The sequence below is a fragment of the Bradyrhizobium sp. HKCCYLRH2060 genome (genome assembly GCF_051168135.1).
GTDB lineage: Bacteria > Pseudomonadota > Alphaproteobacteria > Rhizobiales > Xanthobacteraceae > Bradyrhizobium.
In genome coordinates this window covers 449,349-798,285 of record NZ_JBNPUK010000002.1, presented here as the reverse complement: position 1 = coordinate 798,285, position 348,937 = coordinate 449,349, and the positions used below count along the sequence as shown (strand labels likewise).

Sequence of the window (348,937 nt, the reverse complement as noted above, 5' to 3'; positions counted from 1 at the left end):
TGTCGGGGGCGCGGAAGGCGGCGGCGTTCTGCAGCGCCAGCATCGCCTGGAACAGCGGGCTGATGCCGAGCTGGCGCTGCGGCTGCAGCTCCTCGACCAGTTGCTCGAACGGCAGGGTCTGGTGCGCAAAGGCGGCGAGATCGGTCTCGCGCGCGCGCGCGAGCAGCTCGGCCAATGTCGGATCGTCACTGAGCCGCAGCCGCAGCACCAGCGTGTTGACGAAGAAGCCGATCAGGCCCTCGAACTCGCGGCGGGTGCGGTTGGCGATGGGGGTGCCGATGCTGATGTCGTCGCTGCCGCTCCAGCGCGCCAGCACGGTGGCGAAGGCGGCGTGCAGCACCATGAACAGGGTGACGCCATGGCGGCGCGCCAAGGCTTCCCAGGCCGCGACTTCGCCGGCCTCGTGGCGCAGATGCACGAAGCCCGCGGGATGGCGCGGCGTCGCCGGCCGCGGCAGGTCGAGCGGCAGTTCGAGCCGCGCCGGCGCATCGGCGAGCGCCGTGCGCCAGTAGGCGAGCTCGCGCGGAATCGGACCGTTGGGATCGGCCAGCAGCTGGCGGTGCCACAGCGCGTAGTCGGCATAGTGCACCGACAGCTCGGGCAGGCTCGCAACCGTGCCGTTGCGGGCGGCCGCATACAGCCGCGCCAGCTCGCCGAAGAAGATGCCGGACGACCAGCCGTCGAAGGCGATGTGATGGATGACCACCGCGAGCACGTGGCGCTCGGGAGCGAGCCGCACCAGCACCGCATGCAGCGGCAGGTCGCGCGACAGATCGAAGCGGTGCTGCACCAGGCCGTCGAGTCTTGCGGCGAGCGCGGCGTCGCGGTCGGCGGGCGAGAGATCGGAGAGGTCGTCGTGCAGCAGGCGGAAGGCGCCGGCCGGGCGGATGATCTGCACCGGCGCATCGGCCTTGAGCTCGACCGTGCTGCGCAGGCTCTCATGGCGTGCGACCAGGGCCTTCAGCGCGCGATCGAGCGCTTGTGGATCAAGCGCGCCATCGAGGTCGAGCGCGAAGGGAATGAGATAGGCGGCCGAGCCGCCTTCGAGCTGATCCAGGAACCAGAGCCGGGTCTGGGCGGCGGACAACGGCAGGTCGACCGGACGGGGCACGGCGACGAAGGCGGTGGCCTGATCGCCGGTCTCGCCGTCGAGGCAGGCGGCGAGGCGGGCAATGGTCGGCTGCTCGAACAGCCGGCGCAGCGGCAGCTCGCGGCCGAACTGGCTGCGCAGGCGGGAGACGAGGCGGGTGGCGAGCAGCGAGTGGCCGCCGAGCGCGAAGAAATTGTCGTCGATGCCGATGTTGTCGTGGCCGAGCAGCTCGGCCCAGATCGCGGCAAGCGCCTGCTCGGTGGCGGAGCGTGGCGCGCGATGGGGTGTCTCGGACGCAGCAGCGAGATCGGGCTCGGGCAGCGCCTTGCGGTCGAGCTTGCCGTTGGGGGTGAGCGGCAGCGCATCGAGCGTGACGAACAGCGAAGGCACCATGTAATCTGGCAGCAGGCTGCCGAGATGGCTGCACAGCTCTGCGATGGACGGCGCAACGCCGTCGCGGCCGACCACATAGGCGACGAGGCGCCGCCCTTGCGGATGCTCCTGCGGCACCACGGCGGTAGCAGCGACGCCGTCGTGACGGCGCAGCGCGCTCTCGACCTCGCCGGGCTCGATGCGGAAGCCGCGGATCTTGACCTGATGGTCGGCGCGTCCCAGGAACTCGAGCGTGCCGTCGGCGCGCCAGCGGGCGCGATCGCCGGTGCGGTACAGCCGGGTGCCCGGCGGTCCGAATGGATCGGCGATGAAGCGCTCCGCCGTCAATCCGGGACGATTGATGTAGCCCCGTGCCAAGCTCGCGCCCGCGACATAGACTTCGCCCACGACGCCCGGCGGCAGCGGATTGAGGGCGTCATCGAGAATGACGACGGAGCGATTGGCAAGAGTGCGCCCGAGCGGAAGGGGTGACGTGATCGCGGCCACGTCAGACAGAGCATGCCGCGTGACGAAGGTCGTGGTCTCCGTCGGACCATACGCGTTGGAGACCACCGTGCGGCTGTATTCGAGCACGCGGCGCACGACATCCGGCGACACGGTCTCGCCACCCGTCAGCACCTCGTGCACCCCGTCGAAGCAGTCGGGATGCTCCTCCGCGATCGCTGCGAACAGTTGATAGGTCAGGAACAGGCGCGTGACGCCATGCTGACGGATGGCCGTGGCCAGCCGGCGCGCGTCGAATGCGCCGGTTGGTCCGATCGCGATCGTGTGGCCGTGGAGCAGCGGCACGAACAGCTCGAAGGTGCTGGCATCGAAGGCGGGATTGGAATGCAGCAGGATCGTCTGCGGTCCGTCGTCGTGCCAGACCGGGTCGTCCGCGAGCGAGAGGATGTTGCGATGGCTGATGCCGACGCCTTTGGGATGGCCGGTCGAGCCCGACGTGAACATGACATAGGCAAGATCATCGGCCGCGCCGGCGACGCCGGGATCCCGATCATCGAAGGCGTCGGGACGAGGTGAAAGAATGCCGAGGCCGCCATGGCCGGCGAGCTCGGCCACGAGCGCGGGCGCGGCCAGGGCAAAGCGGGCGCCGGTCTCGCGCAGGATGAAATCGCGCCGATCCCTCGGCTGGCCCGGCTCCAGCGGAACATAGGTCGCGCCGGCCTTCAGCACCGCCAGCACGGCAATGACGAATTCACAGCAGCAGGCGAACAGCAGCGCGATCGGGTCCTGCGGCCGGACCCCGGCCGCGATCAGGTCGTGCGCGAGCGCGTTGGCGCGGCGGTCGAGATCGCGATAGGTGAGCGTATGGTCGTCGGTGCGAATGGCAATCGCGTCGGGGATGCGGCGGACCTCGGTCGCGAACCGCGTGGCAAGCGTTTCGCGCGGCGCGACCGCCGTGAGACAGGGGGGCGCGCCGGGACCATCGGCCCGCGCCAGATCGGGGGCGGCCAGCGCCAGCCGTGCCGCCGGGATTGCGGGGTCATCGACGAGCCCGCGCAGCAGCATCTCGAACGCGCCGGCCCAATGCGCAACCGTCGTCCGGGCAAACAGATCCGGATTGAACTTGAAATTGCCGAACAGCGCCTCGTTCGCCTCATACAGCTCGAGCACGAAATCGAACTGCCCGAGCTGCTGCGGAAACTGGTAGACGCGCGCTGCCAGCCCGCCCCACGTGCTCCAGCCGTCATCCGCCAGCGGCGCGATGAGCCCTTGGACGGCATGCTGTCCGCGCAACTGCAGGAAGTTGAAGCAGGCCTCGTAGACAGGGGTCCGCGCCGGATCGCGCTGCGTCTGCAGCCGCTGAGCGAGCACCGCGAATGGGTAGTCCTGATGCTCCGCCGCTTCGGCGGCCGCCCGTCTCGTGGCGTCGAGAAAGGCGGCGAGGCTCTGGCCGTCCACCAAGCGGGTGCGATGCACGACCGTGTTGACGAAATAGCCCACCGTCGGATCGAAGGCCGGCTGGGTGCGCCCGGCCACCACCGAGCCCAGCAGAATGTCGTCCTGCCCGCTCAACCGGTGCAGCAGCAGGCTGTAGGCGGCGAGCAGCACGACGGACAGCGTGGTCTCGTGGCGTCGCGCCAGCGCCTTGAGCCGTACAAGCAGCTCCGGCGCGATGGCGAGGTCGATCTGCTCGCCGCGCTGGCGGCGCTGCGCCGGCCGCGGATGATCGAGCGGCAGGTCGAGCACGGGAAGCTCGCCGGACAGCAGCCACTGCCAGTACGACCACAGCTGCTCGCCGCGCGCCCCGCCGAGCATCGTGCGCTGCCAGCGCACGAAATCCGCATAGCTGCGCTCCACGCGAGGGAGCTGAGGGACCTCGCCGCGGGCCCGTGCCTGATAGCTGCGTCCGATTTCGTCGAGCAGGATGACGATCGACTGGCCATCGATGACGATGTGATGAGCCAGCGGCAGCAGGACGTGATCCTCGCGTCCGCGGCTGATGAGCACCGCCCGGAACAGCGGGCCGCGCTCGAAGTCGAACGGTTCTTCGTAGGCGTCCTGCACCGCCCGATCGAGGGCAGCCGGGTCTGCGACCTGCACGTGGCGCAGCTCGGCCGCGCGCGGCGAGACGGTCTGGATCGGCGTCCCGCCACGCCAGGCGAAGGTGGCGCGCAGGGCAGGGTGGCGCTCGATCACATCCTGCATGGCCTGCCGCAGCGCTGCGACATCGACCGCGCCGCGAAGCCGAATGGGAAATGCGACGTGATAGGCGGTGCTGGTGGCATCCAGCTGATTCAGGAACCACAGCGCCTGCTGCCCATACGACAGGGGATGATGAGCCGCCTCGGTCCCGCGTCGGCGCAACAGTTCGGCCGCGAGTTGCCGCTTGCGCTGGAGTTCGTCGCCGTTGCCGGCGGCCGGAGTCTCGATCGGGCTGTCCTCAGCCGGCAGGCGCTCCGATTCTGCGCGGGATGGATCCCATCGATCGTTCACGATGCGTCACGCTGCAGACGGGTCGGCGGCATCTCGCTGGCGGCGGAGACTGAGCGGCCGCATGTCGGTCCAGGCACCCTCGATGAACGCGAGGCATTCCGCTTTGCCGCCCGTCGGTCCGGTCTGCCGCCATCCAGTCGGGATGTCCTTGAATTGCGGCCAGAGCGAATACTGCTCCTCGTCGTTGACCAGCACGACGAAGACGGTGTTCTCGTCGTCGAATACATTCACCATGTCGACACCAAGGGCATAGAACGGCGTTCCCTGAACCGCGCGGTACGGGTGATGCAGATCAGCGGCCGCAGCAGGCGGCCGTGTGCAAGCGGCTTAAGCGGTCGCCGTCTCGGCGGTCGTGCCCTTGCGGGTCAATCCGCGCTTGACCTGCTCCTTCATCGTCTCGAGATCGACCGACAACAGATCTCCGCCCTTTTCGAAATGATTGACGAAGACCCGGCCGATGGCCCAGGTGAGCGCCGAGGCGAATGCCGGCACGACGGCGATGCCGAGCAGTGGACCGATGAACGGAACGTAGCGGGCCGCGCGGATCGCGACGCCGGACAGCGGGCTGACCGGCACGATGCCGCCAATCAAGGCGGCCACGTACGACTTCACGGCGTTCTCGTTGAACGGAATTTCATAGACCTCGGCGAGCTCGCTGATCATCTTGATCTGAATACCTGTCAGCGCGAAAACATCGAGCAAAGGCAAAGGGATGAGTCCGGTGATGGCACCAAACCCGGCGTTGCGCTTGACGATCGCCAGCGCCTGCTTGTGATGCTCGGGGGACACGGGGGCGGGGGAAACAGCTTGGTCGCTAGCAGCCAAATTTGTCATGATGATTGATTCCCAATTATTAGTTGAAAGGTACCATCCTTCCACCTCCCTTGGAAGGGCCGTCCGCTCGCTTCTCGCGGACTGTCACCAGATAATGTCCAGGTGATTGATACGGATGTCGAGAGACCGATCAAAAGAAGCTTAGACTTATCAGGACGTAGCAACGCCGAAGGCGGCTGAGAGGTGCGGGCAATGCACAATGAGGTGCGGATTCATGGGAATCCCCTCGATTGTCCTGTGAGCATCGTCGGCGCGGCCGCATCTGGAGGTGCGGCAGCATCGGCCTGTCATGATAATATGCAACAAATTTGAAGTGGGTTGATCGATGCCTGATCGCTGGCAGCATTCGTTTGCTGATGAGTGGCTTCTTTGTTTCAAGCCGAGACCTGCGGCCCGCCGCCGGCTGGTCTGCTTCGGGCCGGCAGGAGGCGGCGCGTCATTCTATCGGCGTTGGCCCGATCTGGCGCCGCCCGATGTCGAGGTGCTGGCGGTCCAGCTTCCAGGTCGGGAGACGCGCCTTGGCGAGGAGCCGCGTCGCGACATCGTGGAGTCCGCAGCGGAGGTCGTCCGCGCGCTGCTCGCCAGGCCGGATCTGCCGACTGTGCTGTTCGGCCACAGCATGGGCGCGCTGCTGGCGCTCGAAGCGGCTCGGGGACTTCGCCGTGCGGAATATGCGCCCGAGCTCCGTCTGGCGGTCTCCGGCCGGGAATCCCCCGATCTTGCAATGCAAGATACCGGTTTCATGACGCTGGCCGATGATGAGTTTCTGATCGCCGTCGATCGCCGCTACGGCGGCATTCCGCCGGCCGTGATGGAGGTCGCGGAATTGCGCGAGCTGATCGCGCCGGCGCTGCGCGCCGATTTCGCGGCCGTGCTCGGCTATCGCATTCCATCGCCCGATCCGCTCGACATCGATCTCACCGTCATGCGCGGACGCGATGACCCGCAGACGGCGGATGAGCGGATCGCAGGATGGGATCGTGTCTCACTCCGGCCGGTTCGCCGCTGCGATTTTCCGGGCGGGCACTTCTATTTGTCCGATCGTGCTGAGGCGGTGCTGTCGGAGCTGCTGGCCGACCGCTTCGTCGCGGAGCCGTCCTGAGCCGCAGTTCGATCAGGTTGCGTATTGTCCGATTGGTTTATTTGTCAGCCTTGCCGTGCCCTCTTTGCCCTGGACGCTGGTTGTGATCAAACACGTTGCAGCAGGATTCGATGTTGCCCGATGTGCCGGACGAGCTTCGTCGTGATCGCCGGCGCTGTTTTGTGGCGGAGTGCTGCGCCCGCCGTCGGCATCGGGGCGTTGAGGGATTTCAGCGTGGACAGAAGGCGGTTTGAACCTTGGACCTGATACGCTTCGTCCTCGCATCCGCGGGTCCCATCCGCTTTCGCCTGATCGCAGGCATGGTGCTGACCAGCTTCGCCATGGGCGCGCTGATGGTCGTCACCAACACGGCCACCGCGCCGGAGTCGAGCGACGGGCCGGCGCTGGAGATGGTGCTGCTGTTCCTGGTCCTGGCGGCGCTCGTGATCGGCTCGCACCGCTACTCCATGCGCATGGTCACGGCCCTCAGCGAGGCCATCCTGCGCCAGATTCGTGACAACTACGTGCTGCTGGTCCGGCGGATCGAGCTCGAGGCGCTGGAGCACACCGGCGTCGACCGGATCTATGACGTGGTCGCGCGCGAGACCATCCTGATCTCCGACGCCGCGCCGCAGATCGTCACCGGGATCATCTCGGCGATGACGTTCCTGCTGCTCGGCGCCTACATCGCCTATCTGTCGCTGTTCGCGATCATGCTGCTGGTGTTCGCCTTCGTCGTGACCGTGTATTTCTACCGCTACAGCCAGCGTGGCTCGCGGGCGGCCCTGGTCGCCGCGAGCGCGCAGGAGACGCGGTTCCTCGACCTGATGGGCCATCTGCTGCACGGCTTCAAAGAGGTGCGTCAGAACGCCGCGCGCGGTTACGACCTGGAGCAGGATCATCTGCTGCCGGCCTCGGAGCAGATCGACGTCAAGAATACGGTCGCGATGGACCACATCGCCTCCGGCATGAGCATCTCCTATATCGGCTTCTACAGCCTGCTCGCCGCGGTGGTCTTCATCCTGCCGGGCTACATCAAGGAGCACCGCACGGTTCTCCAGGTTCTCTACACCGTGCTGTTCATGCTGTCGTCGCTCGACAACGTCTTGCGCTCGGCCGCGGTGCTGGCACGCGCCAACCTGTCGATGGAGCATCTGCTCGACATGGAGAAGCGGCTGCTGGCCGCCGCGCGCGAGCCCGAGCCGTCACCCGATGCCGCGCATCAGGTGTTCGAGCGGGTCGAGCTGCGCGCGATCACCTATTCGCACACCGGCCGCGACGGCAAGCCCAGCTTCACGCTCGGGCCGTGCGACCTCGTCGTTCGACCCGGGCAGATCACCTACCTGATCGGCGGCAATGGCAGCGGCAAGTCGACCCTGATGCGCCTGCTCACCGGCCTCTATGACCCCGCGGGCGGTGTCATCCTGTGGGACGGCGAGCCGGTGGACCATGCCCTGCGCGGCAAATATCGCCAGTTGTTCTCCTGTGTCTTCGCCGACTTCCATTTGTTCGATCGCTTCTACGGCGCGCGCACGATCGATCCGGCCAAGGTGAATGCCATGGTGGCCGATTTCGGACTGGCCGAGAAGACGGCGTTTCGCGACGGCGGCTTCACCCAGCTCGATCTGTCGACCGGACAGCGCAAGCGGCTGGCGCTGATCGTCGCCTTGCTCGAGGACCGGCCGATCTACCTGTTGGACGAGGTCGGCGCCGATCAGGATCCGTCGTTCCGGCACCGCTTCTATACCGAAATCCTTCCCGACTTGCGGGCTCGCGGCAAGGCCGTTATCGTCATCAGCCACGATGATCGCTATTTCTCGATGGGCGATCGCGTTCTCACGATGCGGGACGGCCGGCTCGAGCAAGCCGAGGCTTTGACATGAGCGTGGCCTATCCCGATCGCAGCCTTCGCAACTCGCCGTCTCCGCTCAGGCCGACGCGCGGCAGACTGCGCGATCGCATCGAAGCCTATGTCGTCGGCACCATCGCCTTCGCCGGCCTGCTGGTCCTGTTGCTGTGGCGGACCGTGATCGTCGTGGTTCCCGCAGGCCATGTCGGTGTGCTTTACAGCCTGCTCGGCGGCGGCACCGTCATCAACGACGTCTATCGCGAGGGGCTGGCGCTCAAGCTGCCCTGGAACAGGATGTATCTGTTCGAGACGCGCGTCCAGTCGCTGGCGCTCGACGTCGAGGCGCTCAGCCTCGAAGGCCTGCGCGTCGACGTCAAGGCCAACCTCATCTTCCACGTCGATGCCAACTCCGCGCCCCGGCTCCTGAAGGAGGTCGGCACCGACTACGTCAATCGCCTGGTCATGCCGGTGGCACTCGGCGTCATCAGGCGCGTGATCGGCAAGTTCGACAGCCATCGCCTCTACACGCTCGACAGCGAGCTCCTGACCGGCCAGATGCTGGACGCCCTGCGCGGCGAGCCCAAGAGCACGATCCTGCTCTATGACGACATGGTCGTGACCCGGGTGATGCTTCCCGACGGGATGCGCAAGGCGATCGAGGACAAGCTGACGCAGGAGCAGTACGCCGCATCCTATGAGTTCATCCTTGCACGGGCCCGCTCGGAGGCCGAGCGCCAGCGCATCGAGGCCATCGGCCTGGAGAATTACTATGCGACGGTGTCGCGGTCGCTGTCGAAGGACGTGCTGACCTGGACCGGCATCCAGGCAACGCTGGACCTCGCCCGCTCCAACAACAGCAAGGTCGTCGTGGTCGGCGGCGGCGCCAATCAGATGCCGCTCATCCTGGGCTCGGATATCTCGTCAGGCAGCGCCACAGCGCCGAACCCCTCGATCATGGACTTCGACAGCACCAAGCTCAGCTTCCCCAAGATCCAACAGCCGCCGCGGGACGTCCTGGAGAATCCGAGCGGCGTCGACCTGCCAGGACAGGCCCGCATGACTCCCCTCGGGACGCCGCCCGCGCCGGTACGGCAGGGATCTCCCATTCCGGCGGCTCCGGTGCAGAATGCCCGCTAGCTCCGCGCCGCCCACCGTTTTCGCCAGCATGAGGAGCATCGCCTGATGTCTGCCTTCGTCATCATCATCTATGTGCTGCTGTGCCTGTTGAGCGGCTATTTCGGCCGCGACTCCCGCATGGGCTTCTGGGGCTGCGTGTTTCTGTCGGCCATTCTCAGCCCCGTGCTGATGCTGCCGGCGCTGTTCCTGCTGGGCGGCGGCCGGCGGCCGGCCTGATCCGAGTCGGGCCCGCGCGGCGCGCCGCTGCCTCGGCGATAAAGGTCCCGCACCCGACGGGCAGTTGCCGCATGCGTGTCATGTCCAAACTGCCCGTCGTGCCAGTTTGTCGCGCACTTATCACTTGCACCGTCGGGCAAATCACCTCCACATTTCCGCGCATCCCGGCTCGCTGAAGAGGGACGTTTCGCGATCGTCACGAACGTCGAGCCGGGGATGCGATGGGCGTGTCGGTCCGCAGCGTGATCTCGATTGCGCGGACGAACGGAACGATGCGACGGCGAAATCGTGTGGTCCTGGCGCCCCGAAGCTGGCGCCAAGTCGGCGGTCATGATGATCCGTCGGCGACGGGGGCAATCAAGCCGGTCCCCGGGGAGATCACGTATAAGCCGTCAAACCATCGCGCAGGGAAGGCCGGGATGTCCCAGCCGAACCTGTGGTTCCTGCCCCGTGCATTCTTTCCGCACGGGGGCCATGGGGGCGGCAGGCTCCCGGCCTTCCTTGCGCCTCTTCTCGCTGGAGAGGAGGACGAACGGAAGCAAAGCTCGGGCGAAACACGCCGCGAGATCGCGATGTCATGTTGAATCGTTCGAGATCGGTTTCGGAGCAGCCGCATCGTGTAGAGTGGTGGCCGGCCGATCCGTGTTGGTCAGGGCCGATCCGCAAAAGAGGCAGCGCGTGCAGAGTTGGCGATGAAGGCGATTGCAGAGCTGTTTGACGGTCCGGTCGTGGTTGCCGCATCGAGCCTCTCGCTGGCGGAGGATGAGCTGTTTTCGGAAGAGCGCGCGCACATCCAAGCCGCGGTCGCCAAGCGGCGCGCCGAGTTCGCGACCGCGCGGATCCTGGCGCGCAGGGCGCTGGCCTCGCTCGGAGCTTCGCCGGTCGCGCTCGTCCCAACGCCGGATCGCGCGCCGGTGTGGCCGCCGGGCTATGTGGGAAGCATCTCGCATTGCGCCGACTACTGCGCTGTTGCCGTGGCCCGAAGCAGGGATGTCCCGTCGCTTGGACTGGATGTCGAGGACCTGCGCGAGCTCGATCCGTCGATGCGCGATCTCGTGCTCACGCCGGCCGAGCGACAATGGCTTCGCGCCCAGCCCGATGCGCTGCAGCCGATGCTGCCGATCGTGATCTTCAGCGCCAAGGAAGCCTACTACAAATGCCAGTACCCGCTCACGCGCGGCTTCCTGGATTTCCAGGATGTCGAGCTCGCGATCGCATGGGCGGCGGGCACGTTCGAGGCGCGTGTCATGAAAGAGGACTGGCCGGCCGCCGTTGCTCGTCTCGCCGGACGCTTCTTTATCGCTGACGGCCGGGTGAGCTGCGGCGTGACGCTCGCGCAGGCCTGATGGCGCGAACGCAGCCTGGGGTTGGGGTGGGCCGTTGTCGTTGCCGCCGCGCTGGAAAGCTGTGGGGGCGCGATCTCAGGAAATCTTCATCCAATGAGCTGCTTACCGCAGTCGCTAAACATGATGCGCTGCGAATTGCGAGGAAATGCGCTTGACATGTTTAGTCATTCGCAATCTACTAAACAAAATACTTAACTCGGACGGCCGATCCGGGACCATGAGGAAACGCTTGCGGCTCGCGCTGTCGTTGTGACGGCGCCTCTCGCCGCGGGCCAACACCGCCGTCATCAGCGCAAAGGCAGGGGCGGCGCCAACAGGGAGGGAGTGCCAGATGAAGTTGCTGCAGACATTTGCACTGACGGCGACGGTCGCCGCCGCGACAGTGCTCGGCGCGTCCGCGCCGGCACGCGCCGAGGGAAAGACGATCACCTTGTGCTGGGCCGCCTGGGATCCGGCCAACGCGCTGGTCGAACTGTCCAAGGACTTTACCGCCAAGACCGGCGTCAACATGAAGTTCGAGTTCGTGCCGTGGCCGAACTTCGCCGACCGCATGCTCAACGAGCTCAATTCCAAGGGCAAGCTGTGCGATCTGATGATCGGCGACTCCCAGTGGATCGGCGGCGCCGCCGAGAACGGCCAATACGTCAAGCTGAACGAGTTCTTCGACAAGGAAGGCATCAAGATATCCGACTTCATGCCCGCCACCGTCGCCGGCTACGCCGAATGGCCAAAGGGCTCGCCGAACTACTGGGCGCTGCCGGCGATGGGCGACGCCAACGGCTGGACCTATCGCAAGGACTGGTTCGCGCGGCCGGAGATCCGCGAGGAGTTCAAGAAGAAGTTCGGCCGTGAGCTCGAGGTGCCGAAGACGCAGGAAGAGCTGAAGGACATCGCCGAGTTCTTCCAGAAGCGGGTGATCGACGGCAAGACCGTCTACGGTGCGGCGATCTTCACCGAGCGCGGTTCGGAAGGCATCACCATGGGCGTCACCAACGCGCTCTATCCGTTCGGCTTCAAGTATCAGAACCCGAAGAAGCCGTATGACATGCAGGGCTTCGTCAACTCCGACGACGCGGTGAAGGGCCTCGAATTCTACAAGGCGCTGTACAAGTGCTGCACGCCGCCCGGCTATTCCAACGGCTACATGCAGGAGGGCCTGGATGCCTTCAAGTCCGGCCAGGTCGCGCTGCAGATGAACTGGTTCGCCTTCTTCCCGGGCCTCTACAAGGACCCCAATGTCGGCGGCGACAAGATCGGTTTCTTCGTCAACCCCGCGCAGAAGGAGAAGGGCTCGCAGCTCGGCGGGCAGGGCATCTCGGTGGTGGCCTATTCGCCGAACCGCGCCGAGGCGTTGGCCTACATCAAGTGGTTCGCCTCGCTCGACACCCAGAAGAAGTGGTGGGCGCTCGGCGGCTACAGCTGCCACAAGGGCGTGCTCAACGATCCCAACTTCAAGAACACCGCGCCGTTCGCCGCCGACTTCCTGGTGGCGATGGACCAGGTGGTCGATTTCTGGGCCGAGCCGTCCTACGCCCAGCTCCTGCTGGCGATGCAGAAGCGCGTCCACGACTATGTCGTCGCCGACCAGGGCACCGCCAAGGGCGCGCTCGACGGGCTGATCGCCGACTGGACCAAGGTGTTCAAGGAGGACGGCAAGCTCTGATGGAAGCGGCATCTCGCGTGCAAGCGGGACGCGCCACGACGATCCCTCCGGCGAGCTTCGGCTTGCCGGGCGGACCAGCCAGTCTCACCGCCAGCCAGAAGCAGCCAGTGAAGCAGCCCCTCGCATGACCGACCAGACCGGACTGAGCAGCCTCGTCGACCGCGCCGCCCTGGTGACGCCGCCCGCCGTGGCGCGGCGCGTGCGTGGCCTCTCCGAGCGTGCCATCGCCTGGCTGTTCATCACGCCGACCATGCTGCTGCTGCTCGCGATCAACATCTTCCCGCTGATCTGGACCATCCGGCTGTCGTTCACCAATTATCGCGCCAACCGGCCCAATGCGACGGTGCTCGATGTCGGGCTCGCCAACTACCAGTCGATCCTGACCGATCCGGACGTCTGGGCGGCGATGACGGTGACCGCGCGCTTCGTGTTCTGGACCATCCTGATCCAGACCGTGCTCGGTTTCACGCTGGCTTGGCTGATCGACAAGAAGTTCCGTGGCCACGGCCTGTGGACCACCTTGATTCTGCTGCCGATGATGCTGTCGCCGGCCGTGGTCGGCAATTTCTGGACGTTCCTGTACCAGCCGCAGATCGGGCTCTTCAACTACGTCATCGCTGCCGCGACCGGCGCGCCGGCATCGTCTTTCCAGATGCTGGCGCAAGTGCCGCTCGCGCCGTGGGCCATCGTCATCGTCGACACCTGGATGTGGACGCCCTACGTGATGCTGATCTGCCTTGCCGGTCTGCGCTCGATTCCCGACTACATCTACGAAGCAGCCGAGGTCGACCGCGCCTCGCCGTGGCGGCAGTTCTGGTCGATCACCCTGCCGATGGCGCTGCCCTTCATCATGCTGGCGGTGCTGTTCCGCGGCATCGAGAACTTCAAGATGTTCGACATGGTCAACCTCCTGACCGGCGGCGGACCCGGCTCGACCACCGAGGTCGCCTCGATCACGCTCAAGCGGGAGGCCTTTGAGAAGTGGCGCACCGGCTATTCCTCGGCCTTCGCGATCGTTCTGTTCGTCACCGTGTTCGGTCTCGCCAACATCTACGTCAAGGCGCTCAACCGGGTGAAAAGCCGATGACCGGTCTCGCAACCGCCCATTCCGTTGTCGATCCCTCGCCGCTGACCAAGCGGATCGCGGCGACCGTGGTGATCGCCTATGCGCTGATCACCCTGGTGCCGCTGCTGTGGATCTTCATGACCGGATTCAAGTCGCCGTCGGATGCGATCGCCTATCCGCCGAAGCTCGTCGCCGAGCCGAGCCTGGAGGGCTATTGCAACCTGTTCACGACCCGGACGCGGCAGACCCCGGAATACATGGCCAAGCTGCCGCCGGCGGCCGATCTGTGCGACCGCATCTCGCGCGGCCGCAACATGGTGGTCGCGGGTCCGTCGAACTACATCCCGCGCTACGTCAACTCGCTGGTGATCGCATTCGGCTCGACCGCGCTGTCGGTCGTGCTCGGCACGCTCGCGGCCTATGCGTTCTCGCGCTTCAAGGTGCCGCTGAAGGATGATCTCCTGTTCTTCATCCTGTCGACAAGGATGATGCCGCCGATCGCGGTCGCGATCCCGATCTACCTGATGTATCGCGAGCTCGGCCTGTCCGACACGCGGCTCGGCATGATCCTGCTCTATACGTCCGTCAACATCTCGCTCGCGGTCTGGCTGCTCAAGGGATTCATGGACGAGATCCCGCGCGAATACGAGGAGGCGGCGATGGTCGACGGCTACACCCGCCTGCAAGCCTTCTTCAAGGTCGTGCTGCCACAGGCCACCACCGGCATCGTCGCCACCGCGATCTTCTGCCTGATCTTCGCCTGGAACGAATATGCCTTCGCGGTGCTTCTGACCTCGGGCACGGCGCAGACCGCGCCGCCCTTCATTCCGATCATCATCGGCGAGGGCGGCCAGGACTGGCCGGCGGTCGCTGCCGGCACCACACTGTTCCTGATCCCGATCGTCGTGTTCACGGTGCTGCTGAGGAAGCACCTGTTGCGCGGCATCACCTTCGGAGCGGTGCGCAAATGAGCCGGTCGATACGAAATAGGCCTGCCGATGTCGCGGCTACGCGCTGGCCACGGGCGCTTCGGCGCGGCCCGATGGAGACGTTGGCGACGATCCTGATTGCTGCCGGCGTGCTGATGCTGCTGCAGCCGTTCGCGTTGGTGCTCTACACCTATTCCTTCATCACCACGCTCGCCGGTGTCGTGATGTTCACCATCGTCTCCAAGTTTCCGGACTGACGCCATGGCCGAGATCCGGATCGAGAATCTGTTCAAGGAGTTCGGCGGCTTCGCCGCCGTGCGTGGCACCAGCTTCACGATCGCCGATGGTGAGTTCTTCTGCCTGCTCGGTCCGTCTGGCTGCGGCAAGACCACCACCTTGCGCATGATCGCAGGCCTGGAGCTGCCGACCTCGGGCACGATCAGGCTTGGCGGCGAGGACGTCACCTTCCGCCGTGCGCGTGAACGCGACATCGCCATGGTGTTCCAGCTGTTCGCGCTCTACCCGCATATGAACGTGCGCAGCAACATCGCCTTTCCCTTGGTCTCGATGGGCGTGCCCAAGGCGGAGATCCGGCGGCGGGTCGAGGAAGCCGCGCGCATCCTGCGCATCGACCATCTGATCGACCGTCCGGTCAGCGGGTTGTCGAGCGGCGATCGCCAGCGCGTCGCGCTCGGCCGCGCCATCGTCCGCGAGCCCAAGGCGTTCCTGATGGACGAGCCGCTCGGCGCGCTCGATGCGGAGTTCCGGCACATCATGTGCGGCGAGCTGCGCGCCTTGCACGACCGGCTCAAGGCCACCACCGTGTTCGTCACGCACGACCAGCTCGAGGCGATGTCGATGGCCGACAAGATCGCCGTGATGAATCGCGGCGTCGTGGAGCAGCTCGGAACGCCGCAGGAGATCTATGACCGTCCCGCCACCATGTTCGTTGCGGACTTTATCGGCTCGCCGGCGATGAACTTCATCCGCTTCGCGGGCCGACTTGGCGCCGGCACGAACTGCGTGCGCATCGACGGTGCCGAGATCGGCGTGCCCGAGCTGCGCGAGGATGCCGGGAGCGACGAGCTGGTTCTCGGCGTGCGGCCGGAGCAGGTGACGCTCAGCGCCGAAGGCGGGCTGCGCGGCGAGGTGTTTGGCACCGAATATCTCGGCACCACCCAGATCATCACCGTCACGACGGCGCACGGCACCGTCAAGGCACGCGCGCCCGCGGCGCTCCGCGTGGCGCGTGCGGAGCCGGTCGGGCTCAGCTTCCGCGCCGACCGGCTGTCGCTGTTCGACGCCGCCACGGGCCGTGCGGTCCGCACGGCGCTGTATGAACAGCCGGTGAGAGGAGGACGACATCATGGCTGAGACGCGGCTCAACGTCGTCAGCAAGTCGTTCGGCCCAAAGCCGGCGGTGCGGGATTTGTCGCTGACCATCCGTGATGGCGAGCTCGTGGTGCTGCTCGGGCCGACCGGTGCCGGCAAGACCACGACGCTGCGCCTGGTAGCGGGCCTCGAGCAGCCGGATCGCGGCAGCATCACCATCGGTGGCGTCGACCAGACCAAGGCGACGCCGGCCGCGCGCGACGTCACCTTCGTGTTCCAGCAATATTCGCTCTATCCGCATCTGTCGGTGTACGACAATCTGGCTTTTCCACTGCGCTCGCCGGTGCGCAAGATTGCGGAGGCCGAGATCAAGCGCATCGTCCGTGACGTCGCGGGGATGCTGCGGATCGAGGACAAGCTCGGCAATCGCGCCACTCAGCTCTCGGGCGGCCAGATGCAGCGCGTGGCGATCGGCCGTGCCCTGGTGCGCCGGCCTGCGATTGCATTGCTCGACGAGCCGCTGTCCTCGCTCGACGCCAAGCTGCGTTCGGAGCTGCGTATCGAGCTCAAGCGCATCCAGCAGGATCTCGGCGCCACCATGCTCTACGTCACCCACGACCAGATCGAGGCGATGACGCTCGCCAACCGCATCGGCGTGATCGACCAGGGCCGTCTGGTGCAGGTCGGCAGCCCGCGGGAGGTCTATGAGGATCCGGACAATACCTATGTGGCGACCCGGCTCGGCAGCCCCGGCATCAATCTTCTGCCGCGTCGGCTGTTCCCGGATCTCGCAATGCCGGGCGACGTCGCGACGATCGGCGCGCGCACCGAGCACATGACGGTCCGGCGCGCCGAGACCCGTGCAGACGCGCGGGTGAAATGGATCGAGCATCTCGGCGATCAGAATCATCTGCATATCACGCTGCAGGACCAGACCATCGTCAGCCTGGTGGAGCCCGATACGGAATTGAAAGTCGGCGACTCCGTCGCTATCGAGTTCACCCGGCCGCTGCTGTTCGACCGGGCGGGCCAGCGGGTGAGATAGACAATGGACCAGGCGTTCAAGCGTAAGCTGATCGTGGCGATGGCGGATGCCATGATCGCCCATGCCGAGGAGCTGACCGCGCTGGATTCGGCGATCGGCGACGGCGATCACGGCCTCAATATGAAGCGTGGCTTCGAGGCCGTGCTCGCCGATGCGGACAACATTTCCGCCAAGCCCCTTCCGGAGGCCCTGAAGGCGGTCGGCATGGCGCTGGTGATGAAGGTCGGCGGCGCGTCCGGTCCGCTCTACGGCACGCTGGCGATGGGACTTGGCAAGGCGCTGCCATCAGAGCCCTCTGCCGCCGACGCGGCGGCGGCGCTCGGTCGCGCCATCGCGGACGTCAAGGCACGGGGCAAGTCGGAAGCAGGTCAGAAGACCATGCTCGACGTCTTGATCCCCGTGCAGGCGGCTTTTGCGGCCGGTGGCGACGATCTCGGTTCCCGGCTGCCCGCGATCGCCGCTGAAGCTGCCGATGCGACGGTGCCGATGCTGGCGATCCGCGGCCGCGCCTCGTTTCTCGGCGAGCGTTCGATCGGGCACATGGATCCCGGCGCGCGCTCGTCCAGCCTGCTGGTGCAGGCGATCTGCAGCGTCTTCAATGAGGCCCGAGCATGAATGAGCAGAAGAATGTCGGCATCGTCATCGTGTCGCATTCCGCCAAGGTGGCGGAGGGCGCGGCCGACATGGTCCGGCAGATGGTCGGCGACAGCGTGCCGCTCGCAGCGGTCGGCGGCAATGCCGATGGCGGGCTCGGCACCGATGTCGGCGCCATCATGGGCGCGATCGACAGGGCGTGGTCGGAGTCGGGCGTTGCGATCCTGGTCGATCTTGGCGGCGCCGAGACCAACAGCGAGATGGCGGTGGAGATGATGCCGGAGGAGCGGCGCGAGCGCATCGTGATCTGCAATGCGCCGCTGGTCGAAGGCGCCGTGATGGCGGCGACGGAGGCCTCCGGCGGCTCGCCGCTCGATGCGGTGCGCGCGACCGCCGAAGAGCTGATGGGCGGATGAGCAGGAACGACGATGGCTGACGGTGGAGAGATCGGCATGCAGGAAGCGAAGGCGCATGCGCTGCTGACCAACGAGGTCGGGCTGCATGCGCGGCCCTCGGTCAAACTGACCCAGCTCGCGAAGCGCTTTGCGTCGAGCATCGAGGTCGCGATCGCCGCCGACGGGCCCTGGACCGATGCCAAGAGCCCGGTGAAGATCATGCGCGTCAAGGCGGCCAAGGGTGAGACGCTGTTCCTTCGCGCCAACGGAACCGATGCCGAGGCGGCCATCGCGGCGCTCGTTGATCTGGTCGACCGCAAGTTCGACGAGGAGTGATGATGGAGCGGCGCGTTTTCGGGCGTGGGGCATCGGACGGGTTGGCCATTGGGCCGGCCGCGATCCTGCGTGCGCTGGAGGGTGCGAGCCGGAGGAAAGGGGCGATCGCCGAGGAGCATGCAGCGCTCGCCACAGCGGTCGCGCATGCACGCGAGGCCGTGGCCGAGCTGATCGGCAGGCTCGAGGGAGACGCGGCCGAGCTAATCGGCTTTCAGCTCGCGCTGCTCGAAGACGATGCGCTGACGGAGGCGGCTTACGTTCAGATCGAGGGCGGTGTCGCTGCGGATGAGGCCTGGCGCGCGGCGATGGCGGAGGAGATCGCGGGCTACGAGTCCGCTGACGACGAGTATTTTCGTGCTCGCGCCAGCGACCTCGGCGACATCCGGGACCGCGTGCTGCGGCACTTGTTTGGCCTGCCGCAGAACGGCGAAGTGCCGAAAGGAGCGATCGTCGTCGCGCATGATCTGGCGCCATCGGCGTTTCTCGCCATCGACTGGACCGGGGGCGGCGGCGTCGCGCTCGGCGATGGCAGCCCGACCAGTCACGTCGCGATGCTGGCGCGCGGCCGCGGCGTGCCGATGGTGGTCGGGCTCGGCGGCGATTGGGAGACGCTGGCAGGGGATCTGCTGGTCGATGGCGGTCGCGGTGTCGTCATCGTCGATCCCGGCGCGCACATTGTCGCCGCCGCGCGGGCGGAGGACGAGACGGTCTCGCGCCGCAGGGCGGAGGCAAGGGCGCGGCAGCACGAACCGGCACTGACGCGCGACGGCACCCGCGTCTCCGTCCTCGTCAACATCTCCGGCCCCGCCGACATGACGCTGCTTCCGGCGGCAGCCTGCGACGGCATCGGTCTGGCACGCACCGAGTTTCTCACCGGCAACCTGCTTCACGACGAGGAGGCGCAATATCACGCCTATGCCGAGCTCGTGCGCTGGGCCGAAGGCCGGCCGGTCACGATCCGCACGCTCGATGCCGGCGGCGACAAGCCGATTCCGGGCTACACGATCGATGGCGAAAGCAACCCGTTTCTTGGTCTGCGTGGCCTCCGCCTGTCCTTGCGTCATCCCGAGATCTTCCGCGTCCAATTGCGCGCGCTGGCCCGCGCCGCTGCGCTCGGACCGCTCAAGGTGATGTTGCCGATGGTGACCAATGCAGCGGAACTGGACGTGGCCCGTGACCATCTCCGCGCCGTGCTCGCCGAATTGGCCGGCGGCAACGTTGCGTTCGCCGCGCCGGCCTTCGGAATGATGGTCGAGGTCCCGGCCGCTGCGCTGGCAGCGCACGACTTCGCTGCGGACTTCTTCTCGATTGGCACCAATGACCTGACCCAATATGCGACCGCTGCCTCGCGCGACGGCGCCGAGGTCGCCGACTATGCCGACGTGCTGCATCCCGGGGTGCTGGCGATGATCGCCCATGTCGCGCGCGCTGGTCGCGCACGGGGCGTGGACGTCTCGATCTGCGGCGACGCCGCCGGTGATGTCAGGGCGATTCCCGCCTTGCTCGAGGTCGGTATCCGCGCGCTGTCGGTGTCGCCTGGCCTGCTGCCGCTGGTGAAGGCCGCGATCCGCGAACTCGATCTCGCCAAGTCAGTAGAGGGCGCATGAGCGAGCCGGATGCATCGGGGGCCGCAAGCCCGCTTGCCGAGTACAAGGCGATCCTGCGCGCGGTCATCGACAGCCGTCCCTCCGGCACGCGGCAGCGGCTGGCGGAGGCAATCGGCAAGAACCGCAGCTTCATCTCGCAGATCGTCAATCCGGCCTATGCGACGCCGATCCCGCTGCAGCATCTCGAGACCATCTTCCACATCTGTCACTTCTCGCCACATGAGCAGCAGGCGTTTCTGACCGCCTACCGCGCCGCGCATCCGGGCCGGCTGGACGAGGCCGAGGCGCAGCGGCCGATGCGGCGGCTCGTGGTCGAGCTGCCGGACTTCGGCGATCCCGCGCTCAACGCCCATGCCGACCGCATCATCACCGGCGTCGCGCGCGGCATCACCGCGCTGATCTCTGCCAACGAAAACCAGGACGAATCCGAGCCGGGAGGGAAGCCATGAAGAAGCTGATCAACGCCGTCGACGACGTGCTGACCGAGAGCCTGCAGGGATTTGCCGCCGTGCATGGCGACATCGTCACGCTTGGTGAGGACAACAAGTTCATACGCCGCAAGAGCCTCAAGCCGGGCAAGGTCGCATTGATATCCGGCGGCGGCTCCGGCCACGAGCCGCTGCATGCCGGCTTCGTCGGGCCGGGCATGCTCGATGCCGCCTGTCCAGGCCAGGTCTTCACCTCGCCGACGCCGGACCAGATGCTCGCGGCCGCGCAGGCCGTGGACACCGGCGCGGGCGCGCTGTTCATCGTCAAGAACTACGAAGGCGACGTGATGAATTTCGCGATGGCCGCGGAGATGATGGAGGGCAAGGTCGCGACCGTGATCACCGACGACGACGTCGCGGTCGAGACCTCGACCTATTCGACCGGCCGCCGCGGCGTTGCCGGTACGCTGGTCGTGGAGAAGATGCTGGGGGCTGCGGCCGAGCAGGGCCGCCATCTCGACGCGCTCAAGGCGCTTGGCGACGACGTCAACAAGCGCACCCGCTCGATGGGCGTGGCGCTGACGTCCTGCACGGTGCCGGCCGCCGGCAGGCCGACCTTCACGCTCGGCGAGGATGAGATGGAGATGGGTGTCGGCATCCATGGCGAGCCCGGCCGCCGCCGGGTCAAGCTGGCCTCCGCGGACGCCATCGCCGAGGAGATGATGGGCGCGATCCTAACCGATCTCGCAGCGAAGCCGGGAACGCCGTGCCTGCTGCTGGTCAACGGCTTCGGGGCCACGCCGGCGATGGAGTTGTACGTGATGGCCCATGCGGCGCGGCGCATCCTGGAAGGGCGCGGGCTCGCCATCGCGCGCGGGCTGGTCGGTTCCTACGTCACGTCGCTCGACATGGCCGGCTGCTCGCTCACCGTGACCGCGCTCGATGATGCGTCGCTGGCGCTGTGGGACGCGCCGGTGCACACCGCGGCGCTGCGCTGGGGCTGCTGACGCGATGCGTGCTCAGCGGATCTCGTTCGAGTAGTAGTGCTGCGCCGTCGTGGCGCGGTGCTGGCTGAGGATCGCCAGCGCGCCGGTCTGGTCGTAGGCTTCCTCGTCGATCACGAGCACGGCGCTCGGAGAGGGTAGGCCGAGCAGCTTGCGGTCCTCCTTGGTGGCGACCTCGGCCGTCACCTTCTCGCGCACCGCGGCGATCCGGATGCCATAGGCCTCGAGCAGATGGCGGTAGATCAGGGCAGGGACCTTCTTCGGCTCGCGCGCAAATCCCGGCACGCGGCTCCCGACCATCGATATCCGCGAATGCAGCACCGGTGCGCCGGCGACGCGGCGGATGCGATGAAGATGCAGCAGCGGCTCGCCATCGGCCACCGCGAACAGCGCCGCATCGTCCCGTTCGGCGGCGCGTGTCGTCACCGACAGCACCTCGGCCTCCGAGTGCAGCAGGCTGCCGTCCGCGCCGAGCAGGCGGAAGTACTGGAAGAAGAAACTGAGCCCATGCTGCGACGCGCGGCCCGTCACCACCGTGCCGGTCTTGCGCCGGCGCATCAGCATGCCGCCCGCGGTGAGATCGGCCAGCGCGCGGCGGATGGTGCCGACGGCGACGCCATATTGATTGGCGAGCGCGACCTCGCCGGGCAGCACCGTGCCGGGCGGCATGTCGCCGATCAGGATCGCCTCGGCGATCTGGCGCTTGACATGCTCGTAGAGCGGCACCGGCAGCGCGCCGGGACCCGCGCCGACCCCGTCTGCCGCTTTGCTGGCCACAGCTGCCTTTTTCATGGAATTGACAAATGCCGCGTCGTGAATTCTATTTCTATATAGAATATAGGATTGAGCAGACCGCAAATGATTTCTGAGGGCATTCCAGCGGACCGGGGCGCGCGCAGTCTGGCCGGCGCTTTTGCCGCGATCGACGCCATGGCCGAGACGGCGGTCGAGGACCTGCGGAAGATGGTGGCGGTCGACACCAGCTTTCCGCCGGGGGCCGGCTACGATGCCTTTGCCGACGTGATGGAACAGCTTGCTTCGCCGCTGGCGCTGAATTGCGAGCGCGTGATCGTTCCGGAGGAGCTGTGGCGTGCACCGGGTTCGCACGGATCGCGCACCAATCTGGTCGCACGGCGTCGCTCCGGCAAACCGGTGCTCGGGCTCTATTTCCACGTCGATACGGTGCCGCCTGCGCCAGGCTGGGCCACCGATCCGCTGCAACTGGGCCGTGACGGTGATCGTCTGATCGGACTCGGCGCAGCCGACATGAAGGGATCGATCGCGGCGGCGCTGCTCGCGCTCCGCGGCGCGCAGCAGACCGGATTGCCGCTGGCCTATGATCCGATGTTGTTGCTGTGCACCGACGAGGAGGCAGGGCTTTATCCCGGCGTGCGTTACCTTGCCGAGCAGGGCCGTCTCGAAGGTCACATCCTCAACTTCAACGGCAGCGCCATGCCGCGGATCTGGGCCGGCTGCTTCGGCCTGTTCACGCTCACGGTGCGGGTTCACGGCAAGCCGGCGCATGCCGGCGAGCAGCGCCGCGCCGGCGCCAACGCGATCGAGGCGGCGCTGCCGATCCTCAATGCGCTCGCGGCCCTCAAACCGGTCATCGCGCAGCGGACGTCGGCATTGCCGCCACCGCCGCAGGCAGCCGGACCTCTCGCGGGGAGCCTGGACATCTCAGCCATTCATGGTGGCCAATGCGGTGGACAGATCCCTTCGCTGGTCGAGATTCTCGTATGCCGCCGCTATGCGCCCGAGGAGGACTTCGCCACCGCACGCCGCGAGATCGAGGCGGCAATCCAGCGGGCCGCCGATGTCCTCGACGTCGAGATCATCCTCACCGGCCATCTGATGCCGACATCCGATCCCGGCGGGCCGCATTGGCCGCGCTGGCAGCAGGCGCTGTCGGCCGGCTTCGGCTACGCGGCGGAAGACTTCGCGCGCTGGGGGGCGTCCGGTTGCTCCGATTTCGGCTGGGTGCAGCAGGCCACGGGCGTGCAGGAGGTGCTGCTCACGGGCCTGGGAAAGCCCGATAGCCGCATTCATGCGCTGGGCGAATCCACGACGCTCGCCGACATCGTCGCATTGGCAAAGTCGGTGCTCGCCTATCTTGCAGCCGAGTTCCGTCCCGAGCTCTCTCCCGAAGCCATCACGCCTGAAAAGGACTTCGCCTGATGCCGTCCGTGACCCGTCGCCATTTTCTTGCCGGCTCCGCGCTCGCGCTTGGTGCTCTGCCGCAAGTCTCTCTCTCCGCCGAGGCGCCGAAGCGCGGGGGCGTGTTGCGGATCTCGGTCGATCAGGGCGCGGCGGTCATTCATCCGCTGCTCGCGCGTGTCAATCCGGAATACCTCATCACCGAGCTGCTCTATTCCAACCTGACCCGGTTGAAGCCGGACATGTCGGTCGAGCCGGACCTCGCCTTGTCCTGGCAGGCCGGCGCGGGGCTCACCGAGTGGACGTTCAAGCTGCGGCCCAATCTCAGCTTCCACGACGGCTCGCCGCTGACGGCGGAGGATGTCGTTTCGACCTTCAAGGCAATCCTCGATCCGAAGACCGCGTCACCGGCGCGCACCAATGTCGGCCCGATCAAGGACGTCGTCGCCGTCGATCCGTCGACCGTTCGGTTCACACTGTCGGTTGCCTTCGCCGATTTTCCGGTCGCGCTCGCCTACAACAATGCGCGCATCGTGCCTGCGAAGGTCGTTGCCGCTGATCTCGCCAGCCTTGCCACCAAGGCGAATGGTTCGGGGCCGTTCAAGCTCGTGTCCTACGAGCCGGACCGCAAGATCGTCGTCGAGCGCAACCCGGCCTATTACGATCCCGCGCGGCCTTTACTCGATCGCGTCGAGATCCTCGTCTATCCCGACCGCACGGCCGAGGCATCGGCTCTGATTTCGGGCGACATCGATCTCATGTTGTCGACCACGCCCGGCGAATATGACCGGCTCGGCAAGGCCAGTGGCGTCAAGGCGGTGCGGATTCCCTCGGGGCAGTTTCTGAACGTCAACATGGGCTGCGACCAGAAGCCCTTCAACGACGTTCGCGTGCGCCAGGCGCTGGCGCTGACTATCGATCGCGAGGCCATGGCCGGCTTCGTGGCCGGCGGCTATGGCACGCCCGGCAACGATACGCCGCTGAGCCCCGCCTACCGCTTCTATCAGGACAGCAAACTGAAGAAGCCCGATATCGCCAAGGCCAAGCAACTGCTCGCCGATGCCGGCTATCCCTCCGGGATCGACCTGACGATGGTGGCGTCCGACAAGCCGGACACGCGCACGCAGCTCGGTGTTGCGATCCGTGAGATGGCGGCGCCCGCGGGCTTCCGTATCAACGTTCAGACGATGCCGCACGCAACTTATCTCGACCAGGTCTGGAAGAAGGGCAATTTCTACGTCGGCTTCTACAACATGCAGTCGACCGCCGACGCGATCTTCAAGCTGCTCTACACTTCGGATGCGGCCTGGAATGAGACGCGCTGGAACAATGCGCGCTTCGACGAGATCGTCAATGCGGCGCGCAGCGAGACCGACGATGCCAATCGCGCCGCGCTCTATGCGCGGGCCCAGACGATGATGAGCGAGGAGGTGCCGTCGGTGATTCCGGTCTTCTTCGACATCCTGGCGGCGCAGCGCGCCTATGTGGAAGGATACCAGCTGCATCCGCGCGGGTCGGTGTTCCGGCTAGATCTCGTCTCGCTCGGCGCAGGCGCGCCCAAGCGCAGCTGAGGCGGGATCCGAGCGGTGTCATTCGCCTGGCTGCTGCGGCGGCTGCTCCTGATGGCCTACACGGTCGTCATCGTCAGCGTGCTGGTGTTCGCCATCACGCAGGCGCTGCCGGCTGATGCCGCGCAGACGCTGCTTGGCGAGAACGCCTCGCCGGAGGCGCTGGCCGCCGTTCGCAGCCGGCTCGGGCTCGACGACCCGGTCTGGCTGCAATTCGCGCATTGGGTCGCGCACGCGGCCATCGGCAATTTCGGCGTCTCCATGCGCACCGGCCTGCCGGTCGCGCCGGAGATGCTGACGGCGCTGTCTCGCTCGCTGCTGCTGGCAGCCGGCGCACTCGTCGTCACCCTTCTGATCGCGGTCCCGCTCGGAATCTTCGCGGCGCTCCGCAGGGGGCGGCCGGCGGATACGGCCGCCAGCGTGGTCGCCTATCTCGGGGTCTCCCTGCCGGAGTTCGTCACCGCAACCGTGCTCGCGCTGCTGCTGACCGACATCCTGCCATGGCTGCCGGCGACCGGCTACGTGTCGCCGCTGGAGGATACCGGGCTGGCGCTCCGCCACCTGATCCTTCCGGTCCTGACGGTGTCGGTCATTCTCGTCGCGCATGTGATGCGCATGATGCGGTCGGAGACGCTGGACGTGCTGCAGTCCGACTACGTCCGCGCGGCGCGGCTGAAGGGCCTGCCCGAGCGGACGGTGCTGGTGCGGCACGTGATGCGCAACGCGCTGCTGCCGGTCATCACCATCGTCGCGCTCGACGTCGGCTATCTCTTGGGCGGCATCATCGTCATCGAGGAGATCTTCGCCATTCCCGGCATCGGCCGCGCATTGATGATCGCCATCACCACCCGCGATCTGCCGTCTATCCAGGCCGGCGCGATGATCATGGCGGTCACCTATGCCATCACCAACACGCTGGCGGACGTCGTCTACGCGCTGCTCGACAGGCGGATCAGCTATGACTGAACTGCTCGGCCGCATGATCCGGAAGCCGCAGGGCGCGATCAGCGTGACGCTGCTCGTTGCGCTCGCGATCGTCTGCATCCTCGGCCCGTGGCTCGCGCCCTATGGGGCGGAGAAGATGGATTTTCTCGGCCGCTTCCGCGCCCCCGGATGGCAAAACTGGCTGGGGGCCGACCAGTTCGGCCGCGACGTGCTGAGCCGCCTGCTGTCCGGCGCGCGCGCCACCGTTCCGATGGCGCTGGCGGCGACGCTCGCCGGCAGCGCGATGGGCGCCGTGATCGGTGTCGCATCGGCCTATCTCGGCGGCAAGGCCGACGAATTCATCATGCGCACCAACGATGCGGTGATGGCCATTCCGGGTCTTCTGATGGCGCTGCTGCTGGTCAGCACGCTCGGCAATGGCGCTGCCAACGCGGTGATCGCGATTGCCTTTGCGTTTGCGCCGGGCATGGCGCGGGTCACGCGCTCCGTGGCGCTTGCAGTACGCAATCAGGACTACGTCAAGGCTGCCATCGCGCGCGGCGAGGCGGCCTCGCAGATCATTTTCCGCGAGATGCTTCCGAACGTGATGGGCCCGATCATCATCGAGGCCACCATCCGCGTGTCATTCGCGGTGATGCTGTTCGCGACGCTCAGCTTCCTTGGCCTGGGTGCGCAGCCGCCGGCGTCGGAATGGGGGCTCATGGTCGCCGATGCGCGCCAATACATGCACCGGGCGCCATGGCTCCTGATCGCGCCCTCGGCCGCGATCGCGCTGTCGGCGATCGCCTTCAATCTCGTCGGCGATGCCCTGCGCGACGCGCTGAATCCGCGGGACGATCGATGAGGCCGGCGCTCGCCATCACCGACTACGGGCTGGACTATGTCACCTCGGCGGGCGCCGTCGAGGTGCTGCGCGACGTGTCACTCGAGATCGCGCCCGGCGAGGTGCTCGGCCTCGTCGGCGAATCCGGCTCCGGCAAGAGCTCGCTGGCCTGGGCGTTGATGCGGCATCTGCCGGCCAATGCCCTGGAAGTCTCGGGTTCGCTGCGTCTGGGCGACCTCGACCTGCGGTCCCTCAGCCCGAAGCGACTGACCGCGGTCCGTGGCCGCCGCATCGGCATGGTGTTCCAAGACCCGTCGACAGCGCTCAATCCGACCTTGACCATCGGCCGTCAGATCACCGAGGCGCTGATGCGTCATCGCGATTTGAATGCGCGGGCCGCCAGGGATCTCGCGATCGATCTGCTCGGCCATGTCGAGCTCCGCAATCCCGCGGCGGTGCTGCGGCGCTATCCGCACGAGATCTCGGGCGGAGAGAAGCAGCGTGTGATCATCGCGACGGCCTTCGGCTGCCGGCCCGATGTCATTCTGTTCGATGAGCCCACGACGGCGCTCGACGTCATCACCGGCGCCCGCATCATCGAGCTGTTTGCGCGGTTGCGGGCGGAGACCGGTGTCGCTGCGCTCTACATCTCGCACGATCTCGCGATGATGACCCGCGTCGCCGATCGCGTCGCAGTCATCCAACACGGCCGCATCGTCGAGCAGGCGCCCGCGTCCGATATCTTCCGCACGCCGCGGCACGACTACACCAAGGCGCTCATCGCCGCGGTGCCGCGTCCGGAACGGCGGCTCGTGAACGATCAGCCGGGCGCGGCCCTGGTGCTCGACGCACGCGGCATTGAGGTTCACTACGGCCGAGGCGGGCTGTTCCGTGCGGCGCCGCCGCCGGCGACCAAGGCCGTCGACGTCCACGTCCGCGCCGGCGAAATCGTCGGCCTCGTCGGTGAATCCGGTTCGGGAAAGTCGTCAGTCGCTCGCGCCCTCACCGGGCTCGCCCGCTTCGACGGCACGATCAGCTTCGACGGCCGGACGCTGCGCGGGGCTGGCGACATGAACCGGGCCTATCGTCGCGATGTTCAGATCGTGTTCCAGCACCCGGATTCCTCGCTCAATCCGCGCCATCGGATCGGTGAGATCCTGTCGCGTCCCCTGAAACTCTATGGCGGCGACGTCGCCGCCGTGCCGCGGCTCCTGGAGCAGGTGCGACTACCGGCCTCCTATGCGATGCGCTGGCCGCACCAGCTCTCCGGTGGCGAGAAGCAGCGCGTCGCGATCGCGCGCGCGTTTGCGGCACGGCCGCGGCTCGTGATCTGCGACGAGATCACGGCGCCGCTCGACGTCTCCGTCCAGGCCCGGATCATCGAGCTGCTGCTGGCGTTGCGCGCCGAGACCGGCGCGGCCTATCTGTTCATTACCCACGACCTCAATCTGATCCGGCAGATCGCGCACCGCATCGTCGTGATGCGTCATGGCCAGCTCGTCGACAGCCGCGCCGTTGATGCCTTCGGCGCCGAAGACGTTCACCCTTACACCCGCGAGCTGATGGCGGCCTCGCCAGCGCCGGTTGGCTGACCGCAAGGATTGACCCGATGGACCGCAACGACCTGCTCGCCCGCATCGACATTCCAGCCTCGCTCGCGCTGCTGTCGCGCATGGTACAGCACAAGAGCTATTCGAAGACCGAGGGCGAGAAGCAGCTCGCGGCCTTCATGGCCGAACAGATGAGCGCGATCGGCCTGGATGCCGGCCTCGCTCCGTTCGGGGCCGAGGGCCGGGTCAACGCGGTCGGCCGCTGGCACGGCACCGGCGGCGGCAAGAGCCTGCTCTTCAACGGCCATGTCGATACAAATCCGGTGACCGAGGGCTGGACCGTCGATCCCTGGGCGGGGAAGGTCGACGACGACTTCATCTACGGCATCGGCGTGTCAAATATGAAGGCCGGCGACGCCGCCTATTTCTGCGCGGTCAAGACGCTGATCGAGGCCGGCGTGAAGCTGCGGGGCGATGTCATCCTGACCTATGTGGTCGGCGAGCTGCAGGGTGGAGTCGGCACCTATTCGCTGCTAGAGCAGGGGCTGCGCGCCGACTATTTCATCAATTCGGAGCCGACCGACCTCAAGGCGATGACGATGCATGCCGCGGCCTTCATGTTCATCATCGAGCTCGTCGGCAACACGCGGCATCTGTCGAAGCGCGAGGAGGCGGTGGACGCTATCACCGCCGCCTGCGATCTCATTCCGCGTCTCAACGCGATGCGGTTCTCCGGCGCGCGTTCGCCGGCACATGAGGCCATCAACCGCGTCCATGTCGGCGTCGTGCACGGCGCGCTCGGTCGTGAGTTGCACGAATGGCGCACGCCGCAGGTCGCGGATTTCGTCCGCATCAAGGGCTCCGGCCGTTACGCTCCAGGGCAGACCGAGCAGGGCGCGCTCGCGGACATGCGGCGCGAGCTCGATGCGCTGGAGGGGCGTTTTCCCGGCCTGAAGGCCCATCTGATGTCGGAGGACCGCGCCGGCGTGCCGACCATGCCGCCGTTCGAGGTCGCGCCGGACAGCCCGATCGTCCGTGCCGTCAACAATGCCTATCGCGTCGTGCGTGGCGCCTCCCAGCCGACCGGCCCGGTGGCGCCGAGCTGCTTCTACGGCACCGATGCCGGCCATCTCTATACGTATGGCGGCATGGAGGGCATCGTCTGCGGGCCGGGCGGCCGCTACAACACGATGCCGGACGAGCGCGTCGACATTCCCGACTATCTCGACATGATCCGCATCTACATGCTGGCCATTCTCGATATCTGCGACTGAACCTGCGCTCAGGCGGCGGCTGCCTGTTGCTGGAATTGCTCGAACGCCGCAATCGCATCGGCGGCATACATCAACGACGGTCCGCCGCCCATGTAGATCGCCATGCCGAGCGTCTCCTCGACCTCCTGCCGGCTTGCACCGAGACGGACGAGCGCCTCCGCGTGGAAGCCGATGCAGCCGTCGCACCGGACGGCGACCCCGATCGCCAGCGCGATCAGCTCTTTGGTCTTCTTGTCGAGCGCGCCATCAGCGGCGGCGGCCCTCGCCAATGCAGAGAAGCCCTGCATCACGTCCGGAATGTCCTTGCGCAGCGTCTTCAGGTTACCCGAGATGTCCTTGCAGATCTCGCTGTACAGTTTGGTCATGATAGCTCCTACGACATCTTCGTGGTGGGTTTGCCGGGCTCGCGCAGCGCGATGTAGATCGCGGGGATCACGAGCACGGTGAGCAGGGTGGAGGAGGCCAGACCGAACAGCAGCGAGATCGCCAGACCCTGGAAGATCGGATCGAGCAGGATCGTCGCAGCACCGATCATCGCCGCCAGCGCCGTCAGCAGGATCGGCTTGAAGCGCACGGCGCCGGCCTCCAACACGACGTCGCGCAGGGTCTTGCCCTCGCCGCCGCTGTGGCGGATGAAGTCGACCAGCAGGATCGAGTTGCGGACGATGATGCCGGCCAGCGCAATGAAGCCGATCATCGACGTCGCGGTGAACGGCGCGCCCAGCAACCAGTGGCCGAGCAGGATGCCGATCAGTGTCAGCGGGATCGGCGTCAGGATCACCAGCGGGAGCCGGAAGCTCTTGAACTGCGCCACGACCAGAACGTAGATGCCGAGGATGGCCGCGCCGAATGCGGCGCCCATGTCGCGGAAGGTCACGTAGGTGATCTCCCATTCGCCATCCCACAGCAGCGTCGGACGGGACTCGTCCGCCGGCTGGCCGTGGAAGCCGATCACCGGCTTCGGCAGCTTGCCCCAGTCATGGGCGTCGATCCGGTCGGCGACCGCGAGCATTCCGTAGAGCGGCGCCTCGAAGCGGCCGGCGAGTTCTGCCATCACCATGTCGGCAAAGCGGCCGTCGCGGCGGAAGATCATCGGCGACCCCTCTTCCATGGTGGCCTTCACCACCTGGCCGAGTTCGACGACAGTCTTGCTGCCGGGCAACGTGTTGGCGGGCACCGGCGTCGATGCCAGGGCCTGACTCCAGCTCTTGTCGTGCTTCGGCAGACGCACGGCGATCTCGATCGGATTGCGGTCTTCGCCGCGATGCGAGTAGCCGACCGAGACGCCGCCGAACAGCGTCTGGATCGTGTCGTAGACGTCTCGCTGCTCGACACCGAAGAACTCGAGACTGTCCTGGTCGATCGACAGCCGCAGCCGCGGCCGGCGCTGGCCGATGGAATCGTCGATATCGACGATGAAGGGAACGTCGGCGAAGACCTTCTTGAGTTCGGTGGTGACGGCGCGCCGGGTCGCCGCGTCCGGACCGTAGATCTCGGCGAGCAGGGTCGCGAGCACCGGCGGCCCGGGCGGCACTTCGACCACCTTGATGCTGGTGCCGGCAGGCACAGGGATGCTCTTCAGCCGCTGCCGCAACTCGAGCGCGATGTCGTGGCTCGCGCGCTTGCGGTCGCCGCGCGCGGCGAGATTGACCTGTAGCTCGCCGAGCTCGGGCCGCTCCCGCAGATAGTAGTGCCTCACGAGACCGTTGAAGTTGAACGGCGCCGCGGTGCCGGCATAGCTCTGCACGGTCGTGATCTCCGGCAGCCCATGCGCGATGTCGGCGGCCGCGAACAGCGTGCGCTCGGTATCCTCCAGGCTCGCGCCTTCGGGCAGATCGACCATCACCGCGATCTCCGACTTGTTGTCGAACGGCAGCAGCTTGACGGTGACGGACTTGGTCGCGAACAGGGTCATCGACAGCAGGGTGGCGATGCCGACGCCGAGCAGGAAGATCCAGGCGGAGCGCTTGCTGGCGACGATCGGGCGCGCGACGCTGCGATAGATGCGTCCGAGACGGCCTTCGCCATGCGCGTCATGAGAGTCCGCAGAGGCGCTGGTCGACCTCGGCGCCAGCCGCAGCATCAGCCACGGCGCCACCACCATGGCGACGAAGAACGAGAACAGCATCGCCGCCGAGGCGTTGGCCGGGATCGGCGCCATGTAGGGACCCATCAGTCCCGACACGAACAGCATCGGCAGCAGGGCGGCGACCACGGTCAGGGTCGCGACAACGGTCGGATTGCCGACTTCGGCGACGGCCTCGATGGTGGCCTGCAGGCGCGGCCGGCCGTCATGCATGCCCCAATGGCGCGCGATGTTCTCGACCACGACGATGGCGTCGTCGACTAGGATGCCGATCGAGAAGATCAGCGCAAACAGGCTGACCCGGTTGATCGTGTAGCCCATCAGATTGGCGGCGAACATCGTCAGCAGGATCGTGGTCGGAATCACCACGAAAGTGACGAGGGCCTCGCGCCAGCCGATGGCGACCGCAATCAGCACGACGATCGAGATCGTGGCGAGGCCAAGATGGAACAGCAGCTCGTTGGCCTTCTCATTGGCGGTCTCGCCGTAGTCGCGCGTCACCGTGACGGCGACGTCGCTCGGAATGAGACTGGCCTTCAGCCCTTCGAGGCGCTGCGCGATGTCGTGCGACACCACCACGGCATTGGCGCCGGCGCGCTTGGCGAGCGCAAGACTTACCGCCGGCACCCGGTGCCAGTCGCCCTTGTCGTTGCGGGCGTCGTCCCAGACGCGGTGCTCGGCGAGATTGGGGCCGATGACCACGGTTGCGACGTCGCGCACATAGACGGGACGACCATCGCGCGTCGAGATCAGGAGCAGGCCGATATCCGGGATGCCCGTGAGCGTCTGGCCCGCGGCGACATTGCGCACGATGCCGCCGTCGCGAACGTCTCCGGCCAGGAACGAGCGGTTCGCGTCCTTCACCTTGGCGACGAGCTGCTGCAGGGTCACGCCGAACAGCGACAGCTTTTCCGGATCGGGCTCGACCCGGATCTGCTGGGCGCCGCCGCCGGAGATATAGGTCAGGCCGATATTGTCGACCTTGGTCAGCTCCGCCCGCAGCTTGTCGGCGAGCTCGTAGAGGTCCTTGTCGGACCAGCGCCCGGCGGCCTCCGGCTTCGGCGACAGCGTCAGCACGGTGACGGCGACGTCGTTGATGCCGCGGCCGACGATCAGCGGCTCGGGAATGCCGACGGGGATGCGGTCGAGGTTGGCGCGCAGCTTCTCGTGGACGCGCAGGATCGCGTCCTCGAACTTGGTCCCCACCAGGAACCGCGCGGTGACCATGACACGGTCGTCCTCGGTCTGGCTGTAGACGTGTTCGACGCCGTCGATCGCCTTGACGATGGTCTCCAGCGGCTTGGTCACGAGCTCGACGCCGTCGGGCGCACGCAGGCCGTCGGCGTTGACACGGATGTCGACCATCGGCACGCTGATCTGCGGCTCTTCCTCGCGCGGAATCACGACGACGGCGATGAGGCCGACCACGAGCGCCGCGAGCAGAAACAGCGGCGTCAGCGGCGAGGCGATGGTCGCCTGGGTAAGCTTGCCTGAGAGTCCGAGTTTCACGGCTGCACCAACTGGTCGCCGGCGCGCAGGCCGGACAGGATTTCAAGTCCATCGGGGAGATCGGCGCTCGGCAGAGCGCGTCCGCGCTGCACCGGAACGCTCACCTTCTGCGTCCCTTGCTGTAACTGGACATAGTCGATGCCGAACCGTGTCGTAACGTAGCGGGACGGAATCACGAAGGCGTCGCGCTGGCCGCCGGAGATCCAGACCCGCAGCCGGTCGCCGACGAAATACTGGCCGAGACCCGAGACGATCGCGTCCGCCACGACCCGGCCTTCCTCTATCTGCGGATAGACGAGGTCGATCACGCCCCATTTGTCGGAGCTGTCGCCGAACTCGGCGCCGTCGACCCGGACCTTGTCGCCGGCCTTGAGAAAGAGAGCGTGGCGCTCGGGCACGCGCAGTCGCAGCTTGAAGTTCTGCTGCGCCACCGTGACCACTGGATCGCCGGGCAGCACCACCGATCCGACGGCAACCAGCTTCTTCAAAACGCGGCCGTCATCGGGCGCCAGCACCTGGCCTTCGCTCATCTGCTGATTGACCACCGCGCGCTCGGCGGTCTTGGCCCGCAGCGAATTCTCGGCGACGTTCAGCGCGGTGCGCGTCTCGTCGAGCTTGACCCGGGGCAGGGTGCCGCGCTCGACGAGCCCCTCGGTGCGGGTGAAGTCGATCTGCGCCTGATTGGCCTGGGCCTGCAGCGCTTCGATCTGGGCGTCGAGCGATTTGATCTGCAGGGCCAGTTTGTCGTCGCCGATCAAGGCGATCGGCTGGCCGCGCTTGACCGGGTCGCCTTCGCGCACCGAAAGCTGCACGATGGTGCCGCCGATGCGGCCGCGGGCAGGGACCACGCTGATGCTCTCCACCGTCGCGAACACCGCCTTCTCGTCGGCGACCTGCCGCGGCGCCACCGTCAGCGTCTCCGCAAGGGCCGGCGCTGCCTGCCACGCCATCGCGGCGATCAAGCTCAGGACCGATAATCTGCGCATCAGCCTATTCCTGTCTGGTTTGATTCGAATTGTGAGATTGGGCGAGCCGTCCGCGGTCGGCTGCAGACATCTCACCTGGATGGGGGTTCCCGTTTGATATCGGTCAAGATGCCGGTCCGGCATCCTCATAGTCTCGGTCGCGGTCTCGGCCCGCAGTACACCTGATAGAGCGTCTTGAGGACCTCGCGGGCCGGATCGCTTGTGATCGAATAGTAGATCGTCTGCCCCTCGCGCCTGGCGGTGACCAGGCCGTCCTTGCGCAGGAGCGCCAGGTGCTGCGACACGGTCGAATCGCGCAGGCCGAGAAACTCGGCCAGTTCTCCAACCGACCGCTCGTCGTCGACCAGCTGGCAGATGATCAGGAGGCGATGGCGGTTCGACAGCGCCTTCAGGAGGTCGCTGGCCTGGTCCGCCGCCGCTTCCATGATGTCAGCATCAATTTTCATAGTTGCGTATATACAGATATTCGAATATATAGTCAAGGCCGGCGGCGGCGCCGCGGTGACATGAAGCAAGAATGAATCAAGTGCGGATGGAGGATCCCAATGGCGGAAATCGTGGTGATCGGGGCGGGGCTGAGCGGCTCGCTGATGGCTTATGAAATGTTGCCGCAACTGAGGAGGGAGGATCGCGTGACCGTTGTCTCGCAGGGGTCTTCCTATCATTTCGTGCCATCCAACCCATGGGTGGCCGTGGGCTGGCGCAAGCGCGACGAGATCGAGATCGATCTGGTTGACGTTATGCAGCGCAAGGGCATCCGGCTGCTGACGCAGGGCGCCAAGCGCGTGCATCCGGCCGAGAACCAGGTCGAGCTGACGGATGGCGGGATCGTGGCATACGATTATCTCGTCGTCGCCACCGGTCCCGAACTCGCCTTCGACGAAATCCCGGGGCTTGGACCCGATGGGCATACACAATCCGTGTGCCACGTCGACCACGCCGCTCATGCCAAGGCGGCCTTTGACAGGCTCGCCGAGAAACCCGGGCCGGTGATCGTCGGTGCGGTACAGGGCGCCTCCTGCTTCGGCCCCGCTTACGAATTCCTCTTCATCCTGGAAACCGAGCTGCGCCGGCGCAAGATGCGCGACCAGGTGCCGATGACCTTCGTGACCTCCGAGCCCTATATCGGCCATCTCGGCCTCGACGGCGTCGGCGACACCAAGGGCCTGCTGGAAAGCGAGATGCGCGAAAAGCACATCAAGTGGATCACCAGCGCGCGCGTCACCAAGGTCGAGGATGGCCGCATGTTCGTGGAGGAGGTCGCCGACGACGGCACCGTCCGCAAGACGCACGAGCTGCCGTTTGCCTATTCGATGATGCTGCCCGCCTTTCGCGGCGTGGGAGCCGTCCGCGGCATCGACAAGCTCACCAATCCCCGCGGCTTCGTCGTCGTCGACAAGCATCAGCGTAATCCGACCTTCCCCAACGTGTTTGCCATCGGCGTCTGCGTTGCGATCCCGCCGATCGGGCCGACGCCGGTGCCGGTCGGCGTGCCCAAGACCGGCTTCATGATCGAATCGATGGTGACGGCGACGGCCTTGAACATCGGGGCGCTGCTGCGCGGCCAGGAGCCAAAAGCCGAGCCGACCTGGAACGCGATCTGTCTTGCCGATTTCGGTGATTCCGGCGTCGCCTTTCTGGCCCAGCCGCAGATCCCGCCGCGCAACGTCAATTGGTCGTCGAAGGGAGAGTGGGTGCATTACGCCAAGGTCGCCTTCGAGAAGTACTTCCTGCGCAAGATGAGGCGCGGGACGCCCGAGCCGTTCTACGAGAAGTTCCTGCTCGACCGGCTCAACATCGCCAAGATCAAGGAGGTCAGGACCGGGACATGAGCAACGGTTTGCAGATCGTGTGCGGCCATTGCGGGCAGATCAACCGTCTGCCCGCGGACCGGGCGCCGACGCAGGGGAAATGCGGCAAGTGTCATACGCCGCTGTTCGGCGGCCATCCGATCGAGGTCGACCAGGCCGCGTTCGAACGTCATGTCGCGCATAGCAGTTTGCCGCTGCTCGTCGACGTCTGGGCGCCGTGGTGCGGTCCATGCCGTGCGATGGCGCCGATGTTCGCGCGCGCGGCCCAGGAGCTGGAGCCGCGTGTGCAACTCTTGAAGCTGAACTCGGACGAGGCGCCGGAGGTGTCGGCACGGTTCGGCATCTCCGGAATTCCGACCATGCTGCTGTTGCAGCAGGGGCGGGAGCTGGCGCGGATCTCGGGTGCGATGGACTCGCAACGAATCGTCGCCTGGGCACTGTCCAGCCTGCGGCAATAGCCGTACCGCCGGGCAGTCACTTGCTTGATTACGCTCAAATGCAACCATGAAGGAATATGTCATGAACGTCGACAAAGCGGTTCTCACCTTCGCAGGGATCGTGGTCCTGCTCAGTCTGGCGCTGGGTTGGTACGTCAGTCCCTACTGGTTCTTGCTGGCGGCCTTTGCTGGCGTGAACATGATCCAGGCCTCGTTCACGGGCTTCTGCCCGGCAGCGATCGTCTTCAAGAAGCTGGGGCTCAAGAGCGGCAACGCGTTCTCCTGAATCGGTCGGAAGGACGGCAAGATGAAGCGGGGATATCATGGCTGACTCGGACGACACCTATATCGTCGGGCCGCTCTACAAGGCGCGCGACAAGGTCTATCCGGCGGCCGTGCACGGCCGCTTCCGGCGCATCAAGTGGACGATCCTGTGCATCACGCTCGGCATCTACTACCTGCTGCCCTTCGTCCGCTGGGATCGCGGACCCGGCATGCCGAACCAGGCGGTGCTGGTCGATTTCCCGCACCGCCGGTTCTACTTCTTCTTCATCGAGCTGTGGCCGCAGGAGGTCTACTACTTCACCGGCCTGCTCATCATTGCGGCGGTCGCCCTGTTCCTGATGAACGCGGTCGCCGGCCGGCTGTGGTGCGGCTACCTCTGTCCGCAGACGGTGTGGACCGACCTGTTCTACGCCGTCGAGCGCTGGGCCGAGGGCGACCGCCGTGAGCGCATGCTCAGCGACAAGCGCGGCTGGACCTTCACCCATATCCGCCAGGCCGCGCTCAAGCACTTCCTCTGGATCATGATCGGCTGGTGGACCGGCGGCGCCTGGGTGCTGTATTTCGACGATGCGCCGACCCTGGTGAAGGACCTTGCCACCTTCCAGGCGCCGTTCACCGCCTATCTCTGGATCGGCATCCTGACGGCGACGACCTATGTGTTCGCCGGTCACGCCCGCGAGCAGGTCTGCATCTATATGTGCCCGTGGCCGCGCATCCAGGCGGCGCTGACCGACGAATGGGCGCTCAACGTCACCTACAAGGGCGACCGCGGCGAACCGCGCATGTCGGTCAAGAAGGCGGAAGCCGCTCGGCTGCAGGGCGCACCCGCCGGGGACTGCATCGACTGCCACCAATGCGTCAACGTCTGCCCGACCGGCGTCGACATCCGCCACGGCATCCAGCTCGGCTGCATCCAGTGCAGCCTGTGCATCGACGCCTGCGACAGCGTGATGACCCAGATCGGCCGTCCGACCGGCCTGATCGGCTACGACACCGACATCAACGTCCAGCGCCGCAAGGAAGGCAAGCCCGAGATCTACCGGATCATCCGGCCGCGCACGATCATCTATGCGAGCTTCATCGCGATCGTCGGCGGAATCATGCTGTACTCGCTGGCGACGCGCGGCACGATGGGCATCAACGTGCTGCATGAACGTAACCCACTGTTCGTGCAGTTGTCGGATGGCGGCGTCCGTAACGACTACACGGTCCGCCTGCTCAACAAGCGCGGGCCGCGCGACTTCGTGCTGGACGTCGTGGGGCTTCCGAACGCCAAGGTGACGGTGGCCGGCGAGACGCGCGAGCAGGACGGTCGCATGGTGATCGATGTGGGCCAGGATCAGACTCGCGAGATCCGCATGTCGATCGAGGCCAAGGGGGCCGACCTTCCCTCCGCGCCGGTGGACATCGAGATCAAGATCACGGATCCGGCGACCGGGACGTCGGTCAGCAAACGCGATCACTTCGTTCCAGCGACACGATAGAGCAGTGTCGTTCGATCGCCGACCGCGAGGCATCGCCGACAGTCCGTCGGCTCATCGGGACTGATCGAGGGAGGAGCGGTCGCTCCTCCCTCGATTGCTGAGTCCGGTTGTTCCAAATCAATGCCGCCTGGAGGCCGCAGGCAGAGCATTCTCGCGTCAAGGGATCGAAAGCTTTCCTACTGGCGGAGAAGGACAGATGTTCAAGGTCGCAATTCTCATCTGGGTCATGCTGGGCACGGTGCTGGCAGGCAGCGCGGTGACGGCATTGTTGACGGTGCAGGGGCTGGTCGCGAGTCCGATGAAAGACCTGCCGTTGGCGGCGCTGGTCGGATTCGTCGTCGCCATGCCGCTATCGTATCTCGTCGCCGCGAAGATCAAGGGCGGGCGCGGCCGGACGGCGTGACGGTCATCGACGACGGGCCGGATCATCGTAATGGTCCGGCCTGATCGTCGTGCAGCAGTCGCGGGAGTGCCAGTCTGGCGCCGTCCATGAAGAGGTCGATCGCATCACGGACGGTCTGCTCGAGATCGGATGGAACGGGTGTTTCGTAGATGAACTTTCGGATCGCGAGATAGAAGATGCGTCCGTGCAGTCCCCAGAACATCTCCGCCTCGCGGCTGCCGAGGGGGTGGGTCGCGGTGTCCGGAAGCTGCAGTTCATGCCGCAGCTCGATCGCGGCAGGCTCGATGATCTCGCGCCGGACGAGGTCGAGATAGCGGCCGGTGATGCCGAACGACTTCATGCCGGAGAACACGAAGATCCGCACCCAGTTGTATTCGAACACGCGCGCCACGTAGTCGAGATAGAAGCCGGTCAGTCGCGCCTTGAGCGGATGGCTGCGATCGCGGATCAGCGGGCCCCAGTCCTGCGACCAGCGGCTCAGATAGACCTCCTGATAGACGCGTTCGATGAGGGCTTCCTTGCTGGGGAAGTGCCGGTAGATCACCGAATGCGCGATGCCCATGCGCTTGGCGAGCTCCCGCGTCTGGCCTTCGAAGCCGCGCTCGGCGAAAAAGCGGATCGCTTCATCCACGATCAGGCGCTCGCGGTCGGCAGCGCGCATGTTGCGGCGCCTCGCCTGTGGGCGGCCGTCGGTTTTGCGCGGGCGTCCACCAATGCGGCCCTTCGTCTCAACGCTCGCTGTCTTCGGAGTCCTGGCCATGGTCTCAATCGATTGTGGCGACAAGCCTGTCTGATACCCGAAAGCAGATTTGTGACCAATCGTTCGTTTCTGGTTGACCGCACTGCCGCCGCGTGCAATTCTTTTGAGACCAGATGGTTACAAATCTGGAATTTCGGGCTGGCGAGCCCTGGCGGCGAGGAAACGGATGAAAGCGAGGGCTTTCAGCTATTTTCGTGCACACACGATCGGCGAGGCGCTCGAAGCTCATGCGAGCGCCGGCGACGATGCGCGATTCATTGCCGGTGGCCAGAGCCTGGTTCCGGCGCTGGCGTTGCGTCTCCAGGCCCCGCGAACTCTGATCGATATCAACCACATTGCAGAGCTGCGCGGCATCACGCGGGACGGCGAATGGTTGCGGATCGGCGCCTTGACCCGGCACTGCGAGATGCTGACCGATCCCTTGATTGCCGAGTTTGCCCCGCTGTTGCGTGCCACGGCGCCGTTCGTCGCGCATCCTGCCATCCGCAATCGCGGGACCTTTGGCGGCAGCGTCGCGCTGGCCGACCCGGCCTCCGAATTTCCGGCGATGGTGCTGGCGCTCGACGCCGAGATCGAGATTGCCGGCGCGTCCGGCCTGCGCCGCGTCAAGGCCGACGACTTCTTCACCGACCTTTTTGAGACTGCGATCGCGCCCGGCGAGCTCCTCGTTGCGGTTCATGTTCCTCTCTTCAAAGCCGGTCAGCGCATCGCGTTCGATGAGCTGGCCCGCCGGCGCGGCGACTATGCACTGGTCGGTTGCGGTCTGCTCGCGACCTGCCGGGGCGATCTGATCGAGCGCCTCCGCATCGCGTTCTTCTCGGTCGGCAATGTCCCGACCCGTGCGAGACATGCGGAGGCAGCCCTCACCGGCAGCCGGATCGATGCTACACGGATTGCGGCCGCGCAGGCCGCGCTCGACGACGATCTCGCGCCTGCTGACAGCGACGACGTTCCGGCGGCGATGCGCCTGCATCTGGCGCGCGTTCTGCTCGGCCGGCTGCTGGGACGGATCGGAGAAGCCGCATGAGCGCGCCGGTCGACGTCGAGACCGAGGAGCAGGTCCGTATTCGCCTCATCGTCAACGGCCGCAAGGTCGCGTGTGACGTCGCGCCCCGCGACACGCTGGTGGATTGTCTTCGCCAGCAGCTCGAATTGACCGGCACGCATGCCGGTTGCGAGATGGGCGCCTGCGGCGCCTGTCTGGTTCAGCTCGACGGCGCTGCCGTGCATGGTTGCCTGATGTTTGCCGTGCAGGCCGATGGTGCGCGCATCGAGACCATCGAGGGGCTCTCGGAGAGCGGCGTGATCGCCGACCTGCAAGCCGAGTTTCATCGGCGCAATGCGCTGCAATGCGGCTTCTGCACGCCGGGCATGCTGATCACCGCTCATGAGCTGTTGACCCATTCGGCACGGCCGAGTCGCGAGAGCATCCGCGACGCGCTCTCGGGCAATTTCTGCCGCTGCACCGGATACGAAGCGATCGTTGACGCCATTGCCGCGGTCGCCGCGGAACGGGCGGCAACGCCATCGCAGGGCGCGGAGGGCTCGTCGCCATGACCGTGCCGCTGACCTCGCTCGACCGTCCAAATTCCTATATCGGCCGCTCCGTCCCGCGTCCGAATGCGAAGCGGCTGCTCGCCGGACGCGGGCGCTACGTGACCGACATTCGCCTGCCGCGCATGCTGTACGCCGCCTTCCTGCGCAGCCCGTATGCTCATGCGCGCATCACCGGCATCGACGTCGATGCGGCGCGGGCGCTTGCGGGCGTTCATCTGGTCGCGACCGGCGCTGATCTGGCGAAGATCTGTACACCATGGACCGGAACACTCGATCATTTCAAGGGCATGACGTCCGAGCCGCAGCTGCCGTTGCCGCTCGATCGCGTCGTCTGGGCCGGCCAGGCCGTGATTGCCGTGGTTGCCGAGAGCAGGGCGATCGCGGAGGATGCGCTGGAGCTGATCTCGGTCAGTTACGAGGAGCTGCCGGCGGTGGTCGATCTCGACGCCGCGCGCCAGCCGGGGACACCGCGGGTCAATCCGGCTTCCGCGTCCAACGTCTGCTTCCGCACGCAGCTCGACAGCGGCGGCGTCGACGAGGCCTTCGCGGCGGCCGCGCACGTGATCGAGCAGGACTTCAGCTTCGGCCGTCATACGCCGGTGACGCTCGAGCCGCGCGCCATCGTCGCGGACTATGATCCCGAGGGCGGTGCGCTGACGGTGCACCATGCGACGCAGACGCCTTATCAGTTCCAGGATCTGTACTCCCGCCATTACGGCATCCCGGAAGCCAGCGTGCGCGTGATCGCGCCGGATATCGGCGGCTCATTCGGCATGAAGCTGCATGTCTATCACGAGGACATGGCGGTCGTCGGATTGTCGATCCTGCTCGGGCGCCCGGTCAAATACGTCGCCGATCGCATCGAGTCCTTCGTCTCGGATATTCATGCCCGCGATCACCATGTCCACGCGCGCATGGCCGTTGGTACCGACGGCAAGATCCTCGCCATGGATGTCCACGATGCCACGGCGATCGGCGCGTTCTCGACCTATCCGCGCACCAGCGTCGTCGAAGGCAACCAGGTCATCCGCCTGATCGGTGCGCCCTATGATTTCAAGTCCTATCGCGCCGCGCTCGAGGTCGTATTCCAGAACAAGGTGCAGACCAGCCAGTATCGCGCGGTCGGACATCCCATCGCCTGCGCGGTCACCGAGCGCATGGTGGATCTCGCCGCTGCCCGCGTCGGGCTCGATCCATTCGCGATGCGCGCCAGGAACGTGATTGCCGACAATGCCTATTCGACGGCTTCGCCGACCGGCTACAAGTTCGAGGCGCTGTCGCACGAAGTCTGCCTGCGGCGGCTGCGCGAGATCATGGACTATGACGCGCTACGGGCCGAGCAGGCCGAGCTGCGCCGGCGCGGTATCCATCGCGGCATCGGCATCGCGACCTTCGTCGAGATTACGAACCCCAGTCCGGCCTTCTACGGCGTCGGCGGCGCGCGCATCTCGTCGCAGGATGGCGCGACCGTCAGCCTGACGCCGTCGGGCGAGGTGCGCTGCGCGATCTCCGTGACGGAGCAGGGGCAGGGCACCGAGGCGATCATCAGCCAGATCGTCGCCGAGCAGCTCGGCCTCGCCCAGGAGCACGTCAAGATCATCACCGGCGATACCGAGGTCACGCCGCATGGTGGTGCGACCTGGGCCTGCCGCGGCGCGGGCATCGGTGGCGAGACGGCACTGCAGGCCGCGCGGAAGCTCAAGGCAAACATTCTGGAGATTGCCGCGCTGGTGCTGCAGGAGCAGCCCGCCGCGCTCGACGTCGTCGATGGCCAGATCGTCAGTGCCGCGACGGGGCAGCCGCGTCTGCCGGTCGCCGAGATCGCGCGCATCGCCTATTTCCGCTCCGACACCTTGCCGCCGGGCACCCAGGCGCAACTGACGGTCAGCCATCATTTCGCGCCGCAGGGCTACCCCTTCGCCTTCACCAACGGCATTCAAGGCTGCTATCTCGAAGTCGATGTCGAGACCGGCTTCATCAGGCTGCTGAAGCACTATGTCGTCGAGGACTGCGGCCGCATCATCAATCCGATGCTGGTCGACGAGCAGTTGCGCGGCGGTGTCGTTCAGGGTCTGGGCGCGGCGCTGTTCGAGGAATGCCGTTACGGTGAGACCGGCCAATTGCTCAACGGATCGCTGGCCGACTATCTGGTGCCGATGGCGATGGAGATGCCGGACATCACCATCGATCACGTCGAGACGCCGACGGCGGACACCATTCTCGGCGCAAAGGGCTGCGGCGAGGCCGGCACCGCCGCTGCCTCGGCCTGCGTGCTGAATGCGGTCAATGATGCGCTGATGCCCTTCGGCGCGACCATCAACACCATCCCGATCACGCCCGCGCGCGTGCTCAAGGCGCTCAACCGGTTCTAAGAAAAACGAATGAGGGAGGAGATCATGCCAAGCTACGAGACGAGGCTGCGACGCCCAGGAATATCCCGCCGCACGGCGTTGATGGGAATGTCGGCCGGTGTCGCCACGCTCGCGATGCCGCGCCTGGGACGCGCCGCCGATGACACCATCCGCATCGGCTTTCCGACGCCGCTGACCGGCCCGTTCGCCGCCGAGGCCCGTGACCAGGTCAAGTGCGCCGAGCTCGCCGTGAAGCTGGTCAACGACAAGGGGGGCATCGCCGGCCGCAAGGTCGAGCTCCTGGTGCGCGATGACAAGCTCAACGCCGGCGAGGCCGCGACGCGGACGCTGGAGCTGATCGAGAAGGACAAGGTGCACGCCGTCGTCGGCGCGCTCTCCAGCGCCGTCCAGCTCGCCGTCAACGAGGTGACGCGCGCCCGCGGCGTGATCTACGTGTCGATCAGCCAGTCCGACACCATCAACGAGGCCAAGGATTTCAGCAAGTACACCTTCCATGAGGCGCTGAACCCGCACATGACCACGGCGGCCGTGGCCCGCCAGACCATCAAGAAGGGCATGAAGGTCGCGCATCTCGTGGCCGACTATGCCTACGGCCATGAGATGCTGCGCGGCTTCAAGCGGGCGCAGACCGCTGTTGGCGCCGAGAGCGTCGGCGAGATCCTGCATCCGTTCGGTGCGGCCGACTATTCGACCTTCATGCCGCGGCTGATGTCGCTGCGGCCGGACGTGCTGTGCATCAGCAATTTCGGCCGCGACCAGGCCAACGCGATCAAGCAGGCGGTCGACTTCGGCATCAAGCAGCAGATGAAGATCGTGGTGCCGGTGATCCTGCACAACCAGCGTCTCGCCGTCGGGCCTGACGTGTTCGAGGGCGTGGTCGGAGGCGCCAACTATTATTGGGGTCTCGAGACCCAGAACAAGACCGCGGCCGAGTTCAACAAGGCGTTCCGGGCCGCCAATGGCGGCGCGATCCCGACCGATTACGGCGCCTATGGCTACTCGGGCGTCGGCTCGCTGCTGCAGGCGATGCAGGCCGCCGGCGGCACCGACACCGACAAGGTCGTCGCGGCACTGGAAGGACTGCAATACGACCTGACCAAGGGCCCGCAGCACTACCGCAAATGCGACCACCAGTCGGTGCAGTCGGTGCTGGTGCTGGAGTCCAAGAAGAAGTCGGCGATGGCCAACGAGAACGACCTGTTCGCGATCGTAGCCAGCGATCCCGGGGCGGACGAGATGCTGCGAAGCTGCAGCGAACTGGGTCATCCCACCTGATCCCGATAGCATGGACCTCTCGCTGATCATCATGCAGCTGTTTTCCGGCATCGCCCTTGGGGCGGTGCTGGTCATCACTGCGCTCGGTCTCACCATCGTGTTCGGCATGCTGGGTGTCGTCAATTTCGCCCACGGCGCGTTGTTCATGATCGGGGCCTATGCCGGCCTGTATGTGGCGTCGCTGACCGGCAGCTTCTGGTGGGGCTTGCTGCTCGCGCCAATTCTGGTCGGCGCATTCGGCATGCTGATCGAATACGTCCTGGTCCGTCGCCTGTATGGCCGCTCGATCGATGATCCCCTGCTGCTCACTTTCGGTCTCAGCTACATCCTGGTCGAGGGCGTGCGCATCGTATTCGGCAGCGATGGCATTCCGTTCCCGACCCCGTCGCAGTTGGTCGGCGTCGTCGATCTCGGTGTCGGCTTCTTTCCCAAATATCGTCTGTTCGTGATCGCGCTGGTGGCCGTCGTGCTGCTGGTGCTCTGGCTGATGCTGGAGAAGACCCGGGTCGGTCTGATCGTCCGGGCCGGCGCGCGTGATCCGCTGATCATGCGGGTGCTCGGGGTCGACATCGGCAAGGTGTGGCTCGCGATCTTCGGCCTTGGCGTCGGTCTCGCCGCGCTCGGCGGCGTGCTGGCGGGACCCATGCGCAGCGTCAATCCGGAGATGGGAACGCTGGTGCTGGCGGAAGCCTTCGTCGTCACCGTGATCGGCGGCCTTGGCTCGATCGTCGGTGCTGTCGTCGCCGGGCTGATGGTGGGGATCTGCATCAGCATGGTCGCGCTGTTCGCGCCCGAGATGGCGACGATCGTGATGTTCGCGCTGATGGCGGCCGTGCTGCTGGTGCGGCCGCAGGGTCTGTTCGGCCTCAAGGGGAGAGCGTGATGACGGTGCAGTCGACCGGCGAAGCACCGCCGCTTCCTCAGGCGCAGCGTCTCGTCGCGGTTCTCGCGGATCACCGCGTGCTGGTCTCGCTCATTGCGCTGGCGCTGCTGCCCTGGCTGCTGCCGTCGAAGGCGCTCGCCGTGAACGTCCTGATCTACGGCGTCGTGGTGATGGGCTACAATCTGCTGTTCGGCTACACCGGGCTGCTGTCGTTCGGCCACGCCGCATTCTTCGGCACCGGCGCGTATCTGACCGGCATCGCCATCGGCCGCTGGGGCCTGCCCTGGTTCGCCGCGGTGCCGCTGGCGATCGCCGCGAGCACCTTGCTCGCCGCGTTGATCGGCACGATCTCGACGCGCACCCGCGGCATCTATTTCTCCATGGTCACGCTCGCGCTGGCGCAACTCGTCTACTACGTCGCGCTCCAGGCCTCCTCCTTCACCGGCGGCGAGAACGGGCTGCGCGGCTTCACGGTCGAGCACATCGGTCTGTTCGGCGCGCAGATCAACTTCCTCGATCCCGTGAACAAATATTACGTGCTGATGGTGCTCGCGGCGATCGCGATCTGGGTGCAGTCGCGCATTCTCAACTCGCCGTTCGGCGCCGTGATCGAGGCGATCAGGGAGAACGAGCAGCGCGCGCGGGCCTGCGGCTACGACGTCGAGCGCTGCAAGCTGATCGTGTTCATGCTGTCGGGCGCGATCTCCGCCGTCGGCGGCTGCATGTCGGCGCTGCATCTGTCCATCGTTCCGCTCGACATCCTGCACTACCAGACCTCCGGCATGATCGTGATGATGGTGCTGCTCGGTGGCGCACGCAGCTTCTTCGGGCCGTTCGTCGGCGCCGCTACCTTCCTGATCCTGGAGGACGTCGTCTCGCTGTGGACGCCGCATTGGCAGATCGTCGTCGGCGCCATCTTCGTCGTGTTCGTGCTGTTCCTGCCCAAGGGCATCTGGGGCAGGTTCCTCGATGTGCTGCCGATCGCGAGGCAACGCCGATGAGCACCGAACTGCTGCGCGCGGACGGGATCGGCCGTCGTTTCGGCGCCTTCGTCGCGCTGGAAGGCATCTCGGTCGCGTTCGCGGCCGGCGAGCTGACCTCGATCATCGGCCCGAACGGGGCCGGCAAGAGCACCTTCTTCAACATTCTCTCCGGCACGCTGTCGCCGAGCAGCGGCACGTTGCGGTTCAAGGGCCGCGAGCTGAACGGCCTGCCGCAGCATCGCTTCGTGCATCAGGGCATCTCGCGCTCGTACCAGATCACCAACATCTTTCCCGATTTGTCGGTCCACGAGAATGTCCGGGTCGCCGCGCAGGCCATGCGCGTGAGCTACGACATCTGGCGCAAGCGCGCCGATCTTGCCGAACTCGGCGAACGCGCCGATGCAGCCTTGATGGCGGTCGGCCTGATCGGCCGGCGCGGCGAGCTCGCCAAGTATCTCGCCCATGGCCAGCAGCGCGCGCTGGAGATCGCGATTGCGCTGGTCTCCGAGCCGGAGCTTCTGCTGCTCGACGAGCCGACCGCGGGCATGGGGCCGGAAGAGACCAAGGAGATGGTGGCGCTGCTGGAGCGGCTCGCGGAGAAGCGCACGGTGCTGCTGGTCGAGCACAAGATGAAGATGGTGCTCGGCTTGAGCCAGCGGGTGCTGGTGCTGCATCACGGCCGGCTGCTCGCCGATGGTCGTCCTGAGGACATCCGATCCAATCCGGACGTGCGCCGGGTCTATCTGGGACAGAGTGAGGGCTATGGCTGAGACCGCGTTGCTCGAGCTCGACAATGTCCAGGCCTGGTACGGCGCCAGCCACGTGCTGCACGGCATCTCGCTGCGCGTGAACGAGGGTGAGGTGGTGGCGCTGGTCGGCCGCAACGGCGCCGGCAAGACCACGACCTTGCGTACCGTCATGGGACTGATGCCGAAGGCCTCGGGCAGCGTGCGCTTCGCCGGCCAGGGCCTGCTGCCGCTGGCCGCGCACAAGCGCTTCCATCTCGGCCTCGCCTATGTGCCGGAGGAGCGTCGCATCGTGCCGGGCCTGTCCGTGCGCGAGAATCTGCGGCTTGGGCTGGTCGCCGCCAAGGCCGACATCGACGAGCGCGTGGCATTCGCCGAGATCGCCGAGACCTTTCCGCGATTGAACGAGCGGCTGGACCAGGAGGGCGTCACGCTGTCGGGCGGCGAGCAGCAGATGCTGGCGATCGCGCGCGCCTTGATCGCGCGGCCGCGCGTGGTGCTGCTCGACGAGCCCTCCGAAGGCATCATGCCGGTGCTCGTCGAGGAGATGGGCGTGCTGTTTCGCCGGCTGCGCGACCAGGGCAAGACCTTGCTGCTGGTGGAGCAGAATGTCGAATGGGCGCTGCGGCTCGCCGATCGCGCCGTCATCATTGACCAGGGCGAGGTCGTGCATGAGAGCAGCGCCGCGGCGCTGCTGGCCGACAAGGACATCCAGGATCGCTACTGCGCGGTGTGACGTTGCGCGGTTCGCCGGCATCATGACGGGTCATCTCGGCGGCGGCAGTTGCGGCAGGCGCGCAAGCCCGATGCCCGCGGCCCGAGACCATCTCACGGGCTTTCTCAGCGTCAGTTCTGAGCGTCATCATGTACGATATACGCCCGCAATGGATGACCGTTTTGATGCGGAGATCGTCGTCGATCTGCACCGGCTTGCGCCGGCTGCGTCGTTGGCTATGGTCGTGCCAGGCCGGCAAAGCGAGACGAGGGAACACGTCATGGCGCGCATCCGCTGTATCACCGAGATGGGAATGGGCGTCGACGTCCACGGCCGCGACGCCACCAAGGCGGCCAGGCGGGCGGTGTCCGATGCGATCCGTCATTCCAGCCTGGGCTTCTTCCGCATGGTCGGCAAGACGCCGCAGGACATGTTCGTCGACGTCACCATCGGCGTGCCGAACCCCGAGGCGGTGGACACCGCGGCCGTCGCCAAGGAGCTGCCCTATGGCACGGTCACCGTCACCGCCGTGAAGGGCGGGCTGGAGATTCCGGCCGAGGCCGGCAGCGACGCCATCATCATCGCCAATGCGGCGGTGCTGGTCCATCTCGACGATCGCAAGTGAGAGCTCGCGCCCATCTCGCTGAACGGATTGTTCTGATGTGAATGTCAAACAGCCGGATATGCGATCGCGATCCCGCGGCGCGTTGCGCGCCCGGGTGATATCAGAACGATGTCCCTCTCGAGAGGAGAGGGCGCAGGGAAGACCGGGTATCCGCTGATACCCGCGGCCCCCGTGCGTGAAGAAGTGCACGGGGCAGGAACCACAGGCTCAGCCGGACATTCCGGCCTTCCCTGCGCAACGGTTTGACGGCTTATACGTGCTCTCCCCGGGGACCGGCTTGTTTGCCCCCGTCGCCAGCCGGTCATCGTCTCGGCCGGCTTGACCTCAGCATCGGGAGGCCAGGACCACACGATTTCGCCGGCGCATTCTGCCGTTCGTCCGCACGGAGAACCATGCTGCGGCAGCCTACGCCCGTCGCATCACCGCCTCCACGTTCGTGACGATCGCGAAGCGCCCCTCATGGCGAGGCGGGACAGGCGGAGTATTTCATAAAATTCGGAAAAACGAAAGCGAAATTTTCGTGGACGCGGCGTGCGAACCTCGATCGCATTGGAAGGGCTGGTGTTTGGCGCCGAAGATCGGCTTCGTCTGGGCGCAGACGATCTCGCCCGGGCGAAGCCGGATCGCTGTGGAAGTTGCCGGCTGGCCTGCACCCGGAACGGGGCCAGGCCAGCCGATGCGCATGCTCAGCGTCTTTGGCCTTTGCCTCGGCCGGGTCCCGTCGTGTCGAGAGCCTGGCGGCAATCCGCTGAGACTTTCTCGCGGTTGGTCTCGAGGCAGGCGCGAACCTGGCCTGCGCCGTGCTGCTTGCCGGAGCAGAAGCTCTGGATGTCAGCGGCGCATTGCGTTGCCACCGGCCCGGTTCCCTGAGCGAAAGCGGGCATGGCCGCGATGGCGGCGATGACGATGGCGAGTTGCAAGGACGTCCTCATTCAAGCCTCCTTGGGGAGTGGTGTAGGCACGGTAGCGAGGTAGCGTGTGTCCTGCGTCCGTTCGTTGCGCAGGATCAAGCCGAAGGGGATCGCGCCGGAGGAACGGCTTCGCGTTCCGGGAATCGTGCCTGGAGGAAACGGCGTGACTGCCAGGAAGCTGCTCCACGATGATGATATCGCCGACATCGAGTGGCAGTACCAATACCTGCTGCGTCAGCAGCATGACCGCGATGGCTTCGATCTCCTCGAAGGCAGCCGGCACATCGGTGACGATGTCAGCGGCCCTGCGGAAGCTCACCCTCGTCGACCTGAGGCCACCGTCCTACGCTCACCCCGCCGCTCGATCGGCTCGCTCGTGCGCCCCCGCGGCTGCGCGCTGGGATGACGAGACGGGTCTCAGAAGCCGGTCCGCGCACTCAAGACAAGCTGATCTCGGTTTCGCCGTCCGGCCCGATCAGCGTCAACATTCCGGGCGTGCCCTCGCCACCGGAGAGGTAGTGATAACTGTCCAGGGCACGTCCGCTCGGAATGCCGAGAAGCTCGGCGAGGCCCGTCAACCTGTCTTCGGCAAACATGAACGGCTTGGCTGGGGACGGCGTGGGGACGGTTGCGGCAGGCCTTGTGGCCATGCGCCTTTCGATGTCGGCGAGATATTGCTCGAGGCTCGGCGGATTCGGCATCTTGGCGGCAATTATCGGATAGGCCTGGATCGCTTTCTTACGCACCGCGTTGCGAGGTGCGGCGTCGCGAACGTGGAGGTTGGTGATGAACGATCCCATGGCTCCCTTCCGCAGTTCGGCTGCCCAAAGTCACGTTTGGCTCGAGAGCGCCCGTCACTGGGCGCCACAACTACGGAGCGTAGGCACCATGGGCGGCTGTGATACTCTCGCAGATGACGTCGACATATTCGTCATAGAACATGATGCGAAAATGTCGGCAGCGGGCAAGATGCCGCTGGGAGAAGCTCATCAGCCAGGCTGATCGTCCCAGGTCCACCACGGCGGCTTGATCGATCGCGGGCCCCCAACCGACGGTTTCACGGGAATAGTCATGGACTTCCTCTGGGGTGACTTGATGCACTTGAGTCTTGTGAAGGATCAAGTGTCGCATATCGTCCTCGGAAGCCCAGTCCGGGTTCAGATAGTCGAGGGCGATCAAGTTCAATCCGTGGCCGAAAAAGTGCGCTCGTCGCAGCTCTGGTCCGCGTCCGTCAGCCCAGATCCAATCGCGCAAGACCGGCTTGTACATCGCAGAAGATCGCCGTGGTTGGTTGTTGAGCGGCTCACAGCCGCGGATCGATCGGCTCGCTCTCCAGTGCCAGAACTGCGAACACGCATTCGTGCACGCGGCGCAGCGGCTCGCGGGAGACGAAGCGGGTCAGCGCCTCGTGGCCGAGCGCGAACTCGCGCAGGGCCAGGTTGCGCTTGCCCTCGAGCTTGCGCTGGCGCAGCCGGACGATGTGCTCCGGCGCATCATATTCCGGGCCGTAGATGATGCGCAGATATTCCGGCCCGCGCACCTTGAGCGCCGGCTGAATGAGGCCCTTCGGTCCGCGCGCGACGAAGTTTTTCGGCTTCACCACCATGCCTTCGCCGCCGCTTCCCGTGAGCTGCTCCCACCACGCGATGGCGTCGGCGACGGCCGTGTCGTCGGCCAGCACAACAGTGCGCCATTGCGTGCGAGTGACAACGGATGCTGATGCGGCGGCCAGCCGATCGGCGAGCGTCATGTGCCAGACGTGGTCCTGATCGAACCAGACCCGGCCCTCGCTGGCGAGCAGATGAAACGGCGCGACCTTGAGATCGTCGATGCCGCCGACCGGCCAGACATAAGGCGCCCAGGCAGCGCCATAGCGCTTGGCGCGCGCGACACGATCGCGGAAATGGTCGCCGAGCGCGGCGACATCGAGGCCACGCGCGGCGGCGCGCGCCACTGCGTCGGCTGCTGCTTCGAGGCCGGCGACCGATGACGCCGCGACCGGCGCGTACTGGCTCTCGATCAGGCTGCCGGCCTTGGCCGACCAGGGCATGATCTCGGCGTCGAGCAGCAGCCAGTCGGATTGCAGCTCCTGCCACAGGCCGGCGCTGTCGACAGCGTCACGCAGCCGTGCCAGCAGCGCCTCGGTCATCGCGGCATCGTTGAAGAAGGCGCGGCCGGTGCGGGTCCAGATCGCGCCGCTCTCGTCGCCTGCGATGCCGAAGCGGGCCCTGGCAACATCGGCGCTGTTGCATAGCGCAATGGCGGCGCGCGAGCCCATGTGCTTCTCCTCGCACACGACCTCGGCAACGTTGCGGGCGCGGAAATGCGCGAACGCCTCCTCGGGCCGTTCCAGCCAACCCTCGCGCGCGCTCGTCTCCGATGGCGACATGGTCGGCGGCAGATAGACCAGCCATTGCGGCGGCAGCGCGAAGCGGCTCATCACCTCCAGCGCGGCGGCCGCGTTCTCCTCGGCCACGACCATGCGGCCGCGCAGCGTGGTGTCGATCCAGCGGCGGCCGCTCACATCATCGATATCGAGCAGCTGATCGGCCTCGGCCTGCGCGGAGGCGCTGCCGGCGCGAGGCGCGAGCGGACGGACCGGCTCGCACCAGACGCGCTCGGCCTCGACCTCGACGAGCTCACGCTCCGGCCAGCGCAGCGCTGTCAGCCGGCCGCCGAACACGCAGCCGGTGTCGATGCACATGGTGTTGTTGACCCATTCGGCTGATAGCACCGGCGTGTGACCGTAGACCACGGTGGTCGGTCCGCGGTAGTTCGCGGCCCAGTCGGCGCGCAAGGGCAGGCCGAATTCGTCGATCTCGCCGGTGGTTTCGCCATACAGCGCGAATTCGCGCACTGCGCCGGAGCCGCGGCCGATCATCTCCTCCTTCAGCCCGGCATGCGCCACCGCGAGCCGGCCGCCGTCGAGCCAGACATGGCTGCGCAGCCCGTCGAGAAAGCCCGGCAGAGTGTCGCGGAAGCTTCGCTCCTCGCTGGCGAGCTGATCGATCGTGGCCTGCAGGCCGTGCGCGATCGTGACCTTGCGGCCCGCCAGCCAGCGCTGGAATTTGCGGTCGTGATTGCCCTGCACGGCATAGGCGGTGCCGGCCGCCACCATGCTCATGACGATGCGCAGCACATCGGGTGATTGCGGGCCGCGGTCGACGAGGTCGCCGACGAAGACGAGCTTGCGGCCCGCGGGCGGCGTCACTGTGACGGCGCGTCGACCCTCTGTGTCGCTCCATGTGACCTGATAGCTGAGCTTCGCCAGCAGCGCCTGCAATTCGGCCGCGCAGCCGTGGACGTCACCGATGATGTCGAACGGTCCGGCGTCATGCCGCTTGTCGGTCCACAACGGCTGCCGCGCGATGGTCGCGGCCTCGATGCGCGCGACGCTGTCGAGCTTCCACACCTGGCGAAAGCCCTCGCGCTGCAGCCCACCGAGACCACGGCGGATCTCCGAGACCATGCGCTGCACGACGGGGCCGCCGAAGGCGCGCTCGGGACGCGTCCTGTTTCTGTCGATGCAGACGTCGATGCCGGGATCGAACACGATCGCGACCGGCAGCGCATGCCATTTGCGCGCGAGCTCGACCCAGCCCTTCCGGTCGGCAGGGCGCACATTTGTGGCGTCGATGACGGCGAGCCTGCGGTGCTTCAGCCGCTTGCCGGCAATTTCGCGGACGATGTCGAACGCGTCGGCGGAGACGCCCTGGTCGGTCTCGTCGTCGGCGACCAGCGCGCGGCAATGGTCCGAGGAGATCACCTCGGTAGGAAGGAAATGCCTGGCGGCGAAGGTCGACTTGCCGGAGCCGGTCGAGCCGATCAGCACGACCAGCGCGAAATCGGGGATTTCGATGTTCATGGAATTGCTCAGCGAGTGAAGACGGCCATCTGCGTCGGCGCGCCATGGCTCTCGTCGTGATGGCCGATGCCGGAGAAGGCGGCCTGATAGTTGAAGGTTGCGCAGATCCGCTGCGCCCAGTCGGCAAACTCGGCGCGCGACCATTCGAAGCGATGGTCGCGGTGGCGAAACTGTCCGGCGGGCAGGCTTGGAAACAGTGCGTTGTAGTCGGCGTTCGGTGTGGTCACGATCACCGCGCGCGGCCGCGCGGCGCCGAACACCACGCGCTCGAGCATCGGCAGCCGGTCGGGATCGAGGTGCTCGATCACCTCGACCAGAACAGCGGCGTCGGCCTCCGCCCAGCGCGCGTCGCGATAGGTGAGCGAGCCGTGCAACAGCATGACGCGACCCTCGGGCGGCGCGCCGGGCGCGCCCAGCTTCAGCCGCTTGGCCGCGCGCTCCAGCTCGCGGACGGCGGGATCGAGCCCGATCAGCCTGTCGACCCAGCGCTCGCGGACCAGGAGCTGCAGCAGCCTGCCTTCGCCGCAGCCGAGGTCGGCGACAATTTTGGCGCCGCTCGCCCGCAACGCCTCGACCACGGCGGCCATGCGCAGGTCGTTGAGGCGGGTCGGCGCCTCCAGTGTCTCTTCTGACTCGCTGCGCGCCTCGGGCTCGATGGCCTCGTCCTGCGTCTCCGGCGCGAGCCGCGCCAACGCCGCGCGCGCGAGCACACCGCGGTGGCGTAGATAGCGGCGCACGATCAGCTCCTTCGCGGGATGCGCGTCGAGCCAGCCTTCGCCGCGCTTGAGCAGCTTGTCGATCTCCTCGTCGCCGACCCAATAATGCTTGGCGTCGTCCATGACGGGGATCAGCACGTAGAGATGATTGAGGAGCGCGCTGAGCCGCGCGGTGCCGCGCAAGGTGAGCCGGACGTAGCGGCTCGACGGATCGCCTTGCGGTCCCGGGATCGTGGTGAGACCGACCTGCCAGCCGAGCGGCTCGAACAAATGCCGCAGCACGGCTTCGCCGCCGCGCAGGGGCAGGGGTGTCACAACCGCTTCGAGTGCAATGGCGCTGTCGGCGAGCTCCTGGCGCGCGCTGCTGACGCCGTTCATCGCGGTCCGGAACGCCTTGTTCAGCGCGACCGACAGGAACGACGACGCGGCATAGGGCCTGTCGTTGACATATTGGTCGAGCAGCCCGTCGCTCTGGCCTTTGCCGCGGACGAGGCCGATCGGGTCGACGTCGAGCACCAGCGCCGCCTCGCAGCGGCTCTCGCTGGCCTCGGGATAGAAGATCAGCGCCTTGCCATAGGTGAGCGCGAGCTCGTGCAGACGCTCCGGATGCTTGTTGAGCAGGTAGCCGAGATCGGTGGCAGGCTGATGGGTGGTGGCGATGGACAGGTACATGAGGTCAGATACCGGATGAGGAAACAACGATCCAGTGCTTCGAAGCCAAAGTTTGGCGGTGGCCGTTCTCGCATTCGCTTTCGCATCGGCTCTGGGAGCGCTGGACAAAAGGTGCGCCATCTCCGCAGGACGACTCTTGCGGAGAACGAGGGCAGGGACGCAATTCGGCTCGAATCATCATGGAATTGACATCGCATGAGCAGAGTCATGAAAATCGCCGGGCTGCTGGTGCTGATCTGCGCCGGCTTCATGTTCTTCAACAACGCCAATCTGCAGGTGACAAAGGAGACTGGGCGGCTGCATCTCCTGGCTCATCGAGGGATGTCACAGCAGTTCGATCGCACCGGCCTGACGAGCGAAACCTGCACCGCGGCGCGGATGCTGCCGCCGACGCATGAGTATCTCGAGAACACCATCGCCTCGATGCGCGCCAGCTTTCTGGCCGGCGCCGATATCGTGGAATTCGACGTGCACCGAACCACCGATGGCCAGTTCGCGGTGTTCCATGACTGGACGCTCGACTGTCGCACCGATGGCAAGGGCGTCACGCGCGAGCATGCGATGACGGCGTTGCGGCAGCTCGACATCGGTTATGGCTACACCGCCGATGGTGGGCGCACGTTTCCATTCCGCGGAAAGGGCGTCGGCCTGATGCCGTCGCTGGACGAGGTGCTCGCAGCCTTTCCGGACAAGCCTTTCCTGATCAACGTCAAGAGCAATGATCCGGCGGAAGGCCGACTGCTGGCGGATGCTCTGGCGCGCTTGCCAGGCGCGCGACGGGCGCGACTGATGGTCTATGGCGGCGACGCACCGATCGCGACGCTCAGGGCGTCTCTGCCGGATCTCAAGGTCATGTCGCGCGGCATGCTGAAGAGCTGCCTGGTCCGTTATCTCGGCTATGGCTGGACCGGCCTGGTGCCGCCCGCGTGCCACAACATGATGGTGCTGGTCCCGATCAATGTCGCGCCGTGGCTGTGGGGCTGGCCGGATCGATTCCTCGCGCGCATGACACGCGCCGAAAGCAGCGTCTTCGTCCTCGGCTCCTATAGTGGTGAGGCGTTCTCGGCCGGGCTGGACACACCGGACGACATCGCCAGGTTGCCCAAGAACTTTACCGGCGGCGTCATGACCGACGAGATCGAAACCGTGGCGCCGCTGCTCAAGCAGACGCCTTGAAGCCAAGCAGCTCAAGTCGCCGCCGAATGTGCCTGGTTAACGGAAGACCCGGGCGCGTCTGTGACGCGTCCGGGTCGGTTGTCGTCAGTGCAGGGTCGCGCCGCGCAGAGTCTCCTCATGCGCCGCGATCCAGGCGATCACGGCCTCGGAGAAGCCGTCGACCCGCGTCCAGGGTCCGTAGCCGACCCCGTGCTGGTACGACGCCACGTTGACCATGGTCCCGCGCGCCCGCGGCGACGGCACCGCATCGTGGCTCTGCTCGTCGGTGAAGACGATCAGGCGGTCGCCCTTGCGGTCGACCTCGCCGACCGCACGGCCGAGATAGGTCCCGGAATGCGGCTGCGACCCGAGGATCGCATCGCGCAGCGCAAAGCCACGCCGCGGCGGCACCTTCACGACCTCATTGCTGAACGTGAAGATCTCCACCTCGTCGCAGACCTCGCGGGCCAGGATCGCCATCCCGCACGCCGCGTCCGCGCGCGTCATCTCCGACTTCGCCGACAGCGATGCGAACATCGAGCCGGAGACGTCGATCAAGAGCCGCGTGCGGCCCGGAAGCCGCTGATAGCCCTTGATCGATCGGAGCATCGCGGCCTCGAGCTCGGGCTCGAAGTCCGGCGCGCGCCGGGCCGCCGTGATGAACCGATACGGCAGGATCCGGTCCGTCCGCATCGTCTCGATCGCGGCCGCGATGATCGCCCGCGGCACTCCGGCCTGTTGCATCAGTCGCAGGTTGCGCAGCAGCGCCAGCGCACCGAGCCGCTTCTCTGAGAGCAGCCGCTCGAAGCTCCCACGCTTATCCGCACCGGCCGAGAGAGCGACCTCCCAGGTGTCGGGCGCGGGCAGCCCGCCATCGACGAGCTGCTTCCACACCGCCTCCTGCGCGGCGTCCTTCGGCCTGGCGTGAACCAGGAACAGGACGTCGCGGAGCCGCACCGGCCCCTCGCGGTCATACTTCGCGAGCTGATAGGCGTCGAACTTCGTGAACGCCTTCGCCAGCCCCTTCTTGACCTGCGCCGAGACCGGCTGCCGCTTGCGCTGCTGCTGCGGACCGAGAGCGTCCGCCCGGTAGATCGCCAGCAGCTCGGTCATCTCGTCCGGCCGCTGGATGATGCGCGCCAGCGTCTCGGCGACCAGCGCACGGTGCGAGGGCAGCCGCGCCATCTCGCGGGCGACGAGCAGCGGCGCATGCCGCAGCTTCATCTCCTCGCGGGCACGGACCGCGAGCTGAGCCACCTCGCGCGGCTCGACCAGCGGCACCAGCGCCTTGACGCGGTCGGCGATTCCAACCCCGTCCTCGTAGAACTGGTCTTCCCACAGCAGGCAGCTCATCAGCGTGCGCTGCAGCGCCTGCGCAGGCGCGAGTTGCCGGGACGGCGCACCCTCATGGGTGAAGGCGCGCAGGACCTTGTTGAGCCTGACCATGATGGCCTCCTCTTGGGTTGATGATGGATGGACGTGCCGGGGAAGGGGCGAGGCTGACCTGCCATTGCTGGCAGCCACACGCTCGATCCGACGAGCTTCGAACCCGGGCTGAAGATCAGCCCGTCGTTCGAGAGGAGTCGAACCTCCAGCCTTGTGGCCCCGAAGTAACAGCGCTCTTCACCACCGGCCGGTACGCGACCGCCTCGTCAGAGACGACCGCGCACCGAGACGGACCACGCGCCGGGAACGGGCGAATGCTGAGTTCCGCTTCACTCGCGTGGAGCGGATAGTGCTCTGCCGCTGAGCTACCGGCGCATGGAACGCCGGATGGGAGTCGAACCCACGACCTCTCGATTAGCAATCGAAGTATCAGCACTCTTCACCACGGCGCGTGGAAGACGGCGGCACAGCCAGCAGCTGCGCCGTAACGACGTGACCGCCTGTTGGCGGACGGCCACCGGTTGAGATGGATCACGAGCCGGGAACGGGCGATGACTGAGACCCGGGCCACTTGCATGGCCCGGACAGCGCTCTGACCTCTAAGCTACCGGCATGACGCCGGGCGGGATTCGAACCCGCGACCTCTGGCGTGGAAGGCGAAGTAACAGTCATCTTCACCACGGCTCGCGAATGAGTTCGGCGGGGAATGGGTGATGCTGTTGCTGCCCCAGTGGGGCGCTCGGTTTCAACGAAGTAACAGGCATCTTCACCACCGCCTTGGCCGCACGGCTGCGGGATGCGGCCGGGCGGCATTGATGGCATGCTGGGGAACGGGCGATCACGGCGATACGACGATCGAAACGCAGGCTTGGCATCAGCCTCGCCGCAACCCGCGACTCACCCATCTCGCTTGACGGATTCCACGGTACGATCGATCGAAGGCGGCGCGCGGCCGCATTGGCGCGAAGGAGCCGCGATCTTCACCACCAGCAGCTCCCGGCTGCGAACGGCCGGGAATTCAATTGGCTTGTCTGCGGCGCTGCACGGCGCCGCGTGTTGCGAGCTCCAGGGAGCTCGCTCTGTCATCGGTGTCCGGCGTTGCCGCCTCGTTCCCTCCGACAGGCCCCGCGCGCGCAGGCCACGCGCATCACCTGCGCGAGCCCCGGGATCCGGGTCTCCCGTTCCGGCTCGAGGCCGGGACATCTGGTTGTTCGCCGTGCAGCCGGCTCACGTGAGGGCAACAAAAAACCCTCCGGAGCGGCGGGCTCGGGAGGGTCCGTGTGATGCGGACTGTGGATCTTGCCTCAAGCAAGATCGCTCCCCCGAGCATGGCGTGCGCCATCCACCGGCATGACGCCGTTGGACGTGCGGATGAAGTGTTCGTAGCCGAAGGACATCGTCTCGCTCATGTTTGTCGCGGGCGTAGTCGCTCGCGAGGCCGCGGGACATACGCCGCTTTGTTGGTGCTGTCAACAGCATGGCGTTGATGTTTTGCCGGCTGCTGCGGAGGCCTTGATCTGCAACAACGCGCCGATGCGGAGCATGCTTATCGTGAGCATATCGAGATGCGGCGAGAATTGCGGGCGCAGAGTCATGAACCGACGGCGGGTCCTGATAGGAGGCGGCAGCGCGCTTGCAGCGGCCGCGCTCGGCGCCGGCTCCTGGCGCGCCGCGACCGGCACGATGCGCGCATATGACGACTATAGTGCCCGGTTGCGCGCGCCGTTGTCGTCCGACATCACCGATGTCATCCGTTACGCGACGCTCGCGGCCAACAGCCACAACACGCAGCCGTGGCGCTTTCGCGTGACGCGGGATGCGATCGAGATCATGCCCGATCCGTCACGCCGCACGCCGGTGGTTGATCCGGACGACCATCATCTGTTCGTCAGCCTCGGCTGCGCGGCCGCCAATCTCGCGATCGCCGCCGATGCGAGCGGCCGTCCGGGCGAGATCAGCAGCGACGGCCGGATGGTGCGGTACAGCTTCACGAACGGCACGGCGCATGACGATGCGCGGCTTGCGGCCATCGTCCGCAGGCAGTCGACGCGCGCGGAGTATGACGGACGAGCGGTGCCGCTAGGCGATCTCGCCGCGCTGCAGGCGGCCTCGGCAATGCCGGGCGTCGATCTTGCGATCATCACGGCTCCCGCCGCAATCGCTGCCATTCGCGATCTCGTCGTCGCCGGCAATGATGCGCAGATGCACGATGCCGCGTTCTTGCGCGAGCTGAAGAGCTGGCTGCGGTTCAATCCGCGGAGCGCGATGGAGACGGGCGACGGCCTGTTCGCGGCGGCCAGCGGCAATCCGTCATTGCCGACCGCGCTCGGTGGCCTCGCCTTCGATCAGCTCTTCAATGCAGCATCGGAGAACGACAGATATGCGCGGCAGATCAGCTCATCGGCCGGTGTCGCCGTGTTCACCGCCGAGCAGGCCGACGCCTCGCATTGGATCAGGGCCGGGCAGGCGTGCCAGCGCTTCGCGCTCGAAGCGACGCGGCTGGGGCTGAAGCTCGCCTTCGTCAACCAGCCGGTCGAAGTCGCCGCGTTGCGGCCAGAGCTGGCGCGCGTGGTCGGAACGACGAGGCGGCCGGATCTCGTGCTGCGCTTCGGCTACGGGCCGGCGCTGCCGTTTGCGCCGCGGCGGCGCGTTGCCGACGTGCTGGGTTCATGAGTCGTTCCTGTCAATCTTGACGGATTTGCGACTCGGTGCATTGCTTCGCTGCATGTTCGAGAACACCCGATTGGCACGCATGAGCGACGGGCATTATTGCCTGGTGCGCGACCTTGGCCTGGTCAAGGGCGGCAAGGGCATGCGCCATCACGAGGTGGTGGTGGATTTCAGCTATCGCGGCATCAAGGTGTTTGCCAGGCAGGGCGCGTCGTCGCTGATGCGCCGCGTCGCGGCCAAGCTCGCGCAGCACGACGCCACCTCGAAGCTGCCGGCACTGCTGCGCGTGCGCCTGCGCGAGCCGCAGTAGCGTCAGCGCTTGCGCCGAAGTTCACCGCTTTGCGGCGTCGTATTTGGTCGTTTCGGCTCGTAGGGGCTTTCCGGATTGACGTCGAGCTCGACCTCGGCGACGCAATATTGCGGCCGGCGGTGGCTGCGCCCGGAATGCCAGCGCCCCTGGCGCAGCTCGACCTCGCTCATGTCGGCGACATCGAAGCACTTCCATTGGCCGCCCGGCGGCAGGCCGCTGCTCGCGCCGCCCGCGAACTGGAACACGAGCACGCGCTCGCGGCCGGCGGTGTGGCCGAGGATGATCGGGCAGATCGCGCGGGCGAAGCCGCCATAGATGCACAGAATCTGCTGACGCGTGAGCATCGCCTGCATGATCAATCGGTAGGTCGGGCTCGGCATGCTGGCCTTCTGCACGATGCAGCAACATAAGATCGCCGGCCGCGGCCAGTTCCGCATCGAACCTTGCAGCGGCGGTTCACGGGCTTAGATTGAGCCCTCAACGAGACAGCGCGAGCAAAAAGCCATCATGTCCGATCTCTCCAGCTTCCCGATCACCACGCGCTGGCCGGCGCGGCATCCCGACCGCATCCAGCTCTATTCACTGCCGACGCCGAACGGCGTGAAGGTCTCGATCATGCTGGAGGAGACCGGCCTGGCCTACGAGCCGCATGCGATCGATTTCGGCAAGGATGAGCAGAAGACGCCGGCATTCCTGTCGCTCAATCCGAACGGCAAGATTCCCGCGATCATCGATCCCGACGGTCCCGGCGGCAAGCCGCTCGGCCTGTTCGAATCCGGGGCGATCCTGCAGTACCTTGCCGAGAAGACCGGGAAATTTCTCCCCGACGATCCGGCGCGGCGCTGGCAGACGATCCAGTGGGTGCATTTCCAGATGGGCGGCATCGGCCCGATGTTCGGGCAGCTCGGCTTCTTCCACAAATTCGCCGGCCGTGAGTACGAGGACAAGCGGCCGTTGCAGCGCTACGTCGCGGAGAGCAGGCGGCTGCTCGGCGTACTCGACAACAGGCTCGACGGCCGGCAGTGGATCATGGACGCCGACTACACCATCGCCGACATCGCGACGCTCGGCTGGGTGCGCAACCTGATCGGGTTCTACGGCGCGCGCGACATCGTCGCCTTCGATGAGCTCAAGCACGTGCCGGCCTGGCTGGAGCGCGGCCTGGCGCGGCCGGCGGTGCAGCGCGGGCTGGAGATCCCGCAGCGGCCGTGATCGTCAGCGAGGCCGATTTCGAACGTTGCATCGCCGAACTGCTGGCCGCGCCGGGCGACGCCGTGCTGCCGTCCGACAGCGTGATGTGGCGCGTGCATCGCGAGGCCGCGCTGTTTCTCGGCGCCGGCCGCGCGCTGCTGTTGCAGCTCGCCCATCCCTGGGTGGCGGCCGGCATTGCCGAGCAGTCCAGAGTGTTCGCCGATCCGCTCGGCCGTTTCCACCGCACCTTCAGCATCGTCTACACCATGGTGTTCGGCACGCGCGCGCAGGCGGTCGCCGTGGCGCGGCGGCTGTATCGGCGGCACGCCGCGGTCGATGGCGTGATGCCGGAGACGGTCGGACCGTTCGCCGCCGGCTCGCGCTATCGCGCCAACGACGTCGACGCGCTGCGCTGGGTCCATGCCACCCTGGTCGAGACCGCGATGATGTCCTACGGCCTGCTGTGTCCGCCGCTCGGCGATGCCGAGCGCGAGCAATATTGGCGCGAGGCCATGCGGTTCGCGGGCCTGTTCGGAATTCCACACGAGGCCATGCCGCCGGACTGGACGTCGTTCAAGGTCTATGCGGCCGAGATGATGGCGTCGGAGACGCTCACGGTTGGCACGGCCGCGCGCGACATCGCGCAACGCATCTTCTCGGGCGAGGCGACGTGGATCGCACCGCCGCGCTGGTTCACGGCGCTGACGGCCGAGATGCTGCCGGAGCGGCTGCGCCTTGCTTTCGCGCTGCCCTATGGCGAGCGCGAACGCCGCAGCGCGGCGCGGGCCAAACGGTTTCTGCCACGCGCCTACGCGTTGCTGCCGGAGAGATTGCGTACCGTTGGCCCCTATCAGGAGGCGATGGCGCGCATCGAGGGGACGACGTGTCCGCCGTTCACACGGCTGCTCAACCGCGCCTGGATCGGACAGCCCAGCATGGCGAGCCCGTTCGAGCCGCGTGCGGACCGTGCGCGGAGCGGGACGCTCTGAGACCGGCGCGCTTGCGGCGCCGATGACGGATCACGGCCGTGGAGCGAGCTTGAGCGTGATGCCGCGAACCTCCTGCGGCGTCGGCGCGCGGCTGCCGCCGGGTTGGCTGATGCTGAGGCGGATCGACAGCCGTCCGCCCTCGATGGCCTCCTTCGGCACCGGGAGCGCATAGGTCCCGGCCTCCGCACCAGTGCGAAGGCCGAATGGCGAGATGGTCCCGAGCGGCATCCCGGCTGCGGTCGTCACCGTCACCTCCTGGCCTCGCCCCAGTGCGCCCAGGCTGATCTCGACGACCGCAGCGTCGCTCGCATCCAATGGCCGCGGCACGACCAGATCGACGGCTCTGAAGGGCTCCGCCGCCAAGGACGAGGCCGGTCGCAGCAAGGTATAGAGCAGCACGGTACAGAGCAGCACGGCGCAGGCCCGCAGCGCGGCGCGCCTGCCGTTCATCGGCGCAGCGGTCCGACCGAGAGCGCTTTCAGGGGCGGCGCGGTGCCGACGCCGCCCGAAGGCACGACGCGGATGCTCAGCGGCTGGTTGGGCGCGGCCCGCAGGGCGGAGAACGCCTCCTGCTTCGTCGGCAGCGGCACCGCGAAGGTCGCATCCATGGTCATGGCCATGCCCGGCATCATCGATCCGAAGAAGGCGATGGTGCCTGCATAATACGGGCTGTCAGCCGTGACCTTGGTGACGTTGGCGGGCGCGTTCACCAGGACGTCGAACTCGCGCACGGTCGAATAGCCGCTCGGGCGGGGCAGCGTGATCTGCGCCATCAGCGGCTGCGGCCGCGTTGCCGCCAGGTGCGCTTCGAGCGCGTCGCCAGGAATCTTCACCGTGCCCGCATTGGCCTTGACCGAGCCCTGCTGCGGCTTGATCTGCGGCGCCGAGGCGACCGCAGGCGGACCCACGATGTCCTCGCCGAAGCCCGGCGCATAATCGTAGTCGAAGCGGTCGGTCGAGATGTAGTCGCCAGCCTTGCTCGGGCCGACATAGCCGCCCTTGCCGTCGGCATAGAACAGGAACGGCTCGTCCGAGAATGTCTTCAGGTCGGCCCCCTGCGGCAGGTAGGGTAGCTTGAGCCGCTGCTGCTTGCGTGTCCAGACATCCCAGAGCCGGTCCATGTTCGAATGATGCAGGAAGAAGATCGGATCGACCGGCGACAGGAAATTGGTCATGTTGCCATAGGGGCCGGGATCGAGCGGGCCGACACCGCCGATGTAGTTGTGGACCTTGTTGTGCGGCAGACCTTCCAAGGTCGAGAACTTGGTCGCGCCATTCGGCTGGGTGTTGTGCGAAGCGGTCTTCGAGCTGGTGAAGCTCAGATAGTTGTCGGGGTTGTAGAAGTCGGTCGGCAGAAGGCCCGCCATGATCACGAACGGCGAGACGTCGTAGGTGGTCTTGGCATCGAGCTTCGGATTGTCGCGCGACAGATAGCGTGAGGCGCAGGTGGTCGCGAATGCCTCATTGCCGGAGATGCCGGCATTGGCGGACGGCGAGAAGCCGGTGACGTCGTTCCAGAGATCGTCGATCGACTTGTAGCCGCGGATCTCGAGCTGGCCGCGCTGGTCCTTCGACAGGCCGTTCCAGTAATCCGTCAGCGCCGGCTTGATGAACGAGGTGAAGACCGCGAGATTCCCGGTGAACGGCTGATACGCCTTGTCGGTCGGCGTCAGCACGCCGTCGAACATGCCGGCAGGAATTTCCGGCAGCTCGGTCCAGTCCCAATAGGGCAGGGCGAAACTGTCGTCGCCGCTGAGCGCGCGGATCGATTGCTCGAAATAGCCGAGATAGCCGCGATGCCAGACATAGAACCACCAATTGCCGTGCGGGCAGTCCATCAGATGAATGAACGCGTTGCGGAACCAGTTCTGCGGATGGTTTGCGGGAAGCTGCAGCATGGCGGCGACGCCCTTGGCGTAGCTCGCGAGCATCTTCTGGCCTTCCGCGCTGGTGACGTTGGCGCGGCGATATTTCGCGGCGGCGTGGCCTGGTCTCGGCGAGATGACGGTGCCGGCTGCCGCCATCGCGGCCGTCGCCAGGAACGTTCGGCGGGTCTGTCGCAATCCCATGCTCATCTGAAATGAATCCTGGTTGGAAAAACGCCATGTTGCGTTCTCACGATTGCAATCTCAAGTAGCAATTCCGTGTGATGGCCGTATGATGCCGCCCGAGAGGGTTGCCGATGAACGCGCTGACGCTGCTGATCATCCGTCATGCCGAGAAGCCTGACGGCGACACGACAGGCCCGGGCCTGACCCACACGGGCAAGCCGGATTCGAAGTCGCTGGTGATCTTCGGCTGGGAGCGGGCAGGGGCCTGGACCGCGCTGTTCGGCAGCGGGCTGGGCGGCACGGACTATCCGACACCGCAGGCGGTCTATGCCGCCGATCCCGACAGCACCAAGGACGGCTCCGACCCGAGCCGCCGGCCGTACGAGACGGTGCTCGAGCTCGCGGCGCGCATCGGGCTCGACAAGCCGAACACGTCCTTTGCGAAGGGGCAGGAGGCGGCGCTGGTCGAAGCCCTGCTACCGCTGTCCGGCACCGTGCTGGTGGCGTGGGAGCACAAGGCGATCATCTCCGACATCCTGCCGCGGCTGCCGGTGAGCAATGAAGGCCAGTTGCCGACCCACTGGTCCGGCAAACGCTTCGATGTCGTGCTGCGCTTCGACCGCGCCGCGGGCGGGGCCGATTTCAAGTTCACAGAGCTGTATCCCTGCCTGATGCCGGGCGATTCCAACACGCCGTTGAAAAGCGATCCGAAAGACGATTGAGCACCCGATCGCGGTTCGCCTGCTCCAGGGAGATATCCCGCGGACGGGTGCGTTGGAGCGACGTCCGCAGCAGTGGCGTGGGTAGGGTCGATCGCGCGGGCCGTTTCCTTTCGCGGGTCAGGTCAGGCCAGCGCAACCCGCTCGCGGTCGCTGATCTCCTCGACCCAGGCATGGGCGGCGAACCATTCATGGTAGATGCGGCAGTGCGGGCAGTAGGCGCGCGAGAAGAACACGGGCATGCGCTGAAAGCGCGCAGCGTCCATTTCCATCCCCGTCTCGATGCTGCGGCCGGTCTGCGGACAACGTACCATGATCTTGCCCATCGCGGTCTCCTGTTCGTGGGCCAGATACGCCGGGGATGCGAAGAAAATGTAATGCTCAGCCGACAGTTTCGTGGCAAAGGTCGGAGTGAATTCCGACCGCGGAACGCGTGGCCTCCGCCGCATCAAAAGCGGGTGAATCGCACTGCAAAATGCAGGGCCGATTGTCGCAACGTGGGACATCCATCACCGTCGGACACGATTGTTTGAGGACGCGTGGCATGAGCATCACGATCTACGGAATCAAGAACTGCGACACGATGAAGAAGGCGCGCGCCTGGCTCGACGATCACGGCGTCGCTTACGAATTCCACGACTACAAGACCGCCGGAATCGACAAGGCTAAACTCAAGGCGTGGAGCGACGAACTCGGCTGGGAGGTGCTGCTCAACCGCGCCGGCACGACGTTCAAGAAGTTGCCCGACGCGGACAAGGACGGACTCACCGAGAGCAAGGCGATCGCGCTGATGCTGGCGCAGCCGTCGATGATCAAGCGCCCGGTGCTCGATCTCGGCGGCCGGCGCGTGGTGGGCTTCAAGCCGGATCTCTACGCCAGGGACGTGAAGGCCGCGAAGTAGTTGGAGCCGGCGATCGCTGCGCGCGTGCGGGAAAATGCCGGTGGCATGATATTCTATGTCAACGGGAAATACCGGCAGATTTCAACGCAAGGTCCGCCGGCCGCCTTGCGACGTCGTTGCCCAGCTTTCCGCCTTGCCTAACTCACTCGATTGACGGCATATTCCGGCGCGAAGCGGTCGCGGGTGGCGGCGAGGAATCGTCCAGCCGTCCAGCAGAGCCGTCGTACAGGAAGAAGCGAGGGCCGGCGCTGAAGGCGCCGGCTTGGGGGGAATCTTTGGCTGACGAGTTCATTCTCGAGACCCACGGATTGACGAAGGAATTCGCGGGATTTTTTGCCGTTCGCGATGTTTCGCTCAAGATCCGCCGGGGCACCATTCACGCGCTGATCGGCCCGAACGGGGCCGGCAAGACCACGTGCTTCAACCTGCTGACGAAGTTCCTGACGCCGTCTGCCGGCAAGATTCTCTATAAGGGTCAGGACATTACGGCGACGGCGCCGGCCGACGTGGCAAGGCTCGGCCTGGTCCGCTCGTTCCAGATTTCGGCCGTGTTTCCGCATCTGACCGCGTTGGAGAACGTCCGCGTCGCTCTGCAGCGGCAGCATGGCTCGTCGTTCGACTTCTGGCGCTCCAAGAGCGTTCTGAACCGCTTCAACGGCCGGGCGCTCGAGCTGCTCAACGACGTGGGCCTGAGCGAGTTCGCCAATATTCCGGCGGTCGAAATGCCCTACGGACGCAAGCGCGCGCTGGAGATCGCAACCACGCTGGCGCTCGATCCGGAGATGATGCTGCTGGACGAGCCGATGGCCGGCATGGGCCACGAGGACATCGACAAGATCGCCGCGCTGATCAAGCGCATCTCCGCCAAATACACGATCCTGATGGTCGAGCATAATCTCAGCGTCGTCGCCAACCTCTCCGACACCATCACCGTGCTGACGCGCGGGCAGGTGCTGACGGAAGGGCCGTATTCAGAGCTTTCCAAGGACGAGCGCGTCAAGGAAGCCTATCTGGGAGCCGGACATGCCTGAGGTGATGACGGCCACGAAGCCAGGCGCGGCGGCTGCGACCAGCACCATTCTCGACGTCAACAACCTCGAGAGCTGGTACGGCGAATCCCACATTCTCCATGGCATGAACTTCAATGTGAATGCCGGCGAGGTGGTCACCCTGCTCGGGCGCAACGGCGCCGGCAAGACCACGACGCTGAAGTCGATCATGGGGATCATCGGCAAGCGCACCGGCTCGGTTCAGTTCAACGGCCAGCAGCTGATCCGCATGACCTCGGACAGGATCGCGCGGCTCGGCATTGCGCTGTGCCCGGAGGAGCGCGGCATCTTCGCGAGTCTCGACGTGCGCGAGAACCTGCTGCTGCCGCCGGTGGTGCGGCCGGGCGGGCTGACGCTCGATCAGATCTTCGAGCTGTTCCCGAATTTGAAGGAGCGGCTGAAGAGCCAGGGCACCAAGCTGTCCGGCGGCGAGCAGCAGATGCTGGCGATCGCGCGCATCCTGCGCACCGGCGCCAGCTTCCTGATGCTGGACGAGCCGACCGAGGGTCTCGCGCCCGTGATCATCCAGCAGATCGGCCACACCATCGCGCGGCTGAAAAAGGAAGGCTTCACGATTCTCCTCGTCGAGCAGAACTTCCGTTTCGCCTCGACGGTCGCTGACCGCTACTACGTGGTCGAGCACGGCAAGGTCATCGACGGCTTCGCCAATGCCGATCTGTCGGCCAACATGGACAAGCTGCATACTTACCTCGGCGTCTGACCGGCGCCGGCGATGTCGGCTCGACGGTTTGATCGTTAGTGTTGCGGCAGTTTTCTCGGCAGTTGTCTTGGAAAGTTCTGGAAGTTGGAAATGAAGAGCAAATTCATCGCGTCGCTGCTGCTGGGAACGGCACTCACGCTCGCCGCTGGCAGCGTCGCTTCGGCCGGCGACAAGACCATCAAGATCGGCGCGCTGTCCGATCAGTCGGGTCTTTATGCCGATCTGGGCGGTCCCGGCTCGACGCTCGCGGCGCAGATGGCGATCGAGGATTCCGGTCTCACTGCGAAGGGCTGGAAGATCGACGTCATCTCCGGCGATCACCAGAACAAGCCGGATATCGGCACCTCGATCGCGCGGCAGTGGTTCGACGTCGACAAGGTCGACGTCATCGTCGACGTGCCGAACTCGGGCGTGGCGCTGGCGGTGAACAACGTCGTCAAGGAAAAGAACGGCGTCTACATCAATTCGGGCGCTGCGACCTCGGATCTCACCAACGCGCAGTGCTCGCCCAATACGGTGCACTGGACCTACGACACCTACATGCTCGCGCACACCACCGGCCAGGCGCTGGTCAAGGCGGGCGGCTCGACCTGGTATTTCCTGACCGCCGACTACGCCTTCGGCGCGGCGCTGGAGCGCGACACCACGGCGGTCGTGACCGCCAATGGCGGCAAGGTGATCGGCAGCGTCAAGCACCCGCTCAACACCTCCGACTTCTCTTCCTTCCTGCTGCAGGCGCAGTCGTCGAACGCCAAGGTCATCGGCCTCGCCAATGCTGGCGGCGACACCACCAATTCGATCAAGCAGGCGGCCGAGTTCGGCATCACGAAGGGCGGCCAGAAGCTCGCGGCGCTGCTGTTGTTCCTGACCGACGTCAAGTCGATCGGGCTCGACATCGCGCAGGGCCTCAACTTCACCGAGACCTTCTACTGGGACATGAACGACCAGACCCGCGCGTTCTCTGACCGCTTTGCCAAACGGATGAAGAACGGCGCGCCGCCGACCATGGTGCAGGCGGGCGTCTATGCCGGCTTGATGCATTACTTCAAGGCGTTGGAGGCGCTCGGCGAGAACCCGCATGACGGCGTCAAGATCGTCGACAAGATGAAATCGATCCCGACCGACGATGCGCTGTTCGGCAAGGGCGAGATCCAGCCGAACGGCCGCACCATCCACACTGCGTATCTGTTCGAGGTCAAGAAGCCCTCGGAGTCCAAGGGCCCGTGGGATCTCTACAAGCTGGTCGGCTCGGTACCGGGCGACCAGGCCTTCACACCGCTCGACAAGAGCGCGTGCGCCTTGTTGAAGAAGTGAACCGCTGCCGTCCCGGCGGCTGATCCCGCCGGAACCGCTGTCTTTAGGAAACGCCGAGAGAAAACAGAAACAAGACGATGCAGGCCCTCTACGCACAGCTCCTGGTCGGACTGATCAACGGCTCGTTCTACGCGCTGCTCAGTCTCGGGCTTGCCGTCATCTTCGGCATGCTCAACATCATCAACTTCGCCCATGGCGCGCTCTACATGATGGGCGCGTTCTGCGCCTATTTTCTGCTCAACCTCGGCGGCATCAATTATTGGTGGGCGCTGCTGCTGGCGCCGATCATCGTCGGCGCCTTCGGCATGATCCTCGAGCGCACCATGCTGCAATGGATTGCCGGGCTCGACCATCTCTACGGACTGCTGCTGACGTTCGGACTGGCGCTGATCATCCAGGGCGTGTTCCAGAACTTCTTCGGCTCGTCCGGCCTGCCTTACGCGATCCCGGATCAGCTCCGTGGCGGCATGAACCTCGGCTTCATGTATCTGCCGGTCTATCGCGGCTGGGTCGTCATCTTCTCCCTGGTCGTCTGCCTGGCGACCTGGTTCCTGATCGAGCGCACCCGGCTCGGCGCCTACCTGCGCGCAGCCACCGAGAACCCGACCTTGGTGCGGGCCTTCGGCATCAACGTCCCGCGCATGATCACGCTGACCTACGGCCTCGGCGTCGGGCTTGCGGCGCTGGCCGGCGTGCTGTCGGCGCCGATCAACCAGGTGCGGCCGCTGATGGGCGAGCACATCATCATCGTGGTGTTCGCGGTGGTTGTGATCGGCGGCATGGGTTCGATCATGGGCTCGATCATCACCGGCTTCCTGCTCGGCGTGATCGAGGGACTGACAAAGTATTTCTACCCCGAGGCTTCCAACACCGTGGTCTTCGTTCTGATGGTCCTGGTGCTGCTGGTGAAGCCGACGGGTCTGACCGGACGGGCGGCCTGACATGACATCCATCACCGACGCGACCCTGCCGATCACCCCGCGCGCGATGCGCGACGAGATGATCGTGTTCGTCATCATGGCAGCGCTGCTGGCGATCGTGCCGTGGACCGGGCTGTACCCGTTCTTCGTCATGCAGGCGCTGTGCTTCGCGCTGCTCGCCTGCGCCTTCAACCTCCTGATCGGCTATGGCGGCCTGTTGTCGTTCGGCCATGCGATGTTCCTGGGAACGGCCGGCTATTGCAGCGCCCACGCGTTGAAAGTGTGGGGGCTGCCGCCCGAGCTCGGCATCCTCACGGGCGTTGCCGGATCGTTCGTCCTGTCGGTGATCACCGGCTACATCTCGATCCGCCGGCAGGGCATCTATTTCGCGATGATCACCCTGGCGCTGTCGCAGCTCTTGTACTTCATCTATCTGCAGGCGCCGTTCACCCATGGCGAGGACGGTATCCAGGGCATTCCGCAGGGGCGGATGTTCGGCATCCTCGACCTGTCCAAGCCGACGGTGCTGTATTACGTCGTGCTGGCCGGCTTCCTCGCCGGCTTCCTGCTGATCTTCCGCACCATCAACTCGCCGTTCGGCGAGGTGCTGAAGTCGATCCGCGAGAACGAGCAGCGGGCGATCTCGCTGGGCTATAAGACCGACCAGTACAAGCTGCTCGCCTTCATCCTGTCGGGGACGCTGGCTGGCCTCGCCGGTGCGCTGAAGGTATTCGTCGCCCAGAATGCCTCGCTGACCGACGTCGAGGTCGGGATGTCCGGCCAGATCGTGCTCATGACCCTGGTCGGCGGGCTCGGCACCGTGTTCGGCCCCGTCGTCGGCGCCTTCGTGATCGTCGGCATGCAGCAATATCTGTCCGGCTTCGGCCAGTGGGTGACGGTGATCCAGGGCGGCATCTTCGTCGCCTGCGTGCTCACCTTCCGCCGCGGCGTGGTCGGAGAAATCGCCCATCTGTTCAAGCGATCCCTCTAAGCTATTGATCTGTAAAGAGATCGTCGAAGGGCAGAAAGCGGTGGATGAACCGGCCACCGCTTCTGCTGGTGCGCGATCCGGAGTATGACAGTTCTGTGACGGGCCGGCCCTGGCCCGTTTCGGAATGGATGGATCTCGTCCCATGCTGCACTGGTTTCGCGCCGTTCTCCCGCGGGAGGAGCGGTTTTTCGATTTGTTCGCCCGCCACAACAAGGTGGTGATCCAAGGCGCGCATGCGCTGCAGGACATGCTTAAGGGCGGCGACGACATCCTCAGGCACTGCCAGCGCGTCAGCCAGCTCGAGAACGAGGCCGACAACATCACGCGGGAGGTGCTGACCGCGGTCCGCCGCACCTTCATCACCCCGTTCGACCGCGGCGACATCAAGAACCTGATCACCTCGATGGACGACGCCATCGACCAGATGCAGCAGACCGCCAAGGCCGTGGTGCTGTTCGAGGTCAAGGAGTTCGAGCCGACCATGCGCGAGATGGGCACCTTGCTGGTCGATTGCGCCAATCTGATCGGGAAGGCGCTGCCGCTGCTGCAGGCGATCGGCCAGAACGTGCCGATGATCACCGCGATCACCGAGGAGATGACCAAGCTCGAGGGCCGGGTCGACGACCTCCACGACATCGGGCTGAAGGAGCTATTCCTCAAGCACCGCAACGCCAACACGATGGACTTCATCGTCGGCGCCGAGATCTACGACCATCTGGAGAAGGTCGCCGACCGCTTCGACGACGTCGCCAACGAGATCAATTCGATCATGATCGAACAGGTCTAGGGTAGGGCCGCGCCGTGGACGCTCAACTCGGCCTTCCGATTCTGGTTGGCCTCATCGCCGTCGCACTCGCCTTCGATTTCCTGAACGGCCTGCACGACGCCGCCAACTCGATCGCGACCATCGTCTCGACCCGCGTGCTCCGGCCGCAATATGCGGTGTTCTGGGCCGCGTTCTTCAATTTCGTGGCGTTCAGCGTGTTCGGACTGCATGTCGCGCAGACCATCGGCACCGGGATCATCGATCCCGCGATCGTCGACGCCCACGTGATCTTCGCGGCTCTGGTCGGCGCGATCGTCTGGAACCTGGTCACCTGGGCGGCCGGCATTCCGTCGTCGAGCTCGCACGCGCTGATCGGCGGCCTGGTCGGGGCAGGGGTCGCCAAGGCCGGCATCTCGGCCACCGTGTGGAGCGGCCTGTCCAAGACCGTGCTCGCGATCGTGCTGTCGCCGCTGGTCGGGCTGGTGCTGGCGATGATCCTGGTTGCGATCGTGTCCTGGGCCTCGGTGCGCTCGACGCCGTTTGCCGTGGACCGGGCCTTCCGCATCCTGCAATTCGCTTCGGCCTCGCTGTATTCGCTCGGCCACGGCGGCAACGACGCGCAGAAGACGATGGGCATCATCGCGGTGCTGTTGTACTCGCAGGGCCATCTCGGCGAGCAGTTCACGGTGCCGTTCTGGGTGGTGCTGTCGTGCCAGGCCGCGATGGCGCTGGGTACCCTGATGGGCGGCTGGCGCATCGTCCGGACCATGGGCCTGCGCATCACCAAGCTGAATCCGATGCAGGGCTTCTGCGCCGAGACCGGCGGCGCCATCACGCTGTTCCTGGCGACGTTCCTCGGCGTGCCCGTCTCGACCACCCACACCATCACCGGTGCCATCGTCGGCGTCGGCGCGGCCCGCCGCGCCTCGGCGGTGCGCTGGAACGTGGCCGGATCGATCGTCTACGCCTGGATCTTCACGATCCCGGCCTCGGCCATCGTCGCGGCGTTGACGTTCTGGCTGGTATCGGTGCTCCGGCACTGATCGGACAAGGGACAGGAGAGTTAACTCCCCGGTTGGAGTTGCGGTGCAAAACGCCTATATGGAGGGCGCGCGGCGGCCGTGAGCCCGCGCCTTTCCCGTACATCGCCGCTCTCCGGCCTCAAAACGACGTCCGCCGCCTCATGTCCGATACTGTCGTCACGACCGACCAGCCGTCCCGCTCGCCTCTGTCCGACGAGGTCGCGCGCCGGCGCACCTTCGCCATCATCTCGCATCCGGACGCCGGCAAGACCACGCTGACCGAGAAGCTGCTGCTGTTCGGCGGCGCCATCAATCTCGCCGGCCAGGTCAAGGCCAAGGGCGAGCGCCGCAACACCCGCTCGGACTGGATGAAGATCGAGCGCGAGCGCGGCATCTCGGTGGTCACCTCGGTGATGACCTTCGAGTTCGAAGGCCTCGTCTTCAACCTGCTGGACACGCCGGGCCACGAGGACTTTTCGGAGGACACCTACCGCACGCTGACCGCGGTCGACTCCGCCGTGATGGTCATCGACGCCGCCAAGGGCATCGAGGCGCGCACGCGCAAGCTGTTCGAGGTCTGCCGTCTCCGCGACATCCCGATCATCACCTTCATCAACAAGATGGACCGCGAGAGCCGCGACACGTTCGATCTCCTGGACGAGATCGAGAAGACGCTGGCGCTCGACACTACGCCGATGACCTGGCCCGTGGGCCGCGGCCGCGACTTCATCGGCACCTATGACGTCAGAGACGGCGGCGTGCGCCTGCTCGAAGGCGGTGGCGCCAAGACCGGCGCGGCGCAGCAGATCGCGATCTCCGAGCTCGGCAAGCTCAACGCCAATCTCGACATGGGCCAGATCACCGACGAGCTTGAGCTGGTCAAGGAAGCCTGCAAGCCGTTCGACCTGGAGGCGTTCCGCGAGGGCCATCTGACGCCGGTCTATTTCGGCAGCGCGCTGCGCAATTTCGGCGTCGGCGATCTCCTGGAAGGTCTCGGCCGCTACGCGCCGTCGCCGCGCGCGCAGGAGTCCAACCTGCGCAAGGTCGACGCCGCCGAGCCGCGCATGAGCGCCTTCGTCTTCAAGATCCAGGCGAACATGGACCCGAACCATCGCGACCGCATTGCGTTCGCGCGGCTGTGCTCGGGCAAGCTCAACCGCGGCATGAAGGCCAAGCTGGTGCGCACCGGCAAGACCATGCCGCTGTCGAGCCCGCAATTCTTTTTCGCGCAGGACCGCTCGGTCGCGGACGAGGCCTTCGCCGGCGACGTCGTCGGCATTCCCAACCACGGTAGCTTGCGCATCGGCGACACGCTGACCGAGGGCGAAGACCTGACCTTCGTCGGCGTGCCGAGCTTCGCCCCGGAAATCGTCCGCCGCGTCCGCCTCACCGATGCGATGAAGGCCAAGAAGCTCAAGGAAGCCTTGCAGCAGATGTCGGAGGAGGGCGTCGTGCAGGTGTTCCGTCCGCGCGATGGCGCGCCGGCGCTGGTCGGCGTGGTCGGACCGCTGCAGCTCGACGTGCTCAAGGCGCGGCTCGATGCGGAATATTCACTGCCGGTCGAGTTCGAGATCTCCGAGTTCTCGCTGGCGCGCTGGATCTCCTGCGACGACAAGAAGAAGCTCGAGGCGTTCATCGCCGCCAACAATTCCGGCGTCGCCGACGACGTCGATGGCGACCCCGTGTTCCTGGCCAAGAACGAGTTCTATCTCGGCTACACCAAGGAGCGCGCGGAGGGCATCGTGTTCTCCAACGTCAAGGACGTGAAGAAGAAGGCGTGAGGGCTGGCTCCGTTGTCAGCCGTCATTCCGGGGCATCGCGCAGCGATGAACCCGGAATCCATCTTGCCTCTGGTTCTGTCGCCCGATGGATTCCGGGCTCGCCCTGCGGGCACCCCGGAATGACGTGGGGAGAGAGTTCCCTCCAAAACTCGGGGCTGCTCACAGCTCGATGATGCCGCGCCTTGCCGCGTGCGCCACCGCATCCGTTCGCCCGGTGGCGTCGAGCTTGTCGAGCAGCGAGCCGACGTGGAATTTCGCGGTATGCACGGAGATGCCGAGGCTGCGGGCGATCTCCTTGTTGGAGCGGCCCTCGGCCATCAGCGCCAGCACGTCGCGCTCGCGCGCGGTGAGCTGAAAATCATCGATCGCCAGGCCGTCGATCCTGTCGTCGCCGCTGCGCGTCTCATCACTGCCATGCAATGGCGCGATCGCGACGTCGGCGCTCTCGCCGGGGGCGACCAGCGTCAGGCCCGTGACATCGCCGAGCAGCGCCGCCAGCCGGTCGGCGAGCTCGGCATCGTCGACCGCGATTGCGATCCTGATCGGCCCGCGCGCCTCCTCGCTCACGCCGGCCTCTCGCCGATGGTCAGGGCGAACTGCACCGGCTCGCCCGCACGCAGCGCTGCGACCTCGACGACGGCGCCGACGCTGTCCGGACCGAGTTCGCGCATCATCGCACGCATGCCCCTGAACGGCTCCTTGTTGAGAGCGGTGATGACGTCACCCTGGCGCAGGCCGGCGGCAGCGGCCGGGCCGCTCTTGTCGAGGCTCATGATCATCGCACCGAGCCCGTCGTCGAGCCGGACCGGCTGCAGGCCGGCGCCGAGATAGCCGCGCGCGATGCGACCATGCGTCTCGAGCTTGCCCGCGACCCGTTCGATCGTGGTCGCGGGAATGACGAGCGTGCGGCGCGGGCCCCGCACGGCCATTCCGATCGCGTGGCCTGCAGCGTCGAGCACGAGGCCGCCTTCGGAGCTGTGGCGCAGCCGGGTGTCGAGCTCGATCCGCGCATCGATGTCGCCGCCGCGCAGGCTGCGCCACGGGCCGGCGGATTTCGAGACCATGGCGAGCGCTGCGACCGGCGCGCCCTGGTCGGCGGCGGCGATGACCGCGAGCGAGCCGAGCGCGGGCACCTCGCCGGAGAGTTTGACTGGCGCCGCCGCGCCGCCATCGAAGCGGAGCAGGGCGATGTCGGTGGTGTGATCGCGGCCTGCCATCCCGGCGGGACGTGTGGTGCCGTCGGCGAAGACGATAGTGACGTCGCCTTCATCGGCCAGCGCCTCATCGGCGGTGACGATGAGGCCTGATTTCCAGACGAAGCCGGAGGCGCGCAAGCGGTGCGAGTGGACCGAGACCAGAGACGGTGCGACCGCGGCGACGGTCGTCGAAAGCGCTGATGAGAGCGAGGAGAGGGTGGACAGATCGGACATCGCGGGCTCCATGGGTTGATCCCAATGTGGAGCGTCGGTCGGCGTTTCGGAACTCCCCGGATGGGCAGGCTATGAGTTGAACTCAGAGCGTCTTCCGCGACTTCGGCAGCGGAAACGCGAGATCGCCGTGTTTCGACGTCTTCAGCCCCAGCCCGACCAGCGCCTCGGCGAAGCGCACGGCGGCGGCGACGCCGTCGATCACGGGAATGCCGAGCTCGGTCGAGAGATCGCGCGCCAGATCGGCCATGCCGGCGCAGCCGAGCACGATGGCGCCGATCCCGTCCTCGCGCAGCGCCGCCCGGCATTCGCCGAGCAGCGTGCCGCGCACATTGGCCTCGGGCTTGTCGAGATCGAGCACGGCGACGTCGACCGCGCGCACCTTGCGGCAATGCTGCTCCATGCCGTAGTTGCGCACGAGGTGCTCCGCGATCACCTTGGTGCGCGACAGCGTGGTTACGATGCTGAAATGGGTGGCGACGAAGCTCGCCGCATGCATCGCGGCTTCCGCGATGCCGAGCACCGGCACGCCCGACAATTCGCGCGCGGCGAGCAGGCCGGGATCGCCGAAGCAGGCGATCACATGGGCGTGGCAGCCCTCGGCGTCGCCGGCTTCGATCTCCTTGAGCATGCCGACCGCGGCAATCGCCTCGTCGTAGTGCCCCTCGATCGAGGCGGCGCCGAACCGCGCGGTGCGGCCGACGATCCGCGTCGACGGGCTTGCGCTGGCCTGGGCCGCCTTGGCGATCAATTCGGTCATCGTCACCGTCATGTTCGGGTTGATGACGTTGATCACGGTCTCGCTGTGGCTCATCGTCGCGTCCGTCCGTTGTCGCATCCTGCCGTGTTCTAGCCGAGTTCCGCAGGCACGGTCGAGGGCCGTTCGCGACGCGGGAACGCGCAGACGTGAACGGGATTGAGCTTGCGAATTCTGCGATCGGATCCAGCTTGGAGTCCATTCCAGCCCGAGAGTCCCATGCTCCGTGTCGTCGTGCTCGTCCTGCTGATGGTGGCCGCTCCGGCCACCGCCGACGCGCGCCGCCAGCAGATCAATCCGGTGCCGTTCGCGCACACACCGTGCAGCGTGCTCGACGAGGGACCATGCACGCCGTCGTTCTGCAGCGTCTACGGGCCGTGGCCGTGCATTCCCGAGATGAACTATCCCTATGGCCAGAACCTGCAACTGACGATCGAGAGCCGGCCCGCCAAGGATCAGGAAGCCAAATATCAGAAGCCGGATCACGATCTCGACACGATCGGCGATCTGTTCGCAGCGCTGCGTGCGTGCTGGACGCCGCCGCCGGAGGACAACGCCCGCGCCGGGATGCAGATGACGGTGCGCTTCAGCTTCAAGCGGACCGGCGAGATGATCGCGCCGCCGCGCGTGACCTTCGCAACATCAGGCGCCTCGGCCGACACGCGCGCGACCTATCTGAAGACGATCAATGCCTCGCTGGATGGCTGTCTGCCGCTGAAGTTCACAAAAGGGCTCGGCGGCGCGCTCGCCGGCCGGCCGATCGCGATCCGCTATATTGAGAATCGTGATCTGAAGAACACGTCGGAGCGGTGATGGCTTGGCCCGCTGGGCACGACCTCTCGACCGCCACGTGTCTCGCGCCCATCGTCATTCCGGGGCGACCTGTTAGCGTCGAACCCGGAATCTCGCGATTGCCTGCAAGAACGCAAGCCAATCGCTAGATTCCGGGTTCGGCTCTGCGAGCCGCCCCGGAATGACGGCTGAGGCGCCTGGCGCCTCACCTCGAAAATGCAGGCCACGTTGCGAGGCCGCCCCCGGAAATGATACCGGTGCCCACGCACAGGTCGCGTGCAAGCGAAGGGGGATGCCGTGGGACTTCTGGTGATGGTGGTGGGGCTGGTGCTGTTTCTTGGCGCCCATGTGTTCACGACCCGGCGCGAGGCGCGCGCGCAGGTCATCGCGCGGCTGGGCGAGGGCACGTACAAGCTGGTCTACACGGTCGTGGCCCTTGCCGGCCTCGTCCTGATCGTGTGGGGCTTTGCCGATTACCGCAGCGGCGGCTGGATCCAGGTCTGGACGCCGCCGAAGGCGCTCAAGCACATCAATCTCGCGCTGATGCTGCCGGCCGTCATCATGGTGGTCGCCGCCTACATCCGCGGCCGCATCTACACCGTGCTGAAGCACCCCATGCTGGCGGGCGTGAAGCTGTGGGCGTTCGGGCATCTGCTCGCCAATGGCGACCTCGGCGGCATCATCCTGTTCGGCTCGATCCTGGCCTGGGCGGTGTTCGACCGCATTTCGCTGAAGCGGCGCGCTGACGCCGGCGGCCCACCGATCCCGGTCGGCGGCGTCGGCAACGACGTGATCGCGGTGGTGGTCGGCATCGTCGTCTATCTGGCGCTGGCCTTCGCGTTCCATCCCGTCGTGCTCGGCATTCCGGTCATTGGGGGGTAGCGATGTCGGTGCAGTCGACGGTCCGCCGAAAGACGGCTCCCGAGATCCGCGCCCGCAAGGGCGGCGAGCCGATCGTGATGCTGACGTCCTACCACGCCCATACCGCGGCGCTGGTCGATCGCCATTGCGATGTGATCCTGGTCGGCGATTCCCTTGGGAACGTGATGCACGGTTTCGAGACCACCGTGCCGGTGACCCTGGAGATGATGATCCTGCAGGGCCGCGCCGTGATGCGTGGTTCGCGCCAGGCGCTGGTGGTGGTCGACATGCCGTTCGGCTGCTACGAGGCGTCGAAGGAGCAGGCGTTTCATGCGGCGGTGCGGATCCTGAAGGAGACGCAATGCGGCGCGGTCAAGCTCGAGGGCGGGGTGCGGATGGCCGAGACGGTGGCCTTCCTCAGCGAGCGCGGCATTCCGGTGATGGGCCATGTCGGCCTGACGCCGCAATCGATCAACACGCTCGGCTCGTTCCGCGCGCAGGGCCGCGACGAGGCGGATTGGGCCGCGATCGAGAGCGACGCTGCGGCGATCGCGCAGGCCGGCGCGTTCTCGGTTGTGATCGAGGCCGTGGCCGAGCCGCTGGCGCGCAAGATCACGCAGCAGATCGCGATCCCCACCATCGGCATCGGCGCCAGCGCCGCCTGCGACGGCCAGGTGCTGGTGCTGGAGGACATGCTCGGCCTGTCGTCACGCGCGCCGAAATTCGTCCGTCGCTACGGCAATCTCGGTCCGGCGATCGACGAGGCGGTCGAGCGCTACGCGGCCGACGTGCGTAGCCGTGTGTTTCCGGCGGCGGAACATGTCTACGGCATGAAGTCCAAGACCTGACGGGCGCCTCTCGCTTGGTCGTCGCGTTGCAGCCGTGATGCGCGCGGCGGCACTGCGCTATCTCCGGCGCTGCCGGAGATAGCCAAGCGCATCGCCCGATGGTTATGCTTGGCTGGTCCGCATCGCGGCAAACAACGACAAAAAAGCCAAGCTCGGGGAAATGCCATGGACTGGTCGACCTATGTGACGCCGCCGATGCGGCGCGAAGCCCGTTTTGGCGATCGCGTGGTGCCGCTGTTCACGGAGCGGCCGGCGAACATCTGGGCCATGGTCGAGGAGGCCGCGGCGCGCAACGGCGACGGCGAGGCGCTGGTCTGCGGGGCCGTGCGGCTGTCATGGCGCGAGGTCGCCGAGGCCGCCGCGCGGATCGCCGGCGGGCTGCAGGCGAGGGGCCTGCGCCGGGGCGATCGGCTGGCGCTGCTGCTCGGCAACCGCATCGAATTCGTGCTCACGCTGTTCGCTGCCGCCAAGCTCGGGCTGATCACGGTGCTGCTGTCGACGCGGCAGCAGACCCCGGAAATCGCCTATGTGCTGAAGGATTGCGGCGCCAAGCTGCTGCTGCACGAGGCGGCACTGGCGGACCGGTTGCCGGCTGCTGCAGAGACGCCGGAGCTGGCGGGGCGCATTGCCGTCGATGATCGTCCGGCGCGATCGGATTTTGCAGCGCTGGCCGATCATGCCGCGCACGAGGCTCGGGTCGAGGTGGCGGAAGAGGACACCGCGATGATCCTCTACACCTCCGGAACCACCGGTCGGCCGAAAGGCGCGATGCTCGCCCATTGCAACATCATCCACTCCTCGATGATCTACGAGGCCTGCCTGGGGCTGACGCCAGCCGACCGCTCGATCGCCGCGGTGCCGCTCGGCCATGTCACCGGCGTCGTCGCCAACATCACCAGCATGGCGCGCTGCGCCGGCACCTTGATCATCATGCCGGAGTTCAAGGCCGGCGAGTATCTGAAGCTCGCCGCGCGCGAGCGCGTGACCTACACGGTCATGGTCCCGGCGATGTACAATCTCTGCCTGCTGCAGCGCGACTTCGACAGCCACGATCTCTCGTCGTGGCGGATCGGCGGCTTCGGCGGCGCGCCGATGCCGGTCGCGACCATCGAGCGGCTGGCCGCCAAGATCCCGGGTCTGCGGCTGGTCAATGCCTATGGCTCGACCGAGACCACCTCGCCGGCAACGTTGATGCCCTCGGATCTGACCGCGCGCCATATCGACAGCGTCGGGCTGCCGTGTCCAGGGGCCAGCATCCTGGTCATGGACGGGGAGGGGCGGGAGCTGCCGCGCGGCGAGATCGGGGAGATCTGGATCGGCGGCGGCCAGGTTATCAGGGGCTACTGGAACAATCCCAAGGCCACGGCCGAGAGCTTCACCGCCGGCTATTGGCATTCCGGCGATCTCGGCTCCGTCGACGCCGACAATTTCGTCCGGGTGTTCGACCGGCAGAAGGACATGATCAACCGTGGCGGGCTGAAGATCTACTCGGCCGAGGTCGAATCGGTGCTGGCGAGCCATCCGGCGGTGGTCGAGAGCGCGATCGTCGCCCGGCCATGTCCCGTGCTCGGCGAGCGCGTGCACGCGGTGGTCGTGACCCGCGAGCCGATCAGCGCCGAGGCGCTGCGCAGCTGGTGTGCCGAGCGGGTCTCGGATTACAAGGTTCCGGAAATCCTGACCGTGACCGCGGACCCCCTGCCGCGCAACGCCAACGGCAAGGTGATGAAACGGCAGTTGCGCGAAGCCTTGACGGCGTGATAGCCGCGTTCGGACCCTGTGGCAGAACCGGGGAGTAACGCCTTGATTCGGCTGGACTCGCCTTGCCACCGCCATGCCGATGCGGTATCGGCGCCGGCGCGTGGGCAACGGGCCGCTCGCGCGGCCCTTCGAAGCCATGCGCGCGCGTTCGCAGCGAACCTGACTGGATGTCCTTAGGTGTCTGATTTTATTGATGAAGTAGACGAGGAGGTCCGCCGGGAACAGCTCAAGAAGCTGTGGGACCGCTACTCGATCTTGATCATCGCCCTGGCCGTGCTGATCATCGCCGGCGTTGGCGGCTGGCGCGGCTACCAATACCTGGAAGGCCAGAAGGCGGCCGAGGCGGGCTCGGCCTTCAACAAGGCCCTCGAGCTCTCCGAGCAGAACAAGCATGCCGAGGCGGAAAAGGCCTTTGCGGATGTCGCGGCCACGGCCCCATCGGGATACCGCACGCTGGCCCGCTTCCATCAGGCCGCAGAGGCCGCCATGCGCGACAAGGCGGCGGCCGTGAAGCTCTATGACGAGCTTGCTGCCGACCGCAGCATCGGGGCCGAGCAGCAGTCGATGGCGCGGCTGCGCGCGGCAGGCCTGCTGGCCGATACGGCACCTTACGCGGACCTCAAGCAGCGCCTCGAAGGCGAAACGGCGCCTGGTGCGCCGTTCCGCCACGCGGCCCGCGAATTGCTGGCGCTGTCGGCGTGGAAGGCCAACGATGCCGCCGCGACCCGTCAATGGCTCGACATGATTGCGCTGGATGGTGAGACCCCGCCGGGCCTGCGCTCGCGCGCCGAAGCGCTGCAGGCGCTGTTGCCTGCAGTCGCCAAGAGCTGATCGCGGATCGCGCGACGGCGAAACCGAGTTGATTGGAACGACGATCATGCGCCGCGCCCAACGTGCCATTGCCCTCACGGTCCTCATTGCGCTTTCCGGCGTGCTGGGCGGCTGCGCGAGCGGGGGAAGCTTCGACCCCTCGGACATGCTCGACTTCCTCGACACCAAGAAGAAGCTGCCGGGCGACCGCAAGCCGGTGTTCCCGGAGGGCGTGCCGGGTCTCGAGCAGGGCGTGCCGAAGGAGCTCTACAAGGGCGCGCAGCAGCAGCCGATGACCGATCCAGGCGCCCAGGAGGCGATGCCGGCGCCCCCGGCCGAGGAGCCCAAGGGCAAGAAGGGCGCCAAGGGCCGGCAGCAGGCCGCCGTGAGCAACCCGACCACGGCCGATCCGCAGGACGGCGAGGCCGCTGCGGTCGAGCAGGGCGCCGCCGGCGTTCCGCCGGCGCCGAAGCCGAAGAAGATCGTGCGCCGCCGCACCACCGCACCGCCGGCGGATGACACGGCCCCGGCGCAGCCGCCGGCCGCCCAGAGCTCGGGCGGCGGCTTCCCGGCGCCGATGCCGAGCGGCTCCTTCAGCCGTTAATCTCAGTCGCGAATCGACTGATCGCCCGTTCGGTTTTGCGGCCGAATGCGCTAAAGCTGCGCGCTCACGCGCACGGATCATCATGCCTTTCACCATCGCCATCATCGGCCGGCCCAATGTCGGCAAGTCGACCCTGTTCAACCGTCTGGTCGGGCAGAAGCTGGCGCTCGTCGACGACATGCCGGGGGTCACGCGCGACCGCCGCGAGGGCGAAGCGAAGCTCGGCGATCTCCATTTCACGATCATCGACACGGCCGGCCTCGACGAGGGCCCGAAGGGCTCGCTGACCGCGCGCATGCAGGAGCAGACCGAGACCGCGATCGCGCTCGCCGATGCGCTGTTCTTCGTCATCGATGCCCGCATCGGCCTGACGCCCGCCGACCGCGCCTTCGCCGATTTCGCCCGCCGCGCCGACAAGCCGGTGCTGCTGCTCGCCAACAAGAGCGAGGGCAAGCATGGCGAGCTCGGCGCCATGGAGTCGTATGCGCTCGGCCTCGGCGATCCCATCCAGATCTCGGCCGAGCACGGCGAGGGCATGGGCGAGCTCTACGACGCCGTCAGCAAGCTCGTGCCGCCCACGGACGACGAGGACGACGAGCGCGAGGAGACCGACGAGGAGCGCGCCGCACGTCCGATCCGCGTCGCGATCGTCGGCCGTCCCAATGCCGGCAAGTCGACCCTGATCAATCATCTGCTCGGCGAGGAGCGGCTGCTGACCAGCCCCGAGGCCGGCACGACGCGCGATTCGATCGCGGTCGAGATCGAATGGAAGGGCCGCGGCTTCCGCATCTACGACACCGCAGGCCTGCGCCGGCGCTCGCGCATCGAGGAGAAGCTCGAGAAGCTGTCGGTGGCGGATGCGCTGCGCGCCGTGCGCTTCGCCGAGGTGGTCGTGCTGATGATGGATGCGCAGAACCGCTTCGAGGAGCAGGATCTGCGCATCGCCGATCTGATCGAGCGCGAGGGTCGCGCGCTCGTCATCGCGGTCAACAAATGGGACCTGATGGAGGCCAAGCCGGGCCAGATCTCGATGCTGCGCCGCGATGCCGACCACTGGCTGCCGCAGGTCGCGGGCGCGCCGATCGTGGCGGTGTCGGGCCTGATGGGCGAGGGCATCGACCGGCTGATGCAGGCGATCGTCGAAGCCTACGCGGTCTGGAACCGGCGCGTGCCGACCGCGGCGCTGAACCGCTGGTTCGAGGGGGCGATCGCCGACAATCCGCCGCCGGCGGTGTCGGGCCGCCGGCTCAAGCTGAACTACATCACCCAGACCAAGGCGCGGCCGCCGAGCTTCGTGCTGTTCTGCTCGCGCGCCGACGCGATCCCGCAATCGTACTTGCGGTATCTCACCAACTCGATGCGCGAGACCTTCGAGCTGCCGGGCACGCCGGTGCGCATCACCCTGCGCGAGAAGGCCAACCCGTTCGCGCACAAGCGCAAGCGGCCGAACTGATCGGTCGCGGTAGCGGAAGCGGTCCGGCCATGGAAGCAAGCCCGCCGAGCGTCGCGACCGAAAATGCGCCGGCCCCGCGCCGCGGCGCGGTCGCCTTCATCTTCGTCACCATCCTGCTCGACATGCTCGCGCTCGGGCTGATCATGCCGATCCTGCCGAAGCTGATCGAGAGCTTCGTCGGCAACGACACCGCGCAGGCGGCACGCATCTTCGGGCTGTTTGGCACCGCGTGGGCGCTGATGCAGTTCGTGTTTTCGCCGGTGCTCGGCAGCCTGTCCGACCGCTTCGGCCGGCGGCCGGTGATCCTGCTGTCGAACTTTGGCCTCGCCGCCGACTATGTGCTGATGGCGCTGGCGCCGTCGCTCGCCTGGCTGTTCGTCGGGCGGCTGATCTCCGGCGTCACCTCGGCCAGCATCTCCACTGCCTTCGCCTATATCGCCGACCTGACGCCGCCGGACCGCCGCGCCGCGATCTTCGGCCGCATCGGCGCGGCGTTCGGCGCGGGCTTCGTGCTCGGGCCTGCCACCGGCGGGCTGTTGGGCGACATCGATCCGCGGCTGCCGTTCTGGGCGGCCGCGGGGCTCAGCTTCGCCAACGCGCTCTACGGCTTCCTGGTGCTGCCGGAGTCGCTGAGGCCGGAGCGGCGCAGTCCATTCCGGTGGCGAACGGCCAATCCGCTCGGGGCGCTGCGGCTGCTGGCATCGGACCGCATCCTGGCCGGACTGTCGACCGTGAACTTCATCACCCAGCTCGCCCATGTCGTGCTGCCGTCGACCTTCGTGCTGTACGCGACCTATCGCTACGGCTGGGACACGCGCACCGTCGGCCTCACATTGGCGATGGTCGGCGTCTGCGCGATGATCGTGCAGGGCGGCGCGGTCGGGCTGATCGTGCGCGTGTTCGGCGAGCGCGGCGCGCTGATGCTGGGGCTATCCGCGGGGCTGGTCGGCTTCTTCATTTTCGGCGTGGCGCCGACCGGACCGCTGAGCTGGCTGGGCATTCCCGTGATGGCGCTGTGGGGCGTCTCGGGCGCGGCGCTGCAGGCGCTGATGACCCGGCTGGTGGCGCCGGACAAGCAGGGCCAGCTCCAGGGCGCGACATCGAGCGTGCAGAGCGTGGCCCAGCTCACGGGGCCGTTCCTGTTCACGCTGAGCTTCGCCTATTTCATCGGGGCCACTGCGCCCGTGCATCTGCCCGGCGCGCCGTTCCTGCTGGCCTCGGGGCTGATGATCGTCGCGATCGTGATCGCGCTGCGGACGCTCGCAAAAGCGAAGGCCGCCTCCTGACATCATCCCGATGCGCGCGACGGCGCATCGGAAATGGGCGTGAGTCCGGACTGATGCTGGCGCGCCAGCCCGGACCGATGCGGGACGATTACTTCTTCACCAGCGGGCACTCGCTGGCCTCGAGCGGCTTGGCGGCGTCCTCGGCCGGGATCGTCGCGATCAGCTTGTAGTAGTCCCACGGATATTTGGACTCTTCCGGCTTCTTGACCTCGAACAGATAGGCCGGGATCAGGCGGCGTCCGTCGGCGCGCAGCGGGCCCTTGCCGAACAGCGGATCGTCGGTCGGGATCTCCTTCATCTTGGCCACGACCTTGGCGCCGTCATGCGGATTGCCGCCCATCGCGTCCAGCGCCTTGAGGTAATGCAGCGTGCCGGCATAGACGCCGGCGACCGTCATCGACGGCATCGTGCCCTTTGGCGACACCTTCTGGAAACGCTTGGACCATTCGCGGGTCTTGTCGTTGAGATCCCAGTAGAACGACTCGGTGAAGGTCAGGCCCTGCGCCACCTTCAGGCCCAGCGCATGCACGTCGTTGACGAACAGCAGCAGCGCGGCGAGCTTCTGGCCACCCTGGACGATGCCGAATTCGGCGGCCTGCTTGATCGCGTTGGTGGTGTCGCCGCCGGCATTGGCAAGGCCGATGACCTTGGCCTTGGACGACTGCGCCTGCAGCAGGAAGGAGGAGAAGTCGGCGGTGTTGAGCGGGTGCTTGACGGAGCCGAGCACCTTGCCGCCATTGGCGGTGACGACCGCCGAGGTGTCGCGCTCCAGCGCATGGCCGAACGCGTAGTCGGCGGTGAGGAAGAACCAGCTGTCGCCGCCGGCCTTGGTCAGCGCCTTGCCGGTGCCGTTCGCCAGCATGTAGGTGTCGTAGGTGTAGGAGATGGTGTTGGCGTTGCAGGCCTTGCCGGTGAGGTCGGCGCTCGCGCCGCCGGAATTGATCAGGACCGAGTTCTTCTCCTTGACCAGATTGGAGATGGCCAGAGCAACGCCGGAATTCGGCGTGTCCATGATCACGTCGACCTTCTGGGTGTCGATCCACTGCCGGCCGATATTGACGCCGATGTCGGGCTTGTTCTGGTGGTCGCCGCTGATGACCTCGATGGTCCAGCCCTTGGCCTTCATGCCGGAATCTTCGACCGCCATGTTGACGGCTGCGACCGAGTTCGGTCCGCCGATGTCGGCATAGAGGCTGGACATGTCGTTGAGCACGCCGATCTTGACGACCTTGTCGTCGGCGAAGGCGGAGCCGGCAAAGCTGAGCGTGGTGGCGGCAAGCAGCGCGGCCATCCGCCGCGCCTGAGACGTCGTCATCAAAGTCCTCCCTGGTGTCGTGTCACGGCGGGGCTTCTTGGGCGCCCCTTGCCGTCTGTCTCCCTGGATAGCCGGTCTTGTGAGTTGCGGCAATGTGCCAAAAGGCGCGAGGCGCGCCCAAGGTTTGTGCGTTTCGCTTGAGCGTTAACGCTGGGCGTACAGGCCCTGCAAGAATACCGTTGCTCATCATGAGGCCCGTGACCGACGCCTTCCACGATCAGGTCATGCTCGGCTGAGCACGGCGCGGTAGCTCATGAGGGCTAGACGATGGGCGTCGAGCCGCGGGCCTTTCTGGTCTTGTCGCCGACCGGCGAGGGGGCTGCGGGCGGCCGCAGGAAGCGCGTCAGCATGATGCGCAGATGTGCGGTGCTCTTCTTGATGTCGACGTTCGGATTCCGGATCGGCAGCGCGCGTGCGCCGTCGACGATCGCGAACAGAATATTGGCGGTCGATTCGGGATCAAGGCGGGGATCGACGTCGCCGCGCCGCTGCGCCTTGATGAGAAAATCGACCAGCAGCGCCCGCATCGCGCGCGCATGGGCGTGGACGATGGCGGCAAAATCGGCATTGCGGCAGGCCTCGGCCAACGCCTCGGCGCTGAGGACCTGGGCCTGCGGCTGATGAATGCTGGTGCTCTCGAGCTCCTGCACCAGGGCGTCGATCACGTCGGGTGAGGCCAGGATCGCCTGGAGGCGCGCTGCGGCGTGGCTCAGGTTCTGGTCGACCAGCGCCTGGATCATCGCCTCCTTGCTGGGGAAGTAGTGGTAGAGGTGGCCTGGGCTGATCTTGGCGGCGGCGCAGATGTCGGTGGTGCTGGCGCCGTGAAAACCGTTCCGGACGAAGCACGACAACGCCGCCTGGAGAATCTCCCGGCGCTTCTGCTCGTGCTTGACCGGATCGACCTTTCTCATCACGCGTCTCTCATCACACGTCCTGTCGGGCCAACTCTCGCCACATTCGCGGTTTCCGCCAACTGCTTGTAATATAAAATAATATTTCGCGCCGCTCTAATCTAGAGAATTTGATCTAGTTTAGTTGGACAAGCGTTTCGGCTTGTGAGACTTAATTAGAGTGAGCTATCTATCAATGGGTCTCGCCGGTAAGATGCGCCTCGCCCCGCTGAAGTCGACGGCCCTGATTTCCCTGGCGCTGGCAACGGCCGGCTGCGCCACCGCTCCGCTGGAGCGGGCCGGCTCGCTCAAGAATTACGATCGTCTCGCCGACGCCAATGGCCTGGTGACGCGCGCGCAGATCAAGGCGAACAAGAAGGAGCTGCTCGAGGCCAGGACGATCCGGATCGAGCCGACCGCGTTTCCGCCGCGTCCCGACATCGCCTTCGACGAGAACGAGCGCAAGCTGGTCGCCAACGCCATTAGCCGGGAAATGTGCCTGCGGCTCAGCGAGCGCTTCCGCATCGTTGCGCTCGGCGAGGAGGCGGATCTGACGATCAAGGCGACGGTCACCCACGCCACGGCGACCAACGCGACCGCCTCGGCCGCCTCGCAGGCGGCGTCGATCGCCAAGAGCGTCGCGCTGCCGGGCGTCCCGGTGCCGGTGCCACGGTTGCCGGTCGGGCTCGGCACGCTGTCCGTCGAGGCCGAGGCGCGCGATTTCGCCGGCTTCCAGAAGGCCGCGATGGTGTGGGCGCGCGGCGCCTCCTCGGTGTCAACCGCCCGCATGGCCAATGACGGCGACGCCTACGACCTCGCTTCGGAGTTCGGCGCCGATTTCGCCAGGCTGGTATCGACCGGCGAGTCGCCGTTCTCCGGCGTCCCGTCGCTGGCCTCGCTGCCTTCGGTGTCGAGCGTGCCCGCCAAGCTCGGCGGCGCTCCCAAATATGCCGCATGTGAGCAGTACGGACGCTTCCCCGGCCTGAAGGGCTTCGTCGGTGCCGGTCTGGGCCTGCCGCCGGGCTGGACCGACAAGGGGGCCGACGAGGTCAAGCCCGGCGTGCCGCCGCCGGCGCCGGAGATCGCAAGCGTGGAGCAGCAAGCGTCGCGATGAAGTCTGCCGCCTCCTTCCGCGCGATGGTTCCGCGTATCCTGCTCGCATGCGCCGCGTCGCTGCTGCTGGCGGCGTGCGCAGCCGTCATGCCGCGCAACGCGCTGCCGGAAGCGGCTGCCGTCAGCGCCGACCCGGTCGGCTTCCGCAACGTGCGCTACTGGGGTGACGAGCCGGCGCCGCGCTTTGCCGAGGCCGCGATGTCGCGCGCCTCGGCCGAAATCCCGATCTCGCGTCCGCTGAATTTCCTCGCGATCTCCGGTGGCGCCGAGAACGGTGCATTCGGCGCCGGGCTGCTGGCCGGCTGGGGCGAGTCCGGCAACCGGCCGTCGTTCGACATGGTGACGGGCGTCAGCTCCGGCGCGCTGATCGCGCCGTTCGTCTTCCTGGGGCGCGAGCACGATGACAAGCTGCGCGAGATCTTCACCGCCTATGAGCGCAAGGACATCTTCACGGTCAACATTCCCGGCCTGCTGCAGGGCTCGGCGCTGGCCGACAACACGCCGTTGTCGCGGCTGATCGAGAAATATGTCGATCGCGAGTTCCTGCGCGATGTCGCGCGCGAGAGCAGCAAGGGCAGGGTGCTGCTGGTCGGCACCACCAATCTCGACGCGCAGCGGCCGGTGCTGTGGGACATGGGCCGCATCGCTGCCGCCGACACGCCCGAGGCGATCGCGCTGTTCCGCCAGGTGCTGCTGGCGTCCGCGACCGTGCCGGGCGCTTTCGCCCCGGTTCGCATCAAGGTGCGGATCGGCGACAAGGACTACGACGAGCTGCATGTCGATGGCGGTGTCACCCGGCAGGTCTTCATCGGCCCGTCGGTGCTGCGTCTCGTCTCCGGCCGCGGCCCGCGCCGGAGCGTGAGCGGCGCGCATCTCTACGTCATCCGCAACGCCCGCATCGATCCGCAATGGGACAGCGTCGGCGCCGACGTGCTCTCGGTGACGCAGCGCTCGCTGTCGACCCTGATCAAGAACCAGGGCATCGGCGACATCTACCGCATCTACTCGGTGGCGAGGTTCAACGGCATCGACTTCAACTTGGCCAGCGTGCCAGCCGATTTCCAGGCCAAGGCCGACGGCCCGTTCGATCGCACCTACATGACCGCGCTGTTCGATCGCGGCTTCGACATGGGCCGTCGGGGCTATCCCTGGGTGAAGAGCCTGCCCGGGCTGCAATCCAACGAGCATGGCATCACGGCGCAGGGGACCACGCGCACCATGGCAGCGGCCGCGCGATGAGCTTCCGCCGGACCTGCTTGCGATTGACGCGGCCCATGCCCTGGCGTTCAGTGCTCGGGAGCGCGGCGCTGTTGACGTCCGTGCTGCTCGGCGGCTGCGCGACCTCGGGCACGACGCCATCATCCGACACGGCGCAGTACGGCAACACGTACAACTATCTCCCGGTGAACGACGTGCCGCATGACGAGCAGCGTCCGGTGCTGTCGGTGGAGCAGCAGGAAAAGCTGCGCAAGGAGCTGACGGCGGTGCGCGATCGTCAGGTGCCTGCCGCGGCGAAGCCCGTCCCCGCGAAGCCCGCTGCCGCAAAGCCTGCGGCGGCGAGTCCTGCTCCGAAATAGCTGCCGACGCAGATCGGCTCACAAGTGGTCGGGGCACGAACGGGTTGACGCGTCGTGCGTGAGAGGCGTGGTGCCGACCACGTCCGCCGCTGTCGTCCCGGCGAACGCCGGGACGGATACCGCGTGATGCGTGTTGGGAAAGACAGTCTGCGTCGTCATCGTCGCCCACCACGACCGCCGGTGGCTATCGGTCCGGCGTTCGCCGTACGGTGAGGGGAGCAACGATCTCACGCCGGCGGCTGAAAGCTCTTCAGCGTGCGGGTCTTGTACTCGTACAGTTTGCCGGTCTCGGTCCAGGACGGCAGGCACATCGGCACGATGAAGTCGGCGACCTGCTCGGGCGTCTCGAGCGTCATCGGGTCTTCACCGGGGAAGACCGTGGCGCGCATGCGGGTGCGGATCGGGCCCGGGCTGAACAGGTTGACGCGCAGCGGCGTGCGCTCGGTCTCGTGCGCCCACACCCGCGCCAGCGTCTCCAGCGCGGCCTTGGTGACGGCGTAGGGGCCGAGATAGGCCTGGGCCTTGTGGGCGGCGCCTGAGGTGAGGAACACGGCGCGGCCGGCGTCGGAGGCCTTCAGCAGCGGCTCCATGCAGCGGATCAGCTGGAAGTTGGCTGAGAGGTTGACGGCGACGACGTCGTTCCACGGCTTCAGGTCGATATGGCCGAGCGGCGAGGACGGGCCGGGCACGGCGGCATTGCCGACGAGGATGTCTAGCTTGCCATGGCGCTCATGCAGCGCGGCGCCAAGACGGGCGATGCCGTCGCTGTCGGTCATGCTGAGCGGCACCAGGGTGGCGCCGTTGCCGGTCTCTTTCCGGATCTCGTCGTCGAGCTCCTCCAGCCCGCCCTGGGTGCGGGCGACGGCGACAACATGCGCGCCGGCGCGCGCCAGCGCGCGGGCGGTCGCATGGCCGATGCCGCGCGAGGCGCCGGTGACGAGGGCAATCCGGTTGGCGAGGGGAAGGGTGGTCATGGCCGCTATTCTCTCAGACGTCGTCCGGGCCAGGCGCACGATTGCGCGCCCGGAGCCGGGACCCGTACTCCTCGGCGGTTATGAGGGAGTTGGACGGTCGTGGCTAGTCCTAGCCGCCCAACGACCGCTGGTGGCTATGGCTCCCCGGCATTCGCAGAGACGACGGCCAACCGCGCGTCGCCCCGGAATGACAGCGTGTGGAAAGAGCCTCAGCTCGCTTCCGCCAGCAGCGAGAGCTGCTGCTGGGGCGGCTCGACGAGTGACTGGTCGGTGAGATGGGTCGGATAGCTGCCGGTGAAGCAGTGGTCGGCATATTTCGGCGCTGCCGGGTCGCGGGCGGGCTCACCCATCGCGCGATACATGCCGTCGATCGACAGGAAGGCGAGCGAGTCCGCGCCGATCAGCTGGCGCATCTCCTCGAGCGAATGCGTCGCCGCGAGCAGGCCGCCGCGATCCGGCAGGTCGATGCCGTAATAATCAGGGTAGAGGATCGGCGGCGACGCCAGGCGGAAATGCACCTCGGTGGCGCCGGCGTCGCGCATCATGCGCACGATCTTGCGCGAGGTGGTGCCGCGCACGAGCGAGTCGTCGATCAGGATGATGCGTTTGCCTTCGATCGCGGCGCGGTTGGCCGAGTGCTTCATGCGCACGCCGGATTCGCGGATCGCCTGGGTCGGCTGGATGAAGGTGCGGCCGACATAGTGATTGCGGATGATGCCGAGCTCGAACGGCACGCCGGAATGCTGGCTGTAGCCGATCGCCGCCGGCACGCCGGAATCCGGCACCGGCACGACGACGTCGACCTCGGGATGGCTTTCGCGCGCGAGCTGCGCGCCGAACGCCTTGCGCACCTCGTAGACCGAACGGCCACCGACCACGGAATCGGGACGGGCGAAGTAGATGTATTCGAACACGCAGGGACGTGCCGGCTTCGGCGGGAACGGCTTGTGGCTGTGCGCCCCGGTCTCGTCGAAGATCACGACCTCGCCGGGCTCGATGTCGCGGATGTAGCGCGCGCCGATCATGTCGAGCGCACAGGTCTCCGAGGCCAGGATCGGGCAGCCTTCGAGCTCGCCATAGACCAGCGGACGGATGCCCAGGGGATCGCGGGCGCCGATCAGCTTCTTGTTGGTCATGCAGACCAGCGAGTAGGCGCCTTCGAGCGCGCGCAGCGCCTCGATGAAGCGGTCGATGAAATTGGTGCGGCGGGAATGCGCCACCAGATGCAGGATCACCTCGGTGTCGCTGGTCGACTGCATGATGGCGCCGGCGCGCACCAGCTCGCGGCGGAGCGTGAGCCCGTTGGTGAGGTTGCCGTTGTGGCCGACCGCGAAGCCGCCGGCATTGAGCTCGGCGAACAGCGGCTGCACGTTGCGCAGGATCGTGGCGCCGGTGGTGGCATAGCGGACATGGCCGACCGCGGCGTTGCCGGGCAGGCGCTCGATCACCTCGCGGCGGGAGAAGGTGTCGCCGACCAGGCCCAGGCGGCGCTCGCTGTGGAAGCGCGCGCCGTCATAGGAGACGATGCCGGCGGCTTCCTGGCCGCGATGCTGGAGCGCATGCAGGCCCAGCGCAGTGATCGCGGCGGCATCGCTATGCCCATAAATGCCGAACACGCCGCACTCCTCGCGCAGCGTGTCTCCGTCCAGGTCTGGGTCTCTGAGGTAGGCTTGAGGTCCGAAGTCCAGATCCGCGTGAGTATCCGCTTGGGCTTCGCCGGAAGAATCGTGGTGCAGGTCCATCGCGCCTCTCTTCTGGGCTGAGCTCACTTGGCCGCGGGTTTCTCGATCAGCTTCTTCAAGCTGTCGCGGGCAGGCTTGCTGTACCCATCGCCGCCCACTCCGGGCGACTCGGTGTCAGTCTGGTCGTCGTCCGGCTTGTTCTTCTTGAATTTCTTTAAAATGGTGTTCTCGGGATCATCAGGCAAGAGCGACATCAGCCAATCCCCGGTTCCCTGCAGGACGACGCGGGATTTGGCGCCGGTGACCCAGTCCGGGCGCTGCTTGTCCGGCACCAGCCAGCTGAAGAACAGGAAGGCGACCACGACGATCAGCAGGCCGCGGCCCAGTCCGAACAGAAATCCGAGGGTGCGATCCAGCGCGCCGATGCGCGAATCGAGGATCATGTCGGAGATCTTGACCGTGATCACCGAGACGATGAGCAGGGTGCCCACGAAAGTACCGGCGACGACGACGACGCTGGCGACGGTATCGTTGTTGAAATAGGTCTTCGCGGTCGGCAGCAGCTTGGAGAATGAATAAAGCGTGACCAGGGCGGCCGCGCCCCAGGCCGCGATCGACAGCACCTCGCGCATGAAGCCGCGGACCATCGCGAGCAGCCCCGACACCAGCATCACGCCGAGCAGGATGAGATCGAGGATCGTTATCGGCATCGGCTGCTCAGGTCCGCTTCACAGGTCCAAGGTTCGCTTCGAATCGACGGAGGACCGCCCCTCCAGGTGGAGGACAGCGAGGTTCCCCGGCAAGTCCGGACGCTGCACGATCCCGTGTGGGCGACCGGTTGCGGCGTTGTATAGCGGCGAGTCACGCGAACGTCACGGTCCGGCTAGCCGTCCTGGCGGCGGAATCTCGCTGGTGTGGCATTTTTTTCGGCAGGGCGCGGTCCGCGGCGGCCGTGGTCGCCGTCATCGTCGTCCTGCCGGGTCGTCTCATGGCGGGCACGAGGCGTGCCGCGCGCGGCGATGTCGGCCACCAGGCTGGTCAACCCGCCGACGGTATTGAGGCTGAGCCCGGCGTCGCCGCCGGCCTCGCCGCGGGCGCGCTCCGGCAGCACCACGCGCAAAAAGCCGAGCTTGGCGGCCTCCTTCAGCCGTGCCGAGGTCTGCGCCACCGGTCGGACCGCGCCCGACAGCGAGATCTCGCCGAAATAGACCGCATCGGACGGCAGCGGCGCGTTGACCAGTGACGAGACCAGAGCTGCGGCCGCGGCGAGATCCGCCGCCGGCTCGTTGATGCGCAGGCCGCCGGCGACGTTGAGATAGACGTCGTGGCCCGACAGCTTGACGCCGCAATGCGCCTCCAGCACGGCCAGCACCATCGACAGCCGGCTCGGATCCCAGCCGACCACGGCGCGGCGCGGCGTGCCGAGCGAGGTCGGCGCCACCAGGGCCTGGATTTCGACCAGCACGGGGCGGGTGCCCTCGATGCCGGCAAAGACCGCCGTGCCGGGGCTGCCGAGATCGCGCTCCGACAGGAACAGCTCGGACGGGTTGGTCACCTCGCGCAGGCCCAATCCGGTCATTTCGAACACGCCGATCTCGTCCGTCGGGCCGAAGCGATTCTTGACCGAACGCAGGATGCGGAACTGCTGCGAGCCCTCGCCCTCGAACGACAGGACCGCATCGACCATGTGCTCGACGACCCGGGGGCCGGCGATCTGGCCGTCCTTAGTGACGTGGCCGACCAGGATGATGGCCGCGCCGGATTTCTTGGCGAACCTGATCAGCTTCTGCGCCGAGGCGCGCACCTGGGTCACCGTGCCCGGGGCCGATTCCACGGTGTCGGTCCACATGGTCTGGATCGAATCGATCACGATCAGCCGCGGCACGCCGCCCTCGGACAGGGTCGCGATGATGTCCTCGACCGAGGTCTCAGCCGCCAGTTGTACCGGCGCATCCGCAAGCCCGAGGCGCTCGGCGCGCAGCCGCACCTGGGCGACAGCTTCCTCGCCGGAAATGTAGACCGCGCGATGGCCCGCGCGCGCCAGCATCGAGGTCGCCTGGGTCAGAAGCGTCGATTTGCCGATGCCGGGATCGCCGCCGACCAGCAGCACCGAGCCGCGCACGAAGCCGCCGCCGGTGACGCGGTCGAGCTCGGTCATGCCCGACGACAGCCGCGGCGCGTCGATGGTCTTGCCGGTCAGCGATTCCAGCTGGAAGGTGCGGCCCTTGCGCTTGGAGCGCAGCGACACCGGCGCCGAGGTTGCCCCCGTCGTGTCTTCCTCCGCCAGCGTGTTCCACTCGCCGCAGGCCTCGCATTTGCCCTGCCAGCGCGAATAGGCCGCGCCGCAGTTCTGGCAGACGAAGGAGAGCGTGGTCTTGGCCATGAGGTGAGAATCGGTGCGGTCAGGAGTGGTTGGCGTTCCATAACATACTTAGGCCGGCGGCCAGCATGATGCCATCCATCACCACGCGGAACACGTCCGGCTTCATGTGCAGCACGAAGCGCTTGGCGACGAAGGCGCCGGCCATCAGCGAGCCGCCGGCGATCAAGCCTTTCAGCAGGATGTCCGGCGTCAGCGCGCCGAAGCGCTGGAAGGTGATGGATTTCGAAACGTAGAGCCCAAGCGAGCTCGCGGCCTCCGTGGCGAGGAAGGCGCCTTTCGACAGCCCGTAGAACAGGAACAGCGGCACGCTCAGCGGCCCGGTCGAGACCACGATGCCGGTCAGATATCCGATCACCGCACCGCCGGTCGCGAGATGCCAGAGGTTGGCCTTGAGATCGTGCCGCGCCAGCCAGTGCCGCACCGGCACCATCGCCATCAGGAACAGCCCGATGGTGATGTCGACGGCGTGCGACGGCAGGATCAGCAAGGTGCGCGCGCCGAGTGCGGCGGCCGGAATCCCGGTGACCGAATAGGCCGCGCAGGCGCGCCAGTCGACCTCGCGCCACCACGCCAGGATGCGCGACAGGTTCGCCATCACGGCGGCGACCGCCATGATCGGCACGGCCTCCTTCGGCCCGTATTCATAGGTCAGCACCGGCATCAGCATGATCGACGAGCCGGTGCCGACGATACCGGACAAGGTGCCGGCCACGAGGCCGACCGCGAGCACGAAGAGGAAGCCCAAGAAGATCGTCTCCGCGCTCGGACAAGATCTCTCTCCGCGTCGTTGCGAGCGAAGCGAAGCAATCCAGGCTGTGCGTGCCCCTGGATTGCGTCGTCGCGGAGCCTGCCCTCGGGCTCGCCGCAGGCGAGACTCGAGGGGCTCCTCGCAATGACGGAGTCGGAGAGATGCATCCCGTGGTTAACGGCTCGTTCGAGCCGACTCGAAATCGGCGATGATTGTGCGTCCGCATCATTAAAAGTTGAAGTGTATTCCTCGCAGGTCCGCTGATGTTCTCGGACGATGACGATGAGCAAAACGCCTATGTCCTTGCAGATGCGGCCGTCCATGACGGCAACCGCCGATGCGGAGTTCCCCTGGTTCACGGCTGCGATGCTGGCCATGGAAGCCGGCGAGGTCATCCGGCTCCGGCTGGAGAAGTTCGCGCGCGGCGAAGCCGATGCGGGCGAGGAGGCTGAGCTGATGGTCAGCGAAAAGATCGCCGCAGCCCTGGAGGCGACGGCGAAGCTGATGGCCGGCGCGAGCCCGGCGGCAGTCGTCGATCTCTATCGGGACTATGTCGCGGCCAACGCCGAGCGGCTGTCGGCCTAAGCCCTGCGCAGTCCGATTGCGTTGGACTGCGGATGTCGAGCCACCGAGCGCGGACGAGCTGGTCGAAACGCCGCCGGCTGGGCCGTTTCATGCGTTCAGGTGCGGTGTGTTGCCATTGTGATGAAGATCGGACACCTTCCCGAAACCACCGACTGCCGCTCAATTCTTTCGCCGGACCGATCGAGTGCGACTGCTCATACGCCTCATGCAACGCGTGCTGGTCGCCGGGCTGGGGATCTTCACGGTCTGGCTGATCGTCTTCGTGGTGTTCGAGACCGCGAACCGCAGGCTGCCCTGGATTGCCGCCGTCGGCGTCAGCTACGCGTTCGCGGCCTATGTCGTTCTGCCACGCGTGATCCGGTTGAGCCTCAGGATTCTTCAGACGCGGCGAGTGCCCAGCTACACGATCACGGGGGATGGATTGCCTGGCGACCCCGTCAATCTCGCCCTGGTCGGGACGCTCCAACAGCTTCGCGCAAGCTTTGCTGCGGTCGGTTGGTCTGAAGCGGACCGATTGGGCCTGACGAGCTCCTGGGCCATGATCCGCGCCTTTGTCCTCGATGCGCCTTACCCCGCCGCTCCGTTCAGCACGCTCTATCTGTTCGGGCGCGGCCAGGATATCGGCTTTCAGAAAGCCATCGGCAACAGCCCGCGAAAGCGCCATCACGTCAGGTTCTGGGCTGTTGGCCTGGCACACGCAGAGCAAACTTGGAATGCAGGCGATTTCTGGTCCAACGCCGATCAGCCGGCGGTCGATGAATCCGCTCTGTGGGTCGGCGCCGGCACGAAGGACACCGGCCTGTCGTTCACCCGATTGACGTTTCAGGTCACGCACGCCACCGATCCGGATGTCAACGCCGAGCGGGACTACATCATGGCCGAACTGATCAGGACACGATCGATCGAGACCGTGGAGCTGTACAAAGCTGGTCAGAGCCTCCCCGAGCGGGTCAATCACTACGTGACGGACGGAGACATTGCGTTGGCGAGCCTGTTGGTCTCCACCGCAGACGACGACACATGATTTGCCGTCGTCTGTCTAATGGACACGCTGACGAGCCTCTTTCGATGTCGTCCGTTCTGCCCGGGGCCGGACCAGGAAGGCGGTTCCGAGCAGGACGAGCATCGCCACGGTGACGACCGTCAGGAACGCCTGATCGAAGGCGCGATGGGCGTGCGAGGTGACGATGGCAGCGAGCTCGGTCGGCAGCCGCTCGGCTGCGATCAGCGCCTCGTCGATGCTGTCGCGCGCAGCGGCGGGAATGCCGAGGCCGTCGGGCAGAACCATGAATGCCGTATAGATCCCGGACAGGATGCTTCCGAAAATGCTGATGCCGATCGTGCCGCCGAGCTCGAACGACACTTCCTCGATCGAGGCGGCCATGCCTTCGCGGCCTTCGGGCGCGTGATTCATCACGGCGTTGGAGGCGGCCGCGATGGATGCGCCGAGCCCGAGCCCGTTGATCGCGATGCAGATCAATTGCAGCGCCAAGCTGGCGTTGTAGCAGAGCAGGTAGCCGGCCGCGCCGATGCCGGCGATCAGCAACGCGCCGGACATCGTGGTGGCGGCTCCCACGCGGCGCAGCATGAGGCTCGCGAGCGGCCCGCCGATGAATGCGCCGAGCGGGGCCGGCAGGATGTACAATGCCGCCTGCAGCGGCGAGTAGCCGAGGACGAGCTGCAGGCGCTGGCTGATCGCGAGCTCGGTGCCAGCAATGGCAAGTGAAGCTACGATCGCGGTGATCACGCTGAGCGTGAACTCGACGTTTCGGAACAGGGTGAAGTCGAGCAAGGGATCCTCGAGACGCAATTGACGTCGCACGAACACCGTCAACATGATGGCGGTCGCGACAGCCGTGCCGGCAAGGACGACATAGGACGACTGGCGACTGCCGAGCTCCTCGATGACGTACGCGAAGCCGATCAGTCCGGCCATCACCTGCACTGAACCGAGGAGGTCCCAATCGCGCTCAGCACGATCGGCCGGTGCAGGTATCAGCAGCAGGCCGGCGGCCAGCGCCAGGACGACGAGCGGCACGTTGATCAGAAAGACCGAGCCCCACCAGAAATATTCCAGCAGGACACCGCCGACCAAGGGGCCGACCGCCGCCCCGCTGGACGCAACGGCTCCCCAGATCGCGATGGCGAGCGCCCGTTCGTGGTCATCGCAGAAGGTGATGCGAATGATCGACAGCGTCGCCGGCATCATGAGCGCGGCGCCGATCGCGAGCAGGACGCGTCCGCCAACCAGGATCGTGGCGGTCGGCGAATAGGCGGCGACGACCGAGGCCAGTCCGAAGACGATGAGGCCGGCGACGAAGGTCCTCTTGTGCCCGACGCGATCGCCGAGCGAGCCGAAGCCGGGAAGCAGGCCGGCGACGAAGAGCCCGTAGGCCATGACGATCCACAATTTCTCCGAGGCGGTTGCTCCGAGCTCATAGGTCAGGCTGGGCAGCGCGGTATAGAGCACCGTCATGTCGATGACGACGAGCGCCAGCGCGCCGGAGACGGTCAGGAGGATCAGCCAGCGACTGCGCTTCGACATCGGCGAATCCGCCGGCGGAAGACTCTGTTCAGTCCGCGCATTCGCCATCTCGTGCACCGTCATCATTCCCGTTCAGAGTCCGTCGCGATGTGTGATCCGGCCGTTCATCATCGTCAGCTGAACGTTCACCTTGCCGATCTCGTGCGGCCCGACATCGAACAGGTTCTTCTCGAGCACGATCAGATCGGCCAGCTTCCCGACCTTGATGGAACCGATCTTATCCTCCATGCGCAGCTGATAGGCCCCGTTGATCGTGTAGCCTCGAATGAGCTCCGGCAGGCTCAGGCGTTCGGTGGCGGGCGGATGGACCAGGCTGTCGGGCTTGCCCGGCTCCTGACGCGTATGGCCCGCCTGCACCGCCTCGAGCGGCTTGACGACGACCTTCGAGCCGGTCGCCAGGGCATCCATTCCGAACGACACCGTGACGCCTTGGTCGATGAACGTCTTGAAGGTGTACATGCGGCTCCAGCGTTCCTCGCCGTAGAGCTCGCGGATGCGACGCTGGCTCGTGTCCGGCACGCCCCACTGGATCTGGGTGTTCGCGATCACGCCGAGCTTTCTGAAGCGCGCAATGTCCGAGGGCGCAGTGAGGAACGCGTGGCAGATGGTATGGCGGCGGTTGCCCGGGCCATGCTCGCCAAACGCCGCGTCGTATGCATCCAGGCTCATGCGGACTGCGGCGTCGCCGACGGTGTGAAGATGCGTGTCGATTCCCTCCGCATGTGCCTGGCGCAGGATCCGGTTCAACACGGGCGCGGGCAGCAACGGTTCGCCGCGCCAATCCGGACTTCCGGCATAGGGATCGAGCAGATAGGCGGTGCGGGTCAGCTCGGTGCCGTCGACGAGCAGCTTGAGCACCTCGGCCTTGACCAGCGGCGTGCGATAGCGCTTCCGGTACGCCCGAATGATCGGCAGCGGATCGACGTTGGGATCATTGTGATAGAGGCAGCCGATCACGCGTTGCAGCAGCTTGCCGCGCCTCTCGAGGTCGACCAGCATGTCGAAACCGTGATGCTGCTCGGTCGGCCAGGCGCTGAAGCCGGCATCGAAGAAGGTGGTGATGCCGGCGGCCGCCAGCTTGGGCTGCCATTCCTCGATGGCGGCGGCGGTCGACTTCAGACCGAACGGTTCGATGCCGTGCTTTTCGAGCGTCTTCAGCACCGCGAACAGCGCGGGCACTTCCAAAATGAAGCCGGTCGGCGCGCCATTAGGATCCTTTTCGTACCAGGAGGAGCCGGGTACGACGTCGCGTGGGGTGTCCTTCGTGATGCCGGCCATCTCCAGCAGCTTGGAATTGACCCAGTAGCTGTGCAGATCGCAACTGACGAGCAGGACCGGCCGGTCTGGGAAGATCGCGTCCAGCGGTTCCTTGCGCGGACCCGAGGCCGGAAACGCGCCCGCGATCCATCCGAAGCCGAGAATGAACTTCTCGTCGGAATGCGTCTTGGCGTAATCGCGCAGGATCTCGTAGATGCGCTCGGGATCTTCCTCGTTGACCCAGGCGCCGCGAGCAAATGCGAGCGTGCAAAGATGCCAATGCGCTTCGACGAAGCCCGGCATCAGCATTTGGCCATCGAGGTCGATGACCTCAGCCTCGCGTCTGGCAAACTTCATCGATCCGGCGTCGTCGCCGACATAGACGATTTTGTTTCCCTTGACGACGACCGCCGTCGCCCAGGGCTGCGAGTCTTCCACAGTATAGACGCGCCCGCCGCGAAACACGGTCGTGCGGCTGGAGGCGGCAAAAGCCTGAGCCGGCCCGGCGGCCGCGAATGCTGCGGCGGCAGCCGTGGTTGCAACCATCCGGCGACGGGTCAGTCCGCCGCCCTCCTTGTTCGACGCCGCAAACAGCGAACCGATGGCTGAGCCGCATGCGATGCACATTGTCCTGCTCCGAACGCCCGCGCTCCGCATGAGCTGCGTCGTCTACCAATCGAACGCGAAACTACGTCTCTCCGCGCATTCCAGGATTGACCGCGATCAAGTCGGCCTCAAACGAGGCGAACGTGCGTACGCACACCGAAGTTCTGTTTGCTGATGGCGAAAATTCAAATCGAATGCCTTCAGACCGGATCGCAGACCGGATCACTACTCACGGCCACAGCGGCCGTTCGATCCGAGCAGAATCATTTTGGAAACAGGAAAGCCAGACTCGCCCGAAACTGCCAATGCGATGCCTGGTCCGGCTTCAGCAGGTTGTAGTAGACGCCCACCTCGGCATTGATCGGCTGCTTGTCGACCATGAAGAGCTTGCCCACGCCGACGCCGATCGGGACGACCCAGCGATCATTGCCCTTCGCGAGCCAGTTCGCCGTGATGATGGGACTCGAGCTGATGTAGGACCCGTCGGAGAAGTTGTAGGTCACGAAGTACTGCAGCATCATCTGGTTCACCGGCGCGCGGTCGCTCGGACCGGCAAACGACCAGATGTTGTTGGCGAGTACCCCGAGCACCCACGGACCCGGCATGGTCAGCGCGACGAGGGTCGGACCTGCGCTCCATTTTCCCGAACCGAGGGCGGGATCGGTCGCCGACGGATAGGAAAAGGTCGGGCCGACACCCCAGATGAGGGCGCCCGAATGCGACGGGGTGAGCGCGAAGATCTGGTTGATGTCGCCGACCCCGCCGATCCGGCCCTGCTCAGGGGAGAAGCGCACCTGGGCGATGCCGGGAATGGTCGTGCGCGTCACCAGATTCCAGTCGGCATTGAGCTCGAAAGGGATGACCGGCTCGATCTTGAAGACGTCGGCCGTCTGCCGGTACGGGCCCGTATTCGGCATCGCGATGTTCTCGAGGCCGACGCTGATCGTGTCCGCGATCGGGTTCTGCGCCGCCTTGGCCAGATCTTCGAGCGACGGCGTCCTGGCCTGCTGTGCCAGGGCGCCGGAGTCATGGCAGAGCGCCGCGATCAGGAGCGACAGAACCACACGTCGAAAAGCTCTCGGAATCCTTGTCGACCTCGCTGTCGAAGCGCTGCTCTGGCAGCCATTGTCTCGCGTCCGCACCGTGTGGCCCCGGCTACATCAGGTGAAAGTCGGAAAACGCTCGCCCGCGAACAGGGAGCGCCGGAGACGGGACCAGTTGGACGCGAACTGGAACGTGTCGAGATCGGTGTAGGTCTGGCCGATCACCTGCATGCCCGCGGGCATGCGGTCCTCGACCAAGCCGAGCGGGACCTCGACGACGGGATAGCGGTTGAGCAGGTTCCAGTGCCACGTCAGCGCCAGGTTCAGGCCGGTGCCCACCCACGGGTCCACCTTGTTGTCCTTGCTCTTGAACATGTCGGCCCCGACAAGAGGCGTTGCCATGGTCGGCATGAGCAGAATGCGGTAGCCCTTCCCGAACACGCGCTGCTGGACCTGGCGGTGCAGCCGCTGCAGCAGCTCCTCGGCGTCTTCGGCCTGGCGCGGTCCGACCGGGCCGACCTGGTCGAGCATTTCGGTCATGTAGGGCGAGAGCTGATCGCGATGCGCATTCGAGATCTCGATCGCGGTGCCGATGGACGTCGACATCAGCCCACGGATGAAGACCATCTTGTGGGCTTTCGTGAAGCCGCAATCGACCTCGTCCACCGTGCAACCCGCGGCGCGCAGCGCCGCGATGCCTCCCAGCATCGCAGCCTTCACGGAGGGTATGACCTCCGCAATGCCGGCGCCCCAATCCACGGCGATGCGCCACCCGGAAAGGCGCGGATAACGGGTGGGATAGTCGAGGCGAGGGCGCATCGCGGCCATCATCCGCTCGGACGGACCGACGATCGCGTTCTGGAGGCGGACGAGGTCGTCGAAGCGCCGCGCCATCGGGCCTGAGGTCGCGAACGGGATTTCCCCGCCGGCCACGCGTCCGAACGGCGGCCTGAAGCCATAGAGACCACATTGTGAGGCGGGAATTCGGATCGAGCCGCCCATGTCCGAGCCCATGGCGAGCGTCGCGAAGCCTGCGGCCAGCGCCGCGCCCGATCCCGCCGACGACCCGCCCGGAGAATATTCGAGATTCCATGGGTTGCGTGTCGTGCCCCAGGCGCGGGTGGACGCGCCGAGGAAGAGGTAGAATTCCGGCACGGTGGTCTGGAACGGCATGACGGCGCCGGCCGCCTCGAGCAAGTCGGTGATGGCCGAGTTTTCCGTTGCCGGCGGCGAGTCCTTGTAGATGAGCGAGCCTTGTGTGGTCCGCCAGCCCGGTCTGGAGAATTCGTCCTTGATGGCCACCGTGATCCCTTCGAGCGGCCTCGGGGTGCCGCGCCGATAACGGTCTTCGGACTGCTTGGCCTCCTTCATCGCCTGGTCGAAGTGCTCGTAGGTGATGCAATTGACCTTCGGGTTGTAGGCTTCGATCCGCTTGATCTGCGCCTTTAGGAGATCGACCGGTGACGCCTTGCGGGCCCGGAACATGGCGGTGAGATCGGCGACCGATGCGTAGCAGAGCGGATCGGCGGACTCGGCCCGCGCGGCCGGCAAACCGAGTTCGGACGCGACCAACGCCACTCCCGCGCCTTTGATGAGCATTCGTCTGTCGATCATACACGCCTCCGTATTTCCGGGAATCGGTCCGAGTATTTCGATTTGATCGTGAGGTGACGATCCGAGAAAAACGCAGGATTCAGCTTCGCTGTTCGTGGCTGAGCTGGCCGTTCATGACGGTCATCAGCGCCTCAATGTTGGGCCGGCATCGGCCGCGGCGAACGCCGCGCCTGTCTGGAGGAGCGGGAGTCGTGACAGTCCGGCCCTGTTGGCGGAGTCTCAAGCTGGAGCAGACCGCGAAATCTCGCCCCGTTGCATGCGACGCGCATGAATTCACCTCTGCTCGCTCTGCGGGAAACACACTATTCCCGATTCCGCAGATCGTATGAACTCGGGGGAACTACGTAGTCGATTGCGTGCGAAGCGTTCGCATGAGCTGCGCGCGTTCGAGACGAATAGGTTAGAATGATTGTCAATTCGGAATAACTCCGCGGCTTCGAAGCGGAATCGCCATTCGAAGCAAGCAGGCCGCATCACATTGTGAGGGACGCCGGCCTGCGTATCGTCCAGTTTGCGATTAGGTCGCGAACTCATCCGATCTGCAGAGTTCAGCTCATGGCAACGAAATCGATGTAACCTGCACGTGCGCGATTCGTCCGGCTCTGCGAGCGTGACCCCTGATCTGGCTGCATCCGTGTCGCAACCGGCGGTCCCGCTTCGCTCGGCAAGGTGCTCTCATGATCTTGCTGCTGGCCGTGATGCTCCAACCGAAGTGCGACGGCAGACCGACGGAGTGAAGAATGTTCACACTGGTACACGCAGTGACTTGGCTCGTCGTCGGCTTGATCGGCGGCGGCCTAGCCGGAATCCTGGTGAAGCGCCGCCGAGCAGGTTTCGGGCTCCTCACCAACATCGGATTGGGATGCGTCGGCGCGCTCATCGGCGGGGTCTTGTTCAACCTGTTCGGGTTGTTTCCGGGCATGGGCAGCATCGTCATTTCGCTACGCGATGTCGTCGCGGCGTTCGTCGGCTCGCTCGTCCTGCTGGCGGCGATCTGGTTGTGGGGCGTAGCCCGCGAACCGAGCCCGCGCTGAGCCCCACGCGGTCGTCAGCCCGAGTGACGCGCGGTCTCCGCGCGCCAGTCGCGCGGGCGCATGCCGAAACGCTGCTTGAAGCGGCGCGTGAAGTGCGACAGATCCGAAAAGCCCCAGTCGAAGGCGATGCGGCCGATGTCGCGGCCGCATCGGGCGGGATCGCGCAGATCGCGCGCCGCGCCATCGAGCCGGCGCTCCATCACCAGTTCGGAGAAGCTGGTGCCGGCGCGGGCCAGCAGCTTGTGCACATAGCGCTCGCTGATCCCGACGACAGATGCGATGGTCGCCACCGTCAGGCCGGGCTCGCGCACCCGCTCGTGAATGGCGCGGCGCAGCGCCAAGGTCGTTGCATCGGCAAACGCGGTGGTCGCATGCGTCTCGCGGCGGCCGCGGCGGGCCAGGCTCAGCGCCACCAGATCGAGCAGCACGCCGAACAGCGCCGACGCATCGTCCGGCGCGAGCCGCAGCGCGTTGGCGTTGAGGGAGCGCGCCGTCTCCACGATCAGCGCGCCGACGCACGGGTCGTCGGACAGCCGCGCCGGCGCGATGTCCGGCACCGCCGGCAGGCGGCCGAACAGCGCATCGGCTGGGACGCGGAACGAGATCACGCCGAGCGACGGCCCGCGATCGTGCTGAAGCACGAAGGTGCGGTCGCTGTCGAAGATGCCGACCTGGCCGGCGGACAGGCTGACATCGCATTCGTCCTGCAGGATGGTGCAGCGGCCGGCGAGCTTGAGGTTGAGATAGAAGCAGCGCTGGGTGGAAGCGGCGATGTCCGCGCGCGAGCGGCGGACGATGTGCTCGGGAAAGCTGACGCGGTTGATGGCGCCGCTCCCGACGCTGATGCTCTGCACCTCCGCGGCGAAGCCGATGCCGCGCGCCGGCTCCGGCGTCAAATTCATGAAGGCCTGGCAGATCGCCTCGCGGTAATACGAGAACTGCTCCTCCGGCCGCACCGCTGCCGTATTCCAGCTCCGCTGCCGTTCCGGCTCGGCGCCCATCGGTTCACTCCGAGACCAATCGGGTTCAGTTGCAGCCAAGCGCCGCGGGCGCGGTCCGGCCCATATTCCTTGCACCGCCTTCCATCGTGCAAAGGAACGTGATCATGTCAACCTACGTCCTGGTCCATGGCGCCTGGCATACCGGCGCCGAGCTCGAGCCGGTCGCCGTGCCTATTCGCGCCGCCGGCCACACGGTGCATCTGCCGACCATCCGCGGCAACCGCCCCGGCGACGCCAAGACCACCGGACTCGACGAGGCGATCGCCTCGATCTGCGACTACTTCACCGAGCACGACATCACCGACGCCGTGCTGATGGGGCACTCCTATGGCGGCATGGTCATCACCGGCGTCGCCGACCGCATCGCTCAGCGCATCCGCCGCCTGGTCTACTGGAACGCGTTCGTGCCCAACGATGGCGAGTGCCTCAACGACATGGTGCCACCGCACTATGTTGCGCTGTTCGACGCGGTTGCTGCGGAGCGCGGCGACGGTTCGGTGGTGCTGCCGTTCCCGGTCTGGCGCGAGGCCTTCATCAACGACGCCGATCTCGCCACCGCGACGCGCACCTATGAGATGCTCAATCCGCATCCCAACAAGACCTTCACCGACAAGATCACGCTGCGCACCAATCCCGCCGAGATGGCCATCGCGAAATCCTACATCAACTGCACCGAGGACACGGCGCTGCCGCACAGCCTGCCATGGCATCCGCGCCTGTCCGGCAAGCTCGGCCTGTTCCGGCTGGTCCAGGTGCCCGGCAGCCATGAGCTGTGCTTCTCCGATCCCGGCCGGCTCGCGCAGGCGATCATGGATGCGGGCCGGGACTGACGGGGCGCCGTCACGCTCTCGGTGTGACGCCACGTGGTGATGATTCCAGGTTGTGATCGGCGTCACATTCGCCGGGAGCGCGATCGGCCAGACTGATCTCCGATGATTGCAGCTCGGCGGGGCATCCATCCTCGCCGCACCATCGGAGAACGCGTCATGGCCCAGCTCCATCTGGCGTCCCCTCGGGGTCTTGCATCCAAGACATCAGCCGCGAAAGCGCCCGCGCGGCCGGCCGCGACCCGGGCCGGCTGGCTCGCGATGGCCGCCGGCGTGATCACGACCGTGTTCGCTGCGATCGGCGCGGTGAACAGCGTCATTCCCGCGGCGTCGAACGTCGGCGCGGCCGTGCTCGAAGCGCTGAATGTGCCGGCCTGCCTGTCCTATGCCGATCGCTATGACGGCACGCAGAGCAGCTTCCGCAAGGAAGGCCAGCTCTGGCGCGAATATCCGCGCGGCTCGGAGACCTTCAGCTACGAGTTCAGGGAGATCCGGCGCACGCGCCAGGAGATCATGCTGTGGAACGTGACGCCGCGCCCGAACGTGCCCGACGCCGCGAGCCTCGTCGTACACCTGCCGGTGTGCGGCGGCATGGCGGTGCTGACCGAGGGCCTGCCGGAGCGGGCGACCAACCTGCAGCAGACCTGGCCGGACCGCGGCTGAAGCTCCGACGCGCGCGACCTTCGGACTATGTCAGCACGATCCACGCCGGTGCGTGATCGCTCGCGCCGTCCTCGCCGCGAATGGCGCGGTCGACGCCGGCCTTGGCAAGGCGCGGCGCGAGTTGCGGGCTCAGCAGCAGATGATCGAGCCGCAGGCCGGCATCGCGCGGCCAGCGGTTGCGCTTGTAGTCCCAGAACGTGAACATCGGCGCCTTCGGATGCAGCGTGCGGATCGCATCGCACCAGCCTTGATCGACCAGCGCGTGAAAGGCGGCGCGGCTCTTCGGCTGGATCAGCGCGTCCTTGTCCCAGGACTTTGTCGGATAGATGTCGAGCGTATCAGGCGCCACATTGTAGTCGCCGGCGAGCACGACCGGCAGGTCGTCCTTGATGAACTTGGCCGCGTGCCTGTGCAGCCGCTTGAACCAGGCGAGCTTGTGGTCGAATTTCGGCCCCGGCTGCGGATTGCCGTTCGGCAGATACAGACAGCCGACGACGATGCCACGCACCGCGGCCTCGATGTAGCGGGCGTCGCGATCCCTGGGATCGCCGGGCAGGGTGGTGCGCGTCAGCACTGGCTCGGCCTTCCGCGCCAGGATCGCGACCCCGTTCCAGGTCTTCTGCCCCTGCCACACCGCGCCGTAGCCGGCCTTGGCGATCTCATCGACGGGGAAATCGGCCTGGGTGCATTTCAGCTCCTGCAGGCAGACGACGTCGGGCCTAGCCGCGCCCAGCCAGCGCAGCAGATTGGGGAGCCGCCGCCGGACATTGTTGATGTTGAAGGTCGCGATCTTCATGATGCCCGTTGCCGCGGGGATGGTCCGGATGACCAAGCTCGCAATCGGCTTTTGGTTCACGCTGCAGCGTCGATGCAGCCAGGACTGCCTACGAAAGCCCGGCCTATCGGGCAATCCGCGCACCTATTTCGGTCGCGACGTCACCAGCGCGCGGATCTTGTCCGCATCCTCCGGCGTCGCGGGATTGTAGATCACCATGGTGAGGTCGGGCCGGCCATCGACGGCGAAGCCCGAGAATTCCAGCGAGAGCGGCCCGGCGAGGGGATGGTGCAGGACCTTCACGCCATCGCCATGCCGCCCTTGCACATCATTGTCGCGCCACATCGCCGCGAAGTCCGGGCTGGTCGCGCAGAGCTCGTCGACCAGCGATTGGACATTGCGGGCCGCGCCGGCGCGCGCCACGTCGGCGCGGAAGGACGCGACCACATAGCGCGCCACGGCCTGCCAGTTGGACTGTGCGGCGCGGACGCGGCTGTCGTGGAACATCATGCGCAGAACGTTGCGCTGGCCCTCGGACAGGGTGCTGTAGTCGGTGAGAACGACCGTGGCGGCCCTGTTCCAGGCGACGATGTCCCATGTCGCCGTGCGAACGAAGGCGGGGCTGTAGTCCAGCGTGTCGAGCACGCGTTGCAGGCGGGGGGAGATGCCGTCGATGGCGTGATAGCGGGCTTCGGGCGGCCGGCCGAGACCGAGCAGGAACAGATGCTCGCGCTCGACGTCGGTCAGCATCATGGCGCGCGCGATGCGGTCCAGCACGTCGGCGGAGGGCGCGCCGCCGCGCCCTTGCTCCAGCCAGGTGTACCAGGTGGCGCTCACATTGGCGCGTTGCGCCACCTCTTCGCGCCGCAGCCCCGGCGTTCGCCGCCGCTGCAGCGGCAGGCCGAAGGCGGTCGGATCGAGCCTGGCGCGGCGATCCCTGAGATAGGTCCCGAGCGGGTTGCTGTCCGTCATCCTGTTAGCAATTATACCCGTATGAGGTCACTACTTTACCAGCATGAGCAACCTAGCAATATCCCGGCCGTCTGAACAGGGAGTGTGTCTCATGCGCGTCTTCGTCACCGGCGCCGCCGGCTTCATCGGCTCCGAAACCACCAAAGAGCTGATCGCTGCCGGGCATCAGGTCATCGGCCTCGCGCGCTCCGAAGAGAACGTCCGCACGCTCGAGCAACTGGGCGCGCAGGTTCATCGCGGATCGCTGCAGGACCTCGACAGCCTCAAGCGCGGCGCGAAGGACGCCGACGGCGTGATCCATCTGGCCTTCATCCATGACTTCGCGAAGTTCGCGGAGAACGGAGCGATCGACAAGGCCGCCATCGAAGCCATGGGCGAGGTGCTGGTGGGCTCGAACAAGCCGTTCATCGTCACCTCCGGAACGGGGCTCGTGGCGGCCAATGTGGTGGTCACCGAAGACATGCGACGCGAGTCGTCAGCGCATGTCCCGCGCGTGTCCGAGCAGACGGGTCTCGCCTATGCGTCGCGCGGCGTGCGCGCGATGGTGATCCGCCTGCCGCAGGTGCACGGCGCGCCGGGAAAAGCCGGGCTGATCTCCTATCTGGTCGAGCTCGCACGGCAGAAGGGCCGCGCCGCCTATGTCGGCGCGGGCGCCGAGCGCTGGGCCGCGGCGCATCGATCGGATGTCGTCCGCCTCTACCGGCTCGCCCTGGAGAAGGGCGTGGCCGACGCGATCTACCACGCCGTCGGCGAGGAGGGCGTCCCCATGCGCGAGGTCATCGAGGCGGTCGGCCGCGCGCTGAACGTGCCGGTCGTCTCGATCAGAAAGGAGGAGGCTGGTGACTACTACGGGCCGCTGGCGATGTTCGCGGGCCTGGACATGCCGGCCTCCAGCGCCCTGACACAGCAGCGCCTGGGCTGGACGCCCGAGGGCATCGGCCTGATCGCCGACATCGGCCAGCCGGACTACTTCAAGCCGAGCTCTCGGAGTTGAAGGATTGCCTGGAGCGGGTGGCGCGCCTGATCCTCACCCGCTCGCTGCGGCTGAAAGGCCCGGTCCGCCTGATGGCGGCGTTCGGCAAGTGCTTTCCGTCGTAGCCTCGGGCGGGGCGCCGGCCCCTCGGTCGCTGGGGAGTTCTATGCACTGTCGCCGAATTCTCCAGAAATAGGTCGCAAATGACAGGCCAGCGGGGAGGGTTGCCCCTCAATCGGCCGCGAGCTTGCCCTGTGCGGCCGCGACGATCTCGTCCTGCAGCGGCCGAGGGCCGAGCGCGCGCCGTCACCATCGTGCCGATCAGCATAGTCAACGTACGGATCGCTTCGCCGCGCGCCTCTCGGCGCGATCGTTCCTAAGCTGCTGGCGCATTTTCACGGGGCGGCCCGCATGAGCGCGGCCCCCCGAATTCGCAGCGCTCATCCCCGCTTGCATACCTTCAGGACTTCTTGAAGATTAGACGTGCTATGCTGATTGTGAAAAAGTCTATAGACGTCGCGTAGTCACCGTTGCAGGACATGGATGCGCGCTGTTCGCAACCATGCGAGTTCAGCGCTACGATACACATGAAAAACTCGAAGAGCGGGCTCGTGCGATGAATCAACAAGCAAGGCTTCGTACAGGTCGGCGAGGGTGGCGAATTTTGCTGCTGCCACTTCTGATCATGCCGTTTGTGCCCGAGATAGTGGTCTATGCGGCAACCGTTCTAGGAAGGTCGGTCGGCTGTAGACTTGACGATTCGAATGAGGCGGCGTGTCAGGTCGCAGGTTGGCAAATCAGCAGCATCCTGGATGCTGCGCTGCAGGCGGGTCTGCTTGTCAGCGTGGCCTTCGGAATCGGATTTGCGGCTGTCTGGCTCGCAGTGTGCTATTACGTCGTCAATAGGGGCTGGTCTCAAATGGCAAGCCGCGTCATCCTCATTTCCTTGTTGACCATGATGTTTGCTGGGCTACCGTATTTGGCGCCTAACTTGGCGTTAGCTTATGTTGCGAACCAAAGGTGCGAGGCAAACGGCGGCTCTTGTTACGTGTTTGGCGGTAAGGTAACTAATACGGCAAGAGATGTCGTCGTTGTATCGGATCAGCCGTTCATTGCCAGTCTCGTCAAATCGCCGCCGGGTCCGATCGGGATTGGCGCTCCGATCGCTGGTGGCATGTTCGTGATTTACGTCGTCGGCATGTTGGCATCTCGAATTGTTTTGCATCGCCGCAAGGCGGCTACAGATGGCACTGGAGCATCGTCCAGCAAGTCTTAGCCGATGGGGACCTTCCAAGTCCTGGGGATGGCGTTGCCACGCGGTCGCAAGCATGATCTAATACACGCCAGGGTATTGGAGGCATCTACGATGCGAAAATGCTTCATTTTATGGGGCAGGGGCATTATTGCGTTTGCTCTACTCATACTATCCTTTTCAATTCAGAACGTTTTTGCGCAAGAGCAGGACTGCCAAGCTTTAAGGGCAAGCGACATAGGAGACGCCTTCTTCAAGGTAGGCGCATTCGACCTGGGTCGGCCATTCGAGTGTCAGGCGGCCAAGCAATCGGCAATCAAATTTGCTGGATATTATGCGCCATACGCCATCCAAGCCGCGCTCTCGTACGTCTCCGATCATCAGATCAAGGAGGGACCGGATAATTTTGGGGACGAGCAGAATGTTCGCAAAGCGAAGAGAGTGTTCAGACAGTGGGAGTATCAGTTTGACAGTCTAGGCTTGGTCAAATGTACGATACCGGGCGACGAAAATTGTGTGGACGACCGCCCCCAGCGCTGGACGTTGTTTTCGACGGATGGACTTTATTATCAGGTCTGGGCTCGTCACCTCGCCAATCGTGGATGTTCAGAGGTTAGCATTGCATTTCGGGGCACAGTCAATTCGTCGGTCGCCTTGTTCTTGGCGTCCTGGAGTTCGAACGCCCATCGCTTCTCTCGTTACGCGCATATCGATGACGAATACGATCAGTTGGCGCGGCGACTTGATAATCTGATAGAGAAAATCAAGGGTATGCCCTGCTACAAGAGGGCAAACGGAAACGCTCAGATTGTTTCAGTTGGACATTCGCTCGGCGGCGGGCTCGCAGAGTTCGCAGCTCTTGCAACGAAGGCGGGCCGAATCAAGAAGGTCTTCACGTTCAATTCGTCCCCTGTGACGGCGCCGGATCTGATCAATGATCAGACGTGGAATACAAATCGGCAAAAATTGACCATCGACCGCGTCTATCAGGAAGGTGAAGTTCTTTCAAAATACGCGGTCATCCGTGGTCAGCAGCAAACTCCCGCGTTCGAGTGCGATCCCTTGGTTAGAACGGTTCAGATCAACGCCTTCAGGGCAGGTGCACCCAAGACCACGTTTCAGAGGGTCGTGCGGTGGGTCAATCCTGGGGCATACAATGCCTACGAGGAGCACGGCATAGTGCCGCTGGCTTCCAAGCTTGTGGAGTGGACGGACGAACGGCAGTCCAGCTATCCGCCTCTGCCCAGAAGTGCTCACACGACCTGCGACCCGAGCCCTGACTATCAAATGCTTCCGCCGCCGTCGCCTCTCGACCAGGTCGCTTCAATGGGTGCGTGGCACGTCGCTCCAGCGGCAGGCGCACGCGATGTTGCTGGTCTGAGAAGCCAATCGCGGCGGCGCGAGCGCCAACTGCAGGCTTACGGTTCTTCTGAGCCGGGATTGTTCTCGATGCAGCCTCTGCAGTTCGCTCCGGTCGAACCAAATATTCTCGAACAGACGGCTTCTAAGCAGAAGAAGGGGGCGGCGCGGGCAGTTGTCGGTCCAAGATATCGGACTACGTTCCGCTCATGGCGGGCGGCGGGGTTGGGCACGGGGCATTAGCACTGGCTCTCGTCATGGCCGACGATTACGCTCCGACCCGCGTTTGATCACTGGATTTGCACGTAAGCAGAGGGCTGGCGTAGCTGGTGCGGATACCATGCCGCTCCTATTGTCCGCGACGACGGCTCTAATCGCTGGGGCCTAATTCTGCGGACTTTTTGCACTTTGCGGAAAAATTTCCCAGTAATTTCAGCGCGACTCACCCTGTCCAGTCCTTCGGCGAAAAATATTTAACTTCCGTTTATCGGAAAAATATGGTTCTCTCTCTCCGTCCCGCCTCGGCACGAGGGGCGTATCGCGATCGTCATGACACGCGGGGTGGGATGTGGTGGGCGCTTCGGGTCGCAGCATGGCTTGACGTCGTGCGGACGAACGGCACTGGACGCACGTCGAAGACGTATGGTCCTGGCATCTCGACGCTGATGCTACGCTGGCGGTGATGATCCGCCGGTCACGGGGGCAAGACAGCCGATCCCCGGGGAGAGTACGCATAAGGCGTAAAGCCATCGCGCGGGGAATGCCGGTTGACCGGCTGAACCTGTGGTGACTGCCGCCTGCTTTTTTTCTGCAGGCGGGCCATGGGTGAGGCCTTCACCCGGCATTCCCTGCGCCCTCGTTGAAGAGGGTGAAAACGAGATGCAAGCCTCGGGCGTTATGGGCCGCGAGAACGAAGGCGCATGTGTGGACACCGTCATTGCCAGTGCAGCGCCGATCTCGTAGCCCGGATGAGCGCAGCGATATCCGGGTTCACCGAGATGGCGCGTGGGACCCCGGATGTCGCTGCGCTCATCCGGGCTACGGCAGCGGGCGTTGACGGACGATCAGCTCTCCGCGGGCGTCGCGCCGCCCTTGTAGATCCGGTGATAGCGCCGGCCGAGATTGGTCAGGACCTCGTAGCCGATGGTGCCGAAATGATGCGCCAGCTCGTCGACGGTGATGCCTTCGCCGAGCAAAGTGGCGAAGTGGCCGCGGCGGGCGGCCTTCGGCGGCAGGTCGGTGACATCGACCGCGATCAAATCCATCGAGATGCGCCCTGCGATCGGGCAGCGCTGGCCGGCAATGATGACGTCGGCGCCGCGGGTGCCGTCATTGGACGAGGCGGCGCGGAAGTAGCCGTCGGCGTAGCCGGCGGAGAGGATCGCCAGCCTGGTCGGCCGGCGCGCGCTCCAGGTGCCGCCATAGCCGACCGTGTCGCCGCGCGCGAGGTCGCGCAGCTGCACGATGCGGGCCTTGATCTCGGCGACCGGCTGCATCGGGTTGTCGGCCTCCGGCGTCGGGTTGACGCCATAGAGTGCCGCGCCGGGGCGCACCATGTCGAACTGGAAAGAGGCGCCGAGGAAGATGCCGGAGGAGGCGGCAAGCGCGGCGGGCACGCCGGTGAAGACGCCGGCGACCTCGCGGAACGCCGCGAGCTGGCGCGCGTTCGACGGGCTGTTGATCTGCTCGGCGGAGGCGAGATGGCTCATCACCAAGGTGATGCCATGGTCGCCGCTCTGGATGCGCGGGATCATGCTCTGCGCATCGATCAGGCTGAGGCCGAGCCGGTTCATGCCGGTGTCGACATGGATGGCCGCGCCACCCTTCCAGCCGGTGCGGCGGCAGAACATGTCCCATTCGGCGAGCTCGTTGAGATCGCCGATGACAGGGCGGCAGTTGATCGCGGCGTAGTCGTCGCCGGTGTTCTGGAAGAAGCCGTCGAGCACGTAGAGCGCGGCCGAGTCGGGCAGGGCGGCGCGGGCGACCCTGGCCTCGGCGAGCGTGGCGACGAAGAAGGTCTTGCAGCCGGCGGCGGCGAGCGTGCGCGCCACCTGGGGAATGCCGCAGCCATAGGCGTCGGCCTTGATCACGCCGGCGCATTCGGCCGGCACCGCGGTCTTTTCCAGCTTGCGCCAATTGGCGGCGAGCGCGTCGAGATCGATGGTCAGCACGCCGGTGGCGCTGGCCGGGACAGCGTCATCGACCGCCGAGACAGGCTGTTCGGCGGGTTTCTGTTCGGGAACACTCATGGGGCGCTTTTACGCGCCACGGCGTCACGGTTCAACCGCGTCAGGTCAATAGTCGTGATGCTGCGGCGGCAGACCGTCATGCGCGAGATCGCCGAACCGGGTGACCGAGGCGTCGAAGTGCAGCTCGACCGTGCCGGTCGGGCCGTGACGCTGCTTGCCGATGATCACCTCGGCCTTGCCGAGCGCCAGATCCATTTCCATCTGCCACTTCTGGTGCTCCTCGGTGCCGGGGCGCGGCTCCTTGGCGGCGAGGTAGTACTCGCCGCGATACACAAACAGCACCACGTCGGCGTCCTGCTCGATCGAGCCGGATTCACGCAGGTCCGACAGTTGCGGCCGCTTGTCCTCGCGGTTCTCGACTTGGCGCGACAGCTGCGACAGCGCGATGATGGGAACGCTGAGCTCCTTGGCCAGCGCCTTCAGGCTGGTGGTGATCTCGGTGATTTCCTGGACGCGGTTGTCGTTGCCGCGCTTGCCCGAGCCCGACAGCAGCTGGATGTAGTCGATCACCAGGAGGTCGAGGCCCTTCTGGCGCTTGAGGCGGCGGGCGCGCGCCATCACCTGCGCGATCGAGATGCCGCCGGTTTCGTCGACATAGAACGGCAGCGACTGCAGCTCGATCGAGCACTCGCGCAGCTTCTCGAAATCGGCCTCGGTAATGCCGCCGCGGCGGATGTGGCTCGAGGGAATGCCGGAGCGCTCGGCGATGATACGGGTGGCGAGCTGCTCGCCGCTCATTTCGCACGAGAAGAACCCGACGACGCCGCCCTGGGCGGCGCGATAGGTGCCGTCGGGCTGCAATTCGGGAACATAGGCCTGGGCGACGTTATAGGCGATGTTGGTCGCGAGCGAGGTCTTGCCCATGCCGGGACGGCCGGCGAGGATGATCAAGTCCGAATGCTGCAGGCCGCCCATCTTGGCGTCGAGATCGCGCAGGCCGGTGGAGATGCCGGACAGCTTGCCGTCGCGCTGAAACGCCTTGGCGGCCATGTCGAGCGCGGTCGTCAGCGCCTGCGAGAATTTCTGGAAGCCACCGTCATAGCGGCCGGACTCGGCGAGCTCGTACAGCCTTCGCTCGGCGTCCTCGATCTGGTTGCGCGGCGCGAAGTCGACCGGCGCGTCATAGGCGACGTTGACCATGTCCTCGCCGATGCCGATCAGGTCGCGGCGCAAGGAGAGGTCGTAGATGGTGCGGCCGTAGTCCTGGGCGTTGATGATCGTGGTCGCCTCGGCCGCGAGCCGCGCCAGATATTGCCCGACGGTCATGCCGCCGATGTCGACGTCGGCCGGCAGGAACGTCTTCAAGGTCACGGGAGTCGCGACCTTGCCCATCCGGATCAGGCTCGACGCGGTCTCGAACACGGTCTGATGCAGCGGCTCGAAGAAATGCTTCGGCTCGAGGAAGTCCGAGACGCGATAGAACGCGTCGTTGTTGACCAGGATCGCGCCGAGCAGACCCTGTTCCGCCTCGATGTTGTGAGGAGCGCTGCGATAGGCCGGCGTTGCTGCGTCAGCCGGCGCCAGCTTGTGAACGTTCGAATCGGTGAGTGCCATGACCGCGTGTTTAGCAGCTTTGAAGGGGAGGGGATAAAGCGCCAGTCGCGCGCGAAGCGGAAGCGAAAGCTGAGCGCAATTCACCGTCTGGTAAATCTGGTGGATGAATCCGGACTCGCCAGATGCCGCGCTTGACGGAACCGACAGGACTCAAGGCCGCGCGAGCGCGAGCGACATGCCGGTGCACTCAACCGGCGCGATCGTTCGACATGTCCGCGAGGCGGGAACGAGAGTCGGTACGGCAGGGCGTGCGAGGGCCGCGCGTGGATCCGCGCCCGGCGTCAGACCAGCAGCAGATAGAGGAGGGCGATCAGGGATGCCCCTACGCCCGCGGCGATCAGCGCGTAGTCGGTGCTGAAGTCGGTCTGGGGTTCCAACATGGCTCTGGCGGGGCTCTGGGACACGCCGGGACACTACGGCCGGGCTTACCCGGGGTCTGTGAGCCAGTTCACAGACCGCACGATTTGTTTGAAAATTTGAGTCGGATGGGCATGATCTCACGCTTGGGACGCGATCCGTTATCTACGCATCTCAAGGTTGAAGTCGGGCCCGCGGCGCGGCCGCGCGAATCCGGGCGTCCGTCTCTGCAGGACCATTGCACTGACGCCGCCTTCCGCCTTCGTCGCGGGCCGCGCGCGCTACTCACCCGCCATCTGCAGCGCCGGGCGGCTGCCGCGCTCGCGCGCCTGCAGCCGCGTCTCCTCGCGGTGGACGTAGTCACGCGTCATCGGCACGACGCCCTGGCGCTTCGTCAGCTGGATCTGGACATTCATCAGGTTCTGCTTGCGGAACCCCATTTCCGCGGCCGCCAGGTAGAACTCCCACATCCGCGCGAAGCGCTCGTCATAGAGCTGCACGGCTTCGTCGCGCCGGGCCATGAAGCGTTCGCGCCACGCCTTCAGGGTCTCCGCGTAGTGCAGGCGCAGGATCTCGATGTCGCAGACGAGGAGCCCGGCGCGCTCGATCGCCGGCAGAACCTCCGAGAGGGCTGGGACGTAGCCGCCGGGGAAGATGTATTTGGCGATCCAGGGGTTGGTCGCATCAGGGCCCTCGGAGCGTCCGATCGAATGCAGCAGCATGACGCCGTCGTCCGCGAGCAGCTCGGCGCAGCGGCGAAAGAAGGTGTCGTAGAAGGCGACCCCGACATGCTCGAACATGCCGACCGAGACGATGCGCTCGAACGTACCTGGCACGTCGCGGTAATCCTGCAGCAGGAAGCGGGCGGCATGGGACAGGTGCCGTTCGGCCGCGCGGGCCTCGGCGACCTGCAACTGCTCGGCCGACAAGGTCACGCCGGTGACGTCGGCATCACACATCTCAGCCAGGTAGAGTCCGAGCCCGCCCCAGCCGCAGCCGATGTCGAGGATGCGATGGCGGCGGCGGATCAGCAGCTTGGCCGCCAGATGACGTTTCTTGGCGAGCTGGGCATCGTCCAGCGTCGCATCCGGCGTCTCGAAATAGGCGCAGGAATATTGCCGGTCGGCATCGAGGAACAGCGAATACAGCCGCCCGTCGAGATCGTAATGATGGGCGACGTTGCGGCGCGCGCGTGCCCGGATGTTGAGCTGGTGCAGGTGCCGGACGAGGTAGCGCAGCCACCATTGCGTCTTGGCCCAGTCGGGCACCGCGGCCGGCTGGCTCATCACGATCGACAGCAGATCCGCGATCGATCCTCGTTCGACGACGAACGAGCCGTCCATATAGACCTCGCCGAGCGCGAGCTCGGGATTGGCCAGAATCCGGCGCTCGGCTTCACGAGTCAGAAATCGTGCCGCCACGGGGACACCGGTTCCATCCCCGCAGCTGAACGACGTGCCGCTGGCCGTCGTAAAGCTGATCGACCCACGGCAAATGAAGCCACTCAACAGACTTCGCAGCAAACGGTCCATCCACACCACCCAACGAGCTATTCCCGTGAGTTGCTGACTTTCCCGGCCGTCGCACTCGACGCGTTGAGAACCGATTGGTTCCCAATCATCACGTTGTTATGTTACCCAGCGGGCACACGCCGATGCCACTGCCATGAACACAAAGCCGATATTCAGAACGGTCATTGTCATTGATCGATGGACATCTCGGCGCAGGAACATCTGTGCGCTTTCATTCGCTCCGCAATCCGTTAAAAAGGCCGCGGCCGCCGGCCTTTTGGCCGGTGTCCGGCATCTGACCGCCGGACGAGGTCTGAAGGGATCGCCGTCGACGGCGTGGAGCGACCGCAATGTCCGCTGTCACGTTCGGCTGATAGCGAGAGGAAACACGGCAGCGGATGTCGCGCGGGGCGGCGCCGTGTGGGCGAAACCATAGCTGGAGAATGAGAATGGTGGGCCGAGCGCTCAATTTGGCGGCGGTGGTGGCGGTGTTCTGCATGGGCTTTGCGGGGGCCGCCGTTGCGCAGGAAAATCTCGATGCGGGCAAGAGTCCTGCGCAGATCTTCAACGGGACCTGCGTGGTCTGCCACAAGTCGCCGCGCGGTCTGGCCAAGAACACCTCGGCCGGCTCGCTGCCCGGGTTTCTGCGCCAGCATTACACGACGAGCCCCGAGATGGCCGGTGTGCTCGCCAATTACCTGATTGCGAACGGCGCCGCTGATGCGCGATCCACGGGCCATTCCGGCAAGGAGACGCGGTCCGAGCGTCGCGCCCGGTCGGCCACCACCGAGCCGTCCGAGGCGAAGCCGGCCACCGCTGACGATGCGGCCGAGCCGCGCCGTCGGGGTCATCATTCCAGGCGCTCCGCGCCGGCCGAGGCCAAGCCCGATGCGGCAGCGGAGCCCGCGGCTGCACCGGCCGACGGCGAGGGCAGTGCGCCCGCAAAGAAGGGCCGGCTCGGCAAGCGCAAGAAGCCGGCCCAGGAGGGCGCGGCCGCGGATGAGACGCGCAGCGAGCCGACCGGTGCGACCCAGCCGTCGCCGTCGCGCGAGGACAGCGCCGCCGGCTCCGAGCCGCCGCGGGTTGAGCCGGCAAGATCGAGCGACGCCGCCCCGGCGCTGCGCGCCGATCCGGTCCCGCCGGTGACGCCGGCGCCGGCCACGACCCAGTCGGTGCCGTCGGATCCCTCGGTTCCGTCCTCGCCCTCGCGGTGAGACGGCAATGAAAAAGCCCGGCTCGTTGAGCCGGGCTTTTCCGCAAATGGGCTAGCGCGGCGCTTACTGCTGCGCAGGCTCGCCGGCAGCGCCCTCGTCCTGGGCCTCCGGATCGAAGAACTCGCCGGCGGCGGCGATCGCTTCGGCGGCGGCGTCGCGGTCCTCCTGGCGGGTCGAGATGTCCTCGCCGCGCTTGATGCGCTCGGCCTCGTCGGCGCTGCGGGCGACCGTCACGGTCACCGAGGTCTCGACCTCCGGATGGATCGCGATGGTGATCGTCTGCTTGCCGATCGTCTTGATCGGGGCGTCGAGCCAGACCTGCGGTCGGCTGACGGTGATGCCGTCGGCGGCGAGGGCGGCGACGATGTCGCGCACCGAGACCGAGCCGAACAGCTGGCCGGATTCGGAGGCCTGGCGGATGATGACGATGTCGCGGCCGTCGATCTTCTCGGCGACCTTGGACGCCTCGCCCTTGGCCTTGATGTTGTTGGCCTCGAGCTCGGCCTTCATGCCCTCATACTTGGCCTTGTTCTCGGCGGTGGCCCGCAGCGCCTTCTTGCGCTTGAGCAGGAAGTTGCGGGCGAACCCGTCCTTGACCTTCACGATCTCGCCCATCTGGCCGAGCTTGGCGACACGTTCCAGCAGAATGACTTCCATCGATGTTCTCCTTTAAGATGTTCGAAGCGGTTGGTTGAGGTGAAGCTTCTACGGCACCGGCAACGGCGGCGGCTGCCGGGGGCCGAAGCGGTGGCGGAGGTCGAAGGCGGCGTCGGCGAGGCCGAGGACGATCATCGCCAGCATCGGGATCGGCCAGATGAAGGTCAGCATCAGCGCGTAGGCGAGGCCGAGCCAGAGCGGCCGGGTGCGCAGCGGCAGGGTCAGCGTATGCAGGACCGCGAAGCCGGTGAGCGCATAGGCGGTCAGCAGCGCTGCGGCGGCGATTCGCGCGAGCATACCGATCAGCCCGCCCGGGAAGCAGAAGGCGATGATCGCAAACAGCGCCGGCAGCGTCATCAGCGGCAGCTTGGTGTCGCGCAGGCGTGGCCATGGGCGCATCAGCCGGCCGGAGATCGCCGTGATCTTTGCAGCCGCCAGGACGTTGAGCGACAGGATCGTGGTCATGATCACCGCGGCCATGGGCGGCGCCATGAAGACCAGGAGCTCGATCAGCCGGGGAATGTCGACCGCGTCGGTCGACGCGACGGTATTGCCGAGCACGCGTGACAGCAGCCGCCTGAGACCCTGATTGGTGGCCGTCATGTCGGTGCCGAAGGAGAATGCGGCAATCAGCGCGGCGATCACCGCGATCCACAGCAGGATGTTGCCGGGCGGATACCATTCGATGCCATCCTGGCCGGATGGGCTGGTCGTCGGCCGGCCGAGCAGGACGAGGTGGCCGAGCCACCAGGCCGGCAGCGTCACCGAGACGGCAAAGGCGAGCGCGCGATCGAAGCCGAAGATGGCCAGCACGCAAGCGGTTGCCACAAGACCGCCGATGACAGCGCAAAGCCGGCCCCAGGCGATTGCGGCGACCAGCAGCGGCACGGGCGCGAGCAGCGCAAGCACGAGCGCCGTCATTACGCCCGACGCCGTCGAGGCGAACATGACGGCGGAGGCAGCGCCTGCTGCGAGCGCGATGAGAAGCGTTCCGATCATCAGCTGTCCCGCTCCCTTCGAGCGGTTAGAGGCGCCTTCGCCCCAACCATCGGCGACCGGACGACCCGGAAGCCTTATGAGAATTCAACGGAAGGAGCCGGCGGCGCGGGGCCGCCGGTCCGAGGTCCGCAATCAGCGGATGACGTAGGGCAGCAGGCCGAGGAAGCGGGCACGCTTGATGGCGCGCGCGAGCTCGCGCTGCTTCTTGGCGGACACGGCGGTGATGCGGCTAGGCACGATCTTGCCGCGCTCGGACACGTAGCGCATCAGCAGCTTGGAGTCCTTGTAATCGATCTTCGGCGCGTTCGGCCCGGAGAACGGGCAGGTCTTGCGGCGGCGGAAGAACGGGCGACGTGCGGGGGCTTCAGCCATTGATCTTACTCCTCGTCCGTCGTTTCTTCGTCACGGGGCCGGCGCGGGCCACGATCGCCACGGTCTCCGCGATCGCCACGGAAGCCGCCGCCATCGCGCTCACCACGGAAGCCGCCGCCGCGGTCGTCGCGCTCACGGTCGCGATCGGCCTTGCGCATCATCGCCGACGGGCCTTCCTCGAGCTCCTCGACGCGGACGCTGAGGTAGCGGATCACGTCCTCGCTGATCCGCTCCTGGCGCTCGATCTCGGCGATCGCCGCGGACGGCGCGTCGATGTTGAGCAGCACGAAGTGCGCCTTGCGATTCTTGTTCATGCGGTAGGTGAGGGAGCGAACGCCCCAATTCTCGGTCTTCGTGACCTTACCGCCGAGACCCTCGACGATACCGGTCATCTGAGCCGTCAGTTCTTCCACCTGCTGGGTGCTCGCGTCCTGACGCGCGAGGAAAACATGCTCGTAAAGCGGCATGGCTGTCCTTTCCAAGTTGGCGCAAATCCCGGCGTCAAGCCCTTCGAGCCCTTGTGGAAAGGACTCGCAGACGTCAGCTCAGAAGGCGGGAACACGGGACGACGGGCCGACTGGCCCTGCCACATCAAATCGCCTGGACAGCTTGGAGAGGGTACATCCCCAAGGTTGAGCAAGGTGAATTTGCTGGGACCGTCCGTTCAGCTCCCGGCTCGGGATCCACGGATGGCGGGCCTTATACCGATTTTCGGCGCCAAGGCAAGGGAAAGTGGTCGAAATGCGCCCGTCACGCGCTTGACATCCCGGCCTTTGCCAGTGTCTTTCCGGCCAAAGTTACTCAATTCCAGGGATTTTGGAACGTTCAGGGGGCGGCCATGACGGCAGCATTCACTTTTCCGGGGCAGGGGTCCCAGGCCGTCGGCATGGGCAAGGCGCTCGCGGACGCCTTCCCGGTGGCCCGCGCCGTGTTCGAGGAGGTCGACGCTGCCCTCGGCGAGAAGCTGACGACCATCATTTGGGAAGGTCCGGCCGAGACCCTGCAGCTGACCGAAAATGCCCAGCCCGCCCTGATGGCGGTGTCGATGGCGACCTTGCGGGTGCTGGAGGCCGAGGCGGGGTTCTCGGTCGGGCGGGACGCGGCCTTCGTCGCGGGTCACTCGCTGGGCGAATATTCGGCACTGGCGGCCGCGGGCAGCCTGACCATCGCCGACACCGCCCGCCTGCTGCGGACGCGCGGTCTCGCGATGCAGAAGGCCGTTCCGGTAGGCGTCGGCGCCATGGCCGCGCTGCTCGGGATGGATTACGAGGCAGCCGTGGCGGTCGCCGAAGAGGCGGCTCAGGGCGAGGTCTGCCAGGCCGCCAACGACAATGGCGGCGGTCAGGTGGTGGTGTCCGGCAACAAGGCCGCCGTCGATCGCGCCGTCGAGATCGCGCGCGCCAAGGGCGCCAAGCGCGCCATGCTGCTGCCGGTCTCCGCGCCGTTCCACTGCAAGCTGATGCAGCCGGCGGCCGACGTCATGGCGGAGGCGCTCTCCAAGGTCACCATCAAGGCGCCGGCCTCGCCGCTGGTCTCGAACGTGCTCGCGGCCCCGATCAGTGATCCCGACGAGATTCGCCGTCGCCTGGTCGAGCAGGTCACGGGTACGGTGCGCTGGCGCGAATCGATCGCCTACATGGCGAGCCAGGGCGTGACGCGCTTCCTGGAGATCGGCGCGGGCAAGGTGCTCAGCAGCCTGGTCAAGCGGATCGCGGATGGTGCAGTCGGTGTCGCCGTCGGCGGACCGGCGGACATTGCGGCCGCCAAGGATGCGCTGGCCGCGGTCAAAACGTCGTAGAGCGTCGCGTATAGCGGCATTGAGGAGAGTTTGATGTTCGATCTGAGTGGCAGGACCGCCCTGGTCACCGGCGCGACCGGCGGCATCGGCAATGCGATCGCCAAGGCCTTGCATTCCCAGGGAGCGACCGTGGCCGTTTCCGGCACCCGGCGCGAGGTGCTCGAGACCCTCGCGGGCGAGCTGGGCAGCCGTGTGCATGTGCTGCCTTGCAATCTGTCTGACGCGGCCGAGGTCGAGGCGCTGGTGCCGGCCGCCGAGCAGGCGATGGGGCAGGTCGACATTCTCGTCGCCAACGCCGGCATCACCCGCGACAACCTGTTCGTGCAGCTCCGCGACGAGGATTGGGACGAGGTAATCAAGGTCAACCTGACCGCGACATTCCGCCTCTCGCGTGCCGCCACCAAGCTGATGATGCGCAAGCGCTTCGGCCGCATCATCGCGATCACCTCGATCGTCGGCGTCACCGGCAATCCGGGGCAGGGCAATTACACGGCGTCCAAGGCCGGCATCATCGGCATGATCAAGACGCTCGGCGCCGAGTACGCCAAGCGCGGCGTGACCGCCAACTGCATCGCACCGGGCTTCATCAAGACACCGATGACCGACGCTCTGAACGAGAAGCAGCGCGAGTCGATCCTCGCCAAGGTGCCGGCGGCGCGGCTGGGCACGCCAGAGGACATTGCTGCAGCTGCGGTGTACCTCGCCTCCAACGAGGCGGCGTATGTCACGGGCCAGACCATCCACGTCAACGGCGGCATGGCGATGATCTAGGCCCTGCCGCGGCTCGGAATGCGGCGAAAAGACGTCGCGACCAGCATACCGGGCCGTGTGGTCAACGATTCGCGTGTATGGTAACCGGGCAGCTGATGGGGGCACGAAGAACGCCATTGCAGGATTTCCAAACCCTGTATATTGGCGGGGCGAGCTGCCATCGTTCGCCGGGCCTCCGTCGGCTGGCGCTGCTGATCCGGGTTCCTGTTTGAGCGCTCTGGATCGGAGGCGTACCGGCCTCATGGAGAGTGTGGATTGGAGTTTGTGAGTGGCCCCGTTTCCGAAGTTTTCGGACCGCAAGTCGTCCGCCAAATTTCGGTAAAGGGGCGCTGCGGGGCAAATCTGGTTTTGCGCGATCGCGAAGGAAGTTTAGCGGCCGGGGTGATGCGGATCATCCGGGGGTCGGGTCTTAAAGGAACAAGCACGAGGTTGAACGATGAGTGAGATTGGCGAGCGGGTTAAGAAGATCGTGGTCGAACACCTTGGTGTCGAGCCCGAGAAAGTGGTCGACAACGCGAGCTTCATTGACGACCTCGGTGCTGACAGCCTCGACACGGTCGAGCTCGTCATGGCCTTCGAGGAAGAGTTTGGTTGCGAGATTCCGGACGACGCCGCCGAGACGATCCTGACCGTCGGCGACGCCACCAAGTTCCTCGAGAAGAACGCCAAGAGCTGACGCTCCGGCGAAGTTGCGCGAAACCGGCCGATCCGTCTTGTGCGGTCGACCGGTTTCTTGCTGTTGGCGGCGTCGTGATGAGCCGTCATCTGGCGGCCGGCGACAGACGATTCGGTCGCGCTGCCTGGCCAGACCGTGTTACTCGAACAATTGACCCGAGATGCGGCGACGGCCGTCAGCCGATCCACAAGCGCTCAAAATCGGGTCTGGAGAAACGAACATGAGGCGGGTTGTCGTCACTGGCCTTGGCATGGTTTCGCCGCTTGGCTGTGGTGTGGAAACGACCTGGCAGCGCATCCTTCAGGGCAAGAGCGGTGCGCGCTTGATCGAGTCGTTCGAGGTCTCCGATCTTCCCGCCAAGGTGGCCTGTCAGGTGCCGCGCGGCGATGGCTCCGACGGCACCTTCAATGCCGACCAGTGGATGGAGCCCAAGGACCAGCGCAAGGTCGACGATTTCATCATTTTCGCGATGGCTGCGGCGCGTCAGGCGCTCGATGACGCCAACTGGCATCCCGCGACGGAAGAGGACCGCTGCGCCACCGGCACGCTGATCGGGTCCGGCATCGGTGGCCTCTCGGGCATTGCCGACACGGCGATCCTGCTGAAGGAGCGCGGTCCGCGCAAAGTGTCGCCCTTCTTCATTCCCGGACGTCTGATCAATCTCGCCTCGGGCTATGTCTCGATCGAGCACGGGCTCAAGGGCCCCAATCATTCGGTCGTCACCGCCTGCTCGACCGGCGCGCATGCGATCGGCGACGCCAGCCGCCTGATCGCGCTCGGCGATGCCGATGTCATGGTCGCCGGCGGCACCGAATCGCCGATTTGCCGAATCGGCATGGCCGGGTTCTGCGCGGCCCGCGCACTGTCGACCGGATTCAACGAGACGCCCGAGCGCGCGTCGCGTCCTTACGACAAGGACCGCGATGGCTTCGTGATGGGCGAGGGCGCCGGCGTGGTCGTGCTCGAGGAGTATGAGCACGCCAAGGCACGCGGCGCGCGGATCTACGCCGAGGTCTGCGGCTACGGACTGTCCGGCGACGCCTATCACATCACATCGCCATCGCCGGATGGCGACGGCGGCTTTCGCAGCATGAGTGCGGCGCTGAAGCGCGCCGGCATCACGGCCGCCGACCTCGACTACATCAACGCGCACGGCACCTCGACTCAAGTCGGCGACGAGATCGAACTCGGCGCGGTCGAGCGCCTGCTTGGCAATGCCGCTTCGAAGATCTCGATGTCGTCGACCAAATCGTCGATCGGCCATTTGCTCGGCGCGGCCGGCGCCGTCGAAGCCATCTTCAGCATTCTCGCGATTCGGGATAACATCGCGCCGCCGACGATCAATCTGGAGAATCCGTCGGTGGAAACCGCGATCGATCTCGTGCCGCATGCACCTCGCAAACGCGAGATCAACGTGGCGCTGTCGAACTCGTTTGGTTTCGGCGGCACCAACGCGTCGGTGGTTTTGCGGCGCGTGGTGACCTAGTGCGGAAGGACGGAATGCCGCTCGGGCCGATTGTCGCTTGGTCACGCGGATATCCGACTGCAGCCACACTAGAACCCAAGACTTCGCGTGTCTTTAACTTCGCGTGTCTTTCGCAGGTCGGCCTTCGGCGCCGATGCGGTAAGTGGATGCGCATGGCGGTGAGGCCCGGCGAAAACACCTTTTCGCCGTATTCGATGACGAGATGACGAATCGTTAAATTGGGCGTGGACTTCAGGTCGCTTGCGTTGGGGAGCGCACGGCCACGACGAGAGCGACAGGACTGAAGGTTGCATCGATGAGTGAACGGCCGCCCATCTCGCCCCGCAGCCCGCGCGCAGCGCTGGAGCCGGAACGCGTGCCGCCGCCGCCGCGCCGCTCCGACCGCGCCCGTAATCCGTTCGTGGTGGTCGGCAATGCGATCATCACCTTGCTCATCCTGGCCATGCTCGGCGTGGGCGCGGCCTACTATTATGGACGGCAGATCCTCGAAGCGGCAGGACCGCTGCAGGAGGACAAGGTCGTCAACATCCCGCAGCGCGCGGGCAAACGCGATATTGCCGACGTGCTCGCGCGTGAAGGTGTGATCGACGTCAATCCGTGGATCTTCATCGGTGGGGTCTATGCGCTGAAGGCCAGTTCCGACCTCAAGCCGGGCGAGTATGCGTTCCAGAAGAATGCATCGTTGCGCGACGTGATCGGCGTCATCGTCGAAGGCAAGGTCGTGCAGCATTCGGTGACCGTGCCCGAAGGCCTGACGTCAGAGCAGATCGTGGCGCGTCTGTCCGAGAACGAGATCTTCACCGGCAGCGTCCGCGAGATTCCGCGCGAAGGCACGTTGTTGCCGGAGACCTACAAGTTCCCGCGCGGGACCAGCCGCGATCAGGTCGTGCAGCGCATGCAGCAGGCGCAGAAGCGCGTGTTGGCCGAGATCTGGGAACGGCGTAGTCCGGATCTGCCGGTCAGGACGCCGGAGCAGCTGGTGACGCTGGCTTCGATCGTCGAGAAGGAGACCGGCAAGCCCGACGAGCGCAGCCGGGTGGCCGCAGTATTCGTCAACCGGCTGAAGCAGAGGATCAAGCTGCAGTCCGATCCGACCATCATCTATGGTCTGGTCGGCGGCAAGGGCACGCTGGGCCGTCCGATCAAGCGCAGCGAGATCACCCAACCGTCGCCCTACAACACCTATGTGATCGAGGGCCTGCCGCCGGGACCGATCTCGAATCCGGGACGCGCCTCGCTGGAGGCGACGGCCAATCCGGCGCGCACGCGCGATCTCTATTTCGTCGCCGACGGCACCGGCGGCCACGCGTTCACCGAGACCTACGACCTGCACCAGAAGAACGTCGCCAAGCTCAGGGCGATGGAGCGGCAGACCCAGAACGACACCGTCGAGCCCGACGAGGCGCCGCCGGCCGTTGCCGGCGGAGCGGTGGATCCGGCGGCCGGGGCAGCCGCGCCACGGGCGCCGGCCGGTGCGAAGAGGCCGCCCGCCAACCGCGCCAACGGCGGTGTTGCACCCGGCAACGGGGCGCGGCAGGGCGCTGCGCAGCCGACCCCGCCGGTCGTTCAGCAATAATTTCCCACGCATGTCGGCCGCGCAGAACCGGGCTTAACATTTGCCCAAAAGGCCGTAAGGTTCGCGCACTTTTGGCGGAGCGAGTCTGTCCCGCCATTCCCGATATGCCGGAGACATGGACGAAATGGCGCTGTCGAGCATGACCGGCTTTGCCCGTAGCCACGGGGCAAGCGGTCCCTACTCGTTCGAGTGGGAGTTGAAATCGGTCAATGCCAAGGGATTGGACGTCCGGGTGCGGCTGCCGCAGGGCTGGGACGAGGTCGAGGCCTTCGCCAAGAAGCGCGCCACCGAGGTGCTGTCGCGCGGCACCGTCTACGCCAATCTCACCGTCAAGCGCACCGAGACCGGGTCGACGGTACGAATCAACGAGGATGTGCTGGCGGCCGTCGTGAAGGTGGCGAGCCAGCTCGCGGGCCGGATCGACGCGGTCGCGCCCAGCATCGATGGGCTGCTGTCGATCAAGGGCGTGATCGAGGTGGCGGAGCCGGAGACCGACGAGGCCGAGGACAAGGCCGCCAAGGAGGCGGCGATCGCGGCGTTCGAGACCGCGCTGAAACATCTCGTGGAGATGCGTCGGCGTGAGGGCGACACGCTCGGACAGATCCTCAACCAGCGCGTCGACGAGATCGAGGCACTGGCGAAGAGGGCCGAAACATCGCCGGGCCGCAAGCCAGAGGCCATCAAGGCGCGACTCGCCGAGCAGGTCGCGGCCCTGCTCGACACGTCGGACCGCTTCGATCCTGACCGCCTGGCGCAGGAGGCGCTGCTGATCGCGGCCAAGGCCGACGTGCGCGAGGAACTCGATCGCATCGCCTCCCACATCGCGCAGGCGCGCGAGATGCTCGGCAAGGGCGGGCCCGTCGGCCGCCGGCTCGACTTCCTCGCCCAGGAATTCCATCGCGAGGTCAACACCACCTGCTCGAAGTCGAACGACATCGAGCTGACGAACATCGGCCTGGAGCTGAAGACCGTGGTCGAGCAGTTCCGCGAACAGGTTCAGAATCTGGAGTGATCCATGGCGGCTCACGACGGAAGCTTCGATGGGGTCGAGCGGCGCGGCCTGATGTTCGTGCTGTCATCGCCTTCGGGGGCGGGCAAGACGACGCTGTCGCGCCTGCTGATCGAGCGCATGTCGGGCCTGCGGATGTCGGTCTCGGCGACGACGCGCTCGATGAGGCCAGGTGAGGTCGACGGCCGCGACTATCACTTCGTCGACCGCGCGCGCTTCGAGGACATGGCCAAGCGCAACGAGCTGCTCGAATGGGCCACCGTGTTCGACAACCGCTATGGCACGCCGCGCGCGCCGGTCGAAGCGGCGTTGTCGGCGGGCCAGGACGTGCTGTTCGACATCGACTGGCAGGGCACGCAGCAACTGCGCGAGAAGGCGCGGCAGGACGTCGTCAGCGTGTTCATCCTGCCGCCGTCCGCCGCCGATCTGGAGAAGCGTCTCCACACCCGCGCGCAGGACTCCGATGAGGTCATCCGCGGGCGCATGAGCCGCGCCAGCCACGAGATGAGCCACTGGGCGGAGTACGACTACATCGTCATCAACCGCAACGTCGACGACGCGTTTGCCGAGGTGCAGTCGATCCTCAAGGCCGAGCGCCTGAAGCGCGAGCGCCGCACCGGCCTGACGACCTTCGTGCGCGAGCTGCAGCGCCAGCTCGAGGGCTGAAACGCCTTCCGTCTACGCCCGCCGGCCGAGGCGCGCCAGGATGTCCTGGATGCCGTCGAGCTCATCATCGTGCTGAATGTTGCGCGGCCGCGGGCGCAGCGCCGGAGGCCGCGGAATGAAGTCGAGCGGCGGGGTCGCCGGGTCCTCGAACTGGCTCGGCACGAACAGGGGTCGCTGCTGCGGCGGTCGCTGCGGTTGCTGCGGCGCCTGCGGCCTGTCGATGATCGGTGGCGCGGCCGGGATCGACGACCGCGATTCCAGCAGACTCATCAGTCGGGCCGCGGGATCATCATGCATGTGCGCGACGTCCTGCTGAGCCTCGACTGAGAACTCCTCCTGCTGCGGCTCCGCCTCCAGCTCGTCTTCGGGCAATGAAAAGCGCGACTGCAGAAGGTTGATCAGCGCCGCCGCAGGATCGTCGAGCTCGTCGTCTTCGGCGGCAGGGGCCTCCGACATCATCCCGGGTCCGGCCCTCGCGATGTCATCGTCAGGCTGAGGGGCCGGCTGTCGTGCCGCATGCGCGCGAAGCGTCTCGATCAGCGCGGCCGCTGGATCGGCTGGTGCCGTTGACGGCGCGCGCGGGGGCGCGGGCTGATCGGGCATCGCGGGAACGGGCTGAGCGGCCGGCTGGCCGCCACGCAATTGGTTCGTCAGGGGTTGCGACGCCTGCGTGGTCCGGTGTGCAGCGTCCGCCTGCGCTGGCGGAGCCGTCTCAGCGAGGGCCGCTGCAGCCGGACCGTCGCCAGCCTCGCCGGGTTGCGGGGTACGCCGCTTGGCCGCGCGCGACACCAGCAGCGCGGCAATCACCTTGGCGGCGTCGATCGGCGCGCCGGCAGCGGGGGACGTGGCATCGCTGTTGCGGGCCCTGCGCAGCGCCGACACGATTTCGCTGACGTCGACAGGGGCGGGTGGGGCGGCGGTCGCGGCAGCCTGCGTCGGTGGCGGGGCCGATGGCGGCATTGGTGCGGCCACCTGGATGCGGGCGGGATTCGCTGGTTCAACCCGCTGCGCCGCCGGCCAGGGCTCGGCGGGTGCCGTCGGTGCCGCATAGGTCGGCGAACGCGGCGAGGCAGCTGCGGCAGCGGCGCTCGCCTGGGCTGCTGCAATCTTGGCGGCAGCGGCCTGCGCCGCGGCCATCTGGGCAGCCGTCAGTTGTGCCTGCGCCGGAGCAGCAGGCGATGGGGCAGTTGCGGCAACCGGCATTGGCTGCGCGTTGGTCGTAGCGGTCTGTGCCCCGGAAGGCTCGGCCCGGCGTACTGCTGCGCGATCGACCAGCTCATCGACCGCCTGCCATACCGCGTCGGTGGACTGCGATCGTTGCATCGCCGCAGCCGCGTCCCGGTCGCGTCGGCGTGCGGCTACGGCCGGGTGATCCTGCTGCTGGGGAGACGGCGCCGGCCGCTGCGGACGGGGCTCGACCTGGTCCGGCGAAGCCGCCAGCCGCGCGCTCGCGAGGTCGAGCGCCGAAGCCGGCTGAGAGCCGCGGCTGCCGCCTGAATGGGAGGGTGCTGCCGGCATGCTGCCGCGGCCCGCACGCATCCCGCCCTGCGGCGCCTTGGACCGTGGTTTGATGCGACTACGGCGCATCCGGACTGCGTCCGCGTGCCAGCTGCCGTTGCGCCGTTGCCGCCGTCCCATCCGGCTGAGCCGATAGAGCGCGCTCGCCAGCAGTCCTGAAATCGCGAGGGCGCCGATGACCACGAGCATGAGCACGTGGATGGGCGCTTCGGGCTTGCTTGGCTTCGGTGCGATGATCGGCCCGTCGGCAGCCGGCGCCGCATTCGTGTCCGGCTCCGCATTGCCGTCGTCGGCCATTGCCGGCGGTGGCGCATCGGCAGCGATCGGCTCCGCCTGTTGTGGCGGGGCAGAGGGCCAGGGCGAGGTATCGAGGCTGCGGGGCAGGCTGGTGTCGGATGCGGTCAGCGTCGTCGGTGTGGCGAGAGTCTGCGGCTTCGGCGTGCCGCGCACGGCGAGATCGGCACGCAGCCGCGGCTGCGGCGCTTCTGCGAGGGCGTCGCTGGTGCGAGCGACCGGACCATCGGTGCGTCTTGGCGTCAATTTGGGTGGAGCGGGCTGGGCGAAGTCCCAGGGTGCCGGCTGCTGCGTCGCCCGTATCGGTGCCGCGGCGTCACGGGTGTTGCCATTGGCGTCTTTCAGATACCAGCAACGCCGATTGGTGCCACGATCGAAACGATAGTACCAGCGTTGCGCGTCGGACTTCTCTCCCGTCGGCTCGGTCAGACATTCCTCCGCCGCCAACACGACGCGCGGCAGCACGAGCACGACGGTGCCAAGGATTCCGGCTGCAATGGCAAACGCAACTCCTGCCGTTCGGCTTGCCATTGAAGACTCCGGATACGCTTACGCAACGGCGCGTTCTCGGAGAGAAGTTGGGTGGCAATGAGCCGCAATTCCGGATTAATTCTGTCGCGATCCTTTCGTGCCCGAGTGCGGCTTTTTTCCCACAAGAAGCTCCGCATCACGCCGCGATTTTGGCCGCGCTATCGCGCCAAATCGGTCACATCGGTGACGATGGACCTGGCTTTTCACCCTCAGGGGGCAGAGGCGTCGCGCCGACAACCTCTACGTTTGTGGACAAATGATTGGCCGCAGTGGCAGCGAGCGGCGGCGGTGCAGCACCGCCGCCGCGTGCGATGTCGCAACGACGAGGGATCAGTTCGTCAGCACCACGCGTCCGACCACATGGCCGGCGCGCAGCGCATCGATCCACTTCTGTACGTCAGCCATCGGCTCCTCGCGCATCGGCGGCGGCTTGATCTTGCCGGCGCGCGCGAGCGCCATCAGTTCGTGCGCCTCGGCCAGCGTGCCGACCATGAAACCCTCGATGGTCATGCGCTTGTACACCCATTGAACCATCGGCAGGGTGAACTGGCCGCCCATCAGTCCGGACACGACGATCTTGCCGCCGCGCGCTGCGACGGAAACCGCAAAGGCCATCGACTTCTCGTTGCCGGCGAAATCGACGATTTCGTCGAAGCCGCCCTCGGTCTCCTTGAGGATGCGCTTGATCACATCCGGCTCGGCCGGATCGTAGGCCGTCGCGGCGCCATTCTGCAGCGCGGTTTCGCGCGCGGCCGCCGAGAGGTCGGCCACCGAGATCGGCTGCTTGAACATGGCCTGCGCGAACGACAGGCCCATCATGCCGACGCCGCCGAGTCCGATCAGCAGCAGATTGCGCTGGCGCGGCCGATCCACGAGGCGCTTGAGCGCGCCATAGGCCGTTACGCCGGAGCACATCAGCGTCGCGGCCTGGTTGACCGGCAGCGGATCGTATTCCAGCAGATACTTCGCATCCGGCACCAGCACGTGGGTGGCGAAGCCGCCGTCGATCGAGACGCCGAGGAAGCGCTGCTTGGCGCACAAATTCTCGTCGCCATTGGCGCAGTCGCGGCATTGGCCGCAGCCGATCCACGGAAACACCGCGCGCCGGGCGCCGATCAGCCCCTTCGGCACGTCGGCTCCGACCTCGTCGACAACGCCGGCGATCTCATGGCCGAGCGTGAAGGGCAGGGTCATGCCGCGCGTGGTGTCCAGGCGCTTGCCGCCGCCGAGATCGGCATAGCCGTCCTGGATATGCAGGTCGGAGTGGCACAGGCCGCAGCGCTCGATGCGAACCAGAACTTCCCGGCCTTGCGGCTTCGGCGTCTCGACGATGGTTTCGCACAGCGGTGCGTCGAACTTGACGAGCGACTGACGGCGCATCAACGCCATGATGAAACTCCCTGAAATGCTTGTTGATTACGACTTGTTCTCGTCGCGACTATTGGTCAATTCGCGGGCCATGGCAACAAAGCCCGACACCGGAATGGTCTCGGCGCGGCGGGTGGGATCGACGCCTGCGGCGGCTGCGAGCCGCGCGGGATCCGCCGGCAGCGACTTCAGGCTCTGCCGCAGCATCTTGCGGCGCTGGCCGAAGGCGGCGGCGGCGACCTGCTCGAGCGCGCGGCGGTCGCAGGGTTCGGGCGACGGGCGCGGCACCAGCCGCACCACGGACGACGTGACCTTCGGCGGCGGCACGAAGGCGGATGGCGAGATGTCGAACAGGATCTTGGTCTCGCAGCGCCAGTTGGCGAGCACGCCGAGCCGCCCATAGGCGTCCTCGTTCTCGCGCGCGACGATGCGCTCGGCGACCTCGCGCTGAAACATCAGCACCATCATGTCGTACCAGGGCGGCCACGGCTCCGCGGAGAGCCAGCCGATCAGGAGATGCGTCGCGATGTTGTAGGGCAGGTTGGCGACGATCTTTGCTTTGGTGCTGCCGAGGTAGGGCCGGACGTCGAAGGTGCGGGCGTCGGTGCAGACGATTTCGAGCCGCCCCGGATAGCGCGCGGCGATCGCCTGCAGCGCCGGGATCGCGCGCTCGTCGTGCTCGACCGCGATCACGTGGCGCGCGCCGAGCGCGAGCAGCGCCCGCGTCAGCCCGCCCGGGCCGGGGCCGATCTCCACCACGGTGGCGTCTTCGAGCGGACCCGCGGCGCGCGCGATCCGGGCGGTGAGATTGAGATCGAGCAGGAAGTTCTGGCCGAGCGCCTTGCGCGCCGACAGCTGATGATCACGAATGACCTCGCGCAGCGGCGGCAGGTCGTCGATGGCGCTCATGACGCGTGGCTGGCCATGCGCGCGGCGAGCCGCAGGGCCGCGATCAGGCTCGCCGGATTGGCGCTGCCCTTGCCGGCGATGCCGAACGCCGTGCCGTGGTCCGGCGAGGTGCGGATGAACGGCAGGCCGAGCGTCACGTTGACGCCGTCGTCGAACGCCAGCGTCTTGATCGGGATCAGCGCCTGGTCGTGATACATGCAGATGGCGCAGTCGTAGGTCTTGCGCGCGGCGTCATGAAACATCGTGTCGGCGGGCAACGGTCCCTGCACGTCGAGGCCGGCATTGTGCAAGGTTGCGATCGCGGGCGCGATGATCGTGTCCTCTTCGGTGCCGAGCGTACCGTCCTCGCCCGCATGCGGATTGAGTCCCGACATCGCAATGCGCGGCCGCGACACGCCGAAATAGCGGCGCAGGCTCGCCGCGACGATGCGCGTCGTCGAGGTGATCAGCGGGCTCGTGAGCTGCTCGATCGCGTCGCGCAGCGCGACGTGGATCGTCACCGGCACGACGGCGAGCATCGGTGACCACAGCATCATGACAGGCTGCGGGACCGCGCCGCCATCGGCGGCGAGCTCGGCGAGAAATTCGGTATGGCCGGGATGCGAGAAGCCGGCACGGTAGAGCACGGCCTTGGCGATCGGGTTGGTCACGACGGCGCTGGCGCGTCCGGCCCTCACGTCGGCCACCGCCTCACGGATCGAGCCGATGGCCGCCGCGGCACTCGTCGTGTCCGGACGGCCCGGCAGGGCCGTCACGGCGTGTCCGGTGGAGACCACGGGCAGCACGGTCCCAAACGCCTGTGCCGCCTGTTCGGGACGAACTTCGTCCACGGTGACGGGAAGGTCGAGCAGCCTGGCGCGCTGCGCGAGAAAGACAGGATCGCCGCGCACGTAGAAGGCGGGGAGTCCGAGCTCGGTGCGGCGCAGCCACGCCTGCAGGGTGATGTCGGGTCCGATGCCTGCCGGTTCCCCCAGGGTCAGCGCGAGCGGCTTCGTCATCAGCGATATTCGATCATCGCCGCCTTGCGGACTTCCTGCAGATAGGCCTTGGAGGTGGCCTCGTATTTCTTGGTGTACATCTGCTCCTTGATCTCCCGCTTCTTCGGCGTGTCGATCGTGGTCGGAGTCCGCGAGCAGAGGGCCACCATCTGGATGCCCTGCCGCGTCGCTTCCGGCGGAGTCAGGTGGCCGATCGGCGTGTCATCGAGCAGCTTGCGCAGATTCGGCGGGATGTCGGCGGACGTCTTGACGACGATCTCCTTGATGACCGCATTCGCCGTCGTCTTGAAGATGTTGTTGGCTTCGGCGCAGGTCTGCACCCGTGCGCGCAAGGCCTCGGCCTCCTTGTGCCGCGCTTCCATCAGACCCTGGTTCGAGGAGTTCGACACGATCAGCACGATCGGCTGCATCTTGTACTCGAACGCCTGGCCCTGCTGATCGCCATCGCCGCCGGCGGCGGCGACAGCCGCGGCCACGTCCTTGTCGGAGACGATCAGGCGTTCCTTGTAGCGGCCGCGCACCAGGCTGCTCCAGACGATCTCGGCCTTGATGCGCGCCTTCAGCGTCTCCGGCCGCACACCCTGGCTCTCCAGCGATTTGGTCAACTGTTCCGGGTTGAGCCGCATGCGAGAGCCCATGCCGGCAAACGACTGGTCGACGTCGGAGGCGGTCGGCTCGACGCCAAACTTCTTGCCTTCCTTGATCTTCACCTTGTCGTCGATCAGCTCGTTGATGATCTCCTGGCGAGTCTGATGCTTGCGAGTGCTCAGGAAGTTCAGCTTGGTGCGCTGCTCGATGTCATAGTCGGTGATGGGATCGCCATTGACCATGACGACGATGCTCTGGGCGCGAGCCGACATCGTTCCGATGCCGCAGACGAGTGCGGCAAGAGTGCAGATGGCCAGGGCCCGAAGGCGAGGAGAGAACGCGATCGTCATGACCAAGCTTCGTTGTCGCTATTGATCCAACTGGAAGCGGCGCCACGGCTCCCAACGAGGGACTTTCGACCCCCACGGAGCGGCCCGTCGGAGACTGGCGCGCGCTACTGCAGGCCCCCAGCCCCGGTTCCCGTGGACGAGGAATTGGCCAGCGTCCGGAGTCCGATCTGGAGCATATAGGCATGGCTCAGAACGGGGGGAGTGGTGCCCGCCGTATAATTATACGACGTTACATAGTTGGCGGCCAGCACGAAACAATCGTCCACATAGCCGGCGCCGATCACATACTGGTTGATCTTGTTGGCTGCCAGATCCCAGCGCGCCGCACCCGTGACGACCCAGTTCGGCGCCACCTTGACCGAGCCGCTACCGAGGATGCCCTCGCGACGGTCGAGGTAGCCGAGCGCCGGATCGGCGGCATAGTTGCCGTAGGTCAGGGCCACCGACCAACGATCGAAGTTCGCCTTGGCTTCCGCCTCGAAGCGCTGGATGTTCAGGGTCTGCTGGTCGAACCGGCTGCGCATGCTGAACGTGTAGGTGCGGTTCGGCGAATAGTCGACGCGCGCCACGTAGTCCGAGGCGTTCTTGTCCAGGCCGGAACCGATCGCGGTGTTGTTGGCGTCCTGCACCGCGAACGAGTTCATCCCGAACAGGTGGTAGGACTGGCCGAACAGCACGTTGATGGTGCCGCCGCGGTCGAACTGCGTGGTGGCCTGGACACCGACATTGGCGCGGCCGCCGCCCTCGACGCGGTCATAGCCGGAGAACTTGTCGACGCTGAACAGGTTGCTGGCGTCGAACACCATGCTCTGGGCGTCCTCGTTCGGCAGCCGGCCGGCATAGGTCTCGTTCGGCCGGATGATCACTTGCGCGATCGGCTCGATCGTCGTCGTGCCCCATGGCTGAACGTTGATGAACGGATAGCGATATTCCAGGCCGACCGTCGGCATCAGGCGCAGCGCCTGGGTGTCCCCGGTCTGCAGGAAGTTGCCCACGCCCGGCTGGTTCGAGACGTTGGCGTTGATCGCGTCTGCGCGCAGGATCGCGAACGGCGTCCAGATCTGGCCGTAGGGATCCGTGAACGACCGCCGCCACTCCGCCTGCGCGGTCAGGCGGGTGTAGGTGCCGGGCGTGGCGCGCAGCAGGCACTGGGTGGGCAGGCGCGCCCGCGGATCGGCAGACACCGTCGTGCACAGCCCGGCGGTGTTGGCCGTGGTCGTGATCGGGTCGAACACGGCCGTCTGGCGGCTCAGATTGACGAAGTTGGTCTTGTAGCTGAACTCGCCGCCGAACACGGGATAGTTCAGCACGTTCGAGTAATCCAGCACCGGATAGACCACCGGCACGGTCTGCTGGTTGCCCGAGAAGCTCAGATAGTGGATCGCCCGGACGTCGAAGAAGCTGCGGCTGCCGACGCCGGTCAAGTAAAGCTGCGAGATCGCCTCGGTCGGGAGGCTCATGAACGAGTTGAACGGATCGCGATACTGCGCCAGCCGGTAATCCGACAGGAACATGTAGTCGGACAGCAGGATGCCGTCCCAGCCCCAGACCCATTTGTCGTTGAGCGCGAACTGGCCCTTGGTGTCGACGCCGCCGCGGAACTGGCGGTCGCCCGGCTGGCCGGCGAAGGCGTTGCGGTCGAGCTGATCGATGCCGTACAGGCGCACCTGATAGCCGCCATTGCTGAGGCGCTGGCGGAACTCGGTCTGCAGCAGCACGCCCTGCTTGGAGGTGATACGCGGCGTGAACGTCGCGTCGTAATCCGGCGCGATCGCCCAGTAATAGGGGATGTCGACGCCGAAGCCGTAGCCGCCGGTCTGGGTGACGCCCGGCATCAGGAAGCCGCTCTTGCGCTTCACCGTCGGATCGGGCGTCGAGAAATAGGGGATGTAGGCCAGGGGAACGCCGAAGAATTCGAGCTGGGCGTTCTCGAAATACAGCATCTTCTCGGTCTGGTCGTGGATGATGCGAGCACCCTTGACCTGCCACAACGGCGGCTTCTTCGGATCGTCCTTGCACGGCGCGCAGGCGGTGTACACGCCGTTCTCGAAGACGGTGTAATTGCCCTTGGAGCGGTCGGCGCGAGTCGCCGCCATCCGCGTCTGATCCTCGGTCTCGACGCGCAGCGAATCGACGAAGCCGTCGCGATAATTGTCCGCCAGATCGAGGCTGTTGGCGTAGGTGATCTTGCCGTCGGCGTCGGTCATGCGGATGTTGCCTTCCGCATGCAGGCGCTTGGTCTTCTGGTCGTAGATCACCCGGTCGGCCTCGACCGAAGTGCCGTTGTAGAACAGCTGCACGTTGCCGACCGCCGACACGCGCGAGTTGTTGTAGTCGTAATCGACCTCCGTTGCCTGCACCAGCATCTGGTTGTCGTTGGCGACGCGCGGCGGCGGCGGCTTCGGCGGACGCGGATTGTAGGTGAAGCCCTGCGCGACGGCAGAGGTCGGCGCCACGACCGCGGTCGCAGCAGCAACCATCAGGCCGAGCCCGCAGGCCAGAACGAATCCAAGTACGCCAGACCCGGCGCGACGCACGCGCGCGCAACCGGCGCGCGCAACGGCATGCTGCCGAAGCGCGGCGAGCGCTGTCTGACGGACGGCAACGAACGACACTAGCCGTCCTCCTGGTAGAGCAAAGCCATGAAACCGGTGAGGCCGCCGACGAACACCGGCAGCCACGCCGCAGCGATCGGATTCATCAACTCAGCCTTGCTCAAATCTTCAGTTACTTTCGACAGAACGTAGAGCAGAAACCCGGCGCCCACGCCACTCAAAACCATTTTCTGTACGCCACCCATTCGGAAGAACCTGAGCGACACGGACGCAGCCAGCATGACCATCGCAGCCAGCAAAAACGGCTGCGCGATCAGCTTATGATACTGCAGCTTGTACCCCGCGGTCGCGAAGCCTGAGCTCTCCGACGAGCGGATGTATGTCGGAAGTTGCCAAAACGACACAGTTTCGGGGGTGGAAAAGCTGTTTCGGACCTGCGCCGGCGTCAGGCTGGTCGGAAGAATGTACGTCGGTTCGTCCACCGGCGGCGCATCGAGGGAGAATCGGCGCACCGACCGGAAGACCCACCGGCCTTCTTCCAGGGTCGCCTCGCGCGCTTCGATTCGCTCCTTGAAGTGCTTGTCCGTATCAAAACGGAACAGGGTCAGTCCGGTCAGGCGGACGCCCTGCTGCTCGCTGCGCGCGGCATTGATGATGACCGAGCCGTCGGGGTTGATCTGGTTGAGCCAGAAGCCGGCCGCGTCCTGCACGCCGCCGCCCGGCGCTGCGCCGAACAGCTCGGCCTCCATGCGCTTGGAGAGCTCGCGCAGATTGGCCGACATCGGATTGTAGAGGGTCGTGGCCATCAGCCCGAGCACGATGGCGCTTGCCAGCGCCGGCGCGATGAACTGCCAGGCGGAGACCCCGGCTGCGCGCGCCACCACGAGTTCGAGTCGGCGCGACAGCGCGAGATAGCAGGTCATGGCGCCGATCAGGACGCAGAACGGCATCATCTTCTCGAGCAATTGCGGCACCCGGAACAGCGACGTCTCCGCCACCATCAGCGCCGAAGCGGAGGCAAGTCCGGACGTCTTGCGCACCATCTCGATGTAGTCGACGAGCACGAGCAGGATGAAGATGCTCGCGAACACGCCGACCGCCGAGACCAGGAAGCGGCCGGCGAAATAGCGCCCGAGCGTGTTGGTGACCATGCTCATGCGGTGGCCGGCCTTCCGAACAGCCGCGCGATTCGCGCGTTCGAGCGGTTGATGGCTTCCATCAGCCGCGCCGGCGGCTCGACCACCACGCCGCCGATGATGATCCAGATGCTGAGGCCGAGCACGCCGAACAGCATGAGGTACTGCACCAGCGCCGCCATCGGCGTCTTCACGGTCATGACCGAGCAGGCGAAGCCCGCCATGCGCACGCCGAACACGGCGAGAATGGCGCTGCCGAACGAGAAGTTGCGGCTCTGGCGTGTCGTCCGCGGCGCGCCCAGGAACGCGAAGGTGAGGGCCGCGAAGGCGAACGGATAGATCGGCGCCAGGAAGCGGTCGTGCAATTCCTGGCGGAATTGTCCCGGGATCTGCTTGTAGATCGGATCGTTCTCGGCGGGCGCCATCAGCTCCCACAGATAGCGCTCGCGGATGCCGAGCGTGACGTCGCGGCCCTGGTTCGAAAACTTCGACATGTCGAAGGCGTAGCGGGCGAACGCGACCATCGCCGGCTCGCGCTTGCCGAGCTCGAAGCGTTCCAGATTGCCGTCCTCGAGCACCAGGAACGAGCCGTCGGCATTCTTCACGACGGTGCCCTTCTCGGCGATGATCGTGATTCGCTCCTTGGGATCGCGGCGGTCGTCGATCAGGATGCCGGACAGCTCGCCGCCGGGTTGGCGCTCGCGGATCCGGATGGTCAGGTTCTGGTCGAGCTGCGCGAACCGCCCGGGCTGCAGGATGTTGGCGAGCACGTCGGCGGTGATCTCGGCATCCCACTGCTTGATCCGGCGCAGGCCGTCGGGGGCGAAGAAGGCGGCGATCAGCGTCACCAGCACGGCCACCGCGCAGGTGGCATAGGCGAACGGCACGAACAGCCGGATCGGCGACATGCCGGCCGCGTTCATGACGATGATCTCCGAATCGGTCGCAAGCTTGTTCAGCGTGTGCGAGACCGCGATCATCAGCGCGATCGGCGCGATGACGCCGAGAAGGGAGGGAATCACGAGACCGGTGATGCCAAGGAAGGTCAGGATCGTCTGGCCCTGGCTGGTCATCAGGTCGATGCCGCGCAGCGCCTGCGTAATCCAGATCACGCCGGTGAGGCTGACCAGCACCAACGCGAACGACGCCAGCGTCGTGCGAAAGATGTACCTGTCGATGGACCCCATCGTCTGCGCTCGATCCCCAGTCATCTGTGCCGGAACGCGCGCTGCAGCCAACCCTCGCAACGGGCCCCCCAAGGCTGCAGTCGCCGTCACGTTCCGAAGGCGGTGAATATCTGTACCATCCCTTTGATCCGTCGACAAAATGGCTGTGGCATGGCGCCACGAAAATACGGTTAAAATTTCATCATTGTGACCGGTCCGCCACGCGACCCTTGGCAGCCCGGGCCCGGGCAGGCCATACTGCTGCCAAGTTGGGTTCCGAACTGCCGCCATCCTGGTCTGGCCCTTGAGGTTTTCGGTCGGACGTGGCTGCTCATCACGTCGAAATTTGGAGGATTGCTTGATGTCCGACGCCGTCAAGGTCGGCTTCGTCCCGCTGTCGACCGCCCCGCGCGGCATCGTGGTGGCGTTCTGCGATGACACCCTGCGACTTGGAGTCGCGACCGAGAAGGCGCTTGGGGGAGCCTCGGACCTGATCAAGCGCGCGGCCGGGGCAGCCCGGTTCAAGGGCAAGGATGGTGCGGTGTTGGATCTGCTGGCTCCTGAGGGAATCAAGATTCAGCGCTTGATCGTCATCGGCATCGGCAAGGGCTCGGACCTCAAGGACAAGGATTTCCTCAAATACGGCGGGACTTTAGCCGGAAAGCTGAACGCCGGAACTGAAGCGGTGACGGTGCTCGCCGAGCTGCCTTCGGGACCGCTGTTGCCGGATCAGGTCAGCTCGCTGGCCGCCGGCATTCGGCTGCGGGCCTATCGGTTCGACCGTTACAAGACCAAGAAGAAGGACGAGGAAGGCGCCGTCAGCGCCAATGTCTCGATCGCCGTGCCGGACGTCGCGGCGGCCAAGAAGGCTTTCGCGCCGCGGTCCCACGTCACCGACGGGGTGATCCTGGCGCGCGATCTCGTCAACGAGCCGCCGAACGTCCTTTATCCTGAGGAGTTCGCCAAGCGCGCTGCCGCCTTGCGCAAGCTCGGCGTCACCGTCGAGATCCTCGACGTGCCTGCGATGAAGAAGCTCGGCATGGGCGCGCTGCTCGGCGTCGGCCAGGGCTCGGCACGGCCGAGCCGCACCGTCGTGATGCACTACAATGGCGGCAAGCGCGGCGAGCAGCCGGTCGCGTTCATCGGCAAAGGCGTGTGCTTCGACACCGGCGGCATCTCGATCAAGCCGGCCGGCTCGATGGAGGACATGAAGGGCGACATGGGCGGCGCGGCCTGCGTGGTCGGCCTGATGCATGCACTCGCCGCCCGCAAGGCCAAGGCCAACGTGATCGGCGCGATCGGCCTCGTCGAGAACATGCCGGACGGCAACGCCCAGCGTCCGGGCGACATCGTGACCTCGATGTCGGGTCAGACCATCGAGATCATCAACACCGATGCGGAGGGCCGCCTCGTGCTCGCGGACGTGCTCTGGTACGTCGCGACCAAGTTCAAGCCGAAATTCATGATCGACCTGGCGACCCTGACCGGCGCGATCATGGTCGCGCTGGGCACCGAGCATGCCGGTCTCTTCACCAACAATGATGATCTCGCCGACAAGCTGCTCAATGCGGGGCAGGAGACGGGTGAGAAGGTGTGGCGGATGCCGCTCGGCCACGAATACGACAAGCTGATCGATTCGCAGTTCGCCGACATGAAGAATACCGGCGGACGCCATGGCGGCTCGATCACCGCCGCGCAATTCCTGCAGCGCTTCGTCAACGACACGCCGTGGGCGCATCTCGATATCGCCGGCACCGCGATGGGCGCGCCGAAATCGGAGATCAACCAGAGCTGGGGATCGGGCTACGGCGTCCGGCTGCTCGATCGGCTGGTGTGGGATTCCTACGAATCCAAATCCGACTCCAAGGCTGAAAAGGCTGAAGCCAAATCCGGCGCCAAGGCGTGACGTCGGGCGATGACTGAAGTCCTGTTCTACCATCTGCAGAACATGACCCTGGAAGGCGTGCTGCCGCCGCTGCTCGAGAAGTCGCTCGAGCGCGGTTGGCGCGTCGTGGTGCAGTCGACGTCCGAAGAGCGTGCGGATGCGCTCGATGCGCATCTGTGGACCTATCGCGACGATTCGTTTCTGCCGCACGCCACCTGGCGGGTGGCCGATGTGGCCGACCAGCCGATCGTGCTCGCGGTGGAAGAAGGCAATCCCAACCGCGCGAACGTCCGGTTCCTGGTGGATAACGCGCCGCTGCCAGCGGACTCGCACAGCTACGAGCGCATGGTGCTCGTGTTCAACGGCGATGATGCGGACGCGCTCGCGGCTGCGAGATCGGCGTGGACCGATTGCAAATCGCGGGGATTCGAGGTCACCTACTGGCAGGCGGATGAACGGGGGCGCTGGCAGCGCCGACAATGATACGGAAGCCCGTGAAGCGCCGATGATGGCAGCGCCGCGTGATTAATGATAATCTGCCGATTTGCCGGCAGAGCGTTGGCAAAGCCACGAACGTGCCGCAAAGTGATGTTGGGACAACACGTTAGAGTGTCCACAGGTTGCAATTCAGCAAGGTTCATCGTGCGAGACCACACCAAACAGCTGACGCGCGCTCTGGCGTTCCTTGTGCTTGCCCCGGTCGTCGCCGGATGCTCGAGCACGCCCGATTTCCTGTCCAAGGACGCCGAGTGGTTCAACCGGCCGCAGCGCCTGTTCATCAAAAACATCTCGATCGATGCGCCGCCGCTGACGCCGGACAAGCCGGTCTCCGCTGAGGATCTTGTGAGCGCCGAAGGCGCATGCCCGGGCATGGCGCCTGCGGCCGGTGCTGCGGGCGCGAACGCGCTGGCGAATGATCCCGCCACGGCCGCGCCGGCTGTCGGCGGCACCGTTGCGCTCGGTCATACCGAATGCGACGTGGTGCGCGGCATCGGTGCACCCGACAACGTCAACATCTCGAGCAATGGCGGCGAGCGCGTGGCCACCGTGACCTGGCTGCGCGGCGCACGCGCCGGCGTCTACACGTTCAGCTCGGGCCGCCTGACCTCGGTCGAGCGGGCGCCCGATCCGGGACCGGCGCCGAAGGTGGCGAAGCCCAAGGCGAAGAAGCGGGCGACCTGACGGAGGAGGCGGCCATGCAAATCACCGGCCTCCGTCGCGATTTGGAGGAGGCCGGGTATGCGGTGCGCCGTGGTTTTCTTCCTCGCGAGTTGCTGGAGGCCGGCGATCGAATCAAGTCGCGAGCCGGTCGTGAGTCGATCGCGGAGCCTCATCTCGGATCCGTTGTCTCAGTCGGCTCGTCGGCCGATTTCGCGCCGATCATTCTGTTCGATGCACAGTATGAACTGTTGGAGCGCGCCGGATACCGGGATGCACGCTTTTTTGCCGGCTTCCTGATCTCCAAGCCGGCCGGATGTCCGAGGCTGCACTGGCACCAGGATTGGTGGGGCTGGTCGAGCGCTGCGAGCTACGCCGCCACGCCTCCAATTCTCTACTTCATGTACTACTTGACCGACACGAGCGCCGCGAACGGATGCTTGCGCGTGCTTCCCGGCAGCCATCGGCGCAAGAACGATCTCCATGCCTTGATCAAGGACCGGCCGACCCATCCCGATCGGATTCTGCCTGTCGACGACGTGCTGGTTTCCACACGACGCGACGAAGTCGATGTGACCGTTCGGAGGGGGGATCTGATCGTTCGCGACGGCAGGCTTCTGCATGCATCCCATGCCAACAATTCGAGCGAAGACCGCGCCTTGATCGTGTTGTCCTTCGTGCCCTTCTGGTCCGACCTGCCGGAGGAGCTGCAATGCGCCTTCGACAGGAAACGACCCAAGATCGAAAAATCCTGGCCGCCCGTAGAGGCCGAGCGCGTGCTGGCTCGAGCGACGGTCTACAACGGCGCGTCCTCGCCGATCCGTCTGCAGCGAACCCCGGACTTGAGCGACTGATCAGGCCGCTGCGTCCTCCGCATCCAACTCCATGACGACATCGGTCGCGCTCAACGTCTCGCCCGCACCGCGCCGGACCTGACTGATTGTCCCGGAATAGGGAGCTTTCACCGACAGCTGTGATTTGGCCGCCTCGATGACGTAGAGGACCTCACCGGTCTGCACCTTCTGACCCGCCTTGACGCAGACGTCGTAGAGCAGGCCGTCAAGTCGAGCGTAGAGCTGCTTGTTCATGTTTCGTCCTCCTGAAATCGCTTCAATCGAACCTCAACATCAACGTTGTCTACCGAAAGTAGAGCAATTTTGAACCTGCCACAATGGCGCTTTCCAGCTTATGGATGTATGTAGTCATGATTGCTACCTCCAGCTCCGGGCATAGCGAGGCGCGCCATGAAGTGGTTCTTCAGCAAGTATCTTTTTGCAGCGATGATTGTCGTAGTTTCGTCGATTGCTGCGCGGGCCGACGTTCTGCCGGCGCCGTCGAGATGGACAAATCAACGAGGCTCGGTGCTCGAGATCTGGTCAGTCACCGATGGACAGGTGCGAGGACAATTCACCAACAACGCGCCAGGATTTGCGTGCCAGGGCATTCCCTATCCGGTATCCGGCAGATCGGCCGGCAGCGCCGTCATGCTGGTCGTGACGTTTGCTCAGTGCAATTCGATCACGCGGTGGAGAGGCCAGGTCGGCGGCAATCTACTCCGGACGAATTGGAATCTCTTCTACATTCAGCCCAACGGCGATCTCGGCAACCTGCCGGGTGCGGACCTGTTTCAGCGGACCAACTGATCCGGCCGCTCGCGCCGACCACGCATTCATCCGCGCGAGCCGCTGAGCGCGAGGGCATTCCGCGAAAGCCGAGTTGTCTGCGACTTTCCGCCGAATGCCCGATCCGAGGCTCGGGGCGCTTCAGCTCCCCGCCTCGTCATACAGCGTGCTGGCCTCCAGCCATTGCTCCTCGGCGCGCGCCAGCGCGTCGGCGGCATTGGCGCGCGCCTTCGACAGTTGCGCCGCCTGCTTCGGGTCGCGCGTGAAGATGTCGGGCAGCGACAGCGCGCCGTCGATCTTGGCGATGATCTCGGTGATCCGCGCGATCTCGGCCTCGGCCGCGGTGATCCTCTGCTTCAGCCCGCTCCGCCGGTTGTCGCTGCGGGGCCGCTCGGTCTTCTCGGCGGTCCCCTGCGGACGTTCGGTGTCTCGCGTGCCGGCACCGCTGCGCGACGACAGCACCATGCGCCTGTAGTCATCGAGGTCGCCATCATAGGTCTTCACGGTGCGGTCGGCGACGACCCAGAGACGGTCGGCGCAGGCCTCGATCAGATAGCGGTCGTGCGACACCATGATCACGGCGCCGGGAAAGTCGTTGATGGCCTCGGCGAGCGCGGCGCGGCTGTCGATGTCGAGATGGTTGGTCGGCTCGTCCAGGATGATCATGTTCGGGCCGAAGAAGGTCGCGAGCCCGAGCAGCAGCCGCGCCTTCTCGCCGCCCGACAGGCTCTTCACCAGCGTGTCCGCCGCCTTGCCGGAAAACCCGATCGCGCCGGCGCGCGCGCGCACTTTCGATTCCGGCGCATCGCCCATCAGCTTGCGCACGTGACTATACGGCGATCCGGTCTCGTCCAGCTCATCGAGCTGGTGCTGGGCGAAATAGGCGATCGACAGCTTGTCGGCGCGCGTGACCTTGCCGGAGAATGGCGCGAGCCGGCCGGCGAGCAGCTTCACCAGCGTGGACTTGCCGTTGCCGTTGGCGCCGAGCAATGCGACGCGGTCGTCATTGTCGATGCGTAGGGTGACGCGGTTGAGCACGGGTTGCGCGGGGTCGTAACCGACGGAAGCGTTGTCGACCGCGATGATCGGCGGCGACAGCAGTCGCTCCGGTGCGGGGAACGTGATCTCGTGCACGTCCTGGGTGACGAGCGCGGCGATCGGCTTCATCCGCTCCAGCATCTTGACGCGGGACTGCGCCTGGCGCGCCTTCGAGGCCTTGGCCTTGAAGCGCTCGACAAAGGCCTGCAGCCGCGCACGCTCCGCTTCCTGGCGCTTGACCGCCTTGGCATCGAGCATCTCGCGCGTGGCGCGCTGTTCTTCGTAGGAGGAGTAGCTGCCGCGATACAGCGTCAGCTTGCAACGGTCGAGATGCAGGATCTGGTCGACGGAGGTCTCCAGGAGATCGCGGTCATGGCTGATCACGATCACCGTGCGCGGATAGTGTGCCAGGTGATCCTCGAGCCACAGCGTGCCCTCGAGGTCGAGATAGTTGGTCGGCTCGTCCAGCAGGAGCAGGTCTGGCGCGGCGAACAGCGTGGCCGCCAGCGCAACCCGCATGCGCCAGCCGCCGGAGAATTCGGCGCAGGCCCGCGCCTGGTCCGTGGCGGAAAATCCGAGGCCGCTGAGAATCGCGGCCGCGCGCGCTGGCGCCGAATGCGCGTCGATGTCGACGAGGCGGGTCTGGATCTCGGCGATACGGTCGGCGTCATGGGCCGTCTCGGCCTCGTGCAGCAGCGCGTGCCGCTCGAGGTCGGCCCGGAGAACCACCTCGATCAGGCTTTCGGGCCCGCTCGGGGCTTCCTGGGCCAGGCTGCCGATGCGCCACCGCGGTGGCACGCTGATGCTGCCGGTCTCCAGCGACAGTTCGCCGCGGATCGCCTTGAACAGGGTCGACTTGCCGGTGCCGTTGCGGCCGACCAGTCCGACGCGGGCGCCGGGCGGAATCTGCACCGAGCTCTGGTCGATGAGAAGCCGTCCGGCGAGGCGGATGGAGATGTCGGTGATGGAAAGCATGCGCGCCTTGTCACCGCGCGCGCGGCCAAAGGCAACCGCTTTGTCGCGTCTCAGCGGCCGGATCGGCTCGTCCCGGCCTCGTCGCGCTTGCGCAATTCGTTCATCAGCTCCGCGAGGGGAGCTGGCAGGTGAGAGCCGTCCGGCGGCAGGCTGCGTTGCAGGCGCTCGCCGACGGCCTCGCAGATCGACCGGCTGGTCTTGCGATCGAGCGCGTCGCTGAAATCGGCGGTGCGGCCAGACATGACGGTATTCCACGGGCAGTTGCAGGACGATGCTGTAACAAGTCGTGGCCGCTCGATTTGTTTCCGGCTCCCGACCGGAATACCCCGAAATGAGGTTGAAAGTGCACAAAAAAAGCCCCGGCGTGGGGGAGACGCCGGGGCAATGCGAGTTCGGTGCGGCGGGGGGCGGGTGCCGCGCCGAGGCTCGTATCAATAGCAGCGGTTGATCAACCGCCAGCGCGGTCCCCACGGGGTCGGAACCACGCGGCGCACGTAGCAGCCGCCATAGCCGTAGCTGTAGACCGGGCCGCCGACGAAGAAGCGCGGGCCGTAGAACGGACGGTGCCATCCGCCATAGCCGCCGTGCCAACCGCCCCCATGCCAGCCGCCGTGCCAATGAGCCGAGGCGGCGGTCGGGGCGAGGGCGGCTGCGCCGAGGGCAATTGCGGCCGCCGCGATGAGGGAGAGTTTGCGCAACATGATCGTCTCCTGGATGACAGCGCTGGTGGCGCCGAAATTGTCCGACGGATGAGGCTGGGAGAGGGCGGCCACCGGTCGTGCTGCTGGCTCGTCCCCGCCCGATAGCCACGACCTTAAGGCCCCTGAGCTGAACACGGGTGGCACGGACCCTTCAGACTATGTTCAGAATCGTGAAATTGTCGTAAGGCGTCCCGCCTCCGGCAGGGTCCCGGTCGCTTGCCGTCGGCCGATCGCGTCGATATAAGCCCGCAACTCACCCAAATCCCGCACCTCCAAGGACGACATCATGGCGATTGAGCGCACCTTTTCGATCATCAAGCCCGACGCGACCGAGCGTAATCTCACCGGCGCGATCAACGCGCTGATCGAGAAGGCCGGCCTGCGCATCGTGGCCCAGAAGCGCATCCGCATGACGCGCGATCAGGCCGAGACCTTCTATGCCGTGCACAAGGCGCGGCCGTTCTTCGGCGAACTGGTCGATTTCATGATCTCCGGGCCGGTCGTGGTCCAGGTGCTCGAGGGCGAGGGCGCCATCCTGAAGTACCGCGACGTGATGGGCGCCACCGATCCGTCGAAGGCGGCCGACGGCACCATCCGCAAGCTGCATGCGAAGTCGATCGGCGAGAACTCGGTGCACGGTTCCGACGCGGCGGAAACGGCTGCGATCGAGATCGCGCAGTTCTTCTCCGGCAACGAGATCGTCGGTTGATCGATCCTCGTGCGGCGGAGGGCGCCCTCCGCCGCACGACCGTCGTGTTCTACGCTGAACTTGTCTGAAAGGCCCGGCCGTGAACTGGCTATCGCAACTCGCCGATTCCGCCAGCTTCGGCCACATGCTCGCTCAATTCGAGGCCGACCTGCAGAGCCCGGGCTTCTGGCTCGCGCTCGGCAAGATCGTCTGGATCAACGTGCTGTTGTCGGGCGACAATGCGCTGGTCATCGCGCTCGCCTGCCGCGGCCTGCACGGCAAGCATCGCTTCTGGGGCATGGTCGCCGGCTCCGGCATTGCCGTCGCGCTGCGCATCGCCTTTACCGGCATCGTCGCCACCCTGATGGCGTTGCCGTACCTGAAGCTGGTCGGTGGGCTGGCGCTGCTCGTGATCGCTGCCAAGCTGCTGGTGCCCGAAGACGAGAACGACGAGATCGCCGCCGGCACGACGCTGTGGCATGCGGTCCGCATCGTCGCGCTCGCCGACCTCGTGATGAGCCTCGACAACGTGATCGCGGTGGCTGCGGCCGCGAACGGCCAGGCGTCGCTGCTGATCATCGGCCTCGCCATGAGCATCCCGCTGATCATCGCGGGTGCCGCGCTGATCATGCTGGTGCTCGATCGCTTCCCGCTGCTGGTCTGGCTCGGCGCGATGCTGCTCGGCTGGGTGGCCGGCGAGGTGATCGCGACCGATCCCGCGATCGAGCCGATGCTGCACCATCTGCTCGACGGCACCGTCGTCATCAACATCGAGGCGACCTCGGCGCTGCTCGCCGGCAAGACCACTCTCGCGAGCCATGTCGATGTCATGGAGACGCTGATGTCGCTGATCGGCGCCGGCGTGGTGCTGCTCGCCGGCTCGATCTGGCGTGGCCGCGCGCTGCAGCGTCAGGGCCAGCTGGAGCCGGTGCCGGCGCGGGGCGTCGATCTGCCGTAGCGGTCGTCTGCGCCAGCGGATCCGACCGCACGCGCCGTCAGGCTTCGGCGTCCAGCCGATCGAGGAACTCGCGCACGGTGTGAACCGAGCCCGTGTCGGCCGGCTGATAGCCGGGCAGGGCGGCGATGGCGCAATGGAAGTCGTTGCCCTTCATCACATCGAGGATGCGCCGCATCGGATCGCTCTCGAGAAACGACTGATGGCAGGCGAAGAAGTAGTCCTCGGTCAGGATACGGATGAAGTCCAGCCCGAACTGCCGCGCAGCCGCCTCGACGCCGAAGCAGGCGTCGGCCATGTCGCTCGCGACATAGGCCGCGACGGCAGCGTGGGTGAACTCGATCTGCTGCGCGCCATTGATGCGCGCCTCGTCCAATCTGTGCGAAGCGAGCAATTGATCGAACAGCAGGCGGGTGCCTGAATCATGATCGCGGTTGACGAAGCGAATCTTGCCATCCGCGATGTCCGCCAATGATCGGATCGACAGCGGATTGCCGCGCTTGACCATCAATCCCATCTCGCGGGTCACGAAGCTGATGACGCAGTCCTGCCGGGGATCGAGCCAATCCCGGCAAGCCTGGATGCTCTGTGCACGCAGTTCGCCGCGCGGCAGATGCAGACCGGACAGGTCGCAGGCGCCTTGCGCGAGCGACACCAGCGAATGCTGGCTGCTGACATAGCGCAGATCGACGCCGACGCCCGGCTCGCGATCGAGCAGCTCGCGCAACTTGGCGACGGCGAAGCCGTGGCTTGCATGCACGCGGATTACGGTGGGATGCGGCTGCAGGAACGGCTTGATCTCGGTCACCAGCTCCTGCGCCAGATTGTCGAGCTGCGGGCCGAGACGGGCCTGCATGCGCTCGCCGGCCCAGACCAGCTTGTCGCCGAACGCCGTGAGCTTCGATCCTTTGCCGCGCTGGGTCTCCACCAGCGGCACGCCGAAGAATGCGGACCATTGCTCGATCAGATTCCAGACATGACGATAGGAGAGGTGCGCGTCATGGGCCGCGCTGGTGATCTTGCCGGTTTTCCTGATTTCGCTGAGCACGCTGAGCATCACGACGATGCTCTGCGGTCCGTCATCCCAGTGGAAGCGCCAGACGGGTTCGATCGCGATGCGCAGCATCGGGCCTGCTTGTGAAGTCGGCTTCATATGACGGCCCGCCATAGGCAACAGATATCATATTTACGAACACATATTTGCTCCTACGCTGGCATACAAGAAGCGGAGGAAATATGATGTCCATTGCATATGACTACGAACGCGGCTCCAGCGCGTCGCGCTATCTGGCGAAGCCGCTGCAGCTCCTGGTCGACGGCCGGCACGTTCCCTCCGTCTCGGGGCGCTCGTTCGTGTCGTTCAATCCTGCCACCGAGCAGCCGATCGCGACGATCGCCGAGGGCAACGCCGAGGATGTCGACCGTGCCGTCGCAGCGGCGCGGCGTGCTTTCGAAGGGCCGTGGCGCACGATGCGCGCAGCGGAGCGTGGCGCGATCCTGCTGAGATGGGCGCAGCTGCTGCGTGATCATGCCGACGAGATCGTCGAGCTCGAAAGCCTCGATGCCGGCAAGCCGGTTGCGGCCGTGCTGCGCCAGGATCTGCCCGCAGCGATCGATACACTCACATATTACGCCGGCTGGGCCGACAAGATCAGCGGTGAGGTCGTGTCCACGCGCGACGATGCCCTGACCTACACGGTGCGCGAGCCCGTCGGCGTCGTCGCTGCGATCGTGCCGTGGAACTTCCCGCTGATGATCGGGATGTGGAAGCTCGCGCCGGCGCTGGCCTGCGGCTGCACCGTCGTGATGAAGCCCGCCGAGCTGACCTCGCTGTCGGCGCTGCGGATCGGCGATCTCGCGCTCGAAGCCGGTCTGCCGCCCGGCGTTCTCAACATCGTGACCGGTCCCGGGCGCACGGTCGGCGAGGCGCTGGTCAATCATCCCGATGTCGACAAGGTTACGTTCACCGGCTCGCCTGGCGTCGGCCGCGGCATCATGAAGGGCGCGGCCGGCAACTTCAAACGGGTGTCGCTTGAGCTCGGCGGCAAGTCTGCCAACGTCATCTTCGATGATGCGAACATCGAGGCGGCCGCGAAGGCCGCGGCCAGCGGCATCTTCTTCAACACGGGGCAGGTGTGCTCGGCCGGCTCGCGCGTGCTGGTGCAGGAGCGTGTCTATGACGAGGTTGTCGAGCGCCTGACCGAGCGGGCGAGGGGCTTACGGATCGGCGATCCGCTCGATCGTGCCACCTCGCTCGGACCCGTCATCTCCGAGCGGCAGATGAAGACGATCCTCGATTATGTCGAGATCGGCCGCAACGAGGGCGCTTCGCTGGTGACCGGCGGGGCGCGTGCCGCACCGCGTGGCTACTTCGTCAGCCCCGCCGTATTCGCCGGCGTCACGCACGAGATGCGGATCTCCCAGGAGGAGATTTTCGGACCGGTCGTCAGCGTGATCAAGTTCAGGGACGAGGCCGACGCGCTACGCATGGCCAACGGCACCGCCTACAGCCTGGCCGCCGGCGTCTGGAGCCGCGACATCGGCCGCGTCCAGCGCCTCGCCAAGCGGCTGCGCGCGGGCACGGTGTGGATCAACACCTATGGCTACACCGATGTGCGGTTGCCGTGGGGTGGCGATCGCGACTCGGGACTGGGCCGCGAGCATGGCACGGCCGCTCTGGACAATTTCACAGAGCCGAAGGCCGTCTGGATGAATCTTGCGGTGTGAGCCAGGCGTCGGTTGACGCGGACGGCCGCCATTCGCATCGGCGGCCGTCTGCGCGATCCAACGGATCAGTCGGCCTTGGCGCCGGTCGTGATGATCGAGCCGACATGGTGGCCACGCAGCGCCGCCGTCAGCCGTCCCGGCACCAGGCCGTTGACGACCTGGACCTGCGAGATGTGGCGTGCGTTGGCCATCACCTCGAGCAGTGTGCGGTCGAACGGCAGCGTGCCGTCCTGCTTGGCCAACGCATCGAAGCTGGTCTGACCCAGCAGTTTTGCTTTTGCCGCGTCCGGTCCGTTCGGGTCGACCGTGTAGACGCCATCGACGTCCTCGACGATCGTCAGTCCCGCGGCGCCGAGCGCATCGGCGATCAGGAAGGCGCCGGTGTCGGCCCGATGCGTCGGAATGCGCGAGGTCGGGAATTCGTGGTGGTGATAGGGCGGGAAGGCACTGCCGACCACTGCGCGTGCCGCGGTGAGATGAATCGCGAGTTGGTTGGCGATCGTCGGATGCTCGATGTAGGACACGCCTTCGCAGGCCAGCAGCGCCGCCAGGATGTGGCCGTTCTGGCCGGCCTCGCTGGCGGCGAGCGGTGCGAGCGAGCCGACCGGCAGGCCGAGATCGAGGCCGACGCCGTAGAGATGTCGGGCGCGGATACCTGCGCCGGTGAGGATCAGCAGCCGGTGCTCCGGCAGCAGCTTCCTGATCTCCTCGACCAGCGGCAGGATTGCCTCGGCGCCGCGGTCCATGATCGCGCGGCCGCCGATCTTGACGACCTGCAGCCAGGGCAGCAGCGCGATCGGGCGTTTGCCGGCGACAGGACGGGTGAGCTTGTCGTCGAGCAGCGTCTGGCGCGCGAGCGGCGAGGCGACGTGCTTGATGGTGTTGGTGTCAGCCATGGCGGTGGGGCCCTCAGCTCGCGGTGATGATGGTGCCGACATGCTCGCCGGCGAGCGCACGGGTCAGATTGCCGGGCACGAGTCCGTTGACGATCTGGACCTCGCGGACGTGTCGCGAGGCTTCGAGCAGGTCGAGCATCGGGAACTCCAGGATGGAGTCCGCCAGACCCTTGGCCTTCATCTCGGGCACCGAGATCTTGGGAATGAAGGTGGCATTCTTTTCGGTCTTCGGATTGGCGGTGTAGAGGCCGTTCTCGTCCTTCACGTAGATCATCGCCTTGCAGCCGAACTGCTCGGCGACCAGGAAGCAGCCGGCGTCGGTGCGGTAGGGCGGGATGACACCATCGGCCGAAGGGCGCATCCACAGGCCGTAGGGCGGCATGCCGCTGAAGACGACCGCGTTGACCTCGGCGAGATAGAGCGGCACGGCGGAAAGACCCGCGCCTTCCACCGCCGAGATGCCGTGCTTGGCGAGCAACTGGCCCAGCATTGCCGCGTTCTGGTCGGCAACGGAGGCGCCGAGCTGCGACAGCACGCCGGCCGGCAGATTCAGTCCGGCGGCGATCGAATAGAGGTGGCGCGCGCGGGTGCCGGCACCGGTCCCGATCAGCATCTTGTGCGCCTTGCGGGCGGCGACGATCTCCTCGACCAGCGGATAGACGGCGGCACGGCCGCGATCGATCATGCTCTGGCCGCCGATCTTGATCACGGTGGCGTCGGGAAGGATGCGGAAGTCAGCCGCCGTTTCCGCCGCCGCAATCAACTGGGCGTCGGTGAGCGAGCGCTGCATCAGAAGCTGCTCGAGCCCGGCCGTCGTGGTTGCCATTGAAAAACGTTCCTTTCCTCGTGGATGTCCGGCCGGCGTGCCGGATTGGCTGCGCCGTCCACCCGCTCCTGACCGTTTCCCTGAGATGTCCTGGCAGCCGACTCAATGGCCGGCTATCGATCGCATATTGCCCGTGGAATACACGACCGTTCGTGGCCCCGACAATCGTCTGCGGAGCAGGTTGGCCCACGCTGTCATGCGCGAATATCGATCGCGCCGATCCCGCGGGTCCATCCAGTCAGAGAAAATCCCTTGGTATTTCAATTAGCTATATCGAGAATCATATAGCTTCACCCGAGCGGTTTGCAGGGTTTCCGACAATGCACAAAGTTTCGGCATAATCGCGCCGACTGCGGCCTGGCCCGATTGATCGCAGCGCCAGGTTGCCGGTGAACGGCAGCCGCGATCATTTGAGAAGCTCGCAGATCGTGGGTCGATTCTTGTCGAATACGGCGCAGCGCCGCGACACGCTCCACCACCACTGGTCCAGCGCGCGACGCGTGCAGGGCAGCCTCACGCTCATGCCCTGCGCGAAATTGATCCACTCGGCGAACCTGAAGCAGGGGACGGCGATCAGGACAGGGACATCCGCGGCCAGTGCCTGCTCGATCAGATAGGTCAGGCCTCCGCCTTCGCTTTCCTGGCGGCTGAAGCGGTTGATGATGAGAAGATCGGCGCCCTCGCTCAGCGCCCCCGCCACTGCTGAGCCCGCCTGCAGCAATTGGCCGACGTCGAGGCGGCAGCCGCCGGCTTGGCGCCCAAGCCGCTGCAGCAGAGAAATCTCGACACCGCTGTGCACCAGCGTCGCCGCGATCTCGTGCGCGTCGAGAGAGCGCTGGACACGCTGCACCAGTCCGACGGCACGAACGCCGCGAGCCCGAAGACGGTCTGCGAACTCTCGTAACAGCTGATCCGGCTCGTCGCCCTGATCATACACCAGGGCAGCGAGGTCGCATTCGGCGTCGAACATCACGCGCTCCGGAGTGAAAATGACGGTGGACCCGTTTGCGGGAAGGCCGCGGACAACTGTCCGCGGCCTTCATGTGGCTCAGGCCGTGAGGCCCGGTCCGTTGATGATCTGCAGCTGGGTGAACTCGGCGAGGCCTTCCTCGGCGAACTCGGTGCCGATGCCCGATTGCTTGGCGCCGCCGAACGGGATGTGCGGCGCCATGTCCAGGTGCTTGTTGATCCACACCGTGCCGGCCTCGATCTGGGTGGCGATCTCATGCGCGCGTTTCGGATCGGACGACCAGACCGATGCGCCCAGGCCGTAGCTGGTGCCGTTGGCGCGGCGGATGACGTCGCTCGGGTCGGAGTATTTGATCACCGGCAGCACCGGTCCGAACTGCTCCTCGTCGACCAGCTTCGAGCCTTCCTTGATGTCGCGCACGATCGTCGGCTCGATGAAGTAGCCGGGACGATCCATTGCAGCACCTCCGGCGATGACCTTGCCGTTGTTGTGCGCGTCGTCGAGGAACGCCTTTACTTTCTCGTATTGCATCCTGTTCTGCAGCGGCCCGAGCTTGGTCCCCTGCTTGGAGCCGTCGTCGACCACGGTGTTCTTGGCGATCGCGACCAGCTCGCTGCAGATGTCATCATAGACGCTCTCGTGCACGTAGAGCCGCTTGATCGCTAGGCAGACCTGCCCGGAGTTCTGGAAGGCGCCCTCGAAGATACCGGGCGCGACGGTCTTCGGATCGACGTCGTCGAGCACGATGCCGGCGTCGTTGCCGCCGAGTTCGAGCGTGATCCGCTTCAAGGTCTGCGCGGCGCTGGCCATCACCTTCTGTCCCGTCGCGGTCGAGCCGGTGAACGAGATCTTGCGGATGTCCGGATGCCCGGTCATGCGGTCGCCGAGATCGTTGGCGTCGGTGATCACGTTGAGCACGCCGGCCGGCAGCACGTCCTTGACCAGCTCGGCGAATTTCAGGGTCGAGAGCGGCGTGGTCGGGGCCGGCTTGACCACCAGCGTGTTGCCGGCGAGCAGGGCAGGCGGCAGCTTGAAGCCCAGGATCAGCAGGGGATAGTTCCAGGGAATGATGGCGCCGACCACCCCGAGTGGACGGCGATAGGCTTCGACCTGGCGGTCGCCCGAACTCTCGATCACGCGCATCGGCAGCTCGAGCGTCGCGAGATAGCGGAAGAACGCGGCCATGCCGAGCACCTCGCCGCTGGCGTCGGTGAGCGGCTTGCCCTGTTCGCTGGTCAGGATCCGGGCCAACTCGCCCGAATTCGCCTCGATGATGTCGGCCATCTTGCCAATGAGCCGGCGACGCTCCTCCATCGCAGTCGCGGCCCAGGCGGGGAAGGCCGCCTTGGCGGCGGCGACCGCCTGGTCGAGCTGGGTTTCGGAGGCCCGCGGACACTGCGCGAGCACTTCCTCGGTCGCCGGATTGATCACCGGCATGGTCGCGGCGCCCGGCACCAGCGTGCCGCCGATCAAGAGATGATAGTCGCTCATCGGCATGACTCTCCCTGCAAGATGTGGCACTTCGGCCACGTTATATCTGAAGCTATATCACGATGAATACAGCAACGCCACCGCGGCATTTCCGCTGCCGCGCTGGACGCGATGGCATTTTTCGCTATAGTCATACGGAAATAACGGTGAATTGATGTGGAGCCATCATGGAGCTGCGGGCCAAGGCGCTGACGGTCTGTGAGGTCGTCGACGACGGTGAGACGATCTCGCTCGGGTTCGAGGACGCGGCCGGCAATGCGGCGGCGCTCAGCCTCTCGGTCAGCCAGGCCGGCGCGTTGGTCATGACGCTGCCCGGCCTCCTCGAGCTGGCGCTGCGTACGCGTTATGGCGACCAGGCACTGCGCTACGCCTATCCGCTGGCGTCCTGGACCATCGAGCAGTCGACGGATTCGACGAAGCGCATCATCACGCTCGCAACGCCCGACGGCTTCAGCGTCCGGTTCGCGATTCCCGACGATCAGCAGAACGTGCTCGGCGAGGCGCTGCTGATGCGATACCCGTCGGCACCGGCGATCCGGCCGAACTGATCGCGCGGGGACCGATCCGAACGTTGGTCAGGCCAGGGATTTCCTGCCTGTTTCGAGGGCGGCGGCCGCCGCGTCGGCGTCCTCCGATGCCCTGCGAGAAGCACGATGGCCGTCATATGTGTTGCCGTTACCGTCTCCGATCACTGGGTCGGTCAGCAACCGTCGCGGCCGGATCACAAGCCGCTCCACAATGCTGCGGCACGGTGCCGCGCCTTTGACAAGTACCTCAGGGCGCGATCGTCTGTTTCTTATAATCTTGAACCCGTTCGCGCCGCCGCGACACCACCACGTCGAGCTCCACTGGTCGGGCCCTGATTGGAATTGTTTCGAATTGGACTTGCGCATGTTGACTGCTGATGAGATCGTGCACGTCAGGTCGTCGTTCGACTTGGTATTTGCCAATGCTACACAGATGACGACGACGTTCTATGACCGCATCTTCGAGCTCGCGCCGGAATGTCGGACGATGTTTCCCGCCGACATGGACGTGCTGAAACGGGACTTCATCGCGACCCTGGCGGTCCTCGTCGGCAGCCTCGATCAGACGACTGGTCTGTTGTCCAGCACCGACATCCTCGGCCGCAATCATGCGCGCTATGGGGTCAGGCCGGAGCACTATCCGGTGGTCGGCGAAGCGCTGCTGTGGACCCTCGCCAAGGGACTTGGTCCGCAATGGAATGATGAGGTCGAGCAGGCCTGGCGCAAGGTCTACGGCATCATCGCCCAGCGCATGATCGCCATCTCGGCCCGCGCGCGGCGGCCCTGATCATGATCTAGCTGCGCACGATCGAGCCGGAGCGGCCGACGAGACGCGCGAGCTGCTTGAAGCGTCCGCCGACGCGGTCGGCGACGAGGTCGACCATCTGGTGCTCGAACACCAGCATCAGCTTGCGGTCCTGGGTGCGGAAATGCGTCGCGGGCAGCACGCCGGGCCGCGCCGCCGAGATCAGATGCGCAACGCGAAACGCGGTGCCGAGCAGGCGCGCACGATCGATCTGAGCCGGGCTCAGCTGCTCGGTGAGGGCAGGCGGCTTCGCCTCGTTGCCCAATCCCTCGTAGCGGAAGAACACTGACAGCGCGGCGAAGATGCGGCCCTCATGGCTGATCGAGCCGAAATTGCCGTTGAGAATGATGCCGTAGGTCTGCTCGCCGCGATGGTCCGGATGCATGCGCCAGCCGATGTCGGACAACAGGCAGGCCGCATGCCGCAGCCGTCGCTCGTCCTCGGTCTCGCGGATGTGCATCACGCGGAACAGGCGGTCGGTCCAGTCGATCAGCTCGCGGGCATGCTGGGCCGAGCGCGACAACAGCTCGTTGAGGCCCTGCGCCGCGCAGAGCAGCCCGTCCTTGGCGCGCTCGGCGTCGGGAAGTTTGGAGTAGAGCAGGCCCTCGCGCACGCCGAAGGTCGAGAACACGACGGTCGTCGGCCTGGCGACGCGGATGATGTGCTCGAGCACCAGCGCGGCATAGGCGAGCAGCGGGCGCCGCGCCTCGGCGATCGCTTCGATGTCGGCCAGCATGTCGGCGGCGACGAGACGGCGCAGCCGGCGCACGAAGGCCAGCGCGTCGGCCGCCGGGATCGCATAGCCGTGCATCACCCCGAGCGGATAGCCGCTCTGGATGATGTGGATGCGCGCCAGCGCGCGCCAGGTGCCGCCGACCGCGTAGAAGGTGCGGCCCTCGCCGGCCAGCAGCTGCGGCAGGTCGGTCAGCGCCTCGCTCGCGATACGCTGCGCCTTCTTCAGCGATTTCTCGGCAAGATCCTGCAGCGCAAGGCTGCCGAGCGGCAGGGTGACGCCGCTGCGGACCTGGTGCCCGCGCACGTCGATCAGCTCGAGTGAGCCGCCGCCGAGATCACCGACGATGCCGTCGGGCTTGTGAATGCCGGAGATGACGCCGAGCGCCGAATAGCGCGCCTCTTCGGCGCCGGTGAGGATCTGGATCGGGGCGCCGCAGATCTTCTCGGCCTTGGCGATGAAATCGGGGCCGTTCGAAGCATCCCGGCAGGCGGCGGTCGCGATGGCATGAACCTGCCCCACCCGCTGCACCTTGCACAGCGCACGGAAGCGCTTCAGCGCGGTCAGCGCCTTGTCGACGGCATCAGATGCGAGAAGGCCGGTGGTCTGGACCTCGCGACCGAGCCCACACAGCGCCTTCTCGTTGAACACGGTGACGAGACTGCGTTCCATCGCCTGGTAGACGACGAGACGGACCGAATTCGAGCCGATGTCGATGACACCGACGCTCGTGGCCCTCGTGCGGGGCGGCTTCACCACGGCATATCCCGGCGCAGAAGGCCCCGATGCAGACAGCCCCTATGAAGGAGAGCGTTCATTCCGGCGCGTGAGCCGGCGCGGCGATGATTCCTTGAGCGACTTTCCACGGCCGGACAGACTCGGATTCGTCATGAAGTAATTGTGCAGGTTGAACGGCTCCTCGCCCTTCGCGGCCTTCATACGCGTTGACGACCCATCCGGCAACAATTGCCAGCTCTGCTCGGTATCCTTCAGGTTCGCGACCATGATCTGTTCCAGGACCTGCTGATGCACGGTAGGGTTCTGAAGCGGGCACAGCACCTCGACGCGGCGGTCGAGATTGCGCGGCATCATGTCGGCCGAGGAGATGTAGACGGCGGCCTTGGCGCTCGGCAGGCCCTGACCCATACCAAAGCAGTAGATGCGGCCATGCTCGAGGAAGCGGCCGATCACCGATTTGACGCGAATGTTCTCCGACAGTCCGGGGAGGCCGGGACGCAGGCAGCAGATGCCGCGCACGATCAGCTCGATCGACACGCCGGCCTGCGAGGCCTCGTACAGCGCGTCGATGATGTCGGGATCGACCAGCGAGTTCATCTTCATCCAGATCACGGCCGGCTTGCCCTGGCGGGCGAAGCTGGTCTCGCCGTGGATGTGCTCGATGATGCGCTTGCGAAGCGTGAGCGGCGACACCGCCATCTTCTCGATGTCGATCGGCTCGGCATAGCCGGTGATGTAGTTGAACACCCGCGTGACGTCGCGGCCGATCACCGGGTCCGACGTGAAGTAGGACAGGTCGGTGTAGATGCGCGCCGTCACCGGATGATAGTTGCCGGTGCCGGTGTGGACATAGGTGGTGAGGCTGCCGCCCTCGCGGCGCACGACCATCGACAGCTTGGCATGCGTCTTCAGCTCCAGGAAGCCGTACACCACCTGTACGCCCGCGCGCTCCAGGTCGCGGGCCCAGCGGATGTTGGCCTCCTCGTCGAAACGCGCCTTGAGCTCGACCAGGGCCGTCACCGACTTGCCGGCCTCGGCGGCCTCCACCAGCGTGCGCACGATCGGCGAATTGTTGGAGGTCCGGTACAGCGTCTGCTTGATCGCAACGACGTCGGGATCGCGCGCCGCCTGCTGCAGGAACTGCACGACGACGTCGAACGACTCGTAAGGGTGATGGACGATCAGGTCCTTCTGCCGGATGGCGGCGAAGATGTCGCCGCCATGGTCGCGGACACGCTCGGGATGGCGCGGCACGTAGGGCGCGAATTCGAGGTCGGGCCGGTCGACCCGCGTCAGTTGCGACAGCTCGTTCATCGCCAGCACGCCGTCGACGACGAACACCTCGTCATCCGTCGTGGACAGCGCATTTTGCACGAAGCGGCGCAGCTCCTCCGGCATGTTGGCCTCGATCTCGAGCCGGATCACCGAGCCGCGGCGGCGCCGCTTCAGCGCTGTCTCGAACAGCCGCACCAGGTCTTCGGCTTCTTCCTCGATCTCGATCTCGCTGTCGCGGATGATCCGGAAGGCGCCCTGGCCCTTCACGGTGTAGCCCGGAAACAGCCGGCCGATGAACAGTCCGGTCGCCTGCTCCAGGGTGATCAGGCGGATCACGCCATCCTTGGAGCCGGGGAAGCGGATGAAGCGGTCGATCTTGCCGGGCATGCGAATGAGGGCGTTCATCGGACGCCCGTCCGCGGAGCGGATCAGCTGCAGCGCCACCGTGAAGCCGAGGCTCGGGATGAACGGGAACGGATGCGCCGGATCGATCGCGAGTGGCGTCAGCAGCGGGAAGATGTTGGCGAGGAAATGGTCCTCGATCCAGGCGCGCTCGCTCCTGGTGACGTCCTGACCGTCGACCAGCACGATGCCGAGCTCGCCGAGAAACTTGCGCAGGTCGCGCCAGATCGCCTGCTGGTCGATGGCGAGCTGCGACACCGTCTCGTTGATCAGCTTCAGCTGCTCGGTCGGCGTCAGACCGTCGGGGCTGCGCTCGGCGATGCCCTCGCGGACCTGGGCGCGGATGCCGGCGACGCGCACCATGAAGAATTCATCAAGGTTGTTGGCGGAAATCGACAGGAAGCGCACCCGCTCCAGGGCGGGATGGCGCGGATTGACCGATTCCTCCAGAACGCGGCGGTTGAAGTGAAGCCAGGACAGCTCCCGATTGATGAATCGCTCGGGGCTCGAGGCAATCTCGATGGACGGCGCCGAGACCGGTGCTTTCTCTGAAATTTCAGTAACTTGCTCGGTATCCATAGGGAATTCGATCCATATCCGTCCAGTCGCGAATGGTCGACCGTAGCCCAATCTGGGTGACCAGGGGATGACGTTGCCGGCACCATTGAGGTTCCGTCATCAACCGCCGTCAAGATGGCCGCCGGTCACGCCGGGCGGAGCAGCTCCGCCGCCAGCGCCCGGGTGACGGGGCGTCCGAGCCGCAGCGACTCGTTGTCCAGCAGCGCGATGGTCTGGCGTGCCGCCGCATAGGACCGCTCGATGTGGCTGGCGAGATAGCTGACCACGGTTTCGTCGATCGCCATTTGCCGGTCGGCGGCCAGCTTGACGATCAGGGCCCGGAACAGCTGGTCGTCGGGCGGCAGCAGCGTGACCACTGGGACGGCACGCAGCCGCGACCTCAGATCGGCCAGGGCGATCGGCAGGGCCGCCGGGGCCTCGCGTGCCGTGATCAGCACGAAGGCCTCGTCCTGGCGGGCCAGGTTCAGCAGGTGAAACAGCGCCCGCTCGTCGAGACCGGTTGCGGTCAGATCCTCCAGCACCAGCGCGCCGGTGGCGAGCGCCCCGGGGACCACGCCTGCCTCAAGGGCATGCGCGGACAGCGATCGGGCGCCTGCCTGCTCGGCCCAGATCGCGGCGAGGTGGCTCTTGCCGGAGCCGTCGGGGCCGACCAGGAACATGGTCCGCGCCGGCCATTCCGGCCAGGCGTCGACCAGAGCGAGCCCGGCCGCGTTGCCTGGACCTTCGAAGAAATTGTCCCGCGTCAGGCTCTCCGCATGCGGCAGCGCGAAGGCCAGCTGACGAGGGGGGATATGGCCGGCCAAGATCGAATTGCTCCGTATCGTGTGGTGCGTGAGGTCAGGACGGGCCCTCCGCGGAGGATCACCGGACCTCGATGGTGCTCATGTGGCGCACCCAGTCGACGAGATACAGCCCGACCGACACGAGGGTAAAGACGGTGACCAGCACCATCAGCACCACATCGTAGGGCCTGGGCTCGAAGCCGAAGCTGAGCGAGGCCAGCACAAGCGCCGCGAATCCCACCTGGGCGACCGTGTTCAGCTTGGAGACCATCAATGGCTTCATCGCGACCGGCCTGTCGAACAGCCAGGACACGATCACCGCCGAGACGATCATGATGTCGCGCGAGACCACCAGGATGACGATCCAGCGCGGGATCGCGCCCCAGATGCCAAGCGTGACGAAGATCGAGACCAGCAGCGCCTTGTCGGCGAGAGGATCGAGCAGCGCTCCCAGCTCGGACCGCAGGTTGAAGCGCTTGGCCAGGAAGCCGTCCACGGCGTCGCTCACCCCCGCGACCACGAAGACCAGAAACGCGATCTCCATCTGGCCGGCCGCAATGGCCCAGACGACGATCGGAACCAGCAGGATTCGACCCAGCGTGATCAGATTGGGGATACTGTGGGGAATGGTCACGCAGCGGGTCCCGACGACGACTCGATCAAAAGACAACCCGATTCCGAAACAGGGCGAACCGGTACGGTTCCTAGATAGTGTGGGGACGAGCCCCTTGCGAGCCATTGCGCGCGGCCGGATTCCGACGTAACCAGCGGCCAGATTAGGGGTTTTTACCATGACCGAGCGCAAGAACGGGCTCACTTATGCAGATTCGGGCGTCGATATCGATGCCGGAAACCGTCTGGTCGATCTGATCAAGCCCATGGTGCGCGCAACCGCCCGCGCCGGCGCGGATGCCGAGATCGGCGGCTTTGGCGGCCTGTTCGACCTCAAGGCCGCTGGATTCAAGGATCCGGTGCTGGTCGCGGCGACCGACGGCGTCGGCACCAAGGTGAAGATCGCGATCGAGACCGGGCTGCATGGCGGCATCGGCATCGACCTGGTCGCCATGTCGGTCAACGATCTCGTCGTGCAGGGCGCCGAGCCGCTGTTCTTCCTTGACTACTTTGCGTGCGGCAAGCTCGACCCGGAGGCGACGGCGTCGATCGTGGCCGGTATCGCCGAAGGCTGCCGGGAATCCGGCTGCGCGCTGATCGGCGGTGAGACCGCGGAAATGCCGGGCCTCTACAAGGACGGCGACTACGATCTTGCCGGTTTCGCGGTCGGCGCGGCGGAGCGTGGCACGCTGCTGCCGTCTCCCGACATCGCGGCCGGTGACGTGGTGCTGGGGCTCGCATCCTCCGGCGTCCACTCCAACGGCTATTCGCTGGTGCGCAAGATCGTCGCCCAGTCCGGCCTCGGCTTCGATGCGCCGGCGCCGTTCGCGCCGGTCCTGACTCTCGGCGCGGCGCTGCTGACGCCGACCCGCCTCTATGTGAAATCATGCCTTCGCGCCATCCGCGAGACCGGTGCGGTGAAGGGGCTCGCACACATCACGGGCGGCGGCTTCACCGACAACATTCCACGCGTGCTGCCGAAGCATCTCGGCGTTTCGATCGACCTGACGGGCCTGCCGGTGCTGCCGGTCTTCAAATGGCTGGCGGAGCAGGGCGGCATTGCCGAGCGCGAGCTCTTGCGCACCTTCAATTGCGGGATCGGCATGATCGCGATCGTCAAGGCCGAGGCCGTCGATGCCGTCATCGAGGTGTTCACCGCGAATGGCGAGCACGTCGCGCGGCTCGGCGAGGTCGTTGCTGCGACAGGCGACGAGCGGGTGATCTACACCGGCGCCCTCGATCTGGCTCTGTGAGACGAGTGTGCCGATGAAGCGCCGCGTCGCCATCCTGATCTCGGGCCGTGGGTCGAACATGGCCGCGCTGATCCACGCGGCGGCGCAGCCGGAATTTCCGGCCGAGATCGCCGTCGTGATCTCCAACCGGGCCGATGCGGCCGGGCTGCAGAAAGCGCAGGAGAGCGGCGTCGCGATCGAAATCATCGAGAGCAAGCCGTTCGGCAAGGACCGCGCAGGGTTCGAAGCCAGACTGCAGCAGGCGCTCGATGCACGCGGCATCGAGATCATCTGCCTGGCCGGTTTCATGCGCCTGTTCACGGCGGAGTTCGTGCAGCGCTGGTATGGCAGGATGCTGAACATTCACCCGTCGCTGCTGCCATCATTCCCCGGCCTCGATCCGCATGGCCAGGCGCTGCGCGCCGGCGTCAAGCTGTCAGGCGCCACCGTGCATTTCGTCATCCCGGAGACGGATGCAGGTCCGATCGTGATGCAGGGCGCGGTCGTGGTCAGGGACGACGACACGCCGGACACGCTGTCGACGCGCATTCTCGGCGTCGAGCATCGGATCTATCCGGAAGCGCTGAAGCTGTTGGCCAAGGGCTTGGTGCGACTCGAAGGCGATCTCTGCCGGACGTCGTCCGTGGAGCAAGGCGATCATACGCTGATCTGGCCGGTCGTCCGCTAGCTGTCGCGGACAAAAAAATCCCCGGCGGGGCCGGGGGCACATCAAGGCTGACGAAGTCTGATCATCGGCGGCGAGCGAACCTGACGCGGAGCTCGTGAGTTGGTTTACGAACCCGCGCTGTGGCGCCCTCCGCCGGGACGATGCTCACGAGAGCTTCAGGTTCTCTGCCGACGTCTTGCCGCGGCTCTCCACCAGATCATATTCGATCGTCTGGTTCTCGTTGAGCGTGGTCAGTCCAGCACGCTCCACGGCCGAGATGTGGACGAACACGTCCTTGTCTCCGCCAGTCGGTTTGATGAAGCCATATCCCTTGGTCGGGTTGAACCACTTCACGCTGCCCTTGTAGGTCGGCATCGCTGTCTCCTCGTCTAGACGAAAAAAAGACGCGGCCACGCTCACGCGTGCCACGCCACAAACGGGCTTCCCGGGATCTGCTCAATTTCCAAAGTCGCGAAACGCACAGTCGAACGGCCAATCCGATTGTACGGGAGATTGCAACACGATTTTCCGCCGATATCAAGGTTGGCGGACTGATGAGAACGCGTCGCGACGTCGCGTCGCCGGCTGTTGCTGCAATTGCGAGGCTTGTGGTGCTGGAACCACAAATCCCTGCAGGGAAGCCGCGGCACGGGCAATCCTCATTGACCGCGATCGGGAACTGCGGGCAAATCATCGCGGCAATATTGAAGCGAATTTGAGCGGCGGTGAAACGGGGCATCGATGCGCGGGGCATCTCAAGCCAGGCCGGATCGGCGAATGCGTAGTGGTGCGTCGGGCGCGATGCTGCTCATCGTCGCGCTCGGCACGGCCGCCGCGTCTTCGCCGTGCGTCGCGCAGGCCAGCCTGCCGAGCATCGCCGCCAGCCCGACGCCGACACCAACGCCGACACCAACGCCGAGCCCACTGCCCAGCCCTGCGCCAGGCGCGATCAGTTCCGAACGTTCGGCCGGCCGAGCCGTGCTCGATCTCGGCTCGAGCTTCCTCGAACGGCTCGGGACTCAGGCCACGCAGGGCGTCACCCGGCTGCAGCGGAGCAATCCCGGGGGCGGCGGCGCGCCGGAGGCTTCGGAACAGCCTCGGTTCCGGACTTGGGGCGAGATGTATGGCGTCACCGTCCGTAGCGATGCGCAACGCGACTTCGTCGGCGACAAGAGGACGACTGGGGGCGGCGTCGCCGGTATCGGCATGCGCCTCGTGCCGGGCGTGAATGTCGGACTATCCGTCGACCAGAGCCGGACCTGGGTCGATGTGCCGCTGGCGCTGCAAGCGGCGACGCTCGATCTCACGCAGTTTGGCTTCAACGCCTCGGTCGACCAGGGACCCTGGACCTGGGCGATCGCGGTCGTCCATGGCGTCGGCGGGATCAGTGCGCGGCGCGACACCAGCCTCGGTGCGGCGACGTCGGTCTACGGCGCCCACATCACGGGCGTGCTGAGCGAGCTCGACTACTACTGGAGCATCGGGGAGAGCCGGATCGTTCCGAAGCTCGCCTTCGAATACACGCGCGCCACGACGGCGGCATTCCAGGAAGCGGGCGGGCTCGACCCGCTGTCGGTCAGCGGCACCTCGCTGGAGCGCGCCCGCGTTCTCGTCGGCGCCGAGTTCGGCCGCTACTTCATCGTCGACGGCAAGATCCTCGACGTCTCGGCCTATGGCAAGCTGGTCGACAATTTCAGTCAGAATCTCGGCGCGCTGACCGTCAGCCTCGGTCCGCAAAGCATCACGCTGCAGGGCCTTGGCGAGGGCCGCTACGGCGCCGACGCCGGCGCGGCACTGTCGCTATCCCTGAACCGAACGGCACGCCTCTATCTCAACTACGATGCAAAGCTTCGCTCGGTGCTGCAATCGCATCAGGGCACGCTCGGCGTCGAGCTCAAATGGTAGCCCGTCATACGGGTTTCGGCGCGACGTAGCCGTTGAAGCCGACGACATCCCGGGCGGGCGCCATCAGAGGCACGAGATTCAGCGGATGGATGAACTCGTCCCGGAAGCAGGCATGGACCTTCGGATCGAAGATGCGCTTCAACCAGTCGATGACGACCTTGTGCCGGTCGGAGTTGCGAAACTCCTTGTGATAGGTCAGCCACAGATCCATGTGGTAGTTGATGCCGAGATCGACAGGAACGAGCGGCGCCCCGAGCGCGACTGCCGATGTCGGCAGAAAGCCGATGCCGGCGCCGCGCTCGACCGCGTAGAGCACGGCAACGCTCGAATTGGTTGAGATGCCGACGATGCCTTCGAGGGAGTCCAGGCCGAGGATGCGCGCATAGCCGGTCTCGTCGAGCTGCACGCCGTGCTGCTTGATGATGCGGTGGTTCTTGAGATCCGCCAGCGAAGTCGGCAGTCCATGCGCGTCGCGATAGGCCTCCGACACGAAGCCGTAGATGTGCAGACGGCCGAGCTTTGCAACGATCACGTCGGGGTTGGTCGGCCGTTCGAACTGGATCGAGATGTCGGCCTCCAGCCGCGACACGTCGGCCTGCTGCATCGCGCAGCTCAGATCGACGGTGATCCTGCGATAGGTCTTCTGGAAATCGATCAGTCGCGGCAGGATCCAGAAATTGCCAGGGCCTTCGGTCACGGCGACGCGCACCGACCCCTGCGTGTCGGTCGACAGCGAGGCACGCCGGAAGATGTTGAAGCTCAGCCGCTCCATCTGCTCGACGTCGAACAGCAACGATCGTCCCTCGTCGCTGAGCGACAGGCCGGATTGATCACGGATGAAGAGCTTGCATCCGAGCTCGTCCTCGAGCCGGTCGATCTTGCGCATCAGGGTTGTGCCGGTCAGTCCGAGCACATCCGCCGCGTTGCGGAAGCTGCGGTGACGCGTACAGAGCAGAAATGCTCTCAAATCCTCCCACGAAGGGTTAAGCGTTTCGTCCGACTTCCTGCGCTGCGTAGATGCAGCACCCCGATGCAAATGTTGCCGCATACACTCCAGCCCCGACAAGTATGATGACGTCATCAAAGCCAAGCTGGAAACATAGATGCAGAACCCCTACCGCGGAAGCACAGAATTCACGCCGCGACATCAGCTCGACGCGCTGCCGCGGACGGATCGGGTCGCGGCGCGGGCGGTCACGCTCGATCGGCTCGGTGAGCTCGCGGCGCTCGCACGCCGGGAAATACCGGGCGTTCGTGCCTCAGAACACGAGCTTGCGGAGTTCTTGCGGCACGATCCGGACTCGATCTTCGCGCTCTACCGCGGCAGGAACCTGCTCGGCGGCATCGCCTTCCTCTATCTCAACTGCTCAGGCCTCGATGCTTTGCTCCTGGATGAGTTCAATTTGAATGATCCGCCGCGCAGATTTCTGGCGCGGCCGGACGAAGACGTAGCCGCCATCTATGTCTGGGCGCTCGTCGCGCAAGGGCGGGGAGCGATCGGTCTCGGCAACGTCGCGCAGGCGCTGCAAGGCGCGAGATTTCGCGCCGCCGATTACTACGCGCAACCATCGAGTCCGGAAGGGCGCGCCTTTCTCGGCGCGCTCGGCTTCACGCCGGTGCCGAGCTTTCAGCCCGATCTCTGGTGGTATCAGCGGCCGTGGAACCGGATGCCCGAGATGATCGCGCCTTCGATCCAGTCGATGAAGGGTTTCGAACAAGGGAGCATTGCGGATGCACAGCATTAGTTCGGCCAGGACAGCAAAGACGAATCCCCGCGCGATCACCGTGCGCATTGCGCGCGATCCGAATGACCTCATGCTCGTCACCGCGATCCGCTCGGCGGTCTACCTGACCGAGCAGGATTGTCCCATGGAGGAGGAGTTCGACGGCAACGATCTGGTTGCAGCCCACTTCCTCGGTTTCGTCGGCAAGGAGCCGGCTGGATGTGTGCGTGTGCGCTTCTTCGGCGACTTCGCCAAGGTCGAGCGGCTCGCGGTGCGCCATCAGTACCGGCGCTCGCGGCTGTCGTTCAAGCTGGTTCGCGAGGCGCTCGACTATTGCAGGCGCAAGGGCTTCAAGAAGGCCTATGGCCACGCGCAGGATCGTCTCGTCGATTTCTGGGCGCATTTCGGCGCCAAGCCGCTCGGCCATAATCGCAAGCTCACATTCTCCGATTTCTCCTACACGGAGATGGTGCTGGACCTCGAGCCGTGCGACGATGCGATCACGCTCGACAGCGATCCCTACATGATCATTCGTCCGGAAGGCGACTGGGATCGGCCGGGCGTGCTCGATCTCTCGGCTGGCCGGCCGGCATCCTCGCCCTTGCACGACTTCGCCGCAGCGAGACCATGATGCCGGGCCGAGATCTGTTCGGTGCCACCGAGGCGGATCCGCCTGTTCTCGTCTGCGCCGATCTGCAGTGCGAATATCTCGCCGAGGGACGCAGGCATCTGATCGCCGATGGCGACGTCGTCATGGCGCGCTGCCGGCAGTTGATCGCGCTCTGGCGTGACAACCTGTGGCCGGTCGTCCATCTCAAGCGGATCGCACAGGCAGCCTGGTTCAACCCGGCTTCCAACCTGACGAACTGGCTTCCGGACTTCAAGCCGACCCCGGGGGAGCTCGCGTTCGAGCATCCGCTGCCGTCCGCCTACAGTTCGGCCCGGTTCGCCGAGTACATGGCGAACATGCGCAGCATGCGCTGCGTGCTGCTCGGCTTCTCGCTGGACGAGACGATCCTCTCGACGGTGGTGGACGGCTTTCACCGCAGTCACCGCTATCAGGTGATCGGAGACGCCGTCGCCTGCCGGCAGGCCTGCGCCGGCGACGCCGCCTTGTACAAGTTGGTTGTAACCAAGGTGATCGGCAATTTTGCCGGTGTCCTCGACGGCGCCGAGCTTATCGGCGCTGGCGGCCGGCTCGCGGTGTGACCGCGGCGGCTATTGGCGGTATCATCCTGAGGCGAGTCGTTCGGCCAGATCGATAATCATACGACGATCGGCCGGATCACTGATCTTGTTGAACGCGACGACGAGGCGAAGGGCCTCGACGACGTGCAGGTCGACCGGATTCTCGCTGAGCAGCCGCAGCAGCTTCTGTTCCGGCGGTTCGCAATTGTCTTTGCTCACGCGGCAGCTCCAGGACCGAGACCACGACATGACCCGAGAGGAAGAGCTCAAAGAGCTGGCGAGCAGCCTCCGGGCAGCCATCGCGAAGGCGCGCCAGCTCAATCTGCCGACCAGCGTCTACATTCTCTCGATGGCTCTGGTTGAGGTGTCCCAGACAATCGAGGCGGAGTTGAGGGGGCAGACCAGCGCCGAATGATTGGCGAGATCATGGACACCCGTGCCGCCTGCTGCAATCAACTCGGCAGACTCGGGGAAGACGCGGCCGGCCATAGCCGCTGCGACGCCCATCAGGCCCGGTCGACCCGGACGACGCGGCCCTTCTCGATGGCGAGCGCGAGCTTGCCGTGCTTCAGCGCCAGCGCGGCCTCGCCGAACAGTTCGCGGCGCCATCCCTGCAGCGCAGCGACGTCGGCATTGTCATCGCCGGCGATCTGCTCGAGATCATCGACGGTGGCGATGACCTTGCTCGCCACGGCGTGCCGTTCCGAGGTCATGCGCAGGAGGACCTTGAGCAGCTCGACGATCGCAGCGCCATTGGAGTTGTTGCGCGGCTTTTCCAGCTTGGGCAGGGCGGCGAGATCGCGCGCCAGTCCGCGCTGCACGGCGGCAACGATGTCGGAGCCCCATTTGGAGCGCTCGAAGCCCTTGGGCAGCGAGCGCAGATTGCCGAGCTTCTCGATCGTTGTCGGGGCATGGGTGGCGATGTCGCCGACGGCGTCGTCCTTCATCACGCGGCTGCGCGGCACGTCGCGGCTCTGCGCCTCCTGCTCGCGCCAGGCCGCGACCTCGATCAACACGGCCAATTCCTTCGGCTTGCGGACGCGGGTCTTCAGCCGCTCCCAGGCGCGCTCGGGGTGGAAGTCGTAGGTCTTCGGCGAGGTCAGGACCTCCATCTCCTCGCTGACCCAGTCGCTGCGTCCGCGCTTCTTCAGGTCGGCATCGAGCGCGGCGAACACGTCGCGGAGATGGGTGACGTCGGCCTCGGCGTAATGCGCCTGCTCCTTGGTCAGCGGCCGGCGCGACCAGTCGGTGAAGCGGTGGGTCTTGTCGGGGCGGTGGCCGGTGATGCGCTCGACCAGTTGGTCGTAGGCGATGCTGTCACCGTATCCCAGCACCATCGCAGCGACCTGGGTGTCGAAGATCGGGTGCGGCACGATGCCGGCGCGGTGCCAGATGATCTCGATGTCCTGGCGGGCGGCATGAAAGACCTTCAGGACCTTCTCGTTCGCCATCAGCTCGAAGAAGGCTTTGAGATCGATGCCCTCGGCCAGCGCATCGATCACCACGGCCTCGTCCGGGCTCGCCATCTGCACGACGCAGAGCAGGGGATAGTAGGTGGTTTCCCGGAGGAACTCGGTATCGACGGTGACGACCGGGTGGCGGGCGAGGCGGGCGCAGGCGGCTGCGAGGTCCGCGGTGGTGGTGATCAAGTCCATGAACGATCCATGACGAGGCTCTTACGCCGTCGTCCGAAAACGCTGACAAGTCAAGGGTGTCGGCAAAGGGTAAGGGACGAAATTCGTCTCCGCTTGTCGGCCCAATCCGCCCCGAACGCAAGCGCCAGTGTCTCGGCCGATCGCTCTATGGTTGATGATGGGCGGGCAGGGGGCCGGTCAGTGATGCCGGACGCGGCCCGCGGGCCGGCGCGCCGAGGGCACAGCGAGCACGATCAGGCACAAGGCGATCATCGCCAGACCCATGAATTCGAACACCAGCGCGTCCACGTCTCAGACCTCCCCGACTTGTTGGTTCAACTTGTCGGGGCTGCGTTGATCGTTTCTTAAGGACCCGGGCGCTGTCAGGGCGATGGTGGACGCGAGGTTAAGACTGCGTGTCAGGTGCCGCAGAACGTCTGCAACACCTGCTCCTCCGGCTGCGGCGGATCGGCATAATCAGCCCGGTCCGGCTGGTCGTCATAGGGCCGGGCCAGCACCGCATGCAGCTCCTCGAACGGCGCGTAGTCGTCGTTCTCGACCGCCGCCGTGATCACCGCCTCGATGCGGTGGTTGCGCGGGATGAAGGCCGGATTGACCTTGCGCATGGCCGCGCGCCGCTCGGCCGGGCTCTGCGGTTCCTCGGTCAGGCGCTGCTGCCAGCGCGCCGCCCATTCGTCGAACCCGGCGGGATCCTCGAACAGCGAACGGACCTCGCCGAGATCGCCGTTGCCGGCGGCGTCGCTGAGACGGCGGAACGTCAGCGTGAAGTCGGCCTTGGCCGCGGCCATCGCGTCGAACAGCGCCTGCGCCAGCGGCTGGTCGCCCTCGGCTCGCGTGAACAGGCCGAGCTTGCGCCGCAGTCCCGCCTGGTGGGCGTCGGTGAACTCCGCGGCGAAGCCGTCGAGTGCAGCCTCGGCTTCCTTGATCGCCTCGTCCTTGTCGTCCCCGAACAGCGGCAGCAGGCATTCGGCCAGCCGGGTCAGGTTCCACAGCGCGATGCGCGGCTGGTTGGCGAAGGCGTAGCGGCCGAACTCGTCGATCGAGGAAAACACCTGCTTGGGGTCGTAGGCGTCCATGAAGGCGCAGGGGCCGTAATCGATGGTCTCGCCGGACACCGAGGTGTTGTCGGTGTTCATGACGCCATGGATGAAGCCGACCAGCAGCCAGTCGGCGATCAGCTTGGCCTGGCGCGCGATCACGGCGTCGAGCAGGGCGTGGTAGGGCCGCTCGGTGCCGGCGAGATCAGGATAGTGCCGGCTGATGACGTGGTCGGCGAGCCGGCGCACGGCGTCCACGTCCTGGCGGGCGGCGAAGTACTGGAACGTGCCGACCCGGATGTGGCTGGTGGCGACGCGGGTCAGCACCGCGCCGGGCAGGGCCGTGCCGCGATAGACCTGCTCGCCGGTGACGACCGCCGCCAGCGACCGGGTGGTCGGGATTCCCAGCGCCGCCATCGCCTCGCTGACGATGTATTCGCGCAAGACCGGCCCCAGCGCCGCGCGGCCATCGCCGCGGCGCGAAAATGGCGTCGGGCCGGAGCCCTTGAGCTGGATGTCGCGGCGGACGCCGCTGCGGTCGACGACCTCGCCGAGCAGGACCGCCCGGCCGTCGCCGAGCTGCGGCACGAAATGCCCGAACTGGTGGCCGGCATAGGCCATCGCGATCGGCTCGGCACCCTCGGGCACGGTTTTGCCCGCCAGGATCTCGGCGCCCTCCGGCGTCTCCAGCTCCGTCGGGTTGAGGCCGAGCTCCTCGGCCAGCGGCCGGTTCAGCTTGATCAGGCGGGGCGCCGCGACGGGGGTCGGCGCCACCCGGGCAAAGAAATTGTCCGGCAGCGCGGCGTAGGAATTCTGGAAGGGGAAATGCACGGTCATGGCTCCAAGATAGGCCCGCTGAGGCCGCTTTTCGAGCCCAAACGGCTGCCAGATGAGCGTTTCAGCGCCAGCTCAATTCGGCGGCAGCGCGGCCGGTTGCTCCGGTGCGCCGGGGAGGCGGCCTTTTCCGCAACGAGGCGGAAAAGGGGCCGCGCATGCGGTTGCCGCGCCGGGGCGGCTCGGCTAAACCCTGCGCGCATTCGGCAACGCGCCCTTGCGGCTGCGCCGATTCCCTTTTCCTCACGACGACCATTCAGGACGACCATGCATCGCTACCGGACCCACACCTGCGGCGCGCTCCGCGAGAGCAACATCGGAGAGACGGTCCGGCTGTCCGGCTGGTGCCATCGCATCCGCGACCATGGCGGCGTGCTGTTCGTCGATCTGCGCGACCATTACGGCATCACCCAATGCGTCGTCGATCCGGACTCGCCGGCGTTCAGCCTCGCCGAGAAGCTGCGCTCGGAGTGGGTCGTGCGCATGGAGGGCAAGGTGCGCCGCCGCCCGGCCGGCGCCGACAACAAGAGCACCGACAATGACGATCTGCCGACCGGCAAGATCGAGCTCTACGTCTCCGACATCGAGGTGCTCGGCCCCGCGGACGAGCTGCCGCTGCCGGTGTTCGGCGAGCAGGACTATCCCGAGGACATCCGGCTGAAATACCGTTTCCTCGATCTGCGCCGCGAGAAGCTGCACCAGAACATCATGACGCGCGGCGCGATCATCGATTCGATGCGCCGGCGCATGAAGGAGCAGGGCTTCTTCGAATTCCAGACCCCGATCCTGACCGCGTCCTCGCCCGAGGGCGCGCGCGACTTCCTGGTGCCGTCGCGCATCCATCCCGGCAAGTTCTACGCGCTGCCGCAGGCGCCGCAGCAGTACAAGCAGCTGCTGATGATGTCGGGCTTCGACCGCTACTTCCAGATCGCGCCGTGCTTCCGCGACGAGGACCCGCGCGCCGACCGCCTGCCCGGCGAGTTCTATCAGCTCGACGTCGAGATGAGCTTCGTCGAGCAGGAGGACGTGTTCGCGGCGATGGAGCCGGTGATCACCGGCGTGTTCGAGGATTTCGCCAAGGGGAAGCCGGTCACCAAGGGCTGGCCGCGCATCCCGTTCGCGGAAGCGATCCGCAAATACGGCTCCGACAAGCCCGACCTGCGCAACCCGATCGAGATGGCCGACGTCTCCGAGCACTTCCGCGGCTCAGGCTTCAAGGTGTTCGCGCGCATGCTCGAGGACCCCAAGAACCAGGTGTGGGCGATTCCCGCACCGGGTGGCGGCAGCCGCGCGTTCTGCGACCGGATGAACTCGTGGGCGCAGGGCGAAGGCCAGCCAGGCCTCGGCTACATCATGTGGCGCGAGGGCGGCGAGGGCGCGGGTCCCCTGGCGAACAACATTGGCCCGGAGCGCACCGCTGCGATCCGCAGCCAGATCGGCACCAAGGAGGGCGACGCCGCCTTCTTCGTCGCCGGCGATCCCGACAAGTTCTGGAAGTTCGCAGGCCTCGCCCGCAACAAGGTCTCCGACGAGCTGAACCTCGCCGACAAGGATCAGTTCAAGCTGGCCTGGATCGTCGACTTCCCGATGTACGAGTACAACGAGGACGACAAGAAGGTCGACTTCTCGCACAATCCGTTCTCGATGCCGCAGGGCGGCCTGGAGGCGCTGCAGACCCAGGATCCGCTGACGATCAAGGCGTTCCAGTACGACATCACCTGCAACGGCTACGAGATCGCCTCCGGCGGCATCCGCAACCACAAGCCGGCGGCGATGGTGAAGGCGTTCGAGATCGCAGGTTACGGCGAGCAGGAGGTGGTCGACCGCTTCGGCGGCATGTACCGCGCCTTCCAGTACGGCGCCCCGCCGCATGGCGGCATGGCCGCCGGCGTCGACCGCATCGTGATGCTGCTGTGTGGCACTACGAACCTGCGCGAGATCTCGCTGTTCCCGATGAACCAGCAGGCCATGGACCTGCTGATGGGTGCCCCGTCCGAGGCTTCGACGAAGCAGCTCCGCGAGCTGCACATCAGGACCAACCTGCCGAACAAATAGGTCGGCAGGGCTCGATGTAGGGTGGGCAAAGCGGCCGCCGTCAGGCGGCAGCGTGCCCACCCTACATCGGCGCATTCCGCCGCGAGATGGCGGGCACGGCGCTCCAGCAGATTGCCGTGAGGAGAGAGCAGGGCAGCGCCTTTGCCCACCCCACGGCAGTGTTCTCCCTTATGCCACCGAACGGCCCGGCAGCATCCGCGTCAGCACGCCGTCGCGGCGGACGGCGTGATGAAACAGCGCGGCGGCGACGTGCAGGGCCACCACGACCCACGCGATCCATTGCCGACAAAATGGTGGATCGCGTCGACCGGCGGCTCGAACGCCTCCCAGGCGATCCCCGAGCGCGTCTCGATCCAGACGAACAGCGCAATCCGTCTCGGCTCGTCGTTATCGGCCCCGAGCTGCGGCATGTCGCCGCCGGTTAGGACGTCACGCCGGTGCAAGATGACCCAGCCTTGAAGGCGTCGCTCCGTATTTGATGTTCTCGCGTTAATGCTGGTTAACACTGCGAACAACTTCGTCCGGGCCTTCGATTGCGTCGAGGCGGCTCCGGATGCGCTCTCGCGCATCGCGCCGAGCTCTTCGAACGGTCACAGGATCCGGCCGTCGTGCCCCGCGGCAAAGTGTTGATTCTGAGAACTAATCGATGGTGGCGGCTGTTAGTTCGGCGCGTTGCGAGACCCAACGCAAAACGCGATCGAGCAGTGCGGCTCGCTATGAGTTCCAGGCGACAGCGATCGGCCGAATGGCGGTTGCGGTGTTATGCAACCTGTCCTTAATAGAAGCCTGTCTGACTCATGTAGTGAACATAGCCAACCAATCACAAGAAGACGGATAGTTCAAAATGACCGTTCGCTGGTGTGCGCTCCTTCTCGGAACCTGCTTCTTCGTCCCTGCCGCCTCTGCTGTCCCCATTTCCCCCGATGTCGTTCGTGATCTCGCCGCCCGCGTCGGTCCTGTCGTCGGTCAGGCCGCGACGTGCCGCGAGATCGCCCAGGGACGCGTCCAGACCATCATCGATCAATTCAGCGAAGTGATCCGCCAGGGCTCTTCGAACGGCGGCGAGCGCGATGGGCTCATCCGCACCTTCAACAGCTACATCGCCGAGGGCCGCGGGCGGGTCGCGTCCTCGCAGGTGAACTGTCAGACCGCAGAGCGCCAATTGGCAGAGCTGGAGCGGTCGCTCAGCCAGCAGCAGTCGGCGGCTCCCTCGCTGTCCTTCGCGCTGGCTCCCTCGACCGCGGCCGCTTCGACGCAGCCCACGGCCAACCTGCCGCCTCCGCTTCCGCACGGCGTCAGCGATACTGAGATCCGGTTCGGCACCGTCATCCCGTTCTCTGGAGTCCGCAAGGAGTCCGCGCGCCAGATGAAGCTCGGCATCGAGACCGCGTTCGCGCGCGCCAACGATGCCGGCGGCATCAACGGCCGCAAGCTGCGGCTGATCGCTGCCGACGATGGCTATGATCCGACGCGGACGCTCGGCGCCATGACGCAATTGTACGAGAAGGACCAAGTGTTCGGCTATATCGGCAACATGGGCACTGCGAACAACGCGGTGGCGATTCCCTACGCGCTGGAGCGCCGCGCGCTGTTCTTCGCGCCCTATAGCGGCTCCGCCGTCGTCCGCCGCGATCCGCCCGACCGCTACGTCTTCAACTATCGTGCGAGCTACGCCGAAGAGACCGCGGCGATCGTGCGCTACCTGATGAAGGTCAAGCGCATCCCGGCGAAGCAGATCGCCGTGTTCGCGCAGAACGACGCCTATGGCGACGACGGTGCCAACGGTGTCGCCAAGGCGTTCCGCGCGAACGGCATCAACGATCCGATCATCCGCTACGGCTTTCCGCGCGGCACGCTGGACGTCGACGAGGCCGTCGGCAAGCTGAAGGCGCAGACCAAGCCGCCGATCAAGGCCGTGATCATGATCGCGACCGACCGCGCGGCGGCGAAATTCATCGAGAAGACCCACGAGGCGGTTCCAGGGCTGATCTACGCCAACATCTCGGCGGTCGGATCGTCGTCGCTCGCGGCCGAGCTGAAGCTGCTCGGCTCGAAATACACCAACGGCGTCATCGTCACGCAGGGCGTTCCCTCGGTCGCAGGCTATTCGAGCCTGGTGCTCGACTACAAGACCGCGCTGGAGAAGTACTTCCCGGGCGAAGCGCCGGACTACACCTCGCTCGAGGGCTTCATCTCGGCGAGCATCCTGATCCAGGCGCTGAAGCAGACCACGCCGCTCGAGACCGAGCGGCTGGTCGATACGCTGGAGTCGATGCAGAGCATCGACCTCGGGCTCGGCAGCAAGCTCTCCTTCGGACGCGCCGAGCATCAGGCCTCTCACAAGATCTGGGGCACCGCGCTCGACGAGACCGGCACCTATCAGGCGATCGAGCTGGAATGAGGCGCCGAAGCGCGGCCGGGCACCCTCGCGCAATTTGGGGTGTCCCGCCGCGCGCCGGGTCTTGCGGCAAGGCCGCCACGGACTCAAGGACGCGGCATGAGGACCGCTGAGCGCATCGGGTTGCTGGCCTGATAGGCGGACAGCGTCAGCTCGCGGTCGATCGCGCCGCGCATCGCCTCAATGGCCGGGCGCCGCAGCCGCGTCTTTGCCGTGACATGCGACGCCCGGTGAATGCCTCTGAGCGCCGTGATGATCTCCTGGAGGGTCGCATCGACCTGGTCCGGCGCGACGACGCGGTCGAGCAGGCCCGCGGCCAATGCCTCGTCGGGCTCATACATCTCGCCGAGCGTCACCGTGCGGCTGAGCCAGGCCGGGTGAAGGCGGCTCCGCGCCAGCTCGATCGCAAAGGTGGGCGGTGCGATCCCGATCGCGACCTCGTTCAGCCCCATGCAATATGGCCCGCGCGCGCCGAGTCTGACATCGCAGCCGAGCAGCAGGAACGTGCCCATCGGAAACGCATGGCCTTGCATCACGCCGATCACCGGCAGCGGAAACGACAGCAGGCGCAGCGCCAGCTCCGCGCCGGCGCGCACCATCTCGAGGCTCTGCCCGGCGTCTCCGGTTGCGAACACTTTCAGGTCGAAGCCGGCCGAAAAGATGCCGGAACGGGCCGACCGGAGCACCGCGATCTCGGCGCCGGCTTCGGCCCGGTCGAGCGCCGCGCCGATCTCCCCCAGCATGGCCGCCGACATCACGTTGACCTTGCCGTCGTCCAGCTCGATCGTGGCGACGCCGTCCTTGACGTCGCAGATTGCTCCCCCGCTCATTTGCGCTCTCCCGTGTTCGTTGCCGGCTTGACTGTGAGAGGCTGATGTAGACCAATCAATATAATTTCCAGGCGAGAGGGGAGGACCATCATGCCGGCCGTTCCCAGGCATCGGCAGCCGATCATCAATGCGGCGCTCACGTTGTTTCGCCGGCAGGGCTATGCGCGTACCGGCCTGAACGACATCGTCGATTTCAGCGGCGCGCCCAAGGGCTCGCTCTATCACTACTTTCCGCACGGCAAATCCGAGATCGCGGTGGCGGCGGTCGAGGAGGCCGGCGCGCGGGTCGCGGCGACGCTCGAGAAGCTGGCGGCGGAATGCGGCTCGACCGCCGACCTGTTGCGGGCGCATGCGCGGCTGCTCGCGGGCTGGATGCGAAGCTCGGGCTTTCGCAACGGCTGCCCGATCACGACGGTGCTGCTGGAGCTCGCGCCGCGTGAGCGCGGCGTCAGCGAAGCCGGACGCCGCGCTTATGCGGCGCGCCTCGCGATACTCCGCCGCAAGCTGACCGAGGACGGCTTCGCCAGGACACGGGCCGACGCGCTGGCGCTGCTCTGCACCTCCGCGCTGCAAGGGGCGCTGATCCAGGCGCGTGTCGAGCGCAGCGGCACGGCGATCGAAACCACCGCGGCCGAGCTCGCGCGGCTGCTGGAGGCGGAGGCGGGGCGGCGTTGAGGGGAGAGCCGTAGGCGACCGCCGGTGAGGCGAGCGAGATCCCGCCGTCAGCTCGCGCGTCGCGCCAACAGCAGCGCGCCGCCGAGCCCGCACATGACGGCGCCCGACGCCTGGCGCATCCGCGTGACGAGGCTCGGCCGCCTGACCAGACCGTGCCGCGCCTTGGCTGCCCAGACCGTGACGATGAGGTCGACGCTGGTGTTGAGCGCCACCGAGATCAGCCCGAGCACGATGAACTGCGCCGCGACGGGAGCGGTGGGATCGACGAATTGCGGGATGAACGCGAGGAAGAATGCGGCCGTCTTCGGGTTGAGCGCCTCGACGATGATGCCCTCCCGGAACGCGCGCCGGCTGCCGGTCGTCGTCACCCCCGGCGGCGCCGCGATCCGCGCCTCACGCCACGTCTTGATGCCCAGCCAGATCAGGTAGCAAGCGCCGACGATCTTCAACACCGTGAACGCCTCCGCGCTCGCCATCACCAGCGCCGACAGCCCGACGGCGCCAGCGATCACGTGCACGAGCCCGCCGAGCCCAAGCCCGACGCTGGACGCCAGCCCCTCGCTCCGTCCGCCGGCCAGCGTCCGCGCCACGATGTAGAAGATGCCCGGCCCAGGCGTCAGCGCGACCACCAGGGCGGCAGAGAGGAACAGGAGGAAGGCGTGGAGATGGGGCATGACGTCGTCTTATCACCGCAGGCGGCTTTTCTTCAGCAGAAGGCGGATGCGATCGTCCTGCCTCGAATGGCATCCTGGGAGTGGGTCCCGGCCTTGAGCCGGCGAACGCCGGGACCCATAGTGCGTGATTTGTCGAGGAACGTGACTGATAGTTGCCGATCGTGCCGATGCCAGCCCGACGGGCAATCTCCGCATCTCTCTCATGCGCAAACTGCCCGTCGTGTTAGTTTGTCGCAATCATTCCGCTTGCGCCGTCGGGCAAATCACCGCCACATTTCCGGCCATCCCGCCTCGATGAAGAGGGACGGTTCGCGGTCGTCACGAGACGTGAGGCGGGGAGGCGGTGGCTGCAGTCTGTCGCAGCGCGCGTGGCGCGTGGACGAAAGGCAGGGTGCAGACGGTCAAGTCGTGTGGTCCTGACACCCCGATGCTGGTGTCAAGTTCGCGGCGGATGCCTTCCGGCATCGCGCGGATGACGGGGGCAAACAAGCCGGTCCCCGAGGAGAGCGCGAAGCAGCCGCAAAGCCCACCGCGCAGGGAATGCCGGATGTTCGGCTGAACCTGTGGTACCTGCCGCCTGCATTTTTTTTCGCAGGCGGGCCATGGGTTGCGGCCAGCACCCGGCATTCCCTGCGCCCTCTTCATCTGAGAGAGGGCCGAACGACCGGACAACTCGGGCGCTCGCGCCGCGGGATCGGGGACGCGCGTGGCTCGCGAGTTGACTTGAATGAGGGATGCGAAGAACGCGGACGTTCATGGGACAAAGGCCGTCCTCGCCATCGTACCGATGTCAGCCCCGTGCACAAATCCCATCGTTGTCATTCCGGGCTCGCGCTGCGCGCGCCCCGGAATGCGTAATGACGGAGGAGAGAGGCGGGGACTCACTCTCCCCTCACATCGCGGCTCAAGTCACGGCGCGGTCTGGGCCTCGATCTTGAACTGCGCCAGCGCGCTCGGCGGGTCGATGGCGATGAGCTGGGCGAGCTGCAGGGCTGGGACCTTGGCGCGCGGCGAGAGCTTCAACGTGAAGGTCTGGCGCGGGGTCTGGACGAAACGGCTGATGGCCTCGACGGCGCTGGCGACATCGATGTTGTCGGCGGCGACCTGGGCACCGATCGCCTTGATGCTGTCGACCAGCGCCTTGCGCGCGGCATCGCGCGTGATCGCATGACCGCGCGCGTAGTTGGCGACGAGCACGTCCACCGCGCCGAGATCGCGCAGGGTCAATTCCAGCCCGCTGGCCTCGATCTGCTCCGCTGCCGTCGTGGCCTGCTGCAGGTCGATGGTGAACACGTCGCGCGGCACCTGCGACAGCGAGACATTGGCCGAGGCTGCGATGAGGTTGCTGACCTCGAGCTTGAACGGCTGGAGCGCGAACGCGCCCGAGCTCTCGGTCCAGCCGAGGCCGAGATCGGCGTCGAACGCGGCGGTGTCGATGCCGGCGATGAGGAGCGGCAGCAGCGCCGGATTGGACGCATCCAGCGGACCGGCCATCTTGGCGACCAGGTGCGCCTGGGTCGGGATGGGACCGACGAACTGGCCCCAGTCGAGGCTGAAATTGTCGATCTGCACCGGCTTGGTGCTCGCCTTGTAGGAGGTCGTCAGCCCCTTCAGCTCGATGCCGCCGATCAGCTTGAACAGCGCCATGGCTTCGGCCGCACCGGGCTTGGCACCGGGCACGGCGAATTTGGCGGTCTGGCGCAGCATACCGCCCATGTCGAAGCGCTTGACCGCGAAGCGGCCGAGCTTGACCGGTCCGTTCGGGGTCCGTCCGTCGAAGCCCTCGAACGCGACGTCGCCCTTGCCGTCGTCGAGGTCGAACCGCGTCAGCGCGACCTTGACCGGGCCGTCGGGAGTCTCGACCGCCAGGCCTTTGACCTCGACGTTCTTGAACAGGACGCCGTCATAGATGCTGGCCACCTTGTCGATGAGGTCGGGCGTCATGGCGCTCGTTCGTGGCGACGTCGGCGTCAGGGCGGCGACGAGCGCGGGAAGCTGGATGCGCGACGGCCGCACGCCGAATTCGTCCATCGTCAGGGCGTCGATGTGCATGCGCATGCCGAGATCGGAGGTGATCTCGTAGAGGCCCATCCCGGCGGAGCCGCTGAGGCGGATGGCACGATCGTCGTTGGCGGACTCTGCCGCGAACAGGGCGACGATGGCGTTGATGTCGATGTCCTTGGTCACGATGTCGAGCATGCGGCCGCGCACTGTCTCGACCTTGCCGTTCGGCGGTTGCGCCGCCGTGCTGAAGGTGACTTCCTGGATCTTGTAGTTGTCGATGCGGCCGCCCTTGATGCCGTCCACCACCAGCCCGGAATAGCCGAATTCGGTCGGCCCGACCGAGGCGCCGCCTTCCATGGTGCCGGTGACCCGCGGTACCGTGGCCGAGGTTGCGCTGACGGTTGCGAGCTGTTGGGCGAGGGCGCGGGTGGTCTCGAGCGCCCCCGCACCGGCCGGGATCGCCGCGAACCGCGCGGGGCCGGCGTAATCCTTCACCACCAGTTGCGGCAGCTTGTAGCTCAGGCGCAGCGGCGAGGGGCCGGGGATCTGGCCGGCCATGGCGATGTCGCTGATCTCGATGCTGGCGGCCGTGGCATGCTCGGAATCAGGCTGGCTCAGGCCGGTCGCGGTGATGGTGCCGAGCACGACGCTGGCCGGCGGCTGGGTCGCCGATTCCAGCTTGACATCGGCGATTGTCAACTTGCGGCTCCACAGGTCGAAGGCGACCTTGCCATGGGTTGCCGTGGCGCCACTCTGCCGGATCTGGGCAAAGCTCGCCTCGACCTCGCGCTCGGCGCGGCTCTGGGCGTACCAGGGCACGCCGACGAGGCCAGCGACGGCCAGCGCGACAGCCGTGAGAATTCCGATCACGATACGGGTCATTTGATGTGCTCCGCCCAAGGCTTAGGCAGCAAGTGGTGATGGTCTCAATGAAATCGATGGAGTAGGGATGTGCTTCTGCGAATTGGGGAATCGCTGGCCCGGGATGCCGGCGAGCATGGTTTCGGATGTTGCATGAAAGCCGCCCAGCGTGCATCACATGCGCTTCCACCGGCCGGAAAAACCGACGTCTGACCGAGACTCAAGAGACCAAAAATCCGGGTCGGAAACGCTGGAGCACGTATGTCGTCGTCCTATTCTGAAGATCTTCGTTCCGCAGCCCTGGCCTATCACCGCCTGCCGCGGCCCGGCAAGCTGGAGATCCAGGCCTCCAAGCCGCTCGCCAATCAGCGCGACCTGGCGCTGGCCTATTCGCCGGGCGTCGCCGCTGCGTGCACCGAGATCGCCAACAACCCGGCCGAGGCGGCATCGCTGACCGCGCGGGCCAACCTGGTGGCCGTCGTCTCCAACGGCACCGCCGTGCTCGGCCTCGGCAATATTGGCCCGCTGGCCTCCAAGCCGGTGATGGAGGGCAAGGCGGTCCTGTTCAAGAAATTCGCCGGCATCGACGTATTCGACATCGAGATCGCGGCCGATACCATCGACCGGGTGGTCGAGACGGTCGCGGCGCTGGAGCCGACCTTCGGCGGCATCAACCTCGAGGACATCAAGGGACCGGAGTGCTTCGAGATCGAGGCGCGGCTCAAGGAGCGGATGAAGATCCCGGTCTTCCATGACGACCAGCACGGCACCGCGATCATCGTCGGCGCCGCGATCAAGAACGCGCTGTCGCTGTCCGGCAAGCAGCTCTCCGAGGTCAAGATCGTGACGTCGGGCGCAGGCGCCGCCGCGATCGCCTGCCTCAATCTGCTGGTGTCGATGGGCGCGCAGCGCAAGAACATCTGGGTCTGCGACATCGACGGCGTCGTCCATGAGGGCCGCAACACGCTGATGGACCCGTGGAAGGCGGTCTATGCGCAGAAGACCGACAAGCGGACGCTCGCCGATGTGATCGGTGGCGCGGACATCTTCCTCGGGCTGTCCGCCGGCGGCGTGCTGAAGCCGGAGCTGCTCAAGCAGATGGCCGAGAAGCCGCTGATCATGGCGCTGGCCAATCCCAACCCCGAGATCATGCCGGAGGAGGCGCGCGCGGCCCGGCCCGACGCGATGATCTGCACGGGGCGTTCGGACTTCCCGAACCAAGTCAACAACGTGCTGTGCTTCCCGTTCATTTTCCGCGGCGCGCTCGACGTCGGCGCCACCGCGATCAACGAGGCGATGAAGCAGGCCGCGGTCGATGCGATCGCGCAGCTCGCCCAGGACCCGCCGTCGGACGCGGTGTCCCGCGGCTTCGACACCGGCGAGACGCAAGGGTTTGGCCCGGGCTCGCTGATCCCCTCGCCGTTCGATCCGCGCCTGATCCTGCGCATTGCGCCGGCGGTGGCGAAGGCGGCGATGGAGTCCGGCGTCGCGACGCGGCCGATCACCAATTTCGACGAGTACACCGCGCTGCTGGAGCGTTTCGCGTTCCGCTCCGGCCTGGTGATGAAGCCGGTGTTCGCCAAGGCAAAGACGCAGCCGGTCCGCGTGATCTATGCCGAGGGCGAGGACGAGCGCGTGCTGCGCGCGACCCAGGTGGTGCTGGAGGAGAAGCTGGCGCGGCCGATCCTGGTCGGTCGCCCCAGCGTGGTCGAGGCCCGCATCAAGCGCTTCGGTCTGTCGATCAAGGCCGGGCGTGATTTCGACCTCGTCAATCCAGAGGACGATCCGCGCTACCGTTCCTATGTTCAGAGCTATATCGAGATTGCGGGAAGGCGCGGTGTGACGCCGGATGCGGCGCGCACGGTGGTGCGGACCAACGCCACGGTGATCGCGGCGCTTGCCGTCGTCAGGGGCGAGGCGGACGCGATGATCTGCGGCGTCGAAGGCCGCTACATGAGCCATCTGCGCCACGTCCGCGAGATCATCGGCTTCATGCCGGGGGTCAGCGACTACGCGGCGCTGGCGCTCACCATCACCAGCAAGGGCGCCTATTTCATCGGCGACACCCAGGTGCGGCCGGATCCGACCGCTGAGGAGCTCGCCGAGATGGCCTCGCTCGCGGCCAACCACGTCACGCGCTTCAACATCAAGCCGAAGATCGCGTTCGTGTCGCACTCCGATTTCGGCGGCTACGACACGGAGTCGTCGCGCAAGATGCGGCAGGCGACGGCGCTGTTGAAGCAGCATCGTCCCGACCTCGAGGCCGACGGCGAGATGCAGGGTGACACCGCGCTGTCGGCGACCGCGCGCAAGGCGATCCTGCCGCATTCCAATCTCGAGGGCTCGGCCAACGTGCTGATCATGCCGAATCTCGATGCCGCCAACGTCGCCTATCAGATGATCAAGGTGCTGGCGGATGCGGTCCCGGTGGGGCCGATCCTGATCGGTCCGGCGCGGCCGGCGCATATCCTCACGCCGTCGGTGACGGCGCGCGGCATTCTCAACATGACGGCGGTGGCCGCCGTCGAGGCCCAGGAGCGGGCGGGGAGGGCGCAGCCGACGCTGTTCGCGTAAAGCGGGTTGGCGTGATCGAAGTGTGGCGGAATTCGTCCGGTTTCGGTCGTATTCCGCCCGCCTTTATTGTTGAAAAGCGTTCGCGACGTCACATATCCGGCCCGGTAGGCCGGCGACACATCGTTTGAAGTTGATCCGTGAGGGCGAGAATGCCGGGTTTCATTACGTTCGGGCGCGTTCTGTTCGCCGTGATCTTCATCTACACGGGCGCGACCAAGCTGTTCGGCATTGCCGCCACCGCCGATCTGATCGCCGCCAAGGTCACGATTCCCACGATGCTCGCGCCCTATGCGGCGCAGCTCGAGGCCGCCGCCAAGATGCCGATGCCGCAGATCCTGGCGATCGCGGCCGGCGCGTTCGAGGTGCTCGCCGGTGTGATGATCGCGCTCAACGTCCTCGGGCGGTTGTTCGCGCTCTTGATGATCGTGTTCGTCGGCGCCACGATCTTCTACTTCCACGATTTCTGGAACCAGACTCCGCCCGATAACGCCAAGACCCTGATCGACGCGCTGAAGAACCTGTCGATCATCGGCGCGCTGTTCATGATCTTCGGCTACGGCAAGGGCCCGAAGGCACCGGAGCAGAGCGCCTACGGAGATATCTAGGAGGGAGCCTTAAGCGGATCGCTTCCAGGCGGTGACGCTGACGTCGTCGGCGGGATCGAGCATCAGCTGATTGGACGGCGTGTAGCCGTGGGCCGTCAGCACCTGCTGCGGCGATCGGTCGGGACCGACGCCTGGAAAGCACGGCGCGCCGCCGGGCAGGGAGACGTGGGGCGCCAGCGACAGGAAGAAGCTGTCGTAGCTGTCCATGAACATCTCGAACACGACCGGACCGCCGATCACGGCCACCGTGCCAGAGCTGACGCCCGCGGCTTCACAGGCGGCTTCGAAGGAGGCGCCCGCCGGATTCCAAAGGGTAGAGAGCGGCTTCTCCGGATCCGGCGCCAGCCCCGCGACCTTGCGGGTCACGACGATGCGCCGGCGCTTCGGCGAGTTCGGCTGGTCCTCATAGGAGTTGCGGCCATGGACGATCAGATCGGCGCCATCGAGGGCCTGGGAAAAGAATGCGGCGTCGCCGGGGAATTTCAGGGCGGGCGGCATCGCATTGTGCGCGTCGGCCAACATCCCGTCGGCCGACACGATCACGTAACCTTCGATACGAAGCTTGGTCACTGACGAAAGGAATCCTGTCTCATTCGGACACTGTCGTCACAACGCTCGAGACCGGCCTTTGGCTCACCGTCGGCAGCTTCGCGACCTTGCCGAGCTGCTCGTCATATTGCGGCAGCGACTGCACCGGCGCCTTGGCGCGCATCGCGACCACCTTGTAGCCGCCGGCCTTCAGGCGGCGCAGCATCTCGGGCAGGGCCTCGGCGGTATGCTTGTGGAAGTCGTGCATCAGGATGATGCCCTTGCCGAGCTTGTCGAGCTTCTTGAAGGTGACGTCGAGCACCGCCTGCGCATTGCGCGCCTTGAAGTCGAACGAGTCGAGATCGCAGGAGAAGATTCCGATGTTGCGGGTGCCGAGATAGGTCACCATCTCCGGCGGGTGCTGCAGGGCCGGGAAGCGGAAGAACGGCGCCGGCGAGTTGCCGCCGAGCGCCCACTTCACGGCGCTGATGCCGAGCTCGATCTCTTCCTTGCGCTGATCCTCGGTCAGCTTCTTGTTGGTCAGCGCCGCATGCGACCAGGTGTGCGTGCCGACCGTATGGCCGGCATTGTAGACTTGCTTCAGGATCTCCGGATAATAGGTCGCATGCTTGCCGATGATGAAGAAGATGCCGGTGGTGCACTGGTCGGCAAGCGCCTTGAGCACGCTGGGCGTGTTCTCCGGCCACGGGCCGTCGTCGAAGGTCAGCACGACCTCGTGATCCTTCAGGAAGTCAAGGTCCTTGAAGTGCTCGAAGCCGAAGCCTGGACCGCCGGTCGTGTCGATTTCGACGGTGCGGCCGACGCCGAGCGCCTCGGGGTTCATGCAGGGCGCGCGCGGCGGCTGGGTCTGCACCGCAGCGGCCGGAGCGGGTACGGGTGCGGCAGCAGCCGGGGTCGGTGCCGCCGCCGTGCGCTGCGCCTGCGACCACGCCACGCCAGACGTCAACAGCGAAGCCGCCAAAGAGCTCGCGAACACCAATCCTGCTGCAATCCGCATCGTGTTTCCTCGGGGTTGTTGCAACGGGAGCGCCAGTGCCGAGAGTCGCTCCGTCATCCGGCCGGGATATTAGCCCAGCAGCCGGAGTGGCGCCAAAAGGAAACGAGGCAAAAACACGGGGGAAGTTGCCGGCTTCCGCCGCATTCCTGCCGAGTGTTGCTCAGCCGTTCGCCAGCAGCCGGGCGACCGCGGTCTTGACCCGCGTCTCCGTCGGCTCGACCGAGGAGGCGAACACGTCGGCGATGTAGCCGTCACGGCCGATCAGATATTTGTGAAAGTTCCAGCGCGGCGTCTCTTTGGGCCGCGCCTCGGCGGCCCAGCGGTAGAACGGGTGGGCGTTGGAACCGGTGACCACCGCCTTGGCGGTCATCGGGAAGGTCACGCCATAGTCCTTGTTGGCCAGCTCGGCGATGTCGCCGGCGATTCCGGGCTCCTGGTTGAAGTCGTTGGACGGCACGGCAATGATCGTCAGCCCGCGCTCATGGAACTCGCTCCACAGCTTCTGGAGGCCGGTGTATTGCGGGGTGTAGCCGCACTGCGAGGCCGTGTTGACGACCAGCACCGGCTTGCCGGCGAAATCGGCGAGCCGAATCGGCTCACCGGCCAGCGCCGGGAAGGAGAAGCGGTAGGCGGTCATCTTGGTCACCGCATTGTCGGCATGAGCCGCCTGCGACGTGAGCGCCGCGCCCGACAACGAGGCGCCGATGCCGAGAACAACCATCCTGCGATTGATCATGTGAATCTCCCTGAGCAGAGCCAGCCCCGTCAGCATGAATGTGCCCGCGCTCGACCTGCCGATGCGTGAACGGCTTCGGCGTTGCGCTGGATCAGACTGCGTTGCGGCACGGGATACCCTTGCCGTAGGGCGGAAAGAGGGACGGCGTCGGTCTTCAGCGCAGCGAAAGGATGAAGTCCGTGCCCTCGCCGGTTTCGCCCTGGTTGATGCCTTGATCGGAGACGATCAGCGAACTTCCGGTTGACAGGGCTTCGCCGAGCCACGCCATCACGTCGGCGGGAATGGTGATGCGATCGAGCGCCTCGGCTGCGCTGCTCAGCTGAACGACCTGTTTCAGCTCGGCATCGGCGCCCGCGGACTTCTTGCCGCGCCGGACCGCCTTGGCGGCGCCATCGGTCGCCGCGGTGCTTCGCGCCGAGGAGGGCAGCGAGACGACCGACCAGCGCATCGTCGCCGGATCGGCCTTGTCAGCCGTCGCGGTGAACACGTGGGTGCCGAGCGGCTTGTCGCCCGGTGCGATGGTGACCGGGGTGTTGAACACCGGAGCGAAGTTCTGCCGCACGTACAGCTTCGAATCCTTGCGGCTGATGAAGATCGCGATCTGGCTGTTGCGCTTCAATTCGGGCTTGGGCGCAATCGGCTTGTCCGGCGCGGCAACACGCGACTGATCCTTGGCGAGATCGTTGGGATCGACCGCCTTCGCCGGTGCCTCTGCCGCCGGTGTGGACGGCGACGCAGGCTGGTCCGCGATCGGGGCGTCGGCGGGCTTGGACTCTACCGACTTGGACTCAGCCGGCTTAGACTCGGCAGGCTGGAGTTCGGTCGAACCGGTGGCTTCGGCATTCGATGCCTCAGCCGGCTTCTCGACAGCCGGAGCGGCCACCTGCGCAGCATTCGTTGGCTCGTTCGCCGGAGCGACGTCGCCGGGGGCAGACTTGGCCTCAGCGTCGGCGGTCGCAGGCCCAATCTTGGTCTCGGCGACACTGGGCTTCAGATCGGCAGTATCGCTTTGAACCTCCACCGGTGGCGAGCGCGATGGTTCGACGCTTGGGGAAGCATCCGAGACCATCGGTGGGAGTCCGTTGGCGTTGGCGGCGTCGGCGGTCTGCACCTGGCGCGACGCGGCGGGCGATCCTTCGCCGGAGCGCGGGCTCTCGGCATGACCGATCGTGGCGCGCAGATCCGCCGTCGCGACTGTGATCGCGGTGGTGACGGCGGCGCCCTTGTCCGACTTGATCGCCGCCGGCGCAGTCGCATCGGGTTGCACCGATGCGCTCGGCTGCGGCGCCTTCAGTGCAGCGAGCATGGGATGCGAGAAGCTCGCAGGAGCCACCTCGTTCGGCGTGACCAGGACTCGGGATCCCATCCGCGTCCAGCCATAGAAGCGGGTTGCAAAGCTTGGCGGCATGCGGATGCAGCCATGCGAGGCCGGGTAGCCGGGCAGTACGCCCGCATGGAGCGCGACGCCCGACCAGGTGATGCGCTGCATGAACGGCATCGGGGCGCCGCTATAGATGTTGGAGCGATGGAATTTCTGCTTCTGAATGACGCTGAACACGCCCATCGGGGTGGAATGTCCCTTCATGCCGGTCGAGACCGGCGCTTCCGCGAACAGACCGTTTGCGTCGTAGACCTTGAGCTGCTGCTTGTTGATCGACACCGCGATCGTGACCGGCCCTTGCGGCTTGGCAGCCTCCTTCTCGGTCTTCAGCTTGTCGAGGTGGCGCGCCTTGGCCTTGCGCGGCGCGGCCGGGCGTAAGGTCGGAGCAATGGTGACGGGCTGAGAGTCGTTCCAGTAGTAATAAGACGCTGCGTCAGCCTGTGAAGTCGCTGCGAGGGCAAGCGGAACTGAAACGATTGCTGCACAATAGAACCGCCCCCTGGCGGCCGCACGAACGCAGAGCATTCCGGCAAATCCTCAAGAACCATCTGGTCTTTAGTGTCGCAGACGGAGTCTGCGTTCACCAGCTTGGGGCTTCTGCCCTGCGTGATTTCGTTCCAATCGTAGCAGAAAAGCCTCACATCCCGTTAAACGGGTAGTGGAAGGTCACGGGCTGGAGCGCCTTCCTTGCAGGCATTTGTGTCCCTACATGGGCGGTATGCCGAGCATCGGCGGTATAACGGAGACCGACATGTCGTTCAGAGCCACCAAACGGTTTGATCTGTGGCTGAAAACCCTCGCTTGCCTACTGCTTATCGGATTGTCCTCGCCTGTCATCTCAGCATACGCCGCAGACGAGCCGGATCTGATCTTCCGTCGGTCGACCGTGTTCAAATTGCTCAGCCCGAATGACAAGCTCGCGACCTATGGCGTTGATGATCCAGAGGTCGAGGGCGTCGCCTGCCACTTCACGGTGCCGCAGAAGGGCGGATATGCCGGCTGGCTGGGCCTGGCCGAGGAGGTCTCCGACATCTCGCTCGCATGCCGGCAGATCGGCCCGATCAGGTTCAAGCGCAAGCTCGAACAGGCCGACGACATGTTCCGGCAGCGGCGGTCGCTGTTCTTCAAGAAGATGCAGATCGTTCGCGGCTGCGACGCCAAGCGCAACGTGCTGGTCTACATGGTCTACTCGGACAGGCTGATCGAGGGCTCGCCGAAGAACTCGACCTCCTCCGTCCCGATCATGCCTTGGGGCAAAGCCGATGACGGCGCAGTCCAGAAGTGCGGTGATTTCATTCAATGAGGGACGTGCCAAGAGATCGGCTGCCGAAAGCCTGGCTGGGCGGTTGCTGCTTGGCAGGATCGTGGCAGCCGATCAGCCGCACCAGGCTCTGCAGCGTCGAGCCGGCGTAGCTCTCGGTTCGCTGCTGCGCCATCGGCGTAAGCCAGGGAGCTGCGGCGAGACACTTTCGGCTTGGGTATGGGCAAGCGCTCGTCCATGGTGACCCTGAGGGGCAACTTCGTCCCCCAGCGCGCCGCGCTGCCGGATCGCTGTGGTGGCCTGGGAGGTTCTCCCTGGCGGCCACGGTTAACGCAAGGTCGTTAAGAAGCTCTCCATCGGGAGATTGACGATTGCCCCGGATGGCGCTGGCGCAGCGAAAGCAGGTGGTGCTTAGATCACTCTCGGTTTGATTGTACTTTGTGTCGTCGGGTGGGTCGCGATGAAACGAAGCGGAGGGGCCATGAAACCATTTTGTGCCCGTGCCGCAGGCCGCTTGAAACCTGAAGCGGGTAAGAAACCATCAGCGACATGCGAATCCTGTCGTTCCGGCCCGCGTGGATGACATGACGAAAAACAAGCACCAGCGGTCCACCATGCGTTTTCGGCTGGGCGCTGCGGCGCTTGCCGTGCTGGTGTGCCTCTTCTGGCCCTGCGTCGAGGCGCGGACGACGACCCGATTGCCAGATCTGCGCGGCGAGTTCGTCCGGCAGTGTGCGCCTCATATGCTCGACCGGTGGACGCATCCTGAAGCTGTCTGCTCCTGCCTGCATGATCATGCGGCCGCGATGGTGGAGGATGCCGACTTGCGCGAGGCGCTGCTGCGCGGGATCAGCGAGACCGGCGTGCCGACCATCGAGATCGATTGGGTGCCCGCACCGAAGCGAGCGGAGATCGGCCCCACGTTCACCAAGATCGCGAAACCCGCGCTGTAGTGCATGTTCGATCCGGCCAACTGATCAGCCGCCGGGCCTGATGTCGATCAGCATCGATCGTCCGGCGGTGCTCGTTGTCAGTCCAGGCCGTATTGCGACATCAGGGACTGCACGTCCGGCCGGCGCATGATGCGCGAGATCCGGGTACTGATGGCATCCTCGTCGCTGTGTCTTGACGATCTTGCAGCAGGCTTGGGTGCAGGACGGGCCGCTGCCGCGCCGGCACGGGTTGGCTGATGCCGTACAGGAGCAGGCTTTTCGGCGGACGACGAAGCGGCCGGTTGCGCCCCCGTGGCCTGTGTGGCCGCCGCGGCCGGGAGGCCGGACCGGGGCCGCGCGGCAACAGGAGCGATCGCGGGGACCAGCACCGGTGAAGCTGCGGCCGTGACGGGCGGAGTCGGGGCTGGTGCCATCGGGCCTGCTTCGGTGGTGGCGGCCGCGGGCGGTGTCGCGAGCGCTGCATTCGACGTCTTGGCAGCTTCAGCAACGGGCGCGGCGGCCGTGAGCGAGTTGGTACGCGTCTGCGACGAGGCTGCCCCAGGCGCCGGGACGGGCGCAGCCAGTGCGGTGAGCGCCGGGGCTGGCGGCGAGATCGGCGCCGGCGGCTCGATGACCGGAAGCGGGGCGGCGATGGCGGCATTGCCTGCGGAGGCGGCCTCGCTGGTGATCTTTTCGCTGCGGTCCAACTCGGGCTTCCTGATATCGCTGGGGACATTGAGGGCCTGGGTTTGCGCGTGAGCCAGCATCTGCCGCGCGGTCATCGGCGTCTCCGCCGAAGCCGAGATCGGCAGCAGGACGGCGGTCGCGAAGGCCAGCTGCAGGGTCCTCGTTGACGATGTGAACTTGATCATGACCGGCTCCTTGCGATGTGCGATCTGCACTGGGTTCGTTCAGGCCGCTGCGCTGGCGGTCGCCCGGTCGTGGGCGATGACGACACGCTGGCCGCGCATCTTGGCGATCACCTCGTCGCGCGGGCCGAATGCCAGCGTCTTGCCGAAGGCCATCACCATGATGCGGTCAACATGCGCCAACAGCTGCGGACGGTGAGTGACGACGATCACGGTGCGACCGGCGGTCTTCGCCTGGGCCAGGGCGTGCGCCAGCGCCCGCTCGCCGTCCTCGTCGAGGTTCGAGTTCGGCTCGTCGAGGATCAAGAGCCGCGGATTGCCGTAGAGCGCGCGGGCGAGGCCGACACGCTGCCGCATGCCGCCGGACAATGCCACGCCGCCTTCGCCGATCGGCGTGTCGTAGCCGTTGGGCAGGCGCAGGATGACCTCATGCGCGCCGGCGGCCTTGGCGGCAGCGACAACGGCTGCTTCGTCGACCTTCGCAAGCCGGGCGATGTTGTCGGCGACGGTGCCTGAGAACAGCTCGATGTCCTGCGGCAGGTAGCCGATGTGCTTGCCAAGCCGGTTTGGGTCCCATTGGCTGTAGGCGGCGCCGTCGATGCGGATCACGCCTTCGCGCAGCGGCCAGACCCCGGCCATGGCGCGCGCCATGCTCGACTTGCCGCTGGCGGAGGCGCCGACGATAGCGAGGCTCTCGCCGGCCTTGAGCGAAAAGCTGACGCCCTTGACCGAGGGGCGGCCGGCCGCCGGCGGCCACACCACGGCGTTCTCGACGTCGATGTCGCCGCGCGGCGTCGGCAGCGCCGTCGGCGCAGCCGTGACTGGCAGGGCCTGGAACAGCTCCTCCAGCCGGCGATAGGCGGAGCGGAATGCGATGATGCGCTTCCACTGCCCGACGACCTGCTCGACCGGCGCCAGCGCGCGGCCCATGATGATCGACGTAGCCATCATCGCGCCGGGCGAGATCTGCTGCTCGATCGCGAGCCAGGCGCCGATGCACAGCAGCGAGGTCTGCACCGCCATGCGCGCGAACTTGGTCACGGAATGCATCGCCGCGCCCCGCTCGACGAGGGTGCTGTGGGCATCGACCATCGCCGACTGCCGGCAACTCCAGCGGTCCATGACGATGTCGCCCATGCCGAGGCCGCGCACGACCTCGCCATTGCGCAGCGCCGCCGCGACGAAGCGCGAGGCCTCGTTGGCCAGCGCGTTGGTGCGCTCGACGCTGGCGCGGGTGTAGAATTCGGTGAGCAGCGCCAGCGAGAACAGCACCGTCGCGCCGAGCAAAGAGAGGATTCCGAGATAGGCGTGCTGCAGAAAGCACAGCGCGACGAACACCGGCGTCCACGGCAGATCGCAGGCGATGGCGGCGGTGCCGCTGGAGATGCAGTCGCGGATGGTCTCGGCGTCACGGATGATCTGCTGGCCGAAGCGATGCCGCGGCGACAGCTCCGCCTTCATCATCGTCTCGAACAGCGGGTGGCGCAGCGTGCCTTCGAACTGCACGCCGGCACGGGCCAGAACGCCGGAACGGGCGAATTCGAGGACGCCATACAGCACGAGGAAAACACCGACGATGAGCGTCAGCATCACCAGCGTGCCGAGATTGCGGCTGGTGAGCACGCGGTCATAGACCTGCATGGAGTAGAGTGGCGAGGCGAGCATGCTCGCATTGATGAAGAGGCTGAGCACGAAGGTCGCGGTGAGCGCGGGAAAGCACGCGCGGAGCGCGGTTCCCAGCGGGCTTCGGGTGGTGCTCGTCATGTCGGATCCCCTTGCGATGGTGCTGGGGAGCTTGGCCTGGGCGCCCGTCGTCGACCGTGACTGACCTCACATAGCTCGAGGCGGATCTGCCGGCGCTTGAGTTCGCCGGTTGCAGCCGCTACCGGATGGATCAGCCGTGCCCAGATTTCGCACTTGCCTGAATCACAGTGACCTCATGCCTGCCGTAACCTCCCAGAACATCCGGCTCGTGTCGGGCCTCGTCCTGTTTGCCTTCGCTGCGACGCATTTTCTCAACCATGCGGTTGGTCTGTTCAGCCTCGAGGCGATGGACGAGGTGCAGGAATGGCGATTGGTCGTCACCCGATCGTGGCCGGGAATGATCGTGCTGGCGGCGGCGCTGCTCGCCCATGCCGTGCTTGCGTTCACCAAGACGGTTCAGCGCGGCACGTGGCGGCTGTCCTCGTGGGAGCTTGTTCAGATCGCCACCGGATTTGCGATCCCACTGCTGTTGCTGCCGCATGTCATCGAGACCCATATCGCGCATGCGCTGTTCGGCGTTCAGGACGGCTACCTTTATGCGCTGGCGTTGTTGTGGCCCAAGGCGGCCTGGATTCAGACCGCGCTGCTGCTGCTGGTCTGGATCCACGGCTGCATCGGCCTGCATCATTGGCTGAAATTCCGGAGCTGGTACCGCCTCGTGCAGCCGCTGCTGGTTGTCCTCGCCGTCGCGGTGCCGATGGCGGCGCTGATGGGCTTCGTGGTGTCCGGACGCTCCGTCGCCGGCTTGCTCGGCAATCCCGGCATGGCCGAGCAGATGCGCCAGGTCACCCATTGGCCGAGCGAAATCGACAGGAAGTGGATCGGCCTGCTGCAGGTCTCGGCGCAGATCGCGATCGTCGCGCTGCTCGTTGCCGGCGTGACGATCATCGTATTCCGTCACGTCGCGTCGCTCGCGGCACCGAAGATTGCCATTGCTTTCACGGGGAGCGCGACGGTGCAGGCTGCGGTCGGTCCGACGCTGCTGGACATCATCAGCGGCAACGGACTGTCGCACCGATCCGAATGCGGCGGTCGTGCCCGCTGCGGGCTTTGCCGTGTCCGGGTCGATGAAGGTGCGGAGACGCTGGCGCCGCCCGGCCACGCGGAGCGTGCCATGCTCGCCGAATTGGCGGCACCGGTGAATGTGCGCCTGGCCTGCCAGATCCGCCCTGGGGCGCCGCTGACGATCACGCGTCTCGTCGGCGGCCAACGAGAGGAGAGGGTGCCCGCCGTCGACGGCCTCCAGACTGAGCGCCGCGCGGTGTGTCTGGTTCATGTTCGGGTCCGCGCGGTGGCGACCATCGCGCGCGACCGGTTGCCCTCCGACCTCGGCTTCATGATGAACGAGATCTTCGGCGCCATTGGCGGAGCCATCGAAGCCCGGTCCGGGCGCATCGATCGTTTCCTCGGCGACGGCGTGCTCGCCGTCTTCGGCGAGGAGCAGGGAGCAGAACAAGGCTGCCGCGATGCGCTGCAGGCGATCGGCGCCATGGACGTGGTCATGGACCGCGTCAACGAAAAGATCGCCGCGGAGATCGGTCGGCCCGTGGAGCTGGCGATTGGTGCTCACCTTGGCGACATCGTTGTCGGGCAACTGACCCTTGGACGCACCTCGCAGGTGGCTGTGCTCGGACTTGGGACGGAGTGGCCGGCGCTTCTGGCTGATTTGGCGGAGACCAGAGGCTGGCAGCTCGCAATGTCCGGGGGCGTGGCGACAGCTGCCGGCCTTGTTGATCTGGATGGAGCGATGCGTGAGAGGCTTGCCGATCCGGAACAGGGTCGGGAGCTGGACGCCATCGGCGTGCGGCGTGCCCGCGACCTTGCAGTCGTCGCGGGCACGCCACCAGCGCCGTCGGCATAGGTGCTCTCGGCTCATTTCTCGCGGAACGTCTTGGCGAGCGTGTTGAGCAGCGGGCCGACCAGATATTCGAGCACGGTGCGCTCTCCCGTGGAGATGATGACGTCGGCCTGCATGCCCGGCAGGATCTTCTCGGCGATCTCGGGCGGGATGGTCGAATAGTCGATCACCACGCGCGCCGAATAGTAGCTCTGTTTGCTCGCCTCGTCGGACATCGCGTCCGCCGAGACGCTCGAGACCTTGCCGAAGATCGTCGGCGTGGTGCGCGAGGAGAAATTGGAGAAGCGCACCTCGGCCCTCTGGCCGATCGCGACGCTCTCGATGTCGCGCGGCGAGACGTGCGCCATCACGTCGACGCCTTCGCCGACCGGAACGATCTCGGCGAGCGTATCGCCGGGCTTCACGACGGCGCCGACGGTGTGGACTTTCATGTTCATGACGATGCCGTCGCGCTCGGCGCGGATGTCGACCCGGCGCAGCACGTCCTCGGCGATGACCAGCTTCTCGCGCAGGTCCGACAGCTTGGCCCGGGTGCCGTCGAGCTGCTGACCGACCTCGGTCAGATATTTCTGCAGCGTCTGATCGATCTGCAGGCGCGTCTGTGCCGCCGTCTGCGTCAGCCGCGCGACGTCGGCCTGCGCCTGGCCGAGGTCGCCTTCGACGCGGGCGCGCTCGCGTTCCAGCTCGAGGAACTTGTTGCGCGGATAGTAGCCTGCGGCGACCGCCGGGCGCACGTTGTTCATCTGCGTCTCGAAGCTCGCGATCTGCGCGGAGAGTGCGGCGCGCTGGCGGTCGCGGCCGGCGAGCTCCTGCTGCTGCTGGGCGATCTGCGAGTTGAGGATGTTGATCTGGCTGATCAGGCCATTGCGACGCTCGACGAACAACCGCTGCTGGTCGGCGATGGCAAGCGCCGCCTCCGGCACGTTCTGGCGGTTGAGCAGCGCGTCGGGAAATGTGACCATCCGCGCATTGCCGCGCTCGGCGAGCAGGCGCGCCTCCTCGGCCAGCGCCGCGTCCATCTGCTTGCGCAGGAGGTCGGTGTTGGCCTGGGCCTCCGTCGGCTGCAGCCGAAACAGCAGGTCGCCGCGATGCACGGCGTGAGTTTCCTTGGCCAGAATCTCCCTGATGATTCCGCCCTCACGGTGCTGAACCACCTTGTGATCGCCGGAGACGGACACGGTGCCCGGTGCGATCGCCGCACGATCGAGCGGCGCATAGGCCGCCCACACGCCGAAGCCGCCGAACACCAGCGCAATCGACAGATAGCCGAGCAGGGCGTAGCGGCTGAAATCGGCCTTGACCGGCTGCGGCCGGTCGGCCGCTTCGAAGAAGCCGTGATCCTGCACCGCTGACATCGACATGCTGCGTCCCCGAGATTGTCCGTGGGGCAGGAGCATCGTCGATGCACAGATTCAGGACTGTGCGGAAGGTCACGTGCCGGAGGCCGGCTACGTATGACGGCCCAATCGAACGAGATCAGCTACTTCCTTTTCGGCCCGAACCGCGGCACGCATTTCGTGGTGCGGACAATACCGGTTTCGGCCATCTTGGAGCCCAAGACCTCCTTCACCTGGCCGGCGGGGCAGGTGCCGTCATCGACCAGCACCCGCTGGCCGAGCCGGAGATCCGTGATGTCCTGCTCGCGCCCGACATATTGCGCCTGTGCGGGTGCGGCAACCAAGAGCAAGATACCGAGGACGCCGAGAGGGCAGGCTGCGACGTCCGCGAACGCGAAGATTTGAGAACGCATCACTTCCCTTCGATCTTCAGGCCTTTGGGCCCGAGATTGATCTGGACACCCTCGGGCTGCTTCTTGGCCTGATATAAATTGTAGCCGAGCACGATGATCGCCGCGCTGAGAATGCCGAGGAGGAAATAGAGGATATTGCGGTGGTCCGACATGCCAAAATCCAAAGTATGTTACCGTCGTTCGTATGCGCGAATGTACGAGCGGCCTTGCGATTCTGAAAGCAGCGGCGAATCCGGTGCAACTATGCATCAGATTGTGATTTGGTGCGGTCATCGGCAATTGGAACCGCGACAGGCATGATCACCCAGGACACTACGCAGCGCATCGTCGACGCCGTCGATGCCCACTTCGACCGGCAGCTTGCGACCACGAGCGACTTCGTCGCCATCCCCTCGACCCGCGGCGCCGAAGGGCCGTGCCAGGACATGTTCGGCGATCTCCTGCGTGTGCGCGGCTACGAGGTCGACGACTGGCACATCGATCTCGACGATCTGAAGGACATGCGCGGCTACGGCCCGATCGAGCACGACTTCTCGAAGGCGCGCAGCGTGGTTGGAACCTACCGGCCGGCCACGTCGGCCGGGCGATCGCTGATCTTGCAGGGGCATTGCGACGTGGTACCCGCCGGCCCGCTCGAGATGTGGGAGACGCCGCCGTTCTCGCCGGTGATCCGCGACGGACGAATGTATGGCCGCGGCGCCTGCGACATGAAGTCCGGGACGATCGGCGCACTCTATGCGCTCGATGCCATCAAGGCGGCCGGCTTCAAGCCGACGGCGCGCATTCATGTCCAGTCCGTGATCGAGGAGGAGAGCACCGGCGTCGGCGCACTGTCGACCTTGCAGCGCGGCTACCGCGCGGATGCCTGCTTCATCCCCGAGCCGACCAGCGGCAAGATGGTGCGCTCTCAGGTTGGCGTGATCTGGTTCCGCCTCAAGGTGCGCGGCTTTCCCGCGCATGTGTTCGAAGCCGGCGTCGGCGCCAATGCGATCCAGGCGAGCTATCATCTGATCCATGCGCTGGAGAAGCTCGAAGCGGACTGGAACGAGCGCGCCAAGAGCGACCATCATTTCAAGACGCTCAATCATCCGATCAACTTCAATCCGGGCATCATCAAAGGCGGCGACTGGGCCTCGAGCGTGCCGGCCTGGTGCGACGTCGATTGCCGCATCGCCATCCTGCCGGGCTGGTCGGTCAAGGACTGCCAGGACGAGATTCTCGCCTGCGTCGCCGCGGCTTCGCGCGATCACCGCTTCCTCTCCAACAATCCGCCGGTGGTCGAGTGGTCCGGATTCCTGTCCGAAGGATACGAGTTGACCAATTCGGCTGAGCCGGAGGCGGCGTTCGGCAAGGCCTTCACCGCCGTCTACGGCGGGGAGGTGCAGGACCTCGTCTTCACGGCGCTCACGGATACCCGCTTCTACGGGCTCAACTACAACATCCCCAGCCTCTGCTTCGGCGCGACCGGCGCGGCGATGCACGGCTTCAACGAATATGTCGATCTCGACTCGCTACGCCAGGCGACCAAGACCATGGCCTTGTTCATCGCCGAGTGGTGTGGAGTCGAGAAGGCGTGAGCGCAAGGCCGTCGCGGCAATGACCTCGGAGGTCATTGCCGCGCGGTCTGGGCTTGGCGCATCCAGGGTGCGGTGAAGGCACGGGGAGACGTGTCGTCCGTGCGCAAGGAGAGGAACGGTATGACGCCGCTGGACAAGATCAATGCGCTGAAGATGCCGTTCGCGGACTTGAAGGGCGTCACCTTCACCGAGGCCAGCGCCGATCGCGTTGTGGCGCAGATGCAGGTTCGGCCGGATCTCTGCACCCTGCATCACACCATCCATGGCGGCGCCATCATGGCGCTGGCGGACTCGGTCGGCGCAGCCGCAACCGTGATCAACCTTCCCAAGGAAGCCAAGGGCACCACGACGATCGAGAGCAAGACCAACTTCATCGGCGGCGCCAAGGAGGGGACCGTGGTGACCGCAACCGCCACGCCCGTGCACCGCGGCCGCCGCACTCAGGTATGGCAGACGCGGGTGGAGACCGAGGACGGGCGCCTGGTCGCGATCGTGACCCAGACTCAGCTCGTGCTGTGATGATTCGTACACAAACGAATTGTTAACTCACGCGATCCTTGCATGGCCGCATGTTCTCTCCGTAGAGCGCGGGGCTTGCAATGAATGTTGCGATGCACAATATAGCTTCTGTCTAGGGAAAGACGTCTGTGTGCGAGGGCTCTCGAGAGGAGTCTCAGGCAGTGTCACAGGTAGATACTTTTCGTCCCCGGCCGGGCTTCGGCTATGTGCGGACGCTCAGCCAGCACGAAGAACTGCCGTTGCTGCGCGATCATCTGTTGCGGCTCGATGCGGAAAGCCGGCACGATCGATTCAACGGCTTCCTCGATGACAGTTTCATCGAACGCTATGCCGCCCGCTGTGCGGCCGATGGCACGATCGTCGTCGCCTACATGGAAAACGGCATGGTGCGCGGCGCCGCCGAGTTGCATCCGCCGGAGCAGTCCGAGGACGGGCTTCCGGAGATTGCGTTCAGCGTGGAGGCTTGCGTGCGCCGCCGCGGGGTCGGCAGCCTGCTGTTCCAGCGCGTGATCTCGGAGGCGCGGTGGAAGGGCTATCGCAAGCTTCGTGTCACGACCGGATCGCAGAACCATGCGATGCGGGCGCTCGCGGCCAAATTCGGCGCGCATCTGGCGTTCCGTCACGGCGAATCGACCGGCACGATCGATCTGAGCGAGCAGCCTCAGGATCAACTGGCGAAGCTCGTGATCGATGCGCCGATCGCGGCCGCGCGTGCGTTCTTCACCCTCAACCGGGCCTGCTGGAAGCTCGTGACCCGGATGTACGGCGACAAGCGCGCGGCCTGAGCCGAGCCGTTGCTGCGATGACAAAGGCGCGACAGCGATCACCGCTGCCGCGCCTTTTCGTTTGATTGCATTGGCCGATGCGCCCCGGAAGGCGTTCAGGTGCCGGTGCGCTTGTCGAAATTGAAGCGGCGCACGGTGCGGCGCTCGACCACGACGGCACGCTGCTGCGTGCCTTGGTCGGCCGTGATGACGCGCGTGTTGGTGCGCGCGGCAACGCGGACTGCCTTCTTCACCTCGGGCAGCACCTGCTCGAGCGGCAGACCCATCAGCGCCGACGCGATCTCGGCCTGGGCCTGCACGTCGTCGGTAATGCCTGACGCGGCGAAGATCGCTTCCTCCAGAGTCGGGGGATCACGCCTGACGCGACGCGGACCGTACTTGGTGTTCCAATCTTCGCTCATGGGGGCCTCGTGAATCGTCCGGGATACCTAGAAGCAGGATTGTTGCATTGCAATATATATTCCGCGGGGCAGCCCAGCTATGCGTTCACCATGTCGCGATTGGGCAACGGTACCTGCGTCATGTGGATATCCTGGGGCCAGCGGCGCAAGGCCGCGAGGCCGGCTTTTGTGAGGACATAGACACCGCGCTCGGCGCGGTCGAACCAGCCGTAGACGTTACGCTGCAGAATCTTCGGCGCATCCGGAATCTCCGCGCGGAGGTCGCGGACGCGCTTCGGCCCGCCCGAGAGCGCCGAGGCGCAGGCCAGCGCCTGCTGCCGATAGGCCGTCATGATGGGAGCCCGGGTCGAGCCGCCAGCGACGGGGTCGCCCTTGCGCCGCTGATGCTCGATCACGAGACGCGAACGCTTCTTGGGGTTCTTGCGCGGCGCGGTGGTAGGCGGCCGCACCAGCACTTCGATGTCTCCGGCTGAGGTCACGGCCAGCATGCCGAAGCCGAGCCGGCGGCACAGATTGCGGTAGCGGGAGTCGCTTTCACGACCCTTGCCACGTGCTGACAGATTTGCTGCGACCCAGACCTCATCGCAGGCCCCAGCCCGATCGACCGCCTGCAGCAGCAGTTCCAGGTTGAAGACCTGCTTCAGCTCGCAGACGACGACCACCGGCGGGTCGTCGCCCTTGAGCGCCACCACGTCGCAACCGCCGATTTCCCCCTTGACCGAGAAGCCAAGGTTTTCGAGGAAGCGTTTGACGGGAAGGTAGAGCGCGGTTTCCAAGGGGCCGTCCGATGTGTGCGACTCAGAGCGCGCGCGAGTCTAGCCCGCCGAGTCCGGTGATGTCAGCGCCAAGTCGGGGTGACCGGCTGGCTTCGCTACACCCGGCCGACAACCGGTATCAGTGCGCCGGTCACGCCGCTCGCGGCGTCGCTAGCGAGAAACAGAATGACCTCCGCGAGTTCCTGCGGCGTCACCCATTTGTCGAAATCGGCCTTGGGCATGCTGGCGCGGTTGGCCGGCGTATCGATCGTCGACGGCAAAACGGCGTTGACGGTGATCTTGCCCTTCCATTCTGCCGCGAGCGCTTCCGTCAGGCGATGCACGCCCGATTTGGACGCAGCATAGGGGCCCATGCCGGCACCGGCCTGGAGCGCGCCCATGGCGCCGATGTTGACGATGCGGCCCGTGCTGGAGCGGACGAGATGCGGGATCGCCGCGCGCGAGGCGTGCAGCGCGGTCATCAGGTTTCGCGCATGCATCGTCTCCCAGACGGAATCGTCGCCGTCGGCCGTGGTCTCGAACGCGAACGCGCCGGCGATGTTGATCAGCGCATCCAGAGTGCCGAAGTGGGCGGCGACGGAGTCGATCGCGACCTTTGCCTGCTCGGGGTCGGAGAGGTCGACACCTCCGAGCTCAATGCGGTCGTCACTCGCCGGGATTTCGGCCTGGGCATGATCGATCCCGGCCACATGCGCGCCCCGTGCGAGCGCGAGATCGGCCACGCTGCGTCCGAGCGCCCCTTGCGCACCCGTAATGACAATCACTGCTCCGTTCATTCCGTCCCTGGTCTCCGTTGACGCGCCCCACAGCGCCGCTTGTTATACTATGGCCCTGCCGATGAGTTGCAATGGCCGGACGGCCGGGGCATGCAATTGCAATCAGAAAGCGTGGTTCGTCAGAGGTGACCATGACGGCGACAGACTCTCTCGAATTTCCCGACGTCGCCACCGGTTTTGTCCGTCCGATCAGACAGTTCAGGCAGAGTCTGGATGCGCAGCGCAAGACCCGGATCGTGGCGCTTGGCTCATCGTCCACCGCCGGCACCAACGGAATTGTCGCTTTCCCGGCCCGGATCGAGCAGGCGCTGCGCAAGACCAATTTCGGCTGCCTGATCGACGTCCTCAATCGGGGTGTGGGCGGACAGGAATCCCCGGAGGAGCTCTCGCGCTTCGAATGCGACGTGATTGCGGAGCAGCCCTCGCTGGTCATCTGGCAGGTCGGCACCAACGCCGCCTACAGGCCCGAGGTCTATAGTCCCGATGAGGTCGAGGCGGCGCTGCGCGTCGGCCTTCGATGGCTGGCGGGGCTGGCCATCGACGCCATCGTGATGGACCTGCAATATACCGCGGCGATCGTGACGGTGCCGAACAGGCTGGCGCGTGCCGAGGACATTCAGCGACGGATCGAGAAGGTCACGTCTGCGGCCAACGTCAATCTCTTCGGGCGCTGGAATTTGATGAAGAGCTGGCATGAGGCTGGCCAGATTCCGTTGTCGGCGCTCGACGACGGGCACGGTGACCGCTTGCATGTGAGCGAGGCCGCCACCGCGAAGATCAGCGACGTTTTGGCCAGCGCCATCATGACGGTGCCGGTCGTGCCGGCCTGATCGATAAAATTAGCCGGACTTTCGTAAGTGGATTGCCAGCGCGGGCCGCTAGCCTGTCGCTATGCCGCTTGAGGGGCGTTGGAGCTTTGACATGATGAGACATCTGCCGGACCACGGTTTGCCGCTGGTGCAACTGAAGGAGCAGCGGCGGGATCTGGTGGTCGCCTTGCAGAACCGTGCAGGTCCGGTGACGGGCTGGGAATTGATGCAGATCGCGGCGGTTCAACAGGCGATTTCGGCATTCGAGGAGGTGATTGCCGATCTCGACGCGATGGAAGCCGCCGAGACAGCCGATATCGAAGCGGCCTGATCGGGCTCAAGCGTATTCGCGCCGCCCTGGCTCACAGCGTGAGATAGCGCGCCTGTAACGTCTTTCGTGCTGCGCCGTCGATGCCGAGACCGTCGCGCAGGTAGGCGTCGACGTCGCCGAAATCATCACGCATGGCGTCGAACGCAGCGGCGAGGAACGAGGCCTGGACCGTCCCGATCGCCTGGACCACATCAGCGGGAAGATCCGCGTGAGCTGCAGTCTCGCGACGATAGAGCTGGTTCGTGAGCAGGTAGTCTTCCAGGATCACGTCATCCGGAACGTCGAGCGCGTGCAGGACCAGTGCACAGGCGACACCGGTGCGATCCTTGCCGGCCGTGCAATGGATCACCAACGGCGCATTCCCGTTGAGAACATGTTCGAACAGCGCGCGGAAGCGCGGCGTGTAGCTGCGGATGTAGTTGCGGTAGGACTCGCGCATCAGCTCCAAGGCATGGTCGGTCGTGAGCTGCCCTCGCGCCGCCAGGGCCCGCAGCGCCGGCACGACGCTCGGCTCGATCGGCACGGAATGCACGGTGATCTCGGCGATCGTGCAAAGGCCGGCCGCGCGCTCGTCGCGACCGCGGAAATCGAACGCTGCGCGAATGCCGAGCTCCCGCAGGACCGCGAGGTCGGGCTCCGTCAACTGACCGAGATGGTTCGACCGAAACAGCTGCCGCCATCGCACGTGCCGGCCATCCCTGCTGGGATATCCGCCGAGATCTCTGAAGTTGCTGGCACCGTGAAGTCCGAGATGGCGGAGCGGATGGGCGGGCATGAACCCATTCTAGGGAATGCGGGCTTGATGTGAAGCGTCGTTTCGCCTGTGCGACGGCAAGGCAGGGGAGACCATGAAGCGGCTCAGGACGGCGGGACGTATGCACCCGCGTCGAACCCGTCGGTGACGGTCAGCAGTAGACATGGTTGACAGCGGGCAAGAAAAAGGGCCGGAACCTTGTCGGTCCGACCCTTCAGCAAAGGCGCGTGAGCGGCACGGTACAGTCGGACATCAGCGGTCCCACGCCGGCTTGGCTTCCTGGATCGCCTCGTCGTGATACCAGCTGCCGCTGTAGATCGTCGGCTGGATCGAGGGCGCGATCGGCCGCGCCGGCGATGCCGCGGATTGGCGAGGCGCAAGACCTGCCCGCCCTCCGCGCGGAAATTGATAGATCCTTGCGGACCCCTCGTGCACGTTAGTGTCCATTCCTCAGTCTCCTTCCATCGGGCCACACGTCATGCTGCGCCCGACTCGTTCTCTTGTGGTTAGCGGTCTCGATATCGGCTCTGCCCGGAGGGAATGCAACATGACCAAAATCAAATCACATGTTGCGCGTTTTGCGGGCATTTCTGTCTTTGCTTCCTCCGCAGCAACGTGCAGCTGACCAACACTTGGGCTGGACCAAAGGTTGCGGAAAGAGGCTCAGGTCTTTTCAAAAATGTCCCGGACTTGCTGAGAGCTTGTTCGGACGTTTTTGCGCATCGCCGCAAATGCCACTGAATCAAGCGGGTTTTGACCAGCTTCTGATTTCCGCCATGCGTTCCGTGCAATCCCGGTCGCGCTGCTTTGCCGCACCCCTGACGTGCAAAAACCAGCGCCAGCTCCGCCCTGATTGGCCTTCGTCCATGCGACGGGACGTCGCGGGACTTGGCACGTTCCATGCTTAAGAGTGCGCTGGCCGATCGTGGCCGGGTAAGCGGGGAGCCTTCGATTGCTGGGCTCCCACCTTTCGATAAGACAGAGAGGCTCAATGACGAAGTACAAGCTCGAGTACATCTGGCTCGACGGCTACAAGCCGGTGCCGAATTTGCGCGGCAAGACACAGATCAAGGAATTTTCCTCGTTTCCGACCCTGGAACAGCTGCCCCTTTGGGGCTTCGACGGCTCGTCGACGATGCAGGCCGAAGGCCATAGCTCCGACTGCGTGTTGAAGCCGGTCGCCGTGTATCCCGACGCCGCCCGCACCAATGGTGTGCTGGTGATGTGCGAAGTGATGATGCCGGACGGCAAGACCCCGCATCCGTCGAACGCCCGCGCCACCATCCTGGACGATCCGGACGCGTGGTTCGGTTTCGAGCAGGAGTACTTCTTCTACAAGGACGGCCGTCCGCTCGGCTTCCCGGAATACGGCTATCCGGCTCCGCAGGGTCCGTATTACACCGGCGTCGGCTTCAAGAACGTCGGCGACGTCGCCCGCAAGATCGTCGAAGAGCATCTCGACCTCTGCCTCGCGGCCGGCATCAACCACGAAGGCATCAACGCCGAGGTGGCGAAGGGCCAGTGGGAATTCCAGGTGTTCGGCAAGGGCTCGCGCACGGCTGCCGACCAGATGTGGATGGCCCGCTACCTCATGCTGCGTCTGACCGAGAAGTACGGCATCGACATCGAGTTCCACTGCAAGCCGCTCGGCGACACCGATTGGAACGGTTCGGGCATGCACTGCAACTTCTCGACCAAGTATATGCGCGAGGTCGGCGGCAAGGAGTACTTCGAGAAGCTGATGGACGCCTTCAAGGAGGCGCGCGCCGACCACATCGCCGTGTATGGTCCGGACAACCACATGCGCCTGACCGGCAAGCACGAGACCGCTTCGATCGACACCTTCAGCTGGGGTGTGGCCGACCGTGGCGCCTCGATCCGCGTGCCGCACTCGTTCGTGAACAACGCCTATAAGGGCTATCTGGAAGACCGCCGTCCGAACTCGCAGGGCGACCCCTACCAGATCGCGTCTCAGGTCCTGAAGACGATCGCGATGGTTCCGACCGGCGCGAAAGCCGCAGCCTAAGACGCCGAACACATTACCCCGGGGCCGGGGCTGACATGATGATCCGCCGGAGCAGCCGCTTCGGCGGATCATTCGTTTGGCGGGCTGGCGTGATCGCGGAGGCGCCGCCTTGATCAATCGCAAGTCCGTCTCCGATCGCAGCGGTATGTCTTTCTGGAAGCGGTTTATGGAAGCGGGGCGTCGAATGAATTATCGCAAGTGGGTTTCAGGCGTTCTGATCGCCTGTTCGGCCATCTCCCTGGCGGCGGCACAGTCGCAGTCCAATGCAGAACAATATCTGCCGCGGCTCGGCGACATCATGAATCTGATCCAAGTCAGGCATGCGAAACTGTGGTTCGCGGGACAGGCCAAGAACTGGGATCTCGCGTCCTATGAGCTCGCGCAACTGAGGCAGAGCCTGACCGACGCCGCGGTGTTCTATTCGGGACTGCCGGTGGACAACGTCACCACGCTGGGCCAGCCGATTCAGTCGATCTCGGACGCCATCGCCGCCAAGGATGGCAAGCGCTTCGCCTCCGCCGTGACCGAGCTGACGTCGGGATGCAACGCCTGCCACGCGACCATGGATCGCGGCTACGTCGCGATCCGCATTCCGACCGACAAGCCGTTCGGCAACCAGGATTTTCGGCCTCAGGGCCGCTGACCGGGATGGGGCGGACAGAGCGGCGGAGGGCGCCTAAATTGCGCCTTCCACCGGCGGCGCGCATCGACTAAGAGCGGCGGCAACCTGTCCATGTCCTGAGACCTCATGATCCGCCTCGATAACGTCAGCAAGCAAGTCGGCCACCAGATTCTCTTCATCGAAGCCTCCGCCGCCCTCCAGCGTGGCGAGAAGATCGGCCTGGTCGGTCCGAACGGGGCCGGCAAGACGACGCTGTTCCGGATGATCTCGGGCCGCGAGCAGCCCGACGAGGGGCAGGTCTCGATCGATCGCGGCGTCTCGATCGGCTATTTCAACCAGGATGTCGGTGAGATGTCCGGCCGCAGTGCCGTGGCTGAGGTCATGGATGGGGCTGGGCCGGTGTCGTCGGTCGCCGCCGAGCTCAAGGAGCTCGAGGCCGCGATGGCCGATCCGGACCGCGCCGACGAGATGGACGACATCATCGCGCGCTATGGCGAGGTGCTGGCGCGGTTCGAGGAGCTGGACGGCTATGCGCTCGACAGCCGGGCCCGCGAGGCACTGGCCGGCCTCGGCTTCTCCGAGGAGATGATGGACAAGGATGTCGGCCTGTTGTCCGGCGGCTGGAAGATGCGCGTCGCTCTGGCGCGCATCCTCCTGATGCGTCCCGACGTGATGCTGCTCGACGAGCCGTCCAACCACCTCGATCTCGAGAGCCTGATCTGGCTGGAGCATTTCCTGAAAGGTTACGAGGGCGCGCTGCTGATGACCTCGCACGACCGCGAATTCATCAACCGCATCATCAACAAGGTGATCGAGATCGACGCCGGCCAGCTCACGACCTATTCCGGCGACTACGATTTCTACGAGCAGCAGCGGGCGCTGAACGAGAAGCAGCAGCAGGCGCAATATGAGCGCCAACAGGCGATGCTCGCCAAGGAGATCAAGTTCATCGAGCGGTTCAAGGCGCGGGCCTCGCATGCGGCGCAGGTGCAGAGCCGGGTCAAGAAGCTCGACAAGATCGAGCGGGTCGAGCCGCCGAAGCGGCGCCAGACCGTCGCGTTCGACTTCCTGCCGGCGCCGCGCTCGGGCGAGGACGTGGTGGCGCTGAAGAAGGTGTCGAAGAGCTATGGCAGCCGCCGCATCTACGACGGGCTGGACTTCATGATCCGGCGCCGCGAGCGCTGGTGCGTGATGGGCGTCAATGGCGCTGGCAAGTCGACCCTGTTGAAGCTCGTCGCGGGTAGCGCGGAGCCCGATGACGGCTCGGTGACGATCGGCGGCAGCGTCAAGATGGGCTACTTCGCGCAGCATGCGATGGACCTGCTCGACGGCGACGAGACGGTGTTCGAGTCGCTCGAGCATTCGTTTCCACAGGCCGGTCAGGGCTCGTTGCGGGCACTGGCGGGCTGCTTCGGATTCTCCGGCGACGACGTCGAGAAAAGATGCCGGGTGCTGTCGGGCGGCGAGAAGGCACGGCTCGTGATGGCCAAGATGCTCTACGATCCGCCGAACTTCCTGGTGCTGGACGAGCCGACCAACCATCTGGACATGGCGACCAAGGAAATGCTGATCGCGGCCCTGTCGAACTTCGAGGGGACCATGCTGTTCGTCTCGCACGATCGTCATTTCCTCGCCGCGCTCTCCAACCGCGTGCTGGAGCTGACGCCCGACGGCCTGCACCAGTATGGCGGCGGCTACACCGAGTATGTCGCGCGCAGCGGCCACGAAGCGCCGGGCCTGCGCGGCTGATCGAGGGCAAGACGGCGGCGATCACGCATTCAGCTCTCCACCATCTCGCCGACGCGGGCGGCCAGCGCCTCGACGTCGAACGGCTTGGTCAGCACCTGCATCCCCGGCGCGAGCTGGCCGCTGCTCAGGATCGCGTTCTCGGCGTAGCCGGTGATGAACAGCACCTTGAGATCCGGCCGCGTCGCGCGCGCCGCATCGGCCAGCTGGCGGCCGTTCATGCCGCCGGGCAGACCGACATCGGTGATCAGGAGATCGATGCGCGCGTCTGATTGCAGCGCCGCAAGGCCGGTCGGTCCGTCCTTGGCTTCGACCACCGCGTAGCCGCACTCGTCGAGCACCTCCATCACCACCATGCGCACCGTCGGCTCGTCGTCGACAACGAGGATGGTCTGGCCGGTGCGGGAAGACGGCGCCGCGCCGCCGCGCGCGGGATCGGCGGCCTCAACGGCGCCGGCATAATGCCGCGGGAAATAGAGACACATCGTGGTGCCCTGACCGAGCTCGGAATAGATCCGCACCTGTCCGCCGGACTGCCGGACGAAGCCGTAGACCATCGATAGGCCGAGGCCGGTGCCCTGGCCGATTGGCTTGGTGGTGAAGAACGGATCGAAGGCGTGCTCGATCACGTCGGGCGTCATGCCGGTGCCGGTATCGGTCACGCACAGCGAGATATATTGGCCGGGCGGCAGGTCGCGCTCACGCGCGGCGCGGTCGTCCAGCCATTTGTTGGCGGTCTCGATCGTGATCCGGCCGCCCTCGGGCATCGCGTCGCGGGCATTGATGCAGAGGTTGAGCAGTGCGCTTTCGAGCTGCGACGAATCGATCAGTGCCGGCCAGAGCCCTCCGGCCGTCACGACCTCGAGCGCGATCTGCGGGCCGACGGTGCGGCGAACCAGCTCCTCCATGCCCATGACGAGCCGGTTGACATCGGTCGGCTTGGGATCGAGCGTCTGCCGGCGCGAGAAGGCGAGCAGGCGATGGGTCAGCGCGGCGGCGCGCTTCGAGGCGCCCTGGGCGGCCGCGACGTAACGGTCCACATCGGCAAAGCGGCCCTGGCGCAGGCGGGTCTGCAGCATCTCGAGCGAGCCCAGGATGCCGGTCAGCAGATTGTTGAAATCATGGGCGATGCCGCCGGTGAGCTGTCCGACGGCTTCCATCTTCTGCGACTGCCGCAACGCCTCCTCGGCCTCGTGCAGCCGGGTCTGTTCGCGCAGCCGGTCGGTGACGTCATAGGCGAACTGATAGGCGCCGATCTGTCGGCCCGCGGCGTCGCGCAGCACCGAGAAGCGCATTTCGTAGAAGCGGCGGTCGCGGCCGGGATCGCCGAATTCCTCGACCGCGACGAACTCCTCGCCAGCCAGCGCGCGGGACCATACCGCGCGAACCGCCGCCCGATGCTCCGGTAGATCCTTGAACAGCTCCAGCATGTCGTCGCCGATCTTGGGCTGGAGGCCGAAGACACGTCCAAACTCCTGCACGGCTGCGCCGTTGATCGCGATCAGGCGGTATTGCATATCGACCACCTGCACGAAGGCGTTGGTGCCTTCGACGATGTCGGCGAGCAGCTTGCGCTCGGCGAGCGCGGCGACCACGCGGGCCTCCAGCGTGTCGTTGATCTCCTGTAGTGCGGCCTCGGCGCGCTTGCGCGCGGTGATGTCCTGGAACAGCACCGCGACCTGTCGACGTTCGGCCGGCTCCACCCGGAACGCCGCGAGCTCGAGATAACGTCCGGTGGCGACCAGCTCGCGCTCGAACCGGATCGGCTCGCCAGTGCGCAGCACGCCGCCATAGAGCTCGACCCAGCCGTCGGCCTCGCCCGGCACCATCTCCCGCACCTTCTGTCCGACCACGTTCGGAATGCCCGCATGCAGCGCGTAGGCCGGGTTGGCCTCGACATGGACGTAGTCGCTCAGCGGGCCGTGCGGGCCGTCGAAGAACTCGATGATGCAGAAGCCTTCATCGATCGAGTTGAACAGCGTCCGGTACCGCTCCTCGCTCTCCGCCAGGGCGGTCTCGGCGCGCGCGCGCTTGCCGGCATCGGCGGCGAACAGGGCCTGAAGACGGGCATTTTCGCTTTCGAGCTCCCGCAGCCGCTGCCGGAGCGCATCGATCTCTGAGAGACTCACGCCGCCTCGCGCAGATGAGGAGGCGGGGCAGGCAAAGCGGAGAACATTGAAGGGCCTATGCAGCTCGATGTGGAGATCGCTTGACGTCATAACATGTCAACGATCGTCCGTCAGGCCGCTGCCGATGGAACCCGACGATCATCGAGCGGCCCCGCCCACCCATGGCGGGGCCCAGATGTCGTCCAGCCCGGCGTCCGGTCAGCCGCCGGCCTCGCATTTCTTCATGAAGCTGGTCTTGGCGGCGCCGGCGAGCTTCTTGCCGTCGGAGCCGACCGCCTTGGTTTCACACGTCTCGGCCATGCACTTCTTCATGAAAGAGGTCTTGGCGGCACCGGCCAGTGCCTTGCCGTCCTTGCCGACGGCCTTGGTCTCGCAGCTATCCTCGGCGAAGGCGGAGCCGGCGGCGAAGGTCGCGAGCGCGGCAATCAGGAACAACTTCTTCATGAGTGTGTCTCCTTGGGACAAACAATGCGGCGGATGGGAGCCGCAAATCTTGGCGTGATCAAGTTTCCTGTTCGGCCTATCACCCGAAATCCGGCCGGGTCGGCCGGTGAACTCATCAGCATGCTACCGATGACGCGGACGCGACGCGCTTTGCAGCGAGTGGTCATCCCATGCCGCGCTGCAGAAACGCCAACGTCTGGCGATCCCGCACCCCGTCGCAATAGCGATCGAGCGCCTGCGCGAAGATCCCATTCGGGCTGATCGAATCGAACAGCGTCATGCATGAGCGGAATTTGGCATCGTCCGGCACTCCCAGAATGTCGCGCAGCGACTTGCCTTGCACCGCGAGCACCAGTCGGGTGCATTCGACGAGTCGCGGGCCGAGCAGGGGATGCGCCAGATAGGCCTCGGCCTCGGCGCGGGAGCGGATCGCGTAGCGCTGCGCCATGGCGGAGCTGCCGAGCCCCTCGACCTGGGGAAAGATGAACCACATCCAGTGGCTTTGCTTGGCGCCGGCCGCAAGTTCGGCGGTCACCCGCGAATAAATCGAACTTTGTGCGTCGGCAAATCGGCCGAGATCATCCCATTCGGCGTTCATCCATTCCTCCAACCGGCTGATTCATCGATGTAATCGGCTTTCTGGGACGGTCGCGGCGCGGCCCTGCGAGGCTTGGACCCCGGTCCATTCCCCATCACTCCGGGCTGGCGTTTGTCTAGATTATGCCGCACTCTTGCCATCCTATGTCATGACGGGTCGAATCGTACCCCTTGGGGTCGGGCACCTTTCCCGGGTGGTCCGAAAAGGGGGGTATATCGGGGACGTGATGGCTTCCAGTGAAGCAAGCGTAGACGTTCTGTTGTCGCAAGGCCGCTTCGGGCGCTCCGAAGCGATCGCACTCGTGCTTGCAGCACTTGCGGTCGCAGCGGGCGCGGCCGCATGGGTCGGAGCCAACAGCGATGAGACGCCCCTTGCGAGCGCGGCGATTCCGGCCGCCGCGCCGTCCATGACCTTCGAAACACGTTTCGCGCCGGCCTCCGCCTCGGCCACGGCGTATTCGGAAAAAGACGCGGTTCGCGCGCTCGACCGTTTCGCCCTTCGCGGCGCGATCGACCGCCAACTGCTCGATGCCCGGGCCGCGCTGGTGAAGGGCATGGAAGCGCGCGATTCGGGCGCACGCGACCCCAGCAACAGCGATTGGCGGCCGATGTTGACGGAGGGCAATACCGTCACGATGCCCGCACCGGGCGTGCCGCTGCCGCGACCGCGGCCGTCCGTCGCCAACCTGCCGACCAGTCTGGTTTCGGCCAGTGCGCCTGAAGCCGTCGGACGCGTCGACGATCGCTCCATCCTGCAGAAGCTGTCCGACCTGTTGCCGAGCCCGACCAAGTTCGCCTCGCTCGGCCCGGATAGCGGCATCGTGCGCTCCGGGATCGATCTCGGCGCGCTCGGCTACGACAAGACCGCGGTCTACGACATCAAGGCCAAGATGGTGTATCTGCCGTCGGGGATCGGGCTCGAGGCCCATTCCGGCATGGGCAGCCTGCGCGACGACCCCGAGCACGTCAATCAGCGCATGGTCGGCGCGACCCCGCCCGCCACCTATGACCTGAAGCCGCGCGAAAAGCCGTTTCACGGCGTGCGCGCCCTGCGCATGAACGTGGTGGAGGGATCGACCCTCGGCCGGAGCGGATTGCTGACCCACCCCTATATGCTGGGGCCGGAGGGTGATTCGAACGGCTGCGTCTCGATCAAGAATTACGATCGCTTCCTGAAGGCGTATGATGACGGCGAGTTCAACCGACTCGTTGTCGTCGTCGGGCTCGAGGCTGGCACCCCGACGCGGACCGCGCAAAAGACCGAGTGACGTTTTGTTGCTGGGCCTCGGCGCGACCTCGGCGGTGACGCCCGTCGCATCTTCCGGAAGGTCCCCATGATTGATCCCGCAAACTCGGAAACGCGTCTGCGTACCACCTTCAACATCAAGGTGAACGGCAAGCCGGTCGTGATTTCGACGGTCGGGCAGGCCCATCAGTTCCTCACCAGCCTCAACGCCGTCGAGTGGATGGAGTTCAAGTCGCTGCACGACCAAGCCATGGCCGCGCTGCAGGCCGCGGCCGACAACGCGATCATGACGGTCCAGGCCACCACGGCGGTGCGCACGCTGTTCGTGAGCGCGAAGCTGTTGTGAGAAACCTGGTCCGAGACGGCTGCCGTGTCGGGCCATGCCGCGCGTGTTGCTCGCGTCGCTGTCCGCCCCTTCACACTTGGTGTCATCGCCCGGCTTGCCGCCTCCGCTAGAGCTGCGGCGCGCCCTGGCGCTCGTTGCCGCGTCGAAGCCGACAGGCGAAGACGGGACCGGGCGATCCAGCACGCCGAGGCCGTCGTGATTGCGCGAGGGGCCGCGGCGCACCGGATGCCCCGCCGGAGCCTGTCCTCGGGCTCGCCGAAGGCGAGACCCGGGGGCGGGGCATGACAGCGGTGGGAGGAGCACCATCTCGCCTCATCGTCATGCAGGGGCGCGTGCAGCGCGAGCCCGGCATCCATAACCACGAGCAGCCGTGTGAGGCATGTTGGCCGCTCCATCTCGCTCAATCATTCCTGCCTGTGAGTATGGATTCCAGGCTCGCGCTGCGCGCGCCCAGGAATGACGGTGAGTCTGTGGAAGCGCTGCTCCGCTCATGACCTCACCTTTTCGCAGACTTCGAGATGTTCACGCATGCGCTCGCGCTCTCGCGACGCTCCGCGCCCGAGGGATCCGTCCGTCTTGCCCTCTCCATAAAAAGAGGGCGCGGGGAATGCCGGGATGCTGGCCGCAACCCATGGCCCGCCTGCAGAAAAAAAGCAGGCGGCAGTCACCACAGGTTCAGCCGGGCAACCGGCATTCCCCGCGCGATGATCTTAACGGCTGCTTCGCGCGCTCCCCGGTGCGCCGGGCGTTCTGGTCACCGTGCACGATGACGCGCTTTGGGCGCGCCACCGCGGGGGCATCAGCGTCGGGATGCCAGGACCACGCGACTTGACCGTACGCGACACCAGCGTTCGTCGGCGCAAAGATGCGCTGCGCTGCCATCGCGTTCACCGCTCCTCCCGCTCCACGTCCGTGACGACCGCGAACCGCCCCTCCTGCGAGCGGGAGATGGCGCGACAAAAGCACTGAATTCTATTTAGGAAAAGCAGAATATTTTCGACGAAGGGACTGGACAGGCCAAATCAGCTTGATGGGCCTGCGGAAAATCGTTTCCGCGCGCACCGCCGTTGTTGCCGATTCAAGCCCCGGAGGTGACGCCACCAGATGGACATGCGCCTTGATTTGCCCGGCGGGCAGGCGTTCGCGTCGTTCCGATGATCGTTGTTCGGCCGAGAGCCGCGGCGTGAACATGTTTGTTAGTTGCCCGGCGCTCGCTGATCGCGCGAGGAAGCGAAGGCAGGCTGAAGCACGCTCGATGCGCGCCACGCGAAGCGACCGGGGATGGTCTTCGCGTGCATGCCGCGATGCACGCGTGGGGCCGTCCAACGCCATTGCGCGGGAGTGGATCGGCAGGGCCAAGGCCCAGATCGAGCTGCCGCTGGAGGGGTTCTACGACGGCGGCGACTGAAGCCCGCCGATGTTGCGGCGCGGCGGCCGTATCAGTTGGCCATCTCGGCGGCGTCGAGCGCGATCTCCTCGCGCTCGGCCTTCTCGGCCGCCGGAGCGTTGGCGGTCTCGGCCGTTTCGAAATCGTCCTCGGCGATCTCCTGGACCGCAGCCTCCTGGACTTCTGCCGTCTCGACCTCGGCCGTCTCGACCTGCTCGGCGGCGAGTGCGGCGGCCACGACGGCCTCCGGCTCGGCGTCGTCATTGGCCGGCGTCGCGAACAGGTTGGGGGCGGGGATGGTGGTGGGCACCACCGGCCGCTGCTTGGCCTTGTACCAGGACGAAAATTTCTGCGACAGGCCGGCTTCGAACTCGGCGAGCGGCAGGCTGTTGCCGTCCTCGTCGGTGATGACGACCTGCCAGCCTTCAGCCTCCATCACCTGTGCGTTGGCGAGAACGATGAGGGCGCTTTCGCGCTGCTTGCGGATCGTCTGCTGCTCCCGCTCAGCCACCATCGTGTACGCCATGAACCTGACTCCCACACCTGAACTCGGGACACGTGATGGTCCGAAGCACCATCAGGACGCCGCCACTACGCCGTGAGAGTGTGAGCGCGGCTGGGCCGGATTGCGTTCGCCTAATGACAATTTGGCGGCGTCTCACAGGTTCCGGCCGGCCAAGGGGAGTCGAAGATGCAACAGGCCGCAAAATTGTGGTGCAGGACCGAGAGCGCTTGTTGAAGGCGCGCCGCGACGTGTCATCATTTGATTCTGCGGCGGCAACTGCTTCGCGACATCAGCGAAGGCAGCGGGTGAACCGGACAAACAGCGGGCGAATTGGGGACGGCGATGCGAACTCATCTGTTCAGGATGCGGAATTGGAATGTGGCAATGGCGGGGCTTGCGCTGGCGATGGTCGCCAGCCCGCGCGCGGGCCATGCCTTCACGGAGGACGACCAGCGGCGGCTGTGCACGGGCGACGTCTTCCGGCTGTGCTCGTCGGAGATTCCCGATCGCGACCGCATCATTGCCTGCATGATGAAGCAGCGCGCCAGCCTCAGCGACGGTTGCCGCAGCGTGTTCGGCCGGCCATCGGAACGCTCCGCTTCGGCCACCGTGACGCGCTGAGCGTGCCACGCCTCGTTTCCGCCAGCCACGCGCCGCCGGTCCTTCGATCTGCGGCGTGACCAGAACTACCTCGATGACATGACGGCGTGTTAGCTTGGCGCGGATCGTACGGCCAGGAGTTGACCCGCCATGAGCTTCCGCATCCTCGTCCTCTACGGCTCCTATCGATCCGACCGGATGGGCATCCGGCTCGCGCAATTCGTCGTGGACGGGTTGCGCGCCAGGGATCAGGTCGTCGAGCTGATCGACGCCAAGGCGGTCGGCCTGCCGATGCTCGACCGCATGTACAAGGAATATCCGCCCGGCCAGGCGCCAGCAGCCATGGCCGAGCTTGCGGCCAAGATCCGTGCCGCCGACGGCTTCGTGTTCGTCACTGGCGAATACAACTGGGGCATGCAGCCGGGACTGAAGAACCTCACCGACCACTTTCTCGAGGAATGGTTCTGGCGTCCGGCGGCGATCGCAAGCTATTCCGCCGGCCGCCTCTCCGGGGCACGGGCCGCCACGGCGTGGCACGGCACGTTGTCGGAGATGGGCATGGTGGTGGTGTCGAGCACGCTTGCCGTCGGCCCGATCGGTCAGGCGCTGTCCGCCGACGGCAAGCCGACCGGCGATTCCGGCCAATCGCTCGAGCACGCGTTTCCGCGCTTTGCCGACGATCTCTTGTGGTGGATCGAGGCGGCCAGGGAGCAGCGGGCGCGCAGGGCGCCACCTTACTGAGTGCGGGCATCAGCGCAGGCCGGAGCGCAAGCGCTCCAGCTCTTGCGCCAAGTCCGCTCCAAGTCCGCTAACGTTGTTCCGCGCTGCCGGTCCCGTTGGTGACCGCGCGCTGACGCGCCGGGGCGCTTGCGCTCTGCCCCTGACAGGGCCGCTCCATCCAGCTCCCGTCCGGGGCCTGCTGGTAGGCGCGGCACGGCAGGGACGACGTGGCCTGATCATCCGGCTTGGATGCCTGGGAGCTTTTCGCCAGTGCGGGGGCGGCCGTCGCGACGAGGGCTGCCAGCGAACCGACGTAGATCATTTGGCTGATCCGCATCTTGGGGGTTCTCCTGCTCGAAGCACCCCCGATTCAAAGTCGAATTGTGGAAACTTTGAGGCAAATCCCGCCTGTCGTCGCAGGACGCTTAAGGATCGCTTGCGACGTCGCCTGAGGCGTTAAGGCAAATGCGCGGTCCGGCGAGCGTGGCTTTCTCAAGGCTGGCGTTGCGCCCATGCTGACGGTAAGAGCGGCATGACGCGCGAAAGCGCCCTCGTGATCCGCGATGCGGGTGCTCCGCCCGGAGCGTCCTGTGCGGTCAACGGACGCCGGCATGGCCGCCGGCGCTTCCGACATCAGCCGCGCGACCGACGGATCGTGGCGGTTCCGCTTCAGGGCGGGGAGGGAGACCGCGCAGGCTGAGAACTGTGCGAGCATGACGAGACCCCGGTTGCCCTCCCTGATCGCGCTGCGTGCCTTCGAGGCCGTCGGCCGCAAGGGCAGCGTGCGCGCCGCCGGCGACGAGCTCGCGGTCAGCCACACCGTGGTCTCGCGCCACCTGCAGAATCTGCAGCGCAGCCTGGGCGTGGCGCTGGTGCGCGCCGAGGGACGGGGCCTCGCGCTGACCGATGCCGGACGTCAGTTCCATGCCGAGGTCAGCCAGGCCTTCGACATCATCGCCCGCGCGACGATGTCGGTGCGGCCCGTGGCGCGTCCGACCCTGAACATCTGGTGCATTCCGGGCCTCGCCAATCGCCGCCTGCTGGCGCGGCTGCCCGAGCTGAGCGGCCCGCCACGCAACTGGGACATCAACCTGCAGCCGACACTGGCGCACCCCGACCTGCAGCGCGGCGAAGCGGATGCGGAGATCGTCTATGCCGAAGCGATCGACCGGAGCGGCGGCGTGGTCGCCGAGGAGCTGGTGTGCCCACGCGTATTCCCGGTCGCAAGCCCGGCCTATCTGGCAAGGTTTCCGGCGATCGCGACACTCCCGGGCCTCGCCAGGGCCTCGCTGATCCACGAGGAGTCCACCGCGCAATGGGAGCAATGGTTCGAGCTGGCGGGGTATCGCGAGCCGGTCACGTTGCGCGGGCAGCGGCTGTGGCACGCGCATCTCGCCATTGAAGCCGCCCGCTTCGGCCAGGGCGTCGCGCTCGCCAACGAGGTGCTGGTCGCCGATGATCTGCGCAGCGGTGCGCTGGTCGAGGTGATCCCATCGGCACTCCACATGGGAGCCTATCAGCTCGTCGCGCTCCGGGAGCGCTGGGACGAGCCCGCGATCGTGGCGCTGCGGGCGTGGCTGAAGAATGTGCTCGCCGCGTAGCTGCGCGCTCATCCTGCTGGGTCTGGTGCATTGCAGGCACCTGTCGTCAGGAACAAGCTGATTGATCGCGACGGCTCGCGGCTTAGCCTTCTGCTCGATTTTCCGACGAGGAGCTGAGCCATGGTTGCGAATTTGGCTGCGAACGAAGAACTGCTGGCGCGACGTCATGAGGCCGTCGTCCGGGGCGTGAGCTATGCGACGCCGCTGTTTGCCGACCGCGCCCTCAACAGCGAGGTGTGGGACGTCGAGGGCAAGCGCTACGTCGACTTCGCCGGCGGCATCGCGGTGCTCAACACCGGCCACTGCCATCCGCATGTCGTTGCCGCGATCCGGGCACAGCTCGACCGCTTCACCCACACCTGCTTCCAGGTGCTGCAATACGAGCCCTATGTGCGGCTGAGCGAGCGGCTCAACGCGCTGGCGCCGATTTCGGGGCCGGCCAAGTCGATCCTGCTGACGACCGGCGCGGAGGCGACCGAGAACGCCATCAAGATCGCACGCGCCGCCACCGGCCGCAGCGGCATCATCGCCTTCACCGGCGCCTTCCACGGCCGTACCGCGCTCGCCAATGCGATGACCGGCAAGGTGATGCCGTACAAGAAGCATTTCGGGCCGCCGCTGCCCGGCGTCTGGCACGCGCCGTTCCCGATCGCCGGCAGCAACGTGACGGTCGAGGATACGCTGTCCTACATCAACTTCATCTTCAAGGCCGACATCGACGCCTCGCAGGTCGCCGCCATCATCATCGAGCCGGTGCAGGGCGAGGGCGGTTTCCACCAGGCGCCGCCGGAGCTGATGCGGGGCCTGCGCCGGATCTGCGACAGCCATGGCATCGTGCTGATCGCCGACGAGGTGCAGACCGGCTTCGGCCGCACCGGCAAGATGTTCGCGATGGAGCACTACGACGTGCAGCCGGACCTGATCTGCGTCGCCAAGAGTCTCGCCGGCGGCATGCCGCTGTCCGGCGTGATCGGCCGCGCTGCGATCATGGACGCCGCCGAGCCGGGCGGTCTCGGCGGCACCTATGGCGGCAATCCGCTGGCCTGCGCCGCGGCGCTTGCCGTGCTCGATGTGTTCGAGCAGGAGAAGCTGCTCGACCGCGCCAATGCGATCGGCGAGCGGCTGCGTGCGGCGATCGCGCGCTTCTCGCGCGCCAACACGCTGGTTCCGGTTTCCGGTCCGCGCGGTCCTGGCGCAATGGTTGCATTCGATATCCTGAAGCAGCGCGGCAGCGACGAGCCGGATGCGGAAATGACCAAGCGCGTGACGCGCGTGGCGCACGAGAACGGCCTGATCCTGTTGTCGTGCGGCGTCACCGCGAGCACCATTCGCATCCTGGTGCCGCTGACGGCATCGGACGAGATCGTGGACGAAGGGCTCGCGATCCTGGAGAAGTGCCTGGCCGCCTGACGTGCGGCCGAGGTGAACGGGAAGGCTGGAGGTTTGCAACGTGACTGAAGCTGCGGCGGCTGTGCCGAATGACGTGATGGAGCGGCTCGCCGCCGCCGTCGATGCCAACTTCGCCAAGCAGGTCGCCTTCCTGCAGCAGCTCGTGCAGTTCCGCAGCCTGCGCGGCGAGGAAGCGCCGGTGCAGGACTGGCTGGCGCGCGAGCTCGCGAGCCGCGGCTATCAGGTCGACCGCTTCAGCCTGGGCGATGTCGACCTGATGCGCCATCCCAAGGCGGCGCCGATGGACGGCATCGCACTCGACGGCTCGCAGCAGGTGGTGGCGACGCTCGACGGCGCGGGCAAGGGCCGCAGCCTGATCCTGCAGGGCCACGTCGACGTCGTGCCGGAAGGGCCGACCGATCTCTGGAACGACCCGCCCTATGAGGCGATCGTGCGCGACGGCTGGATGATCGGGCGCGGCGCCCAGGATATGAAGGCCGGCGTCTCCGCGATGATCTTCGCGCTCGATGCGATCAAGGCGGCCGGCTTCGTGCCGGACGGACGCATTCACCTGGAGACGGTGACCGAGGAGGAGAGCACCGGCAACGGCGCGCTCTCGACTCTTTTGCGCGGCTACACGGCTGATGCTTGCCTGATCCCGGAGCCGACCGGCCACACGCTGACCCGCGCCCAGGTCGGCGCGATCTGGTTTCGCTTGCGCGTGCGCGGCACGCCGGTGCACGTCGCCTACGCCGAGACCGGCACCAATGCGATCCTGTCGGCGATGCATCTGATCCGCGCGTTCCAGGAGCACACCCGGGAGATCAACGCGCGCGCCAGGTCGAATGCGTGGTTCGCCGCGGTCAAGGATCCGATCAAGTTCAACGTAGGCATCATCAAAGGCGGCGACTGGGCGAGCTCGACGCCGGCGTGGTGCGACCTCGATTGCCGGCTCGGCGTGCTGCCCGGCGAGACGCCGGCGCAGGCCATGGCCGGCATCGAGCAATGTCTCGCCATAGCGCAGGCCGCAGACAGCTTCCTGTTGGAGAATCCGGTCGAGCTGGTGTGGAGCGGCTTCCAGGCCGATCCCGCGGTGTGCGAGCCCGGCAGCGCCGCAGAGGCCGCGCTCGCCGACGTGCATGCGCGCGTGTTCGAGCAGCCGCTGGACGTGCGGCTGTCCACGGCGGTCAACGACACCCGCTACTATCAGGTCGACTACGGCATTCCCGCGCTGTGCTACGGTCCCTATGGTATCGGTCCGCACGCGTTCGACGAGCGCGTCGATCTCGACAGCGTGCGCAAGACCACGCTGTCGATCGCGATGTTCGTCGCGCAATGGTGCGGGCTGCGGCCGGCATGATCACGGTCGCGCTTCTCAGCCGTCCCGGGCTGATGGATCCGATGCGGGCGCTGCTCTCGCGCGAGCTGCCGGGCGTGACCGTCGCGTCATGGCCGGAAGCCGCGGCGCGCGACGCCGAGCTTGCCGTGTGCTGGAAGCCGGAGCCCGGTGCGCTGGCGGCGATGCCGAAGCTGAAGCTGATGCATTCGATCGCGGCCGGCGTCGACAATATCCTGTCCGATTCCACCGTGCCGGATGTGCCGCTGTGCCGGATCGTCGATCCCGACATCTCGGCGGCCATGACCGAGTTCGTGCTGTGGGGGACGCTGTATTTCCACCGCGATTTCGATCGCGCCGTCGGCAACGCGCGGAACGGCGTGTGGCGGCGCTACGAGCAGCGTGCCGCCAGGGACCGTCGGGTCGGCATTCTCGGGCTCGGCGAGCTCGGCTCCGCGGCCGCGATCCGTCTGGTCGAGCTGGGCTTCGCGGTGAGCGCGTGGTCGCGCTCGCCCAAGGCGCTCGCCGGCGTGCGGACCCATTGCGGCGCCGCTGCGCTCGACGACTTCCTGGGCGAGACGGAGATCCTGGTCTCGCTGCTGCCGCTGACGGCCTCGACCGTGGGGCTGCTCGATGCCGAGCGTCTGGGCCGGCTGCCCAAGGGCGCCGCGCTGATCCTGTGCAGCCGCGGCGAGCATCTGGTGACGGAGGATCTGGTTGCGCTGCTGCGCAGCGGCCATCTGCGCGGCGCCGTGCTCGACGTCTTCGCGCATGAGCCGTTGCCCGCGGACCATGCGCTGTGGCGCGAGCCGGGCGTGCTGGTGACGCCGCACATGGCGGCGATCGCATCCTGGGAGGTGATCGCGCAGCAGGTCGCGGAGAATGCGCGGCGGCTGCTGCGCGGCGAGCCGTTGCTGAACGTCGTCGATCGCGCCCGCGGCTACTGATTAGTCAGCTACTCGAGTGTCTGCACCGGGGGCGCCACCGGACCGCGTGGTGCCGGCGGAGCGACAGCGATGGTCCGTGCAGGCGATGGTGCGCTGCGCGGCGCGGCCTGCGGTTGCTGCTGAGACTCGGTCATCGCAGCCTGGCTGTCCCTGACCGGACGCCGGACCTGCTGTGACCGCGCCGCGCGCGAGCGGCGGAAGCCCCAGGAGCGCGCGATCGAGGGACCTGCCGTGTAGCCGACGACCGCGCCGGCAACCGCTCCAACCGGTCCGAACACGACGGCGCCCGACAAGGCGCCCAGCGCGGCATCGCCGCCGCGGTGCTCGTCGGCCATCGCCGCCGATGCCGTCAATGTCAGCGCCAAGGCCGCGGTCGCCAGCAGTCTGGTCATGAGATGTCCCCTCCGTCGCAACAGCGCCGAAATGGCGGACAAATGTGGCGAGAAGAATGCGGGGAGTGGAACCTGTCAGGGAACCGGTAACCCTAATGCGGACACAATGTCTCAGCGCCGCGGCATGGCGCGCAGCGTCGTTCAATGCATCGCGCCGAGCACCGACGTGAACGGCATGGCGATGATTTCCTCGCCGAGATCATCGGAAATGTGCAGCACCCAGTCGCGCCAATCCTCGTCGCTTTCGGAGGAAATCAGCGAATGCATGACGCGCTCGGCGTGATCGCAGGCCTCGGCGAGATCGACGACCGCGGTTCCACGCCGATCGACGAGAAACTCCTCGGGATTGGAGCAGTGGAAGAAGACCTGCGTCATGTCCGTCTCCTCAATCGCCATCCGGCGAATCTCAGCCAGGAGTAACAGTGTGGCGGCGCACGCGAAATCGGATTGATCACGTAAGGTAAATTACGGGGAGAAGTCTAAGCCTGGGGAACCGGGCCCGCGGTGATCCATCTCACGGAACGCATCGGTGTGGAGAAAGTTGACCTGGGTTATTCGATCCGGCGACAGGAGCTCGACATGATGTCTGAAGTCCAGATCCACGCGATCGCCCGGCAGATGCTCGAGATGCACGGCGCCTCGGCCGTCGCGCAGGCTGCGCAGAAGGCGCAGCAATGCGAAGCCAGCGGCGAGGCCGAGGAGGCCCGCGAATGGCGCCACATCTCGGATGCGATGCGGATGATGCGCGGCCCGCACCAGAGCTGACATCGGTTTCCATTTTACCGAATATTGCCGCGCGTTCCGCCGGATCGACCGACTCTGCTCCGCAGCAGCCGGCGGTGGATACGTTCCGTCAAGGGAAACGTGTGCCGCATCTCATCCTGGTTTCCGACCCATTTTCCACGCAAGAATCGGGCAACATGATTCGGCGGTGGATTCGCCGACCAACGTTTGCCGGCGCGCCCGCCGTCCAGGGATTATTGCCATGGTCTTCTTCAAGCGTGAGCTGAGCCCCGTCGAGATCTTCGAGCGTGCGCTGAAGGACAAGCAGGCCGCGCGGCAACGGCTGACGGATCGCCTCCGCGTGGCCGAGGCGGCGCTGGACGAAAAGAAGGTTGCCGCAGAGCGGCTCGCCAAGGCCGGCGCCAGCAACGGGCAGCTCGATCGCGCCGAATCCAAGATGCAGGCCGTCGAGCAGAAGGCCAAGGCGCTGCGCGCAGCAGTCGCCGAATGCGATGAGCAGATCATCCTGGCCGAACGCGCCTTCGCCGACGCGGTGGCGCAGCGCGACCGCGACCGCGCCGCCAACGACATCGAGGCCGTCGCCACCGCGATCGAGCAGGCGGTTCCGCGCTTCGAGATCGGTGCGGCGGCGCTCGTCGATGCGGTGACGCGCGGCCGCGCGGCGCTGAGCGAGGCCAGCCGCTTCGCGTCCGATGTCGACGACATCCGGCGCGAGGTGATGTCCGCCGCGGAGCTGATCTGCTGGGAGCTGCGCGCGGCCGCGAGCCGCACGCGGGCCGGCAACATCAACGTGGCCCTGCTGGCGCCGCCCGAGATGCGGCAACTGCCGGCGCCCGAGACCGACCGCCAGATGATCTATACGCTGAGCCCGCTGACCTGGCGTGAGGGCGAGGAGGTGAAGCGCGTCGCCGCCTTTACCATGACCGCGCTGCCCAAGGCCCTGCTGCCGCTGGCGCTGGCGCATCAGCACGTCGACTATCTCAACGCGCGCCGGGTGCAGACGCTGATGCACGTCCATGGCGGCGGACAGCAGCAGAGCGAGCCGATGCCCGACGATCCGGCGCTGGTCGATCTCGATGCGCTGGGTGCGCAGGCCGAGGAAAGCCCGCAGGCTGATGTCGCCTGAGCGCGTCCCTGCGCGCAGGCGCGCCGGAGCGCAGCTGGGGCTTGTTGGATCGGCCGTGCTGCTGCTGATTGTCATCAGCGGTGCACGGGCGGAAAATCTCGATGCCGGTAAATCCGGCGCGCGGCTGTTTGCGGACAGCTGCGCCACCTGTCATCGCTCGGCACGTGGGCTCGCCAAGGGACGCTTCCGCCTGACGCTCTATTTGTTCCTGCAGAAGCACTACACCAGCAGCGACGACGCCGCGTCGGCCTTGAGCACCTATCTGCAGTCGGTCGATGCGCCGGCAGCCGCGCCGGCCCGTCGTCCTGCTGCGCGGCGACGGGATTATCGCGGTGAGACGCGACCGCCGCGGCCGCCGCTGCCGGTCCGGGGACGCTAGTCCGGCGGGCCGCACGACGATCTCCGCTCGCTTCGTCCTGCGAGGGGAACGGGCCGCGGCGAGTGAACGTGAGCTGCTCAGGTTCAGCCGCTCGGCCCGCAGTTTTCCGGTGTGCGCTCGTCCGGGTGTGGCCGATATCCGCAACCTGGGCTATGCTCGTCGGCCAAGGTGCTCGACGCCCCGGGGGGCCGATCTCGTGCGTGTCCGTGCGAAGCTGGCCGCCCCGAGCCGTATCGTGACGTCTCAGTCGTTCCACGAGCCGCGTTATCGTGATTGTGTTTTCGGGCGTTATGTCTTTTGACGTTGTGTTAGGGCTGTCTGAGGCAGGGCAGCGGCGATGATGACCTTACCGGAGCTCGCGGCAGCGGCGTTGGAGCGTTTCCTCAGCTCCTATATGCGACGCCGTTTCGGATCGTCTCATACCCAGTTGACGGAGATGCTTCCGGCGGCTGCGCGCATTGCACTGGAATGCATCGGCAACAGCGATGCGCTGTATCACAACGTCGAGCACACCTTGCTGGTGACGCTGGCCGGCCACGAGATCCTGCGCGGCCGTGCGCTGCACAGCCACATGACGGCGGACGACTACGTCCACGTCATCCTGGCCTGCCTGCTTCACGACATCGGCTATGTCCGCGGCCTGTTCAGGGAAGACGATGTCAACGGCTTCGTCGTCGATCGCGGCGGCCGCAAGATCTGCCTGCCGCGCGGCTCCTCCGATGCCAGCCTGATGCCGTATCACGTCGACCGCTCGAAGCTGTACGTGATCAACCGCATCGAAGGCATGGCGCCGCTGGACAAGGACCGCATCGCCCGCGCTATCGAAGGCACGCGCTTTCCGCCGCTCGCCGGCCAGCACTTCGACGAAGAGCAGTCGATCGTGCGCGCCGCCGACCTGATCGGACAGCTCGGCGACCCCAACTACATCCGCAAGGCCAACGCGCTGTATCACGAGTTCGAGGAGGTCGGCATCAACCGGCAGCTCGGCTATGAGTCGCCGGCCGACATCGTCAACCGCTATCCGCAGTTCTATTGGAACAGCGTCGCGCCGCACATCCAGACCGAGATCCGCTATCTCAACATGACCTCGACCGGGCGCCAGTGGATCGCAAACCTCTACGCCAACGTGTTCCGCGCCGAACGCGACATCTCGCTGTCCGGCCCGCAGAGCTGACTGGCGGGAGTTAGCGCCGGCCGCCGACCTCGTCGATGTGGTCGAGCAGGTCGGCCGGGTCCTCGTAGACTCGGATGGCGCCGGACTGGCGCAATTCCTCCGAGCCGTAGCCGCCGCTCAACAGGCCGACGCCGAGCGCCCGGCAGCGGGTTGCGGCAAGCATATCCCAGATGCTGTCGCCGACCACGACCGCGCGCTCGATCGGCATGTCGAGGCGGGCGGCTGCGGCGAGAAACAGATCGGGATCAGGCTTGGCGTAGCGGACCTCGTCGCGGGTCACGACGGCGCTGGTCTTGGGATCGACGCCGAGCGCGGCGAGATTGACGGCCGCCGTTTCCATTCTGCCGCTGGTCGCGATCGCCCAGGGGATGCCGGCATCGGTCAGGAAGCCGAGCAGCTCGCGGGCGCCGGGCAGGGGGCGGACCTGGCCTCCGAGCTTCTGATAGGCCGCCGCATGCGCCTTCCGCAGCCGCTCGATCCGCTCGGGCTCGATGGCATAGCCGGTCTCACGCAGCAGCTGGTTGGTGAACAGGCCGCCGCTCATCCCGATCTTGCGGTGGATGCGCCAGACCGAGAGCTCGATGCTCTCGGCATCCAGCGCCGTCTTCCAGGCCAGCACATGCTGGTAGACGCTGTCGACCAGCGTGCCGTCGAGGTCGAACAGGAAAGCGGTTTCGATGCGCATGGCTCGCTCCGGGCTGGACGTCTGCTACGCAGCAGCCGCTACGGCCAAGCGGCAGCGGCCATTCTGGTTCCCGGCCGCTGCGAGAGCTGTGCTGTGCCTGCGCCGCGAGCCCGGCTCAGCCCTTGGGACGGATGAAGCCGGCCAGCGTCTTCTTCTGCTCCTCGCACCAGTTCGTCATGCCGAGGCGGCGCTGATCCATGTCGATGGCCTGGGTGGCGACGGCGACCTCCGCCATCAGATCGTCGTCCTGCTTCTCGCCCATCTTGCCGCCGGTGTGCATATAGGCGATCGCCTTGCGCACCTTCTCGGTCGTGCCGTCAGGCATCTTCATGTCCTGCGCCTTCTGGACCAGATCCTGATAGACGACGTCGACGCCGGGACATTCGACCTTGGTGGCGAACGCCTCCAGCACCATGGTCGTATACATGTGGCGTGGCTCGGCGCTGCCCGGTGTCAGGGCCGCCAGCAATGCCGCAATGCTCAATGCCGCAAGGGTTGACGTATAAAGCAGACCGTTTCGCATCCTCTGGCTACCTCCCGCTTGTTTTCGGCGAGGCTAGCCTGTGGGCGAAGCCCGGGCAACAACGAGCGCAGTGCAGCACGCGCGAATTGATCGAAGGGGCCGCCGGCTATTTGTTCAGCCGCCGCTCCTGCTCCTTGAGCAGAACGTCGAGCTCCTCGCTCTGCTGCGCGAGGCGGTCGGCGTTGCGCTCCTCGTCGGCGGCACCCGACTGCGAGGCGGCCTGCTCGGTGATCTGGCGGATGTTGTCGCGCAGGATCGCGATGCGGTCTGCGAGGTCGGAGGCGGACAGGACGGTCGGATCGGTCAGGCTCATGAACCCCTCGGGATGCGCATTGTCAGGCGCAGCTCCTTAGCTCGGAAAGCCGCGTCGCGACAAGTGGATCGACGGCATCGATCACCCCCGCGCCAATCGGCGCGGACCGGCGCGGGCGCCTGTGCGGATCCCTTAGCGCACCGGCATTGGCGGACGCACCACGGGCTGGTCCGGATCGACCGGCGCCGACGGCAGCGGCATCGGAGCGGGCGGCGGGGGTACCATGTTGGCTGCAGCCGGCGGCGGCATGCGCGGCCGGTGCGGCACCGCTGCTCCGGGCTGTGCCGGGGTTACGGCCGCCGTCGCAGGGCGCGCGGCCGGGCGCGGCCGGATCGTCTGCTCGATGGCGCGCGGATCGAACGACCGTGCTTCCGCGGTCCGCTCGCTCGGCCGCTCGGCGGGCCTGTCGCTGGACTTGGCCTCGGCGACCCGCGCCATGTCGCGGACCATCTGCTCCTGCCCGGCCTTCAACTGTGCGAGGCTCGTCTTCAGCTCGCCGATCTGCTGGCTCAAGGCAGCCAGGTCGTGGGCCATCGATTGCAGCAACTGCGCCTGCTCCTGCGACGCGGTCGCGCCAGCCGCGCTCGTTGCGTGCTCCTGCGCCTCAGCCGGCGCTTCTGCGGCCGTCTGCTGGGGCGCGGTCGCGGCCGGCTGTGCCGCGGCATCCTTGTCGGTGTTCGATGCCAGCGAGATCCGCGGCATCCAATGCGCGATCATCTCCTGGGCCTGGTCTCCATAGCTCTGCCAGGCGGCTGCGGCGACCGCGCTGCCGACCGCGAACAGCACCGCCAGAATGGTGCGCACGGCCCAGGTGGCGAACGTGCTGCGCTCTCCGGTGACCGCGAAGTCGCTCGTCGCCTGCGTCCTGTAGTCAGGGTCGATCTTCGGCGAGGGTACATCCGGTGGCCGTTGCGAGCTGCGCCTGTCCGCTTCGGCGGCGGTGCGATCGGCGCGGGCCGCCAGCACGATCTCGGGATCGATCACGGCATGAGGCTGCTGATCGCCGTCTTTGGTCGTCGTTGCAAGCATTGACGCTCCGTCCTCCGTTGTCGTCCGCCTCGCAGGCGGCGCTCGGCTCTGTTCCGATGCGTCGTCCTACCAACGCCTCATGCACCAACGCTTCGCGTACTCACGCCGCATCGTACTGACGCCTCGTGACACCAACGTCGGATGACGACTGCGCCACGGGACGTTCGGCCTCTCCGGCCGCATCAGCACAGAACCTGGATACCGGTTGTCCCTCGTGCCCACGCATCTGCATGTTCACGGTCGTCCATCTTGGCCAGAGCCGCATGCTCAGGAACGTCCCATCATCGTTCCGTCGCGACGCTCGGCTGATTCCTAATCTCATCGACACTTGGTCATATCCGCCCGAACCAAGGCGAAGACATGGCGGTTGCGCGACCCATGCGACCTCCACCTCAGGCCGCAGGCGGAGCATACCCCGAATGCACTGCGAAGGCTATGCCGACGGCGTTCGCCGTGCCGGCGAGATCCCCGGCCGTTGTGACCGACCGGTGCCGCGGAACGAAGCTTCGATCGGCCCGTCAACGCTTGAGAATGTCGCGTGTGGGCAACCGGATTTCGCAGCAGAGGCCGCTCGGCTCAAAGCGCCGGACGACGCGGGCACCGACCTCGTACGGCAGCATCTGTTCCAGCAGTACGGTTCCAAAGCCCTGGCGCTGCGCAGCCAGCGGACGGCCGGACATGCCGGTCTCGGTCCAGTCGATGACCAGCCAGTCGGCCGCGTCGCGCTCATCGAGCCGCCATTCGATCCTGATGAAGCCCCGCGGCACGGTCAGCGCGCCGTATTTCAGCGCATTGGTCGCGAGCTCGTGCATGGCAAGCCCGATGCTCTCGGCCGCCTTCGGCCTCAGTCGCACCTGGGGGCCCGACAGCGAGAATTGCCTGTCCTCGCGCGCGGCTCCAGCGCGCAGCTCATCGGCGATCAGCTCGGCCAGATCGAAACCGGCGAGGGGATCGCGCGTGACGACCGCCTGGATGCGCGACAGCGCCGTGATGCGGCCTTCGAGGTGACTGGCGAAATCCTCGACACTGTCGCTCGAATCGCCCGTGCGGCGGATGATCGAGCGGATCACGGCGAGCATGTTGCGGACGCGGTGCTGCAGCTCGGCGAGCAGCAGCTTCTGGTGCTCGGAGGCCGAGACCAGCGCCGTGATGTCCTGGGTGATGCCGCCGATGCGCTGCACCCGTCCCAGCTCGTCGACCATTGGAAAACTACGGATGCGCAGCCAGCGCGCGACGTCGTCCGGCTGCGTGACGATACGGACATCCAGGCTGTCGCGCTGGCCGCGCCGGGCGCGCTCGAGGCTCTCGACGGCGCGGGGCCGGTCCTCCGGCAGCATGAGCTCGGTCCACGATGCGAGATGGTCGCCGCGGAGCACAGCGGTGCGCGGCACGCCATAGATCGTCTCGAATGCGGGGCTGAGATATTCCCAGTGCAGGGTCTCGGCATCGCGGATCCACACCACGTCGGAGGATGCTTCGCCGAACTGGCGGAAACACGCCTCGCTGTCGCGCAGCGCGGCCTCGGTGCGCTTGCGGTCGTCGATGTTCATCGCGAGCTCGACCAGGGTGCCGTCGCCGAGGTCACGGCCGGCGAACATCATCCAGGCGCGTTCGCCGTCCTTGCGAAAATACTGCTTCTCATAGGGACCGATCCGACCGGTCTGCCGCAGCAGCTCGATCTGGTCGCTCGATGTACCCATCCATTCCGGGGGGGTCAGGCTCTTCCAGGTCAGCTGGCCGCTGTCGATGTCCTGACGCGAATAGCCTGTCATCGCCAAGAAGGCCTCGTTGGCGTCGACCAGGGTGCCGGCTGCATGATCGAAGAACAGCACGCCGACCGAATCGATCTCGAGGAGGCGGCGCAGCCGATGGTCGCTGGCATCGCTGCCGTTCGAATGCCGCTGCCGTGCGGACGGCCCGGCCTCCGGCAGCTCGCTGCAGCCGAGGCAGACGGCGAGCTCGGGATCGGTCCGTGCGAGGGCAAGCACGTCCGAATCGATCGCGAGCAGGTGTGCATCGGCCCAGAAATGGGCTGTGCGCAGATAGGCGAGGAAGGCCGCCAGCAGATCGAACCTGGTGTCGCCGAAGGCATGTCGGATTGCGCGCCGCGAGCGGTCGAAATCAGCACGCTGCATGAACAGCACCGACGCGGCCTCGAACAGGTCCGCCTCACCGTCGCTGCCCGGCTCCGGGATGTCGAGCGGGGGCTGGATGAGCTCGAGCCGGTCGAGCGCCGCCGCGGTGCGCGCGGGATCCGCGAGCGGCCGCGCGAGCAGGTGACGCGCCCGATCGATCGGCTCCGGGCGGGACATCGAGTCACCCGCGGGCTTGCCAGATCCAACCAGAAATCCGAAATGCCGGGTCAGACAATAGGGCGAACGGTTGAGGCGCGACAGATGGACGGCGAGCCGCTCCTTGAAAAGGGCCGGAAGCGGGGTGTCGAGATAGGCGCATTTGGCGAACTGCCAGAGCTGTCGGGTCGCCTCAGGCGCAGACGGCGCCGACCTGAACAGGTTGGGCATCAGCCCGAGGCGCTGCACGATCTCCTGCTCGAAGGGTCCATCCACCATGCGCTGTTCGACCATCGCCGTTTCCCCGGCAGAGTGCCGAGACAGTCAGCATAGCGCAAGCGCCAGCGCTCCGAACCTCTCACTCATTCGCGTCGAGCTGGCGGCCTTCGCGATCCAAATGCAAGTAATTCGCGTTGAACAGGCCGGCGCTCATCAAGCGCTCGAGGTCCGGAAGTACCAGCATCTTGCCCTTGAGCACGATCAGGTTGCTGGCGCGCAGTTCCTGCAGCGTGCGGTTGACGTGGACCTTCGACAGGCCTGTCGCCTCGGCGAGATCGGCCTGAGTGAGCGGGAAGCTGCAGCTGCTGTCGTCGGCCAGGCCCGCCAGGCGTAGCCGGAAGAACAGTTCGCACAACAGGTGAGCCATGCGTTCGGACGCCGTGCGTTGCCCGAGATTCATGGTCCATTCGCGCTGGATTGCGGCGTTGACCAGTGTCTCCCACCAGAACGCCGTTGCAATGCGCGGATAGCCGGCGCTGATCTCGTCGAAGAACTCGCGCGGCAGATCGGCGATCGACACCGGCGTGATGGTGCCGATCGAATGGTCCATCTCGCGCAGGATGAAGATGTTGAGATCACAGATATCGCCGGGCAGGAAGAACGAGACGATCTGGCGGCGGCCGTCCTCGAGCTGCTTGTAGCGGCAGGCCCAGCCGTTCAGGATCAGATGCACGTCCTTGGGCTTCTCGCCTTCACGCGCGATGTCGGTGCGTGGCGCGAAGGTCCTTACCCGTTGAGCCGCAGCGCGGTTGAGCATCAGGCGGTCGGCCGCAGAAAGGCGGACGAAATTCTCAAGCTTGCGGACCAGATGACTCAAAGAGTGGTTCCCCCGAATTAGTTTATTGGGGTTCCAAGCGGCGCGACTTCAATAACTTATGTTAGCATGATACCGCGTTGACCGCTGATCTTTCTGCACCTGCGCAAGGAACCAACGCGTTGTCGATGTGCGTGGGTCTGCTGCCGCAATCTCGGTGATGATTTCGCCATCGCGCGATGGTCGGAGCATGAGCGACATCGCGCGAGTCCGACCTGCACTGCGCGCTTCTGTCGTCGAACTCTCATGAAAGTCGATGATGAATCACTGTCGAGGCCCGTGAAAATACGGGAATCGACGTGCGGCCGCGACGATTTGCCCCCCGGCGGCGTGCCTGCACAAGTTAATAGCCTCTTAGGCTGCGCTTCCTAAGTTGACCGAAACAATCAACTGGAAATGCACGATGCGAGTCGGTCAGCTCTTTGCGGTATCGATGCTCTCGGTCACGGCGCTTGCCTGTGTTCTCGGAGGCGAGGTGCTGGTATCTCACTATCGCGCCTACGCGAGCAGAACCGAAGCGATCAAGTCAGTCGACGCGTTCGCTGCTGTGCTCCTTGCAGGCCAGGCCGTCGCGGGATTGCGGGCGCCGTTCGTCACGCCGATGTTCCAGGACGTTCCGGCCACTCCTGTGCAGCTGGACGCCGTCGACAAGGCCGGGCAGCAGGCCGACGCCGCCTTCGCCAAAGCGAAAGCGGCCGTTGAGACGCTCTCCGACAGCCAAGCCATCTTCGACGGACTGAACGCCGCCAAGGCAAAGCTCACCGACGTGCGCACGATGGTCGACCGCGCCGTGAGATTGCCGCTGAATGCGCGCGACCCGGCTGCGATGAAGGGATTCCTGCCCGGCTTGACCGACGTGCTGAAAGCGGTCGAGCCGCTGCTCAACCGCCTCGAGAACCGCGTCGCGACCGCCGATGCATCGCTGACGCCGCTGCTGTCGATTGCGCGCATCACGCAGGATCTGCGGATCACGGCCGGCGGCCGCGCCGCGATGCTGGCCCCGGCGCTCGGCGCCAAGCGTCCGCTGGCCCCGGCCGAGTATTCCAACATCGATCGTGCGCAAGGCCGGATCGAGGTCGATCGCGAACGAATCGAGTCGAGCATCGATCAACTCGGCAATCCTCCGAAAGTCGCGCAGGCGATGTCGGAGGCGGTCGAAGCATATTTCAACAACGCTGCGGGACTGATCGAAAAGGAGATCGCGGCGTCGCGCAGCAATGCCGGCTACACGCTGTCACCGGAGCAGTTGGGCGGCACCGTCGTGCCGCCGATCGGAAAATTCCTGACCGTTCGCGACAATGCGCTGGCCGAGGCACGGACGCGCGCCGAGACGGCGCGGGACGATGCACTGGTGATGTTCGGGATCGGCAGCGGCGCGGTGCTCGCGCTGCTCGGCATGCTCGGCGTCGTGACCTTCATGCTGCGCCGTCGCGTGATCGCGCCGCTGGCTGCGCTGACCGGCGTGGTCGGCGACCTCGCGGCCGGCCGTGACGACGTTGTCGTTCCGGCCAGCGATCGGCAGGACGAGATCGGCACGCTCGCCGGCTCGCTGCAGGTGTTCAAGGATGCGCTGCTGGCGAAGAAGGCGGCAGACCGGGCCGCAGCGACCGAGGCGGAGGCCAAGATCCGGCGTGGACAGCGGGTGGATACGATCACCCGCGAGTTCGAGGCCGTCATCAGCGAGATCGTCGATGTCGTGTCCTCGGCGTCGACGGCGCTCGAGAGTTCGGCAGGAACGCTCACGACCACGGCCGAGCAGTCCGAGCGGCTCGCCACCACCGTCGCTTCGGCGTCCGAGGAAGCCTCGACCAACGTGCAGTCGGTGGCATCAGCGACGGAGGAAATGTCATCGTCGGTGACGGAGATCGGCCGCCAGGTTCAGGATTCGGCGCGCGTCGCCAACGAGGCCGTGCAGCAGGCGCAGCGCACCAACGATCGTGTCGGCGAGCTTGCTAAGGCTGCGGCCCGCATCGGCGACGTTGTGGAGCTCATCAACTCGATCGCCGGCCAGACCAACCTGCTGGCGCTCAACGCCACCATCGAGGCGGCACGCGCTGGCGAGGCGGGGCGCGGCTTCGCCGTCGTGGCCTCCGAGGTGAAGGCGCTGGCCGAGCAGACCGCGAAGGCGACCGACGAGATCAGCCAGCAGATCAACGGCATCCAGGCGGCCACGCAGGAGTCGGTGAACGCGATCCGCGATATCGGCGAAACCATCGAGAAGATGTCGGAGATCGCCTCGACGATCGCATCCGCGGTGGAAGAGCAGGGCGCGGCGACGCAGGAGATCTCGCGCAGCATCCAGCAGGCGGCCCGTGGCACGCAGGAGGTCTCGGCCAACATCACGGATGTGCAGCGCGGCTCCAGCGCCACCGGTCAGGCGTCGGCGCAGGTGCTGAATGCGGCGCAATCGCTGGCCGGTGAAAGCACACGCCTGAAGCGCGAGGTCGCGCGCTTCCTGGGCTCCGTGCGCGCCGCGTGACGACGGGACTGCACGGCACTGCATTCCAACATCATGAGCGCCGGCTCGGACCGGCGCTCATATCATTCGCTCACTTGCCCTTGTCGAGGGTCTGCGCCATGTCGAGATGATGCTGCAGGGCCGGCAGGGTCTTGCCGGCCCCGTCCTTCAGCGCCGGATTGTCGCCGCCCTTCGCATAGCGCTCGAACAGCGACACCGCGTCCTTGTGGGCGCTGATCTGCATGTCGTCGAAATCCGAGCTGAAGTCCTTGCCGCTCGCTGCCTTCAGCTTGTCGAGCTTGCTCTGATGCGCGTTGTCGACAGCGGCGGGCAGTTGGACCTTGACCTTGCCGCTCTCGACCATGCTCTTCAGCTCGGTCGAAGTCCTGGTGTGATCCTTGACCATCTGCGCGGCGAAGCTCGTCTCCAGCGTGTTGCCCTTCGCCGAGCCGGCTCGATTGCAGTTCGAACATGTCGCTGATGGCGACCTGCTTGACGCAGTCCTCGGTGCTCGGCGCAATGCCGAGCGCCGAATTCACCCCGGTCTTTTCGCCGACTGATTGAGCGAGGGCAGGGCCGGCCAGCACCAGGCAGCCGAGCGTGACGCGTGTGAGCCGCATGGGTCGTTCCTCTCGTTGGTTGCAGACCTAAACCGAGAGATGTGCACGATGTCCCGACGAACTGGCGCGCGCGGCGCGGCGTGCCTGGTGAGAAGATGCCGCGAGCAGCCGGCGTAGCCGCAGAGCGTCGGCGGGCGCCGCGCTCTTCTGGTCGTTGTCGAAATAGACGTAGACGTCGATGCCGTGCGACGCCCAGGCGCGAATGCGCTTGGCCCAGGCTTCGAGTGTCGCGTCCGGATAGTTGTCCTTGTAGCGGCCGCCCGGGCCATGGCCGCGCACATAGACGAAATCGGCCGTCCGCCTCCACGGCGCCGGCGCGTCGTGATGGTCCGACAGGCAGAGCGAGATGTTCGCGTCCCTCAGCAGGCGCATGATCGCCGGTGTGTACCAGCTCGGGTGACGGAATTCGAAGCTGTAGCGCCGGTGCGTCGGCAGCAGCGGGAGAAACGACTCGAGCCGTTCTCGATTCGCTTCGAATTGCGGCGGCAGCTGGAACAGCACGGGGCCAGCCTTGTCGCCGAGCAGCGACAGCCGGCTCTCCATCAGCGCGATGCTGTTGACCGAGCGCGCAGAGAGGCGCTTCCAATGCGTGATGAACTTGGAGGCCTTCCAGGCGAAAACGAAATCGGGCCCGGTCTGATCGCGCCAGCCACGGACGGCAGCTTCCGTCGGCGTCCTGTAGAACACGCCATTCAGCTCCGTGGTCTCGAACTGGCTGGCGTAGTAGGGCAGCTGATGTCTGATCAGCAGTCCCGGCGGAAAGAACGCGCCGCGCCAGGACCCGTAGTGCCATCCCGATGTGCCGATCACGACCCGGGCCATCATCGTCCTCTCGCCGAGACCAGACCTCGAAAGCAAAGCGTCGTGAGGGCGTTCGGGTTCCTTTCAAAGCCGCAGCAGACGATACGGCGCGCGCTCTAGCGCTCGGCGGCGTGCAGCACCGGTGCGCTCAACAGCTCGTTGATATGCGCCGCCGTCTCCGCCTGCATCGCCTTCTTCAGCATGATGTCGCGCTCGGGGCCTACGGGAAGACGTGCTGCCGCTTCGCGGGCAGCTGTTGCAGCCTGCTGCAGCCGCTGGCCGAACGACACTGTCTGCTTACGCCGGTTCCGGGTGACGCTCATGGCGAACTCCTGTTGCTTCAAACAGGACTCTGCGAGCCTGCCGGCCTTGTGTCGCTAACACACGTTAGCGTGCAGTTCACTATCCCTGGAGGTCCTGTTGGAACAAGACGACAGCGTCGCGGTGCTGATTAGTTGTTCGATCGATCTGGGTCATTGCCCGGAACGCTGAGATGCACCTCGTGGCCTTGCTTGATGGCCAGCGTCGCGGCTGATGCAGCGGATTCGAACGCAGCCTCCTTGGTCGCGTAGTCGCCATGGGCGTTGCCGTCATGCAGAACGCTCCAATGATCGTCGACCGCGACGATGGCGTATTGAGCCAGTCCCATGTCCTCCTCCATTCTTCGCGTCATTGGGTCGAAACGCTCGGGGACGCCCGATGCCGTGCCGCGGGCGCGGCTCGTCTCGGCGGGCACGAGACCAACCAGAGCAGGTTGCATCCGTTCCTGCGCATGCGGACCAACCCTGGCCGGATGCGCCCGCTTCCCGATGCCGGCGAACCGCGGGGCAGCCGGCCCGTTCTCAGCCCTTGCGTTGGGTCTACCCCGCGGGCCGATAGCCTGTTAAGCAACGGCGCAGGACGGGGCGGTCCCCGCGGAAGAGACTGAGAGGAAACGGCAATGATTCAGACGGTCGGCATCATCGGAGCAGGCACCATGGGCAACGGCATCGCGCAGGTTTGCGCGGCCGCGGGCGTGCCGGTCGTCATGGTCGACATCTCCGAGCAGGCGGTGGCGCGCGGGCTCGCCACGGTGGGCTCCAGCCTCGATCGCCTGGTCAAGAAGGAGAAAATGACGGCCGCCGACAAGGACAAGGCGCTGTCGCTGATCACCGGCACTGCCGACAAGGCGAAGCTGTCGAGCTGCGATCTCGTCATCGAGGCCGCCACGGAGAACGAGGAGCTGAAGCTCAAGATCCTCAAGGACCTCTGTGCCGGCCTGAAGCCCGAGGCGCTGATCGCGACCAACACCTCCTCGATCTCGATCACCAAGCTGGCCACCGCCACCGATCGGCCCGACCGGTTCATCGGCATGCACTTCTTCAATCCGGTGCCGATGATGGCGCTGCTCGAGCTGATCCGCGGCCTGCAGACCTCGGATGCGACCCATGCGGCCGCCGCCGATTTCGCCAAGCGGATCGGCAAGGTCGCGATCACCGCGAAGAACAGCCCGGGCTTTGCCGTGAACCGCATCCTGTGCCCGATGATCAACGAGGCGATCTTCGCGTATTCGGAAGGCATTGCGACCGCGGCGGACATCGACGAGGGCATGAAGCTCGGCTGCAATCATCCCATCGGTCCGCTGGCGCTGGCCGATCTGATCGGCCTCGACACGATGCTGTCGGTGATGGAGGTGTTCTACAATGGCTTCAACGATCCGAAGTATCGGCCGGCGCCGTTGCTGAAGGAAATGGTGGCCGCAGGCCAGCTCGGCCGCAAGACCGGCAAGGGCTTCTACGACTACGGCAAGTAGCTACAGCCAAGTAGCTACGGCCAAGTAGCTACAGCCAAGTAGCTACGGCATTGTGCGACGCGAGCGGCGGGTGGCCCATGCGCCCGCCGTGCCTCGGTTGACGATCGACTACTCGGACGACGGATTGGCGGACGACGGATTGGCGGACGACGGATTGGCTGACGACGGATTGCGTTGACGATGGATTGCGTTTGGAGGCGCGTGGGAGGACCACAGAACCACAGCTCCCCAAATGAGAGCTGCCGAGTTCGCACTGATCCGATGATCCAGATTCACGGCACAGCGCCGGGTGGGCAAGGGGCCATGCCTCGCTGATGCAGCCCACAAAGCCGCGACCCGGCGTGCCGTTCGTGATTTGCCGCTATGCGATGGTCCGAGCGATTACCGTCGCACTCAGCGGGCCTGGTACGGAGGTGGAGTCATTGAACCTCCCTGCAATCAGATGGATCGTCGTCGTTCCAACATCATCGGCACCATGAGCGGCTACCGCAATGGACGACGGCAGCGATCGTCCTCCCGGCGGCCGGCGCTGTCAAGGCGCAACATGACGCATTGATGAATTCGACGTGACAGGTCCGGTCGATCCTGCGCGCGCGGAGAGACTCTGGTCCGCCTTGGAGTGATGACAAACCCGTGCAAATCATTACATGAGGGCAGCCGGCCGATGAGGCTATGCGGTTGCGCCTTGCTCGAGCTCGTGTCGTTCGCATCGGCCGACATAAGGATCTGCAGCGGCGATTCACAGAGTGTGGCTCGGGTTGCGGCCTTTCGGGGAACCAAAGAATTCGTGGTGTTTTGTTTGCCGCGAAAAGCAAGGCAGGAGAACAGCGATGAGAGCAGTTGGCATCATTCTGACGACGGTCGCCATGTTTGTGGGAACTCTGCCTGCTCTGGCAGCGGAGCAGGGTACGGCGGGCATGGTCACGGGGATCAACCGTCTCAACGGCACGATCGCGATCAAGCGCATTCCCGATGGAACCGTCGGCGCCAACACGGCCGGAGCAGCCCAGGAGTTCAAGATCAAGGACAACGCCATGATCGAGAACATCCACGCCGGCGATCGCGTGACGTTCTCGACGTCTGACGCCGCCACACCCACGATCGTCAAGCTCGATCGGCAGAAATAGCCGTCATAGCCGGATCGAGGAGCGCGATGAGACAGTGCGGTGCTCTCCGCGGACGGGGCGTATGGCGTCTCGGGCTCTGGATGATGATGGTCGTCGGGAACTGCACTATTGCGACTGCGGCCCCGACCGACCTGTACCAGGCGCAGACGGTCGTGACCGGTCAGGGCGAGGACAATCGTCGGGCGGCCTTTGCAGCTTGTCTGGAAGACGTGCTGATCAAGGTGTCCGGTGCATTTCAGCTCAGAAACGATGCAAGGCTCGCACCACCCGAGGCGCGGGCCGCGGAGTTCGTCACCGGCTTCGATTATCACGATCAGATGTCGGGCAAGCCGAAGCATGACGAGCAGGGCACGCGCGACCGTCCATATGACCTGACCGTGTCATTCGATCGCGCGCGGATCGATCAGTTGCTTGCGAGCTTGAACATCAAGCCGTGGCCGGCGCCGCGCCCGTCGATTGGCGTGATCGTGACGATGACGTCGGGCGGTCGCACTTTCTTCGTTGCATCCGACGACCGGAGGTCCGATCTGCAGCGCGACGCGCTGCGCGCAGCGGCTGTCAAGCGTGGGCTCGAGATCGCTCTGCCAAGCGCCTCCGAGGTCTCGAAGGCCGCTATTGAGCGCACCAAGTTGAACGATGTCCAGCCCGCGGCGGTCGCGTCGTGGTTTCCCGGAGCCGATGTCATGCTCTTTGGCGATCTCACCTGGGACGATGCCGAACTGGGCTGGGTCACGCAATGGCGCCTCGATCGCGCCGGCAAGCAGGACCGGTGGCAATTCCGTGGCGTGACGTTCGACGAAGCATTTCGCCGCGGTCTCGGTGGAGCAGCGCAACTCCTCTCCGACAACGGAGCGCCGTGAGGTTGCCGCGATAGTCTGCGACCATCCCTGTAAAGTGGATGCCTGAGCCGCGCATGCGGGCACGAGAGTCTCGCGCCCGAGCTCGCTCCGGCAAACAGACAGGAGGGTGCCCGTGGTGAAACTCAGAACGTGTCTCGTTGCTGCGCTGTTGATTGCCACGTCCGCCTCGCTGGCCGTGGCCGCGCCGGGCCTGGTGCGCACCGCGGCCACCATGCGCGCAGGGCCGGGCCCCGGTTTTCCCGTCGTCGAGCGCATTCCGGCCGGTGCCAGGATCACCATCCATGGCTGCATTCAAGGCGGCGCGTGGTGCGATGTCAGCTTCGGAGGCGAACGTGGCTGGGTCGCGGCGCGGACGCTCGCCTATCTGTATCGTGAGCAGTACGTTGAGCTGCCCGAATATGTCGAGTACGTGCCGACTGTCGGCTTCACGCTGACCACCTATTGGAGCAGCTTCTATTTCGGCCGGCCTTGGTATCATCGGCATGCGTTCTGGAACCGCTACTGGCATCGCCATCCGCCGGTCATGGCGCAAAATCCGCCTCAGCCTGGCATGACCCCGGGGATGCCGGGGCGCGGTCCCGGCGGGGTGATCCAGCCGGGCGCGGTCGCGGGCACAGGCCAACGATCCGGACCGCCTTCGGGCATGCAAGGTCGTGTGCCGCCTGCGACGGCCGCCGGCCCCGCCGCACCTCCGGTCGTGGCTGGTGGTCCCGCGCGAGTTGCAACGCCACCCATGGTGCAGCCGTTGATGAGCCGAAGCAGCGGTGCGCCGCAGAGCGCCCGCGCGCAGATGGGCGGCATGCGCATGATCGGGACTTCGCCGCAAATCGGTTTGGCGCATATCGGGGGCGGCCCCGCCATGGGTGCTGCGCGTGTGGGCGTCAGCGGCCCTCGCGGTGGCGGGCGTTCCGGCCCGGGCGGTGGTTTCCGCCGGCACTGAATCTTCAGCACTGGCGTGGTGTCCGGATTGTGAAGGCGGCGTGCAGGCCGGCGCTGGCGACGGCGGGTGCGATGACTACATGGATGTCATTCCTCGATGCCTCCCCATTGTTCTCGCCTATCGTGAAAAAGCCCGTGCTCGCTTTCCTGCTGCTCATCTTCGTGCCCATCTCGCTGTCGGCCGCGAACTATCTGCGCGGCGATCGCCGCGGCAGCTGGCAGACCGCGGACCGTTCGAGCGCGGGCCTGCTGCCATCGCCAGCTCAGCATGCCGACGCGGTGGTCCGCGTATTCGCTGCGCGCACGGTGCGTTGGCGTGGCATCTTCGCGGTCCACACTTGGATCGTCGTGAAGGAGAAGGGCGGCCCGCGCTATACCCGCTACGACTACACCGCGTGGGGTGAGCCGATCCGGGTCGATGGCTTCGCGCCCGATGGTCGCTGGTTCGGTGCGTTGCCGGAGACAGTGCTGGCCGTCGACGGCGAAGAAGCCGAGCGGGTGATTCCGAGGATCCGCAGCGTGATCGAGAACTACCGCTTCCGCGCCTATGGCGACTACAATGCCTGGCCGGGACCGAATTCGAACACCTTCGTGCAGGCGGCGCTGCACGCGGTTCCTGAGCTGAACGCCGTGCTGCCGCCGACCGCAATCGGCAAGGACTTCCCTTTTGACGGCTGGTGGGGGCGCACGGCCTCCGGGACCGGTCTGTTCGTATCGCTCGGTGGCTATCTCGGTGTCACCGTCGGCTGGATCGAGGGCGTCGAGCTGAACTTCTTCGGGGGAGTTCTCGGCGTCGATCTGCGCCGGCCGGCGCTGAAATTTCCCGGGATCGGCCGCCTCGGCATGCCACCGGCCTGAGGCCCACGATCTGCCTGTCAGGCACTGGCTGGCATGCTGCTTGCTGCGAGCCTCTTCAGCGCGCCTGCGATGTCGCGGATGCGCCAAAACGCCAAGCGAGGCGAGAAGAGGCGGACGATGAGCACGCTGTTTGCGATCTGCGCGACCTATGAGGTGGACGATGGCGCGGCGCGTGGCTTTGTTCTCCAGCGCCGCGAGCCCGACGGCAGCGCCAAGCCTTGGCCGATCCTGGTCACGCGCAAGGGCAACAACTTCTACGGCTTCGAGAATGCCTGCCCGCATCAGGGCGCCCGCCTCGACAAGCATCCGGGCGAGTTCATGGACGAGGAAGGTAATTTCCTCGTTTGTGGCGAGCATGGTGCCCAGTTCGACCTCGATACCGGACAATGCTTCATTGGGCCCTGTCAGGGCCGGACGTTGTCTGTGGTCGAGCTTGTGATCGACGACGGTGACATCTGCCTCTCCGGGATCGATCTGGACGAGGAGGACGGCCTCGACATCGACGATCCCGAGGATGACGTGCCGGAGGTGCAGATCACATCGGATTGAGGCTGAGCGCCGGCCCCCCGACCGGGTCAGCGTTTCTTCCGTTCAGCGCGGCTGTAGTTGCTGAAGTGCCCCTCGCGTGCTGCCTGGCTGCGAGCGGCCTTGATCAGGCCGGGGCTGCGCGCCGGCGGCGCCGGCAGCGAGGGAAGGCGGGTCAGCTTGCGACTGCCGCAGGTCGGACAGACAGGCCTTTCAGAAATCCCGATCAGCAACTCGACATCCTCTGCGCAGGCCGCGCAATGGAAGCTATAGAACGGCATGACGTCATCCCCTCATTGTCGCTGAGGGGCGTTGCACGAAGCGGGCCAGCTCCATTGCGCATCGAATTCGCCGATTCAGGGCTCGTTTGCATGCGAACGGCAGCAGTTTTTTGCTGCGGTGTCCCGAATGCGACGCGGCTGGGGTCGAACATTCGACAGCCGTGCAGAGCTCCTCCGTCCGGCCGGCCCCGGATATCCGGTCGCCGGCCGGACGGACAAAGCGGATCAGGCGCTGGTTTTCGGCACGTACTTGCCGGCGACACACTTGTAACTCTGCAGATGCCACTCGTGATAGGGACCCTTGGACATCCAGTCTGCGATTCCGATCTGCGCGCTGACGGCGCAGGATGTCATCGTGATGCCGGACATCTCGCTGTTGGTGACGACCTTCTCCATGCAGAGCTGGCCGTTGCATAGCATTGCGACGAGAGTGACGAGCACGTTGATTCTGCCTCCAAAGAGTGGGACCCGGTCAGGATCGAGAAAGCAGAGTTCATGCCAAGTTATGAATCCAGGTCGTGCTGCTACGGGACGGACTGCTACGGGTGTCACTTCATGGCGACAGAAGCGTGATGGATTCACTGCTTGGATCACGCAGCGTTCGGCAACTGGCCCGTGTTTGCTGCTCGATCATTTGGCGATTTGCTCGTGTTGCGTGGTTCGGCCTGAGTGCCGAGGCTGAGCGGGGCCTATTGCGTCAAATAACAGGCAGCGCCTGCGCAGTCCTGCGGCGCTCGCGGACATTGGCTTCGGGGGCTTCGGGCGGAGTATCGCCGTTCATTGGCTGAATCAGAGTTCGGTTCGCACGGGCGCGTCCGCAGACGAACCGTCGATCCCCAGGATGATATCCGGCCTGATGCCAGACTTCCGGTGGCGCTGATATAGACGCCCCGACGCCCGGTGCTGGGAGCCTCCGCGTCGTCAGGCCTCGTTCAATCCGGCACCTCGATCGGTCAGGATCTTCTGCCCCTTCGCCGTCAGCTCGTAGATGTCGCCGTCCTTGGCGACATAACCCTCGCGGATCAGTCCATCGAGTTCGTCCTGCCGGTCGGGTGAGAAGGCGATTGCCTGGCCGATATCCGAAAGCGTCGCGATTTGGTCGTCCGTCAGCATGGCCATCCTCCCGTTGTTGATCCGAACGCCATGGCGTCGCGAATGTTCCGGGAGCACGAGGCCCTACGCCTTGCGCACGAACTCCGACTTCAGGTTCATCTGGCCGATGCCGTCGATCTTGCAGGCGATGTTGTGGCCGTCGCTCGCCTCCTGCAGGCGGATGTTGCGCACCTTGGTGCCGCCCTTCACGACGGACGACGATCCCTTCACTTTCAGGTCCTTGATGACGATGACGCTGTCACCGTCGGTCAGAACGTTGCCGTTGGCGTCGCGGATGCTGGCGTCGTCGCCGGCCGCTGCCGCAAGGGCGGCGTCGCCGCTCCATTCATGGCCGCATTCGGGACAGACCCACAGCGCGCCGTCCTGATAGGCGTGCTCGGAGCGGCATTGCGGGCAGGTCATTGCGTCGGTCATCTTATCCTCGGGCGCGGCAGAAGCGTAGCGCAGCGTTAGAGGCTCGGATGGAACCGGGCAAGAAAAATCCCGGGGGAGGGCAGCGCGCGGCGCAGATCGGCTGCGCGCCGCCTTCGTCGGTCGGCAGCGTCACGCCGCCTTGCGCTCGGGGGTCTTGCTGGCCGGCCCGGTCTCGGCCGCTTCCATCGCCCGGAGATAGGTGTCGAGCAGCGTCTCGTGCTCGTCGCGCTCGTCCTGGTCCTGCTTCCTGAGCTTGATGATCTCCTTCAGGATCTTGACGTCGAAGCCTTCGCCCTTGGCCTCGGCGAACACTTCCTTCTTCTGCTCGTTCAGCTCCGCCAATTCGCCGTCGAGGTGCTCGATCCGCTCGATGAAGGACCGGATGCGCGCGCCGGGAATGCCGATCTCTGACATGGTGACTCCTGTACTAATGGGACGGAGAAAATGCGCGGCAGTTCGTTGCCAATGTCTTAACGGGCGCGCTTTGCCCACATCAGTGAATCCGACGTGCTTAACGCGGAACCGGGCGGGCTCTCGATGTCGCCGAGCGGGCGCCATGCGCTAGCTCCGCTCCGCCGCCGAGAGCTTCTGAAACTGCTTCTTCATCGCATTGACGCGGCCGAGATAGCCCGCGACCGAATGGTCGCCGCAGCGCTCGCCATCCGCCGGCTTGAAGCCGCGCCGCGCGAATCCGGCCGCCGGCCCGGCGCCGCACAGATGAATGACGGCTGCGAGATCCTGCCGCTGCTGCGCGCTCGGCTTGGCGCCAGGCTGCCGTGCGAGCACGGCGGCGACCTGGCGGTCGAGCGAGATCACCGTCAGCGCCACCGCATGCGCCGGCCATGCGCGGACGTACAGGCTCGGCGACCCGCAGCCGTCGCTGACCACCTCGTGCTCCCGGATGCAGAACCGTGCGGCGTCGGCAAAGGCGCCGTCGGTCATCTGGAACAAGCCGACGGCGCTGGAAGCCGGCTGATACAGCGCGAACGGATTCCACGCGAGGCGCCAGCGCCAATAGGTGCGCGCCACCGGATTGCCCGAGCTCTCGGTCTGCGCCAGGGCGGCGAGCAGCTCCGGCGTGATCGATCCTGTCGAGCTCTCACGGAACAGCGCGCCATATTGGCGCCACGTCTCCTCCGGCTCCTTGTCGAGCGAATGACCGGTCACCACGAACAGCTCGGTCGGCTTGCGCAGGACGTGATAGGCTAGATTGACCAGCGCGAAGGTCAGGAGCAGCACCAAGGCGCCGCAGGTGATCTTGATCCACCGCGGCGCCGCGCCCACCGTCCGGCCCAGCCACTGCGCACCGCGCCCTGCGATTCGCTTCGCATCGCGCCGCAGCGCGCGCCAACGTCTGCCGCGTTGCGGCTTGCGCATTTTTTGTTGGCGTGGAGCAGGGGATTTCGGCAACTGATTACCTCGGGCGCCGGTGTGCCGGTCCATGGTTAAGGAAGAATTTGTGCAATCGCGTCATCCTGCCACTTTCTGGTGTGGGGCGGCGCGTGATGAAGAAATCGGTCAGTACTCTGCTGATGGTGCTGTTGTCGGTGCTGGCGGCGGGCATCCTGGTGTCCACGGCGATCCTGATGAGCGGCGCCGCGGGCCGCTATCGCGAGAGCGTTGCGACCGAGCATTTGACCGCGGCCGACAAGGCGATCTTCCAGAACGTCCTGGTCATGCGCGCCCACCGCGGCGACATCCAGAGCGTGCTGCTGAGCGAGGACGATCCGCGCGCCAAGCTCACCGAATATCAGGGCATCGAGGCCAAGGGCTATGACGGCATCGTCGCCGCGCTCGCCGGCGTCGACATGCCCGAGCGCGACGACCTCCTGGCCGGGTTGAAATCGAGCTGGGACGCCACGGTTCCGCAGTTCAAGCTGCTGTTCGATGAAGCCGCGAAGCCGCGTGCCGAACGCGTGCTGGCGCGTACGCAGGCCTGGTACCAGGCAATGACCAAGACGCTGGACGTCGCCAACGCCGCCTCGCTCGCCGTCTCGAACCGCGCCTGGATGACCGATCCGGCGATCGCCAAGATGGTGCAGGCGCGGCGGCTGGCCTGGCAGGTCCGCGACCGCTACGGCCTGCAATGCTCGGCGCTGCGTCCCAACATCAACGCCTCCAAGCCGCTCGACGACACCCAGAAGGGCGCGGTCGCGCAATGGCGCGGCACCGTCGCGGCCGGCTGGTCCGGGCTCGACGACCTCCTGGCGGGGGGCGGCAGCACCGCGCTCGCCGGGGCCGTGAAGACCTCGCGCACCGAGGTCGAGGCCGCCCATCAGCGCATGGACCAGCTCACCAAGGGGTTTGACGGCAGCGGCAAGCCGGCGATGCCGGCGCCGGAATGGAACGCGTTCTGCCAGGGCCCGTTCGCCGGCATCATCGCCGTCGGCATGACCGCGCTCGACGGCTCGATCGCGCGCGCCGAGGAGATCAGGACCGCCGCGCTGAGCAGCCTGGTCGTCCAGTCGCTCGCCTTCCTGGCCGCGCTCGTGGTGGCCGGCCTGGCGCTGCGCGCGGTGCGCGTCCGCCTGATGCGCCCGGTCGGCGTCCTGATGCAGGCGATCCAGCGCATCGGCCAGCGCGACTACCAGACCCCGGTGCCGCAATTCGCTCATGCCGACGAGTTCGGCGCCATGGCTGCCGCCCTCGAGGGCCTGCGCGAGAGCGCCGCCACCGCCGACCGGCTGTCGCGCGAGCGCGAGCTCGACCAGGGCCGGCGGCTGGAGCGCTCGCAGGCGATCGACAGCGCCTGCAAGAGCTTCGACGACACCGTGCAGGCGGTCATCGTCAGCATGGGCAACTCGACCGGCCAGCTCGATTCCAGCGCCGGCGAGGTCCGCAAGCTGGTCGACGAGTCCACCGAGCAGACCGCCGCGGTCGCCAGCGCCGCGGAGACCGCGACCAGCAATCTCGAGACCATCGCCGCCGCCACCGAGGAGCTGACCGCGTCGGTCTCCGAGATCGCCGCGCAAGTGCAGGCCTCCGCGGCCGATGCGCGCCAGGCGGTGGAGAAGGCGGCGCAGACCAACGCCACCGTCGAGATGCTCGACCGCGCCGCCAACCGCATCGGCGAGGTGGTCAAGATGATCACCGCGATCGCCGCGCAGACCAACCTGCTGGCGCTCAACGCCACCATCGAAGCGGCGCGCGCCGGCGAAGCCGGCCGCGGCTTCGCCGTGGTCGCCGGCGAGGTCAAGAACCTCGCGGCGCAGACCGCGACGGCGACCGACGATATCACCCGCCAGATCGCCGAGATCCAGGCCGCCACCGGCGAGTCGGTCGAGGCGATCCGCGCCATCAGCCACAACATCTCCAGCATCGACGAGAAGATGACGGCGATCGCCGCGGCGGTCGAAGAGCAGCGCGCCGCCACCACCGAGATCTCGCGCAACTTCCAGCATGCCGCCCAGGGCACCCGCGCCGTGACCGACACGATCGGCTCGGTCGCGGCGCTCAACCGCCAGACCGGCAATGCGGGCGCGGCCATGGTCGACTCCGTCCGCCGCATGTCCACCGATGCCGATCGTTTCCGCGTGGCGGTGGAGGGCTTCCTCGGCACCGTGCGCAAGGCCTAGCATCGGCAAAGCGGACGCGATCCCGCGACGCCGATGGCGCCCGAGCCTTGCCGGTCGTCGACCCTCTGAAGGGAGGGGGCGCGGGGAATGCCGGGCGCTGGCCGCACCCATGGCCCGCCTGCAGAAGATAAGCAGGCGGCAGTCACCACAGGTTCAGCCGAGGCATCCCGGCATTCCCCGCGCGATGGTTTTCACGCTTATAACGCGATCTCCCCGGTGTCCGGCTTGTAGCCACCGTCGCACGGCGGGATCATCATCACCGCCGCACTTGGCGCCAGCTTCGGGGCGCCAGGACCACGCGTCTTCACGTCCGCAAGCGTGCCGTTCGTCGGCGGGCCTCGAGCCCGCTGCGGCACACCCACAGCCACCGCATCTCCGGCCCACGTCTCGTGACGATCGCGATGCGCCCCTCTCGGCGGGCCGGGATGGGCGTAGACAATCATGATTTTTGAAAAAACGAAAGCGATTTATTTTTCGCGGAAGGTCTGGACACGGTCGATCAGCCTGATGGCGTTGGCGAAATCAGCCGCGAGGCGCAGCAGGATTTCGCCGCGCATGACGCTGTCGGAGGGTGGGCTGGCGGGGCGTGCCGGCGAGATCGAGCCGGGCGGGCCTTTGCCCACCCTGCGGCTGCGTCTGCGCGGAGGCGCGTCGCGGAACACATCTCCCATCCGCCGGTTGAAGCTGCTTCCACATCAGCCACGGAGCACCCGCGCCATGCAGGACATCAGGGAACACATGGAAGTCATCGGCGCCGACGGCGCGCATGTCGGCACCGTCGACCGCGTCGACGGCAACCGCATCAAGCTGACCAAAAAGGACAGCGGCGAGGGCAGCCACAAGGGGCATCATCACTTCATCGACAAGGGCCTCGTCGCCGGCGTCGAAGGCGACAAGGTGCGGCTGTCGGCCATCGGCGCCGTCGCGGTGACGATGGAGGAGGAGAAGTAGGGGCGGGGATACTCCTGTCTCCGTCCTCCGCTCGCAGTGATGCGCCCTTGCTCTCCTACGCGACCGGCCCGTGACGTGTAGGGTGGGCAAAGCGGCGCCGTCAGGCGGCGCGTGCCCACCATCGACGCTGGCGGGTGCGGGCGGTGGGCACGGCGCGCGCAAAATGGTGCCCGACAAAACCGACGCTGGCGCGCCTTTGCCCGCCCTACGTTTCGGCTACTCCGCGTAGCCCAGAATCGTCTTCAACAATTTCGGGAACCGGGCATTGAGGTCGGCCTCGCGCACGACGTTGCGATGCTCGACGCCCTGCTTGGTGGTGTGGATCAGGCCAGCCTCGCGCAACACCCGGAAATGGTTCGACAGCGTCGATTTGGCGATGCCGGGGCAGGGCGCGGCCTCGGTGCAGGACATGCAGTCCTTCCGTTCCATCAGGCTCCTGACGATGCGCAGCCGCAAGGGATCGGCGAGTGCGGCCAGCACTCCCGCTAATGTGATGTCCTCGCGCGACGGGTGAAACAGCTGCGCCATGAAAAACATATAGCGACGGCCTTGCGCGCGTTCAATAGTTCACTAGTTCTGAACGATTGAACCGAACGCCGCAGGCGGCGCAATGTGGAGAGCAAGATGAGCAAGCGACTTGAGGGCAAGGTGGCGCTGGTGACCGGCGCGTCCAAGGGGATCGGCGCCGCGATCGCGGCCCGGCTGGCCGAGGAAGGCGCCGCTGTCGCCGTCAACTACAGCTCCAGCCGGGAGGGCGCCGACCGCGTCGTGGCGGGGATCACCGGCAAGGGCGGCAAGGCGGTGGCCGTGGGCGGCAACCTCGCCAATCCCGGCGACGTCAAGACCATCGTCGCCGAGACGGTGAAGGCGCTCGGCCCGATCGACATCCTCGTCAACAATGCCGGCGTCTACGCCTTCGCGCCGCTCGACGGCATCACGCCGGAGCACTTCCACAGCCAGTTCGACGTCAACGTGCTCGGCCTGCTGCTGGTGTCGCAGGAGGCCACGCGGCATTTCAATCCGGCCGGCGGCAGCATCGTCAACATCTCCTCCGGCGTGTCCACCCTGACGCCGCCGAACACCGCCGTCTACACCGCGACCAAGGCCGCCGTCGACGCCATCTCCTCGGTGCTGTCAAAGGAGCTGGCGCCGCGCAAGATCCGCGTCAACACCATCAATCCCGGCATGATCGTGACCGAGGGAGTCGTCGCCGCCGGCCTGCACGAGGGCGACATGCGCAACTGGATCGAAACGGCCACGCCGCTCGCGCGCGTCGGCAAGGCCGAGGAGATCGCCGCCGCGGTGGCATTCTTCGCCTCGGACGATGCGTCCTACGTGACCGGCGAGACGCTGCACGTGACCGGCGGGCTGCGCTGAGCGATCACGTCACTTCGGTCGCAGTCGCGAGCGGTGAACCGTAGGGTGGGCAAAGCGCCGCCGCAAGGCGGCGCGTGCCCACCGTTCCGGTGTTTGGACGAAGCCAAATTCCCGTCTCGCCCCCCGGCGCCTATCGCGCTATGATGACAGCCGCGGGAAAGGAAGGCAGCCATGACGATCAAGGTCGCCGTCAGGTCAGAGGTCGTTCGTGATCCGACGGTCATGAGCGGCGATCCGGTGGTTCGCGGGACACGGGTGCCCGCCGAAACCATCCTGGCCTACCTGCGCGCCGGCTATCCGGCGCAGGAGATCTTCGCCGACTATCCGAGCCTGCCGATCGATGGCATCGACGCGGTGATCCGCTGGGCCGAGGTCACCTATGGTGCCGATTGGCGATCGGCGGAGAACGCGGCAGCCACCCGTTGAGCGAACGATTCCTGATCGACGAGTGCCTGAGCGGCGCCTTGGTGGGAGTGGCAAAGGCGCGCGGCTATCAGGCGGACTACGTCACCCATCTGGGCAAGAGCGGCTGGCAGGACTGGAATCTGGTGCGGTTCGCAAGCGCGAACGACTACATCATCGTCACCGACAATCGCAGAGATTTCCTGAAGGAATATGCCAAACTCGACGTACATGCCGGGCTGGTGATCCTGATCCCGAAGGGCACGCGGGATGAGCAGATGAGTCTGTTTCAGAAGGCGCTCGATCTCTATTCCGTCCGCAACGCCGATCTCGTGAACAAGCTCATCGAAGTCGCGCGCGACGGCTCGGTCCATATCCGCGAGTGGACCGCCGACGATCACGACATCGACCATATCAACGATCCGAAGTGGCGGTGACCGTAGCCCGGATGAGCGAAGCGATATCCGGGGTCTGCCGCAGCGCCAGCGATGAGCCCGGATGTCGCTTCGCTCATCCGGGCTACGCGGCACCGGTGATTTTTGGCAACTATAGGTTGATGAATCGTCCGATATAGGATCAAATCGGGCTTGCCGAATCCGTGATGCGCGCATCGCGGACGAGCTGCGTTTCAACCCACCGGTCGGGCGCATGGCGTTTTGCCATGGCGCAGTCCTGGCCGGCTGAATTTCAAATCACCAAAGGAGTTTCTCATGCGCATCGGTTTTGCATTGTCGACCATGTCTGTCGTCGCCGCATCGGTGGCCCTCGGTTGGGGCCTGACCGCGCCGCGCCCCGCGCACGCGTTCCTGGAGGACATCTGCATCCCGCGCGTGAAGGACGGGCTGAAGAATTGTCTCGCGCCGGCGAGCGCCTGCAAGGATCCGGCGGAGGCGCTGAACCGCGGCTGCCTGCTCGAGGCGGTGCAGTTCGCCGTCATTCCGCCCGGCCGCAGCATGGTCCATGCGGACTCGACCTATTTCATCGCCCAGGCGCTCGGCTATCGCGCCGACGTCGCCTATTGGATCGCCGCCTACAACGAGAACTCCGACTACGCGCAATATGCGCCGATCGACCAGTGCGGCGGGCAGGCGACCTCGACCAATTCCGGCGCCAGCTACATCACCGCCAAGTTCAACGGCTTCCAGCGCACCAACAACACCACCGACGGGCCGCTGTATCACTATCTGCTGAACTTCTCGCCGAACGGGCAGGGCACCGATGTGCACGGCGCCAGCGGCGTGCAGGCGGTGTATCCGTTCCATTATCCGCCGCCCGGCTATCCCATCACCATCGACAGCGTCTATCAGGGCACGCTGTACGACCTCAGGCAATGGGCGATGAAGGGCGACGAGGCGCCCGGCCTGCTGTGCACCGCCGGATACACCGTGCCGAACGGCTCGTCGAACTTCAGCGGCCCGAAATGCCTGGCGAACGTCCCGATCAGCGGCAACGTGCCGCTGCTGGAGAACTACGCGATCGGGCCGGCGATCAACGTGACCTCCGGGCCGAAGATTCTCGACAACAGCAACGGCAATGTCGACTACACCCAGCTGAAGTCCTGGCTGGACGACAAGAGCCGGACCACCGGCGTGCTGTTCGACGATCCCAGGAAGCCGCCGGTGCCGGTGCAGATCGCCCGGATCGGGCTCTATCTGCACTCCCTGCAGGATGCCTCCTCGCACGGCACCTTCTGCGGCGACGACGCACCGTCGCCCCCGGGCGGCTCGGATGTCGGCAGCTACATGTTCATGAGCTCGGGCAGCATCAAGCTGAGCTTCGGCACCTATTGCGCGACGGGGCCGCATCTGGCGAGCCACGTGCAGGAGACCGGCACCGGCGACACCAGCCTGCCGCTGCGCGACTACGTGGCGCTGAACAACACGGTGGACGAGCTCATTCTGTTCGGCAACAACGTCGCCAAACAGCGCGGCTGGATCGTCAACCCCAGCCTGCTGCCGCCGAACGTCGTCGGCGGAAAGAGCGCCGTCGGCGACAGCGCCGCCGATCTGAAGTCGCGCCTCGTCGGCCGCATCGTCTCGGGCCAGCAATGGTCCCGCGCCGAAGTCTACAACTCCGGCGTCATCACCGCGCCCCTGCAACGCACCGACGCGCAGGACCGGCTGAACACCATGAACGCCGCGCTGGGCGCCTATTCGAAGCGGCTAACGACCGCCAACCCCAAGCTGACCCCGCTGCGCCCGATGCCGGGGAATTCGTTCGACCCGAACGACAAGTCGGTGTGTTTCAAGTAGCTGCCGTAGGGTGGGCAAAGCGCCGCTGCCAGGCGGCGCGTGCCCACCGCGTGCCGCGGGGCGCCCCCGAACTCCCGCCTCGCCTCCGGACCCGGATCGCGCTATGATCGAGCCGCGGAACAGGAAGGCAGCCATGACCATCAAGGTCGCCGTCAGAGCCGAAGTCGTGCGTGATCCCACGGTCATGAGTGGTGACCCGGTGGTTCGCGGCACCCGCGTGCCTGCCGAAACCATCCTCGCCTATCTGCGTGCCGGCTATCCTGCGCAGGACATCTTCGCCGACTACCCGAGCCTCCCGATCGACGGCATCGACGCCGTGGTCCGCTGGGCAGAGGCCGCTCATGGTTCAGAATGGCGGGCATCGTAGCAGCCGGCTGCTCTCAATTCTCGGGAGTCCATGGCTGTCGCGCCGCATGGTGGATGTGCAGGATCTCGATCCGGTCGTCGCGAACACGATAGAAGATCTTGTAGGGATAGTGCCCGAGCGGGGCGACCCGAATATCGGGGCGATCGACGACACGGCGTGCGACCAGCGGCCAACGTGCGATGCGGGCAACGAGGCGTCTGATCCGCCGTTCGACGGCAGGAGCGATTGCCGGATAATGATCGGCAAGCCAATCGGCAATATCCAAGAGATCCCTGAGCGCGTCGTCTGTATAGACGACCTTCATCGGGAGCGGAATTTGGCGAACGCAGCTTCGACCTCGTCCTCGCTGGCAAAGCGGCCTTCGTTGGCAGCGCGCAGGCCGCGATCGATGCCAGCCAGCTCCTGATCGCTCGGCTGATAGTCGCCGCCGGTCACGCTGGCCTCGATGTCGAGCGCCAGCTCGGCCAACTCATCCTGCAGCTCTGCCGGCCAGGTGTCCACGCGTTCGAGAACGTCCGTGAGCTTCTTGGTTTTCATGGGTGGAGACTAGCGCATGGCCGGTCGCCTGTCATGGGTCCCTGAATCTGGCAGCGGCCCGCGATCCCCTGACGAGGAGTCCCCCGATGCCCCGCCTGCACTGGATCGACCTCCCGACACCCGGCCGCCTCGCCATCGCGGCGCGGCCAAGGGCGGAGGATTGGCTCGATGATGACATCGCCGCGTGGGCGCGTGAACGCATCGCCGTCGTCGCCAGCTTGCTGGAGCCGGCCGAGGCCGATGAGCTTGGCCTGCAGCGCGAGCCCGCGCTGTGCCGGTCACACGGCATGGCCTTTGTGTCGTTCCCGATCCCCGACCGCGGTCTGCCTGAGACCCGCAGCGCGGCACAGTTGGCCGGCGACCTCGCCGCGCGGCTGACGGACGGCGCGCGCGTCCTTGTCCATTGCCGCGCCGGCATCGGCCGCTCCTCGGTGATCGCGGCCTGCGTCATGATCCGGCTCGGCGTCGACGCCGCCGAGGCGCTGGAGCGGATTGCCGCCGCGCGCGGGGTCGGCGTGCCGGATACGGAGGCGCAGCGGATATGGGTGATGGGGATTGCCCGGGAATAGACGCGGCAGAGAAGCGCGGTGCACTCATCTCATGCAGGGGCTGATTGCGCTTCGCTTCATTTCGCCGCGCGCGTAAAGTCGTGGCAGCAGGATCTGATTGGAAGCGCGCATGGAACAGGCCGTCATTGCCTACATCCCGTTGAGAGAAGACCCCTTCGGGTCCGAGCGCGAGTGCGTAGAGATTGGCGAGCTTGCAGCGCAGCTGCAGCACGCGATCGACCATCACGGCGTCGGCGAGTTCGATGGCGACGAGTTCGGCGGCGGCCGCTGCGTGCTCTTCATGTACGCTCCCGATGCGGATCGATTGTTCGGGGTCATCGCTCCGATCCTTGCGGCAGCTCCGGTGGCGCGCGGGGGTTTTGTCATCAGGCGATACGGCGAGGCGAAAAATCCTGACGCGGTCGAGGTCAGGGTCGATCTGTAGTGCCTGCAAATGTGAGCGCAGCTCGCGCCGGCATCGATCAACCGTGGGGCGGGCAAAGCGCCGCCGCAAGGCGGCGCGTGCCCACCATTGCGAACCGCCCCGCATCCTACGGGGCTGTCCCGCTCATCCGAGCCTGCTGATGTTTCGTGCGCCGCTTTAGCGGGCTTCCGTCGTCGAAAGCGTCTTCCAGAGCAGATATCCGCCCAGCACGATCAGGATCATCGGCATGAGCGGCAACGGCAAGGCAAGAAGATCCCACAGGCCGGCCGCAAGAATGATGACCCCGATGACCACGCCGAACCGGTCGACCTTCAGGCTCCGTTGCGTCCGCACCATCTGTGCGCCCAGGATGAGGACGCCGACGCCCACCAGGAACCAGCCCCAGGGAAGCCCGGCGAGCATGACCACGCCGAGCCATATGAAGAAGACGGCCCAAGCGGCTGAATCGATCTGACGGTGCGGATCGGGTGTGTCGTGGGACGGGACGAGAGACGCTTGCGTATCGGCCATGATGCTGCCTCCGCTTCTCTGACGACGACAGCTTGATCCGGATTCACCTCGACGCTGTTGATGCAGGTCAACCAAAGCGCGCGGGAAGCGCGTGGTCGGTCCACAGCGTGGCGCCCGCAAAGCGAACGCCCGCGAGCACGACCACGTCGTTCTCCAAGAGATGCACGCCGAACCGCGCCGCCTCGGCGCGCACCAGCGTCAACTCCTCAGGGTAGGTACGGTGATAGTATTCATGGTTGCCCATCACCATGACGATCGGCACGTCCTAGGCCACAATCTCGCGCAGCCGCGCAAACCCGCTCACCGCCCCCTCACAGACATCGCCGGCGACCACGACCACATCGACCCCGGGCAGCGCCGCGATTGGCTTGATGTCGGCCATGTCGGCGTGGAGATCGGAGAAGATGTGGAGGTGCATGTGGATGCGGAGGTGGGGCTGAGGGCTCGCAGCGTAACGCGCCGCTCCGGTCAATCGGCGGATTACGCTCCGCAAATCCGTCCTACGCTTGCTTATTCAACCCACGAGCTCACCGAGCGAAATTCAGCGCCGTTATCAAGCCGGAAATAGATATCACCGGGCGTTTCGTTAAAGATCCAATGATCCACGACCGGGCCGTCTTCCTCGTGGACGAAGCCCTGGCCTGCGAGCGTCACCTTCTTACCGGATTTGATTGCTGCGTAAGTGACTTCATCCACCTCTATCGAGTGGACATCGTAGCCGTAGGATATTGTGATCGTTACCATCAGTACAAGCCCTGCCTTCCGCTTTGCGTTTCCTCCCTAGTGCGAGTCACGCGCGCAACGCTCCTGTAGCAACTCTTGTACCAGCCAATCCATATCAGCCTGCCAATGAGCTATAGCCGCGGTTTTGCTCGGATTGTTTCGAGCGCCTTCTACCATATTCGACAACACTCGCATGAGTTTCTCGAGGCGCTGTTGCGAGCCGGGGCCGCCCCACTCATTTGTGTATGCGACCGATTCGATAACCGGAAGATCGCCCTCTATGACATGTCTCAAGATCCGACGCCGAACGGCCAACGATTCTCCATTATTACCTACGTGATAACCTAACGCAGCAAGCATTCCCTCGCTCGGACGAGCATCGCCGCTCCACGTTTTTATGCGACGTCGCCATTCCTTCTCGATGGCGGCCTGAACTAGTTGGGCATTTCGGTTCTCACCCTTGGCGAGGAGGCGGACGCAATTTTTGAAGATGTTCAGCAAGTCGGCGTCGCTTCGACGCTCAAGATTCTGAAGCACGGCGGGCCTATCGGCCGGGCCTGCAGGCGTCTTCTTCTGCATCGTACCCCTCCTATTGGATGGTGCAGATCGCGGCTAGAAAAAGGCCTGGACGGTTACACGTGAGCACTTTGCTTCTTGCAGGGCTCATCTTCGGGATTGTTAATGGTTACCGATGAGCCTTCGCTGGGTCAACAGGCCGCCGCACGGGTCTGGCCAACAGAGCGCTGCTCAGACCTGATCACGGTCGAGCGCAAGCTTCGCGCGGGCTATCTTCCAGATAGTCCATTTCTATTCCATTCACTTAAACCTTGGCGTGTTCGCCCCGAGCCTATAACGAAAACCCCACCGTCGCCGGTGGGGTTTCTTTGTAACAGGACACTTTACTAAGGAATGCGCTTCATCACGTTACCCCCAGTGCGGGGCTTAGACTTGGCGACCGGGGGCTTTCTATCGTGTGAGCTAGAGCGATCGCCTGTTGGTGGAGTACCTAAGAACACCCCGTCGTGCTGCCGCACGTATCGCACTTCATGCAGGTCCCGTTCCGGACCAGGGTGAAGTTGCCGCACTCCGAGCACATCTCGCCTTCGTAGCCCTTGGCCTTGGCTTCGGCGCGGCGTTCGGCCTTGGAGGCGACTTGCGCGTTGGCGGTGCCGGCCTTGCTCCATTGCAGGGCCTCGAGCTTCTCGGTGGGCGAGAGGTCGTGCTGCGCCTCCTGCTTCAGGGCGACGGCGCCTTCGATGGCATCGCCGGCGCGGGAGCCGGAGAGGGCGGTGACGCGGCCCGACGGGCCGGCGTCATGCGAGGCGGAGACCGCGGCCGTGCTCGACGACGAGCCGCCGCGCATCACGACGAGGTTGTCGGTGCGGGAGCGGGTCAGGCCGCGCGAGACGTACTTTGCGGCCTGCTGGCTCGGGCCGTCCTCCGACGGCTTGCCTTCGTCGACGCCGCGGCCGAGCGCATCGAAATTGCTCTCGGAGGGATCGACATGGGCGAGGTCGAAGCGCGACATGTAGCTGACGGCGAGCTCGCGGAAGACGTAGTCGAGGATCGACGTCGCATATTTGATCGAGTCGTTGCCCTGCACGGGGCCGGCCGGCTCGAAGCGGGTGAAGGTGAAGGCGTCGACATACTCCTCCAGCGGCACGCCGTACTGGAGGCCCAGCGACACCGCGATGGCGAAGTTGTTGATGAAGGAGCGCAGCGCCGCGCCCTCCTTGTGCATGTCGATGAAGATCTCGCCGAGGCGGCCGTCATCATACTCGCCGGTGCGCAAGTACACCTTGTGGCCGCCGACGACCGCCTTCTGGGTGTAGCCCTTGCGGCGATCCGGCATCTTCTCGCGCTCGCGCATCACCACGATGCGCTCGACCAGCTTCTCGACGATCTTCTCCGAGACCTGGGTGGCACGCGCGGCCATCGGCTTCTCGTAGAAGGACTCGACCGCATCGTCCTCGTCCTCATCGTCGCTGATGAGCTGTGAGTTGAGCGGCTGCGACAGCTTCGAGCCGTCGCGGTACAGCGCGTTGGCCTTCAGCGCGAGCTTCCAGGACAACAGATACGCCGCCTTGCAGTCCTCAACCGTGGCGTCGTTCGGCATGTTGATGGTCTTGGAGATCGCGCCCGAGATGAACGGCTGCGCCGCCGCCATCATGCGGATGTGGCTCTCGACCGAGAGATAGCGCTTGCCGATCTTGCCGCAGGGATTGGCGCAGTCGAACACCGAATAATGCTCGGCCTTCAGATGCGGCGCGCCCTCGACCGTCATCGCGCCGCAGATGTGGACGTTGGCGGCCTCGATCTCGCGCTTGGTGAAGCCGATCGCCGTGAGCAGGTCGAAGGTGGGGGCGGCGATCGCATCAGTGGTGACGCCGAGCTGCTTGACGATGAAGTCCTCGCCCAGCGTCCACTTGTTGAACACGAACTTGATGTCGAACGCGGTCGGCAGCGCCTTCTCGACCTTGGCGATGGCCTCGTCGGTGAAGCCCTTGGCCTTCAACGTGGTGACGTTGACGCCGGGGGCGTTCGACAGCGAGCCGTGACCGACCGCATAGGCCTCGATCTCGGCGATCTCGCTCTCGCGATAGCCGAGCACGCGCAGCGCCGCGGGCACGGCGCGGTTGATGATCTTGAAGTAGCCGCCGCCGGCCAGCTTCTTGAACTTCACCAGCGCGAAATCAGGCTCGATGCCGGTGGTGTCGCAATCCATCACCAGGCCGATGGTGCCGGTGGGGGCGACCACGGTGACCTGGGCGTTCCGGTAGCCGTTGGTCTCGCCGAGCGCGAGCGCGTCGTCCCAGGCCTGGATGGCGTGGCTGACGAGCGAGACCTGCGGGCAATGGGCGTGGTCGAGCGGCACCGGGGCGACCGAGAGCGCCTCGTAGCCGGTCGCCTCGCCGCGCGCGGCGCGGCGATGGTTGCGGATGACGCGCAGCATGTGCGCGGCGTTCTTCTTGTAGCCGGGGAAGGAGCCGAGCTCGCCGGCCATCTCGGCGGAGGTCTTGTAGGCGATGCCGGTCATGATGGCCGACAGCGCGCCGCACAGCGCGCGGCCTTCCTTGGAGTCGTAGGACAGGCCCATGGTCATCAGCAGGCCGCCGATATTGGCATAGCCGAGGCCGAGCGTGCGGAACTCGTAGGACAGCTCGGCGATCGCCTTCGACGGGAACTGCGCCATCAGCACGGAGATCTCGAGCACGACCGTCCAGAGCCGGCAGAGATGCTCGTAGGCGCCGACGTCGAAGTGCTTGGTCTCGGTGTTGTAGAACGTCAGCAGGTTGGCCGAGGCCAGGTTGCACGCGGTGTCGTCCAGGAACATGTATTCCGAGCACGGATTGGACGCGCGGATGTCGCCGGACGCCTTGCAGGTGTGCCAGTCGTTCATCGTGGTGTTGAAGTGCAGGCCGGGATCGGCCGAGGCCCAGGCGGCGTGGCCGATCTTCTCCCAGAGGTCGCGCGCCTTCAGCGTCTTGACGATCTTCTTGTTGGTGCGGCCGATCAGGTTCCAGTCGCCGTCGGTCTCGACCGCGCGGAGGAAGTCGTCCTTCAGCGACACCGAGTTGTTGGAGTTCTGGCCGGACACGGTCAGATACGCCTCGGAATCCCAGTCCGTGTCGTAGATCGGGAAGTCGATGTCCTTGTAGCCCTGCTTGGCGAACTGGATCACCCGCTTGATGTAGTTGTCGGGCACCAGCGCGCGGCGCGCGAGCTTGATCTCGCGGCGCAGCGCCGGGTTCTTCTCGGGGTCGAAGCAGTCGTCGCCGGAGCCCTCGCAATTGACGCAGGCCTTCATCACGGCCTTGAGGTGCTTCTGGTTGATCTTGGAGCCGGTGACCAGCGCCGCAACCTTCTGCTCCTCCTTCACCTTCCAGTCGATATAGGCCTCGATGTCCGGATGGTCGGCGTCGACCACCACCATCTTGGCGGCGCGGCGGGTGGTGCCGCCCGACTTGATGGCGCCGGCGGCGCGGTCGCCGATCTTGAGGAAGCTCATCAGGCCGGACGAGCGGCCGCCGCCCGACAGCCGCTCGCCTTCGCCGCGCAGCCGCGAGAAGTTGGAGCCGGTGCCGGAGCCGTATTTGAACAGGCGCGCCTCGCGTACCCAGAGGTCCATGATGCCGCCGTCATTGACGAGGTCGTCCTCGACGCCCTGGATGAAGCAGGCGTGCGGCTGCGGGTGCTCGTAGGAGGACTTCGACTTGGTCAGCTTGCCGGTCTTGTAGTCGACGTAATAGTGGCCCTGGCCGGGGCCGTCGATGCCATAGGCCCAGTGCAGACCGGTGTTGAACCATTGCGGCGAATTCGGCGCGACCATCTGCTTGGCGAGCATGAAGCGCAACTCGTCGTAGAACGCCAGCGCGTCCTCTTCGGTCGAGAAGTAGTTGCCCTTCCAGCCCCAATAGGTCCAGCAGCCGGCGAGGCGGTCGAACACCTGCTTGGCCGAGCGCTCGCTGCCGTAGCGCTCGTTCTCGGGGAGCGCGGCCAGCGCGTCGGTGTCGGGCACCGCGCGCCACAGCCACGACGGCACGCTCTCTTCCTCGACCTTCTTCAGGCGCGCGGCGACGCCCGCTTTCCGGAAATACTTCTGCGCCAGCACGTCGGAGGCGACCTGCGACCAGAACTCGGGCACCTCGACATTCTCGAGCCGGAACACCACGGAGCCGTCCGGATTCTTGATCTCGGACGTGGTCAGGCGGAAGTCGATCCCCTGATAGGGTGACTGTCCTTCGGTGGTGTTGCGCCGTTCAATCCGCATCGCGAGCCCCAATTGTTCTTGCCGGACCGCGTTCGCTGCGGCCGGGATCATTGCATCCAAGGGCGGCGGCTGGAAGTCCCCGGACGCTGCCGGGAAACTCGTCTGCCGCCGCAGTTCAACCGGTTGCCCGGTCCGCATCTGTTCAGCCTCGAAGCCGAAGGCCTTGCGCCGTTGTCCGGCGTCTCGCCCCGTCTTCCTGCGCGGCGCGTGCAGCCCGTCCGCTGCCTGCGCCGCCTGTTCTCAACGCGTCACTTCCGCCGCTCTGCTCCGTCGTCCCTGCAGGGGAGACCCCACATCTAGTGGGTTCCCCGCCGGAGCGCGGCGGCGCAGCGATGGTACACAGGGCAGACGGCGACCCACGCCCGCAGCCGTACGGACGGCGGCGTGGTCGTCTTCGAACCCTCTCGAGGGAAGCGGCCGGCCAGACCCGAAACATGACTGTGCGCCGAACCGGGCCGGAAGCTAGGACGACTCCGCTTCCCCCGTCAAGGACTAGTGGGGGTTCCCTAACCAAACACTAAATATGGGGGAAAGTACGGGATAACCAGGGCGTGTGCCGGTATCGTGATGGCCGTAACTATCGGCGAGTCCTCGCGGATTCGAAACCGGAAAAATTTGTTCGGAGCGCTGTCCACAGGGCTTCGTCCCGCTGTTCACAGGGACAGATTTATTCGCGTGCAAACGGCGTGTTTCGCTTGCATCAGCGGGACTCACGGGCGCCTACGGAGCGTTCGCGGGGCAGGCATGCCCCACAATCCCTGGTGTGGCCGGGAAAACGCCGGCAAGGTCGTCCTCCCCACGGACGGCGCCGGTGATTCCATGACAGACAAGCCAGTGGCCAGCGGGCGGATCACGCCCGCCGGGCTGATGTTCCTCGCCATCACCTCGCTCGGCTGGGGCTTCAACTGGCCGGTCACCAAGCACCTGGTGGGCGTGCTGCCGCCCTTGACCCTGCGCGGCACCACCGGGGTGGTCGGCGCGCTTCTCCTGGCTCTGCTGGCCGTCATCCGCAGCCAGAGTCTTTACGTGCCGCGCGAGGTCTGGCCGCGGCTGATCCTGGCCGGGATGCTCAACGTCACCGCCTGGATGGTGCTGATGGGACTGGCGCTGCTGTGGCTGCCGGCGGGTGAGGCGGCGTTGATCGCCTACACCATGCCGGTGTGGGCCTCGCTGCTGGCCTGGCCGATCCTCGGCGAGCGGCCGACGCTCTTGCGCGTACTGGCGCTGGTGCTGGCGTTCGCGGGGCTGGCCGCGATCATGGGCAGCAACGGACTCAACGCCAGTCGCGACAAGCTGCCTGGGATCCTGATGGTGCTCGGCGGCGCGTTCGGCTTCGCGCTCGGCACGGTGATGGCCAAGAAGCTCCCGATCAGGCTGCCGCCTTTGTCGGCCGCGGCCTGGCAGATCGGCATCGGCTGCGTGCCGATCGTGATCGTGGGCTTCGCGGTCGAGCATTCCGACTGGACGAAGCTCGATCGGCTCGACTGGGCGCTGATGTTCTATTCCACCGTGATCCAGTTCTGCGTCGCCTATGTCGCCTGGTTCGCGGCGCTGTCGCGGCTGCCGGCCTCGGTGGCGGCGATCGGCACCATGGCGGTGCCGGTGATCGGCGTCCTGGCCTCCGCGATCGCGCTGCGCGAGCCGCTCGGGGCAGGGCAGGTGGCCGCGCTGGCCTTCACGCTGGCCGCGGTGGCGATGGCGACCCGCGGCTAGCGCCAGCCGGCTTGCCGTCCAGCGCGCGTCGCACCATCTGCGCAAGCTCGGCGCGGCGATAGGGCTTGGTCAGCAGCAGCGCGTCCGGCACGAGCTGCCGGTTCTCGACCATCTCATCGCCGGTATAGCCGGAGGTGTAGAGCACGGGGAGCGCGGGGCGCGTCGTCATGATGGTTTCGGCGAGCTGCCGGCCGCTGATGCCGCCGGGCATGATGACGTCGGTGAACAAGAGGTCGAAGGGCTGGTTCTGCGCGGCGATCGCCAGCGCCTCCGAGGCCTGCGAGGCGACGAGGGTGGCGTAGCCGAGGCCTTGCAGCTGGGCGAGCACGAAGTCGCGCACCAGCGGATCGTCCTCGACCACCAGGATCGTCTCACGGCCATGCGGCAGTGCCTGCTCGTGCTCCGGCTCGGTCTGTTGCGCCGCCTGCGCCGCCGGCAGATAGAGCCGGATCGTCGTGCCGCGGTTCTGCTCGCTCTGAAGCTTGACGTGGCCGCCGGACTGCCTGACGAAGCCATAGACCATGCTGAGGCCGAGACCGGAGCCCTTGCCGGCGTCCTTGGTGGTGAAGAACGGCTCGAAGGCGCGATCCTTCACCTCGGCCGGCATGCCGCTGCCGGTGTCGCTGACCGCGACCATGACGTAGGAGCCCGGCACGACGCCGGGATTGGCCGCTGCATCGGCCGCGTCGAGCGTGGTCTTCGCCGTCTCCAGCAGCAGTCTGCCGCCGTCGGGCATCGCATCCCGCGCATTAATCGCCATGTTGACCAGCGCGTTCGCGAGCTGCGCGGAGTCGACATGGGCGATGAGATCCTCGTCGGCGAGAACGGTCCTGATCTCGACCTGCTCGCCCAGCGTCGGCCGCAGCAGCTTGGCGATGTCCTCCACCGTGGCGTTGACGTCGATGTCGCGCGGACGCAGCGGCTGCTTGCGGGCGAAGGCGAGCAGATGCCGGATCAGCTCGGTGCAGCGATCGGTGGCCCTGCCGATCAGGGCCGCGAACTCGGCCGCCGCCGGCCGGTCCTGCACCGCGTCGATCAGGACCTCGATCGACCCGGTGATGATCGTCAGCATGTTGTTGAAGTCGTGCGCGACGCCGCCGGTGAGCTTGCCGATGGCATCGAGCTTCTGCGCCTGCTGCAGCAGGCGCTCGGTCTCGTGCACGTCCGTGACGTCGTGATACACCAGCGCCGCGCCGCTGATCGCGCCTGCGGAGTTGCGCAGCGGCCGCCCGCTGACCATCAGGCGGAACTGCGGCCGGCCGTCGGTCGGCTTGACCACGACCTCGCGGCGGTCGAACGACCGCCCGCACAAGGCGCGCGCGATCGGGAGCTCCTCGTCGACAATGCGGGTGGCGGCGTCGCTCTCGTAGAACTGGTTGGCGGCCAGCATCTCGGCGAAGGTCTTGCCCACATTCGTTCCCAGGAAACGTCCCATCGCCTGGTTCGACAGCATGATGGTCCCTTCGGGATCGACGACGAGGACGCCCTCGGCCATGCTGTTGAAGGTGTTCGTGAGAATGGCGGAGAAGCGGCGCAGCTCGTCATAGGCGGCGGCGAGATCGCTGCGCTGCTGCACGGCCTGGGCTTCCAGCGAGGTCGCGGTCTCCCGTGACAGGGTGAGGGACGAGCGCAGCGCCCGGTCGGAAAGATGAGCGCGCCGGACGAGATAGCCCGACATCAGGAGCAGCAGGCCGACGCCGGCGAGGTCGATCGCCAGCAGCCAGGACCCGGTTCGTCGCGAGATCGTGGCGCGGTCCGCCAGCAGCCGGCGCTCGTCGTCGGTAAAGGCGTCGAGCGCCTGGTTGATCGTCGTCATCGCCGCCGGACCGGCCGCGCTCGCCGCCAGCGCCTGCAGGCCGTCGCGATCGTTCGCCGCGTGGCGACGGATCAGCTCGCCGGCAAGCTGGATGCGCCGCTGCACGATGCCATAAATTGCTCGCAGCCGCTCGCTCTGCGAGGAATTGTCCCGGACGAGCCCTCGCAGGTCGGCCCAGGCCGCAGGGATGAGTCCGCTTGTCTCCTGAAACTCTGCGATGAACCGGTCGGCTCCGGACAAGGCGAAGCCGCGCGAGGCCGCTTCTGACTGACGCAGCAGGACGCGGAGCTCGGAGGATTTCTCCAGCACCTCCATCGTGTGCTCGACGAGGGCGGTATCGTTGCGCGCCTTGATGTCCAGTGCCGTCGACGCGGCGCCGATCGCGAGCAGAGTTCCAAGGCCGAGCCCCAGCACCACGCGCCGGCGGATCATCGGTGGCCTCCAATGGCGCGGGATGCCGTCGTGTCCTGCCAACTGCATGGGAAGGTTTCCATCGGAATTTTTTGGCGCCGAGCTCCGGGACGATCGCAGTTCCGATCCGCGCGATGGTCGAGTCAGGAGAAGTGAGCGCGCGTCGGCACGTCCTCGGAAAAGGCATTCTCGGCCAACGCATCATCGGCCAGGGCGTCATCGGCGGGGTCTGCCAGCGCGAGCCGCACCATCTTGGCGAGCTCCGACTTGCGATAGGGCTTGGTGAGCAGGAGCGCCGCCTGGTCGAGGCGGCCGTGCTCGACCATCGCGTTGTCGGTATAGCCGGACGTGTACAGCACCTTGGTGCCGGGCCGCTGCCGCAGCGCCTCCTCGGCGAGCTCCTTGCCGTTGACGCCGCCGGGCATGATGACGTCGGTGAACAGGAGATCGAAGCTTTGGCCGGAGTCGATCTTGGCCAGCGCCTCGACCCCGGTCGATGCGGTGATGGTCTTGTAGCCGAGGCTCTGCAACTGTGACACGACGAAATCCTGCACCAGGGGATCGTCCTCGACGATAAAGATCGTCTCCTCGCCGCGCGGCGGCGGCGGCTCGGGCGGAGCAGGGCTCGCAGCCTGTCCCTTGGGCACGGGGATGTAGAGCCGGATCGTGGTGCCCCGTCCTTCCTCGCTGTAGATCTTGATGTGGCCGCCGGATTGCTTGACGAAGCCGTAGACCATGCTGAGGCCGAGGCCGGAGCCCTTGCCGGCTTCCTTCGTCGTGAAGAACGGCTCGAAGGCGCGGTCGCGGACCTCCGGCAACATGCCAGTGCCCGTGTCGCTGACGGCGACCATGACATAGGGCCCGGGCGTCACGCCGGCGTTGGCTGAGGCATAGGCCTCATCGAGCACCACCCGGCGCGATTCCAGCAGCAGCTTGCCGCCATTGGGCATCGCGTCGCGGGCGTTGATCGCCATGTTGACCAGCGAGTTGGCGAGCTGCGCCGAATCGATGTGCGTGATCAGCGTCTCGTCTTCGAGGATCGAGTTGATCTCGATCTGCTCGCCGAGCGTCGGACGCAGCAGCTTTGCGATGTCGAGAATCGTGCTGTTGACGTCGCTGTCGCGCGGATGCAGCGGCTGCTTGCGGGCAAAGGCGAGCAGATGCCGGATCAGCTCGGTGCAGCGGTCTGCCGCCTGTCCGATCAGCGCTGCGGTCGCCGCGGCGGCGGGGCGGTCTTTCACCTCGTCGGCCAGCGTCTCGATGGTGCCGGTAATGATCGTCAGCATGTTGTTGAAGTCGTGTGCGACGCCGCCGGTGAGCTTGCCGATCGCATCCAGCTTCTGCGCCTGCTGCAGCAGCCGCTCGGTCTCGTGCGCCGTGGTGATGTCGTGATAGACCATCGCCGCGCCGGTAATGCCGCCCGCGGCGTCGCGCAGCGGGCGGCCGGAGATCATCAGCCGCAGCGTCTCGTCCCGGTCGGGCCGGTAGACGATCAGCTCGCGGCGGTCGAAGCTCTCGCCCCGCAAGGCTCGCGGCGTCGGCAGGTCGTGGGCTGCGACAGGCGTCACGCCGTCGCTTTCGTAGACGCGCAGCCGCGCGCGGACGTCGGCCAGATTCTTTTCCGGGCTGTAGCCAAGCAGATGTTCGACCGCGGGGTTCGAGAATACCACGGTGTCCGCGGCATCGATGACGAGCACGCCCTCTGCCATGCTGTTGAACGTGTTCTGCAGGATCTCGGCGGAATGGCGCAGCTTCTCATGGGCGGCGATCAGGTCGAGATGCTGCTGCTCGGCCTTTTCCGCCAGCGAGATGGCCTCGGCTTCGGACCGGACCAGCGACGCGCGCAGCGCACGATCGTGGAGATAGGTCCGCCGGATGAGGTAGAAGGCGATGATCAGCAGCAGCGCGAGGCCGCACAGGTCGATCGTGAGCAACAGCGATCCGGTGGCCTTCGACGTCATCGAACGCTGCGTCAGCAGCTCGCGCTGATCGGCAACGAAACGGTCGAGATGGGCCGTGATCTCGCTCATGGTCGCCGGGCCTTCGGCGCGGCTTCTGAGCGCTTCGAGCCCCGCACGATCGGAGGCGGCGCGCAACCGGATCAGCTCCGCGGCGAGCTCGACCCTGCGGGCAACCAGGGCTTCGGTCTCGGTCAGAAGCTTCAGCGGTTCGGGATTGTCGGCCACGGCGCGCCGCAGCTCGGCCATGGCGACCGGAATTTTCGTGCTGACATCGGCAAACTCCGTCCTGAACTGATCTTCACCGACGAGTGCGTAGCCGCGAGAGGCCGCTTCCGCTTCGCGTAGCAGCAGGCGCAGATCGGAGGTCTTCTGCAGGATGTCGAGCGATGAATTCACCCAGGCCGCGTCGTGGCGCGACTTGATGTCGAGCGCCGTGGACGCGGCGCCGATCGCCAGCAGCGTTCCAAGACCGAGCCCCAATGCGAGGCGCTGATAGGTCATCTGCGTTTCTCAATCATCGACATGTCCGCCAGCTGGGCCGGGGATCATCGCGGCCAGCCACATGCATCCGAGTTTCGATGCAGCTGCGTCCAAGCAGTGAAGATATGTCGGCAAGGCGCGCCTCCTTGTTCGAAGTTCTTGGCGCGTTCGCGGGCGGCAGGCCCAAGCCGCTCACCCGCGGCGTTTGCACTGCGCGAGTCCCGCGAAAATCCATGTGTCCATCAACTGATATCAACCAAGCCTGCGAAGCGGCCAAACGGGCAGAATCACGAGCTGAAACGATATTGGACCGGAACGGGCCGATCATCTGCACGTCGCGGGGCACATTTTGAAATATGGGCGAAAATCAGCCTGCAACGTGGCGCATTAGACACAAAACAAACAACAATACGGCACGAAAAAGGCGGCGAGGATAGCCTCGCCGCCTTCTGTTGTCGTAGCTACGATGTCAGACTCTTACGGGCATGGGTGGCGAATGCCATCATAGCCAAGATAAGTTCCCGAAGCCGGATCATACGAGCGGTACCTGCGTGCGCAGTAGCTCGGGTCGACGCCTTCGGTTCCAACGACGGCGACAGGCGCGGAGTCGTCATAGTACGAGTAGTCGGAGTAATAGTCGGGTCCGTAATAATACGGATCATTGTAGTAGGCATAGCTGCTGCCCAACCCGATTCCGACGCCAACGCCGACGCCCGGCCAGAAGCCGCCGCCGCGGTGATGCCAGCCGCCACGGTGGCCGCCCTGCCAGCCGCCGCCACCCCAATTGCCGCCGCTCCAGTTGCCGCGGCCGCCACCGGTGTTGACGGCGACGTTGGCGCCGGCCGCCGGACCGCGACCCGCGAGCGCTGCGCCGCCAACGGCTGCGCGTCCGGCAAAGCTGCCGCCGCTCATGCCGCCGCCACCCGGGCCGGCCGCAAAGCCGCCGCGTCCGCCGCCGCCGATCGCTCCGCCGCCGCCACCGCCGATAGCCGCGCCACCGCCCCCGCCGATGGCGGCACCACCACCGCCGCCCGGACCACGACCGCCGCCGCCGGGACCCTGGGCAAAGCTCGTCGTCGCTGCCGCCAGCGGCAGAATCAGCGCCACTGCCGCCGCAGTGCTCCATGTCTTCAGTCTGGTCATCGCTATCGCTCCATCAGGGGGAAAATGACCTAACCGCAGGCCGCGGATGTCGTTCCCCGCCGCGAACCGATACATCGTCGCGGGCGGAGGTGGTGCAACACTGGACAAGATGCGGGCGGGGTGGCATCAGAACCGGGACCTTCACAGAACCGGCCCCAAGCCCATGAAACAGTTCTTTCTCAAGCTCTTCACGTGGTGGAACGGCCAGACTTTCGGCACGCAATTGTGGACATGGCGCTTCGGCGAACTCGTGGGGCAGGATGCACAGGGTAACCGCTATTATCGGACCGCCGGCGGCAAGATCGATCCGGTGCTGCATTTCGAGCGGCGCTGGGTGATCTATAACGGCCTGGCCGAAGCGAGCCGTATTCCGCCCGAATGGCACGGCTGGATGCATCACATGGTCGACGTGCCGCCGACTCAGGACGGCTACAAGCCGCGCGAGTGGGAAAAGCCGCATCAGCCGAATCTGACGGGGACTGCGCTGGCGTATCGCCCGGCCGGCTCGACCTTGGGCAGCGGTCGCAGGCCAAAGGCCACCGGTGATTATCAGCCCTGGACTCCTGGCGGCTGATTCGACGTCGCGCGAGATGACCTCGATCGGAAGAGGCTGCCCGAGCTCCGGGCGGCCTCTTTGCTTTCGGGAGCCTGCCAAGCCTGCGCTACGTCGGATTGATCCTGAGGGCGGCCGCCGCATGCTCCGCCGCCTCGATTCGCCGCTTCCGGGACGGTGCGATCCGCTCCAGCATGCGTGACACCACCTCGGGCGGCGCCGTGTCGGGGGAACCAGCGGTGAAAGGGGGCGCCGGATTGTATTCGAGCCTGAGCTGGATGGCCTCGGCCGTCTGGCGATCGACCAGCTGCGCCACCAGGGTCAGCGCGAAGTCGATGCCGGCCGTGACACCGCCGCCGGTGATCCGGTTACGGTCGATGCAGACGCGCTCTGTGCTGACGGTGGCGCCGAACAGCGGCAGGCACTCGCGCGCGCTCCAATGGGTCGCCGCGCGATAGCCGTTCAGCAGGCCGGCGGCGCCGAGCGCCAGCGAGCCCGTGCACACCGACGTGACGTATCTAGCCCCTTCGGCCTGGCGGCGGATGAAGCCGATGACCTCGGCGTCGTCGAGGAGGGCGTCGACGCCGAAGCCGCCGGGAATGCAGATCACGTCCGCCTGCGGACAGTCGGTAAAGGTCGTCGTCGGCAGGAGTGTGAGAACTGAGTCGGTCGGGATCGGCTCGATCTTCTTCCAGACCAGGTGCAGCGTCGCACCGGGCACGCTCGAGAACACCTGTACCGGTCCGGTGAGATCGAGCTGGGTCACCTGGGGAAACAGAACGAGAGCGATCGAAATCGGTTGGTGCATGGCGGTGCTCGCAGGTCTGGTGCTTGACGGCGGTCATTCTGCATGGTCCGTTGGATGGCTCATATGCCAAAGTTCCCTCGTTTCCGGACAGATTTGAGATTCCATACTTGAGGTCTCAAACTTAGGATCACGGACTTGGGATCACCGACTTGGGATCACGGAGCCATCCACCATGATCGGCGTGCTCATCTATCCCGATTTTCAGTTGCTCGACGCTGCCGGGCCGATCTCGGTGTTCGAGATCGCTTCGCGCTATGCGCGCGCCGTGCCATCGATCAGGGTCATCGCCGCCACGCCCGGACCCGTGCGGTCGTCATCGGGGGCTGAGATGCTGGCGCGCAAATTCGGTCCGGTGTCGGCGCTGACCACGCTGCTGATCGCCGGCGGCGAGGGTGTGGAAGCCGCGAGCCGCAACACATGCACGCTGAACTTCGTTCGCAAGGTCGCGCAGCGCGGCACCCGGCTTGCCAGCATCTGTTCCGGCGCCTTCGTGCTGGCCGAAGCGGGCCTGCTGGACGGGCGGCGCGCGACCACACATTGGCAGCGCACGCGGCAATTCCTGCGTGCCTACCCCCAGGTGAAGCTCGAGCCTGACAGCATCTATGTCCGCGACGGCAACGTCTGGAGCTCGGCTGGGATCACTGCCGGCATCGATCTCGCACTCGCCATGGTCGCCGACGATCACGGCGAGGAGATCGCGCAGAAGACCGCACGTCAGCTCGTGCTGTACCATCGCCGCAGCGGCGGGCAGTCGCAGTTCTCCTCGCTGCTGGAGCTGAAGGCGCCGAGCGGCCGCTTCGCCGAACTCCTGACCTGGGCGCGCGAGCATCTCGATGCGCCGCTGACGGTCGACGACCTTGCCGAGCGTGCCGGCATGAGCACGCGGCATTTCACCCGCGCCTTCGTGGCCGAGACCGGCACGACGCCGTCAAAGGCGATCGAGCGTCTCAGGCTGGAGGTTGCGCGCGATCGCGTGCAGGCTTCGCATCAGCCGATCGAGCTGGTGGCCGAGGCGACCGGCTTTCGCGATCCTGAGCGGATGCGTCGCGCCTTCATTCGCGCCTTCGGCCAGCCGCCGCAGGCCCTGCGGCGCGCGGCACGTCTCACCGCCTGACCTGCATCAGTGGATTGGAGGCGCGAGCCTCGATCGTCGATGGCAATTGAAACAATTTAAAGTTGTGTATCGTGCGCAGAGCGCGCATACTGAATGTATTGCCATTGTTCATGGAGGATACGATGCGCGTATTTCTGTCCCTGATTTTGTTTGCTGCTGCCGCGCTCGGCAGTGTCGACGGCGCTTTTGCGGCAAAAGCCGAAGTCACCGGAATGTGCGTCTGCAAGAAAGGCGGCAGCACGATCGAGACCTATAGCGAGACGATCTGCGTGAAGAACGATCATGCGGGCTGCACATCCGCGAAGGTCGCCTGCGTGAATGCCTATGCCGCCACCTGCAGCGGCAAGGGCGGCACGATTTCCCAGTCGACCAACAAGTGCAGTGTCGGCGCCAAATGCTGAACAGCTGATCAGCTAGACGTTTCCGAACGTCTGTGACACGCAGACCCGCGCGGCGGACATCGGTGCATGTCCGTCCGCGTGTTGGCATCGGCAGGTGTGAGACCTATAGTCCGCCCCGCGAAACCGAGGGGTAGACGAGGCACGATGCGTGTCACCATCATCACCGGCAGCGGAGCCGGCATCGGCGCGGCCGTGGCGCGCCGCCTCTCCGCGCCGGGACAGGCCGTGATGCTGCACGGGCAGGGGGCCAACGAAGCGGGTCTGGCGCGTCTGCGGGACGTCGCCGCGGCGTGCCGAGAGGCCGGTGCCGAAGTCGAATTTCACTGCGGCGACTTGGCCAGACAGGGCGTTGCCACCGAGCTGGCGGCTGCGGCCCGAACGCGGTTCGGCCGGATCGACGCGGTGGTGCATGCCGCCGGCTTTGCCGACCGCCGCAGCTTTCGCGATCTGCCGCGCGACGGGCTCGACCGCTCGCTCGCCGTGATGCCGGCGGCTTTTCATGAGCTCGCCAGCGCCGCACTCCCCGACCTCATGCGAAGCGCGGATGCGCGCGTCGTCGCGATCTCCAGCTTCGTCGCGCATCGCTTCGTGCCGGGCGGCACCTTTCCCGCCTCGGCCGCCGCCAAGGCGGCGCTGGAGGCGCTGGTGAAATGCCTCGCCATCGAGCTGGCTGCGTGCAGTGGCACCGCCAACGTCGTCGTGCCCGGCTATACGCGGAAGGATGCGGGACGGCTCGGCTCGCTCGATCCGGCGGCATGGCAGACGGCGGCGGCGGCCAATCCACAACGACGCCTCGCCGAGCCCGACGACATCGCCGCGGCTGTCACGTTCCTGCTGGCGAAGGACGCCGGCCACATCACCGGCGCGGTGCTGCCGGTCGATGGCGGCCTGACCCTGATGTAACCAGGAAGATGGATCGAGTGACAATGGAGAGCGTGCAGCAGACAGCCGACGTGGTCGTGCTGGGAGCGGGGATCGTCGGCGTCTCCTCCGCCTACGCCATCCGGGAGCGCGGGCTTTCGGTGGTGCTGGTCGACCGCAAGGCGCCGGGCGAGGAGACATCGTACGGCAATGCCGGCATTCTCTCCTCCGGCTCGATCCTGCCGCTCAACAAGCCATCCCTGTTCAAGGCCCTGCCGTCTTACCTCGGCAACCGAAGTGCAGCGCTGCGCTGGGATCCGGCCTGGACCTTGCGCAATGTCGAATGGGTGCTGCGCTTCCTCGCCAATGCCGTGGAGTCCCGCGTCAGGCCGCGCGCCACCGCGCTGCATGGCCTGATCGGCGCGTCGCTGAAACTGCATCGCGACTGGATCGTTCGCGCCGGCGAACCGCAGCGCATCCGCGAGACCGGCTGGCTCAAGGCATGGCGCAGCGATGCGATCGCCGCCGCCACGGCCGAGCAGGCGTTCCTGGCCGAATACGGCATCAAGAGCGAGCTGCTCGACCGCCAGGGCATTTCCGCGCTCGAGCCGAACCTGCTGCCGGTCTACAAGGTCGGCCTGCTGCACAGCCAGACGGCGTCGGTCGACTCGCCCGGCAACGTGACCAAGGCCTATGCGCGGATGTTCGAGGGCGCTGGCGGCGTGCTGCGGCAGTCGGAGATCAGGGCGCTATTGTCCGAGGGTAACGGCTGGCGAATCGTGCTCGGCGACGGCGAGATCCGCGCCCGCCATGTCGTGGTTGCGCTCGGCCCGTGGTCGCCGGATATTCTCAGGTCGCTGGGCTACCGGGTGCCGATGGCGTTCGAGCGCGGCTACCACCAGGAGTTCACGCCCAATCCGGCGCGCACGCTGCATCGTCCGATCCACGACGCCGAGGGCAGCTTCCTGATGACCCCGATGGAGAACGGCGTGCGCGTCACCTCCGGCGTCGAGCTGACCGATCGCGATGCGCCGTCGAATTTCGCCCAGCTCGAGCAGGTGGTGCCGCTGGCGCGCGGCGTGGTCGAGTTCGGCGAGGCCGTGGCCCAGCCCTGGCGCGGGTCGCGGCCGACCTTGCCGGATTCGCTGCCGATGATCGGGCCGGCGCCGCGGCATTCCGGCCTGTGGCTTGCATTCGGCAACCAGCATATCGGCTTCACCACGGGGCCGGCCACGGGCGCGGCGATCGCCGCGATGATCGCGGGCGAGGCGCCGTCGTTCGACGCCTCCGCCTTTGCTCCGAGCCGCTACCTGTGAGGGGCCGCGACCGCGTCACGCCGGAGCTGCGATGAACTACACCTGGGATTTCGCCATCCTCGCCAAGTACAGCCATCTGTTCTGGGTGGGGCTCGGCTGGACCATGGCCTACACGCTCGGCACCATCCTGCTCGGCTCGGTGATCGGGCTCGTCGTCGGCATCGTCAGGCTGCGCCGCCCGGTCGTGATCGACTGGCTGCTGATCGGCTATATCGAGCTGTTCCGCTGCACCCCGCTGCTGGTGCAGATCATCTGGTTCTACTACGCGTTCCCGGTCGTGATCGGCGTCAACATTCCGGCGCATGTCGCCGCGGTCACCGTGCTGTCGCTCTATGCCGGGGCGTTCTATGCCGAAATCGTGCGCGGCAGCATCGAGAGCGTGCCGCGCGGGCAGTGGGATGCGGCGCGCGCGCTCGGTCTGCGTCCGTGGCGGATGATGCGGCTCGTGATCCTGCCGCAGGCCTTGAAGCCGATGCTGGCGCCCTACGTCAACCAGTCGGTGACGCAGTTGAAGAACACCTCGCTGGTGTCGGTGATCGCGGTGCCGGATCTCGTCTACAACGCGACCTTGATCAACGCCGACACCTACCGGCCGCTCGAGGTCTACACCATCATCGCGCTGATCTATTTCGCGATCCTGTTTCCGGCCACGCTCTTGGGCCGCCGTTTCGAGCGCGGCATGACGTACGACAAGGCGTGAGAGGCTCGGCGTAGCAACATCCTCGCCGTCATTGCGAGCGCAGCGACTTGTCCGCCATAGCCTGAAAGGCGACGGCTGAAGCAATCCAGGGCGGCACGCGTAGGCCTGGATTGCTTCGTCGCTGCGCTCCTCGCAATGACGGCGGAGAGAGCGCAGCTGCGCTTAGATATTCACCTCGACCGGCACGTCCTCGGCCTTGACGCCGGCCAGCCCGAGGCCCTTGATGAACCATTCGCGCATCTGGCCGATGCCGCGGTTGTAGTCGATCCACACCGCGAGGAAGTCGCGCCAGCGCTTGTCGGCCTCGCGGCGCACGCCCATGCTGGAGGGGATCGCGACCGACGGCGACTGCAGGATCTTGTAGGTGCCGAGGTTGGGGTTCTTGGCGATCGCGGTGAGGCCGAGGATCAGTGCGTTGACGACGACGTCGACGCGGCCCGATGCCATCTCCAGCATCACCTCGTCGCGCGACTTCAGCGACTTGATCGTCGCGTTCGGCGCAAAGCGCCGCGCCACCGCCTCATTGGCCGAGCCGACGTCGACGGCGATCTTCACTTCCGGCTTGTTGATGTCGGCCCAGGTCTTGGCTTCCATGCCCTTCTTCAGCATCGCGCCGAACGGATGCGGAAACACCGTGCCGCAGAAGTCGATGACCAGTGCGCGCTGCGGCGTCGGGTTGAGCGCGAAGCCGAGATCGATCTTGCCGGCCTGCAAATCGAGCACCGAATTGCCGTAGGTCGACTCGACATATTCGAGCTTCACGTCGAGCAGCTTGGCGATGTCGTTGGCCATCTCGATCGAGAATCCCGACCACGTGCCGGAGGCGAGATCCTTGTTGAAATAGGGCAGCTCGCCCGGCAGCACGGCGATGCGCAGCACCTTGTTGGCGCGGACGCGGTCGAGCGTGTTGTCGGCGGCCGCCTGCGCCGAAGCCGGCGTCGTCGTCATGGCGGACGCGAGCGCGGCACCGGAGCCGATCGCGAGCGCGTAGCGCAGCGCCTCGCGGCGGTCTTCGGAAATTGTCTGATCGTCTGATGGGGTCACATCATCCTCCTGCACCAACAGGCGCGGAGCGTAGCGCCGGCCTTTCACGCCAGCAACAACCATGTCGGCCTTGATAGTAAGCGGCCGGCCGTCGTCATGCCGGAGCGGCCGCATGCCGCTGCTGGTCTGCCTCATTCCGATGCAGGACTGATCAAGCCGTGATCGGTCCCGCCGGATGGAAGCGGCCTTGGACGCAGGCGCTCGGCGAGCGGCCGCAACAGTTGCGGAGCGAGGTGAATCGGGAACTGGCTCATCGCGAAATACAGCCAGGTGGTGCCGGGGATCGCGCCCTCGGTCGCCGCGAGCATCAGCCCCATGTTGCGCAGCGACACCATCATGCCGAGCGCCATCGCGCGTTCGCGCCCCGCACCGCGAAACAGCAGCATCGTGGTACCAAGCAGCAGGAAGAACACCGCGAAGGCGAGCAGCGCCAGTCCCAGCATGCGGAACGGGCTCGCCGCCAGGTCGGCCAGAAAATGCGCCATGATGGCGGAGGCGAACACGAACAGGATGAGGATGTTGAAGCCGTCGATCGGCGCGCGGTGGCGGCGGATCGCGTCGCTGCCGAAGGCAAGGCGGATCGCGGCCGCCGTAGCCAGCGCGCCCGCAAGGATGGCGGCGAGCTTCAGCCCGAGCGCGGCCGGAGACAGTGACAATGTCTCGCCCAGGAACACATAGGCGAACAGCGGCGCCGTCAGCGGCACCAGCGCGGTCGAGGTCACCAGGGTGATGAGTACGAGCGTCGCGTCGAGCCCCATCAGCGCGGCGAGCGCGGGCGAGGCCATCATCGGCGAGGCCGTCGCCTGCAGCATCAGCGCGAGATGGAGGTCGGGCGCGGCGGCATCGACGCCCGTGGCGCGCGCGATCGTGCCGACCAGCGCCGGCACGGCGACCGTGGTCCAGGCCGTCGCGGCCACCACCAGCAGCGGCCGGCGCAGATGCGCTGTCAGCATCGCGACGTCGACGCGCATGAAGGAGATGCAGAGCAGCAGGAAGATCGCGTGCGTGACGTAGGGACGCGTGAGCTCGCCGAGCGGCGGCACGGCGATTGCCGCCAGCAGCACCGCGACGATGGCGCGGGTGCCCTGGTTGCCGAGCCAGCTCAGGGCCTGCAGAGGAAAAGCGAGAGGCCCGAGGGACGGCATCTTCATTCCGAATGATGGGAATCAATGAACGCGCGAACCATGCGTTGGCCGCGCGTTCATGCAAAGTCACATCTGGTTACGGACGATGTCGGCGCCCGCGCGTCATTGCGCGCTGGAGCCGCCGACCACGATCTTCTCGTTGAGCTTGAAGTCGACCGTCTGCACTGTCTGATCGATCTCGGGGTTGGGCATGCCGAGCTGCTGCGAGATCAGCTTCACCAGAAGGTCGACGCGCTCGATGAAGGGCGCGCCGGCGGCGACGGCGCGCGCGGCCGACGACGGCTTGAGCAGGCTCTCGGCCGCCTTGGCGTATTTCTCGAACGGCACCTGGTCGCTTGGATCGGCGCCGAGCTTGCGCGCGATGGCGTCGACGTGCTCGTAGATCGATTTCGACTGGGCGAGGTTGCCGTGCACGGCGTCGCGGATCGCCTGCGGCTCGCCGCGGGTGATGCAGCGGTAGTTGCCGGTCAGCAGCATCGACCACTTCGCCAGCGGCACGAACAGCGAGTCGAACACCTTCAGCTTCACGGGCACGTCCTGGCCGTCGAGCCTGACCGCGTCGATGTCGCGCTCGAGCTCGCGCAGCAGCGCGTTGTGCGTTTCGTCCTCGAACGCAGCGGCCTTGAAGTTGGTCGGCAGGCCGACATGCAGCACGTTCGCGCCTTCCTCCGGCGGACGGAAGGCCTGCGGATCCGGCGAGCACAGCGTCACCAGCCCGGGCGTGAAGCGTTCCCACACCGCGGGATTGGTGTAGGCCTCGTCGAGGTCGACATTGGCGAGCGCCGGGATGCGCTTGAGATAGGGCAGCGGCGGCATGTTCATGATCGAGAGGCACGGCAGCCTGGCCTCGGCGATCTTCACCATCAGCACGCGAATGGTGTGGTTGGTGTATTGCGGCTCCTGCATCGCCAGGCCGACCAGGTCGTAGCGCGACAGGTCGACACTATCCGGCGTGGCGGCGTCGAGCTTGCCTGGCAGGTCGCGCGAGAAGATCGAGCGGTGCGTCGGCTCGTCGCGCAGCTTGATGCGGACTTCGGTGCCGTCGCGGTTGATCAGCTCCGCCGTTTTCTTGCGGCAGACCAGCGTCACGTTGTGACCGGCCATCAGCAGCTTGGTGCCGAGGAGGGAGCCGTAGGAGGCCCCGAGAATCAGGATGTTGCGTGCCATGCCTTGGTCGTCCCCAGAGATCGGTTCGAGATTTCGCGTTCGCGTTTCTTATTGGTGATCCAGCCGGACCGAAGAGTCCGTCAGGCGCCCCGCAGGGGCGGACGGAGGCGGTAACCCATTGCCTCGGTTGCTGGCATACCAGAGCTTTCATCCCATGGAATGCGCCGTCTGGCAAGGTGCAGCGCACCCAGGCGGCACCCGGCGCGTGTCGCGGCCGAGCCGGCTAGGCGCGATCGACCTTGCGCTTGGAAATCCGGCGGCTCAGCTCAGCGCCATATAGCGCCCGGGCTTGTGGTTGATCGCGATGATGACGTTGACGATCACGATGCCCAGGATCGACAGCGCCAGACGGTTGACCGGGATGACGAAGAACGCGGCGATCATGATGAGGAAGTCGACGGCGAGCTGGAAATAGCCGGCGCGGATCTTCCAGTGCTCCTGCAGATAGAGCGCCAGGATGTTGATCCCGCCGAGCCCGGTGCGATGCCGGAACAGCATCAGCAGACCGGTCCCGGTCAGGCCGGCGCCGATCACCGTGGCATAGATCGGATCGATATGGCTGATGTCGATCCATGACGCCGTCAGCCGTGAGAACAGCGCGACGAGCCCGACCGCGACGAAGGTGCGGATCGTGAATGGCCAGCCCATGCGCCGGACGGCCAACGCATAGAACGGCAGATTGATCAGGAAGAAGCTGACGCCGAAGCCATAGCCGCTGACGTAGCTCAACAGCAGCGACAGGCCGGCGGTGCTGCCGACCAGCAGCACCGTCTTGCTGTAGATGAGCATGCCGAGCGACACGAACAGCGTGCCCAGCGTCAGCGCCATCGCGTCCTCGTAGAGCTTGTGCCGCTCCTGAGCGACGATCTCGGTCACGGCCTTGATCCTTGCAGACGATGGCTCAAAGCGACTTGAACAGGCCGGCGACGCGCGCGACGTCGGCGAGCTTCAGGCCTGCGATGTTGATGCGGCCCGAGGTCGGCATGTACACGCCGTGCTTTTCGCGCAAAGCCATGACCTCGGCCGGCGTCACCGGCAGCAGCGAGAACATGCCTTCCTGGACGCCGATCGCGATCGTGTTGGACCAGCGCCCGCCGAGCGCCTCGGCAAAGCCGCGCCGCAGGCTCGCCAGGCGGAGCCGCATCGACTCGAGCTCCTCGCTCCAGTCGCGTCGCAGATCGGAGCTGTCGAGAATGGTCTTCACGATCGCCGAACCATGGTCCGGCGGCATCGAGTAGCTGGTGCGCGCGATCGCAACGAGATTGGAGCGCGCGGTGTCGGCGGCTGCCTGCGACGTCGCGACGGCATAGAGCGCGCCGGTGCGCTCACGATAGAGCCCGAAGGACTTCGAGCACGACACGGCCACGAGCGCCTCGGGGACGGCCGCGATCATCGTCCGCAGGCCGGCGGCGTCACCTTCGAGCCCGGCGCCGAATCCCTGGTAGGCGGAATCGATCAGCGGCACGAGCCCGCGCGCGGCGATCACGGCGGTGATGCGCGCCCAATCCTCCGCGCGCAGCGGGGCACCGGTGGGATTGTGGCAGGAGGCGTGGATCAGGACGGCGTCGCCGGGCGCGGCGCGCTGCAGTGCCTCCAGCATGCGGTCGAGCTGCAGCGTCTGCGAGGGCACGTCGAAGTAGGGATAGGTCTCGATCTCGAGCCCGGCCGCGGCGAAGATGCCGGCATGGTTGGGCCAGCTCGGCAGGCCGAGCCAGATCTTGCCGGTGCCGGCCTGGCGAACCAGATCGGCTGCGAGGCGCAAGGCGCCGGAGCCGCCCGGCGTCTGCACGCCGGCGGCGTGGACCGGCAAGGCCGTGCCGCCGACCATCGACCACAGCAGGTCGAGGAATGCCTGGTCGCCTTCCGGCGCCACATAGCTCTTGCTGTCCTGGCTCTCCCAGATGATGCGCTCGGCAGCTTTCACAGCGCGGAAGATCGGCGAATGGCCGGCCTCGTCACGATACACGCCGACGCCCAGATCGACCTTGTCCGCTCTCGGATCAGCCTTGAAGATGCCGATCAGAGCGAGCAGGGGGTCATCGGGTTGGTGGGTCAAGCGGTCGAACATCGGGGCGATCCTATTGGAGGATGGTCTCGCCAGACGGCCATGGGCCGTCCTTGCGGGCGACGGGACACTATCTTGGTCGCAGCGCAAAAACAGCGGACATTTCGGCGATGCTCCGCTTCGTCAGTTGCATGGGCGGCCGTTGCGCCCTCAGAACTGGCCCTGGCCTGCCTGAGCGTACTGAGCGACAAGCGTCAGCGACTGCCGTCTGAGCCAGAACGAGGCTCGGGAGACGGCTGTGGGGACTCGTTGCGGATCCTGCTCGCGCGCTTGGCGGCAAGCTGGGAGCGAACCCTGCCATCGACTTTGCGTCCGGTCGCACGCTGCCATGTCCGAAGCTCGGCGGCGGTCAGGATCACCTTCACGACACGCTGGTCTGGACGATCGCCGATCGTGTCGATGACCTCCTGAACGCTGGTCAGCCATTCTTCGTAGGTATCGTGCAGATCTGGGCAGATACGCCTGATATCATCCCACTCCTCGGGCTTGAACCAAGCCAGCGCAATCTCCAGAGTTGGCTCCATGTTCATCCTGCTCACCTGTCCGCTCCGAATGATATCTCAAACTCGCGGAGTCCCGAAGCTCTGACGTCTTTCGGCGAGTCAGATGCGCGGCTTGGGCGCGGGCACCCGGTCGGAGTCGCCTGAGTTCGGTTCGCCCTTGGGTTCGATCAGGAGCACCTTGACCTCTTTGGCCGCGCGCGGCCGATGGACGACGCCTCTGGGAACAACGAACAACTCGCCGGCCTTCACCGTTCGCGAGGGCTGACCTTCGATATCCATTTCCATCTCGCCTTCCAGGACGAGGAAGAAGTCATCCGTCGTGTCATGCTTGTGGAACGGGAATTCTCCCATGAACTTCACGACCATCACGTCATTGTCGTTGTAGTCCGCGACCACGTGCGGGTCCCAATGGCCTGAGAATTGGCTCAGCTTGTCGGCGAGGTTCACGGTCTTCATGCGCGAGTCTCCTGCTGCGAGGAATGAGATGTGGCTGTCCAGTCGTCCCGGCTGGTTTGCACGGGATGTAGCTGTTGCTCGAGCGCGAGCAAGCCGATCTCACACGAGACGACTTCGACCGCATGTGAGCGCGACCCGCGAACTCGCGGGTCGTTGTGTTCCGAGCTCAGCGCGGTAACGCTCAGATGCCGCCGGGCCGATCGAGCTGCTTCAGCCAGACGCCGATGTCGCGCGCCGCGACATTGGCCTGGTCGAGCAGCTTGCCCATGGTGAAGAAGCCGTGGAACTGGCCGGGATGCGTCCGATAGGTCACCGGCACGCCGGCCTCGCGCAAGCGCCGCGCGTAATCGTCGCCTTCGTCGCGCAGCGGATCGGCGCCTGCGGTGAGCACATAAGCCGGCGGGAGCCCGACCAGGGTTTCCGCCTTTGCCGGCGAGGCCCGCCAATCATGGATGTCGGCGGCACTGTTGAGATAATGGTCGCGAAACCAGCGGATCACCGAATGCGTCAGCAACACGCTGGTCTCGGGCTCGCTGTGCGAGGGATGGCTCATCGAAAAGTCGGTGGCCGGATAGATCAGCACCTGGCCTGAGAGCTTCGGGCCCTTGCCGTCACGCGCCGAGAGCGCGACGACGGCGGCGAGATTGCCGCCGGCGGAATCGCCGCCGACGCTGAGCCTGGCTGCATCGATGCCGAGCGCGGCGGCATTGTCGGCGATCCATCGTATGGCCGCGGCGGCGTCGTCGACCGCGGCCGGAAACTTGTGCTCGGGCGCGAGGCGGTAATCGACAGAGATCACGATCAGTTCGCCTTCGTGCGCCAGCGCGCGGCAGACCACGTCGTGCGAGTCCAGATTGCCGATCACCCAGCCGCCGCCGTGATAGAACACCAATCCCGGCGCAAGACCGTTGGTCTGCCGCACCGTTTTTGGCCGATAGAGCCGGGCCGGGATTGCGCCATGCGGGGCAGGGATGGCGAGGTCCTTGACCTCCGCAAGCTCGGGCGGCTCGGGATTGCTGACGACGCGCGCGGCCAGGTAGTAGTCCCGCGCCTCCTGCGGTGTCAGCGTCTCATAGGCCGGCCGACCGGCCTCCTGAAATGCCTTGTAGACGGCAGCGGCATCGGCATCGAGTTGCACGGGCATTGCAAAAACCTGTCGGGTTGAAAAGACGGTCGAGTGGAAGGGACGTCAGGCGGCGGTGCGGCCACCATCGACGGTGTAGGCTGCGCCGGAGACGTAGCTCGCATCATCGGAGGCGAGGAAGGCGACGATCGCGGCGACCTCCGCGCCCTGGCCGAGCCGGCGCGCGGGGACGCGGTCGACGACCTTGTCGGCCGGCACGGGAGCGCCGCTGCGCCCTTCGATGATCGCGCTCAGCATGCGGCTCTCGATCAGCCCGGGGCAGATGCAGTTCACGCGCACATTGGTGCCGGTGCATTCCCACGATGCGCTCTTGGTCAGGCCGATCACCGCGTGCTTGCTGGCGCTGTAGACCGCGATCTGTGGCGAGCCGATCAGGCCGGCGATCGAGGCGGTGTTGATGATCGAGCCGCGGTTCTGCTTCAGCATCACCGGCAGCACGTGCTTGAGGCCGAGAAAGACCCCGACCACGTTGACGTCGAGCACGCGGCGGAACGCCTCCAGCGGATACGCCGTGATCGGCTTGATCTCGCCTTCGATGCCGGCATTGTTGAAGAACACGTCGATGGTGCCGAACCGATTGCAGGCCTGTCGGACATAGGCCGCGACCTGGTCCTCGTCGGTGACGTCGGCGGCCACGGCGAAGGTCTCGGCGCTTGCGGGCAGGCCGGCCGTCGCGGCGGCGAGATCGGCCTCGCGCCGGTCGACGGCGACGATGCGGGCGCCCCGCGCGGCCAGCAGCCGCATGGTCGCGGCGCCGATGACGCCGGCCGCGCCGGTAACGACGGCCACCCGGCCGTCGAGACGGATCGAATCAGACATCGGTTTCCTTCCCTTTGACGCCGGTTCCGTCCGGCTCTTGATCACGACTATCTCATTGGATGAACCGGCTGACCAGCACGCGGCGTGCTGGCAGCTCGCCCTTTCCCCGCCGTATTCGGCATGTTAACGGGAGGGCTGATCGAGAGCGGCGGATGGGTCATGACGCGATTTGATTGTCCCGAACCCCGATTCGCCTGATAAAGCCGCGCGAGATGCACCGAACAATCGTCCTGACCGGTATCGCGGCATTGCTGGCCGCCACATCCCTCACGCTGTCCGTGCCGGCGCGCGCGCAGATCGGTACCATTTTCTCCGATCCGGTTCCGCGCCCGCCGGGCAACATTCCGCGCCGTGGCGAGCCGATTCCGCCTCCCGAGGAAGAGGAGGAGATCCCCGAGCTGCCGCAGGGCCGGGTGCTGCCGGCGCCGACCCGGCCGCCGCCAGGGCAGGGCGCCGCCCTGCCGGGTCCGGTCCAATCCCAGCCGCTGGCGCCGCCGCCGGGAACGACGATTCTGCCACAGAACAATCCTCCGGTCGCGGCCGTGCCGCCGCCCGGCCAGCCGGGGGCTGCGCCCGGTCAGCGGCAGGCGCCGCCACGCGGCGCACCCCAGAATGCGGCGATCCCGCCGAACGGCGCGGTACCGCAAACCCCGGCCACCATCCAGCCGGGCGACGAGGTCGTGACCGAACCGCCGGCGCAGAAGATCGTCAACAAGAAGGCGAGCTTCTCCGGGCTCGACAAGATCACCGGCCGCATCATCAATTTCGACGAGGAAATCGGCGAGACCGTGCAGTTCGGCGCCCTGCGGGTGAAAACCGATGCCTGCTACACGCGGCCGGCCACCGAGGCCGCCAACACCGACGCATTCGTGGAGGTCGACGAGATCACCTTGCAGGGCGAGGTGAAGCGCATCTTCTCGGGCTGGATGTTCGCGGCCAGCCCCGGCCTGCACGGCGTCGAGCACCCGATCTACGACATCTGGCTGGTCGACTGCAAAGAGCCGCAGACCACGGTCGTCAGCGCCGCGCCGGATCAGAAGCCGGCCGCGGCGCCGCAGCCTGCGCAAAAGCGTCCGCCGCAGCAGCGGCAGGCGGCGCCCAGGTCGCCACCGCCGCCGCAGCAGTATCAGACCCAGCAGGTGCCGCCACCACCGCCGCCGCCCCAGGCGGGCGGACCGTTCGGCGGAGTGTTCAGATAACCGGCGCTCAGCCGCGCGCGGCGATGATCGCGAGTGCCTCGGCGCCTGAGATCGGCCGATCAACCGCCAGCCTGGCGAAATTGGCGGCCGGCCCCCTCAGGGCCTTTTCGAGCAGCACGGTGTAGCGCCGGCGCGGGATCTCGAGGGCGCCGAAGGTCTTGAGGTGCTCGGTGACGTATTGGGTGTCGAGCAGCTCGAAGCCGCCGGCGATCAGCCGCGCGACGAGATGCACCAGCGCGACCTTCGAGGCGTCGCGGGTGCGGTGAAACATGCTCTCGCCGAAGAAGGCGCGGCCCAGGCTGACGCCGTAGAGGCCGCCGACCAGCTCGCCATCCTGCCAGCATTCGACGCTGTGGCAATGGCCGAGCGCGTGGAGGCCGCTATAGAGCTCGCGGATGCGCTTGGTGATCCAGGTGTCCTCGCGGCCGGGCTGCGGCGCGGCGCAGCCATCCATCACCGCCTTGAAGGCCTGGTTCACGGTCACGGTGAAGGCATCCGACCGGACCGTGCGCGCCAGGCGCGAGGCGACGCGAAAGCCGTCGAGCGGAATGACGCCGCGCAGCTCCGGCTCGACCCAGAACAAGGTCGGGTCGTCGGCGCTTTCGGCCATCGGGAAGATGCCGCAGGCATAGGCACGCAGCAGGACCTCGGGCGTGATCTCTGACGCTGCGGAGTCGCGCGTATTCATGAGATCAGCATAGCAGGCCGACGTCGGCCGCGCGATGGTCGCGTTCCGTCCGCGCCAGCTCAACCGACCGCGGTAGAAGCGGGCTTGGGAGCATGCTTTTCGAAGCGGAATCGGACGACGATCTTGGTGCCGGCATGGTTCGGGTCCGGGCCGACGCTGGCATCGAGCTTGGTCGCCATGGCGCTGACGATGCGCTGGCCCATGCCGGTCGAGCGCGGGTCGCTGGTCGCGTTGAGGCCGACCCCGTTGTCGGCGATCGACAGCATGATGTCCTCACCCGCAAGCTTCAGCTCGACATGGATCGGGCCAGGGCCGTCGGGATAGGCGTATTTGACCGCGTTCATGACCAGCTCGTTGACGACGATGCCGATCGCGACCGCGCGATCCGGGTCGATCTCGACCGGCTCCGCCTTCAGGGTCAGCCGCGACATCCGGTTGCCCTCGGCCGAGCGGCGGAGGTCGTCGAGCAGCGAATCCAGGTACTGGTTGAGCAGCACGCTCTTGAGGTCTTGGGACGTGTAGAGGCGGCGATGCACCTGTGCCACGGCGGCGACGCGGCCCATGGCGTTGGTCAGCGCCGCCTTGACGTCGTCCTGATTGCTGGAGTTGGCCTGAAGATGCAGCAGCGAGGCGATGATCTGCAGCGAATTGCCGACGCGGTGATTGACCTCGCGCAGCAGGACCTCGCGCTCGGCTGCCAGCGCCGCGTAGCGGTCGCGTGACGCCCGGACTTCGGCCTCCGCTTCGTCGCGCGCCTTCTGCAGCCGGGCCTGCCGCACCGCGCCTTCGGCTGCGACCTGCAGCAGCGGGATGAACTCGCCCTGCACATCCTTGACGAGGTAGTCGGCCGCGCCCGCCTTCAGGGCCGTGACCGCGATCTTGGAATCCTGCGAGGCGGTGACGAACACCACCGGCGGTGGTTCGGGCAGCGCCATGATGCGCTCCAGCGTCTCGAGCCCGTCGAAGCCTGGCATGTACTGGTCGAGCGCCACGACGTCGATGCCGCCGCGCTCCAGCCGCTGCAAGCCTGCGCTGCCGTCGCTCGCGTGTTCCACCGTGAAGCCCAGGCGCTTGAGCCCGCGCTCCACCAGCCGCGCCAGCGCCGTGTCGTCGTCAATATAGAGCAGCGTGGGGGCGGCGGAGCTCATGCGGCGGGCGGAACCTGGATGACGGAGAAGAACAGGCCGAGTTGGCGAATGGCGTTGGCGAAGCTTTCGTAGTTGACCGGCTTGGTGATGTAGACGTTGCAGCCGAGTTCGTAGCAGCGCTTGATCTCCTGCGAGTCGTCGGTCGTGGTGAGGATGACCACGGGCGCGCTCTTCAGGAAGCTGTTCTGCTTGACCATCTTCAGGATGTCGATGCCGGTCATGTCCGGCAGGTTCAGGTCGAGCAGGATCAGCAATGCGTGCCCCTTGTGATCGAGGCCGGTGCCGTCAGCACCCAGCAGATACTTCACGGCATCTGTACCATTGGTGAACGGCTTGATCTCGTTGTTGACGCCGGACCGGCGGATGTTGCGCTCGATCAGGCGGGCGTGGCCTTCGTCGTCCTCGATCATGATGATCGTCACGGGCATGGTCATCGGTCTGAATTCCGGTTTGAGGCGTTCCAGTTGATCGGGAGCGTGATGGTGAACGTGCTGCCCTGGTCGAGCTCCGACGCGACCGACATGGTTCCGCCGAGCCGGCGCACCAGGGCGCGGACATGGGCCAACCCAATCCCCTGACCCGGACGGTCCTGGGTCCCGGCGCGGCGGAACAGGTCAAAGATACGTTGGTGATCCCGGGGATCAATCCCCCGGCCGTTGTCCGTGATCTCGAAAATGGCGAAACCGAGCTTGGTGCGGGCGCGAATGGCGATGTCGCCGGGAACGCCCGGCTTGAGATATTTGATGGCGTTGTCGATCAGGTTGGAGAAGATCTGCTCCAGCGCCAGACGGTCGCTGACGATGGCCGGCAGCGGTTCCACGCGGATGGTGGTGTCGGTTTCGGCCGCCTGATGCGCCAGGGTCGAGACGATGCCCTCGATCAGCTCGCGCGTATCGATCCGCACCGGCACGAACTCGCGGCGGCCCTCGCGGGTCAGGTTGAGGATGGCCGAGATCAGCCGGTCCATCTTGGCGATCGAGGATTTGATGAAGCCGAGCGCCTCGGTGAAATCCTCCGACAGCTGCTGGTCGGCGCCTTCGAGCTCGGGCTCGGTGCCTTCCGCCGGCGGCGGCGCGTCGGAGGCCGCCCGCGCCAGCGTCGCAATCCGCCGGAAGATGTCGTTGCGCAGTTCGTCGAGCTCGCTGGTGAAGCCCATGATGTTGACCAGCGGCGATCGCAGGTCGTGGCTCACGATATAGGCGAAGCGCTGGATCTCCTCATTGGCCTCGCGCAGATCGGCGGTGCGCTCGTCGACGGTGGCTTCCAGATTGAGATTGCTCTCGCGCAGCTGTGCCTCGGCATCGTCGCGCGCGCGGGTCGAGCGGCGCACCAGCAGCACCGAGATGATGGCGAGCACGACGACCAGCGCCGAGCCGGTGATGGTGACGATGGCGGCGAGCCGCTGGCTGGCATCGGCATTGGCGGTCCGCAGCGCCAGCAGCCGCTCCTCCTCGAGACGCATCGCCTCGGCGGTGTCGCGCATGGTCTTGCTGCTGCTGGTCGAGCCCGCGTCGCGGACCAGGGCGATCGCGGCGGCGAGGTCGCCGCGCGCGACCAGCAGCTTTTCGCGGTCGAATTGCGACAGCCGGGTCTCGATCACGCTGCGCAGCGCGGCGAGATTTTCAACCTGGGCGGGGTTGTCCGCCACCAGCCCATGGAGCTTCTCGAGCACCGGCCCGATCGCCGCCACGGCCGCCTCGTGGTCGCTGAGGAACTCCTGTCCCTGGGTGAGAAGGTAGGCCCGCGCCGCGCTCTCGGCGCGCCGCACCTCGAGCAGCAGGGTGTTGATCTGGTTCTCGGCCTCGACGGTGTGCACCACCCAGGCGCTGTCGCTGCGGGCCTTGTTGACCAGCAGAACCGACGCCGTGCTGACCGCGACAAGCACGAGGAAGCCCGCTGACAGCAGCAGGACCTGTCCCAGCGTGCGCCTTCGTCTCACCTCAGGCGCCACCGCATACTCGCACGTCGTTGAAAATCACTGCCCCCTGGCGGAACTGATCCGACCCACCAGAACGCGGCTGCGGCCGGATGGTTCCGCTTCGGATGACAGTTTTCTGAATGCGGCCGCTCAGTCGGTCTTCTGGCCGGCCAGATACTGCTCGAGCCAGTGGATGTGATAGTCGCCGTCGATGATCGCGGGCTCGCGGACCAGGGCGCGGAACAGCGGCAGCGTGGTCTCGATGCCGTCGACCACCATCTCGTCCAGCGCGCGCCGCAGCCGCATCAGGCACTCGACCCGGCTCTTGCCGTGGACGATGAGCTTGCCGACCAGCGAGTCGTAATAGGGCGGGATCACATAGCCCTGGTAGACGGCGGAATCGATGCGGACCCCGAGGCCGCCGGGCGGATGGTACTGCTGGATCTTGCCGGGCGAGGGCCGGAAGCTGACCGGGTTCTCTGCGTTGACGCGGCACTCGATCGAGTGGCCGTTGATGACGACCTGGTCCTGGCTCATCGGCAGGTCGCCGCCGGCGGCGATGCGGATCTGTTCCAGCACGAGGTCGATCCCGGTGATCATCTCGGTGACGGGATGCTCGACCTGGATGCGCGTGTTCATTTCGATGAAATAGAACTCGCCGTCCTCGTAGAGGAATTCGATGGTGCCGACGCCGATATATTTCAGCTCCTGCATCGCCTTGGCGACGGTATTGCCGATCTTGGCGCGCGCGGCCGCATCGAGCACCGGGGAGGGGCCTTCCTCCCAGACCTTCTGGTGGCGGCGCTGCAGCGAGCAGTCGCGCTCGCCGAGATGGATGGCGCCGCCGCGGCCGTCGCCGAGCACCTGGATCTCGATGTGGCGCGGCTTCTGCAGATACTTCTCCAGATAGACCGAGGCGTCGCCGAACGCCGATCTCGCCTCGTTGGCCGCTGTGGTCAGCGCCAGCTGCAGATCGGCCTCGGTGTGGGCGACCTTCATGCCGCGGCCGCCGCCGCCGGCGGCGGCCTTGACCAGCACCGGGAAGCCGATCTCCTTGGCGATCGCCATAGCGTCCTGGTCGGGCGTCACCGCACCGTCGGAGCCGGGCACCACCGGAATACCCAACCGCTTGGCCGTCTTCTTGGCCTCGATCTTGTCGCCCATCAGGCGGATGTGCTCCGCCTTCGGCCCGATGAAATGCAGATTGTGGTCCGCAAGAATCTCGGCGAAGCGCGCGTTCTCCGACAGGAAGCCGTAGCCGGGATGCACGGCGTCGGCGCCGGTGATTTCACAGGCGGCGAGCAGGGCGGGGATGTTGAGATAGCTGTCCTTCGACGGCGGCGGCCCGATGCAGACGCTTTCATCGGCGAGACGGACATGCATCGCATCGGCGTCGGCGGTGGAATGCACCGCGACGGTGGAGATGCCGAGCTCCTTGCAGGCCCGGAGGATGCGAAGGGCGATTTCGCCGCGATTGGCGATGAGGATCTTGTCGAACATTGTGCCTCGGGCGCGAGTGGCGAGTAGTGAGCGGCGGACGTGGAATGGCGGACCATTCGCTCGTCGCCGTCCGCTAGTCGCGCTTATTCGATGATGACGAGCGGCTCGCCGAACTCCACGGGCTGGCCGTCCTCGACCAGGATCTGCGTCACCGTGCCGGCGCGCGGCGACGGGATCTGGTTCATCGTCTTCATGGCCTCGATGATCATCAGGGTCTGGCCGACCGAGACCTTGGAGCCGACCTCGACGAACGGCTTGGCGCCGGGCTCGGGCGCCCAGTAGGCGGTGCCGACCATGGGCGAGGGCACCACGCCGGGATGTTTTGACAAGTCCGCGCCGGCGGCTGCCGCGGTGGCGGCCGCGACCACGGGAACGCCAGCGGTGGCGGCTCCGATGGCCGAATGGACGGCCGCCGCAACGGTCACGTTGCGGGCAACGCGGATGCGAAGGCCGGCACGCTCCAGCTCGATCTCGGTCAGGCTGGTCTCATCCAGCAGCGCTGCGAGCTCGCGAATGAGCTGGCTGTCTTCGGATTTCGCGATGGTCTTGTCGTCGGGCTGGGGCGCCATGATCTGATCCGGAACGTTGGGATGCGTGAGGACTGTGACGTCAGGCTTGCGCTAGATGTCGGTCTGCGTGACGGCTTTGGCGCCGATCTTGGCGGCGAGGCCGGTGATCGCCAGCCGGTAGCCGTCGATGCCGAAGCCGCAGATCGAGGCAAACGCGGCCTTCGCGGTGAAAGAATGGTGCCGGAAGCTCTCGCGGGCGTGGATGTTGCTGATGTGCACTTCGACGGTGGGAATCTTCACCCCCATCAGCGCGTCGTGCAGGGCAATGGAGGTATGAGAGTAGGCGCCGGCATTGAGGATGATTCCGACCACACCGCGGCTGCGGGCCTCATGGATGTGATCGACGAGCACACCCTCATGGTTCGACTGCCGGCACTCCGCCGTCAGGCCGAAGCAGGCGGCCGTCTCGACGCACAGCCGTTCCACGTCTGCCAGGGTGGCATGGCCGTAGGTCTCCGGCTCGCGGGTGCCCAACAGGTTGAGGTTGGGTCCGTTGAGGACATAGATCGTGTTGTGCGCGGCGTCGGCCATTCCCATCCCGGCGGTGTGGCGGCAGTGGGCGGCGTTATAGGTAACAAAGCCGCCAAGGGGAAGCCTTTCGGCAGCCGGGTAGGCTGACCGAGGCTTGGTCCGTCACACGAAAAAACCGTCTTAAGAGTACGAAATTGCTGAACAACCGGCTTTGTCCACGGGACTGCACGCGTTGCGTGTGATGGCTCCCGCGCGCGCTTTGCGCAATAGGTTGGGGCGGGCATTGCTGCCCGCCCCTCGTTCTCGTCGCCTGCCTGGTCGGGATCAGACGTTGAGAACCGCGACGATCTCGTAGGTGTGAGGATCGATCACGACGATCTGCTCGCGAACCAGGATGAAGTCATATCCGCGCCACTCCGGATAGATCGTCACGACTTCGGTCGGGAGCGGGTGGAAGTGAACCTCGCGCGGCACCCTTGTGCCGACGGAAATGTTGAAGTTGACGTTGGTCACCGGCTCGACGCGCTGGCTGCGGATCACCGTGGTGATCTTGGTGCGCTGCTCGGTGGTGAGCTTGGCAGCGGCGCCGGCCTGTCCGGTGGTGGTCTGCGAACGCTCGGTGCCGGTCTTGGTTTCGGCATTGGTGCTGGTGCCGGTCTTGCTGTCGCGACCCTCGGCCTTCATGTTGTTGTCGCGACCCTCGCGACCTTCGGCCTTCATGTTCTTGGCGCCGCCCTTGCTGTCGCTCTCGGTGCTCGCGCCCTTGGTGGCCGGGCCCTTCATGCCGTCCTCGGCGTGCTGGCTCTTCGTCGCACCGGGCTTCTGTTCCGATTGACTGGAGCGCATGTCGGACGCGCCGCCGGCCGCAGGCGAGGCGCTGTCGCGATGCATCGCGCCGCCGGGCGCGTTCATGCCGCCGCTCGATGCTCCGCCGGCAGCACCGCCGGTCGCGCCGCCCTGCATGGCTGCGCCGCCGGACTGTCCAGCTGCGCCGCCCGCACCGCCGGCACCTTGCGCATGAGCAAAACCTGCACCCGCCAGGAGCGCGATTGCAGCAACTGATACCATCAAGCGATTGGTCATCCTCTATCCTCCTCGTATTGGCACTGCCCGCGCCGACAACGGCAGGAAGTAGGAGTCGTTCCGTGCGTCTCCGATCGTTCCGGAAAAATGTCGCAGATCGCAACCTTATGAACGGATGCTCAGGGTCATGAACGCCGCATGACCATCGTGGCGATCAGTCGCGCTCGCATGAGCTACGCGCCGTGACGTTCGCGCGCGTAGCGGACGAGAGCCAAGAATCGATAGAGGCCGTGCACGAACTTGCCGTAGGGCATCGTGATGAAGAGCGCGAATACCGCACCGAGATGGAGCGCGAGCAGCAGGCCCATCGTGCTGGTCTCGCGTAGCAAGAGGAGGGCGAGACCGGTTGCGCCGGTGAGCACGAGCATCGCCAGGAACGCGACGTCCATGGCGAGACTGCCCGCATCCATCATCGCAGGCTCACGCCTGCGCTTGGCGGTGTAGAGTCCGAGCGGGCCGACCACGATGCCCAATCCGCCGAGCGTGCCGAGCACGACCGGCAGATCCCACAATGGATACGGCGCCTTACGGTGCAGAAGATAGTGGTAGAGCGTCGCAACGCTGGTCGATGCGACGCAGAGCATGAAGCCCCAGAACGTCAGCTGGTGATAGAACCGCCTGGTGTCGCGCGGCCGCTCGTCCTCGTTGTAGCAGCCGCCGCCGCCGCCATCGAGATAGCGCAGGCTGGCTGCGTCGCGGACGGCGCGCAGCAGTGGACGTGGCCGCGTCAGGGTCGAGCTCGGCTCGCCGATGTCGTTCCAGAAGGCCCGGGCGCCCATGATGAAGGCGATGATGGCCCACAGGAAGGCCGCGCCGAACAACAGTGCCATCGCGTTGTGGGGCATGAGCGCGTAGAACGAGCCGGGGCCGTGCCGGCCTGCAAACACCGCGGCCGGATCGTTGAAGGCCACGATGCCGAGGATGAACGCGGCCATGCTGATCACCGCGATGAGCGACACCGCGAGGCCGTTGCGCCTGAACAGCGGCGCCAGCGCGCGCGGCCAGGCATAGTCGGCATAGCTCTCGTGCCGCACCCGGGCCAAGACGGAGGGGACGCGAACATCGAACTCGTGCGGTGGCGCGAACTGGCAGTCGACGTAGCAGGCGCCGCAGGCATGGCAGAGATTGGCGAGATAGTTGAGGTCGCCGCCCGTGAAGGCGCGGCGCATCTCCATCGCCGGAAACACGGCGCAGAGTCCCTCGCAATAGCGGCAGGAATTGCAGATCGTCATCAGGCGATCCGCCTCGGTCAACGCCTCACTGCGCTGCATGTGTCGCTGCTCCCCGGCCGGCGATGCGCCCGAACACGCTGCCGATCGTCATGCCGATTCCTGCGGCATAGCCACGGCCGAGTACGTTGCCGGCCATGATCTCGCCTGCGGCATACATGTTGTCGGCGGGACCGCCGGACTTCATCATCATCTTTGCGGCGTGATCGACCCGCACGCCGAGATAGGTGAAGGTAATGCCGGGCCGAACCGGATAGGCATAGTAGGGGCCGCTATCGATGCGGCGCGCCCAATGCGATTTCGGGGGCATCAGGTTCTCGGTGCGGCAATCGTCGAGGATGTCGGGATTGAATTGTCCGTCGCGCACCGATGCGTTGAAATGCGCGACGGTGGCGGTCAGCTTGTCCGGATCGAGGCCGAGCTTGCCAGCGAGCTCGGCGATGCTGGCCGCCTCGATCGCGGGGTAGAGCGACGGCATGAACAGGTTCGCCGATTTCGCGTCGAAGATGATGTAGGCGATCTGGTCCGGCTGCGCAGCAACGAGGCGTCCCCAGATCGCGTAGCGCTTCGGCCAGACGTCCTCGCCTTCGTCGTAGAAGCGCTCGGCGTTGTTGTTGACGACGATGCCGAACACGACGCAGTCGAGCCGCGTGATGATGCCGCCGTCATATTTGGGGGCCCGCGCATCGATCGCCACCGCGTGGCACTGGGTCGGATCGCCGATGCTGTCGACGCCGGCGCCGAGCAGCATGTCGAGCACCGTGCCGCGATTGTTGGGCGTGCCGCGGATCAGGAAGTTGCGCGCGATCTCGCCCCAGCCCTCGACCAGCTTGTCGATATTGGCTTCGAAGCCGCCCGCAGCCGCCACCAGCGCTCTGCCGGCGATGCGCATCCGGCCATCGCCGTGCCGCACGATCGCCGCGCGGAAGCGGTTGCCGTCGATCTCCAGCCCCACCACCTCGGCCTCGTAGCGCACCTCGACGCCGAGCCGCTCGGCGGTCAGATACAGCGCATTGAGCATGGCCCGGCCGCCGCCCAGGAAGAACGAGTTGGTCCGTCCTAAGCTCAGCGTCCCGCCGAGCGAGGGCTGGAAACGCACGCCCTGTTCGACGATCCAGTCGAGCATGTCCTTGGACTCGCGGATCATCAGGCGCGCCAGTTGCTCGTTGGTCTGGCCCTCGGTGACCCGCAGGAGATCGTCCCAGAACTCGTCCTCGGTGTAGGGGCCGCTCAACGTCGTGGTTGCCGCGTCATGGGCGCAGCGCATGTTGCGGGTGTGGCGCGTATTGCCGCCGCGATAGAACTTCGAGGCGGCCTCCAGCACGATGACCGAGGCCCCGCCGCGCCGTGCCGCAATGGCGGCGCAGAGGGCCGCGTTGCCGCCGCCGACCACGACGACGTCGTAGGTCTGGGGATGGTCGGCGATATCGCTCTGATCAGTCATCGCAGGCCCTCGCGGACGCAAGGCGGCAGGCCCTGGATCGGCTTTGGTCGCACAGCCACGCCATCGGCCGACCGGCAATAGAGGGTACGGAAGTGCGGGCTACAGTGGGCATGGAAATCGTATACTATTGTATACAAAAATATGCAAGATATGCTGTTGTTCGGAGCGAGGTTGTGAGATCGTGACCCCCATGTCCCCGGAAGCGCCATCGCTCACCATCGATCGTGACAACGTCTCTCTCGGCGAAGCGGTATTTCGTGCGCTGTGCCATGCGCTGGAGAACGGTTTCTATCGCTCCGGCGATCGGCTGCGGGAGGACGAGGTCGCCCAGAAGTTGAACGTCAGCCGGACGCCGGTCCGTGAGGCCTTCGGCAAGCTGGTGGCCAAGGGGTGGGTGCAGCCGGCCGGTGGACGCGGCCTGATCGTGCGCAGTCTCGACGAGAACGAAGTCCTCGAGCTGTACGCGATGCGGGAAATTCTCGAAGGCGCCGCGGCCCGGCTCGCCGCGCAATATGCCGTGCCGGCCGAGGTCGCGGCGCTCCGCGACATTCATGCGAGCTTTGTCAGCGCGGGGGACGACGCCGCCGAGCTGGCGCGGCTGAACCGGCTGATGCACGGTGCGATCCAGCGCGCCGCGCGCAACCGCTATCTCGACGCCGCCCTCGAGGACATGCATGTCGCGACGGCGCTGCTGGGAACCACGACGTTTGCGGCCGAAGGACGTGCGGCAACAGCCGCGGCCGAGCATGGTGAGCTGATCGAGGCGATCGCGATCCGCGATCCCGATCGGGCAGAGGCGATTGCACGCGGGCACATCCGCGAGGCACTTCGAACCCGGCTCGGCATGAGGCTGAAGGGATAGGCGAGGGCGCTGCCGCCACCGGTCTGTCGCTTCTTCACCGGCTCACGGCAAAGAAGAAGGCCGGCTGAGACAGCCGGCCTTCGATTGATCCCATGATGGCGAGACGCTTTGGCAGATATGCTCAGCAGCTCGCCTTGCCGCAGCGGGCCGTGCTGATCTTCTCGCGCAGGCCCTCGACGCCGACGGCGCCGATCACGACCTGCTTGCCGATCACGTAGCTCGGCGTCCCGTTCATGCCCATCTCCTCGGCGAGCTTGAAGTTTTCCTCGATCGTCGCCTTGGCCTCGGGGCTCGCCATGTCCTTCTCGACGCGCGCCATGTCGAGCCCGAGATCCTTGGCGACGGCGAGCGCATGGGCCTTGTCGGCTTGGCCGCGGCCGCCCAGCAGCTTCTGGTGGAAGTCGAGATATTTCTGCGGGGCCTGCATGCGAACGGCAACCGCGACCTGTGCGGCCTCGACGGAGCCCTGGCTCAGCACGGGAAATTCCTTGAGCACGACCTTCAGCTTCGGGTCGCTCTTCATCAGCTCCATCATGTCGGCCATCGCGCGCTTGCAGTAGCCGCAATTGTAATCGAAGAACTCGACGAAGGTGACGTCGCCATCCTTGTTGCCGAGCACGACGCCGCGCGGCGAGTTGAAGATGGTCTCGGCGTTCTTGCTGACGCTGGCCTCGTGCTTGGCCGCCTCGGCCGCCGTCTGACGCTTCTGCAGCTCGGCCATCGCCTCTTCGAGCACCTCGGGATGCGCGATCAGGTAGTTTCGGACGATGGTCTCGATCTCGCCCCGCTGGCTGTCGGAGAAGCTCTCCGCCGACGCGAGCTGAGGCACGCCGCAGAGCGAAAGCGCGAGCAACATCGCGGGAATGAGCGTGCGGACTGACGGCATGAAGGAGGTCCTCTGGGTCAAATGATCGGGTCCTTGTCGATGGTCGTGACGGTATTCTGATATTCTGGATCGGATGATAGCAGTAGTTCAAAACTTCAGCGGGCGCCAACCCCCGCTGTCCGACACCCTACTGGCCGGAAAGCGGCTTTGCCGTGACGATGTCGTCGGCCCTGACCCAGCCCGGCGAGCCGACCGCGAAGCGGGTTTTTGCACGCGAGGCAAGCTCGCGCGCCGTCTTGTTGTCGCCACGCAGGAAGGCGGCCTGCGCCGAGGCCAGATCCGCCTCCGCATAATCGCCCTTGCGACCGTAGGCCATCGCGAGCTGGGAATAGCCGAGCGGCGCCTCGGATTCGCGCGCGACCGCCGCGCGCAAGATCGAGATCGCTTCGTCAGTGTAGGCTTTGTTCTCGGATGCCACCAAGGCCTGACCAAGTAACATCTCGATGAGCGGGGCGTTATTGGACAGGTGCACCGCCTTGCGCAGCGGGGCGATCGCCTCAGTGGGGCGGCCGCCCTCCAGCAGGGCCTGGCCGCGGACCTCGTAGAAATAGGGGTTGTTGGGCTGCACCTGGATCAGGCCATCGATCTGGCTCAGGGCGCTGCGCAGGTCGCCATGCAGGTAGGTGGAGATTGCCCTGGCGTAGCGGGCGGGCAGGCCGGTGTCCGACAATGGATAGCGCCGTGCCACCGTGTCCGGCCGTTCCATGAAGGCCGAGATCTTGGCACGGACCATGTCGTGGCGCAGCTGCAGTGCGGGGTCGTCCTTCTTGTCCCAATAGGGGCTTTGGCGCGCGAGGCCCTCGAGCGCCTCGACGCGATCGGCCGGCATCGGATGTGATTGCAGATAGGGGTCGGCGCCGCGCGCGGCGAACAGGCTCTCATTGGTGAAGCGCTTGAACGTCTCGTACATGCCCTTCGGCGATTGCGCTGTCGCGGTGAGGAATTTCACCCCCGCACGGTCGGCGTTCTCCTCCTGCTGGCGCTGATACGACAACAGCGATCGGCGGATGACCTCGCCCGGGGCCGACAGCGTCGCGGCGCCGGCATTTGCCAGGCCGCTGCCGCCGCCGCGCGCGCCGACGGCGAGGGCGCCGGCCCCGAGAATGGTGGCGATGATCATCTGGGTCTGCGCGGTGGCGAGCTGCTGGCGCAGCTTGGCGAGATGACCGCCGGCGAGATGGCCCGTCTCGTGCGCGAGCACGCCGATCAGCTGATTCGGATTTTCCGACTGCAGGATCGCGCCGTAATTGACGAAGATGCGGCGGCCGTCGGCAACGAACGCGTTGAAGGACGCATCGTTGATGATGACCATCTGGATGTTCTGCTTTTCGAGCCCGGCGACGCGCAGGATCGGCCGCGTATATTCGCGCAGCAGCACCTCGGTCTCGGTGTCGCGCAGGATCGGCGGTCCCTTGCCCTGCTGCGCCGACGCAGGCGCGAGCGGCGCCAGCGTCACGGCCGCCGCGACGACCGCGGCAAGCCCGCCGGACAGTTTCTTGCGAAGAACGATACGGAGCGACATCAGGCGATCTTTGCAATTGGCGCGAGGCGCGAGACGGGCTATTGCCCACCAAACGGCGGAATGCGGCTCATCTGCGGCGAACGAGGCCCATGGGCTGACCTCGACCGGTTCACGGAGCGGGTCCGGACAGCCGGGGTCAATAGCAGATATCGATGGTGGATGCGACAGTGATACCGACATTGGAACAGCGGATCGCCAACCTGACGGCGCCGTCCGCGCGCAGCAATGTTCCACCGTTCATGGTGATGGACGTGATGGCTGCGGCCGAGCGGATCGAGTCGGGCGGCGGACATGTCATCCACATGGAGGTCGGCCAACCGGCGGCGGCTGCGCCACGAGCGGCCATCGCGGCCGCGCATGCCGCGCTCGATCAGGCCCGCATCGACTACACCTCGGCGCTGGGTTTGCTGTCGCTGCGGCAGCGAATCGCACGGCACTATCGCGAGACGCATGCTTGCGAGATCGATCCGGCGCGGATCGTGATCACGACGGGATCCTCCGCCGGATTCATCCTGGCGTTCCTGGCGATGTTCGAGCCCGGTGACCGCGTGGCCGTGACCGTGCCGGGCTATCCGCCCTATCGCCACATCCTGACGGCGCTGGGCTGCGAGCCGGTGCTGATCGAGACCACGGCGGAGAACCGTCACGCTTTGACCGGCGAGGCGCTGCTCGCCGCGCACCGCAAGACGCCGCTGAAGGGCGTGCTGGTGGCAAGCCCTGCCAATCCGACCGGCACCATGATGTCGCGCGAGGCGCTGGGCGGCGTCATTGCAGCCGCACGCGATGCCGGCATCCGCTTCATCTCCGACGAGATCTATCACGGTCTGGACTACGCGTTTCCGGCGGTGACGGCGGCGGAGCTGTCGAGCGAGGCCCTGATCATCAACTCGTTCTCGAAGTACTTCTGCATGACGGGCTGGCGCATCGGCTGGATGGTGGTGCCGGATGCGCTGGTGCGGCCGATCGAGCGTCTGCAGCAGAACCTCGCGATCTCGGTTCCGACCCTGTCGCAGATCGCGGCGGAAGCGGCGTTCGACGGCCGGGCCGAGATGGAGGCCATCAAGCACGGTTACCAGGAGAACCGCCGCATCCTGATCGAGGGTTTCCCGAAGGCCGGCCTGACCCGGTTCCTGCCGGCCGACGGCGCCTTCTACCTCTATGCCGACGTGTCCGACTTCACCTCCGACAGTTTCGACTTCGCCAAGCGGATGCTGGAGGAGACCCATGTGGCCGCCACGCCGGGCGTCGACTTCGATCCGATCCACGGCCGCAGCTTCGTGCGCTTTTCCTATGCGCGTTCGGCCGAGGACATGCGCGAGGCGGTGGCCCGGATCGCGCGCTGGCTAGGCTAGGGCGCGGGTGAGGTCGGTTGTGCACCCTTCGTCATTGAAGGGCACGAGCGGCGTTGACGTTGCCGTCTTCGTCACCTTGGCCGCAACGCTGTCGGTCGTGAAGCCGGCCCTGGTTCCGGGCATGGCGATCGTGTGCTCGACCGACGAGTTCATGCGCGAGCCGCGTGCGCCGACCAACATCACCGGCAACGGCACGGCCGCCGTGTTCGTCTCGTGGCGGGAAGACGAACGCGACCATGATCTCCTGCAGAGACGGCTCAATCAGCAGATCGATCCGTCGGATGTCGAGACGGCCGTGACGTGGCTTGAGCGGCCTCCGGTCGTCACGGCCAGGAACGATCGCCATACGCCATATGAAAAACGCCCGGCCATCTGGCCGGGCGTTTTGCATTGAAGCGTCGGAGAGCGGGGGCTACTGCCCGCCACCGAAACGGCGGGACCACCAGCCGGCCCGGCGCGGGGCCGCAGGGGACGAGGAATCGGTGGCCGCCGGCTCGGTGGCAACCGATTCGGACGCCGCGACGTCGGCAGCCGGAGCGGGCGTGCTGCTCTCGGCGACGTTGACGGCCGAAACCGCGCTCTCCGGCCTGGGCTCGGTGAGGAAGCTGACCTTCTCGCGAACCGTCGAACGCCGCGGGGTCTTCTCGGATTCCGTCTTCGGAGCCTCGGTCTGCTGCACTTCGGGTTGACCGGGAGCAGCCTGGGGCATTGGCGCGGAGGCGCCAGCGAGGGGCTCATCGGCCTCGGTTGCGGCCGACGCCTGGACCGGCGCCGCGGGTTCTGCCGGTTCTTCCTCGTCGTGGTGGGAAGCGCCGTTGCCGTCGAAATCGGCCACGGCGGCTTCTGCCTCCGATGCCGAAGCTGGCGCGAGCTCGTCGCCGATCGACGCGGCGAGACCTTCTTCCGCGCCACCGCGCCGACGGCGACCGCCGCGACGTCCACGCCGGCGCGGACGCCGCTCGCCGCCAGGCTGATCCGTCTGCTCGCCCTGGGCGAACGCAGGCTGTTCCTCCGACTCGTCGTCTTCGCCGTCGGAGTCCTCGGCTGACTGGTCGGCGGCAGGGCCCGGCTCCGCGGGCTGCAGTCCGGCCGTTCCTTCAGGCAGCGCGCCCTCGCGGGTCTCGCTGCCGCGGCCGCGCCGACGCCGGCGCCGCTTGCGACGCGCGCCGTCCCGCTCGCCTTCGACAGCGCTGCCGTCGGCCGTGTCCTCGGACAGGCCTTCGGTCTCCTCGGTCTCGACCTCGGATTCCGTCTCGATGTCGAACGGTTCTTCCTCGTCGTAGATGTCCTCGGCCACCAGCGGTGGGGCTGAGGCCTGCGCCGCGAGCAGCGCCTTGGCGGCCTCGAGCGTATGCACCTGCTCGCCGCGATCGATGATGAAGGATTGCTGGCCGCTCACGCTCGGGTCGGCGATGACGGCGAGCGAGACCTTGAAGCTGTTCTCGAGGTCGCGCAGATGGCCGCGCTTGTGGTTGAGCACGTAGAGCGCCACCTCGGTGCGGGTGCGGACCACGAGGTTGTGGGTCGCGCCCTTCATCAGCGTTTCTTCGAGGCTGCGCAGCAGCTGCAGCGCCACCGAGGATACCGAGCGCACATGGCCGGTGCCGCCGCAATGCGCGCACGGCTCGGTCGAGCTTTCCAGCACGCTGGCACGGATGCGCTGGCGCGACATCTCCAACAGGCCGAAATGCGAGATCCGGCCGACCTGGATGCGCGCGCGATCCTGCCGCAGGCAGTCCGACAGCTTGCGCTCGACGGAGCGGTTGTTGCGCTTCTCGTCCATGTCGATGAAGTCGATGACGATCAGCCCGGCGAGGTCGCGCAAACGGAGCTGCCGCGCCACTTCCTCGGCCGCCTCCATATTGGTCTTGAGCGCGGTGTCCTCGATGTGATGCTCGCGCGTGGCGCGGCCGGAGTTCACGTCGATCGAGACCAGCGCCTCGGTCTGGTTGAGCACGATATAGCCGCCGGAGCGCAGCTGCACGGTCGGAGAGAACATCGCGTCGAGCTGGCTCTCGACGCCCATCCGCGAGAACAGCGGCTGGCCGTCGCGATACTGCTTCACCGCCCGGACGTTGGTCGGCATCAGCATCTTCATGAAGTCGTGCGCCTCGCGGTAGCCGTCTTCACCGGCCACCAGGATCTCGTCGATCTCCTTGTTGTAGAGGTCGCGCAGCGAGCGCTTGATCAGCGAGCCTTCCTCGTAGACCAGCGTCGGCGCCTGCGACTTCAAGGTCATGTCGCGGACCGTTTCCCACAGCCGCAGCAGATATTCGAAGTCGCGCTTGATCTCGGGCTTGGTGCGGTTGGCGCCGGCGGTGCGCAGGATCACGCCCATGCCCTCGGGCACGTCGAGGTCCTGCACCACTTCCTTCAAGCGCGAGCGGTCCTGCGCGGAGGTGATCTTGCGGCTTATGCCGCCGCCGCGGGCGGTGTTGGGCATCAGCACGGCGTAGCGGCCGGCGAGCGACAGATAGGTCGTCAGCGCGGCGCCCTTGTTGCCGCGCTCCTCCTTCACGACCTGCACCAGCATCACCTGGCGGCGCTTGATGACCTCCTGGATCTTGTACTGCCGGCGCGGACGGAAGGTGCGCTCCGGCACTTCTTCCAGCACGTCGTCGCCGCCGACGGATTCGACGAGCTCTTCCTCGATCTCCTCGCCGTCGTCCTCGTCGTCCTCGTGGTCGCCGGACACGGCCTCAGAGCCGTTTTCGTCGCCGGGCACGATGGTGACGCCGTGATCCGCGTGCTCGGCCATGGGAGCGACGTCATCGTCGTGATCGTGCTCATCGTGATCATGCTCGTGATGGTCGTGCTCGTGATGATCGAGCTCATCATGCTCGTGCTCGCCATCATGATGCTCGTCATGACCGTGGCTCTCATGGTCATGCTCGTCGGCGTGCTCGTCCGCTCCGAGGACGGGGCTGGCTGCCTCGGTGGCGGGCGCGTCGCCGGTCTGCGCGACTTCGCCAGTGGGCTGCTCGGCGGCGGCGTCGTGGGCCTGCGCGGCGACGGCATCATGCGGTTCTTCGGCATGGCCGTGCGATTCGTCGGCTGCGCCTTGTTGAGCTTCGCCCGGCGCGTCCTGGTCGTGGGTCTCGACCGGGCCCTCGGAGAAGCCTTGCGCCTCGGTCGCGTCGGCGTGCGGCTGATCGTCCTGCGCATAGGCGTGGTGCTCAGGCGCCTCGTGGTCGGCCTCATGCCCCTCGGTCTGGGCAGGGAGGCCCGCCTCGGCGGCCTCGACGATCTCGCTCTGGACGCGTTCGCCGCTGCCGCGGCGCCGTGAACTGCGGTGCCGGTTGCGGCGGCGATTGGAGCGGTTCTCGCTTTCCTCTTCGGCTTCGCGGTGCGCGCGCTCCTCGGCTTCGATCAGAGCCTGCCGGTCGGCGACCGGGATCTGATAGTAGTCCGGATGGATTTCGCTGAAGGCGAGGAAGCCGTGGCGGTTGCCGCCATACTCGACGAAGGCGGCCTGCAGCGAAGGCTCAACGCGGGTAACCTTGGCGAGGTAGATGTTGCCGCGGAGCTGCTTGCGTTGGGCCGTTTCGAAATCAAATTCCTCGACGCGGTTGCCGCGGACGACAACGACCCGGGTCTCTTCCGGGTGGGTAGCATCGATCAACATCTTGTTGGGCATATTGGAACTCTTGGAGGCGACGGGCGCGATTGGCCGCGAGCGCGTGGCGCGCTGTCGGATGACGCGACGGTCCACCTGATTCGGGGGTGAGGGGAAGGCCTAAACGCAGCTGGTCGCGCCGCGCCAACCCTGATGCCGGCGGGGCGATTGGCCGGGCGGGGGTCTGGCCCCGCATCGGCGCGGATCGTCCGCTGGTCATGGTTGGCAACTCAGTCTGGCGCATCAAGCGTCGGCCCGTCTGGAATATGTGGGCGGCAGCGGGTGCCGCCTTCTCTGTTGCCGAAGGCCAGATTGCGCCGAAACGCTTGCCTGGATCGAATACCCACCCTGTCACGGGCGCGGTATCAGGCTATACCGTGTCTGACCTGGTGCCCGGGCGGTCTCTGCGAGGAGGCGCCCTGACAGGCGCCACTCGGCTCGTGACCGGCTCTCCGTTGCGGCCGCGCGGGATCGCGCAGGCTTTGGTGGAGCGTCGGAAAGGCGCTGGAATCTCCGCCACGATCAAGGACTCGATACCGAGCACCCCGATCACGAAGCTTCCGGCGTTTCACCGGAGGTTGAACGCGACACAACCGGCAGTAAGGATTAGCCTTCAGCCCTTCGTACATACGAGGAATGGTCAGGTCGCGCAAGCGAAGCGTCGCGGAACCGCAACAATCGGTGGCCTTTAACGAAAATGACAAAATTTGGCGATTAACCCCTGGGATTGGTTGCGGTAAGACGATCCCGCGGAGGCATCGATTTGGCAGTTGGCCGGGCGAATTACCTTTCCTTGCTGGGATGCGCGTCACTGTGCGTCACGCAAATGTTATGCGCGGCCGCCATTCCGGCCCGCGCCCAGAGCGGGCCGGTCGGCCAGGTTCCGCCTGCCGTAGTCGGGCCCGGGTTCCCGATCGCCACCGATGCACGGGTCGCCGGCGATTCCCGACAGACCCGATTCGTGCTCGATCTCGACCGGACGGTGCCGTTTCGAGCCTTCCTGCTCAGCGAACCCTATCGCGTCGTCGTCGACCTGCCCCAGGTCAGCTTTCATCTGCCCACGGGAGCCGGGACCAGCGGCCGTGGTCTGGTGAAGGCGTTCCGCTATGGGATGGTGATGCCCGGTGGATCCCGCATCGTCTTCGATCTCACCGGCCCGGCCCGAATCGCCAACTCCACGGTGCTGGATGCCGCCAACGGCCAGCCGCCGCGGCTGGTGCTCGAACTGGAGGAGGTCGACGAGGCGACTTTCGCCCGCGCCATCGGCAGCGACAGCCGGGCCAGGCCTGCCGATTCGGGTTCCGCGACGGCGTCCGTCGCGGTCGCAGGGACCCCCGCGCCGGCAGTCCGGCCGCCACCGACGACGGTCGCCATCGCCACCCCTCCGACCGATGGCCCGCCGGACACCCGGCCCGTGGTCGTGATCGACCCCGGTCATGGAGGAATCGACTACGGCACCCAGGGCGGCGAGGTGCCGGAGAAGAATCTGGTGCTTGCCTTCGGCCAGGCGCTGCGCGACCGGCTGGAACGGTCGGGCAAGTTCCGCGTGGTCATGACCCGCGACGACGACACCTTCATCCCGCTCGGAGACCGGGTCCGCATCGCCCAGAAGCAATCGGCGGCTCTGTTCGTCTCCATCCACGCCGACGCGCTGCCGCGGGGTGAGGGCACTGCGCAGGGCGCGACCATCTACACGCTGTCGGACAAGGCGTCCGACGTCGAGGCGGAACGGCTGGCCGAGACCGAGAACCGCGCCGACCAGATCGGCGGGGTCAATCTGACCGAGGAGCCGGCCGACGTCGCCGACATCCTGATCGATCTGGCCCGCCGGGAAACACGCACGTTTTCCAACAGGTTCGCCCGTGTGCTGATGAACGACATGAAGACGGCGGTGCATATGCATAAGCGCCCGCTGAAATCGGCCGGTTTCCGCGTCCTCAAGGCGCCCGACGTGCCATCCGTGCTGGTCGAACTCGGCTATGTCTCCAATAAGGGCGATATGGGGAACCTGGTCTCCGACGCATGGCGGTCGCGCACGGCGGACGCAATGGCGCGGGCGATCGATGCCTTTCTGGCCAAGCGCATTGCCAATGCGGGCCCCGAGAGGCCGGACAAGCCGATGGCGGTCCGCGCAAAGCCCTAGTTTGGCCACAGCAACATCCGTATAAACGTGCTGCGAGGCACCCGGAATCAGTGAGGATTCCTTCTCGGCAGACTTGTGATAGGCTTGACCGCTGATAGGCTTGACCGTGCGTTTCTCTGGCATGGGTCACGCGGCATTGCAGCCGACCGTGTGATTTTTGGCGGTAGCGCCTGTGGGTGCGCCGCGTCCGAGCCGAGAGACGAAACAAGAGTTGGAACGGATATTCGCCGATGCGCTTTCTGGTGCGGTTTTTGGGCTTCCTGTTCGCGGCCGGTACCGTCTTGTTCCTGGTCGGTGTGGCAGCAGCGGCCGGCCTGATCTGGCATTTTTCCAAGGATCTGCCTGACTACTCCCAGCTGCAGGATTATGAGCCGCCGGTGATGACGCGCGTGCACGCGGTCGACGGCTCGCTGGTCGGTGAATATGCCCGGGAGCGCCGGCTGTACCTGCCGATCCAGGCGGTTCCCAAGCTCGTGATCAACGCGTTCCTCGCCGCCGAGGACAAGAACTTCTATGAGCATGGCGGCATCGATTTCACCGGCATGGCGCGCGCTGCCGTGGTCTACGCCCAGAACTTCGGTTCGAATCGCCGGCCGCAGGGCGCCTCCACCATCACCCAGCAGGTCGCCAAGAACTTCCTGTTGACCAACGAGGTGTCGTTCGCCCGCAAGATCAAGGAAGCGCTGCTGGCGATGCGCATCGAGCGCACCTACTCGAAGGACAAGATTCTCGAGCTCTATCTCAACGAGATCTATCTCGGCTCCGGCGCCTACGGCATCGCCGCGGCGTCGCTGGTCTATTTCGACAAGTCGGTCAACGAACTGACGGTGGCCGAGGCCGCCTATCTGGCGGCTCTGCCGAAGATGCCAGGCAGCCTGCATCCGATCCGGAACCGCGACCGCGCCATCGAGCGCCGCAACTACGTCGTCGATCGTCTGCTCGAGAACGGCTGGATCAAGCAGGCCGACGCCGACAAGGCGCGCAAGGATCCGCTGACGATCGCGAGCCGCAACACCGGCGCCCACATCTTCGCGGGTGAATATTTCGCCGAGGAAGTGCGCCGTGACATCTTCGAGCGCTATGGCGAGAAGAAGCTCTACGAGGGCGGCCTGTCGGTCCGGACGACGCTCGATCCGAAGATCCAGGTCATGGCGCGCAAGGCCATGGTCGCCGGACTCGTGAGGTACGACCAGGAGCAGGGCTATCGCGGAGCCGTCTCCAAGCTCGACACGTCGGGTGATTGGGGTGTGAAGCTCGCCGATATCAAGTCGCTCTCCGACATCTCGCCCTGGCGGATGGCCGTAGTGCTCGAGACCAGTGACCAGTCCGCCCGCATCGGCTTCCAGCCGCCGCGCGAACTCGGCGGCGCCGTCAGCAAGGAACGCCAGACCGGCCTGATCACGCTTGACGGCGTGAAATGGGCGCGGGCTGCGACGGCCAACGGCCGCGGCAAGGTGCCGACGTCGGTCGCCCAGGTGCTGCAGCCGGGCGACGTGATCTATGCCGATCCGCTGTACAAGGAAGGCAATCCGGTCGAAGGCCAGTATCGCCTCGAGCAACTGCCCGAAGTGTCCGGCGCGATGGTTGCCATGGACCCGAACACCGGCCGTGTGCTCGCGATGGTCGGCGGCTTCTCCTTCGACCAGAGCCAGTTCAACCGGGCAACGCAGGCCTACCGGCAGCCCGGATCGTCATTCAAGCCGATCGTCTATTCTTCGGCGCTCGACAACGGCTATACGCCGTCGACCCAGGTCGTCGACGCACCGATCGAGATCGACCAGGGGCAGGGCGGGCAGGTCTGGCGCCCCGACAACTTCTCCAACGGGAAATATCTCGGGCCCACGACCTTGCGCAACGCGCTGCGTCTGTCGCTGAACACGGTGACCGTGCGTCTGGCGCAGGACGTCGGCATGCCGCTGATTTCCGAATACGCCAAGCGGTTCGGAGTCTATGACGAGCTGCCGAATTACTTGTCCTACGCCCTCGGCGCCGGCGAAACCACGGCCATGCGCATGGTCACCGCCTATTCAATGATCGCCAATGGCGGCCGTCGGGTGAAGCCGACCTTGATCGACCGCATCCAGGACCGCTACGGCCACACCATCTTCAAGCATGATGCCCGGGAGTGCCGCGGCTGCGACGCCCCGGACGGCTGGAAGAACCAGAGCGAGCCGCAGCTGGTCGACCGCCGGGAGCAGGTTCTGGATACGATGACGGCCTACCAGATCACCTCGATGCTCGAGGGCGTGGTGCAGGCGGGCACGGCGACCGTGCTGAAGGAGGTCGGCAAGCCGATCGCCGGCAAGACGGGCACCACCAACGAGGCCAAGGACGCATGGTTCGTCGGCTTCTCGCCGGACCTCGCCGTCGCGATCTACATGGGTTACGACAAGCCCCGGCCGCTCGGTAGGGGTAATGCTGCGACCGGCGGTCATCTGGCCGCGCCGATCGCAAAAGACTTCATGAAGCTCGCGCTGGCCGACAAGCCGGCCACGCCCTTCAAGATCCCGGCCGGCATCAAGCTGGTCCGTGTCGATGCCAAGACGGGCATGCGCGCGAGCCCTGGCGACGGCGGCCGCACGATCATGGAAGCGTTCAAACCGGGTACGGCGCCCCCGGACAACTACTCCGTCATCGGTGTCGCCGACGCCGATGGACGCGTGATGCCGTCGCAGAGCGGCGGCCAGCCTGATGCAGGCAGCTTCATCATCCGTCCAGGTACGGGAAGCCTCTATTAGGCATTGCGCCGGCTGAAACTGACGCCGGTGCGGTGCAGAGCGATTGCGCTTTGCGCCGAGCGCCGTTACATCCCCCTGTGAGAGACGATGCTGCGGCGCTTCGAGCCGCGGCCTGAAGAGAGCGACATGCGCGCGGAAATCGAGAAAATCGTAGAAGAGATCAAGCAGTCGGTCGGGCTGCTGAGGAGGCATCTTTGACGTCGAGACATCGACGGCAAGGCTGGCCGAGCTGAACAAGCTCGCCGAAGACCCCAATCTCTGGAACGACCCCCAAAAAGCTCAGCGGCTGATGCAGGAGCGGACCTCGCTGGAGGACTCGCTCACAGGCATTGGCAAGGTCGAGCGAGAGCTCAGCGACAACATCGAGATGATCGAGCTTGGCGAGGCCGAGAACGATCCCGGCGTCGTCACTGAAGCCGAGAATGCGCTGAAGGAGCTGAAGAAGGAGGTCGCGCGGCGCGAACTCGAGGCGCTCCTGTCCGGCGAGGCCGACAAGTTCGACACCTATCTCGAGGTCCATGCCGGCGCCGGCGGCACCGAGAGCCAGGACTGGGCGCAGATGCTGTTGCGCATGTACACGCGCTGGGCCGAGACCCACGGCTTCAAGGTCGAGTATCTCGAGGAATCGCTGGGTGAAGAGGCCGGTATCAAGTCGGCGACCATCCAGATTTCCGGGCACAACGCCTATGGCTGGCTGAAGACGGAAGCCGGCGTGCATCGCCTGGTCCGGATCTCGCCGTTCGATTCGAATGCGCGGCGCCACACCTCGTTCTCTTCGGTGCAGATCTTCCCGGTCATCGATGACAGCATCAAGATCGACATCAAGGAGTCCGACGTCCGTGTCGACACGATGCGGTCGGGCGGCGCCGGCGGCCAGCACGTCAACAAGACCGAATCGGCGGTGCGGCTGACGCACATCCCGACCGGTGTCGCGGTGGTCTGCCAGGCCGGCCGCTCACAGCACAAGAACCGGGCCCAGGCCTGGGACATGTTGCGCGCGCGGCTCTACGAGATCGAGCTGAAGAAGCGCGAGGAGAAGGCGGCGGCGGATCAGGCGGCCAAGACCGAGATCGGCTGGGGCCACCAGATCCGCTCCTACGTGCTGCAGCCCTATCAGATGGTGAAGGATCTGCGCACCGGCGTGCAGACGTCGGACACCGCAGGCGTGCTCGACGGCGATCTCGACGAGTTCATGGCCGCGACGCTGGCACAGCGCGCGTTCGGCACGACGCCGGGCGCCGCAATCGAGGACGTGGATTGAGCGCGGCGCGCGTTGCCTTCATCGGGCTCGGGCGGATGGGCCACGGCATGGCCGGTCGCTATCTCGATGCCGGCTATTCCGTGGCGGTCTGGAATCGCAACAAGGCAAAGGCCGAGGATCTGATCGCGCGCGGCGCGCGCTGGTCGACCTCGCCGGCCGATGCGGCGATCGATGCCGTCGCCGTCGTCACCATGGTTGCGGATGACGACGCCTCGCGCGCGGTGTGGCTCGGGCCGGATGGCGCCGCTGCCACCATGCGGGTCGGCACGATTGCGATCGAATGTTCGACCGTATCGCGTGATCATACGCTGCGCCTGTCGCGCGAGCTGAATGCGCGCGGCGTGACATATCTCGACTGTCCGGTGACCGGGCTGCCCGACGCGGCCGCAAGCGGCAAGCTGACCCTGCTGATCGGCGCCGACGCCGCCGATCTCGACCGCGCGCGGCCCTATCTGGCGCCGATCGGCTCGACCATTCGCCATTTCGGACCGGTGGGCACCGGGACCGTCTACAAGCTGATCAACAACCTGCTTGGCGCGATGCAGATCGCGGGTCTCGCCGAGGGGCTCGCGATCGCCGAGCAGGCCGGGCTCGACATGAATCTCGTGCTCGAGGCGATCCAGGGCGGCGTCGCGGCGAGCCCGCAGGTGCTGCGCCACGCCCCGCGCATGGTCGCGCGCAACTTCGCCGACGCGAGCTTCACCGCAGCACTCCGTCACAAGGATGCAGCCTATGCGCTGCAGCTCGCCGAGGAACTGCTCGGTGAGCGCCCAGTCATGGCCCAGGCGGCCGTCGACGCCTATGCGCGGGCGAAGGCGGCGATGCCGGATGAGGACGAAGGCCGCATGATCGAGCTGATCTCGCGGCCGAAAGACCCGCCGTAGAGCGCGACGCTGACGGAAAGCGGGTGGATCACGCTCCGCCTTGTTTGCAACGTTCACGCCGACATTGAACCACGGTTGCCGTGATGACATCCCAGAACGAGAGCATGGACGCGCGAGACTGGTCGCTGCTCGGCCTGCTCTCGCTGCTGTGGAGCGGGTCGTTCATCTTCAACGGCCTCGCCTTGAAGGAATTGCCGCCGCTGACGCTGGTGCTGCTGCGCATCGTGCTGGCGGCTGCGATTCTGCTGCCGGTGGCGCGCCTGCGCGGGCTCGGTTTTCCCAGGGGGATTGTCGGTTGGCTGCCGTTCCTCGCCGTGGCGCTGTTCAACAATGTCGTGCCGTTCTGCTTGATCGTGATCGGCCAGACGTTCATCACCTCCGGTCTTGCCGCGGTGCTCAACGCGACCACGCCGCTGTTCACCATCGTGGTAATGGCTGCCGCGGGGGATGAAAGGCTGTCGGTCCGGCGGGCTGCGGGCCTGATCGTGGGCCTCGTCGGCGTCGTGATCCTGCGAGGCGGATCGGGGCTCGGCGGCTCGGCCGGCGGCTACGGCATTCTGTTCGGTCTTGGCGCATCGCTCAGCTACGGCATCGCCGCGCTGCTGGTGCGCCGCCATCTCGCCCAATCGCCGCCGCTCGCGACCGCCACCTTCCAGCTCTCGGCTTCGAGCGTGATGATGCTGGTCATCGCCGGCATGGTCGACCAGCCCTGGCGTCTCCCGCTTCCCGGGCTGCAGACGTGGGTCGCGGTCATCGGTCTTGCGGCGCTGTCGACGGCATTCGCCTATATCGTGTTCTTCCAGATCCTGCGCCGCTCCGGGGCGACCAACGTGATGCTGGTGACCTTGTTGATCCCGTTGACGACGATCCTCCTCGGGTCGCTGGTGCTCGGCGAAAGCATCTCGTTGCGGGAGATCAGCGGTGCGCTGGTGATCGGGAGTGCGCTGCTGGTGATCGATGGTCGCATCCTCAGTGTCATTCGCCTTTCACCGCGACCGTCCTGCTGAACCGTTCACGATCACTTCGTGCCGAACATCCGATCGCCGGCATCGCCGAGACCGGGCACGATGTAGGCGTGGTCATTCAGCTTCTCGTCGATCGCTGCGGTCCAGATCGGGATGTCCGGATGCTCCTTCTCGAACTTGGCGATGCCTTCTGGTGCCGCCAGCAGGCAGACGAAACGGATGTCGCGGGCGCCGCGCGTCTTGAGCAGCTCGGCAGCCGCGCAGGCGGAGTTGCCGGTCGCGAGCATCGGGTCCATCAGGATCACCGTGCGGTCGCTCAGGTCTTGCGGCGCCTTGAAATAGTACTCGACGGCCTGCAGCGTGTTGGGATCGCGGTAGAGCCCGATATGGGCGATGCGCGCGGACGGCATCAGCGCCAGCATGCCGTCGAGGAAGCCGACGCCGGCGCGCAGGATCGGCGCCAGGGTAAGCTTCTTGCCGGCGATCTTCGGCGCCTTCATCGGGGCGATCGGTGTCTCGATGTCGACGAGCTCGAGCGGCAGGTCGCGCGTGACCTCATAGGCCAGCAGCATGCCGATCTCGTTCAGGAGCTCGCGGAAGCCCTTGGTCGAGCGGTCACGCTCGCGCATCAAGGAGAGCTTGTGCTGGACCAGCGGGTGATCGACGACGTGAACGCTCGTGTTTGCCATGATTCAAGTCCAGCGGGATCAGAGATTGTGTCGGAGATGGATACGCGCCCGGCTCATGGCAGCACCTCGCGGCGGTCGGCGAGCATCGCCTCGGCCTGGCTGCGGCGCTCGGAGAGGAGCCCGGCGCTGGCGTCCTGGATCAGGTTGAGCAGCACCTGCGCATCGCTGAGCCGCGGCACGGTCACATAGTCGGCGCCGGCATCGTAGAGGTCGTTGACGTCGGCGAGCAGGTCGGCGGTCGCGACGATCTTGGCCGTTGCATTGATGCTGCGCACGTGGCGCACCAGCTTCTCGTTGTTGGCGCCCTTGAGCAGCGAGTCCGGGATGCTCAGGATGATCAACTCGGCCTGGCCGACCCCCGCGTGAATCAGCGTGTCGACATTGCTGATGTCGCCATAGGTCACCTGGATGCCGCGATCGGACAGGGTGCGGAAGACCACCGGGTTGAAATCGACCACGCCGATCTGTTCCAGCAGCGCCGGCTCGTTGCGCTCGATCTCGCTGAGGAGGGCGCTGGCCGTGCGGAAGAAACCGAGGAGAACGATCGGCCGTCCGGCGCCGTGCCCGCCCTCATGGCCGGCCTCGCCGTCCTTGCTCGAATCGAGGTCGCGCAGCCCGAGCCGCTTGAGCAGCGGGATGCTTCGCCGCGCGATCGGGTCAGAGCGTACGATGACGAAGGTCGAGAGCACCGCGAGCAGCACGAAGGCAAAGGACGCCGCGCTCGAGGTGCCGTTCTTGAGGTGGCCGGCGGCGGCGCCGGTCTGGATCACCACCAGCGAGAATTCGCTGATCTGGGCAAGGTTGAGCGCCGGCAGCAGGCTGGCGCGCAGGCCCTGCCGCATCATGTAGAGCGGCGTAAAGGTGGTGAGCAGCCGGCTCGCCACCGTGAAGAGCGCGATCACCAGCGCCAGCCCGACCACGGACAGCGTCGGGATCGGGATGGTCATGCCGAGCGCGACGAAGAACAGCGTGATGAAGAAATCGCGCAGGGTCGTGACCTTGGCGGTGACGTCGAGCGCATAGGGGAAGGTCGAGAGCGAGACGCCCGCAACCAGTGAGCCCATCTCGCGCGACAGGTGCAGCCTTTCTGCGATCTCGCCGATCAGGAAGCACCAGGCCAGCGCGCCGAGCAGGATCAGCTCGGGGGTGCGCGCGATGCGGTGGAACACCGGCGGCAAGACGTAGCGGCTGAGCAACAGGGCGATCGCGACCAGCGTGCCGGCGCGGGCGAAAGACAGCAGGATCACGCTGACATGGAGGTCGTCGAGGCTCGGCTGCACCGCCAGAAACAGGATCGCGAACACGTCCTGCAGAACCAGCACGCCGAGCGTGATGCGGCCGGGCAGGGTGTCGAGCTCGCGCTTCTCGTACAGCACCTTGACGATGATGACGGTCGAGGACAGCGCGCAGGCGACGCAGAGATAGAGCGCGTCGTAGCTCTCGGCGCCCATCCGCATGCCGATCGCGACGAAGAACAGGATGCCGAGCGCGGCGCCGCCGAGCAGCTGGACCCCGCCGGCAATCAGAATCACCGGGCCGGCGCGGATGATCTTCTTGAGGTCGATCTCGAGCCCGATCATGAACAGCATGAAGATCAGGCCGAGTTCCGAGATCACGGAAATCGACTCCTGGGACTTGACCCAGCCGGTGCCGAAGGGGCCAATGGCGAAGCCCGCGACCAGATAAGCGAGAATCGAGGGCTGGCGCCATCTGTGCGCCGCCAGTCCAAGCACCCACGCAAACAGGATGCAGAGCGTGATGTCGCCGATCAGTTCATGCATGAAGCAACCCCCGAGGCGGCAACTTATGTCGGGCCGCCGCGCAAGGAAACCCGCAATCTGTCACATCCGGACCGGCGCATTCGCGCTGCTGCTCATCGCAGCTGTTGCGGCCGGCGCGGCGCAGGCGGCCGACGACGTGACCACGACTTTCGCGAGCTCGCTGACGCCAGTTCCGGCGCAGCCCGTCACGGTCACGGGCGCCGTCTACGTCCCCGTCTATTCCAGCGTCGCGATGACCCCGGGCCGGGTCCAGGCCGATTTCTCGGTGACGCTGAGCATCCACAACGCCTCCGAGCAGCGGCCTCTGATCGTCCGGCGCATCAACTATTACGACACGGCCGGCACGCTGGTGGAGGCGCATCTGCGCGAGCCCGTCGCCTTGAGGCCGTTCGCGACCGTCGAGATCTTCGTGCCCGTCAAGGACACCCGCGGCGGCACCGGCGCCAATTTCGTCGTCGACTGGGCCGCGACCGGTGAGATCGCCGAGCCCGTCGTCGAGGCGCTGATGGTCGGCGGCATCGGCGCCGGCCACTACGCCTTCATCAGTCAGGGGCGCCCGATCCGGCTGACCGGGCGATGAGAGCGGGGCGGCTCAGGCCGCCCGCACGTTGTCGAGGAATCTGTCGACCTCCTGCCGCAGCCGGTCGCTCTCCTGCGACAGCGACTGCGCCGCCGACAGCACGCTTCCCGACGCGGAGCCGGTCTGCGAGGCGCCGCGCTGGACGTCGACGATGTTGGTGTTGACCTCGGTGGTGCCCCGCGACGCCTCCTGGATGTTGCGCGAGATCTCCTGCGTCGCCGCGCCCTGCTGCTCGACGGCGGCGGCGATGGTCGAGGAGATTTCCGACAGCCGCTCGATGGTCGTGCTGATCTCCCGGATCGCCGACACCGATTCCTGCGTCGCCGCCTGGATGCCCGAGATCTGCTGGGCGATCTCGCCGGTCGCCTTCGAGGTCTGCTCGGCGAGCGCCTTGACCTCGGACGCAACCACCGCGAAGCCGCGGCCGGCATCGCCGGCGCGCGCCGCCTCGATAGTGGCGTTCAGCGCCAGCAGGTTGGTCTGGCCGGCGATGGTGTTGATCAGCTCGACCACGTCGCCGATCCGCGCGGCCGCCTTCGACAGCTCGTTGACGCGGTCGTTGGTGGTGCGCGCCTGATCGACGGCGCCGTTGGCGATGCGCGCCGATTCCTGGACTTGCCGGCTGATCTCGGTCACCGACGAGGTCAGCTCCTCGGTGGCCGAGGCGACCGACTGCACGTTCGTCGCGGCCTGCTCGGACGCGGCGGCCACGGTGGTGGCGAGCTCCTGCGAGCGCGTCGCGTTCGAGGTCAGCGTGCCGGCGGACGTCTCGAGCTGGGACGAGGCCGAGGACACCGTCTGCACGATGCCGCCGATCGCGCTTTCGAATTCGCTGGCGAGCTTGTTCATTCCGGCCTTGCGCTTGACCTCGGCCGAGTGCTGCACAGCCTTCACTTCCTCGCTGTTGAAGCGGACGATGGCCTGCACGGTCTGCAGGTTGCGCAGCGCCTCGCCGATCTCGTCGTCGCGCTCCACCGGGATGCGGTTGTCGAGCTTGCCCTGGCTGATGTTCTGCATCGCGTCGTTGAGCACCTTGAGCGGCCGCAGCACCGCGCGGATGCTCTGCAGGCTGAACGTGGCGCCGATTCCGATGCCCGCCAGGATCATCACCGAAATGATCGCGAGCACCACCAGATATTGACTCTCGGCCTCCTCGTAGAGCGCCTTGCCTTCCTTCACCTGGATCTCGACGAGCTTGTCGAGCTCGTGCTTGGCGGCCTCGAACAGATCATGTCCCTTCGTGGCGATATGCTGGCTCGCCTCGTCGAACTTGCCCTGCTCGAGCAGAGCCAGTCCCGGCCTGATGCCTTCCTCCAGATAGGCCTTGCGCCTGATCGCGTAGGCATCGGCGACAATCTTCTCCTCCGGGGTCAAGTAGCTCGCCATGTAGTCGGCCCAGACCTTGGTGATTCTCGCGCTGTTTCCGTCCACCAGCGCCCTGATGCCGTCGATCGGCTTTCCGGCCTTGCCGTTCGCCGCCGCGGACTGTTGCGACGACATGTTCTGCAAGGTGCGATCGTTGATCTCGAACAACTGCGCCAGTGGAATCGTGCGATCCTCGTAGAGCGACTTCATGGCGACGTTGGTGGAGCGGGTCGAAATCAGGCCGGCCGCGCCGATGATCAACATGAACACGCCCAGCACCGCGGCCAAGGTCGTCAGGCGCGCTTTGAGCGTACCCGTGAACAGCGACAGGCGGTCGAACACCGAGCGGCGGCGGATGATGCCCGCGCTGATGGTGTAGTCCTGCGCCTTGTTCTGGTTGAGAAGCCCGTACACCTTCTCGGCCTCGGCGCGCTGCTCAGCCGGCAGCTTGGTGCGGATCGAGGTGTAGCCGGTGATCTCGCCATTCTCGCGGATGGCCGACGCGGTCGCCTGCACCCAGTAGAAGTCACCGTTCTTGCGGCGGTTCTTGACGGCGCCGGCCCACGGCTTTCCTTGCTTCAGCGTGTCCCAGAGGTTGGCGAAAGCCGCCTCCGGCATGTCGGGATGGCGGATGATGTTGTGCGGCTGGCCCATCAGCTCGTCGGGAGTGAAGCCGGCGGCATCGACGAACTGCTCGTTGAAATAGGTCAGCTTGCCCTTCAGATCGGTGCGCGAGACGATGAGCGTCTCGTCGGTGATCGGGTATTCATGGGTCGTGACCGGTAGATTCTTGCGCACGGATATGAACTCCACCTGCCCATTGAATCGGATTCGGAATTTGAACTTCGGACGAACGCGAGAAGGCGGTCCGATCGTTAAATGTTGCGTAAAAGATGGGCACCGTAAGACTACGCGTTGTGCATTGCGATGGTTCGAGAGCCGGATACCGTCTCAAGCAATCAGCAATAGAGCATGCGAAATCCCTCGTAACGCACGGGCGTCCGAGCTTTCGGCAGCGAGCCCTCGAGACGAGGGCGCAGGGAATGCCGGGTGAAGGCCTCACCCATGGCCCGCCTGCGAAAAAAATGCAGGCGGCAGGTACCACAGGCAAAGCCGTAACCGGCATTCCCTGCGCGATGGTTTTTAACGACTTATACGCGATCTCCCCGGGGACCGGGCTTTCTTGCCCCCGTCATCCGCACCAGCGCATCTGCACCGGCACGAACTTGGCCTCAGCATCGGGAGGTCAGGACCACGCGACTTCATCGTTCGCGGCCGCCATGCCCGTCGTGCATCGCAGCCCACGTCCACCGCATCCCGCCCCAACGTCCGTGACGACGCGTACGCCCCTCGCAACGAGGCGGGATGCGCGGATCATACACGACTTCTGGAAAAAAGAAATAGGAAAGTTTGTGATTGTCGGGCTCTGCCGCATTCTCAGACATGCTCTGCAACGGGGGCCTGGTTCGACACTGCGGGCTCGCGGCTGATTGGCGCTTTGCCGATGCGCGGGGAAGTCACACCTCGCAAGTTGACTGGGAAGTTGGGCGGCTCGATCGCTGCCCCCAGCCGCGGGGCAATGGCATTCCGCCCTGTATGATGCTATGTGCAAAGCAAGATTCCCGCTGACGGAGCCGTCGTCTCCGCGCCTCGTTTGCACAGGACGGATCACCGCATGAGCATCGGAAACGGCGGACGATTGATCTGGGGTGGCGGCGCCGTTGCGGCGCTCGCGATCGCGGGCCTGGCCATTGCGTTCGCGCAGGGCTTCGGTCTCGACCTCCCGATCTTCAAGCGTGAGGGGACGTCTGCGAGCCGGACTGGCGCGACCGCGCCGAGCGCTCCGACAGACGGTCCGCCCGCTGCTCCGCAGCGCGCTGCGGCGGCTGAGCCGGGTGCGGCAGACAAGGGCGGCGCGAGCCAAGCCGCGGCAGCGCTCGCCAGCGCGCAGCAACAGGCCAGCGGACTGGCTGCGCTGCTGGCGCCGGTGGCGCCGCCGGCGGCCGAGAGCGATGGGCCGTCGTTCGACGTCGTCAGCGTGGAGCCGTCGGGCGACACCGTCGTTGCCGGCCGTGCGGCGCCCGGCGCCACTGTCGAGTTGCTGCGCAACGGCGAGCCGCATGCGCGAGTGGTGGCCGATCGCTCGGGGCAATTTTCCATGGTGCCGCCGCCGCTGCCCGCCGGGACGTTCGAGTTGACGTTGCGGGCCAAGCAGCCGGACGGCCGCGAGATCTCGTCCAAGCAGAGCGTCGCGGTGGTGGTCGAGGCCGGCAAGCGCCCGGCCACCGTCGCGGTGATCGCGCCGGACCAGCCGACACGCGTGCTGTCGAAGCCGGCCGCATCGGTGCCGCTGGCGGTCGCGGTCGAGGCCGTCGACTTCGAGCCGAACGGCAATCTGCGCGTCGGCGGCCGCGCACGGCCCGGGGCCACCGTCCGGATCTATCTCAACGACCGGCTGGTCGACACCGCGACGGCCGGTGCAGATGGCCGCGTCGCGACGACCATCAAGGATGCCGCCTGGGCCGGCAAGGACCGGCTGCGGCTCGACGAGGTGGATGCCAAGACCGGCGCCGTGCAGGCGCGGGCCGAGGTGCCGTTGAATGTGCCGGAGGCGCTGACCACGGCCTCGCTGCCTGCGGCGGGGGGCCAGAGGCAGGGAAGCGGCGGTGCTCCCGGCGCGCGCACGCAGCTTGCATCGGCGTCGCCGGCCGACCTGAAGGACGTTGCCGCGTCACCCGCGCGCAGCGGCGCGAGGACGATCACCGTGTCACGCGGCGACAGCCTGTGGCACATCAGCCGCCGGCTCCTCGGCGAGGGCACGCGCTACGCAGTCATCTACCGCGCCAATCGCGAGCAGATCCGCCGGCCGGATCTGATCTATCCGGGCCAGGTGTTCGTGCTGCCGGCGAAGCGCTAGCTGCGCAGCACAAAGGATTTTGACTTCTGTACGTGCTTGCACCTGAGCGCGCTGCTCGCGCCGTTGCGCTAAGATGGCCGTCAGCATTGTCTCACGAGGTTTCCATGCACGATCTCACCCGCTGCGTTCAGCACCCCGCCGTGTCGCACGACGGCTTCAAGTCGCTGGCGGTTCCGACCCATCGCGCCTCGACGATCGTCTATGACGAGCCGCAGGACTTTGCGCGGCGCGCCGAGCGTGGTCTCGACGGTTACACTTATGGCCTGCATGGCACGCCGACGACGCGGACCCTGGAGGCGCAGATCAGCGCGCTGCATGGTGGCGAGCGCACCGTGCTGGTCCCGTCTGGACAGGCCGCGGTCGCGATCACGATGCTCGCCGTGCTCAAGCCCGGCGACAAGGTGCTGATCCCCGATCACGTCTATCCGCCGGTGCGTCATCTGTGCGCGAACTATCTCGCCGCGCGCGGGATTTCGCATGAGGTCTACGACCCGCTGATCGGCGGCGGCATCAGCGATCTCATCGATGCCAGCACGAAGCTGATCTGGCTGGAATCGCCGGGCTCGGGAACGATGGAGGTGCAGGACGTTCCGGCCATCGCGCGGGCCGCAAAGGTGCGCGGCGTGCTCACCGGCTGCGACAACACCTGGGCGAGCCCGCTGTTGTTCAAGCCGCTGGCGCATGGCGTCGATTTCGTGGTGGAGGCGCTGACCAAATATGTCGGCGGTCATTCCGACCTGCTGCTCGGCTCGATCACCGTCAAGGACCTGAGCTTGCGCAAGGCGCTCAAGGACGTGCTGGGCGTGCTCGGTATCGGCGTGTCGCCGGATGAGGCGGCGCTGGCGCTGCGCGGCATCGAGACCATGGGAGTCCGCATGGCGCATTCGGGACGCGTCGCGCGTGAGTTTGCCGAGCTGCTGCAACAGTCGCCGGCGGTCGCGCGCGTGCTGCATCCGGCGTTGCCGTCCTGTCCCGGCCACGAAATCTTCGCGCGCGACTTCAAGGCTGCGAGCACGGTGTTCAGCGTCGTCATCAGGCCGGAGTTTACCGCGCGGATCTATCCGGCGCTCGGACATCTCAGTCTGTTCGCCATCGGCGCCTCCTGGGGCGGCACCCACAGCCTGATTGCGCCGATGGATGTCACGGCCGATCGCACGGTGCGCGCATGGAATGCCGCGGAGGGATTGGTGCGGCTGAGCATCGGGCTGGAGGAGCCGGGCGATCTGTGGGAGGACCTGTCGCGATTCCTCGACGCGCTCGAAACCTCCTGAGACATGCCGGCCCGCGATGTTCGCGCCGCGGGCCGGCCCGTCGTCAGAAGTTCACGCTAAGCCGCGCATTCAGCGACCGGCCAGGGCCCTTGACGGCGTAGCCGTAGGCCGCGGATGAGCCCATCATCGACACCACTTGATAGTCGACCAGATCGGCGCCGCCGAGCGGCAGGTCATAGGTCCGGTTGAACAGGTTGTCGACGCCGAGATCGAGCCGCACGTGCTGCCACTGGTAGCCGGTGCGCAGGTTGACCAGCGCGTAGGACGGCGTGGTCAGCTCGTTGCGGACCTGGCTCACGACATTCTTGGAGCCGACGAGCTGCAGCTCGACCGAATTGGTCCAGCCGCCGAGATGATGATCGAGCGCGAGCTTCGCGTTGACCGGCATCATGTGGTAGAGGTCGACGCCGTCGGTGCGGTAGCCCCTGACGTAGCCGATCAGGCCACGGATCTGGCCGTGGCCGTAGGTCAGGTCGTCCCAGACCGTCAGGCGCCCTTCGACATTGACGCCGACCAGCGTGGCGTCGTGGTTGGCGAACTGCAGATAGACGAAGCCGGTATTTGTCGTCAGGTTGGCGGGGTTGCTGGCGAGGCAGCTCGCCGTTTTGCAGCGGTCGACGTCGATGTAGTCCTGCACGTAGCTGGCATAGGGCGTCACTTTGACGTCCCACAGCTTCTGCGCCGGATCGTGCCAGCCGGCGGTGAAGCTCACGGTGTGCGCCTTCTCCGGCTTGAGGTCGAGGTTGCCGACATAGCCGTTGCCGTCGCCGAACCAGCCGATCATCTGCATCGCCATCGCATTGGTCGACCAGGCGTAGCGCTCATACAGGTTCGGCGAGCGCGTCTTGCGCGCGAAGCCGAGCTCGAACTGGCTGATCGCGTCGGGCTCGTAGCGGACGAGCGCGGAGCCGTCGAGATGCACGTCGGTCCGGGCATGGTCGGCGGCGTTGAACGCCGTGGCATCGGCGCCGTACATCATCGCGTTGTAGCCCGAGACGTTGCCGGTGTTCATCCGCACGATGTCGTTGCGCAGGCCGACGATCGACGTCCACTGCCGATCCCAGTGCCGCTCCCATTCGACGAAGGTGCCGATGCGGTCGCGCTGTCCGCCGTTGATGTTGATGAAGCTGTTCGGCCCCATCATCATCGACCCGGCAACCGGGCTCCACCAGTCGTCGAGCCGGTTGAGCGCAAGCTCGTTGCCGACGCGCAGGAGGTCCTGGCCCGACACCGGCAGCGTCGCCTTGATCGCGTAGCCGCCGTCGAGGCCCTTGGTGTCCATCGGCATCGAGGCGACCTTGTCGGGCGCGATGAAGCCCATCGTGTGCCGGATCTGATGCACGAAGGCGGACGCCTCGATCAGGCCCCAGTCGAACGTGCCTTCGTAGCGGCCGTTGGCGAACAGGCCGCGGTTGTAGACCATGTCCATGTACTGGTTCACATAGCCCTGGTAGGGGATGAACTGGCCGCCCACCTGGAACGTGAACAGGTTGCCGAAGCTGCGCTTGGAGAAGCTGATGGCGTGGTTCTGCGTCTCGTACAGCGTCGACTTCACGGTGGTGCCGTCGCCGGCCTTGTAGTTGCCGGACCTGACCCAGCCGCCGGTGTAGGTGACGCTGGTGTCGCGGTTGGCGGCCGTGGCCGTCGCATCGACGCCATAGGCGTTGCCGTTGCTGCGGAAGAAGCTGGAGACGCGGGTGCTGGCGATCCAGCCGTCGGTCGCCGCGAAGGCGGGCGGTGCCGTGGTGACATCGATGCGGCTGCCGATGTAGTCGCCGCCGACCGAGACCGGGCCGATGCCGAGATAGGCGCGCATCTTCGCGATCATCGCCGGATTGACGAAGGACAGCGGCGGATTCATCTCGTTCGGGCAGGCCGGCGAGATCAGCATCGAGTTGATCGCGACCTGGAGCCGGTCGGCGCCCATGCCGTTGATCGCGGGCAGGCTGGAGACGCCGCCGGCGCCCCAGGCTGCGCCGCCCGGCAGGTCGGTGACGAGGCCTGCCGAATCGCTCGAGGAGAGACCGCGCTCGAAGCCGGCCTGCGGCGGCAGCGTGCGGCTTGCAGCTGTTGGGCCGGTGTCTTTCTGCTGCGTGGTGGCTTCCGTGGCGTGTGGGGCCGGTGCGTGAGTCTCGCGGCTTGCCGCAGGCCGGGGACGAGGCTTGGCCGTGCGCTGACGCGCGGGGTCGACGGTGACGGTCGGCAGCGACGCCGCGGGGCGCGCGCTGGCGGGTTCAGCGGCGGAGCACAGCAAGGCTGTCGCCGCGAGCAGCGCCGACGACATCGGTCGCGGAGGTAAAGAGGCAGTGGGCGGCTTTGAGCCTGAAAGGACGTTCGACATGGAGAACTCTGGAGGATGCTGCGCAGATATCTGCGGATGAGATCGGGAGCTGGGCACGCGCCAACGGCGCCCGGCTGATGATGCCAAGATGTGCGTGCCATCACGCTGCGGCTCCGTGAGAGCGGAGGCGGCATGTGGCGCAGCGATGTGTCTGAAGATGCGGCGACCGCCGCTCAGGCGAGCCGAGGTGGCGCGCGCGCCCGGTGCCCGGCGTCGACCTCGGCAGTCGCGCGCCACAAGGGCGCGATCGGTTCGAACGCAACGCCAAGGACGCGCCGGAGGCTGACCGTGGGTGCGTCGGGCGGCGGCAGCAGTGCGAAAGCCGGGGTGACGCAGAGCGGACAATGCGCCGCTGACGCCGCAGCCGGCGCTTCCGAGCTGTCGGCGCCCCCTCCAGCGTTGTCGATTCGCTCGTGACAGATCTCACCGAATACGAAGGCGAAGCTCGGCGGCAGCCAGGCGTTCAGGCTCACCGCCAGCGTGACCTGCAGCGCCAGCACATAGGCCATCGCACAGGCGACGGCGCCCGTCAGATGTTTGCTGTGTGATGAAATGCGACGCACGGCCCTGAAATCCCCGCAGCATGCTTAGCATGTCTGCGGAACAGTACCAATTGCGATCGCGCAATGCCGTTGCGCGTTGGTCGCGCGTCGGCTTGCCGGATGAGCGATCTTACCCGGCGCTCAGCCGCACGCCGGCGCGCAGGAATTTCTGCGGGTCGACGGCTTCGCCGTCGATGCGGGTCTCGTAGTGCAGATGCGGGCCGGTCGAACGGCCGGTCGAGCCGACCTCGCCGATGATGTCGCCGATCTTCACCTGCTGGCCGACCTTGACGTTGATTTCGGAGAGATGGCCGTAGCGGGTGGAGAGGCCGTTGCCGTGATCGACCTCGACCATGCGGCCGTAGCCGCCGGCCCAGCCGGCATTCACCACCTTGCCGTTGGCGGTGACGCGGACCGGATCGCCGGTGGCAGCACGGAAGTCGAGGCCGGTGTGCATCGCGGGGCGGCCGAGGAATGGATCGGAGCGCACGCCGAAGCCGGAGGTGAACTCGACCTCGCCGATCACCGGCTTGCGATAGGGCACCAGCGACAGCGTGCGGTTCATCTTCTCGACCTGCGCGCGGGTGATGTTGATGCGGTAGAGCTGGCGTTCGAACGGACCGGATTCGGCGCCGAGCTTGACCGGAATGAACGGGCCGCCCATGCCGCCCTTTGGCGCGGCCGCTTCGAGCTGGCCCATGTCCAGGCCGAGATCGGTGATGACGCCGCGCATCCGGCGCAGCTTCGATTCCAGCGTCTCCTCGGCCGAGGACAGCATCGCGACCTGCCGCGCCTCGACCTGGTCGAGCGAGCGCGTCAGCCGCGTCAGCACGTTGTCGACACCGGCGAGCTTGGTCGATGGGTTGGGCTGCGCATTCGCCATCACGGGGCTGCGCGATTCGAGCCGGGCCTCGCGGTCCGGCGGCGCGGTGAAGATCACGGTGTCGCTGATCGGCGACGGTTTTGGCGCGGCTGTCGCCGATGGCGGCTCGATCGCGACCGGCGCACGCGCCGGGGCGCGGATCGAGCCGGTGATGTCGGGCATGCTGCCGAGCGCGGTGGCACGTCCCTCGAGCGCGGTCTGGCGCTTGAGGATCTGGTCGAGCTTCTGGTCGAACTGCTCCTGGTCGAGCAGTTGCCGGCTGGTGGCGCGGTCGACCTTGGCGCGCAGCTCGGCGATGCGGTCCTCATAGGCGTATTGCATCTCGGCCTGGCGCGCGATCAGCCGCGTCAACACGTCGTCGCGGAACGCGAAATAGGTCGCAGTCGCCGCCGACCACAGCCCGAGCAGGCTGACGGTGCCGACCACGATCCAGAACACCACCGGGCCGATGCGCACCTGCTTGCCGGCATGCACCAGCGTGTAGTCGCTCTGCGATGCGGCCGCGACCGGCGCCGGATGGCTGGCGGGTGCGCGCCGATGATGGTGGGCGTGCCCGCGGTCATGAGGATGGTGCTGGGGATATTCGGCGTGATGGCCGGAACGATACGACATCGGCACTCCCGCGCCGGCTGGAGATCGTCGTTCCAGCGGCGTCATTTACGGGAGCGATTTGACCCCTGCATGGTTAATTTTCCCCCAACGCTCTCCGGCGCATTCTCAGAGCGCGCGCGCCGCCGCCAGCACCGCGTCGGCGTGGCCGTCGACCTTGACGTTGCGCCACACCTTGGCGACGCGGCCGTCGGCGCCGATCAAGACGGTGCTTCGGATGATGCCGAGAAACTTGCGGCCATAGAGCGACTTCTCGCCCCAGGCGCCGTAGGCCTCCAGCATCTCATGCTTCTCGTCCGAGATCAGGGGTACCGCGAGATCGTGCTTGTCGCGGAAATTGTCCTGCGCCTTGACCGAATCGGCGGAGACGCCGAGCACTGCGGCGCCGGCAGCGGCGAAGTCCTTCGACAGGCGGGTGAAGTCGATCGCCTCCTTGGTGCAGCCGGGCGTATTGGCCTTGGGATAGAAGAACAGCACGAGCTTCTGGCCGCTGTAGTCGGCGAGCGAGACGGTTCCGCCGCCATCGCGCGGCAGCTTGAACGCGGGTGCCTTGGCGCCCTCGGCAAGGCCCGTTCCGCTGGCAGCCGGCGCCGCGGGCTTGGCCTTCGCAGCGGCGGCCTTCGTGGTCGGCGTCTTGGCGTAGGTCGTCTTGGCGGAGGTCGTCTTGGCGGCTTTCGTCACGGCCGGTTTGGCCGTCTTCTTGGTGGCCTTCTTGGCCGCGGTGGCGAGCCGGTTCCCGTCAATCGTCCCGTAGGACGCCGGGTTGGAGGATTTCTTTCGTGATTCCTTCGACATACGCCTTCCTTTCGTCGCTTTCGGCGGCTCAAAAATGAAAGTATCTCGGTTCTTGTCCGGTGTCCCGGGATCGATCTGGCATCCGTGCTTCGCGGCGCGCAGGGGATTGCGCCTCTTGCGATGAAGCGAAGATCATGGCTACCAGCAGGCGTGAGCACCAGCGCAGTTGAGCACAGTGCAATGACGACTCTCGTACCGTCTCCGGATCAGACGTCCCCGCCACAAATTTCGTCCGGCGGTGGAGAGGCGCCGGTCCGCTGGCGCGAGCAGGTGGGCAAACCTGACGGCGGCGGGGTATAGTGACGAGGATTCCGCGCGTCGTCCGCGCCGCCGGCGAAGCGCCAGCGGGCGTGTTGACAGCACCCGCCGAAGCGTGACGGGATCATTGGGGCATCGACTCCTGCCGGCAGTGAGCACGCGCGCTGCGTGAACGGGCGGGGCCACACCGGCGACCAACCTGGCCGAGGCCAGATTGGCACGACTATTTCGGACACGAGGGGCCGGCACCGAGAGGCAATGGCAAGACAGACATCACCCCAGCGGCCCCATCTGCAAGCGGACACCCAGGGCCAGCAGTGGGATGAGGCCGACTGGGATGTGGCCGACCAGTATGAGGCTGCCGCCGAGCACGACGAGATGGTCGGGCAGCGCGCCCGGAGCCTGTTGTCGCGGCCCGATTCGGGCGGGAGCACCGGTCGATTCGGCGGGGCGCGACCGCGTCTGCCGGGCGGCCGCGTGGCCAAGCGGGTCGTCATCACGCTGGCATCGCTCATGCTGCTCGTCGGGCTCGGCTTCGCCGGCCTGTGGCTGCGGCTCGGTGCGGGCCCGATCAGCCTCGACATAGCGACGCCATGGCTCGCGGCGGCGATCGAGGACAATATCGGCCACGGCAATACCGTCGAGGTCGGCGGCACCCAGATCGAGCGCGCCGGCCGGATCAGGATCGCGGTCCGGATCCGCGACATCATCGTGCGCGACCAGGATCACGCCATCGTCGCCAGCGCGCCCAAGGCCGAGGTGCGGCTGTCCGGCGCCGCGCTGCTGATGGGCCAGCTGCGCGCCGAAAGCCTCAAGCTGGTCGACGCCGAGCTCGCGATTCGCATCACGCCGGACGGCACCGTCACGGTGTCGACGGGTGAGACCAACAAGCCGCTGGCGACGGGCGTCGCCTCCAAGCGCGACGCCGGCCTGCCGCCGACATTCCCGCGGCCGGGACAGGCCGCGCCATCGCCTGGTGCTCCGGGACCGCAGGCCGGCCCGCAGCCGTCTGCGCCGGCCACTTCGACTTTGCCGGCGACCGCGGCGCCGAACGGCCTGCTCGCCGGCCTGGACTGGCTCGACAGCCTCAGCCTGACCGGGCTCGATGGCCAGAACCTGAACGAGATCGGGTTGAAGAACGGCGTGCTGGTCGTCGACGACCAGCAGCGCGGCAACAAATGGACGTTCGAGAACATCAGCCTCAGCCTGCGCCGGCCGTCCGGCGGCGGCGTGGCGCTGAGCCTCGGCGAAGAGGGCGCCAGGCCGTGGTCGCTGCGCATTCTGGTCGGGCCCCAGGCCAACGGCGTGCGCACGGTGGACATCAAGGCTGACAAGGTTTCCACCAGCAACATCCTGCTGGCGATGCGACTCAAGGATCTCACCTACATGGCGGATCTGCCCATGACCGGCGAGATCAAGGGCGAGCTCGCGCGCGACGGGCTGCCGACCTATCTGCGCGGCAAGATCAACATCGGCGCGGGCAAGATTATCGACACCGATACGCCCGACTATCCGATGGCGATCGATTCCGCCGAGATCAGCATGGAATGGGACGCCGGACGCCGCGTGCTGATTGCGCCGTTGAAAGTGATCTCTGGCGCCAACCGCATCACGCTCAACGCCAATCTCGAGCCGCCGAACGACACCGCGAACGACTGGCGGCTGGGTCTCAACGGCGGCACCATTCTGCTCGGCGCCATCGAAAACGAGCCACCGCTGATCTTCAACCGCATCTCGATCAACTTCCGCTTCGACACCGAGGGCAAGCGCGTGCTGCTGACGCAGGCCGAGGTGTCCAACGGTGAAATCGGCGTCGCCGGCACCGGCAGCGTCGAGTATGCCGGAGAGCCGCGGCTGAAGCTCGGCTTCGCCGCGACGCCGATGCCCGCGCTGGCGATGAAACGGATCTGGCCGGCGCTGATCGTGCCGGAGGTGCGGGCCTGGATCATCGAGCGCATCGAGCGCGGCTCGGTGCAGCGGATCGACGTCGCGGTCAATTCGCCGACGCGCAACCTGCCGCGCAAGGGGCCGCCGATTCCCGACGATGGTCTCGACGTCAACATCGTCGCCACCAATGTCACCGTGCACCCGGTCGACGGCCTGCCGTCGGTGCGCGATGCCGACGTGAAGGCGCATGTCACCGGCCGCACCGCGACGGTGACGATCGGGCAGGGCGTCGCGGATACGCCGGCCGGGCGCAAGCTTAACTTCTCCGACGTCGTGTTCGAAGTGCCGGACATGGCGCCGAAGCCGTCGCCGTCGCGGGTGCGCATGCGCGTCGAGGGCCAGGTCGCCGCGGCCGCCGAGATCCTCGCCTCCGACCGGCTCAACGATCTGTCGTCGATGCCGATCGATCCCAACCAGACCAAGGGAACGTTCCAGGCCAGCGTCAATCTCGCGATGCCGGTCAAGGGCGAACTGACCAAGGCCGACACCAGCTACGCGGTCACGGCCGATCTCAACGGCTTTGCCGCCGACAAGCTGGTGATGAACCAGAAGCTGGAGGCCAACACGCTCAAGATCGTGGCCAACACGGCCGGCTATCAGGTCAAGGGCGACGTCAAGATCAACGGCCAGCCGGCCACGCTCGACTATCGCAAGCCGACCGAGGGCGACGCCGACATCAAGATGCAGGCGATCCTCGATGATGCGAGCCGCGCCCGGCTCGGCATGGATCTGGGCACCGCGATCACCGGCAACGTGCCGCTCAAGCTCAACGGCAAGATCGCGGGCTCCGCCGATCGTGACAGCCGGCTCGGTGTCGAGGCCGATCTGACCCAGCTCAAGCTCGACAATTTGCTGCCGGGCTGGGTGAAGAATCCGGGCAAGGCGAGCAAGGCCACCTTCAACGTGGTCGCCAAGCAGCAGTCGACCCGCTTCGAGGACATCAACATCGAAGGCGGTGGCGTCTCCATCAAGGGCTCGCTGGAAGTCGACCAGAACGGCGACCTGATGAACGCCAACTTCCCGACCTATTCGCCGTCGGAAGGCGACAAGACGCAGCTCAAGGCCGAGCGCGGCCAGGACGGCGTGCTGAAGCTGTCGATGCGCGGCGACGTGTTCGACGGCCGCGGCTTCCTGAAGTCGGCGATCTCGGGCACCAACAAGGACGCCGACAAGAACAAGGCGCGCTCGAACCTCGACTTCGACGCCGAGGTCAAGCTCGGCGCCGTCGCCGGCTTCAACGGCGAGGCGCTGCGCAGCGTCGACGTCAAGCTCTCCCGGCGCGGCGGCGCCTTCAAGAGCTTCAATTTGACCGGCAAGGTCGGCCGCGACACGCCCGTCACCGCCGACATCCGCGTCGGCCGTGAGGCCCCCAGCGCCGATCCGCGCGCGCGCCGCCAGGGTCGCGAGGTGATCTATCTCGTGACCAACGATGCCGGCGCGCTGCTGCGCTTCGCCGACACCTATTCCAAGATGGCCGGCGGCGAGCTGGAGCTGGCCATGGAGCCGCCGACGGCCGATTCCAGCCCCAAGGAAGGCCTCGCGATCGTTCGCAACTTCACCGTCAGGGGTGAGCAGGCGCTGGACCGCGCCGCTTCCGGTGCGGCCCAGGGCGCGTCACAGGGCATCGCCTTCACGATGCTGCGCGCAGAGTTCACGCGGCAGAACGGGCTGCTCTCGATCCGCGACGGCGTGGTCAAGGGGCCGACGCTCGGCCTGACCATCGAGGGCAGCATCGACTACAACGTCAACCAGGTCCGCGCCTCCGGCACGATCGTGCCGCTGTACGGGCTGAACAACATGTTCAACCAGATCCCGATCGTCGGCCTGTTCCTCGGCGGCAGCAATGAAGGTCTGTTCGGCGTGACCTACGAGGTCGTCGGCACGCCGAGCCAGCCGGTGGTGCGCATCAATCCGATCTCGGCCATGCTGCCGGGCGTGACGCGCAAGATCATGGATTTCAATACCGGCAAGCAGCAATACCCGCCGGCGGAGCTGCCGCCGAACAATTGATGCTGCCGGCCGTCGCGTCGGCGACGTCAAAAGAGCGGATCGATGCGGTCAGGCCGCTCTGACGCCAGCAAGGAAGGTGTCGACCTCGCGGGAGAGCTGCTCGGCCTGCTTGGAGAGGTTGCCGGCGGCGATCAGCACGTGGCTCGCGGCGCCGCCGGTCTCGTTGGCTGCGGTCGAGACGCCGCCGATATTAGCGGTGACCTCACGGGTGGCCTGCGCGGTCTGGGTGACGTTGCGCGCGATCTCCGCGGTGGCCGTTCCCTGTTCCTCGATCGCCGATCCGATCGTGGCCGCGATCGCGGACACTTCCTCGATGGTCAGGGTGATGCCGTCGAGCGCGCCGACCGCTTCCCGCGTCGCGTTCTGGATCTGGGCGATGCGGTCGCCGATCTCCTGCGTGGCCTGTGCGGTCTGGCTGGCCAGGCTCTTGACCTCCGCCGCGACCACGGCGAAACCGCGCCCGGCTTCGCCGGCGCGCGCGGCCTCGATCGTGGCGTTGAGCGCCAGCAGGTTGGTCTGGCCCGCGATGCTGGAGATCAGCTCGGCGACGTGCTCGATCTGCTTGGCGCCGTCGGCCAGGGCGCGGACGATCCCGTCGGTATGGCGCGCGCTTTCGACGGCGCGTCCGGTAACCTCGGCCGATTGGGCGACCTGACGGCTGATCTCGGTGATCGACGAGGTCAATTCCTCGGCGGCGGTGGCGACCGTCTGGACGCGCGAGCTCGCTTCATTCGCGGCGGAGCTGACGGCGGTCGCGCGCGCATTGGTGCTCTCGGCGGTGCCGGTCATCGATTTCGCCGTGGCCTCGAGCTCTCCGGCGCCGGACGCCATCAGGGCCACGAGCTGGCCGACGGAGGCATCGAAGCGGTCGGCCATCGCGATCAGCGCGTCGCGCTTGTCCGCTTCGCTGCGCTGCTTGGATGCGGCCTGCTCATGCTCCAGCATGCGGGCGGTGATCGCGGTCTTGCGCAGTACCTCCAGGGTCTCGGCCATGCGGCCGATCTCGTCGCCGCGTTCGGTCTCGGCGACCGGCTGCTCGAGCCGCCCGCCGGCGATGTCCTGCATGCGATCCTTCAGCCGATGCAGCCCGCCGACCACGTTGTGCGAGATCAGGAAGGACAAGATGCCGAGCAGCACGAGCAGCGCCGCGCCGATGCCGGCGAGCCGCATCAGCAGCGCATAGACGTCCGCCTCGATGTCGTCGACATAGAGCCCGTAGCTCATGACGATGTTCCACGGCGCGAAGGCGCGGACGAAGACGACCTTCCGCAGCGGCTCGGTCTGGCCGGGCCGCGGATAGAGGTAGGAGGTCGTGCTGCCTTCGGGTCTCTGCTGCGCGGCCTTGATCTGCGCATCGGCGATCATGACGCCGTTGGCGTCCTTGGTGCCGAGGATCTTGCCCTCCAGTTTCTCGTTGGCGGCATTCAGCAGAAGCGCCGAATCGGCCGCGTTGTAGGCGATCGGATAGCCCTGGCCGTTGTTGAACGTCATTCGTCGCGCAAGATAGCGGAACTTGTTCTTGGCCTCGTCCACCGACATCTTTCCTGCCGCGACCTCCGTCTGCAGCGTCTCTGCGAGACCGTAGACGAGGTCCACCGCGGTGTGCATCTGGGTGATGCGGTCTTCCAGCATCCGCGCGCGGCTGAGCCAGCCGGAGACGGCCACGATCGCGATCACCGTCGCGATCGCAAGGATCACCATGCTTGCGAGCTTGGTGCGGAACTTCATGCGGCTGAGCAGTGTCACGGCGTCCTCTTCGTTCTTGTTGCCGAAACAACTATCACCAAGCTGCTTACTAATCATGAACGCGTGGCTGTTGCGCGCCGTCCACTATGTGGACGAGCGGCGCTCGCCGCTCGTGAGCACGTCTTAATCGGGCGCACGCCAACTACGTGCGCAGGGCGGGAACGACCAGGAACGGGATCATCCCGATGACGACGCTCACGAGCGCCAGCAGAATGACGGCATCATAGCCGTGAGTGAGATCGTGGATGACGCCGCCGCTCCACGATCCCAGCGCCGAGCCGAGTCCGCTGCCGATCGTGATCGTGCCGTAGATGGTGCCGAGCCGCCTGCCGCGGAAGATCTTCATCGCGGTGGCCGACAACAGCGGCCCGCGCGAGCCGATCATGCTGCCGAAGCAGACGACGAAGCCGGTGAGCAGGAAGATGTTCGGCGCAAATTGCAGCGCCCACAGCATCAGGATTCCTGCGATCGATACGGCGTAGGAGAACAGCACCGACGGCCGCCGGCCGATCAGCCCGTCGAGGGCGGAGACGCCGAGCATGCCGAACAGCAGCACCACGCCCGAGAAGCCCCAGGCGGTGGCGGCCTGCAGCGGCGCAAAGCCCGCATCGATCAGATAGGCGACGACCTGCGGCGCGATCGCATACATGCCGATGGCGGTGAAGAAGAAGGTCGAGAACAGCGCCCAGAAGGCGTGGTGGCGCAGCGCGCGCGACAACGTCCAGGCGTCATCAGCGAGCTCGTCGCTGATCGGCCTAGTGATGTGAGGCGCGCCGGCGGCGAACAGCCGCCACGGTAGCAGCGCCAGCGGCACCAGCAGACTGAAGGCTGCAGCGCCGAACGCCTGATAGGTGCTGCGCCAGCCGATGGCGTCGATCAGCAGTTGCGAGCCCGGCAGCAGGATCAGCACGCCGGCGCCGGTCGCCGAATAGATCACCGCCATCGCGGTCGGCAGCTTCTTGCCGAACCAGCGGCCGAGCAGGATCGAGTTGGGGACGTTGCCGATCAGCGCGATGCCGATGCCGACGCACAGGCCGATGCTGATCTGGAACTGCCACAGCGCCTGCGCGTGCGCCGCGGCCGTGAAGGCTGTGCCGAGCAGCAGGAGGCCGAGCGCATAGACGGCGCGCGGCCCGGTGTGGTCGAACAGCCGTCCGATCAGCGGCGCGGCGAGGCCGCCGGCGAGCGCCGTCAGCGAATAGATCGAGACCACCTCGGAGCGGTCCCAGCCAAAGCCGTCGGAGATCGGCTTGAGGAAGACGGTAAAGCTTTCTCCCAGCCCGCGGCCGAGCACCGACAGCGCGAAGCACAGGCCCAGCACCACGAACGCCAAGTGCGTTCGTGGTCGAGCTGTCGGGCTTTCCTCGGCTTGCGCAGGCTCTTGCGGCGCGCTGATCGTCATGCCGTCATGGGAGCGCCTTTCGGCGTTCCCTGACAAGCAGGCAAAAGCGAATGCGGCTATGCAGGCTTCACCAGCACATGGCGCTTCTTGCCCAACGACAGCTTGATCACGCCCTCGCTGGTGAGCTCCGCCTGTGTCAGCGCCATCTTCTCGTCGGTGACCGCGACGTCGTTGACGCGCAGGCCGCCCCCCTTGATCTGCCGCCGCGCCTCGCCATTGGAAGCGACGAGCCCGGCCTTGACGAAGGCGCTGAGCACGCCGAGCCCAGCATCGAGCTCGCTCCTGGCGACCTCGACCGTCGGCAGATTCTCGGCGATCGCACCTTCCTCGAAGGTGCGGCGCGCGGTCTCGGCCGCGGTGTCGGCCGCTTCTTTGCCGTGCAGCAAGGTGGTCGCCGCATCCGCCAGCGCCTTCTTGGCCTCGTTGATCTCGGCGCCCTGGAGCGCGCCGAGCTTTTCGATCTCCGACAGCGGCAGCGTCGTGAACAGCTTGAGGAACTTGACGACGTCGGCGTCCTCGGTGTTGCGCCAGTACTGCCAGAAATCATACGGGCTGCACTGGTCGGCATTGAGCCAGATCGCACCCTGCGCGGTCTTGCCCATCTTGGCGCCCGAGGCGGTGGTCAGCAGCGGTGTCGTCAGCGCGAACAGCTGCTCGGTACCCATGCGGCGGCCGAGCTCGACGCCGTTGACGATGTTGCCCCACTGGTCCGAGCCGCCCATCTGCAGCCGGCAGCCGGTGCGGCGCGCCAGCTCGACGAAGTCGTACGCCTGGCAGACCATGTAGTTGAACTCGATGAAGCTCATCTCCTGCTCGCGCTCGAGCCGCAGCTTCACCGAGTCCATGGTCAGCATGCGGTTGACCGAGAAGTGCCGGCCGATGTCGCGCAGCATCTCGATCCACTTGAGCTGGGTCAGCCATTCGGCGTTGTCGAGCATGATGGCGTCTGTCGCGCCGTCGCCGTAGCGCAGCACCTTGGCGAACACGCCGCGGATCGAGGCCTTGTTGGCCTCGATCTCCTCGACGGTGCGCATCGCGCGGGTCTCGTCCTTGCCGGAGGGATCGCCGACCATGGTGGTGCCGCCGCCCATCAGGGTGATCGGCTTGTTCCCGGTCTGCTGCAGCCAGTACAGCATCATCATGGTCAGGAAGTTGCCGATGTGCAGCGAGCGTGCGGTGCAGTCATAGCCGACATAGGCGGTCGCCTGGCCCTTGGCGGCGAGCGCATCCAGGCCCTCGAAATCCGAGCACTGATGGATGAATCCGCGGCTCTGCAGCACGTTCAGGAAATCAGACTTGAAGCCAGTCATTGTCGGCGACTCTGAGCATTTGTTTACGGTATTGACCGCTTGTCGCGGCGGGGTGCGGTAGGGCACATGCCGCGGATACGGGCGTTGTGGCATTATAAGATGCGCCGGGCTTGTACAAGCATGGGCGCGGCCCGGGCGGGACCTCAAATCGGCCGTACTTGGCAAGCAGGGCAGGGTTTTCGGGTTCGACTGCAATGATTCTGACCGCACTTGGCCTCATGAGTGGCACCTCGCTCGACGGGGTGGACGTGGCCCTGATCGAGACAGACGGGCGGCAGATCAAGAGGCTCGGCCCCACGGGCTACCGGGCCTATGGCGCCGCCGAGCGCAGCCTGCTGCGCGAGGCGCTCGCCGATGCGGTGCAGATCGAGCGGCGCGAGGCGCGTCCCGGGCGGGTACGCGATGCCGAGCGCGCCGTGACGGTGGCGCACGCCGAGGCGATCGCCGCGTTCCTGGCGCAGCACCGGCTCAAGCCTGAGGACATCGACATCATCGGCTTCCATGGGCAGACCGTGCTGCACCGCCCGGAACGCCGCCTGACGGTGCAGATCGGCGATGCCGCCGCGCTCGCCAAGTCCGTCCATATCCCGGTGATGCACGATTTCCGCGCCGCCGACGTCGATTTCGGCGGGCAGGGCGCGCCGTTCGTGCCGGTCTATCACCGTGCCCTGGCGCAATCGCTGTCACGCCCCGGGCCGATCGCCGTGGTCAATATCGGCGGCGTCTCCAACATCACCTATATCGATGGCGACGACGTGCTGATCGCCTGCGACACCGGTCCGGGCAATGCGCTGCTCGACGACTTCATGCACCGCACGACCGGCCAGGCGTTCGATCAGGATGGCCGCGTGGCGGAGCAGGGCAGGCCGGACGAGGCCTGGATCACGAGCGCGCTCGACATGCCCTTCTTCGCGCTGCCGCCGCCGAAATCGCTCGACCGCAACGATTTCGCCGCGCTGAAGCTCGGCGATGTGACGCCGGCGGACGGGGCCGCGACCCTGACGGCGTTCACGGCGGCTGCGATCGCCCGCGTCGTTCCGCTGCTGCCGAAGCCGCCGGCGAGCTGGATCGTCTGCGGCGGCGGCGCCCGCAACCATACCATGATGCGGATGCTGCGGGAGCGTGTCGCTCCGGCGAGCGTCGAATCGGCCGATGCGCTGGGCTGGTCGGCGGACGCGATCGAGGCCCAGGCGTTCGGCTTCCTGGCGGTCCGCGGCATGAAGGGCCTGCCGCTGAGCTATCCCACCACCACCGGGGTGCCGTTTCCGATGACCGGCGGAGTGATCGCGCGTCCGTGATCCATGCAATTGCATGGATCTTGACAGTTCCATGCGCGTGCATCTAGTTTGATGCATCTGCATTAAACTGCCGAGGATGTCATGTCGCCCTCCCTGAAGCTGATCAGCCACAAGCTCTGCCCCTATGTGCAACGCGCCGTCATCGCGCTCACCGAGAAGGGTGTCGCGTTCGAGCGGATCGACATCGATCTCGCCGACAAGCCCGACTGGTTCCTGAAGCTCTCGCCGCTCGGCAAGGTGCCGGTGCTGGTGGTGCCGGCGCCGCGGGGCGAAGTGGCGGTGTTCGAGAGCAACGTGATCTGCGAGTACATCGAGGACGCGCAGCCGGCTGTGAGGCTGCATCCCGAGGACGCGCTGGCCCGCGCGCAGCATCGCGCCTGGATGGAGTTCGGCTCGGCGATCCTCGGTGATCTCTGGGGCCTGGAGACGACGCAGGATGCCGCCGTCTTCGCGGCCAAGCGTGAGGCGCTGACGGCGAAGTTCGCGCGCGTCGAGGACGCGCTGGGCGAGGGGCCGTATTTCAATGGTGCGCGTTTCAGCCTGGTCGACGCGGTGTTTGCGCCGGTCTTCCGCTATTTCGATGTGTTCGATGGCTATGCCGATCTCGGCATCTTTGCTTCAACGCCGAAGGTTCGGGCCTGGCGTGATCAGTTGGCGCAGCGGCCGAGTGTGAGGACGGCGGTCGGCGCCGATTATCCGACGCTGCTGCGCGCGTTCCTTGTGAGGCACGACGCTTATTTGTTGAAGCAGGCTGCTTGAGAAAGTACGCGAGGCGTAGGGTAGGCCAAGCGATCAGATCGGTGCAAAGCGCTGATCTGATCGCGTGCCCACCATTGGCTCAGCATGCACACATGAAGTCGGTGGGCACGGCGCGTTGGACTCGCCTTTGCCCACCCTACAGAACATCGCCCGGCCTCACCTCACATTGGCGAGGCGCATGTCCAGATAGGCCGTGATCGTCTCCATGAGCGGCTCGAGCTTGCCGTCGAAGAAGTGGTTGGCACCGGGGATGACCTGCTGGTCGATCACGATGCCCTTTTGCGTCTTCAGCTTCTCGACCAGCGTGTTGACGTCCTTGGGCGGCACCACCGCATCGCGCTCGCCGTGCACGATCAGGCCGGAGGACGGGCAGGGCGCCAGGAACGAGAAGTCGTAGAGGTTGGCGGGCGGCGCGATCGAGATGAAGCCCTCGACCTCCGGGCGGCGCATCAGGAGCTGCATGCCGATCCAGGCGCCGAACGAGAAGCCGGCGACCCAGCAGGCGCGAGCCTCGGGGTTGATGGTCTGCGCCCAATCGAGCGCGGAGGCCGCATCGGACAGCTCGCCGGTGCCGTGGTCGAACGAGCCTTGGCTGCGGCCGACGCCGCGGAAATTGAAGCGCAGCACCGAGAAGCCGCGATGCGCGAAGGCGTAGTAGCACTGGTACACGATCTGATGGTTCATCGTGCCGTGGAACTGCGGATGCGGATGCAGGATCATCGCGATCGGCGCGTTCTTCTGCTTCGCCGGATGGTAACGGCCTTCGAGGCGGCCGGCCGGACCGTTGAAGATGACTTCAGGCATCAGAGAATCCTTGGCAGAGCGTCGACCGACTTCGTCCATGCTTCATCTGGCGCCTCGCCGACGAGTTCAGCAGGGGACATCAGCAGGAAAAGTGGTGATCGAGCGCCATCCGTTCGCTTGGACGGAGCGGCGCTGGCGTGACTGGAAGTTGGCCTTCTAGCATGGAGCGCAGGGCAAAAAGCAAGGATTTTCAACGCCCGGCAAGGCGGCGGCAGCAGGGATGCCGAGCGTGCCATCGAAGCGGCTGCGGGCCGAGGCGGCCGCGGAGCGTGCCCCGAATGCGCCTGCAATTCGATGAAAATACAGGCGTTTTCGTCGGCAGCCGCGGCCGCTTCAGCGCGCCGCCACCACCGTCTGCTCCAATGGCGCAACCGCGCTGCGATAGCGGCGGCTGCCCTGGACGGATTGGCCGCCGTCGAAGGTCAGGTCGAACTCGCCTGATGGCAGAACCGAAAGCGCGGTGACCCTGGTCATGTTGACCAGCCGGCCGCGGTGGATGCGCACCAGCGCGAAGCGGGCGAGTTCGGCCTCGGCGGCCGACAAGGTACCGCGGATCAGATGTCGCCTGCCGTCGGCCATAGCGTATTCGACGTAGTTGCCGGCCGCAGCGACCCACAGGATGTCGGCCGGCGCGACGCGGATGCGGCTCGCGCCGTCGCGCAGCCAGAGCGTGGCAGGGGCAGGAGGCTCGGATCGCCGTGTCGGCTCTTGGAGGGCGCTCGCGCGATAGCCGTCATATAGCCAGAGCGTGGCACCGATGAGCAGCGCCGTCATGACGTCCTTGCGGAACTCGTACACGATGGTGGCGAGCGAGAACTGGAAGTCGTAGGCGCCGCCAGCGCCCCACATCAGCAGCTTGCGCAGCATCACCATGCCGGTGATGTGGAGCAGGGAGAAGACGATGACGGCGGCAACGGCGAGCGCGATGAGACGGACAGGGGCGGCCGGGCCCCGCCGGATCAATCGAACGGTGACGACCAGCAGCGGCGCCAGCAGGATGATGACGATGATGCTCGTCATCTCCCACAGCAGCTGCTTTTCCAGATCATCGGCGGCTCCCCGCCTGACGGCATCGTGGGCGGCGGAAAGGGCGTTGACGACGCCGATGCCGAGCGAGAGCCCGGCCATGGTCACGTAGAAGGTCCGATCATTCGGACGCAGCATCGAGCCGACAAGCTTGTTCATGGCACCGGACCCGCTATCTCAATCTCGCGCCCGACGATACCACGCTGGCCGTCGCGCATCATCATGGTGCCGACGAGCCATGGTCGTTCGTGGCCCGAGTTGATATGAACGGACCGATGGCCGACAGGATCTATCTCGACTGGAACGCGACGACGCCGCTTCGACCGCAAGCGCGCGCGGCGGTGATCGCCGCCATGGACCTGGTCGGCAATCCCTCGTCGGTTCATGCCGAAGGCCGCAAGGCGCGGCGGCTGATGGAGGAGGCCCGCGAGGTCATCGCCCGCGGGCTCGGCGCCGTCGCGCGCCGCGTCGTGTTCACCTCCGGCGGAACCGAGGCCAATGTGCTCGCTTTGAGCCCAGGTCTGCGGGCGCCGGCCGGCCCGGTCGAGCGGCTGCTGGTGTCGGCGGTCGAGCATGCCTCGGTGCTGGCCGGCGGCCGGTTCGCGCCATCGGCGGTGCAGACGATCCCGGTCGATGCCTCGGGCGTGGTCGATCCCGGCCGCCTGGAAGCCCTGCTGGCCGGGGGACCGCTGGCGCTGGTGTCGGTGATGGCCGCCAACAACGAGACCGGGGTGCTTCAACCGGTTTCGAAAGTTGCTGAGATCGTGCACCAGGCGGGCGGCCTGCTGCATGTCGACGCGGTCCAGGCATTTGGGAAAATACCCCTCGATATCAAACAGATGGGCGCGGACCTTGTGACCATCTCTGCGCACAAGATCGGCGGACCGAAGGGCGTCGGCGCGCTGGTTCTGGGCGCCGGCGTGGAGGAGCCGATTCCGGTTCTCCGCGGTGGCGGCCAGGAGCGCGGTCGCCGGGCTGGAACCGAAAACATGGCCGGAATTGCCGGATTTGGCGCCGCAGCCGGCGCTGCCCTGGCTGAGCTCGAGGTCGACCTGCCCCGGATCACGGCGCTGCGCGACCGGCTGGAAACGGGCCTTCGTCAGACCGCCGGCGTGACGGTATTTTCCTCCGAAGCGGCGCGGCTTCCGAATACGACGCTGTTCACGGCGCCGGGGCTCAAGGCCGAGACGGCCGTGATCGGGTTCGATCTTGAAGGGATCGCGGTGTCTTCCGGCTCGGCCTGCTCGTCTGGCAAGGTCCAGCCGTCGCACGTCCTGGAGGCCATGGGCGTTGGTTCCGCGGCGGCGCAGGGAGCGGTGCGCCTCAGTCTGGGCTGGTCCACGACCGAGGCGGATGTCGACCGGTGCCTGCAGGCTTGGCGAAAGCTGTCATTGACCCTACTTAAAGGTGGCGACGAAACCGTGCTTGAGCGATTCTAAGGGCGTGATTTCGTCCGCGAAACGTCGTAAGACGGTTCCAGAACGTGTCCACCGCGGTCCTTGAAACCGCGAGCGGAGGATGGAATGCCAGCCGTACAAGAGACGGTCGACCGCGTCAGGCGGATCGACGTCGACCAATATCGTTATGGGTTCGAGACACTCATCGAATCCGAGAAGGCTCCCAAGGGGCTTTCCGAAGACACGATCCGCTTCATCTCGGGCAAGAAGAACGAGCCCGCCTGGATGCTCGAATGGCGGCTGGAGGCGTATCGCCGCTGGTTGACCATGCAGGAGCCGACCTGGGCGCGCGTCGACTACCCCAAGATCGACTTCCAGGATCTGTATTATTACGCCGCGCCCAAGCCGAAGAAGCAGCTCTCCTCGATCGACGAGATCGACCCGGAGATTCTGAAGACCTACGAGAAGCTCGGCATTCCGCTCCGCGAGGTCGCGATCCTCGAGGGCGTCGAGCCGGTGCCCGGCGCTGGCAGCCCCGAGAGCCGCAAGATCGCGGTCGACGCCGTGTTCGATTCGGTGTCGGTGGCGACGACGTTCAAGGAGGAGCTGAAGAAGGCGGGCGTGATCTTCATGCCGATCTCGGAAGCGATCCGCGAGCATCCCGAGCTGGTGCAGAAATATCTCGGCAGCGTGGTGCCGACCTCCGACAATTTCTACGCGACCTTGAACTCGGCCGTCTTCTCCGACGGCTCGTTCGTCTATATCCCGCCGGGCGTGCGCTGCCCGATGGAGCTGTCGACCTATTTCCGCATCAACGAGCGCAACACCGGCCAGTTCGAGCGCACGCTGATCATCGCCGACAAGGGCGCCTACGTGTCCTATCTCGAGGGCTGCACCGCGCCGCAGCGCGACGAGAACCAGTTGCACGCGGCGGTGGTCGAGCTGGTCGCGCTGGATGATGCCGAGATCAAGTACTCGACGGTGCAGAACTGGTATCCGGGCAATTCGGAAGGCAAGGGCGGCATCTACAATTTCGTCACCAAGCGTGGCGACTGCCGCGGCGCCAACTCCAAGATCTCCTGGACCCAGGTCGAGACGGGATCTGCGATCACCTGGAAGTATCCGAGCTGCATCCTGCGCGGCGATAATTCGCGTGGCGAGTTCTACTCGATCGCGATCTCGAATGGCTTCCAGCAGGTCGACTCGGGCACCAAGATGATCCATCTCGGCAAGAACACGACGAGCCGGATCATCTCCAAGGGCATTGCCGCGGGCCGCTCGCAGAACACCTATCGCGGCCTCGTGACGGCACACCGGAAAGCGACCGGCGCGCGCAACTTCACCGCCTGCGATTCGCTGCTGATCGGCGACAAATGCGGCGCGCACACCGTGCCCTACATCGAGGCCAAGAACTCCTCGGCCACCTTCGAGCACGAAGCCACGACGTCGAAGATCTCCGAGGATGTGCTGTTCTACTGCATCCAGCGCGGTCTTTCGCAGGAGGAGGCGGTCGGGCTCGTCGTCAACGGTTTCGTCAAGGACGTGCTGCAGCAGCTGCCGATGGAGTTCGCGGTCGAGGCCCAGAAGCTGATCTCGATCAGCCTCGAAGGCTCGGTCGGCTAAGGCCATATTGCAGCGGGGCCGCGGCGCGGCCCGCTCGTGCTGATATCGATATCATACGTCCTTTGGGCCCGATGGATCGGTGGCGCCAGGGCAAGTGTTGAGCGGAAACAGATCATGGCACTACTCGAAATCAACAACCTGCAGGTCCGCGTCGAGGAGCGCGAGATTCTCCACGGCCTGACGCTGTCGATCGACGCCGGCAAGGTGCATGCGATCATGGGGCCGAACGGCTCCGGCAAGTCGACGCTGTCCCACGTCATCGCCGGCAAGCCGGGCTATGAGGTGACCGGCGGCGAGATCCTGTTCAAGGGCGAGGATCTGCTCGCCATGGCACCGGACGAGCGTGCCGCCAAGGGCGTGTTCCTGGCGTTCCAGTACCCGGTGGAGATCCCCGGCGTCGCGACCATGACCTTCCTGCGGACAGCGCTGAACGCGCAGCGCAAGGCGCGCGGCGAGGAGGAGTATTCGACGCCGGACTTCCTCAGGAAGGTGCGCGAGATCTCGAAATCGCTCAGCATTCCGCAGGACATGCTCAAGCGCGGCGTCAATGTCGGCTTTTCCGGCGGCGAGAAGAAGCGCAACGAGGTGCTGCAGATGGCGCTGTTCCAGCCGTCGCTCTGCATCCTCGACGAGATGGATTCCGGCCTCGACATCGACGCGCTGCGCATCGCCGCCGACGGCGTCAACGCGCTGCGCGCAGCCGATCGCTCGATGATCGTGATCACCCACTATCAGCGCCTCCTGAACTACATCGTCCCCGACGTCGTTCATGTGATGTCGAAGGGGCGCGTCGTGAAGAGCGGCGGCAAGGAGCTCGCGCTCGAGCTGGAGGCGTCCGGCTACGCCCAGTTCGAAGACGCGGCCTGAGCTCGCGAATGGATCTGTGATGAACGTAGCTTTGGTCAAGAACGACAGCGGTCCGGCGGCGAGCAGCTTGCTCTCTGCCGCTCTGGGCCGTCTGCCCGGCACCGGCAAGGTGGTCGATATCCGGCGCGAAGCCTTCTCGGCCTTCGAGCGCACCGGCCTGCCGCACCGTCGTATCGAGGAATGGAAGTACACCGATCTGCGTGCGCTGATGCGCGAGGTGCTGCCGCTGGCAGGCGCGCCGGACGCGGCGGCGCTGGCGCGGGCAAAAACCGTGCTGGCTTCTGTTGCCGTCGACGGTGCTCGGAAGCTGGTGCTGGTCGACGGCGTGTTCGTGGCGGAGCTCTCGGACATCTCGGCCTCCGAAGATGGTGTCAAGGTTCACACGCTGCGCGAGGCGCTGCAGAGCGCCGGCAGCGAGCGGCTGCTGGAGACGACCGTCAACGATGCGATGGTCCTGTTGAACGGTGCGCTCGCGACCGACGGAGTCCTGATCTCCGTGGCGGATGGTGCAAAGCTCTCGCATCCGCTGCAGATCATTCACATCGCGACGGCATCGCAGGCATCGCGTGCCAGTCGCTCGCATCTTTCGGTGGGGAACGGCGCGCAGGCCACCTTGATCGAAAGCGCGATCGCTGCCGATGGCGCCTCGGGCTATCAGGCCAATGACGCCGTGGTCGTCTCCGTCGGTGACGACGCTGCGCTGTCCACCATTCGCCTGATGCGCGATGCCAGGGATGCCGTTAACATCACGTCCGCCAAGTACGAGGTCGGTGCGCGGTCGAAACTCAATCTCTTCAACATGACGACCGGCGGCGCCGTCAGTCGTCTGCAGGGCTTCATCACTCTCAAGGGCGAAGGCAGCGAGCTGATCATCAACGGCGTCAACCTGCTGCGCGACAAGCAGCATGGCGACCTGACGCTGGTGGTCGATCACGCGGTGCCCGGCTGCACCAGCCGCGAGAACTTTCGCGCGGTGCTCGACGATCGCGCCCATTCGGTGTTCCAGGGCCGCATCATCGTCCGCCCCGACGCGCAGCAGACCGACGGCAAGATGATGACGCGGGCGCTGCTGTTGTCCGACGAGGCCGAGGCCGACAGCAAGCCCGAACTCGAGATCTTCGCCGACGACGTCTCCTGCGGCCATGGCGCCACCGCCGGCGCGCTCGACGACAGCCTGTTGTTCTATCTGCAGGCCCGCGGCCTGCCGGAGAAGCAGGCCCAGGCGCTGCTGATCCAGGCCTTCGTCGGCGAAGCCATCGAGGCGATCGAGGACGATTCCTTGCGCGAGCGCGTCATCGCGGCCGCCCAGGACTGGATGGAGGCGCGCGCATGAGCACGCATCCCGCCGTCTCCAACGGATCCTACGACGTCGCCCGCATCCGCGAGGACTTTCCGGCGCTGGCGCTGCAGGTCTACGGCAAGAAGCTCGTCTATCTCGACAATGCCGCCTCGGCACAGAAGCCGCGCGCGGTGCTCGACCGCATGACGCAGGCCTATACCAGCGAATATGCCAACGTGCATCGCGGCCTGCATTATCTCGCCAATGCCGCCACGGAAGCTTATGAGGGCGGCCGGGAGCGGGTCACGCGCTTCCTCAATGCGCGCCGCAGCGAGGAGATCATCTTCACCCGCAACGCGACCGAGGCGATCAATCTGGTCGCGTCGTCGTGGGGCGGGCCGAACATCGGCGAGGGCGACGAGATCGTGCTCTCGATCATGGAGCACCATTCCAACATCGTCCCCTGGCATTTCCTCAGGGAGCGGCAGGGCGCGGTGATCAAGTGGGCCCCGGTCGACGATGAGGGCAACTTCCTGATCGACGAGTTCGAGAAGCTGCTGACGCCCAGGACCAAGCTGGTCGCGATCACGCAGATGTCGAACATGCTGGGCACGCTCGTGCCGGTGAAGGAGGTCGTTCGGATTGCGCATGCGCGCGGCATCCCGGTGCTGGTCGACGGCAGCCAGGCCGCCGTGCATCTCGCCATCGACGTCCAGGACATCGACTGCGACTTCTACGTCTTCACCGGCCACAAGCTGTACGGGCCGACCGGGATCGGCGTGCTCTACGCCAAATACGACCACCTCGTTGCCATGCGCCCCTACAATGGCGGCGGCGAGATGATCCGCGAGGTTGCGCGCGACTGGGTCACCTATGGCGATCCGCCGCACAAGTTCGAGGCGGGCACCCCGATGATCGTCGAGGCGGTCGGGCTGGGCGCCGCGATCGATTACGTCAACTCGGTCGGCAAGGAGCGCATCGCCGCGCATGAGCACGACCTGCTCACCTATGCCCAGGATCGGCTGCGCGAGATCAACTCGCTGCGGCTGATCGGCACCGCCAAGGGCAAGGGGCCGGTGATCTCGTTCGAGATGAAGGGGGCGCATGCTCATGACATCGCGACCGTGATCGACCGCCAGGGCGTCGCGGTGCGTGCGGGCACGCACTGCGTGATGCCGCTTTTGGAGAGATTCAACGTCACGGCGACCTGCAGGGCCTCGTTTGGCATGTACAATACGAGGGAAGAGGTCGATCAGCTTGCACAGGCATTGATCAAGGCGCGGGAATTGTTTGCATGACCGACACGGCCGACGTCAAAACTCAGACTGTCGAAACCCATTCGGCGCTGCCGCCGGAGGAGACCGAGCGGCTTTCCACCGAGATCATCGCGGCGCTGAAGACGGTGTTCGACCCGGAGATCCCGGCCGACATCTATGAGCTCGGCCTGATCTACAAGGTCGACATCAAGGACGACCGCAGCGTCGACGTGATGATGACCTTGACGACGCCGAACTGTCCGGCGGCCGGCGAGTTGCCGACCATGGTGGAGAACGCGATCGCCAGCGTCCCGGGCGTCGGCGTAGTGAATGTGAGCATTGTCTGGGAGCCGCAATGGACGCCGGACCGGATGAGCGACGAGGCGCGCCTCGTCCTCAACATGTGGTGAGGCACGACGTTTGAATGGCGGTCGGGATTGATCGAACGCCGGGATTGACCAGATGACCGATATGACCAACACGCCAGTCGCCAGCAAGCCGAAGCCGCGGCCCCGTCCGCAGGTCATGCGGCTGACCGATGCCGCGGCCACGCGCATCCGCGAACTGACCGCACGCGCGGAATCCGAGATCATCGGATTGCGCGTCGGGGTCAAGAACGGTGGCTGCGCCGGACAGTCCTACACGGTCGAATATGCCCACGATATCCGGCCGACCGACGAGGTGGTCGAGGACAAGGGCGTGAAGATCCTGGTCGATCCCAAGGCCGTGCTGTTTCTGCTCGGGACCGAGATGGACTATCAGGCCGACAAGATGCAGGCGCAATTCGTGTTCAACAACCCGAACCAGATCAGCGCCTGCGGCTGCGGCGAGTCGGTTCAGCTCAAGCCGGCCGAGGTCTGATCGTCGGCTTTCCGCCGGGACGGCACCGGACCCTGTCGCGTTCCGGACATTGACACACGCCCCCCTCCCGACCGAAAACTCCAGGCGAGCAACTGGGTGTTGGCGGGAGCTGGTGCGATGGACCGCGAATTCCTGACCGATCTGTTCGCCGGCTTCGGTCCGGTCACGATCCGGCGGATGTTCTCCGGCTTCGGCATCTCTGCCGACGGCATCAACTTTGCGCTCGCGCTGCGCAGCGGTCTCTACCTGCGCGCCGATGAGGCCAGCTTTGCCAGGTTCGAGGAGGCCGGATCCAAGCCGTTCTCCTACGAGACGCGCGCGCGGACCATGACGGTGCGCTCGTATTGGCAGGTGCCGGCGCATCTGTTCGACGACACCGATGAGTTCGCGGCATGGGCGAGAGATGCGTTTGCGGCGGCGCAGAGGGCCGCCTTGAGCAAGCGAACCAGCAAGAAACGGGCTGCGCCGCGCAGCGAGGCGGTACCGGCGCGTGGTCGGAGCAAGTCCGGAGCGACCAAGACAGCAGCGAAAAAGACCAAGTCGGTCAAGACGGGGAAGGTGGCCAAGAACGTTGCCAAGAGCGTTGGCAAGGGCGCGGAAACGGCGCCCGCCGGCCGCAAGGCTCGCAGCGCGACGGCGGTGCGGGGCCGGACGTCGCGCACAGCATCATCGCGGACGCGCTGATGCTCTCGACGCTCGGCTGGCCACCTGGCCCTCAGGCAACCTGGCCGCGCGTGGCTGCCGCATATTCGGGATCGTTCTCGCACACAACCTTGTTGCGCCCGCTGCGCTTGGCGGCATAGAGGCAGGCGTCGGCGCGTTCGATCAGCGTATCCGTATCGTCACCGGCCCGCAGCAGGGACAGGCCGACCGAGATCGTCACACGTCCGAGGATCTCCCCGGTCGACTTCTTCTTCAGCTCCTTTGCCGTGACGGCGCGGCGGATGTGATCGGCCACTGTCAGTGCGTGCTGCAGCGTGGTGTTCGGCAGAACGACAGCGAACTCCTCGCCGCCGTAGCGCGCGGCGATGTCCTGGCCCTTGATGGCATGCTTCAGGGTCATCCCGACGAGCCGCAGCACCTGGTCTCCGGTGAGATGTCCGTAGGAGTCGTTGAAGGACTTGAAATGGTCGATGTCGAACATCAGCAGCGACAGCGGCTGCTGGGTCGCGAGCCCCGACTGCACCGTCGTCTCGAGCATCCGGTCGAAATATTTGCGGTTGCCGAGCCCTGTGAGCGGATCGGTCAGGCTCTCGGCCCGGATCACCTCCAGGCTGTGTTGCAGCCCGCTGATCTCGTCCTTCGACAGCGTCAGCCGCTCTTCGAGGATGCGGTTGGTTTCGCGCATCTGCTTGGTCGAATGGGCTAGCGCCTCGATGATGTCGACCAGTTGCTCGCGGCTGGTGGCCGATGCAAGCCGCAGATCGGCGCCCGCGAGGGTCGCATCGTAGCTCGCCGTCCTGCCGAGAGCATCGCTGAGCATGTTCATCAGGTCGTCGATCTCGCCGACCACGCGCGCGCCGACCTTGTCGATGCGATCCGAGGTCTTGAGATGCGCGAGGTAGGAGTCGTAGAGCTGATCCAGATCGGACTGCGACAGCTTGCCGTTGCGCGACAGCGTCTCGTTGATGATCTCGTTCAGCGGTGCGTTGTAGCCCGTCGCGTAGACGTACCAGATCTCGTAGTTGCGCGGATTGGCCGAATGGCGAAGCGTTCTGATCTGGCTGAGCGCGACTTCGGCGAAGCCTATCGTGCGTTCGTGTTCGTCAAGCGCATTGACCACCACAGGTTCTCCCCCAATCGCCCGCGTCGCCGTCGTCGTCACAGCAATGAAATAAACAATGCCGGCCAAGCTAAAGGACGTTTGTGAACCAGGGGTAAATACGGCCGTAGAGTCCCGGATATGCGCACGAGCCGTTCATCTGGGACCGGCACCGCATATGTTCAATGAGCTGCATAGGATGCTGCGGGAACTTGCTGGCGCGAGCTGGAACTATTCGCGCACGCGCGCATTCGCCGAGGGCTCGGCGATGTCGACTCCAGTCAAGTACGACGAATGCAGCAACTGATCATCGCGGACGCGACAGTCCGGGCGGCCGCATGTCGCGCAGCCCGGAATCTTGTACTCGCTCAGGGAAGCGGGGCCCGCACCGGGCGAAGCAGGAACGCCGGCAGATGTGAATGATCGGCAGGCTCGTTGTCGTGGTCGCGCCGCGGCCGCCGCGCTTCATTGCGAGGCTGTTCGTTACGCGGTTGTTCCTTGCGGGCGCTCGGCGCAGCAGGCCGGGGAGAAGCTGCCTGGGCGGCGCGCGGCGCTGCTGGCCGCGGCTCACGATCGCGCTCGCGCGGAGCTGCATCACGATCACGCGATCCCGCATCGCGCTCCCGCGCCTTGCCGCGGCTGCCGCGACGCGCGGCGTCGCGCGGACGCCGCTCACGGCTGTCCTCGTCGCCCGAGGATTCCTGCACCTCGTAGTCGCCTTCGATGGTGGGAATGCCTTGTCCGATCAGCTTCTCGATCGCGACCATCGACTTCTGGTCGGCCGGAGCCACGATCGAGATTGCAGTGCCGGTCCGTCCGGCGCGGCCGGTACGGCCGATGCGGTGAACGTAGTCGTCCGAATGATGCGGCACGTCGAAATTGAAGACGTGGCTGACTTCGGGAATGTCGAGGCCGCGTGCGGCGACGTCGGAGGCGACGAGCAATGGCAGTTCGCCCTTGCGGAATTGATCGAGCGCGGCGGTGCGGGCCGACTGGTCCATGTCGCCGTGCAGGGCGCCGACGCTGAAGCCATGCTTCTGCAGCGACTTGTGAACGATGGCGACATCACGCTTGCGGTTGCAGAAGATGATCGCGTTGTTGAGATCCTTGGCGTCCCGCAACAGCCTGCGCAGCACCTCGCGCTTCTGATGCGCCTCGCGTCCCGAGGGCACCTGCAACTGGGTCACCGTGACGGCTGTCGTCGCCGGCTTGGAGACCTCGACCTTCTGCGGATTGTGCAGGAAGGCTTCGGTGATGCGCCGGATTTCCGGCGGCATGGTCGCGGTGAAGAACAGGGTCTGGCGGGTGAAGGGAACGAGCTTGCAGATGCGTTCGATGTCGGGAATGAAGCCCATGTCGAGCATGCGGTCGGCTTCGTCGATGACCAGCAACTCGACGCCAGTGAGGAGAAGGCCGCCGCGCTCGGTATGATCGAGCAGCCGGCCCGGCGTGGCGATCAGCACGTCGACCCCGCGGGTCAGCTTGGCGTCCTGGTCGCCGAAGGAGACGCCGCCGATCAGCAGGGCGACATTGAGCTTCTGTCCGGCGCCGTAGCGATCGAAGTTCTCTTTGACCTGGGCCGCCAGCTCGCGGGTCGGCTCCAGGATCAGGGTGCGCGGCATTCGCGCGCGGGCGCGGCCCTTTTCGAGGATCGTGAGCATCGGCAGGACGAAAGCGGCGGTCTTGCCGGTACCGGTCTGGGCGATGCCGAGCACGTCGCGGCGCGCCAGCACATGAGGAATCGCCTGTTCCTGAATGGGGGTCGGGTTGGTGTAGCCGGTGGCCGCAACTGCAGCCAACACCTTGTCGGACAAGCCGAGATTGGAAAAAGACATCGAGCCTCTATGTCACGCGCCGATAGGCGACGGGGCCTCTATTCGACGCCGCCGTTAGGAATCGAGGGTAAAAGGCTGTGGTCGCGCTCAACCCCGAAACGGCATGCTCTAAGGAAGCTGGGGGTTTTCTGACTAGCGCCGGCCCGCGGTCAATTTCTCAGGAATCGGATGCGATCCGGCCGCGCTGCTGCGGAAGATAGGGGCGAATCCTGCAAAGTCAATGGAAGAGGGGGGCGAAGTACCGAAAAAGCTTAATGTTTTTGCATTATTTGCAGGCAACCTGTCGTCGAGCTGTCGCATTCGGGTGCTCCGAAGCACTGGCGGCCGGTCGCGGAAAGCGCTCCGGTCGAATTGTCGACGGAATTGCGGCGTGTGTTCGGCAGGGGGAGCAGCCGCGTGTGCCCCGGGGATGAACCGGTGGCGGCGTGCCGTCGACTATCCGAGGGCGGCAGCCCACGCGATGAGTGCAGGGACGGACGATGAGATCGATGCGGATGTGGCTGGCGTGCGGGCTGGCGATGCTGGCGGTGGTTCTGGCGCCGGCCGCGCATGCCGAGAAGCGCGTCGCGCTCGTGATCGGCAATAACGACTACCGGTTCGTGCCGAAGCTGCAGAAGGCCGTCAACGACGCGCGGACGATGGGCGACACGCTGAAGCAGCTCGGCTTCAACGTCATGGTCGCGGAGAATCTCAATCGCCAGCAGTTCAGCCAGACGCTGCTGGCGTTCGACAACGCCGTCGAGCCGGGCGACACCGCGTTCTTCTTCTATGCCGGTCATGGCTTCGAGATCGCGGGCCAGAACTTCCTGTTGCCGACCGACGTGCCCGCGGCCACCGAAGGCCAGGAAGAGCTGGTGCGCGACGCCTCGATCCTCGCGGACCGCGTCATCGAGCGGCTGCAGAACAAGAAGGCGCGCACCTCGATCCTGGTGTTCGATGCCTGCCGCAACAATCCGTTCGAGCGCTCGGGCACGCGCGCGGTGGCGGGCGGGGGCGGCCTGGCGCCGATGACGCAGTTGCCCGAAGGCGTATTCTCGGTGTTCTCGGCCGGCCCACGCCAGACCGCGCTCGACCGTCTCTCCAACGATGACGCCAATCCGAACTCGGTGTTCACGCGCACCTTCGCCAAGGAGCTGACGCAGCCCGGCGTCAATCTGGTGCAGGTCGCGCAGCGCACCCGCCGCGTGGTCAGCGAACTCGCCGAGACCGTGCGGCACAAGCAGATCCCGGTCTATTTCGACCAGATGGTCGACGATGTCTTTCTCAACGGCATGGCGAAGGGGCCGGCTGCGGCCGACAAGCCGGCCGAGCCGCAGCAGAAGCTTGCGGCGCTGCCTCCCGTCTCCGCGCCGCGCATTCCGCCGGCGAACGAGAGCCTGAACGCACCGATCGCGATGTTCTCGCGCCACAATGGCGGCTGGACCGTCACGTTCTCGATCGCCGATCCGACGCTCGGCATTTCCTGGCGCATGGGCGAGGCGGGGGAGTTTCGCGAGACCGGCTTCATGGACGTGCTCGATCCGCGCACGCGCAAGCGCATGCCCAATCCCTCGATCCAGCTGCCGGCGGATGCGCCCGCGGGCACCATCCAGGTCCGCTATGTCGATGCATCCGGCGAGATGCAGGGACCGTTCCCGATCCGCTTCGAGCCGGAGGCCGCGCTGGTGCACGACCAGCGCAAGATCCTCGACATGACCGCGACGAGCTGGCTGTCGTTCCGCGAGTTCAACGGCCTCCTGGTCTACTACACGCACCTGATGTCGTATCGCTGCGCCATCCGCGAGGTCCGCATCGGCATCGACACGGCGGTGCCGGACAAGGTCCTCAACATGCCCGGCTGCGACATGCGCGATCCCATTGCGATTCCCTCCAACGCCACGCCCTATTTGAAGCTGCCGCTGGCGACGAAGTTCGTCTCGGTGGAGTTGACCTATCGCGACGGCAGCGTCTCCGAGATCAAGAGCTTTCGACGCTGAGGCGTCGGCTACGCCATGATCGAATAGCCACCATCGACGGGAATCGCGGTACCGGTGACGAAGTCGGAGGCCGGCGAGCTCAGGAACGTCGCGATGCCGGCGAAGTCGTCGATGTCGCCCCACCGTGCCGCGGGCGTGCGCGCCAGCACGCGGTCGTGCAGGCCGTCGATCTGGCTAC

330 protein-coding genes, 1 tRNA gene and 2 pseudogenes (1 of these 333 running past the window's edge) are annotated in these 348,937 nt (G+C 66.1%); 172 read left to right on the top strand and 161 right to left on the bottom strand.

The window, feature by feature from the left end:
• The 3 genes from ACQR10_RS07550 to ACQR10_RS07540 all read right to left on the bottom strand — a co-directional run.
• The coding region (locus ACQR10_RS07550) for an amino acid adenylation domain-containing protein (protein WP_434911909.1) at positions 1-4,420 on the bottom strand (4,420 nt) is incomplete at its 3' end.
• A 6-nt stretch (positions 4,421-4,426) separates the two neighbouring features.
• On the bottom strand, positions 4,427-4,654 hold the full coding sequence (locus ACQR10_RS07545; RefSeq protein ID WP_315800408.1) for an MbtH family protein: 228 nt from the start codon (positions 4,652-4,654) through the stop codon (positions 4,427-4,429).
• Between the two features lie 93 nt (positions 4,655-4,747).
• Positions 4,748-5,299, bottom strand: a complete 552-nt coding sequence (locus ACQR10_RS07540; protein WP_315800407.1) for a YcjF family protein — start codon at positions 5,297-5,299, stop codon at positions 4,748-4,750.
• Between the two features lie 280 nt (positions 5,300-5,579).
• On the opposite strand from ACQR10_RS07540, the gene ACQR10_RS07535 reads away from it, so the two are divergent.
• The 17 genes from ACQR10_RS07535 to dhaK all read left to right on the top strand — a co-directional run bounded on the left by ACQR10_RS07535 (position 5,580) and on the right by dhaK (position 21,285).
• Positions 5,580-6,356 (top strand): thioesterase II family protein, encoded by a 777-nt coding sequence (locus ACQR10_RS07535; protein WP_316215579.1) that lies wholly within the window; start codon positions 5,580-5,582, stop codon positions 6,354-6,356.
• Between the two features lie 236 nt (positions 6,357-6,592).
• A complete protein-coding gene (locus ACQR10_RS07530; protein ID WP_434848220.1) occupies positions 6,593-8,218 on the top strand; it encodes a cyclic peptide export ABC transporter in 1,626 nt (541 codons plus the stop codon).
• A complete protein-coding gene (locus ACQR10_RS07525; protein ID WP_434839069.1) occupies positions 8,215-9,321 on the top strand; it encodes a prohibitin family protein in 1,107 nt (368 codons plus the stop codon). Before ACQR10_RS07530 ends, ACQR10_RS07525 begins: the two co-directional genes overlap by 4 nt.
• Before the next feature lie 45 nt (positions 9,322-9,366).
• Complete coding sequence (locus tag ACQR10_RS07520) at positions 9,367-9,537, top strand: hypothetical protein (protein WP_315800403.1); 171 nt, start codon at positions 9,367-9,369, stop codon at positions 9,535-9,537.
• Positions 9,538-10,229: 692 nt separating this feature from the next.
• Complete coding sequence (locus ACQR10_RS07515) at positions 10,230-10,883, top strand: 4'-phosphopantetheinyl transferase family protein (protein WP_434863579.1); 654 nt, start codon at positions 10,230-10,232, stop codon at positions 10,881-10,883.
• A gap of 331 nt (positions 10,884-11,214) precedes the next feature.
• The gene (locus ACQR10_RS07510; protein WP_316215580.1) at positions 11,215-12,546 is read left to right on the top strand and encodes an ABC transporter substrate-binding protein; all 1,332 of its coding nucleotides are present in this window, start codon (positions 11,215-11,217) and stop codon (positions 12,544-12,546) included.
• A 124-nt stretch (positions 12,547-12,670) separates the two neighbouring features.
• Complete coding sequence (locus ACQR10_RS07505) at positions 12,671-13,633, top strand: carbohydrate ABC transporter permease (protein WP_316215581.1); 963 nt, start codon at positions 12,671-12,673, stop codon at positions 13,631-13,633.
• Positions 13,630-14,583 (top strand): carbohydrate ABC transporter permease, encoded by a 954-nt coding sequence (locus ACQR10_RS07500; protein ID WP_316215582.1) that lies wholly within the window; start codon positions 13,630-13,632, stop codon positions 14,581-14,583. Before ACQR10_RS07505 ends, ACQR10_RS07500 begins: the two co-directional genes overlap by 4 nt.
• Positions 14,580-14,798 carry a hypothetical protein gene (locus tag ACQR10_RS07495; protein ID WP_316215583.1) on the top strand — a complete coding sequence of 73 codons (219 nt, stop codon included), beginning with the start codon at positions 14,580-14,582 and terminating at the stop codon, positions 14,796-14,798. The genes ACQR10_RS07500 and ACQR10_RS07495 overlap by 4 nt, the downstream gene beginning before the upstream one ends.
• A 4-nt stretch (positions 14,799-14,802) precedes the next feature.
• Positions 14,803-15,915: an ABC transporter ATP-binding protein gene (locus ACQR10_RS07490; protein ID WP_316215584.1), complete on the top strand. Its 1,113-nt coding sequence runs from the start codon at positions 14,803-14,805 to the stop codon at positions 15,913-15,915.
• A complete protein-coding gene (locus tag ACQR10_RS07485) occupies positions 15,908-16,918 on the top strand; it encodes an ABC transporter ATP-binding protein (RefSeq protein WP_316215585.1) in 1,011 nt (336 codons plus the stop codon). The genes ACQR10_RS07490 and ACQR10_RS07485 overlap by 8 nt, the downstream gene beginning before the upstream one ends.
• A gap of 3 nt (positions 16,919-16,921) precedes the next feature.
• Positions 16,922-17,533: a dihydroxyacetone kinase subunit DhaL gene (dhaL, locus tag ACQR10_RS07480; RefSeq protein ID WP_316183474.1), complete on the top strand. Its 612-nt coding sequence runs from the start codon at positions 16,922-16,924 to the stop codon at positions 17,531-17,533.
• Positions 17,530-17,928, top strand: a complete 399-nt coding sequence (gene dhaM, locus ACQR10_RS07475; protein ID WP_316183475.1) for a dihydroxyacetone kinase phosphoryl donor subunit DhaM — start codon at positions 17,530-17,532, stop codon at positions 17,926-17,928. Before dhaL ends, dhaM begins: the two co-directional genes overlap by 4 nt.
• Before the next feature lie 12 nt (positions 17,929-17,940).
• Positions 17,941-18,243 carry an HPr family phosphocarrier protein gene (locus ACQR10_RS07470; protein WP_315712559.1) on the top strand — a complete coding sequence of 101 codons (303 nt, stop codon included), beginning with the start codon at positions 17,941-17,943 and terminating at the stop codon, positions 18,241-18,243.
• 2 nt (positions 18,244-18,245) lie between these two features.
• A complete protein-coding gene (ptsP, locus tag ACQR10_RS07465) occupies positions 18,246-19,850 on the top strand; it encodes a phosphoenolpyruvate--protein phosphotransferase (RefSeq protein ID WP_316215586.1) in 1,605 nt (534 codons plus the stop codon).
• On the top strand, positions 19,847-20,299 hold the full coding sequence (locus tag ACQR10_RS07460) for a hypothetical protein (RefSeq protein ID WP_315800392.1): 453 nt from the start codon (positions 19,847-19,849) through the stop codon (positions 20,297-20,299). Before ptsP ends, ACQR10_RS07460 begins: the two co-directional genes overlap by 4 nt.
• Positions 20,296-21,285, top strand: a complete 990-nt coding sequence (gene dhaK / locus ACQR10_RS07455; RefSeq protein WP_316215587.1) for a dihydroxyacetone kinase subunit DhaK — start codon at positions 20,296-20,298, stop codon at positions 21,283-21,285. The genes ACQR10_RS07460 and dhaK overlap by 4 nt, the downstream gene beginning before the upstream one ends.
• Before the next feature lie 12 nt (positions 21,286-21,297).
• On the opposite strand, the gene ACQR10_RS07450 is transcribed toward dhaK, so the two are convergent.
• Entirely contained in the window at positions 21,298-22,074 is a 777-nt protein-coding gene (locus tag ACQR10_RS07450; protein ID WP_316183478.1) for a GntR family transcriptional regulator, read from the bottom strand.
• A 66-nt stretch (positions 22,075-22,140) separates the two neighbouring features.
• On the opposite strand from ACQR10_RS07450, the gene ACQR10_RS07445 reads away from it, so the two are divergent.
• The 6 genes from ACQR10_RS07445 to ACQR10_RS07420 are packed head-to-tail and all read left to right on the top strand — an operon-like array spanning position 22,141 to position 29,599.
• Positions 22,141-23,460, top strand: a complete 1,320-nt coding sequence (locus ACQR10_RS07445; RefSeq protein WP_316215588.1) for a M20 family metallopeptidase — start codon at positions 22,141-22,143, stop codon at positions 23,458-23,460.
• On the top strand, positions 23,460-25,010 hold the full coding sequence (locus ACQR10_RS07440; RefSeq protein ID WP_316215589.1) for an ABC transporter substrate-binding protein: 1,551 nt from the start codon (positions 23,460-23,462) through the stop codon (positions 25,008-25,010). The genes ACQR10_RS07445 and ACQR10_RS07440 overlap by 1 nt, the downstream gene beginning before the upstream one ends.
• A 15-nt stretch (positions 25,011-25,025) precedes the next feature.
• A complete protein-coding gene (locus ACQR10_RS07435) occupies positions 25,026-25,973 on the top strand; it encodes an ABC transporter permease (protein ID WP_316215590.1) in 948 nt (315 codons plus the stop codon).
• Positions 25,966-26,796, top strand: a complete 831-nt coding sequence (locus ACQR10_RS07430) for an ABC transporter permease (RefSeq protein WP_316215591.1) — start codon at positions 25,966-25,968, stop codon at positions 26,794-26,796. The genes ACQR10_RS07435 and ACQR10_RS07430 overlap by 8 nt, the downstream gene beginning before the upstream one ends.
• A complete protein-coding gene (nikE, locus tag ACQR10_RS07425) occupies positions 26,793-28,367 on the top strand; it encodes an ABC transporter ATP-binding protein (protein WP_316215592.1) in 1,575 nt (524 codons plus the stop codon). Before ACQR10_RS07430 ends, nikE begins: the two co-directional genes overlap by 4 nt.
• A 17-nt stretch (positions 28,368-28,384) precedes the next feature.
• Positions 28,385-29,599 (top strand): M20 family metallopeptidase, encoded by a 1,215-nt coding sequence (locus ACQR10_RS07420; RefSeq protein WP_316183484.1) that lies wholly within the window; start codon positions 28,385-28,387, stop codon positions 29,597-29,599.
• An 8-nt stretch (positions 29,600-29,607) separates the two neighbouring features.
• Here the strand turns inward: ACQR10_RS07420 and ACQR10_RS07415 are convergent, their stop codons facing one another.
• The 4 genes from ACQR10_RS07415 to ACQR10_RS07400 form a co-directional block, all read right to left on the bottom strand.
• The gene (locus ACQR10_RS07415) at positions 29,608-29,964 is read right to left on the bottom strand and encodes a carboxymuconolactone decarboxylase family protein (protein ID WP_315712545.1); all 357 of its coding nucleotides are present in this window, start codon (positions 29,962-29,964) and stop codon (positions 29,608-29,610) included.
• An 8-nt stretch (positions 29,965-29,972) separates the two neighbouring features.
• Positions 29,973-33,194, bottom strand: coding sequence for an efflux RND transporter permease subunit (locus tag ACQR10_RS07410; protein ID WP_316183485.1), 3,222 nt, complete (start codon positions 33,192-33,194; stop codon positions 29,973-29,975).
• A complete protein-coding gene (locus ACQR10_RS07405) occupies positions 33,191-34,180 on the bottom strand; it encodes an efflux RND transporter periplasmic adaptor subunit (protein WP_316183486.1) in 990 nt (329 codons plus the stop codon). The genes ACQR10_RS07410 and ACQR10_RS07405 overlap by 4 nt, the downstream gene beginning before the upstream one ends.
• A 125-nt stretch (positions 34,181-34,305) precedes the next feature.
• Positions 34,306-34,605, bottom strand: coding sequence for an ArsR/SmtB family transcription factor (locus tag ACQR10_RS07400; protein WP_315800450.1), 300 nt, complete (start codon positions 34,603-34,605; stop codon positions 34,306-34,308).
• Positions 34,606-34,725: 120 nt separating this feature from the next.
• Here ACQR10_RS07400 and ACQR10_RS07395 point away from each other — a divergent pair, with 120 nt between their 5' ends.
• The 5 genes from ACQR10_RS07395 (at position 34,726) to ACQR10_RS07375 (ending at position 38,600) form a co-directional block, all read left to right on the top strand.
• The gene (locus ACQR10_RS07395; protein ID WP_316215593.1) at positions 34,726-36,012 is read left to right on the top strand and encodes an NAD(P)/FAD-dependent oxidoreductase; all 1,287 of its coding nucleotides are present in this window, start codon (positions 34,726-34,728) and stop codon (positions 36,010-36,012) included.
• Complete coding sequence (gene trxC, locus ACQR10_RS07390) at positions 36,009-36,449, top strand: thioredoxin TrxC (RefSeq protein ID WP_316215594.1); 441 nt, start codon at positions 36,009-36,011, stop codon at positions 36,447-36,449. Before ACQR10_RS07395 ends, trxC begins: the two co-directional genes overlap by 4 nt.
• Positions 36,450-36,510: 61 nt before the next feature.
• Positions 36,511-36,714 (top strand): YgaP family membrane protein, encoded by a 204-nt coding sequence (locus ACQR10_RS07385; RefSeq protein ID WP_315739305.1) that lies wholly within the window; start codon positions 36,511-36,513, stop codon positions 36,712-36,714.
• 37 nt (positions 36,715-36,751) lie between these two features.
• Complete coding sequence (ccoG, locus tag ACQR10_RS07380) at positions 36,752-38,197, top strand: cytochrome c oxidase accessory protein CcoG (RefSeq protein WP_316215595.1); 1,446 nt, start codon at positions 36,752-36,754, stop codon at positions 38,195-38,197.
• Between the two features lie 196 nt (positions 38,198-38,393).
• On the top strand, positions 38,394-38,600 hold the full coding sequence (locus ACQR10_RS07375; RefSeq protein WP_315712536.1) for a hypothetical protein: 207 nt from the start codon (positions 38,394-38,396) through the stop codon (positions 38,598-38,600).
• Between the two features lie 22 nt (positions 38,601-38,622).
• Here ACQR10_RS07375 and ACQR10_RS07370 read toward each other — a convergent pair whose 3' ends face one another.
• Positions 38,623-39,261: a TetR/AcrR family transcriptional regulator gene (locus ACQR10_RS07370; RefSeq protein ID WP_315800376.1), complete on the bottom strand. Its 639-nt coding sequence runs from the start codon at positions 39,259-39,261 to the stop codon at positions 38,623-38,625.
• 265 nt (positions 39,262-39,526) lie between these two features.
• On the opposite strand from ACQR10_RS07370, the gene ACQR10_RS07365 reads away from it, so the two are divergent.
• From ACQR10_RS07365 to ACQR10_RS07325, 9 genes are all read left to right on the top strand, one after another.
• Positions 39,527-40,387: an FAD binding domain-containing protein gene (locus ACQR10_RS07365; RefSeq protein WP_316215896.1), complete on the top strand. Its 861-nt coding sequence runs from the start codon at positions 39,527-39,529 to the stop codon at positions 40,385-40,387.
• Complete coding sequence (locus tag ACQR10_RS07360; RefSeq protein WP_316215596.1) at positions 40,384-40,917, top strand: (2Fe-2S)-binding protein; 534 nt, start codon at positions 40,384-40,386, stop codon at positions 40,915-40,917. The genes ACQR10_RS07365 and ACQR10_RS07360 overlap by 4 nt, the downstream gene beginning before the upstream one ends.
• A complete protein-coding gene (locus ACQR10_RS07355) occupies positions 40,914-43,289 on the top strand; it encodes a xanthine dehydrogenase family protein molybdopterin-binding subunit (protein ID WP_316215597.1) in 2,376 nt (791 codons plus the stop codon). The genes ACQR10_RS07360 and ACQR10_RS07355 overlap by 4 nt, the downstream gene beginning before the upstream one ends.
• A 24-nt stretch (positions 43,290-43,313) precedes the next feature.
• The gene (locus tag ACQR10_RS07350) at positions 43,314-44,564 is read left to right on the top strand and encodes an ABC transporter substrate-binding protein (RefSeq protein WP_316215598.1); all 1,251 of its coding nucleotides are present in this window, start codon (positions 43,314-43,316) and stop codon (positions 44,562-44,564) included.
• Positions 44,565-44,574: 10 nt separating this feature from the next.
• Complete coding sequence (locus tag ACQR10_RS07345; protein ID WP_315800372.1) at positions 44,575-45,447, top strand: branched-chain amino acid ABC transporter permease; 873 nt, start codon at positions 44,575-44,577, stop codon at positions 45,445-45,447.
• Positions 45,447-46,448: a branched-chain amino acid ABC transporter permease gene (locus ACQR10_RS07340; RefSeq protein ID WP_316215599.1), complete on the top strand. Its 1,002-nt coding sequence runs from the start codon at positions 45,447-45,449 to the stop codon at positions 46,446-46,448. Before ACQR10_RS07345 ends, ACQR10_RS07340 begins: the two co-directional genes overlap by 1 nt.
• Positions 46,445-47,200: an ABC transporter ATP-binding protein gene (locus tag ACQR10_RS07335; protein ID WP_316183494.1), complete on the top strand. Its 756-nt coding sequence runs from the start codon at positions 46,445-46,447 to the stop codon at positions 47,198-47,200. The genes ACQR10_RS07340 and ACQR10_RS07335 overlap by 4 nt, the downstream gene beginning before the upstream one ends.
• Positions 47,193-47,912 (top strand): ABC transporter ATP-binding protein, encoded by a 720-nt coding sequence (locus ACQR10_RS07330; protein WP_316215600.1) that lies wholly within the window; start codon positions 47,193-47,195, stop codon positions 47,910-47,912. The genes ACQR10_RS07335 and ACQR10_RS07330 overlap by 8 nt, the downstream gene beginning before the upstream one ends.
• Positions 47,913-48,171: 259 nt before the next feature.
• Complete coding sequence (locus ACQR10_RS07325) at positions 48,172-48,516, top strand: Lin0512 family protein (RefSeq protein WP_316215897.1); 345 nt, start codon at positions 48,172-48,174, stop codon at positions 48,514-48,516.
• Positions 48,517-49,202: 686 nt separating this feature from the next.
• Here the strand turns inward: ACQR10_RS07325 and ACQR10_RS07320 are convergent.
• The gene (locus tag ACQR10_RS07320) at positions 49,203-49,436 is read right to left on the bottom strand and encodes a cysteine rich repeat-containing protein (protein ID WP_316181013.1); all 234 of its coding nucleotides are present in this window, start codon (positions 49,434-49,436) and stop codon (positions 49,203-49,205) included.
• Positions 49,437-49,590: 154 nt separating this feature from the next.
• Between ACQR10_RS07320 and ACQR10_RS07315 the strand changes: the two genes are divergently transcribed.
• Positions 49,591-49,833 carry a hypothetical protein gene (locus ACQR10_RS07315; RefSeq protein ID WP_316181011.1) on the top strand — a complete coding sequence of 81 codons (243 nt, stop codon included), beginning with the start codon at positions 49,591-49,593 and terminating at the stop codon, positions 49,831-49,833.
• 31 nt (positions 49,834-49,864) lie between these two features.
• Here the strand turns inward: ACQR10_RS07315 and ACQR10_RS07310 are convergent, their stop codons facing one another.
• The 4 genes from ACQR10_RS07310 to ACQR10_RS07295 all read right to left on the bottom strand — a co-directional run bounded on the left by ACQR10_RS07310 (position 49,865) and on the right by ACQR10_RS07295 (position 54,680).
• Positions 49,865-50,227 (bottom strand): hypothetical protein, encoded by a 363-nt coding sequence (locus tag ACQR10_RS07310; RefSeq protein WP_316215601.1) that lies wholly within the window; start codon positions 50,225-50,227, stop codon positions 49,865-49,867.
• A 70-nt stretch (positions 50,228-50,297) separates the two neighbouring features.
• Positions 50,298-50,696 (bottom strand): hypothetical protein, encoded by a 399-nt coding sequence (locus tag ACQR10_RS07305; protein WP_316215602.1) that lies wholly within the window; start codon positions 50,694-50,696, stop codon positions 50,298-50,300.
• A gap of 34 nt (positions 50,697-50,730) precedes the next feature.
• A complete protein-coding gene (locus ACQR10_RS07300) occupies positions 50,731-53,292 on the bottom strand; it encodes a polynucleotide kinase-phosphatase (RefSeq protein ID WP_316215603.1) in 2,562 nt (853 codons plus the stop codon).
• Positions 53,293-53,300: 8 nt separating this feature from the next.
• Positions 53,301-54,680 (bottom strand): 3' terminal RNA ribose 2'-O-methyltransferase Hen1, encoded by a 1,380-nt coding sequence (locus ACQR10_RS07295; protein ID WP_316215604.1) that lies wholly within the window; start codon positions 54,678-54,680, stop codon positions 53,301-53,303.
• A gap of 195 nt (positions 54,681-54,875) precedes the next feature.
• On the opposite strand from ACQR10_RS07295, the gene ACQR10_RS07290 reads away from it, so the two are divergent.
• Complete coding sequence (locus ACQR10_RS07290) at positions 54,876-55,856, top strand: glycerophosphodiester phosphodiesterase family protein (protein ID WP_410051391.1); 981 nt, start codon at positions 54,876-54,878, stop codon at positions 55,854-55,856.
• Between the two features lie 84 nt (positions 55,857-55,940).
• Here the strand turns inward: ACQR10_RS07290 and ACQR10_RS07285 are convergent, their stop codons facing one another.
• Positions 55,941-57,281: a TROVE domain-containing protein gene (locus tag ACQR10_RS07285; protein WP_316215605.1), complete on the bottom strand. Its 1,341-nt coding sequence runs from the start codon at positions 57,279-57,281 to the stop codon at positions 55,941-55,943.
• A gap of 316 nt (positions 57,282-57,597) precedes the next feature.
• Positions 57,598-57,672 (bottom strand) — tRNA-OTHER (locus ACQR10_RS07280).
• A gap of 1,142 nt (positions 57,673-58,814) precedes the next feature.
• Here ACQR10_RS07280 and ACQR10_RS07275 point away from each other — a divergent pair.
• Both ACQR10_RS07275 and ACQR10_RS07270 read left to right on the top strand, forming a co-directional pair.
• Positions 58,815-59,894: an Acg family FMN-binding oxidoreductase gene (locus ACQR10_RS07275; protein ID WP_316180998.1), complete on the top strand. Its 1,080-nt coding sequence runs from the start codon at positions 58,815-58,817 to the stop codon at positions 59,892-59,894.
• Positions 59,895-59,973: 79 nt separating this feature from the next.
• Positions 59,974-60,201: a hypothetical protein gene (locus tag ACQR10_RS07270; RefSeq protein ID WP_316180996.1), complete on the top strand. Its 228-nt coding sequence runs from the start codon at positions 59,974-59,976 to the stop codon at positions 60,199-60,201.
• Between the two features lie 2 nt (positions 60,202-60,203).
• On the opposite strand, the gene ACQR10_RS07265 is transcribed toward ACQR10_RS07270, so the two are convergent.
• Positions 60,204-60,581, bottom strand: a complete 378-nt coding sequence (locus ACQR10_RS07265; RefSeq protein ID WP_316180994.1) for a hypothetical protein — start codon at positions 60,579-60,581, stop codon at positions 60,204-60,206.
• A 127-nt stretch (positions 60,582-60,708) separates the two neighbouring features.
• Between ACQR10_RS07265 and ACQR10_RS07260 the strand changes: the two genes are divergently transcribed.
• Positions 60,709-61,413: a glutathione S-transferase N-terminal domain-containing protein gene (locus ACQR10_RS07260; protein WP_316180992.1), complete on the top strand. Its 705-nt coding sequence runs from the start codon at positions 60,709-60,711 to the stop codon at positions 61,411-61,413.
• Positions 61,410-62,381, top strand: coding sequence for an oxygenase MpaB family protein (locus ACQR10_RS07255; RefSeq protein ID WP_316215607.1), 972 nt, complete (start codon positions 61,410-61,412; stop codon positions 62,379-62,381). The genes ACQR10_RS07260 and ACQR10_RS07255 overlap by 4 nt, the downstream gene beginning before the upstream one ends.
• Positions 62,382-62,411: 30 nt before the next feature.
• Here ACQR10_RS07255 and ACQR10_RS07250 read toward each other — a convergent pair whose 3' ends face one another.
• Both ACQR10_RS07250 and ACQR10_RS07245 read right to left on the bottom strand, forming a co-directional pair.
• A complete protein-coding gene (locus ACQR10_RS07250; protein WP_316180988.1) occupies positions 62,412-62,831 on the bottom strand; it encodes a hypothetical protein in 420 nt (139 codons plus the stop codon).
• Positions 62,828-64,456: a tyrosinase family protein gene (locus ACQR10_RS07245; protein ID WP_316215608.1), complete on the bottom strand. Its 1,629-nt coding sequence runs from the start codon at positions 64,454-64,456 to the stop codon at positions 62,828-62,830. The genes ACQR10_RS07250 and ACQR10_RS07245 overlap by 4 nt, the downstream gene beginning before the upstream one ends.
• 107 nt (positions 64,457-64,563) lie before the next feature.
• On the opposite strand from ACQR10_RS07245, the gene ACQR10_RS07240 reads away from it, so the two are divergent.
• Positions 64,564-65,154, top strand: a complete 591-nt coding sequence (locus ACQR10_RS07240) for a histidine phosphatase family protein (protein WP_316215609.1) — start codon at positions 64,564-64,566, stop codon at positions 65,152-65,154.
• A gap of 122 nt (positions 65,155-65,276) precedes the next feature.
• On the opposite strand, the gene ACQR10_RS07235 is transcribed toward ACQR10_RS07240, so the two are convergent.
• On the bottom strand, positions 65,277-65,477 hold the full coding sequence (locus ACQR10_RS07235; protein ID WP_315800353.1) for a hypothetical protein: 201 nt from the start codon (positions 65,475-65,477) through the stop codon (positions 65,277-65,279).
• 218 nt (positions 65,478-65,695) lie between these two features.
• On the opposite strand from ACQR10_RS07235, the gene ACQR10_RS07230 reads away from it, so the two are divergent.
• The 9 genes from ACQR10_RS07230 (at position 65,696) to ACQR10_RS07190 (ending at position 74,616) form a co-directional block, all read left to right on the top strand.
• Positions 65,696-66,052 carry an ArsC family reductase gene (locus ACQR10_RS07230; protein ID WP_315800352.1) on the top strand — a complete coding sequence of 119 codons (357 nt, stop codon included), beginning with the start codon at positions 65,696-65,698 and terminating at the stop codon, positions 66,050-66,052.
• 275 nt (positions 66,053-66,327) lie between these two features.
• Positions 66,328-67,083, top strand: a complete 756-nt coding sequence (locus tag ACQR10_RS07225) for an ABC transporter ATP-binding protein (protein WP_315800351.1) — start codon at positions 66,328-66,330, stop codon at positions 67,081-67,083.
• The gene (locus ACQR10_RS07220) at positions 67,076-67,822 is read left to right on the top strand and encodes an ABC transporter ATP-binding protein (RefSeq protein ID WP_315800350.1); all 747 of its coding nucleotides are present in this window, start codon (positions 67,076-67,078) and stop codon (positions 67,820-67,822) included. The genes ACQR10_RS07225 and ACQR10_RS07220 overlap by 8 nt, the downstream gene beginning before the upstream one ends.
• Before the next feature lie 90 nt (positions 67,823-67,912).
• Positions 67,913-69,136, top strand: coding sequence for an ABC transporter substrate-binding protein (locus ACQR10_RS07215; RefSeq protein WP_315800349.1), 1,224 nt, complete (start codon positions 67,913-67,915; stop codon positions 69,134-69,136).
• 77 nt (positions 69,137-69,213) lie between these two features.
• Positions 69,214-70,077, top strand: coding sequence for a branched-chain amino acid ABC transporter permease (locus tag ACQR10_RS07210; protein WP_315800348.1), 864 nt, complete (start codon positions 69,214-69,216; stop codon positions 70,075-70,077).
• 1 nt (position 70,078) lies between these two features.
• Positions 70,079-71,047, top strand: coding sequence for a branched-chain amino acid ABC transporter permease (locus tag ACQR10_RS07205; protein ID WP_315800347.1), 969 nt, complete (start codon positions 70,079-70,081; stop codon positions 71,045-71,047).
• A 142-nt stretch (positions 71,048-71,189) separates the two neighbouring features.
• Positions 71,190-71,834, top strand: a complete 645-nt coding sequence (locus ACQR10_RS07200; RefSeq protein ID WP_315800346.1) for a DUF47 domain-containing protein — start codon at positions 71,190-71,192, stop codon at positions 71,832-71,834.
• A gap of 14 nt (positions 71,835-71,848) precedes the next feature.
• A complete protein-coding gene (locus ACQR10_RS07195) occupies positions 71,849-72,856 on the top strand; it encodes an anion permease (RefSeq protein WP_434911908.1) in 1,008 nt (335 codons plus the stop codon).
• Between the two features lie 140 nt (positions 72,857-72,996).
• Positions 72,997-74,616, top strand: a complete 1,620-nt coding sequence (locus ACQR10_RS07190; protein WP_434883214.1) for a peptide chain release factor 3 — start codon at positions 72,997-72,999, stop codon at positions 74,614-74,616.
• Between the two features lie 159 nt (positions 74,617-74,775).
• Here ACQR10_RS07190 and ACQR10_RS07185 read toward each other — a convergent pair whose 3' ends face one another.
• The 3 genes from ACQR10_RS07185 to ACQR10_RS07175 form a co-directional block, all read right to left on the bottom strand.
• The gene (locus ACQR10_RS07185; RefSeq protein ID WP_434911907.1) at positions 74,776-75,183 is read right to left on the bottom strand and encodes a response regulator transcription factor; all 408 of its coding nucleotides are present in this window, start codon (positions 75,181-75,183) and stop codon (positions 74,776-74,778) included.
• Entirely contained in the window at positions 75,180-76,046 is an 867-nt protein-coding gene (locus ACQR10_RS07180; RefSeq protein ID WP_434911906.1) for a S1C family serine protease, read from the bottom strand. The genes ACQR10_RS07185 and ACQR10_RS07180 overlap by 4 nt, the downstream gene beginning before the upstream one ends.
• Positions 76,047-76,128: 82 nt before the next feature.
• Entirely contained in the window at positions 76,129-76,857 is a 729-nt protein-coding gene (locus ACQR10_RS07175; protein WP_315800341.1) for an aspartate/glutamate racemase family protein, read from the bottom strand.
• A 162-nt stretch (positions 76,858-77,019) separates the two neighbouring features.
• Here ACQR10_RS07175 and ACQR10_RS07170 point away from each other — a divergent pair, with 162 nt between their 5' ends.
• The 8 genes from ACQR10_RS07170 to ACQR10_RS07135 all read left to right on the top strand — a co-directional run bounded on the left by ACQR10_RS07170 (position 77,020) and on the right by ACQR10_RS07135 (position 85,212).
• A complete protein-coding gene (locus tag ACQR10_RS07170; protein WP_434911905.1) occupies positions 77,020-77,613 on the top strand; it encodes a hypothetical protein in 594 nt (197 codons plus the stop codon).
• A 276-nt stretch (positions 77,614-77,889) separates the two neighbouring features.
• Positions 77,890-78,474 carry an NnrU family protein gene (locus ACQR10_RS07165; RefSeq protein WP_315800339.1) on the top strand — a complete coding sequence of 195 codons (585 nt, stop codon included), beginning with the start codon at positions 77,890-77,892 and terminating at the stop codon, positions 78,472-78,474.
• A 2-nt stretch (positions 78,475-78,476) separates the two neighbouring features.
• Positions 78,477-79,301 carry a 3-methyl-2-oxobutanoate hydroxymethyltransferase gene (gene panB / locus ACQR10_RS07160; protein ID WP_434908579.1) on the top strand — a complete coding sequence of 275 codons (825 nt, stop codon included), beginning with the start codon at positions 78,477-78,479 and terminating at the stop codon, positions 79,299-79,301.
• A 165-nt stretch (positions 79,302-79,466) separates the two neighbouring features.
• Positions 79,467-81,059 (top strand): class I adenylate-forming enzyme family protein, encoded by a 1,593-nt coding sequence (locus ACQR10_RS07155; protein ID WP_434911904.1) that lies wholly within the window; start codon positions 79,467-79,469, stop codon positions 81,057-81,059.
• A gap of 177 nt (positions 81,060-81,236) precedes the next feature.
• Positions 81,237-81,890 (top strand): tetratricopeptide repeat protein, encoded by a 654-nt coding sequence (locus tag ACQR10_RS07150; RefSeq protein WP_316180972.1) that lies wholly within the window; start codon positions 81,237-81,239, stop codon positions 81,888-81,890.
• Positions 81,891-81,936: 46 nt separating this feature from the next.
• Positions 81,937-82,473, top strand: coding sequence for a hypothetical protein (locus ACQR10_RS07145; RefSeq protein ID WP_315800335.1), 537 nt, complete (start codon positions 81,937-81,939; stop codon positions 82,471-82,473).
• An 82-nt stretch (positions 82,474-82,555) separates the two neighbouring features.
• Entirely contained in the window at positions 82,556-83,926 is a 1,371-nt protein-coding gene (der, locus tag ACQR10_RS07140; protein ID WP_316215618.1) for a ribosome biogenesis GTPase Der, read from the top strand.
• 29 nt (positions 83,927-83,955) lie between these two features.
• Positions 83,956-85,212 carry a TCR/Tet family MFS transporter gene (locus ACQR10_RS07135; RefSeq protein WP_315800333.1) on the top strand — a complete coding sequence of 419 codons (1,257 nt, stop codon included), beginning with the start codon at positions 83,956-83,958 and terminating at the stop codon, positions 85,210-85,212.
• A gap of 88 nt (positions 85,213-85,300) precedes the next feature.
• Here the strand turns inward: ACQR10_RS07135 and ACQR10_RS07130 are convergent, their stop codons facing one another.
• Entirely contained in the window at positions 85,301-86,527 is a 1,227-nt protein-coding gene (locus tag ACQR10_RS07130; protein ID WP_315800332.1) for an ABC transporter substrate-binding protein, read from the bottom strand.
• Between the two features lie 260 nt (positions 86,528-86,787).
• Positions 86,788-87,438: a TetR/AcrR family transcriptional regulator gene (locus tag ACQR10_RS07125; RefSeq protein ID WP_316215619.1), complete on the bottom strand. Its 651-nt coding sequence runs from the start codon at positions 87,436-87,438 to the stop codon at positions 86,788-86,790.
• 160 nt (positions 87,439-87,598) lie between these two features.
• On the opposite strand from ACQR10_RS07125, the gene ACQR10_RS07120 reads away from it, so the two are divergent.
• The 3 genes from ACQR10_RS07120 to ACQR10_RS07110 are packed head-to-tail and all read left to right on the top strand — an operon-like array spanning position 87,599 to position 90,107.
• Positions 87,599-88,531 (top strand): DUF3313 family protein, encoded by a 933-nt coding sequence (locus tag ACQR10_RS07120; protein WP_315800330.1) that lies wholly within the window; start codon positions 87,599-87,601, stop codon positions 88,529-88,531.
• Positions 88,528-89,769, top strand: coding sequence for a patatin-like phospholipase family protein (locus tag ACQR10_RS07115; protein ID WP_316215620.1), 1,242 nt, complete (start codon positions 88,528-88,530; stop codon positions 89,767-89,769). The genes ACQR10_RS07120 and ACQR10_RS07115 overlap by 4 nt, the downstream gene beginning before the upstream one ends.
• 35 nt (positions 89,770-89,804) lie before the next feature.
• Positions 89,805-90,107 (top strand): hypothetical protein, encoded by a 303-nt coding sequence (locus ACQR10_RS07110; RefSeq protein ID WP_316180963.1) that lies wholly within the window; start codon positions 89,805-89,807, stop codon positions 90,105-90,107.
• Between the two features lie 227 nt (positions 90,108-90,334).
• Here the strand turns inward: ACQR10_RS07110 and ACQR10_RS07105 are convergent, their stop codons facing one another.
• The 5 genes from ACQR10_RS07105 to ACQR10_RS07085 form a co-directional block, all read right to left on the bottom strand.
• Complete coding sequence (locus ACQR10_RS07105; RefSeq protein ID WP_316180961.1) at positions 90,335-91,081, bottom strand: SDR family NAD(P)-dependent oxidoreductase; 747 nt, start codon at positions 91,079-91,081, stop codon at positions 90,335-90,337.
• Positions 91,082-91,290: 209 nt separating this feature from the next.
• Positions 91,291-92,823, bottom strand: coding sequence for an amidophosphoribosyltransferase (gene purF / locus ACQR10_RS07100; RefSeq protein ID WP_316180960.1), 1,533 nt, complete (start codon positions 92,821-92,823; stop codon positions 91,291-91,293).
• Positions 92,824-92,846: 23 nt separating this feature from the next.
• On the bottom strand, positions 92,847-93,473 hold the full coding sequence (locus ACQR10_RS07095; protein ID WP_316215621.1) for a CvpA family protein: 627 nt from the start codon (positions 93,471-93,473) through the stop codon (positions 92,847-92,849).
• A 173-nt stretch (positions 93,474-93,646) separates the two neighbouring features.
• Complete coding sequence (gene radA / locus ACQR10_RS07090) at positions 93,647-95,146, bottom strand: DNA repair protein RadA (protein ID WP_316215622.1); 1,500 nt, start codon at positions 95,144-95,146, stop codon at positions 93,647-93,649.
• 19 nt (positions 95,147-95,165) lie between these two features.
• Positions 95,166-95,891, bottom strand: coding sequence for a sulfite exporter TauE/SafE family protein (locus tag ACQR10_RS07085; protein ID WP_316215623.1), 726 nt, complete (start codon positions 95,889-95,891; stop codon positions 95,166-95,168).
• Between the two features lie 285 nt (positions 95,892-96,176).
• Between ACQR10_RS07085 and ACQR10_RS07080 the strand changes: the two genes are divergently transcribed.
• The gene (locus ACQR10_RS07080) at positions 96,177-96,479 is read left to right on the top strand and encodes a hypothetical protein (protein WP_315800323.1); all 303 of its coding nucleotides are present in this window, start codon (positions 96,177-96,179) and stop codon (positions 96,477-96,479) included.
• 205 nt (positions 96,480-96,684) lie between these two features.
• Positions 96,685-97,503 carry an LssY C-terminal domain-containing protein gene (locus tag ACQR10_RS07075; RefSeq protein ID WP_316215624.1) on the top strand — a complete coding sequence of 273 codons (819 nt, stop codon included), beginning with the start codon at positions 96,685-96,687 and terminating at the stop codon, positions 97,501-97,503.
• Between the two features lie 15 nt (positions 97,504-97,518).
• Here ACQR10_RS07075 and ACQR10_RS07070 read toward each other — a convergent pair whose 3' ends face one another.
• The 4 genes from ACQR10_RS07070 to ACQR10_RS07055 form a co-directional block, all read right to left on the bottom strand.
• Positions 97,519-99,024: an MFS transporter gene (locus tag ACQR10_RS07070; protein WP_316215625.1), complete on the bottom strand. Its 1,506-nt coding sequence runs from the start codon at positions 99,022-99,024 to the stop codon at positions 97,519-97,521.
• 72 nt (positions 99,025-99,096) lie between these two features.
• A complete protein-coding gene (locus ACQR10_RS07065) occupies positions 99,097-100,908 on the bottom strand; it encodes an amidohydrolase (RefSeq protein WP_316215626.1) in 1,812 nt (603 codons plus the stop codon).
• A 242-nt stretch (positions 100,909-101,150) separates the two neighbouring features.
• A complete protein-coding gene (locus ACQR10_RS07060; protein WP_316215627.1) occupies positions 101,151-101,951 on the bottom strand; it encodes a hypothetical protein in 801 nt (266 codons plus the stop codon).
• Positions 101,952-102,047: 96 nt separating this feature from the next.
• A complete protein-coding gene (locus ACQR10_RS07055; protein ID WP_316215628.1) occupies positions 102,048-103,544 on the bottom strand; it encodes an amidase in 1,497 nt (498 codons plus the stop codon).
• 740 nt (positions 103,545-104,284) lie between these two features.
• Here ACQR10_RS07055 and ACQR10_RS07050 point away from each other — a divergent pair.
• On the top strand, positions 104,285-104,578 hold the full coding sequence (locus ACQR10_RS07050; protein ID WP_316215629.1) for a GlsB/YeaQ/YmgE family stress response membrane protein: 294 nt from the start codon (positions 104,285-104,287) through the stop codon (positions 104,576-104,578).
• A gap of 14 nt (positions 104,579-104,592) precedes the next feature.
• Here ACQR10_RS07050 and ACQR10_RS07045 read toward each other — a convergent pair whose 3' ends face one another.
• Positions 104,593-105,579, bottom strand: a complete 987-nt coding sequence (locus ACQR10_RS07045) for a helix-turn-helix domain-containing protein (RefSeq protein WP_316215630.1) — start codon at positions 105,577-105,579, stop codon at positions 104,593-104,595.
• Between the two features lie 104 nt (positions 105,580-105,683).
• On the opposite strand from ACQR10_RS07045, the gene ACQR10_RS07040 reads away from it, so the two are divergent.
• A complete protein-coding gene (locus ACQR10_RS07040; RefSeq protein ID WP_315800315.1) occupies positions 105,684-106,409 on the top strand; it encodes an alpha/beta hydrolase in 726 nt (241 codons plus the stop codon).
• A 156-nt stretch (positions 106,410-106,565) separates the two neighbouring features.
• A complete protein-coding gene (locus tag ACQR10_RS07035) occupies positions 106,566-107,069 on the top strand; it encodes a hypothetical protein (RefSeq protein ID WP_316215631.1) in 504 nt (167 codons plus the stop codon).
• A 25-nt stretch (positions 107,070-107,094) separates the two neighbouring features.
• Here the strand turns inward: ACQR10_RS07035 and xth are convergent, their stop codons facing one another.
• Both xth and ACQR10_RS07025 read right to left on the bottom strand, forming a co-directional pair.
• The gene (gene xth, locus ACQR10_RS07030; protein ID WP_316215899.1) at positions 107,095-107,865 is read right to left on the bottom strand and encodes an exodeoxyribonuclease III; all 771 of its coding nucleotides are present in this window, start codon (positions 107,863-107,865) and stop codon (positions 107,095-107,097) included.
• Between the two features lie 123 nt (positions 107,866-107,988).
• Positions 107,989-108,816, bottom strand: a complete 828-nt coding sequence (locus ACQR10_RS07025; protein WP_316215632.1) for a helix-turn-helix transcriptional regulator — start codon at positions 108,814-108,816, stop codon at positions 107,989-107,991.
• Between the two features lie 91 nt (positions 108,817-108,907).
• Between ACQR10_RS07025 and ACQR10_RS07020 the strand changes: the two genes are divergently transcribed.
• The 3 genes from ACQR10_RS07020 to ACQR10_RS07010 all read left to right on the top strand — a co-directional run bounded on the left by ACQR10_RS07020 (position 108,908) and on the right by ACQR10_RS07010 (position 112,643).
• Positions 108,908-109,810: an SDR family oxidoreductase gene (locus ACQR10_RS07020; protein WP_316215633.1), complete on the top strand. Its 903-nt coding sequence runs from the start codon at positions 108,908-108,910 to the stop codon at positions 109,808-109,810.
• Between the two features lie 541 nt (positions 109,811-110,351).
• The gene (locus ACQR10_RS07015; RefSeq protein ID WP_316215634.1) at positions 110,352-111,065 is read left to right on the top strand and encodes a hypothetical protein; all 714 of its coding nucleotides are present in this window, start codon (positions 110,352-110,354) and stop codon (positions 111,063-111,065) included.
• 90 nt (positions 111,066-111,155) lie between these two features.
• Positions 111,156-112,643 (top strand): lipase family protein, encoded by a 1,488-nt coding sequence (locus ACQR10_RS07010; protein ID WP_316215635.1) that lies wholly within the window; start codon positions 111,156-111,158, stop codon positions 112,641-112,643.
• Positions 112,644-113,464: 821 nt separating this feature from the next.
• Here the strand turns inward: ACQR10_RS07010 and alr are convergent.
• The 3 genes from alr to ACQR10_RS06995 all read right to left on the bottom strand — a co-directional run bounded on the left by alr (position 113,465) and on the right by ACQR10_RS06995 (position 118,092).
• Positions 113,465-114,649 carry an alanine racemase gene (alr, locus tag ACQR10_RS07005; RefSeq protein ID WP_316215636.1) on the bottom strand — a complete coding sequence of 395 codons (1,185 nt, stop codon included), beginning with the start codon at positions 114,647-114,649 and terminating at the stop codon, positions 113,465-113,467.
• A gap of 45 nt (positions 114,650-114,694) precedes the next feature.
• Complete coding sequence (locus ACQR10_RS07000) at positions 114,695-116,203, bottom strand: replicative DNA helicase (protein WP_315755750.1); 1,509 nt, start codon at positions 116,201-116,203, stop codon at positions 114,695-114,697.
• Positions 116,204-116,841: 638 nt separating this feature from the next.
• Entirely contained in the window at positions 116,842-118,092 is a 1,251-nt protein-coding gene (locus tag ACQR10_RS06995) for a cyclopropane-fatty-acyl-phospholipid synthase family protein (RefSeq protein ID WP_316215637.1), read from the bottom strand.
• A gap of 428 nt (positions 118,093-118,520) precedes the next feature.
• Here ACQR10_RS06995 and ACQR10_RS06990 point away from each other — a divergent pair, with 428 nt between their 5' ends.
• Positions 118,521-119,285, top strand: coding sequence for a hypothetical protein (locus ACQR10_RS06990; RefSeq protein ID WP_316180925.1), 765 nt, complete (start codon positions 118,521-118,523; stop codon positions 119,283-119,285).
• A 63-nt stretch (positions 119,286-119,348) separates the two neighbouring features.
• On the opposite strand, the gene rplI is transcribed toward ACQR10_RS06990, so the two are convergent.
• The 4 genes from rplI to rpsF form a co-directional block, all read right to left on the bottom strand.
• Positions 119,349-119,942 carry a 50S ribosomal protein L9 gene (gene rplI / locus ACQR10_RS06985; protein WP_315800304.1) on the bottom strand — a complete coding sequence of 198 codons (594 nt, stop codon included), beginning with the start codon at positions 119,940-119,942 and terminating at the stop codon, positions 119,349-119,351.
• Between the two features lie 48 nt (positions 119,943-119,990).
• Entirely contained in the window at positions 119,991-120,941 is a 951-nt protein-coding gene (locus tag ACQR10_RS06980) for a hypothetical protein (RefSeq protein WP_316215638.1), read from the bottom strand.
• Positions 120,942-121,073: 132 nt separating this feature from the next.
• A complete protein-coding gene (gene rpsR / locus ACQR10_RS06975; RefSeq protein ID WP_008963441.1) occupies positions 121,074-121,313 on the bottom strand; it encodes a 30S ribosomal protein S18 in 240 nt (79 codons plus the stop codon).
• A 5-nt stretch (positions 121,314-121,318) separates the two neighbouring features.
• Positions 121,319-121,780 carry a 30S ribosomal protein S6 gene (gene rpsF, locus ACQR10_RS06970; protein WP_315800302.1) on the bottom strand — a complete coding sequence of 154 codons (462 nt, stop codon included), beginning with the start codon at positions 121,778-121,780 and terminating at the stop codon, positions 121,319-121,321.
• Positions 121,781-122,151: 371 nt separating this feature from the next.
• On the opposite strand from rpsF, the gene fabD reads away from it, so the two are divergent.
• From fabD to gmk, 7 genes are all read left to right on the top strand, one after another.
• On the top strand, positions 122,152-123,111 hold the full coding sequence (gene fabD / locus ACQR10_RS06965; protein ID WP_316215639.1) for an ACP S-malonyltransferase: 960 nt from the start codon (positions 122,152-122,154) through the stop codon (positions 123,109-123,111).
• Between the two features lie 33 nt (positions 123,112-123,144).
• Positions 123,145-123,882, top strand: coding sequence for a 3-oxoacyl-[acyl-carrier-protein] reductase (gene fabG / locus ACQR10_RS06960; protein WP_315800300.1), 738 nt, complete (start codon positions 123,145-123,147; stop codon positions 123,880-123,882).
• Between the two features lie 436 nt (positions 123,883-124,318).
• On the top strand, positions 124,319-124,558 hold the full coding sequence (locus ACQR10_RS06955; RefSeq protein ID WP_006610957.1) for an acyl carrier protein: 240 nt from the start codon (positions 124,319-124,321) through the stop codon (positions 124,556-124,558).
• Positions 124,559-124,778: 220 nt separating this feature from the next.
• Positions 124,779-126,044 (top strand): beta-ketoacyl-ACP synthase II, encoded by a 1,266-nt coding sequence (gene fabF, locus ACQR10_RS06950; protein WP_315800299.1) that lies wholly within the window; start codon positions 124,779-124,781, stop codon positions 126,042-126,044.
• Between the two features lie 295 nt (positions 126,045-126,339).
• Positions 126,340-127,620, top strand: coding sequence for an endolytic transglycosylase MltG (gene mltG, locus ACQR10_RS06945; RefSeq protein ID WP_316215640.1), 1,281 nt, complete (start codon positions 126,340-126,342; stop codon positions 127,618-127,620).
• Between the two features lie 124 nt (positions 127,621-127,744).
• Positions 127,745-128,632 (top strand): YicC/YloC family endoribonuclease, encoded by an 888-nt coding sequence (locus tag ACQR10_RS06940; protein WP_315800446.1) that lies wholly within the window; start codon positions 127,745-127,747, stop codon positions 128,630-128,632.
• A 3-nt stretch (positions 128,633-128,635) separates the two neighbouring features.
• Entirely contained in the window at positions 128,636-129,295 is a 660-nt protein-coding gene (gene gmk / locus ACQR10_RS06935; protein WP_315800297.1) for a guanylate kinase, read from the top strand.
• A 12-nt stretch (positions 129,296-129,307) separates the two neighbouring features.
• Here the strand turns inward: gmk and ACQR10_RS06930 are convergent, their stop codons facing one another.
• The 8 genes from ACQR10_RS06930 to lptF form a co-directional block, all read right to left on the bottom strand.
• Positions 129,308-131,578 (bottom strand): hypothetical protein, encoded by a 2,271-nt coding sequence (locus ACQR10_RS06930; RefSeq protein ID WP_316215641.1) that lies wholly within the window; start codon positions 131,576-131,578, stop codon positions 129,308-129,310.
• 390 nt (positions 131,579-131,968) lie between these two features.
• Positions 131,969-133,027, bottom strand: a complete 1,059-nt coding sequence (locus ACQR10_RS06925; RefSeq protein WP_316215642.1) for an alcohol dehydrogenase — start codon at positions 133,025-133,027, stop codon at positions 131,969-131,971.
• A gap of 27 nt (positions 133,028-133,054) precedes the next feature.
• Positions 133,055-133,915, bottom strand: coding sequence for a 16S rRNA (adenine(1518)-N(6)/adenine(1519)-N(6))-dimethyltransferase RsmA (rsmA, locus tag ACQR10_RS06920; protein ID WP_315800294.1), 861 nt, complete (start codon positions 133,913-133,915; stop codon positions 133,055-133,057).
• A complete protein-coding gene (gene pdxA / locus ACQR10_RS06915) occupies positions 133,912-134,913 on the bottom strand; it encodes a 4-hydroxythreonine-4-phosphate dehydrogenase PdxA (protein ID WP_316215643.1) in 1,002 nt (333 codons plus the stop codon). Before pdxA ends, rsmA begins: the two co-directional genes overlap by 4 nt.
• The gene (locus ACQR10_RS06910) at positions 134,913-135,851 is read right to left on the bottom strand and encodes a SurA N-terminal domain-containing protein (RefSeq protein ID WP_315800292.1); all 939 of its coding nucleotides are present in this window, start codon (positions 135,849-135,851) and stop codon (positions 134,913-134,915) included. Before ACQR10_RS06910 ends, pdxA begins: the two co-directional genes overlap by 1 nt.
• Before the next feature lie 104 nt (positions 135,852-135,955).
• A complete protein-coding gene (locus tag ACQR10_RS06905; RefSeq protein ID WP_316215644.1) occupies positions 135,956-138,466 on the bottom strand; it encodes an LPS-assembly protein LptD in 2,511 nt (836 codons plus the stop codon).
• Positions 138,466-139,563 carry an LPS export ABC transporter permease LptG gene (gene lptG / locus ACQR10_RS06900; protein ID WP_315712392.1) on the bottom strand — a complete coding sequence of 366 codons (1,098 nt, stop codon included), beginning with the start codon at positions 139,561-139,563 and terminating at the stop codon, positions 138,466-138,468. The genes ACQR10_RS06905 and lptG overlap by 1 nt, the downstream gene beginning before the upstream one ends.
• Positions 139,560-140,729 carry an LPS export ABC transporter permease LptF gene (gene lptF, locus ACQR10_RS06895; RefSeq protein ID WP_315800289.1) on the bottom strand — a complete coding sequence of 390 codons (1,170 nt, stop codon included), beginning with the start codon at positions 140,727-140,729 and terminating at the stop codon, positions 139,560-139,562. Before lptF ends, lptG begins: the two co-directional genes overlap by 4 nt.
• A 340-nt stretch (positions 140,730-141,069) precedes the next feature.
• On the opposite strand from lptF, the gene ACQR10_RS06890 reads away from it, so the two are divergent.
• From ACQR10_RS06890 to ACQR10_RS06875, 4 genes are all read left to right on the top strand, one after another.
• Positions 141,070-142,614 carry a leucyl aminopeptidase gene (locus tag ACQR10_RS06890; protein ID WP_316215645.1) on the top strand — a complete coding sequence of 515 codons (1,545 nt, stop codon included), beginning with the start codon at positions 141,070-141,072 and terminating at the stop codon, positions 142,612-142,614.
• 9 nt (positions 142,615-142,623) lie between these two features.
• Positions 142,624-143,076 (top strand): DNA polymerase III subunit chi, encoded by a 453-nt coding sequence (locus tag ACQR10_RS06885; protein WP_434848351.1) that lies wholly within the window; start codon positions 142,624-142,626, stop codon positions 143,074-143,076.
• 204 nt (positions 143,077-143,280) lie between these two features.
• A complete protein-coding gene (locus ACQR10_RS06880; RefSeq protein ID WP_315800445.1) occupies positions 143,281-143,775 on the top strand; it encodes a hypothetical protein in 495 nt (164 codons plus the stop codon).
• A gap of 14 nt (positions 143,776-143,789) precedes the next feature.
• Positions 143,790-144,605 (top strand): phytanoyl-CoA dioxygenase family protein, encoded by an 816-nt coding sequence (locus ACQR10_RS06875; RefSeq protein WP_316215647.1) that lies wholly within the window; start codon positions 143,790-143,792, stop codon positions 144,603-144,605.
• On the opposite strand, the gene ACQR10_RS06870 is transcribed toward ACQR10_RS06875, so the two are convergent.
• Positions 144,606-144,839 (bottom strand): acetyl-CoA carboxylase biotin carboxyl carrier protein subunit, encoded by a 234-nt coding sequence (locus tag ACQR10_RS06870; RefSeq protein ID WP_315800285.1) that lies wholly within the window; start codon positions 144,837-144,839, stop codon positions 144,606-144,608.
• A 156-nt stretch (positions 144,840-144,995) separates the two neighbouring features.
• Here ACQR10_RS06870 and ACQR10_RS06865 point away from each other — a divergent pair, with 156 nt between their 5' ends.
• Positions 144,996-145,394, top strand: coding sequence for an avidin/streptavidin family protein (locus ACQR10_RS06865; protein WP_315800284.1), 399 nt, complete (start codon positions 144,996-144,998; stop codon positions 145,392-145,394).
• A gap of 120 nt (positions 145,395-145,514) precedes the next feature.
• Here ACQR10_RS06865 and ACQR10_RS06860 read toward each other — a convergent pair whose 3' ends face one another.
• The 3 genes from ACQR10_RS06860 to ACQR10_RS06850 all read right to left on the bottom strand — a co-directional run bounded on the left by ACQR10_RS06860 (position 145,515) and on the right by ACQR10_RS06850 (position 148,087).
• Positions 145,515-147,386, bottom strand: a complete 1,872-nt coding sequence (locus ACQR10_RS06860) for an ABC-F family ATP-binding cassette domain-containing protein (RefSeq protein ID WP_316215648.1) — start codon at positions 147,384-147,386, stop codon at positions 145,515-145,517.
• 50 nt (positions 147,387-147,436) lie between these two features.
• On the bottom strand, positions 147,437-147,628 hold the full coding sequence (locus tag ACQR10_RS06855) for a hypothetical protein (protein ID WP_315800282.1): 192 nt from the start codon (positions 147,626-147,628) through the stop codon (positions 147,437-147,439).
• 189 nt (positions 147,629-147,817) lie between these two features.
• Positions 147,818-148,087, bottom strand: a complete 270-nt coding sequence (locus ACQR10_RS06850) for a sulfur globule protein precursor (protein WP_315800444.1) — start codon at positions 148,085-148,087, stop codon at positions 147,818-147,820.
• A 286-nt stretch (positions 148,088-148,373) separates the two neighbouring features.
• Between ACQR10_RS06850 and ndk the strand changes: the two genes are divergently transcribed.
• Together ndk and ACQR10_RS06840 are read left to right on the top strand one after the other, a co-directional pair.
• Positions 148,374-148,796: a nucleoside-diphosphate kinase gene (ndk, locus tag ACQR10_RS06845; protein ID WP_315712380.1), complete on the top strand. Its 423-nt coding sequence runs from the start codon at positions 148,374-148,376 to the stop codon at positions 148,794-148,796.
• Between the two features lie 79 nt (positions 148,797-148,875).
• Positions 148,876-149,733, top strand: coding sequence for a TerC family protein (locus tag ACQR10_RS06840; protein ID WP_315800281.1), 858 nt, complete (start codon positions 148,876-148,878; stop codon positions 149,731-149,733).
• Positions 149,734-149,770: 37 nt separating this feature from the next.
• Here ACQR10_RS06840 and ACQR10_RS06835 read toward each other — a convergent pair whose 3' ends face one another.
• On the bottom strand, positions 149,771-150,856 hold the full coding sequence (locus tag ACQR10_RS06835; RefSeq protein WP_316215649.1) for a substrate-binding domain-containing protein: 1,086 nt from the start codon (positions 150,854-150,856) through the stop codon (positions 149,771-149,773).
• A gap of 113 nt (positions 150,857-150,969) precedes the next feature.
• Between ACQR10_RS06835 and ACQR10_RS06830 the strand changes: the two genes are divergently transcribed.
• Positions 150,970-152,457, top strand: coding sequence for an aldehyde dehydrogenase family protein (locus ACQR10_RS06830; RefSeq protein ID WP_316215650.1), 1,488 nt, complete (start codon positions 150,970-150,972; stop codon positions 152,455-152,457).
• A gap of 65 nt (positions 152,458-152,522) precedes the next feature.
• Here the strand turns inward: ACQR10_RS06830 and ACQR10_RS06825 are convergent, their stop codons facing one another.
• From ACQR10_RS06825 to ACQR10_RS06810, 4 genes are all read right to left on the bottom strand, one after another.
• A complete protein-coding gene (locus tag ACQR10_RS06825) occupies positions 152,523-153,353 on the bottom strand; it encodes a molybdenum storage protein subunit alpha (RefSeq protein WP_316215651.1) in 831 nt (276 codons plus the stop codon).
• Positions 153,354-153,366: 13 nt separating this feature from the next.
• Positions 153,367-154,179, bottom strand: coding sequence for a uridine kinase (locus tag ACQR10_RS06820; RefSeq protein WP_316180895.1), 813 nt, complete (start codon positions 154,177-154,179; stop codon positions 153,367-153,369).
• Positions 154,180-154,585: 406 nt separating this feature from the next.
• Complete coding sequence (locus ACQR10_RS06815; protein ID WP_316215652.1) at positions 154,586-155,149, bottom strand: DUF2478 domain-containing protein; 564 nt, start codon at positions 155,147-155,149, stop codon at positions 154,586-154,588.
• A 78-nt stretch (positions 155,150-155,227) separates the two neighbouring features.
• Positions 155,228-156,640 carry an aldehyde dehydrogenase family protein gene (locus ACQR10_RS06810; RefSeq protein WP_316215653.1) on the bottom strand — a complete coding sequence of 471 codons (1,413 nt, stop codon included), beginning with the start codon at positions 156,638-156,640 and terminating at the stop codon, positions 155,228-155,230.
• 167 nt (positions 156,641-156,807) lie between these two features.
• On the opposite strand from ACQR10_RS06810, the gene ACQR10_RS06805 reads away from it, so the two are divergent.
• Together ACQR10_RS06805 and ACQR10_RS06800 are read left to right on the top strand one after the other, a co-directional pair.
• Complete coding sequence (locus tag ACQR10_RS06805; protein ID WP_315800275.1) at positions 156,808-157,188, top strand: hypothetical protein; 381 nt, start codon at positions 156,808-156,810, stop codon at positions 157,186-157,188.
• A 343-nt stretch (positions 157,189-157,531) separates the two neighbouring features.
• Positions 157,532-157,954 carry a globin family protein gene (locus tag ACQR10_RS06800; RefSeq protein WP_315800274.1) on the top strand — a complete coding sequence of 141 codons (423 nt, stop codon included), beginning with the start codon at positions 157,532-157,534 and terminating at the stop codon, positions 157,952-157,954.
• A gap of 7 nt (positions 157,955-157,961) precedes the next feature.
• On the opposite strand, the gene ppx is transcribed toward ACQR10_RS06800, so the two are convergent.
• The 4 genes from ppx to ACQR10_RS06780 all read right to left on the bottom strand — a co-directional run bounded on the left by ppx (position 157,962) and on the right by ACQR10_RS06780 (position 163,115).
• Positions 157,962-159,461, bottom strand: coding sequence for an exopolyphosphatase (gene ppx / locus ACQR10_RS06795; RefSeq protein WP_315800273.1), 1,500 nt, complete (start codon positions 159,459-159,461; stop codon positions 157,962-157,964).
• 42 nt (positions 159,462-159,503) lie between these two features.
• The gene (locus ACQR10_RS06790) at positions 159,504-161,699 is read right to left on the bottom strand and encodes an RNA degradosome polyphosphate kinase (RefSeq protein WP_315800272.1); all 2,196 of its coding nucleotides are present in this window, start codon (positions 161,697-161,699) and stop codon (positions 159,504-159,506) included.
• Positions 161,700-161,824: 125 nt separating this feature from the next.
• Positions 161,825-162,502, bottom strand: a complete 678-nt coding sequence (locus ACQR10_RS06785; RefSeq protein ID WP_315800271.1) for a DnaA ATPase domain-containing protein — start codon at positions 162,500-162,502, stop codon at positions 161,825-161,827.
• Positions 162,503-162,560: 58 nt separating this feature from the next.
• Positions 162,561-163,115 (bottom strand): CDP-alcohol phosphatidyltransferase family protein, encoded by a 555-nt coding sequence (locus ACQR10_RS06780; protein WP_315800270.1) that lies wholly within the window; start codon positions 163,113-163,115, stop codon positions 162,561-162,563.
• A 157-nt stretch (positions 163,116-163,272) separates the two neighbouring features.
• On the opposite strand from ACQR10_RS06780, the gene purM reads away from it, so the two are divergent.
• Positions 163,273-164,346, top strand: coding sequence for a phosphoribosylformylglycinamidine cyclo-ligase (gene purM / locus ACQR10_RS06775; RefSeq protein ID WP_315800269.1), 1,074 nt, complete (start codon positions 163,273-163,275; stop codon positions 164,344-164,346).
• Positions 164,347-164,359: 13 nt separating this feature from the next.
• Positions 164,360-165,013, top strand: coding sequence for a phosphoribosylglycinamide formyltransferase (purN, locus tag ACQR10_RS06770; RefSeq protein ID WP_315800268.1), 654 nt, complete (start codon positions 164,360-164,362; stop codon positions 165,011-165,013).
• A gap of 144 nt (positions 165,014-165,157) precedes the next feature.
• Here the strand turns inward: purN and ACQR10_RS06765 are convergent, their stop codons facing one another.
• Positions 165,158-165,367, bottom strand: coding sequence for a cold-shock protein (locus ACQR10_RS06765; RefSeq protein ID WP_284423192.1), 210 nt, complete (start codon positions 165,365-165,367; stop codon positions 165,158-165,160).
• A gap of 402 nt (positions 165,368-165,769) precedes the next feature.
• Here ACQR10_RS06765 and ACQR10_RS06760 point away from each other — a divergent pair, with 402 nt between their 5' ends.
• Positions 165,770-166,897 (top strand): autotransporter outer membrane beta-barrel domain-containing protein, encoded by a 1,128-nt coding sequence (locus ACQR10_RS06760; RefSeq protein ID WP_409997865.1) that lies wholly within the window; start codon positions 165,770-165,772, stop codon positions 166,895-166,897.
• 4 nt (positions 166,898-166,901) lie between these two features.
• On the opposite strand, the gene ACQR10_RS06755 is transcribed toward ACQR10_RS06760, so the two are convergent.
• Positions 166,902-167,945: a LysR family transcriptional regulator gene (locus ACQR10_RS06755; RefSeq protein ID WP_315800266.1), complete on the bottom strand. Its 1,044-nt coding sequence runs from the start codon at positions 167,943-167,945 to the stop codon at positions 166,902-166,904.
• Between the two features lie 55 nt (positions 167,946-168,000).
• On the opposite strand from ACQR10_RS06755, the gene ACQR10_RS06750 reads away from it, so the two are divergent.
• The 3 genes from ACQR10_RS06750 to ACQR10_RS06740 are packed head-to-tail and all read left to right on the top strand — an operon-like array spanning position 168,001 to position 169,830.
• Positions 168,001-168,642, top strand: a complete 642-nt coding sequence (locus ACQR10_RS06750) for a hypothetical protein (RefSeq protein WP_315800265.1) — start codon at positions 168,001-168,003, stop codon at positions 168,640-168,642.
• Complete coding sequence (locus ACQR10_RS06745) at positions 168,629-169,252, top strand: GNAT family N-acetyltransferase (RefSeq protein ID WP_315800264.1); 624 nt, start codon at positions 168,629-168,631, stop codon at positions 169,250-169,252. Before ACQR10_RS06750 ends, ACQR10_RS06745 begins: the two co-directional genes overlap by 14 nt.
• Positions 169,249-169,830, top strand: coding sequence for an isochorismatase family protein (locus tag ACQR10_RS06740; RefSeq protein WP_315800263.1), 582 nt, complete (start codon positions 169,249-169,251; stop codon positions 169,828-169,830). The genes ACQR10_RS06745 and ACQR10_RS06740 overlap by 4 nt, the downstream gene beginning before the upstream one ends.
• Positions 169,831-169,851: 21 nt before the next feature.
• Here the strand turns inward: ACQR10_RS06740 and ACQR10_RS06735 are convergent, their stop codons facing one another.
• Positions 169,852-170,028, bottom strand: coding sequence for a hypothetical protein (locus ACQR10_RS06735; RefSeq protein WP_315800262.1), 177 nt, complete (start codon positions 170,026-170,028; stop codon positions 169,852-169,854).
• Positions 170,029-170,056: 28 nt separating this feature from the next.
• On the opposite strand from ACQR10_RS06735, the gene ACQR10_RS06730 reads away from it, so the two are divergent.
• The gene (locus ACQR10_RS06730) at positions 170,057-170,224 is read left to right on the top strand and encodes a hypothetical protein (RefSeq protein ID WP_315800261.1); all 168 of its coding nucleotides are present in this window, start codon (positions 170,057-170,059) and stop codon (positions 170,222-170,224) included.
• A 91-nt stretch (positions 170,225-170,315) separates the two neighbouring features.
• Here the strand turns inward: ACQR10_RS06730 and rnd are convergent, their stop codons facing one another.
• Positions 170,316-171,464, bottom strand: coding sequence for a ribonuclease D (rnd, locus tag ACQR10_RS06725; protein WP_315800260.1), 1,149 nt, complete (start codon positions 171,462-171,464; stop codon positions 170,316-170,318).
• 398 nt (positions 171,465-171,862) lie between these two features.
• Entirely contained in the window at positions 171,863-173,338 is a 1,476-nt protein-coding gene (locus tag ACQR10_RS06720; RefSeq protein ID WP_316215654.1) for a protein adenylyltransferase SelO, read from the bottom strand.
• Between the two features lie 264 nt (positions 173,339-173,602).
• Between ACQR10_RS06720 and aspS the strand changes: the two genes are divergently transcribed.
• Positions 173,603-175,390, top strand: a complete 1,788-nt coding sequence (aspS, locus tag ACQR10_RS06715; protein ID WP_315800258.1) for an aspartate--tRNA ligase — start codon at positions 173,603-173,605, stop codon at positions 175,388-175,390.
• 200 nt (positions 175,391-175,590) lie between these two features.
• Here aspS and ACQR10_RS06710 read toward each other — a convergent pair whose 3' ends face one another.
• Positions 175,591-175,959 (bottom strand): hypothetical protein, encoded by a 369-nt coding sequence (locus tag ACQR10_RS06710; protein WP_410051392.1) that lies wholly within the window; start codon positions 175,957-175,959, stop codon positions 175,591-175,593.
• 275 nt (positions 175,960-176,234) lie between these two features.
• On the opposite strand from ACQR10_RS06710, the gene ACQR10_RS06705 reads away from it, so the two are divergent.
• Positions 176,235-177,791: an ABC transporter substrate-binding protein gene (locus tag ACQR10_RS06705; RefSeq protein WP_316215655.1), complete on the top strand. Its 1,557-nt coding sequence runs from the start codon at positions 176,235-176,237 to the stop codon at positions 177,789-177,791.
• A gap of 83 nt (positions 177,792-177,874) precedes the next feature.
• Here ACQR10_RS06705 and ACQR10_RS06700 read toward each other — a convergent pair whose 3' ends face one another.
• Positions 177,875-178,618: a crotonase/enoyl-CoA hydratase family protein gene (locus ACQR10_RS06700; protein WP_316215656.1), complete on the bottom strand. Its 744-nt coding sequence runs from the start codon at positions 178,616-178,618 to the stop codon at positions 177,875-177,877.
• A gap of 90 nt (positions 178,619-178,708) precedes the next feature.
• Here ACQR10_RS06700 and ACQR10_RS06695 point away from each other — a divergent pair, with 90 nt between their 5' ends.
• Positions 178,709-179,293 (top strand): TetR/AcrR family transcriptional regulator, encoded by a 585-nt coding sequence (locus ACQR10_RS06695; protein ID WP_316215657.1) that lies wholly within the window; start codon positions 178,709-178,711, stop codon positions 179,291-179,293.
• Between the two features lie 47 nt (positions 179,294-179,340).
• On the opposite strand, the gene ACQR10_RS06690 is transcribed toward ACQR10_RS06695, so the two are convergent.
• Positions 179,341-179,967, bottom strand: a complete 627-nt coding sequence (locus tag ACQR10_RS06690) for a LysE family translocator (protein WP_316215658.1) — start codon at positions 179,965-179,967, stop codon at positions 179,341-179,343.
• A 909-nt stretch (positions 179,968-180,876) separates the two neighbouring features.
• Complete coding sequence (locus tag ACQR10_RS06685) at positions 180,877-182,853, bottom strand: hypothetical protein (protein ID WP_316215659.1); 1,977 nt, start codon at positions 182,851-182,853, stop codon at positions 180,877-180,879.
• Positions 182,854-183,093: 240 nt separating this feature from the next.
• Between ACQR10_RS06685 and ACQR10_RS06680 the strand changes: the two genes are divergently transcribed.
• Positions 183,094-185,406, top strand: coding sequence for an NADP-dependent malic enzyme (locus tag ACQR10_RS06680; protein ID WP_434911903.1), 2,313 nt, complete (start codon positions 183,094-183,096; stop codon positions 185,404-185,406).
• Positions 185,407-185,555: 149 nt separating this feature from the next.
• Entirely contained in the window at positions 185,556-186,011 is a 456-nt protein-coding gene (locus ACQR10_RS06675; RefSeq protein ID WP_434911902.1) for a DoxX family protein, read from the top strand.
• A 9-nt stretch (positions 186,012-186,020) separates the two neighbouring features.
• Here ACQR10_RS06675 and ACQR10_RS06670 read toward each other — a convergent pair whose 3' ends face one another.
• The 4 genes from ACQR10_RS06670 to ACQR10_RS06655 form a co-directional block, all read right to left on the bottom strand.
• Positions 186,021-186,581 (bottom strand): dihydrofolate reductase family protein, encoded by a 561-nt coding sequence (locus ACQR10_RS06670; protein WP_316180866.1) that lies wholly within the window; start codon positions 186,579-186,581, stop codon positions 186,021-186,023.
• A gap of 19 nt (positions 186,582-186,600) precedes the next feature.
• A complete protein-coding gene (locus ACQR10_RS06665; protein ID WP_434911901.1) occupies positions 186,601-187,557 on the bottom strand; it encodes a polysaccharide deacetylase family protein in 957 nt (318 codons plus the stop codon).
• Between the two features lie 160 nt (positions 187,558-187,717).
• Positions 187,718-188,293: a glutathione peroxidase gene (locus ACQR10_RS06660; protein ID WP_316180865.1), complete on the bottom strand. Its 576-nt coding sequence runs from the start codon at positions 188,291-188,293 to the stop codon at positions 187,718-187,720.
• A gap of 154 nt (positions 188,294-188,447) precedes the next feature.
• On the bottom strand, positions 188,448-190,199 hold the full coding sequence (locus ACQR10_RS06655) for a L,D-transpeptidase family protein (protein ID WP_434911900.1): 1,752 nt from the start codon (positions 190,197-190,199) through the stop codon (positions 188,448-188,450).
• A 226-nt stretch (positions 190,200-190,425) separates the two neighbouring features.
• On the opposite strand from ACQR10_RS06655, the gene ACQR10_RS06650 reads away from it, so the two are divergent.
• Positions 190,426-190,977 carry a CreA family protein gene (locus ACQR10_RS06650; protein ID WP_315800246.1) on the top strand — a complete coding sequence of 184 codons (552 nt, stop codon included), beginning with the start codon at positions 190,426-190,428 and terminating at the stop codon, positions 190,975-190,977.
• Between the two features lie 572 nt (positions 190,978-191,549).
• Positions 191,550-191,888: a hypothetical protein gene (locus ACQR10_RS06645; RefSeq protein ID WP_434911911.1), complete on the top strand. Its 339-nt coding sequence runs from the start codon at positions 191,550-191,552 to the stop codon at positions 191,886-191,888.
• A gap of 77 nt (positions 191,889-191,965) precedes the next feature.
• On the opposite strand, the gene ACQR10_RS06640 is transcribed toward ACQR10_RS06645, so the two are convergent.
• Positions 191,966-192,739 carry a hypothetical protein gene (locus tag ACQR10_RS06640; protein ID WP_434911899.1) on the bottom strand — a complete coding sequence of 258 codons (774 nt, stop codon included), beginning with the start codon at positions 192,737-192,739 and terminating at the stop codon, positions 191,966-191,968.
• Between the two features lie 39 nt (positions 192,740-192,778).
• Complete coding sequence (locus ACQR10_RS06635) at positions 192,779-194,500, bottom strand: type I secretion system permease/ATPase (protein ID WP_316180858.1); 1,722 nt, start codon at positions 194,498-194,500, stop codon at positions 192,779-192,781.
• A gap of 208 nt (positions 194,501-194,708) precedes the next feature.
• Here ACQR10_RS06635 and ACQR10_RS06630 point away from each other — a divergent pair, with 208 nt between their 5' ends.
• Complete coding sequence (locus ACQR10_RS06630; protein ID WP_316236619.1) at positions 194,709-196,361, top strand: adenylate/guanylate cyclase domain-containing protein; 1,653 nt, start codon at positions 194,709-194,711, stop codon at positions 196,359-196,361.
• Positions 196,362-196,372: 11 nt separating this feature from the next.
• On the opposite strand, the gene ACQR10_RS06625 is transcribed toward ACQR10_RS06630, so the two are convergent.
• The 3 genes from ACQR10_RS06625 to ACQR10_RS06615 all read right to left on the bottom strand — a co-directional run bounded on the left by ACQR10_RS06625 (position 196,373) and on the right by ACQR10_RS06615 (position 198,260).
• A complete protein-coding gene (locus tag ACQR10_RS06625) occupies positions 196,373-197,719 on the bottom strand; it encodes an HlyD family type I secretion periplasmic adaptor subunit (RefSeq protein WP_434911898.1) in 1,347 nt (448 codons plus the stop codon).
• A gap of 119 nt (positions 197,720-197,838) precedes the next feature.
• Entirely contained in the window at positions 197,839-198,108 is a 270-nt protein-coding gene (locus ACQR10_RS06620) for a DUF6719 family protein (RefSeq protein WP_315800240.1), read from the bottom strand.
• Positions 198,108-198,260 (bottom strand): hypothetical protein, encoded by a 153-nt coding sequence (locus ACQR10_RS06615; protein ID WP_315800239.1) that lies wholly within the window; start codon positions 198,258-198,260, stop codon positions 198,108-198,110. Before ACQR10_RS06615 ends, ACQR10_RS06620 begins: the two co-directional genes overlap by 1 nt.
• A gap of 144 nt (positions 198,261-198,404) precedes the next feature.
• Here ACQR10_RS06615 and ACQR10_RS06610 point away from each other — a divergent pair, with 144 nt between their 5' ends.
• The 3 genes from ACQR10_RS06610 to ACQR10_RS06600 all read left to right on the top strand — a co-directional run bounded on the left by ACQR10_RS06610 (position 198,405) and on the right by ACQR10_RS06600 (position 200,989).
• Positions 198,405-199,685, top strand: coding sequence for an ArgE/DapE family deacylase (locus tag ACQR10_RS06610; RefSeq protein ID WP_316215666.1), 1,281 nt, complete (start codon positions 198,405-198,407; stop codon positions 199,683-199,685).
• 120 nt (positions 199,686-199,805) lie between these two features.
• Positions 199,806-200,204, top strand: a complete 399-nt coding sequence (locus ACQR10_RS06605) for a PaaI family thioesterase (RefSeq protein ID WP_316215667.1) — start codon at positions 199,806-199,808, stop codon at positions 200,202-200,204.
• 128 nt (positions 200,205-200,332) lie between these two features.
• On the top strand, positions 200,333-200,989 hold the full coding sequence (locus tag ACQR10_RS06600; protein WP_410051393.1) for a GNAT family N-acetyltransferase: 657 nt from the start codon (positions 200,333-200,335) through the stop codon (positions 200,987-200,989).
• A gap of 95 nt (positions 200,990-201,084) precedes the next feature.
• Here the strand turns inward: ACQR10_RS06600 and ACQR10_RS06595 are convergent, their stop codons facing one another.
• The 3 genes from ACQR10_RS06595 to ACQR10_RS06585 all read right to left on the bottom strand — a co-directional run bounded on the left by ACQR10_RS06595 (position 201,085) and on the right by ACQR10_RS06585 (position 202,942).
• Positions 201,085-201,390, bottom strand: coding sequence for a hypothetical protein (locus tag ACQR10_RS06595; protein WP_172109527.1), 306 nt, complete (start codon positions 201,388-201,390; stop codon positions 201,085-201,087).
• Positions 201,391-201,467: 77 nt separating this feature from the next.
• Positions 201,468-202,166 carry a DUF2161 domain-containing phosphodiesterase gene (locus ACQR10_RS06590; RefSeq protein WP_315800235.1) on the bottom strand — a complete coding sequence of 233 codons (699 nt, stop codon included), beginning with the start codon at positions 202,164-202,166 and terminating at the stop codon, positions 201,468-201,470.
• A gap of 95 nt (positions 202,167-202,261) precedes the next feature.
• Positions 202,262-202,942 carry an SDR family oxidoreductase gene (locus ACQR10_RS06585; protein WP_316180851.1) on the bottom strand — a complete coding sequence of 227 codons (681 nt, stop codon included), beginning with the start codon at positions 202,940-202,942 and terminating at the stop codon, positions 202,262-202,264.
• 71 nt (positions 202,943-203,013) lie between these two features.
• Here ACQR10_RS06585 and ACQR10_RS06580 point away from each other — a divergent pair, with 71 nt between their 5' ends.
• Together ACQR10_RS06580 and ACQR10_RS06575 are read left to right on the top strand one after the other, a co-directional pair.
• A complete protein-coding gene (locus tag ACQR10_RS06580) occupies positions 203,014-203,772 on the top strand; it encodes an SGNH/GDSL hydrolase family protein (RefSeq protein WP_316215668.1) in 759 nt (252 codons plus the stop codon).
• Positions 203,773-203,863: 91 nt separating this feature from the next.
• Positions 203,864-204,082 (top strand): hypothetical protein, encoded by a 219-nt coding sequence (locus ACQR10_RS06575; RefSeq protein WP_012044361.1) that lies wholly within the window; start codon positions 203,864-203,866, stop codon positions 204,080-204,082.
• A gap of 31 nt (positions 204,083-204,113) precedes the next feature.
• On the opposite strand, the gene ACQR10_RS06570 is transcribed toward ACQR10_RS06575, so the two are convergent.
• Positions 204,114-204,857 (bottom strand): tyrosine-protein phosphatase, encoded by a 744-nt coding sequence (locus ACQR10_RS06570; protein WP_316215669.1) that lies wholly within the window; start codon positions 204,855-204,857, stop codon positions 204,114-204,116.
• 231 nt (positions 204,858-205,088) lie between these two features.
• Complete coding sequence (locus ACQR10_RS06565; protein ID WP_315800231.1) at positions 205,089-205,283, bottom strand: DUF2735 domain-containing protein; 195 nt, start codon at positions 205,281-205,283, stop codon at positions 205,089-205,091.
• A 544-nt stretch (positions 205,284-205,827) separates the two neighbouring features.
• Here ACQR10_RS06565 and ACQR10_RS06560 point away from each other — a divergent pair.
• The 3 genes from ACQR10_RS06560 to ACQR10_RS06550 all read left to right on the top strand — a co-directional run bounded on the left by ACQR10_RS06560 (position 205,828) and on the right by ACQR10_RS06550 (position 209,233).
• On the top strand, positions 205,828-206,862 hold the full coding sequence (locus ACQR10_RS06560) for a glutamine synthetase beta-grasp domain-containing protein (RefSeq protein ID WP_315712320.1): 1,035 nt from the start codon (positions 205,828-205,830) through the stop codon (positions 206,860-206,862).
• 184 nt (positions 206,863-207,046) lie between these two features.
• Entirely contained in the window at positions 207,047-207,505 is a 459-nt protein-coding gene (locus ACQR10_RS06555) for a hypothetical protein (RefSeq protein ID WP_315800230.1), read from the top strand.
• Positions 207,506-207,610: 105 nt separating this feature from the next.
• Positions 207,611-209,233 (top strand): ABC-F family ATP-binding cassette domain-containing protein, encoded by a 1,623-nt coding sequence (locus ACQR10_RS06550; protein WP_315800229.1) that lies wholly within the window; start codon positions 207,611-207,613, stop codon positions 209,231-209,233.
• A gap of 29 nt (positions 209,234-209,262) precedes the next feature.
• Here ACQR10_RS06550 and ACQR10_RS06545 read toward each other — a convergent pair whose 3' ends face one another.
• The 3 genes from ACQR10_RS06545 to ACQR10_RS06535 form a co-directional block, all read right to left on the bottom strand.
• Positions 209,263-211,359, bottom strand: coding sequence for a PAS domain-containing protein (locus ACQR10_RS06545; protein WP_316215670.1), 2,097 nt, complete (start codon positions 211,357-211,359; stop codon positions 209,263-209,265).
• A gap of 198 nt (positions 211,360-211,557) precedes the next feature.
• On the bottom strand, positions 211,558-211,803 hold the full coding sequence (locus ACQR10_RS06540) for a hypothetical protein (RefSeq protein ID WP_008961253.1): 246 nt from the start codon (positions 211,801-211,803) through the stop codon (positions 211,558-211,560).
• 163 nt (positions 211,804-211,966) lie between these two features.
• Positions 211,967-212,401: a DUF1810 domain-containing protein gene (locus tag ACQR10_RS06535; RefSeq protein WP_315800227.1), complete on the bottom strand. Its 435-nt coding sequence runs from the start codon at positions 212,399-212,401 to the stop codon at positions 211,967-211,969.
• Between the two features lie 226 nt (positions 212,402-212,627).
• Here ACQR10_RS06535 and ACQR10_RS06530 point away from each other — a divergent pair, with 226 nt between their 5' ends.
• On the top strand, positions 212,628-213,668 hold the full coding sequence (locus ACQR10_RS06530) for a DUF2778 domain-containing protein (protein WP_315800442.1): 1,041 nt from the start codon (positions 212,628-212,630) through the stop codon (positions 213,666-213,668).
• A 66-nt stretch (positions 213,669-213,734) separates the two neighbouring features.
• Positions 213,735-213,992 (top strand): hypothetical protein, encoded by a 258-nt coding sequence (locus ACQR10_RS06525; RefSeq protein WP_315800226.1) that lies wholly within the window; start codon positions 213,735-213,737, stop codon positions 213,990-213,992.
• 1,439 nt (positions 213,993-215,431) lie between these two features.
• On the opposite strand, the gene ACQR10_RS06520 is transcribed toward ACQR10_RS06525, so the two are convergent.
• Positions 215,432-215,905 carry a hypothetical protein gene (locus ACQR10_RS06520; protein WP_315800225.1) on the bottom strand — a complete coding sequence of 158 codons (474 nt, stop codon included), beginning with the start codon at positions 215,903-215,905 and terminating at the stop codon, positions 215,432-215,434.
• A 363-nt stretch (positions 215,906-216,268) separates the two neighbouring features.
• On the opposite strand from ACQR10_RS06520, the gene ACQR10_RS06515 reads away from it, so the two are divergent.
• Together ACQR10_RS06515 and ACQR10_RS06510 are read left to right on the top strand one after the other, a co-directional pair.
• Positions 216,269-216,505 (top strand): hypothetical protein, encoded by a 237-nt coding sequence (locus ACQR10_RS06515; RefSeq protein WP_315712310.1) that lies wholly within the window; start codon positions 216,269-216,271, stop codon positions 216,503-216,505.
• Positions 216,506-216,634: 129 nt separating this feature from the next.
• A complete protein-coding gene (locus ACQR10_RS06510; RefSeq protein WP_316215671.1) occupies positions 216,635-217,225 on the top strand; it encodes an NADPH-dependent FMN reductase in 591 nt (196 codons plus the stop codon).
• A gap of 67 nt (positions 217,226-217,292) precedes the next feature.
• On the opposite strand, the gene ACQR10_RS06505 is transcribed toward ACQR10_RS06510, so the two are convergent.
• Entirely contained in the window at positions 217,293-217,541 is a 249-nt protein-coding gene (locus ACQR10_RS06505) for a hypothetical protein (RefSeq protein ID WP_315800223.1), read from the bottom strand.
• 376 nt (positions 217,542-217,917) lie between these two features.
• Here ACQR10_RS06505 and ACQR10_RS06500 point away from each other — a divergent pair, with 376 nt between their 5' ends.
• The 4 genes from ACQR10_RS06500 (at position 217,918) to ACQR10_RS06485 (ending at position 222,477) form a co-directional block, all read left to right on the top strand.
• Positions 217,918-218,805: a LysR substrate-binding domain-containing protein gene (locus ACQR10_RS06500; RefSeq protein ID WP_315800222.1), complete on the top strand. Its 888-nt coding sequence runs from the start codon at positions 217,918-217,920 to the stop codon at positions 218,803-218,805.
• Between the two features lie 120 nt (positions 218,806-218,925).
• The gene (gabT, locus tag ACQR10_RS06495) at positions 218,926-220,215 is read left to right on the top strand and encodes a 4-aminobutyrate--2-oxoglutarate transaminase (protein ID WP_316215672.1); all 1,290 of its coding nucleotides are present in this window, start codon (positions 218,926-218,928) and stop codon (positions 220,213-220,215) included.
• Between the two features lie 40 nt (positions 220,216-220,255).
• A complete protein-coding gene (locus ACQR10_RS06490; protein ID WP_316215673.1) occupies positions 220,256-221,554 on the top strand; it encodes an ArgE/DapE family deacylase in 1,299 nt (432 codons plus the stop codon).
• On the top strand, positions 221,551-222,477 hold the full coding sequence (locus ACQR10_RS06485) for a 2-hydroxyacid dehydrogenase (RefSeq protein WP_316215901.1): 927 nt from the start codon (positions 221,551-221,553) through the stop codon (positions 222,475-222,477). The genes ACQR10_RS06490 and ACQR10_RS06485 overlap by 4 nt, the downstream gene beginning before the upstream one ends.
• 8 nt (positions 222,478-222,485) lie before the next feature.
• On the opposite strand, the gene ACQR10_RS06480 is transcribed toward ACQR10_RS06485, so the two are convergent.
• On the bottom strand, positions 222,486-222,869 hold the full coding sequence (locus ACQR10_RS06480) for a hypothetical protein (RefSeq protein WP_316215674.1): 384 nt from the start codon (positions 222,867-222,869) through the stop codon (positions 222,486-222,488).
• A gap of 141 nt (positions 222,870-223,010) precedes the next feature.
• Entirely contained in the window at positions 223,011-223,244 is a 234-nt protein-coding gene (locus ACQR10_RS06475; protein WP_315800218.1) for a DUF6894 family protein, read from the bottom strand.
• 207 nt (positions 223,245-223,451) lie between these two features.
• On the opposite strand from ACQR10_RS06475, the gene ACQR10_RS06470 reads away from it, so the two are divergent.
• The 4 genes from ACQR10_RS06470 to ACQR10_RS06455 all read left to right on the top strand — a co-directional run bounded on the left by ACQR10_RS06470 (position 223,452) and on the right by ACQR10_RS06455 (position 226,292).
• The gene (locus tag ACQR10_RS06470) at positions 223,452-223,634 is read left to right on the top strand and encodes a hypothetical protein (protein WP_315741166.1); all 183 of its coding nucleotides are present in this window, start codon (positions 223,452-223,454) and stop codon (positions 223,632-223,634) included.
• Positions 223,635-223,854: 220 nt separating this feature from the next.
• A complete protein-coding gene (locus tag ACQR10_RS06465) occupies positions 223,855-224,739 on the top strand; it encodes a hypothetical protein (RefSeq protein WP_316215675.1) in 885 nt (294 codons plus the stop codon).
• The gene (locus ACQR10_RS06460) at positions 224,729-225,118 is read left to right on the top strand and encodes a cytochrome C (RefSeq protein WP_316180835.1); all 390 of its coding nucleotides are present in this window, start codon (positions 224,729-224,731) and stop codon (positions 225,116-225,118) included. Before ACQR10_RS06465 ends, ACQR10_RS06460 begins: the two co-directional genes overlap by 11 nt.
• Positions 225,119-225,455: 337 nt before the next feature.
• Positions 225,456-226,292 (top strand): HD domain-containing protein, encoded by an 837-nt coding sequence (locus ACQR10_RS06455; protein ID WP_315800215.1) that lies wholly within the window; start codon positions 225,456-225,458, stop codon positions 226,290-226,292.
• A gap of 10 nt (positions 226,293-226,302) precedes the next feature.
• Here ACQR10_RS06455 and ACQR10_RS06450 read toward each other — a convergent pair whose 3' ends face one another.
• From ACQR10_RS06450 to ACQR10_RS06425, 6 genes are all read right to left on the bottom strand, one after another.
• Entirely contained in the window at positions 226,303-226,977 is a 675-nt protein-coding gene (locus tag ACQR10_RS06450; protein WP_316215676.1) for an HAD family hydrolase, read from the bottom strand.
• Between the two features lie 115 nt (positions 226,978-227,092).
• Positions 227,093-227,500, bottom strand: coding sequence for a hypothetical protein (locus ACQR10_RS06445; protein WP_316180831.1), 408 nt, complete (start codon positions 227,498-227,500; stop codon positions 227,093-227,095).
• A gap of 106 nt (positions 227,501-227,606) precedes the next feature.
• Complete coding sequence (locus ACQR10_RS06440; RefSeq protein ID WP_315712292.1) at positions 227,607-227,813, bottom strand: hypothetical protein; 207 nt, start codon at positions 227,811-227,813, stop codon at positions 227,607-227,609.
• 132 nt (positions 227,814-227,945) lie between these two features.
• A complete protein-coding gene (locus ACQR10_RS06435) occupies positions 227,946-228,842 on the bottom strand; it encodes a hypothetical protein (protein WP_316180829.1) in 897 nt (298 codons plus the stop codon).
• Positions 228,843-229,360: 518 nt separating this feature from the next.
• Positions 229,361-231,427, bottom strand: a complete 2,067-nt coding sequence (locus ACQR10_RS06430; RefSeq protein ID WP_316215677.1) for a PAS domain S-box protein — start codon at positions 231,425-231,427, stop codon at positions 229,361-229,363.
• A gap of 64 nt (positions 231,428-231,491) precedes the next feature.
• On the bottom strand, positions 231,492-232,229 hold the full coding sequence (locus ACQR10_RS06425) for a Crp/Fnr family transcriptional regulator (protein ID WP_315712288.1): 738 nt from the start codon (positions 232,227-232,229) through the stop codon (positions 231,492-231,494).
• Positions 232,230-232,629: 400 nt separating this feature from the next.
• On the opposite strand from ACQR10_RS06425, the gene ACQR10_RS06420 reads away from it, so the two are divergent.
• The gene (locus ACQR10_RS06420; RefSeq protein WP_316215678.1) at positions 232,630-234,705 is read left to right on the top strand and encodes a methyl-accepting chemotaxis protein; all 2,076 of its coding nucleotides are present in this window, start codon (positions 232,630-232,632) and stop codon (positions 234,703-234,705) included.
• A gap of 70 nt (positions 234,706-234,775) precedes the next feature.
• On the opposite strand, the pseudogene ACQR10_RS06415 reads toward ACQR10_RS06420, so the two are convergent.
• The 4 genes and pseudogenes from ACQR10_RS06415 to ACQR10_RS06400 all read right to left on the bottom strand — a co-directional run bounded on the left by ACQR10_RS06415 (position 234,776) and on the right by ACQR10_RS06400 (position 236,754).
• A pseudogene (locus ACQR10_RS06415) lies at positions 234,776-235,304 on the bottom strand (DUF4142 domain-containing protein).
• Between the two features lie 27 nt (positions 235,305-235,331).
• A complete protein-coding gene (locus ACQR10_RS06410) occupies positions 235,332-236,126 on the bottom strand; it encodes a DUF72 domain-containing protein (protein WP_316215902.1) in 795 nt (264 codons plus the stop codon).
• Between the two features lie 95 nt (positions 236,127-236,221).
• Positions 236,222-236,428 (bottom strand): hypothetical protein, encoded by a 207-nt coding sequence (locus ACQR10_RS06405; RefSeq protein WP_315800208.1) that lies wholly within the window; start codon positions 236,426-236,428, stop codon positions 236,222-236,224.
• A 128-nt stretch (positions 236,429-236,556) separates the two neighbouring features.
• Positions 236,557-236,754, bottom strand: a complete 198-nt coding sequence (locus ACQR10_RS06400) for a hypothetical protein (protein WP_315755672.1) — start codon at positions 236,752-236,754, stop codon at positions 236,557-236,559.
• 291 nt (positions 236,755-237,045) lie between these two features.
• Here ACQR10_RS06400 and ACQR10_RS06395 point away from each other — a divergent pair, with 291 nt between their 5' ends.
• The 6 genes from ACQR10_RS06395 to ACQR10_RS06370 all read left to right on the top strand — a co-directional run bounded on the left by ACQR10_RS06395 (position 237,046) and on the right by ACQR10_RS06370 (position 242,230).
• Positions 237,046-237,897 carry a 3-hydroxybutyryl-CoA dehydrogenase gene (locus tag ACQR10_RS06395; protein ID WP_315800207.1) on the top strand — a complete coding sequence of 284 codons (852 nt, stop codon included), beginning with the start codon at positions 237,046-237,048 and terminating at the stop codon, positions 237,895-237,897.
• An 830-nt stretch (positions 237,898-238,727) separates the two neighbouring features.
• Complete coding sequence (locus ACQR10_RS06390; protein WP_315800206.1) at positions 238,728-239,024, top strand: copper-binding protein; 297 nt, start codon at positions 238,728-238,730, stop codon at positions 239,022-239,024.
• Between the two features lie 80 nt (positions 239,025-239,104).
• A complete protein-coding gene (locus ACQR10_RS06385) occupies positions 239,105-239,884 on the top strand; it encodes a DUF2066 domain-containing protein (RefSeq protein WP_316215679.1) in 780 nt (259 codons plus the stop codon).
• A 112-nt stretch (positions 239,885-239,996) separates the two neighbouring features.
• Positions 239,997-240,824 (top strand): SH3 domain-containing protein, encoded by an 828-nt coding sequence (locus tag ACQR10_RS06380; RefSeq protein WP_316215680.1) that lies wholly within the window; start codon positions 239,997-239,999, stop codon positions 240,822-240,824.
• A gap of 134 nt (positions 240,825-240,958) precedes the next feature.
• The gene (locus ACQR10_RS06375) at positions 240,959-241,681 is read left to right on the top strand and encodes a DUF3750 domain-containing protein (RefSeq protein WP_315800438.1); all 723 of its coding nucleotides are present in this window, start codon (positions 240,959-240,961) and stop codon (positions 241,679-241,681) included.
• A 117-nt stretch (positions 241,682-241,798) separates the two neighbouring features.
• Positions 241,799-242,230 (top strand): Rieske (2Fe-2S) protein, encoded by a 432-nt coding sequence (locus ACQR10_RS06370; protein ID WP_315800204.1) that lies wholly within the window; start codon positions 241,799-241,801, stop codon positions 242,228-242,230.
• 26 nt (positions 242,231-242,256) lie between these two features.
• Here ACQR10_RS06370 and ACQR10_RS06365 read toward each other — a convergent pair whose 3' ends face one another.
• From ACQR10_RS06365 to ACQR10_RS06340, 6 genes are all read right to left on the bottom strand, one after another.
• Complete coding sequence (locus ACQR10_RS06365; protein ID WP_315800203.1) at positions 242,257-242,487, bottom strand: FmdB family zinc ribbon protein; 231 nt, start codon at positions 242,485-242,487, stop codon at positions 242,257-242,259.
• A 225-nt stretch (positions 242,488-242,712) separates the two neighbouring features.
• Entirely contained in the window at positions 242,713-242,928 is a 216-nt protein-coding gene (locus tag ACQR10_RS06360) for a hypothetical protein (protein WP_316215681.1), read from the bottom strand.
• A 480-nt stretch (positions 242,929-243,408) separates the two neighbouring features.
• A complete protein-coding gene (locus ACQR10_RS06355; RefSeq protein WP_315712266.1) occupies positions 243,409-243,600 on the bottom strand; it encodes a hypothetical protein in 192 nt (63 codons plus the stop codon).
• Between the two features lie 63 nt (positions 243,601-243,663).
• Positions 243,664-244,014, bottom strand: coding sequence for a zinc ribbon domain-containing protein YjdM (locus ACQR10_RS06350; RefSeq protein WP_316215682.1), 351 nt, complete (start codon positions 244,012-244,014; stop codon positions 243,664-243,666).
• A gap of 129 nt (positions 244,015-244,143) precedes the next feature.
• On the bottom strand, positions 244,144-244,428 hold the full coding sequence (locus ACQR10_RS06345) for a DUF2312 domain-containing protein (RefSeq protein WP_315712263.1): 285 nt from the start codon (positions 244,426-244,428) through the stop codon (positions 244,144-244,146).
• 147 nt (positions 244,429-244,575) lie between these two features.
• A complete protein-coding gene (locus tag ACQR10_RS06340) occupies positions 244,576-245,355 on the bottom strand; it encodes a transglycosylase SLT domain-containing protein (protein ID WP_434848372.1) in 780 nt (259 codons plus the stop codon).
• 164 nt (positions 245,356-245,519) lie between these two features.
• Between ACQR10_RS06340 and ACQR10_RS06335 the strand changes: the two genes are divergently transcribed.
• Complete coding sequence (locus ACQR10_RS06335; RefSeq protein WP_316215683.1) at positions 245,520-247,589, top strand: methyl-accepting chemotaxis protein; 2,070 nt, start codon at positions 245,520-245,522, stop codon at positions 247,587-247,589.
• A 717-nt stretch (positions 247,590-248,306) separates the two neighbouring features.
• The gene (locus ACQR10_RS06330; protein WP_315800199.1) at positions 248,307-248,540 is read left to right on the top strand and encodes a DUF2171 domain-containing protein; all 234 of its coding nucleotides are present in this window, start codon (positions 248,307-248,309) and stop codon (positions 248,538-248,540) included.
• A gap of 216 nt (positions 248,541-248,756) precedes the next feature.
• Here the strand turns inward: ACQR10_RS06330 and ACQR10_RS06325 are convergent, their stop codons facing one another.
• Positions 248,757-249,068, bottom strand: coding sequence for an ArsR/SmtB family transcription factor (locus tag ACQR10_RS06325; protein ID WP_315800197.1), 312 nt, complete (start codon positions 249,066-249,068; stop codon positions 248,757-248,759).
• Between the two features lie 96 nt (positions 249,069-249,164).
• On the opposite strand from ACQR10_RS06325, the gene ACQR10_RS06320 reads away from it, so the two are divergent.
• The 5 genes from ACQR10_RS06320 to ACQR10_RS06300 all read left to right on the top strand — a co-directional run bounded on the left by ACQR10_RS06320 (position 249,165) and on the right by ACQR10_RS06300 (position 252,938).
• Positions 249,165-249,917 (top strand): SDR family NAD(P)-dependent oxidoreductase, encoded by a 753-nt coding sequence (locus ACQR10_RS06320; protein WP_316180811.1) that lies wholly within the window; start codon positions 249,165-249,167, stop codon positions 249,915-249,917.
• 171 nt (positions 249,918-250,088) lie between these two features.
• Positions 250,089-250,343: a DUF433 domain-containing protein gene (locus tag ACQR10_RS06315; protein WP_315800195.1), complete on the top strand. Its 255-nt coding sequence runs from the start codon at positions 250,089-250,091 to the stop codon at positions 250,341-250,343.
• Positions 250,340-250,756, top strand: coding sequence for a DUF5615 family PIN-like protein (locus tag ACQR10_RS06310; protein WP_316215684.1), 417 nt, complete (start codon positions 250,340-250,342; stop codon positions 250,754-250,756). Before ACQR10_RS06315 ends, ACQR10_RS06310 begins: the two co-directional genes overlap by 4 nt.
• Positions 250,757-251,029: 273 nt before the next feature.
• Positions 251,030-252,571 (top strand): hypothetical protein, encoded by a 1,542-nt coding sequence (locus ACQR10_RS06305; protein WP_316215685.1) that lies wholly within the window; start codon positions 251,030-251,032, stop codon positions 252,569-252,571.
• 133 nt (positions 252,572-252,704) lie between these two features.
• The gene (locus ACQR10_RS06300; protein ID WP_316215686.1) at positions 252,705-252,938 is read left to right on the top strand and encodes a DUF433 domain-containing protein; all 234 of its coding nucleotides are present in this window, start codon (positions 252,705-252,707) and stop codon (positions 252,936-252,938) included.
• A gap of 13 nt (positions 252,939-252,951) precedes the next feature.
• Here ACQR10_RS06300 and ACQR10_RS06295 read toward each other — a convergent pair whose 3' ends face one another.
• Positions 252,952-253,242 carry a type II toxin-antitoxin system RelE/ParE family toxin gene (locus ACQR10_RS06295; protein ID WP_316215687.1) on the bottom strand — a complete coding sequence of 97 codons (291 nt, stop codon included), beginning with the start codon at positions 253,240-253,242 and terminating at the stop codon, positions 252,952-252,954.
• Positions 253,239-253,475 carry a hypothetical protein gene (locus ACQR10_RS06290; RefSeq protein WP_316215688.1) on the bottom strand — a complete coding sequence of 79 codons (237 nt, stop codon included), beginning with the start codon at positions 253,473-253,475 and terminating at the stop codon, positions 253,239-253,241. The genes ACQR10_RS06295 and ACQR10_RS06290 overlap by 4 nt, the downstream gene beginning before the upstream one ends.
• Positions 253,476-253,561: 86 nt before the next feature.
• Between ACQR10_RS06290 and ACQR10_RS06285 the strand changes: the two genes are divergently transcribed.
• Both ACQR10_RS06285 and ACQR10_RS06280 read left to right on the top strand, forming a co-directional pair.
• On the top strand, positions 253,562-254,044 hold the full coding sequence (locus ACQR10_RS06285; RefSeq protein ID WP_316215689.1) for a protein-tyrosine phosphatase family protein: 483 nt from the start codon (positions 253,562-253,564) through the stop codon (positions 254,042-254,044).
• A 109-nt stretch (positions 254,045-254,153) separates the two neighbouring features.
• On the top strand, positions 254,154-254,468 hold the full coding sequence (locus tag ACQR10_RS06280; protein ID WP_316215690.1) for a hypothetical protein: 315 nt from the start codon (positions 254,154-254,156) through the stop codon (positions 254,466-254,468).
• A 156-nt stretch (positions 254,469-254,624) separates the two neighbouring features.
• Here ACQR10_RS06280 and ACQR10_RS06275 read toward each other — a convergent pair whose 3' ends face one another.
• From ACQR10_RS06275 to ACQR10_RS06250, 6 genes are all read right to left on the bottom strand, one after another.
• Positions 254,625-254,978, bottom strand: coding sequence for a hypothetical protein (locus ACQR10_RS06275; protein WP_316215691.1), 354 nt, complete (start codon positions 254,976-254,978; stop codon positions 254,625-254,627).
• Between the two features lie 67 nt (positions 254,979-255,045).
• Positions 255,046-255,240 carry a hypothetical protein gene (locus ACQR10_RS06270; protein ID WP_316215692.1) on the bottom strand — a complete coding sequence of 65 codons (195 nt, stop codon included), beginning with the start codon at positions 255,238-255,240 and terminating at the stop codon, positions 255,046-255,048.
• 3 nt (positions 255,241-255,243) lie between these two features.
• Complete coding sequence (locus ACQR10_RS06265; protein ID WP_316215693.1) at positions 255,244-255,396, bottom strand: hypothetical protein; 153 nt, start codon at positions 255,394-255,396, stop codon at positions 255,244-255,246.
• Positions 255,397-255,488: 92 nt separating this feature from the next.
• On the bottom strand, positions 255,489-255,722 hold the full coding sequence (locus ACQR10_RS06260) for a hypothetical protein (protein WP_316215694.1): 234 nt from the start codon (positions 255,720-255,722) through the stop codon (positions 255,489-255,491).
• A gap of 36 nt (positions 255,723-255,758) precedes the next feature.
• Positions 255,759-256,280 carry a hypothetical protein gene (locus ACQR10_RS06255; RefSeq protein ID WP_316215695.1) on the bottom strand — a complete coding sequence of 174 codons (522 nt, stop codon included), beginning with the start codon at positions 256,278-256,280 and terminating at the stop codon, positions 255,759-255,761.
• Positions 256,281-256,707: 427 nt separating this feature from the next.
• Complete coding sequence (locus ACQR10_RS06250) at positions 256,708-260,472, bottom strand: vitamin B12-dependent ribonucleotide reductase (RefSeq protein ID WP_316215696.1); 3,765 nt, start codon at positions 260,470-260,472, stop codon at positions 256,708-256,710.
• Positions 260,473-261,291: 819 nt separating this feature from the next.
• On the opposite strand from ACQR10_RS06250, the gene ACQR10_RS06245 reads away from it, so the two are divergent.
• Entirely contained in the window at positions 261,292-262,185 is an 894-nt protein-coding gene (locus ACQR10_RS06245) for a DMT family transporter (RefSeq protein WP_316215697.1), read from the top strand.
• Here ACQR10_RS06245 and ACQR10_RS06240 read toward each other — a convergent pair.
• The 3 genes from ACQR10_RS06240 to ACQR10_RS06230 all read right to left on the bottom strand — a co-directional run bounded on the left by ACQR10_RS06240 (position 262,148) and on the right by ACQR10_RS06230 (position 267,996).
• Positions 262,148-264,433, bottom strand: a complete 2,286-nt coding sequence (locus tag ACQR10_RS06240; RefSeq protein WP_316215698.1) for a CHASE3 domain-containing protein — start codon at positions 264,431-264,433, stop codon at positions 262,148-262,150. The two genes, ACQR10_RS06245 and ACQR10_RS06240, sit on opposite strands and share 38 nt — an antisense overlap.
• Positions 264,434-264,555: 122 nt before the next feature.
• Complete coding sequence (locus ACQR10_RS06235; protein ID WP_316215699.1) at positions 264,556-266,874, bottom strand: CHASE3 domain-containing protein; 2,319 nt, start codon at positions 266,872-266,874, stop codon at positions 264,556-264,558.
• Positions 266,875-267,330: 456 nt separating this feature from the next.
• Positions 267,331-267,996 (bottom strand): BA14K family protein, encoded by a 666-nt coding sequence (locus tag ACQR10_RS06230; protein WP_316215700.1) that lies wholly within the window; start codon positions 267,994-267,996, stop codon positions 267,331-267,333.
• Positions 267,997-268,159: 163 nt separating this feature from the next.
• On the opposite strand from ACQR10_RS06230, the gene ACQR10_RS06225 reads away from it, so the two are divergent.
• Positions 268,160-268,570: an NADH:ubiquinone oxidoreductase subunit NDUFA12 gene (locus ACQR10_RS06225; RefSeq protein WP_315800436.1), complete on the top strand. Its 411-nt coding sequence runs from the start codon at positions 268,160-268,162 to the stop codon at positions 268,568-268,570.
• Positions 268,571-268,658: 88 nt separating this feature from the next.
• On the opposite strand, the gene ACQR10_RS06220 is transcribed toward ACQR10_RS06225, so the two are convergent.
• On the bottom strand, positions 268,659-269,357 hold the full coding sequence (locus ACQR10_RS06220) for a DJ-1/PfpI family protein (RefSeq protein ID WP_316215701.1): 699 nt from the start codon (positions 269,355-269,357) through the stop codon (positions 268,659-268,661).
• 172 nt (positions 269,358-269,529) lie between these two features.
• On the opposite strand from ACQR10_RS06220, the gene ACQR10_RS06215 reads away from it, so the two are divergent.
• From ACQR10_RS06215 to ACQR10_RS06195, 5 genes are all read left to right on the top strand, one after another.
• The gene (locus tag ACQR10_RS06215) at positions 269,530-270,471 is read left to right on the top strand and encodes a GlxA family transcriptional regulator (RefSeq protein WP_316215702.1); all 942 of its coding nucleotides are present in this window, start codon (positions 269,530-269,532) and stop codon (positions 270,469-270,471) included.
• A gap of 110 nt (positions 270,472-270,581) precedes the next feature.
• The gene (locus ACQR10_RS06210) at positions 270,582-270,872 is read left to right on the top strand and encodes a hypothetical protein (protein WP_316215703.1); all 291 of its coding nucleotides are present in this window, start codon (positions 270,582-270,584) and stop codon (positions 270,870-270,872) included.
• A gap of 144 nt (positions 270,873-271,016) precedes the next feature.
• Positions 271,017-271,775 (top strand): SDR family NAD(P)-dependent oxidoreductase, encoded by a 759-nt coding sequence (locus ACQR10_RS06205; RefSeq protein ID WP_316215704.1) that lies wholly within the window; start codon positions 271,017-271,019, stop codon positions 271,773-271,775.
• Positions 271,776-271,798: 23 nt separating this feature from the next.
• On the top strand, positions 271,799-273,049 hold the full coding sequence (locus ACQR10_RS06200; protein WP_316215904.1) for an NAD(P)/FAD-dependent oxidoreductase: 1,251 nt from the start codon (positions 271,799-271,801) through the stop codon (positions 273,047-273,049).
• A 31-nt stretch (positions 273,050-273,080) separates the two neighbouring features.
• The gene (locus tag ACQR10_RS06195) at positions 273,081-273,749 is read left to right on the top strand and encodes an amino acid ABC transporter permease (RefSeq protein ID WP_315780581.1); all 669 of its coding nucleotides are present in this window, start codon (positions 273,081-273,083) and stop codon (positions 273,747-273,749) included.
• A gap of 162 nt (positions 273,750-273,911) precedes the next feature.
• Here ACQR10_RS06195 and ACQR10_RS06190 read toward each other — a convergent pair whose 3' ends face one another.
• From ACQR10_RS06190 to ACQR10_RS06150, 9 genes are all read right to left on the bottom strand, one after another.
• The gene (locus tag ACQR10_RS06190) at positions 273,912-274,793 is read right to left on the bottom strand and encodes a transporter substrate-binding domain-containing protein (RefSeq protein WP_316215705.1); all 882 of its coding nucleotides are present in this window, start codon (positions 274,791-274,793) and stop codon (positions 273,912-273,914) included.
• Between the two features lie 131 nt (positions 274,794-274,924).
• Entirely contained in the window at positions 274,925-275,938 is a 1,014-nt protein-coding gene (locus ACQR10_RS06185) for a Na+-dependent transporter (RefSeq protein WP_316215706.1), read from the bottom strand.
• 102 nt (positions 275,939-276,040) lie between these two features.
• On the bottom strand, positions 276,041-277,105 hold the full coding sequence (locus tag ACQR10_RS06180; protein WP_315800176.1) for a ketopantoate reductase family protein: 1,065 nt from the start codon (positions 277,103-277,105) through the stop codon (positions 276,041-276,043).
• Between the two features lie 261 nt (positions 277,106-277,366).
• Positions 277,367-277,981 carry a YitT family protein gene (locus ACQR10_RS06175; RefSeq protein WP_316215707.1) on the bottom strand — a complete coding sequence of 205 codons (615 nt, stop codon included), beginning with the start codon at positions 277,979-277,981 and terminating at the stop codon, positions 277,367-277,369.
• Between the two features lie 25 nt (positions 277,982-278,006).
• The gene (locus ACQR10_RS06170; protein WP_315800174.1) at positions 278,007-279,173 is read right to left on the bottom strand and encodes an amino acid aminotransferase; all 1,167 of its coding nucleotides are present in this window, start codon (positions 279,171-279,173) and stop codon (positions 278,007-278,009) included.
• Between the two features lie 191 nt (positions 279,174-279,364).
• Positions 279,365-279,700 carry a hypothetical protein gene (locus ACQR10_RS06165; protein ID WP_315800173.1) on the bottom strand — a complete coding sequence of 112 codons (336 nt, stop codon included), beginning with the start codon at positions 279,698-279,700 and terminating at the stop codon, positions 279,365-279,367.
• A gap of 72 nt (positions 279,701-279,772) precedes the next feature.
• Positions 279,773-280,129, bottom strand: coding sequence for a cupin domain-containing protein (locus tag ACQR10_RS06160; RefSeq protein ID WP_315800172.1), 357 nt, complete (start codon positions 280,127-280,129; stop codon positions 279,773-279,775).
• Positions 280,130-280,310: 181 nt separating this feature from the next.
• Positions 280,311-281,273: an alpha/beta hydrolase gene (locus tag ACQR10_RS06155; RefSeq protein WP_315800171.1), complete on the bottom strand. Its 963-nt coding sequence runs from the start codon at positions 281,271-281,273 to the stop codon at positions 280,311-280,313.
• A 45-nt stretch (positions 281,274-281,318) separates the two neighbouring features.
• The gene (locus ACQR10_RS06150) at positions 281,319-282,092 is read right to left on the bottom strand and encodes an SDR family NAD(P)-dependent oxidoreductase (protein ID WP_316180775.1); all 774 of its coding nucleotides are present in this window, start codon (positions 282,090-282,092) and stop codon (positions 281,319-281,321) included.
• 212 nt (positions 282,093-282,304) lie between these two features.
• Between ACQR10_RS06150 and ACQR10_RS06145 the strand changes: the two genes are divergently transcribed.
• Positions 282,305-283,291 (top strand): DUF2155 domain-containing protein, encoded by a 987-nt coding sequence (locus ACQR10_RS06145; protein WP_315800169.1) that lies wholly within the window; start codon positions 282,305-282,307, stop codon positions 283,289-283,291.
• Positions 283,292-283,298: 7 nt separating this feature from the next.
• On the opposite strand, the gene aat is transcribed toward ACQR10_RS06145, so the two are convergent.
• The 10 genes from aat to tcuA form a co-directional block, all read right to left on the bottom strand.
• Positions 283,299-283,979, bottom strand: coding sequence for a leucyl/phenylalanyl-tRNA--protein transferase (gene aat / locus ACQR10_RS06140; RefSeq protein WP_316215708.1), 681 nt, complete (start codon positions 283,977-283,979; stop codon positions 283,299-283,301).
• Positions 283,980-284,038: 59 nt separating this feature from the next.
• Positions 284,039-285,127 (bottom strand): sensor histidine kinase, encoded by a 1,089-nt coding sequence (locus tag ACQR10_RS06135; protein ID WP_434895182.1) that lies wholly within the window; start codon positions 285,125-285,127, stop codon positions 284,039-284,041.
• Positions 285,124-285,561, bottom strand: coding sequence for a response regulator (locus tag ACQR10_RS06130; RefSeq protein WP_172109443.1), 438 nt, complete (start codon positions 285,559-285,561; stop codon positions 285,124-285,126). The genes ACQR10_RS06135 and ACQR10_RS06130 overlap by 4 nt, the downstream gene beginning before the upstream one ends.
• Positions 285,558-287,078, bottom strand: a complete 1,521-nt coding sequence (locus ACQR10_RS06125) for a sensor histidine kinase (RefSeq protein WP_316215710.1) — start codon at positions 287,076-287,078, stop codon at positions 285,558-285,560. Before ACQR10_RS06125 ends, ACQR10_RS06130 begins: the two co-directional genes overlap by 4 nt.
• A gap of 117 nt (positions 287,079-287,195) precedes the next feature.
• Positions 287,196-288,545, bottom strand: coding sequence for an acetyl-CoA carboxylase biotin carboxylase subunit (accC, locus tag ACQR10_RS06120; RefSeq protein WP_315800165.1), 1,350 nt, complete (start codon positions 288,543-288,545; stop codon positions 287,196-287,198).
• An 83-nt stretch (positions 288,546-288,628) separates the two neighbouring features.
• The gene (accB, locus tag ACQR10_RS06115) at positions 288,629-289,114 is read right to left on the bottom strand and encodes an acetyl-CoA carboxylase biotin carboxyl carrier protein (RefSeq protein WP_315800164.1); all 486 of its coding nucleotides are present in this window, start codon (positions 289,112-289,114) and stop codon (positions 288,629-288,631) included.
• A 51-nt stretch (positions 289,115-289,165) separates the two neighbouring features.
• Positions 289,166-289,645, bottom strand: coding sequence for a type II 3-dehydroquinate dehydratase (gene aroQ / locus ACQR10_RS06110; protein WP_316215711.1), 480 nt, complete (start codon positions 289,643-289,645; stop codon positions 289,166-289,168).
• Positions 289,646-289,909: 264 nt separating this feature from the next.
• Complete coding sequence (locus tag ACQR10_RS06105; RefSeq protein ID WP_315800162.1) at positions 289,910-290,668, bottom strand: DUF1236 domain-containing protein; 759 nt, start codon at positions 290,666-290,668, stop codon at positions 289,910-289,912.
• A gap of 173 nt (positions 290,669-290,841) precedes the next feature.
• Positions 290,842-291,939, bottom strand: coding sequence for a tricarballylate utilization 4Fe-4S protein TcuB (tcuB, locus tag ACQR10_RS06100; protein WP_316215712.1), 1,098 nt, complete (start codon positions 291,937-291,939; stop codon positions 290,842-290,844).
• Complete coding sequence (gene tcuA / locus ACQR10_RS06095) at positions 291,926-293,341, bottom strand: FAD-dependent tricarballylate dehydrogenase TcuA (RefSeq protein WP_316215713.1); 1,416 nt, start codon at positions 293,339-293,341, stop codon at positions 291,926-291,928. The genes tcuB and tcuA overlap by 14 nt, the downstream gene beginning before the upstream one ends.
• Positions 293,342-293,531: 190 nt before the next feature.
• Between tcuA and ACQR10_RS06090 the strand changes: the two genes are divergently transcribed.
• Positions 293,532-294,203 carry a GntR family transcriptional regulator gene (locus ACQR10_RS06090; RefSeq protein WP_316215905.1) on the top strand — a complete coding sequence of 224 codons (672 nt, stop codon included), beginning with the start codon at positions 293,532-293,534 and terminating at the stop codon, positions 294,201-294,203.
• A gap of 121 nt (positions 294,204-294,324) precedes the next feature.
• Here the strand turns inward: ACQR10_RS06090 and ACQR10_RS06085 are convergent, their stop codons facing one another.
• Together ACQR10_RS06085 and ACQR10_RS06080 are read right to left on the bottom strand one after the other, a co-directional pair.
• A complete protein-coding gene (locus ACQR10_RS06085) occupies positions 294,325-295,089 on the bottom strand; it encodes a DsbA family protein (protein WP_316180758.1) in 765 nt (254 codons plus the stop codon).
• 127 nt (positions 295,090-295,216) lie between these two features.
• Positions 295,217-296,611 (bottom strand): M48 family metalloprotease, encoded by a 1,395-nt coding sequence (locus ACQR10_RS06080; RefSeq protein ID WP_315800158.1) that lies wholly within the window; start codon positions 296,609-296,611, stop codon positions 295,217-295,219.
• 152 nt (positions 296,612-296,763) lie between these two features.
• Between ACQR10_RS06080 and ACQR10_RS06075 the strand changes: the two genes are divergently transcribed.
• Together ACQR10_RS06075 and ACQR10_RS06070 are read left to right on the top strand one after the other, a co-directional pair.
• Positions 296,764-297,963, top strand: coding sequence for a pyridoxal phosphate-dependent aminotransferase (locus ACQR10_RS06075; RefSeq protein WP_315800157.1), 1,200 nt, complete (start codon positions 296,764-296,766; stop codon positions 297,961-297,963).
• A 37-nt stretch (positions 297,964-298,000) separates the two neighbouring features.
• Positions 298,001-298,264 (top strand): annotated as a pseudogene (locus ACQR10_RS06070) (dicarboxylate/amino acid:cation symporter); the annotation flags it as partial.
• Positions 298,265-298,375: 111 nt separating this feature from the next.
• Here ACQR10_RS06070 and ACQR10_RS06065 read toward each other — a convergent pair.
• Positions 298,376-301,600 (bottom strand): Rne/Rng family ribonuclease, encoded by a 3,225-nt coding sequence (locus ACQR10_RS06065; protein WP_410051394.1) that lies wholly within the window; start codon positions 301,598-301,600, stop codon positions 298,376-298,378.
• Positions 301,601-302,405: 805 nt separating this feature from the next.
• Between ACQR10_RS06065 and ACQR10_RS06060 the strand changes: the two genes are divergently transcribed.
• The 5 genes from ACQR10_RS06060 to ACQR10_RS06040 all read left to right on the top strand — a co-directional run bounded on the left by ACQR10_RS06060 (position 302,406) and on the right by ACQR10_RS06040 (position 309,612).
• Entirely contained in the window at positions 302,406-303,722 is a 1,317-nt protein-coding gene (locus ACQR10_RS06060; protein WP_316236709.1) for an N-acetylmuramoyl-L-alanine amidase, read from the top strand.
• A 230-nt stretch (positions 303,723-303,952) separates the two neighbouring features.
• Entirely contained in the window at positions 303,953-306,460 is a 2,508-nt protein-coding gene (locus ACQR10_RS06055; RefSeq protein ID WP_315800153.1) for a penicillin-binding protein 1A, read from the top strand.
• 126 nt (positions 306,461-306,586) lie between these two features.
• Positions 306,587-307,721, top strand: a protein-coding gene (gene prfB, locus ACQR10_RS06050) for a peptide chain release factor 2 (RefSeq protein ID WP_315737783.1) whose coding sequence is annotated in 2 segments (ribosomal slippage) — positions 306,587-306,655 and positions 306,657-307,721 — 1,134 coding nt in all. Because the reading frame shifts where the segments join, the coding sequence is not laid out codon by codon here.
• A complete protein-coding gene (locus ACQR10_RS06045; protein WP_316215716.1) occupies positions 307,718-308,605 on the top strand; it encodes an NAD(P)-dependent oxidoreductase in 888 nt (295 codons plus the stop codon). The genes prfB and ACQR10_RS06045 overlap by 4 nt, the downstream gene beginning before the upstream one ends.
• An 83-nt stretch (positions 308,606-308,688) precedes the next feature.
• Positions 308,689-309,612: a DMT family transporter gene (locus ACQR10_RS06040; protein ID WP_316215717.1), complete on the top strand. Its 924-nt coding sequence runs from the start codon at positions 308,689-308,691 to the stop codon at positions 309,610-309,612.
• 11 nt (positions 309,613-309,623) lie between these two features.
• Here ACQR10_RS06040 and upp read toward each other — a convergent pair whose 3' ends face one another.
• Both upp and ACQR10_RS06030 read right to left on the bottom strand, forming a co-directional pair.
• Positions 309,624-310,259 carry a uracil phosphoribosyltransferase gene (gene upp / locus ACQR10_RS06035; RefSeq protein WP_315800151.1) on the bottom strand — a complete coding sequence of 212 codons (636 nt, stop codon included), beginning with the start codon at positions 310,257-310,259 and terminating at the stop codon, positions 309,624-309,626.
• 53 nt (positions 310,260-310,312) lie between these two features.
• The gene (locus ACQR10_RS06030; RefSeq protein WP_315800150.1) at positions 310,313-312,040 is read right to left on the bottom strand and encodes a cation:proton antiporter; all 1,728 of its coding nucleotides are present in this window, start codon (positions 312,038-312,040) and stop codon (positions 310,313-310,315) included.
• A gap of 25 nt (positions 312,041-312,065) precedes the next feature.
• Between ACQR10_RS06030 and ACQR10_RS06025 the strand changes: the two genes are divergently transcribed.
• Complete coding sequence (locus ACQR10_RS06025) at positions 312,066-312,620, top strand: DUF3124 domain-containing protein (RefSeq protein ID WP_434839476.1); 555 nt, start codon at positions 312,066-312,068, stop codon at positions 312,618-312,620.
• A 12-nt stretch (positions 312,621-312,632) separates the two neighbouring features.
• Here the strand turns inward: ACQR10_RS06025 and ACQR10_RS06020 are convergent, their stop codons facing one another.
• Complete coding sequence (locus tag ACQR10_RS06020) at positions 312,633-314,783, bottom strand: methyl-accepting chemotaxis protein (protein ID WP_434911897.1); 2,151 nt, start codon at positions 314,781-314,783, stop codon at positions 312,633-312,635.
• Between the two features lie 877 nt (positions 314,784-315,660).
• Between ACQR10_RS06020 and ACQR10_RS06015 the strand changes: the two genes are divergently transcribed.
• Together ACQR10_RS06015 and ACQR10_RS06010 are read left to right on the top strand one after the other, a co-directional pair.
• Positions 315,661-316,902: a LysM peptidoglycan-binding domain-containing protein gene (locus ACQR10_RS06015; RefSeq protein ID WP_434911896.1), complete on the top strand. Its 1,242-nt coding sequence runs from the start codon at positions 315,661-315,663 to the stop codon at positions 316,900-316,902.
• Positions 316,903-317,006: 104 nt separating this feature from the next.
• Positions 317,007-318,173 (top strand): trans-sulfuration enzyme family protein, encoded by a 1,167-nt coding sequence (locus ACQR10_RS06010; RefSeq protein ID WP_434895174.1) that lies wholly within the window; start codon positions 317,007-317,009, stop codon positions 318,171-318,173.
• Positions 318,174-318,216: 43 nt separating this feature from the next.
• Here ACQR10_RS06010 and ACQR10_RS06005 read toward each other — a convergent pair whose 3' ends face one another.
• The 4 genes from ACQR10_RS06005 to ACQR10_RS05990 form a co-directional block, all read right to left on the bottom strand.
• Entirely contained in the window at positions 318,217-320,514 is a 2,298-nt protein-coding gene (locus ACQR10_RS06005; RefSeq protein ID WP_434911895.1) for a TonB-dependent receptor domain-containing protein, read from the bottom strand.
• 173 nt (positions 320,515-320,687) lie between these two features.
• On the bottom strand, positions 320,688-321,077 hold the full coding sequence (locus ACQR10_RS06000; protein ID WP_434911894.1) for a hypothetical protein: 390 nt from the start codon (positions 321,075-321,077) through the stop codon (positions 320,688-320,690).
• Between the two features lie 109 nt (positions 321,078-321,186).
• The gene (locus ACQR10_RS05995) at positions 321,187-322,551 is read right to left on the bottom strand and encodes a M23 family metallopeptidase (RefSeq protein ID WP_316215720.1); all 1,365 of its coding nucleotides are present in this window, start codon (positions 322,549-322,551) and stop codon (positions 321,187-321,189) included.
• A gap of 105 nt (positions 322,552-322,656) precedes the next feature.
• Positions 322,657-323,343, bottom strand: coding sequence for a peroxiredoxin (locus tag ACQR10_RS05990; protein ID WP_434883136.1), 687 nt, complete (start codon positions 323,341-323,343; stop codon positions 322,657-322,659).
• Between the two features lie 516 nt (positions 323,344-323,859).
• Between ACQR10_RS05990 and ACQR10_RS05985 the strand changes: the two genes are divergently transcribed.
• Entirely contained in the window at positions 323,860-327,558 is a 3,699-nt protein-coding gene (locus tag ACQR10_RS05985; protein ID WP_434911893.1) for a YhdP family protein, read from the top strand.
• A gap of 48 nt (positions 327,559-327,606) precedes the next feature.
• Here ACQR10_RS05985 and ACQR10_RS05980 read toward each other — a convergent pair whose 3' ends face one another.
• The 3 genes from ACQR10_RS05980 to tyrS all read right to left on the bottom strand — a co-directional run bounded on the left by ACQR10_RS05980 (position 327,607) and on the right by tyrS (position 332,016).
• On the bottom strand, positions 327,607-329,304 hold the full coding sequence (locus ACQR10_RS05980) for a methyl-accepting chemotaxis protein (protein WP_434911892.1): 1,698 nt from the start codon (positions 329,302-329,304) through the stop codon (positions 327,607-327,609).
• Positions 329,305-329,446: 142 nt separating this feature from the next.
• On the bottom strand, positions 329,447-330,706 hold the full coding sequence (locus ACQR10_RS05975) for an MFS transporter (protein ID WP_434911891.1): 1,260 nt from the start codon (positions 330,704-330,706) through the stop codon (positions 329,447-329,449).
• A gap of 56 nt (positions 330,707-330,762) precedes the next feature.
• Entirely contained in the window at positions 330,763-332,016 is a 1,254-nt protein-coding gene (gene tyrS, locus ACQR10_RS05970) for a tyrosine--tRNA ligase (protein WP_316215725.1), read from the bottom strand.
• Between the two features lie 194 nt (positions 332,017-332,210).
• Between tyrS and ACQR10_RS05965 the strand changes: the two genes are divergently transcribed.
• Complete coding sequence (locus ACQR10_RS05965; RefSeq protein WP_315800137.1) at positions 332,211-333,314, top strand: anhydro-N-acetylmuramic acid kinase; 1,104 nt, start codon at positions 332,211-332,213, stop codon at positions 333,312-333,314.
• 81 nt (positions 333,315-333,395) lie between these two features.
• Positions 333,396-334,073: a glutathione S-transferase family protein gene (locus ACQR10_RS05960; RefSeq protein WP_434911890.1), complete on the top strand. Its 678-nt coding sequence runs from the start codon at positions 333,396-333,398 to the stop codon at positions 334,071-334,073.
• 156 nt (positions 334,074-334,229) lie between these two features.
• Here the strand turns inward: ACQR10_RS05960 and ACQR10_RS05955 are convergent, their stop codons facing one another.
• Positions 334,230-334,877, bottom strand: coding sequence for an alpha/beta hydrolase (locus ACQR10_RS05955; RefSeq protein WP_008971476.1), 648 nt, complete (start codon positions 334,875-334,877; stop codon positions 334,230-334,232).
• A 333-nt stretch (positions 334,878-335,210) separates the two neighbouring features.
• Positions 335,211-336,062 carry a LytTR family DNA-binding domain-containing protein gene (locus ACQR10_RS05950; RefSeq protein WP_434911889.1) on the bottom strand — a complete coding sequence of 284 codons (852 nt, stop codon included), beginning with the start codon at positions 336,060-336,062 and terminating at the stop codon, positions 335,211-335,213.
• Positions 336,063-336,178: 116 nt separating this feature from the next.
• Here ACQR10_RS05950 and ACQR10_RS05945 point away from each other — a divergent pair, with 116 nt between their 5' ends.
• The 8 genes from ACQR10_RS05945 to ACQR10_RS05910 all read left to right on the top strand — a co-directional run bounded on the left by ACQR10_RS05945 (position 336,179) and on the right by ACQR10_RS05910 (position 343,870).
• Complete coding sequence (locus ACQR10_RS05945; protein ID WP_434911888.1) at positions 336,179-337,342, top strand: cysteine desulfurase family protein; 1,164 nt, start codon at positions 336,179-336,181, stop codon at positions 337,340-337,342.
• Positions 337,343-337,426: 84 nt separating this feature from the next.
• Positions 337,427-338,923, top strand: a complete 1,497-nt coding sequence (sufB, locus tag ACQR10_RS05940; protein ID WP_316215729.1) for a Fe-S cluster assembly protein SufB — start codon at positions 337,427-337,429, stop codon at positions 338,921-338,923.
• 114 nt (positions 338,924-339,037) lie between these two features.
• Positions 339,038-339,790: a Fe-S cluster assembly ATPase SufC gene (sufC, locus tag ACQR10_RS05935; RefSeq protein ID WP_315800132.1), complete on the top strand. Its 753-nt coding sequence runs from the start codon at positions 339,038-339,040 to the stop codon at positions 339,788-339,790.
• A 19-nt stretch (positions 339,791-339,809) separates the two neighbouring features.
• Positions 339,810-341,123, top strand: a complete 1,314-nt coding sequence (sufD, locus tag ACQR10_RS05930; RefSeq protein ID WP_315800131.1) for a Fe-S cluster assembly protein SufD — start codon at positions 339,810-339,812, stop codon at positions 341,121-341,123.
• Positions 341,120-342,367, top strand: a complete 1,248-nt coding sequence (locus ACQR10_RS05925; protein ID WP_315800130.1) for a cysteine desulfurase — start codon at positions 341,120-341,122, stop codon at positions 342,365-342,367. Before sufD ends, ACQR10_RS05925 begins: the two co-directional genes overlap by 4 nt.
• A complete protein-coding gene (locus tag ACQR10_RS05920; protein ID WP_315800129.1) occupies positions 342,364-342,735 on the top strand; it encodes an SUF system Fe-S cluster assembly protein in 372 nt (123 codons plus the stop codon). Before ACQR10_RS05925 ends, ACQR10_RS05920 begins: the two co-directional genes overlap by 4 nt.
• A 61-nt stretch (positions 342,736-342,796) precedes the next feature.
• Positions 342,797-343,186 carry a HesB/IscA family protein gene (locus ACQR10_RS05915; protein WP_257170803.1) on the top strand — a complete coding sequence of 130 codons (390 nt, stop codon included), beginning with the start codon at positions 342,797-342,799 and terminating at the stop codon, positions 343,184-343,186.
• Positions 343,187-343,303: 117 nt separating this feature from the next.
• A complete protein-coding gene (locus ACQR10_RS05910; RefSeq protein WP_315800128.1) occupies positions 343,304-343,870 on the top strand; it encodes a TfoX/Sxy family protein in 567 nt (188 codons plus the stop codon).
• 31 nt (positions 343,871-343,901) lie between these two features.
• On the opposite strand, the gene ACQR10_RS05905 is transcribed toward ACQR10_RS05910, so the two are convergent.
• Both ACQR10_RS05905 and ACQR10_RS05900 read right to left on the bottom strand, forming a co-directional pair.
• Positions 343,902-344,969, bottom strand: coding sequence for a GGDEF domain-containing protein (locus ACQR10_RS05905; RefSeq protein ID WP_316215732.1), 1,068 nt, complete (start codon positions 344,967-344,969; stop codon positions 343,902-343,904).
• Positions 344,970-345,316: 347 nt separating this feature from the next.
• On the bottom strand, positions 345,317-346,783 hold the full coding sequence (locus ACQR10_RS05900) for a DEAD/DEAH box helicase (RefSeq protein WP_315800126.1): 1,467 nt from the start codon (positions 346,781-346,783) through the stop codon (positions 345,317-345,319).
• A 479-nt stretch (positions 346,784-347,262) separates the two neighbouring features.
• Between ACQR10_RS05900 and ACQR10_RS05895 the strand changes: the two genes are divergently transcribed.
• Positions 347,263-348,759 (top strand): caspase family protein, encoded by a 1,497-nt coding sequence (locus tag ACQR10_RS05895; RefSeq protein WP_410051934.1) that lies wholly within the window; start codon positions 347,263-347,265, stop codon positions 348,757-348,759.
• An 8-nt stretch (positions 348,760-348,767) separates the two neighbouring features.
• On the opposite strand, the gene ACQR10_RS05890 is transcribed toward ACQR10_RS05895, so the two are convergent.
• Positions 348,768-348,937, bottom strand: partial view of an SDR family NAD(P)-dependent oxidoreductase gene (locus ACQR10_RS05890; protein WP_315800124.1) — the final stretch only. Its footprint extends 598 nt past the window's final position; only the last 170 of its 768 coding nucleotides appear in the window; its start codon lies off the right edge, out of view — the gene reads right to left on this strand; its stop codon occupies positions 348,768-348,770.

Excerpts from the sequence above, each read along its gene's own strand:
- ACQR10_RS07545 (WP_315800408.1), bottom strand. The coding sequence starts at position 4,654 with ATGGTGAATGTATTCGACGACGAGAACACCGTCTTCGTCGTGCTGGTC.
- ACQR10_RS07535 (WP_316215579.1), top strand. The coding sequence starts at position 5,580 with ATGCCTGATCGCTGGCAGCATTCGTTTGCTGATGAGTGGCTTCTTTGT.
- ACQR10_RS07525 (WP_434839069.1), top strand. The coding sequence starts at position 8,215 with ATGAGCGTGGCCTATCCCGATCGCAGCCTTCGCAACTCGCCGTCTCCG.
- ACQR10_RS07520 (WP_315800403.1), top strand. The coding sequence starts at position 9,367 with ATGTCTGCCTTCGTCATCATCATCTATGTGCTGCTGTGCCTGTTGAGC.
- ACQR10_RS07515 (WP_434863579.1), top strand. The coding sequence starts at position 10,230 with ATGAAGGCGATTGCAGAGCTGTTTGACGGTCCGGTCGTGGTTGCCGCA.
- ACQR10_RS07510 (WP_316215580.1), top strand. The coding sequence starts at position 11,215 with ATGAAGTTGCTGCAGACATTTGCACTGACGGCGACGGTCGCCGCCGCG.
- ACQR10_RS07505 (WP_316215581.1), top strand. The coding sequence starts at position 12,671 with ATGACCGACCAGACCGGACTGAGCAGCCTCGTCGACCGCGCCGCCCTG.
- ACQR10_RS07500 (WP_316215582.1), top strand. The coding sequence starts at position 13,630 with ATGACCGGTCTCGCAACCGCCCATTCCGTTGTCGATCCCTCGCCGCTG.
- ACQR10_RS07495 (WP_316215583.1), top strand. The coding sequence starts at position 14,580 with ATGAGCCGGTCGATACGAAATAGGCCTGCCGATGTCGCGGCTACGCGC.
- ACQR10_RS07490 (WP_316215584.1), top strand. The coding sequence starts at position 14,803 with ATGGCCGAGATCCGGATCGAGAATCTGTTCAAGGAGTTCGGCGGCTTC.
- ACQR10_RS07485 (WP_316215585.1), top strand. The coding sequence starts at position 15,908 with ATGGCTGAGACGCGGCTCAACGTCGTCAGCAAGTCGTTCGGCCCAAAG.
- dhaL (WP_316183474.1), top strand. The coding sequence starts at position 16,922 with ATGGACCAGGCGTTCAAGCGTAAGCTGATCGTGGCGATGGCGGATGCC.
- dhaM (WP_316183475.1), top strand. The coding sequence starts at position 17,530 with ATGAATGAGCAGAAGAATGTCGGCATCGTCATCGTGTCGCATTCCGCC.
- ACQR10_RS07470 (WP_315712559.1), top strand. The coding sequence starts at position 17,941 with ATGGCTGACGGTGGAGAGATCGGCATGCAGGAAGCGAAGGCGCATGCG.
- ptsP (WP_316215586.1), top strand. The coding sequence starts at position 18,246 with ATGGAGCGGCGCGTTTTCGGGCGTGGGGCATCGGACGGGTTGGCCATT.
- ACQR10_RS07460 (WP_315800392.1), top strand. The coding sequence starts at position 19,847 with ATGAGCGAGCCGGATGCATCGGGGGCCGCAAGCCCGCTTGCCGAGTAC.
- dhaK (WP_316215587.1), top strand. The coding sequence starts at position 20,296 with ATGAAGAAGCTGATCAACGCCGTCGACGACGTGCTGACCGAGAGCCTG.
- ACQR10_RS07450 (WP_316183478.1), bottom strand. The coding sequence starts at position 22,074 with ATGAAAAAGGCAGCTGTGGCCAGCAAAGCGGCAGACGGGGTCGGCGCG.
- ACQR10_RS07445 (WP_316215588.1), top strand. The coding sequence starts at position 22,141 with ATGATTTCTGAGGGCATTCCAGCGGACCGGGGCGCGCGCAGTCTGGCC.
- ACQR10_RS07440 (WP_316215589.1), top strand. The coding sequence starts at position 23,460 with ATGCCGTCCGTGACCCGTCGCCATTTTCTTGCCGGCTCCGCGCTCGCG.
- ACQR10_RS07430 (WP_316215591.1), top strand. The coding sequence starts at position 25,966 with ATGACTGAACTGCTCGGCCGCATGATCCGGAAGCCGCAGGGCGCGATC.
- nikE (WP_316215592.1), top strand. The coding sequence starts at position 26,793 with ATGAGGCCGGCGCTCGCCATCACCGACTACGGGCTGGACTATGTCACC.
- ACQR10_RS07420 (WP_316183484.1), top strand. The coding sequence starts at position 28,385 with ATGGACCGCAACGACCTGCTCGCCCGCATCGACATTCCAGCCTCGCTC.
- ACQR10_RS07415 (WP_315712545.1), bottom strand. The coding sequence starts at position 29,964 with ATGACCAAACTGTACAGCGAGATCTGCAAGGACATCTCGGGTAACCTG.
- ACQR10_RS07405 (WP_316183486.1), bottom strand. The coding sequence starts at position 34,180 with ATGCGCAGATTATCGGTCCTGAGCTTGATCGCCGCGATGGCGTGGCAG.
- ACQR10_RS07400 (WP_315800450.1), bottom strand. The coding sequence starts at position 34,605 with ATGGAAGCGGCGGCGGACCAGGCCAGCGACCTCCTGAAGGCGCTGTCG.
- ACQR10_RS07395 (WP_316215593.1), top strand. The coding sequence starts at position 34,726 with ATGGCGGAAATCGTGGTGATCGGGGCGGGGCTGAGCGGCTCGCTGATG.
- trxC (WP_316215594.1), top strand. The coding sequence starts at position 36,009 with ATGAGCAACGGTTTGCAGATCGTGTGCGGCCATTGCGGGCAGATCAAC.
- ACQR10_RS07385 (WP_315739305.1), top strand. The coding sequence starts at position 36,511 with ATGAACGTCGACAAAGCGGTTCTCACCTTCGCAGGGATCGTGGTCCTG.
- ccoG (WP_316215595.1), top strand. The coding sequence starts at position 36,752 with ATGGCTGACTCGGACGACACCTATATCGTCGGGCCGCTCTACAAGGCG.
- ACQR10_RS07375 (WP_315712536.1), top strand. The coding sequence starts at position 38,394 with ATGTTCAAGGTCGCAATTCTCATCTGGGTCATGCTGGGCACGGTGCTG.
- ACQR10_RS07370 (WP_315800376.1), bottom strand. The coding sequence starts at position 39,261 with ATGCGCGCTGCCGACCGCGAGCGCCTGATCGTGGATGAAGCGATCCGC.
- ACQR10_RS07365 (WP_316215896.1), top strand. The coding sequence starts at position 39,527 with ATGAAAGCGAGGGCTTTCAGCTATTTTCGTGCACACACGATCGGCGAG.
- ACQR10_RS07360 (WP_316215596.1), top strand. The coding sequence starts at position 40,384 with ATGAGCGCGCCGGTCGACGTCGAGACCGAGGAGCAGGTCCGTATTCGC.
- ACQR10_RS07355 (WP_316215597.1), top strand. The coding sequence starts at position 40,914 with ATGACCGTGCCGCTGACCTCGCTCGACCGTCCAAATTCCTATATCGGC.
- ACQR10_RS07350 (WP_316215598.1), top strand. The coding sequence starts at position 43,314 with ATGCCAAGCTACGAGACGAGGCTGCGACGCCCAGGAATATCCCGCCGC.
- ACQR10_RS07345 (WP_315800372.1), top strand. The coding sequence starts at position 44,575 with ATGGACCTCTCGCTGATCATCATGCAGCTGTTTTCCGGCATCGCCCTT.
- ACQR10_RS07340 (WP_316215599.1), top strand. The coding sequence starts at position 45,447 with ATGACGGTGCAGTCGACCGGCGAAGCACCGCCGCTTCCTCAGGCGCAG.
- ACQR10_RS07335 (WP_316183494.1), top strand. The coding sequence starts at position 46,445 with ATGAGCACCGAACTGCTGCGCGCGGACGGGATCGGCCGTCGTTTCGGC.
- ACQR10_RS07330 (WP_316215600.1), top strand. The coding sequence starts at position 47,193 with ATGGCTGAGACCGCGTTGCTCGAGCTCGACAATGTCCAGGCCTGGTAC.
- ACQR10_RS07325 (WP_316215897.1), top strand. The coding sequence starts at position 48,172 with ATGGCGCGCATCCGCTGTATCACCGAGATGGGAATGGGCGTCGACGTC.
- ACQR10_RS07310 (WP_316215601.1), bottom strand. The coding sequence starts at position 50,227 with ATGGGATCGTTCATCACCAACCTCCACGTTCGCGACGCCGCACCTCGC.
- ACQR10_RS07305 (WP_316215602.1), bottom strand. The coding sequence starts at position 50,696 with ATGTACAAGCCGGTCTTGCGCGATTGGATCTGGGCTGACGGACGCGGA.
- ACQR10_RS07300 (WP_316215603.1), bottom strand. The coding sequence starts at position 53,292 with ATGAACATCGAAATCCCCGATTTCGCGCTGGTCGTGCTGATCGGCTCG.
- ACQR10_RS07295 (WP_316215604.1), bottom strand. The coding sequence starts at position 54,680 with ATGTACCTGTCCATCGCCACCACCCATCAGCCTGCCACCGATCTCGGC.
- ACQR10_RS07290 (WP_410051391.1), top strand. The coding sequence starts at position 54,876 with ATGAGCAGAGTCATGAAAATCGCCGGGCTGCTGGTGCTGATCTGCGCC.
- ACQR10_RS07285 (WP_316215605.1), bottom strand. The coding sequence starts at position 57,281 with ATGGTCAGGCTCAACAAGGTCCTGCGCGCCTTCACCCATGAGGGTGCG.
- ACQR10_RS07275 (WP_316180998.1), top strand. The coding sequence starts at position 58,815 with ATGAACCGACGGCGGGTCCTGATAGGAGGCGGCAGCGCGCTTGCAGCG.
- ACQR10_RS07270 (WP_316180996.1), top strand. The coding sequence starts at position 59,974 with ATGAGCGACGGGCATTATTGCCTGGTGCGCGACCTTGGCCTGGTCAAG.
- ACQR10_RS07265 (WP_316180994.1), bottom strand. The coding sequence starts at position 60,581 with ATGCCGAGCCCGACCTACCGATTGATCATGCAGGCGATGCTCACGCGT.
- ACQR10_RS07260 (WP_316180992.1), top strand. The coding sequence starts at position 60,709 with ATGTCCGATCTCTCCAGCTTCCCGATCACCACGCGCTGGCCGGCGCGG.
- ACQR10_RS07250 (WP_316180988.1), bottom strand. The coding sequence starts at position 62,831 with ATGAACGGCAGGCGCGCCGCGCTGCGGGCCTGCGCCGTGCTGCTCTGT.
- ACQR10_RS07245 (WP_316215608.1), bottom strand. The coding sequence starts at position 64,456 with ATGAGCATGGGATTGCGACAGACCCGCCGAACGTTCCTGGCGACGGCC.
- ACQR10_RS07240 (WP_316215609.1), top strand. The coding sequence starts at position 64,564 with ATGAACGCGCTGACGCTGCTGATCATCCGTCATGCCGAGAAGCCTGAC.
- ACQR10_RS07235 (WP_315800353.1), bottom strand. The coding sequence starts at position 65,477 with ATGGGCAAGATCATGGTACGTTGTCCGCAGACCGGCCGCAGCATCGAG.
- ACQR10_RS07230 (WP_315800352.1), top strand. The coding sequence starts at position 65,696 with ATGAGCATCACGATCTACGGAATCAAGAACTGCGACACGATGAAGAAG.
- ACQR10_RS07220 (WP_315800350.1), top strand. The coding sequence starts at position 67,076 with ATGCCTGAGGTGATGACGGCCACGAAGCCAGGCGCGGCGGCTGCGACC.
- ACQR10_RS07215 (WP_315800349.1), top strand. The coding sequence starts at position 67,913 with ATGAAGAGCAAATTCATCGCGTCGCTGCTGCTGGGAACGGCACTCACG.
- ACQR10_RS07210 (WP_315800348.1), top strand. The coding sequence starts at position 69,214 with ATGCAGGCCCTCTACGCACAGCTCCTGGTCGGACTGATCAACGGCTCG.
- ACQR10_RS07205 (WP_315800347.1), top strand. The coding sequence starts at position 70,079 with ATGACATCCATCACCGACGCGACCCTGCCGATCACCCCGCGCGCGATG.
- ACQR10_RS07200 (WP_315800346.1), top strand. The coding sequence starts at position 71,190 with ATGCTGCACTGGTTTCGCGCCGTTCTCCCGCGGGAGGAGCGGTTTTTC.
- ACQR10_RS07190 (WP_434883214.1), top strand. The coding sequence starts at position 72,997 with ATGTCCGATACTGTCGTCACGACCGACCAGCCGTCCCGCTCGCCTCTG.
- ACQR10_RS07180 (WP_434911906.1), bottom strand. The coding sequence starts at position 76,046 with ATGTCCGATCTGTCCACCCTCTCCTCGCTCTCATCAGCGCTTTCGACG.
- ACQR10_RS07175 (WP_315800341.1), bottom strand. The coding sequence starts at position 76,857 with ATGAGCCACAGCGAGACCGTGATCAACGTCATCAACCCGAACATGACG.
- ACQR10_RS07170 (WP_434911905.1), top strand. The coding sequence starts at position 77,020 with ATGCTCCGTGTCGTCGTGCTCGTCCTGCTGATGGTGGCCGCTCCGGCC.
- panB (WP_434908579.1), top strand. The coding sequence starts at position 78,477 with ATGTCGGTGCAGTCGACGGTCCGCCGAAAGACGGCTCCCGAGATCCGC.
- ACQR10_RS07155 (WP_434911904.1), top strand. The coding sequence starts at position 79,467 with ATGGACTGGTCGACCTATGTGACGCCGCCGATGCGGCGCGAAGCCCGT.
- ACQR10_RS07145 (WP_315800335.1), top strand. The coding sequence starts at position 81,937 with ATGCGCCGCGCCCAACGTGCCATTGCCCTCACGGTCCTCATTGCGCTT.
- der (WP_316215618.1), top strand. The coding sequence starts at position 82,556 with ATGCCTTTCACCATCGCCATCATCGGCCGGCCCAATGTCGGCAAGTCG.
- ACQR10_RS07135 (WP_315800333.1), top strand. The coding sequence starts at position 83,956 with ATGGAAGCAAGCCCGCCGAGCGTCGCGACCGAAAATGCGCCGGCCCCG.
- ACQR10_RS07130 (WP_315800332.1), bottom strand. The coding sequence starts at position 86,527 with ATGACGACGTCTCAGGCGCGGCGGATGGCCGCGCTGCTTGCCGCCACC.
- ACQR10_RS07125 (WP_316215619.1), bottom strand. The coding sequence starts at position 87,438 with ATGAGAAAGGTCGATCCGGTCAAGCACGAGCAGAAGCGCCGGGAGATT.
- ACQR10_RS07115 (WP_316215620.1), top strand. The coding sequence starts at position 88,528 with ATGAAGTCTGCCGCCTCCTTCCGCGCGATGGTTCCGCGTATCCTGCTC.
- ACQR10_RS07110 (WP_316180963.1), top strand. The coding sequence starts at position 89,805 with ATGCCCTGGCGTTCAGTGCTCGGGAGCGCGGCGCTGTTGACGTCCGTG.
- ACQR10_RS07105 (WP_316180961.1), bottom strand. The coding sequence starts at position 91,081 with ATGACCACCCTTCCCCTCGCCAACCGGATTGCCCTCGTCACCGGCGCC.
- purF (WP_316180960.1), bottom strand. The coding sequence starts at position 92,823 with ATGGACCTGCACCACGATTCTTCCGGCGAAGCCCAAGCGGATACTCAC.
- ACQR10_RS07095 (WP_316215621.1), bottom strand. The coding sequence starts at position 93,473 with ATGCCGATAACGATCCTCGATCTCATCCTGCTCGGCGTGATGCTGGTG.
- radA (WP_316215622.1), bottom strand. The coding sequence starts at position 95,146 with ATGGCCAAGACCACGCTCTCCTTCGTCTGCCAGAACTGCGGCGCGGCC.
- ACQR10_RS07080 (WP_315800323.1), top strand. The coding sequence starts at position 96,177 with ATGAGCAAAACGCCTATGTCCTTGCAGATGCGGCCGTCCATGACGGCA.
- ACQR10_RS07075 (WP_316215624.1), top strand. The coding sequence starts at position 96,685 with ATGCAACGCGTGCTGGTCGCCGGGCTGGGGATCTTCACGGTCTGGCTG.
- ACQR10_RS07070 (WP_316215625.1), bottom strand. The coding sequence starts at position 99,024 with ATGTCGAAGCGCAGTCGCTGGCTGATCCTCCTGACCGTCTCCGGCGCG.
- ACQR10_RS07065 (WP_316215626.1), bottom strand. The coding sequence starts at position 100,908 with ATGTGCATCGCATGCGGCTCAGCCATCGGTTCGCTGTTTGCGGCGTCG.
- ACQR10_RS07055 (WP_316215628.1), bottom strand. The coding sequence starts at position 103,544 with ATGATCGACAGACGAATGCTCATCAAAGGCGCGGGAGTGGCGTTGGTC.
- ACQR10_RS07050 (WP_316215629.1), top strand. The coding sequence starts at position 104,285 with ATGTTCACACTGGTACACGCAGTGACTTGGCTCGTCGTCGGCTTGATC.
- ACQR10_RS07045 (WP_316215630.1), bottom strand. The coding sequence starts at position 105,579 with ATGGGCGCCGAGCCGGAACGGCAGCGGAGCTGGAATACGGCAGCGGTG.
- ACQR10_RS07040 (WP_315800315.1), top strand. The coding sequence starts at position 105,684 with ATGTCAACCTACGTCCTGGTCCATGGCGCCTGGCATACCGGCGCCGAG.
- ACQR10_RS07035 (WP_316215631.1), top strand. The coding sequence starts at position 106,566 with ATGGCCCAGCTCCATCTGGCGTCCCCTCGGGGTCTTGCATCCAAGACA.
- xth (WP_316215899.1), bottom strand. The coding sequence starts at position 107,865 with ATGAAGATCGCGACCTTCAACATCAACAATGTCCGGCGGCGGCTCCCC.
- ACQR10_RS07025 (WP_316215632.1), bottom strand. The coding sequence starts at position 108,816 with ATGACGGACAGCAACCCGCTCGGGACCTATCTCAGGGATCGCCGCGCC.
- ACQR10_RS07020 (WP_316215633.1), top strand. The coding sequence starts at position 108,908 with ATGCGCGTCTTCGTCACCGGCGCCGCCGGCTTCATCGGCTCCGAAACC.
- ACQR10_RS07015 (WP_316215634.1), top strand. The coding sequence starts at position 110,352 with ATGCGAGTTCAGCGCTACGATACACATGAAAAACTCGAAGAGCGGGCT.
- ACQR10_RS07010 (WP_316215635.1), top strand. The coding sequence starts at position 111,156 with ATGCGAAAATGCTTCATTTTATGGGGCAGGGGCATTATTGCGTTTGCT.
- alr (WP_316215636.1), bottom strand. The coding sequence starts at position 114,649 with ATGAGTGTTCCCGAACAGAAACCCGCCGAACAGCCTGTCTCGGCGGTC.
- ACQR10_RS07000 (WP_315755750.1), bottom strand. The coding sequence starts at position 116,203 with ATGGCACTCACCGATTCGAACGTTCACAAGCTGGCGCCGGCTGACGCA.
- ACQR10_RS06995 (WP_316215637.1), bottom strand. The coding sequence starts at position 118,092 with ATGGACCGTTTGCTGCGAAGTCTGTTGAGTGGCTTCATTTGCCGTGGG.
- ACQR10_RS06990 (WP_316180925.1), top strand. The coding sequence starts at position 118,521 with ATGGTGGGCCGAGCGCTCAATTTGGCGGCGGTGGTGGCGGTGTTCTGC.
- rplI (WP_315800304.1), bottom strand. The coding sequence starts at position 119,942 with ATGGAAGTCATTCTGCTGGAACGTGTCGCCAAGCTCGGCCAGATGGGC.
- ACQR10_RS06980 (WP_316215638.1), bottom strand. The coding sequence starts at position 120,941 with ATGATCGGAACGCTTCTCATCGCGCTCGCAGCAGGCGCTGCCTCCGCC.
- rpsR (WP_008963441.1), bottom strand. The coding sequence starts at position 121,313 with ATGGCTGAAGCCCCCGCACGTCGCCCGTTCTTCCGCCGCCGCAAGACC.
- rpsF (WP_315800302.1), bottom strand. The coding sequence starts at position 121,780 with ATGCCGCTTTACGAGCATGTTTTCCTCGCGCGTCAGGACGCGAGCACC.
- fabD (WP_316215639.1), top strand. The coding sequence starts at position 122,152 with ATGACGGCAGCATTCACTTTTCCGGGGCAGGGGTCCCAGGCCGTCGGC.
- fabG (WP_315800300.1), top strand. The coding sequence starts at position 123,145 with ATGTTCGATCTGAGTGGCAGGACCGCCCTGGTCACCGGCGCGACCGGC.
- ACQR10_RS06955 (WP_006610957.1), top strand. The coding sequence starts at position 124,319 with ATGAGTGAGATTGGCGAGCGGGTTAAGAAGATCGTGGTCGAACACCTT.
- fabF (WP_315800299.1), top strand. The coding sequence starts at position 124,779 with ATGAGGCGGGTTGTCGTCACTGGCCTTGGCATGGTTTCGCCGCTTGGC.
- mltG (WP_316215640.1), top strand. The coding sequence starts at position 126,340 with ATGAGTGAACGGCCGCCCATCTCGCCCCGCAGCCCGCGCGCAGCGCTG.
- ACQR10_RS06940 (WP_315800446.1), top strand. The coding sequence starts at position 127,745 with ATGGCGCTGTCGAGCATGACCGGCTTTGCCCGTAGCCACGGGGCAAGC.
- gmk (WP_315800297.1), top strand. The coding sequence starts at position 128,636 with ATGGCGGCTCACGACGGAAGCTTCGATGGGGTCGAGCGGCGCGGCCTG.
- ACQR10_RS06925 (WP_316215642.1), bottom strand. The coding sequence starts at position 133,027 with ATGGCGTTGATGCGCCGTCAGTCGCTCGTCAAGTTCGACGCACCGCTG.
- rsmA (WP_315800294.1), bottom strand. The coding sequence starts at position 133,915 with ATGAGCGCCATCGACGACCTGCCGCCGCTGCGCGAGGTCATTCGTGAT.
- pdxA (WP_316215643.1), bottom strand. The coding sequence starts at position 134,913 with ATGACGAAGCCGCTCGCGCTGACCCTGGGGGAACCGGCAGGCATCGGA.
- ACQR10_RS06910 (WP_315800292.1), bottom strand. The coding sequence starts at position 135,851 with ATGACGATCGCGTTCTCTCCTCGCCTTCGGGCCCTGGCCATCTGCACT.
- lptG (WP_315712392.1), bottom strand. The coding sequence starts at position 139,563 with ATGAGCATGGTCACCAACACGCTCGGGCGCTATTTCGCCGGCCGCTTC.
- lptF (WP_315800289.1), bottom strand. The coding sequence starts at position 140,729 with ATGGGGTCCATCGACAGGTACATCTTTCGCACGACGCTGGCGTCGTTC.
- ACQR10_RS06890 (WP_316215645.1), top strand. The coding sequence starts at position 141,070 with ATGTCCGACGCCGTCAAGGTCGGCTTCGTCCCGCTGTCGACCGCCCCG.
- ACQR10_RS06885 (WP_434848351.1), top strand. The coding sequence starts at position 142,624 with ATGACTGAAGTCCTGTTCTACCATCTGCAGAACATGACCCTGGAAGGC.
- ACQR10_RS06875 (WP_316215647.1), top strand. The coding sequence starts at position 143,790 with ATGCAAATCACCGGCCTCCGTCGCGATTTGGAGGAGGCCGGGTATGCG.
- ACQR10_RS06870 (WP_315800285.1), bottom strand. The coding sequence starts at position 144,839 with ATGAACAAGCAGCTCTACGCTCGACTTGACGGCCTGCTCTACGACGTC.
- ACQR10_RS06865 (WP_315800284.1), top strand. The coding sequence starts at position 144,996 with ATGAAGTGGTTCTTCAGCAAGTATCTTTTTGCAGCGATGATTGTCGTA.
- ACQR10_RS06860 (WP_316215648.1), bottom strand. The coding sequence starts at position 147,386 with ATGCTTTCCATCACCGACATCTCCATCCGCCTCGCCGGACGGCTTCTC.
- ACQR10_RS06855 (WP_315800282.1), bottom strand. The coding sequence starts at position 147,628 with ATGTCTGGCCGCACCGCCGATTTCAGCGACGCGCTCGATCGCAAGACC.
- ACQR10_RS06850 (WP_315800444.1), bottom strand. The coding sequence starts at position 148,087 with ATGTTGCGCAAACTCTCCCTCATCGCGGCGGCCGCAATTGCCCTCGGC.
- ndk (WP_315712380.1), top strand. The coding sequence starts at position 148,374 with ATGGCGATTGAGCGCACCTTTTCGATCATCAAGCCCGACGCGACCGAG.
- ACQR10_RS06835 (WP_316215649.1), bottom strand. The coding sequence starts at position 150,856 with ATGCTGCGCATCGCGATCGAACCCGTCTGGCGCTTCCACTGGGATGAC.
- ACQR10_RS06830 (WP_316215650.1), top strand. The coding sequence starts at position 150,970 with ATGTCCATTGCATATGACTACGAACGCGGCTCCAGCGCGTCGCGCTAT.
- ACQR10_RS06825 (WP_316215651.1), bottom strand. The coding sequence starts at position 153,353 with ATGGCTGACACCAACACCATCAAGCACGTCGCCTCGCCGCTCGCGCGC.
- ACQR10_RS06820 (WP_316180895.1), bottom strand. The coding sequence starts at position 154,179 with ATGGCAACCACGACGGCCGGGCTCGAGCAGCTTCTGATGCAGCGCTCG.
- ACQR10_RS06815 (WP_316215652.1), bottom strand. The coding sequence starts at position 155,149 with ATGTTCGACGCCGAATGCGACCTCGCTGCCCTGGTGTATGATCAGGGC.
- ACQR10_RS06810 (WP_316215653.1), bottom strand. The coding sequence starts at position 156,640 with ATGAGCGACTATCATCTCTTGATCGGCGGCACGCTGGTGCCGGGCGCC.
- ACQR10_RS06805 (WP_315800275.1), top strand. The coding sequence starts at position 156,808 with ATGGAGCTGCGGGCCAAGGCGCTGACGGTCTGTGAGGTCGTCGACGAC.
- ACQR10_RS06800 (WP_315800274.1), top strand. The coding sequence starts at position 157,532 with ATGTTGACTGCTGATGAGATCGTGCACGTCAGGTCGTCGTTCGACTTG.
- ACQR10_RS06790 (WP_315800272.1), bottom strand. The coding sequence starts at position 161,699 with ATGGATACCGAGCAAGTTACTGAAATTTCAGAGAAAGCACCGGTCTCG.
- purM (WP_315800269.1), top strand. The coding sequence starts at position 163,273 with ATGACCGAGCGCAAGAACGGGCTCACTTATGCAGATTCGGGCGTCGAT.
- purN (WP_315800268.1), top strand. The coding sequence starts at position 164,360 with ATGAAGCGCCGCGTCGCCATCCTGATCTCGGGCCGTGGGTCGAACATG.
- ACQR10_RS06765 (WP_284423192.1), bottom strand. The coding sequence starts at position 165,367 with ATGCCGACCTACAAGGGCAGCGTGAAGTGGTTCAACCCGACCAAGGGA.
- ACQR10_RS06760 (WP_409997865.1), top strand. The coding sequence starts at position 165,770 with ATGCGTAGTGGTGCGTCGGGCGCGATGCTGCTCATCGTCGCGCTCGGC.
- ACQR10_RS06755 (WP_315800266.1), bottom strand. The coding sequence starts at position 167,945 with ATGCGGCAACATTTGCATCGGGGTGCTGCATCTACGCAGCGCAGGAAG.
- ACQR10_RS06750 (WP_315800265.1), top strand. The coding sequence starts at position 168,001 with ATGCAGAACCCCTACCGCGGAAGCACAGAATTCACGCCGCGACATCAG.
- ACQR10_RS06745 (WP_315800264.1), top strand. The coding sequence starts at position 168,629 with ATGCACAGCATTAGTTCGGCCAGGACAGCAAAGACGAATCCCCGCGCG.
- ACQR10_RS06740 (WP_315800263.1), top strand. The coding sequence starts at position 169,249 with ATGATGCCGGGCCGAGATCTGTTCGGTGCCACCGAGGCGGATCCGCCT.
- ACQR10_RS06730 (WP_315800261.1), top strand. The coding sequence starts at position 170,057 with ATGACCCGAGAGGAAGAGCTCAAAGAGCTGGCGAGCAGCCTCCGGGCA.
- rnd (WP_315800260.1), bottom strand. The coding sequence starts at position 171,464 with ATGGACTTGATCACCACCACCGCGGACCTCGCAGCCGCCTGCGCCCGC.
- ACQR10_RS06720 (WP_316215654.1), bottom strand. The coding sequence starts at position 173,338 with ATGACCGTGCATTTCCCCTTCCAGAATTCCTACGCCGCGCTGCCGGAC.
- aspS (WP_315800258.1), top strand. The coding sequence starts at position 173,603 with ATGCATCGCTACCGGACCCACACCTGCGGCGCGCTCCGCGAGAGCAAC.
- ACQR10_RS06710 (WP_410051392.1), bottom strand. The coding sequence starts at position 175,959 with ATGCGCGAGAGCGCATCCGGAGCCGCCTCGACGCAATCGAAGGCCCGG.
- ACQR10_RS06705 (WP_316215655.1), top strand. The coding sequence starts at position 176,235 with ATGACCGTTCGCTGGTGTGCGCTCCTTCTCGGAACCTGCTTCTTCGTC.
- ACQR10_RS06700 (WP_316215656.1), bottom strand. The coding sequence starts at position 178,618 with ATGAGCGGGGGAGCAATCTGCGACGTCAAGGACGGCGTCGCCACGATC.
- ACQR10_RS06695 (WP_316215657.1), top strand. The coding sequence starts at position 178,709 with ATGCCGGCCGTTCCCAGGCATCGGCAGCCGATCATCAATGCGGCGCTC.
- ACQR10_RS06690 (WP_316215658.1), bottom strand. The coding sequence starts at position 179,967 with ATGCCCCATCTCCACGCCTTCCTCCTGTTCCTCTCTGCCGCCCTGGTG.
- ACQR10_RS06685 (WP_316215659.1), bottom strand. The coding sequence starts at position 182,853 with ATGACCCGTATCGTGATCGGAATTCTCACGGCTGTCGCGCTGGCCGTC.
- ACQR10_RS06680 (WP_434911903.1), top strand. The coding sequence starts at position 183,094 with ATGTCGTCGTCCTATTCTGAAGATCTTCGTTCCGCAGCCCTGGCCTAT.
- ACQR10_RS06675 (WP_434911902.1), top strand. The coding sequence starts at position 185,556 with ATGCCGGGTTTCATTACGTTCGGGCGCGTTCTGTTCGCCGTGATCTTC.
- ACQR10_RS06665 (WP_434911901.1), bottom strand. The coding sequence starts at position 187,557 with ATGCGGATTGCAGCAGGATTGGTGTTCGCGAGCTCTTTGGCGGCTTCG.
- ACQR10_RS06660 (WP_316180865.1), bottom strand. The coding sequence starts at position 188,293 with ATGATCAATCGCAGGATGGTTGTTCTCGGCATCGGCGCCTCGTTGTCG.
- ACQR10_RS06655 (WP_434911900.1), bottom strand. The coding sequence starts at position 190,199 with ATGCTCTGCGTTCGTGCGGCCGCCAGGGGGCGGTTCTATTGTGCAGCA.
- ACQR10_RS06650 (WP_315800246.1), top strand. The coding sequence starts at position 190,426 with ATGTCGTTCAGAGCCACCAAACGGTTTGATCTGTGGCTGAAAACCCTC.
- ACQR10_RS06645 (WP_434911911.1), top strand. The coding sequence starts at position 191,550 with ATGCGTTTTCGGCTGGGCGCTGCGGCGCTTGCCGTGCTGGTGTGCCTC.
- ACQR10_RS06640 (WP_434911899.1), bottom strand. The coding sequence starts at position 192,739 with ATGATCAAGTTCACATCGTCAACGAGGACCCTGCAGCTGGCCTTCGCG.
- ACQR10_RS06635 (WP_316180858.1), bottom strand. The coding sequence starts at position 194,500 with ATGACGAGCACCACCCGAAGCCCGCTGGGAACCGCGCTCCGCGCGTGC.
- ACQR10_RS06625 (WP_434911898.1), bottom strand. The coding sequence starts at position 197,719 with ATGTCGATGTCAGCGGTGCAGGATCACGGCTTCTTCGAAGCGGCCGAC.
- ACQR10_RS06620 (WP_315800240.1), bottom strand. The coding sequence starts at position 198,108 with ATGCGTTCTCAAATCTTCGCGTTCGCGGACGTCGCAGCCTGCCCTCTC.
- ACQR10_RS06615 (WP_315800239.1), bottom strand. The coding sequence starts at position 198,260 with ATGTCGGACCACCGCAATATCCTCTATTTCCTCCTCGGCATTCTCAGC.
- ACQR10_RS06610 (WP_316215666.1), top strand. The coding sequence starts at position 198,405 with ATGATCACCCAGGACACTACGCAGCGCATCGTCGACGCCGTCGATGCC.
- ACQR10_RS06605 (WP_316215667.1), top strand. The coding sequence starts at position 199,806 with ATGACGCCGCTGGACAAGATCAATGCGCTGAAGATGCCGTTCGCGGAC.
- ACQR10_RS06595 (WP_172109527.1), bottom strand. The coding sequence starts at position 201,390 with ATGAGCGAAGATTGGAACACCAAGTACGGTCCGCGTCGCGTCAGGCGT.
- ACQR10_RS06585 (WP_316180851.1), bottom strand. The coding sequence starts at position 202,942 with ATGAACGGAGCAGTGATTGTCATTACGGGTGCGCAAGGGGCGCTCGGA.
- ACQR10_RS06580 (WP_316215668.1), top strand. The coding sequence starts at position 203,014 with ATGGCCGGACGGCCGGGGCATGCAATTGCAATCAGAAAGCGTGGTTCG.
- ACQR10_RS06575 (WP_012044361.1), top strand. The coding sequence starts at position 203,864 with ATGATGAGACATCTGCCGGACCACGGTTTGCCGCTGGTGCAACTGAAG.
- ACQR10_RS06570 (WP_316215669.1), bottom strand. The coding sequence starts at position 204,857 with ATGCCCGCCCATCCGCTCCGCCATCTCGGACTTCACGGTGCCAGCAAC.
- ACQR10_RS06565 (WP_315800231.1), bottom strand. The coding sequence starts at position 205,283 with ATGGACACTAACGTGCACGAGGGGTCCGCAAGGATCTATCAATTTCCG.
- ACQR10_RS06560 (WP_315712320.1), top strand. The coding sequence starts at position 205,828 with ATGACGAAGTACAAGCTCGAGTACATCTGGCTCGACGGCTACAAGCCG.
- ACQR10_RS06555 (WP_315800230.1), top strand. The coding sequence starts at position 207,047 with ATGAATTATCGCAAGTGGGTTTCAGGCGTTCTGATCGCCTGTTCGGCC.
- ACQR10_RS06550 (WP_315800229.1), top strand. The coding sequence starts at position 207,611 with ATGATCCGCCTCGATAACGTCAGCAAGCAAGTCGGCCACCAGATTCTC.
- ACQR10_RS06540 (WP_008961253.1), bottom strand. The coding sequence starts at position 211,803 with ATGAAGAAGTTGTTCCTGATTGCCGCGCTCGCGACCTTCGCCGCCGGC.
- ACQR10_RS06535 (WP_315800227.1), bottom strand. The coding sequence starts at position 212,401 with ATGAACGCCGAATGGGATGATCTCGGCCGATTTGCCGACGCACAAAGT.
- ACQR10_RS06530 (WP_315800442.1), top strand. The coding sequence starts at position 212,628 with ATGGCTTCCAGTGAAGCAAGCGTAGACGTTCTGTTGTCGCAAGGCCGC.
- ACQR10_RS06525 (WP_315800226.1), top strand. The coding sequence starts at position 213,735 with ATGATTGATCCCGCAAACTCGGAAACGCGTCTGCGTACCACCTTCAAC.
- ACQR10_RS06520 (WP_315800225.1), bottom strand. The coding sequence starts at position 215,905 with ATGGCGTACACGATGGTGGCTGAGCGGGAGCAGCAGACGATCCGCAAG.
- ACQR10_RS06515 (WP_315712310.1), top strand. The coding sequence starts at position 216,269 with ATGGCGGGGCTTGCGCTGGCGATGGTCGCCAGCCCGCGCGCGGGCCAT.
- ACQR10_RS06510 (WP_316215671.1), top strand. The coding sequence starts at position 216,635 with ATGAGCTTCCGCATCCTCGTCCTCTACGGCTCCTATCGATCCGACCGG.
- ACQR10_RS06505 (WP_315800223.1), bottom strand. The coding sequence starts at position 217,541 with ATGCGGATCAGCCAAATGATCTACGTCGGTTCGCTGGCAGCCCTCGTC.
- ACQR10_RS06500 (WP_315800222.1), top strand. The coding sequence starts at position 217,918 with ATGACGAGACCCCGGTTGCCCTCCCTGATCGCGCTGCGTGCCTTCGAG.
- gabT (WP_316215672.1), top strand. The coding sequence starts at position 218,926 with ATGGTTGCGAATTTGGCTGCGAACGAAGAACTGCTGGCGCGACGTCAT.
- ACQR10_RS06485 (WP_316215901.1), top strand. The coding sequence starts at position 221,551 with ATGATCACGGTCGCGCTTCTCAGCCGTCCCGGGCTGATGGATCCGATG.
- ACQR10_RS06480 (WP_316215674.1), bottom strand. The coding sequence starts at position 222,869 with ATGACCAGACTGCTGGCGACCGCGGCCTTGGCGCTGACATTGACGGCA.
- ACQR10_RS06475 (WP_315800218.1), bottom strand. The coding sequence starts at position 223,244 with ATGACGCAGGTCTTCTTCCACTGCTCCAATCCCGAGGAGTTTCTCGTC.
- ACQR10_RS06470 (WP_315741166.1), top strand. The coding sequence starts at position 223,452 with ATGTCTGAAGTCCAGATCCACGCGATCGCCCGGCAGATGCTCGAGATG.
- ACQR10_RS06465 (WP_316215675.1), top strand. The coding sequence starts at position 223,855 with ATGGTCTTCTTCAAGCGTGAGCTGAGCCCCGTCGAGATCTTCGAGCGT.
- ACQR10_RS06460 (WP_316180835.1), top strand. The coding sequence starts at position 224,729 with ATGTCGCCTGAGCGCGTCCCTGCGCGCAGGCGCGCCGGAGCGCAGCTG.
- ACQR10_RS06455 (WP_315800215.1), top strand. The coding sequence starts at position 225,456 with ATGATGACCTTACCGGAGCTCGCGGCAGCGGCGTTGGAGCGTTTCCTC.
- ACQR10_RS06450 (WP_316215676.1), bottom strand. The coding sequence starts at position 226,977 with ATGCGCATCGAAACCGCTTTCCTGTTCGACCTCGACGGCACGCTGGTC.
- ACQR10_RS06445 (WP_316180831.1), bottom strand. The coding sequence starts at position 227,500 with ATGCGAAACGGTCTGCTTTATACGTCAACCCTTGCGGCATTGAGCATT.
- ACQR10_RS06440 (WP_315712292.1), bottom strand. The coding sequence starts at position 227,813 with ATGAGCCTGACCGATCCGACCGTCCTGTCCGCCTCCGACCTCGCAGAC.
- ACQR10_RS06435 (WP_316180829.1), bottom strand. The coding sequence starts at position 228,842 with ATGCTTGCAACGACGACCAAAGACGGCGATCAGCAGCCTCATGCCGTG.
- ACQR10_RS06430 (WP_316215677.1), bottom strand. The coding sequence starts at position 231,427 with ATGGTCGAACAGCGCATGGTGGATGGACCCTTCGAGCAGGAGATCGTG.
- ACQR10_RS06420 (WP_316215678.1), top strand. The coding sequence starts at position 232,630 with ATGCGAGTCGGTCAGCTCTTTGCGGTATCGATGCTCTCGGTCACGGCG.
- ACQR10_RS06410 (WP_316215902.1), bottom strand. The coding sequence starts at position 236,126 with ATGGCCCGGGTCGTGATCGGCACATCGGGATGGCACTACGGGTCCTGG.
- ACQR10_RS06405 (WP_315800208.1), bottom strand. The coding sequence starts at position 236,428 with ATGAGCGTCACCCGGAACCGGCGTAAGCAGACAGTGTCGTTCGGCCAG.
- ACQR10_RS06400 (WP_315755672.1), bottom strand. The coding sequence starts at position 236,754 with ATGGGACTGGCTCAATACGCCATCGTCGCGGTCGACGATCATTGGAGC.
- ACQR10_RS06395 (WP_315800207.1), top strand. The coding sequence starts at position 237,046 with ATGATTCAGACGGTCGGCATCATCGGAGCAGGCACCATGGGCAACGGC.
- ACQR10_RS06390 (WP_315800206.1), top strand. The coding sequence starts at position 238,728 with ATGAGAGCAGTTGGCATCATTCTGACGACGGTCGCCATGTTTGTGGGA.
- ACQR10_RS06385 (WP_316215679.1), top strand. The coding sequence starts at position 239,105 with ATGATGATGGTCGTCGGGAACTGCACTATTGCGACTGCGGCCCCGACC.
- ACQR10_RS06370 (WP_315800204.1), top strand. The coding sequence starts at position 241,799 with ATGAGCACGCTGTTTGCGATCTGCGCGACCTATGAGGTGGACGATGGC.
- ACQR10_RS06365 (WP_315800203.1), bottom strand. The coding sequence starts at position 242,487 with ATGCCGTTCTATAGCTTCCATTGCGCGGCCTGCGCAGAGGATGTCGAG.
- ACQR10_RS06355 (WP_315712266.1), bottom strand. The coding sequence starts at position 243,600 with ATGCTGACGGACGACCAAATCGCGACGCTTTCGGATATCGGCCAGGCA.
- ACQR10_RS06350 (WP_316215682.1), bottom strand. The coding sequence starts at position 244,014 with ATGACCGACGCAATGACCTGCCCGCAATGCCGCTCCGAGCACGCCTAT.
- ACQR10_RS06345 (WP_315712263.1), bottom strand. The coding sequence starts at position 244,428 with ATGTCAGAGATCGGCATTCCCGGCGCGCGCATCCGGTCCTTCATCGAG.
- ACQR10_RS06335 (WP_316215683.1), top strand. The coding sequence starts at position 245,520 with ATGAAGAAATCGGTCAGTACTCTGCTGATGGTGCTGTTGTCGGTGCTG.
- ACQR10_RS06330 (WP_315800199.1), top strand. The coding sequence starts at position 248,307 with ATGCAGGACATCAGGGAACACATGGAAGTCATCGGCGCCGACGGCGCG.
- ACQR10_RS06325 (WP_315800197.1), bottom strand. The coding sequence starts at position 249,068 with ATGGCGCAGCTGTTTCACCCGTCGCGCGAGGACATCACATTAGCGGGA.
- ACQR10_RS06320 (WP_316180811.1), top strand. The coding sequence starts at position 249,165 with ATGAGCAAGCGACTTGAGGGCAAGGTGGCGCTGGTGACCGGCGCGTCC.
- ACQR10_RS06315 (WP_315800195.1), top strand. The coding sequence starts at position 250,089 with ATGACGATCAAGGTCGCCGTCAGGTCAGAGGTCGTTCGTGATCCGACG.
- ACQR10_RS06305 (WP_316215685.1), top strand. The coding sequence starts at position 251,030 with ATGCGCATCGGTTTTGCATTGTCGACCATGTCTGTCGTCGCCGCATCG.
- ACQR10_RS06300 (WP_316215686.1), top strand. The coding sequence starts at position 252,705 with ATGACCATCAAGGTCGCCGTCAGAGCCGAAGTCGTGCGTGATCCCACG.
- ACQR10_RS06295 (WP_316215687.1), bottom strand. The coding sequence starts at position 253,242 with ATGAAGGTCGTCTATACAGACGACGCGCTCAGGGATCTCTTGGATATT.
- ACQR10_RS06290 (WP_316215688.1), bottom strand. The coding sequence starts at position 253,475 with ATGAAAACCAAGAAGCTCACGGACGTTCTCGAACGCGTGGACACCTGG.
- ACQR10_RS06285 (WP_316215689.1), top strand. The coding sequence starts at position 253,562 with ATGCCCCGCCTGCACTGGATCGACCTCCCGACACCCGGCCGCCTCGCC.
- ACQR10_RS06280 (WP_316215690.1), top strand. The coding sequence starts at position 254,154 with ATGGAACAGGCCGTCATTGCCTACATCCCGTTGAGAGAAGACCCCTTC.
- ACQR10_RS06275 (WP_316215691.1), bottom strand. The coding sequence starts at position 254,978 with ATGGCCGATACGCAAGCGTCTCTCGTCCCGTCCCACGACACACCCGAT.
- ACQR10_RS06265 (WP_316215693.1), bottom strand. The coding sequence starts at position 255,396 with ATGCACCTCCACATCTTCTCCGATCTCCACGCCGACATGGCCGACATC.
- ACQR10_RS06260 (WP_316215694.1), bottom strand. The coding sequence starts at position 255,722 with ATGGTAACGATCACAATATCCTACGGCTACGATGTCCACTCGATAGAG.
- ACQR10_RS06255 (WP_316215695.1), bottom strand. The coding sequence starts at position 256,280 with ATGCAGAAGAAGACGCCTGCAGGCCCGGCCGATAGGCCCGCCGTGCTT.
- ACQR10_RS06250 (WP_316215696.1), bottom strand. The coding sequence starts at position 260,472 with ATGCGGATTGAACGGCGCAACACCACCGAAGGACAGTCACCCTATCAG.
- ACQR10_RS06245 (WP_316215697.1), top strand. The coding sequence starts at position 261,292 with ATGACAGACAAGCCAGTGGCCAGCGGGCGGATCACGCCCGCCGGGCTG.
- ACQR10_RS06240 (WP_316215698.1), bottom strand. The coding sequence starts at position 264,433 with ATGATCCGCCGGCGCGTGGTGCTGGGGCTCGGCCTTGGAACTCTGCTC.
- ACQR10_RS06235 (WP_316215699.1), bottom strand. The coding sequence starts at position 266,874 with ATGACCTATCAGCGCCTCGCATTGGGGCTCGGTCTTGGAACGCTGCTG.
- ACQR10_RS06230 (WP_316215700.1), bottom strand. The coding sequence starts at position 267,996 with ATGACCAGACTGAAGACATGGAGCACTGCGGCGGCAGTGGCGCTGATT.
- ACQR10_RS06225 (WP_315800436.1), top strand. The coding sequence starts at position 268,160 with ATGAAACAGTTCTTTCTCAAGCTCTTCACGTGGTGGAACGGCCAGACT.
- ACQR10_RS06220 (WP_316215701.1), bottom strand. The coding sequence starts at position 269,357 with ATGCACCAACCGATTTCGATCGCTCTCGTTCTGTTTCCCCAGGTGACC.
- ACQR10_RS06215 (WP_316215702.1), top strand. The coding sequence starts at position 269,530 with ATGATCGGCGTGCTCATCTATCCCGATTTTCAGTTGCTCGACGCTGCC.
- ACQR10_RS06210 (WP_316215703.1), top strand. The coding sequence starts at position 270,582 with ATGGAGGATACGATGCGCGTATTTCTGTCCCTGATTTTGTTTGCTGCT.
- ACQR10_RS06205 (WP_316215704.1), top strand. The coding sequence starts at position 271,017 with ATGCGTGTCACCATCATCACCGGCAGCGGAGCCGGCATCGGCGCGGCC.
- ACQR10_RS06200 (WP_316215904.1), top strand. The coding sequence starts at position 271,799 with ATGGAGAGCGTGCAGCAGACAGCCGACGTGGTCGTGCTGGGAGCGGGG.
- ACQR10_RS06195 (WP_315780581.1), top strand. The coding sequence starts at position 273,081 with ATGAACTACACCTGGGATTTCGCCATCCTCGCCAAGTACAGCCATCTG.
- ACQR10_RS06185 (WP_316215706.1), bottom strand. The coding sequence starts at position 275,938 with ATGCCGTCCCTCGGGCCTCTCGCTTTTCCTCTGCAGGCCCTGAGCTGG.
- ACQR10_RS06180 (WP_315800176.1), bottom strand. The coding sequence starts at position 277,105 with ATGGCACGCAACATCCTGATTCTCGGGGCCTCCTACGGCTCCCTCCTC.
- ACQR10_RS06170 (WP_315800174.1), bottom strand. The coding sequence starts at position 279,173 with ATGTTCGACCGCTTGACCCACCAACCCGATGACCCCCTGCTCGCTCTG.
- ACQR10_RS06165 (WP_315800173.1), bottom strand. The coding sequence starts at position 279,700 with ATGAACATGGAGCCAACTCTGGAGATTGCGCTGGCTTGGTTCAAGCCC.
- ACQR10_RS06160 (WP_315800172.1), bottom strand. The coding sequence starts at position 280,129 with ATGAAGACCGTGAACCTCGCCGACAAGCTGAGCCAATTCTCAGGCCAT.
- ACQR10_RS06155 (WP_315800171.1), bottom strand. The coding sequence starts at position 281,273 with ATGCCCGTGCAACTCGATGCCGATGCCGCTGCCGTCTACAAGGCATTT.
- ACQR10_RS06150 (WP_316180775.1), bottom strand. The coding sequence starts at position 282,092 with ATGTCTGATTCGATCCGTCTCGACGGCCGGGTGGCCGTCGTTACCGGC.
- ACQR10_RS06145 (WP_315800169.1), top strand. The coding sequence starts at position 282,305 with ATGCACCGAACAATCGTCCTGACCGGTATCGCGGCATTGCTGGCCGCC.
- aat (WP_316215708.1), bottom strand. The coding sequence starts at position 283,979 with ATGAATACGCGCGACTCCGCAGCGTCAGAGATCACGCCCGAGGTCCTG.
- ACQR10_RS06135 (WP_434895182.1), bottom strand. The coding sequence starts at position 285,127 with ATGAGCTCCGCCGCCCCCACGCTGCTCTATATTGACGACGACACGGCG.
- ACQR10_RS06130 (WP_172109443.1), bottom strand. The coding sequence starts at position 285,561 with ATGACCATGCCCGTGACGATCATCATGATCGAGGACGACGAAGGCCAC.
- accC (WP_315800165.1), bottom strand. The coding sequence starts at position 288,545 with ATGTTCGACAAGATCCTCATCGCCAATCGCGGCGAAATCGCCCTTCGC.
- accB (WP_315800164.1), bottom strand. The coding sequence starts at position 289,114 with ATGGCGCCCCAGCCCGACGACAAGACCATCGCGAAATCCGAAGACAGC.
- aroQ (WP_316215711.1), bottom strand. The coding sequence starts at position 289,645 with ATGGCCGACGCCGCGCACAACACGATCTATGTCCTCAACGGACCCAAC.
- ACQR10_RS06105 (WP_315800162.1), bottom strand. The coding sequence starts at position 290,668 with ATGACCAATCGCTTGATGGTATCAGTTGCTGCAATCGCGCTCCTGGCG.
- tcuB (WP_316215712.1), bottom strand. The coding sequence starts at position 291,939 with ATGCAGCGCAGTGAGGCGTTGACCGAGGCGGATCGCCTGATGACGATC.
- tcuA (WP_316215713.1), bottom strand. The coding sequence starts at position 293,341 with ATGACTGATCAGAGCGATATCGCCGACCATCCCCAGACCTACGACGTC.
- ACQR10_RS06090 (WP_316215905.1), top strand. The coding sequence starts at position 293,532 with ATGTCCCCGGAAGCGCCATCGCTCACCATCGATCGTGACAACGTCTCT.
- ACQR10_RS06085 (WP_316180758.1), bottom strand. The coding sequence starts at position 295,089 with ATGCCGTCAGTCCGCACGCTCATTCCCGCGATGTTGCTCGCGCTTTCG.
- ACQR10_RS06080 (WP_315800158.1), bottom strand. The coding sequence starts at position 296,611 with ATGTCGCTCCGTATCGTTCTTCGCAAGAAACTGTCCGGCGGGCTTGCC.
- ACQR10_RS06075 (WP_315800157.1), top strand. The coding sequence starts at position 296,764 with ATGGTGGATGCGACAGTGATACCGACATTGGAACAGCGGATCGCCAAC.
- ACQR10_RS06065 (WP_410051394.1), bottom strand. The coding sequence starts at position 301,600 with ATGCCCAACAAGATGTTGATCGATGCTACCCACCCGGAAGAGACCCGG.
- ACQR10_RS06060 (WP_316236709.1), top strand. The coding sequence starts at position 302,406 with ATGTTATGCGCGGCCGCCATTCCGGCCCGCGCCCAGAGCGGGCCGGTC.
- ACQR10_RS06055 (WP_315800153.1), top strand. The coding sequence starts at position 303,953 with ATGCGCTTTCTGGTGCGGTTTTTGGGCTTCCTGTTCGCGGCCGGTACC.
- ACQR10_RS06040 (WP_316215717.1), top strand. The coding sequence starts at position 308,689 with ATGACATCCCAGAACGAGAGCATGGACGCGCGAGACTGGTCGCTGCTC.
- upp (WP_315800151.1), bottom strand. The coding sequence starts at position 310,259 with ATGGCAAACACGAGCGTTCACGTCGTCGATCACCCGCTGGTCCAGCAC.
- ACQR10_RS06030 (WP_315800150.1), bottom strand. The coding sequence starts at position 312,040 with ATGCATGAACTGATCGGCGACATCACGCTCTGCATCCTGTTTGCGTGG.
- ACQR10_RS06025 (WP_434839476.1), top strand. The coding sequence starts at position 312,066 with ATGTCGGGCCGCCGCGCAAGGAAACCCGCAATCTGTCACATCCGGACC.
- ACQR10_RS06015 (WP_434911896.1), top strand. The coding sequence starts at position 315,661 with ATGAGCATCGGAAACGGCGGACGATTGATCTGGGGTGGCGGCGCCGTT.
- ACQR10_RS06010 (WP_434895174.1), top strand. The coding sequence starts at position 317,007 with ATGCACGATCTCACCCGCTGCGTTCAGCACCCCGCCGTGTCGCACGAC.
- ACQR10_RS06005 (WP_434911895.1), bottom strand. The coding sequence starts at position 320,514 with ATGTCGAACGTCCTTTCAGGCTCAAAGCCGCCCACTGCCTCTTTACCT.
- ACQR10_RS05995 (WP_316215720.1), bottom strand. The coding sequence starts at position 322,551 with ATGTCGTATCGTTCCGGCCATCACGCCGAATATCCCCAGCACCATCCT.
- ACQR10_RS05990 (WP_434883136.1), bottom strand. The coding sequence starts at position 323,343 with ATGTCGAAGGAATCACGAAAGAAATCCTCCAACCCGGCGTCCTACGGG.
- ACQR10_RS05985 (WP_434911893.1), top strand. The coding sequence starts at position 323,860 with ATGGCAAGACAGACATCACCCCAGCGGCCCCATCTGCAAGCGGACACC.
- ACQR10_RS05975 (WP_434911891.1), bottom strand. The coding sequence starts at position 330,706 with ATGACGATCAGCGCGCCGCAAGAGCCTGCGCAAGCCGAGGAAAGCCCG.
- tyrS (WP_316215725.1), bottom strand. The coding sequence starts at position 332,016 with ATGACTGGCTTCAAGTCTGATTTCCTGAACGTGCTGCAGAGCCGCGGA.
- ACQR10_RS05965 (WP_315800137.1), top strand. The coding sequence starts at position 332,211 with ATGATTCTGACCGCACTTGGCCTCATGAGTGGCACCTCGCTCGACGGG.
- ACQR10_RS05960 (WP_434911890.1), top strand. The coding sequence starts at position 333,396 with ATGTCGCCCTCCCTGAAGCTGATCAGCCACAAGCTCTGCCCCTATGTG.
- ACQR10_RS05955 (WP_008971476.1), bottom strand. The coding sequence starts at position 334,877 with ATGCCTGAAGTCATCTTCAACGGTCCGGCCGGCCGCCTCGAAGGCCGT.
- ACQR10_RS05950 (WP_434911889.1), bottom strand. The coding sequence starts at position 336,062 with ATGAACAAGCTTGTCGGCTCGATGCTGCGTCCGAATGATCGGACCTTC.
- ACQR10_RS05945 (WP_434911888.1), top strand. The coding sequence starts at position 336,179 with ATGGCCGACAGGATCTATCTCGACTGGAACGCGACGACGCCGCTTCGA.
- sufB (WP_316215729.1), top strand. The coding sequence starts at position 337,427 with ATGCCAGCCGTACAAGAGACGGTCGACCGCGTCAGGCGGATCGACGTC.
- sufC (WP_315800132.1), top strand. The coding sequence starts at position 339,038 with ATGGCACTACTCGAAATCAACAACCTGCAGGTCCGCGTCGAGGAGCGC.
- sufD (WP_315800131.1), top strand. The coding sequence starts at position 339,810 with ATGAACGTAGCTTTGGTCAAGAACGACAGCGGTCCGGCGGCGAGCAGC.
- ACQR10_RS05925 (WP_315800130.1), top strand. The coding sequence starts at position 341,120 with ATGAGCACGCATCCCGCCGTCTCCAACGGATCCTACGACGTCGCCCGC.
- ACQR10_RS05920 (WP_315800129.1), top strand. The coding sequence starts at position 342,364 with ATGACCGACACGGCCGACGTCAAAACTCAGACTGTCGAAACCCATTCG.
- ACQR10_RS05915 (WP_257170803.1), top strand. The coding sequence starts at position 342,797 with ATGACCAACACGCCAGTCGCCAGCAAGCCGAAGCCGCGGCCCCGTCCG.
- ACQR10_RS05910 (WP_315800128.1), top strand. The coding sequence starts at position 343,304 with ATGGACCGCGAATTCCTGACCGATCTGTTCGCCGGCTTCGGTCCGGTC.
- ACQR10_RS05900 (WP_315800126.1), bottom strand. The coding sequence starts at position 346,783 with ATGTCTTTTTCCAATCTCGGCTTGTCCGACAAGGTGTTGGCTGCAGTT.
- ACQR10_RS05895 (WP_410051934.1), top strand. The coding sequence starts at position 347,263 with ATGAGATCGATGCGGATGTGGCTGGCGTGCGGGCTGGCGATGCTGGCG.